402 protein-coding genes, 2 tRNA genes, 8 pseudogenes and 1 riboswitch (1 of these 413 running past the window's edge) are annotated in these 457232 nt (G+C 71.4%); of the genes and pseudogenes, 162 read left to right on the top strand and 250 right to left on the bottom strand.

The features are described from left to right. Positions 1-76 precede the first annotated feature (76 nt). From QF030_RS28130 to QF030_RS28105, 6 genes are all read right to left on the bottom strand, one after another. Positions 77-418 (bottom strand): RRQRL motif-containing zinc-binding protein, encoded by a 342-nt coding sequence (locus QF030_RS28130; protein ID WP_307165390.1) that lies wholly within the window; start codon positions 416-418, stop codon positions 77-79. Further along, positions 415-1032 carry a GGDEF domain-containing protein gene (locus QF030_RS28125; protein WP_307165389.1) on the bottom strand — a complete coding sequence of 206 codons (618 nt, stop codon included), beginning with the start codon at positions 1030-1032 and terminating at the stop codon, positions 415-417. Before QF030_RS28125 ends, QF030_RS28130 begins: the two co-directional genes overlap by 4 nt. Beyond that, positions 1029-2147 (bottom strand): conjugal transfer protein, encoded by a 1119-nt coding sequence (locus QF030_RS28120; RefSeq protein WP_307165388.1) that lies wholly within the window; start codon positions 2145-2147, stop codon positions 1029-1031. Before QF030_RS28120 ends, QF030_RS28125 begins: the two co-directional genes overlap by 4 nt. After that, on the bottom strand, positions 2144-2434 hold the full coding sequence (locus QF030_RS28115) for a hypothetical protein (protein WP_307167718.1): 291 nt from the start codon (positions 2432-2434) through the stop codon (positions 2144-2146). Before QF030_RS28115 ends, QF030_RS28120 begins: the two co-directional genes overlap by 4 nt. Positions 2435-2546: 112 nt before the next feature. After that, positions 2547-2933 carry a RapZ C-terminal domain-containing protein gene (locus QF030_RS28110; RefSeq protein WP_307165387.1) on the bottom strand — a complete coding sequence of 129 codons (387 nt, stop codon included), beginning with the start codon at positions 2931-2933 and terminating at the stop codon, positions 2547-2549. 34 nt (positions 2934-2967) lie between these two features. Beyond that, the gene (locus tag QF030_RS28105; RefSeq protein ID WP_307165386.1) at positions 2968-3780 is read right to left on the bottom strand and encodes a DUF4097 family beta strand repeat-containing protein; all 813 of its coding nucleotides are present in this window, start codon (positions 3778-3780) and stop codon (positions 2968-2970) included. A gap of 496 nt (positions 3781-4276) precedes the next feature. On the opposite strand from QF030_RS28105, the gene QF030_RS28100 reads away from it, so the two are divergent. Both QF030_RS28100 and QF030_RS28095 read left to right on the top strand, forming a co-directional pair. Beyond that, the gene (locus QF030_RS28100; protein ID WP_307165385.1) at positions 4277-5044 is read left to right on the top strand and encodes a helix-turn-helix domain-containing protein; all 768 of its coding nucleotides are present in this window, start codon (positions 4277-4279) and stop codon (positions 5042-5044) included. Next, positions 5044-5517 (top strand): NUDIX domain-containing protein, encoded by a 474-nt coding sequence (locus QF030_RS28095; protein ID WP_307165384.1) that lies wholly within the window; start codon positions 5044-5046, stop codon positions 5515-5517. Before QF030_RS28100 ends, QF030_RS28095 begins: the two co-directional genes overlap by 1 nt. Here QF030_RS28095 and QF030_RS28090 read toward each other — a convergent pair. Further along, complete coding sequence (locus QF030_RS28090) at positions 5505-6074, bottom strand: HD domain-containing protein (RefSeq protein ID WP_307165383.1); 570 nt, start codon at positions 6072-6074, stop codon at positions 5505-5507. The genes QF030_RS28095 and QF030_RS28090 overlap by 13 nt on opposite strands. Before the next feature lie 11 nt (positions 6075-6085). Next, positions 6086-6532, bottom strand: coding sequence for a GntR family transcriptional regulator (locus QF030_RS28085; protein WP_307165382.1), 447 nt, complete (start codon positions 6530-6532; stop codon positions 6086-6088). Between the two features lie 216 nt (positions 6533-6748). Between QF030_RS28085 and QF030_RS28080 the strand changes: the two genes are divergently transcribed. Beyond that, the gene (locus tag QF030_RS28080) at positions 6749-8062 is read left to right on the top strand and encodes a hypothetical protein (RefSeq protein ID WP_307165381.1); all 1314 of its coding nucleotides are present in this window, start codon (positions 6749-6751) and stop codon (positions 8060-8062) included. Between the two features lie 288 nt (positions 8063-8350). Here QF030_RS28080 and QF030_RS28075 read toward each other — a convergent pair whose 3' ends face one another. From QF030_RS28075 to QF030_RS28050, 6 genes are all read right to left on the bottom strand, one after another. After that, positions 8351-9409, bottom strand: a complete 1059-nt coding sequence (locus QF030_RS28075) for an HNH endonuclease (RefSeq protein WP_307165380.1) — start codon at positions 9407-9409, stop codon at positions 8351-8353. A gap of 571 nt (positions 9410-9980) precedes the next feature. Beyond that, entirely contained in the window at positions 9981-11234 is a 1254-nt protein-coding gene (locus QF030_RS28070) for a styrene monooxygenase/indole monooxygenase family protein (RefSeq protein WP_307165379.1), read from the bottom strand. A 24-nt stretch (positions 11235-11258) separates the two neighbouring features. Continuing rightward, positions 11259-11903, bottom strand: a complete 645-nt coding sequence (locus tag QF030_RS28065; RefSeq protein WP_307165378.1) for a GTP-binding protein — start codon at positions 11901-11903, stop codon at positions 11259-11261. Next, entirely contained in the window at positions 11884-12321 is a 438-nt protein-coding gene (locus QF030_RS28060) for a DUF742 domain-containing protein (RefSeq protein ID WP_307165377.1), read from the bottom strand. The genes QF030_RS28065 and QF030_RS28060 overlap by 20 nt, the downstream gene beginning before the upstream one ends. Beyond that, a complete protein-coding gene (locus tag QF030_RS28055; RefSeq protein WP_307165376.1) occupies positions 12318-12821 on the bottom strand; it encodes a roadblock/LC7 domain-containing protein in 504 nt (167 codons plus the stop codon). Before QF030_RS28055 ends, QF030_RS28060 begins: the two co-directional genes overlap by 4 nt. Then, positions 12818-15670 carry a sensor histidine kinase gene (locus QF030_RS28050; protein WP_307165375.1) on the bottom strand — a complete coding sequence of 951 codons (2853 nt, stop codon included), beginning with the start codon at positions 15668-15670 and terminating at the stop codon, positions 12818-12820. The genes QF030_RS28055 and QF030_RS28050 overlap by 4 nt, the downstream gene beginning before the upstream one ends. A 368-nt stretch (positions 15671-16038) precedes the next feature. On the opposite strand from QF030_RS28050, the gene QF030_RS28045 reads away from it, so the two are divergent. Then, the gene (locus QF030_RS28045) at positions 16039-16830 is read left to right on the top strand and encodes a hypothetical protein (protein ID WP_307165374.1); all 792 of its coding nucleotides are present in this window, start codon (positions 16039-16041) and stop codon (positions 16828-16830) included. 33 nt (positions 16831-16863) lie between these two features. Here the strand turns inward: QF030_RS28045 and QF030_RS28040 are convergent, their stop codons facing one another. Continuing rightward, positions 16864-17364, bottom strand: a complete 501-nt coding sequence (locus QF030_RS28040) for a MarR family winged helix-turn-helix transcriptional regulator (protein ID WP_307167717.1) — start codon at positions 17362-17364, stop codon at positions 16864-16866. A 168-nt stretch (positions 17365-17532) separates the two neighbouring features. Then, positions 17533-19947: an endopeptidase La gene (gene lon, locus QF030_RS28035; protein WP_307165373.1), complete on the bottom strand. Its 2415-nt coding sequence runs from the start codon at positions 19945-19947 to the stop codon at positions 17533-17535. A 190-nt stretch (positions 19948-20137) separates the two neighbouring features. Between lon and QF030_RS28030 the strand changes: the two genes are divergently transcribed. Continuing rightward, positions 20138-20794 (top strand): GNAT family N-acetyltransferase, encoded by a 657-nt coding sequence (locus QF030_RS28030; protein WP_307165372.1) that lies wholly within the window; start codon positions 20138-20140, stop codon positions 20792-20794. Between the two features lie 131 nt (positions 20795-20925). After that, entirely contained in the window at positions 20926-21945 is a 1020-nt protein-coding gene (locus QF030_RS28025) for a DUF5954 family protein (protein WP_307165371.1), read from the top strand. A gap of 170 nt (positions 21946-22115) precedes the next feature. On the opposite strand, the gene QF030_RS28020 is transcribed toward QF030_RS28025, so the two are convergent. Next, the gene (locus QF030_RS28020) at positions 22116-22967 is read right to left on the bottom strand and encodes a rhomboid-like protein (RefSeq protein WP_307165370.1); all 852 of its coding nucleotides are present in this window, start codon (positions 22965-22967) and stop codon (positions 22116-22118) included. A gap of 228 nt (positions 22968-23195) precedes the next feature. Here QF030_RS28020 and QF030_RS28015 point away from each other — a divergent pair, with 228 nt between their 5' ends. The 4 genes from QF030_RS28015 to QF030_RS28000 all read left to right on the top strand — a co-directional run bounded on the left by QF030_RS28015 (position 23196) and on the right by QF030_RS28000 (position 29966). Further along, the gene (locus QF030_RS28015; protein WP_307165369.1) at positions 23196-23882 is read left to right on the top strand and encodes a spermidine synthase; all 687 of its coding nucleotides are present in this window, start codon (positions 23196-23198) and stop codon (positions 23880-23882) included. 122 nt (positions 23883-24004) lie between these two features. Next, positions 24005-24745, top strand: a complete 741-nt coding sequence (locus tag QF030_RS28010) for a response regulator transcription factor (RefSeq protein ID WP_020130720.1) — start codon at positions 24005-24007, stop codon at positions 24743-24745. Then, complete coding sequence (locus tag QF030_RS28005) at positions 24742-25845, top strand: HAMP domain-containing sensor histidine kinase (RefSeq protein ID WP_307165368.1); 1104 nt, start codon at positions 24742-24744, stop codon at positions 25843-25845. The genes QF030_RS28010 and QF030_RS28005 overlap by 4 nt, the downstream gene beginning before the upstream one ends. A 302-nt stretch (positions 25846-26147) precedes the next feature. After that, positions 26148-29966 (top strand): multifunctional oxoglutarate decarboxylase/oxoglutarate dehydrogenase thiamine pyrophosphate-binding subunit/dihydrolipoyllysine-residue succinyltransferase subunit, encoded by a 3819-nt coding sequence (locus tag QF030_RS28000; RefSeq protein WP_307165367.1) that lies wholly within the window; start codon positions 26148-26150, stop codon positions 29964-29966. A gap of 268 nt (positions 29967-30234) precedes the next feature. Here the strand turns inward: QF030_RS28000 and fxsT are convergent, their stop codons facing one another. The 8 genes from fxsT to QF030_RS27960 form a co-directional block, all read right to left on the bottom strand. Further along, positions 30235-33276, bottom strand: a complete 3042-nt coding sequence (gene fxsT / locus QF030_RS27995) for an FxSxx-COOH system tetratricopeptide repeat protein (RefSeq protein ID WP_307165366.1) — start codon at positions 33274-33276, stop codon at positions 30235-30237. Between the two features lie 130 nt (positions 33277-33406). Next, entirely contained in the window at positions 33407-35110 is a 1704-nt protein-coding gene (locus QF030_RS27990; protein WP_307165365.1) for an aKG-HExxH-type peptide beta-hydroxylase, read from the bottom strand. Beyond that, entirely contained in the window at positions 35107-36255 is a 1149-nt protein-coding gene (locus tag QF030_RS27985) for an FxsB family cyclophane-forming radical SAM/SPASM peptide maturase (RefSeq protein ID WP_307165364.1), read from the bottom strand. Before QF030_RS27985 ends, QF030_RS27990 begins: the two co-directional genes overlap by 4 nt. A 176-nt stretch (positions 36256-36431) precedes the next feature. Continuing rightward, positions 36432-36635: an FxSxx-COOH cyclophane-containing RiPP peptide gene (gene fxsA, locus QF030_RS27980; protein ID WP_307165363.1), complete on the bottom strand. Its 204-nt coding sequence runs from the start codon at positions 36633-36635 to the stop codon at positions 36432-36434. 25 nt (positions 36636-36660) lie between these two features. Beyond that, the gene (locus tag QF030_RS27975; protein WP_307165362.1) at positions 36661-40170 is read right to left on the bottom strand and encodes an SAV_2336 N-terminal domain-related protein; all 3510 of its coding nucleotides are present in this window, start codon (positions 40168-40170) and stop codon (positions 36661-36663) included. A gap of 7 nt (positions 40171-40177) precedes the next feature. Then, positions 40178-41200, bottom strand: a complete 1023-nt coding sequence (locus QF030_RS27970) for an AAA family ATPase (RefSeq protein ID WP_307165361.1) — start codon at positions 41198-41200, stop codon at positions 40178-40180. Positions 41201-41310: 110 nt separating this feature from the next. Then, positions 41311-43365 carry a VMAP-C domain-containing protein gene (locus QF030_RS27965; protein WP_307165360.1) on the bottom strand — a complete coding sequence of 685 codons (2055 nt, stop codon included), beginning with the start codon at positions 43363-43365 and terminating at the stop codon, positions 41311-41313. Between the two features lie 80 nt (positions 43366-43445). Then, a complete protein-coding gene (locus tag QF030_RS27960) occupies positions 43446-43952 on the bottom strand; it encodes a CU044_2847 family protein (RefSeq protein ID WP_307165359.1) in 507 nt (168 codons plus the stop codon). 235 nt (positions 43953-44187) lie between these two features. On the opposite strand from QF030_RS27960, the gene QF030_RS27955 reads away from it, so the two are divergent. The 3 genes from QF030_RS27955 (at position 44188) to QF030_RS27945 (ending at position 46851) form a co-directional block, all read left to right on the top strand. Then, the gene (locus tag QF030_RS27955) at positions 44188-44367 is read left to right on the top strand and encodes a DUF6104 family protein (protein WP_003992906.1); all 180 of its coding nucleotides are present in this window, start codon (positions 44188-44190) and stop codon (positions 44365-44367) included. A 164-nt stretch (positions 44368-44531) separates the two neighbouring features. Further along, positions 44532-45674, top strand: coding sequence for a DUF4097 family beta strand repeat-containing protein (locus tag QF030_RS27950; protein WP_307165358.1), 1143 nt, complete (start codon positions 44532-44534; stop codon positions 45672-45674). Position 45675: 1 nt separating this feature from the next. Then, on the top strand, positions 45676-46851 hold the full coding sequence (locus tag QF030_RS27945; RefSeq protein WP_307165357.1) for a PadR family transcriptional regulator: 1176 nt from the start codon (positions 45676-45678) through the stop codon (positions 46849-46851). Between the two features lie 190 nt (positions 46852-47041). Here QF030_RS27945 and QF030_RS27940 read toward each other — a convergent pair whose 3' ends face one another. From QF030_RS27940 to QF030_RS27925, 4 genes are all read right to left on the bottom strand, one after another. After that, positions 47042-47641: a Clp protease N-terminal domain-containing protein gene (locus tag QF030_RS27940; RefSeq protein WP_307165356.1), complete on the bottom strand. Its 600-nt coding sequence runs from the start codon at positions 47639-47641 to the stop codon at positions 47042-47044. Next, positions 47641-47850, bottom strand: coding sequence for a helix-turn-helix domain-containing protein (locus tag QF030_RS27935; protein WP_016437953.1), 210 nt, complete (start codon positions 47848-47850; stop codon positions 47641-47643). The genes QF030_RS27940 and QF030_RS27935 overlap by 1 nt, the downstream gene beginning before the upstream one ends. 126 nt (positions 47851-47976) lie before the next feature. After that, positions 47977-48942, bottom strand: coding sequence for a zinc-binding dehydrogenase (locus QF030_RS27930; protein WP_307165355.1), 966 nt, complete (start codon positions 48940-48942; stop codon positions 47977-47979). 521 nt (positions 48943-49463) lie between these two features. Next, positions 49464-50693 (bottom strand): NAD(P)-dependent malic enzyme, encoded by a 1230-nt coding sequence (locus QF030_RS27925; protein WP_307165354.1) that lies wholly within the window; start codon positions 50691-50693, stop codon positions 49464-49466. Between the two features lie 611 nt (positions 50694-51304). On the opposite strand from QF030_RS27925, the pseudogene QF030_RS27920 reads away from it, so the two are divergent. From QF030_RS27920 to QF030_RS27905, 4 genes and pseudogenes are all read left to right on the top strand, one after another. Beyond that, positions 51305-52274: pseudogene (locus QF030_RS27920) on the top strand (ABC transporter substrate-binding protein). A 38-nt stretch (positions 52275-52312) separates the two neighbouring features. Next, positions 52313-53251 (top strand): amino acid ABC transporter permease, encoded by a 939-nt coding sequence (locus QF030_RS27915; protein ID WP_307165353.1) that lies wholly within the window; start codon positions 52313-52315, stop codon positions 53249-53251. Next, positions 53248-54021 (top strand): amino acid ABC transporter ATP-binding protein, encoded by a 774-nt coding sequence (locus tag QF030_RS27910; protein ID WP_307165352.1) that lies wholly within the window; start codon positions 53248-53250, stop codon positions 54019-54021. Before QF030_RS27915 ends, QF030_RS27910 begins: the two co-directional genes overlap by 4 nt. Positions 54022-54412: 391 nt before the next feature. Then, a complete protein-coding gene (locus QF030_RS27905; RefSeq protein WP_307165351.1) occupies positions 54413-55042 on the top strand; it encodes a CGNR zinc finger domain-containing protein in 630 nt (209 codons plus the stop codon). Here QF030_RS27905 and sodX read toward each other — a convergent pair. Next, entirely contained in the window at positions 54946-55380 is a 435-nt protein-coding gene (sodX, locus tag QF030_RS27900; RefSeq protein WP_307167716.1) for a nickel-type superoxide dismutase maturation protease, read from the bottom strand. The two genes, QF030_RS27905 and sodX, sit on opposite strands and share 97 nt — an antisense overlap. Positions 55381-55525: 145 nt before the next feature. On the opposite strand from sodX, the gene sodN reads away from it, so the two are divergent. From sodN to QF030_RS27880, 4 genes are all read left to right on the top strand, one after another. Then, complete coding sequence (gene sodN, locus QF030_RS27895; protein ID WP_020130742.1) at positions 55526-55921, top strand: superoxide dismutase, Ni; 396 nt, start codon at positions 55526-55528, stop codon at positions 55919-55921. A gap of 209 nt (positions 55922-56130) precedes the next feature. After that, positions 56131-56532 (top strand): helix-turn-helix transcriptional regulator, encoded by a 402-nt coding sequence (locus QF030_RS27890; protein ID WP_307165350.1) that lies wholly within the window; start codon positions 56131-56133, stop codon positions 56530-56532. A 10-nt stretch (positions 56533-56542) separates the two neighbouring features. After that, entirely contained in the window at positions 56543-56956 is a 414-nt protein-coding gene (locus QF030_RS27885; RefSeq protein ID WP_054242786.1) for a VOC family protein, read from the top strand. After that, the gene (locus tag QF030_RS27880; protein WP_307165349.1) at positions 56953-57732 is read left to right on the top strand and encodes a VOC family protein; all 780 of its coding nucleotides are present in this window, start codon (positions 56953-56955) and stop codon (positions 57730-57732) included. The genes QF030_RS27885 and QF030_RS27880 overlap by 4 nt, the downstream gene beginning before the upstream one ends. 30 nt (positions 57733-57762) lie before the next feature. Here the strand turns inward: QF030_RS27880 and QF030_RS27875 are convergent, their stop codons facing one another. Genes QF030_RS27875 through QF030_RS27865 form a run of 3 tightly spaced genes read right to left on the bottom strand, consistent with a single transcriptional unit; the run spans position 57763 to position 59262 of the window. Further along, on the bottom strand, positions 57763-58341 hold the full coding sequence (locus QF030_RS27875) for a histidine phosphatase family protein (protein ID WP_307165348.1): 579 nt from the start codon (positions 58339-58341) through the stop codon (positions 57763-57765). A gap of 19 nt (positions 58342-58360) precedes the next feature. Continuing rightward, a complete protein-coding gene (locus tag QF030_RS27870) occupies positions 58361-58630 on the bottom strand; it encodes a hypothetical protein (RefSeq protein WP_307165347.1) in 270 nt (89 codons plus the stop codon). Positions 58631-58677: 47 nt separating this feature from the next. Beyond that, positions 58678-59262, bottom strand: a complete 585-nt coding sequence (locus tag QF030_RS27865) for a dihydrofolate reductase family protein (RefSeq protein WP_307165346.1) — start codon at positions 59260-59262, stop codon at positions 58678-58680. A 124-nt stretch (positions 59263-59386) separates the two neighbouring features. Between QF030_RS27865 and QF030_RS27860 the strand changes: the two genes are divergently transcribed. Beyond that, positions 59387-59992 (top strand): TetR/AcrR family transcriptional regulator, encoded by a 606-nt coding sequence (locus QF030_RS27860; protein WP_307165345.1) that lies wholly within the window; start codon positions 59387-59389, stop codon positions 59990-59992. 129 nt (positions 59993-60121) lie between these two features. Here QF030_RS27860 and QF030_RS27855 read toward each other — a convergent pair whose 3' ends face one another. Both QF030_RS27855 and QF030_RS27850 read right to left on the bottom strand, forming a co-directional pair. Next, a complete protein-coding gene (locus QF030_RS27855) occupies positions 60122-61180 on the bottom strand; it encodes a family 2 encapsulin nanocompartment cargo protein polyprenyl transferase (RefSeq protein WP_307167715.1) in 1059 nt (352 codons plus the stop codon). Between the two features lie 50 nt (positions 61181-61230). Further along, positions 61231-62637, bottom strand: a complete 1407-nt coding sequence (locus tag QF030_RS27850; RefSeq protein ID WP_307165344.1) for a family 2B encapsulin nanocompartment shell protein — start codon at positions 62635-62637, stop codon at positions 61231-61233. A 173-nt stretch (positions 62638-62810) separates the two neighbouring features. On the opposite strand from QF030_RS27850, the gene QF030_RS27845 reads away from it, so the two are divergent. After that, complete coding sequence (locus QF030_RS27845) at positions 62811-63695, top strand: 1-aminocyclopropane-1-carboxylate deaminase/D-cysteine desulfhydrase (RefSeq protein ID WP_307165343.1); 885 nt, start codon at positions 62811-62813, stop codon at positions 63693-63695. A gap of 30 nt (positions 63696-63725) precedes the next feature. Here QF030_RS27845 and QF030_RS27840 read toward each other — a convergent pair whose 3' ends face one another. Then, positions 63726-65324, bottom strand: a complete 1599-nt coding sequence (locus tag QF030_RS27840; RefSeq protein WP_307165342.1) for a Na+/H+ antiporter — start codon at positions 65322-65324, stop codon at positions 63726-63728. Positions 65325-65384: 60 nt separating this feature from the next. Between QF030_RS27840 and QF030_RS27835 the strand changes: the two genes are divergently transcribed. The 3 genes from QF030_RS27835 to QF030_RS27825 all read left to right on the top strand — a co-directional run bounded on the left by QF030_RS27835 (position 65385) and on the right by QF030_RS27825 (position 67507). Continuing rightward, the gene (locus QF030_RS27835) at positions 65385-65645 is read left to right on the top strand and encodes a UBP-type zinc finger domain-containing protein (protein ID WP_307165341.1); all 261 of its coding nucleotides are present in this window, start codon (positions 65385-65387) and stop codon (positions 65643-65645) included. Positions 65646-65939: 294 nt separating this feature from the next. Next, complete coding sequence (locus QF030_RS27830; protein WP_020130755.1) at positions 65940-66353, top strand: anti-sigma regulatory factor; 414 nt, start codon at positions 65940-65942, stop codon at positions 66351-66353. A 17-nt stretch (positions 66354-66370) separates the two neighbouring features. Further along, positions 66371-67507, top strand: coding sequence for an RNA polymerase sigma factor SigF (locus tag QF030_RS27825; protein WP_373428813.1), 1137 nt, complete (start codon positions 66371-66373; stop codon positions 67505-67507). A gap of 32 nt (positions 67508-67539) precedes the next feature. Here QF030_RS27825 and QF030_RS27820 read toward each other — a convergent pair whose 3' ends face one another. Continuing rightward, positions 67540-67980, bottom strand: coding sequence for a hypothetical protein (locus QF030_RS27820; RefSeq protein WP_307165339.1), 441 nt, complete (start codon positions 67978-67980; stop codon positions 67540-67542). A gap of 149 nt (positions 67981-68129) precedes the next feature. Between QF030_RS27820 and QF030_RS27815 the strand changes: the two genes are divergently transcribed. Then, positions 68130-69098 carry a diacylglycerol/lipid kinase family protein gene (locus QF030_RS27815; RefSeq protein ID WP_307165338.1) on the top strand — a complete coding sequence of 323 codons (969 nt, stop codon included), beginning with the start codon at positions 68130-68132 and terminating at the stop codon, positions 69096-69098. 319 nt (positions 69099-69417) lie between these two features. Continuing rightward, positions 69418-69675, top strand: a complete 258-nt coding sequence (locus QF030_RS27810) for a WhiB family transcriptional regulator (RefSeq protein WP_016639615.1) — start codon at positions 69418-69420, stop codon at positions 69673-69675. 238 nt (positions 69676-69913) lie between these two features. Here the strand turns inward: QF030_RS27810 and QF030_RS27805 are convergent, their stop codons facing one another. Further along, entirely contained in the window at positions 69914-71389 is a 1476-nt protein-coding gene (locus tag QF030_RS27805) for a sensor histidine kinase (protein ID WP_307165337.1), read from the bottom strand. 554 nt (positions 71390-71943) lie between these two features. On the opposite strand from QF030_RS27805, the gene nagB reads away from it, so the two are divergent. After that, positions 71944-72729, top strand: a complete 786-nt coding sequence (gene nagB, locus QF030_RS27800) for a glucosamine-6-phosphate deaminase (RefSeq protein WP_307165336.1) — start codon at positions 71944-71946, stop codon at positions 72727-72729. A 74-nt stretch (positions 72730-72803) separates the two neighbouring features. Here the strand turns inward: nagB and QF030_RS27795 are convergent, their stop codons facing one another. The 4 genes from QF030_RS27795 to QF030_RS27780 all read right to left on the bottom strand — a co-directional run bounded on the left by QF030_RS27795 (position 72804) and on the right by QF030_RS27780 (position 77587). Continuing rightward, positions 72804-74330: a glycoside hydrolase family 3 protein gene (locus QF030_RS27795; protein ID WP_307165335.1), complete on the bottom strand. Its 1527-nt coding sequence runs from the start codon at positions 74328-74330 to the stop codon at positions 72804-72806. Positions 74331-74337: 7 nt separating this feature from the next. After that, complete coding sequence (locus QF030_RS27790) at positions 74338-75204, bottom strand: carbohydrate ABC transporter permease (protein WP_307165334.1); 867 nt, start codon at positions 75202-75204, stop codon at positions 74338-74340. After that, complete coding sequence (locus QF030_RS27785) at positions 75201-76187, bottom strand: carbohydrate ABC transporter permease (protein ID WP_307165333.1); 987 nt, start codon at positions 76185-76187, stop codon at positions 75201-75203. The genes QF030_RS27790 and QF030_RS27785 overlap by 4 nt, the downstream gene beginning before the upstream one ends. Positions 76188-76306: 119 nt before the next feature. After that, positions 76307-77587, bottom strand: coding sequence for an extracellular solute-binding protein (locus tag QF030_RS27780; RefSeq protein ID WP_307165332.1), 1281 nt, complete (start codon positions 77585-77587; stop codon positions 76307-76309). Between the two features lie 373 nt (positions 77588-77960). Here QF030_RS27780 and QF030_RS27775 point away from each other — a divergent pair, with 373 nt between their 5' ends. From QF030_RS27775 to QF030_RS27755, 5 genes are all read left to right on the top strand, one after another. Further along, positions 77961-78725 (top strand): GntR family transcriptional regulator, encoded by a 765-nt coding sequence (locus QF030_RS27775; RefSeq protein ID WP_307165331.1) that lies wholly within the window; start codon positions 77961-77963, stop codon positions 78723-78725. A gap of 101 nt (positions 78726-78826) precedes the next feature. Further along, a complete protein-coding gene (locus QF030_RS27770; RefSeq protein ID WP_307165330.1) occupies positions 78827-79102 on the top strand; it encodes a DUF3311 domain-containing protein in 276 nt (91 codons plus the stop codon). Next, complete coding sequence (gene mctP, locus QF030_RS27765) at positions 79099-80724, top strand: monocarboxylate uptake permease MctP (RefSeq protein ID WP_307165329.1); 1626 nt, start codon at positions 79099-79101, stop codon at positions 80722-80724. The genes QF030_RS27770 and mctP overlap by 4 nt, the downstream gene beginning before the upstream one ends. A gap of 177 nt (positions 80725-80901) precedes the next feature. Beyond that, positions 80902-81037, top strand: a riboswitch (cobalamin riboswitch). Positions 81038-81159: 122 nt separating this feature from the next. Next, positions 81160-83529: a ribonucleoside-diphosphate reductase subunit alpha gene (locus QF030_RS27760; RefSeq protein WP_307165328.1), complete on the top strand. Its 2370-nt coding sequence runs from the start codon at positions 81160-81162 to the stop codon at positions 83527-83529. Then, the gene (locus QF030_RS27755) at positions 83529-84557 is read left to right on the top strand and encodes a ribonucleotide-diphosphate reductase subunit beta (RefSeq protein ID WP_307165327.1); all 1029 of its coding nucleotides are present in this window, start codon (positions 83529-83531) and stop codon (positions 84555-84557) included. Before QF030_RS27760 ends, QF030_RS27755 begins: the two co-directional genes overlap by 1 nt. Here the strand turns inward: QF030_RS27755 and QF030_RS27750 are convergent. Next, positions 84470-84712: a hypothetical protein gene (locus tag QF030_RS27750; RefSeq protein WP_307165326.1), complete on the bottom strand. Its 243-nt coding sequence runs from the start codon at positions 84710-84712 to the stop codon at positions 84470-84472. The two genes, QF030_RS27755 and QF030_RS27750, sit on opposite strands and share 88 nt — an antisense overlap. A gap of 93 nt (positions 84713-84805) precedes the next feature. On the opposite strand from QF030_RS27750, the gene QF030_RS27745 reads away from it, so the two are divergent. Beyond that, positions 84806-85774, top strand: coding sequence for a helix-turn-helix domain-containing protein (locus QF030_RS27745; RefSeq protein ID WP_307165325.1), 969 nt, complete (start codon positions 84806-84808; stop codon positions 85772-85774). A 10-nt stretch (positions 85775-85784) separates the two neighbouring features. Here the strand turns inward: QF030_RS27745 and QF030_RS27740 are convergent, their stop codons facing one another. From QF030_RS27740 to QF030_RS27695, 10 genes are all read right to left on the bottom strand, one after another. Continuing rightward, complete coding sequence (locus tag QF030_RS27740) at positions 85785-87155, bottom strand: bifunctional albaflavenone monooxygenase/terpene synthase (protein ID WP_307165324.1); 1371 nt, start codon at positions 87153-87155, stop codon at positions 85785-85787. Beyond that, positions 87152-88249, bottom strand: a complete 1098-nt coding sequence (gene cyc1 / locus QF030_RS27735; protein WP_307165323.1) for an epi-isozizaene synthase — start codon at positions 88247-88249, stop codon at positions 87152-87154. Before cyc1 ends, QF030_RS27740 begins: the two co-directional genes overlap by 4 nt. 283 nt (positions 88250-88532) lie before the next feature. Then, positions 88533-89183, bottom strand: coding sequence for a peptide deformylase (def, locus tag QF030_RS27730; RefSeq protein ID WP_307165322.1), 651 nt, complete (start codon positions 89181-89183; stop codon positions 88533-88535). Between the two features lie 122 nt (positions 89184-89305). Next, positions 89306-90286, bottom strand: a complete 981-nt coding sequence (locus QF030_RS27725; protein ID WP_307165321.1) for a tetratricopeptide repeat protein — start codon at positions 90284-90286, stop codon at positions 89306-89308. 125 nt (positions 90287-90411) lie between these two features. Further along, positions 90412-91710 carry an HD-GYP domain-containing protein gene (locus tag QF030_RS27720; protein WP_307165320.1) on the bottom strand — a complete coding sequence of 433 codons (1299 nt, stop codon included), beginning with the start codon at positions 91708-91710 and terminating at the stop codon, positions 90412-90414. Next, positions 91707-93014 carry an HD-GYP domain-containing protein gene (locus QF030_RS27715; RefSeq protein WP_307165319.1) on the bottom strand — a complete coding sequence of 436 codons (1308 nt, stop codon included), beginning with the start codon at positions 93012-93014 and terminating at the stop codon, positions 91707-91709. Before QF030_RS27715 ends, QF030_RS27720 begins: the two co-directional genes overlap by 4 nt. Before the next feature lie 132 nt (positions 93015-93146). Beyond that, complete coding sequence (rsrA, locus tag QF030_RS27710; protein WP_307165318.1) at positions 93147-93449, bottom strand: mycothiol system anti-sigma-R factor; 303 nt, start codon at positions 93447-93449, stop codon at positions 93147-93149. Then, positions 93446-94141: an RNA polymerase sigma factor SigR gene (gene sigR, locus QF030_RS27705; protein ID WP_307165317.1), complete on the bottom strand. Its 696-nt coding sequence runs from the start codon at positions 94139-94141 to the stop codon at positions 93446-93448. The genes rsrA and sigR overlap by 4 nt, the downstream gene beginning before the upstream one ends. A gap of 258 nt (positions 94142-94399) precedes the next feature. Next, complete coding sequence (locus QF030_RS27700) at positions 94400-95047, bottom strand: alpha/beta hydrolase family protein (protein ID WP_307165316.1); 648 nt, start codon at positions 95045-95047, stop codon at positions 94400-94402. 1 nt (position 95048) lies between these two features. Then, positions 95049-95864: an SOS response-associated peptidase gene (locus QF030_RS27695; protein WP_307165315.1), complete on the bottom strand. Its 816-nt coding sequence runs from the start codon at positions 95862-95864 to the stop codon at positions 95049-95051. A 78-nt stretch (positions 95865-95942) separates the two neighbouring features. Here QF030_RS27695 and QF030_RS27690 point away from each other — a divergent pair, with 78 nt between their 5' ends. The 4 genes from QF030_RS27690 to QF030_RS27675 all read left to right on the top strand — a co-directional run bounded on the left by QF030_RS27690 (position 95943) and on the right by QF030_RS27675 (position 99575). Next, positions 95943-96665: a M50 family metallopeptidase gene (locus QF030_RS27690; protein WP_307165314.1), complete on the top strand. Its 723-nt coding sequence runs from the start codon at positions 95943-95945 to the stop codon at positions 96663-96665. A 119-nt stretch (positions 96666-96784) separates the two neighbouring features. Next, entirely contained in the window at positions 96785-98125 is a 1341-nt protein-coding gene (aroA, locus tag QF030_RS27685) for a 3-phosphoshikimate 1-carboxyvinyltransferase (protein ID WP_307165313.1), read from the top strand. An 11-nt stretch (positions 98126-98136) separates the two neighbouring features. Beyond that, positions 98137-99147, top strand: a complete 1011-nt coding sequence (gene rsgA, locus QF030_RS27680) for a ribosome small subunit-dependent GTPase A (RefSeq protein ID WP_307165312.1) — start codon at positions 98137-98139, stop codon at positions 99145-99147. 104 nt (positions 99148-99251) lie between these two features. After that, on the top strand, positions 99252-99575 hold the full coding sequence (locus QF030_RS27675; RefSeq protein ID WP_307165311.1) for a DMT family transporter: 324 nt from the start codon (positions 99252-99254) through the stop codon (positions 99573-99575). Here the strand turns inward: QF030_RS27675 and QF030_RS27670 are convergent. Continuing rightward, positions 99569-100193, bottom strand: a pseudogene (locus QF030_RS27670) (TetR/AcrR family transcriptional regulator). The gene QF030_RS27675 and the pseudogene QF030_RS27670 overlap by 7 nt on opposite strands. A 167-nt stretch (positions 100194-100360) precedes the next feature. Here QF030_RS27670 and hisN point away from each other — a divergent pair. The 3 genes from hisN to QF030_RS27655 all read left to right on the top strand — a co-directional run bounded on the left by hisN (position 100361) and on the right by QF030_RS27655 (position 102345). Beyond that, complete coding sequence (gene hisN / locus QF030_RS27665; RefSeq protein ID WP_307165310.1) at positions 100361-101161, top strand: histidinol-phosphatase; 801 nt, start codon at positions 100361-100363, stop codon at positions 101159-101161. 157 nt (positions 101162-101318) lie between these two features. Further along, entirely contained in the window at positions 101319-101711 is a 393-nt protein-coding gene (locus tag QF030_RS27660; protein WP_307165309.1) for a CBS domain-containing protein, read from the top strand. A 217-nt stretch (positions 101712-101928) separates the two neighbouring features. Then, positions 101929-102345, top strand: a complete 417-nt coding sequence (locus QF030_RS27655) for a Fur family transcriptional regulator (protein WP_307165308.1) — start codon at positions 101929-101931, stop codon at positions 102343-102345. 142 nt (positions 102346-102487) lie between these two features. On the opposite strand, the gene QF030_RS27650 is transcribed toward QF030_RS27655, so the two are convergent. The 4 genes from QF030_RS27650 to QF030_RS27635 form a co-directional block, all read right to left on the bottom strand. Continuing rightward, a tRNA-Met gene (locus tag QF030_RS27650) sits at positions 102488-102561 on the bottom strand. A 401-nt stretch (positions 102562-102962) separates the two neighbouring features. Further along, positions 102963-104825, bottom strand: coding sequence for a tetratricopeptide repeat protein (locus QF030_RS27645; RefSeq protein WP_307165307.1), 1863 nt, complete (start codon positions 104823-104825; stop codon positions 102963-102965). Between the two features lie 205 nt (positions 104826-105030). Then, positions 105031-105104 (bottom strand) — tRNA-Met (locus QF030_RS27640). A 40-nt stretch (positions 105105-105144) separates the two neighbouring features. Beyond that, complete coding sequence (locus QF030_RS27635) at positions 105145-108126, bottom strand: UPF0182 family membrane protein (protein WP_307167714.1); 2982 nt, start codon at positions 108124-108126, stop codon at positions 105145-105147. A 164-nt stretch (positions 108127-108290) separates the two neighbouring features. Here QF030_RS27635 and QF030_RS27630 point away from each other — a divergent pair, with 164 nt between their 5' ends. Next, a complete protein-coding gene (locus QF030_RS27630; RefSeq protein WP_307165306.1) occupies positions 108291-108833 on the top strand; it encodes a PPA1309 family protein in 543 nt (180 codons plus the stop codon). 9 nt (positions 108834-108842) lie between these two features. On the opposite strand, the gene QF030_RS27625 is transcribed toward QF030_RS27630, so the two are convergent. From QF030_RS27625 to QF030_RS27615, 3 genes are all read right to left on the bottom strand, one after another. Next, entirely contained in the window at positions 108843-109934 is a 1092-nt protein-coding gene (locus QF030_RS27625; RefSeq protein ID WP_307165305.1) for a YlbL family protein, read from the bottom strand. Between the two features lie 326 nt (positions 109935-110260). After that, the gene (locus QF030_RS27620) at positions 110261-110722 is read right to left on the bottom strand and encodes a molybdenum cofactor biosynthesis protein MoaE (protein WP_307165304.1); all 462 of its coding nucleotides are present in this window, start codon (positions 110720-110722) and stop codon (positions 110261-110263) included. A gap of 262 nt (positions 110723-110984) precedes the next feature. Next, the gene (locus QF030_RS27615) at positions 110985-112094 is read right to left on the bottom strand and encodes an SDR family oxidoreductase (protein ID WP_307165303.1); all 1110 of its coding nucleotides are present in this window, start codon (positions 112092-112094) and stop codon (positions 110985-110987) included. 193 nt (positions 112095-112287) lie between these two features. Between QF030_RS27615 and QF030_RS27610 the strand changes: the two genes are divergently transcribed. Both QF030_RS27610 and QF030_RS27605 read left to right on the top strand, forming a co-directional pair. Next, positions 112288-113748 carry a zinc-dependent metalloprotease gene (locus QF030_RS27610; protein ID WP_307165302.1) on the top strand — a complete coding sequence of 487 codons (1461 nt, stop codon included), beginning with the start codon at positions 112288-112290 and terminating at the stop codon, positions 113746-113748. After that, complete coding sequence (locus QF030_RS27605) at positions 113745-114260, top strand: NUDIX hydrolase (protein WP_307165301.1); 516 nt, start codon at positions 113745-113747, stop codon at positions 114258-114260. Before QF030_RS27610 ends, QF030_RS27605 begins: the two co-directional genes overlap by 4 nt. A gap of 258 nt (positions 114261-114518) precedes the next feature. Here QF030_RS27605 and QF030_RS27600 read toward each other — a convergent pair whose 3' ends face one another. The 4 genes from QF030_RS27600 to QF030_RS27585 all read right to left on the bottom strand — a co-directional run bounded on the left by QF030_RS27600 (position 114519) and on the right by QF030_RS27585 (position 118384). Continuing rightward, positions 114519-115274, bottom strand: a complete 756-nt coding sequence (locus QF030_RS27600; protein ID WP_307165300.1) for an AIM24 family protein — start codon at positions 115272-115274, stop codon at positions 114519-114521. A gap of 18 nt (positions 115275-115292) precedes the next feature. Further along, positions 115293-115973, bottom strand: coding sequence for an AIM24 family protein (locus QF030_RS27595; RefSeq protein WP_020130800.1), 681 nt, complete (start codon positions 115971-115973; stop codon positions 115293-115295). 11 nt (positions 115974-115984) lie between these two features. Next, a complete protein-coding gene (locus tag QF030_RS27590) occupies positions 115985-117646 on the bottom strand; it encodes a TerD family protein (protein ID WP_307165299.1) in 1662 nt (553 codons plus the stop codon). 141 nt (positions 117647-117787) lie between these two features. Then, entirely contained in the window at positions 117788-118384 is a 597-nt protein-coding gene (locus QF030_RS27585; protein ID WP_307165298.1) for a M48 metallopeptidase family protein, read from the bottom strand. A 248-nt stretch (positions 118385-118632) separates the two neighbouring features. On the opposite strand from QF030_RS27585, the gene QF030_RS27580 reads away from it, so the two are divergent. Both QF030_RS27580 and QF030_RS27575 read left to right on the top strand, forming a co-directional pair. Beyond that, positions 118633-119844 carry a TOMM precursor leader peptide-binding protein gene (locus QF030_RS27580; RefSeq protein WP_307165297.1) on the top strand — a complete coding sequence of 404 codons (1212 nt, stop codon included), beginning with the start codon at positions 118633-118635 and terminating at the stop codon, positions 119842-119844. After that, positions 119837-121216, top strand: a complete 1380-nt coding sequence (locus QF030_RS27575) for an ABC1 kinase family protein (protein WP_307165296.1) — start codon at positions 119837-119839, stop codon at positions 121214-121216. Before QF030_RS27580 ends, QF030_RS27575 begins: the two co-directional genes overlap by 8 nt. A gap of 391 nt (positions 121217-121607) precedes the next feature. Here the strand turns inward: QF030_RS27575 and QF030_RS27570 are convergent, their stop codons facing one another. The 4 genes from QF030_RS27570 to QF030_RS27555 all read right to left on the bottom strand — a co-directional run bounded on the left by QF030_RS27570 (position 121608) and on the right by QF030_RS27555 (position 125194). Further along, entirely contained in the window at positions 121608-121931 is a 324-nt protein-coding gene (locus QF030_RS27570; protein WP_307165295.1) for a hypothetical protein, read from the bottom strand. Then, positions 121928-122296 (bottom strand): WhiB family transcriptional regulator, encoded by a 369-nt coding sequence (locus QF030_RS27565; RefSeq protein ID WP_005480495.1) that lies wholly within the window; start codon positions 122294-122296, stop codon positions 121928-121930. Before QF030_RS27565 ends, QF030_RS27570 begins: the two co-directional genes overlap by 4 nt. A gap of 178 nt (positions 122297-122474) precedes the next feature. Further along, positions 122475-122795 (bottom strand): hypothetical protein, encoded by a 321-nt coding sequence (locus QF030_RS27560; RefSeq protein ID WP_307165294.1) that lies wholly within the window; start codon positions 122793-122795, stop codon positions 122475-122477. 188 nt (positions 122796-122983) lie between these two features. Beyond that, on the bottom strand, positions 122984-125194 hold the full coding sequence (locus QF030_RS27555; RefSeq protein ID WP_307165293.1) for an ATP-dependent DNA helicase UvrD2: 2211 nt from the start codon (positions 125192-125194) through the stop codon (positions 122984-122986). Between the two features lie 182 nt (positions 125195-125376). On the opposite strand from QF030_RS27555, the gene QF030_RS27550 reads away from it, so the two are divergent. Continuing rightward, positions 125377-125619 carry a mycoredoxin gene (locus tag QF030_RS27550; RefSeq protein ID WP_057603310.1) on the top strand — a complete coding sequence of 81 codons (243 nt, stop codon included), beginning with the start codon at positions 125377-125379 and terminating at the stop codon, positions 125617-125619. Between the two features lie 87 nt (positions 125620-125706). Here the strand turns inward: QF030_RS27550 and nudC are convergent, their stop codons facing one another. From nudC to QF030_RS27525, 5 genes are all read right to left on the bottom strand, one after another. Further along, the gene (nudC, locus tag QF030_RS27545) at positions 125707-126651 is read right to left on the bottom strand and encodes an NAD(+) diphosphatase (RefSeq protein WP_307165292.1); all 945 of its coding nucleotides are present in this window, start codon (positions 126649-126651) and stop codon (positions 125707-125709) included. A gap of 155 nt (positions 126652-126806) precedes the next feature. Further along, entirely contained in the window at positions 126807-128219 is a 1413-nt protein-coding gene (locus tag QF030_RS27540) for a dipeptidase (RefSeq protein WP_307165291.1), read from the bottom strand. A 10-nt stretch (positions 128220-128229) separates the two neighbouring features. Continuing rightward, positions 128230-131799 (bottom strand): ATP-dependent DNA helicase, encoded by a 3570-nt coding sequence (locus QF030_RS27535; protein ID WP_307165290.1) that lies wholly within the window; start codon positions 131797-131799, stop codon positions 128230-128232. Between the two features lie 167 nt (positions 131800-131966). Continuing rightward, positions 131967-135296: an ATP-dependent helicase gene (locus QF030_RS27530; protein WP_307165289.1), complete on the bottom strand. Its 3330-nt coding sequence runs from the start codon at positions 135294-135296 to the stop codon at positions 131967-131969. Between the two features lie 302 nt (positions 135297-135598). Further along, complete coding sequence (locus QF030_RS27525) at positions 135599-135985, bottom strand: MGMT family protein (protein ID WP_307165288.1); 387 nt, start codon at positions 135983-135985, stop codon at positions 135599-135601. 188 nt (positions 135986-136173) lie between these two features. On the opposite strand from QF030_RS27525, the gene QF030_RS27520 reads away from it, so the two are divergent. From QF030_RS27520 to QF030_RS27510, 3 genes are all read left to right on the top strand, one after another. After that, a complete protein-coding gene (locus QF030_RS27520) occupies positions 136174-138861 on the top strand; it encodes a lysylphosphatidylglycerol synthase transmembrane domain-containing protein (protein WP_307165287.1) in 2688 nt (895 codons plus the stop codon). A 74-nt stretch (positions 138862-138935) separates the two neighbouring features. Beyond that, positions 138936-140480, top strand: coding sequence for an alpha/beta hydrolase (locus QF030_RS27515; RefSeq protein WP_307165286.1), 1545 nt, complete (start codon positions 138936-138938; stop codon positions 140478-140480). Between the two features lie 137 nt (positions 140481-140617). Continuing rightward, on the top strand, positions 140618-142183 hold the full coding sequence (locus QF030_RS27510; protein ID WP_307165285.1) for an alpha/beta hydrolase: 1566 nt from the start codon (positions 140618-140620) through the stop codon (positions 142181-142183). Positions 142184-142269: 86 nt separating this feature from the next. On the opposite strand, the gene moeZ is transcribed toward QF030_RS27510, so the two are convergent. The 7 genes from moeZ to QF030_RS27475 all read right to left on the bottom strand — a co-directional run bounded on the left by moeZ (position 142270) and on the right by QF030_RS27475 (position 151179). Beyond that, positions 142270-143448, bottom strand: coding sequence for an adenylyltransferase/sulfurtransferase MoeZ (gene moeZ, locus QF030_RS27505; protein WP_307165284.1), 1179 nt, complete (start codon positions 143446-143448; stop codon positions 142270-142272). 63 nt (positions 143449-143511) lie between these two features. Continuing rightward, positions 143512-144270 (bottom strand): spherulation-specific family 4 protein, encoded by a 759-nt coding sequence (locus QF030_RS27500; RefSeq protein WP_307165283.1) that lies wholly within the window; start codon positions 144268-144270, stop codon positions 143512-143514. Next, a complete protein-coding gene (locus QF030_RS27495) occupies positions 144258-145220 on the bottom strand; it encodes an NAD-dependent epimerase/dehydratase family protein (RefSeq protein WP_307165282.1) in 963 nt (320 codons plus the stop codon). Before QF030_RS27495 ends, QF030_RS27500 begins: the two co-directional genes overlap by 13 nt. Before the next feature lie 345 nt (positions 145221-145565). Further along, a complete protein-coding gene (locus tag QF030_RS27490) occupies positions 145566-146792 on the bottom strand; it encodes a hypothetical protein (RefSeq protein WP_307165281.1) in 1227 nt (408 codons plus the stop codon). After that, the gene (locus QF030_RS27485) at positions 146789-148561 is read right to left on the bottom strand and encodes a DUF3492 domain-containing protein (protein ID WP_307165280.1); all 1773 of its coding nucleotides are present in this window, start codon (positions 148559-148561) and stop codon (positions 146789-146791) included. The genes QF030_RS27490 and QF030_RS27485 overlap by 4 nt, the downstream gene beginning before the upstream one ends. Positions 148562-148808: 247 nt before the next feature. Next, on the bottom strand, positions 148809-149870 hold the full coding sequence (locus tag QF030_RS27480; RefSeq protein ID WP_373428812.1) for a DUF3152 domain-containing protein: 1062 nt from the start codon (positions 149868-149870) through the stop codon (positions 148809-148811). Between the two features lie 331 nt (positions 149871-150201). Beyond that, positions 150202-151179, bottom strand: a complete 978-nt coding sequence (locus tag QF030_RS27475) for an alpha/beta fold hydrolase (RefSeq protein WP_307165278.1) — start codon at positions 151177-151179, stop codon at positions 150202-150204. A 241-nt stretch (positions 151180-151420) separates the two neighbouring features. On the opposite strand from QF030_RS27475, the gene QF030_RS27470 reads away from it, so the two are divergent. From QF030_RS27470 to QF030_RS27455, 4 genes are all read left to right on the top strand, one after another. Further along, entirely contained in the window at positions 151421-151639 is a 219-nt protein-coding gene (locus QF030_RS27470) for a hypothetical protein (RefSeq protein ID WP_307165277.1), read from the top strand. Positions 151640-151819: 180 nt separating this feature from the next. Further along, a complete protein-coding gene (locus QF030_RS27465) occupies positions 151820-152461 on the top strand; it encodes a TetR/AcrR family transcriptional regulator (protein ID WP_020130830.1) in 642 nt (213 codons plus the stop codon). A 146-nt stretch (positions 152462-152607) separates the two neighbouring features. Beyond that, positions 152608-152835 (top strand): DUF3107 domain-containing protein, encoded by a 228-nt coding sequence (locus QF030_RS27460; RefSeq protein ID WP_020130831.1) that lies wholly within the window; start codon positions 152608-152610, stop codon positions 152833-152835. 318 nt (positions 152836-153153) lie between these two features. Then, the gene (locus QF030_RS27455; protein ID WP_307165276.1) at positions 153154-153423 is read left to right on the top strand and encodes a hypothetical protein; all 270 of its coding nucleotides are present in this window, start codon (positions 153154-153156) and stop codon (positions 153421-153423) included. A 23-nt stretch (positions 153424-153446) separates the two neighbouring features. Here QF030_RS27455 and QF030_RS27450 read toward each other — a convergent pair whose 3' ends face one another. Continuing rightward, positions 153447-154184, bottom strand: a complete 738-nt coding sequence (locus QF030_RS27450) for a ferritin-like fold-containing protein (RefSeq protein ID WP_307165275.1) — start codon at positions 154182-154184, stop codon at positions 153447-153449. A 497-nt stretch (positions 154185-154681) separates the two neighbouring features. On the opposite strand from QF030_RS27450, the gene QF030_RS27445 reads away from it, so the two are divergent. Together QF030_RS27445 and QF030_RS27440 are read left to right on the top strand one after the other, a co-directional pair. Continuing rightward, on the top strand, positions 154682-157498 hold the full coding sequence (locus QF030_RS27445) for a DEAD/DEAH box helicase (protein ID WP_307165274.1): 2817 nt from the start codon (positions 154682-154684) through the stop codon (positions 157496-157498). A 123-nt stretch (positions 157499-157621) separates the two neighbouring features. Next, positions 157622-158503: an alpha/beta fold hydrolase gene (locus tag QF030_RS27440; protein WP_307165273.1), complete on the top strand. Its 882-nt coding sequence runs from the start codon at positions 157622-157624 to the stop codon at positions 158501-158503. Positions 158504-158544: 41 nt separating this feature from the next. Here the strand turns inward: QF030_RS27440 and QF030_RS27435 are convergent, their stop codons facing one another. After that, positions 158545-159441, bottom strand: coding sequence for an NYN domain-containing protein (locus QF030_RS27435; RefSeq protein ID WP_307167713.1), 897 nt, complete (start codon positions 159439-159441; stop codon positions 158545-158547). Positions 159442-159637: 196 nt separating this feature from the next. Between QF030_RS27435 and QF030_RS27430 the strand changes: the two genes are divergently transcribed. Next, entirely contained in the window at positions 159638-159790 is a 153-nt protein-coding gene (locus QF030_RS27430; protein WP_007384531.1) for a hypothetical protein, read from the top strand. 75 nt (positions 159791-159865) lie between these two features. Here the strand turns inward: QF030_RS27430 and QF030_RS27425 are convergent, their stop codons facing one another. From QF030_RS27425 to QF030_RS27415, 3 genes are all read right to left on the bottom strand, one after another. Further along, the gene (locus QF030_RS27425; protein ID WP_307165272.1) at positions 159866-160471 is read right to left on the bottom strand and encodes a MarC family protein; all 606 of its coding nucleotides are present in this window, start codon (positions 160469-160471) and stop codon (positions 159866-159868) included. 53 nt (positions 160472-160524) lie between these two features. Further along, positions 160525-161382: a PHP domain-containing protein gene (locus QF030_RS27420; protein WP_307165271.1), complete on the bottom strand. Its 858-nt coding sequence runs from the start codon at positions 161380-161382 to the stop codon at positions 160525-160527. Between the two features lie 388 nt (positions 161383-161770). After that, on the bottom strand, positions 161771-162412 hold the full coding sequence (locus tag QF030_RS27415; protein WP_028806532.1) for a DUF6758 family protein: 642 nt from the start codon (positions 162410-162412) through the stop codon (positions 161771-161773). A gap of 157 nt (positions 162413-162569) precedes the next feature. Here QF030_RS27415 and QF030_RS27410 point away from each other — a divergent pair, with 157 nt between their 5' ends. Continuing rightward, positions 162570-163793: an MFS transporter gene (locus QF030_RS27410; RefSeq protein WP_307165270.1), complete on the top strand. Its 1224-nt coding sequence runs from the start codon at positions 162570-162572 to the stop codon at positions 163791-163793. A 59-nt stretch (positions 163794-163852) separates the two neighbouring features. Here QF030_RS27410 and QF030_RS27405 read toward each other — a convergent pair whose 3' ends face one another. Then, positions 163853-164437: a suppressor of fused domain protein gene (locus tag QF030_RS27405; RefSeq protein WP_307165269.1), complete on the bottom strand. Its 585-nt coding sequence runs from the start codon at positions 164435-164437 to the stop codon at positions 163853-163855. A 489-nt stretch (positions 164438-164926) separates the two neighbouring features. Here QF030_RS27405 and QF030_RS27400 point away from each other — a divergent pair, with 489 nt between their 5' ends. Both QF030_RS27400 and QF030_RS27395 read left to right on the top strand, forming a co-directional pair. Further along, positions 164927-166057 (top strand): magnesium and cobalt transport protein CorA, encoded by a 1131-nt coding sequence (locus QF030_RS27400; RefSeq protein WP_307165268.1) that lies wholly within the window; start codon positions 164927-164929, stop codon positions 166055-166057. A 36-nt stretch (positions 166058-166093) separates the two neighbouring features. After that, on the top strand, positions 166094-166612 hold the full coding sequence (locus QF030_RS27395; protein WP_307165267.1) for a hypothetical protein: 519 nt from the start codon (positions 166094-166096) through the stop codon (positions 166610-166612). 39 nt (positions 166613-166651) lie between these two features. Here the strand turns inward: QF030_RS27395 and QF030_RS27390 are convergent, their stop codons facing one another. Next, positions 166652-167404: a hypothetical protein gene (locus QF030_RS27390; RefSeq protein WP_307165266.1), complete on the bottom strand. Its 753-nt coding sequence runs from the start codon at positions 167402-167404 to the stop codon at positions 166652-166654. 212 nt (positions 167405-167616) lie between these two features. On the opposite strand from QF030_RS27390, the gene QF030_RS27385 reads away from it, so the two are divergent. From QF030_RS27385 to QF030_RS27375, 3 genes are read left to right on the top strand one after another with little or no spacing between them, the layout of a single operon-like run. Then, on the top strand, positions 167617-168912 hold the full coding sequence (locus QF030_RS27385; protein ID WP_307165265.1) for a magnesium transporter MgtE N-terminal domain-containing protein: 1296 nt from the start codon (positions 167617-167619) through the stop codon (positions 168910-168912). Continuing rightward, positions 168902-169498, top strand: coding sequence for a DUF1003 domain-containing protein (locus tag QF030_RS27380; protein ID WP_307165264.1), 597 nt, complete (start codon positions 168902-168904; stop codon positions 169496-169498). The genes QF030_RS27385 and QF030_RS27380 overlap by 11 nt, the downstream gene beginning before the upstream one ends. A gap of 43 nt (positions 169499-169541) precedes the next feature. Beyond that, positions 169542-170675, top strand: a complete 1134-nt coding sequence (locus QF030_RS27375) for an Mrp/NBP35 family ATP-binding protein (RefSeq protein ID WP_307165263.1) — start codon at positions 169542-169544, stop codon at positions 170673-170675. A 130-nt stretch (positions 170676-170805) separates the two neighbouring features. Here QF030_RS27375 and QF030_RS27370 read toward each other — a convergent pair whose 3' ends face one another. The 5 genes from QF030_RS27370 to sigE all read right to left on the bottom strand — a co-directional run bounded on the left by QF030_RS27370 (position 170806) and on the right by sigE (position 176758). Further along, positions 170806-171465 (bottom strand): hypothetical protein, encoded by a 660-nt coding sequence (locus QF030_RS27370; protein ID WP_307165262.1) that lies wholly within the window; start codon positions 171463-171465, stop codon positions 170806-170808. Positions 171466-171634: 169 nt separating this feature from the next. Further along, entirely contained in the window at positions 171635-172093 is a 459-nt protein-coding gene (locus QF030_RS27365; protein WP_307165261.1) for a sec-independent translocase, read from the bottom strand. 360 nt (positions 172094-172453) lie between these two features. Further along, positions 172454-174487 carry a trypsin-like peptidase domain-containing protein gene (locus tag QF030_RS27360; protein WP_444875800.1) on the bottom strand — a complete coding sequence of 678 codons (2034 nt, stop codon included), beginning with the start codon at positions 174485-174487 and terminating at the stop codon, positions 172454-172456. A 592-nt stretch (positions 174488-175079) separates the two neighbouring features. Beyond that, entirely contained in the window at positions 175080-176045 is a 966-nt protein-coding gene (locus tag QF030_RS27355; RefSeq protein WP_307165259.1) for an anti-sigma factor family protein, read from the bottom strand. Beyond that, positions 176042-176758, bottom strand: a complete 717-nt coding sequence (gene sigE, locus QF030_RS27350) for an RNA polymerase sigma factor SigE (RefSeq protein ID WP_307167712.1) — start codon at positions 176756-176758, stop codon at positions 176042-176044. The genes QF030_RS27355 and sigE overlap by 4 nt, the downstream gene beginning before the upstream one ends. Positions 176759-176996: 238 nt before the next feature. Here sigE and QF030_RS27345 point away from each other — a divergent pair, with 238 nt between their 5' ends. Next, positions 176997-177695, top strand: coding sequence for an O-methyltransferase (locus tag QF030_RS27345; protein WP_078890047.1), 699 nt, complete (start codon positions 176997-176999; stop codon positions 177693-177695). Positions 177696-177905: 210 nt separating this feature from the next. Here QF030_RS27345 and QF030_RS27340 read toward each other — a convergent pair whose 3' ends face one another. After that, on the bottom strand, positions 177906-178073 hold the full coding sequence (locus tag QF030_RS27340) for a DUF3117 domain-containing protein (RefSeq protein WP_003966491.1): 168 nt from the start codon (positions 178071-178073) through the stop codon (positions 177906-177908). A 378-nt stretch (positions 178074-178451) separates the two neighbouring features. Here QF030_RS27340 and QF030_RS27335 point away from each other — a divergent pair, with 378 nt between their 5' ends. Beyond that, positions 178452-179243, top strand: coding sequence for an enoyl-CoA hydratase/isomerase family protein (locus QF030_RS27335; RefSeq protein WP_307165258.1), 792 nt, complete (start codon positions 178452-178454; stop codon positions 179241-179243). 68 nt (positions 179244-179311) lie between these two features. Here the strand turns inward: QF030_RS27335 and QF030_RS27330 are convergent, their stop codons facing one another. Together QF030_RS27330 and QF030_RS27325 are read right to left on the bottom strand one after the other, a co-directional pair. Next, the gene (locus QF030_RS27330; RefSeq protein WP_307165257.1) at positions 179312-179899 is read right to left on the bottom strand and encodes a DNA-3-methyladenine glycosylase I; all 588 of its coding nucleotides are present in this window, start codon (positions 179897-179899) and stop codon (positions 179312-179314) included. Further along, positions 179896-180258, bottom strand: a complete 363-nt coding sequence (locus QF030_RS27325; RefSeq protein WP_307165256.1) for a DivIVA domain-containing protein — start codon at positions 180256-180258, stop codon at positions 179896-179898. The genes QF030_RS27330 and QF030_RS27325 overlap by 4 nt, the downstream gene beginning before the upstream one ends. Positions 180259-180382: 124 nt before the next feature. Here QF030_RS27325 and folP point away from each other — a divergent pair, with 124 nt between their 5' ends. Further along, positions 180383-181243 carry a dihydropteroate synthase gene (gene folP / locus QF030_RS27320; protein ID WP_307165255.1) on the top strand — a complete coding sequence of 287 codons (861 nt, stop codon included), beginning with the start codon at positions 180383-180385 and terminating at the stop codon, positions 181241-181243. Between the two features lie 296 nt (positions 181244-181539). Here the strand turns inward: folP and QF030_RS27315 are convergent, their stop codons facing one another. Together QF030_RS27315 and dapE are read right to left on the bottom strand one after the other, a co-directional pair. Further along, a complete protein-coding gene (locus tag QF030_RS27315) occupies positions 181540-182298 on the bottom strand; it encodes an LOG family protein (protein ID WP_307165254.1) in 759 nt (252 codons plus the stop codon). 148 nt (positions 182299-182446) lie between these two features. Continuing rightward, complete coding sequence (dapE, locus tag QF030_RS27310; protein WP_307165253.1) at positions 182447-183526, bottom strand: succinyl-diaminopimelate desuccinylase; 1080 nt, start codon at positions 183524-183526, stop codon at positions 182447-182449. Positions 183527-183620: 94 nt separating this feature from the next. On the opposite strand from dapE, the gene QF030_RS27305 reads away from it, so the two are divergent. After that, a complete protein-coding gene (locus QF030_RS27305) occupies positions 183621-184622 on the top strand; it encodes a heavy metal transporter (protein WP_307165252.1) in 1002 nt (333 codons plus the stop codon). A 312-nt stretch (positions 184623-184934) separates the two neighbouring features. Next, positions 184935-185381: an ATP-binding protein gene (locus tag QF030_RS27300; RefSeq protein ID WP_307165251.1), complete on the top strand. Its 447-nt coding sequence runs from the start codon at positions 184935-184937 to the stop codon at positions 185379-185381. Between the two features lie 128 nt (positions 185382-185509). Here the strand turns inward: QF030_RS27300 and QF030_RS27295 are convergent, their stop codons facing one another. Together QF030_RS27295 and fdxA are read right to left on the bottom strand one after the other, a co-directional pair. Next, the gene (locus QF030_RS27295) at positions 185510-186607 is read right to left on the bottom strand and encodes a bifunctional succinyldiaminopimelate transaminase/glutamate-prephenate aminotransferase (RefSeq protein WP_307165250.1); all 1098 of its coding nucleotides are present in this window, start codon (positions 186605-186607) and stop codon (positions 185510-185512) included. 119 nt (positions 186608-186726) lie between these two features. Further along, positions 186727-187047 (bottom strand): ferredoxin, encoded by a 321-nt coding sequence (gene fdxA / locus QF030_RS27290; RefSeq protein WP_003973842.1) that lies wholly within the window; start codon positions 187045-187047, stop codon positions 186727-186729. Positions 187048-187187: 140 nt separating this feature from the next. Here fdxA and QF030_RS27285 point away from each other — a divergent pair, with 140 nt between their 5' ends. Next, on the top strand, positions 187188-188183 hold the full coding sequence (locus QF030_RS27285; protein ID WP_307165249.1) for a GNAT family N-acetyltransferase: 996 nt from the start codon (positions 187188-187190) through the stop codon (positions 188181-188183). Further along, positions 188180-189022: a transglutaminase-like domain-containing protein gene (locus tag QF030_RS27280; protein ID WP_307165248.1), complete on the top strand. Its 843-nt coding sequence runs from the start codon at positions 188180-188182 to the stop codon at positions 189020-189022. Before QF030_RS27285 ends, QF030_RS27280 begins: the two co-directional genes overlap by 4 nt. A 118-nt stretch (positions 189023-189140) precedes the next feature. On the opposite strand, the gene QF030_RS27275 is transcribed toward QF030_RS27280, so the two are convergent. The 8 genes from QF030_RS27275 to QF030_RS27240 all read right to left on the bottom strand — a co-directional run bounded on the left by QF030_RS27275 (position 189141) and on the right by QF030_RS27240 (position 196865). Further along, the gene (locus QF030_RS27275) at positions 189141-189758 is read right to left on the bottom strand and encodes a response regulator transcription factor (RefSeq protein ID WP_307165247.1); all 618 of its coding nucleotides are present in this window, start codon (positions 189756-189758) and stop codon (positions 189141-189143) included. Beyond that, the gene (locus QF030_RS27270) at positions 189755-190954 is read right to left on the bottom strand and encodes a sensor histidine kinase (RefSeq protein WP_307167711.1); all 1200 of its coding nucleotides are present in this window, start codon (positions 190952-190954) and stop codon (positions 189755-189757) included. Before QF030_RS27270 ends, QF030_RS27275 begins: the two co-directional genes overlap by 4 nt. 5 nt (positions 190955-190959) lie before the next feature. Further along, on the bottom strand, positions 190960-191700 hold the full coding sequence (locus QF030_RS27265) for an ABC transporter permease (RefSeq protein WP_307165246.1): 741 nt from the start codon (positions 191698-191700) through the stop codon (positions 190960-190962). Next, complete coding sequence (locus tag QF030_RS27260; RefSeq protein WP_307165245.1) at positions 191697-192632, bottom strand: ABC transporter ATP-binding protein; 936 nt, start codon at positions 192630-192632, stop codon at positions 191697-191699. The genes QF030_RS27265 and QF030_RS27260 overlap by 4 nt, the downstream gene beginning before the upstream one ends. Positions 192633-192722: 90 nt before the next feature. After that, entirely contained in the window at positions 192723-195128 is a 2406-nt protein-coding gene (locus QF030_RS27255) for a hypothetical protein (RefSeq protein WP_307165244.1), read from the bottom strand. Between the two features lie 153 nt (positions 195129-195281). Beyond that, positions 195282-195692, bottom strand: coding sequence for a DUF6113 family protein (locus tag QF030_RS27250; protein ID WP_307165243.1), 411 nt, complete (start codon positions 195690-195692; stop codon positions 195282-195284). Next, positions 195692-196606: an N-acetyl-1-D-myo-inositol-2-amino-2-deoxy-alpha-D-glucopyranoside deacetylase gene (gene mshB / locus QF030_RS27245; RefSeq protein WP_307165242.1), complete on the bottom strand. Its 915-nt coding sequence runs from the start codon at positions 196604-196606 to the stop codon at positions 195692-195694. The genes QF030_RS27250 and mshB overlap by 1 nt, the downstream gene beginning before the upstream one ends. A gap of 64 nt (positions 196607-196670) precedes the next feature. Beyond that, the gene (locus QF030_RS27240) at positions 196671-196865 is read right to left on the bottom strand and encodes a hypothetical protein (RefSeq protein ID WP_020127941.1); all 195 of its coding nucleotides are present in this window, start codon (positions 196863-196865) and stop codon (positions 196671-196673) included. A gap of 181 nt (positions 196866-197046) precedes the next feature. Here QF030_RS27240 and QF030_RS27235 point away from each other — a divergent pair, with 181 nt between their 5' ends. Then, positions 197047-199164: a S9 family peptidase gene (locus QF030_RS27235; protein WP_307165241.1), complete on the top strand. Its 2118-nt coding sequence runs from the start codon at positions 197047-197049 to the stop codon at positions 199162-199164. Between the two features lie 158 nt (positions 199165-199322). Here QF030_RS27235 and QF030_RS27230 read toward each other — a convergent pair whose 3' ends face one another. The 5 genes and pseudogenes from QF030_RS27230 to QF030_RS27210 all read right to left on the bottom strand — a co-directional run bounded on the left by QF030_RS27230 (position 199323) and on the right by QF030_RS27210 (position 204960). Continuing rightward, complete coding sequence (locus QF030_RS27230; protein WP_307165240.1) at positions 199323-200411, bottom strand: ABC transporter ATP-binding protein; 1089 nt, start codon at positions 200409-200411, stop codon at positions 199323-199325. After that, positions 200404-201387, bottom strand: a complete 984-nt coding sequence (locus tag QF030_RS27225) for an ABC transporter ATP-binding protein (protein WP_307165239.1) — start codon at positions 201385-201387, stop codon at positions 200404-200406. The genes QF030_RS27230 and QF030_RS27225 overlap by 8 nt, the downstream gene beginning before the upstream one ends. A gap of 7 nt (positions 201388-201394) precedes the next feature. Beyond that, the gene (locus QF030_RS27220; protein ID WP_307165238.1) at positions 201395-202408 is read right to left on the bottom strand and encodes an ABC transporter permease; all 1014 of its coding nucleotides are present in this window, start codon (positions 202406-202408) and stop codon (positions 201395-201397) included. Continuing rightward, entirely contained in the window at positions 202401-203324 is a 924-nt protein-coding gene (locus QF030_RS27215; RefSeq protein ID WP_307165237.1) for an ABC transporter permease, read from the bottom strand. Before QF030_RS27215 ends, QF030_RS27220 begins: the two co-directional genes overlap by 8 nt. 6 nt (positions 203325-203330) lie before the next feature. Beyond that, positions 203331-204960 (bottom strand): annotated as a pseudogene (locus QF030_RS27210) (peptide ABC transporter substrate-binding protein). Positions 204961-205513: 553 nt separating this feature from the next. Between QF030_RS27210 and QF030_RS27205 the strand changes: the two are divergent. The 6 genes from QF030_RS27205 to QF030_RS27180 all read left to right on the top strand — a co-directional run bounded on the left by QF030_RS27205 (position 205514) and on the right by QF030_RS27180 (position 212938). Next, positions 205514-206542 (top strand): ABC transporter permease, encoded by a 1029-nt coding sequence (locus QF030_RS27205; protein WP_307165236.1) that lies wholly within the window; start codon positions 205514-205516, stop codon positions 206540-206542. A 77-nt stretch (positions 206543-206619) separates the two neighbouring features. Beyond that, the gene (locus QF030_RS27200; RefSeq protein WP_307165235.1) at positions 206620-208380 is read left to right on the top strand and encodes an ABC transporter substrate-binding protein; all 1761 of its coding nucleotides are present in this window, start codon (positions 206620-206622) and stop codon (positions 208378-208380) included. Between the two features lie 103 nt (positions 208381-208483). Next, complete coding sequence (locus tag QF030_RS27195; protein WP_307165234.1) at positions 208484-209464, top strand: ABC transporter permease; 981 nt, start codon at positions 208484-208486, stop codon at positions 209462-209464. Between the two features lie 48 nt (positions 209465-209512). After that, a complete protein-coding gene (locus QF030_RS27190) occupies positions 209513-210550 on the top strand; it encodes an ABC transporter ATP-binding protein (RefSeq protein ID WP_307165233.1) in 1038 nt (345 codons plus the stop codon). A 26-nt stretch (positions 210551-210576) separates the two neighbouring features. Then, complete coding sequence (locus QF030_RS27185; protein WP_307165232.1) at positions 210577-211638, top strand: ABC transporter ATP-binding protein; 1062 nt, start codon at positions 210577-210579, stop codon at positions 211636-211638. 514 nt (positions 211639-212152) lie between these two features. Continuing rightward, positions 212153-212938, top strand: a complete 786-nt coding sequence (locus tag QF030_RS27180) for an AfsR/SARP family transcriptional regulator (RefSeq protein ID WP_307165231.1) — start codon at positions 212153-212155, stop codon at positions 212936-212938. 6 nt (positions 212939-212944) lie between these two features. On the opposite strand, the gene QF030_RS27175 is transcribed toward QF030_RS27180, so the two are convergent. Beyond that, on the bottom strand, positions 212945-216322 hold the full coding sequence (locus tag QF030_RS27175) for an AfsR/SARP family transcriptional regulator (RefSeq protein ID WP_307165230.1): 3378 nt from the start codon (positions 216320-216322) through the stop codon (positions 212945-212947). Between the two features lie 316 nt (positions 216323-216638). After that, positions 216639-217145, bottom strand: coding sequence for a DinB family protein (locus QF030_RS27170; RefSeq protein WP_307165229.1), 507 nt, complete (start codon positions 217143-217145; stop codon positions 216639-216641). 97 nt (positions 217146-217242) lie between these two features. Here QF030_RS27170 and QF030_RS27165 point away from each other — a divergent pair, with 97 nt between their 5' ends. Continuing rightward, complete coding sequence (locus QF030_RS27165; RefSeq protein ID WP_307165228.1) at positions 217243-217983, top strand: class I SAM-dependent methyltransferase; 741 nt, start codon at positions 217243-217245, stop codon at positions 217981-217983. A 111-nt stretch (positions 217984-218094) separates the two neighbouring features. On the opposite strand, the gene QF030_RS27160 is transcribed toward QF030_RS27165, so the two are convergent. The 7 genes from QF030_RS27160 to QF030_RS27130 form a co-directional block, all read right to left on the bottom strand. After that, positions 218095-219216, bottom strand: coding sequence for an ABC transporter ATP-binding protein (locus tag QF030_RS27160; RefSeq protein ID WP_307165227.1), 1122 nt, complete (start codon positions 219214-219216; stop codon positions 218095-218097). Positions 219217-219264: 48 nt separating this feature from the next. After that, the gene (locus QF030_RS27155) at positions 219265-220326 is read right to left on the bottom strand and encodes an ABC transporter ATP-binding protein (protein WP_307165226.1); all 1062 of its coding nucleotides are present in this window, start codon (positions 220324-220326) and stop codon (positions 219265-219267) included. Between the two features lie 33 nt (positions 220327-220359). Continuing rightward, on the bottom strand, positions 220360-221340 hold the full coding sequence (locus tag QF030_RS27150; protein ID WP_307165225.1) for an ABC transporter permease: 981 nt from the start codon (positions 221338-221340) through the stop codon (positions 220360-220362). Positions 221341-221463: 123 nt separating this feature from the next. Then, a complete protein-coding gene (locus QF030_RS27145; RefSeq protein WP_307165224.1) occupies positions 221464-223269 on the bottom strand; it encodes an ABC transporter substrate-binding protein in 1806 nt (601 codons plus the stop codon). A gap of 65 nt (positions 223270-223334) precedes the next feature. Beyond that, entirely contained in the window at positions 223335-224369 is a 1035-nt protein-coding gene (locus QF030_RS27140; protein WP_307165223.1) for an ABC transporter permease, read from the bottom strand. 671 nt (positions 224370-225040) lie between these two features. After that, positions 225041-226948, bottom strand: a complete 1908-nt coding sequence (gene typA / locus QF030_RS27135; protein ID WP_307165222.1) for a translational GTPase TypA — start codon at positions 226946-226948, stop codon at positions 225041-225043. A 163-nt stretch (positions 226949-227111) separates the two neighbouring features. Further along, the gene (locus tag QF030_RS27130) at positions 227112-229334 is read right to left on the bottom strand and encodes an ABC transporter family substrate-binding protein (protein ID WP_307165221.1); all 2223 of its coding nucleotides are present in this window, start codon (positions 229332-229334) and stop codon (positions 227112-227114) included. Between the two features lie 318 nt (positions 229335-229652). Here QF030_RS27130 and QF030_RS27125 point away from each other — a divergent pair, with 318 nt between their 5' ends. From QF030_RS27125 to QF030_RS27110, 4 genes are read left to right on the top strand one after another with little or no spacing between them, the layout of a single operon-like run. After that, entirely contained in the window at positions 229653-229943 is a 291-nt protein-coding gene (locus QF030_RS27125) for a hypothetical protein (protein WP_307165220.1), read from the top strand. A gap of 18 nt (positions 229944-229961) precedes the next feature. Beyond that, positions 229962-230795 (top strand): hypothetical protein, encoded by an 834-nt coding sequence (locus QF030_RS27120; RefSeq protein ID WP_307165219.1) that lies wholly within the window; start codon positions 229962-229964, stop codon positions 230793-230795. Between the two features lie 17 nt (positions 230796-230812). Beyond that, a complete protein-coding gene (locus QF030_RS27115; protein ID WP_307165218.1) occupies positions 230813-232759 on the top strand; it encodes a fumarate reductase/succinate dehydrogenase flavoprotein subunit in 1947 nt (648 codons plus the stop codon). Beyond that, positions 232756-233526 carry a succinate dehydrogenase/fumarate reductase iron-sulfur subunit gene (locus tag QF030_RS27110; RefSeq protein ID WP_307165217.1) on the top strand — a complete coding sequence of 257 codons (771 nt, stop codon included), beginning with the start codon at positions 232756-232758 and terminating at the stop codon, positions 233524-233526. The genes QF030_RS27115 and QF030_RS27110 overlap by 4 nt, the downstream gene beginning before the upstream one ends. Positions 233527-233583: 57 nt before the next feature. Here the strand turns inward: QF030_RS27110 and QF030_RS27105 are convergent, their stop codons facing one another. After that, positions 233584-234915 (bottom strand): hypothetical protein, encoded by a 1332-nt coding sequence (locus QF030_RS27105; protein ID WP_307165216.1) that lies wholly within the window; start codon positions 234913-234915, stop codon positions 233584-233586. Between the two features lie 227 nt (positions 234916-235142). Between QF030_RS27105 and QF030_RS27100 the strand changes: the two genes are divergently transcribed. Then, on the top strand, positions 235143-236759 hold the full coding sequence (locus QF030_RS27100) for a hypothetical protein (protein ID WP_307165215.1): 1617 nt from the start codon (positions 235143-235145) through the stop codon (positions 236757-236759). Between the two features lie 64 nt (positions 236760-236823). Here the strand turns inward: QF030_RS27100 and QF030_RS27095 are convergent, their stop codons facing one another. From QF030_RS27095 to QF030_RS27055, 9 genes are all read right to left on the bottom strand, one after another. Beyond that, a complete protein-coding gene (locus tag QF030_RS27095; RefSeq protein WP_307165214.1) occupies positions 236824-239472 on the bottom strand; it encodes a SpoIIE family protein phosphatase in 2649 nt (882 codons plus the stop codon). Between the two features lie 270 nt (positions 239473-239742). Then, positions 239743-240171 carry an ATP-binding protein gene (locus QF030_RS27090; protein ID WP_307165213.1) on the bottom strand — a complete coding sequence of 143 codons (429 nt, stop codon included), beginning with the start codon at positions 240169-240171 and terminating at the stop codon, positions 239743-239745. A 473-nt stretch (positions 240172-240644) separates the two neighbouring features. Next, the gene (locus QF030_RS27085; protein ID WP_307165212.1) at positions 240645-241061 is read right to left on the bottom strand and encodes a (deoxy)nucleoside triphosphate pyrophosphohydrolase; all 417 of its coding nucleotides are present in this window, start codon (positions 241059-241061) and stop codon (positions 240645-240647) included. Positions 241062-241091: 30 nt separating this feature from the next. Beyond that, complete coding sequence (locus QF030_RS27080) at positions 241092-241325, bottom strand: SPOR domain-containing protein (protein ID WP_307165211.1); 234 nt, start codon at positions 241323-241325, stop codon at positions 241092-241094. Positions 241326-241796: 471 nt separating this feature from the next. Beyond that, the gene (locus tag QF030_RS27075; RefSeq protein WP_307165210.1) at positions 241797-242549 is read right to left on the bottom strand and encodes a GntR family transcriptional regulator; all 753 of its coding nucleotides are present in this window, start codon (positions 242547-242549) and stop codon (positions 241797-241799) included. A 147-nt stretch (positions 242550-242696) separates the two neighbouring features. Then, positions 242697-244055 (bottom strand): DUF4190 domain-containing protein, encoded by a 1359-nt coding sequence (locus QF030_RS27070; RefSeq protein WP_307165209.1) that lies wholly within the window; start codon positions 244053-244055, stop codon positions 242697-242699. A gap of 93 nt (positions 244056-244148) precedes the next feature. Next, entirely contained in the window at positions 244149-245981 is a 1833-nt protein-coding gene (locus tag QF030_RS27065) for an AfsR/SARP family transcriptional regulator (protein WP_307165208.1), read from the bottom strand. A 55-nt stretch (positions 245982-246036) separates the two neighbouring features. Beyond that, positions 246037-246210 carry a hypothetical protein gene (locus QF030_RS27060; RefSeq protein WP_307165207.1) on the bottom strand — a complete coding sequence of 58 codons (174 nt, stop codon included), beginning with the start codon at positions 246208-246210 and terminating at the stop codon, positions 246037-246039. A gap of 204 nt (positions 246211-246414) precedes the next feature. Continuing rightward, on the bottom strand, positions 246415-246714 hold the full coding sequence (locus QF030_RS27055) for a hypothetical protein (protein ID WP_307165206.1): 300 nt from the start codon (positions 246712-246714) through the stop codon (positions 246415-246417). Positions 246715-247023: 309 nt separating this feature from the next. Here QF030_RS27055 and QF030_RS27050 point away from each other — a divergent pair, with 309 nt between their 5' ends. Continuing rightward, positions 247024-248019, top strand: a complete 996-nt coding sequence (locus QF030_RS27050) for a helix-turn-helix domain-containing protein (protein WP_307165205.1) — start codon at positions 247024-247026, stop codon at positions 248017-248019. 115 nt (positions 248020-248134) lie between these two features. On the opposite strand, the gene QF030_RS27045 is transcribed toward QF030_RS27050, so the two are convergent. The 20 genes and pseudogenes from QF030_RS27045 to ychF all read right to left on the bottom strand — a co-directional run bounded on the left by QF030_RS27045 (position 248135) and on the right by ychF (position 271559). Continuing rightward, positions 248135-249583, bottom strand: a complete 1449-nt coding sequence (locus QF030_RS27045) for a DHA2 family efflux MFS transporter permease subunit (protein ID WP_307165204.1) — start codon at positions 249581-249583, stop codon at positions 248135-248137. A 433-nt stretch (positions 249584-250016) separates the two neighbouring features. Then, entirely contained in the window at positions 250017-251174 is a 1158-nt protein-coding gene (locus tag QF030_RS27040; protein ID WP_307165203.1) for a hypothetical protein, read from the bottom strand. After that, the gene (locus QF030_RS27035) at positions 251171-251794 is read right to left on the bottom strand and encodes a hypothetical protein (protein WP_307165202.1); all 624 of its coding nucleotides are present in this window, start codon (positions 251792-251794) and stop codon (positions 251171-251173) included. The genes QF030_RS27040 and QF030_RS27035 overlap by 4 nt, the downstream gene beginning before the upstream one ends. Next, positions 251794-254112 (bottom strand): beta-ketoacyl-[acyl-carrier-protein] synthase family protein, encoded by a 2319-nt coding sequence (locus QF030_RS27030; protein ID WP_307165201.1) that lies wholly within the window; start codon positions 254110-254112, stop codon positions 251794-251796. The genes QF030_RS27035 and QF030_RS27030 overlap by 1 nt, the downstream gene beginning before the upstream one ends. After that, entirely contained in the window at positions 254112-255155 is a 1044-nt protein-coding gene (locus QF030_RS27025) for an aminomethyl transferase family protein (protein WP_307165200.1), read from the bottom strand. The genes QF030_RS27030 and QF030_RS27025 overlap by 1 nt, the downstream gene beginning before the upstream one ends. Positions 255156-255195: 40 nt before the next feature. Then, positions 255196-257241, bottom strand: coding sequence for a GNAT family N-acetyltransferase (locus QF030_RS27020; protein WP_307165199.1), 2046 nt, complete (start codon positions 257239-257241; stop codon positions 255196-255198). Positions 257242-257293: 52 nt separating this feature from the next. After that, positions 257294-257800 carry a 3-hydroxyacyl-ACP dehydratase FabZ gene (gene fabZ / locus QF030_RS27015; RefSeq protein WP_307165198.1) on the bottom strand — a complete coding sequence of 169 codons (507 nt, stop codon included), beginning with the start codon at positions 257798-257800 and terminating at the stop codon, positions 257294-257296. A 2-nt stretch (positions 257801-257802) separates the two neighbouring features. Next, positions 257803-258093, bottom strand: coding sequence for an acyl carrier protein (locus tag QF030_RS27010; RefSeq protein ID WP_307165197.1), 291 nt, complete (start codon positions 258091-258093; stop codon positions 257803-257805). Positions 258094-258148: 55 nt separating this feature from the next. Beyond that, positions 258149-258901 (bottom strand): 3-oxoacyl-ACP reductase FabG, encoded by a 753-nt coding sequence (gene fabG, locus QF030_RS27005; RefSeq protein ID WP_307165196.1) that lies wholly within the window; start codon positions 258899-258901, stop codon positions 258149-258151. Further along, positions 258898-259926, bottom strand: a complete 1029-nt coding sequence (gene sbnB / locus QF030_RS27000; RefSeq protein WP_307165195.1) for a 2,3-diaminopropionate biosynthesis protein SbnB — start codon at positions 259924-259926, stop codon at positions 258898-258900. Before sbnB ends, fabG begins: the two co-directional genes overlap by 4 nt. After that, the gene (gene sbnA / locus QF030_RS26995; RefSeq protein ID WP_307165194.1) at positions 259923-261026 is read right to left on the bottom strand and encodes a 2,3-diaminopropionate biosynthesis protein SbnA; all 1104 of its coding nucleotides are present in this window, start codon (positions 261024-261026) and stop codon (positions 259923-259925) included. The genes sbnB and sbnA overlap by 4 nt, the downstream gene beginning before the upstream one ends. After that, positions 261023-263350 (bottom strand): lantibiotic dehydratase, encoded by a 2328-nt coding sequence (locus tag QF030_RS26990; protein WP_307165193.1) that lies wholly within the window; start codon positions 263348-263350, stop codon positions 261023-261025. The genes sbnA and QF030_RS26990 overlap by 4 nt, the downstream gene beginning before the upstream one ends. Continuing rightward, positions 263347-264537 carry an aminotransferase-like domain-containing protein gene (locus QF030_RS26985; RefSeq protein ID WP_307165192.1) on the bottom strand — a complete coding sequence of 397 codons (1191 nt, stop codon included), beginning with the start codon at positions 264535-264537 and terminating at the stop codon, positions 263347-263349. Before QF030_RS26985 ends, QF030_RS26990 begins: the two co-directional genes overlap by 4 nt. A 5-nt stretch (positions 264538-264542) precedes the next feature. Beyond that, positions 264543-264797 (bottom strand): acyl carrier protein, encoded by a 255-nt coding sequence (locus QF030_RS26980; RefSeq protein ID WP_307165191.1) that lies wholly within the window; start codon positions 264795-264797, stop codon positions 264543-264545. Further along, on the bottom strand, positions 264778-266307 hold the full coding sequence (locus tag QF030_RS26975; RefSeq protein ID WP_307165190.1) for a class I adenylate-forming enzyme family protein: 1530 nt from the start codon (positions 266305-266307) through the stop codon (positions 264778-264780). Before QF030_RS26975 ends, QF030_RS26980 begins: the two co-directional genes overlap by 20 nt. Continuing rightward, positions 266294-267232: an ACP S-malonyltransferase gene (locus QF030_RS26970; protein ID WP_307165189.1), complete on the bottom strand. Its 939-nt coding sequence runs from the start codon at positions 267230-267232 to the stop codon at positions 266294-266296. The genes QF030_RS26975 and QF030_RS26970 overlap by 14 nt, the downstream gene beginning before the upstream one ends. Before the next feature lie 113 nt (positions 267233-267345). Then, complete coding sequence (locus tag QF030_RS26965) at positions 267346-268140, bottom strand: ABC transporter permease (protein WP_307165188.1); 795 nt, start codon at positions 268138-268140, stop codon at positions 267346-267348. After that, positions 268137-269096 carry an ABC transporter ATP-binding protein gene (locus tag QF030_RS26960; protein WP_307165187.1) on the bottom strand — a complete coding sequence of 320 codons (960 nt, stop codon included), beginning with the start codon at positions 269094-269096 and terminating at the stop codon, positions 268137-268139. The genes QF030_RS26965 and QF030_RS26960 overlap by 4 nt, the downstream gene beginning before the upstream one ends. 526 nt (positions 269097-269622) lie before the next feature. After that, positions 269623-270376 (bottom strand): annotated as a pseudogene (locus QF030_RS26955) (DUF234 domain-containing protein); the annotation flags it as partial. Between the two features lie 94 nt (positions 270377-270470). Further along, on the bottom strand, positions 270471-271559 hold the full coding sequence (ychF, locus tag QF030_RS26950; protein WP_307165186.1) for a redox-regulated ATPase YchF: 1089 nt from the start codon (positions 271557-271559) through the stop codon (positions 270471-270473). A gap of 463 nt (positions 271560-272022) precedes the next feature. Between ychF and QF030_RS40630 the strand changes: the two genes are divergently transcribed. Continuing rightward, positions 272023-272412: a DUF6542 domain-containing protein gene (locus QF030_RS40630; RefSeq protein WP_373428810.1), complete on the top strand. Its 390-nt coding sequence runs from the start codon at positions 272023-272025 to the stop codon at positions 272410-272412. 562 nt (positions 272413-272974) lie between these two features. Here the strand turns inward: QF030_RS40630 and ppgK are convergent. Both ppgK and QF030_RS26935 read right to left on the bottom strand, forming a co-directional pair. After that, positions 272975-273721 (bottom strand): polyphosphate--glucose phosphotransferase, encoded by a 747-nt coding sequence (gene ppgK, locus QF030_RS26940; protein ID WP_307165184.1) that lies wholly within the window; start codon positions 273719-273721, stop codon positions 272975-272977. 53 nt (positions 273722-273774) lie between these two features. After that, the gene (locus QF030_RS26935; RefSeq protein ID WP_307165183.1) at positions 273775-274830 is read right to left on the bottom strand and encodes a 4-hydroxy-3-methylbut-2-enyl diphosphate reductase; all 1056 of its coding nucleotides are present in this window, start codon (positions 274828-274830) and stop codon (positions 273775-273777) included. Between the two features lie 104 nt (positions 274831-274934). Here QF030_RS26935 and QF030_RS26930 point away from each other — a divergent pair, with 104 nt between their 5' ends. The 4 genes from QF030_RS26930 to QF030_RS26915 all read left to right on the top strand — a co-directional run bounded on the left by QF030_RS26930 (position 274935) and on the right by QF030_RS26915 (position 278807). Continuing rightward, positions 274935-276317, top strand: coding sequence for an APC family permease (locus QF030_RS26930; protein ID WP_307165182.1), 1383 nt, complete (start codon positions 274935-274937; stop codon positions 276315-276317). A gap of 100 nt (positions 276318-276417) precedes the next feature. After that, on the top strand, positions 276418-277662 hold the full coding sequence (gene xseA / locus QF030_RS26925; protein WP_307165181.1) for an exodeoxyribonuclease VII large subunit: 1245 nt from the start codon (positions 276418-276420) through the stop codon (positions 277660-277662). 27 nt (positions 277663-277689) lie between these two features. Beyond that, on the top strand, positions 277690-277914 hold the full coding sequence (locus QF030_RS26920; protein WP_057603175.1) for an exodeoxyribonuclease VII small subunit: 225 nt from the start codon (positions 277690-277692) through the stop codon (positions 277912-277914). Between the two features lie 302 nt (positions 277915-278216). Continuing rightward, positions 278217-278807: a malonic semialdehyde reductase gene (locus QF030_RS26915; protein WP_307165180.1), complete on the top strand. Its 591-nt coding sequence runs from the start codon at positions 278217-278219 to the stop codon at positions 278805-278807. Positions 278808-278865: 58 nt separating this feature from the next. Here the strand turns inward: QF030_RS26915 and QF030_RS26910 are convergent, their stop codons facing one another. Then, positions 278866-279390, bottom strand: a complete 525-nt coding sequence (locus QF030_RS26910) for a DUF4245 domain-containing protein (RefSeq protein WP_307165179.1) — start codon at positions 279388-279390, stop codon at positions 278866-278868. Between the two features lie 126 nt (positions 279391-279516). Between QF030_RS26910 and glpX the strand changes: the two genes are divergently transcribed. Continuing rightward, positions 279517-280551, top strand: coding sequence for a class II fructose-bisphosphatase (glpX, locus tag QF030_RS26905; protein ID WP_307165178.1), 1035 nt, complete (start codon positions 279517-279519; stop codon positions 280549-280551). A gap of 70 nt (positions 280552-280621) precedes the next feature. Here glpX and QF030_RS26900 read toward each other — a convergent pair whose 3' ends face one another. Beyond that, positions 280622-280999 (bottom strand): WhiB family transcriptional regulator, encoded by a 378-nt coding sequence (locus tag QF030_RS26900; protein ID WP_307165176.1) that lies wholly within the window; start codon positions 280997-280999, stop codon positions 280622-280624. Between the two features lie 180 nt (positions 281000-281179). Beyond that, positions 281180-281866 carry a DUF1707 SHOCT-like domain-containing protein gene (locus tag QF030_RS26895; RefSeq protein ID WP_307165175.1) on the bottom strand — a complete coding sequence of 229 codons (687 nt, stop codon included), beginning with the start codon at positions 281864-281866 and terminating at the stop codon, positions 281180-281182. Between the two features lie 166 nt (positions 281867-282032). Here QF030_RS26895 and QF030_RS26890 point away from each other — a divergent pair, with 166 nt between their 5' ends. The 4 genes and pseudogenes from QF030_RS26890 to QF030_RS26875 all read left to right on the top strand — a co-directional run bounded on the left by QF030_RS26890 (position 282033) and on the right by QF030_RS26875 (position 288472). Next, a complete protein-coding gene (locus QF030_RS26890; RefSeq protein WP_307165174.1) occupies positions 282033-283700 on the top strand; it encodes a fumarate hydratase in 1668 nt (555 codons plus the stop codon). Between the two features lie 142 nt (positions 283701-283842). Continuing rightward, positions 283843-285229 (top strand): annotated as a pseudogene (locus QF030_RS26885) (class II fumarate hydratase). Positions 285230-285312: 83 nt separating this feature from the next. Then, positions 285313-286005 carry a cytidylyl-2-hydroxypropylphosphonate hydrolase gene (gene fomD / locus QF030_RS26880; RefSeq protein WP_307165173.1) on the top strand — a complete coding sequence of 231 codons (693 nt, stop codon included), beginning with the start codon at positions 285313-285315 and terminating at the stop codon, positions 286003-286005. Positions 286006-286321: 316 nt separating this feature from the next. Further along, positions 286322-288472, top strand: coding sequence for a SpoIIE family protein phosphatase (locus QF030_RS26875; protein WP_307165172.1), 2151 nt, complete (start codon positions 286322-286324; stop codon positions 288470-288472). Between the two features lie 74 nt (positions 288473-288546). Here the strand turns inward: QF030_RS26875 and QF030_RS26870 are convergent, their stop codons facing one another. Beyond that, a complete protein-coding gene (locus tag QF030_RS26870) occupies positions 288547-290991 on the bottom strand; it encodes a transglycosylase domain-containing protein (RefSeq protein WP_307165171.1) in 2445 nt (814 codons plus the stop codon). A gap of 280 nt (positions 290992-291271) precedes the next feature. Here QF030_RS26870 and QF030_RS26865 point away from each other — a divergent pair, with 280 nt between their 5' ends. From QF030_RS26865 to QF030_RS26845, 5 genes are all read left to right on the top strand, one after another. Next, positions 291272-292228: an SPFH domain-containing protein gene (locus QF030_RS26865; RefSeq protein ID WP_307165170.1), complete on the top strand. Its 957-nt coding sequence runs from the start codon at positions 291272-291274 to the stop codon at positions 292226-292228. Next, complete coding sequence (locus QF030_RS26860; RefSeq protein WP_307165169.1) at positions 292225-292482, top strand: hypothetical protein; 258 nt, start codon at positions 292225-292227, stop codon at positions 292480-292482. The genes QF030_RS26865 and QF030_RS26860 overlap by 4 nt, the downstream gene beginning before the upstream one ends. A 153-nt stretch (positions 292483-292635) precedes the next feature. Further along, positions 292636-293160 carry a PadR family transcriptional regulator gene (locus QF030_RS26855; protein ID WP_307165168.1) on the top strand — a complete coding sequence of 175 codons (525 nt, stop codon included), beginning with the start codon at positions 292636-292638 and terminating at the stop codon, positions 293158-293160. A 59-nt stretch (positions 293161-293219) separates the two neighbouring features. Beyond that, entirely contained in the window at positions 293220-293846 is a 627-nt protein-coding gene (locus tag QF030_RS26850) for an ABC transporter ATP-binding protein (protein WP_373428921.1), read from the top strand. After that, positions 293843-296182, top strand: a complete 2340-nt coding sequence (locus QF030_RS26845; RefSeq protein WP_307165166.1) for an ABC transporter permease — start codon at positions 293843-293845, stop codon at positions 296180-296182. Before QF030_RS26850 ends, QF030_RS26845 begins: the two co-directional genes overlap by 4 nt. A gap of 63 nt (positions 296183-296245) precedes the next feature. Here QF030_RS26845 and QF030_RS26840 read toward each other — a convergent pair whose 3' ends face one another. From QF030_RS26840 to QF030_RS26805, 8 genes are all read right to left on the bottom strand, one after another. Beyond that, a complete protein-coding gene (locus QF030_RS26840) occupies positions 296246-296383 on the bottom strand; it encodes a hypothetical protein (RefSeq protein WP_307167859.1) in 138 nt (45 codons plus the stop codon). 31 nt (positions 296384-296414) lie between these two features. Further along, the gene (locus tag QF030_RS26835; RefSeq protein ID WP_307165165.1) at positions 296415-297794 is read right to left on the bottom strand and encodes an AI-2E family transporter; all 1380 of its coding nucleotides are present in this window, start codon (positions 297792-297794) and stop codon (positions 296415-296417) included. Between the two features lie 142 nt (positions 297795-297936). Next, positions 297937-298656: a transglycosylase SLT domain-containing protein gene (locus QF030_RS26830; RefSeq protein ID WP_307165164.1), complete on the bottom strand. Its 720-nt coding sequence runs from the start codon at positions 298654-298656 to the stop codon at positions 297937-297939. Positions 298657-298714: 58 nt separating this feature from the next. Beyond that, the gene (locus QF030_RS26825) at positions 298715-299389 is read right to left on the bottom strand and encodes a transglycosylase SLT domain-containing protein (RefSeq protein ID WP_307165163.1); all 675 of its coding nucleotides are present in this window, start codon (positions 299387-299389) and stop codon (positions 298715-298717) included. Between the two features lie 422 nt (positions 299390-299811). Continuing rightward, positions 299812-301134, bottom strand: a complete 1323-nt coding sequence (locus QF030_RS26820; RefSeq protein ID WP_307165162.1) for a PhoH family protein — start codon at positions 301132-301134, stop codon at positions 299812-299814. Positions 301135-301481: 347 nt separating this feature from the next. Beyond that, a complete protein-coding gene (locus tag QF030_RS26815) occupies positions 301482-302255 on the bottom strand; it encodes an isoprenyl transferase (protein ID WP_307165161.1) in 774 nt (257 codons plus the stop codon). A gap of 618 nt (positions 302256-302873) precedes the next feature. Next, positions 302874-303701, bottom strand: coding sequence for a class I SAM-dependent methyltransferase (locus tag QF030_RS26810; RefSeq protein ID WP_307165160.1), 828 nt, complete (start codon positions 303699-303701; stop codon positions 302874-302876). Positions 303702-303754: 53 nt separating this feature from the next. Continuing rightward, complete coding sequence (locus QF030_RS26805) at positions 303755-304315, bottom strand: dihydrofolate reductase family protein (RefSeq protein ID WP_307165159.1); 561 nt, start codon at positions 304313-304315, stop codon at positions 303755-303757. Positions 304316-304405: 90 nt separating this feature from the next. On the opposite strand from QF030_RS26805, the gene QF030_RS26800 reads away from it, so the two are divergent. After that, positions 304406-304816, top strand: coding sequence for a DUF192 domain-containing protein (locus QF030_RS26800; protein WP_307165158.1), 411 nt, complete (start codon positions 304406-304408; stop codon positions 304814-304816). Here the strand turns inward: QF030_RS26800 and QF030_RS26795 are convergent. From QF030_RS26795 to QF030_RS26730, 14 genes are all read right to left on the bottom strand, one after another. Continuing rightward, positions 304791-305408, bottom strand: a complete 618-nt coding sequence (locus QF030_RS26795) for an OmpA family protein (protein ID WP_307165157.1) — start codon at positions 305406-305408, stop codon at positions 304791-304793. The two genes, QF030_RS26800 and QF030_RS26795, sit on opposite strands and share 26 nt — an antisense overlap. A gap of 7 nt (positions 305409-305415) precedes the next feature. Beyond that, a complete protein-coding gene (locus QF030_RS26790; protein WP_307165156.1) occupies positions 305416-305997 on the bottom strand; it encodes a hypothetical protein in 582 nt (193 codons plus the stop codon). A gap of 34 nt (positions 305998-306031) precedes the next feature. Further along, positions 306032-306691 (bottom strand): pilus assembly protein TadG-related protein, encoded by a 660-nt coding sequence (locus QF030_RS26785; protein ID WP_307167710.1) that lies wholly within the window; start codon positions 306689-306691, stop codon positions 306032-306034. Continuing rightward, on the bottom strand, positions 306688-306924 hold the full coding sequence (locus tag QF030_RS26780) for a Flp family type IVb pilin (RefSeq protein WP_307165155.1): 237 nt from the start codon (positions 306922-306924) through the stop codon (positions 306688-306690). The genes QF030_RS26785 and QF030_RS26780 overlap by 4 nt, the downstream gene beginning before the upstream one ends. A 120-nt stretch (positions 306925-307044) precedes the next feature. After that, positions 307045-307836 (bottom strand): response regulator, encoded by a 792-nt coding sequence (locus QF030_RS26775; protein ID WP_307165154.1) that lies wholly within the window; start codon positions 307834-307836, stop codon positions 307045-307047. Beyond that, entirely contained in the window at positions 307836-309434 is a 1599-nt protein-coding gene (locus QF030_RS26770) for a sensor histidine kinase (RefSeq protein WP_307165153.1), read from the bottom strand. Before QF030_RS26770 ends, QF030_RS26775 begins: the two co-directional genes overlap by 1 nt. 9 nt (positions 309435-309443) lie before the next feature. Continuing rightward, positions 309444-310331, bottom strand: a complete 888-nt coding sequence (locus QF030_RS26765; RefSeq protein WP_307165152.1) for a DUF5936 domain-containing protein — start codon at positions 310329-310331, stop codon at positions 309444-309446. Positions 310332-310350: 19 nt separating this feature from the next. Further along, entirely contained in the window at positions 310351-311295 is a 945-nt protein-coding gene (locus QF030_RS26760) for a type II secretion system F family protein (protein ID WP_307167709.1), read from the bottom strand. 5 nt (positions 311296-311300) lie between these two features. Continuing rightward, positions 311301-312638, bottom strand: coding sequence for a CpaF family protein (locus QF030_RS26755; RefSeq protein ID WP_307165151.1), 1338 nt, complete (start codon positions 312636-312638; stop codon positions 311301-311303). Positions 312639-312654: 16 nt separating this feature from the next. Further along, positions 312655-313044 carry a TadE/TadG family type IV pilus assembly protein gene (locus QF030_RS26750; protein ID WP_307165150.1) on the bottom strand — a complete coding sequence of 130 codons (390 nt, stop codon included), beginning with the start codon at positions 313042-313044 and terminating at the stop codon, positions 312655-312657. 1 nt (position 313045) lies between these two features. Next, positions 313046-313429 carry a TadE/TadG family type IV pilus assembly protein gene (locus QF030_RS26745; protein WP_307165149.1) on the bottom strand — a complete coding sequence of 128 codons (384 nt, stop codon included), beginning with the start codon at positions 313427-313429 and terminating at the stop codon, positions 313046-313048. A 5-nt stretch (positions 313430-313434) separates the two neighbouring features. Continuing rightward, on the bottom strand, positions 313435-314691 hold the full coding sequence (locus tag QF030_RS26740) for an AAA family ATPase (RefSeq protein WP_307165148.1): 1257 nt from the start codon (positions 314689-314691) through the stop codon (positions 313435-313437). Between the two features lie 13 nt (positions 314692-314704). Beyond that, the gene (gene cpaB / locus QF030_RS26735; RefSeq protein ID WP_307165147.1) at positions 314705-315412 is read right to left on the bottom strand and encodes a Flp pilus assembly protein CpaB; all 708 of its coding nucleotides are present in this window, start codon (positions 315410-315412) and stop codon (positions 314705-314707) included. A gap of 70 nt (positions 315413-315482) precedes the next feature. Continuing rightward, positions 315483-316406: a hypothetical protein gene (locus QF030_RS26730; RefSeq protein ID WP_373428809.1), complete on the bottom strand. Its 924-nt coding sequence runs from the start codon at positions 316404-316406 to the stop codon at positions 315483-315485. Positions 316407-316656: 250 nt separating this feature from the next. Between QF030_RS26730 and QF030_RS26725 the strand changes: the two genes are divergently transcribed. After that, on the top strand, positions 316657-318354 hold the full coding sequence (locus QF030_RS26725) for a chitinase (RefSeq protein ID WP_307165146.1): 1698 nt from the start codon (positions 316657-316659) through the stop codon (positions 318352-318354). Positions 318355-318497: 143 nt separating this feature from the next. Here the strand turns inward: QF030_RS26725 and QF030_RS26720 are convergent, their stop codons facing one another. Beyond that, entirely contained in the window at positions 318498-318902 is a 405-nt protein-coding gene (locus tag QF030_RS26720) for a hypothetical protein (protein ID WP_307165145.1), read from the bottom strand. A 120-nt stretch (positions 318903-319022) separates the two neighbouring features. On the opposite strand from QF030_RS26720, the gene QF030_RS26715 reads away from it, so the two are divergent. Further along, entirely contained in the window at positions 319023-319535 is a 513-nt protein-coding gene (locus QF030_RS26715; protein WP_307165144.1) for a SigE family RNA polymerase sigma factor, read from the top strand. Between the two features lie 109 nt (positions 319536-319644). After that, a complete protein-coding gene (locus QF030_RS26710; RefSeq protein ID WP_307165143.1) occupies positions 319645-320895 on the top strand; it encodes a hypothetical protein in 1251 nt (416 codons plus the stop codon). A gap of 120 nt (positions 320896-321015) precedes the next feature. Here the strand turns inward: QF030_RS26710 and QF030_RS26705 are convergent, their stop codons facing one another. Next, a complete protein-coding gene (locus tag QF030_RS26705; protein WP_307165142.1) occupies positions 321016-322353 on the bottom strand; it encodes an Nramp family divalent metal transporter in 1338 nt (445 codons plus the stop codon). A 278-nt stretch (positions 322354-322631) separates the two neighbouring features. Between QF030_RS26705 and QF030_RS26700 the strand changes: the two genes are divergently transcribed. Continuing rightward, positions 322632-324002, top strand: coding sequence for a M14 family metallopeptidase (locus QF030_RS26700; RefSeq protein WP_307165141.1), 1371 nt, complete (start codon positions 322632-322634; stop codon positions 324000-324002). Here the strand turns inward: QF030_RS26700 and QF030_RS40775 are convergent. The 5 genes from QF030_RS40775 to QF030_RS26675 form a co-directional block, all read right to left on the bottom strand. After that, entirely contained in the window at positions 323999-324649 is a 651-nt protein-coding gene (locus QF030_RS40775; RefSeq protein ID WP_307165140.1) for a hypothetical protein, read from the bottom strand. The two genes, QF030_RS26700 and QF030_RS40775, sit on opposite strands and share 4 nt — an antisense overlap. 65 nt (positions 324650-324714) lie before the next feature. Beyond that, complete coding sequence (locus QF030_RS26690) at positions 324715-326193, bottom strand: GntP family permease (RefSeq protein WP_307165139.1); 1479 nt, start codon at positions 326191-326193, stop codon at positions 324715-324717. 196 nt (positions 326194-326389) lie between these two features. Beyond that, positions 326390-326800, bottom strand: a complete 411-nt coding sequence (locus QF030_RS26685; RefSeq protein ID WP_307165138.1) for a RidA family protein — start codon at positions 326798-326800, stop codon at positions 326390-326392. Positions 326801-326807: 7 nt separating this feature from the next. Then, positions 326808-327575 (bottom strand): IclR family transcriptional regulator, encoded by a 768-nt coding sequence (locus QF030_RS26680; protein WP_307165137.1) that lies wholly within the window; start codon positions 327573-327575, stop codon positions 326808-326810. Further along, positions 327572-328615, bottom strand: coding sequence for a sugar kinase (locus QF030_RS26675; protein WP_307165136.1), 1044 nt, complete (start codon positions 328613-328615; stop codon positions 327572-327574). The genes QF030_RS26680 and QF030_RS26675 overlap by 4 nt, the downstream gene beginning before the upstream one ends. Positions 328616-328786: 171 nt before the next feature. On the opposite strand from QF030_RS26675, the gene QF030_RS26670 reads away from it, so the two are divergent. Beyond that, entirely contained in the window at positions 328787-330061 is a 1275-nt protein-coding gene (locus QF030_RS26670; protein ID WP_307165135.1) for an amino acid deaminase, read from the top strand. A gap of 11 nt (positions 330062-330072) precedes the next feature. Next, the gene (locus tag QF030_RS26665) at positions 330073-331698 is read left to right on the top strand and encodes an N-acyl-D-amino-acid deacylase family protein (RefSeq protein ID WP_307165134.1); all 1626 of its coding nucleotides are present in this window, start codon (positions 330073-330075) and stop codon (positions 331696-331698) included. A 27-nt stretch (positions 331699-331725) separates the two neighbouring features. Here QF030_RS26665 and QF030_RS26660 read toward each other — a convergent pair whose 3' ends face one another. Both QF030_RS26660 and QF030_RS26655 read right to left on the bottom strand, forming a co-directional pair. Next, positions 331726-332637 (bottom strand): S1 family peptidase, encoded by a 912-nt coding sequence (locus tag QF030_RS26660; RefSeq protein WP_307165133.1) that lies wholly within the window; start codon positions 332635-332637, stop codon positions 331726-331728. A gap of 142 nt (positions 332638-332779) precedes the next feature. Beyond that, positions 332780-333424: a hypothetical protein gene (locus QF030_RS26655; RefSeq protein ID WP_307165132.1), complete on the bottom strand. Its 645-nt coding sequence runs from the start codon at positions 333422-333424 to the stop codon at positions 332780-332782. Positions 333425-333548: 124 nt separating this feature from the next. Between QF030_RS26655 and QF030_RS26650 the strand changes: the two genes are divergently transcribed. Both QF030_RS26650 and QF030_RS26645 read left to right on the top strand, forming a co-directional pair. Next, positions 333549-334760, top strand: a complete 1212-nt coding sequence (locus tag QF030_RS26650) for a pyridoxal phosphate-dependent aminotransferase (RefSeq protein WP_307165131.1) — start codon at positions 333549-333551, stop codon at positions 334758-334760. Positions 334761-334836: 76 nt separating this feature from the next. Next, complete coding sequence (locus QF030_RS26645) at positions 334837-335277, top strand: SCO4983 family protein (protein ID WP_307165130.1); 441 nt, start codon at positions 334837-334839, stop codon at positions 335275-335277. A gap of 443 nt (positions 335278-335720) precedes the next feature. On the opposite strand, the gene QF030_RS26640 is transcribed toward QF030_RS26645, so the two are convergent. Then, positions 335721-337544 (bottom strand): phosphoenolpyruvate carboxykinase (GTP), encoded by a 1824-nt coding sequence (locus QF030_RS26640; RefSeq protein ID WP_307165129.1) that lies wholly within the window; start codon positions 337542-337544, stop codon positions 335721-335723. Between the two features lie 314 nt (positions 337545-337858). On the opposite strand from QF030_RS26640, the gene trhA reads away from it, so the two are divergent. Next, positions 337859-338572 (top strand): PAQR family membrane homeostasis protein TrhA, encoded by a 714-nt coding sequence (trhA, locus tag QF030_RS26635; RefSeq protein ID WP_307165128.1) that lies wholly within the window; start codon positions 337859-337861, stop codon positions 338570-338572. 260 nt (positions 338573-338832) lie between these two features. Further along, positions 338833-339559: pseudogene (locus QF030_RS26630) on the top strand (Mut7-C RNAse domain-containing protein). Positions 339560-339619: 60 nt separating this feature from the next. Here QF030_RS26630 and QF030_RS26625 read toward each other — a convergent pair. Next, on the bottom strand, positions 339620-341665 hold the full coding sequence (locus QF030_RS26625; protein WP_307165127.1) for a thioredoxin domain-containing protein: 2046 nt from the start codon (positions 341663-341665) through the stop codon (positions 339620-339622). 166 nt (positions 341666-341831) lie between these two features. On the opposite strand from QF030_RS26625, the gene QF030_RS26620 reads away from it, so the two are divergent. Then, entirely contained in the window at positions 341832-345032 is a 3201-nt protein-coding gene (locus QF030_RS26620; RefSeq protein ID WP_307165126.1) for a tetratricopeptide repeat protein, read from the top strand. A 327-nt stretch (positions 345033-345359) separates the two neighbouring features. Here QF030_RS26620 and QF030_RS26615 read toward each other — a convergent pair whose 3' ends face one another. Together QF030_RS26615 and mca are read right to left on the bottom strand one after the other, a co-directional pair. Next, positions 345360-345623 carry a hypothetical protein gene (locus tag QF030_RS26615; protein WP_307165125.1) on the bottom strand — a complete coding sequence of 88 codons (264 nt, stop codon included), beginning with the start codon at positions 345621-345623 and terminating at the stop codon, positions 345360-345362. Continuing rightward, a complete protein-coding gene (gene mca, locus QF030_RS26610; RefSeq protein ID WP_307167707.1) occupies positions 345616-346476 on the bottom strand; it encodes a mycothiol conjugate amidase Mca in 861 nt (286 codons plus the stop codon). The genes QF030_RS26615 and mca overlap by 8 nt, the downstream gene beginning before the upstream one ends. 125 nt (positions 346477-346601) lie before the next feature. On the opposite strand from mca, the gene QF030_RS26605 reads away from it, so the two are divergent. Together QF030_RS26605 and greA are read left to right on the top strand one after the other, a co-directional pair. Next, complete coding sequence (locus QF030_RS26605; protein ID WP_307165124.1) at positions 346602-347003, top strand: DUF4307 domain-containing protein; 402 nt, start codon at positions 346602-346604, stop codon at positions 347001-347003. Positions 347004-347250: 247 nt separating this feature from the next. After that, entirely contained in the window at positions 347251-347751 is a 501-nt protein-coding gene (gene greA / locus QF030_RS26600; RefSeq protein ID WP_307165123.1) for a transcription elongation factor GreA, read from the top strand. A gap of 78 nt (positions 347752-347829) precedes the next feature. Here greA and QF030_RS26595 read toward each other — a convergent pair whose 3' ends face one another. The 3 genes from QF030_RS26595 to ilvA all read right to left on the bottom strand — a co-directional run bounded on the left by QF030_RS26595 (position 347830) and on the right by ilvA (position 351264). Further along, entirely contained in the window at positions 347830-348693 is an 864-nt protein-coding gene (locus QF030_RS26595; protein WP_307165122.1) for an ABC transporter permease, read from the bottom strand. Beyond that, positions 348690-349721 (bottom strand): ATP-binding cassette domain-containing protein, encoded by a 1032-nt coding sequence (locus tag QF030_RS26590; protein ID WP_307165121.1) that lies wholly within the window; start codon positions 349719-349721, stop codon positions 348690-348692. The genes QF030_RS26595 and QF030_RS26590 overlap by 4 nt, the downstream gene beginning before the upstream one ends. Before the next feature lie 313 nt (positions 349722-350034). Next, entirely contained in the window at positions 350035-351264 is a 1230-nt protein-coding gene (ilvA, locus tag QF030_RS26585; RefSeq protein WP_307165120.1) for a threonine ammonia-lyase, read from the bottom strand. 163 nt (positions 351265-351427) lie between these two features. On the opposite strand from ilvA, the gene QF030_RS26580 reads away from it, so the two are divergent. The 3 genes from QF030_RS26580 (at position 351428) to QF030_RS26570 (ending at position 352828) form a co-directional block, all read left to right on the top strand. Next, positions 351428-351937 carry a MarR family winged helix-turn-helix transcriptional regulator gene (locus tag QF030_RS26580; RefSeq protein WP_307167706.1) on the top strand — a complete coding sequence of 170 codons (510 nt, stop codon included), beginning with the start codon at positions 351428-351430 and terminating at the stop codon, positions 351935-351937. Between the two features lie 133 nt (positions 351938-352070). Beyond that, positions 352071-352583 carry a sigma factor-like helix-turn-helix DNA-binding protein gene (locus QF030_RS26575; RefSeq protein WP_307165119.1) on the top strand — a complete coding sequence of 171 codons (513 nt, stop codon included), beginning with the start codon at positions 352071-352073 and terminating at the stop codon, positions 352581-352583. Continuing rightward, positions 352580-352828: a hypothetical protein gene (locus tag QF030_RS26570; RefSeq protein WP_307165118.1), complete on the top strand. Its 249-nt coding sequence runs from the start codon at positions 352580-352582 to the stop codon at positions 352826-352828. Before QF030_RS26575 ends, QF030_RS26570 begins: the two co-directional genes overlap by 4 nt. Before the next feature lie 21 nt (positions 352829-352849). Here QF030_RS26570 and QF030_RS26565 read toward each other — a convergent pair whose 3' ends face one another. Beyond that, the gene (locus tag QF030_RS26565) at positions 352850-354004 is read right to left on the bottom strand and encodes a cystathionine gamma-synthase (RefSeq protein ID WP_307165117.1); all 1155 of its coding nucleotides are present in this window, start codon (positions 354002-354004) and stop codon (positions 352850-352852) included. A 153-nt stretch (positions 354005-354157) separates the two neighbouring features. Here QF030_RS26565 and QF030_RS26560 point away from each other — a divergent pair, with 153 nt between their 5' ends. After that, a complete protein-coding gene (locus tag QF030_RS26560; RefSeq protein ID WP_307165116.1) occupies positions 354158-355276 on the top strand; it encodes a hypothetical protein in 1119 nt (372 codons plus the stop codon). A 323-nt stretch (positions 355277-355599) separates the two neighbouring features. Then, positions 355600-356700: an AI-2E family transporter gene (locus tag QF030_RS26555; protein WP_373428919.1), complete on the top strand. Its 1101-nt coding sequence runs from the start codon at positions 355600-355602 to the stop codon at positions 356698-356700. A gap of 131 nt (positions 356701-356831) precedes the next feature. On the opposite strand, the gene QF030_RS26550 is transcribed toward QF030_RS26555, so the two are convergent. Further along, the gene (locus QF030_RS26550) at positions 356832-357284 is read right to left on the bottom strand and encodes a DUF5707 domain-containing protein (protein ID WP_307165114.1); all 453 of its coding nucleotides are present in this window, start codon (positions 357282-357284) and stop codon (positions 356832-356834) included. A 517-nt stretch (positions 357285-357801) separates the two neighbouring features. Beyond that, a complete protein-coding gene (locus QF030_RS26545) occupies positions 357802-359862 on the bottom strand; it encodes a restriction endonuclease (protein WP_307165113.1) in 2061 nt (686 codons plus the stop codon). Positions 359863-360219: 357 nt separating this feature from the next. Here QF030_RS26545 and QF030_RS26540 point away from each other — a divergent pair, with 357 nt between their 5' ends. From QF030_RS26540 to QF030_RS26525, 4 genes are all read left to right on the top strand, one after another. Continuing rightward, positions 360220-360342 carry a hypothetical protein gene (locus QF030_RS26540; protein WP_307165112.1) on the top strand — a complete coding sequence of 41 codons (123 nt, stop codon included), beginning with the start codon at positions 360220-360222 and terminating at the stop codon, positions 360340-360342. A 149-nt stretch (positions 360343-360491) separates the two neighbouring features. Beyond that, positions 360492-361187, top strand: a complete 696-nt coding sequence (locus tag QF030_RS26535; RefSeq protein ID WP_307165111.1) for a DUF4389 domain-containing protein — start codon at positions 360492-360494, stop codon at positions 361185-361187. A 59-nt stretch (positions 361188-361246) separates the two neighbouring features. Next, positions 361247-362446, top strand: coding sequence for a serine hydrolase domain-containing protein (locus QF030_RS26530; RefSeq protein ID WP_307165110.1), 1200 nt, complete (start codon positions 361247-361249; stop codon positions 362444-362446). Between the two features lie 75 nt (positions 362447-362521). Then, positions 362522-363337 (top strand): Type 1 glutamine amidotransferase-like domain-containing protein, encoded by an 816-nt coding sequence (locus tag QF030_RS26525; RefSeq protein WP_307165109.1) that lies wholly within the window; start codon positions 362522-362524, stop codon positions 363335-363337. Between the two features lie 167 nt (positions 363338-363504). Here QF030_RS26525 and QF030_RS26520 read toward each other — a convergent pair whose 3' ends face one another. Then, positions 363505-364548 carry an NAD(P)-dependent alcohol dehydrogenase gene (locus QF030_RS26520; RefSeq protein WP_307165108.1) on the bottom strand — a complete coding sequence of 348 codons (1044 nt, stop codon included), beginning with the start codon at positions 364546-364548 and terminating at the stop codon, positions 363505-363507. 171 nt (positions 364549-364719) lie between these two features. On the opposite strand from QF030_RS26520, the gene QF030_RS26515 reads away from it, so the two are divergent. Continuing rightward, entirely contained in the window at positions 364720-365625 is a 906-nt protein-coding gene (locus tag QF030_RS26515; RefSeq protein WP_307165107.1) for a helix-turn-helix domain-containing protein, read from the top strand. A 109-nt stretch (positions 365626-365734) separates the two neighbouring features. On the opposite strand, the gene QF030_RS26510 is transcribed toward QF030_RS26515, so the two are convergent. The 5 genes from QF030_RS26510 to QF030_RS26490 form a co-directional block, all read right to left on the bottom strand. Then, on the bottom strand, positions 365735-366526 hold the full coding sequence (locus QF030_RS26510; RefSeq protein WP_307165106.1) for a group II truncated hemoglobin: 792 nt from the start codon (positions 366524-366526) through the stop codon (positions 365735-365737). Positions 366527-366897: 371 nt separating this feature from the next. Next, positions 366898-367584 (bottom strand): ABC transporter ATP-binding protein, encoded by a 687-nt coding sequence (locus tag QF030_RS26505; RefSeq protein ID WP_307165105.1) that lies wholly within the window; start codon positions 367582-367584, stop codon positions 366898-366900. A gap of 45 nt (positions 367585-367629) precedes the next feature. Then, positions 367630-369108 carry an ABC transporter permease gene (locus QF030_RS26500; protein WP_307165104.1) on the bottom strand — a complete coding sequence of 493 codons (1479 nt, stop codon included), beginning with the start codon at positions 369106-369108 and terminating at the stop codon, positions 367630-367632. A 154-nt stretch (positions 369109-369262) separates the two neighbouring features. Next, on the bottom strand, positions 369263-370525 hold the full coding sequence (locus tag QF030_RS26495) for a L,D-transpeptidase (RefSeq protein ID WP_307165103.1): 1263 nt from the start codon (positions 370523-370525) through the stop codon (positions 369263-369265). A gap of 200 nt (positions 370526-370725) precedes the next feature. Beyond that, a complete protein-coding gene (locus tag QF030_RS26490; RefSeq protein WP_307165102.1) occupies positions 370726-371082 on the bottom strand; it encodes a hypothetical protein in 357 nt (118 codons plus the stop codon). A 109-nt stretch (positions 371083-371191) separates the two neighbouring features. Between QF030_RS26490 and QF030_RS26485 the strand changes: the two genes are divergently transcribed. Both QF030_RS26485 and QF030_RS26480 read left to right on the top strand, forming a co-directional pair. Continuing rightward, positions 371192-371587, top strand: a complete 396-nt coding sequence (locus QF030_RS26485; protein WP_307165101.1) for an LPXTG cell wall anchor domain-containing protein — start codon at positions 371192-371194, stop codon at positions 371585-371587. A gap of 43 nt (positions 371588-371630) precedes the next feature. Beyond that, entirely contained in the window at positions 371631-372413 is a 783-nt protein-coding gene (locus QF030_RS26480; RefSeq protein ID WP_307165100.1) for a hypothetical protein, read from the top strand. A gap of 59 nt (positions 372414-372472) precedes the next feature. On the opposite strand, the gene hutH is transcribed toward QF030_RS26480, so the two are convergent. The 3 genes from hutH to QF030_RS26465 form a co-directional block, all read right to left on the bottom strand. Beyond that, positions 372473-374041, bottom strand: coding sequence for a histidine ammonia-lyase (gene hutH / locus QF030_RS26475; protein ID WP_307167705.1), 1569 nt, complete (start codon positions 374039-374041; stop codon positions 372473-372475). A 95-nt stretch (positions 374042-374136) separates the two neighbouring features. Then, positions 374137-375279 (bottom strand): GGDEF domain-containing protein, encoded by a 1143-nt coding sequence (locus QF030_RS26470; protein ID WP_307165099.1) that lies wholly within the window; start codon positions 375277-375279, stop codon positions 374137-374139. A 99-nt stretch (positions 375280-375378) separates the two neighbouring features. Continuing rightward, on the bottom strand, positions 375379-376182 hold the full coding sequence (locus QF030_RS26465; RefSeq protein WP_307165098.1) for an enoyl-CoA hydratase/isomerase family protein: 804 nt from the start codon (positions 376180-376182) through the stop codon (positions 375379-375381). Between the two features lie 244 nt (positions 376183-376426). Between QF030_RS26465 and QF030_RS26460 the strand changes: the two genes are divergently transcribed. Then, positions 376427-377107, top strand: a complete 681-nt coding sequence (locus tag QF030_RS26460; RefSeq protein ID WP_307165097.1) for a hypothetical protein — start codon at positions 376427-376429, stop codon at positions 377105-377107. Here the strand turns inward: QF030_RS26460 and QF030_RS26455 are convergent. Then, entirely contained in the window at positions 377104-378255 is a 1152-nt protein-coding gene (locus tag QF030_RS26455; RefSeq protein WP_307165096.1) for an adenylate/guanylate cyclase domain-containing protein, read from the bottom strand. The two genes, QF030_RS26460 and QF030_RS26455, sit on opposite strands and share 4 nt — an antisense overlap. A 115-nt stretch (positions 378256-378370) precedes the next feature. Next, positions 378371-379237, bottom strand: a complete 867-nt coding sequence (locus QF030_RS26450) for a biotin--[acetyl-CoA-carboxylase] ligase (RefSeq protein WP_307165095.1) — start codon at positions 379235-379237, stop codon at positions 378371-378373. Between the two features lie 110 nt (positions 379238-379347). Here QF030_RS26450 and QF030_RS26445 point away from each other — a divergent pair, with 110 nt between their 5' ends. The 4 genes from QF030_RS26445 to QF030_RS26430 all read left to right on the top strand — a co-directional run bounded on the left by QF030_RS26445 (position 379348) and on the right by QF030_RS26430 (position 382122). Beyond that, positions 379348-380961: an acyl-CoA carboxylase subunit beta gene (locus QF030_RS26445; protein WP_307165094.1), complete on the top strand. Its 1614-nt coding sequence runs from the start codon at positions 379348-379350 to the stop codon at positions 380959-380961. 9 nt (positions 380962-380970) lie between these two features. Continuing rightward, positions 380971-381180, top strand: coding sequence for an acyl-CoA carboxylase epsilon subunit (locus QF030_RS26440; RefSeq protein ID WP_307165093.1), 210 nt, complete (start codon positions 380971-380973; stop codon positions 381178-381180). A 181-nt stretch (positions 381181-381361) separates the two neighbouring features. Next, positions 381362-381490, top strand: a complete 129-nt coding sequence (gene mmpB / locus QF030_RS26435) for a morphogenic membrane protein MmpB (RefSeq protein ID WP_307165092.1) — start codon at positions 381362-381364, stop codon at positions 381488-381490. 26 nt (positions 381491-381516) lie between these two features. Then, positions 381517-382122 carry a Maf family protein gene (locus QF030_RS26430; protein WP_307165091.1) on the top strand — a complete coding sequence of 202 codons (606 nt, stop codon included), beginning with the start codon at positions 381517-381519 and terminating at the stop codon, positions 382120-382122. On the opposite strand, the gene QF030_RS26425 is transcribed toward QF030_RS26430, so the two are convergent. Next, positions 382091-382585, bottom strand: coding sequence for a hypothetical protein (locus QF030_RS26425; protein WP_307165090.1), 495 nt, complete (start codon positions 382583-382585; stop codon positions 382091-382093). The genes QF030_RS26430 and QF030_RS26425 overlap by 32 nt on opposite strands. Before the next feature lie 373 nt (positions 382586-382958). Between QF030_RS26425 and QF030_RS26420 the strand changes: the two genes are divergently transcribed. Beyond that, positions 382959-384731, top strand: a complete 1773-nt coding sequence (locus QF030_RS26420) for an acetyl/propionyl/methylcrotonyl-CoA carboxylase subunit alpha (RefSeq protein WP_307165089.1) — start codon at positions 382959-382961, stop codon at positions 384729-384731. Between the two features lie 222 nt (positions 384732-384953). Here QF030_RS26420 and QF030_RS26415 read toward each other — a convergent pair whose 3' ends face one another. Both QF030_RS26415 and QF030_RS26410 read right to left on the bottom strand, forming a co-directional pair. Then, the gene (locus tag QF030_RS26415) at positions 384954-385919 is read right to left on the bottom strand and encodes a DeoR/GlpR family DNA-binding transcription regulator (protein ID WP_307165088.1); all 966 of its coding nucleotides are present in this window, start codon (positions 385917-385919) and stop codon (positions 384954-384956) included. A gap of 188 nt (positions 385920-386107) precedes the next feature. Further along, entirely contained in the window at positions 386108-387556 is a 1449-nt protein-coding gene (locus QF030_RS26410; protein WP_307165087.1) for an NAD(P)H-quinone dehydrogenase, read from the bottom strand. 96 nt (positions 387557-387652) lie between these two features. On the opposite strand from QF030_RS26410, the gene QF030_RS26405 reads away from it, so the two are divergent. The 3 genes and pseudogenes from QF030_RS26405 to QF030_RS26395 all read left to right on the top strand — a co-directional run bounded on the left by QF030_RS26405 (position 387653) and on the right by QF030_RS26395 (position 390822). Continuing rightward, complete coding sequence (locus QF030_RS26405; protein ID WP_307165086.1) at positions 387653-388090, top strand: gamma-glutamylcyclotransferase; 438 nt, start codon at positions 387653-387655, stop codon at positions 388088-388090. Between the two features lie 153 nt (positions 388091-388243). Beyond that, the gene (locus QF030_RS26400) at positions 388244-389068 is read left to right on the top strand and encodes a purine-nucleoside phosphorylase (protein ID WP_307165085.1); all 825 of its coding nucleotides are present in this window, start codon (positions 388244-388246) and stop codon (positions 389066-389068) included. Between the two features lie 121 nt (positions 389069-389189). Continuing rightward, positions 389190-390822 (top strand): annotated as a pseudogene (locus tag QF030_RS26395) (phospho-sugar mutase). Positions 390823-391578: 756 nt separating this feature from the next. Here the strand turns inward: QF030_RS26395 and QF030_RS26390 are convergent. Both QF030_RS26390 and QF030_RS26385 read right to left on the bottom strand, forming a co-directional pair. Beyond that, positions 391579-393279, bottom strand: coding sequence for a hypothetical protein (locus QF030_RS26390; RefSeq protein ID WP_307165084.1), 1701 nt, complete (start codon positions 393277-393279; stop codon positions 391579-391581). 333 nt (positions 393280-393612) lie between these two features. Continuing rightward, positions 393613-394308, bottom strand: coding sequence for a PH domain-containing protein (locus QF030_RS26385; protein ID WP_307165083.1), 696 nt, complete (start codon positions 394306-394308; stop codon positions 393613-393615). A gap of 123 nt (positions 394309-394431) precedes the next feature. Between QF030_RS26385 and deoC the strand changes: the two genes are divergently transcribed. The 3 genes from deoC to QF030_RS26370 are packed head-to-tail and all read left to right on the top strand — an operon-like array spanning position 394432 to position 397752. Then, entirely contained in the window at positions 394432-395394 is a 963-nt protein-coding gene (deoC, locus tag QF030_RS26380) for a deoxyribose-phosphate aldolase (protein ID WP_307167704.1), read from the top strand. 5 nt (positions 395395-395399) lie between these two features. Continuing rightward, entirely contained in the window at positions 395400-396851 is a 1452-nt protein-coding gene (locus tag QF030_RS26375) for an aldehyde dehydrogenase family protein (RefSeq protein ID WP_307165082.1), read from the top strand. After that, entirely contained in the window at positions 396841-397752 is a 912-nt protein-coding gene (locus QF030_RS26370; RefSeq protein ID WP_307165081.1) for an aldehyde dehydrogenase family protein, read from the top strand. Before QF030_RS26375 ends, QF030_RS26370 begins: the two co-directional genes overlap by 11 nt. Before the next feature lie 85 nt (positions 397753-397837). On the opposite strand, the gene QF030_RS26365 is transcribed toward QF030_RS26370, so the two are convergent. After that, positions 397838-398245: a hypothetical protein gene (locus QF030_RS26365; RefSeq protein ID WP_307165080.1), complete on the bottom strand. Its 408-nt coding sequence runs from the start codon at positions 398243-398245 to the stop codon at positions 397838-397840. A gap of 58 nt (positions 398246-398303) precedes the next feature. Here QF030_RS26365 and QF030_RS26360 point away from each other — a divergent pair, with 58 nt between their 5' ends. After that, positions 398304-399011, top strand: a complete 708-nt coding sequence (locus QF030_RS26360) for a uridine kinase family protein (protein WP_307165079.1) — start codon at positions 398304-398306, stop codon at positions 399009-399011. Between the two features lie 224 nt (positions 399012-399235). Here QF030_RS26360 and QF030_RS26355 read toward each other — a convergent pair whose 3' ends face one another. After that, a complete protein-coding gene (locus QF030_RS26355; protein ID WP_307165078.1) occupies positions 399236-400015 on the bottom strand; it encodes a SigE family RNA polymerase sigma factor in 780 nt (259 codons plus the stop codon). A gap of 683 nt (positions 400016-400698) precedes the next feature. Here QF030_RS26355 and afsQ1 point away from each other — a divergent pair. The 5 genes from afsQ1 (at position 400699) to QF030_RS26330 (ending at position 404656) form a co-directional block, all read left to right on the top strand. Next, positions 400699-401376, top strand: coding sequence for a two-component system response regulator AfsQ1 (gene afsQ1, locus QF030_RS26350; protein ID WP_028807033.1), 678 nt, complete (start codon positions 400699-400701; stop codon positions 401374-401376). Then, positions 401373-402998, top strand: a complete 1626-nt coding sequence (locus QF030_RS26345; protein WP_373428808.1) for an ATP-binding protein — start codon at positions 401373-401375, stop codon at positions 402996-402998. Before afsQ1 ends, QF030_RS26345 begins: the two co-directional genes overlap by 4 nt. 5 nt (positions 402999-403003) lie before the next feature. Then, a complete protein-coding gene (locus tag QF030_RS26340) occupies positions 403004-403630 on the top strand; it encodes a hypothetical protein (protein ID WP_307167703.1) in 627 nt (208 codons plus the stop codon). Positions 403631-403806: 176 nt separating this feature from the next. Beyond that, the gene (locus QF030_RS26335; protein ID WP_307165077.1) at positions 403807-404358 is read left to right on the top strand and encodes a VanZ family protein; all 552 of its coding nucleotides are present in this window, start codon (positions 403807-403809) and stop codon (positions 404356-404358) included. Positions 404359-404452: 94 nt separating this feature from the next. Continuing rightward, on the top strand, positions 404453-404656 hold the full coding sequence (locus QF030_RS26330) for a PspC domain-containing protein (RefSeq protein WP_020131001.1): 204 nt from the start codon (positions 404453-404455) through the stop codon (positions 404654-404656). Between the two features lie 83 nt (positions 404657-404739). Here the strand turns inward: QF030_RS26330 and QF030_RS26325 are convergent, their stop codons facing one another. Next, on the bottom strand, positions 404740-405093 hold the full coding sequence (locus QF030_RS26325) for an ATP-binding protein (protein ID WP_307165076.1): 354 nt from the start codon (positions 405091-405093) through the stop codon (positions 404740-404742). A 138-nt stretch (positions 405094-405231) separates the two neighbouring features. Then, positions 405232-406395 (bottom strand): adenosine deaminase, encoded by a 1164-nt coding sequence (locus QF030_RS26320; protein WP_307165075.1) that lies wholly within the window; start codon positions 406393-406395, stop codon positions 405232-405234. 113 nt (positions 406396-406508) lie between these two features. Between QF030_RS26320 and QF030_RS26315 the strand changes: the two genes are divergently transcribed. Next, entirely contained in the window at positions 406509-407282 is a 774-nt protein-coding gene (locus tag QF030_RS26315) for a prolyl oligopeptidase family serine peptidase (RefSeq protein WP_307165074.1), read from the top strand. Positions 407283-407587: 305 nt separating this feature from the next. Here QF030_RS26315 and QF030_RS26310 read toward each other — a convergent pair whose 3' ends face one another. Further along, complete coding sequence (locus tag QF030_RS26310; protein WP_307165073.1) at positions 407588-408550, bottom strand: LysR family transcriptional regulator; 963 nt, start codon at positions 408548-408550, stop codon at positions 407588-407590. Positions 408551-408613: 63 nt separating this feature from the next. Between QF030_RS26310 and QF030_RS26305 the strand changes: the two genes are divergently transcribed. From QF030_RS26305 to QF030_RS26295, 3 genes are all read left to right on the top strand, one after another. Next, complete coding sequence (locus QF030_RS26305; RefSeq protein ID WP_307165072.1) at positions 408614-409900, top strand: MFS transporter; 1287 nt, start codon at positions 408614-408616, stop codon at positions 409898-409900. Between the two features lie 103 nt (positions 409901-410003). Then, positions 410004-411119 carry a DNA polymerase III subunit beta gene (dnaN, locus tag QF030_RS26300; protein WP_307165071.1) on the top strand — a complete coding sequence of 372 codons (1116 nt, stop codon included), beginning with the start codon at positions 410004-410006 and terminating at the stop codon, positions 411117-411119. 259 nt (positions 411120-411378) lie between these two features. Beyond that, entirely contained in the window at positions 411379-412395 is a 1017-nt protein-coding gene (locus QF030_RS26295) for a sigma-70 family RNA polymerase sigma factor (protein ID WP_307165070.1), read from the top strand. On the opposite strand, the gene QF030_RS26290 is transcribed toward QF030_RS26295, so the two are convergent. The 9 genes from QF030_RS26290 to QF030_RS26250 form a co-directional block, all read right to left on the bottom strand. Continuing rightward, on the bottom strand, positions 412279-412665 hold the full coding sequence (locus tag QF030_RS26290) for an STAS domain-containing protein (RefSeq protein ID WP_307165069.1): 387 nt from the start codon (positions 412663-412665) through the stop codon (positions 412279-412281). The two genes, QF030_RS26295 and QF030_RS26290, sit on opposite strands and share 117 nt — an antisense overlap. 32 nt (positions 412666-412697) lie before the next feature. Further along, positions 412698-413981 (bottom strand): thymidine phosphorylase, encoded by a 1284-nt coding sequence (locus tag QF030_RS26285; protein ID WP_307167702.1) that lies wholly within the window; start codon positions 413979-413981, stop codon positions 412698-412700. Positions 413982-414096: 115 nt separating this feature from the next. Continuing rightward, positions 414097-414501, bottom strand: coding sequence for a cytidine deaminase (locus tag QF030_RS26280; protein ID WP_307165068.1), 405 nt, complete (start codon positions 414499-414501; stop codon positions 414097-414099). After that, positions 414498-415760 (bottom strand): ABC transporter permease, encoded by a 1263-nt coding sequence (locus QF030_RS26275; RefSeq protein WP_307165067.1) that lies wholly within the window; start codon positions 415758-415760, stop codon positions 414498-414500. The genes QF030_RS26280 and QF030_RS26275 overlap by 4 nt, the downstream gene beginning before the upstream one ends. Continuing rightward, on the bottom strand, positions 415760-416878 hold the full coding sequence (locus QF030_RS26270; protein WP_307165066.1) for an ABC transporter permease: 1119 nt from the start codon (positions 416876-416878) through the stop codon (positions 415760-415762). The genes QF030_RS26275 and QF030_RS26270 overlap by 1 nt, the downstream gene beginning before the upstream one ends. Beyond that, complete coding sequence (locus tag QF030_RS26265) at positions 416875-418563, bottom strand: ABC transporter ATP-binding protein (protein ID WP_373428918.1); 1689 nt, start codon at positions 418561-418563, stop codon at positions 416875-416877. The genes QF030_RS26270 and QF030_RS26265 overlap by 4 nt, the downstream gene beginning before the upstream one ends. A gap of 235 nt (positions 418564-418798) precedes the next feature. Continuing rightward, positions 418799-419848 (bottom strand): BMP family lipoprotein, encoded by a 1050-nt coding sequence (locus QF030_RS26260; RefSeq protein WP_307165065.1) that lies wholly within the window; start codon positions 419846-419848, stop codon positions 418799-418801. Positions 419849-420080: 232 nt separating this feature from the next. Next, on the bottom strand, positions 420081-421148 hold the full coding sequence (locus QF030_RS26255; protein WP_307165064.1) for a BMP family lipoprotein: 1068 nt from the start codon (positions 421146-421148) through the stop codon (positions 420081-420083). Between the two features lie 306 nt (positions 421149-421454). Next, positions 421455-422747, bottom strand: a complete 1293-nt coding sequence (locus QF030_RS26250) for an amidohydrolase (protein WP_307167700.1) — start codon at positions 422745-422747, stop codon at positions 421455-421457. Positions 422748-423050: 303 nt separating this feature from the next. Here QF030_RS26250 and QF030_RS26245 point away from each other — a divergent pair, with 303 nt between their 5' ends. Beyond that, on the top strand, positions 423051-423302 hold the full coding sequence (locus tag QF030_RS26245; RefSeq protein ID WP_307165063.1) for a hypothetical protein: 252 nt from the start codon (positions 423051-423053) through the stop codon (positions 423300-423302). Between the two features lie 29 nt (positions 423303-423331). On the opposite strand, the gene QF030_RS26240 is transcribed toward QF030_RS26245, so the two are convergent. From QF030_RS26240 to QF030_RS26225, 4 genes are read right to left on the bottom strand one after another with little or no spacing between them, the layout of a single operon-like run. Then, positions 423332-424423, bottom strand: coding sequence for a hypothetical protein (locus QF030_RS26240; protein ID WP_307165062.1), 1092 nt, complete (start codon positions 424421-424423; stop codon positions 423332-423334). A 43-nt stretch (positions 424424-424466) separates the two neighbouring features. Beyond that, positions 424467-425405 (bottom strand): N-acetylneuraminate synthase family protein, encoded by a 939-nt coding sequence (locus tag QF030_RS26235; RefSeq protein WP_307165061.1) that lies wholly within the window; start codon positions 425403-425405, stop codon positions 424467-424469. 13 nt (positions 425406-425418) lie between these two features. Further along, positions 425419-426660, bottom strand: a complete 1242-nt coding sequence (locus tag QF030_RS26230; RefSeq protein WP_307165060.1) for an acylneuraminate cytidylyltransferase — start codon at positions 426658-426660, stop codon at positions 425419-425421. Positions 426661-426680: 20 nt separating this feature from the next. Continuing rightward, on the bottom strand, positions 426681-428033 hold the full coding sequence (locus QF030_RS26225) for a DUF6716 putative glycosyltransferase (RefSeq protein WP_307165059.1): 1353 nt from the start codon (positions 428031-428033) through the stop codon (positions 426681-426683). 198 nt (positions 428034-428231) lie between these two features. Here QF030_RS26225 and QF030_RS26220 point away from each other — a divergent pair, with 198 nt between their 5' ends. The 3 genes from QF030_RS26220 to QF030_RS26210 all read left to right on the top strand — a co-directional run bounded on the left by QF030_RS26220 (position 428232) and on the right by QF030_RS26210 (position 431950). After that, positions 428232-429212 (top strand): glycosyltransferase family 2 protein, encoded by a 981-nt coding sequence (locus tag QF030_RS26220; RefSeq protein WP_307165058.1) that lies wholly within the window; start codon positions 428232-428234, stop codon positions 429210-429212. Further along, positions 429212-430567: an alpha-2,8-polysialyltransferase family protein gene (locus tag QF030_RS26215; protein WP_307165057.1), complete on the top strand. Its 1356-nt coding sequence runs from the start codon at positions 429212-429214 to the stop codon at positions 430565-430567. Before QF030_RS26220 ends, QF030_RS26215 begins: the two co-directional genes overlap by 1 nt. A gap of 234 nt (positions 430568-430801) precedes the next feature. Beyond that, a complete protein-coding gene (locus QF030_RS26210) occupies positions 430802-431950 on the top strand; it encodes an acyltransferase family protein (RefSeq protein ID WP_307165056.1) in 1149 nt (382 codons plus the stop codon). 120 nt (positions 431951-432070) lie between these two features. Here QF030_RS26210 and QF030_RS26205 read toward each other — a convergent pair whose 3' ends face one another. Further along, complete coding sequence (locus QF030_RS26205) at positions 432071-433426, bottom strand: polysialyltransferase family glycosyltransferase (RefSeq protein WP_307165055.1); 1356 nt, start codon at positions 433424-433426, stop codon at positions 432071-432073. Continuing rightward, the gene (locus QF030_RS26200) at positions 433423-434406 is read right to left on the bottom strand and encodes a glycosyltransferase family 2 protein (RefSeq protein ID WP_307165054.1); all 984 of its coding nucleotides are present in this window, start codon (positions 434404-434406) and stop codon (positions 433423-433425) included. The genes QF030_RS26205 and QF030_RS26200 overlap by 4 nt, the downstream gene beginning before the upstream one ends. Positions 434407-434611: 205 nt before the next feature. Between QF030_RS26200 and QF030_RS26195 the strand changes: the two genes are divergently transcribed. Continuing rightward, positions 434612-436348, top strand: a complete 1737-nt coding sequence (locus tag QF030_RS26195) for a hypothetical protein (protein WP_307165053.1) — start codon at positions 434612-434614, stop codon at positions 436346-436348. Between the two features lie 76 nt (positions 436349-436424). Here QF030_RS26195 and QF030_RS26190 read toward each other — a convergent pair whose 3' ends face one another. From QF030_RS26190 to QF030_RS26175, 4 genes are all read right to left on the bottom strand, one after another. Then, positions 436425-437690 carry an NAD(P)/FAD-dependent oxidoreductase gene (locus QF030_RS26190; protein WP_307165052.1) on the bottom strand — a complete coding sequence of 422 codons (1266 nt, stop codon included), beginning with the start codon at positions 437688-437690 and terminating at the stop codon, positions 436425-436427. Next, entirely contained in the window at positions 437687-438166 is a 480-nt protein-coding gene (locus QF030_RS26185) for a GtrA family protein (RefSeq protein ID WP_307165051.1), read from the bottom strand. Before QF030_RS26185 ends, QF030_RS26190 begins: the two co-directional genes overlap by 4 nt. Then, positions 438156-439181: a glycosyltransferase family 2 protein gene (locus tag QF030_RS26180; protein WP_307165050.1), complete on the bottom strand. Its 1026-nt coding sequence runs from the start codon at positions 439179-439181 to the stop codon at positions 438156-438158. The genes QF030_RS26185 and QF030_RS26180 overlap by 11 nt, the downstream gene beginning before the upstream one ends. Positions 439182-439303: 122 nt before the next feature. Next, positions 439304-439954: a TetR/AcrR family transcriptional regulator gene (locus tag QF030_RS26175; RefSeq protein ID WP_307165049.1), complete on the bottom strand. Its 651-nt coding sequence runs from the start codon at positions 439952-439954 to the stop codon at positions 439304-439306. Positions 439955-440030: 76 nt separating this feature from the next. Between QF030_RS26175 and QF030_RS26170 the strand changes: the two genes are divergently transcribed. Then, on the top strand, positions 440031-441413 hold the full coding sequence (locus tag QF030_RS26170) for an FAD-dependent monooxygenase (protein ID WP_307167699.1): 1383 nt from the start codon (positions 440031-440033) through the stop codon (positions 441411-441413). A gap of 25 nt (positions 441414-441438) precedes the next feature. On the opposite strand, the gene QF030_RS26165 is transcribed toward QF030_RS26170, so the two are convergent. Further along, positions 441439-443019, bottom strand: coding sequence for an acyl-CoA mutase large subunit family protein (locus QF030_RS26165; RefSeq protein ID WP_307165048.1), 1581 nt, complete (start codon positions 443017-443019; stop codon positions 441439-441441). Positions 443020-443263: 244 nt separating this feature from the next. On the opposite strand from QF030_RS26165, the gene QF030_RS26160 reads away from it, so the two are divergent. Then, positions 443264-444106: a L,D-transpeptidase family protein gene (locus QF030_RS26160; RefSeq protein WP_307165047.1), complete on the top strand. Its 843-nt coding sequence runs from the start codon at positions 443264-443266 to the stop codon at positions 444104-444106. Between the two features lie 222 nt (positions 444107-444328). Here the strand turns inward: QF030_RS26160 and QF030_RS26155 are convergent, their stop codons facing one another. From QF030_RS26155 to QF030_RS26140, 4 genes are all read right to left on the bottom strand, one after another. After that, a complete protein-coding gene (locus QF030_RS26155; protein ID WP_307165046.1) occupies positions 444329-445507 on the bottom strand; it encodes a hypothetical protein in 1179 nt (392 codons plus the stop codon). Next, positions 445507-446166 carry an RNA polymerase sigma factor gene (locus QF030_RS26150; RefSeq protein WP_307165045.1) on the bottom strand — a complete coding sequence of 220 codons (660 nt, stop codon included), beginning with the start codon at positions 446164-446166 and terminating at the stop codon, positions 445507-445509. Before QF030_RS26150 ends, QF030_RS26155 begins: the two co-directional genes overlap by 1 nt. A 294-nt stretch (positions 446167-446460) precedes the next feature. Next, complete coding sequence (locus QF030_RS26145) at positions 446461-447342, bottom strand: hypothetical protein (RefSeq protein ID WP_307165044.1); 882 nt, start codon at positions 447340-447342, stop codon at positions 446461-446463. Between the two features lie 94 nt (positions 447343-447436). After that, positions 447437-448069, bottom strand: a complete 633-nt coding sequence (locus QF030_RS26140) for an RNA polymerase sigma factor (protein ID WP_307165043.1) — start codon at positions 448067-448069, stop codon at positions 447437-447439. A gap of 185 nt (positions 448070-448254) precedes the next feature. On the opposite strand from QF030_RS26140, the pseudogene QF030_RS26135 reads away from it, so the two are divergent. Beyond that, positions 448255-448452, top strand: a pseudogene (locus QF030_RS26135) (Scr1 family TA system antitoxin-like transcriptional regulator); the annotation flags it as partial. Positions 448453-448456: 4 nt separating this feature from the next. Next, on the top strand, positions 448457-448630 hold the full coding sequence (locus QF030_RS26130) for a DUF397 domain-containing protein (protein WP_307165042.1): 174 nt from the start codon (positions 448457-448459) through the stop codon (positions 448628-448630). Between the two features lie 25 nt (positions 448631-448655). Here QF030_RS26130 and QF030_RS26125 read toward each other — a convergent pair whose 3' ends face one another. From QF030_RS26125 to QF030_RS26115, 3 genes are all read right to left on the bottom strand, one after another. Beyond that, positions 448656-449072 (bottom strand): hypothetical protein, encoded by a 417-nt coding sequence (locus QF030_RS26125; protein WP_307165041.1) that lies wholly within the window; start codon positions 449070-449072, stop codon positions 448656-448658. Positions 449073-449166: 94 nt separating this feature from the next. Next, complete coding sequence (locus QF030_RS26120; RefSeq protein WP_307165040.1) at positions 449167-449721, bottom strand: hypothetical protein; 555 nt, start codon at positions 449719-449721, stop codon at positions 449167-449169. Between the two features lie 154 nt (positions 449722-449875). Next, positions 449876-451462, bottom strand: coding sequence for a beta-N-acetylhexosaminidase (locus QF030_RS26115; RefSeq protein WP_307167698.1), 1587 nt, complete (start codon positions 451460-451462; stop codon positions 449876-449878). A gap of 249 nt (positions 451463-451711) precedes the next feature. Here QF030_RS26115 and QF030_RS26110 point away from each other — a divergent pair, with 249 nt between their 5' ends. The 5 genes from QF030_RS26110 to QF030_RS26090 all read left to right on the top strand — a co-directional run bounded on the left by QF030_RS26110 (position 451712) and on the right by QF030_RS26090 (position 455949). After that, positions 451712-452266, top strand: coding sequence for a 2-oxo-4-hydroxy-4-carboxy-5-ureidoimidazoline decarboxylase (locus QF030_RS26110; RefSeq protein WP_307165039.1), 555 nt, complete (start codon positions 451712-451714; stop codon positions 452264-452266). 247 nt (positions 452267-452513) lie between these two features. Further along, positions 452514-452894, top strand: a complete 381-nt coding sequence (gene sdhC / locus QF030_RS26105) for a succinate dehydrogenase, cytochrome b556 subunit (protein ID WP_272112828.1) — start codon at positions 452514-452516, stop codon at positions 452892-452894. A gap of 5 nt (positions 452895-452899) precedes the next feature. Continuing rightward, positions 452900-453382 carry a succinate dehydrogenase hydrophobic membrane anchor subunit gene (locus tag QF030_RS26100; protein WP_062640565.1) on the top strand — a complete coding sequence of 161 codons (483 nt, stop codon included), beginning with the start codon at positions 452900-452902 and terminating at the stop codon, positions 453380-453382. A gap of 33 nt (positions 453383-453415) precedes the next feature. Continuing rightward, on the top strand, positions 453416-455170 hold the full coding sequence (gene sdhA, locus QF030_RS26095; protein ID WP_307165038.1) for a succinate dehydrogenase flavoprotein subunit: 1755 nt from the start codon (positions 453416-453418) through the stop codon (positions 455168-455170). Continuing rightward, positions 455170-455949, top strand: a complete 780-nt coding sequence (locus QF030_RS26090; protein WP_307165037.1) for a succinate dehydrogenase iron-sulfur subunit — start codon at positions 455170-455172, stop codon at positions 455947-455949. Before sdhA ends, QF030_RS26090 begins: the two co-directional genes overlap by 1 nt. 84 nt (positions 455950-456033) lie before the next feature. Here the strand turns inward: QF030_RS26090 and QF030_RS26085 are convergent, their stop codons facing one another. From QF030_RS26085 to QF030_RS26075, 3 genes are all read right to left on the bottom strand, one after another. Continuing rightward, positions 456034-456297 (bottom strand): TM2 domain-containing protein, encoded by a 264-nt coding sequence (locus QF030_RS26085; RefSeq protein WP_062640559.1) that lies wholly within the window; start codon positions 456295-456297, stop codon positions 456034-456036. A 233-nt stretch (positions 456298-456530) separates the two neighbouring features. After that, positions 456531-456950 (bottom strand): DUF2752 domain-containing protein, encoded by a 420-nt coding sequence (locus tag QF030_RS26080; protein WP_307165036.1) that lies wholly within the window; start codon positions 456948-456950, stop codon positions 456531-456533. After that, positions 456943-457232, bottom strand: partial view of a TM2 domain-containing protein gene (locus QF030_RS26075; RefSeq protein WP_307167697.1) — the 3' portion only. The gene runs 205 nt beyond the window's last position; 290 of the gene's 495 nt are visible here — the last part of the coding sequence; the start codon falls outside the window, past its right edge — the gene reads right to left on this strand; it ends in the stop codon at positions 456943-456945. Before QF030_RS26075 ends, QF030_RS26080 begins: the two co-directional genes overlap by 8 nt.

Here is a 457232-nt window from a genome sequence, read left to right as displayed (position 1 = left end):
ACTCCTTCGGGAGTCGAAGGGTCCGGCCGGCTTGCTGTGGAAGGTCGGGCGGCCGGACCCGGGTTCGATCGGGTGTTCAGGCGACGCTCTGTTCCTCGGGGAACGCGCACGGCACGCACATGCCGAGCGTGGGCGGGATGACGTATCCGGCATCCCGGCGGCACACGGGGCAGGAGCGGCGGGCGCGCATCATCGCGGCGTGGGCCCGCCACCGGCCCGCCGTCATCGGCCGGACCGGTTTGGCGAGGTCAACGCGGTACAGGTAGGCGATCAGGGGCGGACGGCCCCGCCGCCGGGGACGTTCGAGCTGAGCGGCCACGTCCTGACCGCCGGGCCGAAGATCGCGGGCCCGCAATTGCCGACGGGTCGCGTATCCGTCCGGGGCGAGGCGCCACCGGAAGACCGGCAGCGTGCTCATGCCGCGCCGCGCCGTCCGGGACGGCGACCGGCCACCGACCCCAACAGCCGCCCCAGGCGGGCCCGGCGGGGACCGGACCGGCCGGACCGCTTGGCCGCGTACATAGCCTCGTCAGCCCGGCGCAGCAACGCTGACAGATCCTCGCCCGGGTGATCGGCGGCCCGCACCCACCCCAGCGACACCGTGGTGTGCACGTCGGGGGCACTGTCGACCGGCCGGGCGAGGACGCGGGCGAGGGTGTGCAACCGGTCGGGGGCCGTGCCGTCGCGGTCGACGACGACGGCGGCGAATTCGTCCCCACCGAGCCGTCCCACGACACCGCCGGGGGTGGTGCCGTGGGCGAGGCGGGCGGCGACCGTGGCGAGCAGCACGTCACCGGCCGCGTGGCCGTGGGTGTCATTGATCTGCTTGAAGTGGTCGACGTCCGCCAGCACGACCACGGCGCGCGGGTCGCGCAGCAGGCGGCGGGCCCGCCGGGTGAACGCGTCCCGCGTCCACAGGCCGGTGAGCGGGTCACGGCGGGCCGTGGTCAGCCGTCCGTACAGCCACCGGGCGTGTACCGCCCACCCGATGACGGCCGGCACGGCCGGTAAGAGCGCGGCGAGGGTGCTCACGGCGTCACCGCCGAGGTGGAACGTTCGGCGAGCAGGGCGTCACGCAGCCTGCGTGCGTTCGCGGGCGAGGTGCGCAGGGCCCGGCGGATGCCCTCCCCGGTGACCTGAGCATCCGGGAGGCCGGCCGTCGCCTTCCGCGCTTCCGCCATGAGCTGGTCGGGGGTGCGGCGGGTGCGGGTCGATTTCGCAGCGACCGGGACACGGCCGGTCGCCCGGCGCGGCCCGGTCGACGCGGCCGGGACCGAACGGGCGGGCGCCGGGGCGATCGGGACCGGCTTCACGATCGGGGCGACGGCGGGCATCGGCTTGATACCGACGCCCGACTTGCCGAGGTTCACCGGCACCGGGGCGGGCACCGGAAGCCGCGTCAGAACGACCGTGGCGGGGGCCGATACCGGCAGGTCAGAGGTAGACCGTTCTCGACTACTTTCTATCGATTCCTCCGCATTCGTGACTGCGGCAGGGATCGGGACTGCGGTGCCGAACATCGAGGCGAGGGCCGCATCCGCACCGTCCGTGATCCGGTGGCGCTGGACGTCCAGCAGCCTCGATCCGAGCGCAGCGTCCCCGACACCGACCTTGCGGGCCAGACGCCACGACGCCCGATCCGACCGCTTCCGTACCCGGTCGACCGGGTGGTGTGCGGCACGCGCCCGGTGGTAAGCGAGGGCCTGAACGATGTCGGCCGTGCGCCGCTCGTTCTCCGCGTCGCGGCCGTCGGTGTGGACGACGATCCGGCGGGCGAGGAACGCCATGCCCTCAGCCGAGACGGACATGCCCATCGGGGTCAGCGCGTAGACCACGGTCCGTCCGGGGTCCGGCGCGGCCATGGCGCCCATGACGGCGGCGGCGGCCGGCAACGCCCACAGACCGGCCCGCACGACACGCGGCGAGGACTGACCCAGCATGGTCAGCCCCAGCAGAACCAGGGCGAGCACGGCCGTGGCGCCCTCACCGGCACCGAGCGCACCGAGCGCGGTACCCGTGCCGTAGGCGTGCCCGATATTGCTGTACGTGCCGATACCTCCGACCACACCCGTGGCGAGCATGGGCACGAACGCCGCCGTCAGGACACCGATCTGAACCCTTGTCAGGGGCTTGCGGGGCTCGCTCATGCCGCTTCCCCCGCCTCGTTGCGGTGGCCGCGAGCGGCGCGCAGGAACGGCACCGTCCGGGTCAGCGCGTCGGCGTACAGGGCGTCCCAACCGGCGATCTCGTCACCGGCCTCCGCCTCCGCCCGCAGGTCGGCGAGGACGTCACGGGCCGCGTCCTCGCGGGCGCCCCGCTCGCCGTCCGTCTCGAACTCCAGCGGGCCCCGGAACAGGTCGACGTCGATACCGAGCGCCAGTTCCGCAAACTCCAGGTCGCCGTGCGCTTCCTGACCGGCGACGAAAGTGCGCATACGCATGGTGGGTCTCTCCTTGGAACGTCGGGAAGGGCGCGGGGCGGTCGGCTGTCCTGTCCGGGAGTGCGACCGCCCCGCGAGGTGGTGTTTGTACGGGGGCCGAAGGCGTCTAGCGCTCGACGACGGGCTTGGCGAGGTCGCGGTGTTGCACCCGTACCGTCAGGCCGTTCGCCCGCAGGTGCACGGCGAGGTGATCAGCGAAGGTCGGGGCGCGGTGGCGACCACCGGCGCATCCGTCGGCGACGACGACCGGTCCGGCGCTGGGACCGGAGCGGAACGCGCTGACCGCTCGCGCGGTCGCCGTGACCAGCTCCGGGATGCCCGGGGTGTTCATCACCGCGACGCGCACCGAAGTGTCATGGGCGGTCATGTAGCGCAATTCCGGCGACACGTGAGGGTCGCGGAAGTGGTGGCGCAGGTCGATGGTCAGGTGTGCGGCGGGCGGCTGTCCGTGCAGGTAGCCGAACGAAACGATCTCAACATCGAAGTCGGACACGACTGCTCCTGTCGCAGGTCGGCGGGGGCGGGTGCTAGCTGATCTGCACGTGGCCGCTGGTCACCCGGCGGCGGACGTTCAGGTGTCCGGCGCCGGTGACGCGGACGCTGCCGGAGGTGGCGTTCACGGACAGACGGCCCGTGGCCTGCGCGGTCGCGGCCATGCGAACGCTGCCGGAGGTGAGGTTCAGCCGGGCGTCGTGGCCGCTGTAGGCGCCGACGTTGACGCTGCCGGACGTGAGGTTGATGTTCAGCGGGCCGCTCACCTCGCCGACGATGACGCTGCCGCTGGTGACCACGGCTTCCAGGTCGCCGACCCGCTCAGCGGTCAGCACTCCGGAGGTGCCGTCGTACTCCAGCCGCGCCAGCGTGCCCGTGACGACGGTGTTCGCACTGTGCGTGCTGATCGCGGCCACCGACCGCGCGGGCAGGTGGACGACGGCGCTGATCGGCGTCACCGCGTCCCCGGCCGGGCCGGTGGCGGTGACCTCGCGGCCGTTGACGAACACCTTGCCGCCGCCGTGGCCGGTGATGTGGACGTTGCCGTTGATGATCTGCACGCCGTTGCCGCCGGAGAACGTCATGGTGTTGCCGCCCACGCGGATGGTGGTGCTGCCGCCCACGCCGCCGGCAACGTCCGGGACACGGACCCTGAGGTTCTGCCCGATGATGCTGACGGTGGTGTCGCGGATCGCGTCGGCCGACGGGCCGGAGACGGCCTCCGTCGTCAGCACCATGCGCGCCTGCTTCAGCGCGGGGTCGACGACGACGCGGATACTGCCGGTGTTCATCGTCAGATCCAGGGCGATCGGGCCGACGACGTCCACGGGGATGATGCGCTCGGTCATGGAAGAACTCCTGACTACGTCGGGATGGGAGACCATGCGCGGCGGGCTGTCCTGTCCGGGAGTGCCGCCGCGCCGGAAACGCGCCACCGCTGCGAAGCAGCGGGGCGGTAGTGCGAGGTCCTGCGCTGTCTCCTTCGGGAACACGGGCTCCCGTTTTAGGCGTATGGAGACGTGACCTTTCGGTCTGAGCCCTCCGGTTGACCAGGGGTCCGGGTCCCTCGGCCCGTTCTGTCCCGGGCCCCTTGTCATGCGCTCGTGCGAGCCGCTGAGGCGACCCGAACAAGAGGAACATGTATTACGTGTTCCTCATCTTGCAGAGAGGTGTTCGCTCCGTCAAGCCCTTCGGTTGTTTGGACTTCGGCGAGCCCCTCGTGCTCGATGTACCTACAGCCTGGCGTCGACGACGCCGACACTCGACTTCGCGGCTGTACGACCTGAGTCGTTCTTGGTTAGCGTGAAGTCGTACCAAGTCGTCTCAACAAGACGGAGGTTGGGCGTGGCGAACGAACGGCTGCGCGGCGCGATAGTGGACTTGGGCCTGACGCTCGATGAAGTCGCCGAACGACTCGGGGTCGCGTCCAAGACGGTCGAACGGTGGATCAACGACCCTGAGCGCAAGCCCTATCGACGCTTCCAGTTCGCAACGGCATCGCTGTTGAAGTGTGAAGTGTCGTACCTGTGGCCGGACGAACGCACGTCAGCCGAGGTCGCAGCCGCCGGCCACGCCGAGTTGGTCAGGCTCTATCCACACCGGTCCGTTGTGATGCAAACCCTCTGGACGAACCTCTACTCCAGGGCGACCCGTCAGTTTGACCTGCTGGTGTACTCCGGGTTCTGGCTCACGGAAGACGCAACGTTCCACCGGATCGTGAAGGAGAAGTCAGCCGACGGAGTGCCGATCCGCTTCATGCTGGGTGCGCCCATGTCGCCGGCCGTGGCGGTACGCGGCGAGGACGAAGGGATCGGCGCGGCGATGGCAGGCAAGATCCGGAACGCCCTCATCAACTACGGCCCGCTCTTCGGTCTCCCCGGGGTGGAGTTCCGGCTGCACAGCACAACCCTCTACAACTCGATCTACCGGGCCGATGACGAGATGCTGGCGAACGGGCACCTCTACGGCGTCGGCGCCTACATGGCACCCGTGTTGCACCTGCGACGCGTACCCGGCGGGGAACTCTTCGACGCCTACGCTGAGAGCGTTGAGAAGGTATGGGAATCGGCCCGCCCGATCTCATCGCCTGCCGATTGGGAAGGCATTGCCTGATGAGCCGCATCGACTACTTCCGCGACCCGAACGCCCCTCAGGCCAACTCGGTGGTGCCTTCGGTCACTGCGGTCGTCCGAGACGACGCGGGGCGTTTGCTGCTCATCCACAAGACGGACAACGATCTGTGGGCACTGCCGGGCGGTGGCCATGACATCGGCGAGCGCATCGCAGACACGGTCGTTCGTGAGGTCCTGGAAGAGACCGGTATCGACGTTGAGGTCGACAACATCGCCGGGCTCTACACCGACCCTCAACACGTGTTGGCGTACGACGACGGCGAGGTCCGGCAGCAGTTCTCCATCTGCTTCCGGGCCCATCCAGTCGGCGGGACCCTGCGCACAAGCAGCGAATCGAAAGAGGTCCGCTGGATTGATCCGGCGGACCTTGACGGGCTGGACATCCACCCTTCGATGATGCTGCGTATCCGGCACGGTCTCGATGACGCGCGGCGAGAGCCCTACATCGGCTGACCACCAACGGAGGCTTCCGCCATCCGTCCCCCGACACGCTTCGACGCTGCATGGATCTCGGGGGCCGCTCGTTGAATGAAGCGGCCGACGATCGTGTCCGGGCCGTATCGCTGCACGATCTCATCCAGCCGCTCAGCCGGCGTCGTCTGTGTCCCGTCCGGCGTCGTCGTCATGTCGCAGTAGAGCAAGGCGTCGACCAGGTCAGGGCGCTCTAGGGCGAACTCGCCCTCCAGCTCCGGTCGAAGTCCCCGTTCCTCCGCTTCCAACAAGGCACAGGAGTGATGCGCCACAAGACGAACAACCCGTTCGTCCGCGCCTTCCTGATCTCTGAGGAACCGTGCGCCGTCCAAGGGGTGGAAGCCCGTGGTGGCGATGGCCGGTGAGTAGCCGATGTCATGCAGCACGGCGGCGGCTTCCAGCAACTCCGCATCGCGTCCCAGGATCGGACTCAGGGAGCGAGCACGCTTGGCGACCCCAAGTGAGTGTGCCCACCGGCGCGGGAGCGGATCGGAAAGCAGCGATTCAGAGAGCGTGTACGCCCACTCAGTCAGTCCCATGACGGCCAAGACTACGGCCGGGTGGCGGGAGTCGGGAGAGCGCGCACGGTGCGACCCTTGCCATGCACAGTGGCAAGCAGACCGTTTCCCTCCATCTGCGCCAGAACACGACGCACGGCGGTCCGGGAAGCGCCGAACCGCTCACACAGCTTCGCTTCGGACGGGTACACGTCTCCCACTGAGAGTGAGTCCTCTTTGACCACGTCCGTCATGCGCTCCGCGAGAGACCGCCGATCGCCTCCCCGGACCACGCGCCACCCAATGCCGGGAGCAGACTCGACAACCCCGTCAGCTTCAAGAACCTTGAGCGCACGTCGGATCGTGTTCCGGGAGACGCTGTGCGAGTCCATCAGGTCGGCCTCTGACGGCAGAGTGTCGCTGCCTTGCTCCGCCTGAATCTCGTTGCGCAGCATCTCCGCAATGACCAGGTAGGTCCCGCGCGGACTGGCCTCCGGCACTTCGACTCCTCTCGCGTTGCTCCGTCGCTCACTACCAAGGATCCCACGGGCGTACTCTCACGCAGTCGATACGCCCAGAGCAACCCACCATCATACGCACCGCGTTCGACTTTCCCTAACCTGCTGCACGCCGCGCTTTCGCCAGCCAGAATGCTTCTACAGGGAATTCGGAAGAGCGCCTGCATGACGATACTTCTCCAGGCATAAAGGACGGACATGAACGCACACCCAAAAGTCGACGAAAGATCCATTCTGGGCGGGCTCAGGCGAGTATTCCTTGCCGCTCCCGGAAACGTAGGCGGCGACTTCATCCTCCGAGACCCCATCCGACTATCCGACGGAAAATCAATCAATGGCGCAGACAGTACAGAAATCGCCGGAATGATCACTCGCCTCAATCAGGCGAAATCAAAGACCGAGAGCTCTTTTCAGTGGGAAAGTGAAGCGGAATTTTCTCTAGTCTCACTTAGCCCATTTAGTGCATTTGACAGAATTTTCGACGATACAACATTCCCAGGGCAGGGTGAAAATCCCGTAACTTTCAAGGTCGGCAGACCCTCCCGAGAATTTGCCGCCTATCTACTGTGCGCTGCTACCCAAAATTCTGTTTCCGCGACACCTGCGGCATCCGTGAGGCAAAGAGCAATCATGCGCCGGGCGGCAGCACTAGGCATTGACCGAATCTCGGCAAACCGTTCAACCGCAGAGACGGCCTCACTGTTTGACGTGGTTGCCGAGGGCCTGCGCGCTACCACATTGCGAATCACTGCCGCCAAAAGCCATTCAGACTTCGAGACTCTTGCCAACTCGTTCCTATTCCATGCCGCCTACAATACGGATGCGGCAGCCCGCATCGGCCTAGAGCCAATGTTTCGAACTCAGTCCATCCAACGCGTGCGGAGGAATCAAAACGGTTCGTTTGACGGCCCTAGGCAAACCTACGATGCAGACTTGGTGCACCACTACCTCATGGGCGTAGCCGCAGAAATCCCGCTACTGGAATATCTATCCTACTATCACATCGCCGAGCACTTTTTTGAGAAAGTATTCAACGAAGATTTGGTGAACCAGGTTCGATCGGGAATCATCGATCCATCTTTCTCTGCACGCCGAAACAAGGATATCCAGTCCATCATCCGAATCGTCACCAAAGTACAGCGTCAAGTCAAGGATGAGGGCGGAGTGAACGAGCAGAGAGCGCTACAACTGGCACTCAATCGATTCGTTAACATTCCTCGCCTAGTAGCCGATCTAGACGCCTACGACTCCAGCCTGATCGACTACTATGCCAATAACGATGTCCCCTTTGCCGGCGCGAGCAAAGTAAATATTCGAATGCATGACGAAGAGGGAGTGCGAGACGCAATCGCAAAGAGAATTTACAAGGTCAGGAATGCCCTGGTGCACGCCAAGGAAGGCGAGTTGCCAAAATATGCACCGTTCGCCCACGATGAAGAGCTTGCTCGCGAGATTCCTCTAATGCGTTTTGCGGCCGAACAGATTGTCATTGCACGCGGCAAGGTTCTTTAGTCCTCTGGCGGGCCGTCCCGTTCAGCACCGATCATTGTCCTGGTCTTTGTCCAGTGCGCCGACGGACGCCACAGTTCACCACCGTACGCACACCCCTCTGACCTGCCCCACGAACCCCTGCGAACGCCCCCGTACGGCCCTACGCACAGTTGGAAAGCGTGTTGGGGGGCGCCCCCTAGCGAGTTCCACCAGCCCAGAGTGCCGGCGTGGTCCGGCACTCTGGCGTTAGTCCGTCTGTTCGCGGCCGGACCCCGTCCGCCGGGGGAAGGAACGCATGCTGGACATCGCTCAGGCGGTAAGGGGGCGCGTGTCGGCCGCCTCCAGCCGCGGCCTCGGCACCGCCGCTGGCATAACCCGGGCATGCTCCTGCACCAACGCACGCAGTTCTGCCGGCGTGGGCCACGGCGCGCAGCGGTGAATCATGCGGTGGCAGTTCGAGCAGATCAGGGCGAGGTCTGCCAGCTTTGTCGTGCCTTCCCCTGCCTCATGGAGCGGCACCACGTGATGGCACTCGATGTAGCCCTGCCCGCGCTCGCCGTAGACCGCGCTGAAGTCGAAGTCACACACTTCGCAGGCCAGGATGCCGCCCTTTTTGAGGACAGCAGCGATCTTCTTCGCACGGAGCGCCTTGTTCCGTTCGCGTGTGCGGTGGCGGCGGTACAGCACACGCCCCTCCGGTGCGCTGACCTCATCGTCATCGGTGTCGTCATTCTCGGGCAGCACGGGCTGAAGAGTCCCGGAGCGCAACCCCTCGCGCAGCAGTGCCGCGGCCCGCGCCATCTCCGCCGGGCGCTCAAGAAACTCGTGCAACACCTCACGGTCCAGCTGCCCGCCGTTCGTCGGGGTGCCCTGGTAGTCGGGGTGGAAGCTGGCAATGTTGAGCGTCTTGAAGGCGGCACCGTTGCAGTTGCGGTACTCAGCTGCGCGCTCCTCCGGAGGATAGGCGCCCAGAAGTTGAAGGAGTTCGGACAGCTCCCCGATGCGCGGGTCAGAGGCAGACAAGCCGTGCCAGTCGTTCCGCGCGACGACGTCACAAGCGAGGATCAGTTCGTCGCGCGTCCACTTCGGGCTGCGCGATACACCGATCCTGAACCCTTCGCGCTTGAGCCAGTCAACAGCGTGGCCTACACCTCCACTTAGCTCTTTCCAGGTGAGGGGCCTGCCGTGCTGGTGCTTGTGAGCTACGGCCGCGATGGCCTTGGAATCGTACTCCTTGCCATCGTGCAGGATGAGGAACTTCCTGGCCTCTTTGAAGCCGTACAGGCTGAGGAACGCCGGTCCCCCCAGCTCGTCGTACTCCTGCATGGTCTGTAGAACGTCGTCTCGCGAGATGGCTCCCTTTTCCATGGCTGAAGCCTACGGTCCGGCTATGACAGCATGCTCAGAACTGCACTTCGTATCGCGGCAGCCGAACGGCCGTATACCGTCTCGCGGTTCCGCATCCTTGCGAGCCTGTACGCAGCCCGCCCACGCGAACTAAGGCCAGTGGAACGGGTCGTGGTTCACGTGGATGAGCGTTGACATAGTCGCCGACCCCGACGTACCGGATGCTGTACTCGGCTTCCCTGAGTACACCGCGTCCGTCTCAGTTTCCGTCTCGTTCATTGCCGTAAGCGGCCGTCCAGGGCCGTTCAGCCTGCCCCGGGCCGACACAGCGTTTGTACGGGAATGAACCCCGGCGAACGCATCCGGATCACCCCCTGACCAGCCCAGACAAACCTGCCAAGCGAGTTACTCACCTCGACCACACCACTACCCACCTGGCCGGCTCAAAGCAAAGAGCCCCCGGACACAGTGTCCGGGGGCTCTGATCTCGTGTTTGATTGGTGACGCCGGGCCGTCTGTGGGCCGTCCGAGGGCGGCCCGCAACGACCAACAACGACCAACGACGGCCGTCAAGGTGCTGGTCAGGAGACTGTCAGGCTCCAGTCACCGAGGCCAGATAGGCCCCCGTCTTCTCCGGCTCGTAGAAGAAGTTCTCGAAGTCGGCCGGGTCGTTGAAGGCGTTGGCGAAACGATCAGCCACGGGGGGCAGCTGGCCGGCCGCGCCCAGCAGATTGACGATGTGCTCCGGCGGCGGGGCCAGCATGGCGTTGGTCCACTTGGTGACGTGCCGGGCGGTGTCCCAGTACCGGTCGAAGGTGGCGCGCATCCACTCCTCGTCGAACTCCTTCTCGCCGCGCTCGAGGATCGAGGAGAGGTAGGCGGCCGCGCACTTGGACGCCGAGTTGGAGCCCTGACCGGTGATCGGGTCGTTGGCGACGACGACGTCGGCGACGCCGAGCACCAGGCCGCCGCCGGGGAGGCGGCCGACGGGGTTGCGGACGGTGGGCGCGTAGCGGCCCGCCAGGGTGCCTCCCGCGTCGGTCAGTTCGACCTTGGTGGCCCGCGCGTACTCCCAGGGCGTGAACTTCTCCATGAGCCCCAGGGTCAGGGAGAGGTGCTCCGCCGGGTCCTTGACGCCGTTGAAGACGTCCAGCGGGCCGCCGGGTATGCCCTCCCAGAACAGGATGTCCGCGCGGCCGGACGTGGTGAGCGTCGGCATGACGAACAGTTCGCCGACGCCGGGGACCAGGTTGCAGCGGACGGCGTCCAGGTCCGGGTGCTCCGGGCGCGGGCCCAGTCCGTGCACGTAGGCGACGGCGAGGGCGCGCTGCGGCTCGCTGTAGGGGGAGCGCTCCGGGTCGCGACCGAACATCTGGACGAGTTCGCCCTTGCCCGCGGAGACCAGGACCAGGTCGTAGGCGCGGGAGAAGTAGTCGAGGTCGGAGACCGCCGCGCCGTGGATCACCAGCTGGCCGCCGCGCTGGGCGAACGTCTCCATCCAGCCGGCCATCTTCACCCGCTGGTCGACGGACTGCGCGTACCCGTCGAGCCTGCCCAGCCAGTCGATCGCGCGCTGTGTCGGGCCCGGGTCGTGCGAACCGGGGGCCGCCACCGAGACGCCGAGCCCGCCGATCTTCGGGGCCTGCTGCTCCCAGAAGTTCAGCTGGAGGTCGCGCTCGTGCTGGAGGGCGGTGTGGAACATGCACTGCGTCGACATGACCCGGCCGGAGCGGATCTCGTCCGCCGTCCGGTTCGACATCAGGGTGACCTCGTACCCGTGCGACTGGAGGCCGAGGGCGAGCTGGAGACCGGACTGGCCGGCTCCGACGACGAGTATCTTCCGCATGCGGGGAACTCTCCTTGAAGGGCCTTACTCGGGGGTTTCGTCGAGCGCGTGGCCCACCAGGGCCAGGAGGGTCTCGATCACCGAGATCCGGCGCCGCGCATCCATGATCATGACAGGTATGTGCGCGGGGATCGTCAGCGCCTCCCGCACGTCGGCCGGCTCGAACACCGCGCTGCCGTCGAAGTGGTTGACGGCGACGACGTACGGCAGCCCGCAGCTCTCGAAGTAGTCCAGCGCCGGGAAGCAGTCCTTCAGGCGGCGGGTGTCGGCCAGTACGACCGCGCCGATCGCGCCACGCACCAGGTCGTCCCACATGAACCAGAACCGCTGCTGGCCCGGCGTACCGAACAGGTAGAGCACCAGGTCGTCGTCGAGGGTGAGCCGGCCGTAGTCCATGGCGACCGTGGTGGTGACCTTCTCCGGGGTCCCGGTGAGGTCGTCGGTCTCCTCGCTGGCCTCGGTCATCAGCGCCTCCGTCTGGAGGGGCTCGATCTCCGAGACGGTGCCCACGAGGGTCGTCTTGCCGACGCCGAAACCGCCCGCCACCACGATCTTCGTGGCGATGGGGGCACGGGTGCGGTCCGTCTGCCAGGGCTGCAGGGGCTCGTCGGGCTCGGCCTCGACGAGGGGGGAGACGCCACGAGCGGCGTCAGAGACGACGGAGTCCACTCAGCACCCTTTCCAGCAGAGCGCGGTCGGGACGGCCCGTACCGTGAGCGGTACCGGTGCCGTACACACGGATCTTTCCCTGGTCCGCGAGGTCACTGAGGAGCACCCGGACCACGCCGAGCGGCATCTTCAGCAGCGCGGCGATCTCGGCCACCGTGCGCATACGGCGGCACAGTTCGACGATGGCCCGCAGTTCCGGCATGACCGTGGGCTTGAGGGATCCTCCCCCGAAGGTCAGTTCCTTGCGTTCCTCGGGGGCTTCGAGGGCCGCCACGAAGGTCTCCACCAGCAGGACGTGCCCGAAGCGGGTACGGCCACCGGTGAGCGAGTACGGGCGCACCCGGGCCGGCTTGCGGTCGCCGCCCCGCACGGGCAGCTGCTGCCGGCCGCGCTGGGGCTGCTTCGGAACGGCGCTCATCGCAGGCCCCCCGGTTCCTCGGACTCCAGTGACTGCCGTAGCTCACTGCGCAGTTCGGGGGTCAGGACGTGTCCGGCACGACCGACGAAGAGGGCCATGTGATAGGCCACCACGCTCATGTCGCAGTCGGCGGAGCCGTGCACTCCGAGGAGCGAACCGTCGCTGATCGACATGACGAAGAGGCTGCCCTCGTCCATGGCGACCATGGTGTGCCTGACCCCGCCGAAGGCCATCAGCTTGGCGGCGCCGATGGTGAGGCTGCCGATGCCGGAGACGATGGTGGCGAGATCGGCGGAGGAGCCACGCGGGCCGGAGGGTTTCGCCTCGCGGGCCTCGCGGGCCTCGAGGTTGCGGCCCGGGTCCGAGGACAGCAGGAGCAGGCCGTCCGAGGAGACGACGGCGACGGACTGGATGCCGGGCACCTCCTCCACGAGGTTGGTCAACAGCCAGTGCAGGTTTCGGGCTTCACTGCTCAGTCCGAAGGTACTGGGCGCGGTCAACTGCTTGCCTCCTCGACTGTGCCCCCCGTGCTTTCTTCGGCGTGTGCGCGTGCTTCTTGAGTTGTTTTTCGAGTTGCTCCGGTGGACGGGACCTGGTTCTGGCCCGTCCGTTCGGCGATTTCGGCTTCCACGTCGCGGTAGCCGGCCTCCGCCCCCCGGCGGAAACCGCCCAGACGGCGGCGGAGGGCGTCCGCGTCGACGGAACCGGTCCGCTGGCGCGGGGCTTGGCTGGGTGCGGTGATCTTGGGGGTGCGCTTCGGGAGGCCCTTGTCCGTGACGAGCTCTTCCGGGGCGTCCGGTGTGCGGGCGTGCTCCGCCTCGGCCTCGCCCGCGGCGGGTTCGCCGTCGGCGGGTCCGCCGTCGATGAGTTCACCATCGGCGGGTTCGCCGCCGGGTGCGGGTGGGACCGGTGGGGTGTGCCCGCCGTCGGGTGCGGCAGGGTCGGGGGCGAGGAGGTCGGTGGCGCTCCGCTCCCCCGCCCCGTCGGTGGCCGCCGCTTCTCCTGCTTCCTCGCCCTGCGGGTTCGGCAGCAGCAGTTCCATCGTCGTCTCGGCCGGTGTCTCGGCCGGGAGGTGCTCCGGAGCCGGCGCGGGCGTTCCTGCCGGGGCCTCCGTCTGCCGTACCGCCTTCTCCGCCAGCGCGACCAGCGGGTCCGCGGGCTTCGTACGGCCCGGCAGGACGTTGGAGTTGGCCTCCGCGGTCGCCCCCGGCAGCGAGAAGGACTGGGGCGTGGCCGCCGGGTTCGTCATCGGGATCGCGGCGGCCGGGGCCGCGGCGAGGAGCGTGGCCGGCAGGACGACGACCGCCGCCACCCCGCCCTGCTTCTGCTCGCGCAGCCGCACCCGCGCCCCGTGTCGGTGGGCGAGCCTGGCCACCACGAACAGGCCGAGGCCGAGACCCTCCTCGCCCTCCTGGTCGTACGGCGTCTCGGGGTCGAACTCGGCGAGGCGGGCGTTGAGGCGGCTCATCCGGTCCTCGGCCATGCCGATGCCCTCGTCCTGGACGGAGAGCATGACCTCGCCGTTCTCCAGGAGCCAGCCGGAGACCTCGACGGGCAGGTCGGGCGGGGAGAACGAGGTGGCGTTCTCCATGAGTTCGGCCAGCAGGTGGGAGAGGTCGTCCGCGGCGAATCCGGCCACGTGCGCGTGCGGCGGAAGCGCGGAGATGCGCACCCGCTCGTACCGCTCGATCTCACTGACCGCCGCGCGGACGACGTCCACCAGCGGGATCGGTCCCGCGTGCTGCTGGACGTGTTCCGTGCCGGCCAGCACCAGCAGGTTCTCGCTGTGGCGGCGCATGACGGTGGCGAAGTGGTCGAGCTTGAAGAGCGTGGCCAGCCGGTCGGGGTCCTGCTCGCGCTCCTCCAGCCCCTCGATGACGGCCAGTTGCCGTTCGACGAGGCCGAGGGTGCGCAGGGCGAGGTTGACGAAGGTGCCGCCGATGCTGTCCCGCAGCCCGGCGAGCTGAGCGGCGGAGTCGGCGAGTTCGGTGCGCAGTTCCTCGCGGGCGTCGGCCATCCGCTGACGCTGACCGACGAGGTGTTTGCGGTCGGACTCCAGGGTGCCGACGCGCTCGTGGAGCGCCACGGCGTGCTCGTGCAGGGCGTTGACGGAGCGGACGACCTGGGCGAACTCGTCGTTGCGGCCGGTGAACCGGACCGGTTCCTCCGCCGCCGGGTGCTCGGCCTCCGCCAGTCGCGCCGACCCCCGGCGCAGGACGGACAGCGGGCGGGTGAGGCTGCGTGCCATGCCCGTCGCGACCACGACCGCCAGCAGCATCAGGGCCCCGAGGAGGGTGACGCGCAGCTCCAGGTCGGTGACGTCGTCGTCGCGCAGCCGGGAGAGGTCCTCGACGCGATGGCCGTACAGCGAGGACTCGGCCCCGCGCATCAGGTCGACCCGGGCGGAGAGCGCGGCGTCGAGCTTCTTGACGCTGGTGTCGAGTTCGCCGTCGCTCAGCTTCGGCTGGTCGGTGAGGGAGGCGAGGTAGGCCTCGGCCGTGTCGACGTCTCCGCCGGTGACCGTGGAGTCGTACGCGGCCACCGCCTCCTGCGGCGCGCCCTCCCGGAAGTCCGCGAGGGCCGCGTCGGAGCGCAGCCGGGCCTGCTGCGCTGCGGCGGTGAGCGCGTTGCGCTGCTTGGTGTCGGCGTCCGAGGAGACCTTCTCGGTGACCGACCGCCCGGTGACGGGGTCGTACGCGGTCTCCGTACCCGTCGGCACGTTCAGTGCCGCGAGCAGCAGTCCCCGGGTCGCGGAGGCCTGCTGGACGACGGTGTCGAGTTCGGCGAGGGCGTAGGCGCCGGAGCCCGCGCGGGGCGGCATCTCCTCGGCCAGCCGGTCGACGAGCACATGGAGCGCGGCGATGGCGCCGGAGTACGCCTCGTGCGCCTGGAGCGCCGTGCTCTTGCCGGTGAGGGCGGACTGGCGCACGGACGGCACGGAGCCGAGGGCCTCGCGCAGCGCCTCGGAGACCTCCGTCCCGGTGGTCAGCTCGCGCGCCTGGCGGTCCACCCGGGCGCTGCCCTGGGTGGAGGGCGCCTTGGACTTCACCCGGCCGGCCGCCACGTAGGTGGTGACCTCGTCGCGCTCGTCCGCCAGGGACTGGGCGAGGGCGAGGGCGTCCTGGGTCTGTTCGGCCAGGGTGACCAGGTCCTGGGAGTCCTTCAGCTGCCCGGAGGCGGCGAGGATCGAGGGGGCGCCCGCCCCGGCTACGGCGGCGGCCACGACGGCCACCGCGACGATCAGCCGGTTGCGCACATGGGTCGGACGGCCCTTGCCGACGGGGGTGCGCTCCGCGCCCCCCTCGGAGGCCGTCTGCCTGCCTGTACGCCGAGGCCGCGTCTTCTGCACCGGTGCTCGCATTCCTGACTCGTGTGCCATGGGCCGGATGTGACGCTCCGTCAACTGGTGCGTACGTCCGGTACGGTTCCCGACCCTCCCAGTGCCGGTGGGCAGGGGCCCCGCATCGCTTGCCCCGCCACCCGAAGGAGTGAACATCGGAGGGGAGTTGGCGGGCAAGTTTCTCCGGTGTGCGCAGCGCCCGCGCGCGGCAGGCCGGTTGGACGTGGGCGGCGGGCTTTGACAGTATTCGCCGCCACGTCTTCCCGGAGTGCTTCAATCCTACCCAAATCAGGCGTCTGACCTGCGGAGCTACGTCAATTCCGGGAAGGGTGCCAGCCTTTTGCGAACGCTGTGAAGGGGTCGTGCAGACTGACCGGATGCGTACGGAACTTGTGTCGGAGGCCGGCGATCGGGCCCGCCCCAACGAGGACTTCGCGAGTATCGGACTTCCCGCCTCCGGACAGGGCGGTTCGCTCGTCCTGCTGGACGGGGTGACGCCGCCGCCGGGCGGCGCCGGCTGTCTGCACTCGGTCCCGTGGTTCACCGCGCGGCTCGGCGGCGCCCTGACCGAACTGACCGTTTCCCTCCCGGATGTTCCGTTGGCCGAGGCGCTCGCCCGCGCCATCGCGCGTACCGCCGGGGCCCATGCGGACACCTGTGACCTTTCTCACCCACGCACCCCTCAGGCCACCGTGGTCCTCGCGCGTTGGTCGCCGCTGACCGTCGAGTACCTGGTCCTGTGCGACGCGACGCTGCTGCTGGCCGCCCCGGACGGCACGGTCACGCCGGTCCGCGACGACCGGCTGGCCCGGCTGCCGCGCGCCCTGCTGCGGAGCGCCGAGGTCGTCGACGGCACGCTCCGTAACAGAGAGGGCGGCTTCTTCACGGCCGCGGCCGACCCCGGTGCGGCCGCCCGGGCGGTCACCGCGAGCGTGCCGCGCGCGGAGGTCCGCTCGCTGGCCGCGCTGTCGGACGGGGCGACCCGCTGGACGGAACTCTTCGGCCAGGGCGACTGGACGGACCTGTTCACCCTCGTCCGCGAGAAGGGTGCGCGGCCGCTGGTGGAACGGGTGCGGGAGCTGGAGCGGGCGGACGACGACGCCGGACGGGTCCTGCTGGGCCGGGCGAAGACGCACGACGACGCGACGGTGGTGTGCGTGGAGCTGTGACGGCGTCGCCGTGCTCCCCCTGACTCGCTCCGGCTACTTCTCCATCCCCCGGTTCAGCTGGTGGAGCAGCCGGGCCAGCTCCGAGACCTCTTGGGGGTCCCAGTCGGAGAAGTGGGTGACGTACCGCTCGCGGCGGGCCTCGCGGACCCGTCTCACCCGGGTGCGCCCCTCCTCGGTGAGGTCGACGAGCCAGGCGCGGCCGTCCGCCGGGTCCGGCTCGCGGGCGACCAGTCCGAGTTGCTCCAGGGCGCGCAGCTGCCGGGACATGGTGGCCTTGCCGACCCCGATGTAGCCGGCGAGTTCCGTGGCGCGCTGACGGCCGCACTCCTCCAGCCGGACGAGGAGCCCGTAGGCGGCGGACTCCAGGTCCGGGTGGACCTCACGGGCCATCTCCCCCTGGTTGGCGCGGGCCCGGCGCAGCAGCACCGTGAGCTCCCGCTCCAGGGACAGGAACTCCCGGTCGCCCTGCTCCACACCACGCGACGACGTGCCGGACCCGCTGTCGCGTCCGTCGCCGTTTGTGTCCTCGTGCACGTCAGCACCCCTGATCTCGCCGGTCGCCGCCATCGGCGCAGCTCCTCAGTATTTCGCAGGCAGCGACCGGCGGCGCTTCCCAGGACCCCGGTGCGGGGCCGGCGGCGGAACCGGGAAGGCCCGGGTCTCCCTCAAGGGACCCGGGCCTTCCGCTTCCGGTCGCGTCCGTCACGCCGCGACCGGAACCTCCGGCGCCGCGCCGTTCGTGGCGGGTGCGAGCGCCAGTTCCAGGACCTGGCGGACATCCGTGACGGCGTGGACGTCCAGCTTGTCCAGCACCTCCGCCGGGACGTCGTCCAGGTCGGGCTCGTTGCGCTTGGGGATCACGACGGTCGTGACACCGGCCCGGTGCGCGGCGAGCAGCTTCTGCTTCACACCGCCGATCGGCAGGACCCGGCCGGTCAGCGAGACCTCGCCGGTCATCGCCACGTCCGTGCGGACGAGGCGGCCGGACAGCAGGGACGCGAGGGCGGTCGTCATCGTGACGCCGGCGCTCGGACCGTCCTTCGGGACCGCGCCCGCCGGGAAGTGGATGTGCACGCCCCGGTCCTTCAGGTCGCCCACCGGCAGTTCCAGTTCGGCGCCGTGGCTGCGCAGGAAGCTGAGCGCGATCTGCGCCGACTCCTTCATCACGTCACCGAGCTGACCGGTCAGGGTCAGGCCCGCCGCGCCGGTCTCCGGGTCGGCCAGCGACGCCTCGACGAAGAGCACGTCACCGCCGGCGCCGGTGACCGCGAGGCCGGTCGCGACCCCGGGCACGGCCGTGCGGCGCTCGGCCGGGTCCTGGGCGGACTCGGGCACGTGGTGCGGCCGGCCGATCAGCGCGCGCAGGTCCTCGTCCCGGATGGTGAACGGCAGCTTCCGCTCGCCCAGTTCGTGCTGGGCGGCGACCTTGCGCAGCAGCCGCGCGATGGACCGCTCCAGGGTGCGCACCCCCGCCTCGCGGGTGTACTCGCCGGCGAGCTTGCGCAGCGCGCTCTCGTCGAGGGTCACCTCGTCCCTGTCCAGGCCGGCCCGCTCCAGCTGGCGCGGGAGCAGGTGGTCGCGGGCGATGACGACCTTCTCGTCCTCGGTGTAGCCGTCGAGGCGGACCAGCTCCATACGGTCGAGCAGCGCCTCCGGGATGGCTTCGAGCACGTTGGCGGTGGCCAGGAAGACCACGTCCGACAGGTCGAGCTCGACCTCCAGGTAGTGGTCGCGGAACGTGTGGTTCTGCGCCGGGTCCAGGACCTCCAGCAGGGCGGCCGCCGGGTCGCCCCGGAAGTCGGATCCCACCTTGTCGATCTCGTCGAGGAGCACCACCGGGTTCAGCGACCCGGCCTCCTTGATCGCCCGCACGATCCGGCCGGGCAGCGCGCCGACGTACGTACGGCGGTGACCGCGGATCTCGGCCTCGTCCCGGACGCCGCCGAGGGCGACCCGGACGAACTTGCGGCCCATGGCGTGCGCGACGGACTCGCCGAGGCTGGTCTTGCCGACCCCGGGCGGGCCGACGAGCGCCAGCACGGCACCGCCGCGCCGGCCGCCCACGACGCCCAGGCCGCGCTCACCGCGCCGCTTGCGCACCGCGAGGTACTCGGTGATCCGCTCCTTCACGTCGTCCAGGCCGGCGTGCTCGGCGTCGAGGACGGAGCGGGCGCCCTGGATGTCGTACCGGTCCTCGGTCCGCTCGTTCCACGGCAGTTCGAGGACGGTGTCCAGCCAGGTGCGGATCCAGGAGCCCTCGGGCGACTGGTCGCTGGACCGCTCCAGCTTGTCGACCTCCTTGAGGGCGGCCTCGCGGACCTTCTCGGGCAGGTCGGCGGCCTCGACACGGGCGCGGTAGTCGTCGGACTCCTCGCCCTCCTGTTCGCCGTTGAGCTCGCGCAGCTCCTTGCGCACGGCCTCGAGCTGGCGCCGCAGCAGGAATTCGCGCTGCTGCTTGTCGACGCCCTCCTGGACGTCCTTGGCGATGGTCTCGGCCACGTCCTGCTCGGCCAGGTGGTCGCGCAGCTGCTGGGTGGCGAGCTTCAGGCGGACCACCGGGTCGGCGGTCTCCAGGAGCTCCACCTTCTGCTCGGTGGTCAGGAACGGCGAGTAACCCGAGTTGTCGGCGAGCGTGGAGACGTCGTCGATGGCCTGGACGCGGTCGACGACCTGCCAGGCGCCGCGCTTGCGCAGCCAGGCGGTGGCGAGCGCCTTGTACTCCTTGACGAGTTCGGCGACATGACCGGGCAGCGGCTCGGGGACGGCCTGGTCGACCCTCGTCCCCTCGACCCACAGGGCCGCGCCGGGCCCGGTGGTGCCCGCGCCGATCTTCACGCGGCCGCGGCCGCGGATCAGCGCGCCCGGGTCGCCGTCGGCCAGCCGGCCGACCTGCTCGACGGTGCCGAGCACACCGGTGCCCGCGTAGGTCCCGTCGACGCGCGGCACCAGGAGTACCTGAGGCTTGCCGGGCGTTGAACGGGCGGCGGCCTCAGCGGCCTCCACCGCGGCCCGCACATCGGTGTCGTTGAGGTCCAGTGGAACCACCATGCCGGGGAGCACGACCTCGTCGTCGAGAGGCAACACGGGCAGGGTGAGTGAGGTGGACAGCGAAGCCATGATCTCCCCTTCGGCAGTCAAGTTGAGCTATGCCGACTCAATGCACCTGAGTCTTCGAATGTTCCCCACCCGAGGGCCCGTTCGCTGTGGGCGATCACGGCTGTTGCGGCGGGCCGCTTCGGACTTACGGTCAGACGTAAGAGGCCAATAAGCGATGAGCCCGTTACGCGGCCGCTTCCAGGGGGTTGTCATGGATCGTTTCGTCCAGGCATGGGTGGACGGGTGGGTCGTGTCGCGGGGGGCCGCTCCACCCGTGGCCGAGTCCTGGGGCTGGACCGTCGACGTGGGGACGCGCACCGATCACGTCACCCGGCATGTGCTCGGCGCCACGAACGACGCGGTGGCGGAGCCGACCGTCCGGAAAGTGGCGGGCGCGGTGACCGGGGCCGGCGTCTGGCTGAAGGTGTTCGCCGACCCGGCGGTGGTCGGGCCCTGGCTGGGTCCCGGCTGGTGGATCGACCCCGAGCCCGGCTTCCTGATGACGGCCCCGCTCCCGGACACCCCGCCCGGCGCCGCCCCCGACGGCTACCGGACCCGCACCTGGTCGCGCGGCGGCGTGACCCGCACCATGGTCGCGGCCCCGGACGGCTCCCTGGCGGCACGCGGGCAGATCGCCCCGACCGGCGCGACGGCGGTCGTCGACCAGATCGAGACCTCCCCCGGCCACCGCCGCCGCGGACTCGGCGCTTTCGTCATGCGGACGCTGCACCGGGCGGCGGCCGAACAGGGCGCCCGCACCGGCGTCCTGGGGGCGACGCCGCAGGGGCGGGCACTGTACGAGTCCCTGGGGTGGCGCGTCGAGTCATCGCTGACCAGCGCGAAGTTCACGGGAGAGACACGGAGGTGACGTCCGGGGGCCCGGAGGGCGCACCCCTCGGCGCCGCACGACGGGGCGCGCCCCTCGCGCCCCCTCTCCGTACCCCGCCCACTTGTGGCATTCACCCCGAAGTCGTCCGCCGCCACGACCACAATGCGCGTATGACCGATGACTGGAAGCGACGTCTCGACGCCCTCCACGCCGACCTGGTCCGCCGTGACGACCCCGTCGCCTGGGTGACGGAGGCGGACGCCGTCGAGGCCTCGCGGCGCTATCCGCACATCGCGCTGCGCGGACCCGTCTTCGGTGTCGCCGCACGGGACCGGGCGAGGGCCGACCCGGGTTGGCGGCTGCTGAAGCCGGTGGTGGACGGCATGCCCCAGCAGGCCCGCGACGGACTCAACTCGCACCTGTGGTTCAAGGCGAAGGACGGCACCGACGACCGCGCCGCCCGGCGCGAGCTGCTGGCGGCCGTGGCCGTGCTGGAGCGGGCCCCGGCCGACGAGGTGGAGGCCCTGGGCGTGCGCTACCGGGTGGTGCGCGGCGACGAGTTCGCCCGGACCGGCGACGACGGCCTGGAGCCGCCCCGGCCCACCGACCTCGAGCCGGTGTGCCCGTCGTGGGAGGACCCGGGCGCCGCCCCGTCGCCGGACGTGGGCTACGTCCTGGACCCCGGCCGGGACGAGGGCCCGATGGCGGGCGCCCTCCGGCTGGGCCTGCGCGACTTCACGTACACGGGCGCCCGCTTCCCCGCCGACGTGCGCGCGGACTCCGAATGGGCCGCCCGGACGCACCCGGACGTGGTGCGGCTGCCCGTCGGCTTCTCCGTGGCCGAACGTGACGGGTCCGGCTGGACCCCGTGCGGCTCCCTGGCGGCGACCCCGCACGAGGCGCGCCGTTCGCTGTACGAGGGGATGGCCCGGGTCTGGGCGATGCTCTACCGCTTCGACGAGCGCAAGAAGGCCCTGTACGCGCGGGCGGCGGAGGCGTTCCGGGCGGCGGGCCGGGCCGACGAGGCGAGTGTGGAGGACCGCGTGTTCCGGATCTGCCGCGTCGAGCGGATGGTCCGCCTGGGTCCCGACGGCCCCGAGCCGCCCCGCCCGTCGGACCTCGACGAGTACGGCCCCATGAAGCTCCACCCCACCCTGCACACGGACGGCACGGTCCAGTACGACGACTGACCGCCGAGGACCGCCGAAGACAGGTGAGACCGGTGAGCCGGTGAATCATGTGGGGCCGGTGAGACCCGGGGGCCGCCCAGGACCGCCGAGAACCGGCGAGATCCGGCGAGATCCGGCGAGAACCGGCGAGAACCGGCGAGCGACAGTGGAGGGCTCGATCGGGGCGGCCTTCAGCGGGCGGGAAGCGGCGGCCCGGTCCGCGGCGGCCGCCGGAGCCACGGCCAGGTGCCCACGCCTATCGCCAGCGCGATCAGGTGTCCCCAGTTCGTCATGGGATCGGTGAAGGCGATCAGGTCCTGGACCAGCATCCCGCCGAAGACGGCGAGCAGCGGCAGGCGCAGCCACGGTTCGAGCAGACCCGCCAGGGCGCCGACACTCGCGGCGACACCGAAGCTGATGCCGTAGTCGAGGCGGTGCAGCGAACTCTCGGGCAGCCGGCCCACGAGCACGGCCAGACCCACCGGCACCTCGGTCGCGAGGGTGGCCAGGACATGCCCGAGCAGGAAGACGGCGGCCGTCCGGACGCCGCCTGTACGCCGCTCCAGCAGCGTGAGGACGGCAAGGAAGCCGAGCGTGAACGGGGAGGCGAAGCCGCCCGCCACCCAGAGCGCGCTGGCCACCAGCACCAGCACGGGGGTCCGCACCAGGTGCGCGACGTCGGTGCTGGAGCCCTGGTGCAGGGCGTGCACGAGGGAGGGGCCGGCGTGCGCGGTGACGCAGGAGGTGACGGCGAGGACGGCCGCGTACGAGAGGGTGAAAGGAGTGGGGATCCGGTACCGGCGGCGGGGAGCCGCCTCGACGGACGGCTCGACGGGCGGCTCGACGGACGGCTCGACGGACGGCTCGACGGACGGCTCGACGGACGCATCAAACGCCGCATCAAACGCCGACTCGACGGGCGCCCCGACCGCCGCGCCGAAGGGCGGCTCGGCGCGGGGCGGGGTGCGCTGGCCCGGGATGCCGTCCAGCGGAGCGTGGACGCCGGGCGGAGGCGGGCTCGTGGATGCGGCCGTGCGTTCCACCGTGAGGCGCTCCTTCCGTCTCGCCCCACCCTTCGTGCCGTACCGGTCCGTTGTCTGTGACCGACGCCACGCCTGAGCCGATTCACAGAAAGCTCCGAGAATTCTCCCGGCCGTTTCCCACGTGCCCCCAGGCCGCCCCGAAGCCGCCCTGAACGCCTGTACGTCAACCTCATCCGCCGTCCACGGAAATCCCTCAACAAACCGTCAGGGAAATGCCAGGATGGGCCGATGCCCACCCCGTACGACATCCCCGACGCACCCGAAGTACTGGACCGTCGTGAGGGCCCCTACGGCGAGGTCGTCCTGCGCCGGCACGGGGAGTTGCTCCAGATCATCGCCAACGGCTGCTTCCTGATGGACACATCGGACGGCCGCTCGGAGCGGCTCCTGGTCGACGCCGCACGGGACGCGCTGAACGGCCGCCCGTCGCCCGACCTGTTGATCGGCGGCCTCGGCGTCGGCTTCTCCCTGGCGCACGCCGCCGCCGATCCCCGTTGGGGCGCCGTCACGGTCGTGGAGCGCGAGCGCGCCGTCATCGACTGGCACGTCGACGGCCCGCTGGCCGCGCTTTCCGGGGACGCGCTCGCCGACCCCCGATCGAAGATCGTCGAAGCGGATCTGCTCGACTACGTCAATGAGACATGCGACACGTTCGACGCGGTATGCCTCGACATCGACAACGGGCCCGACTGGACCGTCACGGAGGGCAACGACAGCCTCTATTCCACGGCCGGACTCGCAAACTGCGCACGGGTGTTGAGGCCGGGTGGGGTACTGGCCGTATGGTCGGCCCAGCCCTCTGCGGAATTCGAGGGAACCATGAGGAATGCCGGGTTCCAGCAGGTGCGTACCGAAGAGATCCCGGTTGCCCGAGGCGTGCCGGACGTCGTGCACCTCGCGGTCCGGCCTGGATAGCAAAGCCGTGGTGACTCCCCGTACGCTGCACCCCTGACGCCGATCATTTACGCGTCAACCGCAGTCATGCGCAGACAAGGGATCACCCCACTGGTTCCGGAAAGCACACTCAGGGGCGGGCGATGGAGCAGACACACACCGCACACAACAGCACGGCGACGGCGACGCCCGGCGCGCAGCGGCGCGTTCTGGTGGTCGAGGACGACCCGACGATCGTCGACGCCATCGCGGCCCGCCTGCGCGCCGAGGGATTCCTCGTGCAAACGGCGGGCGACGGCCCGGCGGCCGTCGACACGGCAGAGGCCTGGCAGCCCGACCTGCTGATCCTCGACATCATGCTGCCCGGCTTCGACGGCCTGGAGGTCTGCCGTCGTGTGCAGGCCTCCCGTCCGGTGCCGGTGATGATGCTCACCGCGCGCGACGACGAGACCGACATGCTGGTCGGGCTCGGCGTGGGCGCCGACGACTACATGACCAAGCCGTTCTCGATGCGGGAGCTGGCGGCACGCGTGCACGTGCTGCTGCGCCGGGTGGAGCGGGCCGCGATCGCGGCGACGACCCCGCGCAGCGGGATCCTGCGGCTCGGCGAGCTGGAGATCGACCACGCGCAGCGCCGGGTGCGGGTGCGCTCGGAGGACGTGCACCTCACGCCCACCGAGTTCGACCTGCTGGTCTGCCTGGCGAACACCCCGCGCGCGGTGCTCTCCCGCGAGCAGCTCCTCGCGGAGGTCTGGGACTGGGCGGACGCCTCCGGCACCCGCACCGTCGACAGCCACATCAAGGCGCTGCGGCGGAAGATCGGCGCCGAACGGATCCGTACGGTGCACGGCGTGGGCTACGCGCTGGAGACCCCGACGCCATGAGCCCCGGGCAGGACGGACCGAGAAGCCCCGGGGAGCCCTGGGGCCGAGTACGCCCGTTCTCGATCAAGACCAAACTGGGCGCGCTGGTCGTCATCTCGGTGCTGATCACCACCGGTCTGTCGATGATCGCGGTGCACACCAAGACGGAGCTCCGCTTCATCACGGTCTTCTCGATGATCGCCACACTGCTGATCACGCAGTTCGTGGCGCATTCGCTCACCGCGCCGCTGGACGAGATGAACACGGTGGCCCGGTCCATCTCGCACGGCGACTACACCCGTCGGGTGAGCGAGAACCGCCGCGACGAGCTGGGCGACCTGGCCCAGACGATCAACGTCATGGCGGACGAGCTGGAGGCGCAGGACCGACAGCGCAAGGAGCTGGTGGCCAACGTCTCGCACGAGCTGCGCACGCCCATCGCCGGTCTGCGCGCCGTACTGGAGAACGTCGTCGACGGCATCGCCGAGGCGGACACCGAGACGATGCGCACCGCCCTGAAGCAGACCGAGCGGCTCGGGCGGCTGGTCGAGACGCTGCTGGACCTGTCCCGCCTCGACAACGGCGTCGTCCCGCTGCGCAAGCGGCGCTTCGAGGTGTGGCCGTACCTGTCCGGGGTGCTGAAGGAGGCCAACATGGTCGCCTCGGCGCGCGCCACGATGGGATCGGGCGGCAACCACACGCGCACCGACGTCCATCTGCACCTGGACGTGTCCCCGCCGGAGCTGACCGCGCACGCGGATCCGGAGCGGATCCACCAGGTCGTCGCGAACCTGATCGACAACGCGGTCAAGCACAGCCCGCCGCACGGACGGGTGACGGTGAAGGCGCGGCGCGGGCCGCTGCCGGAGTCGCTGGAGATCGAGGTCCTGGACGAGGGGCCCGGCATTCCGCGCTCGGAGTGGCGCCGCGTGTTCGAGCGGTTCAACCGGGGAGCCGTCCGCCGGCCGCACGGACCGGGCAGCGACGGCGGCACGGGGCTGGGGCTGGCGATCGCCCGCTGGGCGGTCGATCTTCACGGCGGCCGGATCGGAGTGGCCGAATCCGAGCGGGGCTGCCGGATTCTTGTCACCCTTCCGGGAGAGTCTTCCGTCTCAAGTTGACGTAAAGTTCGAACCGGAGCCACAAGATCCACCGACGTCCGCGCTGACGGACACGTGTGATCAGGCACCGGACCGTCCCAGGTCGGCACGGGTCCGCACGCTCAGCGTGCGCGACCCGCATCAACACATCCCTTTTGACGCGCAACCGCGCTTGTTTCCCGCCATTTACAGCCGCGAAACGCACCTTCCGATGTGACTTACGCGACGATGCACGGGCCCGGTCTGACCTTCCCCCTCAAGGGGGCGTAGCCTTTATTCCCGCTGTCCATCACCTTGTGAAGCGGAAGAGGGCGGTTGCCGCCGTGTCGCCACAGTCCCCCAGTAACGCATCGAGTATCTCGACCGACGCAGACCAAGCGGGCAAGAATCCCGCTGCCGCGTTCGGGCCGAACGAGTGGCTCGTCGACGAGATTTATCAGCAGTACCTCCAGGACCCGAACTCGGTAGACCGTGCCTGGTGGGACTTCTTCGCCGACTACAAGCCAGGGGCCGCCACTCCCTCGGCTCCGGCGGGTACTGCGGCCGCGGGGGCCGCAGCGACCACCACGCCCCCGGCGCCGGCCGCTCCGGCCGCTCCGGCCGCTCCGGCCCAGGCTGCGCCCGCTGCTCCGGCGCCCGCCGCGCCGGCTCCCGCGCCGGCCGCCGCCCCGAAGCCCGCGGCCGCCGCACCTGCCGCTGCTCCGGCTCCGGCGAAGGCGGCCCCGGCCGCCGCGAAGCCCGCGCCCGCCGCCGCCTCGGCCGCGCCGGCGCAGGGTCCGGAGTTCGTGACGCTGCGCGGCCCCGCCGCCGCGGTCGCCAAGAACATGAACGCCTCGCTGGAGCTGCCCACGGCCACGTCCGTGCGCGCGGTCCCGGTGAAGCTGCTGTTCGACAACCGCATCGTCATCAACAACCACCTCAAGCGCGCCCGGGGCGGGAAGATCTCCTTCACGCACCTGATCGGCTTCGCGATGGTGCAGGCCATCAAGGCCATGCCGTCGATGAACTGGCACTACGCGGAGAAGGACGGGAAGCCCACCCTCGTCAAGCCGCCGCACGTCAACTTCGGTCTGGCCATCGACCTGGTGAAGCCCAACGGCGACCGCCAGCTCGTCGTCGCCGGCATCAAGAAGGCCGAGACGCTGAACTTCTTCGAGTTCTGGCAGGCCTACGAGGACATCGTCCGCCGCGCCCGCGACGGCAAGCTGACGATGGACGACTTCACCGGCGTCACGGTCTCCCTGACCAACCCCGGCGGCCTCGGCACCGTGCACTCCGTGCCGCGTCTGATGCCCGGACAGTCGGTCATCATGGGCGTCGGCTCGATGGACTACCCGGCGGAGTTCCAGGGCACCAGCCAGGACACCCTGAACAAGCTCGGCATCTCGAAGGTCATGACGCTCACGTCGACCTACGACCACCGGGTGATCCAGGGCGCCGCCTCCGGCGAGTTCCTCCGTGTCGTCGCCAACTCCCTCCTCGGCGAGAACGGCTTCTACGACGAGATCTTCGAGGCGCTGCGCATCCCCTACGAGCCGGTCCGCTGGCTCAAGGACATCGACGCCAGCCACGACGACGATGTCACCAAGGCCGCCCGGGTCTTCGAGCTGATCCACTCCTACCGGGTCCGCGGCCACGTCATGGCCGACACCGACCCGCTGGAGTACCGCCAGCGCAAGCACCCCGACCTCGACATCACCGAGCACGGCCTCACCCTGTGGGACCTGGAGCGGGAGTTCGCGGTCGGCGGCTTCGCCGGCAAGTCCCTGATGAAGCTGCGCGACATCCTCGGCGTGCTGCGCGACTCGTACTGCCGCACCACCGGCGTCGAGTTCATGCACATCCAGGACCCGAAGCAGCGCCGCTGGATCCAGGACCGCATCGAGCGCGCGCACAGCAAGCCGGAGCGCGAGGAGCAGCTGCGCATCCTGCGCCGGCTGAACGCGGCGGAGGCCTTCGAGACCTTCCTGCAGACGAAGTACGTCGGCCAGAAGCGCTTCTCCCTGGAGGGCGGCGAGTCCGTCATCCCGCTGCTCGACGCGGTGCTGGACAGCGCGGCCGAGTCGCGCCTCGACGAGGTCGTCATCGGCATGGCCCACCGCGGCCGGCTGAACGTCCTGGCGAACATCGTCGGCAAGTCGTACGCGCAGATCTTCCGCGAGTTCGAGGGCAACCTCGACCCGAAGTCGATGCACGGCTCCGGCGACGTGAAGTACCACCTGGGCGCCGAGGGGACCTTCACGGGCCTGGACGGCGAGCAGATCAAGGTGTCGCTGGCCGCGAACCCGTCCCACCTGGAGACGGTCGACCCGGTCATCGAGGGCATCGCCCGCGCCAAGCAGGACATCATCAACAAGGGCGGCACGGACTTCACCGTCCTGCCGGTCGCCCTGCACGGCGACGCGGCCTTCGCGGGCCAGGGCGTGGTGGCCGAGACCCTGAACATGTCGCAGCTGCGCGGTTACCGCACGGGCGGCACGGTCCACATCGTCATCAACAACCAGGTCGGCTTCACCGCCGCCCCGGAATCCTCGCGCTCGTCGATGTACGCCACCGACGTGGCGCGCATGATCGAGGCCCCGATCTTCCACGTGAACGGCGACGACCCGGAGGCCGTCGTCCGTGTCGCGCGGCTGGCCTTCGAGTTCCGCCAGGCGTTCAACAAGGACGTGGTGATCGACCTCATCTGCTACCGCCGCCGCGGTCACAACGAGTCGGACAACCCGGCCTTCACCCAGCCGCTGATGTACGACCTGATCGACAAGAAGCGCTCGGTGCGCAAGCTGTACACCGAGTCCCTCATCGGTCGCGGCGACATCACCCTGGAAGAGGCCGAGCAGGCGCTCCAGGACTACCAGGGCCAGCTGGAGAAGGTCTTCACGGAGGTCCGCGAGGCCACCGCGCAGCCCGCCGCCGGCGACGCCCACGAGCCGCAGGACAACTTCCCCGTAGCGGTCAACACCGCCGTGTCCGCGGAGGTCGTCAAGCGCATCGCCGAGTCCCAGGTCAACATCCCGGACTACTTCCACGTCCACCCGCGTCTGCTGCCCCAGCTCCAGCGCCGGGCGACGATGGTCGAGGACGGCACGATCGACTGGGGCATGGGCGAGACGCTGGCCGTCGGTTCGCTGCTGCTGGAGGGCACCCCGGTCAGGCTGTCCGGCCAGGACTCGCAGCGCGGCACCTTCGGTCAGCGCCACGCGGTGCTCATCGACCGCGAGACGGGCGAGGAGCACACCCCGCTCCAGTACCTGAACGACGAGCAGGCCCGCTACAACGTCTACAACTCCCTCCTCTCCGAGTACGCGGTGATGGGCTTCGAGTACGGCTACTCGCTGGCCCGTCCCGACGCGCTCGTGATGTGGGAGGCGCAGTTCGGCGACTTCGTCAACGGCGCGCAGACCGTGGTCGACGAGTACATCTCGGCGGCCGAGCAGAAGTGGGGCCAGACGAGCGGTGTCACGCTCCTCCTCCCCCACGGCTACGAGGGCCAGGGCCCGGACCACTCCTCGGCCCGCGTCGAGCGCTTCCTCCAGCTCTGCGCGCAGAACAACATGACGGTCGCGATGCCCACGCTCCCGTCGAACTACTTCCACCTCCTGCGGTGGCAGGTGCACAACCCGCACCACAAGCCGCTGGTCGTCTTCACCCCGAAGTCGATGCTGCGCCTGAAGGCCGCCGCGTCGAAGGCGGAGGAGTTCACGAGCGGCCAGTTCCGCCCGGTCATCGGTGACACGACGGTCACCGACCCGGCGGCCGTGAAGAAGGTCGTCTTCTGCGCCGGCAAGGTCTACTACGACCTGGAGGCCGAGCGTCAGAAGCGCGGCGTCACGGACACGGCGATCATCCGCCTCGAGCGGCTGTACCCGCTGCCGGGTGCCGAGGTCCAGGCGGAGGTCAACAAGTACCCCAACGCCGAGAAGTACCTCTGGACCCAGGAGGAGCCGGCCAACCAGGGCGCCTGGCCGTTCATCGCCCTGAACCTGATCGACCACCTGGACCTCGCGGTCGGCGCGGACGTGCCGCACGGCGAGCGCCTGCGCCGCATCTCGCGCCCGCACGGCTCGTCCCCGGCGGTCGGCTCCGCCAAGCGGCACCAAGCGGAGCAGGAGCAGCTGGTGCGTGAGGTGTTCGAGGCCTGAGCCCTCGAACCCGCCTGACGAACGCGTCCGACCGACGTGTCCGAAGGATTCGTCCGGCGGACCTGTCCGACGGCGAAGGGCCCGCCCCCGGAGGTTTCGGGGGCGGGCCCTTCGCCGTCGCCCGGCGGTCGGCCTGCCCGGACGCCCCGACCCGGGGTTGCCGGGCGACGGGGGTCGCGGGACGACCGGGGTTGCCGGGCGACCAGGGTCGCGGGACGACCGGGGGTTCTCGCGGGACGACCGTGGGTTCTCGGACGACCGGGGGTTCTCAGATGACCTGGGGTTCGAAGTCCCAGTAGGGGCGGTTGCGGGACCGGGCCGAGACGGTGTGCGGGTGCTTGCTGCCGAGCGTCGAGTCGAGGTCCGAGAGGGCCTCCTGCTCGGCCTTCTCCGCCTGCCGCCGGTCCCGCAGACCGCGCAGGTCCGCCGCGTACGCGATCCGCGCCGACAGGGTCAGCGGGTGGGTCCGGCCGAGCGACTCGGTGGCCCGGGTGACCGTGTCGCGGCTGAGGTCGGCGGCGCTCTCGGTGTCGCCGACGATGTTGCGCAGGGCCGAGGCGTTCAGTGCGCAGCCCAGCGTCCACGGGTGGTTCTCGCCCACCGCCTCCGACATCGACGCGAGCGCCTGCTCCAGGAGGACGTGGCCGGCCTCCCGCTCGCCGACGTTGCGCAGGATCAGCGCCTGGTTGGCGCGGGCGCCGGAGACGAAGGGGTGGCCCTCGCCGAGCATCACCTCGTAGCGCGCGACCACGGCCTCGCTGAGTTCACGCGCCCGGTCGATGTCGCCGTGCTCACGGGCGTAGCAGCTCTGGGCCGTGGCGAAGATCAGGGTCAGCGGATGGGTCTCGCCCAGCACCCGCTCACCGCGCTCCAGCACGCTGGAGAGCATCTCGCCGGGCTCCTCCCACTCGATGCCGCGGTCCCGGCCGCGGTCGCGGTCGCCCAGGCGGTAGCGGCACAGCGCGAGGTTGTGCTCGGCGCTGAGGGTCTGCGGGTTGTCGCGGCCCATCACGAGACGGCTCTCACGCACGTTCTTCGCCTGGATGGACTCGGCCTCCGCGTAGCGCCCGAGCAGCCGCAGGTCGATGGCGTAGTAGATCTCGGAGCCGAGCGTCCAGGGATGGCGGGCCCGCAGCAGCACCCGCCGGGACTCCAGGGTCTGCCGGTCGATGTCCAGGGCTTCCTGGTAGCGCCCGAGCAGACGCAGGGAGACCGCCAGGTTGTTGAGGGAGTTGAGGCTCCGCGAGTCCTGTTCGCCGAGCAGGTCGCGGTATCCGACCAGGACCCACTGGGAGAGTTCCAGTGCCTCGTCGTAACGGCCGAGGCCGCGCAGGTCGGCGGCGAGACCGGCCGCCGCCCGCAGATGCTCCAGGTCCTGGGGCCCGCGCTCCGCCTTCAGGTGCTCGGAGGCCGCGCGGCTGAGCGCCTCGGTCCCGGCGTAGTCGCCGACGGCGCGCAGCAGGTTGGTGTAGTGGTAGCTCAGCTCCCAGATCCTGGGGTGGGTCGGACCGAGCAGCTCGCGCCAGGCCTCCATGGCACGTTCGCCGAGCTTGATGCCGGCCTTGTACTCGCCGGAGAAGTACATGTAGCGCAGGCAGTTGAAGACCAGCCGCTGGACGCCCGGGTCCTGGGTCTGGAGCACGTCCGCGTACTTCAGGTGCGGCACGATCTGGGCGTATCCCGGCCACAGGTCGGGGTCGGTGGGCCGCCGCGGATCGGCCGCGGCGAGGGCCTGGCGTACGACGTCGATGAACTCCTTGCGGTCCGCGTCCGGCATGTCCTTGTGCACGATCTGGTGGACCATGCGGTGCAGGTACAGGGACTCGCCGGAAGCGGCGGCCTCGTCGCCGAGCGCTTCGTGGGACTCCAGGCGGACCACCGAGTACTGGCGGAGCTGGTTGATCGCCTTGTTCCACAGCAGCGGGTCGTTGAGCAGTCCGGCGAGCTGTTCGGGCAGTGCTTCGCTGGACATCTCGCGCAGCAGACGGACGGGGATGAAGCCCGGTGCGAAGAACGTGCACAGCCGCAGCAGGTCGACCGACTCGGGGACGGTGTCGCGGAGTTTGTTCAGCAGTATCGACCACGCGGTCTGGAAGGCCAGCGGGAAGTCCGCCGACACCTTCACCACGTCGCTGTCGATGCCGCCGTCGAGCAGGGCGATGTACTGGCGCACCGAGAGGTCGGAGTCGTTCAGCCAGCCCGCCGTCTGGTCGAGCAGGAGCGGCAGGTCCTCCAGCGCGTCCGCGAGCTGGTCGGCCTCCACCTCCGTCAGCCGCGGGGCGCGGCGGCGGATGAACGCCACCGACTCGTCGCGAGCGTAGACGGGCACTTCCAGCAGCTTGCTGTTGTGCTCGGTCCATTCCGGGTTGCGGGAGGTGATGATGACGTGGCCGGGGCCGGTCGGCACCAGGTCCCAGATCTGGTCGGGCTCGTCCGCGCCGTCGAGGATCAGCAGCCAGCGTCCGTACGGTTCGCCGCGGCGCAGCGAGTCGCGGACCGCGCGCAGCCGTTCGCCGTACTCCTGGCCGGTCTGGAGCCCGAGTTTCGGGGCGAGTTCGGCGAGCAGCCGACGGTAGGTGACGCGTTTTTCGGCGTTGACCCACCAGACGACGTCGTACTCGGAGCCGAAGCGGTAGACGTACTCGGCGGACAGCTGGGTCTTGCCCACTCCCGACATGCCGTGGAACGTGACCACGCCGGCGCCCGGCTCGGCGTTGCGCAGCACGTGGTAGGCCTCGTTGAGCAGTGACTCACGGCCGGTGAACCGGGTGTTGCGGCGGGGCACGCCGCCCCAGACCTCGGGCATCGACGCCGGGAACCGGGGACCGCGGCGCGCCGCGTCGGCGGGCTCGGGCAGCGGGTCGGTCGGCAGGTCCAGCCGGTCGAGGAGTCGGCGCTCGGCCTCCTCGGCGCCCATGTTGGTCAGGTCGACCGGGGCGAGGACGGCGGTCGCCGAGGGCACGGACGCCGAGGTGACGGAGACCGCGGCGAACCGGGACGCGTCGGGGGCGACGACCTCGCGCAGCGCCGCGTTCCACTCCTCCTGCGTCCGGGGGCCGAGTTGGAAGTACCACTCGCTGACGATGATGAGGATGCGGCCCTCGGCGAGTTCCAGGTCGCGCAGCAGGTCCACCAGGGGGACGTCCGCCGGGGAGTCCCAGCGCAGGTAGACGACGCGCAGACCACGACGTTCGAGCCGGTCCCCCACCCAGGCCGCCCAGGCCCGGTTGAAACCCGCGAAATGGATCGTGACCGTCTGCCGTGCGGCCCCTCTCCCGGTCGTCCCCACCGGCGTACGAGCTCCAGACATGCAGCGGCCTCCAGCGCGTAGTACCAAAATCCTAGAACCTCGGCGCGTCGTGCGTAAGTCCGCCGACTTCATCCACGCGTGCCTCGATTCGACGATCTTCGCGCACCGGGCGGCCCCTCGCCGCCCATCCTCATTCTTTCGGGCGTGGCACGGCGGGAGCATGACGTTGCGTCCACAGCGCGCGCACGGCCTTCACGTACGCCTGGGCCCGCGCCGTGTGGTTCCGGGGCGCCGGATGGTCGGCCATGCGTTCGTAGGTCGCGGTCATCTCGTCGACGAACCGGCGTCCGCGGACGGTGAGGTCGGGCGAGCCGACGACTCCCGGCAGGGCCGCTCCGACCTGGGCGCGGTAACGGGCGTGCCGGGACCAGGCGTACTCGCTGTCGGGCGGCGTGGTGTGCAGCGCACGGCGCTGGAAGTAGTCCGCGAGGGCCAGGTGCGAGTAGACCCCCTGGAGCAGGCCGTCGTACGGTCGGGGGTCCGTCTTCCAGGGGGCGAAGTAGCGCGCCTCCGGGCCGGCGTGATGGAGCGTCACGAGGTCTCCGAGGGCGGCCAGTTTGGCGTGATGCAGTTCGTGGACGAGGGTTTCGGCCAGGGCCGGGGCGTCCTGCGGGGTGCTGGAGAGCAGGGCGCCGAACGCCTCGTGCCGGGTCGCACTGCAGCTGTCCCGTCCCTCGGCGCCGGGCGGCCGCTCCAGGGGGACCATGCAGCGCAGCAGTGCCGCCGCCTCGCTCACCCGGTGCGCGCCGCCGGTGCGCAGTGCCGCCTCGGTGCCCGACCAGGCCTGGAGCCAGCGTTTGCAGTCCCCGTCGTCGAGGGTCGCGGGTCCGCCGAGCGTCCGGTGGCGGGGGCCCGGTGCGACACGGTAGGGGTCCATGTCGTCCAGGGGCATGGGGCCGCCGGCGGACGGCAGGCCGGGCAGGGCGTGCAGGGGGGTCCAGGCGAGGGCGCCGGACCAGGCCCCTGTCCCGCTCTCCAGACGGACGGCGATGTCCGGGGCGTCGGGCTGGCGCACCGTCAGGCACCCTTCCCGGTGGGTGACGTCGACGGGGACGTCCCCCGTGGTGGCCGTGTGCAGCGAGCCGAGGGACGGCAGCGTGAGCACTCCGTCGTACGCGGTCAGCCGGACGGTGAACGGGATCCCGGCGCGCGCAGCCGCCACCGCCGCGATCGCGCTGAAGTGCGCGAGGTCCCGCCGGAGCCGACGGGCCCGGGACTCGTCCGGGGGGCCGGCGCGGCCGTCGAGTCCGTGCAGACAGCTCAGGGCCCATGGGCCGGTCAGCGGGTGGAAGAGCCGGGCCCGGGCAGGCGAGAGCGCGCCACCCGGCGGGGGCGGGTGGGCCGTACCCGGTAAGGGATGCGGCGCGCCGGGCGAGGCGTCCGGCGTCCTACGCGCATCCCGGGGCATGCCCTCCGGCGGATGCGGGACGCCCGACGACGGGCGCGGTGCGCCGGACCGGGGGTGCGGCATCGCCTGCGGGTGCCGGGACGCGCCGCCCTCGGGCCGAGCCGGGTCCGACGAGGGGTGCGGCGCGCCGGGCCGAGGCAGCCGCGTCCCTCGTACGTCCTGCGGCGTGTCGGCCGGAGCGTGAGCGGTGCCGGGTGGCTGTGGGCGGTCGGCCTCGGCGAGCAGCGCCCAGTCCTCGCGCAGCCGGGCCTTTCGTCCGGGGGAGCAGAGCGCGGGGTCCGCCGCCTCGGCCGCGTCGAGGACGGCGCGCAGCAGGAGCAGCCGTCGGGTGTCCTGGTCCCGCACGAGGAGGGCCAGGGTGTCGGGAGCCCCCTCGGTACGGCCGAGTTCCGCGAGGGCCCGGTCCGGGACCGTCGGCCTTGTCACGGTGTGCCTCCTTCCGGGGCGGCCGGGACGGCGGCCGTGTCCGCGGCGAGCCGGCCGGCGACGTGGCGGATGAAGCGCTGGAGGTCCGCGCAGTACACGGACGGGTTGCGGAAGCCGTGCCCCGCCCGGTAGCGGTGGGCGTAGTGACCGCCTCCGCAGACGGTCAGCAGGGGGCAGGCCCGGCACTGGTCCGCGAGGGCCGCGGCACCCGCCTGCCGGGCCGCGACCGCGGGATGCGACAGCGCCTCGTCGAAGGCGTGCCGGAAGACGTCCAGGCCGGTCCACGCGGCGCCGTCGTAGGCGGACTTCAGGGCGTCCACCTGTTCGATCGAGCCGTCGGTCTCGACCACGACCGCGTCGAACGGAGCGAGCCCGAGGGCCTCGGTGACCGAGGGCAGCCCCAGCAGCAGGGCGATGCACTCCTCGAAGAGGCGGACCCGGGTCTCCCGCCGGCCGGCCCGCCACCAGCGGTCGAAGACGGTGCACAGCCACTCCCCGTGACGGGCGTCCGCCCAGTGGGGCGGCGGGGCGGACCAGTTGCCGTGCGGCAGCAGGAAGTCCAGGCCGGGCGGTCGCAGGGCGAGGAGGGACTCGTACGTCTCCACCGGGTCCAGAGTGACGTCGACGACGGTGAGGATCCCGGCGTAGGCCTGCGGCGCCTGCTCGGCGACCAGCAGCGCCCCGCGCGCGGCGGCGGGCCAGGAGGGACGTCCCGCGTGGTCGACGCGGCGGGCGTTGTGCGCGGCGAGGCCGCCGTCGAGGCTGACGCCGATCCGGATGTCCGCGTCGGCCAGTACGGCGAGGCGCCGAGCGGTGAGGAGGGTGGCGTTGGTCTGGACGGTGGCGTGGACCGTGCAGCCCTCCGGGGCTCGGTCGCGTACCAGGGCCGTGAAGCGGGCCAGCCTCCCGGCACCGGCCAGCAGGGGCTCGCCGCCGTGCAGGACGAGGGAGACGTCCGTGAGGGCATGGGCGCCGGCGTGTTCGGCGATGCGGGTGGCGGTGCGGTCGAGGACCTCGTCGGAGGCGGCCGCGGGGCGGGCGCGCCAGGTGGAGTCGGGGCCCTCGTAGAGGTAGCAGTAGGTGCAGGCGAGGTTGCAGCGGCCGTGCGTCTTCACGATGAACTGGCGGAAGGCCTGTCGAGACACTCCAGCACCCCCATGCCTAGGCCCTTGAGCCGCATGGGGGCGCTTTCCCGGGCGGGCACGGGTCACAAACCCCGCCCGACCGAAGTTGTCCGAGTCGTGCACAGAAGAATCCGGAATCGACTTCAAACGATCGATTGGCGCGAATCCGGCGCTCCGGAGTGCTGACGGTGGTCGCCTCAGAGCGCAGAGGCGAATCCCCACAGCGGCTCGCCCGACTCTCCCGCCCGGTCCCGCAGCTCTGCCAGCAGCTCCAGCAGCACGGGATGCTCAATCGTCCCCAGCTCCTCGAGACCCAGCGACAGCAGATCCGGCAGCGGCTCCCCCTCGCCGGGGACCTCCGGCGCCACCGTCACTCCCGCGGACCCGTCCAGTGCGTCCATGCCTGCCCCTCCCGACTCGCTCCGCTCACGTCGCCCGTTCCAGCGCGGCCAACCGCCGCGCCGTCTGCTCCGCCGTCGGCTCACCCGTCCCCAGGTGATCGTCCGGCAGCCTCGACCACTCCGCACGGGCCAGGCGATAGGCCTCGCGGGCAGCGCGCGGCCGGGCGGCCGCCTCATAGGACATACCCCGCCAGTGATGGGCCTGCGCGCACAGCTCGACGGCCTCATGGCGCCGACGGCCGGTTTCGGCCACCCCCTCCGCCTCCCGGGCCGCCTCCGCCGCGTCGCGGAAGGCGTCGACCGCGAGGTCGAGCCGGGCCGGGCGGCGCAGGCTGCGGTAGGCCTCGAACTGGACCTGGCCCAGTTCCAGTCGACAGCGGGCGGCCAGCAGCGGATCGCCCGCGTCCGCCGCCGCGAGCCCGAAGAGGTGCTCGGCCTCGCGCAGGTCGACCCGGTCCCCGCGGGCCCGGTAGCGCAGCATCAGGGCGCGGCCGAGCAGCAGCAGCCGGTGGGCGACCTGACGGCTGCCCGCCGGGGTCTCCATCCGGCAGTCGCGCAGGACCCGGATCGCCCGGGACAGCGCGTCCTGCGCCCGGACCCCGGAGCGGAGCCCGGCCAGCCGCAGCAGCGCCTCGCCCCACTCGGCGAGGACGTCGGCGTGCACGGGCGCGTCGCGGGACATCCGCTGGGCGGCCTGCGCGAAGCGGTCAGCGGCCGTCTCCAGCTCCGCCGGATCGCCCGACTCGGCGTATCGGGCCACGGCGATCCGGCCGGCCCGCGCCAGCAGGGACGCCCGCCGTCCCTGTTCGCGCACCAGGGCGAGGGCCTCGTCGACCCGGGCCTGGGCGTCGTCCAGCGGGCCGCCCGCCTGGAGCAGCGCGTCGACCAGGTCGAGCAGGATGCGCACCCGCGCGCGTGCCGACTCGGCGGTGTACGGCTCCGCTCCGGTGTCCAGGGCGGTGCGCAGCGACTGCGCGCCCTGCTCGGCGTAGAGACGGGCCTGGACGGGATCGGTGGTGGCGCCCGAGAGCCGCAGCAGGATACGGCCGTGCTCCAGGGGGAGTTCGGGCGGGCGCTGACGCCGGTCGGGCCAGACGTCGGCGAAGGCCTCCAGCATGCCGACGGCGCCCTGGAGCAGCGCGCTGTCCCCGCCGAGCCGCCACTGCGCGTCCAGGGCGCGCACGCGTTCCAAGGTGAGTTTCAGCGCCTGCTTCTCGTCGAGCCCGGGCGCGGCGCAGGCGACGGCGTACTCGCGGTCGGCGCGGCGCAGCAGGTCCAGCGCGCCGGTGCGGTCGCCGCGCCGTCTGCGGTCGGTCGCGCCCGCGTGCAACACCCGGGCCAGCACGGCCCGTTCGTGCAGCCGGCGCGGGTGCGCGGTCGCCCGTTCGGCGGCCGCCTCGGCCTCCTGGAGGAGGTCGTCGCCGCCCTGCACCTCCCACAGCCGCAGGGTGCAGTGCGCGTACTCGGCCCACAGTTCGGGGTCCGCGCCCGTCCGCTCGCGCTCGGTGGCGCCGCGCAGCAGCTGCACCGCGTCGATGACGTCCTGGATCATGCCCTCGCTGTCGAAGCGCTCGATCAGCGCTCGGGCCCTGCGGACCGCCTGGTGCGTCGGCCGGTCCACGGGCTGTCCCGGCCCGGTCTGGCCCGCGGCGCTCTCGAACTGCTCGGGCAGCGGCATGAACCGCCGCAGCACGCGGGCCGCGACCTCCGCGAAGGGCTGGGGCACGGGTGCCTCCTCGCCGTTGCCACCGTGGTCGCCGTCGTCCCCGTGGTCTGCGTGGTCGCCGTGGTCTGCGTGGTCGGCGTGGTCACCCTGGTCCGTGCGCGGGGCGGTGGACGCGGACGGGCGTCCCGTGCCGCCGTCGCCGAGCTGGGCCAGGGCGAGAGCCGGGAAGTTGGGGCCGCCCTTGCCGAAACGCTGCTCGATGTACTCCGAGCAGTGCTTGAGCACCAGCATGGCCTCGTCGCGGCCCAGCCGGGACAGCAGGGCGTCCCGCACATCGGGTTCGATGCGGTACCACTGGGCGCCGCCGTCGGTGTACTCCTCCGACGCGCGCGTGACCAGGCCGCCGACCAGCACCTCGGCCAGTTCGGCCGGCCCGGAGTCGGGCAGCATCGTGCGCTGGACGAGCTGCATCACGGGCAGGCACAGGGGGGCGGCGGCCAGATAGACGGCGAGCCGTCCGGCGGCCGGGGAGGCGCTGGAGCTGAACCTGCTGACCCGTTCGAAGGGCGTGCGCCGCCGGTCGGCGCGCGCCGCCGGGGCGGCCGACTGGTCCGCGCGCACCCAGCCCACGGCGCCCGGGACGGGCCCGGCACCGGCCCCGGACAGCAGCCTCGCCCAGGCGCCGAGGGCGACCGGCTCGGGCGGCAGCACCGGCACCGGCAGCGCACCCCGGCGTGCCTCCGCCGGAACCCCCGCGGGGGTGCGTACGCGCAGCGCGGCCGCTCCGCCGAGCGTCTCGCCGCGGCTCAGCTCGCAGAACAGCACCGGCAGCCGGGTGCGGTTCCACAGGCGCTGCGGCAACGGCTGGAGCACGGCCACCGGGCCCTGCCGGGAGAGGTGGTGCAGCAGCCGGTGCGCGTGGCCGCTGTGCCACAGGGGGCCCGCGCAGTCACTGACGAACAGGACGATCCGGCGGCCGGTGGGGTCGCTGAGCCGGTCCGCGGAGTGCAGCGGCACCGCGTAGGCGTCGGGGCTGCGGCTGACGGCCGGCCGGCCGTCGGGCCCCTGGTGCAGATGGCTGACCTGGATGTCGGAGAAGGCGCCCAACTGACCGAAGACCTGCTGGAGTTCGATGAACAGCCGGTCCCACACGCGCATCGAGGACGAGGCGTCCAGCACCAGCTGGAGCCGGGCGTCGCCCCGGGTGACGGGCCGGTGGACAGGCAGGATCAGGCCGCCCGCCTGCGCGCTGCGCTCCGCCGTCGCCGTCTCGTCGAGCCGCATGCGCAGCGGTGGAGCGGGGCTCCGGTAACGCTGCAACCGCCGTAACGCGCGCTGGAGTTCGAGCGGGGCGGGCAGCACGGGGGCAGCGGGTACGCCCACCGGCAGCGCGGCGGCCCGCCCCGCACCACGGGTGCGCTCCTCCCCGTCCTGCGGTACCGGGTAGAGGCTCACCCGCCCGTCGGCCCCCACCTCCCGCGGCGGCCGCTCCGGCCGTTCGGTGCGGTCCCCCCGCGGCCGTCCCTCCCCGTCGCGGCCGTTGCCGCCGTCGGGCCGGGGCGTGGGCCGGCCACCGGTCCCGACGGACGGGTCCTCCTGGTCGGCGGCGTGCACCGGCCGGGTCCAGCGCGCCAGCCAGAGCGCGTCGCACAGCTGCGGCACATCGGGGTCGAGTCCCACGTCGCGCAACCGGGCGACGAGTTCGGCGAGCGGATCGCCGCCGCGCGCTTGGGGCGTCGGTGCGGCGCCGGGCTCGTCGGAGCCGCCCGGGGTGCCGGGACGGGCGCCTCCCGCCGCAGCCTCGCCCGGGGTGTCGGGACGGCGGCCGTCGGGCGGCACGGGCCCGTGGCGGGCCGCTGCGTCGGGCATCAGGCCCTCACCTCGGGCGGTCGAGTCGCTGGATGAGCAGGTCGGCCAGGCGGTCACGACTGGGCGGCGCGGCCGCGTCGGTGAGGTAGATCGCGTTCAGCAACTGGTCCGCCGCGAGGAGTTCACTGCGCGACCGCTCCAGGAACCGCGTGATCAGGTCGTCCCCCGCGCGCGCCGCCTCGTCGCCGAGGTGCGCACGGACGAAGGTGGCGAGCCGGTTGTGGTCGGGGCGCCCCAGCTCCAGGTGGATGCAGCGGCGCATCAGCGGGGCCGGGAAGTCGCGCTCCCCGTTGCTGGTGAGCACGACGAACGGGAAGGCGCGGCAGCGCACGCGGCCGTCCCGCACCCGCACCTTCACCCCGTCGGCGGTCAGCACCTCCGCCTCGCCGTCCGGCAGCCGGTCGGCGATGCGCTCCAGTTCGGGGATCGCGAACTCGCCCTCCTCCAGGACGTTCAGCAGGTCGTTGGGCAGGTCGATGTCGCTCTTGTCCAGCTCGTCGATGAGCAGCACGCGCGGGGTCTCGGAAGACAGCAGCGCGGTGCCGAGCGGTCCCAGCCGGATGTAGCTGCCGATGCCCTCGACCGCGCCCGGCGAGCCCGCCGCCGACCCGAACCCGCCCTGGGCGGCTATCTGCACGTCCTGGAGCCGGGCGATCGCGTCGTAGTGGTACAGCCCGTCCTGGAGCGCGGACCGGCTGACGATCGACCAGCGCAGCACGTCGCCCAGGCCGAGTTCGTACGCCACCGAGTGGGCGAGCGTGCTCTTGCCCGCGCCGGGGCTGCCCGTGACGAGCAGGGGACGGCGCAGATAGAGCGCCGCGTTGATCATCTCCAGTTCCTCGGCGCCCGGCCGGTGCAGTTCCGCCAGGTGCCGGTGCGCGCCGAGCCTTCGGTCCTGCGAACCGTCGCCGGAGCCTGCCGCGTCCCGGCTGGTGAAGTCCCGCCAGGGGGGCGGGTCGGGCAGCCGCTCGATCCCGTCGTGCGGTTCGCCGGCGCCACGGTAGATGAGCCACTCACTGGATTCGGTCATGATCCGGTCCTCGTCACTCGTCCACCCGCCGCGGCCGTCCGAACGTGCATCACGTTATCCATCCTGGAGGTGCCTGGTAAGGGGCCGACCGGCCCCTCGGGCGGGTGGGTTCAAGGGGCCTCCAGCAGGTCTCCGGCACCGGGCAGCGGCTGATGGGGGTCGTCGTACAGCAGGGCGACGCCGTCGGCCCAGAAGGACTCCGTACGGCCCGCGCGCAGCCGCATCCGGAGATCGTGCACCGCCTCGGGCAGATGCTGCGCGCTGGGCGGTTCGGCGATCCCGTCGATCGTGCCGCGGTGGAACTCCCCGCAGACGGCGTCGGCCCGGCCGTGCCGCCGGCGCCACAGGGCCACGCCGTAACCGCCCAGCACGATCCGCGCGAGCGCCTCCGCGTCGTCCTCGTACCGCAGGTCGCCGTAACGGCAGAGCACCGGGACGGTGCCGTGCGACAGGGCGCGCAGCTGCTCCACGGTCGGTACGGGCTTGCGCAACCCCTCGTCGCAGTCCAGGACTTCGGCCCTGGCCCGGTGCCCGTGCAGCCAGCGCCAGCGGGCCCGGCGCTCCGCGTCCAGGTCGTCCGGACCGTCCAGGTCGTCGGTGCCGTACGCGCCGAACGCCTCGTCGGGCAGCAGGTCGCGGTCGGCGCAGCGGACGACCACCGGCCGCAGCGTCCCCAACGGCTCCTGCCCGGGCGTCAGTTGCCAGGTGTCGACCTCCAGGCCGAGCAGCGCGTGGGGCAGCGCCACCTGAAGGAGCGCGGGCCTGCCCGGCTCGTCGCAGTGCCGGAAGGCCTCCCCGAGCGGGCCGGCGAGGTGCGCGGGCAGGTCGGCCAGCAAGGTGCGCTCGGCCTCGTGCAGCCGGACCACCTCGCCGCCGGGCGCGGCCGTGGAGACCGACCAGTCGCAGCGGTCCGGCTCCCAGCCGCGCCGCACCAGTTCGAGCAGGGCGGAGGGCCGGGCCGCACTGCCGACGCGGTGAGCGCCGAAGACCGTGGCGGGGACGTCGCGCTCCGCCTCCTCCCGCCGGCGCAGCCGCTCGAACCGCTGCTCGGCGAGACCGGACCGGTAGCGGGCGCTCAGCCGCTGCGCGGTCTGCCACACCCAGACCCACAGGGCCTTCTCGGCGTCCGGGGTGCTGGGCACGACGAACGGGCGCGGGGCGGACATCGCCCGCATCGCGTAGTCGAGGACCAGTTCCAGCGCCCCGTCGTCGCTCGCGCTCTCGTACAGCGCTCCGAGGCCGTCGCGCCAGCCGCGCGGCGCGGGCAGCGGGGTGGGGGCCTGGAGTTCGGGCAGGGAGTCCAGGATGTCCAGCAGACCTCGGGTGCTCTGCGGCGGCGGGAGTTCGGCGAGCCGGCCCAGCAGCTGGATCCGCTCGTCCGGGCTGAGGGTGCGGCCCGGCCGCGCGCCGAGCCTGCCCTGCACGTCGGTCCAGGTCTGCCGCCGGGAGGCGGGGTGGCGCTGCCGGTCGCGGTGGTAGCGGTCGTGGGCGTGGAAGACCGCCTGGTACAGGTCGCTGTGCTCGGCGGGCACCGCCTCGGCCGGGACCCGCAGGGTGCGCAGCTGCTCGATCCCGGTGGACGTGCCGCCCGGCCGGTGGTCCGAGCGCGCCTTCAGCACGCCGATCACCTCGCCGCGCTCGGGGTCGATCACCGGGCCGCCCGAGACGCCGTACGGCAGGTCGTTGTCGCCCAGCCGCATCTGCACGTCGGAGGACCAGCCGCCGATGGTGCCCTGCACGGTGAGCGTGCCGTCCAGGACCTGTAAGCGGCCCTCGTTCTCGGTCCAGCCGGCGTACAGCACCCGGCCCTCGCCGTAGTACGCCGCCGGGCGCTCGGAGACATACACGCACTCGTGGTCGTCGACCGGCTCGGTCAGCTGGACCAGGGCGAGGTCGGGGGCGGGCCAGTTGCCCGCGGGCAGGGCCTGGCCTGTGCGGTCGGTCCGGTCGGTCCGGTCGGGAAGCGTCGCCACCACCCGGCCGGGGGCGGTGGACGTGCCCCGCCCGGGTGTCGTCCCGTACACCACCACGACCTCGCCCCCCTCCCCGCCGCAAGCCACATGTGCGCAGGTCAGAACCCAGTTGGGGGCGACGAAGAAGCCGCTCCCGAGGAACGTGTCGGGTTCTTCCAGGGCATACCCGACGACCGGGCGATGAATGCGCACGGTCGCCGCCACGACGAGTTCACGCAGTGCACGACGGGCCGCATCGAACGCGTTCGATGCGCCCGGGGCGTGCCCGCCCGTCATTCCGCGCCCCCGCCCACGGTGCCGTCGGCGCCCCCGTGCACCGGCGCGCCGGGGGACGCGCCCGCGCGCCGGACCCCGTCCTCGCCGGCCGACGAGCCGTCACGCGCGCGGGCGCCCGCGCCGGGGGACGCGGGAGGCGGTGTGCCGGGGTCCGGTGGCCCGCCGTTCCAGGTGAGGGTGACCGTGATGCCGGCCTTGGCCTCGCCGTCGGCGAGCAGACCGACGACCTTCCCGGCCTTGGCGGTCAGCTCGATGCCGAACTCGACGCTCACCTCGTCGGGCCGCACCGCGCGCAGCGGCTCCGCCAGCGATCGCGCGACCCCCGTGACGAGCGCGTGCAGGCTCTCCACGCTCGCCTCCACCCGCTCGGCGAACCCGGTGTCGCTGTACGACAGCCGCCCGGACGGCGCGGTCAGCTCCCCCGTCCCCGAGATCCGGGCCCAGACCGGCGTCCCGTCCGGCAGCGCGATGCGCGCCACCCGTGTCACGTCCTCACCGCTCATGGCACTCCCCCGCTTCCCCAGTCCCCCCGGCCCCGCCCGTCGGCACGCGGGCCGGCCGCGGGGTTCCGACCGCGCGAGGGCTCCGGCGGCCCGCGGGACGCCGTCCTCCTGCGCCTATCCTTTTCCTGTCCCCTCCCCCAGCGGAGAGCGGATCTCTTCCTCCCCTCGCAGGAACAAGGGTCCTTCCCCCGAGGGGGGATGCCTATCCCTGCAACCGACCCACGGAGCACGATCCATGTACTTCACCGATCGCGGAATCGAGGAGCTCGAGAAGCGGCGCGGCGAGGAGGAGGTCACCTTCGAGTGGCTCGCCGAGCAGCTGCGGACGTTCGTCGACCTGAATCCGGACTTCGAGGTGCCGGTGGAGCGGCTGGCGACATGGCTGGCACGGCTGGACGACGAGGACGACGAGTAGGCCGTTCACGACGGTTCGCGTGGAGGGGCGCCCCGGGGGCGCCCCTTTTGCGTACCCGGTGATCACCGGAACGGGTGTCTTGACTTTCCGTGCCCGCGATATATCGTGTTTTGCGGGAGACGCGATATGGCGTGTCGTGTCGCTGTCGTGAGGAGGTCCGCACCATGTCCGAGTGGTCCGTCGCCGAGCCGAGGAAGCTCTCTTTCGACGAGCCCGTGAGCGAACTGCGCGTGCGCATCGTCGACGGCACCGTGAACATCGTGGGCGCCGACGAGGGCCCCGCCCGCCTGGAGATCTCGCGGATCGAGGGACCGCCCCTGGTGGTGAGCCATCGCGACGGAAGCCTCACGGTGGCGTACGAGGACCTGCCCTGGAAGGGATTCCTCAAGTGGCTCGACCGCAAGGGGTGGCGGCGCAGCGCCGTGGTCTCGCTGGCCGTGCCGGCCGGCACCCGCGTGGAGGTGGGCGTCGTCAGCGCCGGCGCGGTGGTCTCCGGCATCGAGGGCGGAGCCGAGGTGAGGGGGGTCAACGGGGACACGACCCTGGTGCGGCTCTCGGGACCGGTGCGCGCGGACACCGTCTCGGGGAGCGTCGAGGCCCAGGCCCTCACCGGCGATCTGCGCTTCAACTCCGTGTCCGGCGACCTGACCGTGGTCGAGGCGGGCTCCTCCGTGAAGGCCGACTCCGTGAGCGGGTCGATGATCGTCGACCTCGATCCGACCAGCCGCCCCGCAAGCATCGACCTGACCAGCGTGTCGGGCGAGATCGCCATCCGGCTGCCCCATCCGGCGGACGCACGGGTGGAGGCGAACACCGCGAGCGGCTCGGTCTCCAACGCCTTCGAGGACCTCCGGGTCAGCGGGCAGTGGGGCGCCAAGCGCATCACCGGCCGACTGGGCGCGGGCAACGGCAGCCTGAAGGCGACGACGATCTCCGGCTCGATCGCCCTGCTGCGACGACCCCCGGCGGAGGACACGGCGTACGAGCCGGCCGACAGTGCGGTGGGCGAGGCGTCGCACGACGCGCCGGGCGACACGGTGGACGACGGGTGGCCCGACGAGCGGAAGGCGAAGCCGGCGACCGGCGCGCCGAAGCAGACACAGGCGTCGGTGTCGAAACCGGCGCCGGAACCGGCTCCGGCCTCGGCTCCGGCCCCGGCCCCGGCCCCGGCCCCGGCGACCGGACCGCAGGGTGGAGCGGGCTCAGGCAGGTCCACCGGCTCGGGGGACAATGCCGTTTCCGGCCAGGGCGGCGAGAGCTCCTCCGGCGACCCGGCCGACAGCACGACCGACAAGAAGGTGCTCTGACATGCCCCCCGTCTTCGCCCACGGCCGTCTCCGCCTCTACCTGCTGAAGCTGCTGGACGAAGCGCCGCGCCACGGCTACGAGGTGATCCGTCTCCTCGAGGAACGCTTCCAAGGGCTCTACGCGCCGTCGGCGGGCACGGTCTACCCTCGGTTGACCAAGCTGGAGGCCGAGGGCCTGGTCACCCACACCAGCGAGGGCGGCCGCAAGGTCTACGCCATCACCGACGCGGGCCGGGCCGAGCTGGCGGACCGCAGCGGCGAACTGGCGGACCTGGAGCTGGAGATCCGCGAGTCGGTCGCCGAACTGGCCGCCGAGATCCGGGCCGACGTGCGCGGCGCGGCGGGTGATCTGCGGCGCGAGATGCGGGCGGCGGCCACCGAGGCCCGTCAGGGCGCCGGGCCGGGTTCCGCGGAGTCCGGCGAACCGGGTGAGTACGGGGAGTACGGCGACAAGGAGTCGTGGCGCGCCGCCAAGGAGGAGATGCGCCGCGTCAAGCAGGAGTGGAAGGAACAGGCGCGCCGGGCCAAGGACGAGAGCCGCCGTGCCCGCGAGGAGGCCCAGCGGGCCCGCCGCCAGGCCAAGGAGGCGCAGGAGCGGGCCCGTACCCAGGCCCAGGAAGAAGTGCAGCGCATCGCCCGCAGGGTCCAGGAACAGGTGCAGGACCACTTCAGCCGGGGCGACTGGCCGACCGGCGTCCGCGAGGGCCTGACGGAACTCGCCAAGGAGTTCGGGGACTTCGGCAGGGAGTACGGCAGGGACTTCGGCTTCGGCCGCACCGGCACGCCGGGCTCCACGGCGGCCTCGGCGACCACCCCCGGCCCGACGGCTCCGACAGCCTCGACGGCGACCACGCACCCGGAGGACTCCGCCACCGCGGCGCCCCGCCCCACCGAGAGCTCCCGCGCCGCCGAGGGCTCCTGCGCCGCCGAATACTCCCGCACCCCGGAGGACTTTCCCGCCGGGTACGAACCGGCCTGGGCCCACGAGGACGCCTACGAGAACAGTGGTGGCGACCCGGCCCGTGATCTGGACCGCCTGCTCGACCGCTTCCGGGACGACATCCGCGACGCGGCCCGCGACCACGGCGTCACCGGGGACCAACTCCGCGAAGCGCGCCGCCACCTGTCCACGGCGGCGGCACACATCGGCGTGATCCTGCGAGCACCGAAGCCCTGACGCCCTGGGCCTGCGCAGGGCGGGCGAACAGACAGCCGCCCGGCCCGGCACCCGAACAGTCACGCAACCGGACACCCGGACAGGCGCACTGACAGCCAGGCACACAGACAGGCGGTCAGGCAGTCAGAGAGACAACCAGGCGCCACCAGCACACAGGCGCACAGGCGCACAGGCACACAGGCAGGCGGACTCAGCCGGCCTTGGCCTCGGCCGGGGCCCCTGGCTCACCCCCTCGGCTGTCGCCGTACAGCACCCGCGTGAGGGACGCGTGGGTGACGCCGTGGTCGGCGAGGATCTCCGAGGGGACGCCACGGCGGGTGGTGAGGGCGAGCAGCAGATGCTCGTCCCCGATATGCCGTTCTCCACGGGCGACGGCGACGCGCAGGGTGCCGGTGAGCAGGTCCTTGGCCCCCCGGCTGAACGGCCGCCGTCCGGACCGTCCGCCGAAGAGGCCGCCCCGGCCGGTGGCGGCCAGTGCTCCTTCGCCGTGCGTCTCCTCGACCCGGGCCACGATCTCCGACAGGTCGATGCCCAGCCCGGACAGGGCGTCCGCGTCAGCCCGGGAGAGCCCGCCGCGGCGACGCGTCTCGTCCAGGTCCCGCACCAGCCCCGCCCGCCCGCCGGGCGGCAGACCGAGCGAGGCCAGCGCGAAGGAACCGCGACTGCCCTCACGGTCGAGCAGGGACAGCAGTACATGCGTCTCCTCGACCCGCGTCGCCTCCTCCCGCTCGGCGTGTCCCACCGCGCCCTCGACCACGGCACGGGCGTCCTTCGTGAACCGCTCGAACATCAATGCCTCCCGTACTTCTTGTGCACGGCCTGCCTGCTGACTCCGAGCTCCGCGGCGATCTCCTGCCACGACCAGCCCTGGTTGCGCGCACTGCGCACCTGCACCGCCTCCAACTGCTCCAGCAGCCGGCGCAGTGCGGCGACGGCGCGCAGTCCGACCCGTGGGTCGCGGTCTCCCGCGCGCTCCGCGAGATCCGTTGCTTCGGTCATGACGTCAACCTACGTTGACATGTCGGCCGTGTCAACCATGGTTGACGCCAGCGGCATGCGAAGGGCGGGCCCGGAACCCCGGACCCGCCGACAGTTCTTGCGGGAGACTCGGCCGCGGCCGAGGACTCAGCCGTTGGTGAGCACGATCTTGCCGAACAGGTCGCCGGACGCGAGCCGTTCGAAGCCCTCGCGGGCCCGGTCGAGCGGCAGCACCTCGTCGATGACGGGACGGACACCGGTCGCGGCACAGAAGGAGAGCAGATCCTCCAGTTCGTCCTTGGTGCCCATGGTGGAGCCGACGACCTTCAGCTCCAGGAAGAAGATGCGGGTCAGCTCGGCGTGTGAGGGCCGGTCACCACTGGTGGCGCCGGAGATGACGAGCGTGCCGCCGGGCCGCAGGGACTTCACCGAGTGCGACCAGGTGGCCGCGCCGACGGTCTCGATGACGGCGTCCACCCGCTGCGGCAGCCGCGCACCGGGCTCCACCGCCTCGACGGCCCCGAGCTCCAGGGCCCGCTTCCGCTTGGCCTCGTCCCTGCTGGTGGCGAAGACGCGCAGTCCGGCCGCCCGGCCCAGCACGATGGCCGCCGTGGCGACACCGCCGCCGGCGCCCTGGACGAGGACGGAGTCACCGGGGCGTACACCCGCGTTGGTGAAGAGCATGCGGTACGCCGTCAGCCAGGCCGTGGGCAGACAGGCGGCCTCCTCGAAGGAGAGCTCCTTGGGCTTGGGCAGGATGTTCCAGGTCGGCACGGCGACCTGCTCGGCGAAGGTGCCCTGGTACCTCTCGGTGAGGATGGAACGAGGCTCGTCGGGCCCGACACCGTGCCCGCTCTGGCCGATGACGGAGTGCAGGACGACCTCGTTGCCGTCCTCGTCGACCCCGGCGGCGTCGCAGCCGAGGATCATCGGCAGTCGGCCCTCGGGGAGACCGACGCCCCGAAGCGACCAGAGATCGTGATGGTTGAGGGAGGCGGCCCTGACATGGACGGTGCTCCAGCCCGGCCGGACCTCGGGGGCCGGGCGCTCCCCCGACTCCAGGCCGGAAAGCGGCTGGTCGCGGTCGATTCGGGCGGCGTAGACGGCGAACATGAAGCCGACGATAGGGTCCGGCGACGACGAGCGAAACCGAACGCCACTGTGAGACATGCCCTCTTGCGCTCCCACGCCCGGCACCGCCCGAGCACCGACCGGCCAGATCCAGCCGTGCCCGGCACACCGCCCGAACACCAGCCGCCCACACGCAGCCCTGCCCGGCACACCGCCCGAACACCAGCCGCCCACACGCAGCCCTGCCCGGCGCCACCGACCGAGCCCGGCCGGCCAGATCCAGCCGTGCCCGGCACACCGCTCGAGCGCCGGCCGACCAGGCGCAGCCCACCCGGCCACCCGGCACCGCCGAGCGAGCGCCGGCCGAGCGGGAGCGCCGGCCGAGCGCCACGGTCGGGCAGATGCAGCCCGTCCGGCGCTTGAGGACGAGGCCCGTTCAGGGCCGAAGCGGGGGTCCAGGGGCGGCAGCCCCGGGGACGGCGCCCTCGTCATCACCCGAACGGGCGGGTGGGTGGGCAAAAAAATGGCCCCGCCCTCGCGGACGGGACCATCCGGGACGCACGTCAGCGACGAGCAACCCCTTCCGCACGAGCAGCCGCGGCCACCGCCGCGGTCACCGCGGGAGCGACCCTCTCGTCGAACGGCGACGGGATGACGTAGTCGGCGGCGAGATCGTCACCGACGACCCCCGCCAGCGCCTCGGCCGCCGCGATCTTCATACCCTCGGTGATCCGCGAGGCACGCACCTGAAGCGCGCCCGCGAAGATCCCCGGGAACGCCAGCACGTTGTTGATCTGGTTGGGGAAGTCCGACCGCCCGGTCGCGACGACGGCCGCGTACTTGTGCGCGACGTCGGGATGCACCTCGGGCGTCGGGTTGGCCATGGCGAAGACGAACGCGCCCTTCGCCATCGAGGCCACCGCCTCCTCCGGGACCGTACCGCCGGAGACGCCGATGAAGACGTCGGCGCCCGCCAGCGCCTGCTCCAGCGACCCGCTCAGCCCGGCCTTGTTGGTGAACCCGGCCAGCTGGCGCTTGACGTCGGTGAGGTCCTCGCGGTCCGCCGAGACGATGCCCTTGCGATCGGTGACCGCGACGTCCCCGATGCCGGCCTCCACCAGCATCTTGGCGATGGCGACACCGGCCGCGCCGGCGCCCGAGATGACCGCGCGCAGCTCGCCGATGCCCCGGCCGCTCAGCCGCGCCGCGTTGCGCAGCGCCGCCAGCGTCACGATCGCCGTGCCGTGCTGGTCGTCGTGGAAGACCGGGATGTCGAGCGCGTCCTGGAGCCGGCGCTCGATCTCGAAGCACCGCGGCGCCGAGATGTCCTCCAGGTTCACTCCGCCGAACGAGGGTGCGAGACGCACCACCGTCTCGATGATCTCGTCCACGTCCGTGCAGGCGAGCGCGATCGGAACCGCGTCCACCCCGCCGAACTGCTTGAACAGGATCGCCTTGCCTTCCATGACCGGAAGGGAGGCCTCGGGGCCGATGTCCCCGAGCCCGAGGACGGCGGTGCCGTCGGTCACGACGGCGACGACGGACGACTTCCAGGTGTAGTCGTTCACCAGGTCCGGCTGTTCCGCGATCGCGGTGCACACGCGCGCGACGCCGGGGGTGTAAGCGAGGGACAGGTCGTCCCTGTCGCGGATCGGGACGGTGGCCTGCACGGCCATCTTTCCGCCGCGGTGCAGCGCGAACACCGGGTCGAAGGAGTCGAGGGGCTCCGCACCGCCCTCCCGGCCCGTCTGGTCGGCGCTCTCGCTGCGAGGATTGACGATCTCCGCTGCCACTGTGTTGTACCCCTTAGGTCTGCATGGTTTGAGGGTGGCCACTCCTGATTGAGAAGTGGGCGGGCATCGCGCGGGGCCCCAGAGGTGATGCGTACGGGCACCTGCGCGTCGGGCGCGCCGCACACGCGCCCTGAGCCCCGGATGAGGGGTGTAAAAATCCTTCTTACCGGACGGACACCACAGCCGACGAGTCCATTCCGTGCAAGGTCACACGGCTCACGCTGTGGACCTTGGACAGAGGTCACCTTGAGTGACATGACTCATGCGCGAAGTCTCGCCAAGCCGCCCGGAACCCTTGACACGGACTCAAGTCGACGAACAGCGCGCACGCCGGACGACCACACCGTGAGATCAACCGAAGATCTTTCGGCCGGAACGGGGGATTCCCGCAGATGGTCCGGCTCCGTCCGGTCGTGATGTACCGGAGTGATGCGGTTCGGGGGTTGCCCGTTATCCGATTTTGACATGGCTGGCCCCCTGAATGGCGTCGTCCGAATGGCAAGATGCCGTCATCACACGAGGTCGCGACACCCGAAGGTGTGTGTTCTCGTCGACCCATCGGCATTTGTCGACCCATCGGCATCTCCATCCATCCGCCGGAGGAATCCACCATGACCGCAAGCTCCACCCGACGCACGACCGCCGCGCGCACCCGCCTGGCAGCGGTCGGATCCCTCGCGGTCGCTGGCGCCCTGCTGCTCACCGCCTGCGGTGACCAGACCAAGGACAACGGCTCCGGAAGCAGCGACAGCGCGTCGACGAGCGCCGCCCCGCTGGCCGACAAGCTGCCCCAGGCGATCCGGGACAAGGGCGTGATCCGGGTCGGTTCCGACATCGCGTACGCGCCCGTCGAGTTCAAGGACGACTCCGGCAAGACGGCCGGTATCGACCCCGACATCGCCGCCGCCATGGGCGAGCAGCTCGGCGTGAAGTTCGAGTTCCAGGAACGCCACGTTCGACACCCTCGTCGGCGGTCTCGCGTCCAAGCGCTACGACGTCGCCATGTCGGCCATGACCGACACCAAGGACCGCCAGGAAGGCATCGACGGCGACACCGGCAAGAAGGTCGGCGCCGGCGTCGACTTCGTCGACTACTTCACCGCCGGTGTCTCCCTCTACACCAACAAGGGCGACGCCCAGGGCATCAAGACCTGGGACGACCTCTGCGGCAAGACCATGGCCGTGCAGCGCAACACCTTCTCGCACGACCTCGCCAAGGACCAGGCGGCGAAGTGCAAGAAGGACGGCAAGGCCGCACTCAAGATCGAGGACTTCGCCACCAACCCCGAGGCCGAGACCCGGATGCGCTCCAAGGGCGCCGACGTCGTCTCCGCCGACTTCCCGATCGCCGCCTACTCCGTGAAGAACGCCGGCGGCGGCAAGTACTTCGAGATCGTCGGCGACCAGGTCGAGGCGGGGCCGTACGGCATCGCCGTCGCCAAGGACAACACCGAGCTGCGCGACGCGCTGCAGGCGGCCGTCCAGGCGATCATCGCCAACGGCGAGTACAAGAAGATCGTCGAGAAGTGGGGTGTCGCGGACGGCGCGATCACCGAGTCCAAGATCAACGGCGGTTCCTGACACCGCATCGTTCGACTCGGCTCTGAAAGGCTCCACCCGTGACTGTTGACGTCAACAAGACGGACGGTCCCGACGCGACGCCCCCCGCCGGGCCGGAGGCCATCAAGGCCATCCCGGTCCGGCACCCGGGGCGCTACGTATCGGCGATCGTCGCGCTCGCCCTGCTGGGCTCGGTCGTCTACGCCTTCGCCCAAGGCAATATCAACTGGGGCGCGATCCCCGACTACTTCTTCGACGACCGCATCATGCACGGCGTCTGGAACACCCTGCTGCTCACCGTGCTGTCCATGGTGATCGGCATCGCCGGCGGCATCCTGCTCGCCGTGATGCGCCTGTCGAAGAACCCGGTGACCTCGTCGATCTCGTGGTTCTACATCTGGTTCTTCCGCGGCACCCCGGTTCTGGTCCAGCTCTTCGTCTGGTTCAACCTGGGTCTGGTCTTCGAGTACATCAACCTCGGCCCGATCTACAAGGACTACTGGTCGTCCTTCATGACGCCGCTGCTGACGGCGCTGCTCGGGCTGGGACTCAACGAGGCCGCCTACATGGCCGAGATCTGCCGTGCCGGCCTGCTCTCGGTCGACGAGGGGCAGACGGAGGCCTCGCACGCCCTGGGCATGAGCCACACCAAGACCCTGCGCCGGATCGTCATCCCGCAGGCGATGCGTGTGATCGTGCCGCCGACGGGCAACGAGGTCATCAACATGCTGAAGACGACCTCGCTCGTCTCGGCGGTGCAGTTCGCCGACCTCTTCAAGGAGGCCCAGGACATCGGTCAGAACGCGGGCTCCACGGTCGAGATGTACTTCCTCGCCGCCGCCTGGTACCTGATCATGACCTCGATCCTGAGCGTCGGGCAGTACTACGTCGAGCGGTACTACGCGCGCGGCTCGAGCCGCACCCTGCCGCCGACGCCGCTCCAGCGTCTGCGGAGTCTCGTCCTGCCCACCCGCCGCCCGAAGGGGGTCACGGCATGACGCAGCCCTCCCACGCCATGGTGAAGGCCGAAGGCGTCCACAAGTCCTTCGGCGCGGTCGAGGTCCTCAAGGGCATCGACCTGGAGGTCAGGAACGGTGAGGTGTTCTGCCTCATCGGCCCCTCCGGTTCCGGCAAGTCGACCTTCCTGCGGTGCATCAACCACCTGGAGAAGGTCAACGCCGGACGGCTGTACGTCGACGGCGAGCTGGTCGGCTACCGCCAGAAGGGCGACAAGCTGTACGAGCTCAAGGACAGCGAGGTCGCGCTGAAGCGCCGGGACATCGGCATGGTGTTCCAGCGGTTCAACCTGTTCCCGCACATGACGGCCGCGGAGAACGTCATCGAGGCCCCGGTCCAGGTCAAGGGCGTCAGCAAGGCCCAGGCCAGGGAGCGGGCGCGGGAGCTCCTGGACCGCGTCGGCCTCGCCGACAAGGCCGGGAGCTACCCCTCGCAGCTCTCCGGCGGCCAGCAGCAGCGCGTCGCCATCGCCCGTGCCCTGGCGATGGACCCGAAGCTCATGCTGTTCGACGAGCCGACCTCGGCGCTCGACCCGGAGCTGGTCGGTGACGTCCTCGACGTCATGCGCGACCTGGCCGAGTCCGGGATGACGATGGTCGTCGTCACCCACGAGATGGGCTTCGCCCGCGAGGTCGGCGACAGCCTGGTCTTCATGGACGGCGGAGTGGTCGTGGAGTCCGGCAACCCGCGCGACGTCCTGACCGACCCGCAGCACGAGCGGACGCAGGCGTTCCTGTCCAAGGTGCTGTAGCGGCACGGCGGACGGAAAGGGGCGGTACGGGAATCCCGTACCGCCCCTTCCGCCGTTCGGGACGTCTCCAGGCCGACCGGCGACGCCGGCTGGCTGGTTTCCGCCGGTACGCGGGCCCGGTCGCTTCGGCGCCGGCAACAGGGTGTCACCGGCCGCCGCCCGCGGGCCGAGCCTCGCTGAAGCCCTGTTCGACCAGCACGCGAACGTGCCACCACCCGGCCCGGCCGAGCACCCCGTCGAGCCTGGCCCGATTCATGCGGTCGTGGCGCCGCGCGCGCCACGACCGCGTTGATCCGGGGCGTCGTCCCGTCGTCGCGTAATACCCTGGGAGTAAGAACGGCCGTTACCCTGCCCGCACCCCGAGCACAGAGCGCCCTCGTAAGGACTACAAGTGGAACTGGCCTATTACTCGGATTACGCCGTGCGCCTCGTCAACAGCGAGGAACCGGCCCGGGGCAAGGACGCGCTGACCTCGGTCGAGGCGGTTCGCTCTCTCTTCAGCGGCAACCAGTCGGCGGGCCGGCGGGCCACCGACGCGGACGTCACCCGGTTCCGATCGGTCCGGGCCCGCCTGCGCGCGGTCTTCGAGGCGGCCGACGGCGGTGACGAGACCCTCGCGGTGGACCTGCTGAACTCGCTCCTCCTGGAGTTCCCGGTGAGCCCGCAGATCTCCGGCCACGACTTCCGCGACGACGACGGCCGCCCGCTGTGGCACATGCACCTGGCCGATCACCCGTCCAACGCGACGGCGGGCTACGCGGCCGTCGCGGCCATGGGCCTGGCGTTCCACCTCACCGAGTACGGCGTCGACCGCCTGGGCCTGTGCGAGGCGGGCCCGTGCCGCAACGCCTACCTCGACACCTCGACCAACCGCTCCCGGCGCTACTGCTCCGACCGCTGCGCCACCCGCGCCAACGTGGCGGCCTACCGCGCCCGCAAGCGCCTGGAGGCGGACCGGACGGCCGGCACCGGCCTGGCCGCCGACAGCGCCCAGCGCACCAGCGCCAGCGGCGAGCGCTGACCGGGCTTCAGCGGGCGGTAGCGCAGCCGCACCTTGCCCAGGATCAGCTCGTCGGGCACCGTCCCGTAGTCGGTGCTGTCGCCGCCGGCGTAGGTGTTGTCCCCGCGGACCCACCACCCGCCCTCACGGCGCTCCGCGGCCCGCTTCACGACCAGCAGATCCTGCTGGAACGGATGCCGCAGCACGATCACGTCACCGGCCCGGACGCGGGCGCCGTACTGCACCACCAGCCGGTCCCCCTGGTACAGCGTGGGCACCATGGACGGGCCGGTCACCTCGGCCAGTCCGAAGAGCGCGCCCGCCCCCGCGCGCTCGGTCTCCTGCGACAGCTCCGGCATCGCCGGCACCTCCCCGGTCTGTTCCTCCACCAGTCTCAGTCTGACCCCGGACTTTTGTCCTAAGCCCATGGGGGCACCCGCGAAAAGCGGTCTCGCAGGGAGTAATGTCCCACCTGAGAAGACGATCACGAGGAAGGAACGCTCCATGCTTTCCCGCCTGTTTGCCCCCAAGGTCAAGGTCAGCGCACACTGCGACCTGCCCTGCGGTGTGTACGACCCGGCCCAGGCCCGCATCGAGGCGGAGTCGGTGAAGGCCGTGCAGGAAAAGATGGCCGCCAACGACGACCCGCACTTCCAGGCGCGCGCCACCGTCATCAAGGAGCAGCGTGCCGAGCTTGCGAAGCACCATGTCTCCGTGCTGTGGAGCGACTACTTCAAGCCCCCGCACTTCGAGAAGTACCCCCAGCTGCACCAGCTGGTCAACGACACCCTGAAGGCCCTGTCGGCCGCCAAGGCCTCGACGGACCCGAAGACCGGCGAGAAGGCCCTGGAGCTCATCGCCGAGATCGACAAGATCTTCTGGGAGACCAAGAAGGCCTGACCGAGGCCTGATCTTCGCCCCGGGCCGTCCGACCCGCCTCGTGCCGGTCGCGACGGGCCCGTCCGCACCCGGTCCGCGGGCCGCCGAGCACGGCGTGCCCCACGGTCCGGGTGCGGTCTCCTTCCCGCCCCTCTTCCAGCCGCTCCTGGGCTCCTGCGTCCCGTCCCTTGTCCCGTCCCGGACGCCTCTCTTCGTGCGATGCTGGCCCTGTGACCCTCGAGGACCTGAAGCGGCTGCGGCAGGCACGCGACCGGATGGACCGTGACTACGCGGAGCCACTCGACGTCGCCGCGCTCGCGCGCACCGCGCTGATGTCCCCGGGCCACTTCCAGCGCAGCTTCCGCGAGGCCTACGGCGAGACGCCCTACGGCTACCTCATGACCCGGCGGGTCGAGCGCGCGAAGGCCCTCCTGCGCCGCGGCGACCTGACCGTGACGGAGGTCTGCATGGCGGTCGGCTGCACCTCGCTCGGCTCGTTCAGCTCCCGCTTCACCGAACTGGTCGGCGAGACCCCGAGCGCCTACCGGGCGCGGTCGCACGAGGCCGGCGCGGTGATCCCGTCCTGTGTGGCCCGGACGTACACCCGCCCGCTGCGCGGCCGGCCCGCCTAGGGTGGACGTCATGGACCTCAAACTCCACCAGTGTTTCGTCGCCGTCGACGACCACGACAAGGCCCTGCATTTCTACGTCGAGGTGCTCGGTCTCGAAGTCCGCAACGACGTCTCCTTCGAGGGGATGCGGTGGGTGACCGTCGGGTCGCCGCTCCAGCCGGACGTGAACCTCGTACTGGAACCGCCGGGCGCGAACCCGGACTTCTCCCCCGCCGACCGGGAAGCGATGGCCCGGCTGCTCGCCAAGGGGGTGCTGCGCGGGGTGATCTTCACCACCGCCGACTGCGACGCGCTGCACGCGCGCGTGCGGGAGGCAGGCGTCGAGGTGCTCCAGGAGCCGACGGACCAGCCCTACGGGGTGCGCGACTGCGCGTTCCGTGACCCGGCGGGGAACATGCTGCGGTTCATGGAGCGGACCGGATGAGCCGACCCGTCCGCTGGGCCCACGTCTTCGTCGACCGGCCCGCCCCGGGCTTCGCGCGGGCCTGCGACTTCTGGACCGCCGTCACGCAGACGTCCCTCTCCGAACCCAGGGGCGACGACGGGGAGTTCGTCACCCTGCTGCCGAAGGCCGCCGACGCCTGCGCGAAGGTCCAGGCGGTCGCGGACGGCGACGGCGGGGCGCATCTCGATCTCTCCGTCCAGGATGTGCCCGGTTTCGTCGCGGCGGCGCTGGAACTGGGCGCGGAGACGGCCGCCGCGCACGACGGCTGGGCCGTACTGCGTTCTCCCGCGGGGCACTTGTTCTGCGCGGTGCCGTGGCAGGGGGAGTCCGTGCGGCCGCCCGTGGTGGCCGGCAGCCGCCTGGACCAGGTGTGCATGGACCTCCCGCCGTCCACGTACGAGAGTGAAGTCGCCTTCTGGAGCGGCCTGTTGCCCGACTGGTCGGCCCGCCCGGGATCCCGGCCCGAGTTCCACGTGGTCGAGCCGCCGCCGGGGCTGCCGGTCCGCATCCTGCTCCAGCGGCTCGACACGGATGGCCCCGTCCGCGTCCATCTCGACCTGGCCTGCGGCCCGGACATCGACGCCGTACGCACCCGGCACGAGGAACTCGGCGCGGTCCTGGTCGCCCGCCATCCGCACTGGACGGTGATGCGCGACCCGACCGGCGGCCTGTACTGCCTGACCGGACGCGACGCGGAGACGGGCGGGCTGCCACGCCCCGGTTCCGGGACCACCGGACCGACGACCGAGCACTGACCGAGCCGCCGACCGGGCACGCCGAGCCCCCTAGGGCTCCTCCCCCAACGGCGCGCCCACCCGCAGATTCCACCGCCCCGCCCGGCCACTCAGGTCCACGGCGGTCAGCGGACGCACGTCGAGCCGCCAGAACACCGGTTCCGGGAGGCCCAGCGCGCGGACGAGCAGGGCGCGCACGACGTCGGGTTCCACCACGGCGGTCACCCGGCCCGGAGTGCGGGCGATGTCCTCCAGCCATGCCCCGGCCCGGTCGCACAGGGCCCGTACCGTCTCCCCGCCGTGCGGGGCGTGCGCCGGATCCGTCAGCCAGGACGCCACCGCGTCCGGCTCGGCGGCCGTCACCTCGGCGAGCGTCCGGCCGCGCCAGCGGCCCACGTCGAGAGCGGCCGGCGCGGACGCCTGGGGCGCGGGCAGTCCCAGTGCCTCGGCGGTCTGCCGGCAGCGGGTGGAGGGCGAGGCCGCCGAGCGGTCCGCGTCGGGCAGCAGCGCCGCGACCGACCGGGCCCGGCGCACCGCGGCGGCGTCCAGTTCGCCGCTGCCGTCGTCGAACCGCGCCTCGCGCAGAGCCGAAGTGATCGCCGGTGGGATCAGGGTCACTCGGCAGGTCATCGGTCTCCGCTCGAAGGGTTCAGGGGGCCGGGGCGGTGGGGGCCCCGGGTTCGTCCTCGGTCTCGGCGCCCCGGGTCTCGGCGCCTCGGTTCTCGGCGGCTTCGGCGCCGGTGACCGCGCTGTCGGCCGGCTCCTGCCGGGCGCCCGTCTCCACGTACGCCTCGCAGCGCGGGTTGTGACACGGGCCCGCCACCCAGCGCGGGACCCACGCGCCCAGCGTCTTGTGTCGCCGGACGACGGACTGCACAGGCTGCCCGCAGGCGGGGCAGGCACGTTGTTCCCGGTCCATGCCCTACAGGGTAGGGCGGCCCGGACGCGAGCGCTCCCCGCCGTACGTCAGCGTTCCCTGCCGTACGTCCGTACGACCGCCCCGTTGCCGAAGGAGCGCACCCCGCCGAAGCTGAAGCGGGCGACGTCGAAGGCGGCGCCGAACATCGGCATGCCGGTGCCGTAGACGATCGGGTAGGTCTTGATCACGAGCTCGTCGATCTCGTCGAACAGCTCGCCCGCGACGCGGGAGCCGCCGCACAGATAGATGTCGAGGCCGCCGTCCTCCGCCTTCAGCTCGCGGACCTTGTCGAGCAGGCCGTCCGCGATGATCTCGACGTCCGGGGAGGGCGACTCGCCGAGGGTGCGTGAGGCGACGTACTGGCGCAGGTGTGCGTACGGGCTGGTGACGCCCTCCTTCAGCGCCACGTCGTAGCTGGCCCGGCCCTGGATGACCGTGTCGAACCTCTTGTTCTCGAGGTCGTCGAGGCCGAGCGCGCGTCGGCCGTGGGTCGGCATGGTCTCCGGGTGGTCCGTCTTGAGGAAGTCGAGGAACTCCTCGTCGACGTAGGCGTACATCGCGGTGGCGTCGCCGTGCACGTCCGCGATGAAGCCGTCGACGGAGCAGGCGATGAAGTAGGTGAGCTTTCGCAAGTGGGGGCTCTTTCCGTAGGCTTCCTTCGAACCACTCCAGTTGTAGTACTTCACTTGTAGTGGTTGCAAGGGGATTTCCCGGCGTTCCGGGAAAACGGAGCCAAGTGAGAGAAGAGGATTCCGCATGGCCGGAAATCCGGAGCGCCGGGCGGCCCTGGTGGACGCCGGGGTGGAAGTACTCGCGCGGGAGGGCGCGCGCGGGCTCACCTTCCGCGCGGTGGACTCCGCCGCGGCGGTGCCGGTGGGCACCGCCTCCAACTACTTCACCGGGCGCGACGACCTGCTGCGCCAGATCGACGCCCGGCTGCACGTCCGCCTGGCGCCCGACCCGGAGGTGCTCGGCGCGCTGCTGGCGCAGCCGCGCGACCGTTCCCTGGTCACGGCGTTCATGCACGACCTGATGGCCCGCGCGACCCGTGACCGGAGCGGCTACCTCGCCCTGCTGGAGATGCGCCTCGAGGCCACCCGGCGCCCCGACCTCCGCACCTCCTTCACCACGTCGGTGCGCGGCGACCTCGAGTACGGCATGGACTTCCACCGCGAGGCCCGCCTGCCAGGCGGCGACGAGACCGTCGTCGTCCTGTACCTCGCGATGCTGGGACTGCTCCTGGAGCACCTGACCCTGCCGGGCGTCCTGGACGGCGTTCTGCCGGGGGTGGGGGTGCCGGAGGGGCTGGTCGAGCGGATCGTGGCGACGGTGGTCCCGGACGGCGGCGAGGACCCCGGGTAGACCCCACGCCGGCGGGTCCCGCACACCGCGGGGATGTGCGGGACCCGTCGCGCCGGAGATTTCGGTGGAATCGGTCCGGCTTCCTTCGTCAGCCTTCGTGCTCTACCGCCCGATCGGACCGGTCGCGTCTCAGCTGCTGCGCCGTGTCACGAACTCCGCCAGGGACAGCAGGCCGCCCGCCGACTCCGGGTCCGGGATCGCCCGGGCCAGCTCGTGCATCGCGCGGGCCATACGGTCGGCCGCCTGCTCCTGGGCCCACTCGCGACCGCCGGCCCGCTCGACGGCCAGGGTCGTGCGCTCCAGGTCGGCCGGGGCGTAGGGCGCCGCGTACAGCTCGGCCAGTTCACCGGCCGCCGGGGTGCCGGAGGTCAGCGCGGCGACCACCGGCAAGGACTTCTTGCGGGCGGCGAGATCCGCGCCGGCCGGCTTGCCGGTGTGCCGCGGGTCACCCCACAGGCCGATCACGTCGTCGATGAGCTGGAAGGCGAGCCCGGCCTCCCGGCCGAACGCGTCCAGCGCGTCCACGTCCTCCTCGGCCGCGCCCGCGTACAGCGCGCCCACGGCACAGGCGCAGCCGAGCAGTGCTCCCGTCTTGGCCTCGGCCATGACGAGCACCTCGTCGAGGGTGATCTCGGCGGGGCCGCGTTTCTCCATGGCCGTGTCCGCCTGCTGGCCCGCGCAGAGTTCGATCACACAGGCCGCGACCCGGCGGGCCGCCGCCGATGACGCGGGATGCGGGTCGGCGGCCAGCAGCCCCAGCGCGAGAGCCTGCAGGGCGTCCCCGGCGAGGATCGCGTCGGCGTCGCCGAACACGGTCCAGGCGGTGGGTCGGTGCCGCCGGGTGGTGTCCCGGTCCATCACGTCGTCGTGCAACAGCGTGAAGTTGTGCACCAGTTCGACCGCCGCGGCCGCCCGCAGCGCCACCGCCCGGGCCGCCGGGCCACCGAGCGCGGCGGCCGCGGCGAGCACGAGGGCCGGACGGATCGCCTTGCCCGCGTTGCCCGCCGCCGGGGTGCCGTCGGCGTGCTCCCAGCCGAAGTGGTAGAGCGCGACCCGGCGCATGGAGCCGGGCAGCGAGTCGACGGCCGCGCGCAGTTCCGGATCGACCGACGCCCGGGAGCGCTCCAGGATCACCGCCGCGTCGTGCCCGTCGGCCGGCCCCGGACCGCTGTCGCCCTGGCTCCCGATGGGCCTCCGCCTTTCGCGCGTCTCCCCCCGGTACCGCCTGGTGGCGGAGGTCACCGCCAGCGGCCGATCTCGACGTTCTCCAGAACGCCCAGCGCGTCCGGCACCAGGACCGCGGCCGAGTAGTAGGCCGTGACCAGGTACTTGATGATGGCCTGTTCGTTGATGCCCATGAACCGCACCGACAGGCTCGGCTCGATCTCGTCCGGGATACCGGACTGACGCAGTCCGATGACACCCTGGTCCTCCTGGCCCAGACGCAACGCGATGATGCAGCTGGTGCGGGCCTCGGTGACCGGGATCTTGTTGCACGGGTAGATCGGCACCCCGCGCCAGGTCGGGATCCGGTTGCCGCCGACATCGATCGTCTCGGGGACGAGCCCCCGCTTGTTGAGCTCACGGCCGATCGCGGAGATCGCGCGCGGGTGGGCGAGCAGCATCTTGGTGCCACGCCGCCTGCTGAGGAGTTCGTCCAGGTCGTCCGGCCCGGGCACACCGTCGTGCGGCTGGAGCCGCTGGTCGTACTCGCAGTTGTGCAGCAGGCCGAACTCGCGGTTGTTGACGAGCTCGTGCTCCTGGCGCTCCTTGAGCGCCTCGACGGTCAGCCGCAACTGCTGCTCGGTCTGGTTCATCGGCTGGTTGTAGAGGTCGGCCACGCGCGAGTGGATGCGCAGGACGGTCTGGGCGATGCTCAGTTCGTACTCACGCGGGCGGGCGTCGTAGTCCACGAACGTGTGCGGGATGTCCGGCTCGCCGGCGTGACCGGCGGCGAGGTCGACCTCCTTCTCGCCGTACTTGTTGGTCCGCTGCTCGGGAATCGCGCGCAACTGCTGGAGATGCCCGCTCAGCGAGTCGGCACGCTCCGCGACCTGTTCGACGTCCTGCCGGGCCAGGACCAGCACCGTGCAGGCCGTGTCCGCGCGGGCCGTGTACTCCCAGATGGCGTCCGCGTCGAGCAGCGCCTGGTCGCCGAAGTACGCGCCGTCGGCGAGGACTCCGAGCACCTGGTCGTCGCCGTAGGGGCCGGTGCCGACCTTCTCGACACGGCCGTGCGCCAGCAGGTAGACCTCTTCGCTCTGGCTGCCGAAGGAGGCGATGACCTCGCCCGGGCCGAACTCCCGCTGCCGGCAGCGGGAGGCGAGTTCTGCGAGCACTTCCTCGTCCTCGTAGGAGCGCAGCGCGGGCAGTTCGCCCAGCTCGGCCGGGATGACCTCGACGCGGTCGCCGGTCTTCACGAACGTGATGCGGCCGTCGCCCACCGCGTACGTCAGACGCCTGTTGACCCGGTACGTGCCGCCCTGCACGTCCACCCAGGGCAGATTCCGCAGCAGCCAGCGGGAGCTGATCTCCTGCATCTGCGGTGCGGACTTGGTCGTGGTGGCCAGGTTCCGCGCCGCCGCGGTGCCGAGACTCTGCTGCGGCTTGCCCGACTCCGCGCGGACCTCTTCGCCTACCGACATGAGAAATGCCCTCCCGGTTCATGCACGGGCGCCGAACTGCGCCGGTGCACTTCGTTCACGCGGCAAGCCTTCCATCACGGAGTGTGCTCGTGCTATTACACGAAAGAGCGGGAATGGATCAACGTGGGCAGGGAAGAGGTACGTTTCACCGAACGGTGTTCGACAATGAGCGGGTGACCGATCTCCGCCCCCGCCTGCCGTCGCCCCTCGAGGAAGTGTCCGACGACCGGTTCCGGCGGCACGGCGTCCGGCTGCTGCTGAAGCGGGACGACCTGATCCACCCCGAGCTGATCGGCAACAAGTGGCGCAAGCTCGCGCCCAATCTGGAGCGGGCGGCGGGACGGACGCTGGTCACCTTCGGGGGCGCCTACTCCAACCACCTGCGGGCCACGGCCGCCGCCGGCCGTCTCCTCGGCATGTCCACGGTGGGCGTGGTGCGCGGCGACGAACTGGCCGGCCGGCCGCTGAACCCGTCCCTGGCCCGGTGCGCGGCCGACGGCATGCGTCTGCGCTTCGTGGACCGTTCGACGTACCGCCGCAAGGCCGAGCCGGACGTGCTGGGGAGACTCCTGGACGCCGTCGGCGCGCCGGACGCGTACGTCGTGCCCGAGGGCGGCAGCAACGCGGCGGCGGTCCTCGGCTGCCGGGCGCTCGGCGAGGAGCTGCGGGGCCGTACCGACGTCGTCGCCGTGGCCTGTGGCACCGGCGGCACCCTCGCAGGCCTGGCGGCCGGCCTCGCCCCCGACCAGCGGACCCTGGGGATACCGGTCCTCAGGGGAGGCTTCCTCGCCGACGGGATACAGGCGCTCCAGGAGGAGGCCTTCGGCGGCCGACGGGGCGAGTGGCTGCTGGACGAACGCTTCCACTTCGGCGGCTACGCCCGTGTCACCCCCGAACTCGAGAGTTTCGCGGCCGATTTCGAGCGACGCCACGCGGTGCCCGTCGAACGTCTCTATGTCGCCAAGTCGCTCTACGGCCTCGTCGTCCTGGCCGAGGAGGGCGCCTTCCCGCGCGGCACGACCGTGACGGCCGTGATCACGGGCCGCCCGTTCCCGTGAGGCCGGGGACGTGACGGACGCGCGACGGGGCTAGGCCGTCTCCCGGAACGCCGCCGCCTCCTCCAGGTCCAGTCGGCGCAGCAGCGTGCGCAGCATCTCGTCGTCGATGTAGCGGCCGTCCCGCAGCCGGACGAACATCTCGCGCTCGGCGCTGATCATCTCGCGCGAGAGGCGCCGGTAGGTGTCGTCGACGGTCTCGCCGGTGACCGGGTTGACCTGCCCGAGGCGCTCCCAGACGGCGTTGCGGCGCCGCTCCAGAACGCTGCGCAGCCGGTCGGCGAGCGGCGGCGGGAGCGCGTTGCGCTCATCGGTGAGCAGCGCGTCCAGGCGCTCCTCGGCGACCCGGGAGGCCTGCGCCTGGGCGTTGGCCTCGGCGAGCGTCGCGGCCTGCGGGTCGGGCTCGGGGAACTTCAGCAGGCGGATGAGCGGCGGCAGGCTCAGCCCCTGCACCACCAGGGTGCCGATGACCGTCGTGAAGGTGAGGAAGAGGATCAGGTTGCGGTACGGGAAGGGCGCGTCGCCGTGGTCCACGGTGAGCGGGATGGAGAAGGCGATGGCGAGCGAGACCACACCCCGCATGCCGGCCCAGGCGATGACGATCGGCCCGCGCCAGGTCGGATTCTCCTCCCGCGCGCGGATACGCGCCGACAGCAGCCGGGGCAGGAAGGTCGCCGGGTACACCCACAGGAAGCGCGTCGCCACGACCACGAAGAACAGCGCGACGGCGTACCAGGCGGCGTCCACGCCCTCGTAGGCGCCGAGGCCCTTCAGGACGACCGGGAGCTGGAGGCCGATCAGCGCGAACACCGCCGACTCCAGCACGAAGGCGACCATCTTCCACACGGCCTCCTCCTGGAGGCGGGTCGCGAAGTCGACCTCCCACGCGCGGTGGCCCAGGTAGAGCGCGACGACGACCACCGCGATGACGCCGGAGGCGTGGAACTGCTCGGCCGCCGCGTACGCGACGAAGGGGATCAGCAGGGAGAGCGTGTTCTGGAGCAGGGGCTCCTTGAGGTGCGTGCGCAGCCAGTGCAGCGGGGCCATCAGGATCAGGCCGACTGCGGTCCCGCCGACCGCCGCCACCAGGAACTCCTCGATGCCGCCGGCCCAGGACGCGCCCTCGCCGACCACGACCGCGAGGGCCACCTTGTAGGCGGTGATCGCGGTGGCGTCGTTCAGCAGCGACTCGCCCTGGAGGATGGTGGTGATCCGTGACGGCAGGCCGACCCGACGGGCCACCGCCGTGGCCGCGACCGCGTCCGGCGGCGCCACCACCGCGCCCAGCACCAGTGCCGCCGTCAGCGGCAGCCCGGGGACGATCAGATAGGCCGCCCAGCCGACGGCGAAGGTCGCGAAGAGCACGTACCCGACCGACAGCAGGGCCACCGGACGCAGCTGGGCGCGCAGGTCGAGGTAGGAGCTGTCGGTGGCCGACGTGTACAGCAGCGGGGGCAGCAGGAGCGGCAGCACGACGTCCGGGTCCAGGGTGTAGTCGGGCACCCCCGGCAGGTAGGACACCACCAGACCGACCGCCACCAGCAGCAGCGGCGCGGGCACCGGCGTGCGCCGGGCCGCCGCCGCGAACGCCGCACTGCCGGCCACCAGCAACAGCAGTGGCATCACGTCCATGTCCAGCCCGCCCTCGTTTTTCCGCGCGGTCGTCCGCACGCCCGTCGTAATCTGGCAATCATGAAACAGTGCACGCACGCCGACGCGCTGCCCCACCCGGAACCCGTCCCGCTCGGTGAGACGTGTCCGGAGTGTCTGCGGGACGGTACCCACCCGGTGCAACTTCGACTGTGCCTGACCTGCGGCCACGTCGGCTGCTGCGACTCCTCGCCGAGCCGGCACGCGACGGAGCACCACAAGGAGTCGGGTCACCCGGTGATGCGGACCTTCGAACCCGGCGAGGACTGGCGCTGGTGCTTCGTCGACCATGTCCTCGTATGAGGAGCCCCTACGTCGAGCCCCGTACGGGGAGACCATGACGCCCCGGCCGTCCGGCGGGTACGGTTCGACCATCTGACGCCTGGGTACGTCAACCCGGCGCGCCCTGTTCCCATTTGGGCCGACCGACCTCTAGACACGGAGCGTGTTCACAGCTTTACTGTGAGTGACGCCAGGGGGTTGGGGTCCCGGGGACAGAAACTTGAGAGCGCGATAGCGTCACCGCTGCACCACACACGCGTTACCCCGGGGGGCGACCCTCGGCCCCGAAAAGCTTGTACCACCTTGGAGGTGAGGGTGTCCCAGATCGCAGGCGAGCCCGCGACCCAGGACTTCGTGGAAGTCCGGCTGCCGGCTGCGGGTGCCTACCTGTCGGTGCTGCGGACGGCCACGGCCGGCCTCGCGGCCCGTTTGGACTTCACCCTGGACGAGATCGAGGACCTGCGCATCGCGGTGGACGAGGCCTGCGCGATCCTGCTTCAGCAGGCCGTGCCCGGCTCCGTACTCAGTTGCGTGTTCCGACTCGTCGACGACTCGCTGGAGGTCACCGTCTCCGCGCCGACCACGGACGGACACGCCCCCTCACGGGACACCTTCGCCTGGACCGTCCTGTCCGCCCTCGCGGGCAAGGTGTCCTCCGCCGTCGACGAGGACAAGACCGTGACGATCAGTCTCTACAAACAGCGCGGCGCGGGACCCGGGCCGGCGTGAGGAACGGGGACGGGCCGGTGCGGGACGAAGAGCGCGGCACACGGGAGCTGCCGGCCGAGAACGCCGAGATTCCAGTCTCTCCGGACGGTTCCCGACGCATGGCGGACGGCATCGACGGCATTCCCGAGCAGGCCCGGCCGCATCCGGAGGACGACTCGGTCCCCGCGCAGGCGGGCCTGCCGGAAGGTGCCGTGCAGGGCTCGCCTCGGGAGAGGCGGATCGGGGGCTCGCCCCCGGGCCGAGCAGAGGCGAGGGCTCGACAGAGGGCGACGGGCGGGACAATGAGCGAGCACCAGCGAGACGGCGAACAGAGCGTGCCGGGCACGCAGCACGAGCCACCGGCGACCCCCCTGCCGGTACCGCCCGTGCCGGTACACCCCGTGCCGGCACCCGCCGCACCGGGGGACCGCAGCGGCGCACGGGCGATGTTCATCGAGCTGCGCAAGCTCGAGAACACCAGTGCCGAATACGCGGAGATGCGCAACCAGCTGGTCCGTATGCATCTGCCGCTCGTGGAGCACCTCGCGCGGCGCTTCCGCAACCGCGGCGAGCCGCTGGACGACCTGACCCAGGTCGCCACCATCGGCCTGATCAAGTCGGTCGACCGCTTCGACCCGGAGCGCGGCGTGGAGTTCTCCACGTACGCGACCCCGACGGTCGTCGGGGAGATCAAGCGGCACTTCCGTGACAAGGGCTGGGCGGTGCGGGTGCCGCGCCGGCTCCAGGAGCTGCGCCTGGCGCTGACCACGGCGACGGCCGAGCTGTCGCAGCAGCACGGCCGCTCCCCCACGGTCCACGAGCTGGCCGAGAAGCTGGCGATCTCGGAGGAGGAGGTGCTGGAGGGCCTGGAGTCCGCCAACGCCTACTCCACCCTCTCCCTGGACGTGCCCGACACCGACGACGAGTCGCCGGCGGTCGCGGACACCCTCGGCGCGGAGGACGAGGCGCTGGAGGGCGTCGAGTACCGGGAGTCCCTCAAGCCGCTCCTGGAGGACCTCCCGCCGCGTGAGAAGCGGATCCTGCTGCTGCGGTTCTTCGGCAACATGACCCAGTCGCAGATCGCGCAGGAGGTCGGCATCTCGCAGATGCACGTCTCCCGCCTGCTGGCCCGTACGCTGGCCCAGCTGCGGGAGAAGCTCCTCGTCGAGGAATAGCGGCACACCGGAGCGGGCAGCGGGAACCGCCGCTACTCCGACGCGCGGCCCGGCCCCCGGATCCCGAGGGCCCGGGTCGTCTCGCCGTTGACGAGCAGGACGAGCGACGCTACGGCGACCACCGCGAGCACGATGCCCGCCGGGATCGCCATGCTGTCGGCCCGCAGCAGGTTGTAGGCCACCGGCAGCGCCATGATCTGGGTGATGACGGCGGGTCCCCGGCTCCAGCCGCGCAGGCCCAGCAGCCCCCGCGCGGCGAGCAGCGGCAGCAGGGCGAGCACGATCAGCGTGACGCCGCCGGTGACGGCCTGCCGGCGGTCGCCCGAATCGCCGCCGATCCCCAGGGCGAGCATCCACACCCCACCGACGACCAGCGCCAGCCCCTCCAGGGCGACGAGCGCGGCGGCGTACGTCAGCCGACGCGGGCGGGGTTCAGGGGATTCCGGGGCTACGGGAGTCTGGTCACTGCTCACCCCAGAAGGGTAGCCCGCACCCCTGACCCGGGCCCCGGGCCGCCCACGCGGGAAGGCGCGGCGGTCGTGTCGAGGCTCACCCGGCGATCTCTTACCCGATCCCCACCTCGGCCTGTGCCCGGTACCACCCAGTAGGTACGCTGCAACTCATGCGTGCACTTCTCGTGGTCAATCCGGCGGCAACCACTACCAGTGCACGGACGCGCGACGTCCTCATCCACGCGCTCGCGAGCGAGATGAAGCTCGAGGCGGTCACCACCGAGTACCGCGGACACGCGCGTGACCTGGGCCGGCAGGCGGCGGACAGCGGAAACGTCGATCTGGTGGTGGCCCTCGGCGGCGACGGCACGGTCAACGAGGTGGTCAACGGCCTCCTGCACGCCGGCCCCGATCCGGAGCACCTGCCCGGCCTCGCGGTGGTCCCCGGCGGCTCCACCAACGTCTTCGCCCGCGCCCTGGGGCTGCCCAACGACCCGGTGGAAGCGACCGGCGCGCTGCTGGACGCCCTGCGGGAGAGCAGCGAACGTACGGTCGGCCTCGGCCTGGCCGCGGGAACGCCGGGCACCGAGGACGAAGCGGTGCCGTCGCGCTGGTTCACGTTCAATGCCGGGCTGGGCTTCGACGCCGGAGTCGTGGGGCGGGTGGAGCAGCAGCGCGAGCGCGGCAGAAGATCCACGCACGCTCTTTACATCCGTCAGGCCATGCGCCAGTTGTTGGGTGAGTCACAGCGCCGGCACGGGTCGATCACCCTGGAGCGGCCGGGCGCGGACCCGGTGACCGATTTGGTGCTGTCCATAGTCTGCAACACGGCTCCGTGGACCTATCTGGGTAATCGCCCGGTGTACGCGTCACCTAAGGCCTCGTTCGATACAGGGCTCGACGTACTGGGTCTCAGCCGTCTGTCCACAGCCTCGGTCGCCCGATATGGCACCCAGTTGCTCACTTCGTCCCCCGACCGGGGGCCGCACGGCAAGCATGCGGTCTCCCTGCACGATCTGGACCAGTTCACCTTGCATTCGAAGGTCCCGTTGCCCCTTCAGATGGACGGTGACCACCTGGGGCTGCGAACCAGCGTGACGTTCACAGGCGTACGCCGTGCACTGCGTGTGATTGTGTGAGCAGAAAGGGCTGAACTCCTTTCACTCGAACGTTTAGACCAGGGTCCACCCCATGGAAGTACGGCTGTGACCTAGTCGACACCGAGGAATCAAAAAAAACTTTCCGAAAGGGGTTGTATCCGCCGCTGAGGTTTGCGAGTCTCTACGTGGCGATCGGGACAGCCCGCAAGACCGGCATCCACTGATCACCGGAACCCCTCATCAAACAACAGGACCGCGCCGGGAAACCGGCTGGTGGCCCCTTCACTTGTTGAGGGATTCGTGAAAGCGTTCACATTCACAAGCAACGTGCATGTAATACCAAGGAGAGGTAGCAGCCATGGACTGGCGTCACAACGCCGTTTGCCGCGAGGAAGACCCCGAGCTCTTCTTCCCCATCGGCAACACCGGTCCTGCGCTGCTGCAGATCGAGGAAGCCAAGGCCGTCTGTCGTCGCTGCCCGGTTATGGAGCAGTGTCTGCAGTGGGCGCTCGAGTCCGGCCAGGACTCCGGCGTCTGGGGTGGCCTCAGCGAGGACGAGCGTCGTGCGATGAAGCGCCGCGCCGCCCGCAACCGGGCCCGTCAGGCCTCCGCCTGACGACACCCGCCCCGCGAGCCTGAGCTTGGCGGCACGTGTGCCTGTCGGCATTGTTCCGTTGACAGCGAGACGCATCTCCCGCCCCCGAGCCGCAGCGCGCAGTACCCCCGATGAGCAGCACAGAGCTGCCAACGAGCATTCGAGCCCCGGACCCCTGAACGGTCCGGGGCTTCTTGCTGTGCGCCCGCGCCGTCGGGCGCCCGCGCCCTGCGCCCGTGCCCGCGCCGTCGCGTGCCCGCTACTTCTGCGCGGGCACCGGGATGTCCAGGATCACCTGGGTGCCGCGCTCCGGGCCCGGGATCATGTCGAAGGTTCCGCCCAACTCGCCCTCCACCAGCGTCCGTACGATCTGCAGGCCGAGGTTGCCGGAGGTGTGCGGGTCGAAGCCCTCGGGCAGGCCGACGCCGTCGTCCTTGACGGTGACCAGGAGACGGGCCTCCTTCGTGGTGCCGCCGCGGACCGCGGAGACCTCGACGGTGCCGGTGTCGCCCTCGACGAAGCCGTGTTCCAGGGCGTTCTGCAGGATCTCGGTGAGGACCATGGACAGCGGAGTGGCCACCTCGGCGTCCAGGATGCCGAAGCGACCGCTGCGCCGGCCGGCGACCTTGCCCGGCGAGATCTCGGCGACCATCGCCAGCACCCGGTCGGCGATCTCGTCGAACTCCACCCGCTCGTCCAGGTTCTGAGACAGCGTCTCATGCACGATGGCGATCGAGCCGACCCGGCGGACCGCCTCCTCCAGCGCCTCCCGGCCGCGCTCGGACTCGATACGCCGGGCCTGGAGGCGCAACAGGGCCGCCACCGTCTGGAGGTTGTTCTTCACCCGGTGGTGGATCTCCCGGATGGTCGCGTCCTTGGTCATCAACTCACGCTCGCGGCGGCGCAGTTCGGTGACGTCGCGCAGCAGCACGAGTGCGCCGATGCGGGTGCCCTTGGGCTTGAGCGGGATGGCCCGGAACTGGATGACCCCGTCCTTGGCCTCGATCTCGAACTCGCGGGGCGCCCAGCCGCTGGCGACCTTGGCGAGCGCCTCGTCCACCGGGCCACGGGTCGGGGCGAGTTCGGCCGTGGTCAGCCCCAGGTGCTGGCCGACCAGGTCGGAGGCGAGACCCATCCGGTGGTAGGCCGACAGCGCGTTCGGGGAGGCGTACTGGACGATGCCGTCGCCGTCGACGCGGATCAGGCCGTCGCCGACGCGCGGGGCGGCGTCCATGTCCATCTGCTGGTCGGGGAACGGGAAGGAGCCGGCCGCGATCATCTGTGCGAGGTCGGAGGCGCTCTGGAGGTAGGTGAGCTCCAGGCGGCTGGGGGTGCGCACGGTGAGCAGGTTCGTGTTGCGGGCGATGACCCCGAGGACGCGGCCCTCACGCCGTACGGGGATCGACTCGACCCGGACGGGGACCTCCTCGCGCCACTCCGGGTCGCCCTCGCGCACGATCCGGCCCTCGTCCAGGGCTGCGTCCAGCAGCGGACGGCGACCGCGCGGGACGAGGTGGCCGACCATGTCGTCCTGGTAGGACGTCGGGCCGGTGTTGGGCCGCATCTGGGCGACGGAGACATAGCGGGCGCCGTCGCGGGTGGGGACCCACAGGACCAGGTCGGCGAAGGAGAGGTCGGAGAGCAGCTGCCACTCCGAGACCAGCAGGTGGAGCCACTCGAGGTCGGAGTCGTCGAGTGCGGTGTGCTGGCGTACGAGTTCGTTCATGGAGGGCACGTCTGCGAGCGTACCCGTGGGTCTGTGCGGGGCCTAAACCGTCGGCGGCAGGGGAGCGGCGAGAGCGGCCCGGGCCCCGGAAACACCCGCGGGCCGCGGCGCCTGGGAGGGACCCTCAGCCCTCCCGGCACCGCAGCCCGGAGCAATATCGGCCGCGGGGTGTGCGGTCCCGTCGACCGAAGGTGAGGAACCGGGGCAGTCAGGGCAGAGAGCTCCGGGTCCTCGGTCCGCCTTCCTGTGCGGGGAAGACGGAAGTTCTGTGTCGCGCTCCCTCCCATTGTGGACTAGACCACTAGGGGTGTCCATGGAGGGAAGGTCGTTCGTCGTGGCGGGCATGCGGACGCTCTGACGTCCACAACGCAGCCTAGCCTGTGCGGGTTCCCGCGCGGGGCCAGTTGCGCGGGGCATTTCCGCGATCCGTGCCGGAGTCGACCGCGCGCCCTCCCGCCCTCGAGGACGAACGGGGCCGACTCTGTTAGATTGGCCTCACAGATTGGTCTAAACCACATAGCCCTTCCGAGCCCTCGGAGCCCCTCTCAGAACGGCAGGCCAGCGTGGAAGTTGTCATCGTTGCGGACGCCCGGTCGGGCGGCGAGATCATCGCCGAGGCCATGGCGCGCCTCCTGCGGCGCAAGCCGGACGCCCTGCTCGGTGTGGCCACCGGTTCCACCCCGCTGCCCGTCTACCAGGCGCTGGCGGCCGAGGTGCGCTCCGGATCGGTGGACACCGCGCGGGCGCGGATCGCCCAGCTGGACGAGTACGTGGGCCTGCCCGCCGAGCACCCCGAGTCCTACCGTTCGGTGCTGCGGCGTGAGGTGCTGGAGCCGCTGGGCATCGGCATGGAGGCCTTCCTCGGGCCGGACGGCACGGCCCCCGACGTGCAGGCCGCGTGCGAGGCCTACGACCGCGCGCTGGCCGCCGCCGGCGGAGTGGACCTGCAGCTGCTCGGGATCGGCACCGACGGGCACATCGGGTTCAACGAGCCGTGCTCCTCCCTGGCCTCGCGCACCCGGATCAAGACGCTGACCGAGCAGACCCGGGTGGACAACGCGCGCTTCTTCGACGGGGACATCGAGCAGGTCCCGCACCATGTCATCACCCAGGGCATCGGCACGATCCTGGAGGCGCGGCACCTGGTGCTGCTCGCCACCGGGGAGGGCAAGGCGGACGCGGTCGCGGCGACGGTGGAGGGGCCGGTCGCCGCGGTGTGCCCGGCATCCGCGCTCCAGCTGCACCCGCACGCGACGGTCGTCGTCGACGAGGCCGCCGCGTCCAAGCTGAAGCTCGCGGAGTACTTCCGGCACACGTACGCCGGCAAGCCCGCGTGGCAGGGGATCTGAGAGACGCCACCACTGACGACGACGAAGGCGCCGGGCTCCTGAAGGGGAGCCCGGCGTCGTCGTCGTGGGGAGGTTCAGGCGTGTGCACCGGCCGCGACGACCTCCGCCGCCGCGCGGCCGCACACCCGGGCCGCGCCGTGGGTGGCGATGTGCAGGGCGCCCCGGGGCGGGGCCTGGGGGACGCCCATCTCGACGACGACCGTGTCCGGACGCGCCGCGAGGAGGGTGTCGAGGGCCGCCGTCATCCAGGGGTGGCGGTGCTCGTCACGGACCACGGCGACGATCCGCCGCTCCCCCGCCGCGACCAGCGCCGCGGGCCCCGCGTCCGGGCCCGCGAAGCTGCCGGTCCGGGTCCCCGGCAGCAGCCGGCCGAGCTCGGCGGCCACGCCCCACGGGGTCTCGTCACCGACGGCGATGTTCGCGACCGGGGTGAGCGCGGCGACGTACGGCGGGTCGCTGAGCGGGGTGAAGACGTCGTCGCCGGTGAGGCGCAGCGCCCGCCGGGCGGCGATCAGCCCGACGTCGGCTCGCCCGGCGCTCCCTCCGGCGCGCGCCGTTCCCTCGTCGGCGCCGGCCGCGGCCGTGCTCCGCGGAGCCGTCCAGCGGGCCAGTGCCCGCACCCGTTCCGCCGCGTCGGCGAGGCGTTGCTCGGGGAGTTCGCCCGTGCGGACGGCGGTGACCAGGGCGTCGCGCAGGCGGCGTACCGTCTCGTCGTCCGCCAGGCCGCCGCCCACGCAGATGGCGTCGGCGCCGGCCGCGACGGCGAGGACGCTGCCGCGCTCGATGCCGTAGGTCGCGGCCACGGCCTGCATCTCCATGCCGTCCGTGACGATCAGGCCGTCGTAGCCGAGTTCCTCGCGCAGCAGGGTGGTGAGGACGCGCGGGGACAGGGTCGCGGGCCGGGCCGGGTCCAGGGCGGGGACCAGGATGTGGGCGCTCATCACGGCGCGGGTGCCGGCGGCGATGGCGGCGCGGAACGGCGTCAGTTCGCGTTCCGTCAGGACCGTGGGGTCGGCGTCGATGCGCGGAAGGGCGTGGTGGGAGTCGACGGCCGTGTCGCCGTGCCCCGGGAAGTGCTTGGTGCAGGCCGCCACGCCCGCCGACTGGAGACCGGTGACGTAGGCGGCGGTGTGCCGGGCGACCAGAGCGGGGTCGGCGCCGAAGGAACGGACGCCGATGACCGGGTTCGCGGGGTTGGAGTTCACGTCGGCGGAGGGCGCCCAGTTGAGGTTGACGCCGCACTCCGCGAGGCGGCGGCCCAGCTCGGCGGCGACCTCCAGGGTGAGCGAGACGTCGTCCACCGCGCCCAGGGCGTGGTTGCCGGGGAAGCTGGAGCCGGTGCGCACCTCCAGGCGCGTGACGTCTCCGCCCTCCTCGTCGATCGCGACCAGGACGTCGTCCCGTTCCGCGCGCAGCTGCGCGGTCAGCGCGGCCAGTTGTTCCGGTGAGGCGATGTTCCTGCCGAACAGGCCCACCGACGCCAGCCCCTCGCCCAGGCGGCGCAGCAGCCAGTCGGGGGCGGTGGTGCCGGGGAAGCCGGGTTGCAGGACCGTCAGGGCGTCACGGGTGAGAGTGTCGGTGCCGCTGGCGATTGTCGTCATCGGGGCGTTATCCCTTCACGGCGCCCGCGGTCAGCCCCGCGGCCATCTTGCGCTGGACGAGGAGGAAGAGGGCGACGATCGGCAGCGCCATCATGGTGGCGCCGGCCATCATCGGGGCGTACTCGGTGCCGTGCTTGGTGGAGAAGTTGCTGAGCCACACGGTGGCCGTCTGGTTCTTCTGGCTGAGCAGCATCAGGGCGTAGAGGTACTCGTTCCAGGCCTGGATGAAGCCGTAGACCGAGGTGGCGACCATGCCCGGGGCCAGCAGAGGGAAGACCACCCGGACGAAGGCCCCGGTGCGGGAGCAGCCGTCGACCATCGCGGCCTCCTCCAGCTCCTTGGGGATGTTGACGATGAAGCCGCGCAGCGTCCACACCGTGAAGGGGAGGATGAAGGTCAGGTAGGTGAGGATCAGGCCGGTCAGCTTGTCGTACTGGCCCAGGTCGTTCAGGAGCAGGAAGACCGGGATGATCATGGCCACGAGCGGGACCATCTGGACGGCCAGGATGCCCACGATCACGATCTTGCGGCCGCGGAAGGCGAACCGGGAGATGGCCAGGGCGGCCAGCATGCCCACGACGACGCCGATCGCGACGACCGCGAGGGAGACCAGCAGACTGCGGCCCACCGGGCCCCAGAAGTCGGCGATGTGCAGGGCCCGGCTGAAGTTGTCGAGGGTCAGCCCCGTGGGCAGCAGGCTCGGGTCCGGGTCGATCGCGTCCTTCGCCGGCTTGAACGCGGTGTTGAGCATCCAGTAGACGGGGAAACCCGCGACGGCGAAGACGAACAGGCCGAGGAGGTTCCAGCCGGACTTCGACCTGCGGCGCCCCGAGCGGCTTCCCGCCCGGTTCGCCTCGGAGGCAACGGCGCTCATTCGACCTCTCCGATCTTCAGCATCTGGCGCATGTAGACGGCGACCACCCCGAGCAGCAGCAGCACGGTGATCAGGGCGATCGCCGAGCCCTGGCCGTAGTCGTTGACGACGAAGGCGCGGTCGTAGGAGTACGTCGTCAGGATCTGGAACTCGGCTTCCGGGTGTCCGTTGCGCATGACGAAGACCTGGGGGAACACGCCCATGTCCCAGATGACCGACAGGGTCGTGAGCATCACGATGATCGGTTTGAGGATGGGCAGGGTGACGTACCGGAAGACGCCCCAGGCGCCCGCGCCGTCGAGGCGGGCGGCCTCCTCCAGTTCGGCCGGGACCTGGGTGAGGCCGGCGCTGAGGGTGATGACCACGAAGGGCACGGCGCCCCAGACGACGAGGAGCATGATGACCGCCAGCCCCTGCGGTCCGCTGGCGAACCAGTTGTGGCCGATCAGGTCGACGCCCGGCAGCCTGCTCAGGACCGCGTTGAGGATGCCGTAGTCCGCGTCGAACAGCCACTTGAAGACGGTGGTGGCGACGATGACCGGCATGCCCCAGCTGGCCACGAGCGCGATGTTGACGAGGGTCTTCACCCAGCCGGAGACCCGCTGCAGGAGCAGTGCGATCAGCATGCCGACGACCATCGTGAAGATCACGCAGCCGGCCGCGAAGACGACCGTGCGGAAGACGACCTGCCAGAACTCGCCGTCGTCCAGCACGCCCGTGAAGTTGTCGAACCCGACCGACTCGGCCGGCTGGAAGCCCCACAGCTGGGACTGCCCGAACTTCTGGAAGGAGAGGGTGACCAGGCGGACCAGCGGATAGCCCATCACCAGGGCGAGGACCAGCAGGCAGGGGGCGAGGAGCAGCCAGGGGGTGGTGGCCCCGCCGGCCCTCCGGCCGCCGCGTGGTCTCGGCACCACGGGTGGTGGTGGCGGTGACTGCCGCGTCGGCGGCACTTTGGCAGTGGTCGTGTCTGCGGCACTCATCCGCGCGCTCCTCAGCGGTCCCTCGGGTCGTACGAAGGCGAAGCCCCGTACGGGTCGTACGGGAGGCAGGGCCCCGCCCCGATGAAGCCCTCCGGGGTCGTCGGGGCCCTGCCCTCAGGTCACTTGTTGTTGATGACCTTGTCGATCGCGGCGTCCGCGTCCTTCGCGGCGGCCTCGACCGTCTTCTTGCCGGTGCCGATGCTCTGGAGCATGGTCTGGAGCACCTGGGCCTTCTCGACCTGGCCCCAGCCGGGCGCCATCGGGACGAACCAGTTGGACTCGGCGGCGGTGGCGGGCACCGCGGTGGCCGGATCGTTCTTGAGGGTCGCGAGGTCGGTCTTGTTGTTGGGCAGGTTGCCCTTGGCCATCAGGCCCTTCTGACCGGCGGGACCGGTGAACGCGTTGATCCACTCGGCGGCGAGGGCCTGTGCGTGCGACTTCACCGGGACGGCGAGGTCGGAGCCGCCCAGGAAGACGGGGAGGTTCTTCCCGGACGGACCGGGCATCACGAAGTTCTCGAGGTTGTCCTTGAGCTTGCCGGTCTTGTCGTTCTTCGGGTCGGCGGAGGTCGCGCCCTCCCAGGCCGCGCCGAAGATCATGCCCGACTTGCCCTGGCCGTAGACGATGTAACGGTCGGACTCGTCCTTGGTCTTGTCGCCGTGCATGTACTTGTCGACGACCGACTTGAACTCGTTGAGCCCCTTGACGGACTCGGGCGAGGAGAGGTTGGCCTTCCACTGGCCGCCCTCCTCCTTGGCGATCGAGCCGCCGGCGTCGTAGACGAAGGACATGGCCGCGTACCAGTCGCGGGTGGGCTGGTACCAGGAGGAGAACTTGTCGCCCTCCTTCTTCTGGACCTTGTCCAGGGCGGCGGTCAGCTCGGCGTACGTCTTCGGCGTGGCCTTGACGCCCGCCGAGGCGAAGACGTCCTTGCGCCAGTTGCCGACGCGGCCGCCGGCGTAGTACGGCACGCCGTAGGTCTTGCCGTCGTAGGTCACCGAGGCCTTGAGGCCGTCGAGCCAGGCGGAGGAGTTGTCGAACTTGGCGGTGTCGAGAGGCGCGAAGGCTCCCTTGACCATGTAACCGAGCATCTCGGTGTTGCCCATCTCGACGACGTCGGGGGCCTTGTCGGTGGCGAGAACCGCGTCGAGCTTGGCGTTCTTGTCCGGCCAGCCGTAGTACTCGTGGTTGATCTTGACGCCGGGGTGCGCCTTCTGCACCGCCGCGTCGGCGGCCTTCACCAGCTCGGGCCAGTTGTTCTGCGCGTCGACGGTGAGCCAGACCGTCAGTTCCTTGGCCTCGGTGCCCTTCGAGTCCCCGCTGCCACCGTCGTCCCCGCACGCCGCGATGGAGACCATCATGCCCGCGATACCGATCGCGGCTATCAGCTTGCGCTTCACGCCATCCTCCTCAGGGATGCCACACCCCCCGCCCACGGGCCGGGACCTCGATCTGGACCAATGGTGTAGACCAGTGCGCAGAGCTTGGCTCAGACCAATAAGCCTGTCAAGGGTGGCCGAACCCCCTCCGAACAGCCGTTATGGGACCTACATATGCAGGAACCTTTAAGTAAGAAGCCCTAGAAAACCCGGGCTCCGGAGGGCACCGCTCCGGTAGACCATTTGCCCTGGTGGACTAGACCAGCAAAGGTTGCGACGGTATACAGAGGGATCACGGAACGGTGGAGCAGCATCCCCGCGTCCGTGCCACGATGTGAGCCGCGGCCGACGGCGTGTCGGCCATTTCGGCACCCCGCAGCCGGGAAGGCAGGCCATGAGCACCGACGTCAGCAGTGCGGAGAACGAGGGTGGGGCGACCGTCCGTACCGCGCGTGTGCCCAAGTACTACCGCCTGAAGAAACATCTGCTCGACATCACGGAGACACAGTCTCCGGGCACCCCGGTCCCGCCGGAACGCACCCTGGCGGCCGAGTTCGACACCTCGCGCACGACCGTCCGCCAGGCACTCCAGGAACTCGTCGTCGAGGGCCGCCTCGAGCGCATCCAGGGCAAGGGCACCTTCGTCGCCAAGCCCAAGGTGTCCCAGGCACTCCAACTCACCTCGTACACCGAGGACATGCGCGCCCAGGGCCTCGAACCGACTTCGCAGCTCCTGGACATCGGCTACATCACCGCCGACGACCGCCTCGCCGGTCTGCTCGACATAACGGCCGGCGTCCGGGTGCTGCGCATCGAGCGCCTGCGCATGGCCAACGGCGAACCGATGGCCATCGAGACGACCCATCTGTCGGCGAAGCGCTTCCCGGCCCTGCGCAGGTCGCTGGTCAAGTACGCCTCGCTGTACACCGCCCTCGCCGAGGTCTACGATGTCCGGCTCGCCGAGGCCGAGGAGACCATCGAGACCTCGCTGGCCACCCCGCGTGAGGCGGGCCTGCTGGGCACCGACGTCGGCCTGCCGATGCTGATGCTCTCCCGGCACTCGCTGGACCAGGAGGGCCGGCCCGTGGAGTGGGTGCGGTCGGTGTACCGGGGCGACCGGTACAAGTTCGTGGCACGGCTGAAGCGGCCCACCGGGTAGAGGGTTCGTGGAGGGTCTTCCGCTCGGCTTATCCGTCACTTACATTGCCTGCTCATTACATCTGTGATCAAGGCGATCAGAGTGAGGGGACGGAGCCGCCGATGTCCGACGAAGCAACGAGGGAACCGGTGGTGACGCCTGCGCGCGTCGCCATCGCCCTCTGTCTGATCGCGCCCTTCGTGGCGATGCTGTGGGTGGGTTCGTACGCGAAGGTGGATCCCGCGTTCATCGGGATCCCCTTCTTCTACTGGTACCAGATGCTGTGGGTGCCCCTCTCCGCCGCACTCACCGTGACCGCCTACAAGCTGTGGCAGCGTGACCAGCGCGGCCGCGCGAAGCCCTCCTCCGCTTCCGCGAAGGGTGGTGCGTCGGAATGAAGGACGGCGTGAACGGCGTCGCGCTCGCCGTCTTCATCTTCTTCTTCCTGGCCGTCACGGTCATGGGCTTCCTGGCCGCGCGCTGGCGCAAGGCCGAGAACGACAGCCTCGACGAATGGGGCCTCGGCGGCCGGTCCTTCGGCACCTGGGTCACCTGGTTCCTGCTCGGCGGCGACCTCTACACCGCGTACACCTTCGTCGCCGTGCCCGCGGCGATCTACGCGGCGGGCGCGGCCGGCTTCTTCGCGGTGCCGTACACGATCCTCGTCTACCCGCTGATCTTCACCTTCCTGCCCCGCCTGTGGTCGGTGTCCCACAAGCACGGCTATGTGACGACCTCGGACTTCGTGCGCGGCCGGTTCGGCTCGAAGGGGCTCTCGCTCGCGGTCGCCGTCACCGGCATCCTGGCGACGATGCCGTACATCGCGCTCCAACTGGTCGGCATCCAGGCCGTGCTCGACGTGATGGGCGTCGGCGGCGGCGAGGACACCAACTGGTTCGTGAAGGACCTGCCGCTGCTGATCGCGTTCGGCGTGCTGGCCGCCTACACCTACTCCTCGGGCCTGCGGGCGCCCGCGCTGATCGCGTTCGTGAAGGACACGCTGATCTACATCGTCATCGCGGTGGCGATCATCTACATCCCGATCAAGCTCGGCGGCTTCGACGACATCTTCGCCAAGGCGGGCGAGGCGTTCAGCCAGACCAACCCGGCGACGGGCAAGCCGCGCGGCGCGCTGGCACCGGCCGAACCCGGTCAGTGGACGTACGCCACGCTGGCGCTGGGCTCGGCGCTGGCGCTGTTCATGTATCCGCACTCCATCACGGCGACGCTGTCGTCCCGCAGCCGTGAGGTGATCCGCCGCAACACCACGATCCTGCCGCTGTACTCCCTGATGCTGGGCCTGCTGGCGCTGCTGGGCTTCATGGCGATCGCGGCCGGGGTCAAGGTCACCAACGGTCAGCTGGCGATCCCGCAGCTGTTCGAGGACATGTTCCCGTCCTGGTTCGCGGGTGTGGCGTTCGCGGCGATCGGCATCGGCGCGCTCGTGCCCGCGGCCATCATGTCGATCGCGGCCGCGAACCTCTTCACCCGCAACATCTACAAGGACTTCATCAAGCCGGACGCGACGCCCGCGCAGGAGACGAAGGTCTCCAAGCTGGTCTCGCTCCTGGTCAAGGTGGGCGCCCTGGTCTTCGTCCTCACCATGGACAAGACGGTCGCCATCAACTTCCAGCTGCTGGGCGGCATCTGGATCCTCCAGACCTTCCCGGCCCTGGTCGGCGGCCTCTTCACCCGCTGGTTCCACCGCTGGGCCCTGCTCGCCGGCTGGGCGGTCGGCATGATCTACGGCACCGTCGCCGCGTACGGCGTCGCGTCCCCGACCCAGAAGCACTTCGGCGGCTCGTCGAAGGAGATCCCGGGCATCGGCGAGATCGGCTACATCGGTCTCACGGCGTTCCTGATCAACGTCGTCGTCACCGTGGTGCTGACCTTCGTCCTGAAGGCTGCCAAGGCCCCCGACGGCATCGACGAGACGAAGCCGGAGGACTACACGGCGGACGCCGGCGACCCGGGCGTGGCGGTGGAGCTGCCCCCGGCGACGGCGGGCGCCGGTCACTAGCCAGGTCGTCGAGCACCGCGTCCGGCGGGCCGTCGGAGGAATCCGGCGGCCCGCCGTCGTGTGCCCGGTGGACATTTCCCGGCATGGACGACATCGCTCCGTCCGCGCGACAGTTGACGCTCTGAAACCACCCCGACACAACATCTGGGGGTGGCGTGACGAGTGAGCACAAGATGTATGCTCATGCTCGCTGTCGCCGCAGGGGAATCCGGTGCGAATCCGGAACTGTCCCGCAACGGTGTACTCGCGTGCATCCATACCCATATGCGCACGCCTGTTCAGTCCGAGGTCCTGCCGACAGCGCGCCCGGCCGTCCGGTCCGGGTGCCCTGACGTCCGGGTCTCGTGGAATGGGCCGGTGGACGCGACGCCCCCGCGCTCGCGAGCTGCCCCCTGCCCTCCGCAAGGCCCGTCGCCGAGCGAGGGAGTGCCCCACGTGACCATCGCGCCAGCCGATCCGGTTTCCGTCACCGAGCTGGAGACCGACGGTCCCGGTACCGCGTTGCTGCGGACCCTGACCGAGCTGACCGCCGACCTGCCCGACGCCGACCCCGGCCGGGTCGCGGCCGCCGCCCTGCGCGGCCGGTCCGCCCGGGCCGACGAGGCGGAGCTGCGCGAGCTGGCCACGGAGGGGGCCGCGGGCCTCATCTCCGAGGACCCCGCCTACTCGAAGCTGGCCGCCCGGCTGCTGACGATCAGCATCGCCGCGGAGGCCGCCTCCCAGGGCGTCACGTCGTTCACCGGATCGGTCGCCGTCGGCCACCGCGAGGGCCTGATCGCCGACCGCACCGCCGAGTTCGTGCGGATCCACGCGGTCCGCCTCGACGCGCTGATCGACGAGGGCGCCGACGACCGCTTCGGCTACTTCGGGCTCCGTACCCTGCACAGCCGCTACCTGCTGCGCCACCCGATCACCCGCAAGGTCGTCGAGACACCCCAGCACTTCCTGCTGCGCGTGGCCGCCGGTCTCGCCGAGGACGACACGTCCCGTTCGGTGGACGAGGTCGCCGCGCTCTACGGGCTGATGAGCCGGCTGGACTACCTCCCGTCCTCCCCCACGCTCTTCAACTCCGGCACCCGGCATCCCCAGATGTCGTCCTGCTATCTCCTGGACTCCCCGCTGGACGAGCTGGACTCGATCTACGACCGCTACCACCAGGTGGCCAGGCTGTCGAAGCACGCGGGCGGCATCGGACTGTCGTACTCCCGTATCCGCAGCCGCGGTTCGCTGATCCGCGGCACCAACGGGCACTCCAACGGCATCGTGCCGTTCCTGAAGACGCTCGACGCCTCGGTCGCCGCGGTGAACCAGGGCGGCCGGCGCAAGGGGGCGGCCGCGGTCTACCTGGAGACCTGGCACTCCGACATCGAGGAGTTCCTGGAGCTGCGGGACAACACCGGTGAGGACGCCCGCCGGACGCACAACCTGAACCTCGCGCACTGGATCCCGGACGAGTTCATGCGCCGGGTCAACGCCGACGCCCCCTGGTCGCTGTTCTCCCCCGCCGACGTGCCCGAGCTCGTCGACCTGTGGGGCGAGGAGTTCGACGCGGCCTACCGCAGGGCGGAGGCGGCCGGTCTCGCCAGGAAGACCATCCCCGCCCGTGACCTCTACGGCCGCATGATGCGTACCCTCGCGCAGACCGGCAACGGCTGGATGACCTTCAAGGACGCGGCCAACCGCACCGCCAACCAGACGGCCGAGCCGGGTCACGTCGTGCACTCCTCCAACCTCTGCACGGAGATCCTGGAGGTCACGGACGACGGCGAGACGGCGGTCTGCAACCTCGGATCGGTGAACCTCGGAGCCTTCGTCGACACGACGGCCGGCACCATCGACTGGGAGCGGCTGGACGAGGCCGTCCGTACGGCCGTCACCTTCCTCGACCGGGTCGTCGACATCAACTTCTACCCGACCGAGCAGGCGGGCCGCTCCAACGCCCGGTGGCGTCCGGTCGGCCTGGGCGCGATGGGCCTCCAGGACGTCTTCTTCAAGCTGCGGCTGCCCTTCGACTCCGCCGAGGCCAAGGCGCTGTCCACCCGTATCGCCGAGCGCGTGATGCTCGCCGCGTACGAGGCCTCCGCCGAACTGGCCGAGCGCAACGGCCCGCTGCCGGCCTGGGAGAAGACCCGTACGGCCAGGGGCGTGCTGCACCCGGACCACTACGGCGTGGAGTTCGCCTGGCCCGAGCGCTGGGCGGCCCTGCGCGAGCGGATCGCCGAGACCGGCATGCGCAACTCCCTGCTGCTCGCCATCGCGCCCACCGCCACCATCGCGTCCATCGCGGGGGTGTACGAGTGCATCGAGCCGCAGGTGTCCAACCTGTTCAAGCGCGAGACGCTGTCCGGCGAGTTCCTCCAGGTCAACTCCTACCTGGTGCAGGAGCTCAAGGACCTCGGCGTGTGGGACGCCCGCACCCGTGAGGCGCTGCGCGAGTCCAACGGCTCGGTGCAGGACTTCGCCTGGATCCCGGCCGAGGTGCGCGCCCTGTACCGCACGGCGTGGGAGATCCCGCAGCGCGGCCTGATCGACATGGCCGCCGCCCGTACCCCGTACCTGGACCAGGCCCAGTCCCTGAACCTGTTCCTGGAGACGCCGACCATCGGCAAGCTCTCCTCGATGTACGCGTACGCCTGGAAGTCGGGCCTGAAGACCACGTACTACCTGCGCTCCCGCCCGGCGACCCGCATCGCGCGCGCCGCCCAGGCGCAGACCCCCGCCGCCATCCCCGTGCAGCAGGTGACCTCGGAAGAGGCCGTCGCCTGCTCCCTTGAGAACCCCGAGTCCTGCGAGGCCTGCCAGTAATGACCAGCGAAGCCAAGACCGTGTCCGCCAAGAACCTGCTCGACCCCGGCTTCGAGCTGACCCTCCGCCCGATGCGCTACCCGGACTTCTACGAGCGCTACCGGGACGCCATCAAGAACACCTGGACCGTCGAGGAGGTCGATCTCCACTCGGACGTCGCCGACCTGGCGAAGCTGTCCGAGGGCGAGCAGCACATGATCGGCCGGCTGGTCGCGTTCTTCGCGACGGGCGACTCCATCGTGGCGAACAACCTCGTGCTGACGCTGTACAAGCACATCAACTCCCCCGAAGCGCGCCTCTACCTGTCGCGGCAGCTCTTCGAGGAAGCCGTCCACGTCCAGTTCTATCTGACGCTTCTGGACACCTATCTCCCCGACCCGGCGGACCGCGCCGCCGCCTTCGACGCCGTGGAGAACATTCCCTCCATCCGCGAGAAGGCCGAGTTCTGCTTCAAGTGGATCAACGAGGTCGAGAAGCTGGACCGGCTGGAGACCAAGGCCGACCGCCGCCGCTTCCTGCTCAACCTGATCTGCTTCGCCGCGTGCATCGAGGGCCTGTTCTTCTACGGCGCCTTCGCGTACGTGTACTGGTTCCGCAGCCGGGGGCTGCTGCACGGCCTCGCCACGGGCACCAACTGGGTGTTCCGTGACGAGACGATGCACATGAGCTTCGCCTTCGAGGTGGTCGACACCGTCCGCAAGGAGGAGCCGGACCTCTTCGACGACCGGCTCCAGGAAGAGGTGACCGCCATGCTGCGGGAGGCCGTCGAGGCCGAGCTGCAGTTCGGGCGCGACCTGTGCGGCGAGGGGCTGCCGGGCATGAACACCGACTCGATGCGGCAGTACCTCGAGTGCGTCGCCGACCAGCGTCTGTCGCGGCTCGGCTTCGCCCCGGTGTACGGCTCGGAGAACCCCTTCTCCTTCATGGAGCTCCAGGGTGTTCAGGAGCTGACCAACTTCTTCGAGCGCCGTCCCTCGGCGTACCAGGTCGCGGTGGAGGGCACCGTCGACCTGGACGAGGACTTCTGACCCTCCCGCTCCCCACGGGCCTCCTGGGCCTCCCTGATCTGCCGGTCGGCGCGCCGGTCGCGCACGATGCCGAGCGCGGACGGGAGGACCAGGAGGACGAGGATCCCGAGGACCATGAGCATTCCGATGAGGCCTTCGATCTGGTTCGTGTTCATGGACACCAGTGTTGTGCCGGACGCTCCTGACCGTGAGTGGCAGGACTGCCGCACACCTTCAAATTCCTGCCACTACGGGTGCACACTGGCAGCATGCTGAAAAACGTGGCGGCCGTTCTCGTCGACGGCGTGCATCCCTTCGAACTGGGCGTCGTCTGTGAGGTGTTCGGCCTCGACCGCAGCGACGAGGGACTGCCGGTGTACGACTTCGCCGTGGTGTCGGCCGAGGGCCCGGTCCTGGGCACCCATGTCGGCGGCCTGACCGTGTCCACTCCGTACGGCCTCGACCGGCTGGACGAGGCCGACCTGATCGCCGTTCCGGCCGCGGACGAGAACGTCGACCGCGCGTATCCGCCCGAGCTGCTCGCCGCGCTGCGCCGGGCCGTGGACCGGGGCGCCCGGGTCCTCAGCGTCTGCTCCGGGGTCTTCGTGCTGGGCGCCGCGGGGCTGCTCGACGGCCGGCGCTGCGCCGTGCACTGGCGCCACGCGGACCTGCTGGCCCGGCGCTTTCCCCGGACGGTGGTCGAGCCGGACGTGCTGTACGTCGACGAGGACCCGGTGATCACCTCGGCCGGCACGGCCGCCGGTATCGACGCCTGTCTGCACCTGGTCCGCAAGGAGCAGGGGCCCGAGGTCGCCAACCGGATCGCCCGGCGGATGGTGGTGCCGCCGCACCGGAGCGGCGGCCAGGCCCAGTACATCGAGCGGCCGCTGCCCCGGTCACGGTGCGACACCGTCGGCGAGGTGCTCGCGTGGATGGAGCAGCACCTCGACGAGGAGGTCACGGTGGAGCAGCTCGCGGAACGCGCCCACATGTCACCGCGCACGTTCGCCCGCCGTTTCCAGCAGGAGACGGGCACCACCCCCTATCGCTGGCTGCTGCGCCAGCGGGTGCTGCTGGCGCAGCACCTGCTGGAGGCGACGGACGAGACGGTGGACGCGATCGCCTGGCGCACCGGCTTCGGTACGGCCGGCGCCCTGCGTCACCAGTTCGTGCAGGCGCTGGGGACCTCCCCCAACGCCTATCGGCGCACGTTCCGCGGCCCGCGGGCCGTCGCCTGAGCCGTGGCTCTCACCCGGACACCGCCCGCAGCAGCAGCCGCCGCGGCCGGAGTGTGATGCCGATGTGCGTCCGGTTGTCGGAGCCCGGCACCGGCTCGAAGCGGAACGCGGACGCGACCACCGCTGCGATCAGCGTCAGCTCGGCCATCGAGAAGTGGTCGCTCGGGCACTTCCGGTTGCCGACGCCGAACGGCGTCATCGCGTACTTCGGCACCTCCGAGGAGCGGCCGGGCAACCAGCGGTCGGGATCGAACTCCGTGTGCCGCTCGTACGACCGCGGATCGCGCTGTACGGCGTACGGGCTGTAGACGATGTCGGCGCCCGCCGGAATGCGGTAGCCGCCGAGCTCGGTCTCGGTCACCGCGCGCCGGGTCAATATCCATACGGCGGGATACAACCGCATGGTCTCGACGATGACATTGGCGGTGTGCTGGAGCTTTCGGACGTCGTCGAATGCGACCGGCCGGTCACCGACGACGCTTTTCACCTCTTCGCGGATCTTGTCCACCTGGTCGGGGTGCTCGGTGAGGACGTGGAGCAGCGACATCACCACGGAGCCCGCTGTTTCACTGCCCGGGGTGAGTATCGCGATGACCTGGTCGTGGATCTCCTGTTCCCCGATCGGTTCGCCATTCTCGTCCTTCGCCTCCAGCAAAGCCGTCAGCAAATCGTTCGGCTTTTGACCGGATGCGCGGCGGTCGGCGATGATCTCGTCCACCAGCCGATGCAGATCGGCCAGCGCCCGGTTGAATTCACGGTTGGCCGGAATCGGTACCCGATAAAGGGGCCCGAGGGGCACCACCATGCGCTGGTACATACCGGCGAACAGTGTGGCGAGTGCGGAGGTGATGCGCTCGGACCGGGCGTCCATATAGCTGCCGCGCATGAGACAGCGGGCCGAGATGCGCACGGACACCCGGAAGGACTCGGCGGTGACGTCGAGCACCTCGCCCTTCCGCCAGCGCTCGACGAGCGCGTACGCCTCCTCCTCCATGATCGGCCCGTAGCCGGGGATCGCGTCGAGCCGGAAGGCGGGCTGGATCGTGCGCCGCTGGCGGCGGTGCAGCGGGCCGTTGGCGGTGGCCACGCCCTCCTTGCCGAGCAGGCTCTCCAGGGACTCCCACAGGGGGCCGGAGATGATGTAGTCGGGGCTGAGCGCCAAGGCGCCGGTGAGGTCCGGCGCGGTGACGGCGTACACCGTCTTGGGGCCGAGCCTGAGGCGGACGACGTCGCCGTGGTCGCGCAGTTGGGCCAGGAAGGCCAGCGGGTCACGGGCCAGCTTCCAGCCGTGTCCGAGGAGCGGAACCCTGCCACCGGCCAACGGTGGCTCACGCAGTTCGGGCGCCGCGGGGGTCGCGGGTTTCACCGACTCGACGGTCATTTCTCACCTGCCGCTTCGTTGTTGACGTACGGGGGCGTGGACCGGTCGTCCCAGCTGTCGACCATGTATCGGCCGGACTCGTGGTGGAACCAGTAGACGGAACTGAACCAGTTCCGCATATTGCCGAGGCAGGACCGCACGGCGGCGCCGAGCTGATTTCCACGGACCGTGCCGTCGGTGAGCCGTTCGGCGAGGAGCAGGACGTCCTTCTCGGTCACGAGGAACTCGGAAATGCATTCCTCGACACGACGCCTTAATTCCTCGACCGCCTCTTCCAGGGTCAGCCCCTCATGGGTGATGAGACTGATTCCGAGATTGTGCACCTCATCGCCCGCGATTTCCTTCGGAAGCGAGCAGAGGTCGTTGTACCAGGCGGCGAATTCCTGGCTCAGCAGCGCCGCCCGGCGGAACGCGGGGTGTTTCCGCACCGGGTCCGGTAGTTCTTGGCCCGCACTCGGCTCCAGCAGGTCGGTCCAGATCCAGTGCGCGAACGTGAGCCGACGGAGCGCCAGGTATTCGTCGACTCCGGGAATGCGCCCTTCGATTCGGTTGTGGAATTCCCGGTCGTACGCCTCGATCACGGCGTGGAAGTGCCGGGTGAACCGGGCGTTCCAGGTACCGGGAAGGAAGCAGTGCAGCCGGCTCACGCTGTCCGCGAGCCCGGCGACCAGCGGATCCGGGTGGCCCAGGTGCTCCGCCGGGGAGTCCAGGGCCGCGTGCAAGCGGAACCTGAGCCGCCGCCAGGAGGACGTCCGGCCGTGCACGACGTCACGGTCGTGCCGGTCGTCCCAGACGAAGAACCACGCGCTGTAGTCGGCGATGGCCTGCATGACCTCGTCGGGTGCGCCGAGGTAGAAGCCGGCCATCAGGTCGGTGTAGCAAAGTCCGTCGGCATATTCTGCGACCTTGTCCGCCGACATCAACCGCATTTCCAGCAGCCAGGAGCGCGTCCTCTCCTGCAACCGGGGCCAATACGGATGCAGTTGCCGGGGAAACGCCGCCTCGATGACCGGAAGAGAGAGCGAGGGAGGGACCGCGGGCGCGGCCACCGTCGCTGTGGTGCTGTATGTGGTGCTGTATGGGAAAGCTGGCACGGACAACCCCTCTCAGCCGCCAGTGAGCACACGCCCCTCCCCCCGTGCCGGGCGTGCGCCGTTGCGTATCCCCGCACTTCCCATTCAGCACTACAACTGACCGTTCTGGGAACGGATTTGCTTCATTCACTACCCCAACATGCCGAGAATCCCCCCCTGTGTGACTGGTTATGGATCAGCAGATGTGCAGTAGATGTGCGTAAGCGATCGAACGTCCGACGGACACACGAACGACGCCCGGCCGGAAGGGTCCCGGCCGGGCGTCGTGGTGGTGCGGGTGGGCTCAGTCGTTGGCGACCACGGGGTAACGGGGCTCGTTCTCGGCCATCTGCCGCAGGGCGTCCTTGCGTTCACGCTTGGAGAGACGGTCGATGTAGAGGTAGCCGTACAGGTGGTCGGTCTCGTGCTGCAAACACCGAGCGAAGTATCCGGTGCCGCGCACCTTGATCGGGTTGCCCTTCTCGTCCTGTCCGGTCACTTCGGCGTAGTCGGGACGGGCCAGCGGCGCGTAGGCGGTGGGCACCGACAGACAGCCCTCGTTGCTGTCGTCCAGCCGGCGCCGGTCGGCGGGCAGTTCGACGAGCTCGGGGTTGCAGACCACACCGGTGTGCCGGGCGCCGTCGTCGTCGGGGCAGTCGTAGACGAAGACCTTCAGGTCGACGCCGATCTGGTTGGCGGCCAGACCCACTCCCTCGGCGGTGTGCTGGGAGGCGAACATGTCCGCGACCAGCTGCCGCAGCTCCTCGCCGAACTCGGTGACGTCCTTGCACTCCTTGTGCAGCACCGGGTTCCCGACGACGGTGATCGGCCGCGAGGTGCCGGCCTCACGCCATGCCAGCTCGCGCGCCTCCGCCTCCTCGGTGTCGATGACGAAACCCTCGTCGTCCACGGGCAGCACGCCCGCGTGCTGCTGATCGGTGTCCTGCTGCGCCATGACCGACGATGCCTTCCTCAAACAGACAGGGGATGAATGCTCGATACAGGGTACGGGCAGCGCGCCCCCTCAGGGCGCGGGGAACGGCGCGACCAGCCACGACGAACACGCGGCCGAGAGCGTCAGCAGACCTCTTCCAGATCCCGCCAGTCCCTGGAATCGGGGCTGTCGGCGACCCACCCGTCCAGCAGCCCCCGCACGAGAGAGGCCGGGGCCGCGACGCCGCACTCGCGCTCGGGCACCCACTGAAGCCCGTCCGTCCGGTGCCCTAGCGGACCGGGGTGCCCCGGCTCGCTGTGGTCGTGGGGGTCCAGATGCTCGCCGTCGCCCTCGTCGGAGGGCATCCGCGACTCCGAGCACATCCGGCAGAGCAACCGCACCGACGACGACCAGTCCTCCGCCGCGAAGCCCGCGTCGGCCGCCAGCTGCTCCAGCGCGTCCCGGTCGGACTCGGTGGCCGCCTCCAGCAGGACCACCCAGGTCGGCACGGGCGACGGCGCCCACAGCTCGATCTCGTCGAAGACCGGGTAGGAGTGGCCCGTGACCGTGGTCCGCTCGCCGTGCGGCACCCCGTCGTGCAGCACGACCTCGCCCCAGCGCCGACCGGAGGAGGGCAGCGGGATGGACAGCACCTCCATCCGGGCGGGGTCCAGCCGCCGCCCCCACACCACCTCGGCCTCGCCCTCGGGCGACAGCCGTACGGCCGCGCTGCCCAGCTCCATGCCGACCGGCTCGCCCGCGCTTATGGCGTCGCCGGGGACCCGCAGGCCGTACGCCTGCCAGGCGCGGCGGGCCAGCGGCCAGTCCTGCAGGGCGGTGGCCGCGATGCCCACGTTCCACCAGTCGGGGGCCCCGGCCTCACGGTCGAGGAGGGCGACGGCCCGCAGTCCCGCCGTGCGGGCCTGCTCCCAGTCGTGCCGGAACTTGTGCAGCAGGGCGAGGTTGAACCAGGACTCGGACAGCCAGGGTTCAAGATCGGCGGCACGTGTCAGCAGCGCGCCCGCGTCCTCGTACCGCCCGTCGCCGATCAGCGTGAACGCGCGGTCGGTGGCCTGCCGCCAGGAGGCGGAGGGCCGGTGCCGTCCCTTGCCGAAGATCCTCACGATTCCCGCCTGCCAGTTCCGTTCTGTGGGCTGGCCAGTGCCCCCGGACACTCTCTCCCTCGCATCCAACCACGTGTGGCCGGAGGGCCGCTCATTACCCATGGGTTACCCACCCGAGGGCGAGGTCAGACAGTCCCACCCGTCGTCCGGCACCACCCTGCCCGAGGCTCCCCCGGTGCTGACGCCCGGGGGTTCCCCCAGCGCGCCGCCCCTGTGTTCCACACCACCCTGGCCAGCGCCTCCACCACCTCGGGCGCGTACTCCCCGCCGGTGCCGAGGCGCAGCTCCTCCAGGGCGGTGAGGGGCCCACCGGGACCGCTTCCCCGGACCTTCTCCTCGTATGCGTTCACCACCCGGACTATGCGCGCGGCCACCGGCTGCTCCGGGTAGGGGTCGGCCTGCCGCTCGACGACCGCGGCGACCTGGGCGCCCGCTCCGGTCTGGCGGACGACGGCCCCCCCGAGCAGCGCGATCCGCCGCTGCTGGGCCGCCGGCAGCCCCGCGGTGGCACCGGCCGGAACCGGGTCGACGAGACTGAGCTGGCCGATGTCGTGCATGAGGGCCGCGTACTCCAGGACGGTCAGCTCGGGCTCCGGCAGCCCCAGGTCCCGGCCCACGGCCTGGCTGAGGGCGGCGACCCGGCGGGCATGCCCGGCCGGGGTGTACCCGGCGATCTCGGTGGCGCGGGCCAGCGAGGCGATGGTCTGCCGGTAGGTGGCCCGCACCGCCGCGTACCGGCGCAGGGACAGCTGGGTGAGCAGCAGCGGCACCGAGAACACCGGCAGCGCCCACAGCCCGACGACGGCCACCGCGAGCGCCATCACCGCCCCCGTCGCGCAGACCGCCGAGCCGATCCCGGGCACCGCCCGCAACTCGTCGCGCAGCAGCGGGGCGAACGGCCAGCCGGTACGGGAGTGGGCGAGCGCGGCGGCCACCACGGCGTCGCACAGGACGGTCAGCACGAGCAGCGCGAGCAGCAGCAGCGCGTAGGCGGGCCCGCTCCAGCCGTCGAACACCCCCCGGTTGTGGAGGGGCTGGAAGCAGACGGCGGCGAACCCGACGGCCAGTACCCGCCGGACGAGATGGTCGAGGACGGCCTGTCCGCGGGCCAGCTGCGGCACGCTGCCGAGCAGCGAGACGGCGGCCACGACCGCCACGACCTGGGTGACCCCGTGGTGTGTGGGATGCCCGGCGTGGCCGCCGACCAGCGCGTACGACAGCGACCCGGCGGCGCCGAGCGGCGCGGCCTCCCGCAGCCGGGGCCCGCTCTGCGGCCGGGTCAGCTCCCCGACGGCGACGAGGACGCCGAAGGCGAGCGCGACGGGGCGGTCCTCGATGCCCGTCAGGAACGTGACCAGGAGGGAGCCGGCGCCGAGGAGCACGGCCGCGCAGTGGAGGGCCACGTGTGAGCGGCGGACGGTCATCGTCGCACCTCGGACCGGTCGTCGAAGGCCTGCGCGGGCACGGCCGGCCGGTCCTCCTCGGCGGTCACCACCGGATGCCAGCCGTCCCGGGCGATGGCGTGCGCCAGCGCCGCGACCATCCGGGGGTCGAACTGGGCGCCCGCGCACTTGCGCAGCTCCTCCAGAGCCGCCTGCACCGGCCGGGCCCTGCTGTAGCACCTGGTGGACGTCATGGCGTCGAAGGCGTCCGCGACGGCGACCACCCGGGCCGGCTCCGGGATCTGGCTGCCCACCAGCCCGTACGGGTAGCCCTTGCCGTCGATGCGTTCGTGGTGGTGGAGGATCGCCGAGCGGGCCTCGCCGAGGAAGGAGATCCCGCGGGTGATCTCGTGCCCGTACTCCGGGTGCAGCTCGATCACGCGTCGCTCCTGCGGTGTCAGCGGCCCGTCCTTGCGCAACAGCCGGGTGGGGACGCCGAGTTTGCCGACGTCGTGCAGGATCCCGGCGAAGCGGAGCATGTCGATCCGGCTCTCGTCCATCCCCAGCTCGCGCCCGATCAGCACCGAGGCCTGGCCGACGCGTTCGCTGTGCCCGCGCGTGTAGCCGTCCTTGATGTCGACGGCCTGCACCAGGGCGCGGATGGTCGCCTGGTGGGCGGCGCGCTCCCGGTGGTACTGCGCGAACACCCACCAGGACACGGCCATCGGGAACAGCACGAGCAGGGCGGCCACCGGCCCGTACGGGCTGAGCCACAGCACGGCCATCATCAGCCCGCCGAGCCCGTGCACGGCCAGCGGCGCCAGCGAGCGCAGGAACAGTCCCCGGCAGGCCCGCCACAGCGGCAACCCCTCGGCCAGCGCCAGCATCCCGCCGTTCAGCAGGGCCAGCGCGGCGCAGAACACCAGCACGGCCGCGCCCGCGGGCAGCAGCGCGTACGGCACGTCGGAACCGGCCACGGCCTCCCGCCCGCCGAGCGCGGCGTGCACCTGGGCGGCCGCCCCCACGGCGAGGGACGCGTGGGCGGCCCGCCAGACCCGGCGCAGCAGAAAGGGGCGCCGCTCGACGTGCGAGAACAGCGCCCCGGGCAGCGGGACGAGAGCGGCCGCGGCCGGCGCGAGCAGGAACGCCCCGGCCAGCAGCACGGGGTGGAGGGTGCCGCCGAACCTGCGCCGGGCGATCCGCTCGCCGCCGGCGTACAGGGCCGCGAGCAGGGCGACCGCCCACCAGGGGGTACGCGCGCCGGGCAGCGAGGGGAGCGTGCAGAGCAGGGCGCCGAGGGCGACACAGACGGCGTAACCGCGCGCCCACGCCGGGGTTCCCTCCATGACGCCTCCCCCAGCCGTACCTGTCCGGGCTCAGGAGCCTAGGACGGCAGGGGGTGGGTCCGCGGGCGTATCACCCGCGGATTAGCACATTCGAGTGACGGCAACGCTCGGCTGACGCAGGTGCGGGCCGGTTCAGTTCTCCTGGACCGTCGCCGTCACGTCATGCTCGGGGACGGCCTGGCCGGAGCGGATCAGGTCGATCCGGCCCATGACCTTGGCGCGCAGGTCGGTCGGCACGTCGTCCCGCCCGCAGCACCGCTTCACCAGCTTCTTCACGGCCTCCTCCAGCCCGTACTTCTCCAGGCAGGGGGAGCACTCCTCGAAGTGGTGCTGGAACTTGTCCCGGTCCAGCGGAGGCATCTCGCTGTCGAGGTACTCGTACAGGTGGTCGAGGACCTCACCGCAGTCCGTCTCGTGCGGATCTCCGCAGCTCATGAGCCCGAACCTTTCGCTTCGTTCGACTCTCCGGCACCGGCCGGGACCAGTCCGCGCTCACGGGCGTAGTCCTCGAGCATGCCGCGCAGTTGACGGCGTCCCCGGTGCAGCCGGGACATCACCGTACCGATGGGTGTCCCCATGATGTCCGCGATCTCCTTGTACGCAAAGCCCTCTACGTCCGCGAGATACACGGCGATCCGGAACTCTTCGGGGATGGCCTGGAGCGCCGCCTTCACGTCCGAGTCGGGCAGGTGGTCCAGCGCCTGCGACTCCGCGGAGCGCAGACCGGTGGACATGTGCGACTCCGCACGCGCCAGCTGCCAGTCCTCGATCTCCTCGGCCGCGCTGCGCTGGGGTTCACGCTGCTTCTTGCGGTACGAGTTGATGAAGGTGTTGGTGAGGATCCGGTACAGCCAGGCCTTGAGGTTGGTGCCCTCACGGAACTGGTGGAAGGACGCGTACGCCTTCGCGTACGTCTCCTGCACCAGGTCCTCGGCGTCCGCCGGGTTGCGCGTCATGCGCAGCGCGGCCGAGTACATCTGGTCGAGGAACTCCAGCGCGTCCCGCTCGAAGCGCGCACTGCGCTCGGCGGTGGATTCCGCGCCCGTCTCCCGGCCCGCACCCTGGCCCTCGGGCAGCTCCGCCTGGCCGTTGTCGGTCCCTGCGTCGGTACCGGTGACCGGACCCACCTCCTCAAGATCGCGGGTAGGACCGAAACCGATCCCACTCGAATCGGAGGATAGACGACTACCCGCGCCTGCCGCCGCTCCAATAGGAGCGGTCGTGGCCGCGTGCAGCACCGTCCAGTCCAGATCGGTGCGGCTGCTGCGGCTCGGGCAAAGGGTCGAACCCATGCGGCGGACTTCCTCTCCCAATGACGTCGGTGCCGGTTGTTCAGCACTTCTGTCTGCCTCAACAGCACCCGGCCGCCGCACATTCCCCGCCGATCACCCGAGCGCCGCGACCCACCCGACCACCGCCGCCGTGACGGTCTCCAGCGCTTCCTCCTGAGTGATCCCGGACCGCTTGGGCACGGCGAACCCGTGATCGCCGTACGGCACTTCCACGAGTTCGTACCCGTCCCCGGTGAACTCGCCCGGCTTGCCGAAGGGGTCGTTGCCGCCCTGGACGACGAGGGTGGGCACCCCCGCCCCGAGCAGCTCGTCGACGCGGGACCTCTCCGGCCGGCCCGGCGGGTGGAGCGGGAAGCCGAGCGCGAGCACGGCGTGCGCCCCGAGCTCGGTGGCCGTGCGGCAGGCCACCCGCGCGCCCGCCGACCGTCCGCCCGCGATCACCGGCAGCCCGGGCGCCACGACGGCCGGCCAGATCCCGCTCCAGCCGACGTCGAGGGTCTTCGGCGCGGGCGCGACCTTCTTGCCGGCCACCCGCCAGGGCTGCTCCACGAGAGCGACGCTCACCCCGCGTCCGGGGAGCACGGCCGCGAGCGCCCGGAGGTCCCGGGCCTCGATGCCGCCCCCGGCGCCATGGCCGGCGGCGAGGACGAGCCGCGGCTTGCCCGCGTGGTGCCAGGTGATGCGGGCGGTACCCGCCTCGGTCTCCACCGTCTCGGTGCTCACGACTGTTTCGCTGCTCACGTCAGAAGAGTGTGCCCTCCTCGGGCCCCTCCAGCTCCTTCAGCAGCTCCGCGCCGTTGTTGCGTACGTTGCTGACGGTCGTGGACACCGGATACGCGCGCATCAGCCCGGCCGGCGGGGGTTCGAGGAGGGAGCGCAGGTCCTCGACGTCCGTCCGCGCCGGGTCGAGCCAGGCGTCCCAGCGGTCCGGGGTGAGCATCAGCGGCATCCGGGGGTGGATGTCGGCGAGGGCGTGCGGGCCGTCGGCGGGGGCCACGGCGAGCGGGGAGGTCTCCGCCTCGGTCGTGATCACCGAGCAGGTCACCCACCAGGCCTGCGGATGGTCGTCGGGCAGGGTCCGGTCCCGCCAGAACTCGTACAGCCCGGCCATGGCGAAGACCGAGCCGTCGGCCGGGAGCACGAAGTAGGGCTGCTTGCGCGGCCGCTTCCTCCTCCCCTCGACCTCCAGGTCCCGCTCCTGGGCGCCGGTGACCCACTCGTAGTAGCCGTCGGCGGGCAGGACGCAGCGCCGGCCGGCGAAGGCACCGCGGTAGGAGGGCTTCTCGTGGACGGTCTCGGCGCGCGCGTTGATCATCCGCGCGCCGCCCTCGGGCGTCTTCGCCCAGGAGGGGACCAGTCCCCACCTCAGCTTGCGCAGCTGCCGAACCGGGCGCTTGTCGTCGGCGTCTTTCACCGGACGGTCGAGGACGGCGTAGACCTCCTTGGTCGGCGCCACGTTGTAGTCGGGCTCCAGGACCTCCTCGGGCTCCCACTTCTCGACTTCAAAGATTCCTGCGAGATCCTCGGGCCTGCGACTCGCTGCATACCGTCCGCACATACGTGCCACACTGCCAGGCCCGCCCGTCACCCGGCCACCACCCCCACCGATCACGAGGACAGGGAGCCACCCCGAACCATGGAGAGCACCGCCGCCATCGCGCTGCCCGACCTGTGGGACCGTCTCGTCGGCACCCAGACCGACCCCGACCTGTGGGTGGTGGTGGCCACCGCGGTCGCCGCCCTCGCGGTCGTCGTGCCGCACACCCTGTGGCGGATATCGCGCAACGCGATCACGATCGCCCACGAGGGCGGTCACGGCCTGGTCGCGCTGCTGACCGGCCGGCAGCTGACCGGGATCCGGTTGCACTCCGACACCAGCGGCCTGACCCTCAGCCGGGGCAAGCCGCACGGCCTGGGCATGATCCTCACCGCGGCGGCCGGTTACACCGCTCCCCCGCTGCTCGGCCTGGGCGGAGCCGCTCTCCTCGGCGCCGGCCGCATCACCCTGCTGCTGTGGGCGGCGACGGCGCTGCTGCTCGTCATGCTGGTGATGATCCGCAACGCGTACGGGGCCCTCACGGTGGTCCTCACCGGCGGCGCCTTCCTGCTGGTGTCCTGGCTGGCGGGGCCGCAGGTGCAGGCGGCCTTCGCGTACGCGGTGGTGTGGTTCCTGCTGCTCGGCGGCGTACGGCCCGCCTTCGAGCTCCAGGCGAAGCGCTCGCGCGGAGGCGCGGGCGACTCGGACGCGGACCAGCTGTCCCGTCTGACCCACGTGCCGGCCGGCCTGTGGCTGTTCCTGTTCCACGCGGTGAGCCTGTGCGCTCTGCTCGGCGGGGGCAGGTGGCTGCTGGGGCTGTGAGGCAGCCCCGGAGCGGCGTGACACAGCGGTGCGGGACCTGGCCTGCGGCCCCTCTCAGGGGCGGGGCCGGCCCCGACGGCACCGCACCCGAAGGACGGCCGACCACTAAAGTGGAGCCCATGGCCCCGAACCCCGCCCACACCGCCCTCTGGCCCGCCCCGCACGCGAGCGAGGCCGTCGCCGCGACGGTCCACGTCCCGGGGTCGAAGTCCGTCACCAACCGTGCCCTCGTCCTCGCCTCGCTCGCCTCCGAGCCCGGCTGGCTGCGCCGCCCCCTGCGCTCCCGCGACACCCTGCTGATGGCGGCCGCCCTGCGCGAGATGGGCGTCGGCATCGAGGAGACCGTGTCGTCCAGTTCCTCCGGCGCGGGCAGCCCGGACAGCACCGGTGAGGCCTGGCGGATCCTGCCCGCGGGGCTGCGCGGACCGGCCACGGTCGACGTCGGCAACGCGGGCACGGTGATGCGCTTCCTGCCGCCGGTGGCCGCCCTGGCCGACGGTCCCGTCCACTTCGACGGCGACCCGCGCTCGTACGAGCGTCCCCTGAACGGCGTCGTCGACGCGCTGCGTGTCCTCGGCGCCCGGATCGACGACGACGGCCGCGGCGCGCTGCCGCTGACCGTGCACGGCGGGGGCGCCCTGGACGGCGGGACGGTCGAGATCGACGCCTCGTCGTCGTCCCAGTTCGTGTCGGCCCTGCTCCTGTCCGGCCCCCGCTTCAACCAGGGCGTGGAGGTCCGCCACACCGGCGCCACCCTGCCTTCCGTGCCGCACATCCGGATGACGGTCGACATGCTGCGCGCGGTCGGCGCACAGGTGGACACCCCGGAGTCGGGCGGCGAGCCGAACGTCTGGCGGGTCACGCCGGGCGCCCTGCTGGGCCGGGACCTGACGATCGAGCCGGACCTGTCCAACGCCCAGCCGTTCCTGGCGGCGGCGCTGGTGACGGGCGGCCGGGTGCTGATCCCGGACTGGCCGGCCCGTACCACCCAGCCGGGTGACCGGCTGCGCGAGATCTTCACCGAGATGGGCGGCTCCTGCGAACTGGCCGACTACGGCCTGGTCTTCACCGGCTCGGGCTCGATCCACGGCATCGACGTCGATCTGGGCGACGTCGGCGAGCTGACCCCGGGCATCGCGGCGGTCGCCGCCCTCGCGGACTCCCCGTCCACGCTGCGGGGCGTGTCCCACCTGCGTCTGCACGAGACGGACCGGCTGGCCGCGCTGACGAAGGAGATCAACGAGCTGGGCGGCGATGTGACGGAGACCGCCGACGGGCTGCACATCCGCCCGCGCCGGCTGCACGGCGGGATCTTCCACACCTACGACGACCACCGCATGGCGACGGCCGGCGCGATCATCGGCCTGGCGGTGAAGGGCGTGCAGATCGAGAACGTGGCGACGACGGCGAAGACCCTGCCGGACTTCCCCGAACTGTGGACCGGGATGCTCGGGGTATAGGGACTTTCGCCATGCGCCGCTACAGCAAGAACACCGACGAGGACGACATCCGCAGCCGCCCGAACCGCAAGGGCAACCGGCCTCGAACGCACACCCGACCCAAGCACGAGGACTCCGTCGAGGGCATGGTCCTCACCGTCGACCGGGGCCGGCTGACCTGTCTGGTCGACGACCGGATCGTGATGGCGATGAAGGCCCGCGAACTGGGCCGCAAGGCCGCGATCGTGGGGGACCGGGTCGCGATCGTCGGCGACCTGTCGGGCAAGAAGGACACCCTGGCCCGTATCGTCCGCATCGAGAAGCGCACCTCGGCGCTGCGCCGCACCGCGGACGACGACGACCCCTACGAGCGCGTCGTCGTCGCCAACGCCGACCAGCTCGCCGTGGTCACCGCCCTCGCCGACCCCGAGCCCCGCCCGCGGCTGATCGACCGCTGCCTGGTGGCGGCCTTCGACGCAGGCCTCACCCCCCTGCTGGTCATGACGAAGTCGGACCTCGCCTCGCCGGACAAGCTGCTGGAGCTGTACGGCCATCTCGACATCCCGTACGTCGTGACCAGCCGCGACGAGCTGGAGAACGGCGACGCGGCAGACCGCGTGCGCGAACATCTGGCCGGGCGGATCACGGCGTTCGTGGGGCATTCGGGCGTAGGGAAGACGACCCTGGTCAACGCGCTGGTCCCGGAGGAACGGCGGCGGGTGACCGGCCATGTGAACGCGGTGACCGGGCGCGGCCGACACACCACGACCTCGGCGCTGGCCCTGCCCCTGGCGGGCACCGGCGACTGGGTGATCGACACCCCGGGCGTACGGTCCTTCGGCCTGAACCACGTCGACCCGTCCCGGGTGATCCACGCCTTCCCCGACCTGGAGCCGGGCACGGAGGGCTGTCCGCGCGCGTGCAGTCACGACGAGCCGGACTGCGCGCTGGACGCCTGGGTGGCCGACGGTCACGCCGACCCGGCGCGGCTGTACTCCCTGCGCCGGCTGCTGGCCACCCGCGAGCGCACGGAAGGCGACTGATCCAGCGGCTGACCACCGCGTTGTTTGCGTCCGCCCGGCCCCGGTAAGTGCATAATCGCACCGAGCCGGAGCCGGACCGGGCCGGGCGAACGGAGGGACAGCACATGGCGTGGCTGCTGGTCGTCGTGGCCGGGTTGCTCGAGACCGGTTTCGCCGTGTGCCTCAAGCTGTCCCACGGATTCACCAGGCTCTGGCCCACCATCGCCTTCTGTGCCTTCGCCCTGGGGAGCTTCGGTCTGCTGACCCTCTCCCTGAAGAAGCTCGACGTGGGCCCCGCCTACGCCGTGTGGACCGGCATCGGCGCGGCGGGCACCGCGATCTACGGCATGATCTTCCTCGGCGACCTGGTGTCGGTCCTGAAGCTCGTCTCGATCACCTTGGTGATCATAGGAGTGATCGGACTCCAGCTGTCGGGGTCGGCTCACTGACCCGACCGGTCGGCCGGCTGGCGCTGCAGCGCGCCGCGCACCAGCTCGGCGACGCCGCCCTCCCCCCGTCGGCGGGGCGGCCACACAGGACAGGGCGAGCCGGACGGCGAGCTCGCAGGAGCGGGCCACGTCGGCGGCGTCGGCCCGGACGGCGCCGGGCCCGCAGAGCACGGCCACGGCCCGGTCCCGGACGGCTCCCACCAGGTCACCGGGCGAGGGCAGCGGCCCGTCGGCCCGCCGCTGGGCAGGCACGGCGGAGGAGGACGGCACCGCCGAGAGCGTGGGCGAGGGCAGGCGTTCGTTCCAGAAGCCGGTGAGGACGGCCCGTACGAGGATGTTGTCGCGGGCGGCGGAGGTGGTCCACTCGGCGGTGGCGGTGAGCCGCTCGCGGGCGTCTCCGCGCACGGCGAGCGCCCGCTCGACGCCGGCCAGGTATCCGTCGGTCTCGCGCCTCACGAGCGCCCTGGCGAGGCCCTCCTTGCTGCCGAACTCGTTGTACAGCGTCTGCCGGGACACCCCGGCGACCGCGGCGACGTCCACCATCCGCACCGCGGCCCACGGTCGTAGTGCGAGCGCCTCGAAGGCGGCGTCCAGCAGGGATTCCCGCGCTGCAGGCATCATCGCCTCCCGGGGCGAGCGGCTCTGCGCCCAGGTTTGACGCGGACGCGAGCAGTGTCAAGGGTTCGCGCGGCGGCCGACGGCTCGCAGCCGCTCCGGGGCTCCTCCCCGTCCGTCCTGCGGTCCCCTGTGGCCCGTTCTCACCTTCGGCGGATACGGTTCGTCCCATGCCGGACTACCACGACGACCTCCGACTCGCGCACGTCCTCGCGGACGCCGCCGACGCCGTGACCATGGACCGTTTCAAGGCCCTCGACCTCAAGGTCGAGACCAAACCGGACATGACCCCGGTGAGTGAGGCCGACAAGGCCGCCGAGGAACTGGTCCGCAGTCAGCTCCAGCGGGCCCGCCCGCGCGACGCGATCCTCGGCGAGGAGTACGGCGTCCAGGGCACCGGCCCCCGCCGCTGGGTGATCGACCCGATCGACGGCACGAAGAACTACGTACGGGGCGTTCCCGTCTGGGCCACGCTCATCTCCCTGACGGAGGCGGCAGAGGGGGGCTACCAGCCTGTGGTCGGCGTGGTCTCCGCCCCGGCGCTGGGCCGCCGCTGGTGGGCCGCGAAGGGGCACGGCGCCTTCACCGGGCGCAGCCTGACCTCCGCCACCCGCCTGCGCGTCTCCCGGGTCTCGGAGCTCTCGGACGCCTCCTTCGCGTACTCCTCGCTGACCGGCTGGGAGGAGCGCGGACACCTGAACGGCTTCCTCGACCTGACCCGCGAGGTGTGGCGCACGCGCGCGTACGGCGACTTCTGGCCGTACATGATGGTCGCCGAGGGCTCGGTCGATCTGTGCGCCGAACCCGAGCTGTCCTTCTGGGACATGGCGGCCCCGGCGATCGTCGTGACGGAGGCCGGGGGCACCTTCACAGGCCTCGACGGCCGCCCCGGCCCGCACAGCGGCAACGCGGCCGCGTCGAACGGGCTGCTCCACGAGGAACTGCTGGGCTATCTCAACGAGCGTCACTGACCAGCCCGTTCGGAACTCACATGAGCGCGCGCGCCCTCAATTGGCTGCGCGCGCCCTCTTGTTGACCCCCGCTTTACCTGCCACGCTGACAGCACCCCCCACTTGTGAACTTGTGAATCCATGAACAACCGTGGATTCTTAGGAGGTGGCTCCAGCCATGCTCGTCCGCGACGCCATGAGCACGGTGGTCCTCACCATCGGCCCCGCACACACCCTCCGTCAGGCAGCCGCCCTGATGGCCGCCCGCAGCGTCGGCGCGGCCGTCGTCCTCGATCCGGACGCCGGCGGCATCGGCATCCTCACGGAGCGGGACATCCTCAACTCCGTGGGCCTCGGGCAGGATCCGGACACGGAACGCACGCACGCCCACACCACCAACGACGTCGTCTTCGCCGCCCCGGGCTGGACCCTGGAGGAGGCGGCCCGGGCGATGGCCCACGGCGGCTTCCGGCATCTGATCGTCCTCGACCGCGACGAACCGGCCGGCATCGTCTCGGTCCGCGACATCATCGGCTGCTGGGCGCCGGCGCGGCAGCAGGTACCGGCCTGAGCGCGCGAACGGGCCGGGCCCCCGAAGGGATCACCCGGCCCGTTCACCCCGACGAGCGGTCCAGTGCTGTCGACCGCGCAGGGCCTGGACCGCGGTCTCCAGCCGCTCGCCGCGGATTCTGTCGACTCGATCCTACAGTGGACTTCATCCAATTCACTCCGGGATCTAAAATCACACCTGTTCGGGACCTGGTCCTGTTGGCTGCTAGGCTGATTCCATGAGTGACCTTCTGGAACGGCTGCGCGGACGCGGATGGCGGATGACCGCACAGCGGCGGGTCGTGGCCGAGGTGCTCGACGGCGACCACGTCCACCTGACCGCCGACGAGGTGCACGCCAGGGCTGTGGTCCGGCTGCCCGAGATCTCCCGGGCGACCGTCTACAACACGCTCGGCGAGCTGGTCTCCCTTGGCGAGGTGCTCGAGGTGGCGACCGACAAGCGCGCCAAGCGCTACGACCCCAACGCGCACCGTCCGCACCACCACCTGGTGTGCGCCCGGTGCGGGGCGATCAAGGACGTCCACCCGAGCGGCAATCCGCTGGCCGACCTCCCGGACTCGGAACGCTTCGGCTTCTCGGTCTCGGACGTCGAGGTGACGTACCGCGGGGTCTGCCCGAACTGCGCCGCGGCCTGACTCGCGTCCCAAGAACCACACCGCAGGCCGCCGGCCACGGTGTGGTTCTTCCATGAGTACTGATCTTCCGGGGTGCTGATCTTTCGGGACGACAAACGACCGAGGGCCGGAACCCTTTCGGATTCCGGCCCTCGGTCTTCAGTAGCGGGGACAGGATTTGAACCTGCGACCTCTGGGTTATGAGCCCAGCGAGCTACCGAGCTGCTCCACCCCGCGCCGTTGAATGCAACATTACGTGAAGGCCGAGGACAAAGGCAAATCCATTGTCCGCCACCCGTCGACGCAGGTCAGGACGCCCGCCCGCGCGCTGACGGCACAGGTCACGACGCCCGCCCGCACACCGATGACACCGTCAGGACACCCGCTCGCCCACTGTCGACCTAGGTCAGGACGCTCCAGTCCGTCCGGCGTTCGAGGACGAGGCCCGTTCAGATGTCGAACGCGCGGGTTCGGAGACGGCCCCTGTCGAACGCGCGGGTTCGGAGACGGCCACCCCGGTGACCGGACGGGAAGGGGAGGGACCCCGGTGACCGGACGGAAGGGGAGGACGCGGGGACGAAAGACCCGCCGCGCGGAACCCGGCGCCGGCTCCCCGCCCCACTCCACGACAGACGCCGTCAGGCGGACAGCTCTTCGCGCAAGGCGTCCCGCAGCCGAGCCGCCCGCTCAGCCACCTCGCCCGGGCCCAGCGACACCGCCCGGTCGGCCCACCGCTGCCCCTCGGCCAGCTCGCCGCGACGCGCGTAGACCAGGGCGAGCCGCAACGCCGCCCGCCCATGCCCGGCGTCGGCGGCCCGCGTCCACCACACAGCCGCCTCGGGCTCGCTGCCCTCGCGCGCGAGCAGCAGCCCGAGGTTGAAGGCGCCGTTGCGCGACCCGGCCTCCGCGGCCGTCCGGTACCACCGCGCCGCCTCCACCACGTCCCCGCGCGCGGCGGCCAGCATCCCGACCCGGACCTGGGCCCGCCGGTGGCCCTGGGTCGCCGCCCGCTCGTACCACTCCTCGCACTCGGTCTTCTCGTGGACGGTCTCCCCGAGCTCGTGCGCGGGCTGCGGCGGCCGCCGCGCGTCCAGCACGGCCGCCAGCCGGTAGGCCGCCTCCGCGCTGCCGCCGCCGGCCGCGCAGCGCAGATGCCGTTCGGCCTCCCGCTCGTCCCCGTCGCGCAGGCGCGCGATACCGACCTGGAGAGCCGCCTCGGTGTGCCCGGCGGCCGCCGCCCGCTCGTACCAGCGCAGCGCGACGGCCTCCTCGCCCCGCCCGGCGAAGAGGATGCCGAGGTTGAACGCGGCGTCGACGCTGCCCGCTTCGGCCGCCTTGGAGAACCAGGGCTCCGCCCCGGCCGTGTCGCCGCCCTGGAGCAGCAGGATGGCGAGCGCGTTGGCCGCCTCCCGGTGCCCGGCGTAGGCGGCCCGCCGGTACCACTGCTCGGCCTGCACGGTGCGGCCCTGCTCGGCGCAGAGCAGGGCGAGGTTGTAGGCGCCGTTGTCGTCACCGGCGTCCATCGCGGCCCGGTACCACCGCTCGGCGGTCTGGGTCTGTCCCCGCTCGGCGTGCAGCGCGCCCAGCGCGTTCGCCGCGTTGCCGTCGCCCTTCTGAGCGGCCCGCAGCCACCAGATGGCCGCGTTCTCGGTGTCACCGGCGTCGCGCAGCAGGAACCCGAGCGCGCAGGCGGCCCGCGCCTCGCCGTCCTTGGCGGACGTCAGGTACCAGCGGCCGGCCTCCTTCAGGTCGCCGCGCCGCTCCAGGATCGTCCCGAGGTGCAAGGCGGCCCGCCGGTGTCCGCGCGCGGCAGCCTGGCGGTACCACTGCTCGGCCTCCGCCCGCACGATGACAGCGTTGTCAGGTGCATACCCGTCCGCAGCGCCGTCGGTACGCGAACCCTTGCACTGCTGGTGGTCGAGGGCTCGGGCCAGCCGGTACGCCGCTTCCCGGTGCCCCTGCTCGGCGGCGGCCCGCATCCACTGCTCGGCCCCGGGGTCGCCGCGGTGTTCCAGCAGGTCGGCGAGGGCGTACGCGCCCAGCGCGTGCCCCTGCTCGGCGGACTGGCGCAGCCAGTACTCGGCGGCCGGCTCGTCGCCGCACTCACGGCGGTGGCGGCCCAGGGCGTGCGCGGCGGCGGCGGAGCCGGCGACGGCGGCGACCCGCCACCAGCCGGCGGCCTCGTCGGGGTAGCCGCGCTGGTGGAGGAGGACACCCAGGTTGTTGGCGGCGGCCCGGTCACCCGCCGCGGTGGCGGCACGCAGATGGGGCTCGGCTCCGTCGAGGTCACCACGGCGGAGCAACATGGCCCCGAGGACGCTGACCGCCTCGACATCGCCGGCTTCCGCCGCGAGCCGCAGGCTCATCTCCTCGACGGCCTCCCCCGTCTCGACGGCGTCCGCCGTCTCGTCCCGGCTCTCGTCCGGGGTCGCTTCCTCACCGGAAGGCTGCACAAACCGCCCTGTCTCGAACAGAGTTGCCTTGTCCCCCATAACGTCCATCGTCGCACCACCCGCAACCCGGGTACACCTGGTATACCGCGGCCCGTAAGGTCACTTCAGCGTTTTGTCGACATGCCCACAGAGAGACAAGTCAAACACAGAACGCCCAACTCCCCCCAGCGGCGCGGCCATCGGTCTCCCCGGCACATGCGTTCGCACACCACGAAGGCCCGGATCCTGAAAGGATCCGGGCCTTCGTCTTCAGTAGCGGGGACAGGATTTGAACCTGCGACCTCTGGGTTATGAGCCCAGCGAGCTACCGAGCTGCTCCACCCCGCGTCGTGTTCCACAACCGTACCACGACGCGGGGCGGGCAAGATCAGCCGCTGCTGGGACTGGGACTCGGACTGCTGGTGGCGCCGCCTCCGGAGCTACTGCCGGAGCCGCCGTTCGGACTCGCCGAACTCGTCGGGCTCGGACTGCTGCTCGCCTTGGCGCCCTTGTCGGCCTCGGCCTGCGCGTCCTCGGCCCGCTTCAGCGCGGCCTCGAGGTCCTTCTGCGCCTTGGCGTACGCGTCCCAGTCGGGCTTCTTCAGCGCCTCCTGGCCGGCCGTGAAGGCCTCCTGGGCATCGGTCAGCGCCTCCCGCACCGTCGGGTTGGTGGACGTCGGCGGTGTGGTCGTGCCGTCGCCCTCGTCCGCCGGCGGCGGGGTCGTACCCTCCGCGCCGAAGACCTTGTTGAGGGCCTCGTCCAGGGTGTCCTCGAAGGCGGTGTTGCCGCCGTAGGTCACCAACACCTTCTTCAGGAGCGGGTACTTGAGTCCGCCACCGCGCACATAGACGGGCTCGACGTACAGCAGACCTCCGTCGAGTGGCACCGTCAGCAGGTTGCCGTACTCGATGTCGGAGTCGCCGCCCTTGAGAAGCCTGATGGACTCGGCGATGTCCTGTTCCGAGTTGAACTGGCTCTGCACCTGTTTGGGTCCGTCGACGGTCGTACTGGTCGGCAGTTTCAGGACTCTGATCTTGCCGTAGTCGGAAGTGCCCGCCTCGGAGTCGACCGCCATGAACGCGCTGAGGTTGTCCCGGCCGTTGGGCGTGAAGGTCGTGGTCAGCGAGAACGCCTGTGCCTTCTGGTCGGGCATCTTCATGCTCAGGTAGTACGGCGGGACCGCGTCACCCGACTTGTTGGACGGGTCGTCCGGCACCTGCCACACCTCGCTGCCGCTGAGGAACGTCGTGGCGTCCTTCACGTGGTAGCGGGTGAGCAGCTCGCGCTGGACCTTGAACAGGTCCTGCGGGTACCGGAGATGGGCCATCAGGTCGGCCGAGATGGACGACTTGGACTTCACCGTGCCGGGGAACGCCTTCATCCAGGTCTTCAGGACCGGGTCCTGGGTGTCCCACTGGTAGAGCTTGACCTCGCCGGTGTACGCGTCGACGGTCGCCTTCACCGAGTTGCGGATGTAGTTGACCTGGTTCTGCTGGGCCACCACCGCGCGGTTGTCGTTGGTCGCCGTCAGCGAGTCGGCCGTGGTGTCGCCGAGGGTCGTACGGGAGGCGTACGGGTAGCCGTTCGTCGTCGTGTACGCGTCGACGATCCACTCGATCTTGTGGTTGACCACGGCCGGATAGGCGTCGCCGTCGATGGTCAGCCACGGGGCGACCGCCTCGACGCGCTCCTTGGGCGTGCGGTTGTACAGGATCCGCGAACCTTCGCCGATCGCCCCGGAGTACAGGATCTGCGGCTCGCCGAACGCCACCGCGTACGCGGCCCGGTTGACCGGGTTGGAGAGGTTGACCCCGCTCTTGCCGGTGTAACTCGTGGTCTTCTCACCGGCGTCGTCGGAGTAGTCGATCTCCTTCTGGGGACCGCCGACGATCGAGTACGCGGTCGTCTTCTCGCCGTAGTAGATCCGCTGCTGGTACGTGCCCAGATCGCCCTCGGAGGGCAGGTTGGACTCGGTGAACAGCGGGCGTCCCTCGGCGTCGGCGGTGGTGCCCTGGGCTGCGACGACGCCGTAGCCGTGGGTGTAGCGGAAGTGGTTGTTGATCCAGTTCTGCTTGTCGACGCCCGCGAGGTTCAGCTCGCGCAGGCCGATGACGGTGTCCTGGTCGGCCCCGTTGACGTTGTAGCGGTCCACGTCCAGGTTGGTCGGGAACGCGTAGTACTTCCGCATCTGCTGGAGCTGCTGGTACGTCGGGGAGACGATGTTCGGGTCCAGGACGCGGATGCTCGCCGTGGCGTCGACGTCGTCGCGCAGCGTCGTCTTGTCCTTGGTGTTGCTGGTACCCGAGTACTCGGTGACCTGCGCACCGTCGATGCCGTACGCCTCACGTGTCGCCTTGAGGTTCTTCTCGACGTACGGCGCTTCCTTGGCCTGCTCGTTCGGCTGGACCTGGAACTTCTGGACGATCGCCGGGTACAGCCCGCCGATGAGGATCGCCGAGAGCACCATCAGACCGAAGCCGATCACCGGCAGCTGCCAGGTGCGCCGCCACAGGGTGGCGAAGAACAGCAGGGCGCAGATGACGGCGATGCAGAACAGGATCGTCTTGGCCGGCAGATAGGCGTTGGCGTCGACGTAGCGCAGGCCCGTCCAGTTGTCCGTCGCCTTGAAGTCGCTGGACTTCACGGCGAGGCCGTAACGGTCGAGCCAGTAGGCCACCGCCTTCAGCGTGACGAAGATGCCCAGCAGCACCGAAAGGTGGCCGGTGGCCGCGGCCGTGGCGCGCGCGCCCGGGCTGGTGACGCGCAGCCCGCCGTACAGGTAGTGGGTGAGCGCGGCGGCGATCAGCGAGAGGATCGTGGCGGCGAAGCCGAAGCCGAGCAGGAACCGGTACCAGGGCAGGTCGAACGCGAAGAAGGACACGTCGAGATGGAACTGCGGGTCCTTCTGGTGGAAGGGCACGCCGTTGACCCACATCAGCCAGGTCCGCCACTGGCCCGCCGCCGAGGCGCCCGCGATCAGGCCGACCAGGGCGGTGATGCCGAGCAGCAGCCATGTCTTGTAGGGCGCGATACCCATGCGGTAGCGGTCGAGGCTCTGCTGCTCCACCGACATCGCGCTGAGCGGCGGCCGCAGCCGGTGCGCCAGCCAGATGTTGAAGCCGACCGCGAGGGCCATCAGCAGGCCGAAGACGAAGAACAGCCCGATCTTGGTCCACAGTGTGGTCGTGAACACCGACGAGTAGTTCACCGAGCGGTACCAGAGCCAGTCCGTCCAGAACCCCGCGAACATCGTGAACGCCATGCCGAGTACGGCTAGGACGCCCAGTGTCATGAGCAGGGTCCGGACGCGCCGGGACGGGCGGCCCACTCTGATCCGCGGCCCCGTGGGGCCTCCGCCGCGGTCCGGCATCTGGAAAGCCAAGGTGCGCACCTCGAAAGTCGCGATTGATCCGTCAGACCCGCGTGTTCGTGGGCCGTTCGTGGCCCCCCGTGATCGTGGGCCCACACCTATGCAACTTACTCACCGTTTACTCGGTTCCCGATTCCACCCCTGAACGAGGCAGGATTGTGACCATGTCCAACACTCCCATGGCGGCGAGCCCGCTCACCCGGGCCGTACTTGAGATCGACGAGTACGCCTCCGGCCTCGGCTGGGACCAGCCCGCCCGCCTTTTCGCCCTCGTAGACAACGCTCGGCTGCGAACGCAGGAACCGTCGCTCGCCGCCCAGCTCGGCCTTCAGGACGAGTCCGAGACCACCGGTCTCACCCCGATCGAGCAGGACGAAGTGCCAACGGACAAGCCGCTCGACGAGTTCCTGGCCACGATCGCCTGGCCCGACGCGGTGGTCGGCTGCGCCCTCACCGTGGAGCGCCTGATGCTGCCGCCGTCCGCCGAGGCCCAGGTCCCGCAGGGCTTGAGCGACAAGAAGCTCGCGAAGTGGGTCGCGGAGCATCCCGACCGTCAGGAGGTGCGGATGACGGTCGGCGTCCTGCGCGACGGCACCCGCGACTCGGCCCTGCGGCTGCGCGAGAAGGACGCTTCGACGGAGGTCCTCACCGGAGCGGGCCTGGTGCCGGGTCTCGCCGAGGCGTTGTCGGCGACGTTCGCGGAGTAGTCCGTCCGGTTACTTCGTGCACTTCGGCAGGTCCGCGGTGTCGCCGCCGCGGATGTCCTCGAGGGCGTCGAGGGCGTCGTCGATGGTGTTCACCTTGACGAGCCTGAGACCCGAGGGGGTGTCCTTGGCGGCGGCCGCACAGTTCTCCGCGGGGGTCAGGAAGTACTGGGCGCCCTGACTTCGGGCGCCGACCGTCTTCATCTCGATGCCGCCGATCGGCCCGACCTTGCCGGCGTCGTCGATGGTGCCGGTGCCGGCGACGAACTTGCCGCCGGTCAGGCTGCCCGGGGTGAGCTTGTCGTAGATGCCGAGCGCGAACATCAGACCGGCGCTGGGCCCGCCGACGTCGGCGAGCTTGATGTCGATGGTGAAGGGGAAGGTGTGATCGGTCCCGGCCGAGATCCCGACGATGGCCCGCTTCTCGCCGCTGTCGTCGGAGGTCGCGGTGGTGATCGTGACGTCCTGGGTCCTGGCCGCCGCCTTGTTCGCCTTCTCGGCGGCCGCCTGCTCCTTCACCGGAACGATGCGGAAGACGACCTTCTCCCCCGGCTTGTGCTTGGTCACCAGCTTCGCGACGTCGCCCGGCTCCTTCACCGCGGTGCCGTCCACGGCCTTGATCACGTCCCCGGCGTGCAGCTCGCCCTCCGCCGGGGACCCCTTCACCACCGTCGAGACGATCACCCAGGACGTCACCGGGATGTCCAGCTCCTTCAGGGCGGCGACCTTGGCGCTCTCCTGGGACTGGCTGAACTCCTCGGCGTTCTCCTGGGTGGACTGCTCCTCGGTCTTGCCGTCCGGGTACAGCGTGTCGTGCGGCACGACCTTGTTGTCGTGCGCGAGCCAGCCGTAGACCGCCTCGACGAGGTTCATCCGGTAGTCGGCGCTGGTGACCCGCACGGTGGTCATGTTCAGGTGACCGCTCGTCGTGTAGGTCTTGCGCCCGGAGATCTGGAGCACCGGCTCGCCGCCGTGATCGCCAAGGGTGTTCACCGTCGGCCCGGGGGACATCTCCGCGTACGGCACGGGGATGAGTACGCCCGCACACAGGAGCGCGATCAGCATCAGGGTGGAGGCGAGCATCGTCGCGGTGCGGCGTGGCATGTCTCGACACTACGGGACGCTTCTGTCAGCGCACCGTCAGGGCTGCCACCCGGGTCACGTACGCGAGCGGGGCTTCTCCATGGCCGCCCGGAAGCGGGCGTACCCGTCCAGCTCAGGGCCGTCGCTGCGGGCCTTCCGAGTCCGGTTTGCCCAAGTACCCCACAGGCCGGCGCCGATAGCGGCGACAAGTGGAATCAGCAACCAGGCGAGCGCCGCCATGCCGACCTCCGAACCCCGATGAGCCACCACAACTGACTGATCAGCAGATTAACCATGCGCACCGTCAACGCTCACGGCAGGGGTGCGGTTACGCAACCGGAAGCGATTCAGCAGGCGCCGACCCATTCGTCGGTACCGTCCGAGAACGTCTGGTGTTTCCAGATGGGCACTTCGTGCTTGAGATCGTCGATCAGCTTCCGGCAGGCCTCGAAGGCCTCCCCGCGGTGCGGGCACGAGACGGCGACCACGACGGCGAGGTCCCCGACTCCGAGGTCCCCGACCCGGTGCACCGCGGCCAGCGCCCGCACGGGGTACTCGGCGACGACCTTCTCCGCGATCCGGCGCATCTCCGCCTCCGCGCCGGGGTGGCTGGAGTAGCCGAGGGAGTCGACGTCGGCGCCTCCGTCGTGGTTGCGCACCGTGCCGACGAACAGGGCGGTTCCGCCCGCCGCGTCGTCCCCGACGGCCTTGAAGACCTCGTCGAGGGAGAGCGGGCTGTCGCGAACGGCGATGAGCTTGATGGGATCCTGCGCCGCGTGCTCGCCGGGATGGTCGTCGATGGCTGCCATACCCCCATCGTGCCGCACCCCGGGAAGCAGGCGAAATACCGTAATCACCCGGCACGCACGTGTGCCCCTTTGGAGCGACCTCCAAAACGGCCCGTCCGAGGGCGCCCCCTCCGGGGGAAGTCTGAGTGGAGTTCGAGGCAATCCGTGAACACGGCTCGTTCAGGGCCGAACGGGGACCCGGCGGCCCAATTCAGCGCCCCTTCCCAGGGACGGGGAGGGAAGGGGCGGCGGGGGCGGAGAACCCGGCCGCGCGCCCCCGCGCTCATCGGCGCCGAGCCTTGCGGGCCCGCCGCACCACAGCCGCCGCACCCAGGAGGGCGACCGTCGCCCCGGCCGCGCCCGCAGCCGTGGCGTCCTTGCGCCCGAGCCGCCGACCGACGACGGTGTGCCGCCCGGCCACCTCCGCCAGCAGCTCCGCGAGAACGTCCTCATTGGTCCACCGCGGCCGCCACCCCGCGTCGTGCAGCCGGCTCCCGCTCACCACCCAGGGGTACATCGTGTACGCGAGGTCCCCGGCCGGCGACGGCGTCAGCCCGATCCGGTGCAGCCGGGCGGCGGCCCCGAGCGCGACCGCCGACGGCAGCTCCATGCGCCGGATCCCGCTGAGCTCCTCGACCTCCTCCTGCTCCAGCCATCCGTCGCAGCCGACGGCCAGCTCGCCGTCGACCTTCTCCAGGACGGCGTACTCCAGGGCGCTCACCAGGTCCTCGACATGGCAGAACTGCCAGGCCGGCCGCGACCCGGCGACGACCAGCAGGCGCGGCGACTCGAAGTACCGCGTCAGCGCGGTGTCCGTACCGCCGACCAGCACCGCGGGCCGCACCACGGTGACGTTGAGCCCCGGATGCGCCCGGGGCGCACGCCGGGCCAGACGTTCGATCTCCAGGAGATCCCCCACGCCGGTCGCCTCCGCCGTGGCCCGCAGCTCCGCCTCCTCCGAGAGCGGCAGCTCGTTGTCCTCGAGCGCGCCGTAGACCATCGCGGAGGTGCACAGCACCACCCGGTGCACCCCGGCCGCCGCGGCGGCCGTCAGCACGGTCTGCGTGCCGCGCACGTTGTAGGCCGTCCGGGCGGCGGCGTCACTCCCCAGGTCGAGGTCGAGCGCGAGGTGGACCACGACGTCCGCGCCGCGCAGCTTGTCGGCGATCGCCGGGTCCCGGACGTCGAGGATGTGCCACTGTGCCGCGTCGCATTCGCCCCGCCGCTCGTCGATGGCGACGACCTGTTTGATCTCCTGCGACGCGGCGAGCCGCTCCGTGAGCAGCGCGCCGATCCCGGTCGCGGCGCCGGTCACGGCGACGACGGGCCCGCGCGCGCCGGCCGGGGTCGAGTGGTTTCGCGCTGCGCGAACCTGCGGATCTGGGGAACTCACCAGGTGTCTCCAGCGGTTGTCTTGGCATACGGGCGCGAGTGAAGCGTACGTACCAGGTGGCATCCATCCTGCCGCAGGCCAGGAGTCGGCGAAGCACCGAGGCCCGATCGAGCCGGGGTGTCTACGCTGGGTGGTGTTGCAGGGCAGTCGCCGCCGGCCGAGAAACCGGTGGCCTTACCAGCCGAGGAACCCCGTGAGTGACACCCCATTCGGATTCGGCCTTCCGCCGGAGGAGCCGGAAGACGGCGACGAGGGCAAGAAGGGCCCGCAGAGCGGCGGTGGTCAGGGACCGGCCAACCCGTTCGGTTTCGGCGGGCTGCCCGGTGCCGGAGGCTTTGGCGCCCCCGGTGCGGACAACCCGCTCGCCGCGATGTTCGGTTCGCTGAACCCCAACGACCTGGGAGCCGCCTTCCAGCAGCTGGGCCAGATGCTCTCGTACGAGGGCGGACCGGTGAACTGGGACATGGCCAAGCAGATCGCCCGCCAGACGGTCGCCCAGGGCACCGCCGACGGCGTCAAGGACGCCAGCGTCGGACCCTCCGAGCGCACCGCGGTCCAAGAAGCCGTCCGCCTGGCCGACCTCTGGCTGGACGACGCGACGTCCTTGCCGTCCGGCGCGGGCACGGCGGTCGCGTGGTCCCGCGCGGAGTGGGTCGAGGCGACCCTGCCCGCGTGGAAGGAGCTCGTCGACCCGGTCGCCGAGCGCGTCGGCGCGGCCATGGGCGATGTCCTGCCGGAGGAGATGCAGGCCATGGCCGGCCCGCTCATCGGCATGATGCGCTCGATGGGCGGCGCGATGTTCGGCTCGCAGATCGGCCAGGCCGTGGGCGTGCTCGCGGGTGAGGTCGTCGGCTCGACCGACATCGGGCTGCCGCTCGGTCCGGCCGGGCGTGCCGCGCTGCTGCCGGTCAACATCGACGCGTTCGGCAAGGACCTCGGCGTGACGAAGGACGAGGTGCGGCTCTACCTCGCGCTGCGCGAGGCCGCCCACCAGCGCCTGTTCGCGCATGTGCCGTGGCTGCGCTCGCACCTGTTCGGCGCGGTCGAGGGCTACGCGCGCGGGATCAAGGTCGACACGGCCAAGCTCGAGGACGTCGTCGGCCAGTTCGACCCGCAGAACCCGGAGCAGTTGCAGGACGCGCTCCAGCAGGGCATGTTCCAGCCGGAGGACACCCCGGCGCAGAAGGCCGCCCTGGCCCGTCTGGAGACGGCCCTGGCGCTCGTGGAGGGCTGGGTGGACGCGGTGGTGCACGCGGCCGCCAAACCGCGTCTGGCGTCCGCGGACGCCCTGCGCGAGACGCTGCGCCGCCGTCGCGCCTCGGGCGGTCCGGCGGAGCAGACGTTCGCGACGCTGATCGGCCTGGAGCTGCGTCCGCGCCGCCTGCGGGACGCCTCCCGCCTGTGGGCTTCCCTCACGGACGCGCGCGGGGTCGACGGCCGTGACGCATTGTGGGCCCACCCGGACATGCTGCCCACTGCCTCCGACCTGGACGACCCGGACGGCTTCGTGCATCGCGAGCAGATGGACTTCTCCGAGCTGGACAAGATGCTCGGCGAAGCGGCGAGCGGCGGCTCCGGCGCGGGCTCCGGTGACAGGCCGAACCTGAAGAAGGACGACGACGGGACCGACTCGGAGGACGACGACACCGAGTGAGCCTGTACGACGACGCGGTCCTCGTCCTGAAGGGGTACGAGGGCCAGCAAGAGCTGTGCCGGTCCTACCTGGACCATCTCGAGGCGCACCCGGACGGCATGTGGAAGGCCTGCGGCGACGGGCACATCACGGCAAGCGCGCTGGTGATCGACCCGGAGCGGGGCCGGGTGCTGCTGACCCTGCACAAGAAGATCCGGATGTGGCTCCAGATGGGAGGCCACTGCGAGCCGGCCGACGACACCGTGCGGGCCGCCGCACTGCGCGAGGCGACCGAGGAGTCCGGCATCGGCGGCCTCACCCTGCTCCCCGGCGGCCCCGTGCGCCTGGACCGGCATCACACGCCGTGCGCATGGCACTACGACGTCCAGTACGCGGCGCTCGCTCCGGCCGGGGCCGTGGAGGCCATCAGCGACGAATCCCTCGACCTGCGCTGGTTCGCCTACGACGAGGTGGCGGGCGTCGCCGACGAGTCGGTCGTACGGCTGCTGGAAGCGACCCGCGCGAGGCTGTGAGCCGAGAGGCCGGTCCGGCACGGACGGCGGTGGGCCGAGAGGCCCGTCCGGCACGGACGGCGGTGAGCCGAGAGGCCGGTCCGGCACGGACGGCGGTGAGCCGAGAGGCCGGTCCGGCACGCGCGGCTGTGAGCCGAGAGGCCGGTCCGGCACGCGCGGCGGTGAGCCGAGAGGCCCGTCCGGCACGCGCGGCGGTGAGCCGAGACGAGTAAGGGGCGGCCTCCGGGCGGCCGCCCCTTACGTCTGCTTTCCGGACGGTCAGCTCCAGGCGTTGCCCTGGTTCTGCTGCCGTACGCCCTGCTGCCCCATGCCGTACTGGGCGGCCAGCCCGGAGCCGACCTGGGCGTTCTGCGGCGGCAGCAGCTCGCTGGGCTGAACGAGCGCGTAGCCGGTGCCCATGAAGCTGAGCTCCCAGCCCTCACCGGTGTTGCCGCGCCGGCGCCACACTCCGGAGGAGTGCGTCTGGGCCTGCATCTGCACGCGCAGCCCGGTGGACCAGGCGACGATGGCGTCGGCGTCGCAGTTGACGTACTTGTCGGGCGTGACCTGCATCATCAGCGGCGCGCCCGAGGTCATCAGGGCGACCTTGCCACGGCCGGTGATGTTGAGCTGGTACTTCCCGGAGCCGGAGATGCCGTAGAGGCTGTCGACGGCGATGACCTCGTGGTGCAGCGAGGAGTCCATGGCCAGGACGTAGCTGCTGTCCACGGTGAGGCCGTCCTGCTCCACGTCCATCACATGCACGTGCTGGGCGAGGTTGGCGAGATAGACCGTGCCCTGACCGTGACAGCGCATCAGGTCCAGGCCCTCGCCCGTGTGCGCACGGGCGCGTCCCTGCTGGTTGTTCTGGTATTCGGCGTCGAACTCCATCAGGCCCTGGTAGGCGACCATCGTGCCCTTGCGGGCGAGGATGTCGTCGTGGCCCTCCAGGCCGACCCGGAGCATCTGCTTGTTCTGCAGACTCCAGCGCTCCTGGGTCTGCGAGTCGTTGTGCGCGAAAAGTGAGCTCTGCATGGCGTTTCTGGCTCCCCCTCAGCCCCGGACCCGGAGGCGGTCGGTGCTGTCCTCACTCGGCTGGACGACGACGATGCCCTGGCCGGAGAAGGCCATCTGGTAGGCCTCGCCGCTGCCCCGGCCGATGAGCGACTGCGCCTTGAAGCTGCGCTTGCCCTTCACCTTGAGGTTCGGCGACCAGGCGACGAGCGCGTCGGGGTCGACGTACGTCTCGTCCTCGCCGCCGCCGCAGTCGACGACGATCGGCTTGCCCCGGGAGGTCAGCGCGACCCAGCCCTGCCCCGAGATCTTGGTGTTCCACAGGCCCTGCCCGGCGAACTTCGCGAGTCCCTTGACGCGCTCGACGCCCCAGGTGAGGTGCGCGTCGAAGGCGAGCAGGTTGGTGGCGTTGACGGAGATGCCGTCACCGTTGAGGTTGATCACGACGACGTTGGCACCGTAGTCGGCGAGGTAGAGCAGGCCGTCGCCCGAGCATTTCATCAGGGGCGCGCCCTCGCCGGTCATCCAGTCGCGCGCGATCTGACGCACGGCCGGCGGATTGGGCTCGTACTGCACGAAGCCCTCGTAGGCGACCATCGAGCCCACGCGCGCGAGGAGGTCGTTCCCGGTCTGGAGGGCGACCTTCAGCATGTGGTTGCCGTGGTTCTCCATCCGGGCGGTGACGGGTGCGGGGGCATAGCCCGCGAGTGGCTGGTTCATGACGGGCTCCCTCAGACCTCGTACGGCTGGACGACGATGAAGTTGCCGGGAGCGCCCCGGAACTGGAGGTTCACGCTCTCGCCGGTGTCGCCGGGGTAGGCGTTGCGGCGCATGCGGACCTGGCTGGAGACGACCACCTGGGCGGCGGACGACCAGGCGACGACGGCGTTGCAGTCGGCGAACGTGGTGGGGGTCACCGGCAGCACGACGGGCGTGCCGTGCGTCTTGACGACGATCGTGCCGGTGCCGGTGAACTGCATGGTGAACAGCGCGCCGCCGGGGATCCCGTGCCCCTCGATGCGACGGACCTCGTACTGGAGGCTCTCGTCGAAGGCGAGGACGTTCTCCGCGGAGACACAGATGCCGTCACCCTGGAGCTCGATGGGGTGCAGCATCGTGGAGTTCTCGGCGAGGAACACCTGTCCCTGGCCGGTGCAGCGCATCAGCTGCATCTCCTGGCCGGTTGCGTTGCCGACGATCCGACCGGCGAACCCGGCGCCCTTGTAGCTGAAGTCGACCTTGCCCTGGTAGAGGACCATGCTGCCCTGACGGGCGAGCACGGGCTGGCCGCCCATTCCGAGATCGACGCGGACCAGCTTCCTGTTCTGCTGCGTCCAGCGCTGTCCGGTGGGCGTCTCCTTGAACTGCTGGAGCGCCGCGGCCACGCCGGCGCCACCCTGGGGCGCGCCCTGCGGCACGCCGTATCCCTGCTGGCCAGGGACCTGTCCGAAGGGAGGCTGCTGGCCGTAACCGGGCGGCTGCGGCGGCTGACCGTAGCCGGGCGGGGCCTGCGGCGCCTGCGGTGCCTGGGGCTGCTGGCCGTAGCCGGGGGGCATGGGCGCGGTCGGCGCGGGGCCCTGGCCGTACGGCTGCGGTGGCTGGCCGTAGGGCGCCGGGGCCGGGGCGGGAGGCGGCACCTGGCCGCCGGGCGGGGCCAGGGGCGCGATGATGGTCGGCGCAGCGTGCACCGAGGGCGCGGGCGCCGGGGCGGGGGGCGGGGTCGCGCCGGGCGGGGGCGCGAAGCCCTGCACGACGGGCTGCGGCTGCGCCGGGGCGGGCGCGGACGGTGCGCCGAACGCCGGCGGGGCGAAGCCGGGAGACGCGGCGCCGGCCAGCGGCTGCTGGGGCGCGGCGGGCGCCTCCTCCTCGGCGACCTCGCCGCCGAAGTTCTTCAGCAGCGCGTCCAGACCGCCGTCGAAGCCCTGTCCTACGGCCGCGAACCGCCAGACGTCCTTCAGGTAGAAGTCACCCAGCATCACGGCACGCTCGCTGGAGAACTCGGAGCCGTTGAACGCGTAGCGGGCCACTTCCTCGCCGCCCGCGACGATGCGGAGATAACCGGGGTTGATCTGCGACATCTGCCCGGCGCCGTCGAGGGTCGCCGTGAAGGACAGCTTCTGGATCTGCGGCGGAATCCGGTCGAGGGTGATGCGGAAGGACTCCGTGTCGCCCGCCTGGGCGCCCAGGAGCTGAACGGACTCCTCGGGCGACTTCGGCTGGTTGAAGAAGATGAAGTACCGGTCGTCCGAGAGCCGCTCGTCGGCGTCGAGGCCGAAGCAGCTGATGTCGAAGGTCAGGCCGGGGGCGGTGATCTGCACGCCTACGTACAGATCGGTGCCCGCGGTGAGGTCACTGATCCTGGCCTTGTGGCCGCGCTGGAATTCCCTGGGCATGCGTAACGACCGTCCCCCATCCCGATGGTAAATGCGTCGCGTCAGGCTAACGGCAAAGTCGGACAACGCACGATGTCGGTACAGACCCGGTACACAACCGGCGTCACGTGACAAGGGACGGGCTCAGCGCGTCCCCGCAGGTCACTCCTCGCCCGCGGCGGGCAGGTGGGGCAGCCGTTCGGCCGCGACGACGCCCTCGAGGTAGCCACGCGCGCGCTCGGTGCGCGGGTACGCCTCCAGCAGCCGCCAGAAGTCGGCGCCGTGACCGGGCACGAGCAGATGCGCGAGCTCGTGGGCGAGGACGTAGTCGATGACGTACTCGGGCATGCCCTTCAGACGGTGCGACAGGCGGATGCTGCCCTCGGCCGGTGTGCACGAGCCCCAGCGGGTGTTCTGGTTGGTCACCCAGCGGACCGAGGCGGGCCGGGCCCGACCGCCGAAGCACTGGGCCGACAGCCGCTCGGCGCGCTCGGCCAGCTCCGCGTCGCCCGGAACGCGCCGGCTCTCCTGGGCGGCGAGCTTGTCGAGCATGACACTCACCCAGCGTTGTTCCTCCGCCTCGGACATCCGGGCAGGGATGAGCACGATGGTGCGATCGCCCTCGCGGTACGCGGAGACCGTCCGACGTCGACGGGCGCTTCTGCGGACCTCGATCGCGCTCGCCCGTGGGCCGCTCGGCGGCTGGCTCGTCGTGCTGCGCTGTGGTGTACCGGCGCGGTGCAATGGGTCGGCGGACACGCCCCGACGTTACCCGCTGCACACGGCGGAAGTCCCGGCTCCGGGACGGTCGGGTTCCCATCCACCAGGCCACTTTTGCCTCGTACGACGCATTTGTACGACGAACGCCCCTGCCTGTGGACAACTTTCGGCACGCTCGAGCCGGCCCGGGCATGCTGGCACTCGTCGGCGGAGCGAGGACACCCCCACGCTCCCGCTCCGCCGATGTGACGGGGAGTTTCCAGGCATAAGGCATACGGGGGTCTTCGATGCATCCGATGGTGAAGCCCGCGCTGCGGCGCGGCTGGCGTGACCTCAACACGGTGCAGTTCGGGATGACACCGGCGCACGCGCTGACACTCGGCCCGGTCGACACGGCGACGGGCGCCTTCCTCGACCTGCTGGACGGCACCCGCGGGCTGGCGCTGCTCCGTGCGGAGGGCCGCCGCATGGACCTGCCCGACGGCCATGTCGACCGACTGGTGGAGCGGCTGGCGCGGGCGGGGCTGCTCGACGACGCGCGCGGCGGCGGTCCGGAGGCCGCCGATCTGCGGGAGCGGAAAGAGGTGCTGGACCGGCTGCGCCCGGACCTCGCCACGCTGTCCCTCCTCGCGTCGGATCCGGGCGCCGCGATCGAGAACCTGACGGTCCGAGGCCGGCTGCGGGTCCAGGTGCGGGGCGCGGGCCGGGTCGGTGCGGTGCTGGCGGCGCTGCTCTCGGGTGCCGGGGTCGGCGAGGTGGACGTGCGGGACGGCGGCCGGGTGGAGCCGGGGGACGTCGCACCGGGCGGCCTGCCCGCCGAGGCTGTCGGCGAGCGTCGGGACGAGTCCGCCCGCCGCGCCGTACGCCGGGCCGCTCCGGGACCCGCGCCCCGCAGGGGCCCGGGGACACCGGCCGAGCCGGACAGCCCCGGCTTCGCCCTGGTGATCATCGCTCCACGGGACGACGTGTCCGTGCACGCGCCCGCTCCCTCGGCGGCGGAGCCCCTGATCGCCTCGGGCACACCGCATCTCTACGCCGGGGTCGTGGAGGGGACGGGCGTGGTCGGCCCGCTCGTGCTGCCGGGTGAGACGGGTTGCGCCGGCTGTCTGCACCAGGAGCGCACCGACCGGGACCCGGCCTGGCCGCGGCTGGTCGCCCAGTGGCACTCCGGGAGAAGGCGCGCGGCGCGCGCCTGTGATCTGACGCTGGCCACGACCGTCGCCGGACTGGCGGCCGCCCACGCGCTCACCTTCCTCGACGGCCGGACCCCGTCGAGCACGGGCGCCCGCTGGGAAGTCTCCGTCCCCGCCCTCCAGTGGCATGCCCGACCGGTATGGCCCCATTCCGCATGCTCGTGCGGGGCCGCGGAGAAAGGTAAGCAGGAACACATCTCCGAGGAGCGGGTAACGCACGCGACAATGGCAGGGCAGCATTCGAAGGAGTTTCGCCGTAGAACGGACGCGGCGCGGCCGGCTGGGACCTGGAGGGCGCATGTCTGATCTTCCCCGGAAGGCGGTCACCCGGACCGCCAAGCTCGCCGCGCTCCCGCTCGGCTTCGCCGGGCGGGCGACCTGGGGCCTGGGCAAACGGATCGTGGGCGAGTCCGCGGAGATCGTCGGCCGCGAGCTGCAGCAGCGCACCGCCGAACAGCTCTTCAAGGTGCTGGGCGAGCTGAAAGGGGGTGCGATGAAGTTCGGGCAGGCCATGTCCGTCTTCGAGTCCGCCCTGCCCGAGGAGGTCGCCGGTCCCTACCGCGCGGCCCTCACCAAGCTCCAGGACGCGGCGCCGCCGATGCCGACCCGCACGATGCACTCGGTGCTCGCGGAGCGGCTCGGCGAGGACTGGCCCGAGCTGTTCCTGGAGTTCGACGACAAGCCGGCCGCGGCGGCCTCGATCGGCCAGGTGCACCGAGCGGTGTGGCACGACGGCCGGGAGGTCGCGGTCAAGGTCCAGTACCCCGGAGCCGGTGAGGCCCTGCTGTCCGACCTGAACCAACTCAGCCGTTTCGCGCGCCTGTTGGGCCCCCTCATCCCGGGCATGGACGTGAAGCCGCTGATCACCGAGCTCAGGGACCGGGTCTCCGAGGAACTCGACTACGGCCTGGAGGCGCAGGCCCAGCAGGCCCACGCCGAGGAGTTCGCCGACGATCCCGATGTGGTGGTCCCGGCGGTGGTCCACCAGTGCGACCAGGTCCTGGTCACCGAGTGGATCGACGGTGTGCCCCTGTCCGAGGTGATCACCGACGGCACCCAGGAGCAGCGCGACCGGGCGGGCCAGCTGCTGTCCCGGTTCCTCTTCTCCGGCCCGGCCCGCACCGGCCTGCTCCACGCCGACCCGCACCCCGGCAACTTCCGCCTGCTGCCCGGCGGGCCGGACGGCGAGGACGACTGGCGCCTGGGCGTCCTGGACTTCGGCACGGTGGACCGGCTCCCGGGCGGTCTGCCGGACCCGATCGGCGAGTCGCTGCGCATGACCCTCGACGGTGAGGCGGAGGCGGTCTACGAACTCCTGCGCACGGAGGGCTTCGTCAAGAACTCGATCGAGCTGGACCCCGACGCCGTCCTCGACTACCTCCTCCCGATCATCGAGCCGGCCCAGGTGGAGGAGTTCACCTTCAGCCGCGGCTGGATGCGCAGCCAGGCGGCCCGGATCGCCGACCCCCGCTCCCCCGCCCATCAGTTGGGCAAGCAGCTCAACCTGCCGCCGGCCTATCTGCTGATACACCGGGTGACGCTCAGCACGATCGGCGTGCTGTGCCAGCTCGGCGCGACGGTGCGGCTGCGCGAGGAACTGGAGGAGTGGTTGCCCGGCTTCCTCGCGGCGGACGTCCTGGAGGCCTTCGAGGCGGAGGAGTCGGCCGCGGAGGCGTGAGCTCCCGACCGCTTCTCACCTTCTCACCGGCCTGTGACGCGATTCACCACCACTGCGGGTCCAGTCGCCCTTCGCTCGCGCTGAGGTTCTCGCGGACGCAGGCCCCGCAGAGGTAGCGCCGGACGCCGTGCTCAACCGAGCAGGTCCAGGTGACGGGCGGGGGCTCCTCCGCCCGGGCGCCGCAACGGGCACCCACCAGCGGACGGGGCTCTTCCGGGGAACCGCCTCGGTCACCGTCTCCAGAAGGACTCGTCACCTTCGGGACCACAACCCCGTGGCGGTGGTCCGTCCGCACAACGCACCGCGGGGGCCGGTCCGTTCGGACGGACCGGCCCCCGCGGCGAGAGCTTCGCCTCTCTTGCCGGGAGGCCACCGCTTCAGGTGTGTGTGATTACTGCATCACGGCCATGGCGAGAGCCCTGCGGGCACGCAGCGAGGCGCGCTCCGCCCGGCGCTGCATCCGGCGAGCGGTCGCCAGGCGCAGCGCCCGGCGTTCCCGCTCGGCCTCGTGCAGCCGGTCGTGCATATGCGCACGAGCCAGGGCTTCTGGGATGAGTTGCATCTCGCGTGTCCTGTTCTGACGCGAGTCGTACGCGCCTGTGGTGGTGATGTCTTCGGTCGCGGAGCCTGCGGGCTCGCTGGTGAACGGCTTCATCGGGGCCTGCTTCTTGGGGTCTTGCGTGAGGGGGCGGTCGATCGTTCCTGCGGTGTTCATGCCGTGACCGGGTTCTTGCGCGGGCGGCCACGCGGCCGCTTCCGGGCGACGACGACACCCTGGACGAACAGCTCGCCACCCCAGACACCCCAGGGCTCGCGCCGCTCCTTGGCGCCGGCGAGGCAGGCCTCCATCAGCGGGCAGGTGCGGCAGAGGGACTTGGCGTACTCGACGTCGGCCGGCGACTCGGCGAAGAAGACCTCCGGGTCGTAGGAACGGCAGGGGACGGGCACGCCGAGGTTCTCGATGGCGTCGTCGAGCGCGGTGAGCGCCGTGAGCGGGGTCAAGGTGGAGTCCTCCGTGAGGCCGGGCGGGGGGATCGTTTCGGAAGGCGGTACTGACGGGGCGTGCGCTTCGAGTTGCACGGTTCGTCTTTCCTCGTCTGTCGGTCCGGTCCTGTAGGACCGGGTGTCGGCTGGGTACCGGGTTCTTTTCTTGTCCCGAGGCCCCTTCGCTCCGCTGTCCCCGTGTTTCGGGGAAAACAGAAGGGCCGCGGATCCCGGGTGGGTTCCGCGGCCCTGAAGGCGCCGGCCTGATCGACGATCAGGCTGGATCACTCCAGGGTTCTGGCCCACGGAAGGCCCACATCAGGTGGTGCTGCGTCGTCTGCTTCCGGTCTCCGGCACCGGCCGCCGCAAAGGCATAGGCATGCGCCTGCGCCCCTACTGCTTCCAGTGCCTCGCTCGGTCGCTCATTGCGCTCGCGGCTGGGAAGACCCGCGGTGGCAACGGAGGAGGACGCCAGCCGGCCGGCACGGATGCCGGACAGACCGGTGCCCAGGATCGAGGCGTCGAGGATGCACGTGGAGACGACCGAGGGATCGGTCAGTTTGGCGGCGGTGGAGCTGCGGTTGATGATGATCACTGGGATCGCCTCCTCTCGGCGTCTCGGGGACCGGGGATGAATCCGGCCCGTCGGGTATGCAAGTACAGCACGGAATCAGGGCCTTGGAGAAGGCCGCCGTTCCCGTGTCTAAGAACCTATGGGGATTGCCGGGGCATGCGCAAACTATTTTTTCGACGAGTTCGGATCAGTTGCCCGGCCGTCCGCCCTCAGTCCCCCTCCTCGTCCCCTCCGACGTCTTGGCCTGCGCAGATGGCCAGGACATCGGCTCCGTAGCGGTTGAGCTTGCGGACGCCGACCCCCGGGATCCGCGCGAGCTCACCCTCCTCCTCGGGGACGGTCTCGGCGATCGCCATCAGCGTCTTGTCGGTGAAGACGCAGAACGCGGGCTGCCCCGCCCGCTGCGCCTGGACCGCTCGCCAGTCGCGCAGGCGTTCGTACAGCCCCTCGTCCATGTCGGAGGGACACTCCTCGCAGCGCATCAGCTTCATCTCGCCCGCGTCGGTCAGGGTGCGCCCGCAGACCCGGCACCGGGCAGGGGCCCGCTGGGTCCGGCGCCGCTCGACGGGGGCGCCCACCGCGGCACCGGTGAAGCCCCGCTCGATACCCCCGGCGCCTCCGGCGCCCGCGCTGCCGCGTCCGGCGGTGGCGCCCGACCCCGGACGCAGGCCGTCGAGGAAGCGGCTGGGACGGCGGCTCGGACGGCCACCGGGTGAGCGCGAGAGCGCCCAGGAGACATACAGGCGCTCCCGGGCCCGGGTGACCCCGACGTAGAGGAGGCGGCGCTCCTCCTCGATCTGCTCGTCGGACTTGGCGTAGGTGATCGGCATCATCCCCTCGGCGACGCCGACCAGGAACACGACGTCCCACTCCAGGCCCTTGGCCGAGTGCAGCGAGGCCAGGGTGACGCCCTGGACGGTCGGGGCGTGCTGGGCGCTCGCCCGTTCGTCGAGCTCGGCGACCAGGTCGGCGAGGGTGGCGTCGGACTGCGCGGCGGCGAAGTCCTGCGCGAGGTGCACCAGGGCCGCCAGCGACTCCCAGCGTTCCCTGACGGCTCCCGAGCCGGCCGGCGGCTGCGGGGTCCAGCCCTCCCCCGAGAGAACGGCACGTACCTGCGACGGCAGGTCGACCGCGTCCTCGAGGAGGCTGTCGTTGCCGCCGAAGCGGGCCGCGCCGCGCAGCGCGACCCCCGCCTTGCGGACCTCGGGACGGTCGAAGAAGCGCTCCGCGCCGCGCAGCTGGTACGGGATGCCGCGATCGGCGAGGGCCTGTTCGTACGTCTCCGACTGCGCGTTGGTGCGGAACAGGACGGCGATCTCCGCGGCCGGGACGCCGGCGTCGAGGAGCTCGCGGATCCGGCGGGCCGCGCCCTCGGCCTCGGCGGGCTCGTCGGGGTACTCGGCGTAGCCGGGCTCGGGCCCCGGACCACGCTGGGAGACGAGCTCCAGGCGGTGGTCCGCGGCACGGCCCCGGGCCTGGGAGAGCAGACCGTTGGCGAGGTGGACGACCTGGGGCGTGGAGCGGTAGTCGCGCACCAGCTTGACGACGGTGGCACCGGGGTGGCGGGCGCGGAAGTCGAGGAGGTGGTCGGGGGTGGCTCCGGTGAAGGAGTAGATCGTCTGGCTGGCGTCCCCGACCACGCACAGGTTGTCCCGCTCGCCGAGCCACAGCTCGAGCAGGCGCTGCTGGAGCGGGCTGACGTCCTGGTACTCGTCGACCACGAAGTGCTGGTACTGGGCGCGGACCTGCTCGGCGATGTCCTGCCGGTCCTGGAGGACGGCGACGGTCAGCAGCAGGACGTCCTCGAAGTCGATGACACCGCGCTGCCGCTTGAGGTCCTCGTAGGCGGCGTAGAGCTGGGCGATCTCGGCGGGGTCGCGGGGGATCTCACGGCCCGCCCTGGCGGCGGCCAGGGCGTAGTCGGCCGGGACGGTCTGGGTGACCTTGGACCACTCGATCTCCGCGGTGGTGTCCCGCAGCTCGCCCCGGTCGAGACGGATGCGGCACGCGGCCGCCGCGTCGGCGACGAGCTGGATCTTGCGGTCGACGAGCCGGGGCAGGGAGCCACCGATCGCTTTCGGCCAGAAGTACTGAAGCTGCCGGAGAGCCGCGGAGTGGAACGTGCGGGCCTGGACGCCCTGCGCGCCGAGCTGGCGCAGCCGGCCCCGCATCTCCCCCGCGGCACGGTTGGTGAAGGTGACGGCCAGCACGCTCGAGGGGTGCAGGATGCCGGCGCGCACGCCGTAGGCGATGCGGTGGGTGATCGCCCGGGTCTTGCCCGTGCCCGCCCCTGCCAGCACGCACACCGGACCGTGCAGGGCGGTGGCCACCTCGCGCTGCTCGGGGTCGAGCCCTTCGAGCACCGCGTCGGCCGAGTCCGGTACCTGCGGGAAAAGGGGGGAGTGCGTTGCTGCTGTCACATGGCCATGCTGCCAGGTCGGCGGAGACGGGCGAGCCGGTTGTCCACAGGCAGGCCCTCCCAGTCGTACTAATGCGGCGAGTGTCACCCTCGGGGGAAGAAACCCGGCGGGAATGGTGGCCCTTCCCCGTACGTTCTTCCACTGGACCGCCTGCCCCGACCCGCCGAAGGAGCACAGAAGACATGCTGGGCACTGTGACGATGTACAGCACCACGTGGTGCGGCTACTGCCAGCGGCTGAAGAAGCAGCTCGACCGCGAGGGCATCGGATACACCGAGATCAACATCGAGCAGGACCCGGAGTCCGCGGCGTTCGTGGAGAAGGCCAACGGCGGAAACCAGACGGTCCCGACCGTGCTGTTCCCCGACGGCTCCACGCTGACGAACCCGTCGCTGGCGCAGGTGAAGCAGAAGATCGGCGCGTAGCGGCGTTCGGCGCTTCGGCGCCGAGGCGTACGCGAGAAGGGCGGCCCCCCGATAGCTCGGGACGGGCCGCCCTTCTCGCGTCGTGGGTCAGGTGAAGCTGCGGGTCGGCAGCGGCTTGCCGTACCAGAGCTCGATCAGGCGGGCCGCGATGGAGATGCCGTAGGGGGGCAGCACCTCGCCGGACTCGAAGGCGGCGCCGAGTTCGTCGCGGGAGAACCAGCGGGCCTCGTGGATCTCGTCGCCGTCGACGTTGATGTCGAGGGACGTGGCGCGGGCCATGAAGCCCAGCATGAGACTGGACGGGAAGGGCCAGGGCTGGCTGGCGATGTAGTCGACCTGGCCGACGGTGACGCCGACCTCCTCGAAGACCTCGCGGCGCACGGACTGCTCGATGGACTCGCCGGGCTCGACGAAGCCGGCGAGGGTCGAGAAGCGGCCCTCGGGCCAGTGGACCTGGCGACCGAGGAGGATGCGGTCCTCCTCGTCCGTGACGGCCATGATCACCGCGGGGTCGGTACGCGGGTAGTGCTCGGCACCGCAGGCGGGGCAGCGGCGGATGTGACCGGCCGCGGCGATCACCGTCCGCTCGCCGCAGCGGGAGCAGAAGCGGTGCAGGCGCTGCCAGTTCTCCAGGGCCACCGCGTGGACCATCAGTCCCGTCTCGCGCGGCGACAGCAGCAGGCCGGCCTCGCGCAGCCCGGCCGAGCGCGCGGACTGGTCGATACGGCCGGGGAGCGCGTCCTTCTGGAGGGCGAAGTAGCTGACGCCGTCCTCGTCGGTCCCCAGGAAGTAGCGGTGCGCCTCGGTGAGGGGCGCCTCGAACGACGGGGTCATGACGAGTTCGGTGTGGCCTTCGGACGTCTCGTCGATGAGGACCTGACCGCCGGAGACGACGAAGCAACGCGTGGTCGGGTGGCTCCACGCCGCGGCGAGCCAGGCCTCGTCGAGCCGGTGGTGGGCGGCCCGGTCGACACCGCTCGGCGCGGTCAGCGAGATGGGTCGATCGGCGTTCTGGTCGGTCCAGGTGGTCACGGGTACTTCCAACTCCCCCGGTGGAACGGTTGTTGCGGCGGGCGGTTCAGCGGGACGTACGGCAGAGGACGACCGGTCCCGGTGCGGTCTCGCGATGCGGGGCGGTCCTTCCAGTGTGCCCCGCGCGCGTGTCCCCTCCGGACCGTGCGGAGGCGTCAGGGCGCATGACGCCAGTTCTCCCCCAGGTCGCCCCAGAGGTACGCGGTGGTCTCGACGCCCTTCAGGAGGAGATCCACCTCCACCTTCTCGTTCGGAGCGTGCCAGCCGTCCGAGGGCACGGAGATGCCCAGGAAGAGCACGGGGGCGTCGAGGACCTCCTGGAGGTCGGCGGCGGGACCCGAGCCGCCCTCCCGGGTGAAGCGGACGGGCCCTTCGAAGGCGCGGCTCATGGCGCGGACCACGGACTGGAGGGCGGGGTGGTCCAGCGGGGTCAGACACGGACGCGTGGCCGGGCTGAACGTGATCTCGTGCCGGATGCCGGCGGGCAGCTGCTCGGCGGTCCAGGCGCGGACGGCCTTCTCCACCTGCACGGGGTCCTGGCCGGCGACCAGCCGGAAGGACAGCTTCACGAAGGCCGAGGAAGGAATGATCGTCTTGCTGCCAGGGCCCTGGTAGCCGCCGCCGATGCCGTTGACCTCGGCGGTGGGGCGGGCCCAGACGCGCTCCAGGGTGGTGTGTCCGGCCTCGCCGTGGGTGGCGCGCGACCCGGCGGTGCGCAGCCACCGGTCCTCGTCGAAGGGCAGCTCGGCGAAGAGCTCGCGCTCGCGGTCGGTGAGTTCGACGATGCCGTCGTAGAAGCCGGGGACGGCCACGCGCGCGTGCTCGTCGTGCAGGGCCGCCACGAGGCGGGCGGCCGCGGTGGCCGGGTTGGGCACGGCACCGCCGAACGAGCCCGAGTGGATGTCCTGGTCGGGACCGGACAGCCGGATCTCGCACTCGGCGAGGCCGCGCATGCCGGTGCACACCGTGGGGGTGTCCTCCGACCACATCCCGGTGTCGGAGACGATCACCGCATCCGCGGCGAGCCGTTCGGCCTGCTCCTCGACCAGGGCGCGGAAGTTCGGCGAGCCGGACTCCTCCTCGCCCTCGATCAGCAGCTTGAGGCCGACGGCCGGGGTCCGGCGGCCGGTGGCGGCGAGATGGGCGCGGACCCCGAGGGTGTGGAAGAAGACCTGGCCCTTGTCGTCGGCCGCTCCCCGCGCGTACAGGCGGTTCCCGCGGACGACGGGCTCGAAGGGGTCGGTGTCCCAGCCGTCCTCGCGGGCGGCGGGCTGCACGTCGTGATGGCCGTAGACCAGGACGGTGGGAGCCTGCGGATCGTCGGACGGCCACTCCGCGTAGACGGCCGGCGCGCCCGGCGTCCGCCAGACCTCGACCGTGGGGAAGCCGGTCTCCTCGAGCTTGGCCGCGAGCCAGTCCGCGCTGCGCCGTACGTCGGAGGCGTGGTCGGGCTGCGCCGACACCGACGGGATGCGCAGCCATTCGGCGAGGTCGTCGAGGAAGGCGGCGCGGTGCTGCTCGATGTACGTGCGGACGGCGCTGACGGCAGTGTCAACGGTATGGCTCATGGTCACGAGCCTATCGGCCCGCACCGACATCCTCGCCGGGCCCTTGCGCAGGGTTTGCGTGCGCGGCCGGTCCGCCAAGGCCGTGCTCGGCGCCGTCCTCCCCCGTCAACAGGCGCTCCAGGGCCGCCCGATCGGGCAGACCCTCCGGCCGTACGACGTCGCCGCTGCGTACATAGAGGAACGCCGCTGTGACGGATTCCACGGGCACACCCTGCTGCTCGGCCCACGCGAGCCGGTAGAGGGCGAGCTGGAGGGGGTCGGCGGTGCGGGCCCGATGGGTCTTCCAGTCGACGATGTCGTAGGTGGCCGTGTCTCCGTCGCCCTCCTTGTAGACCGCGTCGATCCGGCCCCGTACGACGCGGCCGGCTAGGGCCAGCTGGAAGGGGGCCTCGACGCGGTACGGCGTGCGGTGGGCGTACTCGGTGCTCTCGAAGGCCTCCTTGAGGGCTTCGAGGTCGCGTTCGTCGGCGATCTCGGCGTCGTCGCCGGGCAGCTCGTGCGGTTCCAGCAGGGGGAGCGTCAACTCCTCGAAGCGGGCCTCCACCCAGGCGTGGAACCGGGTGCCCCGGCGCGCGGCCGGTTGCGGGGGGCGCGGCATGGGGCGCGCGAGTTCCTGCGCGAGACCGTCGGGGTCGGCGGCCAGCCTCAGCACCTGCGAGGCGGTCAGGGTCGTCGGCAGGGGCACCTCCGTGACGCTCCGGCGGGCACGGAGCAGCTCGCCGGCGAGCGCGTCGAGGTCGCGGTCCCAGGAGGCGACGGCACGGGCTTCCTCAGGGGTCAGGGAGTGCCTGCGCGGGCGGGCGCCGGGCAGCTCGGGGGCCGTCGCCTGATGGGGCACGACGAGGGGCGTGCCTTCGAAGGGCGCGTCCCCGAACGGATCGGGCTCGTCGTGGGACGGCTCGCCGTAGGGCTCGTCGTGGCCGGGATCGCCGTACTCGGCGTCGTCGTGGCGCGGCTCGTCGTACTCGGGTTCGTAGGCGGGCTCGTCCTCGTCCGGTGGTGGGGGCCAGTCCGGGTCGTCGTGGGAGTCCGGGTCGTGGGCGGCGCCGGGGTGGCCGTCCTGGTGCGAGGCGAGATCCTCCAGGTGGGCGAGGACGGTCTCGGCGGCGGCGCGGCGGCGGGCGAGGGAGTCGTCGTCCAGGGGAAGCGGCCAGACCTGGTCGGCCGTCGCACGGTGCAGTACGGGGTTCTCCGCGTCCTCCTCCGGTTCGTCCGCCCAGGCCTCGATCTCGCCGTGCCCGGCCGCGCAGTGCCGGTACAGCTCCTGGAGGAAGTCGGACGGGCCGCGCGGCTTCTTCTGGGTGGGGCCCCACCAGTGGCCGGACCCGAGGAGCAGGGAACGGGGGCGGGTGAAGGTGACGTAGCCGAGGCGGAGTTCCTCGGTGTGCTGGTGGTCCTTCATGGCCTCGTGGAACGCCTTCATGCCCCGCGCGTCCCAGGAGTCGAGGTCGGGGAGGGTGTCGGCGTCACCGCGCAGTGCGTGCGGCAGCACCTTGGCCTGGGCGGTCCACTTCTCGCGGCCCTGGCCGCTGGGAAAGGTTCCGGTGACCAGACCGGGGACGACGACGACGTCCCACTCCAGGCCCTTGGACTTGTGCGCGGTGAGCACCTTGACGGTGTTCTCGCCGCCGGGGAGGGCGTTGTCGAGGCCCTTCTCGTACTGGGCGGCGGTACGCAGGAAACCGAGGAACGCCAGCAGGCTCGCCTGGCTCTCGCTCGCGGTGAAGGAGGCGGCGATGTCGAGGAAGTTGGACAGGGTCTCGCGGCGCCGGGCGGCCAGGGCCTGCGGGGACGCCGACAGTTCGACCTCGAGGCCGGTGACGGCGAGGACGCGGTGCAGCACGTCCATCAGGGGGTCGGCCAGGGAACGGCGCAGGTCGCGCAGTTCGGTGGCCAGTCGCGCGAACCGTACGCGCGCGTCCGGCGAGAAGGGCAGTCCGTCGTCGTGCCCGGCACCGCCGTCGCCGTACAGGGGCGTCTCCAGGAAGGTGTCGAGGGCGTCCGCCAGCGATATCACCTCGGACGGGTCGACCCCTTCGACGGCCTCGGCGAGACGGCGGTCCGGGTCGTCGTCGCCGTCCCCGCGCGCGTGGGTGACGAGCAGCCGTGCCCTTCGTCCCAGGAGTGCGAGGTCGCGGGGGCCGATGCGCCAGCGCGGGCCGGTGAGCAGGCGGACCAGGGAGGCGTTGGCGCCGGGGTCCTGGAGGACCTCGCAGACGGCGACCAGGTCGGCGACCTCGGGCAGATGCAGGAGACCGGAGAGACCCACCACCTCGACGGGGATGTCCCGGGCGACCAGTGCGCCCTGGATCTCCGCGAAGTCGGTGGCCGTGCGGCACAGCACGGCGATCTCACCGGGAGCCTTGCCGGTGCGCACGAGGTGGGCGACGGAGTCGGCGATCCAGTCCATCTCCTCGGCGTGCGTGTTGAGGAGCGCGCAGCGCACCACCCCGTCGCGTTCGGCCCCGGGAGCGGGGCGCAGTGCCTCCACGCCCGCGTGCATGGCGCGCAGGGGCTCGGCGAGGCCGTTGGCGAGGTCCAGGAGGCGGCCGCCGCTGCGGCGGTTCTCGCTGAGCGACTGGCGGCGCGCCCGGCTTCCGTCGCTGTGCGCGAAGTGCTCGGGGAAGTCGTCGAGGTTCGCCACGGAGGCGCCGCGCCAGCCGTAGATGGCCTGGCAGGGGTCGCCGACGGCGGTCACGGGGTGCCCGGTGCCGCCGCCGAACAGGCCGGCCAGGAGGATGCGCTGGGCCACCGACGTGTCCTGGTACTCGTCGAGGAGGACCACGCGGAACTCCTCGCGCAGGATCGGGCCCACTTCGGGGACCTGGGCGAGCCGGGCGGCCAGGGCGATCTGATCGCCGAAGTCGAGCAGGTCGCGCTCGCGTTTGGCGGTCCGGTAGCGCAGCACCAGGTCGGCCAGTTCACGCCGGGCGGCGGCCGTCTCGGGCACCTTGCGCAGGTCGGCGTTGGTGAGCCTGGCGCCCTCCAGGTCGCTCAGCAGTCCGGCGTCCCACGCGCGCAGCTCCTCGGGGCGGACGAGGTGTTCGGCGAGTTCAGCGTCGAGTGCGAGGAGGTCGCTGATCAGGTCGGCGAAGGACCGGGTGAGCGACGGGTAGGGGCCGGGGGCCTCGCGCAGCACCCGCGCGGCGAGCTGGTAGCGGGTGGCGTCGGCGAGCAGGCGGGAGGTGGGCTCCAGGCCGATGCGCAGGCCGTGGTCGGTCAGCAGGCGTCCCGCGAAGGAGTGGTAGGTGGAGATCACCGGCTCGCCGGGGGGGTTGTCCGGGTCGATGACGTCGGGATCGGTGACGCCCGCCTTGACCAGTGCCTTGCGGACGCGCTCGGCGAGTTCTCCGGCGGCCTTGTTGGTGAAGGTCAGCCCGAGGACCTGGTCGGGGGCGACCTGGCCGGTGCCGACCAGCCACACCACGCGCGCGGCCATCACCGTCGTCTTGCCCGACCCGGCTCCGGCCACGATCACCTGCGGGGCGGGCGGCGCGGTGATGCAGGCCGTCTGCTCCGGGGTGAAGGGGATCCCGAGGAGCTCCTTGAGCTGCTCGGGATCACTGATACGGGCGGGCATGGGGAGAGGCTAGCGGCGGGCACTGACAGTCGATGACAAATCACCCGGAGGGAACGAGAGAATCGCAGGTCAGCACGTGTGGTGCGGTCCGTCACACGGGTCTGTCACGCCCGTCCCGTCCACGAGTCCGCCACGCAGGTCCGCCACACGCTCCTCACCCGGGTCCGTCACTCGACCACGTGCCGTCCTTCGGGCCGGGCGCTGCACGAGGCGCGGAACGCGCAGTGGGTGCACTGCTGGCCGGCGGTCGGGGTGAAGCGCTCGTCGAGGACCTTGCCGGCCGCGGTGGCGAGCAGGTCGCCGACCCACTCCCCCGCCGCGCCCTCGAGGGCTTCCTGCGCCTGCACCTTGGGCAGGCTCTCGCCGCCGTCCCGCTTGGCGGCGCTCTGCCGGAGCTGGACGAGTTCGGCACCGCCCGGTGGGGGCCGTACGCCGTCGAAGGCCTCGTCGACGGCGCCCTCGCGGACGGCGAGCTGGTACACGGCGAGCTGGGGGTGGCGCTCCACCTCACGGGCGGTCGGCGCCTGTTTGCCGGTCTTGAAGTCGACGACGTAGGCACGGCCCTCGGCGTCGGCCTCGACCCGGTCCATCTGGCCGCGGATGCGCACCTGGTACTCGCCCGCTTCGAGGGTGACGTCGAAGTCGTGCTCACTGGCGACCGGGGTGCGGCCCGTGCGGTCCATCACATGCCACTTCAGGAAGCGCTCGAGCGCCACACGCGCGTGTGCCTTCTCCTGGGCGGACTTCCAGGGCGCGTCGAAGGCGAGGGCGTTCCACACGGAGTCGAGGCGTTCCATGAGGACGTCGAGGTCTGCGGGGGTGTGTCCGGAGGCGACCTCGTCGGCGAGGACGTGCACCACGTTGCCGAACCCCTGGGCGACGGTGGCGGGGGCGTCGGCCTTCACCTCGCGGCCCAGGAACCACTGGAGGGCGCAGGTGTTGGCGAGCTGGTCGAGGGCGCTGCCGGAGAGCACGACCGGCTGGTCGCGGTCGCGCAGCGGCACCTTGCTCTCGGTCGGCTCGAACATGCCCCACCAGCGGTACGGGTGGGCGGACGGCACCAGGGGCCTGCCGTCCTCGTCGGCGAGCGCGGCCAGCCGGCCCAGCCGGCGGGCGGCGGCCTCCCTGAGGGTGGCGGAGGCCCGCGGGTCGACCGTCGTGGCGCGCAGTTCGGCGACCAGGGCGGCGACCGCGAGGGGGCGGCGCGGGCGGCCGGTGACGTCCTTGGGTTCGACGCCGAGTTCGGTCAGGAAGCGGGAGGGCTGGTCGCCGTCGTCGGCGGGCGCCTTCACGGCGGTGACGACGAGCCGCTCGCGCGCGCGGGTGGCGGCGACGTAGAACAGGCGGCGCTCCTCGGCGAGCAGCGCTCCGGGGGTGAGTGGCTCGGCCAGTCCGTCGCGGCCGATGCGGTCCGCCTCCAGGAGGGAGCCCCGGCGGCGCAGGTCCGGCCACAGACCTTCCTGGACGCCGGCCACGACGACCAGGCTCCACTCCAGGCCCTTCGCGCGGTGGGCGGTCATCAGCCGTACGGCGTCGGGGCGCACGGCACGCCGGGTGAGGGTGTCGGCGGCGATGTCCTCGGCCTCGATCTCGGCCAGGAAGTTCAGGGCGCCCCGGCCGCCGGTGCGCTCCTCCGCGCGTGCGGCGGCGGCGAAGAGCGCGCACACGGCGTCCAGGTCCCGGTCGGCGTTACGGCCCGCGGCGCCGCCGCGCCGGGCGGCCCGCTCCAGCCGCCCGGGCCAGGGTGTGCCGTCCCACAGGTCCCACAGCGCCTCCTCGGCCGTACCGCCGCCCGCGAGGCCCTCCCTGGCCTTCGCCAGCAGCGCGCCGAGGCGCTGGGCGCCGCGCGCGTACGTCGGGTCGTGGGTGACCAGCCGCTCCGGCTCGGCCAGGGCGCGCGCGAGCAGCTCGTCGGAGGGCGGCGGGAGTGCGTTGCCCGCGGCGCGCTCGTCCTCGCGCAGGGCCCGGCCGAGGCGGCGCAGGTCGGCGGCGTCCATGCCGGCGAGCGGTGAGCCGAGGAGGGTGAGGGCGGTCTCGGTGTCGAGCCAGCAGGCCTCCGCGCCGGCCACGGCGTCCGCGTCCCCCTCCTGTGACGCTGCGGAGGCCGCTGCGGTCGCCACCGCCCGCAGGGCCGTGAGCAGGGGCGCCACGGCGGGTTCGTGGCGCAGGGGGAGGTCGTCGCCGTCGATGTCGAGGGGGACGCCGGCCGCGGTGAGGGCACGGCGGACCGTCGGGATGGTGCGGGAGCCGGCGCGTACCAGTACGGCCATCTCGCTCCAGGGCACGCCGTCCTCCAGGTGTGCGCGGCGCAGGATGTCGGCGACGTTGTCCAGCTCGGTGCCGGGGGTCGGGTACGTGTAGACCTCGACGCGACCGCTGTCGCGTGCGGCGGTCAGCTCGCGGTGGGCACGGACCTTCTCGGCCGGGAGGCGGGTCAGGGGCATCCGCCGGGTGAGCAGCCGGGTGGCGGCCAGCAGGGTGGCGCCGGAGCGGCGGGAGGTGCGCAGGACCTCGACGGGGGCCGGCCGGCCGTCGGGGCGGGGGAAGTCCTCGGGGAAGTTCAGGATGCCGTTCACGTCGGCGCCCCGGAAGGTGTAGATCGACTGGTCGGGGTCGCCGAAGGCCACCAGGCTGCGTCCGCCGCCGGCGAGGGCGTGCAGCAGCCGCACCTGGGCCGGGTCGGTGTCCTGGTACTCGTCGACGAACACGGCGTCGTACCGCGCGGCGAGCCGCTCGGCCACCTCGGGGCGGTGGGCGAGGAGGACCGCGCGGTGGACGAGTTCCGCGTAGTCGATCACGCCGTGCAGGTCGAGGACGTCGAGGTACTCGGCGAGGAAGGCGGCGGCGGCGCGCCAGTCGGGGCGGCCGATGCGGTGGGCGAAGGCGTCCAGAGCCGCGGGGTCGAGGCCCAGTTCGCGGCTGCGGGCGAGCACCGCGCGGACCTCGTCGGCGAAGCCGCGCGTGGTGAGGCAGGCCCGCAGTTCGTCCGGCCAGCGCACATGCGCGAGACCGAGCCGCTGGAGGTCGAGCTGGCCGGCGAGCAGCTCGCGGACGGCCACGTCCTGCTCGGGTCCCGACAGCAGCCGCAGGGGCTCCACGAACAGGTCGGCGTCCTGGTGGGCGCGGATCAGGGCGTAGCAGTACGAGTGGAAGGTGGTCGCCTGGGGTGCGCGGGCGGCCCCCATGCGGTGCGCCATCCGGTCCCGCAGCTCCACGGCCGCCTTGCGGCTGAACGTGAGCACCAGGATGCGCTCGGGGTCGCCCCCGCGGGCGATCCGGGCCGCCACGGACTCGACGAGGGTGGTGGTCTTCCCGGTGCCCGGACCCGCGAGGACGAGCAGTGGACCGGCTCCGTGGTCAACCACGGAGCGCTGTGCGGCGTCCAGACGAGGGGGACCCACCTGGGCCGGCGGGGTACGCACCAGTCGGTAAGCGCCACGGTTCCCCTGTCGCACCTGGGGGTGCGACAGGCGCCTGGTGGAGGAAGAGGAGCTCACGTGGTTCGCCGGTCCTGGTGGGTGTACTGGTTGACGGAGCACCGCTCGGGGGGAGCGGTGATCGCGGGATGAGGGGGACGCGTGCAGCCGACGCTACGCCGACGAGCAGTCCGGAAGGACGGCTTCCGATTCTTCTCTCGAGGCCCTCGCGGCCCTTACGGCCATCACGCCCCTCCCGGCCCGCGTGCCACGCGTGCCCCTCGCCCCTCGAACGTACGCCATGCCGCGGACGTGCCCCCTTTGCGTCGTTTCCCCCGTACGGGCCACAAGCTCCCCTTCGGGCCGTCCGATGGCGGAAGCTGTCAGGTGTGACCTTCCGCGCGTTCGCCGCCGTCCCACCGCGCCCGCTTCATGTCGAGGCGCGGCAGGTGCCCCTGGGCGGCCCTGCTCGCCTGCTTCAGCGGCGTGCCCTCGGCGCGGTAGCGGTCCAGGGCCCGCAGCTCGTGGCCCGGGAGCAGCGTCCCGTCCGCGCGGACCACCCGCCACCAGGGGACGGCGCCGCCGTAGAGGGCCATCACCCGGCCCACCTGTCTGGGCCCGCCCTCCTCCAGCCACTCCGCGACGTCCCCGTACGTCATGACCCGCCCGGGCGGGATCAGCTCCGTGACCTCAAGGACCCGCTCGGCGTACTCCGGCAGCGCGTCCGTGTACTCCGGGCGGGCGGCGTCCGGAAGGCTCTGCTCGCTCATCCGCCCCATCCTGCCCCACGGCACCGACAATGCGACGGGCCGGCGACCCTGGGTGACCCTCGCCCCCGGGCGGTGCTTCAGGCAGACTGTGCGCCCCCGCGTTCGCACCCTGATGCCCCCGTGTGTCGGTGGGGCATGCCACCATCGTGCGGGCGGTGACACCGGTGATACGAGATCAAGAAGAGACGATGAAGCAGCAGGGCGTGCATCCTGAGGGCGCGGCAAGCACCTCTGATGCTGCCCCGCGCCCGGACACCGCCGACGAGGCACGGGAAGAGGTGCACATCGACGAGGTCGAGGGCGACGAACCGCTGCTCCCCGCGCGCGTGCACCGTCCTTCCGACCTGATGCGCCTGCTGGTGGGCGTGCTCGCCGTGGCCCTGCTCCTGGGCATCGCCGCCTTCGCCCACGGGACGACCTCGGGTCTCGAGCAGGACATCAACAAGGGCACCGGACAGGCGCCCGATCTCCTCATCAAGATCGCGGGGCTGGCGTCCAGCATCGCGATCCTGCTGGTGCCGGTCGCGTTCGCGATCGAGCGGCTGATCAAACGCGACGGGCTGCGCATCGCCGACGGCGTCCTCGCCGCGGTCCTCGCACACGGTGTGACCCTCGCCACCGACCTGTGGGTCGCCAAGGCCGCCCCCGGCTCGATCCAGGAGGCGCTCACCCAGCCCTCCCCCGGTGACGTCCACGCCCTCACCGACCCCGTGCACGGCTACCTCGCGCCCGTCATCGCCTATATGACGGCCGTCGGCATGTCCCGCCGGCCGCGCTGGCGCTCCGTGCTGTGGATCGTGCTGCTCCTCGACGCCTTCTCGATGCTCGTCACCGGCTACACGACACCGTTCTCGATCATCCTCACGGTGCTGATCGGCTGGACCGTGGCGTACGGGACGCTGTACGCGGTCGGCTCCCCGAACGTGCGCCCCACCGGACGGACGCTGATGGCGGGCCTGCGGCACGTCGGCTTCCGCCCGGTGAGCGCGGCCCGCGAGGAGGGGCCGGAGGCGGCGGAGAGCGACCGGGGAAGACGCTACTTCGTCACCCTGGAGGACGGTCCGCCGCTGGACGTCACGGTCGTCGACCGGGAACAGCAGGCCCAGGGGTTCTTCTACCGGGCGTGGCGCAATCTGACGCTGCGCGGCTTCGCCACCCGCAGCAGCCTCCAGTCGCTGCGCCAGGCGCTCGAGCAGGAGGCGCTGCTCGCCTACGCGGCCATCGCGGCCGGCGCCAACGCGCCGAAGCTGATCGCCACCTCCGAGCTCGGCCCCGACGCGGTCATCCTCGTCTACGAGCACACCGGCGGCCGCACCCTCGAATCGCTGGCGGACGACGAGATCACCGACGACCTGCTGCGCAACACCTGGCACCAGGTGCAGGCCCTCCAGTCACGACGCATCGCCCACCGCCGGCTCGCGGGTGACGCGATCCTGGTGGATCGTTCCGGCACGGTGATCCTCACCGATCTGCGCGGCGGCGAGATCGCGGCCGGCGACCTGCTGCTGCGCATGGACGTCGCCCAGCTGGTGACGACACTCGGTCTGCTGGTGGGCGCCGAACGGGCGGTGGCCTCCGCCGTGGGCGTGCTCGGACCGGACGCGGTCGCGGACTGTCTGCCGATGCTCCAGCCCATCGCCCTGACCCGCTCCACGCGCGCGACGCTGCGCCGACTGGCACGCGAGCGTGCGCAACGGGAGCGCGACGCGGTCCTGGAGGCCTCGCAGCAGGCCAAACAGGCCCGTCTGGAGGCGGCGGGACACGACACCGCGCGCGTCGTCCTCGAGAAGCCGGACAAGAAGGCGGTCCGCGCGGAGGCGCGGGCCGAGAAGCGGGCCATCGACGACGCGCTCGAGGAGGCCCGCGAGGAGGATCTGCTGACCCAGATCCGCCACCAGGTGCTGCTGATCCGGCCGCAGGCGCCGGTCGAGCCGGCCCGGCTGGAGCGGGTGCGGCCGCGCACCCTGATGAGTTTCATCGCCGGTGCCATCGGCGCCTACTTCCTGCTGACGCAGCTGACCCACATCGAGTTCGGTCCGCTCATCGCCAACGCCGAATGGGGCTGGGTGGCCGCGGCCGTGCTGTTCTCCGCGGTGAGCTACGTCGCCGCGGCGATGAGCCTGCTGGGGTTCGTGCCGGAGCGGGTGCCGTTCCCGCGGACCGTGGCCGCGCAGGTCGCCGGATCGTTCGTGAAGATCGTGGCCCCGGCCGCGGTCGGCGGGGTCGCCCTCAACACCCGCTTCCTCCAGCGTGCGGGGGTGCGGCCCGGGCTCGCGGTGGCAAGCGTCGGCGCCTCGCAGCTGTTCGGGCTCGGCTGCCACATCCTGATGCTGCTGTCGTTCGGCTATCTGACCGGCACCGAGAAGACGCCGTCGCTGTCGCCGTCCCGCACCGTCATCGCGGGTCTGCTCACGGTGGCGGTGCTCGTGCTCGTGGTGACCTCGGTGCCGTTCCTGCGCAAGTTCGTCGCCACGCGCGTGCGGTCCCTGTTCGCCGGCGTCGTGCCGCGCATGCTGGACGTGCTCCAGCGGCCGCAGAAGCTGGTCACCGGCATCGGCGGCATGCTCCTGCTCACCGCCTGCTTCGTGATGTGCCTGGACGCCTCGATCCGCGCGTTCGGCGACGAGTCGACCTCACTCAGCATCGCCAGCGTCGCCGTCGTCTTCCTCGCCGGCAACGCGCTCGGCTCCGCCGCGCCGACACCGGGCGGGGTCGGCGCCGTTGAGGCGACCCTGACGGTCGGACTGATCGCGGTGGGCCTGCCCAAGGAGGTCGCCGCTCCCGCGGTGCTGCTCTTCCGGCTGCTCACACTGTGGCTGCCGGTGCTGCCGGGCTGGCTGGCCTTCAACCACCTGACCCGCAAGGGCGCCCTCTAGCAGGGCTTCGGCGCCCGTACCTCGTACGGCCCGCGCCCCGCGCGCGTGCCCGGGCACCACCGCAGGATGGGATCATGCCGAACCCGTCCCGCCTGCGCGCCGCCGCCGTGACCGCCACCGCCCTGCTGCTGACCTCCATGGTGGCGGGCTGCGGCGACGACGCGCAGGACGAGGATCTGACGGCGCAGAAGCTGAGCTGGAAGGACTGCCCGGCCCCCTCCCACGCGGAGGGCGGCGGCGGCGCCCCGTCCCCGCTGCCGGACGGCGACCAGTGGCAGTGCGCCACCATGAAGGCGCCCCTCGACTGGGACGACCCCAAGGGCGACACGATCGGCATCGCGCTGATCCGGGCCCGGGCGAGCGGCGACGAGAGCCGCAGGATCGGCTCCCTGGTCTTCAACTTCGGCGGCCCCGGCGGCTCGGGTGTCTCCACCCTGCCCGCCTTCGGTGAGGAGTACACGGCCTTGCGCACCCGCTACGACCTGGTCAGCTTCGACCCGCGCGGGGTCGGCCGCAGCGCCGGGGTGGACTGCGAGGACGACCAGCGGCTCGACGCTTACTTCCAGCAGGACGGCACACCCGACGACGCCGTCGAACGCACCGCGCTGCTGGACAACACGAAGGACTTCAACGCGGCCTGCGAGAAGAACTCGAAGAAGATGCTGCCGAACGTGCGGACCACGGACGCGGCCCGCGACATGGACCTGATGCGCCAGGTCCTCGGCGACGACCGGCTGTACTACTTCGGCATCTCCTACGGCACCGAGCTGGGCGGCGTCTACGCCCACCTGTTCCCCGAGAACGTGGGACGCGCCGTCTTCGACGCGGTCGTCGACCCGACCCAGACATCCGAACAGGGCTCTCTCGGCCAGGCCAGGGGCTTTCAGCTCGCACTCGACAACTTCGCCGAGGACTGCACGTCCAAGACGCAGGACTGCCCCGTCGGGGACACCGCGCAGGACGTGAAGGACCGGATCGCGGGGCTTCTGCACAGCCTCGACGCCAAGCCGATCCCCGGCATCTTCCCCCGCGAGCTGACGCAGAGCGCCGCGACCAACGGCATCGCGCAGGCGCTGTACTCGAAGGACTTCTGGGAGTACCTCACCGAGGGCCTGGAGCAGGCCTACGCCGGGGACGGCAAGATCCTCATGCTGTTGTCCGACCTGATGAACGGCCGCAACGAGAACGGCGAGTACAGCAACATCACCGCCGCCAACATCTCCATCAACTGCGCCGACGACAAGCCCCGCTACTCCACCGCAGACGTGCAGCGGAAACTGCCGGAGTTCCGGGCCGCCTCCAGCCTGTTCGGGGACTACCTGGCCTGGGGCATGGTCAGTTGCACCGACTGGCCCGTCGCCGGCGCCGCCGACCATCCCGACGTGAGCGCGCCCGGCTCGGCGCCGATCCTCGTCGTGGGCAACACCGGCGACCCGGCGACCCCGTACGAGGGCGCCCGGAAGATGGTGGAGGCGCTGGGCCCCGGCGTCGGAATCGAGCTGACGTACCAGGGGCAGGGACACGGTGCGTACGGCAGCAAGAACAAGTGCGTACAGACGGCGGTGGACGGCTACCTGCTGAACGGCAAGGTGCCGGCCGCAGGGACCGTCTGCTCCTGACACCACCCCCAATCCCGGAGAAACCCGCAGGTCAAGAGGTTATCCACAGGCCCCGACGGGTGAGCCGTGCGCCGCCTAATATGGCCTGACAGCCGTTCGCCGCCGAGCGCGGACGGCCTGCGAGGGGGGAAGTGCACATGGCGCGATACGTACGGTGGGCGGCGCTGGGGGCCGCTGCCGCACTGCTGGTGGCGGGTTGCGGCAGCGGCGCGTCGGACGGGGACGGGGACGGCAAGGGCGGTACGGCCGACGCGCGGCCCTCGGCCGCCTCCTCCGGAGCGACCGCCACGACGGCCGCGCTGCCCGCCTCGCTGACCGGGCAGAAGCTCGACTGGGGACGCTGCAAGGCCACCGCGGACTCCGCCGCGCCGGGCGGCGACTGGCAGTGCGCGACGCTGAAGGTGCCCCTGGACTGGTCGAAGCCGGGCGGGAGCACGATCGGCCTCGCCCTCATCCGCACCGAATCCCGGGCCGAGGGAAGCGGGCGGACCGGCTCGCTGCTGTTCAACTTCGGCGGGCCCGGCGGCTCGGGAGTCTCGACGCTCCCCTCCTACGGTTCCGCGTACTCCTCGCTCCGTGAGCACTACGACCTGGTCAGCTGGGACCCGCGCGGGGTCGGCGCCAGCGAGGGCGTCCGCTGCCGCCCGGACAAGGACATCCAGGCGGCCGAGTCCCTCGACTCCACCCCGGACACCCCGGCCGAGGAAAAGGCGTACTTCGAGGACGCCACCGAGTTCGGCAAGGGGTGCGAGAAGGCCGCCGGCAAGCTGCTGGCGCATGTGTCGACCACCGACACCGCCCGCGACATGGACCTGATGCGCCAGGTCCTCGGCGACTCGAAGATGCACTACTTCGGCATCTCCTACGGCACCGAACTCGGTGGCGTGTACGCCCACCTGTTCCCGAAGAACGTGGGGCGGCTGATCCTCGACGCGGTCGTCGACCCGACCGCGGACTCGGTGGGTCACGCGCAGAACCAGGCACGCGGCTTCCAGCGGGCTCTCGACGACTACCTCGAATCGACGGGCCAGGATCCCGCGAAGGGCACCAGGAAGATCGCGGATCTGCTGGACCGGATCGACACCGACCCGCTGCCCACGTCGGACGGACGGAAGCTGACCCAGACGCTCGCCGTCACCGGCATCGTCCTGCCGCTGTACAGCAAGCAGGGGTGGCCGAGCCTGACCAGCGCCCTGGAGTCGGCCCAGGCCGGGGACGGCTCCGAGCTGCTGACGCTCGCCGACGGCTACAACGAGCGGGACACCTCGGGGCACTACGGCACGACGACCCACTCGCAACGGGTCATATCGTGCCTGGACGACAAGCAGCGGCCGACCGCCGAGGAGACGAAGAAGCTGCTGCCGGAGTTCGAGAAGATCTCGCCCGTGTTCGGGGACTTCCTCGGCTGGGACACGGCCGGCTGGTGCCACGACTGGCCGGTGGCCGGGCAGTACGACACCCCGGAGGCGAGCGCGGCGGGGGCGGCGCCGATCCTGCTGGTCGGCAACACCGGGGATCCGGCGACGCCGTACGAGGGCGCGCGGAAGATGGCGGACGAACTCGGCAAGGGCGTCGGCGTACTGCTCACCTGGAAGGGCGAGGGACACGGTGCGTACGGCAGCGGGAGCGACTGCGTCGACTCGGCGGTGGACGCGTACCTGTTGAAGGGGACGGTCCCGAAGGACGGCAAGGTCTGCTCATGACGACGGCGGGGGCTTCGCGCACTCGTGGTGCGCGAAGCCCCCGCCGAACGGACCGGGTACCCCGGTGCGCGAAGGGAACAGCCGGGTCAGTAGACCGGCTTGCTCGGCTCGATCTGGTTGACCCAGCCGATCACGCCGCCGCCGACGTGCACGGCGTCGGAGAAGCCCGCGGACTTCAGGACCGCGAGGACTTCCGCACTGCGGACACCCGTCTTGCAGTGCAGGACGATCTTCTTGTCCTGCGGCAGGCCCTCCAGGGCGGTGCCCAGCAGGAACTCGTTCTTCGGGATCAGCTTGGCGCCCGGGATGGAGACGATCTCGTACTCGTTCTGCTCGCGGACGTCGATGATCTCGATGCTCTCGCCGTCGTCGATCCACTCCTTGAGCTGCTTGGGAGTGATCGTCGAGCCGGCGGCCGCCGCCTGGGCCTCCTCGGAGACGACGCCGCAGAAGGCCTCGTAGTCGATGAGCTCGGTGACGGTCGGGTTCTCGCCGCAGACGGCGCAGTCGGGGTCCTTGCGGACCTTGACCTGGCGGTACTGCATCTCCAGGGCGTCGTAGATCATCAGGCGGCCGACCAGCGGTTCGCCGATGCCCGCGAGGAGCTTGATCGCCTCGTTGACCTGGATGGAGCCGATCGACGCGCACAGCACGCCCAGCACGCCGCCCTCGGCGCAGGAGGGGACCATGCCCGGCGGCGGGGGCTCCGGGTAGAGGCAGCGGTAGCAGGGACCGTGCTCGGACCAGAAGACGGACGCCTGGCCGTCGAAGCGGTAGATCGAGCCCCACACGTACGGCTTGTTCAGCAGGACGCACGCGTCGTTGACCAGGTAGCGGGTCGCGAAGTTGTCCGTGCCGTCGACGATCAGGTCGTACTGGCTGAAGATGTCCATCACGTTCTCGGCCTCGAGCCGCTCTTCGTGCAGGACCACGTTCACGTACGGGTTGATGCCGAGGACGGAGTCGCGGGCGGACGCGGCCTTCGAGCGGCCGATGTCGGCCTGGCTGTGGATGATCTGGCGCTGGAGGTTCGACTCGTCGACCTCGTCGAACTCCACGATGCCGAGCGTGCCCACGCCCGCCGCGGCCAGGTACATCAGCGCCGGCGAGCCCAGGCCGCCGGCGCCCACACAGAGCACCTTGGCGTTCTTCAGCCGCTTCTGCCCGTCCATCCCGACATCGGGGATGATCAGGTGGCGGGAGTACCTGCGGACCTCGTCTACGGTGAGCTCAGAGGCTGGCTCGACCAGGGGTGGCAGCGACACGGGGACTCCGTTGGTCGGTCGATCACTACAGTTGTTCTCCCCGCAACACTGTCACGGCCTTCTTCATTCCGAGACACCCGTTCCGACACGCGAGACGAGCTCGTCCCAGTAGCCGGGCATGGTCTCCCAGGGGTCGACGAGGCCGCCTCGATCGGTGCCGTCGGTGAACCAGATCGTCGCGGCGCCCTGCCAGCGGGCGATGCGCAGCGCCTCGTCGAGGTGACCGCGCGGCACGCCGTGCACCAGGTGACAGAAGCGCTCGGGCGGGTGTTCCGCAGTCCACTCCGCCACCTGGGACCAGCGGTAGTCGCTCCAGGGCCCCGAGAAGGTGACCACCTGGTCGGCGTGCTCGGCGTAACCGGGGTACGGGTGGGTGCCGTGGCCGAGGACGATGTGCGGCCCGTCGCTGAGGGTGCGGAGTGTTCCGACCGTGCGGCGCAGCTCGGGGAGGTCGGCACGCCCGGCCGGGCACCGGTCCACGAGGAAGCCGTCGACCTGGTACCAGTCGAGGTGGCGCTGAGCGTCGGCGACCGTCTCGGCGAAGGGACGGGCGCCGTAGCGGGTGTCGAGGCGCCCGAGGACACGGACACCGCCGTTGCGCAGCCGGCCCGCGGCTTCCAGGCAGCGCGGATCGGGGCGGGCGCCGGGGCCGTCGGCGACGTCGAGGACGACCCAGTGCAGGGGGCGGCCGGGACGGGCGAGTTCGCGCCACTCGGTCGGTGCGAGAAGGGGGTGTGCGATGCCGGGTACGCCGAAACCGGTGCGGACGTCGGTGGTGCCGGCGCTCGCGGTGCCCGCCGGGGTTCCGGTCAGATACGACATGCCGCCTCCATCCAGATGTCGGCGAGGGACTCCTCGAGGTTGATGCGGGGCCGCCAGCCGAGCCGGTCGCGGGCGGTGCGCACATCGGCCTGCTGCCAGCTGCCGCAGCCGTCCGGATACGGGTACGCGACGGGGCCCGCGTGGTCGGAGTCGGGGCGGGGGTGGCCGATGGCGGGCCTGAGGTGGCCGCCGGGCGGCCCGTCGAGTTCGTGCAGAGCACCGCCGTACCCGGCCACGCGGGCGAGGACCGAGGCGGCGTCGCGCAGGCGGACGGCGCGGCCGGAGCCGATGTTGATGACGCCCTGCGCGGCGGAGAGCGAGGCGGCGTGCACGGCGCGGGCGACGTCCCGGACGTCGATGAAGTCGCGTTGCACGCCGAGGCCGCCGAGCTTGAGTTCACCGTCCCCGGACTGCATGGCGCGGCGCATGGCCTCCGCGAGCCGGCCCAGCGGGGACCCGGCGGGTGTGCCCGGACCGGCGGGCGAGAAGACCCGGAGCACGACGGCGTCCAGACCGGAGCCGAGGACGAGCTCGGTGGCGGCGAGCTTGCTGACGCCGTACGGGCCGCCGGGGCGGGGCACGGCGTCCTCGGCCGTCGAGGAGCCGGGCTGGCTCGGGCCGTACTCGGCGCCGCAGCCGATCTGTACCAGCCGGGCGCCGCAGCCGCTGCGGCGCAGGGCCTCACAGACCGTGGCGACGGCGACGGTGTTGTGCCGGGTGAGTTCACGGGCGCCGCCCCGGGTGGTGCCCGCGCAGTTGACGACGACCTGGGGGTGGACCGCGTCGAGGAAGCGGGTGAGCGCGCCGGGGCTGCCGGACGCGAGGTCGAAGCGGACGTCGGCGTCGTCGCCGCGGCCGAGCGCGGTGAGCTGGACGGCCGGGTCGGCGAGCAGGCGGTCGGCGACGAAACGACCGAGATAGCCGTTGGCTCCGATCAACAGGACCCTCATCGTGCGGCTCCCGGGATGTGCGCCGAGGCCGTGACCGGGGCCGTGGGGGCCCCGGTCGCCGCGTGTCCTCCGGCTGTCCCCGTGACCGCGGGGGCGCCTGTGACCGCGGGTGCGCCGGGATCTCCGGTCGCTCCGGATCGGGAGGTGGTCATCTGGTCTCTCCTTCAAGCGTGCTGCGATGAGCTGCGGCTGGGTGGGGTGGCGCGTGCGTCGCGTGGTCCGGGCGCGACGGGGGCGGCGCCGCGGGCGGTGGCCGGGACGCGGACGGCAGGCGTCGCAGAGGCGGACGGGCGCGAGGGCGGACCCGGCCCGGCACGGCCGGTCGGTTCGGCGCGGTTCCTCTGTTCAGCACGGCTGATCCGTTCGCGCGTGGGCCGAGGCCCTGGTCAGCGTGCGGGTCGCGTGGAACAGCAGGATCAGCGCGGCTGCCCCGCAGACGAGGGACGGGACACCGGCCGGACCCCAGGCGGCCACGAGGCCCTCCACCGGGGCGGCCAGGAAACCGCAGCCGGGGAGCCGGCCCGTGAAGACCGTGGCCGGGGCGAGCACCTCCGCCGCGCCGGCGGCTCCGAGGACGACCGCCGGGACGTGGGTGAAGCCGTGCACGGTGAGGAGACGGGCGAGGAAGAGGAGCGCGCCCAGGGTGAGGGTGTGGCCGTAGTCGGCCGGTTCGCCCAGCACCGCGGCCGACAGCGGGGTCAGCGCGGCCAGCGCGCACAGGAACAGGGTGAAGGTGCCGAACAGCAGCGGCTGCACGGAGGCGGCGAACTCCTCCAGGCCACGGCTGGCGTCGAGTCGGCGCCGGGCGCGTACGGCCAGCAGGTGGGCGCTCCAGGCGGCCGGCGCGCAGGCCAGGGTGAGGGTCAGCAGCGGGGCGGCGGCGAAGGGCCAGGGGCCGTCCGCCGTCCCGTCGGGGAGGCCGTCGGGGCCGCCGGCGACGGCGGCGCGCAGGAGGCTGTCGCCGAGGGCCGCGTAGCCGAGGAGCCAGCAGGTCCAGGCGCCCGTCCGGTGCGGGCCGGGATGGGCGCCGCGGTGCGGGCTCAACGGGCCCCGGCGCAGCACCGCTCGCAGGGCGAGGGTGACGGCGAGGATGCCCGCCGCGGCGATCAGCAGACACGTGCGCCCGTGGGTGAGACGCACACCGGTCACGGCGGCGGCGCACAGGACGCCCGGCAGGAGGGTGAGCAGCGCCCGGTCCAGGCGGGGTCGCGGGGTCGCGGTGGCCGGGGTGGGCGGGGGCGCTTCGCCGTCGCGGGGGACGCGGGCGTACATCTCCTCCGCGAGGGAGAAGACGTCCCGGTGCCGGAAACGGGCCGCCGTGCGGTCGGTGACCCCGTGGGCCTCCAGACCCGCCGCGATCTCCAGCGGGTCCACGGCGCGCTCGCACAGCTCGCGGTGACGGTGTATCAGTGCCTTCACCGGGTCCGCGGCTCCACGGCGGGGGGCGGCGGGCTTCCGCTCCCCGGCGCAGGCGTCGACACGCGGACCTGGACTCCCCGGCGCCTCCGCCGCTCCGGGTGCTCCCGGCCTTCCCGGCGTTTCCGGCCGGTCCAGTTCGTCGAGCCCGCTCATCGTGCACCCTCCGTCGCAGCGATCGACGAGGTGTCCCGGGCCGGTGGCCCCGCCGCCCGGCCCGGACCGCCGCGGGCGGCGACACGCGCCTCGGGACCGGTCCAGTGGCCCGACAGACACGCCTCGGCCGGGACGGCGAACGGACGGGGATCGCCGTCGTCGAACAGGAACCGCCGCACCGGGGCCTGGGCGACGAGCTCCAGGTAAATGCCGTGAAATGCCGTGATGTTCTGCTCGACCGTGAAGAGTTCCAGGGCTCGGGCGCGGGCGGCCGCGCCCAGGCGTGAACGGCGGCCGGGGTCGCGCAGCAGCGCCGCGCACGCCTCCGCGAGCGCCCGCGGATTGCGCGGCGGAACGACCAGTCCTGTGCCGCCGATGACCTCGACCACCGCGCCTACGTCGGTCGACACGGTGGCGCGGCCGCAGAACATCGCCTCGACCAGACCGACCGGGAACCCCTCGACGACGCTGGACAGGACGACCACCGCACCGGCCGCGTACGCGTCGGCGAGGGTGGGCGCCTCCGGACCGCCGATCTCCTCGAAGGACACCGGGTTGTCGCCGACGGCGTGCGGCCCGTCGGCCTCGTCGGGGAAGAGCTGTGCGGCCAGCACCTTGCAGTGGCCGAGGTAGGCCTCCCCCTCCGCCCCGGCCGGAGCGCCGATGATCCGCAGGCGTGTGTGCGGTTCCTCCTTGCGCAGCTCCGCGAAGGCGTGCAGCAGGGAGACCAGGTCCTTGGCCGGTTCCACCCGGCCGACCCAGACCAGCGTGTGCGGATCGGCGGCGTCGTGGGAGTCGCCCACCTCGGCGAAGCGGGACGCCTCCATGCCCGGGTAGACGGTGCGCAGCTTGGCGCGGTCGGCACCGCATCGCTCCTGCCAGCGGCGGGCGTGGGTGTTGCCGGGGGTGACGCATGCGGCCTGCCGGTACACCTCGGCGGCGAGCCGACCGTGGAAGGCGGCGGCCAGGGCGCGTACGGCGGGAGCCGTTTCGGCGGACCGCACGCCGGGGGAGCCGGCGGGCGAGAGGCCGGTTCCCGAACTCAGGTAGTGCGTCCGCAGCCGGACGCCGTACTCGGTGACCAGCAGCGGCACGTCGAAGAAGTGGCGTGCGAGCAGCCCGGGAAGGGCCGCGGCGCCGCCGGACGCGGCGTGGCACAGGTCGACCGCGCCGAGGCCCTCGCCTCCGTCGCCTCCGCCCTCGTCCCCGTACCAGTCGAGCGAGAGGGGGCGCAGGGCGCGTTCGAGGTGCGCGGCGACGGCGAGCAGTTCGGGTACGCGCGCCTCGCGCGCCGTGCGCAGCGCGCCGGGCGCGCGACAGGCGCGTTCCAGGGCGCGTACGGCGCTTTCCGAGCGGAGCGCTCCCACCAGGCCGCGCTCGTCCCGGGCGAGTTCGGCGAGGCCGTACAGCGCGTTGGCGAAACGGTCCGCCTGAGCGGCCGGAGCGGCTCCCGGGGGGCCCGTCGGGTCCGGGGGGTCACCCTCGCAGAGCGCGGTCACCAACTCGCCGTAGGCCTCCTCGAAGCGCCGGCGCGCACGCCGGCCGTAGGCGACCCCGTCGTCCTCGGCCGTCCACAGCGGCGCCGTGCGTACCCGGCTGACCTGCGGTGGAAGCTGGACCCAGCCCGCTTCCTCCTGGTGTGGGGCGCGGCTGAGCGCGTAGACGTCGAACTCGTGCTGTCCGAGCCCGCGCACGAGCCGGTCGCACCAGAGCCCGGCATCACCGCTCAGATACGGATAGCCGCCCTCCGTCAGCAGTCCGATGCGCACGCGCACTCCCGATCTCCCGTTTGGGGAGCCGCCGTTGACCCGGCGGCTCGCAGCGGGACGAACGTATGCGGACAAGGTGGTGGCGCGGCGGACGGTTGTCCGTCGCACCACCAAAAGGGGTGAACGGTCGTAACTTTCCCGTGCGGGTCGCGTTCGGTCGCGCTAGGAGATCATCCGACTGCGACGCGTCACGTCGTACGTGCCCGTCGGCAGCCGTCCGGCCTACGCGCGAAACACCCCCCGAGGCTTAGCTGCCGGGGTAGGGCCAGGCGTTGGGCAGGCAGTGGATGCCGTCGTGGTCGAGGAACTTCGTCTGCTGCTGCATGACCGGCGCCAGGTCGCCGTCCTTGTCACAGGTGACATGGCTGTAGCCGAGGCGGTGGCCGACCTCGTGGTTGATCAGCATCTGCCGGTAGGCGTACATCGCGTCACCGAAGGTCTCCGACCCCTGGGCCCACCGGTAGGCGTTGATCATCACGCGCTCGGTGGCGGCCGAGTCGCAGGAGACGTTGTCCTCCGTGGTGTCCAGCCCGGACTTGGCGCACCACACGGCGGTGGTCCCCGGACTGGCGAGCGTGATGACGAAGTCGGCGTTGCCCGACTGGATCCGCTCGAAGGTGCGGGCGCCGCCGTGGGCCCAGCTGCGGGCGTCGTTGAGGGTCTTCTGCACGGCCTGCGCGAAGAGCTCGCCGTCGAGGCCGAGACCCTGTTCCACGTCCACCCGATAGGTGTACTTCTGCCCCTGGCCGGGCGCCTTGTCGACGCCCGCGACGGCGTCGAACTTTCCCGAGCCCTTGAGCGCGGGGCTCAGCGCGTACTTCGTGGCCATCCCCTGCGCGTACGTCAGCGTGGCAGGGGCGCCGGGCGCCCCTGCGGACACGGCCGGGCTCGGGCGGTCGTCCCCGCGCGCGGCGTCGCCGACCGCCTCACGGGTCTGCTGCCCGGAGGCGGACCGCGACCGGACGGCGTCGTCGTCCCGGCCGGTGGCGACCTGCCCGGCGACCACGACGGCCAGCACCGTGGTGACGGCGGCGGCCGCGATGCCGGCGAACGCCCGTCCCTTGACTCCCTGGCCGGTCGCGGGCTCGCCGGTGGGCGGTACGTCGTCACCGGCCGCGGCGGTCGTAGGGGAGACGGCGTCCCGGTCGGCGGCGGAGGCGTGACGATCCTGCGCGCGTGCGGCGGCGAACGGCGTCCTCGCGCGCGTGAAGACGTCCTCGTCGTCCTCGCCGAAGGCGTCGAGGTAGTCCTGACGCGGGCCCTGGCGGGAACCTCGACGGGGGCCCTGTCGCGGGCCGTCCTGGGGCATGGGTCGCTGACGCGGTATCACGGGCTGCCCGGTACCCGCTGATCGTCCCCTCAAGTCACCCCAGCCGCCCCCGCTCTCCCGCTGCTCGGGGTGGCCACCCCGAGCCACCTGCGGAAACCCATGGGCGGGAGTCCCTTCGGAAAAGGGGAAGCGCGGTACTCCGTGCGAGGGGGTCACGTCGTACCCGGGGGGCGGCACCTGGACGCTGGCGCCGCGCGGGTCCCCCTGGGGAGGGGGTTCCGGAGCAGCCCCCTGCGATGCGCCCTTGGAGCCGCCTTCGGCGGCACTCTTGGGCGCGGGTCCACGCCGGCTGTGGCGTCCCACGTAGGTCTCAGCCTCCCGGGGTATCGGTCGCGGTGGCGGTGTCGGCGATGAGCTCCCGGACCGCCGTCGCCACCGTCTCGGGATACTCCATCATCGCCACGTGCCCGGCGTCGGGCAGCGTGAGCAGACGGGAGTGGCGGAAGGTACGGGCGGCCCGCTGCGCCATGCGGAATCCGACGAGCTGGTCGCGACCACCGTAGACCAGGAGGGTCGGCGCGAGGACCCGCTCGGCCTGACGCCAGAGACCGTGCTGGCCGCCCAGCGTGTACGCGCTGAGCAGACCGCGCGTGGAACGCGTCATCGCGTCCCAGAAGTACGGCAGCCGAAGGCGCCGCTCCAGCTCCTCCACCGCGTGACGGAACGCGTCCGGGCTGACCCGGCCGGGATCGCCGTAACAGAGCGCCGTGACGCCGCGGACACGCTGCTCGGCGGTCCAGTCCCGGGTGAACCGGGTGAAGAGCGCGGCCACGCCGGGCAGCCCCACCAGACCCGTGGGCACCGCCGTCCGCTGCACCCGCAGCTCGGGCAGCGCGGGTGACACCAGCGTCAGCGTCCGCACGAGGTCGGGCCGGACCGCGGCCACGCGCGTGGACACCGCGCCGCCGAGCGAGTTGCCGAAGAGGTGCACGGGTCCGCGGTCGACGGAGTCCAGGTAGCGGATGACGGCACGCGCGTGTGCCGTGATGGAGTAGTTGCCGTCGTCCGGCGGCGGGGAGTCGCCGAAGCCCGGCAGATCCACGGCCTCGCTCGCCACCACCCCGTCGAGCAGCGCCATCAGCGCGGACCAGTTCTGCGAGGAACCGCCCAGGCCGTGCACGTACAGCGCGGGCTCGAGCCCCTCCCGCGCGGGCGGCCGGGAGCGGACCGTGAGAGTGACGCCCGGCAGTCCGACCTGCCGGAGCCGCTCGCCCTCGGCGACCCGCACGGCGATCGCCTTCGGCAGCACACTGGTGGGCGGCACGGAGGGCAGCTCGGTCGAAGACATGCGGGCAATGTTACGAGACGATCACGCACGCTTTTGTGTGTTCGCCGTCACACGCGCGGGGCACGCGCGCGCGTGCCGGGCACCGGACCGGTACCGCGGCGGAGCCATACCGCGCCGGATCCTGGGCACTCCGCACAGCGATCGCATGGCGTGCGAAACGGGTGTCTCCTAGGCTCGTATCCAGGGCACCCGCTTGTGGCCCCTGCACCTCGCAGGGACGTTCGTAGGAAGGGAGCCCACCATGGCCGTTGACCCCACCGACCCGGAGACGTTCGAAGAGGACGACGACTTCGGGGAGATCGACGTCGAGGCGCCGGAGAACGACGCCGCCGAGCAGTACACGGACGTCGTCCCTCATCGCGACGACCCCCTGGAGGACGTGGATCCCGCCCGGGCCGCCGAAGCCGACCTCGTCGAACAGGCCCGCGTCGTCTCCCTCGACGAGGACGACTATCGCTGACATGCTCCGAGCTGGAGCGGGGCGGAGTATGCCCGTAACATCCCGATCCAAAACTGTTTACACCGCTTTTGCCGTCGTCCAGTCCGTGAAATTCTGCGCTCGCACCGCGCACACCACGGTTACCGAAAAGTACGATGGCGGCGCGGCGCTCACCGCATGAGGACCACCTTGGGAGGCGGCGTGACAGCCATCGAGCAGACAGAGGCGGCGCGCCCGCGAGGCACCCGCCTGCCGCGCCGTGCCCGTCGGAACCAGCTGCTGGGCGCCGCCCAGGAAGTCTTCGTGGCGCAGGGCTACCACTCCGCCGCCATGGACGACATCGCCGAGCGGGCCGGAGTCAGCAAGCCGGTGCTCTACCAGCACTTCCCCGGCAAGCTCGACCTCTACCTGGCCCTGCTGGACCAGCACTGCGAGTCGCTCATCCAGGCCGTGCGCGGCGCGCTGGCCTCGACGACCGACAACAAGCAGCGGGTCCGCGCCACGATGGACGCGTACTTCGCGTACGTCGAGGACGACGGCGGCGCCTTCCGCCTGGTCTTCGAGTCGGACCTGACGAACGAGCCCGCGGTGCGCGAGCGCGTCGACAAGGTGACCACCGAGTGCGCCGAGGCGATCTGCGAGGTCATCGCGGAGGACACCGGCCTCTCCCGCGCGGAGTCGATGCTGCTCGCCTCGGGTCTGGGCGGCCTGGCCCAGGTCGTGGCGCGGTCCTGGCTGCACAGCGACCGCAGCGTGCCGCGCGACCAGGCGGTGCAACTGCTGGCCTCGCTGGCCTGGCGGGGCATCGCCGGTTTCCCGCTGCACGGCACCGATCAGCACTGACCGCGGGGGCGCCCGGCCGTTTGTTCCCGCCCGCTGTTCGCTCCTGGCGTGGACGGCCGCGCCGTGAACGTCCCCTCACCGGGCTAATGTGTGCAGCGTACGGCGCGGACGCCCGCGCACCTCATGACCGTCGGAGGGACATAGCCGTGGAGGTCAAGATCGGCGTGCTGCACGCACCCCGCGAGATCGTTCTGGAGAGCGGTCAGACTCCCGAGGAGGTCGAGCGCGTGGTGGCCGAGGCCCTGGCCGGAAAGTCGCAGCTGCTCAGCCTCGTGGACCAGCACGGCCGCAAGGTCCTGGTCCCGGCCGACCGCCTGGCCTACGTCGAGCTGGGCGAGCCCGCTCCGCGCAAGGTGGGCTTCGGCGCTCTGTAGGCGAAGCAACGAAGTGGGGCCCGACGACCGGTTGGTCGCCGGGCCCCACTTCCGTTTCCGTCCCCCCGCCGGACGGCCGCCGCCGGGCGTACCCGCCACCGGGCGTACCCGCCGCCGAACGTGCCGCCGTCGGACATACCCGCCGTCGGTCGTCGCTGTCGGACGTGAACGTCAGCGGCTTGTCCGGCCGGTTCGCCGTCGGGGTCTCTCCACAGACGGAGCACAACCCGACCACAGAGGAGGATTGCATTCCGCAGGTCACGGGTATGACGGGCTGTGACCTCGACGCACAGCCCCAACCGTCCGGGAGGGACCCACATGATCTTGGAAGCGCTCGGCTCCGCTGTGCTCGGTCTTGTGCTCGCGTGGGCGGCGGCCCACCGCTTCTCCCACCGTCTGCCGGTCCGCACCCTCGTCTTCGCGACGGGCGTCGCCGGAGCCCTGTTCGGTGACTTCGTCACCCACAGCGCGCTGGGCCCCGGCACCGCCCTGGCGAGTCTTCTCGGCGCGGTGATCGTCTCCGCCGCCTCGCTCTCCCTGCTGCTGCGCCCGGCCGGCCGACTCCGCCGCCGGTCGGCCCCCGCCTGAGCCCGGCGGGACCGGGACCGGTCCTAGGCCGCCAGCCCCAGCGCCGCCATCCGCTTGGTGTGCGCCTCGGTGATCCTGGAGAACATCCGGCCGACCTCGGCGAGGTCGAAGCCGTCCGCGACACCGCCCACGAGCATCGTCGACAGCGCGTCGCGGTCCGCGACCACCCGCTGGGACTGCGACAGGGCCTCGCCCATCAGCCGCCGCGCCCACAGCGCGAGCCGTCCGCCCACCCGCGGGTCGGCGTCGATCGCGGCACGCACCCGGTCCACGGCGAAGCCGGCGTGGCCGGTGTCGTCCAGCACGGCCAGCACCAGGGCGCGGCTGTCGGTGTCCAGGCGTACCGCGACCTCGCGGTAGAAGTCACTGGCGATCGAGTCGCCGACGTAGGCCTTGACGAGGCCCTCCAGCCAGTCCGACGGGGCCGTCTGCCGGTGGAAGCCGTCGAGCGCGGCGACGAACGGCTCCATCGCCCGCGTCGGCTCCTCGCCGACCTCCGTGAGCCGGTTGTGCAGCCGCTCGAAGTGGTGGAACTCGGCCGACGCCATCTTCGCCAGCTCCGCCTTGTCCCCCAGCGTGGGCGCCAGCTTCGCGTCCTCCGCGAGCCGCTCGAACGCCGCCAGCTCGCCGTACGCCAACGCACCCAGCAGATCCACGACCGCCGCCCGGTACTGCGGGTCGGCTGAGGCCGTCGCCCAGTCCTGGGCGGCGATGCCGGTGGCGGTGTTCTCAGGCTTGTCAGAGGTCGTCATGAAGCGCACAATAGCCCGCTCGTCGCACGGGGGAAGTCCCTGGTCAATCAGTGTGACAACGAAGACGCACGGGACCACCCGCGACACTGTGACAACCACAACGTGACCGAATCGGCCATCGCGTGTGCGCGATTACAGGGTATGGTGGTAATGCGCCTGCCGAATATTCGACGGGCCGCACGTATGAGGATGCCCGGTCGGTGGCCCGATCGGCTCCGACCCGACAGCCCTCCTCGCCCGTACGGCACTGTCCGTACGGAAACCCGGAGGGGACCCCCTCAGCGGTACGAACGCTAGAGCGTCGGCAGAGGTCCCGTGACCTGACGGCCGCCCGTGAGGCAGCCGTCGTCCCCCGGCACGGTCCTGACACGACCCCCGCGCTCGCCTCGCACCGCGCACACAGAAGAGGCAGCACCCTGACTACGTTCCGAGAGCTCGGCATCCTTTCCGAGACCGCCGAGGCCCTTGAGGCCGTCGGCATCATCAGTCCCTTCCCGATCCAGGAGATGACTCTCCCCGTTGCCCTGACGGGTACGGACGTGATCGGGCAGGCCAAGACCGGCACCGGCAAGACGCTCGGCTTCGGACTCCCGCTCCTCGAGCGCGTGACCGTCCCCGCCGACGTCGAGGCCGGCCGTGCCCGTCCCGAGGACCTCACCGACGCCCCGCAGGCACTCATCGTCGTCCCGACCCGCGAGCTGTGCACGCAGGTCACCAACGACCTGCTGACCGCGGGCAAGGTGCGCAACGTGCGGGTCCTCGCCATCTACGGCGGCCGGGCCTACGAGCCCCAGGTCGAGGCCCTCAAGAAGGGCGTCGACGTGGTCGTCGGCACCCCGGGCCGCCTGCTGGACCTCGCCGGCCAGAAGAAGCTCGACCTCAAGCACATCAAGTCGCTCGTCCTGGACGAGGCCGACGAGATGCTCGACCTGGGCTTCCTGCCCGACGTCGAGAAGATCATCAACATGCTGCCGGCGAAGCGCCAGACCATGCTGTTCTCGGCGACCATGCCGGGCGCGGTCATCGGTCTCGCACGCCGCTACATGTCGCAGCCGACGCACATCAACGCCACGTCGCCGGACGACGCGGGCAGGACCGTCGCGAACACCAAGCAGCACGTGTACCGCGCGCACAACATGGACAAGCCCGAGATGGTCTCGCGCATCCTCCAGGCCGAGGGCCGCGGCCTGGTCATGGTCTTCTGCCGTACCAAGCGCACGGCCGCCGACCTGGCCGACCAGCTCCAGCAGCGCGGCTTCGCCTCCGGCGCGGTCCACGGCGACCTCGGCCAGGGCGCCCGCGAGCAGGCGCTGCGCGCCTTCCGCAACGGCAAGGTCGACGTCCTCGTCTGCACCGACGTGGCCGCCCGCGGCATCGACGTCGAGGGCGTCACGCACGTCATCAACTACCAGTCCCCCGAGGACGAGAAGACGTACCTGCACCGCATCGGCCGTACCGGCCGCGCGGGCGCCAAGGGCATCGCGGTCACCCTGGTGGACTGGGACGACATCCCGCGCTGGCAGCTCATCAACAAGGCGCTGGAACTCGAGTTCAGCGACCCGCCGGAGACGTACTCCACCTCTCCGCACTTCTTCGAGGAACTCGGTATCCCCGCGGGCACCAAGGGTGTTCTGCCGCGCTCGGAGCGCACCCGCGCCGGGCTCGACGCGGAGGAGCTCGAGGACCTCGGCGAGCCGGGCGGCCGTGCGGCGCGTGGTCGTGGTGACCGCAACGGCCGTGGCGACCGAGGTGGCCGTGGTGACCGGGGCGGTCGCGGTGAGCGCGGTGGCCGGAGCGAGTCCCGTTCCGGCGAGCGGCCCGGCGAGGCGTCCGACGAGGGCGAGCGCTCGGCGCGTACCCCCCGTCGCCGTCGTCGTACCCGCAACGGCTCCCCGTTCGAGGCGACGCCCGCCGGGACCACGGCTGCCGAGCAGGTTCCCGTGGCCGAGCCGACGCCCGTGCCGGAGGAGACCGCCGGTCCGCGTACGCCGCGCCGTCGGCGCCGCACCCGCAACGGCTCCGCGCAGGAAGCGGCCGTCGTGACGGCCGGCACGGCGACCGTCGAGCCCGTCGCCGAAGCCGCGGAAGCGGCCGTCGCGACCGCGCAGGGCACCGCCCAGGAGACCCCGGAGACCGCTCCGGAGACCCTGGCCGCGCCGCGCCGCCGTCGTACCCGCAGGACCGCCGAGACCGCGCAGACCGCGACAGCGGCGGCCACGGTGACGGAGTCGCCGGTCGTCGAGGCCCCCGCGGCCCAGGCCGCCGTCGACACGGCGCAGGCGGCGGAGACCAAGCCGCGCCGCCGCACCCGCAAGGCGACGGCTCCGGCCGAAGCCGTGGTCGAGACCGTCGAGGCGGCCCCGGAGGCCATCGCGGCCGCCGAGACCGTGGTCAAGCCGCGCCGCACCCGCAAGGCGGCGGCCGCGGCCCCGGCCGAAGTCGCCGAAGCCGTCACCGACACGGCCGAAGCGACCGAGGCCAAGCCCCGCCGCCGCGCCACCCGCAAGGCCACCGAGCCCGAGACGACGGCCACCACGGCCGACATCCCGGCCCAGGCCACCCAGGAAGCGGCGGCCACCAAGCCGCGCCGCACCCGCAAGACCGCCGCCACCGCCCCGGCCCCCGCCGAGGCCGAGACCGCGGTCGACACGGCGGAGGCGACGGAGGCCAAGCCGCGCCGCCGTACGACCCGCAAGGCGACGGTCCCGGCCGTAGCCGTCGAGGGCGTCACGGACACGGCCGAGACCATCGAGGCCAAGCTGCGCCGCACCCGCAAGACGGCAGCCGCGGGCACCGCCGCCACGGCGACCGTCGAGGCTCCGGCAGCCGTCGAGCCCGAGGCCAAGCCGCGCCGCACCCGTAAGGCAGCGGCTCCGGTCGAGGTCGCGGCGGACACGGCCGAGGCCCCGGAGGCCAAGCCGCGCCGCACCCGCAAGAGCGCCGCCACGGCGACGGAGCCGATCGCCGAGGCCGCCGCGGCGGCCGCGGCTTCGGTCAAGCCGCGCCGCACCCGCAAGGCGGCGGCCACGGCCCCGGCCGAAGCCGCCGAAGCCGTCACCGACACGGCCGAAGCGACCGAGGCCAAGCCCCGCCGCCGCGCCACCCGCAAGGCCACCGAGCCCGAGACGACGGCCACCACGGCCGACATCCCGGCCCAGGCCACCCAGGAAGCGGCGGCCACCAAGCCGCGCCGCACCCGCAAGACCGCCGCCACCGCCCCGGCCCCCGCCGAGGCCGAGACCGCGGTCGACACGGCGGAGGCGAAGCCGAGGGTGCGTCGCACCCGCAAGGCGACGGCCGCCACGGAGCCCGCGGACGGCTGATCGACCGGCATGGCATGACGGCCCGACGGCCCGGTTCCTCCTCGGTGAGGGGCCGGGCCGTCGGCGTTCCCCGGAGGCGTCCCGCCGACGGCGCGCGGCAAACCCTCCCGGTAGCCTCGGGACGTGACCAGGCCCAGCACCAGCAGCCCCTTCCCGCCGCCCCCCGGCGCGCTCTCGTATCCGCTGCGGACCGCGCGCGGTGAGTTCGCGGTCGTCGACGCGCCCGTGCCCGCCGGTGTGGAGCAGCGGGGTGTCGCGCTGCTGCTGCCCGGCTTCACGGGGAGCAAGGAGGACTTCCACCGGATGCACGAGCCGCTCGCGGCCCGCGGCTACCGGACCATCGCCGTGGACGGGCGGGGGCAGAACGAGTCCGACGGACCGGCCGACGACGAATCCGCCTACGCGCGCGAGGAGTTGGCGCGGGACGTGCTGGCGCAGGCGGCGGCCGTCGGCAGCCCTGTGCACCTGATGGGGCACTCCCTCGGCGGTCAGATCGCCCGTGCCGCCGTCCTGCTCGACCACTCCCCCTTCGTGTCGTTCACGCTCCTCGCCTCGGGCCCGGCCGAGATCTCGGACTCCCAGAAGCAGCGCGTGAAGCTGCTGCACGACGCGCTCGCGGTGATGACGATGCCGGAGGTGTGGGAGGCGATCCTGGCGATGGGTCCGCCGGAGGAGGTCGGCGGTCCGGCCGGCGGCCCCGGCGAGCCGGAGCTGTTGCGGCTGCGCTGGCTGAACCACAAACCCGCCCAGCTCCTGGCCACCGGACGCCAGTTGTGCGTGGAACCGGACCGGGTCGGTGAACTGGCCGCCGTTCCGCTGCCGTTCCATGTCCTGTCGGGCGCGCGGGACGATACCTGGCCGCTGCCGCTCCTCGACGCCATGGCCGCCGAGCTGCGGGCGCACCGCACGGTCGTGCCGGGCGCCGAGCACTCGCCGAACCAGGACCGGCCGCTGGCGACGGCCCACGCGCTCGCCGACTTCTGGGACCGTCACCCCATGCGTTAGAAGCTGTCCGGCCGGTCACGCTCAGTACTGTGTGGCCGTCCTCAGTACTGCGACTGCACGTGCTCCCAGAAGCCGTCCCGCAGGGCGCGCCTCAGGTCGGCCTGGCCGCGCAGGGAGTACTGGAGGATGCCTTCCGCCTCCACGAGAAGGTCCTGGTCGACGGAGCCGGGGAGGTAGGGGTGGCCCGGCAGCAGCTCCGCCAGCGACTCCCTGCCCCGCGCCGCCAGCCACTTCGCCGCCACCTGTGCGCCGACGAAGCGGACGGCCTCGCGGGTGGGCCGGTTCCCGCCGGGCCCCTCGTAGGCGGTGGCGGTGCGCCGCGAGACGTACGGCTTGAAGAAGTCGAGGTCGAGGGTGCGCTGGCTGTCGACCTCCCAGAGCAGCGGGTCGGCCTGGTTGCGGCCTTCCGGCGCCTCGATGCCCCAGAGGTGCACACGGGCGCCGTACCCCTGCGCGGCCTCCACCGCCGAGACCAGGTCCTCGTCGCCGCCCAGCAGGGCCGCGTCGCTGATGGCCCGGTGCCGGGCCAGGGACTCCAGGTCGGTCCGGATCAGCGAATCGACGCCCTTCTGCTGGTTGTTCGCGTTCAGATTGCCCAACCGGACCTTCACGTCCGGCAGTTCGGCGATGGACTGCTGCTCGGAGGTGTGGATGCGGCGCCGGGCCCCGTCGTACCAGTACACGCGCAGCAGCCGGCTGTCGGCGAAGATCGAGCGGGCGCGGTCGATGAGCGCCTCGATCAGGCCCTCGGCGTCGAGGTCGAAGGCCCGCCGGTCCTCGGTCCCGGCCACCAGGCGTCCCGCGGCCGCGTACAGATACCCGGCGTCGACGAAGATCGCGTGGGTCGAGGGTGTCTTGGCCACCTCGGCGAGCATGCGGGTGAGCAGCTCGTTCGTGCGGTCGATGCGGGCGGCGAGGGCCGGGAGGTCGTCGTTCATCACCTCCATTGTTCCGGTGGTCACGCTGCGAACACAACCGGTCCCGTTCAGTCTCCGCGAACCCACTTACCGGTGAGTAGTTAGCTGTTCGAAAAATTTCTTTAGCGTAGGGAATGTTTGTAACACGCATCCCGTTGACTCCCTACGTAACCAAGTAGTTCTCCTCAGGAGGATGACCAGACGAAGGGAGAAGCCGATGCGCTTCGAAATCATGCGACTCGACGATGTCGACGGCACGCCCGTGGACAGCACCGTCGTAGACGCCGCCTCCGTCAACCGGATCGTTCAGCAGGCCGCCGCCATAGGGCAGCGGCTGTGGATCCGCCCGGCCGACACCTCGGCCTCATAACGCGGATCCCGTCCCATACATGTTTCAGAGCCCCCACGGCGTCGCCGTGGGGGCTCTGCGTGTGCCGGGGCCGGGTCAGCCCGCCCGGATCACCTGGGTGACCCCGTTGATGATCTGCTGCACGGCGATCGCGGAGAGCATCATGCCCGCCAGTCGCGTCACCAGGACCACGCCGCCGTCCTTGATGACCCGGATGATCAGCAACGAGTAGCGCATCACCAGCCACAGCACCACATGGATGGCGAGGATGGCCGACCAGACCGACACCTGCGTCGGCACGCTGTCGGCCTTCTGCACGGCGAGGATGACGGACACGATCGCGCCGGGCCCGGCCAGCAGCGGCATGCCCAGCGGGACGAGGGCGACGTTGACGTCCTTGGTCTGCTGCGGCTCGTCGGTCTTGCCGGTGAGCAGGTCGAGCGCGATCAGCAGGAGCAGCAGCCCGCCCGCGATCATCAGCGCGGGAACGGAGACATGCAGATAGTCGAGGATCTGGTGCCCGAGGAGCCCGAAGACGGTGATCACGCCACCGGCCACACAGACCGCTTGGAAGGCCATCCTCTTCTGCACCTTGCCGGGGCGTCCGGCGGTCAGCGCGAGGAAGATCGGGGTGATCCCCGGGGGGTCCATGATGACGAAAAGGGTGAGGAAGAGAGAGCCGAAGACGGCGACGTCGAACATCAGTACGGGAGCCTTGCGGGAAGGAGGGTGGACCTGGGCGCGGGAGGTGAGCCTCAGGCTCCGCCGGTGCCCGGCACCGGGAACGCCCCGGTGGCGCGCCGGGTGATCTCCCCGTACACCTCGGGGTCGGTCGTGTACTCGCCGAGCACACAGGTCTTGCGGCTGCCGTGGTAGTCCGACGAGCCGGTGACCAGCAGCCCCAGGTCGGCGGCGAGCCCGCGCAGCCGTGCGCGCGTGTCCGCGTCGTGGTCCATGTGATCGACCTCGATGCCGTCGAGACCGGCGGCCGCCAGCTCGGCGACCACGGACTCCGGCACCGTACGACCGCGCTTGCTCGCGCCCGGGTGCGCGAAGACGGTGACCCCGCCCGCGCCCTTGACCAGCCGGATCGCCTCGAAGGGGTCGCTCTCGTGCTTCTCGACATGGGCCCGGCCGCCGTCGGCCAGCCAGTTTTCGCCGAAGGCGTCGTCGACGGTCGGCACGACGCCGAGCTCCACCAGGGCGGTGGCCACGTGCGGCCGCCCGACGGATCCCTCCCCGGCGATCCGCGCGACCTGCTCCCAGGTGACGGGGACGCCCAGCTCGTTGAGCCTGGCGACCATCGCCCGCGCCCGCGGCACCCGGTCGTCGCGCACCAGCTCCCGCTCGGCGAGCAGGGCGGGCTCCTCGGGGTCGAACAGATAGGCCAGCATGTGCATGCTGACGCCGTCGACACGGCAGGACAGCTCGGCACCGGTCACCAGCGTGAGCCCCGACGGCAGCGCGGCCAGGGCCTCGGCGTATCCGCGCGTGGTGTCGTGATCGGTCAGCGCGACGACGTCCAGACCGGCGGCACCCGCCTTGCGGACCAGCTCACCCGGCGTGTCCGTACCGTCGGAGGCCGTGGAGTGGCAGTGCAGATCGATGCGCACGACGCGGACTCCAGGCAGTGACGGACGGAAGGGGACGCTTCAGCATAGCCGGTCGTCAGGACACCCGCGTCACACCCAAACCAACCGAGCACCCCCTACACACCCGACCTCCGAAACCCCCGCGAAGGCACCTACCCCCCCGCCCCCACGCCCCCACGCCGCGACTCACGTACGGCGACGGCGACCCCGGAGAAGCGGGGACCCGTGCGACCAGCCACGGCGGACCGGCGGCAGTCACACACGACCGCGAGCCCGACGAACCCCCGGCCGCACAACCCGGCGGAGCCCTACGCGGGGAAACCGCGCGACCAGCCACGACGAGCGGCGGGCCGCCACGACCGAAACCGAAAGAGAGCACCACACACCCCGGCTGCGGCCCGGCGGAGCGCTAAGGCTTGAGCAGGCGCGGTGACAGCGCCCCGCAAGGCACCAGCTCCAGCTCGGCTCCCGCGTCCCGCAGATCCGTGAGCACCAGCTCGTCGTACATCAGCAGTCCGGACTGTTCGGGCCACACCACCGCCCACAGCCACAGGCCGCGCGCCTCCCCCGCGAAGACGGCCCGGTCGTCCGGGGTGGCGGAAACATGCCAGAGCGGGGTGGGACGGCCGGCGGCCAGGACCTTGGCCTGCGGGGGTTTCTCGACGCTCATGTACGGTCCCGGATCCGGCCCGTCGACGCCGGCGTACCGAGCGCCGAGTCCGACGCCCAGCTCCTCGGCGACCAGGATCAGCTCGCCCATACCGCCGAGCGGGCCCGGCCCGGAGCAGGCCACCGCGGTGGCGCGGCCTCCGCTGCGGTCGTCACCCGCGTACGTCACGCCGGTGAAGAGCCAGCCGACCGGCAGCGGCCACGGCATCCACACCGGCACCTGCGTGCGGTGGACGACGACACTGAGAGCCTCGACGCTGGGCGGGATCACGGGCTGAAGCGGATGGACCGTCCCGTGCACATCGCACTGCCAGGAATCGGCGAAGAGTCCGGGAGCCCTGACCCGGCCACCACACTTCGGGCAACTGGGTTCGCCCCTCATAGAGCCCCACGGTCCTACCCGAGCACGCCCACGTCAAGGACGATCACCCGTCCGGACGGAAGTGACCGCCTTCCAGATTTACGTGTAGCTTGCATTATTTAGGCGATCTAACTTATCGTGTGTATATACCAACTACCTTCGAGGGGTGAGCGGAACCATGGACCCATTCGATGCGGGAGCCGGAAGCATCCTGCGGCAGCCGAAGGCGGTGTGGGCCACGGCCGGCGCGTCCGTCGTCGCCTTCATGGGCATCGGCCTCGTCGACCCGATCCTGCCGTCCATCGCCCAGGGGCTGGACGCCACGGCCGGCCAGGTCTCCCTGCTCTTCACCTCGTACTTCCTGATCACCGCGTTCGCGATGCTGGTCACCGGCTTCGTCTCGAGCCGGATCGGCGGCCGCAGGACGCTGCTGGCCGGCCTCGCCCTCGTCGTCGTCTTCGCCGGTCTCGCGGGCACGTCGGGCTCGGTCGGCGAACTCGTCGGCTTCCGGGCCGGCTGGGGGCTCGGCAACGCGCTGTTCGTGTCGACCGCCCTCGCGGTGATCGTCGGCGCGGCGGCCGGCGGCAGCGCGGCAGCCATCCTGCTGTACGAGTCGGCCCTCGGCCTCGGCATGGCCTGCGGACCGCTGCTCGGCGCACTGCTCGGCGACGCCAGCTGGCGCTACCCCTTCTTCGGCACCGCGTTCCTGATGGCGATCGGTTTCCTGTGCATCTCGGTGTTCCTGAAGGACCAGCCGAGGCCGGCCCGGAAGATCTCCGTCCTGGACCCGGTCAAGGCGCTCGGGCACGGCGGTCTCGCCTCCGCCGCGGCTTCCGCGTTCTTCTACAACTACACGTTCTTCACGGTGCTGGCCTTCACTCCGTTCGTGCTGAACATGACCCCCTACAAGTCGGGGGCGGTGTTCTTCGCCTGGGGCGTGCTGCTCGCCGTCTTCTCGGTGCTCGTGGCGCCGGCGCTGCAGAGGCGGTTCGGCTCGCTGAAGGTGCTCGGCGGATCGCTGGTGCTGCTCGCCGTCGACGTGTTCGTCCTCGGGTACGGCGACCACACCACGGCGATCGTCTGCACGATCCTGTCGGGCGCGTTCATCGGCGTGAACAACACCGTCTACACCGAGCTGGCGCTCGGCGTCTCGGACGCCCCGCGTCCGGTGGCGAGCGCCGGCTACAACTTCGTGCGGTGGTTCGCGGCCGCGGCCGCGCCCTACTTCGCGCCGAAGATCGAGGAGTGGACCGACATCCATGTCCCGTTCGTCGTCGCGGCCGTGACCGCGGTGCTGGGCGCGGTCGTGGTCGTCGTCCGGCGCAAGGCGCTCACGCACGAAGCCGAGGAACTGGAACCGCGGCACGCGACGGAGGACGGGGTCTCGGTCTTCGCGGGCTGAGCCGACCGGGCGTCAACTGACGATCGACGCGCGGGGATTGGTGACATGGGTCACCCGCGTCAGTCGAGCGGGACGGACCTCCGGGAAGGATCCCGGAGGTCCGTCCCGTGCGTCAGCCAGCGTTCCCGAAGGGCCTGGGCGCCGTGCACGCGTTTCCAGGCGGCCTCGTTGGGGGTCATGGGGAGCAGCGGCAGGAAACGGACCGGGTCGAGGGGCTCGTCGAGTTCGAGATCCTCGACCAGACCCCCGGGCTCGGCGACCAGGACCGAGGTGAACGGGGCGCCGGGCCACAGGGGTTCGCCCACGTCGAGGGAGCTGCCGGGGGCCACGACCACGCCCTCGACCTGCGGGGACGCGGCGAGCACGGCCAGCGGGCGGAGCACCTTGTCGGTGTCGGACACGCCGGGCCTGACGGACAGCACCAGCTCGGCACGCGGCCCCTCGACCGGGTCGGCGAGCATCGCCGTCGGGTCGCTCATCGGCTGCGCGGACATGCCGAGCGTGGCGTAGCGGACGACGTCGCCCTCGTGGAAACGCAGCACCTCGAGGCGGTCCGTACCGAGGAAGGTGACCGCGGCGCGGGCGTCCGGCTCGCCCAGCGCGCTGCGCAAACGGGCCTCGACCAGAGGAAGAACATCAACCATGCGGCGAGCATAGAACTCGTCAGTGCGGGGCAAAGCAGCGCCTTGACACTTCGGTCGACTGCTATTCTGGCCCGGTGGTTCGGGGCAGCACGCAGAGCGTCGCGATCTTGCCCCGACGCAGACGAGACTCCCTTACGAGGGACCGGCTGGAGGAGGTGGGGCTGTCATGGATCGAAGTCACCCGTGCAGTACCACTCGCTCTTCCTGCCGCTGACGCAGCTGCTCCGGCTTCTTGGCCCCGGCTGGTCGCCACCTCTCGCGCTCATCTTCATGCGGAAGAGCACTTCGTTTCCTTTTTCACCTGATCTGCTCGATCTGTCTGATCTGCCAGATCTCCCCGGTCTGATTCAGTAGCGAAGCTCGCCACCGCGACGGAGCGGTGCTCCCCGCTTTGTGGACGTGCCAAACCTCCGCACGCAGGACGTCCTCATTCCGGGCAGTTCCACCCGTCGTGGCGGTCTTTCTTTGCTCGTCGCGAAGGAGCCTGCCATGTCGATGATCCGCGACCTCCGTGCCGTTGTCCGTCCGGCCCGCCCCTCCCTGCGCAAGGGGGGCGGGCGCATGGACACCGGCGCCTACGACACCACCCGCGACCCCGCGACCCCGTCGGCCGTCGTCGACTGCGCGGTCTACCGCGACGGCGCGCGTGTCGCCTACCCGCAGGCCCCGACCCCGCAGGAGGCCATGCGCCGGGTGCGGCGCGACGGAGGCTTCGTGTGGATCGGCCTGCACGAGCCGACCGAGGCCGAATTCGCCGGTATCGCGGCTGAGTTCGGGCTGCACCCGCTGGCCGTGGAGGACGCCGTGCAGGCGCACCAGCGACCCAAGCTGGAGCGTTACGACGACTCGCTCTTCACGGTCTTCAAGACCATCCACTACATCGAGCACGACCGGCTCACGGCCAACAGCGAGGTCGTCGAGACCGGCGAGGTCATGTGCTTCACCGGCAAGGACTTCTTCATCACCGTCCGGCACGGCGGCCAGGGCTCGCTGCGCGCGCTACGCCACCGCCTCCAGGACGACCCCGAACTGCTCGCCAAGGGTCCCTCCGCGGTGCTGCACGCCATCGCCGACCACGTCGTCGACGGCTACATCGCGGTGGCGGACGCCGTGCAGGACGACATCGACGAGGTCGAGACCGAGGTGTTCTCGCCGGGACGCAAGGGCACCCCGCGCGGCACCGACGCCGGCCGGATCTACCAGCTCAAGCGCGAGGTACTGGAGTTCAAGCGCGCGGTGTCGCCGTTGCTGCGGCCGATGCAGCTGCTGAGCGAGCGGCCGATGCGACTGGTCGACCCCGACATCCAGAAGTACTTCCGGGACGTCGCCGACCACCTCGCCCGGGTCCAGGAACAGGTCATCGGCTTCGACGAACTGCTCAACTCGATCCTGCAGGCCAACCTCGCACAGGCGTCCGTCGCGCAGAACGAGGACATGCGGAAGATCACCTCCTGGGCCGCCATCATCGCCGTACCGACGATGGTGTGCGGGGTGTACGGGATGAACTTCGACTACATGCCGGAACTGCACTGGAAGTTCGGCTATCCGGTGGTCATGTCGGCCATGGTGGCGCTCTGTGTCGGGATCCACCGCACGCTGAAGCGCAACGGCTGGCTGTGAGGGCCCCCGCGGTACCGGCTGGCTAGGGTGAGGCCCATGACAAGAGAGCTGCTGCTCGACCAGGCCCTCGTCGAGGAGGCCACCAAGAAGTCCGGCCTCGTCTGGGTCCAGGGCGCCGGTGAACCGGCCGCGCGTGCGCTGTGGCACGTGTGGCACGAGGGCGCGGCCTGTGTGGTCGGCGACGGCCCCGGGGAGCAGCCACTGACCGGGCTGACCGAGGGCGGTTCGACCGAGGTCACCGTACGCAGCAAGGACAAGGGCGGCCGGCTGGTCTGCTGGACGGCGAAGGTGGTCGCCCTCGCGCCCGGCTCCGAGGCGTGGCAGGCGGCCGTCGCCGAGCTCAAGGGCAAGCGGCTGAACGCGCCCGACGGCGAGGCGATGACCGAGCGCTGGGCGCGCGAGTGCCGGGTGCTCCGCCTGGAGCCGACGGGGGTCAGGCTGCCGCTGCCCGAGGGGGATCTGGCGGCACGGCCCGTGCCCTCGCCCGCCACCACGCGGGAGCCGGCGCCGGCCGGGCTGCCGAAGCTGCTGCTGCGCAAGCGCAGACGCGCCTAGCCGGCGCCGCGGGCGGGCCGACGGACCACGGGCGGCGGCTCACGAGGTCGGGAGCTGCTTGCCGTAGTCCACCGTCTCGTCCTTCGCCGGTTCCTTCAGGGCGAAGCTCCTGCCCCAGGAGGAGAAGGTCAGCGTTCCGGCCCCTCCGGCGCGCTCCAGGCGCAGCGGATAGGGCTTGCCCTCCAGCGACACCTCCAGCTTGCCGCCGGAGCCGCCGTCGCCGGTGATGCGGATCGTGCGGACGCCGGACTGCTCGTGGTGGCCGTCGGTGGCCAGCGCGCCGTGCAGCGTCAGCAGACCGTCGAGGAGGAGGTCCTTGTCCGTGAAGCCGCTGAACTTCTTGTACGAGGGGTCGCCCGTCGGCACCTTCACGTACTTGCCGTCGAGTTTGTCGGCGGCCGCCGTGTCCGAACCGTCCTCGCCGGACTTGCCGTCCTCCTTGTTCCAGAAGGCCGCGTCGGCCTTCAGGTACAGCTGCTCACCGACCCGCAACAGGTGGAAGGTGGCTCCCTCAGCGGTGACCGACCCGGTGCCGCCGTCCGCCTTCAGGCTCATGTCCAGCTTGTACGTGTGCCCGCTGGTGACCACGCTCCCGGACAGCCGCACGGCGTCCACGGCACCGGCCGCGGCCTTCGTCCTCGCCTGGATCTGCGCGGCGGACAGCTTGCCGACCCCGTTCGTGCCCGCGTCCGGATCCTCGCTGCACCCTGTCAGTCCCATGCCCACGACCAGTGCGCACAACGCTCTCACCAGTGAGGCGCGGCGAGTTCGGCCCCGCGGAATCGCAGTCACAGAGAAGGCCGCCTTTCTGCGAGGGTGTGCCGAGCGGCGTACGGCAGCGTACCGGGGTCGCGGGGCCCGAGCGGAGCCAGTCCGTCCGGACCGCCCACCAGGGCGGATCCGATCGGGACGGGCTAGCCTGAAGCCCGCACGAGCGGGCAATGGGGAAAAAGGACATCACCGGCAACAGCCCTGACGGCAGTACAGAAGAAGGAGGTGCGGTCATGGCAGCGGGCGCCCCGCGGATCTTCGTGTCGCACCTCTCCGGCGTTCCGGTCTTCGACCCGAGCGGTGACCAGGTGGGACGGGTGCGCGACCTGGTCGTCGTGCTGCGGGTGCGGCGACGGCCGCCGAGGGTGCTCGGGCTCGTCGTCGAACTGTCCACCAGGCGCCGCATCTTCCTGCCCATGACCCGGGTGACCGGCATCGAGTCCGGCCAGGTCATCACCACCGGCGTGCTCAACGTCCGCCGCTTCGAGCAGCGGCCCACCGAGCGCCTCGTCTTCGGCGAGCTGCTCGACCGGCGCGTCACGCTCGGCGAGACCGGCGAGGAGGTCACCGTCCTCGACGTGTCGGTGCAGCAGCTGCCGGCCCGCCGGGACTGGGAGCTCGACCGGGTCTTCGTGCGCAAGGGGAAGAGGGCGACCGCCTTCCGGCGGGCGAAGGGCGAGACGCTCACCGTCGAGTGGTCGGCGGTCACCGGCTTCTCGCTGGAGGAGCACGGCCAGGGTGCGGAGAGCCTCCTCGCCACCTTCGAGCAGCTGCGCCCCGCCGACCTCGCCAACGTCCTGCACCATCTGTCGCCGAAGCGGCGCGCCGAGGTCGCCGCCGCGCTCGACGACGACCGTCTCGCCGACGTCCTCGAGGAGCTGCCGGAGGACGACCAGATCGAGATCCTCGGCAAGCTGAAGGAGGAGCGCGCGGCGGACGTCCTGGAGGCCATGGACCCCGACGACGCGGCCGACCTGCTCTCGGAACTCCCGGAGCAGGACCAGGAGCGGCTGCTGAGCCTGATGCAGCCCGACGACGCGGCCGACATGCGGCGCCTGATGTCGTACGAGGAGCACACCGCGGGCGGGCTGATGACCACCGAGCCGATCGTCCTGCGGCCCGACGCCACCGTCGCCGACGCCCTCGCGCGCGTCCGCAACCGCGACCTCTCGCCCGCGCTCGCCGCCCAGGTGTACGTCTGCCGCCCGCCCGACGAGACCCCCACCGGCAAGTACCTCGGCACGGTCCACTTCCAGCGACTGCTGCGCGACCCCCCGTACACGCTGGTCAGCTCGATACTCGACGACGATCTCCAGGCCCTGGCGCCGGACGCGGCGCTGCCGGTCGTGGCCGGCTTCTTCGCGACGTACGACATGGTCGCGGCCCCCGTCGTCGACGAGGCGGGCTCGCTGCTGGGCGCGGTCACCGTGGACGACGTCCTGGACCACATGCTGCCGGAGGACTGGCGGGAGACGGAGTTCCACCTCGACGAGGACACGACCGAGGAGGTGGGTCCGCATGGCTCCTGACCGAGAGACCGGGCGCGGCGAGCGGACCCCGGCCGGCGCCACGGCGTCCAGCCGTCCCCGGGCCCGCCTGGACCAGCCGCGGCCGCCCCGGCACCGGATCCTGCCCGAGTGGGACCCGGAGGCCTTCGGGCGGCTGTCGGAGCGCATCGCGCGCTTCCTGGGCACCGGGCGGTTCATCGTCTGGATGACGATCGTCATCATCGTCTGGGTCCTGTGGAACATCTTCGCCCCACGCGACCTGCGCTTCGACAACTACCCGTTCATCTTCCTGACCCTGATGCTGTCGCTCCAGGCCTCCTACGCGGCCCCGCTGATCCTGCTCGCGCAGAACCGGCAGGACGACCGCGACCGGGTCAACCTGGAGCAGGACCGCAAGTCGAACGAGCGGTCCATCGCCGACACCGAGTATCTGACCCGGGAAATCGCCGCCCTGCGGATCGGTCTCGGCGAGGTCGCCACCCGGGACTGGATCCGCTCGGAACTCCAGGACATGGTCAAGGAACTGGAGGAACGGTGGGACGGGCATCGCGAACACGCCGTATTCCCGGCAGAACGGTCGCGGGGACGTGACGTAGAAGACCGGTGACGGGCTTACCTGCGCCCCCGCACCGCGCCGTACCATCGTCCCTATGGCTAGCGAAGACGCGGTGCGCGAGGCACTGGCGACGGTGAACGACCCCGAGATCAACCGGCCCATCACCGAACTCGGGATGGTGAAGTCGGTGGCGATCGGCGCGGACGGGGCGGTCGCGGTCGCCGTGTACCTGACGGTCTCCGGCTGCCCCATGCGCGAGACCATCACGCAGCGCGTGACCGACGCGGTCGGTGCCGTCGAGGGCGTCACGCGTGTCGACGTCACCCTCGACGTCATGAGCGACGAGCAGCGCAAGGAACTGGCGAGCGCCCTGCGCGGCGGCCAGACCGAGCGCGAGGTCCCGTTCGCCAAGCCGGGCTCGCTCACCAGGGTGTACGCGGTGGCGTCCGGCAAGGGCGGCGTCGGCAAGTCCTCGGTGACGGTGAACCTGGCGGCGGCGATGGCGGCCGACGGACTCAAGGTGGGCGTCGTCGACGCCGACATCTACGGTCACAGCGTGCCGCGCATGCTGGGCGCGGACGGCCGTCCCACCCAGGTCGAGAACATGATCATGCCGCCGTCCGCGCACGGCGTGAAGGTCATCTCCATCGGCATGTTCACCCCGGGCAACGCCCCGGTCGTCTGGCGCGGCCCGATGCTCCACCGCGCGCTGCAGCAGTTCCTGGCGGACGTGTACTGGGGCGATCTGGACGTGCTGCTCCTCGACCTCCCGCCGGGCACCGGCGACATCGCGATCTCCGTGGCACAGCTGGTGCCGAACGCCGAGATCCTGGTCGTGACGACCCCGCAGCAGGCGGCGGCCGAGGTGGCCGAGCGGGCGGGTTCCATCGCCGTCCAGACCCACCAGAAGATCGTCGGCGTGGTCGAGAACATGTCCGGCCTGCCCTGCCCGCACTGCGGGGAGATGGTCGACGTCTTCGGCACGGGCGGCGGACAGTCGGTGGCCGAGGGGCTCACCCGCACGACCGGCGCCACCGTGCCGGTGCTCGGCTCCATCCCGATCGACGTCCGGCTGCGCGAGGGCGGCGACGAGGGCAAGCCGGTCGTCCTCACCGACCCGGACTCCCCGGCGGGCTCCGCGCTGCGGGCCATCGCGGGCAAGCTGGGCGGCAGGTCGCGCGGCCTGTCGGGGCTGTCGCTCGGGATCACGCCCCGGAACAAGTTCTAGCCCGGCCTCCCGCTCCCGGCCCGGCCGGACCTCGGGGGTCCCGTACACCGTCTTCCCACGACAGCGGGGGCGCCGTCCACCACGGACGGCGCCCCCGCTCTCGTACGGCCGCGGCCGGTCGGCCGGCTGATCAGGCGTACGTCTCGATGTCCTTGATCATGGCGAAACCGAGGCCGTACGCGCTCATGCCCCGCCCGTACGCCCCCACGTGCACCCCTTGCGAGGTCGAGCCGGCCAGCACCCAGCCGAACTCCGACTCGCGGTAGTGGAACGACGTCGGCACGCCGTCGACCGGCAGGGACAGCGTCGACCAGTCCGGTCCCGCGAGGTCGTCGGCGAGGACCCACGCCGTCTCGGTCTGCTGGTCCAGCCAGTCGTCGCGCAGGCTGTGGTCCATCTGGCCCGGCCAGGTGAACGTCAGCAGGCCCACCCCGGCGAGCCAGGCCGCCGAGGAGACCGAGGTGGCCTCCAGCAGGCCCGTGCCGTCCGGACTGCGCCGTACCGGGTTCGCGGCGACGGTCACCACGACCGCGAACTTCCCGCGGTCCTCACCGGCCGTCTCGTGCCGTACGGAGGGCTCGTCGCCGTGTCCGATGGAACCGTGCTCGACGACCCCGTCGGCCGCCGCCCCCACCTGCATCAGCCAGCGCGGCCCCGTGAAGGCCTCGTCGAGGCCGTACCAGGGGAAGGGTGCCTCCAAGTAGCCGTCGACCGCCCGCCGCGCCGAGGGGACCTGTTGTCCGCCCTCCGCCGCAGGCGTCTGCTCGACTGCCCGACTCGTCGTCTCCATGTGCCCGGACGCCTCCTCGTTCTCGACGGAACGACCGGCCCGCCCCCCTTCGGGCGTACTCGTCCGCTCCGCACAACAACCAGGCAGCATAGCCACCCCGCTCCGGACTGCCGGGGAGCCGCTCGGCACGTGCGGCGTGCGCCCCCTCACATCGGGGGGCGCGAGTGACTCAGGTGGCGTCCGCGTCGTAGGGCGGACGGTCGTCCTTGCCGGGCTCCTCGGGCTTCTTGGTCATGTCGATACGACCCTCTCCCGAGGCCGGGGAGATCGCCGAGGTGGAGGAACCCGAGACCGCTGCGTCCGTGTCGCGGCTGTGGACCGCGTCCGTGACCTCGGCCATCTCCTTCTTCAGGTCGAAGCCGTTGCGGATCTCCTTCAGCCCGAGCTCGTCGTTGTCCAGCTGCTTGCGGATGAACGTCTTGGGGTTGAGGTCCTCGAACTCGAAGTCCTTGAACTCCGGGCCCAGTTCGCTGCGGATGTCCGCCTTGGCGCTCTCCGAGAACTCACGGATCTTCCGGACGGTGCGCATCACGTCCTGAATGACCTTCGGGAGCTTGTCCGGACCGAAGACGAGCACGGCCAGGACGACGATCGTCACCAGCTCGAGCGGTCCTATGTCATTGAACACCTGAAGCTCCTTGCGATGTCCGCGGCCCTCGGCCCTCGGCCCTCGGTGGTCAAGTTGGGGTCTTCCGTGGTCCGGGCCGGGTCCACGGTACCTGTCGCACCTGTCGGACCGGTACCGTCCGACGGCGTCCGAGTGCGTGTACGCGGCCGGTTTTCCGCGTTGTTTGCCTTGTGGGACCGGGTTTCGGGGCCCGACCTGTGACGTTTCTGTCAATCCCCGGCCCTGGGAAAGGACCGGGAGGCCGGGAGGACCGGGAGGACCGGGAGGCGCCTCGGAAGGACCGGAAGGCGCGGGGCGGCCAAGGGGCGGGGCGGGAGCGGAAGGCTGGCAGGAGCGGGCGGGAGCGCCGGGGGGGCCGCGTCAGCCGCCGCTCGACGAGCCGAGCACCAGTGTGAGGGTGCGTGTCAGGCCGTCCCGCTGGACCGTCAGCGCCAGCCGGTCGCCGGGACGGTGGGCGCGGGTCTTGACGATCAGCTCCTCGCCGGAGTGGACGCGTCGCCCGTCGATCTCCGTGATGACGTCCCCCGCCCGGACGCCGGCCCGGTCGGCGGGTCCGCCCGCGATGACCGGGGGGCCCGCGGCACCGTCCGCGGTGCCGACCCGGGCGCCGTCACCCGCGTAGGCCATGTCGAGTGTGACCCCGATGACCGGGTGGGTCGCCCTGCCGGTGTTGATCAGCTCCTCGGCGACGCGCTTGCCCTGGTTGACCGGGATGGCGAACCCCAGGCCGATCGAACCGGCCCGGGCGCTCCCGGGGTCGGTGCCGTCGTCGGCGGAACGGATGGCGGAGTTGATGCCGATGACATGGCCCTGGGCGTCGAGGAGGGGCCCGCCGGAGTTCCCCGGATTGATCGGCGCGTCGGTCTGGAGGGCGTCGACGTACGACACGTCGCTCCCGTCCCCGCTCCCGCCGCCGGCGGTGATGGGCCGTTCCTTGGCGCTGATGATGCCGGAGGTGACGGTCCCCTCGAGATCGAAGGGGGCGCCGATGGCGACGACCGGGTCACCGACCCGGACGTTGTCGGAGTTGCCGAGGTAGAGGGGCTTCAGCCCCTTCACCCCGGTCACCCTCACCACCGCGAGGTCGTAGCCGCTGTCCCGGCCGACGACCTCGGCCTCGGCGGTCTGGCCCCCGTTGAACACGACGGTTATCCCGCCGTCGCCTCCGGCAGGCTCGACGACGTGGTTGTTCGTGAGGATGTAGCCGCGCGAGTCGAGTACGAAGCCCGTGCCGGTGCCGGACTCCTCACCGCCGCTGACATGCAGCGTGACGACGCCGGGCAGGGCGCGCGCGGCGATCCCGGCCACGCTGTCCGCGGCCCGCCCGGTGGGCCCCGCGGAGGCCTGCGGCAGCTCTACGGGGTCGAGCCCTCCGTTGCGCTCCAGCTGGACGCCCACGGCTCCGCCGAGCACGCCGGCGACCAACGCGACGGCCAGGGCGCCGCCGAGCAGCCGCCACCGGTCCTGCCTGCGCCGCTGGGATCCGGACCCCGGGTGCGGCGCGAGCACGCCCGCACCCAGGTATTGCAGAGGACCGCCCACGAGCGCCCCGCCGCGCGTACCTCCGGGAGCCGCGGCCCCGGCCAGCGGGGTGGCCGACCAGGGGTCATACCGACGCCAGGGATCGACGGCGGACGCGGTCGCGGTATCCCCCACAGCAACCTGCCCCCCACCACTCCCGACACCGGACACGCCGGACCCTGCGGGTGCGGCGTGAGGTGCGGCCTGAGGTGCCGGTGCGGCCTGAGGTGCCGGAGCGGCTGAAGGTGCCGGTGCGGCTGAATGTGCCGGTGCGGGTGCTGCGGGGTCGAGCGGCGCGAAGTGTCCGAGCGGCGCCGCTTGACCGACGGGAGTGGCGAGGCCGACGGATGCGGCAGGCACAGCAGGCCCGGCCGGCCCGACAAGTTCGGCGGGCCCAGCAGGTCCGGCGGGAGCCGCAGGCCCGGCAGGCGCGGGCCCGGCAGGCGCGACGTGCCCTACCGAGCCGCCGGGCGCGAGCCCCACCGGCCGGGCAGGAGCAGCAGGCGCGGCGTGCCCTACGGGCGCCGTGGCTGTTTCCGGGGCCGCGGGTTCCACCGTCGCCGTGGCGGGCACGGGAACGGGCGGCGAAGCGCCGCGTGCGACCGAGGCAGGCGTGGAGGTCACCGCCGGGTGCTGGACGGGCGGCGCGGGCGCCCAGGGGCCCGGTTCGCCGTACGGCGGGGTGCTATAGGGATCGGGGTCATGCAGCGGCTTGGGCCGCTCGTCGCCGGCCGCTGGGCGCCCTGTGGGGGCCGCCTCGGTGGAGACACCGGCGGCCGCGGCGACGTGAGTACGCCCTGCCGGAGCCCCCGGACCGGTCTGCCCCTCGGGCACCACCGGGCCGGTCTGCCCCTCCGGCACCACCGGGCCGATCTGCCCCTCCGCCGCCTCCGGGCCCCTCCGCCCCTCCAAGGCTTGGGGGCCGGTCTGCCCCTCCGGGGCCGTCGGCGCAGGTAGGGCCGTCGGCGGGGCCGGGGGTGCCAGGGGGGCCGCTTCAGCGGTGGGGCGACTCAGTTCGTAGTCGCCATCGCCGTCGCCATCGCCGTCGCCATCGCCGTCGCCATCGCCGTCGCCATCGCCGTCGTCGGTGGTGGGTGTCGGACGGGCGGGGCGGGCCAGTTCGAAGTCGCCCTCGTCCTCCGTCCCGGTCGACGGTCCGCGGCCGGTGGTCTCCTCGGATGCCGGATCCGCCGTCGTGTCGTCGGCCCGGTCCGCAGGGCTGTGCCGCCCCGGGGATGCCTGCGGTCGAGGTCGGCTCCACCACTTCGCCCGCGTGGGCTGCCCGTCGTCCATGCTCTCCCCCACTCGAGCCCGCTTCCCCGGGACCGAGGCGCCGACCGGCCGCACGCTTCGGCACCGGGCCTGCGGACTCCGCCTTCGCGCCCGGCTGCCTGGCAGGGCGCGGTCCTCCCCGGATCCTCCCTGGATTCAGCCAGGTTCGTGGCGGCGCGGCGCGGGCCCCGGGTCAGCGGGTGTTCTGCGCGGAAGGCGAGGTGGTGGCGGTGGGGACGGGTGCGGCGAGCAGACCGGGCCCGGCGGCCTGCGGAGCGGTGGTCAGGGCGGTCAGGGTGACCGGCGGGGTGGTGCCGAGCGGGCGTATCAGCGGGGACATGACCGCGGCCCCGGCCACCATGGGCGAGGTGAGCCGGTGCAGGGCCTGTTCGGCCGCACCGACGGCCGGGGAGGGCACGCCGGGCAGCAGTGGTGCGGAGACCTCGGTCGGCGCGACCGGGATGTCGCCGAACTGGCCGCCCTGGGAGAGCAGCGGACCGGCGGCGCGACGGCGCTGGCTGTCCGGTGACGCCGCCGAGCCCGTGCCCGGGGTGCGGGCCGGTGTCACATTGCTCCCGGATCCCGAGCCCCCGCGGCTGTCCGCGGTGGTGTCGATCGGGGCGACGGTCGTCATCCCGCCCAGCGCGATCGCGGCCAGCGACACCGCGCCGGCGGCGACGAACGCGAACCGCATACCGCGCGAACGCTCGGTGTCATGGCGGTCGCCACGGCCTACGGCGTGGATGCGGAAGCCGCGGTCCGAGGCCGGTGACAGGACGGACCCGTGGTCATGGGCGGGAACATAGCCGAACTCGAACAGCTCGCCCCGTCTTGATCCGCTCAGTCCGAAGACCCCGTCGCCGAATCCGCCCCCGCCCAGCGGCGTGCCACCGCCGTCCGGGTCACCTCCCGCGGGAAGCCCCTGGAGACGGGCCAGGAAGCTCTCGGAGGGGGCGGGCGGGGCTACTTCCGCGAAGACGTTCTTCAGCCGGCGCTGCGCGTCGACCTCCGACTTGCACTTGGGGCAGGTCGCCACGTGCGCCAGCACGCGCTCACGGGTGTCGTGACCGAGTTCGCCGTCCACCAGGGCGGAGAGCCGGTCTCCGAGGTGCTGCTCCGCGAGGAGCCTCTCGGCGGAGTCGTGTCGGGATCCACTCACGCGGTCGCGCCCCTTCCTCCTCCCAGAGCGGGTACGCGGGGCACGAAGGAGCGGCGCTCGGCACGCGCTTCGGGCGAGCGGTGCGCGAGGGCCTTGCGCAGCTGCGAACGGCCGCGGTGGATGCGCGAACGGACCGTGCCCAGCTTGACGCCCAGGGTCGCGGCGATCTCCTCGTAGGACAGGCCTTCGATGTCACAGAGGACGACCGCGGCACGGAACTCCGGCGCGAGGGTGTCGAGGGCCTGCTGGACGTCCGCGTCGAAGTGGGCGTCGTTGAAGATCTGCTGAGGGTTGGGCTCCTTGCTGGGCAGCCGCTCGGCAGCGTCGTCGCCCAGTGCGTCGAAGCGGATGCGCTGCTTGCGGCGGACCATGTCCAGGAAGAGGTTGGTCGTGATGCGGTGCAGCCAGCCCTCGAAGGTGCCCGGGGTGTACGTCGACAGGGAGCGGAAGACGCGGACGAAGACCTCCTGGGTGAGGTCCTCGGCGTCGTGCTGGTTACCGGTCAGACGGTAGGCGAGCCGGTAGACCCGGCCGCTGTGCATACTGACGATCTCCTCCCACGAGGGCGGAGTCCACGCCTGCCCGTCCGCGTCGGTGGAGAAGGTCGCGGTCTGGGCGGGGCCGGCGGCGGTGCCTGCGGCCTGGCTGTGGTCAGCAGCGGTGTCGTTCACGGATTTAGGCCTGCCTGCCGAACCGAGAAAGCGCCGCAGCACTCCTCCCCGATCCACGGGCGCGACCGCACCTCCCCTGTCGGCTCTGGTGGTGATGTCCAGTGGAGCCCCTACCATAGCCACCTCGCCCGTTAGCTCCGGATAAGCGGTTTTACGAGAAATTGATCTGTGCTGACACGGCTCATACGGCTGCGTCAGCACTTGCTCGACACCCGGTCCCTCGTCGTGATCCAACCGTGTCCCCCCGCTGTCGTTCCCACCCCTTCAAACGCGCGGTCCCATCTGCGGGTTCCCGGCGGCAACGGATACAGTCACGCCCAGGCAACCACGGGGACAGGAGAGGGTCATTACCGGCAACCGGCAGGCAAGCTGGGCGTTCGCCGACGCCTACGCCGCCGAGGACGAAGCGCTGCACTGGGCCCGTGACCGGGCACGTGAGGCAGGGCTGCGCTCGGTGTCGCCCAGCACGGGCGCCGCGCTGCGGATGCTCGCCGCCACCGTGGACGCGAAGGCGGTCGCGGAGATCGGTACCGGCACCGGCGTGTCGGGGATCCACCTGCTGCACGGGATGCGCCCGGACGGTGTGCTGACGACCGTCGACCCGGAGCCGGAGCACCAGCAGTTCGCCCGCCAGGCCTTTCGCGCCTGCGGCTTCGCCAGCAACCGGGCCCGGTTCATCCCGGGCCGCGCGCTCGACGTCCTGCCCCGCCTCGCGGACGCCGGCTATGACCTCGTCTTCTGTGACGGCGACCGGCTGGAACTCCTGGAGTACCTCGCTGAATCGTTGCGCCTGCTGCGACCGGGCGGCCTCGTCGTGTTCGAGGGCGTCTTCGCCAACGGCCGCACGGTCGACTCCGGACCGCAGCCCACCGAGGTCATAAGGATCCGGGAACTGCTGCGGGCGGTGCGCGAGAGCCAGGAGCTGGTGCCGTCGCTGCTGCCGGTGGGCGACGGACTGCTGTGCGCGGTCAAGCGCTGACCGCGGGCTTGACGGTCAGGCTCCGGTCCTCGGTCAGGCTCCGGTCGAGTCCGGTCCGGGTGGGCGCGGCTCGCGCACGGCAGGTCGGTGGGCGGCCCTTGGGCCTTTCGGGCCCGGTGGCCACGGCGGATCACGAAGAACCTGACAAAACGACCGCTCCGGCATCCCGAGGGATGCCGGAGCGGTCGAAAGAGTAGGGTCGCTTGCGCGTCAGCCGACGACCTTCTTGAGGGCGTCGCCGAGCGCGTCGGCCTCATCAGGGGTCAGCTCGACGACGAGTCGACCGCCGCCTTCGAGCGGAACGCGCATGACGATGCCCCGCCCCTCCTTGGTCACCTCGAGCGGGCCGTCACCCGTTCGCGGCTTCATGGCCGCCATGCTCGTTCCCCTTCCTGAAACCAGCTCATCGTCAAAGCCGACGGCCCCTGGAGGGCAGCCGCAGTCCAGCGTGGGACACACGGCACCGGCATCGAACACATTGCTTCCAGGCCATTATCCCGCATCTCAGGACCCGATGACCAACATCAGTCGGCATCGCTTGGGCAACGCGCGCGAGCAAAACCACTCAATTCGGCGATGTGACTGCGATACTGCACCGCCGCACGGACTTCCGCGCACCGGAAACCCTCCGGAATTCTTTGACGCAGGTCACATGTCGGGTCCGGTCCTGGCACGTCGATCTCCGCCATGCTGTCCTCGTACACCTGACGTACTGACGAGTAGTACGCCGGAGCCGCGACACGGAGGGGAAACGCCATGGCCGACACCGTGCTCTACGAGGTGAGCGACGGGCTCGCGACGATCACGCTGAACCGCCCCGAGGCGATGAACGCGCTGAACATCGCGACCAAGGTCGCCCTCCGGGACGCGGTCCAGTCCGCGGCTGCCGACGACGCCGTGCGGGCCGTCCTGCTGACCGCCGCCGGCGAGCGGGCGTTCTGCGTGGGACAGGACCTGAAGGAGCACATCGGGCTGCTGGCCGAGGGTTCGAAGCAGGTCATGAGCACGGTCGCCGAGCACTACAACCCGATCGTGCGGGCGCTGACCGAGGCGCCGAAGCCGGTGGTCGCCGCCGTCAACGGGGTCGCCGCCGGGGCCGGTTTCGGGTTCGCGCTGGCCGCGGACTACCGCGTCGTGGCCGACACGGCGTCCTTCAACACCTCGTTCGCCGGGGTCGCGCTCACCGCCGACTCCGGCGTCTCGTGGACCCTGCCCCGGGTGATCGGTCCGGGCCGGGCCGCCGACCTGCTGCTCTTCCCTCGCAGCATCACGGCCCAGGAGGCGCACGAGCTGGGTATCGCCAACCGGGTCGTACCGGCGGCCTCGCTGCGCTCGGCGGCCGAGCAGCTGGCGCGGATGCTGGCCGAGGGGCCGACGGTGGCGTACGCGGCGATCAAGGAGGCGGTGGCCTACGGGTCCTCCCACTCGCTGGCCGAGGCGCTGACCCGGGAGGACGAGCTGCAGACGCGGGCCGGGGCCTCGGAGGACCACGCGATCGCGGTGCGGGCCTTCGTCAACAAGGAAGAGCCGAAGTACCTGGGCCGCTGAGCCCGGTCACAGCGGGACCGCCGCGGGCTGCGGGGTCGTGACGCCCGGTCACGCGGCCTCCCGCGCCCTCAGCGGGCGCTTCTGGCGACGCATGCCTCCAGGTGGTCGTCCACCAGGCCGCACGCCTGCATCAGCGCGTACGCCGTCGTCGGGCCCACGAAGCGCAGGCCCCGCTTCTTGAGCGCCTTCGACAGGGCCGTCGACTCCTCCGTCACCGCCGGCACGTCGGCCAGGGTCTTCGGGACCGGCCGGCCGGCCGGGTCGGGAGCGTGCGACCAGATCAGTTCGTCCAGGTCGCCGGGTGCCCAGCCGGCCAGCACGCGCGCGTTGGCGAGGGTGGCGTCGACCTTGGCGCGGTTGCGGATGATCCCCGGGTCGGCGAGCAGGCGTGCGCGGTCCTCGTCGGTGAAGACGGCGACCGAGGCGATTCGGAAGTCGGCGAAGGCCGCACGGAAGCCGGGGCGGCGGCGCAGGATCGTGATCCAGGACAGGCCGGACTGGAACGCCTCCAGGCTGAGGCGTTCGAACAGGGCGTCGTCACCGTGGACCGGGCGGCCCCACTCCTCGTCGTGATAGGTCACGTAGTCCGGCGTGGACAGCGCCCAGGGGCAGCGCAGGGCGCCGTCCGCGCCGACGAGGGCGTTCCCGTCGCTCACTGCTGGTCCTCCGGGGCCGGCTCCTCCATGGAGACGTGGCCGCCGCCTGCCCGGGTCCTGGCGCCGGCCAGGGCGGACTCCAGGTCGGCGATGCGGGCGTCGCGCTCGGCGAGTTCGGCGGCGACGCGGTTGAGGGCGTCGTCCACGTCGGCCATGCGGTAGCCGCGGACGGCCAGCGGGAAGCGGAGGTGGTCGATGTCGGAGCGGTCGACCGGGCGGTCCGGGGGCAGCGGGTCGTGCAGGCGCTCGGGGGCGACCTCCGGCAGCGGGCCGGTGCCCTCGCCACCGCCCACCACGGCGAGGGTCACCGCGGCGACCACGACGGCCAGCGCGATGACCAGGAACAAGAACATAACCATCGGTGGGTCCCCACGCTCGGAGTGCTCGGAGTGGATGTGCTTGGGTCCGATCGTGCCATGCGGGTCCGACGGTTAGGGTCGCAGGCGGTGGATGTGCCGGACGTACTGGGAGAGGTCACAGGGGATGCTCAGGCTGGGCAGGCGTGAATTCGACGCGCACGAGCCGGTGGTCATGGCGATCGTGAACCGGACCCCCGACTCCTTCTACGACCAGGGGGCGACCTTCCGCGACGAGCCGGCTCTCGCGCGCGTGGAGCAGGCGGTGGCGGAGGGCGCGGCCATCATCGACATCGGCGGCGTCAAGGCCGGGCCGGGCGAAGAGGTCACCGCGCGGGAGGAGGCCCGGCGGACCGTCGGCTTCGTGGCCGAGGTGCGGCGGCGCTTCCCGGACGTGATCATCAGCGTGGACACCTGGCGGGCCGAGGTCGGCGAGGCGGTCTGCGAGGCGGGGGCCGATCTGCTCAACGACGCCTGGGGCGGCGTCGATCCGCGGCTGGCGGAGGTCGCGGCGCGCTACGGGACCGGGCTGGTGTGCACGCACGCGGGGGGCGCCGAGCCGCGCACCCGTCCGCACCGGGTGACGTACGACGACGTCATGGCCGACATCCTGCGGGTGACCGTGGGGCTGGCGGAGCGGGCTGCGGAACTGGGCGTGCCGAGGGAGTCGATCATGATCGATCCGGGGCACGACTTCGGGAAGAACACCCGGCACAGCCTGGAGGCGACCCGGCGGCTCGGGGAGATGGTGGAGACGGGGTGGCCGGTGCTGGTGTCCCTGTCCAACAAGGACTTCGTGGGCGAGACGCTGGACCGGCCGGTGAAGGAGCGGGTGGTGGGGACCCTGGCCACCACCGCCGTGTCGGCGTGGCTGGGAGCACAGGTGTACCGGGTGCACGAGGTGGCGGAGACCCGTCAGGTGCTGGACATGGTGGCGTCGATCGCCGGGCACCGGGCCCCGGCGGTGGCGCGCCGGGGACTGGCCTAGCCTTCCCCGCGCCCGGCGGTAGCGCGACGGGGACTGACCCGGCCTCCCCGCCCACGGCGGTAGCGCGACGGGGACTGACCCGGCCTTCCCCGCACCCGGCGGTAGCGCGACGAGGGCTGCGTCAGCCTCCCCCGCCCCGGCGGTAGCGCGACGAGGGCTGCGTCAGCCTTCCCCGCCCACGGCGGTAGCGCGACGGGGGGCCGGCCCAGCCTCCCTCACCCCCGCCGCCTCTCTCCCCTCCCGGAGCCCGCTCCCGCTCCTCGAACGCCGGAGGGGCTGCATTCCGGGCGGAGCGCCTAGCGGCCGGCCTCCTTCGACACCAGGGCCACCGCCTCCTCCACGTCGTCCGTGACGTGGAAGAGGAGAAGGTCCTTCTCGGCGGCCTTGCCCTGGGCGATCAGGGTGTTGCGCAGCCAGTCGATGAGGCCGCCCCAGTACTCCGTGCCGAAGAGGACGATCGGGAAGCGCGTGACCTTCTGGGTCTGGACGAGGGTGAGGGCCTCGAAGAGCTCGTCCAGCGTGCCGAGGCCGCCGGGCAGGACGACGAAGCCCTGCGCGTACTTCACGAACATCATCTTCCGTACGAAGAAGTAGCGGAAGTTCAGACCGATGTCGACGTACGGGTTGAGGCCCTGTTCGAAGGGGAGCTCGATGCCGAGGCCCACCGAGACGCCACCCGCTTCGGACGCCCCCTTGTTCGCCGCCTCCATCGCGCCCGGGCCGCCGCCCGTGATCACGGCCCACCCGGCGTCGACGAGGGCCCTGCCGAGCCGTACGCCGACCTCGTACTCCGGGGAACCCACCGGGGTGCGGGCGGAACCGAACACGCTGATCGCCGCCGGGAGTTCGGCGAGGGTGCCGAAGCCCTCGATGAACTCCGACTGGATGCGCAGGACCCGCCAGGGGTCCGTGTGAACCCAGTCGGAGGGGGCGCGTTCGTCCAGCAGCCGCTGGTCCGTGGTGCTCGACTGCACCTGGTCCCGCCTGCGGAGGACCGGTCCCAGGCGCTGTTCGTCCGGTGGCTGCTTCTTGCCCTCGGGGTTCCCTGTAGCCATGGTGAGCTCCCTCCGCGGTTGGGCTTCCCCGGCTCGAGCGAAGCGGAGAGCCGGGGAAGTTCGTTCCACCTCAGCGTAGATCCACGCGGGTTACGGACGGGGGACGTCGGCGTGTCCGCCACTCGGTGCCCACGGGCCGGAGGTGCAGTCAGGCGGTGAGCCAGGCCTTCAGCCGCTCCTCGCCCGCCAGGATCTTGGCCGTCTCCACGCGTTCGTCCCGCTTGTGCGCCAAGTGCGGGTTGCCTGGCCCGTAGTTGACCGCGGGGACGCCCAGCGCGGAGAAGCGACTCACGTCCGTCCAGCCGTACTTGGGCATCGGGGTGCCGCCGACCGCCTTGATGAAGGCCGCGGCGGCCGGGTGGGAGAGGCCGGGAAGGGCGGCCGGGCTGTGGTCGTCGACCACGAACTCCGCCACCCCGCAGTCGGCGAAGACCTCGCGGACGTGGGCGACGGCCTCCGCCTCGCTCCGGTCCGGCGCGTAGCGGAAGTTGACGGTGACGACGCACTCGTCGGGGATGACGTTGCCGGCCACCCCGCCCGTGATGCCGACCGCGTTGAGCCCCTCGCGGTACTCCAGGCCGTCGATGACCGGGTGGCGCGGCTCGTAGGAGGCCAGCCGGGCCAGGATCGGGGCCGCAGCGTGGATGGCGTTGGAGCCCATCCAGCTGCGCGCCGAGTGGGACCGCTCGCCCTTCGTCCTCAGCAGGACCCGCAGGGTGCCCTGGCAGCCGCCCTCCACCTGGCCGTCGGAGGGCTCCAGCAGCACGGCGAAGTCGCCCGCCAGCCACTCGGGACGGTGCTCGGCCACGTGCTTGAGGCCGTTGAGGTCGGCGGCGACCTCCTCGTTGTCGTAGAAGACGAAGGTCAGGTCGCGGTTGGGGGCCGGGACCGTCGCCGCGATACGCAGCTGGACCGCCACCCCGGACTTCATGTCACAGGTGCCGCAACCCCACAGGACCCCGTCCTCGTCCAGCCGCGAGGGAACGTTGTCGGCGATCGGGACCGTGTCGATGTGACCGGCGAGGACCACGCGCTCCGCGCGGCCCAGGTTCGTGCGGGCGATCACGTTGTTGCCGTACCGGTCCACGGTCAGGTGGGGCAGAGCGCGCAGGACGGCCTCGATCGCGTCCGCGAGCGGCTTCTCGGTGCCGCTCTCCGAACGGAAGTCGACGAGCCGCGCGGTGAGTGCGGCGGCGTCCAGAGTGAGGTCAAGCGGGGTGTCGGCCATGCCGTCGACCCTAACGCCCCCGCAGAACGTCCTGCTTCTTCGCGCTCGGCACACAGGCCTCCTACTCCTCAGTACTCTCCAGTACCTTGTACGCGTGCCAGAGCCGTCACCCTCCCCCAAGCGCCGCGGCCGCCTCCTCCGTTTCGGGGCGGCCTGCGCGGTCCTGTCCGCCGTCGCGGGTTATGTCGTGGTGCAGTACGTCACCGGCGGCACCGATGATCCGGGCTGCCGGGTCGTCTCCGGCGGAGCGAACGGGGCGTCGTACGAGTTCACGCCGGAGCAGGCGGTGAACGCGGCCACGATCGCCGCCGTCGGGACCGACCGGGCCATGCCCGAGCGGGCCGTGGCCATCGCACTCGCGACCGCCCTCCAGGAGTCGGGGCTGCGCAACCTCGCCCATGGCGACCGCGACTCGCTGGGTCTGTTCCAGCAGCGGCCCTCGCAGGGCTGGGGCACCGAGAAGCAGGTCACGGACCCGGCGTACGCGGCGGCCGTCTTCTACGAGCATCTCGCCAAGGTCCGCGGCTACGCCGAACTGCCGCTCACGGTCGCCGCGCAGCGCGTGCAGCGAAGCGGCTATCCGGAGGCGTACGCCAAGCACGAGCCGGACGCCACGGTGCTGGCCGCCGCGCTGACGGGGACGGCGGCGGCCACGCTGACCTGCAACGGCCGCTCGGCCGCCACGACGACGGCCACGGGGCCGGACGCGGTGCGGGCGGCGCTGGCCCGCGACTTCGGGCGCAAGGCGCTCCGGCAGGCGGGCGCCGAAGCCGACGCGCAGGACGCCTCGCCCACCCCCTCGGCGGACCCGGACGTGCCGGTCGCCGAGAGCGTCGGCCGGACCGTGACGCTGCCCGTGGCCGCGGACACCGCCGGTGGGCGCGGTGTGAGCGAGCGCGGCTGGCAGCTGGCGCACTGGGCGGTGGCCAACGCCTCGGCGCTGCGCATCGAGCGGGTCTCGTACGCGGGCCGGGAGTGGGTCGCCGGGAACACCGACAGCCGGTGGCGGGCGACCGGCACGACCAGTGCGGAGGCCGCCGGCTCCACGGGGGCGGGCGGCGGTGCGGGCACCGTACACATCGTCACCGCGCAGTAGTACGAGTCTTCACTCGGTCGGGTCATGTACGGACCGTCCGGACGGCCGGGTGCTCAGGTTTTCGCGCCGTCACCCCCGAATCCGGGGAATCCCTTGCGGACAAAGGGCTCCGGAGGTTTGACGGACTTTCACATCGGGCGGTTTTTGCCCGTTTTTATCCGCAGGCGATAATGCGACGCATTGCCAACTCTTTACGTCGGCCGTGCGCAACCTTCGCGGGCTTCGAGCGGTAGTCACTGCGTCCGGGCCCGGACAGACAGACAGTCACAGCAGTCACAGACAGTCCTTGTTCTCTCCCGTCGAAGGAGCATCATGTCCCTCCCCCTGACCCGCCGGATCGCCCGTGCCGCGCTGCTTGTCGCTGCAGGAGCGGCCGCCGGGGTCGGTGCGGCCGGCTCCGCCAGTGCGGCCCCCAGCCTTCCCGCTCCGAACCTCGGCGGACTGACCGCCCTGGACGGCGCGAGCGTCGGCAACACGGTCGACGGCGCGGCGCAGAACGTCACCGGACTCGCGGGTGAGACCGGTGGCAAGACCGTCGAGCAGGCGGTGCCGGCCGCGGGCAAGAGCGGCGGCAAGGCCGTGAAGAAGGCGGCGCCCGCGGCGCAGAAGACGGCCGGCGAGGCGGCGGGTTCCGCCGGAAGCCTCCTCGGGGACACCGCGTCGACCGCCACCAAGGGCGGACTGCCGACGGAATCGCTCACCAAGGGCGGGCTGCCCGGCGCCGAGACCCTGCCGGTGAAGGGTCTGCCGCTCGGCTGACGCCTGCGGCCCCCCGAGGCCGGTGACGGGGTCCAGGGTGCTCCCTGGACCCCGTCTCGTCGTTGCGCGCGCCGGACCCGCCACGGGCGCCGGGCGGGCACCCGGGACCGCGGGGGCGGCCCGGCGGGCTAGCGGGCCAGCCGCGCGACCGCCGCCGCGATCCGCTCGTCCGTCGCCGTCAGCGCCACGCGTACGAAGTTCTCGCCCGCCTCGCCGTAGAAGTCGCCCGGGGCCACCAGGATGCCCAGGTCCGCCAGGTGGGCGACGGTGGTCCAGCAGGACTCGTCCCGGGTCGCCCAGAGGTAGAGGCCGGCCTCGCTGTGTTCGATGCGGAAACCGTGGGAGAGCAGTGCCTCGCGCAGCGCGGTGCGGCGGGCCGCATAGCGTTCGCGCTGCTCATGGACGTGGGCGTCGTCGCCGAGGGCCGCCACGGCCGCTGCCTGCGTGGTCGCCGACGTCATCATGCCGCCGTGCTTGCGGATCTCCAGGAGCGGGGCCAGGACGGCCGGGTCGCCCGCCAGGAAGGCCGCCCGGTAGCCCGCCAGGTTCGAGCGCTTCGACAGTGAGTGGACCGAGACGATGCCCTCGTACGAGCCGCCGTTGACGTCCGGGTGCAGGACGGAGACCGGGTCGGCCTCCCAGCCCAGCTCCAGATAGCACTCGTCGGAGAAGAGCAGCACGCCGTGCTCGCGGGCCCAGGCCACGATCCGGGTCAGCTCGTCCTTGGAGAGCACCTTGCCCGTGGGGTTGGACGGCGAGTTGAGCCAGAGCAGCTTCAGCCCCTCCGGGTCCAGGTCCGTGGGGTCGTCGTAGACCTCGTACTCCGCGCGGGCCAGGCGCGCGCCGACCTCGTAGGTCGGGTAGGCCAGCCGCGGGTGGGCGACCCGGTCGCCGGGGCCGAGGCCCAGCTGGGTCGGGAGCCAGGCGACCAGTTCCTTGGAGCCGACGATCGGCAGCACGTGCCGGTGGGTCACACCGCGGGCACCGAGCCGGCGCTCCACCCAGCCGGTGATCGCGTCGCGCAGTTCGGGCGTGCCCCAGACCGTCGGGTAGCCGGGCGAGTCGGCCGCGTCGATGAGGGCCTTCTGGATCAGCTCGGGGACCGGGTCCACGGGGGTGCCGACGGACAGGTCGACGATGGCGTCCTGATGGGCCGCGGCCGTCGCCTTGTACGGCGCCAGCTTGTCCCAGGGAAAGGTGGGGAGACGGTCGGAGACTGCGGACACGGCTTCTGGCTCACTTTCTGGGTACGGCGGCGGCCTCTACGGCAAACGCCTCGGCCCCGCACGGCGATCTGAGGTGATCAGGCCGTACGGGACCGAGGCGGCACACTCGCGGGCCGCTCTTACTGGTTCTGCGGCGGCAGCGCGGCGACGAAGGGGTGGTCGCGCTCAATCAGACCCAGCTTGCTGGCGCCGCCGGGCGAACCGAGCTCGTCGAAGAACTCGACGTTCGCCTTGTAGTAGTCCTTCCACTCCTCCGGAGTGTCGTCCTCGTAGAAGATCGCCTCGACCGGGCAGACCGGTTCACAGGCGCCGCAGTCGACGCATTCGTCCGGGTGGATGTACAAGGACCGCTGGCCCTCGTAGATGCAGTCGACCGGGCACTCTTCGATGCACGCCTTGTCCTTGACGTCGACACAAGGCTGCGCGATGACGTAGGTCACGCTGTCGTTCCTCCTCGATTGGGCGCTGGCGGGCCTCCTGAGGCTCCGCCGCCTGGCGCGCGGGAGCGCGGCGTCGTCGATGCCCGCCTCTAGTATCTCCGTTCTTGGGCATGATCCGAACAGGAGGGGTGAACTGACCTGTGGAAATCTCGGCCGCCGGACGCCTCGAGGTCCGCATCACCACTGCTGACGTGGGTAAACGTGTCTCCGTACGATGCCTGACCGAGGCGGGTACGGCCGGGGGTAAATTCACCGACACGGTAGGTGTTCTCACATCATGGGACGCCGGTGTGCTGGTGATCACACGGAAGAGCGGCGAGAGCGTCCGCATTGACGCGTCCTCGCTGGTCGCCGGGAAGGTCGTACCGGCCGCCCCGGCGCGCCGCCGCGGCCCGGCCGCCGGCTACGAGGAGCTCGCGCAGATCGCCTCACGGGCCTGGCGCCCCCTGGACAGTGCGCGGCTCGGCGAATGGGAGCTGCGGGCCGCCGCCGGGTTCACCCGCCGGGCCAACTCGGTGCTGCCGCTCGGCACGCCGGGCGTCCCCCTGGACGAGGCCCTGGACGTCGTACGGCGTTGGTACGGCGAGCGCGGGCTGCCGGCCTATGTGCAGACCGCGACGGGGGCCGAGGGCACCCAGGAACTGCTGTGTGCGGAGCTGGAGCGGCGCGGGTGGGCGCGCGAGGTGACCGCCGAGTTGTGGATCGGGGCACTGGCGCCCCTCGCCGACCGGGCGGAGGCTGAAGGGGTGGTCCTGGCCCGGGAGGCCGACGAGGCGTGGCTTGCCCGGTATCAGCGCAAGGGGGTGAGCGAGGTGGCCCTGAAGGTGCTGGAGAGCGGCCCTTCGGTGTGGTTCGCGTCCGTGCCCGCAGAGTCCGGCGGGACTCCCGCCGCGATCGGGCGGTGCGTCGTGGACGGGCGGTGGGCCGGGTTCGCGGCGGTCGAGGTCGATCCGGCGCAGCGGCGGCGCGGGCTGGCCACCGTCGTGATGGCCGCGCTCGCCCGGCGGGCGCTGGCGGAAGGCGCGTCGGCCGCCTGGCTCCAGGTGGAGGAGGGCAACGCGGGAGCACGGGCGCTGTACGCCGGGATGGGCTTCGCCGCGCATCACGCCTACCACCACTACCGGGAGCTTCCGTGAGCGGGTTCGATGCCGGGGAGGCGCGGCGGCGGTTCGCCGAGGAGGCGCGGGCCGAGCGGCCCGATCTGGCCCTGCTCTGCCTGCTGATCGGAGCGGAGCCGGATCCGGTGCTGGACGAGGCCGCGCTGGACGCCGCGCAGATCGAGCTGGACCGGCTGGCGGGAGAACTGCCCTACCGGCCCGGCGGGCCGCAGGCGTGGGCGCTGGCGCTGCGGGAGCTGCTCGGCGAGCGGTACGGGTTCCGCGGTGCGGCCGCCGACTACGAGCGGCTGGAGTCGTCGCTGCTGCACCGGGTGCTGGTACGGCGGCGGGGCCTGCCGATCCTGTTGTCGGTGGTGTGGGTGGAGGTGGCCCGGCGGGCCGGGGCGCCGGTGTACGGGGTCGCGCTGCCCGGGCACTTCGTGGTGGGGCTGGGGCCGCCCGCGGACCTCGGGCGGCAGGTGCTGGTCGATCCCTTCGACGGGGGCCGGATCCTGTCGGGCGAGGACGCGGAGTCGCTGGTCACCGGGGCGACGGGAGCACGGCTGGAGCCGTCGATGCTGACCCCGGCGGAGCCGCTGGACGTGGTGATGCGGATCCTGAACAACATCCGCTCGTGGGCCGTGGCCCGGCCGGAGCGGTCGGATGTCGCCCTGTGGGCCGTGGAGCTGGCCTTGGCGGTGCCCTCCCATCCGGCCCGGTTGCGCTACGAGAAGGGGCAGTTGCTCGTGCAGCGGGGGGACTTCGTCGGCGGGGCCGAGGAACTGGAGGAGTACGCGGGACTGGTGGAGATCGTGGACGAGGGGATGGCGGAGCGGGTGCGCAAGGAGGCGTTCGCCGCCCGGGCGCTGCTGAACTGAGGCCGGTGGCCTACGGCCCGCTCCTCACCCCGGCGCTGCCGGTCCTGACCGGTCCTGGAAGGCCCGTCGCCGCCGGCAGGCCCCTGGGCGGCTCGTCAGGGCGCCGCGGGCCGGGCCCTCACAGCCAGCCCTTCTCCCTCGCGGTCCGCACCGCCTCGGCCCTGTTGCGCACCGCCAGTTTCTGTATCGCCGTCGAGAGGTAGTTGCGGACCGTGCCCTGGGACAGGTGCAGGGCCGCAGCCAGTTCCGCGTTCGTCGAACCGTCGGCCGCCGCGCGCAGCACCTCCCGCTCCCGGTCGGTCAGGGGGTTGGCGCCGCCCGCCAGGGCCGCCGCCGCCAGCGTGGGGTCGATGACCCGCTCGCCCGCCAGGACCTTGCGGACCGCCTCCGCGAGCTGCGCCGCGGGCGCGTCCTTGACGAGGAAGGCGTCGGCGCCGGCCTCCATGGCACTGCGCAGATAGCCGGGGCGGCCGAAGGTCGTGAGCACGACCAGCTTCAACTTCGGCAGTTCCCTGTGGAGTTGGGCGGCCGCCTCGATACCCGTAGCGCCCGGCATCTCGATGTCCAGAAGCGCCACGTCGACATCGTGGGCGCGGGCCGCCGCCAGGACCTCGTCGCCGCGCGCCACCTGGGCGACCACCTCGATGTCGTCCTCGAGACCGAGCAGGGCCGCCAGGGCCTCGCGGACCATCGACTGGTCCTCGGCCAGCAGGACCTTGATCATGCCACCACTCATGAGCGGGATCCTACGTCCGGCACCGGGCCGGCCGGGACCCGGGCGGCCAGCCGGAAGCCGCGCTTGACGCGGCCCGCCTCCAGCGTGCCACCGGCCTTCTCCAGGCGTTCGGTGAGGCCGGTGAGGCCGTTGCCGGGGCCCTTGCCCGAGCCGCCGGATCCGTCGTCCTCCACGGAGAGTTCGAGGACCGGACCGTCCAGGGTCTGGCGCCGCACCAGGTCCACCGCGCAGCGGGCACCGCCGCTGTGCCGTACGACGTTGGTGATCGCCTCGCGCAGGGTCCAGGCGAGGGCGGACTCGCTCTCCTCGGGAACGCCGTCGAGGTCCGGTTCGGCGGGAATCACGGCGGTCATGCCGGCCGCCGTCAACGCGACCTGTGCGCCCGCGAGTTCGGCGGCGAGGCGGGGGCGGCGGTAGCCGGTGACGGCCTCCCGGACGTCCACCAGGGCCTGGCGGCTGACCTGTTCGATGTCGGCGACCTGCTGGGCGGCCTTGTCGGGGTGGCCGGGGAGCATCCGGCCGGCCAGCTCGCTCTTGAGGGTGATCAGGGAGAGCGAGTGCCCCAGCAGATCGTGCAGGTCCCGGGCCAGGCGAAGCCGTTCCTCGTTGGCGGCGAGCTGGGCGACCGTCGCGCGGGCCTTGCGCAACTCGACCGTCGTGCGGACCAGTTGGCTCACCCCGGTCATCGCGAAGCCGATGAGCAGGACCAGCAGGAGGAGGTTCAGCGCCTCCTCCTCGTCGGTGCGCAGGCCGACCAGGAGCATCACCGCGGCCGTACCCGGGATCGTCCAGAACGCCGCCCGCAGCGGCAGCACCATCCCGCAGGCCACGGAGACATAGCAGTACAGGCCGAGCCAGGCGGAGCCGAGGGTGAGGCAGAGCACGGTGGCGAGCACCGCCATGGAGCCGATCAGGGCGGCGACGAGCCGGTCGGGGTAGGGCGCGGCCCCCATGTCCCGGAAGAGCAGCGAAAGGTAGACGGTGACGAACACCGCCAGGCCCAGCCAGCCGGCCACCGTGCCACCGGTGGTGTGCCGGCCGGAGACGAGATCGTGGACCGGTGAGCTGAGGAACACCAGCCAGATGCCGATCCACAGCAGCTTGCGGCGCCACAGCTCGCGCGTCGTGCGGGCCGGCCGGCCCAGCGCGATCGGCGGTCCGCCAGGGGCCTTCTCCGGCAGCTGGTCGTCCGTCATGACGCTCACGCCTTCAGCGTGTCCTTCCGGTACAGCCAGGCCGCGCCGCCCGTGAACAGGGCGAAGAAGACGGCCAGGATGACGATGTCCTTGGCATGCGGGGCCTGACTCTGTTCGATGGACTGCCCCAGCGCAGCGTACGCGTGCGTCGGCACCCACTCGGCCATGTCCTGCAACCAGGCCGGGAAGGTCGTCGTCGGCATCCACAGGCCGCCGAGGATCGACAGGCCGAAGTAGGTGATCATCGTGACCGGGCGGACCGCGTCCCCGTTCGCGAGGTAGCCGATGGCCACGCCCAGGGCGGCGAAGACGAGGCTGCCGGCCCAGATCGCGCCGGTGAGGGCGCACCACTGCCAGGCGTCCAGCCGTACGTCCTTCACGGCCGCGGCGACGGCGAAGACGACGACGATCGAGGGCAGGCTGACCACGGCCGCGCTCGCCGTCTTCGCGAGGACGTAACCGCGGCCCGGGAGGGCGGTCAGGCGCAACTGCCGCACCCAGCCGCTCTGGCGCTCCTTGGCGATGCGTTCGCTGTTGCCCATCAGGACGGCGGTGAGGGCTCCGAAGGAGGCCATCGAGACCATCATGTAGGTCGGCAGGGTCAGGCCGGTGCCGTCGACCTTCTCCGTGCTGTCGGCGCTGCCCGCGATGAGCAGGAACAGCACCGACGGATAGATCACCGAGAAGAAGAGGAACTTGCGGTTGCGCAGGGCGCGGGTGAGCTCCAGCTTGATCAGTCCGTTCACCGGGACTTCGCCTCCTCGGCGGTGGTGAGGGCGACGAAGGCCTGCTCCAGACCGAGCCCGGCGACTTCGAGATTGCGGGGGTAGAGCCCCAGGCCGTAGACCGCGTGGACGGTGGCGTCGGCGTCGGTGGACTGGATGCGGACGGTCCGGCCCGGCCCCGCGGCGGAGCCGCTGTGCGAGACGGTCAGAACGGTGAGGAACGGCAGGGCGCGCAGGGCTGCCTCGTCGAACCCGTCCGCCAGGTCGAAGGCGATCCTGCGCGCCCCCGCCTTGGCCTTGATCTCGGCCGCCGTGCCGTCGGCCAGGAGCCGGCCCCGGTGCAGGACCAGCACCCGGTCGGCGATCGCGTCGGCCTCTTCGAGGTAGTGGGTGGCGAACAGGACCGTGTGGCCCTGGTCGGCCTGCTCGCGCATGGTGGCCCAGAACGCCTGCCGGGTGGTGACGTCCATGCCGGTGGTGGGCTCGTCCAGCACGATCAGGTCGCTGTCGCCGGCGGTGGCGAGGGCGAACCGGACCCGCTGGGCCTGGCCGCCGGAGAGCTTGTCGACCTTGCGGTCGGCGATCTGGGTGATGCCCGCGCGGGCCAGCACATCGGCGGTCCGGTACGGCTTCGGGTGCAGTCCGCAGGCCAGCCCGACCAGTTCGGCGACCGTGACCTCGTCCATCAGGCCGCCGCTCTGGAGCATCGCGCCGACCCGGCCGGCGACGATCGCCTCGCGCGGGCCGGTGCCGAGGACGCGGACCGTGCCGCTGTCGGGCTGCTTGAGGCCGAGGAGCAGATCGAGGGTGGTCGACTTGCCCGCCCCGTTGGGTCCCAGCAGCGCCACGGTCTCTCCCGGGCGCAGCGCGAGCGTCAGGCCGTCCACGGCCCGCACGTCCCCGAAACTCTTGCTCACCTGGTCGAATTCGACCACCGGTGCTGTCGTCGTCATGACAGCAATCGTCGCCCGGGGGCCGGGAGGGCGGCAGTGTCTGCCGTCCTCAGTGCCGCATGACAGATGTCATGCGGCACTGCCGTCGGTTCAGCTCGGGTCGGTGTCGATGACGCCGGTCCGCTCCGTCTCGCTCTTCAGGGCCGGGCGCAGGGCGCTGATGACGTCCTGGACCGTGACGGCCGTCTTCTGGCCGGTGCCGCGGGTGATCAGCACACCGTTGAAGGTGCCGCCGTAGAGCTCCGTCAGGGCGGCCTGGTCGTAGCTCTCGACGAGCTTGCCGTTGACCGCCTTGACCTGGAGGAACTTCCAGAGGGAGTTCTTCGGGCTGAAGGAGACCGTGTGCGCCGCGTCGGTCATGACGGTGACCTTGCCGGACATCGCCGGTTCGGCGAACTCCTTCATCATCCGGTCGACCTCGGCGTCGGAGATCGTCGGCTTCTTGTCGGTCGTCGGGACCTTCACCGCGGTGGTCGTGCCGGTCTCCACCTGGCCGCGGTAGGCCTCGACGACGGCCTCCTGGGCCTGCGCCGCGTCGATGCCCTTGCCGGCCTTGCCGTAGACGGCGACGGCCTTGCCGGACTCGAACTTGATCGTGCCGTCGGTGGCCGAGCCGGAGCCGCCCGCGGCGGACTCGAGGGCCGCCTGGAGCTTCTCCTCGTCGACCGGCATCGCCGGCTCGACCTCGCGGTGCTGCCCGAACAGCGAACCGATCACGGAAACCGGGTTGTAGTCGCTCTTGGCGGCGTCGTCGACCGTGGCCTGCAGGTCGAACTGGAGGCCTGCCTGATCCGGCTTCAGGGTGACGGTGTCGCCGTCGACGGACAGCTTCAGTACCTGGGTGACCCGCTCGCCGAAGGCGTCGTCGAGCTTCTTGACGGCGTCGTCGCTGGTGCCGCCGCCGATGTCGACGCCGAGCACGGTGGTGCCCTTGGGCACGTCGGAGTGGTTCATCAGCAGCCCGGCGCCGTAGAGACCGACGCCCGCGACGACCGCCAGACCACCCAGCAGGGGCAGCTTGCCGCGACTCTTCTTCTTTTTCTTCTTGGCGTTCCTGGAGTCGCCCGCGGGCGCGCTCTGCGGGGCCGGGTCCGGCCCCCTGGGCGGAGTGTGCGGAAGCGGCCCGTCGGCGCGCGTACCGCCCTGGCCGCCGGGCACGACGGGGATGCCGCTGGTGACGGTGTGCCCGGAGACGTTGTCGACGGGACGGCCGCCATAGCCGCCCGCGCCCGGTTCGGGGGCGGGCTTCTGCGGGGTGAGGATCGCGGTGTCGTCGCTCAGGCCACCGCCCGGGAGACGACCGGTGCCGGGGCCTGCGCCGACGGCACGCGGCCCGCCGGGACCTGCCTGGCCGCCGGGGGCGCCTGGCGGGCGGGTCACGCCGGGAGCGCCGTGCGGTGCGCCGCCCATCGGAGGCGCCATCAGGCCGTCGCCCGTGACCGGACCGCCGGTCGGGCCCGCTGGGCCGCCCTGGGGGCCGCCACGGCCGGCGGGACCGCCGGGGCCCTCCGGACCGTTGAAGTCGTAGGAGCCGCCGGGACCGGCCGGGAGGCCGCCCTGGGGACCCTGCCCGTGCGAGCCGTTCGGCGCGCCGAAGCCGTTCTGACCGGCCTGACCGGCCTGGCCGTTCTGGCCGTTCTGGCCGTTGCCGGAGAAGTACGGCAGGTTGTCGCGCCGCGGCTCGGCACCGCCGGCACCCTGCACCGGCCCCTGTCCCTGCACCGGCGGCTGGCCCGGCTGGCCCGGTCGCGGGCCCGCGGCGAGTGCCTCGGTGACGTCGAAGGAGCCCGTGCCGCCGCCGTGTCCCGGAGCCACGGGACCGCCGGTGGCGCCACCGGGGATGCCGGCGCCGTTGGTGCCGCCGGGACGCGAACCGCCCGGCACGCTCATGGCGCCGACCACACCACCGGGACGTCCGTTGCCCGGCCGCGCGCCGCCCGGCGCGCCTGCGCCGGTTGCCGGGCCCGGTCCCGCCGCGCCGGCGGGGGGACCCGTGGGCGCGCCCGTACCGGCGGCGGAACCGCCCGGCAGACCCGCGCCGTTGGTGGAGCCCCCGCCCTGCCCGCCCTTGCCCGGCCCGGACTTGCGTGGCGCGAACCAGTTGCTCGTCTCCGCGGCGGGCGCGGGATCGGCGGGCAGCTCGAACGAGCCCGTGTCGGACGAGGAGTGGCCGACGGCGGCCGGGGACGGCGCCGACGGCGCGTCGGCACCGGCCTGGCCGTTGCCGTCGGGGCTGTCGGCGCCCCTGCCCTCCGTGTCGGCGACGGGTGTGCGCATCACGACCGGCGGAATGGGCCGCGAACCCGGGATGTTGATGCGGATCCGGGTCGTCAGCGTGGTCTCGGTCTTGCGTTCCTCCGGCTGCGCGGACGAACGGCCCGCGTCCGCACCGGCGTCGGACACCACAGGGGTGCCGTACGGCGGCGTGCCCGAGGGGTATGCGGCTCCGCCGCGCCCGTTGGGCCCGGAGGACGGACTGTCAGTTTCACGACTCAAGGCAGGTTCTCCAGGTTGGCTCCGCCGCCCGCACGGCCTCACGGGCAGCTCGGCGGCGCGCACCACCATACTGGCCACTTCTGGCCCGTACCCCACGACCGCCGGGGAAACCCACACCGGACTCCCACGGCCACGCCACGGTGAAGTGGTACGTCACTTGCCAAGTCGGACGTCGCCGCCGACCGGTTGCCGCCCCGAACCAATGGTGGCGCAGATCACAGCAAGTGCCATGCCGCCGAGCAGGAAGAGGTAGGAGCCGCCACCCGCGCCGAACAGGAAGTCGCCCTCGGGACGGCCCGCAGTGCACAGGATGACGGAGATCATCCAGCCGGCGGCGGGCGCGACGGCCCCGGCGCGGCTGCGCAGGGCCCGCGCCCCGCCGAGGAACAGCCCGGCCGCGCCCACGAGCGCGAGGAGCAGTCCGCCCGGGAACCAGCCGGCCTGGACGAGCGCCCCGGCGAGACCGGTGATCGCGCCGAGCAGCAGGAGTCCCACGCAGGCGACGGCCCGTCCGGCGGGGGGCATCCGCAGCGGCTGGGCGAGCATCGAACCACGGTCGGACATCACGCCACCTCCGCCGCGTCGCCCGTACCGGCGAACAGGTCGGTCTCCCTCTTCCCGGCGGGCTCCCCGCGTACGAGTTCGTAGTACTCGGTCGGGAACAGGGGCTGGGCGAGCTCGTTCGAGAGGGCGAAGTACCGGTCGCCGGGCGCGACTTCGACCTGGGTGGCGTGGGCGCGCATCGCGGCGGCCTTGGCGGCGGTGTACGCGGGGCCGCCGTCGATCTCGGCGGTGACCCGGTCGTCGTCCACCACACCCGGCACGTCGGACACGACGGCGCCCTTCCCGAACGGCAGCCCCGGCAGCTCTGCCTGGAGCCGGGCGAAGGCGGCCTCGGCGACGGAGCGCGGGACGCGGTTCCAGTACACCTTCGGGATGCGCCACCCGGCGTCCTCGGCGAGCTCCGCGGCCCGCATGGCGACGCGGTGGGCCTGGATGTGGTCGGGGTGGCCGTAGCCGCCGTCGTCGTCGTAGGTGACGAGGACCTGGGGGCGCACCTCGAGGACGACCTCGGCGAGGGACGCGGCGGCCTCGTCGAGGTCTGCCCGCCAGAAGCAGCCCGGGTCGTCGTTGTCGGGAAGGCCCATCATCCCGGAGTCGCCGTAGCGGCCGGCGCCGCCGAGCAGGCGGAAGTCGTCGACGCCGAGTTCCGCCATGGCGGCGGCGAGTTCACGACGCCGGTGCTCCCCCAGGGCGGCACCGGTCAGGTGCCGCAGCTCCGGCGGGATGACCTCGCCGCGCTCGCCGAGAGTGCAGGTGACCAGGGTCACCCGGGCACCCTCGGCCGCGTACCTGGCCATGGTCGCGCCGTTGTTGATCGACTCGTCGTCCGGGTGCGCGTGCACCAGCAGCAGACGCCGAGCGGCGCGAGCTGGGGGTCCCCCCGGCCGGAGGTTGGGGGAGGGGAGTTCCGTCATGAGGCCAACCCTACGAGGCAGGACTACATCTCCCGCGCAGGGGCAGACGCAGGGTCGGCACGCGTCAGAACTTGATGCTGCCGATCATGCTCGCCACGCTCGTCGTCAGGTCGCTGATCGTGGGCGCGATCGTCGAGGAGGCCAGATAGAAGCCGAGCAGGATGCAGACGACCGCGTGGCCGCCCTTCAGCCCCGACTTCTTGACCAGCAGGAAGACGATGATCGCCAGCAGCACCACCGCCGAAATCGAGAGTGCCACGGCGGTTCACCTCCAAGGACCCGGGAACATGGGGGCAAAAGCAGACCAAGGGAACGGGTAAATCCATACATCAGCCAGCAGGTTCATACCCACCCTGCGCTAGTGATCATAACTATGTGTGGGTGCGCATCTCGCGGCGCACAGCCGCACAAGGGGGTCGCATGGCCAATATGGTCGGAGGATGACGACCGAGCCGGATTCCTTTCCCCGCAGGCACGCCCGCACCCAGCGTTTCACCCTCGGCGCGCCGCGTTCGTTCACGGTGGCCCCCGACAGCTCCCGGGTCGTGTTCCTGCGTTCCGGCTCCGGCACGGACCGGGCGGGCGCGCTGTGGGTCCTCGACCCGGCGGACGGCTCGGAGCGCCCGGCGGCCGACCCGCGCGTCCTGCTCGGCGGCACCTCGGAGGACCTCTCGCCGGAGGAGCGCGCACGCCGTGAGCGCAGCCGTGAGGGCGGCGCGGGGATCGTCGGCTACGCCACCGACGAGGCCGTCGAGTTGGCGTCTTTCACCTTGTCAGGGCGGCTTTTCACGGCGGAGCTGCGGGCCGGCACGGCCACCGAACTCGCGGTCCCCGGGCCGGTGATCGACCCCCGTCCGTCCCCCGACGGGCGGCTCGTGGCGTACGTCGTCGGGGGCGCCCTGCGGGTGGTGGGCGCCGAGGGCGACGGCGACCGGGCGCTGGCGGAGCCGGAATCGGACACGGTTGCCTATGGATCGGCCGAGTTCATCGCGGCCGAGGAGATGGGCCGCTCGCGGGGGTTCTGGTGGTCTCCGGAGTCGGATCGACTGCTGGTCACGCGGGTGGACGACACGCCGGTGGAGCGGTGGTGGATCTCCGATCCGGCCCAGCCGAAACGTGACCCACAACACGTGCCGTATCCGGCTGCCGGGACGCCCAACGCCGAGGTCCGGCTGTTCGTGTTCGGGCTCGACGGGGTGCGCACCGAGGTCGTCTGGGACCGGGCGCGCTATCCGTATCTGGCGCGAGTGCACTGGTCAGGGGCGGGAGCGCCGCTGCTGCTCGTCCAGGCGCGCGACCAGCGCAGTCAGCTGTTCCTGGCGGTGGACACCGACTCCGGGGCGACCCGGATGGTGCACGCCGACGAAGATCGGATTTGGCTCGATCTTTTCCCTGGGGTGCCGTGCTGGAGCCCGTCGGGGCAGTTGGTCAGGATCGCCGACGAGGGCGGCGCCCGGGTCCTGGCGGTCGGGGAACGTCCGCTGACGGGCGCCCAGTTGCACGTCCGCGCGGTGCTGGACGTCACCTCCGACGACGTACTGGTCGCCGCCTCGGCCGGGGTGGACGCGGCCGCGCCGGAAACCGGTGAGGTGCACGTCTACCGCGTCAACGAACTCGGCGTCGAGCGCCTCTCCCAGGAACCCGGGGTGCACTCGGCGGTGCGCTCGGGGAACGTGACCGTTCTGGTGTCGGCGGTGCTCGACCGGCCGGGCAGCGTGGCGCGGGTGATACGGGACGGGAAGGTCGCGGCGACTGTCCGCTCGTACGCCGAGGATCCTGGTCTGTCCCCCCGCGTACTGCTCACCGAAGGGGGCGCACGGCGCATTCCGTGCGCCGTGCTTATGCCTACGGACTACCACGGTGACACCCCCCTGCCCGTGCTCATGGACCCCTACGGCGGCCCGCACGGGCCCCGGGTGCTCGCCGCGCACCACGCGCATCTGACCTCGCAGTGGTTCGCCGACCAGGGCTTCGCGGTGGTCGTCGCCGACGGGCGGGGCACCCCGGGCCGCTCACCGGGCTGGGAGAAGGCGATCCACCACGACCTCACGGTCAGTCTCGACGACCAGGTCGAGGCGCTGGAGGCACTGGCGAAGAGCCATCCCCTCGACCTCTCCCGGGTGGCGATCCGCGGCTGGTCCTACGGCGGCTGGCTCGCGGCCCTCGCGGTGCTGCGCCGCCCCGACGTCTTCCACGCCGGCATCGCCGGCGCCCCGGTGACCGACTGGCGGCTCTACGACACCCACTACACCGAGCGGTACCTCGGCGACCCGGCCACGACCGCGCAGGCGTACGCGAAGAGCTCGCTCGTCACCGACGAGGGGCTCTCCTCGCCCGCCGAACCGCACCGCCCGCTGATGATCGTCCACGGCCTGGCCGACGACAACGTGGTCGTCGCCCACGCCCTGCGGCTCTCCTCGGCCCTGCTGGCCGCCGGCCGCCCGCACGAGGTGCTCCCCCTGTCGGGCGTCACCCACATGACCCCCCAGGAACAGGTCGCGGAGAACCTGCTCCTGCTCCAGGTGGACTTCCTGAAGCGCTCACTGGGGCTGACGTAGTGCCGTAGGCGCAGAAAAACGGGCCGGGAGACATGGCGCTCCCGGCCCGTTTACGGCACCCGCACGGCCGTACGCTGTACAGAGTGGCCCGTCCGTATATCGGAATCGGGTCGGTCAAGTTGCCTGTATGTTAACGCGGTTGATGTGTGTTTGGGTGCCTATGGCGCCCCGTCGCCGTGATCGGCCCGCGTTTGCCCCGGTGGTTCCTCCGGTGGGACCACCTGCTTCTCCTCGGCGAAGTGACACGCCGACGGGTGGGCCGCCGGGCCGATCGAGAGCCGGAACTCCGCCGGGACCGCCAGCGCCGGCACCTCCAGCGCGCACCGCTCCTCGGCCTTCCAGCAACGGGTACGGAAACGGCAGCCGGAGGGGATGTTCGTCGGGGACGGCACGTCGCCCGCCAGGATGATCCGCTCCCGGCGCTCGCGCGCCTCCGGGTCCGGCACCGGGACCGCGGACAGCAGGGCCTGGGTGTAGGGATGCGTCGGGTGGTCGTAGATCTCGGCGTCCCTGCCGATCTCCACGATCCGGCCCAGGTACATCACCCCCACCCGGTCCGAGATGTGGCGGACGATCGAGAGGTCGTGGGCGATGAACAGGTAGGAGAGCTCGAACTCGCTCTGGAGCCGGTCCAGCAGGTTGATCACCTGCGCCTGGACCGACACGTCCAGCGCGGACACCGGCTCGTCGGCGACGATCACCTCCGGGCGCAGGGCCAGCCCGCGCGCGATGCCGATGCGCTGCCGCTGACCGCCGGAGAACTGGTGCGGGTAGCGGTTGATGTACTCGGGGTTGAGCCCGACGACGTCCAGCAGGTCCTGGACCTTCTTCCGCCGGTCGCCTTTGGGCGCCACCTCGGGGTGGATCTCGTACGGCTCCCCGATGATGTCGCCGACGGTCATGCGCGGGTTGAGCGAGGTGTACGGATCCTGGAAGACCATCTGGATGTTGCGCCGGACCGCCCGCAGCGCCTTGCCCGACAGCCCGGTGACGTCCTCGCCCTTGTAGCGGATCTCCCCGGCCGTCGGCTTCTCCAGGTTGACCAGCATCTTGGCGACCGTGGACTTGCCGCAGCCGGACTCGCCGACGATGCCCAGGGTCTCGCCGCGGTGGAGGGTGAAGTCGACGCCGTCGACGGCCTTGACCGCGCCGACCTGCTTCCTGAACAGGATGCCCTGGGTGAGCGGATAGTGCTTGACCAGCCCACTCACCTCGAGGATCGGCTCGGCCGATGCGGAACTAGCCATGCAGGCACTCCCTCCAGAAGTGGCACGCGCTCGTGCGGTCGGCCGGGGACTCGTCGACCTCGTACAGCGGGGGTACGTCCGTACGGCACACGTCCTGTGCCATCGGGCAGCGCGGGTTGAAGGGGCAGCCGGGCGGGATGTGCAGGAGGTTGGGCGGCAGGCCCTTGATGGCGTAGAGCTCCTGGCCCTTCTGGTCCAGCCGCGGGATGGAGTCGAGCAGGCCGCGGGTGTAGGGGTGGGCCGGGGCCTTGTAGATGTCGTGGACCGGGGCGGACTCGACGATCCGGCCCGCGTACATCACCGCGATCCGGTCGGCCACGTCCGCGACCACGCCCAGGTCGTGGGTGATGAGGATCAGGCCCATGCGGTACTCGCGCTGGAGCTCCGCGAGCAGGTCCATGACCTGGGCCTGGACGGTGACGTCGAGGGCGGTGGTGGGCTCGTCGGCGATGATGAGCGCCGGTTCCAGGGCCATCGCCATCGCGATCATGATGCGCTGGCGCATACCGCCGGAGAACTGGTGCGGGTAGTCCCTGACCCGTTCACGGGCGCCCGGGATGCGGACCCGGTCCATCAGCTCCACGGCCTTGGCCCGCGCGTCCTTCCTCGACATCCCCCGGTGCACGACGAACATCTCGCCGAGCTGGTCGCCCACCGACAGCACGGGGTTCAGGGACGACAGGGCGTCCTGGAAGATCATCGCCATCTCGGCGCCGCGGACCTTGCGGCGCTCCTCCTCCTTGAGTCGCAGCAGGTCCTTGCCGCGGAAGAGGATCTCGCCGCCGGTGATCCGGCCGGGCGGCATGTCGAGGATCCCCATGATCGCCTGGGCGGTGACGGACTTGCCGGAGCCGGACTCGCCGAGCACGGCGAGGGTCTCGCCCGCGTCCACGCCGTAGCTGACGCCGTTGACGGCCCTGGCGATCCCGTCCCGGGTGCGGAACTCCACGTGCAGGTCGCGTACTTCGAGCAGCATCCGGCCGTCACCTCAGCTTCGGGTCGAGGGCGTCGCGCACCGCGTCGCCGAGCATGATGAACGCCAGGACCGTGAGGGCCAGGGCGCCCGAGGGCCACAGCAGGGCGTGCGGGGCGTTGCGGATGTAGGGCGAGGCGGCGGAGATGTCGATGCCCCAGGAGACGGTCGGCGGCTTCAGCCCGACGCCGAGGTAGGACAGGGTCGCCTCCAGGGCGATGAACGTGCCGAGCGCGATGGTCGCCACGACGATCACCGGAGCGACCGCGTTCGGCGCGATGTGCCGCAGCAGCAGCCGGGAGTGGGGGGCGCCCAGGGCCCGGGCCGCTTGGACGTAGTCGTTCTGCTTGACGGTGATCACCGAGCCGCGGGCGATCCGGGAGATCTGGGGCCAGCCGAGCAGCACCATGAACCCGATGACCGGCCAGACCGTATTGCTGGTCACGACGGACAGGAGGACCAGGCCGCCGAGGACGACCGGGATGGCGAAGAAGACGTCGGTGATCCGGGACAGGACCGAGTCGCCCACCCCGCCGAAGAACCCCGCGAGTCCGCCCAGCACGCTGCCGAACAGGGCGACGCCGAGGGTGGCCAGGACGCCGACCGTGACGGACGTACGGGCGCCGTAGACGACGCGCGTGTAGACGTCGCAGCCCTGGCCGTCGAAGCCGAACGGGTGGCCGGGCTGGGAGCCCTCCTGGGCCTTGGCGAGGTCGCACTTGAGGGGGCTCAGCCAGGTGATGGAACCGGGCCACAGGGACACGAAGACCAGGAAGAGGATGACCAGGCCGGAGACCATGAAGACCGGGTTGCGGCGCAGGTCCCGCCAGGCGTCGGACCAGAGGGAACGGGCCTTCTCGGACGGCCCGGTGCCCTGCGGTCCGCCGGGGGTCTTCTCGAGGGTCTCGCCCTCCGCCGTGGCCAGGTCCATCGCGCCGCCCATGCCGGTGTCGGCGATGGCTCCGTCCTCCGGGGTACGGCCGGCGCCCGGCAGGTGGTGCTCCGGCGGCGTCGGCTCAGGCATAGCGGATCCTCGGGTCGAGTACGGCGTACAGGAGGTCGACGAGCAGGTTGGCCACCAGGAAGACCAGGACGAGGACGGTCACGAAGCCGACGACGGTCTGGGTGTTCTGGCGGAGGATCCCCTGGTAGAGCTGGAAGCCGACACCGTGGATGTTGAAGATGCGCTCGGTGACGATCGCACCGCCCATCAGGGCGCCGATGTCGGTGCCGATGAAGGTGACCACGGGGATGAGGGAGTTGCGCAGCAGATGCCGGGTGACGACCCGGCGGCGGGGCAGCCCCTTGGCGACGGCCGTCCGGACGTAGTCGGACCGTCTGTTCTCCGCGATGGAGGTGCGGGTCAGCCGGGTGACGTACGCCAGGGAGACGGAGGCGAGCACCAGGCCCGGCACGATCAGCTCGCCGAAGGTGGCTTCCGAGGAGACCGACGGTTTGATCCAGCCCCATTCGACGCCGAGCAGCAGCTGGAGCAGCAGGCCGGTGACGAAGGTGGGGACGGAGATGACGACGAGGGTGAGCAGCAGGACCCCGGTGTCGACCGGCCGGCCGCGGCGCAGACCCGTCACGACGCCGAGGGTGATGCCGATGACGATCTCGAAGAGGATCGCGACGATCGTCAGCCGGATGGTGACCGGGAAGGCCGTCGCCATCAGCTCGGTGACCGGCTGGCCGTTGAACGCCGTACCGAAGTCTCCGGTGAAGACGTTCCCCATGTAGGTCAGGTACTGCTGCCAGACCGGCTTGTCGAGGCCGAACTCCTTCTTCAGCTGGGTGGCGGTGGCGGGGTCGCACTCCCGGTCGCCGCACAGGCCCGCGACGGGGTCGCCCATCACGTTCACCATCAGGAAGATCAGCAGCGTGGCACCGATGAACACCGGGATCATCTGGAGCAGGCGCCGGATCACATACCGGCCCATGGCGGGTCAGCCGACCTTGATCTCGTTGTAGACCGGGACGGAGAACGGGTTGAGCTTGACGTTCGAGAGCCGCTCCGAGTAGCCGGCGCTGCCGTTCTGGTACCAGAGCGGGATGGCGGCCATGTTGTCGCGGACGACCTCCTCGGCCTGCTGGAAGGTCTGCACGGCCTTGGCCGTGTCGGTCTCGGCGTTGGCCTTGTCGACGAGCGAGTCGAATTCCTTGTCGGACCACTTGCCGTCGTTGGAGGAGGCGTTCGTGTAGTAGAGCGGCTGGAGGAAGTTCTGGATGAGGGGGTAGTCCATCTGCCACCCCCGCCCGGAAGGGGCCGGTCATCTTGCGGTCGCCGATCTGGGTGCGGAAGTCCGCGAAGGTACCGACCGGGTTGCCGACGCAGGCCTTGTCGTTGTCGAGGGCGTTGTTGATCGAGTTGCAGACCGCGTCGACCCACTGTTTGTGAGATCCGGTGTCCGCGTTGTATGTGATCTTCACCTGGCCGCCGGGCAGGCCGCCACCCTCCTGGATGAGCTTCTTCGCCGCGGCGGGGTCGTAGTCGCAGGCGTCCCCGCACAGCCCTTCCTTGAAGCCGCCCTCCTCGCCGAGCACCGGGGAGGTCCAGTCGGTGGCGGGGGTGCGGGTGTTCTGGAAGATCGTCTCGGTGATCTGCTTGCGGTCGATCGCGCGGGAGAGGCCGGTACGGACCTTGTCCGAGCCGGAGGTGTTCCACTTCTTGTCGTAGAAGGGGAAGGCCAGGGTCTGGATGATGCCGGCGGGGGTGTTCAGATAGCGGTCGCCGAGGTCGTTCTTGACGTTCTTGAGCTGGGCCGCGGGCACGTCGTCGACGAGGTCGAGGTTGCCGGCCAGCAGGTCGGTGTAGGCGGTGTTGTTGTCGGTGTAGACCTTCAGGGTCACGCCGCCGTTCTCCGCCTTGTCGTCGCCGGGGTAGCCGTCCCACTTCTTCAGGGCCATCTGGGAGCCCTTGGTGTAGGAGTCGATCGTGTACGGCCCGTTTCCGATCGGTTTCTTCAGCCAGTTCGCGTGGTCGGTGAAGAAGGCCTGGGGCAGCGGGGCGTAGGCGGGGTAGCCCAGGGTGTCGGGGAAGGTGGAGAACTTCTGCTTGAGCTTGACGGTGAAGGTCCGGTCGTTCACGACCTTGAGCCCGGAGAGGACGTCGGTCGTCTGCGAGCCGCTGGCGGGGTGGGCCGCCGTGTAGCCGTCGATGTACTCGAAGAAGTAGGCGTTCTTCTGGTTGTTCTTCAGACTCGCCGCGTAGTTCCAGGCGGTGACGAAGGATTTCGACGTCACTTTTTCGCCATTGCTGAACGTCCAGCCGTCCTTGACGGTGATGGTGAAGTTCTGGGAGTCGGTGGTCTCGATCTTCTCGGCCAGCATGTCCTCGGCCGCGCCGGTCTCGGGGTTGTACTTCTTCAGGCTGCGGAAGATCATGTCGAGGACCTTGCCGCCCTGCACCTCGTTGGTGTTGGCGGGCTCCAGCGGGTTCTGCGGGTCTCCCCAGGACGAGCTGAGCACGGCGCCGCCGTCGCCGCCGCTGTCGCTCCCCCCGCCCCCGCACGCCGTCGCCGCGAGTGCTGCCGCCGCCGCGCATGCGGCCCACTTGGCGTGCGTGGCTCCACGCATGGATGCCTCCTCATTGACCGCGCTTTACCTGAGCGCTCTGCCGTCAGTACCGAAGCACTGATCCATTACGGGTAAATATCAACTTAAAAGGTGCATGACGCACACGGGCCGCGCCCAACGGGAGGCCTTCGGAGGGCTATTCGGGGGACGGCACAAGTGCGCCGGCGGCCGGCAGCAGGATCCTGGCGGGGGGTCGAAAAGGATCTTCTTCGCAGGTCACAATGGATCTTCGATGTAGTGCGCAACGGATCGCCGCGATCCGATGCGGAACCGTTGGATTGTGACCCCGAGATGTACGCATTCCGACACCCCGGGGTCCGAATATCGAACTCCTTGCCCGTTTCGCGTAGTTGGTCCGAATTCAGACACGGAACGATTACGGCGCGCTACACGCGTAGCTACGATATGGTCAAGTCGGGGTAAAGAAAGTAAAGAGAAAACCAAGGCAGACCAGAATTTATTGACCGTGAACGAATTGCGTTGAAAAAGTCCGGCGTAGCCCGTAGGGAGTGCCCTGCGGAGTCATCAGACCCTCCCGTGGGCCAGGAGCACCATGACCCCCCCAACTCCATCAGCGGCTGCCCCGCTCGAGGTGACCGACGAGAGCGTCGAGAAGTCGCCTACGCCCTCCACCTCCAAGGGCGGCGAGGGCCGCTCCCCCGGACGGCTGGCGTGGAACCGCTTCAAGCGGGACCGCACGGGCGTCATATCAGCGTGCACCGTGAGCTTCTTCTTCGTGGTCGCCGTCGCCGCTCCGTTGATAGCCAAGCTGTACGGCAAGGACCCGTACACCACGTACGCCAGCCAGCGCCCCGAACTGCTCAACCCCTTCGCCTACCCGTCAGGCCCGAACGGCGGCATGAGCTCCGAGTTCTGGTTCGGCATCGAACCCCAGTTGGGGCGCGACGTCTTCACCTTCCTGCTCTACGCGATCCGCAACTCGCTGGGCATCGCGCTCGCCGCCACCGTGCTCACCGTGGTCCTCGGAGTGGTCATCGGCACCACCGCCGGCTACCTCGGCGGCAAGACGGACTACCTCGTGGGCCGGGTCATCGACATCCTGCTGTCGTTCCCGTCCACGCTCTTCTTCATCGCCTTCATGCCGGTCGTGTTCGGCCTCTTCGTCGCTCCCGACGAGGAGATCCCGACCTGGCTGCGGGCCACGGCTCTGATCATCGTCCTCTCCGCCTTCGGGTGGGCGTCCATCGCCCGACTGCTGCGCGGCCAGGTACTGGGCCTGCGTGAACGGGAGTTCGTCGAGGCCGCGAAGGTCACGGGTGCATCACCGGGGCGTATCGTCTTCAAGGAGCTGCTGCCCAACCTGTGGACGCCGATCATCATCCAGACGACGCTGATGCTCCCGGCGTACGTCACCGCCGAGGCGGGTCTGGCCTTCCTCGGAGTCGGCATGATCGACCCGACCCCGGACTGGGGCGTCATGATCGCGCGGGGTGCAAGTTTCTACACCGAGGACCTCACGTTCATGCTCTTCCCGGGCCTGTCCATGGTGATCTTCGTCCTCGCGTTCAACCTGCTCGGCGACTCGGTGCGTGACGCACTCGACCCGAAGTCCAAGCGCTAGCTCCAGCCCTCTTCACGACCACGGCAAGGACGCCGGGGGGCCGGCTCTCTCATCACTCCCACTTCAAGGCAGGCAGCATGTCCTTCTCGCGCAGAAACTTCCTCATCGCCACCGGCGTCGCCGCGGCGTCGACGTCGGTGCTGAGCGCCTGCAGCAGCGGCGACGAGGGGGGCTCCTCGCAGGACAAGGCCCCCAAGGTCACCGGGGCCAAGACCGTCGAGATCCCGGTCGGCACCAAGGCCGACTCCACCGGTCCGGCCGCCGAGGTGCCCGGCGCGGTCACGGGCGGGACGATCTACTCGCTCCAGCAGTTCGACATGGACCACATGGACCCGGCGCAGATCTACGTCTCGACCGAGGCCGCCATCACCGTGCCGATCATGCGCGGTCTGACCGGCTACAAGCTGGACGCCAAGGGCAACGCCACCCTCGTCGGCGACGCCGCGACCGACGCCGGCACCATGAAGGACGGCGGCAAGACCTGGACCTTCACGCTGAAGGACGGTCTGAAGTGGGAGGACGGCGTCGAGGTCTCCTCGGCCGACCTCCGCCACACCTTCGAGCGCCTCTTCGCCACCTTCGTCACCGAGGGTCCGCGCTACGTCCAGGACTTCCTGGTGGGCGGCGACAAGTACAAGGGCCCGTACGAGGGCAAGAGCCTCGACTCGATCGAGGTCGACGGCAAGACCATCACCTTCCGTCTCAAGGAAGCCCGCGCCGACTTCAACTTCACGCTCGCGATGCGCGCTTACTCCCTGGTGCCGAAGAAGCACGACACCAAGGAGAAGTACGACAAGCAGCCGATCTCCTGCGGCCCGTACAAGGTCGACAACCGGAACATCGGCAAGTCGATGACCTTCGTGCGCAACGAGCACTGGGACCCGAAGACGGACGCGATCCGCAACGCCTACCCGGACAAGTACATCTTCCAGATGGGCTACGAGCTGGTGGCGTCGACCGACCGCTGGATCGCGGACAAGGGCACCGACCAGTACGCGGTGCCGATCTTCAACGAGGTCGCGCCCGAGCGCATCGCCCAGGTCCTCACCAACGCCGACCTGAAGAAGCGCGTCCTCAACGCGGTCGACACGGTCACCTACTACTGGCCGATCAACATGACCCGGATCAAGGACCTCAAGGTCCGCCAGGCCATCAACTACGCCTGGCCGCACCAGCAGCTGCAGACCATCGGTGGCGGTGCCTACAGCCAGGAGATCGCCACCACGATCTTCGCCCCGGTGACGCCCGGCTACACGAAGTTCGACCTGTACGGCGTGGACAAGAAGCCGGGCGGCGACCCCGCCAAGGCCAAGGCCCTGCTGAAGGAGGCCGGCAAGGTCGGCCAGAAGCTGGTCATCGCCTACCAGCAGTCGGACACCGCGGTGAAGACCGCCGTGGCCATCAAGAACGCTCTGGAAGCGGCCGGCTTCACGGTCGTCAACAAGCAGGTCGACAAGTCGACCTTCTACACCCAGATCGGCAAGATCGACAACGACTTCGACCTGTTCGCGGCCGGCTGGAGCCCGGACTGGCCGAACGGCTACTCGCAGTTCTACCCCTGCTGGAGCGGCAAGAACATCGGCGACGGCCGCAGCAACTACGCCCAGCTGAACGACCCGAGCGTCAACAAGGCGATCGACGCGGCCTCCCAGATCGCGGACGTGGAGGAGGCCAACAAGGCCTGGGGCAACATCGACAAGATGATCATGGAGCTGGCCGCGGTCGTCCCGGACTACCACAAGATCCGCAACTACCTGTACGGCTCCAAGGTCGGCAACGTCCTGTGGGACAACGCCAACACCTGCGTCGCGCTCTGCAAGCTGTACGCCAAGAAGTAAGCGCACGACCCCCGGGGGGTGGCCGTCACCATGGCCACCCCCCTGCGGCCCACCCCCCTCTCCTTACCGCGGCGACGGCGCCCCGTCCGGAAAGTCACGCCTCATGCTCCGCTTCCTTGTCCGCCGAGTCACCGGCGCGCTGGTCATTCTGTTGATCATCAGTGCCATCACCTTCTGGCTCTTCTACGCCGTGCCGCGTGACCCCGCCATGATGTCCTGCGGCAAGAACTGCACGCCTGAGAACCTCGCGCAGATCCGGAAGAACCTGGGCATCGACCACTCCATCCCGGTGCAGTACTGGTACTGGCTGAAGGGCGTCTTCGCCGGTCGCGACTACGCCGGTTACGGGTACTGCGACGCGCCCTGCTTCGGCTACTCCTTCGCCAACAACGTGCCGGTCTTCGAAACGATCATGGACCGCCTGCCGACCACCCTCTCGCTCGCCTTCGGCGCGGCCGCCGTCTTCCTGGTCCTCGGTGTCGGCGCGGGCATGCTCGCGGCTCTCAAGCAGGGCCGGTTCCTGGACAAGTTCGCCAGTTCGGCCTCGCTGCTCGGCTCGTCGCTGCAGATCTACTTCGTCGGCTACATCGCGATGTACTACTTCGTCGCACAGCTGGGATGGCTCGACCAGCCGTCGTGGACCCCGTTCAGCGAGGACCCGGTCGCCTGGTTCTCCGGACTGCTGCTGCCCTGGCTGGTCCTGGCGATCATCTTCACCGCCAACTACACCCGTATGACCCGCTCGCAGCTCGTCGAGCAGCTGAGCGAGGACTACGTCCGTACCGCCCGCGCCAAGGGCCTGTCCCGGGCGAACGTGTTCTTCCGGTTCGCCTGGCGCGGCGCGATGGGCCCCATCGTCACGGTGTTCGGCATCGACCTCGGGACGCTGATCGGCGGCGCCATCATCACCGAGCAGACCTTCAGCCTCCCGGGTATCGGCCGGCTCGCGGTGAAGTCCGTGGACCAGAGCGACCTGCCGATGCTGCTCGGTGTGACCCTCCTGGCGGCCGGCGCGATCGTCTTCTTCAACATCATCGTGGACGCCGTCTACGCCCTCATCGACCCGCGGATCCGGCTCGCCTGACCTCCGCCCCGCCCCCGACCTCTCGCATCACCCCCCAGGAGCGTCCCCGTGACGAGCACCGATCAGCAGCCCTTCCTCTCCGTCAGGGACCTGAAAGTCCATTTCTCCACCGAGGACGGCATCGTCAAGGCCGTCGACGGGCTCTCCTTCGACGTGCTGAAGGGCAAGACGCTCGGCATCGTCGGCGAGTCGGGTTCCGGCAAGTCGGTCACCAACCTGGCCGTCCTGGGTCTGCACGATCGCGATCGCACGGCGATCGAGGGCGAGATCCTGCTGGACGACAAGGAGCTGCTGACCGCCTCCGAGAAGGAGCTGGAGCGGCTGCGCGGCAACAAGATGTCGATGATCTTCCAGGACGCGCTGGCCTCGTTGTCGCCGTACCACACGATCGGCAAGCAGATCGCCGAGACGTACCGCAAGCACACCGGCGCCTCCAAGAGCCAGTCGCGGGTCCGGGCGATCGAGATGCTGAGGCGGGTGGGCATCCCCCAGCCGGAGGTCCGGGTGGACGACTACCCGCACCAGTTCTCCGGCGGTATGCGCCAGCGCGCGATGATCGCCATGGCGCTGGTCTGCGACCCGGAGCTGCTGATCGCCGACGAGCCGACCACGGCCCTCGACGTGACCGTGCAGGCCCAGATCATGGACCTGCTGAAGGACCTCCAGCAGGAGTTCGGCACCGCGATCATCTTCATCACGCACGACCTCGGCGTCATCGCCGACATCGCCGACGACGTCCTGGTGATGTACGGCGGCCGGTGCGTGGAGCGGGGCACCAAGAGGGAGGTGCTGCAGAGCCCGCAGCACCCGTACACGCTGGGCCTGCTGAGCTCGATGCCGAGCCTGGACCACCCGGTGGACGTTCCGCTCAACCCGATCCCCGGTTCGCCGCCCTCTTTGCTGAACCCGCCGACGGGCTGCCGCTTCCACCCCCGGTGCACCTTCGCCGAGAAGGTCGAAGGGGGCCTGTGCTCCCGGGAGCAGCCGCCGCTGGAGGTCACGAACGGCCGGGGCTCGGCCTGCCACCTCACCGCCGGCCAGCGCGCCGAATACTTCTCCGACCTCGCCGGCAGCGCCGCGAACTGACGTACAAGAGACGGGATTTCACCCCCATGAGCAGCACCACTCCCCTCCTGGACGTCTCCGGGCTCACCAAGCACTTCCCCATCAAGGGCGGCTTCCCGATCCGGCGTACGATCGGCGCCGTGCAGGCCGTCGACGGGCTGGACTTCCAGGTCGCCGAGGGCGAGAGCCTGGGCCTGGTCGGCGAGTCCGGCTGCGGCAAGTCGACGACGGGCCGGCTGATCACCCGGCTGCTGGAGCCGACGGGCGGCCGGATCTCGTACCGCGGCGAGGACATCACGCACGCGGGCCGCAGGCAGCTGAAGCCGATCCGCTCCGAGATCCAGATGATCTTCCAGGACCCCTACGCGTCGCTGAACCCGCGCCAGACGGTCGGAAAGATCATCTCCGGGCCGATGGAGATCAACGACATCCACCCGGCCGGCGGGCGCGAGGCGCGCGTGCGTGAGCTGCTGGAGATCGTCGGTCTCAACCCCGAGCACTACAACCGCTTCCCGCACGAGTTCTCCGGCGGCCAGCGCCAGCGCATCGGTGTCGCCCGGGCGCTGGCGCTCGAGCCGAAGCTGATCGTGGCCGACGAGCCGGTCTCCGCGCTCGACGTGTCGATCCAGGCGCAGGTGGTCAACCTGCTCCAGAAGGTCCAGCGGGACCTGGGCATCGCCTTCGTCTTCATCGCCCACGACCTGGCCGTCGTGCGGCACTTCTCGCAGCGCGTGGCGGTCATGTACCTCGGCCGGATCGTCGAGATCGCCGACCGCGACGACCTGTACGGCAACCCGCGCCACCCGTACACCCGGGCGCTGCTGTCCGCCGTGCCCGAGGCCACCGTGCAGGACGAGGGAGTCGCGGGCCGTGAGCGCATCCGCCTCGTCGGTGACGTGCCCTCGCCCATCAACCCGCCCACCGGCTGCCGCTTCCGTACCCGCTGCTGGAAGGCGACGGAGAAGTGCGCGACCGAGGCGCCGCCGCTGGTGCAGGTCGAGGGCAACAAGCCCGGCCACCTGACGGCGTGCCACTACCCCGAGACGGCGGATGTCCCGGCCACCGTGCCGGCTCCCCGTCTCGCCAAGGACCCCGAGACGGCGGCCTGACACACCCCTTTTCGTCAGCCGCCCTCTTTCGGAGCGGACTTTCCAGGCCCATTGACCCGAGCCCACGAACGTCCGGTCCAGGGGACGAAGGCCCGCGCTCACCCGGCGCGGGCCTTCACTCGTCCCTGTTGCCTTCACACGTCCCTGTTGCCCCTGCGGGCCCGCAGCCCACCAGGGCCGCGGGGAACTGCGCGACGAGCCACGACGCACCCGCACCCGCACCCGCACCTGACGAGACGGACCAGAACCACCACCCCTCAGGGGCGCGGGGTACTGCGCAATCGCCACCACGCACTCGCAGCCGACACCACGGGGGCCGAAGCCACCCCCTCAGGGGCGCGGGGAACTGCGCGACCAGCCACCCCGCACCCGCACCCCACGCACCCCCGCGCGCCCGGCACCCCCGGCACCCCCCGGCCGAGCCAAGTCGGCGGCAGCCGTGCAGCATCCATGCGCCAGCCGAACACCTCGCGCGCACAGTGGTGACTCGAGTGGTTCGAGGTACGGGGGGCACATGGAGATCCAGCTGCTGGGGTGCGTCGAGGCACGGGCCCGCTCGGGTGACAAGCTGCCGCTGCCGCACGGCACCAAGCTGCTGCTGGCGGCACTGGCCTGGACCCCCGGCGCGTTCGTCGCCGACGAGACGCTGATCGAGCGGGTGTGGCAGGAACGCCGGCCCCAGCACCCGCGCGACGCCCTGTACATCCAGGCCACCCGGCTGCGGAAGGCGCTGCGGGCCGACGGGCAGCTGACCGAGGGTTTCGAACTGATCCGCAAGCGCGGCGGTTACGTCCTCGCGATCGACGAACGCTGCGTCGACACCGCGCGGTTCCGCGCCCTGGTCCGGGAGGCGCAGCAGGAGGCCCGCGCCGGCGACACCGAGACGGCCCTGGGCCGCTACGCGCGGGCCCTGGAGCTGTGGCGGGGCGAGCCGCTGTCCGACGTGCGCACGGCCTGGGCCGAGTCGACACGGGTGACGCTGCGGCGTGAGCACCGGGAGGCACTGGTCGGCAGCACCGAGCTGTACCTGCGCGTGGGGCGGCACGAGGAGTGCCTGCCGCAGCTGCACTGGCTGGCCGAGATGCATCCCTTCGACGAGAAGGTCACGGGCCTGCTGATGCTCGCCCTGCACCGCGGGGGCCGCCAGGCGGACGCGCTGGACTCCTTCCAGCTGCTGCGCCTGCGGATGATCGACCTCCTGGGCTGCGAACCGGGCCCGGAACTGCGGTCCCTGCACGAACGGATCCTCGCCCGCGACCCGCGGCTGCGGCTCGGCAGCGCGTACGCCACGCCCGTGTGAACCGGCTCAGCCCTCGAAGTGCTCGGTCAGGTAGAGGGTGAGGCGGGACTCGGCGTCCGCAGGGAGTTCCCGGTGGCGATGGTGGGGCGTCGGGCGGTGCGGGGCGGATGCCCCGGGAGGGCGCCGGACACCCAGCGTCGCGTACAGGGCGGTCGCCTCCGTTCCGGCCTCGTGCGCCGGGCCGGCGTCGCCGTGGGCCTCGTGGGCGCGGGCCAGGGCCGCCGTGGCACGGGCGTGCAGGAGCCGCTGACCGGAGTCGCGGGCGAGGTCCGCCGCCAGGGTCGCCGCGTCGCGGGCCCGGGCGGGGGCGTCGGGGGCGGGGGTGGTGCCGGCGTCGGTGCCGGGCTCGGGATCGCTGTCGAGGAGCGTCAGGGCGGTGGTGAGGTGGACACGCGGAAGGGTGAGGGGGTTGCCGTCGGCCGCGAGGCGTTCGGCGCGCTCCAGATGGTCCAGGGCGTCGGCCGGGCGGCCCTGGGCGCGGGCCAGGTCGGCGCGGGCCAGCAGGACCTCGACGAGGCCCGCCCGGTGACCGGTGCGCTCGGCGATCTCGAAGGCGGCGTCGAGGTGTTCGGCGCTCTCCTCGGTGCGGCCCGCGCGCAGCTTCACCGAGGCCAGCCCGACCAGGCTGTCGACCTGGCAGTTGCGGTTCTCCACCCGCCGGGAGACGGCGAGGGCGTCCTCGTAGGCGAGGAGCGCGCGGTCGTCCTGGCCGGCGTCGGCGCGGACCCGGCCCAGCGCCTCCAGGGCCACCGCCTCCGTGTAGGTGGACCCGGAGTCGCGCGAGACCAGGAAACAGCTGCGCAGCGCCGCCGCCGCCTCGTCGAACCGGGCCTGCTTCTGCTGGACCAGGGCCAGGTTGACGAGGGCCATCGCGCGGTTGTGGTGGACCGTGTCGCCGATCAGGTCGAGGGCCGCGCACGCCGCCTCCTCGGCCGCGTCCAGCCGGCCCAGGGCGAGGTTCAGGGACGCCGTGTTGATCAGCATGATCTCCACGTTCCTGACGTTGTCCAGGGTGCGGTAGAGCGCCAGGGCGCGGTCGTAGCAGGGCAGCGCGCGGCGCAGTTCGCCCAGCAGCTTGAGGGTGACGCCCTTGCCCTGGAGGCTGCCGGCCTCGCCGTACGTCCAGCCGGCCCGGCGGGCCAGCCCCTCCGCCTCCTCGTACTCCGTCAGGGCGCCCCGCAGGTCACCGTTGCGCCAGCGGGCGCTGCCCAGGGACAGGCACATGGAGGCCTCGCCGACCTCGTCCCCGCCGCGCGCGGCCACCTCCCGGGCGAGGCTGGCCAGCCGCATCCAGTCGGAGAGCGGCCTGCGGTGGTGGAAGAGGTCCTGGAGCGCGTCCACCAGCCACCACACGTACGGCGCGGGACCGTGCTCGGCGGCGTGTCCGATCGCGGCCGCGATGTCGTCCCACTCGCGGTCGAACCAGGCGTACGCCTCCTCGGCGCCGGCGAACTCCCGCGGCGTGGAGCCCTCGACGGCGGGCGGGCGGGTGCGCATGACGTACAGGCCTGCCGCGGCCGCCGCGTTCACGACGCTCTGCAGGTAGTGGTCGAGGACGCGGGTGACGGCGGCGGTCCGCTCCTCGGAAGAGTCCTCGGCGGCCGTCCGGTCCCGGGCGTACTCGTGCACGAGGTCGTGCCAGGCCGGACGGCCGTGTTCGACGTCGCGCAGCAGATGGACCCGCTGGGCCAGCCGCAGCAGGTCGGCCAGGCGATGTTCGTCGGTCCCGGCGGCAGCGGCGGCCGCCGGGACCGACCGGCCGGTGCCCGGCAGCACGCCGAGCGAGCGGAAGGCCCGCCGGGCCTCCGCGGGCAGCGCCCCGTACGACAGGTCGAGCGCGGCCCGTACGGCGACGGACTCCTCGCCCTCGACATGCAGCCGGGCCAGTCGCCCCCGGTCCGCGAGATCACGGACGTATGCCCGGATACTGCCTGGCCGGTCGCCGATCCAGGAGCCCGCGACGCAGAGGGCGAGCGGCAGGTGGTCGCAGAGCTCGACGAGCCGGGCCGCGGCCTCCGGATCGGCGGCGACGGCCTCCGCGCCGACCGCGCCGCTGATCAGCTCCAGCGCTGCGGCACTGTCGAGGACGTCGCAGGACACCCGGTAGGCGCCGTCCAGGGTGACCAGGCCGCTGAGCTTGTCGCGGCTCGTCACCAGCGTGAGCGAGCCCGCCGACGCGGGCAGCAGCCGCCGTACGTACGACGCCTCGGCCACGTCGTCGAGGACGACCAGCACCCTGCGGTCCGCGAGCAGCGTCCGGTACAGCGCGGTCTGCGCCTCGGCGCCCAGCGGGATGTCGCGCGGGGCGCAGCCCAGGCCCTGGAGGAGCAGCGGCAGCGCCTCGCCGGGGGTCATCGGCTCGGCGTTGTCGAAGCCCCGCATGTCGAGGAAGAGCTGGCCGTCGGGGAAGCGGTCGGCGACCCGGTGGGCCCAGTTCAGCGCCAGTGCGCTCTTGCCGACGCCGGCCGGTCCCACGATCAGGGCGAGCGGCTCCGAGCTGCGCAGACAGGAGTCGAGGCGGTCGAGTTCAGGGTCACGGCCGACGAAACGGCGCGGGGTGGGCGGGAGTTGACGGGGCACGGGGCGCTCGGACGCCGGGGCGGACCGCTGGGGCGGGGCGCCCGCCGAGGTGCTGCCGCCGTCGCGCAGCAGCCGCTGGTGCAGGTCCCTGAGGTCGGCCGAGGGTTCCATGCCGAGTTCGTCCACCATGCGCCGGCGCAGCGCGGTGTACAGCTCCAGGGCCTCGGCGCTGCGGCCGTCCTGGTGCAGGGCACGCATCAGCAGGCCGTGCGGGCGTTCGCGCAGCGGGTGGGCGGCGGTCAGCCGGAGGAGTTCGGCGATCGCCTCGCGGTGCCGGCCGGTCTCGATCCCCGCCTCGGTCACCGCCTCGCGGGCCACGAGGTGCAGTTCGGCGAGGCGTTGGCGCTCGGCCTCGCGCACCGCGACCTCCGGCAGGTCGGTCAGCGGCTCGTCCCGCCACAGCGCGAGGGCCTGTTCACCGCTGCGCCGGGCCGTTCGCCAGTCGCCGTCGGACGCTGCCCGGGATGCCTCCCTGATGAGCCTCTCGAAGACCGGCAGATCGAGTTCGCCCGGGCCCACGTGCAGGACGTAGCCGGGCCGCCGGGTGGTCAGTAGCTCCGTCCCCACCGGGCCGAGGGCGCGCCGCACCTCCGCGACGAGGGCCCGTACCCGGGCCGCTCCCGCGCCGGGCGGCCGGTCGTCCCAAAGGCACTGAACCAGCCGGTCGACGGAGACGACATGGTTGGCGTGCAGCAGGAGCACGGCGCACAGCGCGCGTTGCCGGCCGGTGAGCACGACGGCCCGTCCGTCGATCTCGACGTCCAGCGGTCCGAGCAGGCGGAACCGGGGCCGTGGGGTGAGCATTCACAGAACGTAGTCCAGGGGGGACTGCCGGGCAACGCCGGTCTTCCCGATCGGGAACCGACGGACTCCCGGACGTCGGGATCCGGCCAATCCCAGGGGCCGGGGCCGGGGCGGCGGCCGGATGCCGTACGAGGCAGGGCGGCCGGGACCGGGCCGGGGCGGGCGCCGCGTGTCCCCCGTCGGTCGCCCGCCCCGAACGAAAGTCTCGCCGAGGCGCCTTTCCGAAGCCCTTCGCCGATCTTTCAGCTGCCTTTCGCCCCGGCCGGACCAGCGAGAACCCGCTGCATACGGGGCGCGCGGCTGCGCCGGGCCCGCCCTACACCCCCGTGCGGCCGTCGATCAGTTCGCGCAGGATGTCGAGGTGGCCGTTGTGCCGGGCCGTCTCCTCGATCAGGTGCAGGAGGATCCAGCGCAGGTCCACATGGCGGCCGTCGCGCGTCGCGCGCTGTGCCTTGGTGCCGAGGTCGTGCCCGGCGACCAGTTCGCGGTGCCGCTCGGCGTGCTCGGCGTACTCGTCGAGCACCTGCGCGAGCGGGAGGTCGACGGCGATGCGCATCTCGCGGTCGGGGTCCTCGTCGGTCCACGGGCCCTCGTCCTCCTCGCCGAGGAACACGACCCGGAACCAGTAGTACTCGACCCAGCGCAGATGGTTGACCAGGCCGCTCGGGGTCATCAGGGGCGAACCCGGCAGGGGCGCCCTGCGGGCGTCCTCGGCGGAGAGGTCCTCGCACTTGGCGCGGGCGGTGTCGCGGGCGTAGTCGAGGAAGGTGGTGAGCTGGGTGCGCTCGTCCCACGCGGAAGGCATGTCGTCTGTTCTCGTCATCGCGCCGAGCATGTCCGGCCCCAGGCCCGCTTGTCGAGGGAATTCAGATGTTCTGGATCTTGTCCTGTGTCGTGCCGAGGTGTGGCACACTGCCGCGGTGGTCGATCATTCGTTCGCTGATCTGACACTCGCCGCGCTGTACGACAGCATCAATCCGTGGGGGCCGGACGACGACTTCTATCTGAACCTGGTGAGATCCGCCGACTCGGTGCTCGACGTCGGCTGCGGCACGGGCCGGCTCCTCGCGCGGGCCGCGTCGGACGGCCATCCGGGGCGGCTCACGGGCCTCGACCCCGCGGCCGCGATGCTCGTACAGGCCCGGCGCCGGGCGCCCGGCGTGGAGTGGTTGCTGGGGGACCTCGACACCCGTGTGTGGCAGGGCGACTTCGACCTCGTGATCATGACGGGCCATGCCTTCCAGGTACTTCTCGGCGACGAGGAACTGCGCGGGGCGCTGCGAGCCGTACGGGCAGCCCTGAGCGACGGAGGGCGGTTCGTGTTCGAGACCCGCAACCCGGCCGCGCGGGCCTGGGAGGGCTGGACCCCGGACCGCGTCCGCGAGGTCACCGACGCGGAAGGCCGGGTCGTACGGGTCTGGCACGAGGTGGCGGACGAGCCGTCCGGTGACCGGGTCACGTTCACGGAGACCTTCGACTCCCCCGGCTGGCCCCGCCCCCACACCGGCCGGGCCACCCTCCGCTTCCTCGCCCCGGGGAGCCTGACCGGTTTCCTGGCGGAGGCGGGGCTGCGGGTGGAGGAACAGTACGGGGACTGGAACCGGGGTCCGCTGACCGGGACGAGCCCGGAGATCATCACGGTGGCCACACCGGCCGGGTGACGCCGAGCGCCCCCCACCAGGGGCCCACCCCCGAGGGGCGTTGGGGAACGAGGCGACCGGCCACGCCGCACCCGCACCCGCACCCGCACCCGCACCCGCCGGGACGGCACCTCACCCGGCTCCCTCCTCCAGCGCCGCCAGCGCCGGGTCCAGCACGATGTCCTCCCCGCGCCCCTCGATCGTCGGCTCCTCCGGGAAATGGCAGGCCGTCAGGTGACCCTCGTGGTTCCCGGAGATCCGGACCAGCGGCGGCTCCTCGGCCGCGCACTTGTCCTGCGCCTTCCAGCACCGGGTACGGAAGCGGCAGCCGGTGGGCGGGTTGATGGGCGAGGGCACGTCACCGGCCAGCCGGATACGCTCCCGCGCGGTCGACTCGCCACCGGTCACGTTCACCTCGGGGACGGCGGAGAGCAGCGCGTGGGTGTACGGGTGCCGCGGCCGGGTGTAGATGGAGTCACGGTCACCGACCTCGATGATCTTCCCGAGGTACATGACGGCCACCCGCTGCGAGAAGTGCCGTACGACGGCCAGGTCATGGGCGATGAACAGGAACGCGATGCCGAGCTCCCGCCGGACCTGCTGGAGGAGGTTGACCACCTGCGCCTGGATCGACACGTCGAGCGCGGAGACCGGCTCGTCGGCCACGATCAGCTTCGGCTCCAGAGCCAGCGCCCGGGCGACACCGATGCGCTGGCGCTGGCCGCCGGAGAACTCGTGCGGGAAGCGGTTGTAGTGCTCGGGGCTGAGACCGACGATCTCCAGCAGCTCACGCACGCGCGCCTCGCGCCCGCCCGCGGGCTCGATCCCGTTGACCTCCATCGGCCCGGAGATGATCTTGCCGACGGTCTGCCGGGGGTTGAGGGAGGAGTAGGGGTCCTGGAAGATCATCTGGATCTCGGACCGGACCGGCGCCAGCTGCCGGCGCGAGGCGTGCGAGATGTCCTGGCCGCGGTAGGTGATGGTCCCGGCCGTGGGCTCCAGGAGCCGGGTGATCAGCCGGCCGGTCGTGGACTTGCCGCACCCCGACTCCCCCACCAGGCCGAAGCTCTCGCCGGCCCGCACGCTCAGGTCGATGCCGTCGACGGCCTGAACCTGGCCGACCGTACGCCGGATCGGGAAGCCGCCCTTGACCGGGAAGTGCTTGGTGAGCCCTGACACGACGAGCAGTTGCTCCCCCTCGCCGTCGGCGCCCGCCTCGCGCGGGGCGGGCAGAGCGAGTTCCTCATTCTTCACGTGCTCCTCCTGGCCTTCTTCACGTGCTTGCTCCTCAAGGTCCGGCCCCTACCCCAGGCGGGGCTTGATCTCGTCCACGAAGATGGTCCGCTTCTGTTCCGCGGTGAGGTGACAGGCGGCGGCACGGTCCGGGGCCGACAGGGGGCGTTCGGTGACGCACCGGTTGCCGCCGACCCGGTCCCGGAAGGTGCAGCGGGGGTGGAAACGGCAGCCGGAGGGCGGGTTCAGCAGCGACGGCGGGGCGCCGGGGATCGGGGCGAGCGGAGTGCCCAGGTCCGAGTCCAGTCGGGGCATGGAGTTCAACAGGCCCCATGTGTAGGGGTGTTGCGGTGAACGCAGCACCTGCTCGGTCGTCCCGCGTTCGATCGCGCCGCCCGCGTACATCACCATGATGTCGTCGGCCATGTCGGCGATGACACCGAGGTCGTGCGTGATGAAGATGATCGCGGTCCCGAACTCCCGCTGGAGATCCTTGAGCAGGTCCAGGATCTGCGCCTGGACGGTGACGTCGAGCGCGGTGGTCGGCTCGTCGGCGATCAGCAGGTCCGGGTCGCAGACCAGCGCCATCGCGATCATCGCGCGCTGCCGCATACCGCCGGAGAACTGGTGGGGGTAGTCCTTCGCCCGTTCCCGGGGGTTGGGGATGCCGACCTTGCCGAGCATCTCCACCGTGCGTTCCCAGGCGGCCTTCTTCGAGGCGCCGCGGTGCTTCATGTACGGCTCGGCGATCTGCCGGCCGACGGTGTAGTACGGGGAGAGCGCGGTGAGCGGGTCCTGGAAGATCATCGCGACCTTGTTGCCGCGCAGTCTCTCCAGCTCGGGCTCCCGGGCCGTGGTCAGTTCCTGTCCCTCCAGCAGGATCTCTCCCTCGACGGTGGTGAACATCGGGTTGTGCAGCCCGAGGACGGTCAGATTGGTGACGGACTTCCCGGATCCGGACTCGCCGACGATGCCGAGAGTGCGGCCCCGTTCCAGGTCGAAGGAGAGCCCGTCGACGGCCCGGACGGCACCGTCCTCCGTGCTGAAGCTGACGTGCAGGTCCCGCACCGAGAGGAACGCGCCCGCGCCGGCCGGGACGGGCGCCCCGGCCTCCTTGGTCACAGTGGTCACGACAAAGCTCCTGACGACAGTCCGGGAGACGGCCTAGGACAGCCGTACGCGCGGGTCGATGAAGGCGTAGCAGGCGTCGACGACGATGTTGCACAGCAGGATCACGGCAGCGGCGAAGAGCATCACGCCGAGCAGCAGTGGAAGGTCGCTGAACTGCACTGATTCCACCGCCAGATGCCCGAGGCCGGGCAGTCCGAAGGTGTACTCGGTGATGATCGCGCCGCCGAGCATCGAGGACAGGTCGATGCCGAGGATGGTGACGATCGGGATGAGGGAGCCACGCCAGGCGTACCGGAAGAAGACGTACCGCCGGCTCATGCCCTTGGCGCGGGCGGTGCGGATGTGTTCCTCCTGGAGCTGCTCGATCATCGACGAGCGCGCCATACGGGTGTACTGCGCGGCGAAGATCGTGGACAGCACGACCCAGGGGATCATCAGCCCGGTGAACCAGGCGACGGGATCCTGGGTGAGCTCGGTGTACCGGGGTTCGTCGAAGATGTGGGTCTGGTACACCAGCACGGCGAGGGCCAGCGGGCCCAGGAAGTAGATCTGCATCGAGCTGAGCACCATGGAACCCGCGGTGAACGACTTGTCGATGAGCGTGCCGCGCCGCCAGGCGGCCAGCATTCCGGTGCCGAGTCCGACGAACAGGAAGACGACGGTGGCGCCGAGCGCGAGCGAGACGGTGAGCGGCAGCCGGTCCATCAGCGTCGACCAGACCTGCTCGTTGGTGTGGTACGAGTAGCCGAAGCAGGGGGCGGGGCAGGGCCCCTGGGCGAAGTCGTCCCGGCCCGCGACCAGCCCCTGCAGGAAGATCCAGAACTGCTCGGGGATCGATTTGTCGATGCCGAGCGTGCGGTGGATGTTCGCCAGCGCGTCGGGCGTGCACGTCTTGCCGCACATCAGCAGCGCCGGGTCCCGGGGCATGCCGAAGAACAGCAGGAAGGCGACGACGGTCAGCAGGACCAGGATCACGAGCGAGCCGAGGGTCCGGCGAAGGAGGAAGCGCAGCATCTCAGTGGCAGCTTTCGGGCTCGTGAGGCCGGCTTTCGGAGCCGGCTCAAAGGGCCGTGCGGGCCGGTGCGCCCCGTCGTGGAAGCGGGACGGGACGCACCGGGCGCCGCGCTCGGGAAGGGGTTACTTCACAAACAGCCTGCGCGGGTCGATGCCGCCGATGACGTCGTCGTACACGAGGCCGCCGATCTTCGAGCCGGCGATCTGGGTCTGCTTGTAGTACGCCGTCGGGATGTTGGAGACGACGTCCTTCACGATGTACTCGTTGATCTTGTTCCAGGCCTCCGCGGCCTTGATCGGGTCGGTGATGGTGCTCGCCTTGTCGATGTCGGCGTTCACCTTCGGGTCGTTGACGTGCGAGTAGTTCGCCGCGCCGTCCTGGATCTGGCGTCCGTCGTACAGCGGCGGGATGACGGTCGAGGAGCTCGGCCAGTCGGCGCCCCACGCGGTGTGGTAGATGTCGAAGTTGTTGGTGACCTTGCCGACCTGGTCGTAGTACGTCTCGGCCGGGATCTCCTGGCGCTGGACGTCGAAGCCGGCCTTCTCCAGACCCGCGGCCATGGCGGTGGAGTACTGCTGGCCCTCGGGCGTGTTGATGTAGCCGAAGGTCAGCTTCAGGCCCACCTTGCCGGCCTTCTCCAGGAGCTCCTTGGCCTTGACCGGGTCACCGGCCGGCTTCTTCTTCTTGCCGAACGGGTCGAAGTTCGGGTTGTAGCCGGAGACGGTCGGGCTGATCAGCCCGCCGGCGACCTCGCGGGCCGCGGTACCGCCGTAGGCGCGCACGAACGGGGTGATCGGCAGGGCGTAGGCGATGGCCTCGCGGACCGTCTTGTCCTGCATCTCCTTCTGGGTCAGGTTGATGTCCATCTGACCCACGTACGGCTGGTAGCCGGAGACGGTGCGGGACTTCAGCGTCGCGTCGGCGAGCACCTTGGACAGGTTGCCCGCGTCGACCTCGTTGTTGAAGCTGACCGCGGTCGCGTTGGCCCCGGAGTCGTCGAGGATGGCCTTGGTGGAGTCCTCGTACTGCTTGTTGAACGCGAAGGTGAACCGGTCGATGTACTGGTGCCGGATCGGGTCGGTCTTCGGGTCCCAGTTGGTGTTCTTCACCAGGACCATGGACTTGCCGGACTTGAATTCCTGGATCTTGTACGGGCCCGAGGTCATCGGGGCCTTGTCGTACTTCTCCTTGGTGTCCTTCGCCTTCGAGACGAGCGAGTAGCCGGCCATGGCCAGCGCGTACGGCAGATCCGGCTTCGGCTTCTTGAACTTGAAGACGATCGTCTTCGCGTCCGGCGTCTCCAGGACGGTGTCCGGCAGGTGCTTGCCGCCGTACGGGCCGCCCTTCAGCAGGTCGCGGTACCCGGTGCCCGGCGTGTCGGCGAGCCACTGCTGGATGAAGGTCGGGCCGTTGGCGACGAACGGCGCGAACAGCCGCTCGAAGGTGTGGCGCACGTCCGTGGCGGTGATCGCGGAGCCGTCGGCCCACTTCACCCCGTCCTTCAGCGTGTAGGACCAGGTCTTCCCGCCGTCCGACGTCTTGCCGCTGTCGGTGGCCAGGTCACCGACGACCTCGTGCTTCTTGCCGTCCTCACCGGTCGCCTTGTAGCCGGTCAGACCGCGGTGGATGAGCTGCGACAGCGCCATCTCGTCGGAGACGTAGATCTGCCCGGGGTCGAGGTGCGCGTAGCTGTCTCTCTGGAGAACGGTGACCGCGCCTCCGGGCTTGGCGCCGGGGACCTCGGCGGCCGGACCGGTCGAGGCCTTGGTGTCGCCGAAGTCGATGGAGGACTGCTGGCGTTGGGCGTTCTCCTTGTCGTCCTTGTTGCTGCCTTCCTTGCTGCCGCCCTCGCTGCAACCGGAGAGCACGAGCGCTCCGGCAGCGACCAGCGAGAGCGCGGCGTACGCGCGGCGTCCACCCTTACCCATCACTCGTTTCCCACCCATCTCTGTGAGTCCAGCACTCTGTGAGTCCAAAGAACGTGATGTGCGGGTCAGCGCGCCGTCTTGGGGTCGAAGGCGTCCCTGACCGAGTCCCCGAGCAGGTTGAACGCCACGATGAAGATGATCATCGAGACACCGGGGAAGAACATGTAGGTGATGTCGTTCTGCATCACCAGTTCGGTCGCCGCCTTGGAGAACATCTGGCCCCAGTCCGGCGTCGGTTCGACCAGTCCCACGCCGAGGAAGGACAGACCCGCCTCGGCGGTCACGAAGTTCGGCAGCATGTAGGTGGCCTGCACCAGGATCGGTGTGACCACGTTGGGCAGGATCTCCTTGCGGATGATCCGCCCCGGTGGCGCCCCGCTCACCTTGGCGGCCTCGATGAACTCCCGTTCCCGCAGGGCGAGACTGGTGCCGCGCAGGATGCGGCCGAGGCTCATCCAGCCGAGAACCCACTGCACCGAGATCAGGGCCACGACCCGGACGTAGACCGGCGTCTCGTCGCGCGGGCTGACGAACAGGGAGACCACGACCGGCATGCTCGCGATGAAGAACAGCTGGGCCGGGATGGCGAGCAGGAAGTCGATCACCCGGCTGATCAGGAAGTCCGTCCTGCCGCCGAGATAGCCGGCCGCGACCCCGAGGAGGATGCCGGTCAGCACGGTGGCGACGGTCACCGCGAGGGAGATCCCCAGGGAGTTGCGGATTCCGTAGAGCAGCTTGGTGAAGACGTCGTAGCCGTTGCCCGGTTCGAGGCCGAACCAGAACTCGCCGCTGATCCCGCCGTTGGGCTGCACCGGCACGCCCGCGCTGTCGAACAACTCCGGCCGTTCGTCCGCGTACACGGTGTACGGGTTCTTGCCGTAGAGCTTGGCGATCAACGGAGCGAGCAGGCCGACCAGGAAGAAGCACAGCACGACGTACGCGGAGATCACGCCCGTGCGGTCCCGCTTGAAGCGGAGCCACATGAGCTGACCGGGAGACCGGCCCACGGGCACCTTGGCCTCGGACGCCGCCGCCGGCTCCTGGTCGCCGTCGACCACGACCGACGTACCGCCGCCCTCGATGTCGGTAGGACTTGTCACAGTTCGCCCATTTCACTTCACGGGTGTGGGTGTGCCGAGCCGACGACGCACGCGGACTGCCGCGTGATCGCCGCTCGGTGCATGAAGGGACGCCGGGGCGCGCCGGACGGGCGGTGCCGAAGAAGCCGCAGCCGGACGCGCGTAGCCGAACGGCCGCGGTGGGCGGCCGGACGTCAGGTCAGTGACAGTCGCCGCGGGCGGGGGCGGGCAGACCGGTGATGGACCGCATGGGTCGTTCGACTGGCATGGGGATCCTCCTTGTGACTCCACGTGTTCACCGACAGGAGGGGGCGCTCGTCCGACCTCCGACACCCCTGACGGAGGGTCAGACACCCCCTGGTGCTCGCGAGTCGGCGCTGTCCCCACAGCGCGAGACCCATTGACCCGAGCGTTACGCGGCTAACTATCTGGCATGCGCCATGTGCCGACCACTGTCTTTAAATCTCAATTCAGTCACAGCTGGCGCCTAGATCTTCCAAAATCCGGACAAAGTCTCTGGCGCGAGAAGGCCGCGAAACGGACTTGTTACATGGGTATCGGGCGAGGATCTCCGCATTTCGGACAGACGGCACCGCGAGGGCTCCGAAAAACGGGTTGCGAAAAGCCCGGGCGTCCCCACGATGGGGACACCCGGGCTTCGGAGTGTGCTGCGGCGGTGAACTACCCGCGGATCAGCCGTGCTTGGCGCGGCTGGCGGTACGGGCACGGTCGCGCTGGTCGAGCACGACCTTGCGGATGCGAACCGCCTCCGGGGTCACCTCGACGCACTCGTCGTCGCGGCAGAACTCCAGCGACTGCTCGAGCGACAGCTTGCGCGGCGGCACGATGGCCTCGAACGAGTCGGCCGACGACGACCGCATGTTCGTGAGCTTCTTCTCCTTGGTGATGTTCACGTCCATGTCGTCGGAGCGCGAGTTCTCGCCGACGATCATGCCCTCGTACACCTCGGTGCCGGGGTCGGTGAACAGCACACCGCGCTCCTGGAGGTTCGTCATCGCGAACGCGGTGACGGCACCGGCGCGGTCGGCGACCAGCGAGCCGTTGTTACGGGTCGTCAGCGTGCCGAACCAGGGCTCGTGGCCCTCGTGGATGGAGTGGGCGATACCCGTGCCGCGCGTGCCGGTCAGGAACTCGGTACGGAAGCCGATGAGACCGCGGGAGGGCACGACGAACTCCATGCGGACCCAGCCCGAACCGTGGTTGGACATGTTGTCCATCCGGCCCTTGCGGACGCCCATGAGCTGCGTGACCGCGCCCATGTGCTCCTCGGGCACGTCGATCGTCATGCGCTCGACCGGCTCGTAGACCTTGCCGTCGACGTCCTTCGTGACGACCTGCGGCTTGCCGATGGTCAGCTCGAAGCCCTCGCGACGCATCTGCTCGACCAGGATGGCCAGCGCCAGCTCACCGCGGCCCTGCACCTCCCAGGCGTCGGGACGCTCGGTGTCCAGGACGCGGAGCGAGACGTTACCGACCAGCTCGCGGTCGAGGCGGTCCTTGACCTGGCGGGCGGTGACCTTGCGGTCCTTGACCGCGGCCTTGTTCTCGGCGCCCTTGCCGGTACCGCCCCGGCCGACCAGCGGCGAGGTGTTGGTGCCGATGGTCATCGAGATGGCCGGCTCGTCGACCGTGATGAGCGGCAGCGCGATCGGGTTCTCGGGATCGGCGAGGGTCTCGCCGATCATGATCTCCGGGATACCGGCGACGGCGCAGATGTCACCCGGGCCGGCCTTCTCGGCGGGCCTGCGGGTGAGCGCCTCGGTCATCAGCAGCTCGGTGATGCGCACGTTGGACATGGTGCCGTCGCGCTTGATCCACGTGACGGTCTGACCCTTGCGCAGCTCGCCCTGCTCGACGCGGAGCAGCGCGATACGGCCGAGGAAGTTGTCGGCGTCCAGGTTGGTGACGTGCGCCTGGAGCGGAGCCGCCTCGTCGAACTGCGGGGCCGGGACGTGCGACAGGATCGTGGAGAAGAACGGCTCCAGGCTGTCGCTGTCCTGCGGGACCGTGCCGTCCTCCGGCTTGGTCAGCGAGGCGACACCGTCACGCGCACACGCGTAGACGATGGGGAACTCGATCTGCTCCTCGTCGGCGTCGAGGTCGAGGAAGAGGTCGTAGGCCTCGTTCACGACCTCGTCGATGCGCGAGTCCGGCCGGTCCGTCTTGTTGATGCACAGGATGACGGGCAGGCGGGCCTGGAGGGCCTTGCGCAGCACGAAGCGGGTCTGCGGCAGCGGGCCCTCGGAGGCGTCCACCAGCAGCACGACGGCGTCGACCATCGACAGGCCGCGCTCCACCTCGCCGCCGAAGTCGGCGTGACCGGGGGTGTCGATGATGTTGATGGTGATGACGTCCCCCCCGTCCTTGGGGTGGTACTTCACCGCCGTGTTCTTGGCGAGGATCGTGATGCCCTTCTCACGCTCCAGGTCGTTCGAGTCCATCATGCGGTCGTCGAGCGACTCGGCAGCGTGCGCGGCGAAGGCACCGGCCTGCTTGAGCATGGCATCGACCAGAGTCGTCTTGCCGTGGTCGACGTGGGCGACGATGGCTACGTTGCGAATGTCGTGGCGCGTGGCCATAAAGCGGCGTTCTCCCGGAGTGTGAGGGCGACCCTGCTGCGTACGTCTGTGTTACGCGGGCCCTGCCGGGCTTGAGGACGCCACGGCCTCACCCCATGGTACGTGGCCCGGCGGGGGACGGCCCCCGCAGGGCCACTCGGCTCACTTCGAACTCACCGCGCGCTCACTTTGGGGAGGGGCTCGCGGAGGCCTTGGCGCCCTTCTTCAGAAAGCCCATGTCCTGGTAGACGGGGGTCTGGAAGCCGAAGGCACCCGCGTTGACCAGGGTCTTGCGTACCGCGGTGAGCTGGGGGCGCTGATAGAGAGGAATCGATCCGGCAGCCGCCCAGATGCGGGAGTCGGCCTTGCGGATCAGGGACCGCTGTTCTTCCTCGTCCAGGGTCGAGACCGCCTGCTCGAACAGTTGGTCGACCTGGTCGGTGCCGACCCGTGTGTAGTTCTGTTCGACGCTCAGCGAGCCGTCGGCGGCCGGCACCGGCTTGGCGTAGATCGGCCGGGCGTCGGTGGCGGGGAAGGCGGACCCGGGCCAGGAGTACAGCGCGAGGTCGTACTGCCCGGAGGCGATGTGGTCCTTGAAGTAGCTCTCGTCCGAGACCTTGGTGATGTCCGTGCCGATGCCGACCTTCGCCAGCATCCTCGTGATCCGCTCGGCGACCGCCGCCAGCGGCTCCGACCCGGGGCCGGACGGCAGCACGAACCGCAGGCTGAGCGCCTTGCCGTCCTTGGCCAGCGCCTTGGCCGGGGCGGCGGCCGGCGCGGCGGTGCCCTTCGGGGCGTAGGCGCCGGGGGCGCCGCCCTGGTGCAGCTGCTTGAACTGCTTGCCGTCCTGGGCGAGCTGCCGGCCGCCGTCGTCGCTCCTGCGCGCGCTCTCGCCCTTCGTGACGTGTCGCTTCTCCTCGCGGCCCGTCCTGGCCGGCGCCTTGTCGTCCGCACCGACGATGTACGTGTCGTCGCCGTCCGCGGAGTCGTCCTCGTCCTCGGAGCCCGCCTTCTTCCCCGCCGACCCGGCCGCCTTCTCGCCCTTCTCCTGCTTCTTGACCGGGCCGCCGGGCACCCACCCGGCGTCCGCGAGCAGCGCCTGCGCCTCGGTGGTGTCCTGGCCGCCCAGCGCCCCGCTGTTGTCGGCGTACGCGTCCTGCCCGGCCAGGGCCAGATGGCTGCCGACCGGCTCCGCGGGCAGACCCAGCGGCTTCAGCACGACCTTGGCCAGTGCCCTGCGGTCGAGCGCGCGGGCGACGGCCCGCCGCACCCGCTCGTCCGCCAGCGGTCCGTCCGCGCCGTTCAGCGCCAGCTGGGTGTACGCCGGCTCCAGCGATCTGCGCACCTCGAAGTCGCGCAGCGCCTTCTGCTGCTCCTCCCACTTCGCGATCGCCTTGGTCAGCTTGGTGCGTGCCTCGGTCTCGTCCTCGGCCGTGTCCTCGTCCGAACCGTGGGCGAGCGCCCAGGAACGCAGCGCCTTCGCGGCGGTGCGCCCGGAGCCGGGACCGGCGAGCGGTCCGGCCGTGCCGTTCGCGGCGCCGTCGACGCGCTGCGCGGCGGCCGGGTCGATCTCGGCCAGATCGATCTTCCCGGCGGCCAGCGCGGACGTCCGCTCGTTCCTCGGGACGGCCGTCAGCACGATCTCGGACAGCTTGGCCGGCCGGCCCCACCAGCGGTCGTTGCGGGTGAGCCGCACCTCGTCCTTCTTGCGGTCGACCTTCTTCACCACGAACGGACCGGCGGTCACCTTGAGCTTGCGGCGCGCCCCGTCGTTGAACGCGTCGGGCGTGCCCATGACGTCCTTGGGATACAGCGGGGAGAACAACGAGCGCCAGTCGGCGTAGGTCCGCTTGAAGGTGACCCGGACCTCCAGGTCGTTGTCACCGCGCTCGATCTTCTCGATGCGCTCGTAGCCGGCGTTGCGGGCGGTCCAGTAGGCGCTGTCCTTGCCCGCCAGGGCCCGCCACTGGGCGGCGAAGTCGGCGGCGCCGATCTCCCGGCCGTCGCTCCAGACGGCCTGCTGGTTCAGCTTGTACAGGACGACCTGCTTGGGCTCGGTGTCGACGACCTTCGCCGACTCCAGATAGTCGGAGTCGCGCTGCGGGCGCCCGGCCGCGTCGAGCCGGTACATGGAGGGCAGGACGGCCTGGGCGACCCGGGTGGTCGTGGCGTCCGCGTCCGACTGGAAGGTGTTGAAGGTCTCCGGCACCGCGTCCACCGCCCAGCGCAGGGTGCCGCCCTCAGCGATCCGGGCCCGGCCTGCCGGGGCGATGTCCTGGCGGGCCAGGGGCTTGCCTGCCTCGTCCGCGGATCCGCAGCCGGACAGCAGGGGCACCGCGAGCGCGCCCGCGGTGAGGAAGGCGACCGAGCGCGTGACCGCGCGCGGGCCGACGCCGTCGTGGGACATCTCTGGTACCTCCGGTGAGCCGCTGCCGCCGGTGACCCGGCACCCCAGGACACATGGACGCGAATACGTCGATGCGGGTGCGTTTTGATCACGTTTGGCGGTATTTTGGAGTTGATCAGATCTATGGCTCACTGAAGAGGAAAGGGTTCGCCTGCCGTGGGCGACACGGCGGCAGGGCCTGCCGAGGCCACTCGTGCGGAGCAACGCACCCGCCAATCGCTGCATACGCCTTCACATCCACCGGTGTGACGCGCAACACTCGCAGGCGCATGAACGTTGCCGTCCAGGGCCCAGCCCACACGGAAGCGAGGACTGCTCATGTCCGTGCACGACGATCTGACAATGGCGCAGCGCTGCCTCGACGACCTCTCCCGGTCCGTCGGCCGCCTCGAGCAGCAGCTCGGCAGCACCGACCTGGAAATGCGCCGGGTCCGAGCCGACGCCGACCATCTGAGGGAGAGCGTCGCGCTGCTGCGCGCGGCCGTGTCCCAGCCCGGCTCGTCGCGCAGGCCGGAGCTCGTCACCATCCCCGACACCCCCTACGACGACTCCCTGTGGATCGACACGGACGACGAGGGACTCGGCACCCGGGGCCGGCACGCCCCCTGACCCGACCGGAGTCCTGAGTTGGCCACTGGTACGGAACCCTCACCCACCGACCACCGTCCCCCGAGCGGCGTACGCGGCGCCGGGCGCGCCGCGATCGCCGCTCCTCATCTGCGGAGCGACCGCTGGTGGCTGGCTCCCGCGGCCACCACCGCCGGCCTGCTGGCCTTCGTCGTCTACTCGACCTGGCGGGCCTTCGCGAACGCGGACTACTACGCGGCGCCCTACGTCTCGCCCTTCTTCTCGCCGTGTCTGGCGGAGAACTGCCAGAGCATGCGGTCCGGTCCGAACTGGGACCTGTTCGGCGGCTGGTGGGGCCTCTCCCCCGCGATCCTCATCCTGATCTTCCCGCTCGGCTTCCGCCTGACCTGCTACTACTACCGCAAGGCCTACTACCGCGGCTTCTGGGCGTCGCCGCCCGCCTGCGCGGTGGCCGAGCCCCACCGGAAATACACCGGCGAGACCCGCTTCCCGCTGATCCTGCAGAACATCCACCGGTACTTCTTCTACGCCGCGATCCTCGTCGCCGGGATCCTCACCTACGACACCGTGCTCGCCTTCCGCGACGAGCACTACGCGTGGGGCCACATGGGCCTCGGGACCCTGGTCTTCCTGGTCAACATCGTGCTGATCTGGGCGTACACCATCTCCTGCCATTCCTGCCGGCACATCGTCGGCGGCCAGCTGAAGCATTTCTCCAGACACCCCGTGCGCTACCGGGCCTGGCGGTTCGTGGGGAAGCTCAACGCCCGTCACATGCTGCTGGCATGGGTGTCGCTGGTGAGCGTGGCGCTCGCCGACTTCTACGTGTATCTCGTCGCGTCCGGCGTCTTCGACGATCCGAGGTTCTTCTAGATGAGTGGGGCTCGCTGATGTCCGTGGTCGACCGCCAGGAGTGGGACGTCGTCGTGGTCGGCGCGGGAGGCGCCGGACTGCGTGCCGCCATCGAGGCGCGCGAACGCGGCGCCCGCACCGCCGTCATCTGCAAGTCGCTGTTCGGCAAGGCGCACACGGTGATGGCCGAGGGCGGCATCGCGGCGGCGATGGCCAACGCCAACGAGCACGACAACTGGCAGGTCCACTTCCGCGACACGCTGCGCGGCGGCAAGTTCCTCAACCAGTGGCGGATGGCCGAGCTGCACGCCCAGGAGGCCCCGGACCGGGTGTGGGAGCTGGAGACCTGGGGCGCCCTCTTCGACCGCACCAAGGACGGCCGGATCTCCCAGCGCAACTTCGGCGGCCACGAGTACCCGCGCCTCGCGCACGTCGGCGACCGGACGGGCCTGGAGCTGATCCGCACGCTCCAGCAGAAGATCGTCGCGCTCCAGCAGGAGGACCACCGCGAGAGCGGCGACTACGAGTCCCGGCTGAAGGTCTTCCAGGAGTGCACGGTCACCCGCGTCCTCAAGGACGGCTCACGGGTGAGCGGGGTCTTCGCCTACGAGCGCGAGAGCGGCCGCTTCTTCGTCCTGCGGGCGCCCGCCGTGGTGATCGCGACGGGCGGCATCGGCAAGTCCTTCAAGGTCACGTCGAACTCGTGGGAGTACACGGGCGACGGCCACGCGCTGGCCCTGCTCGCCGGCGCCCCGCTGCTCAACATGGAGTTCGTGCAGTTCCACCCGACGGGCATGGTCTGGCCGCCGTCGGTGAAGGGCATCCTCGTCACCGAGTCGGTGCGCGGCGACGGCGGAGTGCTGAGGAACTCCGAGGGCAAGCGGTTCATGTTCGACTACGTCCCGGACGTCTTCAAGGAGAAGTACGCCGAGTCGGAGGAGGAGGGCGACCGCTGGTACGAGGACCCGGAGCACAACCGGCGGCCGCCGGAACTGCTCCCGCGTGACGAGGTGGCCCGCGCCATCAACTCGGAGGTGAAGGCCGGACGCGGCTCCCCGCACGGCGGGGTCTTCCTGGACGTGTCGACGCGGATGCCCGCCGAGGTCATCAAGCGCCGGCTGCCCTCCATGTACCACCAGTTCAAGGAGCTGGCCGACGTCGACATCACGGCGGAGGCCATGGAGGTCGGACCGACCTGTCACTACGTGATGGGCGGTATCGCGGTCGACTCCGAGACGGCGGCCGCCCGCGGGGTGCCGGGACTGTTCGCGGCCGGCGAGGTGGCCGGCGGCATGCACGGCTCCAACCGGCTCGGCGGCAACTCGCTCTCGGACCTGCTGGTGTTCGGCCGCCGGGCGGGACTGCACGCGGCGCGGTACACCGCGGACCTCGGACCGACACGGCCGGCGGTGGACGACGAGCAGGTCGACGCGGCGGCCGCGGAGGCGCTGCGACCGTTCTCCGCGGAGGGACCCCAGGGCCCCGGGGACCCGGCCGGCCACGCGCCGGAGAACCCGTACACCCTCCATCAGGAACTCCAGCAGACCATGAACGACCTGGTCGGCATCATCCGCCGGGAGGGCGAGATGGAACACGCCCTCGAGAAGCTGGCCGAGCTGCGGGTACGGGCGCAGCGGGCCGGGGTCGAGGGGCACCGGCAGTTCAACCCCGGCTGGCACCTGGCGCTCGACCTGCGGAACATGCTGCTGGTCAGCGAGTGCGTGGCCCGGGCGGCACTGGAACGCACCGAGTCGCGCGGCGGGCACACCCGCGAGGACCATCCGGCGATGGACCGCGCGTGGCGCAACGTCAACCTGCTGTGCGCACCGGCGGACTCCACCGGGGTCCGGGCGGCGACGGACCCCGCCCGCGGCCGGATCGCCCTCACCCGCGAGAACACCGAACCCATCCGCCCCGACCTGCTCGCCCTCTTCGAGAAGGAGGAGCTGGTGAAGTACCTCACCGAAGAGGAGCTGTACGAATGAGCAGCTACCAGGCCCGGTTCCGGGTGTGGCGGGGCGACATCGAGGGCGGCGGCCTCAAGGACTTCGAGGTCGAGGTCCACGACGGCGAGGTGGTCCTGGACATCATCCACCGCCTCCAGTCCACCCAGGTCCCTGATCTCGCCGTCCGCTGGAACTGCAAGGCCGGCAAGTGCGGTTCGTGCTCCGCGGAGATCAACGGGCGGCCCCGGCTGCTGTGCATGACCCGTATGTCGGTGTTCGACCGCGAGGAGACGATCACCGTCACGCCGCTGCGCGCCTTCCCGGTGATCCGGGATCTCGTCACCGACGTCGGCTTCAACTACCGGAAGGCGAGGGAGGTCCCGGCGTTCGTGCCGCCCGAAGGGGTCGGCCCCGGCGAGTACCGGATGTTCCAGGAGGACGTGGACCGTCCGCAGGAGTTCCGCAAGTGCATCGAGTGCTTCCTGTGCCAGGACACCTGCCATGTCGTCCGCGACCACGAGGAGAACAAGACGGCGTTCGCGGGGCCCCGCTTCCTCATGCGCGTCGCCGAACTGGACATGCACCCGCTGGACGCGGCCGGGGAGAGCGGCCTGGACCGTGGGCGCACGGCCCAGGACGAACACGGCCTCGGCTACTGCAACATCACCAAGTGCTGCACGGAGGTCTGCCCAGAGGGCATCAAGATCACGGACAACGCGTTGATCCCCCTCAAGGAACGGGTGATCGACCGCAAGTACGACCCGCTGGTGTGGCTGGGGTCGAAGATCAGGAGGCGCTCGTCGTAGACGCCGGGGGCGGCCGGGGCGCGCGCCGGGTCGTGACGGCCGCGACATGCCCACGGGCTACCGGACCCAGCCGTTCTCGTACGACGTCCAGTCCTGCTCGGTGGCCGCGAAGTCCACGTACGCCGCGACGCCGAAGTTCTGGCGGTCCGCGTCCGTGCGGGACAGCCCCAGCCGCACGCCCCGGACGGCGGCGGCGACGGTCTCGGCGTGATTCCAGTGGCCGAACCGGTTCTCGTGGTAGAAGGGCAGGCCCATCAGGAGGTCGGTGGAGGCCGGGGTGACCTCCAGGGCGAGCGAGGTCTGCTGGGCGACGTAACCGCCGTACGTGCTCTGCAGCGGCTGCATGGTGTCGTACGACATCACGGCGATCTGGTCGACGCGACGGGCGACCTCGCCGAAGAACTTCTGCGACCACCACTTGGGGTGGCCGGTGGTCGTGCCCCAGAAGGAGTGGAAGCCGGGCACCGGATCGATCTGGTGGGCGGCGACGGAGAGTTGGGCGTGCCGCGCCCTGGTGACGGCGCGCAGGTCGTCCAGGAGGCCGAGGTAGTCGCCGTCGCCGGAGTGGAGCGGCTCGAGGTCGAAGTGGGCGCCCTGGAAGCCCGCGGCGAGGATCTCCCGGGTGGACCGCACGACCGCGGCACGGGTCCCCGCCCGCTCCAGCCGCATGCCGTTCGGGCTCTCGGTGGCGAGCACGTCACCGAGCCAGGCCTGGACGCGGAGCTTCGGGGATTCCCGGTGGATCGCGGCTATGAAGCGGCCCGCGCCCGCGTACGCGGACGCGGGGAGCGTGCCGTCGTGCTCCAGGGGGCCGGCGTGGACGTACAGGTCGCGGATGCCGGTGTCTCCGAGACGGCCGGCCAGGGCCTTGACGTCGGCGTCGGTCTTGCGGCCGTCCACCCAGGCGTGGCCCAGCCAGATGGCGTCCTTGCCGCGGGTGTACGTGCCGTCGGCGAGGTCGCCCAGATAGTTCACGCGAAGGGCGGTCTCGGCGGCGAGGACCGGGACGAGGAGGAGCAGGACCAGGGCGAGGCCGGTGCGACGCACCAGCCGTCCGCGACGCCCGCGCCGACGGACCGTCCCGGTGCCGGGATCGCCGCCCGTGCCGTTCCCCTCGGCGCCACCGGCATCCCCCGATCCACCGGCACCACCCCCGGCCCTTTCGCCGCCCGCCGCGACGCCCTCGGCCGACGCCTCCCCCGCCCCCGGTGCTGCCGGTGACTTCCCCTCCGTCTCCCTCTCCCGCTCCCTCTCCCGCTTCTTCTCCGGCTTCGGCTTCGACTCGGTCCCCGCCCCGGTCTCGGTCCCGGTCCCCGTCCCGGTCTCGGTCCCCGTCCCCGTCCCCGTCCCGGTCCCGGTCCCGGTCCCCGACTCCGTCTCGGTCTCCATCCCCGTCCCGGTCCCCGTCTCGGTCGTCCCGGTCCCGGTCCCCGTCTTGTTCTCCGTCCGACCCGGTGGCCGTTCCATCGCGGTTCCCCCCTCGCGTGTTGTTCCTTCCCACCGGCCCCGTGTCGGGTGCATCCCGGTCGCGTTGCCGTAATCGCGGCCATACGCTCCCAAATGTGACCTCTTCCTTGCTCCGGGGCCGGCCGCGGCGTGCCACGTCGCACATATCCGTGCGGGTTGCGCATGCCGTGCTGGGCGGTGCGGTCGGGGTCGTGTGGCTGGTGTTGCCAGGGATGACGTCGGGTGGCGACGCTCCGGTTGCGATCAAGAACCCGGCGCCCGGCGCGAGCGCCGCAGCGGCCGAGGACGACGAGCGGTCGACCGTCGATCTGGTGCTGCCGCTGGTGGCGGTCGGCGCGGCCGGAGCGATCGCCGGGTACGGGTACCTGCGGCGCGTCCGGCGCACCCGTGTTCGGACGACTCCCGGCGGAGTCGGCGGCGCGCCGCAGGCGAAGTCGTCGCCGCCCCTCGCCGCCCTCGACGAACAGGCCTGCGGGGCGCTGGTCGGGGCCGACAACCGGGTCCGGGCGGCGCGTACCGAGCTCGGCTTCGCCGAGGCGCTGTGCCCTGCGGAGGAGGCGGCGGCCTTCCGGCGGGCCGTCCGCGAGGCGGAGACCGAACTCGCCGCCGCCTTCCGGATGCGGCAGCGGTACGACGAGGGGGTGCCGACGGAGGAGGCGGCCCGCGAGCACGCGCTGGCCGGGATCCTCGGACGGTGTGCGGAGGCCGGACGGCGGCTGGACTCCGTGGCCGCGGAGTTCGGGCGGCTGCGGGGACTGGAACAGGGGCTGGGCGAGGCGCTGGGGGCCGCCGAGAGCCGGTTCCGGGAGCTGGCGGGGCGTGCAGGGGCCTCGGAAGCGGTTCTGGCGGAACTCCGGGAGCGTTACGCGCCGACGGCCACCGCCTCGGTCACCGGGAGCGTCGAGCAGGCCAAGGACCGTCTCCTTTTCGCCACCGTCCGGCTGAACCAGGCCCGGCAGTCCGCCGATGCGGGGCGGTCGGAGCGGGCGGCCCGGCATCTGCGCGCCGCCGAGGGCGCCGTCGCCCAGGCCGCCGTGTTCGTCTCGGGCGTCGACCGGCTGGCCGCGGAGCTGCGGTCGGCCGAGCAGACCGTGCCGGCCGCCCTCACGGGGGCGGAGGTGGAGCTGGCGCGGGCCAGACGACAGGAAGACCCGTCCGCACGGCCCCGGCCGGACCCAGGGCCGGCGGCCTCACCCGCGGCCGGACCCCGCCTCGGGCCGCGCGGTGCCGCCGGGACGAGCCCGGGCGCGTTCCAGGCCCGGCTGCTCCACGCCGACGCCGTGCTCGGCTCCATCCGGCAGGAGTTGACCGGCGGTCAGCCCGCGGATCCGGTCGGGATGCTGCGTCGCGTCGTACGGGCCACCGCGCCGGTCGCCTCGGGGCGCGCCGGGGTACTGCCGGCCGCCGCTCTGATCACCGCCCGCACCGCCACCGCCGCCGCGGCCGACTTCGTCGCGACACACCGGGGCGCGGTCGGCGCCACCGCGCGCACCCGGCTGGCGGAGGCGGAACGGCTCCTCGCGACGGGTGACCCGGCGGACCGTCCACCCGCCGACGTCCTCGCGCTGGAGGCCCGGGAGCTGGCCGAACTCGACGTGCGCGCGCACGGCAACCCGTACGTGGGTACCGTCGGCGCCCTGCAGACGGCCGGCACCGGCGGGGCCGTGCTCGGTGGCATCGTCCCGGCCGAGGATCCCGAGGACGGGACGCCCGCGGGCTACGCCGGCCCGGCGCGACCCGCACGGGCGCGGCCGGGCACCGCGTGAAACGTCGGCCGTTCCCGGGAAGGCCACGCAGCGGGCTATGGGCGGGTCGGCGCCCGGAGGGGGTTCAGAAGAGGCTGAGCAATGCCTCCGCCGGGTCCGCCAAGCCCGTCTCGCCGTCCGGCAGCGGAAGCTCGAACCACACCGTCTTGCCGCGCGGAGTGCGACGCGAGCCCCAGGCCGCCGACAGCAGGCCCACGAGCTGGAGGCCCCGGCCGCCCTCGTCGGTGTCCCGGGCACGGCGGCGGCGCGGCTGGACGAGGCCCGCGTCCCAGACTTCGCAGACCAGCGTGCGGTCGAGAAGCAGCCGCAGTCTGATCTCGCCCTCGCCGTACCGCAGGGCGTTGGTGACCAGCTCGCTGACCAGCAGTTCCGTCGTGTCGACGAGGGGTTCGAGATCCCAGGAGAGCAACTGGCCGCGGGCGAACTCCCGGGCCCGGCCCACGCTGCGCGGTTCGCGCGGCAGGGTCCAGTCGCCGACCGAGTCGACGGGCAGGCCCTGTACGCGGGCCATCAGCAGGGCGATGTCGTCCTCGCCGTGGTGTGAGTCGAGGGTGTTCAGGACGTGGTCGCAGACGTCCTCCAGGGGGGCGGAGGGGTCGGTGAGGGCTCCTACGAACGCGTTGAGGCCCTCGTCCAGCGGGTGGTCGCGCGATTCGACCAGTCCGTCCGTGTAGAGCGCCAGCAGGGCGCCTTCGGGGAGCTCGACCTCCACCTCCTCGAAGGGCTCCCCGCCCACGCCGAGCGGCATGCCGGGCGGCACGTCGAGCATCAGCGCCGGCTCACCGGGTTCGACGAGCACCGGGGGCAGATGGCCGGCGTTGGCGAAGGTGCAGCGCCGGGTCACCGAGTCGTAGACCGCGTACACACACGTCGCGAGGTACACCTCGGACAGGTCCGCCTCACGGGGGCGGCGGGCGGCCCGGGTGGCCTGCTGCACGCCTCCCGGGGTACCGAGGCCCCGCGCGATCTCGTCCAGCGCGGAGAGGACCTCGGCCGGTTCCAGGTCCAGCAGCGCCAGCGTGCGGACGGCCGTGCGCAGTTCGCCCATCGCGACCGCCGCCCGCAGACCGCGGCCCATGACGTCGCCCACCACCAGCGCCGTGCGGTGGCCGGGCAGTTCGATGACGTCGAACCAGTCGCCGCCGACCTCGCTGGGGCGCCCCATGGACACGTTGCCGGGGAGGTAGCGGCAGGCGATGTCCAGGCCCGAGGCCACCGGGTCGCCGGGCGGCAGCAGCGACCGCTGCAGCATCAGCGCCCGCTCGTGCTCGCGCCGGTACAGACGCGCGTTGTCGATACAGACCGCCGCCCGCGCCGCCAGTTCCACGGCCAGATCGCGGTCCCGGTCGCCGAACGGCTCGCTGCCCTTCGTCCGGGAGAACTGCGCGAGGCCGACGACGGTGTCGTGGGCGACCATCGGGACGGCGAGGGTGGAGTGCACGAGACCACCCTCCTCGCCGGGCACCGCCCGCGGGCGGGCGGTGCGCAGGGCGTCCGCGCAGGGCGAGTTGAACGGGAAGTGGTGGACCGCGCCGACCGCGACGGGCGCGCCGGTGCCGGCGAAGGGGGCGTCGGAGACGGCCGAGGAGAAGGCCACCCGGCGCAGTTCGGCACTGCCGTCGGCGAGACCGGGCGGGGTCTCGTCGCCGGCCAGGAGGCCCTGGTAGAGGTCCACGGTGGCGAGATCGCAGAAGCCGGGCACGACGACGTCGAGGAGTTCGCGCGCGGTCGTCTCGAGGTCGAGGGAGTTCCCTATGCGGGCGCCCGCCTCGTTCAGCAGGGCGAGATTGCGCCGGGCCGCGGCGGCCTCGCGGGCCGCGGCCCGGCGGGCGGTGATGTCGGTGCCGAGCCAGGCGACGCCGATGGGCCTCCCGGTGCCGCTGTGCACGCGGTAGAGGTTGACCGACCAGTGCCGGCGCTCGTCGGAGCCCGGGACGTAACCGGTGACGTGCATGTCCGTGATGGAGTCGCCGGTCTCGAGGACCCTGCGCAGCGTCGCGCTGACCCGGTCGGCCTCGGGCCGGGGCAGGTAGTCGTGGACGCCCTTGCCGCGGTGGTCGTCGGGGGTGCCGCCGAAGATCGAGGCGAACCGGTGATTGGCGCGGCGCACGCGCAGGTCGGGGTCGATCAGCAGAAAGCCGAACGGGGATTGGCCGAAAATGGCCTGCGAGGCGGCGAGGTCGGTCTCGATGCTGCGGAGCGTGCGGACGTCGACGACGATGCACACGGCGGCCTTCTCGCCGTCCAGGCTGCGCGTCGGCATGACGTAGACCTCGGCGAGGCCCTGCTCACCGCGGTCGCCGCCGGGCGCCGGGTCCGGCATCCGGAACGGGACCACACCGGTCCACTCCCGCCCGTCGAGGATCTCCGCCATCTTGCGCTGGCCGCGTTCGCGCAGGTCGGGGTCGACGAAGGCGTCGATCGGGTCCATGCCGACGGCCCGGTCTGCGGGGATGCCGAAGATCTGCTCGGCGCGCAGGCTCCACTGGTCGACGAGACCGTCGGGGCCGATCGAGAACGAGGCGACCTTGATGTAGTCGTAGATCGAACCGGGCGGACTGCTCTGCCACATGGCGTCACCGGGCGTCGCCGCCTCGCCCGGGGCGTCGGCGAGGCCGTGCGGGGCGTCGGCGGCGAGCGCACCCGCGGCCTTCGCCCTCGCGCCGCCCGACGGGTCCTCGGACTCCGTGGCCTTCGCTGGTATCTCGCTCACGCGAACCGTCCCCTCCAGCTCACCGCGTCCGGTACCGGTCACCGACGGCGGCTGCCCGCAGTATCCAGCACTACGGGTCCGCACGACACGGTGTTCACGATCACAGCACGGTCCAGGTGTTTTTCGGACCGTCCCGCGACAACACTTCCAGTCTTCTAACCAGCGGACACGTCCTCGAACCACCTGTTCCGGGACCGGTCGGAGACCGGAACCGAACGGGCGACGCCGCGGGCCCCGCTGTACACCGGCTCATCCCCGCGGGACGCCCCGTCAACCCGGCACCGCCAGCTCGAACCAGACCGTCTTGCCGGTGTTCCCGGGCCGGGTACCCCAGCGGCGCGCGGAGGAGGCCAGCAGTTGCAGTCCGCGACCACTCTCGTCCTCGGGCCGGGCGACCCGCTCGCGGGGCGGGTCCGGCAGCGGGTCCGAGACCTCGACGAGCAGGACGCCCGCCAGTCCGGCGGGACGGACCAGACGGAGGCCGATGGGGCCGGTCGCGTGCCGCAGGGCATTGGTGACCAGCTCGCTGACCAGCAGCGCCGCGATGTCGCTCAGGGCGTCCAGGCCCCAGCCGTGCAACTGGCCGCGGACGGCACCACGCGCGGTGCGCACCGCACCGGGCTCCGCGGGGAACGTCCACTCGGCGCATTCTCCGTCGGTGTCGATCACGCCGATCACTTCCCGGGCCAGCGAGTACACCCATGTCCGGTTTCGTGGGGTTAATGGCCCCATACCCGATATCCGGGGGGCAGTACCGCACAGCAGGGCGCACGGTGGCACGAACGGCGTACCCCACGCCCCGACCCCCGCCCGAAGCCCCCCGGATCCGCCCGAAGCCCCCGGGTCCGCCCGGATCCGCCCGGATCCGCCCGACGACACTTACCGGGACCCCGGTCCGGCGGGTTCGGTTCGGCGGAGGTTGGATCGGCGGGTTCCGTTCGGCGGACCTGGATCGGCGGACCCCGGTTCGACGGGCGCGGTTCGACGGATCTCAGATTCACCGGCCTCGGGCTCGCTGGACCGGTTATACCGAGCCGGGTTCAGCGGGCCGGGTTCAGCGCGCACGGACTCACCGGACCGGGCCCACCGGACCCGGTATAGCGAGCCAGCTTCAGCGGGTCCGGGTTCAGCTGGTGCCGGGGCTCGCCGGACCCGGGTCTACCGGGCCAGGTTCAGCGGGCCCGGGTTCCTGCGTCGAGCTTCGGGAGGGTTTCACGGACCGCGGGTACGTCCTGGTCCAGCCAGTCGACGTCCCAGATCTCGGCGTGGGTGAGCCAGCGCAGCGCGTCGTGGTCCTGGAGGGGCTCGGGAGCGGCGGAGCCGGGACGCAGCCGGGCGGTCCACACCTGGAGGACGTAAGGAGGCCTCAGCGGCCACTCTCCGGGCACGCGCTCCATGGTCTCGGCGTCGACGCCGAGCTCCTCGCGCAGTTCGCGCACGAGGGCCGCCTCGGGCGCCTCGCCCTGCTCGACCTTGCCGCCTGGCAGCTCCCAGCGCCCGGCGAGTTCCGGGGGTGCGCTGCGGCGCGCGGCGAGCAGGCGGCCGGCGTCGAGCAGGGCGGCTCCCACCACCACGATCCGTTCGGTCATGCGGCGGAGCCTACGGGACCGGACGGGACGTCAGTTCCGGGTGCCGTCGCCGTTCTGCGCCTGCGCTTGGGCCTGCGGCTGTCCGTGCGGCTGCCCCTGGCCGATGCGCTCGACCCAGTAGAGCTGCTTGTGGCCGCGGCTGTCGAGGCTGTCCGCGATCTTCTGGGCCTCGGCCCGGGTGGCGTACCTGCCCACGCGGTAGCGATTGCCGTTGTCGTCCTGCCGTATGACGAGCCAGGGCAGAGAGATGGTGCTGTCGTTCATCGCCCCCCACTCCCCCTTCTCGCCCCGTCCCGCCCGGATCCCGTCCGCGGCGCGCCTCGCGCCCCGCCTGCTGAGGAAACCGCAATCCGCATATGCCCGAGCGTACGCCTTACCTTTACGCACCGAACACGACTTTACACAAAGAGGTACGCAACCAGCCAAGACGCAGGGGGCGCACGGGACCGAACGCGCCGTGCGCGCATCACGATGCCTCCGGTCGGCGGGGTTCCGGGCACCTACGGGACGACCTGCGAGAACAACCGGAAACGACCGGATTCCGACGGCACGCGCGCGGGCCCACGACGGGCGGATACCGGGGGCAACTGCCAAAAGGGTGTGCGCCGCCCGAGCCCATGCGCTACCGCCCCGGGCAGCGCTCCTGTCCCCACCGCTCGCCCACGCCACCGTCGGGGCGGCCCCGGGCGAGGCCCGTGCCGTGCGCCCGCGGACGCTCCCGGCGCGCTCCGGCGGCTACTTCACCGGCAGGTGATAGGCGACCCGGTAACGGTCGGCCGGGATCACCACGTCGGCCGTCTCGACCGGGCGGCCAGAGGCGTAGTACGTGCGCTGGACGACCAGGACGACATGCCCCGGGACACCGCCGAGGGCGAGGAACTCCTCGGCCAGCCCGGGCCGGGCGCCGACCTCCTCCGTGACGTTGTCGACGATCACGTCGATGGCGCGCATCCGCTCGACGACACCCATGCCGCCCAGCGGGCCCTCCTCGGGCAGCATGACGGGGGTGCGACCGGTGACGGCGAGGGGCTCCCAGGATGTGGAGAGCATCATCGCCTCACCGGCCTCCCGGAAGACGTATCTGGTACACATCACGCGGTCGCCGGACGCGATGCCGAGCCGCTCGGCGACGGAGACGCCCGCCTCGACCTGCTCGCTGCTGGACTCCCACGTCCCCCGGGTGTGCGCCTCGGCCTGCTCCTGCCGGAACGGCGTGGCGCCGCTCACCGGGCGGTAGCCGGAGCGGGCGATCCGGCGCGGCTCGGGCCGCTCGCGCACATACGTGCCCGAACCGGAACGGCCCTCGACCAGTCCTTCGGCCATCAGCACCTTGCGCGCCTCGAGGGCGACGGTGTCGGAGACCCCGTACTCCTCCCGGATTCTCGCCTGGGAAGGGAGCCGGGTGTGCGGTGGCAGCGACCCGTCGGCGATCTTCTTGCGGAGATCACCCGCGACACGCAGATACGCCGGCTGCTCACCGAATGTCACTGGCCACTCCCATCAGGTTGTACAGACAGCTACAGCCTGGCAACCGTGGGTTGTACCGTGCAAGTAAAGGCCAAAGAATCACTCGATGTGATGACAAGTGCCTGGGAAACCCTTCACCCAGGCAGTTTCTCCCCGCTGTGTCCGCGATCACACATCCAGGCCGCCGTCGCTGTCGCCCCCGCCCGTCCCGCCGCTTCCGCTCTCGGAGTCCTCGTCATAGGTGGGCGGGGTGGTGGCCAGGCCCAGAGCCTTGCGGGCCGTGACGGTGGTGGCGCCGTCCACGTACGCGTAGGCGGTGTCGTAGTGCTCGTAGAAGGCGTCGGCGTCGGAGGCCTTCGCGGCCGCAGCCCATTCCTTGCTCGCGTTCCGCATGTCCTTCACCAGGGCGGCCAGCGGCGCTTCCCGGGCCGGCGCATCCCAGAGGTGGCTGCCCAGCTGGTCCGCCTGGTTGCCGGTCGCCTCGCCGGTGTCGGCGGCCCAGGCACGATTGCCCGCGAGGTCCTCCTCGGCGTACTCCTCCGGCTCCTCGAAGAGGGCGTCGTCGACTGCGGCCATCGCCTTGAGGAAGGCGAACTGGTCGGCGTCCAGCGTCGACGCGTCGGCGCGCAGCGAGCCGGTCAGGGTGCCCTTCTCGTCCACGTTGGCGAAGACACAGGTGATCTCGCGGTCGCCCCAGTCCCAGCTGTCCGCCGTGGGCGTGAGGTAGTAGATGTCGACCTCGTCGGTGATCGCCCAGGGGTCCATCGCGTAGGCGTCCTGGAGGGTGTAGCACTTGTCGTCGGCCACGTCGGTGACGTGGTCGTCGCCCGGGAAGCTGTCGCCGGACAGCGGGACCGTGGCGAACACCTCGGCGTCGTGCTCACCGGCGCAGGCCACCTCGTCGACGTCGTAGACGTCCTCGTCGAAGGTCTCCCCCGGCACGTCGAAGCAGTCGCCCTTGGCCAGCGCGAAACTGGAGTTGGCGGTCGTGCCCTCCTTGAAGCCCTCCCAGAAGTCGGAGGCGCCGCCCGTGGCCAGCGCGACGACCCACACCGCGAGCCCTATCGAGGACAGGACGGTGCCCACGACCGCCATCGCCTTGCCACGCTCCCCCCGCTTCCTGATCTGCACCAGCGCGATGATCCCGAGGAGCAGCCCGACGCCCGGCAGGAAGCACAGGAGGCTGAGCACCAGGGAGGCGATGGCCACGCCGTTGACCGGCGAGGGCCGGCCGTAGGGGCTGTAGCCCTGCCCCCAGACGGGGTAGGGCACCGCACCGTACGGAGGCTGCGGGTAGGGGGCCTGCGGGTAAGGGGCCTGGGGATAGGCGGGTTGCGGGTACGGGGCCTGCGGGTACGCGCCGGCCGGACCCGGGCCGGCCGCCCCCTGCGGGCCGTACGGCCCCTGGGCGTGGGGGTCCTGCGGGGGCGGCGGCGCGAACGGGTCCTGCGGGTACGGGCTCTGCGGCTGCGGAGGCTGGTACGGGTCCTCGGGCAGGTGCGGCCCGGGAGGCGGGGGTATGGACACGAGTACCGTGCTCCTGGTTCGGACGGTTCAGGCAGTTGTACGACTGCGCGCATCGTAAGCGCGGCACGACCAGGGGCGGAACGGAGATTCGGTTCAGGCGGCGGCGCCCGCCTCCTCGGCGAGCAGCTGCCGGGTGCAGTCCCGGATCAGACCATGGAAGGAGAACCGGGCCGGGGTGTCCTCCCGGATCAGATTGTTCTCGATGAGCGCGTCGAAGTGGTGCTCCACCTCCCCGGCCGGCAGCCCCGTGACGAGGGCCGCGTGCGCGATGTCGTACGAGGCGGACGGCTGGAGGCTGATGAGCCGGCTGAACTGCCTCTCGCGCGCGCTCAGATGGTCGTACGACACCCGCAGCACGGCCATGAGGTCGCGGTCCGCGGTCTGGAGACAGCGGGCCCGTTGCGCCGGGTGCGCGAGGCGCTCCACGAGGCCGGCGACGGCCCACGCCGGACGGTCGCGGAGCCGGGTGGCGGCGATGCGCAGGGCCAGCGGCAGCCTGCCGCACAGCTCGACGGCCTGCGCGACCTGCGCCGGCTCCCGTCGTACGCGAGGTTCTCCGACGATCCGCCGGAACAGCGTCACGGCGTCGGCGGGCGGCAGCACGTCGAGGCAGAGCGGCAGGGCGCCGTCCAGCGCCGTGAGCTTGCGCCGGCTGGTCACCAGCACCAGCGTGCCCCCGGTGCCCGGCAGCAGCGGCGTGACGTGAGCGGTGTCCGCCGCGTCGTCGAGGACCACCAGGCAACGGCGGCCCGCCAGGCGTGAACGCCACAGGGCGCTGCGCTCCTCCAGGCTGGGCGGGATCTCCTGCGCGGCGAGGCCGCTCGTCTGGAGCAGGACGGCGAGCGCCTGTTCGGTCGGCACCGGCGACCGGGTCGCGCTGAAGCCGTGCAGGTTGATGAAGTACTGCCCGTCCGGGTAGAGCTCGGTGACCCGGTGCGCGAGGCGCACCGCGAGGGTCGTCTTGCCGACCCCTCCCATGCCGTCGATCGCCACCATCACGGGTGAGCCGCCCGGCTCCTGCGCGGCGACGGCCGAGAGGGTGGCCAGCTCCGCGGTACGCCCGGTGAAGTCCGTGAGGTCGTGGGGCAGGTAGTGCCTGCCGTCGCCGGAAGGCGCGGCCGGTCCCCTCCTGCGGTCCTCGGGCGGCTCGGCGCCGGCCGCCGCGAGGGCGGGTCCGCCCGGGCCGTGCAGGTCCGGGGAGTCGGCGAGGATCTCCGCGTGCAGGGCGCGCAGCCGGGGGCTCGGCTCCAGGCCGAGCTCGTCCACCAGGAACCGCCGGCCCTCGTCGTAGACCGCCAGGGCGTCGGCCTGCCGGCCGCTGCGGCACAGGGCGATCATCAGACTGCCGCGCAGGGCTTCGCGCAGCGGGTACTCCGCGATCAGCGCGTGCAGTTCGCCGACGAGGGAGCCGGTCTCGCCGAGCTTCAGACGCAGTGCGACGAGGTCCTCCACGGCGGTCAGCCGCTGCTCGGCCAGTTTCACCGCGGCGCCGGAGACCGCCGGGCACTGGATGCCGGCGAAGGCCTCACCGCGCCAGAGGTCCACCGCCGACTGGAGCAGCCGGACGGCCTCGGCGTAGCGGTTCTCCCGCTCAGCCGCCTTGGCCGCGCGCACCCGGTCGGCGAACCGGTGCGCGTCCACGGCGTCCTCGGGTACGACCAGGCGGTAGCCGACGTCCACGGTGACCAGGCTGGTCCCGTCCGACGCGGAGAGGATGCGGCGCAGGTCGCGGATCGCGTTGTGCACCTGCGGACGGGCCGACGGCGGCGGGTCCTCCCACAGCTCGTCCACCAGCGCGTCCATCGGAACGACCCGGTTGGCGTGGAGGAGCAGCAGGGCGAGGAGCCGCTGTTGCCGCATGCCCCGGACGCGGATCGGGATGCCCGACTCACGCAGTTCCAGGGATCCCAGGACCAGGAATTCCATTTCTTCTGTCCCCCGATGTCTTTCAACTCGGTTCAGCACATGCCCCCGTGATGGTTCAGGGGCCCCAGGTGACATCGCCGTCGGTGTGGTCGCCCGCGGTCGTGCGGAGGTCGCTCTCGACGACGTGCGTGATGTTCTTCGGAGAATCCGTGACGGTCACCGTCATCACCATTCCACCGAGAACGATCAGCGCGGCGGCGACGATTTCGGAGACACGGGTGCCCTGCATGGATTTTCTCCTCGAATGTGTGAGTGGATTTCCGGAGCGAATACTTCCGGACCGTTCAGCGGACTCTTCGGTGAACTCTTCGGCGGCTCTCGTTCCGTCGATGGCTCAACTCTGCTCGGCCGGCGGGCCGCAGGGAACAGCAGACGGCTGGACGGAATGTGCAGCGTCCTAACCCGTCCACCCCGACCTGGGGAAACGCGGGGCTCACGCGTCCCACCAGGGGCCCGGCACCAGGACCGCCCCGGAGGTCACGACGCCGTAGCCGAGCAGGTCCGGGTGGTGTTCGACGGCCCGCCGCGTCAGCCGGGCGGCACTGTCCTCGGCCGCGGCGAGAGAGCCGGCGAGGAGGAAGAGGCCCAGCGTGAGGCCCTCTTCGGCGTGCGCGTGCACGGAGACGTGTTCCAGGCCGTCGCTTTCCTCGGCACACGAGGAGATGATCGCCGCCAGATCGGGTAGGGCCGGCGCCTCGGCCGGGGCACGCAGGCGCACGTGAATGAGATACATGACGTCATCTTCGACGCTGTTTCAGCAGCGGCGGACCGGCTCCCGATGGACGCTTTATGCCATGGCATAAAGCGTCACGGGGAAGGAGCCGAACGTCGTCCGTGAAAGGGGCCGGGATACGTCTCGCGCCGGCCGGGACGCGCCGCTGCGCCCACCCTGGCACCACCGATGGTTGAAAGCCGAGCGATTGGCCGGAACCGTCCTCCGTGCCTCCGAGCCGCCATCCGCAGTTCAAGGTCAGTAAGCTCGGGGGGACCAAGTTTCGAACACAGTGTGTGCAGTGTGTGACAGCAACAGGGGGACTGCATCATGTTGGAGGTTCTGGGACTGGATGCCGAGGCAGAAGCCATCTACCGGTGGATGCTGGCCAATCCACTGGAGGGCATCATCGTCCTCGTGTCCCGGCTCGGGCTGCCGGAGGAACGGGTTCGGGCGGGGCTGGACCGGCTCAGCGAACTCGCGCTGATCCAGCCATCGACCCGGCAGGGCATAGGGTTCCGGGCCGTCGGCCCGGAGACCGCCATGGAGGTGCTGCTGGCCCGTCAGCAGGCGGAGTTGGCGGCGCAGCAGATGCGCGTGGAGAAATCCAGAGCCGCGGCGGCGCAGCTGATCGCCGAATGCTCCTCGCTACGGCCACGGGGCATCGACAGCGGTTCCGAACAGCTGGACGGCCTGGACGCCATCAGGGAACGGCTCGCGGAACTGGCCCGGTCGGCCCAGATGGAGGTCGCCACGTTCGCTCCGGGCGGCGCGCACCGGGCCGAGGACCTCGAGGCAAGCCGCGCTCCCAACTCCGCTCTGCTCGACCGCGGGGTGCGGATGCGGACGGTCTATCTCGACAGCGTGCGCAACCATCAGCCCACGCTGGACCACGTGGGCTGGCTGCACTCCCGCGGCGGACAGGTCCGTACCGTGCCCGAGCTGCCGGTCCGTATGATCATTTTCGACCGCTGCAAAGCGGTGCTGCCGGTCGACACGAGCGATGCCCGGGTCGGCGGCGTGGTGCTGAGCGGGGCCGGGACGGTCGCCGCCCTGTGCGCGCTCTTCGAGGGCGTGTGGAACACCGCGACCGCGCTGGGCAGCACGCCGAAGTGCGAGGCGAGGGGCATGCCGCCGCAGGAGCGGGCCGTGCTCAAGATGCTCGCCCAGGGATACACCGACGAGGCCATCGCCAAGCGCCTCGGTGTCTCCCCGCGCACGGCCCGGCGCACCGCCGCCACCCTGATGGAACGCCTGGACGCGCGCAGCCGCTTCGAGGCGGGGGTGCACGCGGTCCAGGACGGCTGGCTGCCCTCCTCGCGCTGAGCGCCGGGCACCGGTCAGCGGCGCGCCATACCGGGCGGTCGCCTCGGGCCCTGTCCTCGCCTTCCCGCCCGCCGCCCCCGGGCGGGGACGGCGGGCGGCGACAGGGCCCCCGTGGTCACGCGGGCACCGCGCCGGCGCGGGCCTCCTTGCGGTCGGCCAGGAGCAGGGCCAGGGCGGGGAGCAGCGTGACGGTGTAGATCGCGAGGACCCAGGTGAAGGAGTGGGCGAAGGCGCCGGGCACCAGTCCGTGGCGCTGCCGGGCGGCCTGCTCCAGGACCACCGTGACCACGGCGAGGGCCACCGTGCCGCCGATCCGCTGGATCAGGTTGAGCTGGGAGGAGGCGTCCGGGATGGACTGCGGACGGATCGACTGGAAGGCCCGGGTCATCGCCGGCACGATCGTCAGTCCCGTGCCCAGACCGCGCACCACCAAGCTCGCGCACAGCAGCACGTACGACGTGTCCGCGGACAGCGTGGTCAGTGGCACGGTCGCCAGCATCGTCAGCGTGATGCCGACGACGACGGTGCCGCCACCGCCCAGGCGCTTCATCAGCACCCGGCACAGCCAGGCCGCGGTGACCACGCCGAGGCCTCCCGTGGACATCAGCAGCCCGGTCGTCACGGCCGTCTCGCCGCGGGCGGTCTCGAAGTAGAGCGGGATGAGCATCATCGGCGAGTAGAGGACGAAGCCGAGGCAGAAGATGTTGATCGCGGCCGTGCGGTACACCCGGTGGGCGAACAGGCGGACGTCGAGCAGCGGGTGGGCCGCACGCAGCTCCCGTACGACGAACACGGCACCGCTCGCCACGGCGAGGGCCAGCGGGACCAGGAAGGCCGCCCGCCCCTCGAGGGCGTGGTCGGAGAACTCGTGCACGGCCAGTACGGTGCACACCGTGCAGGCGGCCGAGGACACCAGGCCGACCACGTCCAGCGGCTTGGCGGCGGCACTCCCCCTCGGCGGATCCTGGGGAACCCGGCGCAGGGTGACGAAGAGCAGGGCGGCGCACAGCGGGACGTTGACGACGTACACCGCCGACCACCCCCCGGCCTCGACCAGCAGGCCGCCGATCGTCGGGCCGAGCAGCGGGCTGATCAGCATGACGCTGCCGTTCAGCGACTGCACCCGGCCCAGGTGTTCGCGGGGCACGCCGCTGGTGAGCAGGATCGTCGACACGGGGGTGAGCACACCGGCGGCGGCGCCGGCGATCCCGCGGGCGGCGATCAGCTCGGGCAGGCTCTGGCTGGCCGCGCAGGCCGCCGAGCCGAGCGCGAACATGAGGGTCGCGGCGGCGAAGACGCGCCGTACCCCGAATCGGGTGGCCAGCCATCCGGTGGCCGGCATGGTGGCGGCCAGCGCCATCAGATAGGTGGTCACCACCCACTGGACCTGGCCGATGGAGCCGAACCGGGCCGTGGTCTCGTGCAGGGACACATTGACGATGGTGGTGTCGAGCAGGGCCAGGAAGCCGCCGGTGACGGCAACGGCCATCGTGACGAGGGCGGGGCCGGAAGCGGCCCGCGGGGGGCTCGGCGCGGCCTCTTCGGTCTGTTCGGTCAGTGCCATGGGTGGGCGTCCTTCGCGGGGCGATGAGGTCAACAGGGCGGTCTATCGAGCCAGTTCAAGCAGCCCGGGCCGGTTCGCACCCGCCGGCGAACACCGGTCGGCGGCGACGGAATCTGCCGGTCGGCGACGCGTCCGTGCCGGGCGGCGACCGGTCCGTGCCGGGCGGCCACGGGTTCGTGCCAGGTGGTGACGTGCAGGTCGTGACAGCCGTCGCCGGGTGGTCGGTGCCAGGCGGCCCATACCGACTGGCCACGGGGTCCGGTGCCGCGCGATGGCGGGCAGGTCGTGACAGCCAATGCGTGCGGTCGGTGCCGGGCAGCCCGTGCCGGGCGGCCACGGGTTGGTGCCAGGTGGTGGCGGGCAGGTCGTGACAGCCGTCGCCGGGTGGTCGGTGGGCGGTGACTCGGGTCCGGTGGTTCGGTGGGTGGGGCCGTCAGTTCTGGGCGGTCAGGGCGTGCTCGATGTCGTCGAGGGCCGCTTCGGCCGCCTCGCGTGCGCCGGGGCGGCTGCGGCAGGACAGGGTCAGTTCGGTCGCGTCGCCGACCTGGCAGGTGCTCAGGAACATCTCGGCGTAGGGCACGAGCATCGGCAGCGTGGAGAAGCCGGTCGGCCGGAACCGGTCGGTGCGCAGTTCGGCGGTGTCGATCCGGCCGTGGTCCGAGATGATCGCCGTGCACGGGAACCGGCTGCCGTCCAGTTCCCGGGCCTCCCGCAGCGAGTTGGCGAAGGGGTTGCTGCGCAGGAAGTCCCCGTCCAGCGCGGCCACCTCGCGCTTGCCGAGCAGGGCCCGGACGACCTGGCCGTGCAGCCGCTTCCAGCTGTCGTCCCGGTGCAGGTCCAGCACCAGCCGGGAGGTGAGGTTGGCGCTGGAGCGGACCGTGCGGTCGTGGCGGCGCAGGTCCACCGGCACGATCAGCCGGCCCCTCTCGCCGCCCAGGCGGCGGGAGAGCGCGGCGGCCACCCGGGCGGTGACCGCCGACGGGGCCGCCGGCACCCGGCGCCGTATCCACAATGGTGTGCCGTCGGCCGGACCGTCGCCGAGGACGGCGGGCAGGCCCTCCAGCCGCGCGGTCGGCTCGGCGGGCGGCACTTTTCCGGCGGCCGACCGGAAGTGGGTGTCGTCCACGACGGACGCGGCCCCGACCGGCTCCTCGCCGCGCAGCACCCGGAACACGTCGGCGATCCACTGCCGGAGCCCACGGCCGTCGGTGACGATGTGACTGGCCCGTACGACCAGCCGGGTCGACGGCCCGTCGGTGAGCCCGACCTCGCAGACCGGGCCCGTGACGACGTCCAGGTCGCGGTGGAAGAAGGGGGCGTCGAAGCTGTCGCCGGCGGGGAGTTCGACGACCGGCGGGAGCGGGCCGTCGGCGCGCCAGCCGGCGCCCCGGCGGCGTACCGCGAGGCCGGGGCTCGCGAGGGTGGCGGACCGTACCGCGTCGCGCAGCGCGTCGGGGTCGATGCGGCCCTCGCCCTCGACGATCATCTGGATCAGCTGCGGGGTGCCCGTCGCCGCGGCGTTGAGATAGCCGCGTTCGATCTGCGAGATACGGCGGGTGTAGGGCCGTACAGCGGCCGCTGTGGCTGTCATGCCGGCTCCGGGGTCGGGGTGTGCATGCGGACGGGGGCGGGGGCGTCGGCCGCGAGGGCCAGGTGCATCGCGGGGGCCACGGTCGCCGAACGCACCTGGTAGGCACCCACGTTGGTGGGCCGCCAGCCCGGCCGCCACGCGGGCAGCCGGACTCCGGCGAAGGTCTCCTTGGTGACGTGCGAGGCCTTGATGAGCGCCTCGCACTCGGCGAAGTCCCGTATCTCGGCGGGCTGTCGGCGGCCGAGCAGGGTGCCGAGCCACCGCATGGCGGCCGGGCGGTCCCGTTCGTCCTGGAGGTCCACCCCGATGTTCACCGCACCGGACGACAGGGCCACGGCGCTGTAGCCGTCGCAGTGCGCGACCGAGGCGGTGAGGTGGTGGGCCGGTATGTGCCAGCGCTTGTGGACGTCCCTCGTGAGGTCCCGCGCCCCGATGTCGAGGCCGTACACCCGGGCGACGGCCTCGATGATCAGGGAGCGGCCGGAGGCGTCGAGACGGTGGCCCATGCGGTCGCGGGGAAGGTGGGGGTGGTGGGTGACCAGGCAGTCGATCGGGGCGGGCCGCTCCGCGAGCCGGCCGCGTACGACCGGATCCATCACCAGCCCCAGCAGCGCCCCCATCACGCCTCCGTGTCGAACACGGCCGCCGCGTAGCTGCCGCCGTAGGCGAAACTGGAGAGCAGGAGCCTGCCCCGCCGGGTCGGCGCGGTCAGCGCCGCCACCAGGCCCAGGGCGCCCGCGCTGCCGTAGGTCTCGCCCAGCAGCGCCTTCGGGGTGATCGTCGGGCGGTCCGCCAGTCCCGCAAGGCGCAGGGCCCGCGACTGGGCGGTGTCCACCAGGCTGTAGCCGGAGGCCGCCGAGACGACCGTGTCGATCCCGTCGGGCGTGACCCCGGCCTCGGCCATCGCCCCGCGCAGGGCCCGGGCCCAGGCCTCGCCGTCGCGGCCGATGCGGCCGATCCCGGCCGGCTCGCCGGAGGCTCCGTAGCCGCGTACCTTCGCCAGGACGTCCGCGCCCCGGGCGGCAGCCGACCGCTCGCTCTCCAGCAGGATCGCCGCCGCGCCCTCGCTGAGCACCATGCCGCTGCGGCCGCCGGGGACCACCGGCCCGGAGCGCGCGTAGCCGGGGAGACCGGCCTGGGTGGCCAGCGCCTGCTCGGGGAACTCGTCGGCGATCACGACCATGATCCGGTCCGCCATGCCGCGCGCGATGACCCGGGCGGCTAGCTGGAGGGCCAGGACGGAGCTGGTGCCGCCGTTGGCGATCGTCGCGGTGTAGCCGCGGTAGCGGTGCAGCATCGCCACATGGCCGGCCGCCGCGTTGACGACCGTGTTGGCGAACAGCGCCGGGTTGGCGCCGCTGATGCCCTGCTGGAGGACGCCCTTGTGGAACTGCAGGACCGAGGTGACCGGCCCGTAGCCGGTGGCGAAGACGATGCCCGTGCCCTCGGCCTCGGCCCGTGACGGCTTGCCGTGCCGGCCGTAGAGGTCGGCGACCGCGGCGGCGGCCAGCAGGCTGAGGGGGTCCATACGGCGGGCCCGGCTCGGGTTGATGCCCCGGGAGGCCGACTTGACGTCCACCCGGCCGACCGGCACCTCGCCCACGCCTTCGACGTGTTCGGCGGCGGTGAAGCAGGCGCGCCCGTCGTCGAGGGCGGCCACCAGGTCGGCGGTGTTGCCCGCGCCGCCCGCGAGACCCGCGACCCCGGTGACGACCACCTCGTGGACCTGCTCGGTACGGCGCGGGGCGGAGCTCGGGCGGCCAGGACGGTTGAGGACGACGGAGGCGTTGTTGCCGCCGAAGGCGAAGGAGTTGGAGATGACCACCTCGGGACGGGCCCCGGCGCGGCCGGTGTCCGGGATGACGTCCAGGCCGAACGGCTGGGCGACGCCCCGGGTGTTGATCGTCGGCGGCAGGGTGCCGCGGTCGATGGCGAGGGTGCTGACGACCGCCTCGACCGCCCCCGCCGCGCCGAGGGTGTGGCCCAGGATCGACTTGGTGGAGCTGGCCGGCGGCACCGAGGAGCCGAACAGCAGCTTCACGGCCTTCGGTTCGGAGGCGTCGTTCGCCGGCGTGCCCGTGCCGTGCAGGTTGAGGTAGTCGACGTCCTGCGGAGTCAGACCCGCCGTGTCCAGGGCCTGGGCCATGGCGGCGCAGGCGCCCTTGCCGCTCGGGTCGGGGGCGGTCTGGTGGTAGCCGTCGCAGGAGAGGCCGTAACCGCCCAGCTCGGCGAGGACCCGGGCGCCCCTGGAGGCGGCGCGGTCCGCCGACTCCAGGACCATGAACCCGGCCCCCTCCCCGAGGGTCAGGCCCGTGGACGCGGACATCGGCGAGCACGGCTCCGGGTCGAGCGCGCCCAGGGCGCTGAACCCGTACGCCGACAGCGAGGCGAGGGGATCGACGCCGCCGCAGATGACGTGGTCGACGTCCCCCTTCCACAGCAGTTCGGCCGCGTAGCCGAGGGCCACGGCGCTGGCCGCACAGGCGTTGGACAGGACCACGCGCGGGCCGCGCAGGTCGAACTCGGCGGCGATGTAGTCGCCGACGCAGGGCAGTTGGACGGCGGCCGCGCGCTCCGCGTCCAGCTTCCCCTCGTGGACGAGGTCGGCGTGCACGCTCTCCAGCGTCGGCATGGCGCCGAGGCTGGAGCCGACCACGACCGCGACCCGGTTCCGGTCGACGGTGTCCAGGTCGAGCCCGCTGCTCTCCAGGGCCTCCCGGATCGCGGTGGCGGCGAGGCCGTAGCAGCGGTCGACGTCGGCCGGCTGTTCGCCGGTGACCATGCCGGCCCACTCGGTCAGCAGCTCGGAGGTGTCCATGAGGGTGTTGGTGCGGATGCCGGAGGTGCCGGCCGCGATGGACGACCAGCCCTTCTCGACGTCGTCACCGGCACCGGTGATCAGTCCCAGGCCCGTCAGGGCGATTCTCGGCGTGGACATCAGGCGATCCGGGTGGTGAGGGAGCGGGCGATGACACGCGGCAGGGTCACGGTGCGCAGCGGGCGCTCGGCGGCCTGCTCGTCCTGGGCGGCCAGTTCGAGGCCGGAGACCCAGAACGGGGCGTCCAGGAGGGCGAGGACGAGCTCTTCCTCCGGGTTGGCGGAGGGAGCCTGCCACAGGACGGTGCCGACCTCCCGGCCGGCCGCGGTCACCTGCGTGCCTGCCGTGAACCGGCTGTCCGCGGGGGCGGCCAGGGCGGTCAGCCTGGCGGTCTCGGCGGTCGGCCTGACCAGGTCGTCGGAGCCGCGGAACTCGCCGACCCGGTTCCAGTCGATCATCCAGGACAGGTCGGCCTCGTCCACCGACAGTCCGGTGAAGCCGGCGGCGTAGACGGCCATGCCGGCCTCGGCCTGGACCCGGGCGAGGCCCTCGGCGCCGACCGGCGCGCCGCCCTCCTCCCGGACCGCGCCGAGCACGGCCCGGTGGGCGGTCTCGGGGGCGTTGCTGAGGAGCAGGTAGCCGTACTCGCCGGTGGTGCCGACGCGGGCCAGGTGGGCGAGGGCGGCCGGGTCGTCGGGCAGCGCGGACTCGGTGACGGCGTGCAGGGTCAGGCCGGAGATGTCGAAGTCGACGAAGCGTGCCGCGACCGACCAGGCCGTCGGGCCCTCGAACGCGGTGGCGCCCCAGCCCTCCGGCTCGATGTCGACCTCGACGCCCTCGGGGACGTCCAGCCCGTCGAGGTAGCCGCGCAGCTCGTCGGCGGTCACCCGGGTGCGGGGCAGCAGCCAGGCGTCCTCGCCGATCTCGAAGTGCAGCAGGATCGCGAAGGGGGAGCCGTCGGCGTTCAGGGCCAGCACCTCGCGGACCGAGTCCGGCTCGACGAAGTCGCCCGACTTGGCCAGGAACAGGTCGAGCAGCGACAGCCGCTCGTCGCCGGAGACGCGGACCAGCGGGGCGTCGATCCGGTAGGCGCCGACGGTGGTGCGCACGGTGGCGTAGTCGTCCGACGCGGTGCGGAGGGCGGAGACGGTGGTGGTGGTCATGACGTGGTGTTCCTCTCGGGCAGAAAGTGGTGGGGGTGGTTCAGGAGCGGGTGGGTCCGCCGTGCACGGCCAGCTGCCAGGCGCTCGGCCGGCGGGCCGGGGAGACGCAGCCGATCAGCAGGCCGGAAGGGGTCGTGCGCAGGACGAGTTCGGCCTCCGCGCAGGCGCCGTCGGCGGGCCGGCAGTCGAGCCAGCTGCCGTCGGCGAGCCGTACGGTGGCCGCGGCGGCCCAGATCTGGCGGAAGCCGGCCGAGCCGAGCTCCCATCGGGTGCCGGCCGAGTCGAGTACCACGGTGGTCTCGCGCGGCGTGTTCGGGGTGAGCCAGAGGACGATCTCCTCCGCGCTGTCCGGGGCCTGGATGTCGGCCAGGACCGGCTCTGCGGTGTCCTCGGGGACGGTCAGCTCCCAGCCGATCCGCTCGCGCGGGGCGAACAGGCCGAGCGGGTGCTTCTCCTCCCAGGCGGTGGGCCGCGCGCCCCAGCCGAGACCGCTCGCGCGGCCGTACCGGCTGCTCTCGGCGGTGACCCACATGCCCGCCGACCAGCGGGGGTTGTAGCCGAAGACCCTGGTGCGCGGATACGGGCTGCGCAGAACCTTGGTGGCGCCCTCCTTCCACGAGGTGACCCCGGCGGCGGAGGCGCTCAGCTCCAGCCGGCGGACGGCGGACGGCTTCGGTGCGGTACGGGCCGGCCGTGCGGCCCCGGCCCGCTCGGCGGTCCTCACGCCGGTGCCCGCGTTCGCCGGGCGGAAGTCGGTCCGCAGCCGGGCCACCCCGTCCGGGCCGGCCGTCAGGCCGCGCTCCAGCAGGGCGCTGTGGATCAGCCGGACGGGTTCGCGGACCGGCAGCCGGATGTCCCATGCCGTGCCCCGCCAGGCGAGTCCGGTGCCCTCCGGGACGACGTGGGAGGCCGCGACGGCTTCCGAGGCGTCACGGACGCCCAGGCCGAGGCCGATCGGGTGGTGCTCGCCGTCCGGGTGGAGGAAGGCGCCCTGCCGCAGGCCGACCATCTGGAAGATCCGGCCGGGGCGGCTGGTGAAGGCGAAGTCCTGCCGCAGGGTCCCCCCGGTGAGGGTGACCGTGCCGACGATCTCGTCCTCGCCGCACCGCTCGGTGACCCGGACCCCGTTCTCGACGGGCACGATGTCCAGGTCGCGGGGCTCGCCCTCGCGCCAGCCCGCCGGGCGGTCGGCCCGGCAGCTGGGCCAGGTGGAGACGAACACCGGGCCGTGGTGTCCTTCGGCCAGTACCGACAGCGTGCCGTCGTCGCCGTCCACCTCGCAGACCAGCCCACCGGAGCCGAACCGGTGCGGTGTCGGCCGTCGTGGTGCGCGCACGTGGTACAGCGGTTCGGTGAGCCGCAGCGCGCGGGCGGTGCCGTCGGGTCCGGTGACCTGTGCCTCGCGTACGACGCCGCGGTCGACGTCGACGCTCGCGGTGATCCCGAACTCGCCCAGCGCCAGGTGGTAGTCGACGGTGCGGACGCCGTCCACCAGCCGGACGTCGGAGCGCAGTTCCTCGTCCCGGGCCTCGGTGACCGTGCCGAAGCTGTTCAGTCGGCCGAGCGCCGACCTGACCTCCGGTCCCAGGTCCGCGAAGACGCTGCGCAGGACCAGCGGGATGTAGTTGTGCAGTTCGACGTTGCCGTCCTCGCCGGGCACGGTCTGGCCCACGGAGACGCAGCCGACGCGCCGGTAGAGCTTGAACGCGACGCTGTTGGCCGGGTTGACGGTGAGCCGGAGCACGAGGCACCCGGACTGCACCATCCACTCGACGGCCTCCGTGAACAGCCGGCCGGTGATGACTCCGTTGCGGTAGGCGGGGGCGACGAAGAACATGTCGGCGATGAGCTCACCGGCGCGGGCGGAACGCCGGCCGGTGTTGTGGAACAGGCCGAAGGTGCCCACCACCCGCCCGCCGTCCACGGCCACGAGGAAGGTTCCCGTGTCCCGTTCGGCCAGCTCGCGCTCCAGCTCGTCACCGGTGATGCCGCCCGCTACCGGGTTGGGGTTGTCACGGTGACGGTTGTACAGGGCCGCGATGTCGTGCGCGTCGCCCTCCTGGTACGGGCGGATCGTGATGGACATGCCTCACCTCCTTTTCTTCGGTGGTTCTTCGGTGGGACTCGCGCGGAAGCGGTCAGGCCTTGCGGCCGGTGGTGACGATCAGGGACCCGGCGGCGGCCGGTTCCGAGCCGACGCTCGCGCGCACCGACACCTGCCTCAGGCCGCCCAGCCGCTGGCCGAGCCTGGCGTCGAGGGTCAGCTGGTCGCCGGGGACGACGAGCCGGGAGAACTTCATCGAGCTGATGGAACCGAGGTAGCCGACGCTCTCGGAGGGGTCGCCGCCCTCGGGCGCCCCGGCCGCCTCGATGATCTCGGCGACGTACACGACGGCCACCAGCTGGGCCATCGCCTCGACGATCATCACGCCCGGCATGATCGAGTGGTCGGGGTAGTGCCCGGCGAAGAAGGGCTCGTTCACCGAGACGCTCTTCACGCCGCGGCCCGAGACACCGGGGACGACGTCGTAGGCACGGTCGATCATCAGCATCGGCCAGCGGTGCGGCAGCATCCGCTTGATGTCGTCGGAGGAGTAGCTGTACTTCTGCTTCGGCCGTGCGGGGGCCTCGGAGGCGATCGTCATGCTCAGACCTCGCGGGCTTCGATGAAGTCGACCAGGGCGTTGATGGATCCGAAGGCCTCGAAGTCGTCGTCGCTGATCAGCACGTCGTACTCGTTGTTGACCATGACGACGATCTCGAGGGTGTCCAGCGAGTCCATCTCCAGACCGCGGCCGAACAGCGGCTGGTTGTCGGAGACGACGGCCGGCTCGACGTCCAGGCCAAGACGGTCGACGATCATCGACTTGACCTTCATGTTCTTCTCCAGGCGGGTCTCGGCCTGGCTGCGGATGTCCTCGAAGGTGGCGACGGACACGGTGGCGTTCCTTTCATGGAGGGGCAAATGCTGAGTGATCACGGGTTGCTGATGGCTAGTTGGGGATCATTCCGCCGTCGACGGTGAGCACCTTGCCGGTGATGTAGGAGGCGGCGGGGGCGGCCAGGAAGACCGCCGCCTGGGCCACCTCGGCCGCGGTGCCCATGCGCCCCATCGGGATGACCTGGAGGGCCTCCTTCATATGGGCGGGCGGCACCTTCTTGACCATGTCGGTGTCGATGAACCCGGGCGCGACGACGTTGACCCGGATGCCGCGCGGGGCGACCTCGTACGACAGCGTCTTGGCCATGGCGATCACCCCGCCCTTGCTGGCGGCGTAGTTGGCCTGACCGGCCCGGCCGGCGATGCCGCTGGTGGAGGCGATGAAGACGATCGCGCCGCCGCTCGCGTACATCTGCTTGGTCGCCTCGCGGGCGGTGTAGAAGGCGCCGGTCAGGTTGGTGCCGACGACCTCCTGCCACTTGGCGGAGCTCATGGCGGCCAGGTGACCGTCGGCGGTGACACCGGAGTTGAGGACGGCGACGTCGAGACGCCCCCAGGCGGCCTTCAGCTGCTTGTACATCGCGGCGACCTGAGCCTCGTCGGAGACGTCCGCCCGGACCGGCAGGGCCTCCCGGCCGAGCTCGCGGATCCGCTCGGCCACCTCCTCGGCCTTCGCCGCGTTGGAGCGGTAGTTGAGGGCCACGTCGCAGCCGTGCTCGGCCAGGGTGAGCGCGATCGCCGCGCCGATGCCGCGCGAGGCTCCGGTGACGAGGGCCTTGGTGCCCTCGGCGAAGAGGGTGCTCATGCGGCCCTCCCCGCCATCGCCGCGGTGACCCGGTGGCTGCCCGGGTCGAATCCGGCGGCCTCGGTGCCGAGGCCGGCCGCGGTGGCGGCCTTGAGGACCGCCTGGGCGACCGCGAGGTCGAGGATGCCGAGCCCGAAGGGCGAGAAGACGATCGTGCCGTCCGTGGCCGGCGGCTCGGAGCAGCCCAGCACGGTGGCGATCTCGGCGTGCACGAACTCCCGGTGCCCGGTCTCCTGCTCGGCCCGGTGCAGGGAGGTCCGCTCCCGGACGGCGTGCTCGACGTCGTCGACCACGTTGTACGCGCCGAGCACCGACTCCGTGCTCAGGTCGCGCAACGACAGGTGCAGGATCACCTGGCGGGACGGGCGGTCGGGGTGGGCGGCCAGGTCGAGCCAGTAGGTCGAGTCGGTGGTCGCGATGCTCACCGTCTCGGCGCCGAGCGCCGCGGCGACGTCACCGGTGCGGAAGACGATCCCCGGGTACTCGCACTCCAGTTCGGCGGCGAAGACCTCGGCGCGGCCCGGGACCACGTCCTGGAGCACCACGGTCTCGAGCTCGGGATGGGTCAGGGTGAGGAAGGCGAGCACCCGCTGGTTGATGGTGCCGCACCCGACCAGGCCCGCCGTGCGCACCGGGCGGGAGCCGTGCAGCGCGCCGCTGGCGAGGGCGGCGCTCGCCGCGGTCCGCGAGGACGAGATCTGGCTGCCTTCCAGCAGTGCCTGCGGATATCCGGTGTCGAGGTCGTTGAGCACCTGCACGGAGGAGGCCCGCTGGAGACCCTGCTCGACGTTGGCCGGGAAGGACGAGATCCATTTCAGGCCCATCACGGGCTCCGGGCCGCCCAGATAGGCGGGCAGGGAGATGATGCGCGAGCCGGCGGGCCGCGGCGGGCGCAGGAAGCTGGAGAAGGGCACCTGCGAGTGGCCCTGGCCGTGCAGCACGTAGGCGCTGCGGACCGCGTCGAGGACGGCGGGTCCGAGGCCCTTCAGGGCCGATGCGACGTCGTCGCGACCGAGGATCCTCATGACTCACTCCTTTCGTGATCGGTGGGGTGGAGAGCGGTGGGGTGGAGAGCGGGGCCGTCGTCACGGGTGGTGCCGGGCAGCGGGAAGTCCTTGAAGTGGTCCTCGACCCAGGAGTCGGAGTAGACGGTGTCGAGGTAGCGGTCGCCACCGTCGGGCAGGACGGCGACGCAGGTCGCGCCCGGTTCGATCCAGGACGCGGCGGCCTGGATCGCTGCCACGACGGCGCCCGAGGAACCGCCGGCGAGGATGGATTCCTGGGCGAGCAGTTGCCGGCAGCCGCGCACACAGTCGAAGTCGGTGACCTTGACGACCCGGTCCGCGAGGCCCGGCCGCAGCAGCGGCGGGACGACCGCCGCCCCGTGCCCGGGGATCGTGCGCCGGTGGGTCAGCTCCCACGGCTCCGGCGGTCCGAAGATCACGCTGCCGACCGCGTCCACCGCCACCACGTTCGTGGCCAGGCCGTGGTCGCTGATGTACTCGGCGCAGCCGCGCAGCGTCCCGGTCGTGCCGGCCGCGAGGAACAGGTGGTCGGGGCCGTCCGGGAGGGCCTCGTGGATCTCCCGCATGGTGTGGTGGTGGGCCCGGGAGTTGTGCTCGTTGGCGTACTGGTTGGGCCAGTACGCGTCCGGCACGCTCGCCAGGAGCGACCGCACCCGCTCGATCCGGGCCGGCAGGTACTCCCCGGTGGCCGGGTCGCGGTCGACGACCTCGACCTTCGCGCCGTACGCCCGCATGATGGCGGCGTTCTGCGCGGTGGTGCGCGGGTCGATCACGCAGATCAGGTTCAGCCGGTAGAAGTTGCACAGCTGGGCGAGGGCGATGCCCAGGTTGCCGGAGGAGGACTCCACTACGGTGGAGACCCCGGGGACGAGCTTCCCCGCCCGGATGGCGTGCTCGATCATCGACTTGGCGGCGCGGTCCTTGATGGAGCCGCCCGGGTTGAAGCGCTCGCACTTGGCGTACACCTGGAACCGCGCGGGCGGGAACAGGCGGTCGAGGGCGACCAGCGGGGTGCCACCGATCGTCGCGACGATGTCGGGGTCCCGGGAGCGGGTGGCACGGACCGCGAGGGCCGCGCCGTCGGAGGCGAGGACGGTCATTCCGGCACCTTTCTGCTGATCTGGAGCCGCAGTTCGCTGACGAAGCGCTCGCCGTCGGCGTCCGGCAGCCAGGAGTCCTCCGGAGCCGGCAGGGGCTCGCTGAGGGTGATGACGGCGTCGGGGTCGAGCCGGCGCGCGGCCCGGACGAGGTTGGCGAAGGACAGCACCAGCGTCGGGCTGGTGAAGTCCACCAGGGACGGCTTGGTCTCCTCGGGGAACTTGACGAAGAGCAGGTCGGGAAGGGCGTGTTCGGCCACCCAGCGGCGGACGGCGAGGTAGTCGCGCTCCCGCTCGGCCTTGTCGGGCAGGTCCGTTCCGGCGGCCGGCAGCCGCCAGGTCTCCCGGAACAGGACCAGGTCGTCGAGGGCCACGCGCGGGGCGTGCGGCCGGTCCAGGCCGATCTTGAAGGCGTCCGCGGCGATGATCGCGACAGGCACCGCGAGCAGTTCGGCGATGCTCCACACACCCCCGTCGGGGGTGGTCGCGGTGACCGTGCCGTCCTTCTCCGTCAGACCGACGGACACCGCCGGGTCGACGCGGGCGCGGTCGTCGTACGGGGCCCGGGTGAAGCCGATCAGCCGGTCGCCCGCGCCGATCGGGGCGGGCACCATGCGGCCGCTGTTGCGCTTCCACTCGACCGGCAGCAGCGGCACCAGCCGCCGGGCGCCGATCGCCGTGTTCACCTTGTCCCGCAGCGAGCCGGCGTCGGTGGTCCAGTCGAGGAACGGCAGGTCGAGCGTGGCCAGACAGGCGTGCAGTTCGCCGAGGACGGTGGTGTAGTCGCCGGCGTTGAAGGCGTCGACGGACCGGGCCACCACCTGGAGGTCGGGGCTGTGCACGGCGAGATGGGCTGAGCGCACCGGGCCGGTCGCGAAGACCTCGCGGGCCCGCTCCTCGATGTCGGACACCGACAGGCGTACCGGGGCCCGCCGTTCCCCTTCGAGGTTCAGCACCTCGCGCCACTTCTCGGCGAGTTCACGGGTCGCGGTCCGCACCGGGGTGGCCCTGTCGCCCCAGAACAGCCCGAGCACCTGTGTCCACACGTCGGCCAGGGTGACGTCCCCGCGGCGGCGGGCCGCGGCCGTGCGGACGAACCCGGCGACCTCCGCCTCCACCAGTTCGGCGAGCCGGTTGCCGAACCAGTCCGCCGCGTCCGCGACCAGGGCCAGCGGACGGGCGATCCCGTCCAGGAAGTCCCGCCCGAGGTCCATCCGGCAGTCCCGGAGGGAGTCCTGGTAGCAGAGCGTGCGGCCGGCGTACGCCTTGCCCTCCTCGCGGGAGGCCGACTGTCCCGTCGTCCGGACGAAGAAGTCGTCCAGCCGGTCGAGCGCCGCCACGAGCTCCTCGGCGCTCGACGCCCGGTCGATGCCGTCGCGCAGCCGGTCCAGTCCGGTGAGGACCGCGTCGAAGCGGACGAACAGCTCCGGGTCGCCGATCCCCGCCACCCTCCGGCGCAGCACCTCCTCGGCGCGGACGTCCACGGGGATGTTGGCGTCCCAGGTCAGCACCCGCTGCCGCAGCAGCCGGGTCAGGATCTTCTCCACCCGCTCCCGCGCCGTCGCGGGGTCCCAGCCGGTCGCCTCGGCGACGGCCTCGCCGCCGCGGTCGCCGTCCACGAGGCGCAGCACCCGGACGTCGTCCTCGCGCAGCCGTACGGTACGGCCGCCCTGCAGGACGAGCCGGTCGCCGTCGAGGTGCACGTCGGGCCGCAGCATCGGCGGGAACCACCAGCGGGCGCCCGGCTGCCCGGCCATCCAGTCGGCCAGCGCGGCGACCGTCCAGCGTTCGAGGAAGGTGCGGCTCCGGGAGGTCAGCGACGGGCCGAGGTCGAGATCGACGGCGCGCTGCCCCTGTCCGACGGAGATCCACGCCCCCGGGCCGAAGAAGCCGATGGTGTCGGCCTTGGCGCAGTACCGCAGCCAGTACATGGCCAGGGTGCGTTCCCGCTGCCGGCGCTTGGACTCCTTGCCCCTGCGCGCGGCGAGGGAGTCGAGGATCTGGTAGACGGTGCGGTTCTGCCAGGCGATGGCGGTGCGCACCTTGTCGTCGGTGGCCAGCCGGGCCAGCCGCCCGGCCTCGGCGTCGGTGTCGGCCCGGTAGGCGGCGCTGAAGGCCTCCTGACCGTCCGTCCGGCCGCCGGTCGCCAGCAGCTCCGCCGCCCGGGCGGCGCGCGGTCCGCCGAGCAGGCCCAGGCCGGAGACCGGGAAGCCCGCGCTGCGGAGCAGTCCGACGCCCCACACCCGCCACTCGCTGTCGCCCAGCCGGTACGACGGTCCGAAGGCCGTCCAGTCGAGCGTGCGGGTCGCCTCGAGCGTGCCGGTCATGCCGCCACCCCTTCCGCCGCCCCGTGACCGAGCGCGACCGCCAGCCGGGAGATCCCCTCGGCGATCCGCTTCTTCGGCACCTGGCTGAAGCACAGCCGGAGCGCGTCGGCGTTCTCTCCGCCGATGCCGAAGTGGGAGCCGGGCACGAAGGAGACCCCGTGTTCGGCCGCCGCGTCCGCGAAGGTGTTCGTGTCCACGCCGTCGCGGTGCCGCAGCCAGATGTAGAAGCCGCCGTCCGGCCGCTGCCACGACCAGGGCCCGTCGGTGCCGAGTTCGGCCTCCAGCGCGTCGGCCATCAGCGCCGACCGCTCCCGGTAGCTCGCCCGGTAGGCGTCGATCAGGTCCGTCCAGCCGGACCGCGTGTGGAACGCGGCGAGCGCGGCCTGGGCGAGCGCCGACGGGGACAGCGCCATGATCTCGGTCGTACGGCGCAGGGTGGCCGCCAGTTCCGCCGGCGCCGCGATCCAGCCGCAGCGCAGGCCCGGTGCGAACACCTTGGAGAAGGTGCCGAGGTAGATCACCCGGTCGGGGTCGAGGCCCTGGAGGGTGGCGGTGGTCCGCCCGTCGAAGCCGAGCAGGCCGTAGGGGTTGTCCTCGACGATCAGCAGGTCCAGCTCGCGGGCGACGGTGAGCAGTTCCTCGCGGCGGGCGACGGAGAGGGTCGCGCCGGTCGGGTTCTGGAAGGTCGGGTTGCAGTACAGGAGGCGGGCGGTGCGGCCGTCGGCGCGCAGCCGGAGCACCGTCTCGCGCAGTCCCTCCGGGTCGAGTCCTTCGGCGTCCTCGGGCACGGCGTGCGGGTGCAGTCCCGCGGTGCGGAAGGCGGCCGCGGCGCCCGGGTAGGCGGGGGTCTGGCACAGGACCGTCTCGCCCGGGGACGCGAGACCGAGGGCCACCGCCATCAGCCCCATCTGCGAGCCGCCGGTGGGAACCAGGTTCCCGGCCGTGGTGCGCCCGCCCTCACGGGCCATCAGGTCGGTGATCGCCGGCACCAGGGCCGCCGCGACATGCGGGGTCGTGTACTGGAGGGCCAGCTTCCCGCCGAGCCGCAGGAGCCGGGAGAGCTGGGCGGAGACGACGTCCATGGGCAGGACGTCCAGGTCGGGCAGGCCCCCGGCGAAGGAGATCAGGTCCCCGCCCCGCTCGAACAGTCGCGGCATCTCCACCGCGGGTCGTGTGTCGGTCCACATGGCGGTCAGCTCCCGGCTCTGGCCGGCAGTTCGGCGGCCAACTGGTCCTGCACGGAACGCAGGAGACCGGCCGAGGAGGTGAGCGCCGGGTCGGCGAGCGCCTCGGGGTCGATCTCGATGCCGTACTGCTCCTCGACGGCCATCACCAGGGCGATGGTCTGGAGGGAGTCCACGCCGAGGTCCACGAGCGGGGTCTGCGGGTCGGTGACCGTGACGGCGCAGATCTCCTCGACGAGCTGGTCAAACTGCGACTGGTTCATGGCTGGTCCTCGTCTGTATGGGCTGTCGTGTCGTCTGTCCGGCGGGGCGGGGTTCGTCGGCGCCGACCAGGAGCTCGGCGGCTCGGCGGTCCGGTTTGCCGTTCGCGGTCAGCGGTACGGCGTCTATGGGGACGATCCGGTCGGGCAGCCGGGCCCGGTCGAGGCGCAGCCGCAGCCGGTCGCGGACCTCTTCGGGCGTGAGGGAGGTCTGCACGGCCAGTCGCAGGGGGGCGTCCTCGGTCTCGGGCCGCAGTGCCACCGCCGAGATCACGCCGGGGATCCGCTCGGCGGCGTCCTCGATCTCGGTCAGCCCGAGGCGGATCCCGCGCCGCTTGATCATGTCGTCGTCGCGGCCGACGAAGTAGAGCCGGCCGTCCTCGTCGAGGTAGCCCTGGTCGCCGGTGTGGAGCTCCAGCGCGCCGTCGGCCCCGCGGACGTAGCGGTTCTGCGCCTCCAGCGGGACGCCCCAGTAGCCGGCCATCACGGTGGCGCCGCCCACGACGATCTCGCCGACCTCGCGGGGGCCGAGCTCCCGCTTGTCACCGTCGACGATCCGGACGCGGTCGCCGGGGATGGGCCACCCGACCGAGTCCGGGTGGGCGGCGTACTCGGCGGGGTCGAGGATCGAGATGCGCTTGCACTCGGTCATGCCGTACATCGAGGCGAACGCCGACCCCGGGAAGACGTCGAGGAGTTCGGCCATGACGGCCCGGCCCGGCCGGGCGCCCGTGTTGGTGAACAGCCGCACGCCGGTGGGCCGCCGGAGTCTGCTCTGGAGCAGGGCCAGTATCTGGGCCAGCGAGGGCACGAGCGGGACGACGGTCACGCCGTGCTCCTCGATCGTCCGCAGCAGACCCCGGTCGCCGCCGCGTTCGGCGAGGACGAGGGTGCCGCCGGTGCGGGCGCACAGCAGGGCCTGGTAGAGGCCGTAGTCGAAGGAGAGCGGCAGCCGGCACAGCACCACGTCGTCGGCGGTGTAACCGAGGCAGGCGCCCACGGCCTCGACGGCCGCGATCATCTGCCGGTGCGGGCAGACCACGCCCTTCGGGCGGCCGGTGGTCCCCGAGGTGTAGATCAGCATCGCCACGCCGTCGTCCGGCACCCGGGCGGTGGAGCCGTCGGCGGGAGCGTCCCGGATCTCCTGCCGGGCCCGCTCGACCGGGACGGTCCGGCCGGCCCGCTCCCCCGCGCCGGGCGAGCAGATCGCCAGGGCGGCCGAGCAGTCCTCGACGATGCCGCCGATCTGCGGGTCGGTCAGGTCGGGGTGGACCGGGACGAAGACGGCGCCGATCCGCAGGGTGGCGTGGAAGAGGGCGAGGAAGGTGCGGTCGTTGCCGCCGGCGTGGACGACCCGCTGTCCCGGGGCGACACCCTGGGCCCGCAGCCAGCCGGCCGCGCGGTCGACGTGCGTGCCGAGCTCGGCGTAGGTGAGGCCGCCGTCGCCGTCGACGACCGCGAGGTGGTCGGGGCGCTCGGCGCGGGCTTGCTCGAAGAGGTCAGACACCAGCATGGGCGGGTTCCTCCTTACGGGCGCTCTCGCCGATGCGCACGAGGGCCTTGCCGATGTCGCGGGCCGTGTTGACGGGGAGGACGTCGAGTTCGCCGTGACGGCGCTTGAGGATGTTGGCGAGGGTGCGGGCGGGCGGCAGGGACACCGTCAGCCCGGGTGCCAGGCGGGCGAGGGTGTGCAGACACAGGTCCCAGCGCACCGGCCGTACCACCTGGTCGACGAGGCGCCGACGGACCTCCTGGGGGTCGGCGACCACCTCGCCGTCGGCGTTGGAGAGCAGGCACCCGCGGGGCGTAGCGAAGTCGGTCGCGGCGGCCGCGGCGGCGAAGGCCTGCCGCGCGGACTCCATGTACGGGGTGTGGAAGGCGCCCGCGACCGGCAGGGGTTTGACGGTCGACTCCGGCGGGGGCGCCGCCGCCAGCCGCCGGAGGTCCTCGGCGAGCCCGGCGGCCACGATCTGGCCGGGGCCGTTGAACGTGGCCGCGTGCAGGCCGAGTTCGGCGAGCCGCTCCAGCACCCGGTCCTCGTCGCCGCCGACCACGGCCGCCATCGACGTGGGTGCCTCGGCGCAGGCCGCGGACATCGCCCGGCCGCGGACCGCGGCCAGCCGTACCGCGTCGACGGGCGTGAGGACTCCGGCGTAGGCGGCGGCGGTGAGTTCGCCGACCGAGTGTCCGGCCGCGATCGCGCTGCCCGCCCCCGCCAGTGCCTCGTGGGCCAGCAGGCCCTGGGCGACCAGCAGCGGCTGGGTGTGCTCGGTGCGGGCGATCTCGGCGGCCGAGGCCCGGGTGCCCAAGTGGACGAGGTCGCAGTCCGCGGCCTCGGACCAGGCCCGTACGCGCTCGGCGTGGACCGGGTCGCGCAGCCAGCCGGCCATCATGCCAGGGGTCTGGGAGCCCTGACCCGGCGCCATGATTGCGAACATGTGTTCTCTCCCCCTTTCGTGTTGAGCCCGTCGCACGGCGCTCTGGCCGGCGGGCGGTGGGAAGCGGACGGGATGCGGTGAGGTGACGTCGCGCGGGAGCTCGGCGAGGTGAGCTACTGGCGGCCGGTGCTCTTCGCGAACCGGCGGACCGCCATGAAGCCGAATCCGGCGAACCAGGCGACGATGTTGAGGACGGCGCCCGCCAGGCCGGAGTGCTCGCCGCTGAAGCTGTAGCCGTCGGTGAGGGTGTAGCGGGCGAGGGTGGAGACGCCGTACATCGGCGTGTACCGGGAGATCTCGAGCATGGTGCCGCTGAGCGGGATGAACAGGTTGCCGAGGAAGGCCAGCGCGGTCATCGTGAGCCCCGGCATGTGCATCACGACGTCGGGCTTGAGGGCCAGACCCAGCGAGATGCCGAGCGCGGCGAAGACCGCGGCCCCGAGCCAGGCGACGACCAGGGACGTCACCCACACCTCGGCATCGGCGCGCGCACCGGTGACAAGACCCAGCACTCCGACGATGGCCACCGGCACCGCGGCCATGACCACCGAGCACAGAACCTTGACGAGCAGGTATCCGGGCGGGGCGAGCGGGCTCAGCGCGATGGTGCGCATCCAGCCGGCCGACTTCTCGACCGAGATGGTGGCCGCGGAACTGGTGGCGGCCATCGCGGCCCCGTACACGGCGAGACCGATCATCATCCAGGCGGCGAAGTTGCCGTGCGGCAGCGTGCCGCGGGCGGGCGCGGTACGGAACAGGGCGAGGTAGAGGACGGCCGGCAGGAGGAGGGTGAAGATCGTGGTCTGACGGTTGAAGCGGCGGGCCAGCTCGTAGCGGACGAAGGTGGGGTTGACTCCGCTGAACGACGAGGCGCGGGGGCGGGCGGGCGGCGCGGTCACGGTGGTCATCGCGGGCCCTCCTGGCCGGTGCGGCCGGCGTGCGTGATGGCCATGAAGGCCTCTTCGAGGCTTCGGGGGGCGACCTCGATCTCGGTGGCGGAGGTCCGGGTGACGAGCAGCCGCAGCAGCGCGTCGGAGTCGGTGGAGTCGAAGTAGTGGCGCTCGCCCCGGACCACGACCGAGCGGACGGACGGGGAGCCTGCCACCGCGGCGGCGTCCGCCGGGCTGATCAGGGCGGAGACCGTACGGCCGCTGATACGGGCGCGGACCGAGGAGGCGGACCCGTCGGCGACGACCCGCCCCCGGTCGACCATCACGACCCGGTCGGCGAACTGATCGGCCTCCTCCATGTAGTGCGTGGCGAACAGGACCGTCATGCCGTGCCGGGCGTCCTCGCGGACGGTGGCCCAGAACTCGCGGCGGGCCGCCACGTCCATCCCGGCGGTCGGCTCGTCCAGCACCAGGAACTCCGGGTTCGACAGCAGGGCGAGCGCGAAGCGCAGCCGCTGCTGCTCACCTCCGGAGCACTCGGCGACCCGGCGGTCCCGCAGCCTGGTGACGCCGGCCCTGCTCATCACGGTCTCCGGGTCGGCGCCGGGGTGCAGTGAGCCCAGCATCCGTACGGTGGCCTCGACGGTCAGGTCGGGCAGCAGGCCGCCGCTCTGGAGGACCGCCGCCACGCGACCGGCGCGCACCGCCTGCTGCGCCGGCTCGCCGAACAGCTCCACCTGCCCCGAGTCGGGCCGGGTGAGGCCCAGGAGCATGTCGATCGTGGTCGTCTTGCCCGCGCCGTTCGGTCCGAGAAACGCCACGACCTCGCCACGCCGGATCCGCAGGTCCAGCCCGTCGACGGCGGTGAACTCCTCGCCCTTGGCGTTGGCGAACCGCTTCACGACCGCGCTGAGCACGGCGGCATCCGGTGACGTCACCTCCCCCGGCGCCGGGCGGAGTTGGGTTTCGGTCATCTTCATGTCCTCGCGATCCGGTGGGGGGTGGCTTGACGAGAAACACTCTTGCGCCCCCCGCTATCCGCCCGAACCGAAGCGGCTATCCCTGCCCTATCGGGCCCCGGGACGACCGGAAAGCGCCATCGCGCCGACCCCGATCACGGCGCGAAAGCCGCCTGGCGGGTCATCAGGATCGCGCCATTGCCGTACCGCCCGACCGGACGCGGTCACCTCACGCGCCGACCGCCCCGCAGACGACCCACGAGCGAGACGGCCCGCACTGCCCACCCGGGTCCCGGGCCCCGGCCCGGCGTGACTCACCGGCCGGCACCGACGCAGTGGCAGTAGCAGTACGGGTACGCAGGAGGGGCCGGGCTCCCTGAGCGCGACCCCTCCTGACCTGTCCGCGCGTCGGATCGCCCGGCGCATGACCTTCCGAACGGCCACACGTGAGGCGGAACTCCACCACAAGCCTCTGACCTGCGGGAATGCGTCCGGCCTGATCGTGCCCACCCACTCCCGCGCGTCGCCTGCAATCCACCACTCACAGCGGCCAGGCAGTGAGCAAATCGCCGGGGCCGTAGGTGGCGTCGAGGCCCGGAGAGTCAACGCCGCTCCGCGAGACCGCCACGACTGGAACGGGTTCGTCGGTGAGAGCGGCTCGGTGTCGATGAAGAGCTGCCAAATCGTGCCGGTCGAAGGGCGACTGCTCCAGCCACTTGATGGAGCCCACGAAGAGCGGTTCCTCGGCAATGGGGGCACGGTCCGCCCCGACGATGTCGATTTCAACGTCGTTGGTGCGGGTCCAGTAGCCGCCCACAGCGGGGCTGCGGGGAGCTGGCCGTCGGGCAGTATCCGGGCAAGCGCCTCGCGGATGAGCGGCTCGATCGCCCGGCCGCGCCAGCTGGTCCAGTTCTCCCGGATGCGCGCCAAGGTCAGATCGCCCCGCCCCCGCTCGATCTCTTCCATGGACGGGCCGAGCAGGTGCAGCCAGAACCTCAGGTAGGGATCTGTCACCCGGTAGCGGCGATCCTTCGACGGACGCAGTGATACAGGCAGCTCCCCAGCGACGATCCGTTTGCCCGTAAGCAGCTCCAGCGCTCGCTGCAGCGGCGTGGCCCCGACCCCGCCGGCTGCACGGGCGATGTTGGTGAAGGTCCGCTCGCCACTGCCGATAGCCGCCAGCACCTTACGCGCCTGGGCCTGCGGGGGAACTCGGCAGCAAGCGAGCGCTCGGCCGACACCAGCAGGGCCGAGACCGGATCACTCAGCGCCTCGCCGAGGAAGTCCCACAGCCCTGCACGGGAAAAAACCAGGGGCCCGACTCCGAAGAGCCGGACCCCTTCTGACCTGAATGTGTGCCAGATCAGCGACGTGGTGACACGTCAACCACTACACATTGAAGCGGAACTCCACGACGTCGCCGTCCTGCATGACGTAGTCCTTGCCTTCCATGCGGGCCTTGCCCTTGGCGCGGGCCTCGGCGACCGAGCCGGTCTCCACCAGGTCGGCGAAGGAGATGACCTCCGCCTTGATGAAGCCCTTCTGGAAGTCGGTGTGGATGACACCGGCGGCCTCGGGTGCGGTGGCGCCCTTCTTGATGGTCCAGGCGCGGGACTCCTTGGGGCCTGCCGTGAGGTACGTCTGGAGGCCGAGGGTGTTGAAGCCGACGCGGGCGAGGGTGGCGAGGCCGGGCTCGTCGGCGCCGACCGACTCCAGCAGCTCCATCGCGTCCTCCTCGTCCAGCTCGGCGAGGTCCTGCTCCAGCTTGGCGTTGAGGAAGATCGCCTCGGCCGGGGCGACCAGCGCGCTCTGTTCGGCCTTGAACTCCTCGTCGACCAGTTCGTCCTCGTCGACGTTGAAGACGTAGAGGAAGGGCTTGGTGGTGAGCAGGTGCAGGTCGTGCAGCAGCTCCTCGCGCCCGGAGCCCTGGACGATCCCCGCGGAGAAGAGGGTGTCGCCCTTCTCCAGGATCTCCTGCGCCGCCTCGACCGCCGCGACCTTCGCCGCGACCTCCTTCTTGATCCGCGACTCCTTCTGGAGACGCGGCAGGACCTTCTCGATCGTCTGGAGGTCCGCGAGGATCAGCTCGGTGTTGATCGTCTCGATGTCGTCCTTGGGCGAGACCTTGCCGTCGACATGGACGACGTTCTCGTCCTTGAAGGCACGGATGACCTGGCAGATCGCGTCGGACTCGCGGATGTTCGCCAGGAACTTGTTGCCCAGGCCCTCACCCTCGCTCGCTCCGCGCACGATGCCCGCGATGTCGACGAAGTCGACGGTCGCCGGGAGGATCCGCTGCGAGGAGAAGATCTCGGCCAGCTTCGTGAGCCGGGCGTCCGGGACGCCGACCACGCCGACGTTCGGCTCGATCGTGGCGAACGGGTAGTTGGCCGCCAGCACGTCGTTCTTGGTCAGGGCGTTGAACAGGGTCGACTTGCCGACATTCGGCAGACCGACGATTCCGATCGTGAGCGACACGTTGCGACTTCCCGTGGTGAGAGGGCCGGAGGGCCAGTTCCCGAGTGAGAGGGCCAGGGGCCAGAGAGCTGACCGGTCCACCAGTTTACGGCGTACCCGGCGCCGCCCCGGCGGACCGGTCGAACGCATGGCCAAGCTCCACCCCACGGCGTGTCCGACACCCGATTCTGCACATAAACCGACCTAAGTTGGTCCAGTGGAGCAACACAGGACACGCCCCCCGGCCCGAGGGGCCCCCCGTGACACGCCACCCCTGCCACCCCTGCCGCCGCAGGCGGGCCGGGAGGCGAGCCGGGAGCCGGGTCGCAGACCGCCGGGCCCCACGGGCGGGACCGCCCGGGCCCGCGTCCCGCGCTCCGGTGCCCCGCGCTCCGGCACCCCCGGCTCCGGCGGCCCCCGTCCCGCTTCCGCCGGGCGCCGGCCCGCGCCGCCCTCGGCGCACACGGTGCCGACGGTGCGCCGGATGCCTGACGCCCGGCTCACCGGGCTCGGCGGCGGGCTGTTCAGCGGGGTGCTGATGTTCGTGATCGGCTGCCTGGACCAGCTGCTGTTCGGCGCCTCACTGACGGTGTACAGCGCGCTGTTCCTGCCGGTGTGCCTGCTGACCGCCCTGTGGGTGGGCGGGGGCGACCTGCTGTCGGCGCCCGTGGTCGTGCCGATCGCCTTCGCCGTGGGACTGCTGCCCGTGGCCGAGGGCGGCAACGGCATCGGGGCGCGGCTGATGGGGCTGGTGACGGCACTGGCCACGCAGGTCGGCTGGCTGTACGCCGGAACGCTCGTGGCGGGAACGGTCGTCCTGGCCCGCGGAGTACGCCGGGCAGCGGCCCGCCGCCACACCGCGAACCGCCGCTAGCCGGCGTCCGCTGACGCCGACGGCAGATCACCGGACACCGCGCCGGAAACCGCCGCCGTGCCGCCGGCCCGGCTACCGGGCTCGGGCTACCAGACCGGGAGGGACGGATGGCCCACCAGAGGGCGGATGGCCGGGAGGGCAGATGGCCGAAGACCGGGGGACGGATGGCCCTCCGGAAGGCCGGAAGGCCCGGAGGGCAGAAGGCCCGGAGGGCAGAAGGCCCGGAGGGCAGAAGGCCCGGAGGGCAGAAGGCCCGGAGGGCAGAAGGCCCGGAGGGCAGAAGGCCCGGAGGGCAGAAGGCCCGGAGGGCAGAAGGCCCGGAGGCCGGAAGGCCCGGAGGGCAGAAGGCCCGGAGGCCGGAAGGCCCGGAGGCCGGAAGGCCCGGAGGCCGGAAGGCCCGGAGGGCAGATGGCCCGGAGGCCGGAAGGCCCGGAGGGCAGTTGGCCCGCCGGACGCCCGGAGGCCCGGAGGCCCGGAGGCCGAGCCGCCGAGCCGCCGAGAAGGCTCACCGCCGGGACGGGTCCGGGCCGCCGGACCGGGCCGGGCGCCGGGCCGGCGCGGGTCAGTCCTGCTTCGCCGCTCGCATCGCCGCTCCCACGATGCCCGCGTTGTTCTGCAGCTCGGCCGGCACGATGTCCGCCCGGATGCCCTCGATGAGGTGCAGGAACTTGTCGGCCTTGCGGCTCACGCCGCCGCCGATGATGAACAGCTCCGGCGAGAAGAGCATCTCGACGTGGGCGAGGTACTTCGTGACCCGGCGGGCCCAGTGCTCCCAGGTCAGCTCGCCGTCCTCCTTGGCCTTGCTGGAGGCGCGCTTCTCGGCGTCGTGCCCGTGCAGCTCCAGGTGGCCGAGCTCGGTGTTGGGGACGAGGACGCCGTCGACGAAGAGGGCGCTGCCGATGCCCGTGCCGAACGTCAGCAGGATCACCGTGCCGCTGCGCTCGCGGCCCGCGCCGAAGGACACCTCCGCGACGCCCGCCGCGTCCGCGTCGTTGACCACCGTCACCGGCAGGCCGCCCAGCCGCTCGCTGAAGAGGGCACGCGCGTCGGTGTCGATCCAGCTCTTGTCGACGTTGGCCGCCGTACGGATCGTGGAGCCGCCGGTGACCACGCCCGGGAAGGTCAGGCCCACCGGCCCCGACCACTCGAAGTGCTCGACGACCTGCCGCACACCGTCGGCCACGCTCTCGGGCGTGGCCGGGTGCGGGGTGAGCACTTTGTGGCGCTCCTGAGCGAGGTCGCCCCTGTCCAAATCCACCGGGGCGCCCTTGATCCCGGAGCCGCCGATGTCCACGCCGAAGATCTGCATGGCCCTACGTTACGACGGTCGACTGACGGTCACTCACCCGGCCGAGGCGTCGGTCAGCTGTCCGCCGGACCGGACACCGCGTCGGAGGCCGCCGCGGACGTCGTACCGCTGCCGCCCCGCCCGGCCGCCAGTGCCGCCGCCTCCTCGCGCAGATCACGCCGGAGTTCCTTGGGCAGCGAGAAGGTGATGTGCTCCTCGGCCGCCTTGACGAGCTCGACGTCCCCGTAGCCGCGCTCGGTGAGCCAGGCCAGGACCTCCTCGACGAGGACCTCCGGGACGGAGGCGCCGGAGGTGACGCCCACCGTGGTCACGCCCTCCAGCCACGCCTCGTCGATCTCGCTCGCGAAGTCGACCAGGTAGGCCTCGCGGGAGCCGGCGAGCTTGGCCACCTCGACGAGCCGCTTGGAGTTGGAGGAGTTGCGGGAGCCGACCACGATCACCAGCTCCGCCTCCGCGCCCATCTGCTTCACCGCGAGCTGACGGTTCTGCGTGGCGTAGCAGATGTCGTCGCTCGGCGGGGAGATGAGCTGCGGGAACTTCTCCTTGAGGGCGTCGACCGTCTCCATGGTCTCGTCGACCGAGAGAGTGGTCTGGGAGAGCCACACGATCTTCGAGGGGTCCCGGACCTCCACCTTGGCGACGTCCTCGGGGCCGTCGACGAGCTGGATGTGTTCGGGGGCCTCGCCGGAGGTGCCGATGACCTCTTCGTGGCCCTCGTGCCCGATCAGGAGGATGTCGTAGTCCTCGCTGGCGAAGCGGACGGCTTCCTTGTGGACCTTGGTGACCAGGGGGCAGGTCGCGTCGATGGTGGCCAGGCGCCCGCGCGCGGCCTCCTCGTGGACGACGGGGGCGACGCCGTGCGCCGAGAACATGACGATGTTGCCCGGCGGAACCTCTTCCGTCCGCTCGACGAAGACGGCGCCCTTCCGCTCAAGGGTCTGCACGACGTACTTGTTGTGGACGATCTCGTGCCGGACGTAGACCGGCGCCCCGTACTGCTCCAGGGCCTTCTCGACGGCGATCACGGCACGGTCGACGCCCGCGCAGTAGCCCCGGGGAGCGGCGAGCAGGACACGGCGGCGGCCAGGCGAAGCAGTCATGCGTCCCATCGTAAGGCCGCGCCCGAGGGGTCGGAGATCACCGCTTCGGGGAAACTGGGAGACCGGCGGAAAGCCGACGGGGGGTGGCCAGGACCCGACGCGCGGAGGCACCGATGTCCGACACCGCCGAGCCCGGTACCGAGGACCGTCCGATCCGGGAGGGACACGGACACCTGCGGCGGAGCCTGCGCTTTCGCGACCTGGTCGTCTACGGACTGCTGTTCATCGCGCCCATGGCGCCGGTCGGCATCTTCGGCACGCTGGACGCGAGGTCCCACGGGGCGGTGGCGCTGGTCTACGTCGTCGCGACGGTCGCCATGGCGTTCACCGCCTTCAGTTACGCGCAGATGGTGCGGGTGGTCCCCCAGGCGGGCTCGGTGTTCGCTTACGCGCGCGTGGCGCTCGGGCAGGGCGCCGGGTTCGTGGCGGGCTGGATGGCGCTGCTGGACTACGTCCTCATCCCGGCCGTGGCGTACCTGTTCTCCGGCATCGCGATGAACGCGCTCGTCCCGGAGGTCTCCCGGTGGGTGTGGACGGCGCTCGCGGTCGTGATCACCACCCTGCTGAACCTGTGGGGCGTACGGGCGGCGGCCCGCGTGGGCTTCCTGGTGCTGGCGCTGGAGATCGTCGTCCTGGTCGTCTTCGTGGTGTCCGCGACGGTGGTCCTCGCGCGCGACGGCGCGGAGCGCGGCTGGCTGTCACCGCTGAGCGGGGACGGCTCGCAGGGGGCGTTCTCGCTGTCCGCGGTGATCGGCGCGGTGTCGGTGGCCGTCCTGTCCTACCTGGGCTTCGACGCGATCGCGAGCTTCGCGGAGGAGGTCACCGGTGGTGCGGGGAAGGTCGCGCGGGCCCTGTTGTTCTGCCTGGCGCTGGCCGGCGTGCTGTTCGTGACGCAGACGTACCTGGGGGCGCTGCTGGAGCCGGTGCCGTCCGCCGAGCTGGCCGCCGATCCCGGTCGGCAGGGGTCGGCGTTCTATGACGCCGTGGACGTGTCCGTCGGTACCTGGCTGCACGATCTGGTGGCGGTCGGCAAGGCGGTCGGGGCCGCGTTCGCCACCCTGGCCGGACAGGCGGCGGCCGGCCGGCTGCTGTTCGCCATGGGACGTGAGCGGCGGCTGCCGCGGGTGCTGGCCCGGACGGACGGGGGCGTGCCGCGGGTCGCTCTGCTGTGTTCGGCCGCCGTCACGCTGGTCGCGGCGGTGTGGGCGGCGCGGCGGGACGACGGGATGGACCACCTGGTGTCGGTGGTCGACATCGGCGCCCTGACGGCGTTCACCTTGCTGCACGCGAGCGTGGTGGGCTGGTTCGCGGTGCGGCGGGCGGGTGGCCCGGTGGTGTGGTGGCGGCATGTGCTGATGCCGGTGACGGGTGCGGCGATCACGATCGCGGTGATCGCGGAGGCGTCGGGCACGGCGCAGTCGGTGGGCCTGATCTGGCTGGCGGTGGGGGCCGTCGTGCTGGTCGCGCAGCGCGGGCGGACGGGGGCCGCCGCCTGAGGGGTTCTCCGCCCCCGGCCTCCCCTCCCCCGGCTCCCGCCCGTGTCCGCCCGGGGACGGGAGCCCCGGATTGTCGGTAGCGGCCGATACGCTCGGGCGCATGGCTGTGAACACGTCCGCGGACGCCCCGCTGCCCGTCGGCGAGATCTCGCGGCTCATCGGAAGCTGGATCGACCGGCTCGGCGCGGTGTGGGTCGAGGGGCAGATCACCCAGCTGTCGCGGCGCCCGGGTGCCGGGGTGGTGTTCCTGACGCTGCGGGACCCGTCGCACGACATCTCGGTGAGCGTGACCTGCTACCGGCAGGTCTTCGACGCGGTGGCGGACGTCGTCGGCGAGGGCGCGCGGGTCGTCGTCCACGCGAAGCCGGAGTGGTACGCGCCGCGTGGCCAGCTGTCGCTGCGGGCCGTCGAGATACGGCCGGTGGGGGTCGGCGAGCTGCTGGCGCGGCTGGAGCAGCTGAAGAAGTCCCTGGCCGCGGAGGGCCTCTTCGCCCCCGCCCGGAAGAAGCCGCTGCCCTTCCTGCCGCAGCTCATCGGGCTGGTGTGCGGGCGGGCCTCCGCCGCCGAGCGGGACGTCCTCGAGAACGCCCGGCACCGCTGGCCCGCCGTCCGCTTCGAGGTGCGCAACGTCGCCGTCCAGGGCGTGCACGCGGTGACGCAGGTCGTCCAGGCGGTGAAGGAGCTGGACGGCCTGGACGACGTGGACGTGATCATCGTCGCGCGCGGCGGGGGAAGCGTGGAGGATCTGCTGCCGTTCTCCGACGAGCAGGTGGTCAGGGCGGTCGCGGCCTGTCGTACGCCGGTCGTCTCGGCGATCGGGCACGAGCCGGACAACCCGCTGCTCGACCATGTGGCCGACCTGCGCGCCTCGACGCCGACCGACGCCGCGAAAAAGGTCGTACCGGACGTCGGCGAGGAACTGGAGCGGGTGCGGATGCTGCGCGGGCGGGCGCGGCGATGCGCGCAGGCCTTCCTGGAGCGGGAGGAGCGCGGCCTCGCCCACGCCCTCGCGCGGCCCGCCATACAGGATCCGCACCGGATGATCGACGAGCGGGCCGATCACGTCTCCTCGCTCGTCGACCGTTCCCGGCGCACGGTCGGGCACCTGCTGGACCGCGCCGACTCCGAGCTGACCCACACGCACGCGCGCGTAGTGGCGCTCTCGCCCGCCGCGACGCTGAAGCGGGGCTACGCGGTGCTCCAGAGGGCCGACGGGCACGTGGTGCGGGACCCGGCCGAGGTGACGGCCGCCGAGACGCTGCGCGCGCGGGTCGCCGAGGGCGAGTTCACCGTTCGCGTCGACGACGTCCCCGACGCCGGAACCACCGGAACCACCGAGAACTAGGCAGCAACGATCACCGGGAATGGGTGCATGACGAGCAAGACGGACGAGGCCCTCGGGTACGAGCAGGCCCGCGACGAGTTGATCGAGGTCGTACGGCGTCTGGAGGCGGGGGGTACGACGCTGGAGGAGTCACTCGCCCTCTGGGAGCGCGGTGAGGAGCTGGCCAAGGTCTGCCGGCGCTGGCTGGAGGGCGCCCGGGCGCGGCTGGACGCGGCGCTGGCCGAGGAGGGGGAAACGGAAGAAGGGGAGTGAGCCGACGGCCCCCGACGCGACGGCCGTCGACCCGACGCCGCCCCTCGACGGGACCGCCCCTCGACGCGGGAGCTCGGCGGATCCGCGAAGCGGGACCCTGAGCGGGCGGGCGAGCGGGCCGGTGAGCGTGGCCTGCGAGCGGGCGTGTGGAGCGAGTTCGCGAACCGGGCCTGTGAAGCGGATCACGCCACTTCGGGCCTTTGTTGAACTTTGAAACTTCTCCGCGTACTGTCGGTCCCGTCAGCCTATCCGGACCGCGGTCCGGTACGGGACCCGGCGCCACCCCACGAGGAAGTCTCCGCATGTCTCTCGTTCTTGACCCCACCGCCCAGGACCTGCTGTTCCGCGAGGCCCGCACCGCGAACACCTTCACCGACGAGCCGGTGACCGACGAGCAGGTCCAGGCGATCTACGACCTGGTCAAGTACGGCCCGACGGCGTTCAACCAGACTCCGCTGCGCATCACCCTGGTCCGCTCCCCCGAGGCCCGCGAGCGCCTGGTGCGGCACATGGCCGAGGGCAACCGGGCCAAGACCGCCACCGCCCCGCTCGTCGCGATCCTCTCCGCGGACAACGAGTTCCACGAGGAACTGCCGACCCTGCTCCCGGCCTTCCCGCAGGCCAAGGACCTCTTCTTCAGCGAGCGCCCGGCCCGCGAAGGCTCCGCCGCGCTGAACGCCGCCCTCCAGGCCGCGTACTTCATCATCGGCGTCCGCGCCGCCGGTCTGGCCGCCGGCCCGATGACCGGTGTCGACTTCGAGGGCGTCCGCAAGGAGTTCCTGGACGACGACCACACCCCGCTGATCGTCGTGAACATCGGCAAGCCGGGCGAGGGCGCCTCCTACCCGCGCTCCCCGCGCCTGGCGTACGACGAGGTCGTCACCACCGTCTGACAGCGACGTAACACGTGAAGCGGCCCCCGGCGAGCTCGCCGGGGGCCGCTTCACGTGTTCACGCCAGCTTCAGCGCGCCGGCCATCGTCGACAGCTGCTCGAAGGACCCCGTGCCCGCCACCACGGTCGTGGAGCCCGCCGCGCCCTGGAGGACGAGCGCGTCGTAGCGGCCGCCCGTGTAGCGGATCCAGGTACGGCCGCCGATCTGCTCGGTGACCTTGGTCGCCTTCGAGCCCTGACTGGCCTCCTGGACGAACTCCGAGCGCTGCCGAGTCGACTGCTCGACCGCCACGTACTCCCCGTCGGGAGCGTGGAAGCCGAGGTGCCAGGCGTCGAACTCGTCGCCCTGGAACCGCACCGAGGTCGCCTTCCAGGTGTCGGGCAGACCCTCGGGCGCCGCCACCGGGTACGTCGCCGCGCGGCGCGCCGTGAGGAGCTCCACGCGGTAGTCGACCTGCTGGACCTCGCGCGGGCGGTCGTCGTGTGGGACAAAGAGGTATATGACCCATGCCGCGATCAAGATCACCCCGAGGGAGATGACCATGTCGCGGGCCGTCTTCTGCTTGCCGTTCGAACCTGCCACGCCCCCTATCGTCGCAGGTGCCCGGTGCGCTCATCCGTGGGGTCCCCTGCTCATCTTGTCGGACTGACGATAGAGTCGGGATCGAACCCTCATCCGGCCGTCGTCGTATCAGAAAGGTGCGCTCCGATGACCGAGCATCATCAATTGCCGTCCGAGCTCGATGTCCCCTCCGAGGCCCCCGACCGCAACCTCGCCCTGGAACTCGTCCGGGTGACCGAAGCCGCCGCCATGGCCGCGGGCCGCTGGGTGGGGCGCGGCGACAAGAACGGCGCCGACGGTGCCGCGGTGCGCGCCATGCGGACCCTCGTCTCCACCGTGTCGATGAACGGCGTGGTCGTCATCGGCGAGGGCGAGAAGGACGAAGCCCCGATGCTCTTCAACGGCGAGCGCGTCGGTGACGGGACCGGGCCCGAGGTCGACATCGCCGTCGACCCGATCGACGGCACCACGCTGACGGCGAAGGGCATGCCGAACGCGATCGCCGTCCTCGCGGCCACCGAGCGGGGCGCGATGTTCGACCCGTCCGCCGTCTTCTACATGGACAAGCTGGTCACCGGCCCCGATGCCGCAGACTTCGTCGACATCGACGCGCCCGTGGCCGTGAACATCCGACGGGTCGCCAAGGCCAAGCGGGCCACGCCCGAGGACGTCACCGTCGTCATCCTGGACCGCCCTCGGCACGAGGGGATCATCGACGAGATCCGGGCGACCGGCGCGCGCATCAAGCTGATCTCCGACGGTGATGTCGCCGGGTCGATCCTGGCCCTGCGCGAGGGCACCGGCGTCGACCTGCTGCTCGGCGTCGGCGGCACCCCCGAGGGCATCATCTCGGCGTGCGCCGTGAAGTGCCTGGGTGGCACCATCCAGGGCAAGCTGTGGCCCAAGGACGCCGAGGAACGGCAGCGGGCGCTCGACGCCGGCCACGACCTCGACCGCGTCCTGACCACCGAGGACCTGGTGACCGGCGAGAACGTGTTCTTCGTCGCCACCGGCATCACCGACGGTGAGCTGCTGCGCGGGGTCAGGTACCGGTCGGAGACCGCGATCACCGACTCGATCGTCATGCGGTCGAAGTCCGGGACGGTCCGGCGGATCGACTCCGAACATCGGCTGAGCAAGCTGCGGGCCTACAGCGCGGTCGACTTCGACCGGGCCAAGTAACCCCCGTAGTGCGTGAGAGGGGCACCCCCGGTGCGGTGGGGGTGCCCCTTTCGCGTACCCCGAGGATCGCTCAGCCCGCGGCGGCTATACGGCCGGAGGACTGGGCCGCCTTCTTCAGTTCCACGTCCCGGCGGCGGCGCCGGGCGAGGGCCACCCGGCGCTCGGCGGCGGTGAGGCCGCCCCAGACGCCGTACGGCTCGGGCTGGAGCAGCGCGTGTTCTCGGCACTCGACCATGACCGGACAGCCCGCGCAGACCCGCTTCGCGGCCTGCTCGCGGGAGAGCCGGGCGGCCGTGGGCTCCTTGGAGGGGGCGAAGAACAGGCCTGCCTCGTCGCGCCGGCACACCGCCTCGGTATGCCAGGGGGCGTCCTGATCCCTGTCGCGCGCTGGTACCCGCTGGGCCGGAACAGCGGCGACCTGCACGGGCGAATGCGGCGGTTGCAGCACGGGTCTACTCCTGACGACGGCTTCGCGAGCGAGAGACGATGCAGCAAGGCCTACCCGCTGTGCGCGCGCCTATGCACTGAGTTCCCGACCACCGTGGCCGCGGAGACCCCCGGCACGACGCCGCCACGGCCGCTCCACCGGGCCCGGCCCGCCACGGCCGCGCCGCGGACTCCACGACCGTCAACGGTTCAGGTGCTTGCGCAGACTCCTGTCGACCTTGTGCTGGACCCGGTCGAGGATGTCCGCGACGAGCTTGCCCCGCTTCGGCCGGCCCTCGATGTTGCCCAGCACCGCCCAGCCGTCGACGTAGACCACCGGGGCGTCCGGCTGCGGCGAATCGAGCGCGTCCACCTCGAAGTTGCCCAGTACCGCGCCGCCGGTGCCGCGCAGCGAGACGTTCTCCGGGACGCGGACCTCGACGTTGCCGAAGACCGAGAGCGCCTTGATCACGACCTGCTGGTACTCGAAGAGCGCCTCGGTGAGGTCGATCTCCACGGTGCCGAAGACCGCGTAGGCGTGGATACGGCGGCCCGCGCGCCAACGGCCCCTGCGGACGGCGCTGCTGAAGACCGCGACCACGTTGTCGTCGGGGTCGGCGGGGATCGCGCCCGCGGTGGGGCGGCTGGGAGCGGAGCTGGGGGCCGCGCGCCGCTCGTGCGCGGCGGGCAGGTCCCGGACGAAGACCTCCAGCTCGCCGACCGTCTTGGCGGCCAGTACCGCCTCGACGCGCTCGGCGTGCTCGTCGGCGGTCAGCCTGCCCTCCGCGAGGGCCTCGCGGAGCATGTCGGCGATACGGTCACGGTCGGCGTCCGAGGCGCGCAACTCCGCGGCCGGCGCGGGGGCTGCGGTCTGCTGGTGAAGGTCCACGAGAGCAGCGTACCCACACACGATAGATCGCGATACCCCTCCCTCCGAGACGGGTGGCCGCCGAACTGAGCCCTACCTCACAAGCTCGTTGTCAGCGGCAGGTTCTACGCTGGTGAGCGCCCGCCGATGGAGGCGGTCGCGTCCGTCGAGTGAGGAATGGGCACCGATGCCTGAGTTCGCGTACACCGATCTGCTCCCCATGGGAGAGGACACCACCCCCTACCGGCTGGTGACCGCCGAGGGTGTCTCCACCTTCGAGGCCGACGGGCGGACATTCCTCAAGGTGGAGCCGGAGGCGCTGCGCAAGCTCGCCGAGGAGGCCATCCACGACATCCAGCACTACCTGCGCCCCGCCCACCTCGCGCAGCTGCGCCGCATCATCGACGACCCGGAGGCCTCCGGCAACGACAAGTTCGTCGCGCTGGACCTGCTGAAGAACGCGAACATCGCGGCCGCCGGCGTGCTCCCCATGTGCCAGGACACCGGCACGGCGATCGTCATGGGCAAGCGCGGGCAGAACGTGCTGACCCGGGGCGGCGACGAGGCGGCCCTCAGCCGCGGCATCTACGACGCCTACCTGAACCTCAATCTGCGCTACTCGCAGATGGCCCCGCTGACCATGTGGGACGAGAAGAACACCGGCTCCAACCTCCCGGCCCAGATCGAGCTGTACGCGGCCGACGGCGGCGCCTACAAGTTCCTGTTCATGGCCAAGGGCGGCGGCTCCGCCAACAAGAGCTTCCTCTACCAGGAGACGAAGGCCGTCCTGAACGAGGCCTCCATGATGAAGTTCCTGGAGGAGAAGATCCGTTCGCTCGGTACGGCCGCCTGCCCGCCGTACCACCTGGCGATCGTCGTCGGCGGCACGAGCGCGGAGTACGCCCTGAAGACCGCGAAGTACGCCTCCGCGCACTACCTGGACGAGATCCCGGCCGAGGGTTCGCCGCTGGGGCACGGCTTCCGGGACAAGGAACTCGAGGAGAAGGTCTTCGAGCTGACGCAGCAGATCGGCATCGGCGCGCAGTTCGGCGGAAAGTACTTCTGCCACGACGTACGGGTGGTCCGCCTTCCCCGGCACGGCGCCTCGTGCCCCGTCGCCATCGCCGTCTCCTGCTCCGCCGACCGGCAGGCCGTAGCGAAGATCACCGCCGAGGGCGTCTTCCTGGAGCAGCTCGAGACCGACCCGGCGCGCTTCCTGCCCGAGACCACGGACGAGCACCTCGACGAGGCGTCGGACGTCGTGCGGATCGACCTCAACCAGCCGATGGAGTCGATCCTCGCCGAGCTGACGAAGTACCCGGTGAAGACCCGCCTCTCCCTCACCGGCCCGCTGGTCGTGGCCCGCGACATCGCGCACGCCAAGATCAAGGAACGGCTCGATGCCGGCGAGGAGATGCCGCAGTACCTGAAGGACCACCCGGTGTACTACGCGGGCCCGGCCAAGACGCCCGAGGGCTACGCGTCCGGCTCCTTCGGCCCGACGACGGCCGGCCGCATGGACTCCTACGTCGAGCAGTTCCAGGCCGCCGGCGGCTCCAGGGTCATGCTCGCCAAGGGCAACCGCAGCAAGCAGGTCACCGACGCGTGCGGCACGCACGGAGGCTTCTACCTCGGCTCCATCGGCGGTCCGGCCGCCCGGCTCGCCCAGGACTGCATCAAGAAGGTCGAGGTCGTCGAGTACGAGGAGCTCGGCATGGAGGCCGTCTGGAAGATCGAGGTCGAGGACTTCCCGGCCTTCGTCGTCGTCGACGACAAGGGCAACGACTTCTTCCAGGACCCCGCGCCCGCACCGACGTTCACGACCATCCCGGTGCGAGGGCCCGGGCTCGTGTAGGGCCTTCGGGGCGGCCGGGGAGTGCCCTCGCCTCCGCCGCCCCTCCCCGTCCCCGGGGGTCGCGCCCCGGGGCGCCTGTCCGACGCCATCCGGACGGCCGAGCGCGCGGAACATTGCGGCCGTCCCGATCGCTGTACCGGACATGAGCGAATACCGGATCGAGCACGACTCCATGGGTGAGGTACGCGTCCCGGCGGAAGCCAAGTGGCGGGCCCAGACACAGCGCGCCGTCGAGAACTTCCCCGTCTCGGGACAGCGCATCGAGCGTGCGCACATCGAGGCGCTGGCGCGGATCAAGGGGGCCGCGGCGAAGGTGAACGCGCGGCTCGGGGTGGTCGACGCGGACATCGCCGACGCCATCCAGGAGGCGGCCGCGGAGGTCGCCGAGGGCCGGTGGGACGAGCACTTCCCGGTGGACGTGTTCCAGACCGGGTCCGGCACCTCGTCCAACATGAACACCAACGAGGTGGTCGCCACGCTCGCCACCGAGCGTCTGGGCCGGCCCGTGCACCCCAACGACCACGTCAACGCCTCCCAGTCCTCCAACGACGTCTTCCCCTCGTCCCTGCACATCGCGGCCACCGCCGCCGTCACCCGCGATCTGATCCCCGCCCTGGAGCATCTGGCGGCGGCCCTGGAGCGCAAGTCCGCGGAGTTCGCCGACGTGGTGAAGGCGGGGCGCACTCATCTGATGGACGCCACGCCCGTGACGCTGGGCCAGGAGTTCGGCGGGTACGCCGCCCAGGTGCGGTACGGCGTGGAGCGGCTCGACTCCTCGCTCCCCCGGCTCGCCGAACTGCCGCTGGGCGGTACCGCGGTCGGCACCGGCATCAACACGCCGCCCGGGTTCTCGGCTGCCGTCATCGAGGAGGTCGCCCGTGCCACCGGGCTGCCGCTGACCGAGGCGCGCGACCACTTCGAGGCGCAGGGCGCGCGGGGACGGGGTCGTGGAGACCAGCGGACAGCTGCGGACCGTCGCCGTGAGCCTCACGAAGATCGCCAACGATCTGCGGTGGATGGCCTCCGGTCCGCGCACCGGCCTCGCGGAGATCTCGCTGCCCGACCTCCAGCCCGGCTCCTCGATCATGCCCGGCAAGGTCAACCCGGTGATCCCGGAGGCCGTGCTGATGGTCGCCGCGCAGGTCGTCGGGAACGACGCGACCGTGGCCACGGCGGGCGCGGCGGGCAACTTCGAGCTCAACGTGATGCTGCCGGTGATCGCCAAGAACGTGCTCGAGTCGATCCGGCTGCTCGCCAACGTGTCCCGGCTGCTCGCGGACCGGACCGTCGACGGGATCGTGGCGCACCGCGAACGCGCCCGGGAGTACGCCGAGTCCTCGCCGTCGGTGGTCACGCCGCTGAACAAGTACATCGGGTACGAGGAGGCCGCGAAGGTGGCCAAGAAGGCGCTGGCGGAGCGGCGGACGATCCGGCAGGTGGTGCTGGACGGCGGGTACGTGGAGCGCGGCGATCTGACGGTCGGGCAGCTCGACGAGGCCCTGGATGTCCTGCGGATGACACGCCCGTGAACGCTCGTCGGCTTTCGCGCCCCGGCGTGAGAACCGTGACGCGCGCCGCAGCGTCGTATGCCCATGGCACCTAATATCTGTGCATGGCAGACGGTGGAGCGGTGAGACGCGTGGGAACTGGCGGTGCGGCGGACTTCTGGGAGCCGGGGAGCCGGATCCTGTGGCGCTACCGGGAGAACGGCGGGGTGAACTTCCACATCGCCCGCCCGGTCACCGTCGTACGGGACGACGAGGAACTGCTCGCCGTGTGGCTGGCCCCGGGCACGGAGTGCGTCAAGCCGGTGCTCGCCGACGGCACCCCGCCGCACCAGGAGCCGCTGCGCACCCGGTACACCAAGCCGCGTACCGTTGCGCGGGGCCACTGGCTCGGCACCGGGGTGCTGAAGGTGGCCCGGCCCGGTGAGCCGTGGTCGGTGTGGCTGTTCTGGGACCCGGGCTGGCAGTTCAAGAACTGGTACGTCAACCTGGAGACGCCTCTGGTCCGTTGGGACGGCGGGGTGGACTCCGAGGACCACTTCCTGGACATCTGCGTCTACCCGGACCGCAGTTGGGGTCTGCGCGACGAGGACGAGTTCGCGCAGGCCCAGCAGGACGGGCTGATGGACCGGGCGGTCGCGGAACAGGTGCGGGAGGCGGGCAGCAGGGCGGTGGAGGTGATCCGCGCATGGGGTCCTCCGTTCAGCGAGGGCTGGCAGAACTGGCGCCCGGATCCCTCCTGGGCCGTACCGTTGCTGCCGGAGGACTGGGACCGTACGCCCGCGCACCTGTCCACATGAGACCCTTGATGCGCCCCCGGGCAACAAACGTAGGATCGTCCTCCGCAAGGCACGCTGGCAGTAACTCCCGGAACGGACACCGGGCCTGACCGAACGTCACCGAGGGGCGGCAGCACGTGAGCGAGGGGTACGAGGGCAACACCGGCGGGATGCCCGACGTCGGCCCCCGGGGCCGCGCGCGGTCCGCCGGCGGCACAGGAACAACCTCTGACCACGCGGGAATTCCGTTCCGGGGGCACGTATTCCGGGTATCGGGTTTCCTGCGGGACCAACTGCGCGCGCGGCGCGCAGCCCCGGACGGACGGATTCGACACGCGTGACGGAGCAGCCCACCTCCTACGAACGCCCCCAGGGCGTCGACCCCACGGACCCCCGTGGGGCACTGCTGCATACCCAGGCGCCGGCTCCGGGCCCGTCCGCCTTACCGCCCGATGCCTCGGGTACGACGACGTCGCGCGGCACGGGCGGAAAGGGTGGCATGGGCGGCCAGGGAGCCACGGGAATGGATGCGACCGGCTCGGAGGCAGGTTCCGGCACCGAGCACTCCCAGCCGTCGGCGTCCGACGAGGCGATGGGGGCGCCTCCCGCGCGGGCCAAGCCCGGCGTGGGGGACCACCGGCCGCGTCCGGCTCCCGAGTCCATCCCTGCGCAGCCGGGCACCGACGCGCGCCCGGAGCGGGGGCCGGACGGGCAGGACCGGCGGGCCGGAGGGGCACTGACGCCGGGCCGGCCCACGCCGATGCGGCGGGACGGCGACCGGCTGCGCTTCGTGGGCGCCGCGACCCGGCGGATCGCCCGCGGGCTGGACCTGGACGAGATCGTGATGGGGCTGTGCCGGGCCACCGTGCCGACCTTCTCCGACGCGATCCTCGTCTATCTGCGCGATCCGCTGCCCGTGGGTGACGAACGGCCCGCGGCGGACCGCATCATGCTGCGGCTGCGGCGCACCGACCGCATTCCGGAGGAACGGGACACCGATACCGGCTTCGCGGCGCTGGCCCTGCCTCCGCCGGAACCGGGCGAGCTGACCGCCGAGCTGTCGGCGGCGGTCGCCGAGCTGTGCGAGGTACGGCCCGGCGGGGCGCTCGCGGAGGTGCTGCGCGGGGTGCGTCCGGTGTTCGCCGACCATCCGGCCGCACGCGCCGCGCTGCCCGAACTGCTGGGCGAGGACAGCACGCTGGCCGTCCCGAGCGGTCAGCGGGCCGTCCTGGCCCCGTTGCGGGGCCGCCGCCGGGTGATCGGCGCCGCGGTGTTCCTGCGCCGCCCGGAACGCATCCCGTTCGAGAACGACGACCTGCTGGTGGCCGCCCAGCTCGCCACCCACAGCGCTCTGGGCATCGACAAGGCGGTGCTGTACGACCGTGAGGCGTACATCGCCGACGAGTTGCAGCGCACGATGCTGCCGGAGACCCTGCCGCGCCCCACGGGCGTGCGGCTGGCCTCGCGGTACCTGCCCGCGGCCGAGACCGCGCGGGTCGGCGGGGACTGGTACGACGCCATCCCGCTGCCGGGCAGCCGGGTGGCGCTGGTGGTGGGCGACGTCATGGGGCACTCCATGACGTCGGCGGCCATCATGGGGCAGCTGCGGACGACGGCCCAGACCCTCGCCGGCCTGGACCTGCCTCCGGAGGAGGTGCTGCACCATCTCGACGAGCAGGCGCAACGGCTGGGCACCGACCGCATGGCGACCTGCCTGTACGCCGTGTACGACCCGGTGTCGCACCGCATCACCATCGCCAACGCGGGTCATCCCCCGCCCATCCTGCTGCACCTGGGCGGCCGGGCCGAGGTGCTGCGGGTGCCGCCGGGCGCGCCGATCGGCGTGGGCGGGGTCGACTTCGAGGCGGTGGAGCTCGACGCCCCGGCCGGGGCGACACTGCTGCTGTACACCGACGGCCTGGTGGAGTCCCGGCTGCGGGACGTGGCGACCGGCATAGAGCAGCTGCGGGAGAAGCTCGCCGCGACCGCCCAGCTGACCGGGCCCGATCATCCGCCGCCGCTCGAGGCCCTGTGCGACGAGGTGCTCGACATGCTCGGCCCGGGCGACCGGGACGACGACATCGCGCTGCTCGCCGCCCGCTTCGACGGGATCGCGCCGAGCGACGTGGCGTACTGGTTCCTCGAGCCGGAGGACGCGGCGCCCGGCCGGGCCCGCCGGCTGGCCCGGCGGGCGCTGTCCCGCTGGGGGATGGAGGACATGACCGACTCCGTCGAGCTGCTGGTCAGTGAGGTCGTCACGAACGCGGTGCGGTACGCCTCGCGGCCGGTGACCCTGCGGTTGCTGCGGACGGACGTGCTGCGGTGCGAGGTCGGCGACGACGTGCCGCAGCTGCCTCGGCTGCGGCAGGCCCGGGCGACCGACGAGGGCGGCCGCGGCCTGTATCTGGTGAACCGGCTGGCGCGGCGGTGGGGGGCCACCCGGCTCAGCACCGGCAAGGTGGTCTGGTTCGAGTTGAACCGGAGCTGAGGGAAGCGAAGGAAGCGCGCGGAGGGGGCGCCCGGAGATCTCCGGGCGCCCCCTCCGCTGTTTCTGCCGGTGGCCTACTGGCCGAAGAGCGGATCCTCAGGATCCGCCGGCTCGGTCGACGGGTCGTCCGTGCTCGGTTCCGTCGACGTGTCGCCCGTCGGGGTGCTGGACGCGGACGTGCTCGGCTTCGACGACGAGGACGGGGACGAACTCGTCGACGGAGAGGAGGACGGTGACGAACTCGTCGACGGGGACGAGGACGGGGAGGAGGACGGTGACGGCGACGTGGAGGGGGAAGGCGACGCGGTCCGGACCGCCGCGCCCTGGTCGGTCTCCAGGTCGAACTTGCTGACCTCGGTGGAGACGCCGAAGGTGTACGCCGCCCAGATCTGCGCCGGGAAGCCACCACCGTTGACCCGGCCCGCGTCCGAGGTCAGGCCGTTCGTCGCGCCGGTCAGCGGGACCTGGGGGTGGGGGGCCTTCGCGGACTCGCCGAAGAGGCCGACCGAGGTGACCAGGTCGGGGGTGTAGCCGGTGAACCAGGCCGACTTGTTGTTGTCGGAGGTGCCCGTCTTGCCCGCGACCTTCTGGCCCTTGCGCAGCGGGTTGTCCCGTACGGACTTCCTCGCCGTGCCGTCGTCGACCACGCCGGTGAGCACCGAGGTGACGGAGTCGGCGGCCTCGCGGCTGATGACCTGTCCCCCGATGGGGTCGGTGTGCTTGAACGTCGGGTGGGCGCTGTTCTCCGCCGACTTGATGAGCGCCGGGGTGACCTGCCTGCCGTGGTTGTCGAGGGTGGCGTAGACCCCGGCCATCTGGAGGGGGCTCGCGCCCATGGTGCCGAGGGTCTGGGCGGGCACGGCCTTGAGGTCCGCGGTGTCCATGCCGAGGTTGGCCGCGACCTTCAGCACCTCGGGCATGCCGACGTCGACGCCCATCTGCGCGAAGACTGAGTTGATGGACTTGTTCAGCGCCGTCTGGACGGTGACGTCGCCGTAGTCCTGGTCGTCCTCGTTCTCCGGGGCGAAGCCGATGTCGCTGCCGACGACCGGCCGCTTGCTGGTGCCGTCGTAGATCGTGTCGGCGGTGATCTGGTCGCCGTCCTGCGTCTTGGCGTCCTCGTCGAAGGCCGCGGCGAGGATGACCGGCTTGAAGGTGGAGGCGGGCTGGTAGTCGGTGCGGGTGGCGTTGTTGAGGTAGTGGTCGGTGTAGCTGGTGCCGCCGTACATCGCCTCGACGGCGCCCGTCTTGGGGTTCACGGACACCGCGCCTGCCTGGACGTCCGCGTCGACCGGGCGCTTCTTCTTGTCGAGCTTGCTGGTCAGCTGTTCCTTGACGGCCGTCTCGAGCGCCTTCTGCTTCTTCTTGTCGATGTTGAGCTCGATGTTCCAGCCGCCTCGCCTGACCAGGGCCATGCCCGACTCGTAGTCGTCGGCGACGCCCTGGGCCACCAGCTGCTTGGCCAGTTCGGTGTTGGCCGCGTCGACGAGGTAGCCGACCTGGCCCTCCTTGCCGGGCGCGGCCTTGGGGTCCTTGGGCTCCGGGAAGGTCATGGCGTCGCGCTTGCTCTTGTCCAGCCAGTCCTTCTCGACCATGTTGTCGAGGACGTAGTTCCAGCGGGCCGTGACCAGCTTCTTGCCGGTGTCGGAGGCGACGGCCCAGTCGTACTGGCTGGGCGCCTGGAGCAGCGCGGCGAGGTAGGCGCCCTGGGGGACGGACAGCTTCTCGGCGTCGACGCGGTAGTAGGCCTGGGCGGCCGCCTGGATGCCGTAGGCGCCGCGGCCGTAGTAGCTGGTGTTGATGTAACCGGCCAGGATGTAGTCCTTGTCCTTCTCCCGGTCCAGCTTCAGGGAGATGACCAGTTCCTTCAGCTTGCGCGTGACGGTCTGTTCCTGGGTCAGGTAGTAGTTCTTGACGTACTGCTGGGTGATCGTCGAACCACCCTGCGCGCCCTTGCCCATCAGGGTGTTGAGGATGCCGCGGGTGGTGCCCTTGAGGTCGACGCCGGCGTCGGTGTAGAAGGACTTGTTCTCGGCGGCGACGAAGGTGTGCTGGACCTCTTTGGGGATCTTCGCGAGTTCGACGTTCTCGCGGTTGACCTCACCGTCGCGGGCCAGGATCGCGCCGTTGTCGTACTCGTAGACGTTGCTCTGGAGGTTGGCGTCGGGGTTGCCCGCGGGGATCGGCGTGCTCATGTACAGCCAGAGGAAGGCGCCGATGACGGCCACGACCAGGCCGAGGAAGGTGCCGAGGATCTTCTTCCAGGTGAAGATCCGGCGTATGAGGCTCTTGTCCTTCTTGCCGGCCTTGCCCTTGGGGCCCTTGCCGCTCTTCTTCGCGCCCCGGCGGGCGGCGGCGCGGCCCCCGGTCGCGGGAGCGGTCTCGCGTTCCGTCTCGGCGGTCGCCACGGACTCCGCCCTGGAGTGGGTCGTCGAGTCCGGCTGCTCCGTCGAGCGGCCCCTGGGCGCCGCGCGGCGCCCACCGCGCTGTCGAGCTCGTCTCTCTTCCGCTCGTCCCATGAGTCCGCTCGCTCCGCTTCCTACTCGGCAGTCACACCAGTGCCCGGGGGCAGGGGCAGGTCAGCTCAGAAAGCTAACACCGCTGTCTATGACGAAAGGGTCTCGGTCCGGTCCGCACCGGGCGTGAGAATCAGCACCCCGCGCGGGGGAACCGCCCGGACGTCCCCGTCGAGTCCGACGTACGAGAGTGGCACAGGGTTGCCGCGAGGCGCTAAAGTGATATCACTTAGCTAGTCCGCCGATCACTGAATCAGGCGGCGTCGAGAAACGGGGACCCACCATGTCCGCTCACGACCCCTCGGCTTCCACCGAAGCCGCCGTCGACACCGTCGACACACCGGAGATGCCCGCCCCGCGCGTGCACGAGTTCCCCGCGCACAGCGTGGCCGGCGGACTCGCGCTGCTGCTCGGACTGGGGGGACTGCTGACCGGCGCCGGGATGGTCGCCGTCGGCTCCCAGGTGGACGCGACCGGCCTCAAGGCGGCGCTGATCACCGTCGGCATCCTGGTCGCCGTCGCCGCGTTCCTCGCGATGTGCGGGCTGAACACGGTGTCGCCGGGCGAGGCCCGCGTGGTGCAGCTCTTCGGCCGCTACCGGGGCACCATCCGCGAGGACGGACTGCGCTGGGTGAACCCCTTCACCTCCCGCGAGAAGATCTCCACCCGGGTCCGCAACCACGAGACGGCCGTACTGAAGGTCAACGACGCGTACGGCAACCCGATCGAACTCGCCGCGGTCGTGGTGTGGAACGTGAGGGACACCGCGCAGGCCAGCTTCGAGGTGGACGACTTCCTGGAGTTCGTCGCCACCCAGACCGAGGCGGCCGTCCGGCACATCGCCATCGAGTACCCCTACGACTCGCACGACGAGGGCGGTCTCTCGCTGCGCGGCAACGCCGAGGAGATCACCGAGAAGCTCGCCATCGAGCTGCACGCGCGCGTGGAGGCGGCCGGCGTCCGGATCATCGAGTCCCGCTTCACCCACCTCGCGTACGCTCCCGAGATCGCCTCGGCGATGCTCCAGCGACAGCAGGCGGGCGCCGTGGTCGCGGCACGCCGGGAGATCGTGGACGGGGCCGTGGGAATGGTCGAGGCGGCACTCCAGCGCATCGCCGAGAAGGGCATCGTGGAGCTGGACGACGAGCGGAAGGCGGCGATGGTGTCCAACCTGATGGTGGTGCTGTGCGGGGACCGGGCGCCCCAGCCGGTACTGAACACCGGGACCCTCTACCAGTGAGTGATCCCGCCGGGGGTCCGGCCCCCCAGCGTCGGCCGCAGCAGCGCAAGCAGGTGCTGCTGCGGCTGGATCCGCTGGTCCACGACGCGCTGGCCCGCTGGGCCTCGGACGAACTGCGGTCGGCGAACGCGCAGATCGAGTTCCTGCTGCGCAAGGCGCTGAAGGAGGCCGGGCGGCTCCCCGGCGACACCGGGCCGATGCCCCGTCGCGGCCGGCCCCCCGGCGGCTCGCACCCCGGCCCGCCGTCGACCTGAACGGCCTCACCCTGCGGGACGGGCCGCCGCGTGGGCGCCGGGCCTGTGGCAGAACAGTGACAATCGGCCCTCACCTGCACACTCCCACTCCCCGCCGCCACCCGTGCACAGCACGTATACACGCCGGGTATACACCGCGTGTACAGTCCTCCCATGTCCATCGGTCACACCCTCCTGGGACTCCTGGAGTCCGGGCCCCGCCACGGTTACGACCTCAAGCGGGCCTTCGACGAGAAGTTCGGTCACGACCGGCCGCTGCACTACGGCCAGGTCTATTCGACGATGTCGCGCCTGCTGAAGCACGGGCTCGTCGAGGTCGACGGCATCGAGGCGGGCGGCGGTCCCGAGCGCAAGCGGTACGCGATCACCGACGCCGGGATCACCGACGTCGCGCAGTGGCTCGCGACGCCCGAGAAGCCCGAGCCGTACCTCCAGTCGACGCTCTACACCAAGGTCGTCCTCGCGCTGCTGACCCAGCGCGACGCGGCCGACATCCTCGACACCCAGCGTGCCGAGCACCTGCGCAGCATGCGCATCCTCACCGACCGCAAGCGCTCCGGCGACTTCGCCGACCAGCTGATCTGCGACCATGCCCTGTTCCATCTCGAGGCCGACCTGCGCTGGCTGGAGCTCGCCGCCGCCCGGCTCGACAAGCTGAAGGCCGCGGTGATCGCGTGAACGCCCCCGGGGGATCCCTGCTCGCCGCCGAGAACCTGCACAAGGCGTACGGGCCGACGATGGCGCTGGCCGGCGCCGAGTTCTCCATCCACCCCGGCGAGGTGGTCGCCGTGATGGGCCCGTCCGGGTCCGGCAAGTCGACGCTGCTGCACTGCCTCGCCGGGATCGTGACGCCCGACTCGGGTTCGATCCTGTACGACGGCCGCGAGCTGGCGACGATGAGCGACGCCCGGCGCAGCGAACTGCGGCGCTCCGAGTTCGGCTTCGTGTTCCAGTTCGGGCAGCTCGTGCCGGAACTGACCTGCGTCGAGAACGTGGCGCTGCCGCTGCGGCTGAACGGCACCCCGCGCAAGCAGGCCGAGCGCACCGCCCTGGGCTGGATGGAGCGGCTGGAGGTGGACGACCTGGCCGGGAAGCGGCCCGGGGAGGTGTCCGGCGGACAGGGGCAGCGGGTGGCCGTGGCGCGCTCGCTCGTCACCGGCCCGCGCGTGGTGTTCGCCGACGAGCCGACCGGCGCGCTGGACTCGCTCAACGGCGAACGCGTGATGGAGCTGCTCACCGAGGCCGCGCGGTCGGCCAGCACGGCCGTCGTGCTCGTCACGCACGAGGCCCGGGTGGCCGCCTACTCCGACCGCGAGATCGTCGTTCGGGACGGGAAGTCGCGGGACATGGAGCGGGTCATATGAGTCTGCGCCAGTGGGTCAGGGATCTGGGCCTGGGAGTCCGGTTCGCGTTCGCCGGCGGCCGGGAGGGCTGGGTACGGGCCGTGCTGACCGCGGTCGGGGTCGGGCTCGGCGTGGCGGTCCTGCTGCTGACGACGGCGGTGCCGAACGCGTTGGCGGTGCGCCACGACCGCGAAGAGGCCCGGCTGGACTGGCCGTTGGGCGCAACGCAGCCGGCCAGGGCCGACGACACCCTGCTGATCGCGCAGGCCGACACGACGTTCCGTGACAAGGACGTGCGCGGTCGCCTGGTGGAGCCGGAAGGAGCGCGCGCCCCCCTGCCGCCCGGCCTGAGCGGCTTCCCGGCCAAGGGCGACATGGTGGTCTCGCCCGCGCTGAAGAAACTGCTGTCCGCCGACGGTTCGGCGCTGCTGCGCGAGCGGCTGCCGTACCGCGTCGTCGGCACCATCGGGGAGGACGGGCTGATCGGCTCACAGGAGCTCGCCTACTACTCGGGCGCCACCGGACTCGCCTCGCACCTCGAGGGCTACGAGGCGACCCGGCTGAAGGAGTTCGGCAACCCGGACCCGTCGGAGGAGCAGACCGACCCGGTCCTGCTCCTGCTGATCCTCGTCGTCATCGTGGTGCTGCTGATGCCGGTGGCCGTGTTCATCGCCGCGGCCGTGCGGTTCGGCGGGGAGCGGCGCGACCGCAGGCTCGCGGCCCTCAGGCTGATCGGTTCGGACGGCCGGATGACCCGGCGCATCGCGGCGGGCGAGGCGATGGCCGGGGCCCTGCTGGGCCTGGTCCTCGGCACCGTCTTCTTCCTGATCGGCCGCCAGGTGGCGGGTTCGGTCGAGGTGATGGGCATCAGCGTGTGGCCCGGTTACCTCGATCCCTCCCCCGCGCTGGCCGTGCTGGTCGCCCTCGCGGTGCCTGCGGCGGCGGTCCTGGTGACCCTCTTCGCCCTGCGCGGTGTGGTGATCGAGCCGCTCGGCGTGGTGCGCACGGCGAAGCCCGCGCGGCGACGGCTGTGGTGGCGGCTGCTGCTGCCCGTGGGCGGCCTCGCGATGCTCTACCCGATGATCGGTCAGGGCCAGGCCAACGGCGACTTCAACCAGTACCTGGTGAGCGGCGGCGTCGTCCTGATCCTCGTCGGCATCACCGCGCTGCTGCCGTGGCTCGTGGAGACGGTCGTCGGCCGGCTCGGTTCCGGCGGTGTGGCCTGGCAACTTGCCGTGCGAAGGCTTCAGTTGAGCAGCGGTACGGCGGCAAGGATGGTCAACGGCATCGCGGTGGCGGTGGCCGGTGCGATCGCGCTCCAGATGCTGTTCGCCGGCGTGGACGGCGCCTACACCGAGCCCACCGGCCAGGACCTCACCCGGGCGCAGATGCAGGTGCGGGTGCCGGACGGCGCCCCGCTGGCCGCGACCGCCCAGAAGTTCGCCGACACCAAGGCCGTCAGCAAGGTCACGGCCCTGTGGGAGGGCTACCTGGGCGACTCCACCTGGAACAGCGAGGACGGCCCGACCCTCTCCACCGAGCTGACCGTGGGCGCCTGCCCGGCCCTGCGCGAGGTGGCGAAGCTGCCCTCGTGCAAGGACGGTGACATGTTCGTCCTCGACGGCAACGAGTACTCCGCGGACGGGCCGAGGATGAACAAGCCCGGCAAGAAGCTGTACCTCGAGCCGTCCTTCTCCGGGGGCACCGAGGACGTCGTCTGGACCGTCCCCGCGGGCATCACCGAGGCCCGGTCGGTCAAGGGTCTCACCGACTGGGAACGCGGCGGCTTCCTGATGACGCCGAGCGCGCTGCCCGAGGCGGCCGAGAAGCTGGTCAGCGGTGAGATCTACCTCTCGATCGACGAGTCCGTGCCCGACGCCTACGAGTTCGCCCGCAACACGGCGTACCACGTCGACCCGCTGGCCGACCCGATGACCTGGTCGTCCACCCGGCAGGACACGAAGTTCACCACCATCCGCACCGGTCTGCTCGTCGGCTCCGCCTGTGTGCTGCTGCTGATCGGGGCGAGCCTGCTGGTCTCCCAGCTGGAGCAGCTGCGCGAGCGGCGCAAGCTGCTGTCGTCGCTGGTCGCCTTCGGCACCCGGCGGCGCACGCTGGGCCTGTCGGTGCTGTGGCAGACGGCGATCCCGATCGCGCTGGGCCTGCTGCTGGCGATGGCGGTGGGGCTCACGCTGGGCGCGATCCTGCTGAAGATGACGGACACCCCGGTGGACGTGGACTGGACGAGCGTGCTGTCGATGACCGGCTTCGGCGCGGCGGTCGTCCTGCTCGTGACGCTGCTCAGCCTGCCCCCGCTGCTGAAGCTGCTGCGGCCGGACGGCCTGCGCACGGAATGAGCGGGCGGTGAGCACGCGCTGAGCGGACGGTCCCTCCCCGCGCGGGGAGGGACCGTCTCGCGTTCAGAGCCGGTACTCCCGCACCACCCTGCGCACCTGGGCGAACAGCATGCCGGCGTTGACGGACTTGCGGCAGACGACCACCGCGACGACGTCCTGCTGCTCGGTCATCCGCACGAACAGGTCTTGTGCGGCGCCCATTTGACCGGTTGGAAGTCGTCCGGTGGTTCCCTCAGGGAGCCTCGTCCTCGGTCGCCGCGGGGGCCGTGGGGGCCGTGGGGGCCGCCGGCGGAGCCGCCGGAGCCGCCACCGGTGCCACGCCCGCCGCCGTCGCGCCCCTCGGCCGTGGCGCGTGCCGCAGGGCCTGTTCGCGGGAGTAGGTGTGCAGGTAGCCCACCACCGTGTTCGTCACGGCCACCAGGGGCACCGCCACGATCGCGCCGCCGATGCCCGCCACCATGCCGCCCGCGGCGACCGACAGGACCACCGCCAGCGGGTGGACGCGTACCGCGCGGCCGAGGATGAACGGCTGGAGGATGTGGCCCTCGATCTGCTGCACGGCCAGCACGACCGCCAGGGTCATCACCGCGGTGAAGACGCCCTGCGTCACCAGCGCGACCACGACCGCCAGCGCGCCGGAGGCGACCGCGCCGACGAGCGGGATGAAGGAGAACAGGAAGATGAAGACGGCCAGCGGGACGGCCATCGGCACATCGAGGAAGTAGATGCCGAGACCGATGAAGATCGCGTCGATCAGCGCGACTATCACCGTGCCGCGCACATACGCCGTGAGCGTCGCCCAGGCGCGCGGGCCCGCGCCGGCCACGCCCGGCCGGGCCGCGGCCGGGACCAGCTTGAGCGTCCACTCCCAGATGCGCTTGCCGTCGTAGAGCAGGAAGAGCGTCGAGAAGAACGCCAGGAGGATGCCGGTCAGCGCCTCGACGACGACGGTGACGCCCTCCAGGCCCGCCGAGGTGATCGAGTCGGTGTTGTCGCCGATGGCGTCCCGCAGGTTCTTGGCGATGCCGTTGATCTGCTTGTCGGTGACGTGGAAGGGGCTGTTGAGCAGCCAGCGGCGCAGGTCGTCGATGCCGTCCTGGACCTGGTCGGAGAGGTTGTCGATGTTCGCCATGACCTGCCAGGTCACGAACCAGCCCATCAGCCCGATGACGACGAACCCGAGGATCGCCGTCAGCGCGGTGGCCGCTCCGCCGGGCACTCCGGCCCGCTTCAGCCGGGCGACGGTGGGCTGCAGAAGGGCGGTCAGGAGCAGCGCGACCACGAACGACATGACGACCAGCTGGATCGCGCTGATGGCCTTCATCAGGACCCAGACGGTCCCGGCGAGCACCAGCAGCCGCCAGCCCGCCTCGGCGGCGACCCGGACGCCCCACGGCACGGCCTGGGCGGGATCGGGACGCGGGGCGGAAGGCACGAACTCCTGCGGGTAGGCCTCGGCGGCCGGTACGGCGGTGTCGGACGGGGTCGGGTCGGGCTCGGCGGCGTCCTCCCGCCTCTCCCGCTCGACCTCGGCACGCCGTTCGTCGAGCCGCTCACCCATCTCGCTCAGTCCGGCACCCAGCCGGCCGAGCCACCCTGGAACTCGCGACATGATCCGTCCTCTTCCCCCGTCTCTCCCCACCACTCCCCCTGGAGTCGTCGGTCCCGGCCGTACCGACCGTACAGGGCGAAAGCCCCTCCCCCTAGGACGGGGAGGGGCTGCGCGGGGTTGAGCGGGCGACGGCGGTCGCGGCTCAGTACGAGCCGTTGGCGAGCCAGTAGTCCCAGGCGTCGCAGGGGCTGCCGTAGCGGTCGTTCATGTAGTTCAGGCCCCACTTGATCTGGGTGGCCGGGTTGGTCCGCCAGTCGGCGCCGGCGGACGACATCTTCGAGCCGGGGTAGGCCTGGACGAGGCCGTAGGCACCCGACGAGGGGTTGACCGCCTGGTAGTTCCAGGTGGACTCGTGGTCCACGATGTTGCTGAAGCACTGGAACTGGCCGCTGGGCACCATCTGGCGGGCGATCGCCTGGACTTCGGCGACGGTGTACGAGGCCTGCTGCGGGAAGCTGCCGGCCGACGAGGTCGAGGCCACCTCGGTGGTGGCCTTGGTCGCCGCGGCCTCGGCCGCCTTGTCCTTGGCCTCCTGGGCGGCTTTCGCCTTCGCCACGGCGGCCTTCTGCTTGGCCACCGCGGCCCTGGCCGCCTGCTTACGGGCCGATTCCTCGGCCGTCTTCTTGGCGGTGGTGTCCGCGGCGATGGCCTGGACGTCCGCCTGCCGGGTCAGCGAGGCCGTCTGTACCTGAACCTGCTGACCTGCGGGTAAGTCCGAGAGGAGGGTCGATTCGCCCGCCGTCGCCTCGGCGTCGTCGTGGGGCTGGGCCACGCTGCCCTGGGCGACTCCCATGACAGCGCCGACAGTGGTGACCGCGGTGGCCGAGGCCACGGCGAATCCCCGGGCCGATATCCGGCTCACGCGGTTCCCTTCTGTTGTGCCGTCGGGTGGAGAACTGCACGACCAGGGCCGCGTGGGCTCAGTACCAGTGGTTGGCCTGCCAGAACGACCAGGCCTCACAGGGACTGCCGTACCGGCTGTCCATGTAGTTCAGACCCCACTTGATCTGGGTGGCCGGGTTCGTCTGCCAGTCGGAGCCGGCGGACGCGTACTTGCCGGCGGGCAGCGCCTGGAAGAGACCGTAGGCACCGGAGGAGGCGTTCACGGCGTGGTAGTTCCAGCTGGACTCGTGGTCCACGATGTTGCTGAAGCACTGGAACTGCCCGCTGGGCACCATCTGGGCCGCCATCGCCTGGATCTGCGCGATGGAGTAGGAGCTCCGGACCGGGAAGTCGCCCGCGCTGCGGCTGGCCTTGGCCTTGGCCTCCGCGCGGTCCTTGGCCGCCTTCTCGGCGGCCTCCTTCTTCGCGATCGCCGACTTGGCGGCGGCCTTGCGGGCCGATTCCTCGGCGTCCTTCTTCGCACCCTCGTCCGCGGCGATGGCCTGTACGTTGGCCTGCTGCGTGAGGGACGCCGTCTGGACCTGGACCTGCTGGCCCGCGGGTATGTCGGCGAGAAGCGTCGCGTCGCTGGCCGTCGTTTCAGCGTCGTTGGACTGCGCGACGCTGCCCGAGGCAACGCCGACGACACTTCCGACAGCGGTGACCGCCGTGGCCGAGGCCACTGCGAATCCCCGGACCGAGATCCGGCTCACACGGTTTTCCTTCCAGCATCGCCCGCTTCGGTGACCCTGGCGGACGCAATCGTGCCCCTTGACGCTGGTCTCCGAACTGCGGGGTCACAGGAGACGCGGACCCGGTGGGCAACTCCCGGTGAAGGAGTGCCACATGGTGCACGGGCGGCATGCGACGGTCGGTATGGAGTTGAAGGTGCTGCTCAAGCGGTGCCGTACTGCTGGGGGCACAGATGTGTCGCATGCGGGGCCTGACAGGACTGAGACTTTGCCGTAACCGGAGTGTGCAAGGCAATTCCGAGTTGCGTGTGAAAGCTCACACCTGTGGGGACCCTGGGGTTTTCGCGAAACCCCCACACATATCGGCGCCGCCCGACTAGGCTCACAGCCTTTGTCGGACGGCGCCAACCACCGCTCGGCCCCGGTCGATCGGGGCAGGTCATTCAGATGTGCCCATCCTCCAGCATTTCGGTCACAAGTGCTGCGATCTGGGACCTCTCGGACCGGTTCAGCGTGACGTGCGCGAAAAGCGGATGCCCCTTCAGTTTCTCGACGACGGCGACCACGCCGTCATAACGCCCGACCCGCAGATTGTCCCTTTGCGCCACATCGTGGGTCAGAACGACCCGGGAATTCGCGCCGATTCGGGACAGAACGGTGAGAAGGACATTCCGTTCGAGCGACTGCGCCTCGTCGACGATCACGAACGCGTCGTGGAGGGAGCGGCCCCGGATATGGGTCAGGGGCAGGACCTCCAGCATCCCTCGCGCGGTGACCTCCTCGATGACCTCGCGGCTGGTGACCGCGGACAGCGTGTCGAACACCGCCTGGGCCCAGGGGCCCATCTTGTCGGCCTCGGAACCGGGCAGATAGCCCAACTCCTGACCGCCCACCGCGTACAGCGGCCGGAAGACCATCACCTTCTTGTGCTGACGGCGCTCCAGGACCGCCTCGAGACCCGCGCAGAGCGCGAGCGCGGACTTGCCGGTGCCGGCCCGGCCGCCCATCGACAGGATCCCGACGTCCGGGTCGAGCAGCAGATCGAGCGCGATGCGCTGCTCGGCGCTGCGGCCCTTGATGCCGAAGGCCTCGCGGTCTCCGCGCACCAGGCGGACGTCGCCGTCGGCGGTGACCCTTCCCAGGGCCTTGCCCCGCTCCGACTGGATGGTCAGACCGGTGTGCACCGGAAGGTCGGCTGCCTCGGGCACATGGATGTGCCCCTCCTCGAAGAGGATGTCCACCTGCTCGCCGGACAGGGTCAGTTCGGACATCCCGGTCCAGCCGGAGCCCGTGATGGCGAGCTCGGCGCGGTACTCCTCCGCGAGGAGGCCGACCGACGACGCCTTGATCCTGAGCGGGAGGTCCTTCGACACGACCGTGACGTCGAAACCCTCGGCCTGGAGATTGCGGGCGACCGCGAGGATGCGGGAGTCGTTGTCACCCAGGCGGTAGCCGGAAGGCAGCACGCTGGGGTCCGAGTGGTTGAGCTCGACACGGACGGTACCGCCGAGTTCCCCGATCGGGATGGGGGCGTCGAGGCGACCGAACTTCACCCGGTAGTCGTCCAGCAGGCGCAGCGCCTGCCGGGCGAAGTAGCCGAGCTCCGGATGGTGCCGCTTGGCCTCCAGTTCCGTGACCACGACGATGGGGAGCACTACCTCGTGCTCGTCGAAGCGGGTCAGGGCGTTCGGGTCGGCCAGCAGGACGCTGGTGTCGAGAACATAGGTGCGCCGGTCTGGCATACGGCGCTTTGTGCTGGTCACCACGGAAGGACGTACCCCCTCGGATGAGGTCGGGGAGCGACGGAGTGGAGCTGGACCGGTTTCCGGCCGCTTCGCACGGGCCGAGAACCGGCCCCCCGCTGCTTCTTCCGTGCCGTGACCGCACGGTCGGGCTGGTGCAAAAGGGCCTCCCGGGCGGACGGCCCCGTGCCGCCCGCTGAGATCCGACACCCGTGGTTCGGGCGTCGACCTGCTTGGCTTATGCCCTCGAACGGGCGCCGCCATGCCACGGCCTATGACGGCGCACCGGTGAACTCCTCGTTACTTCCGCCCCTGGCGGGGTACACGGGACGCCCTTCGAGGGCGTCCGCCGCGTTCCGCCGAGTGGTTTCTCAGCCGCCGTAACGGCGGTGGCGGGCCGCGTAGTCGCGCAGGGCGCGCAGAAAGTCGACCTTGCGGAAGGCCGGCCAGAAGACCTCGCAGAAGTAGTACTCCGCGTGGGCCGTCTGCCACAGCATGAATCCGGACAACCGCTGCTCGCCGCTGGTACGGATCACCAGGTCGGGGTCGGGCTGGGCGCCGGTGTAGAGGTGGCGGCCGATCAGGTCGACGCTGACGGAGTCGGCGAGGTCCTCCATCGAGGTGCCCCGGTCCGCCGCGTCCACGATCATCGAGCGCACGGCGTCGGCGATCTCCTGACGGCCGCCGTAGCCGATGGCCACATTGACCAGTATCCCGTCGACGTGGGAGGTGGACTCCTCGGCGACCTTCAACGCGGTCTGCACATCGGAGGGGAGGATGTCGGGGGTGCCGACGTGGTGGACGCGCCAGCGGCCGTCTGCGGCGAGGGTGCGCACGACGTCCTCGATGATGCCGAGGAGCGGGACGAGTTCGTCTTCGGGGCGGTCGAAGTTGTCCGTCGACAGCAACCAGAGGGTGACGACCTCGACGTCCGTCTCGGTGCACCAGCCGAGGAACTCCTCGATCTTCTCCGCACCGGCGCGGTGTCCGTGCTCGGTGGTGGAACCCGAGGCCTTCGCCCAGCGTCGGTTGCCGTCCATGATGACGCCGATGTGCTTCGGCACCTGAGCGTGGTCCAGGTGACCTTCCACCCGGCGTGCGTACAGCCTGACCAGAAGGCCGCGCAGCTTGTCGCGCAGGTTCACGTGATTGTCAGCCCCTCCGTACGGTGCGGTCCCCGCGGGGCGCAGCCTACCCCCGCGGGGCCTGGGGTGTTGACGGGGGTGGGAGGGCCGGCCCTCGCACGGGCGACTGTGCCGGGGCAAAAAAACGGGCCGGTCCGTGGGGGGGAGACGGACCGGCCCGAGGGGGGGTTTCCACCATAACCCTTCGTAAGTGATGCTGCGTGCATCGGCGCGCCACAACTACTCTCCGGAGTCGGGCGGCGACGCGGCGGTGGTCGCGGAATGCGTGGTTCATGGGTGGGTCATGGCCGGAACACAACTGATTCCCAGGGGAATGGTCCCGATCACCGAGGAAAGCTGAGGTTCTGGAGCACTTTGAGGCTCCGGCGGCCACTCGCCCGGCTGTCCCTCCGACGGGCTACCCCGGCCGCGAACGTCCACTTGACGCGGCCGTCACCGCGCAGCCCCCTCCACTGCGCGGTGACGTCCACGCAGCTTTGCGCACGCGAATTGCCTAGGGGAGAACTTACGCGAGGTCGGCAGGGGCTATGAACCGACCGCGATAACGATGTGGAAACCCCGTGGACACGACGTCCGGGGTCCGGGGGAGGCGGAGGACCGTTCCTGGCCAATCCCGCGCTACGGGCGACGCGCCTCGAAGAGGTGGCGGGTGCTGTGCGCGACGAAGGGGCCGTCGGCGCTGATCCGCTCGTGCAGGGCGCGGAGTTGGGGCCGGTAGGCCTCCACCGTGAAGCCCGGGACCATCCACACCACCTTGCGCAGGAAGTGGACCACGGCGGCGATGTCGTGGAACTCGACACGGAGCCGCTCCGTCCGCAGGCCGACGACCTCGAGCCCCGCCGCCTCCGCCCCGGCGCGCTCGCGCTCGGGATGCCGGACGCCGCTGACGCCCTCCGGCTGCGGCCCGAGGAAGTACTCGACGAGCTCGAAGACACTGCGCGGGCCGACGTGCTGGGCGAAGTAGCTGCCGCCGGGCCTGAGCACCCGGGCGATCTCGTCCCAGAGGGGCCGCACCGGGTGCCTGCTGGCGACCAGGTCGAAGGTGGCGTCCGCGAAGGGCAGCGGGGCGTCCTCCGGGGACGCGACGACCGCGATGCCCCGCGGGCGCAACAGGGCGGTGGCCTTGGCGACGTTGGCGGGCCAGCCCTCGGTCGCGACGGTGAGCACGGGGGCCTTGGGGGCTGCCCGGCCGAGCGCGAAGTCCAGGACCTCCCCTCCCCCGGTCTGCACGTCGAGCGCGGCGCCCGCGCCCGCCAGCCGTCCGGCCAGCGACATCGCGTACCCCCAGGAGGGCCGTGCCTCGGTGGCCCGCCCCTCGAACCAGGAGAAGTCCCACCCCTCGGTGGGGACGGCGGCCCCTTCGGCGAGGAGGGCCTCGAAGACGGGGTCCGCGTGGTCGCTGCCGTGACCGGTGTCCCGGCCCTTGCCGTCGCCCTTGTCGTCCATACGGGGATGGTGGCAGAGGGGCCGCTGGGGTGCCTCCGGTTTTCGGCGGCCCGTCACACGTAGCGCAGCAGCACGACCCCGTTGCCGAAGCGGTGGGTCCCGGTCAGGCGGAGTGTGGTCGGAGTGCTCACGTCGGTGTGCGGGAACAGGGGTTTGCCGCGGCCGACGAGTACCGGGTGGACGTAGACGCGGAACTCGTCGACGAGGTCGTGGCGGAGGAACGCGGCGATGAGGTCGGCGCCGCTGAGCCCCAGGTCGCCGCCCGCCTGCTCCTTGAGCAGCGCGACCTCCTCGGGGACGACCTCCCGGACGATCGTGGTGTTCCAGTCGGCGTGTTCCAGCGTCCGCGAGTAGACGATCTTGGGGATCTCGCGCCAGATCGCGGCGAACTCGGCCAGCGTAGCGGGGACGTCCGGATCGGCGTCGGCGGTCGGCCAGTACGCGGCCATGAGCTCGTACGTGGTCCGGCCGCTGAGCAGGGCGCCCAGCTCTCCGACCATGTCATTGAAGTGCTGGTGCAGTTCGTCGTCGACCTGGTGCCAGGAGATGTCGCGGTCCGGGCCCTCGATGTATCCGTCGAGGGACACCGACATGATCACGACGATCTTCCTCATACGACGGTCCCCTCTTCGTGTCCCGGCTCGCTACGGTGCGAAGGATCCAGAGGGTGAAGAGGGTAGTGACACGACCGAGGGGAGACGGGGATGGCGCGCTGGCGGGACGGGTGGGGAGAACTCGTGGTGGGCGAGGGCGGAGGCGGGGACCGGGAGGGGGCCGCGAACGAGGGCGGCCTTCGGGTGCCCCTGGAGATCGCCGCCTCCTACCGGGCCCGTACCCGGGGGCTGCTCGGCCGGGACTCGGTGGACGGGGCGATGCTGCTGTCGCCCGCCGGCAGCGTGCACACCTTTCGTATGCGCATGCCGATCGACGTCGCGTATCTGGACCGGCGGCTCCGCGTGATCGCCGTCCGCACCATGCGGCCGGGGCGGCTGGGCCTGCCCCGGCTGCGGTCCCGGCATGTGCTGGAGGCGGCGGCCGGCGCGATGGAAGGGTGGGGTCTGCGGGCGGGGGTGCGGGTGGAGGTGACGGTCAGCCCGCCGTACGCGGGAACGTGACCTCCACCCGGCGGTTCTTCTTGCGGCCGGCCTCGGTGGAGTTGTCGGAGATGGGGTACTGCTCGCCGTAGCCGCGGACCTCGAAGGTGATGTCCGGGTCGTTCAGCTCGCCCGCGAGTTCGGCCTGCACGGCGTCCGCCCGCTGCTTCGACAGGACGTCGCCGTGAGCGGAGGAGCCCAGGTTGTCCGTGAAGCCGAAGACCCGGACGACCGTGGGGTTGTTCTGCTTCCTGATCTCCGCGGCGATCGTGCCGATACGGGCCTTCGCCGCCGCGCCGAGCTTCGCGCTGTCCTTGCCGAAGAGGACCTCGGCCTGGAGCGCGAACGTCACGTCCGCGTTGGTGTCCTCCCGGCGTTCGTCACCCGACTCGTCCTCGACGACCTGCTTGATGTCGAGCACCTTGGGCTCGGCCAGGGTGCCGCCATCGGGCAGCTTGAGGTCGGGGTCGTTGGGGTCGACCTCGACGGGCGCGGTGGCGGTGGGTTCGGTGCCGGGGGGAACGCTGGGGGTGGTGTCGGCCTGGGCGGCAGGCACCGTACCGATCATCACGAGGGTGGCCGCGGCCACCACCAGAGTGAGACGTGGGGTCATGATCGCCTCACCCGGAGATCTTGATGACCCCGCTGGGGAACAGCGGGAGTTGGAAGGACACGTCCGTCGAGCTCGCGGGGGGAGCGGGGAACTGGAGGAAGACGTCGATGGACTCCCCGGCCTTGATCGTCGAGAACCCTGTCGTCGTCAGGGGGCGGCCTTCGGTGTCGCGGAGGACGTAGTAGCGCTTCTTGCTCTTGGAGTCGACGAGAGTCGCACCGCCGAGGGATCGTCCGTTGTTCATGATCTCGGTCTCGTTGCCGCTCAGAGCGGACGGGATCGTGACCAACGTGCCGCTGTCGTTCTTGAGTGAGCCGTTCACAGTGACGAAGCCGCCGGAGTCGCGCACGGCCGAGGTGATCTGGAGCAGGAGCCCGCTCGGGCCCTTCAGCTCGGCGATCGGTTCCTCCGACTGCCCCTCCTGCGGGTTCGGCTCCGATCCACCGGTTCGCGAGGCGGATGAGGAGCTCTGAGGCTTCTTGTCGCCCTCGCCTCCGCCGCCGCAGGCGGCCGAGGCGACTGCCAGACCGGTCACGACCGCGAGCGCGACCATCCCCCTGCGGGCCTTAGCAGTGAACCGCATGCTCATCACTCCGCTTCTTTCTGCACTCGTCGATCGCACGTCAGTCGGTGGCCAGGTGGACGTCGAAGAGATCCTCGGGCCCCGGCAGATCGGTGAGATCGTCCGGGTCCAGCTCCCAGTTCTTCCCGTCCTCGCAGGTGAGCTTCGGCAGCACGTCGTCCTCGGCATCCTCGCCCGGCGGCCCCGACGGCTCGCCGGACGGTTCACCGGAGGGTTCGCCCGACGGCTGAACCGGCGGCTCGAACGTGCACAGGGAATCGACCACGGCGGTGGCGAAGGCGTGTGCCCTCGTGGTGCTCGTCACGGGTATCACGGAGTCCCCCGCCGACTTGTTCGCCTGGACCTCGACTGTGGTCCGCAGGCCGTCCCGACAGGCGCCCACACTGGCGTCGTTCTGCGCCGCAAGCTCATAGGCGCGCCAGCACGCGGGAGCCAATCCCACCTCTCCCTCGAAGATGTCCTGCCACTGCGTGGGGTCGAGGACGGCGTCGACCCACTTGCCCGCGAGCTGGTCTCTCGTCTCCTGCGCCGCCGCCAGCGCCGCCGCGTCGGCCGCCGTCTGCGCGCCGTTGCGGTTCACCGCCGCCTGTCCGACCGCGAAGTACGCGAACGCGAGAAAGAGCAGGCCCGCCACCACCACGAGGTAGATGGGGAAGACCTGCCCTGCGTCGCCGTACGTGCGCCTGCGCGGTCGTGTCAGGGGGCCACCTTGCCAATCTGGGTCGTGAGCTTGTCGACGATCGTCTGGCCCAGGTTCGTGTTGGCGATCAGGACCACGATCGCCACCACCACCGCGATGATGCCCAGGTACTCGACGGCGGTCTGTCCCCTGTCGTTGTCGGCGCGGCGCCGTACGGCCCGCACCGTCGTGTTCGTCCAGCCGCTCACCCGGACCCCGGCCGCGACGACGGTCTTCAGCAGCAGGTCGCTCATGGCGTTCCTCTCCATCGGTGGCGTGACCCGCAACGTAAGACCGGGTGTCCGCCTCGGAGAAGGGTCCGTGGGCCCAATCCCGGGCCCATTCTGACCTCGGGCGCGATGTCCGGTCGACCCTCATGAGGTCACCGCCGTGCCCAGCCACTTGGCCGCGGCCTCGGAGCGGCTGGTGCTGTGCAGCTTGGCGAAGATGCGGTTGATGTGGTTCTTGACCGTCTTCTCGCTGATGAAGCAGGTGGCGGCGATCTGCTGGTTGTTCATGCCCGACGCGATGAGGTCCATGATCTCCGCCTCCCTCGCGCTGAGTTGGAACCTCGCCCTGACTACCGACGACGACTGTCTCACGGTTGGTTGCAACTGCGAAAGCGCTTCCGTGGAAGTCGCAGAAAGTAAGGGGTATGGGTCCGCTTTTGCGTGTGCAGTCGCATCGTCTCGCAGGTGCGCCAGCACCGCTGTCGCCGCCGTGGGGGTGAAGTGGGCCCGGCCCCGGGTGACGTCCCGCACCGCCGACGCCAGCTCCTCGACGGTGAACTCGCCGTGGACGAGGTAGCCCCCGGCCCCACCGCGCAGCGCCTCCTGGACGATCTCGGCCTCGTGGCTGTACGTCAGCATCACGACCCGGGCGATCCGCGCCAGGTGCGGAAGGGCCGAGAGGCCGTCCACGCCGGGCATGCGGACGTCCAGGAGGACCACGTCGGGGCGGTGCCGACGGGTGGCCTCGTAGGCCTCGCGGCCGTCCGCCGCCTGTGCGACGACCGTGATGTCCTCCCGGCCGGAGAGCAGGGCGGTCAGGCCCGCGCGGACCACCGGGTTGTCGTCGGCCACGACCACGCGTACGGGGCACGGCCTGGGCGGGGGCGGGAACAGCGGCTGCTCGGCGCCGGGACGGTGGGGCGGTCGGTCCGGCATCAGACGACCTCCTCTGAGAGCGCGGCCACTGGGATGTCCAGACGCACCTCGGTGCCCCGGCAGTCGTGGCCGTGGCCGATGCGGATGCGGGCGCCGACGGAGGCGGCCCGCTCGGTCATCCCGACCAGCCCGAAGTGGCCGGTGCGGCGCAGCTGTTCCAGGGTGGCTCCGGGCGGGAGGCCACGGCCGTCGTCGCACACGCTCAGGGTGAGGAGCTCGCCGTTCACGGCCGCTCGCACCTCCACATGCGTGGGGGCCGCGTGACGGTGGGCGTTCTCCATGGCCTCGGAGGTGATCGTGAGGAGCTGTCGGGCCACGGCGGGCGGGACGGGGAGCGTCGCCCGGTCGCCGGAGGCGTGGTAGCTGACCGGCAGACCCGTCCGGTCCCCGAACTCGTGCGCGTGGGCAGCCAGTTCGGGCAGGAGGTCGACGTCCTGCGCCGGGTCCGACTCCCGGCGGAGGTCGGTGAGGAGTTCGCGGGACTCGGCGGCGGCGCGGCGCGCGGCCCTGGCGACCAGTTCGGCGTGCTGCCGCACGATGACCGGGTCCATCCCCGGCGACCCCGCCGAATGGGCCAGGGCGTCGGCGGCGAGAGCCACCCCGTGCAGCGTCTTGGCCACGGAGTCGTGCATCTCACGGGCCAGTCGGGCGCGTTCGGCCGCGACCGCCTCGGTGCCGGCCAGGCGGGCCTTGACGGTGGTCAGGGCGTGGGTGGCCGCGCCGAAACGGAGCATGAGCTGGCGCAGTGACGAGCCCATCGCGCCGGTGATGACGCAGAGGCCCGGCAGCAGCAGTCTCTCGGCGAGGCCGACGCCGGGCTCTTGCACGAGGGTCGCGTGGACCAGCAGCAGGATCAGCGACTGGAGGGAGGCGAAACAGGCGGCGCCCCGCCAGCCGTAGACGATGCCGGCCAGCAGCGGGGTGCAGACGCTGACGTAGGCGAGCGTGGTGTCCGGCCCCGCCGAGATCAGCAGCAGGGTGCCGAACAGGGTGTCCACGGCCAGCAGGGACGGGTGGCGCAGGAGAAGGGGACCGAAGCGCTCCCAGTCGCGGAAGAGGACGTAGGACCCCATGAAGGTGACGACCACGGAAGCGCCCACCAGGCGGGTGCCCAGGCCGGGGGCGGCGTTGAGGAGGGCCGCGGGGGCGGCGAGCGCGATCATGGCCAGTCGGAAGCCGAACACCTGGCGGCACATCGCCTGCAGCGCGTTGACCTGAAGCGGGACGTTCTCCTGTATCGACACCGAGGTGACGGTCCCGACCGGCCCGGTCTTCTCCGGTGCCGAGTCCACCGGCGCCGCGCCCTCCCGTGCCGTGTTCTCCGGTGCCGCGCTCCACCGCCCAGTGCCCTCCCGCGCCGCGCCCTCCTGTGCAGTGCTCTCCCGTGTCACGGTCGCCGCTGCCGCACCGTCCCGTGCCGCACCGTCCCGTGCCGCACCGTCCGGTGCCGCACTCCCCGGCGCCGCGCCCTCCCGGGCCGCGCTCGGCGCGGTCGTGTTTCTCGGCTGACTCGGGCGGCGGCGCTTCAGTACCGCGCCGCGCACCCTCGCCGTCGCGGTCGCCCGCGCGCTCGTCGCCGCCGTCGTCATGGCCGTCATCCCGTCCGCCTACTCGCCCGTGATCGAGCTGAAGTCCGTGCCGGAGCCGAGCAGCATCCCGGCGCCGAGAAGGAGCATCGTCGCCGGGACCATGAACGTGGTGATCATCAGCGTGGCCTTGGGGACCGCCCGGGCCGCCTTGCGCCGGGCGTTCTGCGCGTCCGTCCGGCGCATGTCCTTGGCGATCGAGACGAGCGTGTCGACGATCGGCGCGCCGAGCTCCTCGCCCTGCTGGAGCGCCGTGACGAACATGGCGACCTGCTCGGAGTCGTTGCGGCGGCGCAGCTCCTGGAAGGCCTCGCGGCGGCTCACGCCGAGGTCCATCTGACGCAGCGTGATGCGGATCTCGTCCGCCCACGGGCCCTCGTAACGGGACGCCACCCGGTCGAGGGCCTGCCGGAAGCCGAGCCCCGCGCTCACCACGACGGCGAGGACGTCGAGGAAGTCCGGCAGGGTCCGTTCGATGGCGTCCTTGCGGACCCGGATCGCGGACCAGATGCCGACCTCGGACCAGAACACGCCGAAGGCGAGCATGAGCAGCGCGACGAAGAAACTGCCCTGGAGCAGGGCGGCGAACGCGCCGAGGGCGCCGATCCCGCCGTAGACCGCACGCCGGGCGGCGAAGCGGTCGATCGTCAGGCCGCCCGGGTTGCCCGCGAGGTCTATCCTGCGCCGGTACCGGGTGACCTGCTTGGGGCCCATCAGACGCAGGACGGCGGGGGCGTACCGCATGCCCATGCGGTCGACGAGCGAGCCGACGACGCCGGTACGTGTCGAGCCGACCTCCAGGGCCAGCGCGAGGTCGCTGGGCAGCTTCACGTCGGCCCGGTACATGCGGATGCCGGCGAACATGCCCCAGACGCTGAGGCCCACGGCGAGTGCGAGCAGCAGTTCCATCCCCTGCGTCACCTCCTGCTCAGACGTCGATTCGGGACATACGGCGGATGAGGACGAAGCCGATCGCGTAGAGGCCGAACGCGATGATCACGCAGGCCTGGCCGACGGCCGAGCCCGTCATGCGGTCCAGCGTTCCGGCCTCGACGCTGTTCATCAGGAACAACGCCCCGACCCCCAGGATCGGCACCGCGTAGGACGTCATGTTGACCTGCGACAGCTGGGTCCTGACCTCGCGCCGGGTCTCCTTGCGTTCCTCCAGCGTCTCCGTCAGGTTCCGCAGGGCGCCGACGACCTGGCCGCCGGCCCGGTTGGAGAGGACCAGGGTGGTGACGAGGACGACCAGTTCACGGGAGGGGAGCCGGTCGGCGAGTTCACCCAGGGCGTCGTCCATCGAGTGGCCCACGGCCAACTGGTTGGCCACCTTGCCGAGTTCCTCGCCGGCCGGCGCCTCCAGCTCCTCCGCCGCCATGCCGATCGCGGTGCGCAGCGCCAGCCCCGCATGGGTGGCGTTGGCCAGGATGCGGGCCAGTTCGGGGAGCTGGTTGATGAACTTCTCGATGCGTTTCTGACGTTGCCAGTTGAGGAACTGCCAGGCGGCCCAGACGCCGAGGAGTCCGGCGATCGGGCCGAAGAAGGGGGCCAGGGTGGCCTGCCCGGCCAGCCACAGGCCGGCCACCGCCGCCACCATGTAGACGAGGAACTCGCCGGGGGTCACGTCCAGGCCGGTCGCCGCCAGTTTCAGCTCCAGCCTGCGGCCCGTCTCCGTACGGCGCAGCCGGCGGTCCAGGGTGCGGAAGCGGCGTCGGCGGCCGGTGCCGGGGAGCCGGCCGGTGGAGGAGAGGCGTTCCACCAGTTCCGCCCGCCGGTCCCGGCCTCGCACGTACGCGTGCAGTCCCGCGACGGCCAGGCCGCAGGTCAGGAGGGTGCCGCCGGTGGTGAGCGTGATCAGGGTCTCGAGGTCCATCAGCGTCACCGGGCTTCCCTTGTCGTCAGTTCGTGTGCCGCGCGCGCCACGCCGAAGGCCTGCGGGATCGGCTGGCTCGCCATGTACAGGCGGTCCGCGGTGCGGCGCGGGAGGGGGAAGTACTCGAAGGCGCCGTGGACGCGGCCGTCGGCGGCCATCGGCCGGGCGTTGAAGCGGGCGATCGTCGCCAGCCGGTAGGGCTCTCCGCCGTGGCTGTCGAGCACGGCTATCTCGGTGATGCGGCGGGCGCCGTCGGCGAAGCGGGTGAGCTGGACGACGACGTCCACCGCGCTGTTGATCTGGTCGTGCAGCGCGACGAAGGGGATCTCGACGTCCGACATCGACGCGAGGGTCTGGAGACGCATCAGGGCGTCCTCCGCGCTGTTGGCGTGGACCGTGGCGAGGGAGCCGTCGTGGCCGGTCGACATCGCCTGGAGCATGTCGAGCGACTCGCCGCCCCGGACCTCGCCGACCACGATCCGGTCCGGGCGCATCCGCAGGGAGTTGCGGACCAGGTCACGGATGGTGATGCGGCCGTTGCCCTCGACGTTCGGGGGCCGGGACTCCAGGCGGATCACATGCGACTGCTGGAGCTGGAGTTCCGCCGAGTCCTCGATGGTGATGATGCGTTCGCCGTCCGGGATCAGGCCCGAGAGCGCGTTCAGCAACGTCGTCTTGCCGGTGCCCGTCGCACCGGAGACGATCACGTTGAACTTGGCCTGTACGAGACCGGCCAGCAGGTACAGCATCTGCTCGTCCAGCGAGCCGAAGCCGATCAGTTCGTGGAGCGTGAAGGACCGCGGGAAGCGGCGGATGGTGAGGGTGGGGCCGGTCAGCGACAGCGGAGGGATGATGACGTTGACCCGTTCGCCCGACGGCAACCGCGCGTCGACCATGGGGTTCGTCTCGTCGACGCGGCGGTTGACGGTGGAGACGATGCGTTCGATCGTCTGCATCAGCTGGTCGTTCGAGGCGAAGCGGAGGGGGAGTTGTTCGACCCTGCCGCCCCGTTCGACGAAGATCGCGTCGGGGCCGTTGACCATGATCTCGGTGATCGACGCGTCCTCCAGGAGGGGCTCCAGGATGCCCAGGCCCAGTGCCTCGTCGACCACCCGGCGGATCAGCTGTGAGCGTTCCACCGTCGACAGGACCGGGCCCTCGCGGCTGATGATGTGCCCCAGCACCCGCTCCAGCCGCGCCCGGCGCTCGGCGGCCGCCAGCGAGCTCATCTCGGCGAGGTCGATCTCCTCCAGCAGCTTGGCGCGGTAGGAGGTCACCAGGTGGCCGTCCTCGCCCCGGCCGCCGTTCTCCTCGGGGGATGTGATGCGTGCCCGCAGGCTCATGTCGGATGCCCTTCCCTCAGTGGTCGACCGGCATGGTGGCCGTCTTGTGGGCCTGGCCGAAGTCCCCGATGCCGGGGATGACGGACGGGATGGTGACGGTGGAGGTGACCCGCACCTCGTCGCCCAGACCGGCCGCGCTGCAACTCACGTCCAGCCAACTGCTGACGGCCTGCGCGCAGTCGGCGCCGTAGTCCTCGTCGAGGGACGCGCTGCGGGCCCCGGTGCGGGCCGCCGTACCCGCCTGCTGTGCCGCGTAGGCGATCAGGCCGAGCTGCACGGCTCCCAGCGCGACCAGCAGCAGGAGGGGCAGGAACCCCAGGTACTCCAGGGCCACTTGGCCCCGGTCGCGGGAGTGCGCGCCTGTTCCCGTCGCTGTTCGCCCGCGGGGGCGGCGTCGGTACGCCATCTCAGTCGCCGTCCTCTTCCTCGACGGCGCCCGCGTGACCGCGCACCGTGAACGGGAAGTCGATGGTGCCGGGGAAGAGCACCGGCACCTTGAGGGAGACGTCCGCCGTGACATAACCGCTGCCGCCGCAATCGACCACGGCGTTCCCCTTCCACGCGTCCCCGAGCTCCCTCAGGCCCGCCTCCCGGCACGCCTCGAGCCGCTCCCCCGGAGGGGCCGCCGTCCCCGCCCGCACGGCCTCGTCGGCAGCATGCCCCGCGAGCGTGAACGTGTACCCCACGAGGACGAACTGCCACACCACCACCAAGGTCACGATGATCAGCGGTGTCATGCCGAGGAACTCGATGGTGACCTGGCCCCGGTCGCGCGCCCGATGTCCCCACATGCCGTTCACTCCCTCCGCCGCCGGAACCCGGCCGCGCCCCGGTCCCCGCCGCGCGCCCGGCCGCCGGCCCTGCGCACGAGGGCGGTCTCCGGGGCCTTGACCAGCCCCAGTTCCGCCGCGAGCGCCCAGAGGGCCTGCCGGACGGTGCCCTTGCCGTCGAGGGCGTGCACCCGGCCGGCGTCGACCGCGGCCTGCAGTTCCCGGAAGTTGGCGGGGATCGTGGTCACGGCGATCCCCGTGCCGGTGATCTTCTGGATGAGCTGGGGCTGGATCTCCGTGGCGCGGGTGTGGCGGTTGACGACGACGGTCGTCTCCTCGGCCTTGCGGATCTGGAGCCGGTCCCACATGCGTACGGTGCGTTTGGCGCCGCGGACGGCGACGACGTCGGGGGTGGTGACGAGCAGCGCCCGTTCGGCCAGTTCGACGGCGGCCGCGCCCGCGCCGCTCAGCTGGGCGCCGCAGTCGACGACGACGACCTCGTAGCGGGAGCGCAGGGCGCCGAGGATCTGGCGGGCTGCGCGGTCGGTGACCTCCTCGCCGCGTTCGCCCTCGGCCGGGGCGAGCAGGAGTGCGACGCCGGTGTCGTGCCGGAAGACGGCCTCGGCGAGGATGCGGGGCGAGATGTCGGTGATGGCGGCCAGGTCGACGACCGAGCGGCGGAACTGGACGTCCAGGTAGGAGGCGACGTCTCCGGACTGGAGGTCGAGGTCGACGAGCGCGGTGGGGCGACCGGACGCCTGGGCGGCGAGGGCGAGCTGGACGGCCGTGAGCGTGGCGCCCACGCCCCCCTTGGCGCCGCTGACCGTGACGACGGTGCCGCCGACGCCGGTGAACACGTCGGCCCCGTGGCCCAGATGGCGCCGTACGCCGACCGCCCACTGGGCGACGGCGTGCACGCGGCTCGCGAGGTCCTCGTAGCTCAGCGGGAGGGTGACCAGGCCGCGGGCGCCGGAGTCCATGGCGGCGGCGAAGAGACCGGGGCCGACGTCGGTGGTGACCAGGATGACGCCGACCGCCGGGAAGCGCAGGGCGACCTCCCGGACCAGCTCCAGGGCCGGCACGGGGCCGATGCGTTCGTGGACGACGACGACCTCGGGCAGTTCGTCGACCGACTCGGCGGCGAGCCGGGCGAGGGTGTCCACGAGCTGGGTGGAGTCGGACACCGGGGCGACCGGTTCGGCGTCCGGGAGCTGGCTGAGCAGGGTGGTGAGGGAACGGACCGCGTCCGCGTCGCCGACGGCCGGGAGGATCCTCGTGGGCATGGGCGGCGGCCTCTCACTTGTCCGTGACGAGTTCGTAGGTGCGGTCCTGGTCGGGGACCGTGGTGTCGCCGCCGGGCGCGACGAGGGCGAGGCGGACGCGCTTGGCGAAGGACTCGGCGTAGGTGATGCGCTGGGCGTCGAGGGTGGACAGCGCGAAGGTGATGGGGACCGCGTCGGTGGGCGACTGGCTGCGGTTGCCCTCGTCCGGCTTCAGAGCGGTCAGCTCCCCCACGTCGAGGACCCGGGCGTTCGTCACGATGATCTTCGACTGGTCGGGGTCGCTCTCGCGGGCGCCCTCGAAGGTGGCGTAGACGTTGACGGACGACCCCGGGGTGATCTTGCCGGCGACTCCGGTGGCCGCGTCGATCATGATGGCGACCTCCTGCTGGCCCGGCTGCAGGGCGGGCTGGTCGACGATCATGTCGCTCTGGAGCAGGGAGCCCTTCTTCAGCGTCGTCACGGCGATCTTGCCGCGGATGGCGGCGAGGTCGGTGACCGCGTTCTCCGACAGCCAGCGCTCCGGCATCTCGATCCTCTTGAACTGGCCCGCGTTCAGGGTGGTGTAGGGCGCCACGTCGGAGCGCAGTTCGTACGCCGTGACCTCGGGGCCGACCTTGGACTTCACGTCGTCGATGACGGAGAGGACGCCGGCGAACGCGCCGAGGGCGCACAGGACCGACAGGAGCAGGAGAATCACGCCGCGGCGCTGACGGGAGTTCATGAACCGTGCAACCTCGTTGGGGGTCGGGTCGAGCGGACGGGAACGGGCGCTCAGGTCGAGCTGGTTCGGTCTAGCCGATTCGGTGCGACTGGTTCGGTCGGGCTGGTTCGGTCCGGTTGGTTCGGTCGCCCGCGGTGAGCGCGCGGGCGGCGGGGCGGGCGGTGAGGTCGGAGGCGGGCGGCGGGGTCGCGGAGCAGAAGACGCAGCGGTCGCCGATGACGTCGATGCCGCACCAGTGGCAGACGCCCTGCCGGACGGAGGTGACCAGCTGGTAGAGGACCGACAGGTCGGGCAGGTAGGCGCAGAACTCGATCGCCTTGCCGGTGCCCCACCAGTCGGCGGACTCGGCGGGCAGGTGCGTCTCGCGCAGTCCCTGGACACTCCAGGCGGGGGCGAGGACCTCGGTGACCCAGTCGGACTGCAACGGCCCGCGGGCGACGAGCAGCCAGGTGCCGAACTCCGGTCCGGGCAGCACCGTCTCGGGGGTGGCCTTGACCAGTTCCGGCTGCGGGTGGGCGAGCACACCGAACTGACTACCCGGAACCCATGACCTGGCATGCGACTTCAGGCCGACCACGGGGACCCGGTCGAGGCGGGCGACCGAGCCGAGCAGCGCGCCCGCGTGGAGGTAGTGGGTGAGCAGCCGGCCCGCGGAGGCGAGGACGCCGGGGCCGAGGTCGCAGGAGGCCAGCTGACGCAGCTGGCGGGCGAGGACGGCCACGGCGAGCGGCGGGAGGTCGGGGCGGAAGAGCGCGATGCGATCGCTCTCCAGGAGGGAGCGGATGGTGTGCAGCCGCTGCTCGACGGCGGCGGGCACGGACCGCGAGTACACGACGACCACGTGTCCGTACTGGTCGACGAGGGCCTGGACGTCGGCGAGGGCACGGTCCAGCGGCAGTCGGTCCAGGTCGGCGAGGACGGTGGCGGGCAGGGTGCGTTCGTCCTGCGGCGGCAGCGCCATGTCGGCTCCGGTCACGGCAATGGCTGTTGGCACGCGCAGCTCCCCGATTCCCGCGGTCCGGCCCACCGGCGTTACTCCGGTGCACCGGGGTGACTTCATTGCGTGACTACCTCAGCACTGTATCCACGCCTCTGTGGCCGGAGAACAGCTTTCCCTGGCTGCCAAGCAACTCTTCTTCGCGCAAGTACCGTCAAACCGGGGCAGGTTACGCATGCGCGGCCTCCACCGGCCCTCCACGGCCGGACCTCTTGACAACAGAATTGGTCTGGACCAACTTACTGTCATGTCCCCACAGAAACGAACGACACGACTCGGGTCGGGAGCCGCGGGCGTCCTCGCCGCCGCCCTCGCCCTGTCCATGACGGGCGCGGCTCAGGCGTCCGCCGCGGACCTGAACAACGCCAGGAACGCCGGCTTCGAGTCCGGCCTGGCCAACTGGACCTGTTCGGCGGGCAGCGGTACGACCGTCTCCTCGCCGGTGCACGCCGGCGCGGCCGCGCTGAAGGCGACCCCGGCCGGGCAGGACAACGCCCGCTGCGCCCAGACGGTGGCCGTGAAGCCCAACGCGACGTACACGCTGAGCGCGTGGGTCCAGGGCGGCTACACCTACCTGGGCGTGACCGGCACCGGCACGACGGACGTCTCGACCTGGACGCCCGACTCGACGGCGTGGAAGCAGCTGTCGACGAGCTTCACCACCGGCGCGTCGACCACCTCGGTGACGGTGTACACGCACGGCTGGTACGGCCAGGCGGCGTACTACGCGGACGACGTGTCGGTGTACGGCCCCGACGGCGGCGGAGGCGGCGACCCGGCCCCGACGGTGCCCGGCGCGCCCGCCGGCCTGGCCGTGTCGGGCACGACCTCGTCGTCCGTGTCCCTCGCCTGGAACGCGGTCTCCGGCGCGACCGGCTACTCCGTCTACCGCGGCGGTACGAAGGTCACGGCGGTGACGGGGACTTCGGCGACCGTGACCGGCCTCGCGGCCGCGACGTCGTACACCTTCCAGGTGACGGCGACCAACGCGGCGGGCGAGTCGGTGAAGTCGACGGCGGTCACCGGCACGACGACCACGGGCGGCACCGGCGGCGGGACCGTGCCCAAGCACGCCGTGACCGGCTACTGGCAGAACTTCAACAACGGTGCGACCGTCCAGAAGATCTCGGCCGTCTCCTCGCAGTACGACATCATCGCCGTGGCCTTCGCGGACGCGACGACGACGCCGGGCGCCGTGATCTTCAACCTGGACTCGGCGGGCCTCGGCGGCTACACGGTCGACCAGTTCAAGGCGGACATCAAGGCGAAGCAGGCGGCCGGCAAGAAGGTCATCGTCTCGGTGGGCGGCCAGAACGGCACCGTCTCGGTGAGCGACCCGACCTCCGCGGCGAACTTCGCGAACTCGGTGTACGCGCTGATGCAGACGTACGGCTTCGACGGCGTCGACATCGACCTGGAGAACGGCCTGAACGCGACGTACATGTCACAGGCGCTGCGGTCGCTGTCGTCGAAGGCGGGGTCCGGCCTGGTCCTGACGATGGCCCCGCAGACGATCGACATGCAGTCGACGTCGAACGGCTACTTCCAGACGGCGCTGAACGTGAAGGACATCCTCACCGTCGTCAACATGCAGTACTACAACAGCGGTTCGATGCTCGGCTGTGACGGCAAGGTCTACAGCCAGGGGTCGGTCGACTTCCTGACGGCGCTGGCCTGCATCCAGCTGGAGGGCGGCCTCGACCCGTCCCAGGTGGGTCTGGGCCTGCCGGCCTCGACGAGCGGCGCGGGCAGCGGTTACGTGTCGCCGACGGTGGTCAACAACGCCCTGGACTGCCTGACCAAGGGCACCGGCTGCGGCTCCTTCAAGCCGTCGAAGACCTATCCCGGCCTGCGGGGCGCGATGACGTGGTCGACGAACTGGGACGCGTCGGCGGGCAACGCGTGGTCGGCGGCCGTGGGTCCGCACGTGCACGCACTGCCGTAGCGGCGGGTCCGTGCGCGGTCACCGGCATCGGGTGGCCGGGTGACGGGCGAGAGGTGACCGGGTGACCGGCCGCAGGTGACGAAGGCGGAGGGTGTCGCTCCACGGGACGACCGTGGAGCGGCACCCTCCCCGCGCGTCCGCCCTCAGTGCCCCGGCGGCCGGTAGTGGCCCAGCACCCAGGCCAGTTGCGCGAACCAGCCCCGCAACCGTTCCCTCGGCTTCGCCGTCACCACGCACTCGTAGACCCGGCCGTCAACGTGGACCACGGCGACCATGAGTGCCTTGCCGTCGGGGCTCGCCCTGTAGTGGACGCTGCGGATCTCCGGCCAGGGGAACTCGACCGTGATGTCGTACATCTCGAAGGCGACGCCCACCGCGTCCACGACGACCGAGTTGCGCTTGTCGACCGCGAGGAACTCCGGACCCGCCGGCGGCGGCGCCTGCGGGGCGTACTGCTGCGGGTACCGGGGGGCGTACTGCGGCGGAGGCGGGCCGAAACCCGGCGGCGGGGACTGCGGTGGCGGGGTCGGCCGCGGCTGGTCTGTCACAACGGAAAAGTACCCCCGTGATCCTGTGCGGCCACTTTCGGTCTCCTCTGAAACATTTCACGCGCTCCACCGCATTAGTGGGGTGAGGACAGCACGGCAGCCGACACAGGGGGAACATTCATGAGGCAGGCCGCCCGCGCGGACGAGTACGCCGAGTTCGCCGCGGCGCGTACCGGCCACCTCTACCGGTCGGCGTGTCTGCTCACCGCCGGGGACACGCACCTCGCCGAGGACCTGGTCCAGGAGACCCTCGGCAGGCTCTACGTGCGCTGGGGGCGGGTGTCCCGGGTCGACAACCCGGCGGGGTACGCGCAGACCGTCCTCACCCGCGCGTTCCTCGCCCACCAGCGGCGCCGCAGCAGCCGCGAGCGGGCCGTGGAGAAGCTCCCGGACGTGGCCGACGGCGACGGCACCGACACACCGTTGCGGCTGACCCTGATGCAGGCGCTCGGGCGGCTGCCCGCCAAGGACCGGGCGGTCGTGGTCCTGCGGTACTGGGAGGACCGCTCGATCGAGGAGACCGCGGGCGCGATGAACGCGAGTTCGGCGGCCGTGCGGACGCGGTGCACACGAGCGCTGGGACGGCTGCGGGAACTGCTGGGCGAGGACATCTCCGAGTACGCCCGCCCCTGAGAACGGCCGCTGAGACCTGAGATCGGCCCCGGACAACGGCCCACGAGAACACCGCCACCCGCCTCCTCACTCCGACTTCACTCCAAGCCCGTAGAAACGGTGGTTCACCATGCCCGCAGACCAGCACGGCGATCCCTTCGAGAACCGTCTCTCCGCCGCCCTGCGCCAGGCGGGCGGGACCTTCGACTCCCCCCGCACCGGCCTCTCCACCGCCGGGGCGGCGCGCGGCCGGCGCATGCAGTTGCAGCGCCGCGCCACGATCGCGGGAAGCACGGCGGCCCTCGCCCTCGTGGGGGTGGGCGGGGCGCTGCTCGTGCCGTGGGACGGTGCGCCCGCCCCACGGCCCTCCTCCGTCGCCGCGACCGGCAGCGGCACGAAACCCGCCTACTCCGCCGACGACGTGGTCCGCACGCTCCAGAAGCTGCTGCCCAAGGGGAAGTTCGGCAGGACGGCGGCGCGCGGCACGGGTGAAGGCCTGCCCCCGCTCGCGGTGGGCGTGTTCGACGACGGCAAGGGCGAGGGGTCCGTCTCGGTGGGGCTCGACCGGATCCCGGCGGACGCGGGCGAGGTCAATCCGTCCGCCGCCGTGATGCCCTGCCCGGACGGTGAGCAGACGGGCCTCGACAGCTGCCGGACCGAGCTGCTGTCCGACGGATCCGCGCTCACCGTCTACCAGGGCTACGAGTATCCCGACCGCCGCGAGGACACCAAGGCGTGGGGCGCGGACCTGGTCACCCCGGCCGGGCACCATGTGAGCGTCGTCGAGTGGAACGCCGCCGCGGAGAAGGGGAAGCCGGTCAGCCGTCCGGAACCGCCGCTGACCACCGCACAGCTGAAGACCCTGGCCACGGCCGCCGAATGGCGGCGGATCATCGCCGCCGTCCCCGAGGAGTCGGTGAAGCCGGCCCCCTCGGCTCCCCGGGCCGAACCGGACGTCCCGTCCCGGCGGATGCTCTCCGTCCTGCGGATGACGCTCCCCGAGAAACTGAAGATCGTCTCGAGCGGCGGCCAGGAGGGCTTCGCCTACGCCGTCGTGGACGACGGCAAGGGGGAGAGCTACCTCCAGGTCAACCTCCAGCTGAACATGTCCGACGCCGCCGGCCGGCTCTACGGCTCCGACGCCGAGACCCTGCCCGACGGCACCCGCGTCGCCACCCGCCAGGGGCCCGGCGAGAAGGGCGGCGAGGGGGTCGTGATGTGGACCGCCGACACGATGCGCAGCGACGGCAGGCGCGTGGTGATCAGCGCCTTCAACGCGAGCAGCCAGTCGACGGCCGCCACCCGCCCGGCGCCCCCGCTCACCGTCGCCCAGCTGCGGAAGATCGCCCTCAGCCCGGACTGGGACGTCCTCGGGGGCTGAGGGCGGGGAACACGAACGGCCCGGCCCCGGGGCCGGGCCCCCGCCGGCACGTCGGGTTCCGAGGGCCCGGACCCGCCGCTCGACCGGCCGCCCGGAGGTGGTCCCGCGCGAACGGGCCGGTCAGAAGAACTCCGACCACGGCTGGTCCCAGATCTGCTTGACGCACAGCACCAGGAACAGCAGTCCCGCCAGCGCCAGCATCGCGTTGCTCAGCGGTCCGTTGCGCCACTCACCGGGCGTTCGGGAGGAGTTGAGCAGCCACAGGAGCGTCCCGGCCAGGAACGGCAGGAAGGCCGCGCCCAGCACGCCGTACAGGATGATCAAGCGGAACGGCTGGCCCTGGAAGAGCAGCACGATCGGCGGGAAGGTCAGCCACAGCAGATAGGCGCGGAAGGGCCAGGAACGCTCCCGCTCGCCGGAGGCGACCTCCGCCCCGCTCGCGTCGCCGCGGCCCCGGTAGCGGGCCACGAAGTCGGCGAACATCAGGCTCACGCCGTGCCAGACGCCGATCAGGGAGGTGAAGGAGGTGGCGAAGAAGCCGATCAGGAAGAACTTGGCGGTCGCCGTGCCGTACTTCGCCTCCAGGATGTCGCTCAGCTGGACGAGCCCCTTGTCGCCGCTCGCGATCGCCACGTTCGCGGAGTGCAGCAGCTCCGCGCCGACGAAGAGCATGGCGACGACGAAGACGCCCGTCGTCACGTACGCGACCCGGTTGTCGAGCCGCATCACCTTCATCCAGCCGGTGTTCGTCCAGCCCTTGGCGTTGACCCAGTAGCCGTACGCCGCGAGGGTGATCGTGCCGCCGACGCCGCCGATCAGGCCGAGGGTGTTGAGGACGGAGTCCTTCTCGTCCGGCAGGACCGGGAGGAGGCCCGCGAAGGCGTCACCGAGGTGGGGGGTGACCCGGACCGCCAGGTACACCGTCACCACGAACATGACACCCACCAGGACCGTCATGACCTTCTCGAAGACGGCGTACTTGTTGAACCAGACGAACACCAGGCCCACGAGGCCGCAGGCGACGGCCCACGCCTCGAGGTCCATCACGTCCGGGAACAGCGCCTGGAGGGGCAGCGCGCTCGACGACATCGCCGCCGCGCCGTAGACGAAGCCCCAGACGATCACGTAGACGACGAAGAACCACGTCGTCCAGCGGCCGAGGCTCGCCCAGCCGTCGAAGAGGGTGCGGCCGGTGGAGAGGTGCCATCGGCCGGCCGCCTCGGCCAGCGAGATCTTGACCAGGCAGCCGACGACCGCCGCCCAGAGCAGGGTGTAGCCGAAGTTGCTGCCGGCGATGAGGGTGGCCACCAGGTCACCGGCGCCGACGCCGGTGGCGGCGACGACGATGCCGGGGCCGATGTACTTCCAACTGGACTTGCGAGGAGACGCGTTGTCGATGCCGGATGGTGCCTCGGTGTGCGTGGAGTTTCCCGTGGGGGGTCCCGTGGTGTCCGCCATGGAGGTCAAGAAAACCGAAAGTCGCCGCTCCGGCAAGGGTGCGTGCGGGATCTCCACCCGATGTGCTCACACTCCGTCAAACCTCGGATACCGGCCCACCGGCGCGGGCGCGGCTAAACTTCGCGGCCGGCCACTGTCGCATTCCGCATGATTTCGGCCATCGGCCTCTTGTCCACTCTTGACCTGCTCATGCCATACCCCGACGATGAGCGGCACCGCACCGCCGCACACAGCAAGCGCACAGCCCCCCACGACCCGGCTCCCCACAAGGAGAGTTCATGCGACTTCGCATTCGCGGCTCAGGCGCCGGCGCCACAAGCGCCCACCGCGGCAGGCGGACCACCGTCCTCGCCGCACTGCTCGCCCTCGCTCTCGCCGCGCCGGTCTCGGCGACGGTCACCGACGCCGCGGCGGGCAGCGCCCCGAAGGCGGCGCCCTCCGCCGACGACATCCGCCAGTACGAGATCCACGTCCACCACAGCACCCCCCACATGCGCACCGCGATCGCCGCCTCCGGGGTGAGCGTCGACGAGGCCGACGAGGAGACCGTCGTGGTCTCCGGCCGCGCGGACCAGGTGAGAAAGCTGCGCGCGCAGGGGTACGAGGTCTCGCCTCTGGGGTCGGCGCCGGACCGGGCCGCCGAGGACGAGGTACGGCTCTTCGACTTCCCGACCGCCGACTCGAAGTACCACAACTACGCCGAGATGACGACGGAGATCGACCAGCGCATCGCCGCCTACCCGGGCATCATGAGCAAGCGGGTCATCGGCAAGTCGTACCAGGGCCGGGACATCGTGGCCGTCAAGATCAGCGACAACGTCGCCACGGACGAGGCCGAGCCGGAGGTGCTGTTCACCCACCACCAGCACGCCCGCGAACACCTCACCGTGGAGATGGCGCTGTACCTGATCCGTGAGCTGGGGGCCGGCTACGGATCCGACTCCCGGGTCACCGGCATGGTCAACGGCCGCGAGATCTGGATCGTCCCCGACCTCAACCCGGACGGCGGCGAGTACGACATCGCCACCGGCTCGTACCGCTCCTGGCGCAAGAACCGGCAGCCCAACTCCGGTTCCTCGTACGTCGGTACGGATCTCAACCGGAACTGGAACTACAAGTTCGGCTGCTGCGGCGGCTCTTCGGGGTCCACGTCCTCCGAGACCTACCGGGGCGCGGCCGCCGAGTCCGCGCCCGAGGTGAAGGTCGTCGCCGACTTCGTGCGCGGCCGGATCGTGGGCGGGAAGCAGCAGATCACCGCCGGGATCGACTTCCACACGTACAGCCAGCTGGTGTTGTGGCCGTTCGGCTACACGAGCGCGGACACGGCCACCGGGATGACCGCGGACGACAACGCCGCGTTCAAGGCCGTCGGGCAGAAGATGGCCGCGAGCAACGGGTACACCCCGGAGCAGTCCAGCGACCTGTACATCACCGACGGGTCGATCGACGACTACCTCTGGGGTACGCAGAAGATCTTCTCGTACACCTTCGAGATGTATCCGTCGTCCGCTTCCGGAGGAGGGTTCTACCCGCCCGACGAGATCATCGAGCGGGAGACCTCCCGCAACCGGGACGCGGTGCTTCAGCTTCTCGAGAACGCGGACTGCATGTACCGCTCCATCGGGAAACAGACCCAGTACTGCGTCTAGTCGGCGTCCTTGACGTCGGCGTCCTTGACGTCGGCGTCCTTGACGTCGGCGTCCTTGACGTCGGCGTCCTTGACGTCGGCGTCCTTGGCCTCGGCGCCCGCTTCGGCTTCGGCTTCGCCGTCCTCGAAGTAGGCGTCGAGGACCGCGTCCAGCTGGTCCTCCCACTCCTTGAAGCGGGACCTGGCCGTCGCCTCGATCTCGATCGGGTACCAGCGGCGGTCAGGGGTGTGCACCGTGACGGTGAACCGCTTGCCGAAGCGCGGCGTCTCGGTCTCGACCGCGCCGATCTCGTCCCAGCGGAACTCGCACGACTCCTCGTCGAGGCGGAGCCGGACGCCCTTGGCGTCGGCGGCGATCCGCGCACGGCGGTCGGAGGCCTCGAAGACGGGACCCTCGACGGACTCGGCGGAGTCGTCCGGTTCTTCGGACCCGTCGGACGTGCCCGGCTCCGCCGACGCGTCCGGGCGCTCCGACGCCGCTGACTCCCCCTTCCCCGCCTCCGGCTCGACGGCGTCCACGCCGCCGTCCTCGTCCGGCCGTTTGTCCTCCGGCTCCGCGGTCACGGGCGACGTGAGCCCGGGGATGAATGCCGGGTCGAACCCGGCGCCCTCCAGGGGCTGGCTGCTCGAACCTATGCGCTGCTCCACAGCGGGCAGTATGGTCGAAGATCCTGTGCCGGACACAGTCAGCCCCTGACTTCGTTACCGGAGCCCTACACGAAGAGGCTCATTCCGGCCGCCATCACGAAGCCGGCCACCGACAGCACCGTCTCCAGCACGGTCCAGGTCTTCAGGGTGTCGCGCTCGCTGATGCCGAAGTACTTGGCCACCATCCAGAACCCGCCGTCGTTGACGTGCGAGGCGAAGATGGAGCCCGCGGAGATGGCCATGATGACGAGGGCCACGAAGGCCTGCGAGTGGTCGCCCTCGGCGAGCAGCGGCGCCACGATGCCCGCCGTCGTCACGATCGCCACCGTCGCCGAGCCCTGCGCGACCCGCAGCACCACCGAGATCAGGTAGGACAGGACGATCACCGGCAGGCCCACGTCGTTGAAGGTGTCCGACAGCGCCTGGGCCACCCCGCTGGCCTTCAGGACGGCGCCGAAGATCCCGCCCGCGCCGACGACCAGCAGGATGTTGCCGACCGGCTTCAGCGAGGCCGTCGAGACCGTCTCCAGCGACTTGCGGGACCAGCCCCGCCGGATGCCGAGCAGGTAGTAGGCGAGGAGCAGGGCGATGGTCAGCGCCACGAACGGGCTGCCGAAGAACTCGATCACCGAGCGGAGCGTGGACGGGTCCAGCGCGATCGACGAGAACGTGGCGGCGAGGATCAGCACCAGCGGCGTACCGATGATCCCGAGGACCGTGCCCAGCGGCACCGGGTCCTCGCGCGGGACCACGCCCTGCGCCCGCTGCTCCTCGACGACCGCCCGCTTGGCCTCCGCCGCCGCCTCGACCATGTCCTGCGGGACGGCGACGAAGATGCGGCGGCCGACCCACGCCGAGAACGCCCAGGCCGCCAGCACGGCCGGGATCCCGCAGACGACACCCATGAGGATGACCCAGCCGAGGTCGACGTGCAGCAGGCCGGCGGCCGCGACCGGGCCGGGGTGCGGGGGCAGGAACGCGTGGGTCATCGACAGACCCGCGAGCAGCGGAAGGCAGTACAGCAGGATCGACCGGCCGCCCCGCTTGGCGGCCGCGTAGACGATCGGGGCCAGCACGAAGATGCCGACGTCGAAGAAGACCGGGATGCCGAAGATCAGGCCGGTCAGGCCCATGGCGAGGGGCGCCCGCCGCTCGCCGAACACGCCGAGCAGCCGGGAGGCCAACACCTCGGCGCCGCCGCTGACTTCGAGGACCGCGCCGAGCATCGTGCCCAGGCCGATGATGATCGCGACATGGCCGAGGATGCCGCCCATCCCGGACTCGATGGTGGAGACGGCGTCCGAACGCTGGACGGTGCCGAAGAGTTCGGTCACCGACAGACCGGCCAGCAGGCCGACGGCTATGGAGACCGCGAGGAGGGCCACGAAGGGCTGGATCCTGACCTTGATGATCAGGAAGAGGAGAAGGGCGATACCGAGGGCGGCGACCGTCAGCAGGCCTGCGGTGCCGTCGATGAGGAGAAGCAGTCCGCCGGTGTGGGGTGGGGCCTCGGCGGGGGTGGATGCCGCGAGCGGAAGGGGCATTCGGGGGTCCTCTGCTGGGGTTCACGGTGCTTTCGGGCAGGGGGGATCGCGGCACGGCGTCCCCGGCGAAAGGGGACGCCGCGCCGTGAGGCGGTGCGGTGTGCGGAAGTGCGGGAGGTGACGGAGCGCCGGCCTGGGCGGGGTCGCCGGGGTGGTCGGCCGGCGGGTCAGCCGAACCGCCGGCCGGGCGGGCGGGTCAGCCGAGGACGGCGAGCGCGTCGATCTCGACCAGGAGCCCGGCCGGCAGGCCGACGTAGACCGTCGTGCGGGCCGCGGGCGGGGCGGTGAGGGCCTGCTCCCCGAAGTAGTCGTTGTAGAGCGTGTTGAACTCGGCGAAGTGCGCCGTGTCCGTCAGGTAGACGCGGATCATCATCACGTCGTCCCAGCGCGCGCCGCCCTCCTCGAGGATCGCCTTGACGTTGGCGAGGGTCTGGAGGGTCTGCTCGCGCAGGGTGGGGCCCGCGGGCGTCGGCGGCCTGCCCTCTTCGGCGGGCAGGAAGCCGACCTGGCCCGCGACCTGGAGGATGTTGCCCTTCCGTACCCCGTGCGAGAACCTCGCGGGCGGGGTGGTGTGGGTCTTGGGGGTGAGGGCGGTCTTCTCGGTCATGCCGGGCTCATTCCTTCGGGGCTTCCTTGATCGGGGTCCTGCCGGAGTACTCGCCGCTGATGGCGTCCGCCGTGCGGCGCACCAGCGGGAGCAGGGTGAGGAGTTCCTCGGCGGTGACGACGACGTTCGGCGCGGAGACCGACATCGCGGCGACCACCCGGCCGTCGGCGCCCCGGATCGGCGCGGCGGCACAGTTGATGGACTCCTCGTGGCCACCGAGGTCGGTGGCCCAGCCCTGTTCGCGCACCTTTTCCAGCTCGCGCAGGAAAGCCTGCGCGTTGGGGGTCGAACGGGCCGTGTAGAGGGGGTAGTCGAGCTTCTCCGCGATCACCCGCCGCTCGGGCTCCGGCAGGTCGGCGAGGAGCAGCTTGGCGACGGCGGCGACCGTGATGGCGACGGGTTTGCCGATCCGTGAGTACATCCGCACCGGGTAGCGGCTCTCCACCTTGTCGATGTAGAGCACCTCGCCCTCCTCGTAGACGGCGAGGTGCACGGTGTGCCCGCAGGTCTCGTTCAGGCGGGCCAGGTGCGGATGGGCGATCTCGCGGATGTCGAGGTTCTCCATCGCCTCCTGGGCGAGGGCGAAGAGGCGGGCGCCCAGGCGGTAGCGCTGGTCGGACTGGCGGTAGACGAGGCCGTGCTCGTGCAGGGTGCGCAACAGCCGCAGGGCCGTCGATTTGTGCACGCCGAGGCGGTCGGCGACCTGTCCGAGGTCGGCGGGGCCCTCGGCGAGCAGCGGCAGGATGCTCAGCGCTCGGTCGACGGTCTGGCTCATGGGGTGGGTACCTCCTCGTCGGCCCGTTCTTCGGCGTGTGTCCAGCCGGGGCCGAGTCGAAGTCTCCCCCACGCGGCGTCGTCGAGGGCCGCGAGCCGGTCGGCGTGGTCGCGGGAGGGCGGTACGGCGAGGTCGCCGGGGACGGTGAGGGCGGCGGCGGCCATGAGGTGCCCGTGCCGGAGGCGGTCGCGCACGGGCAGCCCGCGCAGGGTGGCGGAGAGGAATCCGGCGGCGAAGGCGTCCCCTGCGCCGACGGCGGCGACGACGTCGACGTGCGGGGCGGGGACGTGCAGGACGCGCCCCTGGTCGAAGACGGTCGCCCCGAGCGCCCCTTGCTTGACGACGAGTACCTCCGGGTCGGGGAACGCGGTCCGTACGGCGTCGACGCCGTCCAGGCCCCACACCTCGGCCGCCTCGTCCTCGCCCACGAACACCAGGTCGGCGCCGCGGGCCAGTTCGAGGAGGACCTGCGGGCTGTTGCCGTCCGTCCACAGCCGGGGCCGGTGATTGACGTCGAAGGAGACGAGGGGCCGGCCGGGCCGGTGGGCCGTCAGTTCCCGCAGCAGTCCGAGGCAGTCCGCGGACAGGGCCGCGGTGATCCCGGTGAGGTGCAGCACCCGGCCGGCCCGTGCCGCGTCGAGGCCGACGGTGTCGAGGGACATCGCGGAGGCGGCCGAGCCGGTCCGGTAGTAGGCGACCTCGTGCGCGTCGGTGGCCCGGTCGCCGGCGGTGCGGAAGTAGACGCCGGTCGGACGGTCGGGATCCCGGCGCACCGAGGTCACGTCGACGCCGTAGGAGCCGATGGTCTCGACGAGATGGTCGCCGAACCCGTCCGCCCCCACCCGGCTGATCCAGCGCACCGCGTGTCCGGACGCCGCCAGCGCACAGGCCACGTTGGACTCGGCGCCGCCGATGCCGCGGTCGAAGGACGGGACGTCGGCGAGGCGGCCGGGCCGGGAGGGCAGGAAGGTGACCATGGACTCGCCGAGCGCGACGACGTCCACGGCGTCGGGGGCGTTGCAGGGTCCGGTGGCGGTCACGATCGTCTTGGCTCCTGTGCTGGTGCGGGCGAGTGAAGCGAGATGGGGGTCCCCCCGGCCGAAGGCTGGGGGGGCTCCGTTGACCCGGCGTTGGGCGAGATGTTAGACAGCAGTAAGCGATATACGCAATGGACGTTGCAGCTTGCGCAACGCTCCTGATCAGGAGGTTCCATGAGTACCGAGGCACTCGAGGCGCTCGCCCGACTGGCCGGGGAACGCGTCGACCACCGCTTCAAGGGCCTCCCGCCGGACGCCGACGGCCTCACCGTCGGCGAACTGGCCGCCCAGCGCCGCAATCTCTTCACCGACGGCTTCGCGACCCCCGTGCTGGCCCTCTCCGCCGAGCGCCTCGAGCACAACCTCGCCCTCATGGAGACCTACGCGACCCGCCACGGTCTCGCCTTCGCCCCGCACGGCAAGACCTCCATGGCCCCGCAGCTCTTCCGGCGCCAGCTCGACCACGGCGCCTGGGGCATCACCCTCGCGGTCCCGCACCAGGTGCGGGTGGCCCGGGCGTACGGCGTCCGGCAGATCTTCCTCGCCAACGAACTGGTGGACCCGGCCGCCCTGCGCTGGATCTCCGCGCAGCTCGACGCCGACCCCGCCTTCCGCCTCGTCTGCTACGTCGACTCGGTGCGCGGCGTCGAGCTGATGGACGCCGCCCTGCGCGGCGCCGGGCGCCCCCTGGACGTCGTCGTCGAACTGGCCGCGGGCGACGGCGCCCGCACCGGGGTCCGCACGGAGGCGGAGTGCGCGGCGGTCGCGGACGCGGTGGCCGCCGCGCCGACGCTGCGGCTGGTCGGGGTCGCGGGCTACGAGGGCGAGGTCCCGCGGGCCGACCCGGAGCGGGTGCGGGCCTGGCTGCACCGCCTGGTCGCCCTCGCCGCCGCGTTCGACGAGGCGGGACGGTTCGCGGGCGCCGAGGAGATCGTCGTCAGCGCGGGCGGCAGCGCCTGGTTCGACACGGTCGCCGAGGTCTTCGCCCGGATCCCCGGACTCTCCCTGCCGGTACTGAAGCTGCTGCGCTCCGGCGCGTACGTCTCGCACGACGACGGCCACTACCGCAAGCTGACCCCGTTCAACCGGGTTCCCGAGGAGGGCGCGCTGGAGCCCGCGTTCCGCCTGTGGACCCAGGTCGTCTCCCGCCCCGCCCCCGACCAGGCGTTCGTCAACGCGGGCAAGCGGGACGCGGCCTACGACCTGGACCTGCCCTTCGCCCAGGTGATCCGCCGCGACGGCACGGAACGCCCGGCCACCGGTGTCACGGTGACCGCGCTCTCCGACCAGCACGCCTGGCTGCGCACCGACGCCGAGGCGGACCTCGAGGTCGGCGACTGGGTCGGCCTGGGCCTCTCCCACCCCTGCACGTCCTTCGACAAGTGGCCGCTGATCCCGCTGGCCCAGGCGGACGGCACCGTCGTCGACTACATCCGCACGTTCTTCTAGGGAGTGGGACCGTGGAAGACCTCGTCATCCGGGACGCGGACGTCGTCGACGGCACCGGCGCCGACTCCTACCGCGCGGACGTGCTGATCGACGACGGCAGGATCGTCTCGATCGTGAAGGAGGCGGCGGCCGCCGGCTGCCAGCGCCCGAAAGCGGTACGGGAGCTGGACGCGGAGGGCCTGGTCCTCTCCCCCGGCTTCATCGACATGCACGCCCACAGCGACCTCGCGCTGCTGCGCGACCCCGACCACAGCGCGAAGCTCGCGCAGGGGGTCACCCTGGAAGTCCTCGGCCAGGACGGACTGTCGTACGCCCCGGTCGACGATCCCACCCTCGAAGGGGTCCGCCGGGCCATCACCGGCTGGAACGGGTACGGCGACGACCTCGACCTCGACTGGCGCTCGGTGGGCGAGTACCTGGACCGCCTGGACCACGGTTTCGAGGGCCGGGGCATCGCCGTCAACGCGGCCTACCTCATCCCCCAGGGCACGGTCCGCGCCCTGGTCGTCGGCTGGGAGGACCGCCCGGCCACCGACCGGGAACTGGACCGGATGCGCCGGCTGGTCGCGGAGGGGCTGGAACAGGGCGCCGTCGGCCTGTCCTCCGGGCTGACGTACACGCCCGGCATGTACGCCCGAGGCGCCGAACTGACCGAACTGTGCCGGGTGGTGGCCCGCTACGGCGGCTACTACTGCCCGCATCACCGCAGTTACGGGGCCGGCGCCCTGGAGGCGTACGCGGAGATGGTCGAGCTGACCCGCGAGGCGGGCTGTCCGCTCCACCTCGCCCACGCCACCATGAACTTCGGCGTCAACGAGGGCCGTGCCCCGGAGCTCCTGGCCCTGCTGGACGAGGCCCTGGACTCCGGCGCCGACATCACCCTCGACACCTACCCCTACACCCCCGGCTGCACGACCCTCGCGGCCCTGCTGCCCAGTTGGGCGAGCGAGGGCGGACCGCAGGAGGTCCTGCGCCGCCTCGCGGACGACGACGCGGCCGCCCGCATCCGCCACGACCTGGAGGTGACCGGCGCGGACGGCTGCCACGGGGTGCCGGTGGACTGGGACACGATCGAGATCTCGGGCGTGGGCGACGAGCGGCTGGCGGACCACGTGGGCCGCACGGTCCACGCGTCGGCCCTGCTGCGCGGCGAGGAACCCTGGACGACGGCCCGCCGCCTGCTCCTGGAGGACCGGCTGGCCCCGACGATCCTCCAGCACGTCGGCCACGAGGAGAACGTCCGCACGATCATGCGCCACCGCGTCCACACGGGCGGCTCGGACGGCGTCCTGACGGGCGCCAAGCCGCATCCGCGGGCGTACGGCACGTTCCCGCGCTATCTCGGCCACTACGTGAGGGAGGCGGGGATCCTGTCCCTGGAGGAGTGCGTGGCCCACCTGACCGGCCGCCCGGCGGCCCGCCTGCGCCTGCCGGACCGGGGCCTGGTCCGCGAGGGCCACCGCGCCGACCTGGTGCTCTTCGACCCGGCGACGGTGGCGGCGGGCGCCACCTACGAAGCTCCCCGCACCCCGCCCACCGGCATCCCGCATGTCCTGATCGACGGCCGTTTCGTCATCGAGGACGGCCGCCGCACGGACGCGCTGGCGGGACGGGCGGTCCGTCGCAGTCCCGTGTGACGGAACGCCGCGCCCGGTGGCCCGGCCCTACGGCTTGGGCAGGGTGCAGGCGCTCGCGCTCAGGTTGAGCTGGTTGCCGGTCGTGAAGCAGGCCGGGATCAGGTAGGTCTCCTGGGCGTAGTTGATGCCCTGGCGGACGGTGACGTTGCCGCTCGCGTCGACCTCACAGGGGTTGTTCTCCGTGCAGCGCGCGCCGTCCTCGTTGCCGGTGTTGTTGACGGCGACGACCTTGCCGGTGGACTGGTCGATCACCGGCGAGCCGGAGGTGCCGCCGATGGTCTGGCAGGCGGAGGTGTAACGGACCGAGTCCTTCCAGGTCCAGTCGCCCTCCTTGAGGCGGTACACGAACCCGTCGATGTTGCAGCTGTAGAGCCGCTTCCAGTAGCCGGACGCCACGGTGATGGCGGTGCCGGCGGTCGGGTGGGTGTCCTGCACGGTCAGTGCGGAGATCCCGTACGCGTTCTTGATCGTGGCGTACGTGCTGGTGAGCTGGTAGATCGAGACGTCCGTGTCGGTCATCGTCCCGTAGGCCAGCTTGCTGGCGCGCAGGGTCGCGACCCGGGTGCCGGCGGAGTTGAGCAGGCTGAAGGTGCGGCTGGAGGCCTGGTTGACGAGCACCTCGCCGGGCTCCGGGAAGCCGGTCGACAGGCAGTGGCCGTTGGAGAGCACCAGCGCCGGGTCGGTGTCCAGGGAGTTCGGGAAACGGACGACCGAGCCGGAACAGTTGCTGAGCGCGACGGTCCCGGCGAGGTTGACGGCCCGCAGCGTCGGCGCGGCGGTCCTGGTGTCCGCCTTGGCCGCGATCGCGGAAGCCGAGGCCGAGGCCGAGGCCGTGGAAGCCGTCGCGGGCTTCGCGCTGACCGGCGCGGCGACCGCGGGTGCCGCACCCGCTCCGGCGATGGCCAGGGCGAAGAAGGCGGCAACGAGAGGCTTTCTCATGTGGGGGTCCCCTCTTACGACGAGGCGACCGGAGATCTTCCGGCCGCCCGTTGTTTTTGTCATGCGCATTGTTAGTGCATGAAGAGGAGAGGACAAGGGTCGCTTTTCAGCCGCGCCCGCCGGGGCTCACGGACGGCCCGGCCTACCTTCCCCCTTTGCCCGACCCGCGCCCCTTTCCGGAGTGGCCCTTTTCGGACGCGGGCCCGGACGCGGGTGCGGAGCCGGATCCGGAGGCCGAAACGGAGGGCGCGGCGCTCGCCGACCGGCTCGCGGCGACGGCCGGCGACCCGGCCGAGGGCGTCTCGGACGCCGAACCCTGCGAGGACGGCGCCGTGGCGTCCGGAGCGGCCGGCGCTGACTCCGCGGGCCCAACAAATCCGCTGGCGGCCGGGGCCGGGCCGTCCGCGGGGCTCGCCGTGCCGTCCGGCGCCGAGCGCGTTCCTCCCTGCCCGCCCTGCCGCCCGCCGGCCGGATCCCCGGAGAAGGACAGGCCCGCCACCACCGCGGCGAGCGCCACCGCCCCGACCGCGCCGGCGGCCAGCGCTCGGCGTGCGTACCGGCCGCCCGGCCGCCGCGCGGCACGCCGGCGGTCCGCGCGGCCGCCCGGCTCACTCTCCCGAGGGGAAGGGACCCGGGGCAGCTCGGCCGTCTCGTCGTACGCGTTCTCCCACCCGTGGGCGGCCGCCGGATCGGCGTACCGCTCGTACGAGGACGGATCGGTCTCGGCGTACGGGTGGTACACCATCGGCCGCACCGGGGGCACTCCACTCTCACCTGACCTGGACATGCCGCGGATTGTAGGGACAGGAGCGGCTGCTGGGACAGTCGCCGCCGATAACCACCCAAACCACCCGTCTCGCGTGGTGGAAAACACCCTCCGATACGCGTTACCGGGCCGTAAGCTCCCAGGCATGCAGGTGATCCAGTCGACCAAGCTAGCCAACGTCTGTTACGAGATCCGGGGTCCGGTTCTCGAGGAGGCGATGCGCCTGGAAGCGGCTGGTCACCGCATCCTCAAGCTGAACACCGGCAACCCGGCCGCCTTCGGCTTCGACTGCCCGCCGGAGATCCTGGAGGACATCCTCCGCAACGTCTCGACGGCACACGGCTACGGCGACGCGAAGGGCCTGCTGGCCGCGCGCAGGGCCGTCGTGATGCACAACCAGACCCTCGGCATCGAGACGGACGTCGAGCACGTCTTCATCGGCAACGGCGTGTCAGAGCTGATCGTCATGGCGATGCAGGGCCTGCTGGACGACGGTGACGAGGTGCTCGTACCGGCGCCCGACTACCCCTTGTGGACCGCGGCCGTCTCGCTCTCCGGCGGCACCGCCGTGCACTACCGGTGCGACGAGCAGGCGGACTGGATGCCCGACCTCGCGGACGTCGAGCGCAAGGTCACCGACCGCACCAAGGCGATCGTCATCATCAACCCGAACAACCCGACGGGCGCGGTGTACGACGAGGCGATGGTCCGGGGGCTGACGGACATCGCGCGCCGCCACAACCTCCTGGTCTGCTCGGACGAGATCTACGACAAGATCCTCTACGACGGAGCCACGCACACCCCGACCGCCAAGGTCGCCCCGGACCTGCTCACCCTCACCTTCAACGGCATGTCGAAGGCGTACCGGGTGGCCGGCTACCGGGTCGGCTGGATGGCCATCTCCGGTCCGCGCGCGCACGCCGACTCCTACATCGAGGGTCTGACGATCCTGGCGAACATGCGCCTGTGCGCGAACATGCCGGGCCAGCACGGCGTCGTGGCCGCGCTCAGCGGGCGTCAGACGATCAAGGACCTGGTACTGCCGGGCGGGCGGCTCAAGGAGCAGGTGGACACGGCGTACGAACTGCTGACGCAGATCCCGGGCGTGACGTGCGTCCGCCCGAAGGGCGCGCTCTATCTCTTCCCGCGCCTGGACCCCACCGTCTTCAAGATCAAGGACGACCGGCAGATGGTCCTCGACCTGCTGCGCCAGGAGAAGATCATGGTCGTCCAGGGCACCGGCTTCAACTGGCCGGAGCCGGACCACTTCCGGGTCGTCACCCTGCCGACGGCGACGGACCTGCGGGACGCGGTGGGCCGGATCGCCCGCTTCCTGGACGGCTACAGCCAGCCGTAGCCGCGGTTCTGTGACAGCTCAACTTTAGACGAAATCTAAGCTAGGATGGTTTCCTGACAGCACAGGAGGCCATCCTATGTACGAGCCGATCCGCACCCCCGCTTCCCGTGGGTCCGCCCCCACCACGATGGCCGGCACCCCCTCGGACTTCCCCCACCGCTCGCGCGAGGAGGAGCTGGACATCCAGCTCGCAGCTCATCTCGCGGCGCTGCTCGCCGTCACCGACGAGCTGCGCGCGGCCGCGCCGTCCGCCGACCTGGACGCCGCGGCCTCCCGGCTCGCGCAGCGGGTGACCCGGTTGCGGGGAGGGCGGACGCCGGTCCGCTCCACCCTCGCCGCCGACCCGGCGGGCCCGCTCCTCACGGCCCTGCACGAGCGGGCGCACGCCCTGGCGGGCCGCGCCCTCCTCGTCGCCGCGTCCCGCGCGGACACCGCGTCGGCGATCCTGGCGGCCCAGCGCATGGACGCGCACGCCGCCGCCCTGGTGGAGCAGCAGGAACTGAGCGCCGCCGGCTGAACCCCCTCACCGGGGCCACCCTCCCGGTGAACACCCTCCCCGGCGCCACCCCTGGCCGGGGCTTCCCCTCCGGGGACCCTGAACGGCCCCGGTCCGCGTGCACCCGCAGCGACGCGCGGACCGGGCGCCATCTTCTCCGTACCGGCCGAGGGACACGCAGGCCGGACGCCAGGAAACACGCGCCCGTTACTCGGAAGACCGCTCGCCGCGGCCGACTCCGGGGCGCGGGGAACCGAGCGACCGGCCACGACGCACCGCACCCTCACCCGGGAACCACAGAGCGAAGGTCTGTCGTCCGCGTCCCCGTCGGGGCGGACGGGACGCGGACGACAGACCCAGAGCCGCGCACGCCGTTGTACGCGGCCTCGCCGCATCGCACCGCGGCCGGCCGTGACGATCACTGGTCAGGGCACATCCGTGCCGGCCGCGGAGTTTCGGGGGCGTCAGCCCAGGCGCCGCACCAGCGCGCGGTACTCGTCCCACAGTTCCTTCGGGGTGTGCTCACCGAAGGTGTTGAGGTGCTCGGGGACCAGGGCGGCCTCCTCGCGCCACACCTCCTTGTCCACGGTGAGGAGGAACTCCAGGTCGGAGTCGGCCAGTTCGAGGCCCTTGGTGTCGAGGGCGTCCTTGGTCGGCAGGATGCCGATCGGGGTCTCGACGCCTTCCGCCTTGCCCTCCAGGCGCTCCACGATCCACTTCAGGACGCGGCTGTTCTCGCCGAAGCCGGGCCAGACGAACTGACCCGCCTCGTTCTTGCGGAACCAGTTGACGTAGTAGATCTTCGGGAGCTTCGACTGGTCCTTGCCCTTGGCGACGTCGACCCAGTGGCCCATGTAGTCGCCCATGTTGTAGCCGCAGAACGGCAGCATGGCGAAGGGGTCGCGGCGCAGCTCGCCGACCTTGCCCTCGGCGGCGGCGGTCTTCTCGGAGGCCACGTTGGCGCCGAGGAAGACGCCGTGGTTCCAGTCGAAGGACTCCGTCACGAGCGGGACCGCGGAGGCGCGCCGGCCGCCGAAGAGGATCGCCGAGATCGGCACGCCCCTGGGGTCCTCCCACTCGGGCGCGATGATCGGGCACTGCGCGGCGGGAACGGTGAAGCGGGCGTTGGGGTGGGCGGCGGGGACGCCGGAGTCCGGCGTCCAGTCGTTGCCCTTCCAGTCGGTGAGGTGGGCGGGAGTCTCCTCCGTCATGCCTTCCCACCAGATGTCGTTGTCGTCGGTGAGGGCGACGTTGGTGAAGACCGAGTTGCCCCAGAGCGTCTTCATCGCGTTGGCGTTGGTGTGCTCACCGGTGCCGGGCGCGACGCCGAAGAAGCCGGCCTCGGGGTTGATCGCGTACAGGCGGCCGTCCTCGCCGAAGCGCATCCAGGCGATGTCGTCACCGATGGTCTCGACGGTCCAGCCGGAGACGGTGGGCTCCAGCATGGCGAGGTTGGTCTTGCCGCAGGCGCTCGGGAAGGCGGCGGCGACGTACTTCGACTCGCCCTGCGGCGGGGTCAGTTTGAGGATCAGCATGTGCTCGGCGAGCCAGCCCTCGTCGCGTGCCATGACGGACGCGATGCGCAGGGCGTAGCACTTCTTGCCGAGCAGGGCGTTGCCGCCGTAGCCGGAGCCGTAGGACCAGATCTCGCGGCTCTCGGGGAAGTGTGAGATGTACTTGGTCTGGTTGCAGGGCCACGGGACGTCCGCCTCGCCCTCGGCCAGCGGCGCTCCGAGCGTGTGCACGGCACGCACGAAGAAGCCGTCGGTGCCGAGCTCGTCCAGCACCGGCTGTCCCATCCGGGTCATGGTGCGCATGGACACGGCGACGTAGGCGGAGTCGGTGATCTCGACGCCGATCGCGGAGAGGTCGGAGCCCAGCGGGCCCATGCAGAAGGGGACGACGTACATCGTGCGGCCGCGCATCGAGCCGCGGAACAGCCCCTTCTCACCGGTGAAGATCTCCCGCATCTCGGCGGGCGCCTTCCAGTGGTTGGTCGGGCCGGCGTCCTTCTCCTGCTCGGAGCAGATGAAGGTGCGGTCCTCGACGCGGGCGACGTCGGTGGGGTCGGAGGCGGCGTAGTAGGAGTTCGGGCGCTGGACCGGGTCGAGCCGTTTGAAGGTGCCCTTCTCGACGAGCTCGTCGCACAGTCGCTCGTACTCGGCCTCGGATCCGTCACACCAGACCACGTTGTCCGGCTGCGTCAGTTCGGCGATCTCGTTCACCCAGGAGACGAGTTCCTGGTGGTGGGTGGGGATGACGGGGGGAGCCGCGATGTCGCGCGCCACGATTGCTCCTAAATGAGGGATTTTTTGTTTGGAGGCCCCGTGGGGGCTGCGACCCGGATGCTTCGGATGATGACCTTGGCGCTCATCCGGTGTCGACCGCACTCATTTGATCATCCGATGCTACCGCCCATATGTCCAGAGGGCCTCACAGGTGAGCGGAGTGAGGATGGCCACGTGTAGACGCGGCGCTTTGCGTCCACCTGACGTTCAGCCGACGGCCCCTTGACCCGGGTGCGTGAGATGATGGCCACTCTTCGCCGTTCGGCGCGCCGGCCTGATCCGCAACCTACGGTTCCGTAGGTACGATTCGGCGCATGACTGCGCCCGTCCCCGATGCTCCGACGGACACGCCGGCCGCCGGCCGTGGTCCCGTCCCGCTCTCCCTGCCGCACCCGGTCAAACCCAAGCTCCGCGGCTGGCTGCACCTCGGAATGTTTCCCGCCGCACTCGTCGCGGGCCTCGTGCTCACCGCCCTCGCCGACTCCACCCGCGGCCGCATCGCCTGCGGCATCTACGCCCTCACCGCGTGCCTGCTGTTCGGCGTGAGCGCCCTCTACCACCGGGGTGACTGGAACGCGCGCATGGACGGCATCCTGCGCCGGCTCGACCACGCGAACATCTTCCTGATCATCGCGGGCACCTACACACCGCTCACCCTGCTGCTCCTGCCGGAGTCGAAGGGACAGTGGCTGCTGTGGAGCATCTGGGCCGCGGCGGTCGCGGGCATCGTCTTCCGCGTCTTCTGGGTCGGCGCCCCGCGCTGGCTCTACACCCCGTGCTACATCGCGATGGGCTGGGCGGCCGTCTTCTTCCTGCCGGACTTCATGCGGGCGGGCGGCATCGCCGTCATGGTCCTGGTGATCGTCGGCGGGCTCCTCTACAGCGCCGGCGGCGTGATCTACGGCATCAAGCGTCCCAACCCGTCACCGCGCTGGTTCGGCTTCCACGAGGTCTTCCACTCCCTGACCCTCGCCGCGTTCGTCGTGCACTACGTCGGCATCTCCCTGGTGGCGTATCAGCACGGATGACGTCACTCCTCCGCCTCCTCCCGGCCACGGCTTCCGAGCCGTGGCCGTCTTTCATGGAGGAAGACGGCCGAGGGTCGACAGACGGCATCTTCCGAGAGCGACTTCCACACGTGTCCCGGTTGCGCGTCCCGTGCCGCGGTGACGACGGCCACCGCGACGACTGCGCCGCCCTCCCCGACGGCACCCCGGACGTCCCGGCACACGGCCCGGACACCGAAAACCGCTCAGCTCCCGTCCCTTCCCCATGCCATCCTGGCCGGGTGCACTCACTCGAGATCCGCGTCGAAGTCGCCCCGGCGCTGGCCCTGTTCGTCCCGCACGCGCGGCGCGCGGGAGCGACCGCGCTCGCCGTCGACGGCATCTCCACCCTCGGCCATGTCGTCGAGTCGCTCGGAGTGCCCCTCACGGAGGTCGGCACCCTGCTCGTCGACGGCCGTGCGGTACCGGTCTCGCACATCCCCGCCGCGGGCGAGTCGGTGACCGTCCGCCCGGTGGCCCGCCCCCAGCGGATCCCGGGAGCCCCGCTGCGCTTCCTCCTCGACGTCCACCTGGGCACCCTGGCCCGCGCGGATGCGCCTGCTCGGCGTGGACACGGCGTACGAGTCGACCGACATCGGCGACCCCGCGCTCGCCACCCGCTCCGCGGCCGAACAGCGCGTCATGCTCAGCCGGGACCGGGGCCTGCTGCGGCGGCGCGAACTGTGGGCGGGCGCGTACGTCTACAGCACCGACCCCGAGGAGCAGCTCCGCGACGTCCTCGACCGGTTCGCGCCCGAACTGCTCCCCTGGACGAGGTGCACCGCCTGCAACGGCCTGCTGCGCAAGGCCACCAAGGAGGAGGTCGCCGACCAGCTGCGCCACGGCACGCGGCAGTCGTACGACGTGTTCGCGCAGTGCCTGTCCTGCGGACGCGCGTACTGGAAGGGCGCGCACCACGAGCAGCTGGTCGCCATCGTGGAGCGCGCCCTGGCGGAGTTCCCGGGATAGGGCCCGGCCCCTGCCCCGATCACCCTCCCCGCACGCGAGGCCGCCCCACTTCCCGGGTTTTCAGCCGCTCACCACGGTGCCCAGCGCCGTGCGCAGCCGCTCCGGGTCGGTGGTCGGCGCGTCACACGTGAAGTTGCGGCAGACGTAAGCGGTCGGTTCACCGTTGATCGACGGCCGGTCGGCGAGCAACGGGAACTCCTCGCTCCCCGGGGTGCCGTACGCGACGACCGCTCCCGGGGCGGTGCCCAGAAGTGCCGTACGGTGCAGCGCCGCCGAGGCCGGATCAGCCCTGCCGGACGCGACCACGGCGACCTCGCGCGGCCCGTCGAGCAGCGCCTCGGCGACGGCGAGCCCCCACCCGATGAACCGCGGGACCCGCGGCCCGAGCGTCTTCACCACACCCAAAGCCCGCTCCGCCGCCGTGCGGTGGGGCTCCGATCCGGTGTGGGCGGCATAGCTCAGCAGCGCGCCGGCGGCGGCGCTCCAACCGGAGGGCACCGCGTTGTCGGTCGGATCCTGCGGGCGCCGGATGAGCCGCTCGGCGTCGGCCGCGGTGTCGTACAGCGCGCCGGACCCGGCGTCGACGAACCGGGCGAGGACGTGATCGAGCAGGAATCCGGCGAACTCCAGCCAGACGCCCTCCCCGGTGACGGAGGCGAGGGCGAGGAACCCCTCGGCGACGTCCGCGTAGTCCTCGAGCACCCCCGCGTTGGCCCCGGCCTGTCCGTCCTTGCTGGTACGGGCGATGCGGGCCTGCTCGTCGAGATGCAGCCGGACGAGGAGATCGGCGGCCCCGACCGCGGCCTCGACGAGATCCGGCCGGTCGAAGTAGGCGCCGGTCTCGGCGAGCGCGGCGATCGCGAGCCCGTTCCAGGCGGCGACGACCTTGTCGTCCCGGCCCGGGGCGGGCCGCCCGCCGCGCTCGCGCAGCAGCCGCTCCTTGATGCCGGCGATCCGCTCCGCGTCGAAGACCTCTTCCTGCTGCGGGAGCTGGAGGACGGAGGAACCGTGCTCGAAGGTGCCCTCCTCGGTGACGCCGAAGTAGCGGGCGGCGAGCTCGGCGTCCTGCGGCCCGAGCACCTCGGTGAGCTGGGCGGGCGTCCAGACGTAGTACACGCCCTCGACGTGCTTCCCGCTCCCGTCGTCGCTGTCGGCGTCGAGCGCGGAGGCGAAGCCACCCTGCTCGGTGCGCAGTTCGCGCACCATGAAGTCGGCGGTCTCCAGGGCGACCCGGCGCGCGAGCTCGCTGCCGGTGGCACGCCAGAGATGGGCGTACACCCGGCACAGCAGCGCGTTGTCGTACAGCATCTTCTCGAAGTGCGGCACGACCCAGTCGCGGTCGACGGAGTACCGGGCGAACCCGCCGCCGAGCTGGTCGTAGATCCCGCCCCTGGCCATCCGCTCACAGGTGTCCCCGGCCATCTGCAGGGCGCCCTCGGCGCCGGTCCGCGCGTGGTGGCGCAGCAGGAACTCGATCACCATCGACGGGGGGAACTTCGGCGCGCCGCCGAATCCGCCCCGCTGCGGGTCGTACTCCCGGGTCAGCCCCAGCAGCGCCTGCGACAGCTGTTGCTCACCGGGGGCCACGCCGTCCCCGTAGGAGATCTCCCGTCCCGCCAGATCCCGGACGATCTTCCCGGCGACCTCGGCCACCTCGTCCCGCCGCTCCGTCCACGCCTGCCGCACCCCCTCCAGCACCTGCCGGAAGGAGGGCATGCCCTGCCGGGGCGCGGGCGGGAAGTACGTCCCGAAGTAGAAGGGCTCGGCGTCGGGCGTCAGGAACACGGTCATGGGCCAGCCGCCCTGGCCGGTGGCCGCCTGCACGGCCTCCATGTAGACGGCGTCCACGTCGGGACGCTCTTCCCGGTCGACCTTGACGCTGACGAAGTGCTCGTTGAGGTGGTCGGCGGTCTCCTGGTCCTCGAAGGACTCGTGCGCCATCACATGGCACCAGTGGCAGCTCGAATATCCGACGCTCAGCAGCACCGGCACGCCCCGCCTGCGCGCCTCCTCGAAGGCCTCCGCCGACCAGGGCCACCAGTCGACGGGGTTGTCGGCGTGCTGGAGGAGGTACGGGGACGTCTCATGGGCCAGTCGGTTCGGCATGGGGTCCATCCTGCCGCAGTACCCCGCTCGTCCGACGTCAGGCGCCGCCGGGCGGTCACCGCCGCGCCGACGCCCGAGGCCCTCGCCCCCTCGCCCCCTCGCTTCGACGAGCCCCCCACCGCACACTTGACCAAGGAAAGCTGTGACCTCCGGAGGGGGACGGGACATGCGGGACGGTCATAGGGCGGAAGCCGAGCGGTTGTTGGCGCGGGCCGTGGAGGAGGAGGTGCGGCGTTCCGGCGGGCGCAGCGACCGGCAGGTGCTGATGACGCGGGCCCGCGGCGCGCTGGACGCCATGGCGCAGACGGCCGCCGAGGAGTACGAGGCGTATGCGCGGGCCCTGGAGAAGACGGAGGCGGGGCAGGTCACGTTCGGGCAGCGGTACGCGCGGGAGGGCGGGCGGACCCCCCTGCTGGTGGCGGGCGTTGCCGCAGTCACGACGGCGGTCGCGGACCTCGCGCTGGGCACCGGTCCGGGTACCGCGCTCGGCGCCGGGGTGGCCGTCGGGGTCGTCGGCGCCGCGGCGACCGTCGTGAAGGTGGCGGGGTCCCATCTGCCGGCGGCTCATCACCGGGCCGGGGAGGCGGGGCAGCCCGGCGGCGCCGAGCAACTGCGGCTGCAATGGCTCACCGCGCTGGAGGTGCGGGGCATCCGGCCGTTCCTGGACCAGCAGCGGATGCTGAGCGCGACGACCGGGCCGAAGAAGGCACCGGGACCGCAGCTGCGTGGCGCCGACAAGAGTGCGGCGGCGCGCGGACGGACCGTGCTGGCCCAGTCGTTCGGCCAGCTCCCGGAGCTGGTCGGCCCGTTCGCCGGGCGCCGGACGGAACTCGGGCAGCTTCGTCAGTGGGTGCAGGCGGCGCGCGCCGACACGCGGAGCCGGCCGACGGTCGTCGTGCTGCACGGGCCCCCCGGCAGCGGCCGCACCGCCCTCGCGGTGCGGGCCGCGCACGATCTGCGCGACCAGTTCCGCGGCGCCTGCGTGGTGGACCTGCGCGGCGACAGCGCGGAGGAGGCGCCACTGCCCACCCGGGACGCCCTGCTGCATCTGCTGAACCGGCTCGGCGCGCCCCGCGAGCAGCTCCTCTTCCGTGAGCGTGCCTCCGCGGACCAGCAGGTCAAACGGCTGTCCGAGCTGTACCAGCAGCATCTGACCGGCCTGCCGGTCACCGTGATCCTGGACGACGCCTCGGACCCGGAGCAGGTCCGCGCACTCGTGCCGGAACGCTCCGAAAGCCTGGTCCTGGTCACCGCCCGCAGCCCGCTGGAGCTGCCGGCCGAGCTGTCCGCGTGGGTGCACGAGCTGGCGGTGCGTCCCCTGGACGCGGCGGGCGCGGAGGAACTGCTGGACGCGGCCGCCCAGGACGCCTCGGGTCCGTACGACGCCGAATCCGCCGACCGGATACGGGAGTTGTGCGGCGGGCTGCCGCTGGCGCTGCGCGTCGTCGGTTCCTCGCTGGGCCCGCGCTCACCGCGCGCGCTGGCGGCGGACCTGGGGGTCTACGGCCCGGTGGAGCCCGTCGAGCGCGCCCTGTGGCTGCGCTACACCGACCAGCCGGACGTGACCCGCACGCTGCTGCGCCGGCTGGCCCTGGCCGGACGCGCCTCGCTCGGGACGGCCGCGGCGGCCGCGCTCCTGGCCACGGACCGCGCGGAGGCGACCCGGCATCTCACGGCCCTCGCCGACGCCGGCCTGGTCGACCACGTCCGCGGCGACCGCTACCGCCTGCACGACCTGGTCCGCGCCTTCGCCCAGGCCCGGCTCCTCGACGAGGAGGAACAGACCGAGCGCTCGGCGGCCCAGGAACGCCTGATCGTCAGCTACGCCGAGCTCGCCGACTCCGTGCTGCGGCTCGTCGACGGCAACATGTCGACCCGCTCGGACCGCTTCACCCCCCACGGTTTCACCTCCCTGGACGAGGCGCTGCGCTGGCTGGACGACGAATCGAGCTTCATCACGGCGACACTGCGGCACGCGGAGGGCGTGGCCCAGAACGCCGTACTGAGCCTGCTGGGCGCCCTGTGCGACTACTGCCTGCTGCGCGGCGACCTCTACCGGCTCGGTGAGATCAGCGAGCTGGCGCAGTCGGTCGGCCAGGACCTGCTCGTGCGGTCCGTGCAGTGGCGTACCGGCATCGCGGCCCGTCAGCTGGGCGAGCTGGACAAGGCCCGTACGACGCTCAGCTCGGTCGTCGACCTCTACCTCCAGGCCCACCACGACGCGGGCGCGGCGCGGGCCCTGTGCTCGCTGGGCATCACGCTGCACCACCAGGGTCAGCTGACGGAGGCGTCGGCGAAGCTGCGGGAGGCGATGGACCTCCAGGCCGCGCCCGAACTGGCCACGGACCGGGCTTGGACGATGCACGCCCTCGCCGCGGTGGAGCGCGACAGGGCGCATCTGGCCGAGGCCCTCGACCTGCTCACCCGCTCCCTGGTCCTGCACCGCGAGGGCGGCTCCGTGCACGGCGAGGCCTGGGCGCACTTCCAGCTGGGCCAGCTGAACCTGCGTCGCGGCGACGTCCCGCGGGCCGAGGCCGATCTGCGCGAGGCCCTCGACCTGTACGGCCGCACCCGCGACGTCCGCGGCGAGGCGTGGGCCCTGACCCAGCTGGCCCGGGCCCGGCTCGTCGCCGGGGATCCGGGCCCGGCGGCGGAGGACCTGCGCCGGGCGTCGGCGCGGCACCGGGACAACGAGGACGCGCGCGGTGAGGCCTGGACGGTGTACTACCTCGGCCTGGCTCTGGAGGAGACGGGCGACCTGGACCACGCCGTCCGCGAGCTGGAACGCTCCCGCTCGCTCTTCTCCCGCATGCGCGACGTCTACGGCCTGGCCTGTGCCCGCCACCACTCGGCCCGGGTGACCCGCGACCAGCGTGCGGCCCAGACCGGTTCGCTGCGCAACTCGGGCTTCGCCCGGCAGCTGCTGGTCGACGCGCGCACCGACTTCCAGCGCATCGGCGTCGCCCACGGCGAGGCCTGGACCTGCCTGGAGCTCGCGATCGTCGACGGGGGCAACGCCCGTACGCAGGCGGCGCTGGTCCTGTGCGACGAGGCGGCCGGCCTGTTCACGTCGTACGGCGACCGGCGCGGCGAGGACTGGGCCCGCTTCCTGCGCTGCACCCTGCTGCCGTACGCCGCCCCGGGCGGGGTCGAGGTCGGCACGGCGGTGGCCCAGGAGGAACTGGCCCAGCTGGCCCGGGCCGACCACCCCCTGCGCGACTCCCGGCTGACCGAGTGCCTGGAGGCCTACGCCCTGCTGCTGGAACGCGGCATCCGCCTGGAATCCGGCTGGCAGGCCTGGCACCTGGGCCTGGTACCGAGCCGACATGGCCGGGAGATCATGGGAGTGCCCTTGAACGAGGGATAGCCGGCGCACGGCGAGCGGCGAGCGGCGAGGGCCATGGTCCGGGGGCTCCCGCGCCGGACGGACCGCGCCGGACCGCGACCGCCTCACGTCGGCCGACTCGCGCCGGGGCCGCGACCGCCACGGCAGCGGGCGCCGGGGAAGGGCGTGGGCGTCGGAGCGCAGCATGGGCGCCCGGGTGGGGCGTGGGCATCGGAGTGCAGCATGGGTGCCGGGGTGGGGCGGTCTGCCCGCACCCCCGCGCACGTCCTCGGCCGCGGCGGTCCGCACGGTGGCACGCCGGTCCGCTCGCTCAGCGGCTCGTCCCACACCCCCCGGCACGCGCTCGTCTCACGTCGTCGAGGAAGGCTCCCCCGTCGCGGCCGCCTTCGTCGTGGCGGCGGGGGAGGACTGCTCCGGGTCCCCCGGCTCCTTGAAGTCGACCTTGCCCATGTGCTTGCTCATGGACTTCATCAGGCCCCACACGGCCACGGCCATCGCCGCGAAGACGATGAAGCCGAGGACGCCGGGGGTGACCTTGTTCTCGTCGACCTCCTTGGCGAGGGGGACGAGGTGCGTCATTGCCAGGCTCACGCTTGCGCTCATGTCAGGCATTGTCGCGGATGCCCGCAAAGAGGTCGTCCTCGGGGAGGGAGGTATCGACGCGGGACTTCGCCAGCTCGTACTCCTCCGTCGGCCAGACCTCCTTCTGGACCTCCATCGGCACCCGGAACCAGCCGCCGTCGGGGTCGATCTGCGTGGCGTGCGCGATCAGCGCCTTGTCGCGGATCTCGTAGAAGTCGGCGCACGGAACGTGCGTCGTGAGCGTGCGCTCCTTCTGGCCGAACTCGTCCCAGCGCTTGAGCCAGTCCCCGTAGGGCGACTCCAGACCGCGGTCGAGCATCGCGTGGTGCAGCGCCTCGGTACGCGGGCGGTTGAAGCCCTGGTTGTAGTACAGCTTCGACGGCCGGTACACGGGCCCGAACTCGGACTCGGGGTACTTGACGGCGTCGTCCGCGCCCTCGAACGCCACCATCGAGATCTTGTGGGTCATGATGTGGTCGGGGTGCGGATAGCCGCCGTTCTCGTCGTAGGTGGTGATCACCTGGGGACGGAAGGAGCGGATCTGCTTCACCAGTTCGCCGGCCGCCTTGTCGACGTCCTCCAGGGCGAAGCAGCCGTCGGGCAGCGGCGGCAGCGGGTCGCCCTCGGGCAGGCCCGAGTCGATGAAGCCGAGCCACTCCTGCTTGACACCGAGGATCTCGCGGGCCTCGTCCATCTCCTTCTTGCGTACCTCGTGGATGTGCTCCTCGATGTACTTGTCACCCTGAAGCTTGGGATTGAGGATGGAGCCGCGCTCCCCGCCCGTGCAGGTCACCACCAGCACGTCCACCCCCTCGGACACGTACTTCGCCATGGTGGCCGCGCCCTTGCTCGACTCGTCGTCGGGGTGGGCGTGGACGGCCATCAGTCGCAGCTGGTCAGTCAAGACTCAATCCTCGGTAAGTCGGCGCCCGGTGTGAACCGGCGCGATCGCAGGCTTCTATAGTGACCGAATCGGAAGGCGAATAATTCCGTGCCGGGAGGACGATCATGAGTACGGCGAGCACGCGGCTGCCCGAGGGCCGCTACGGCCGTTCCTCGGACGCGCGGACCGACCACAAGCTCAGGATCACCGGCGCCGTGCTGGGCGCTCTCCTGCTCGCCCTGGTCGGTTACTTCGCCTACCACTACGTCGGCCAGAACAAGATCAGCGCCGAAGTGATCACCTTCGAGGCGACCTCGGACGCGGCGGTACAGCTCCACCTGGAGGTCCGCAAGGACTCGGGTGCGAGCGGCTACTGCACGGTGCGCTCGCAGGCGGCCAACGGCGCCGAGGTGGGCCGGGCGGACTTCCGCTTCTCCGGTTCGGACACGCGCATCGACAGGACGGTCACGCTGCGTACGACGGCGAAGGGCACGACGGCGGAGCTGCTCGGCTGTCACGCCGACTGACGCCGCCCGACGCCGGAGCTGAAGCCGGGGTCCGGGCCGGGGTCGGGGCCGGTGGGTCCGCCGGAGTCGCCGGGCGGGCGGCATCCGCTGCAATACGTACACGCTGACCTGGGCCGACGTAATTCTGATGGCTTATGTCCTCCCCCTTCGGCCACTGAATTGTTAGGCTCGTGGTTTCGCCCATCACCTGAGGAACATGCTTTTGGTAGGGCGATGCTTGTATTCCCGGTACCGACGAGGAGCACCTGTGACCCAGACCAGCGAGTCCGTCACCTGGCTGACCCAGGAGGCGTACAACAAGCTCAAGGTCGAGCTTGAGTACCTTACTGGTCCTGCGCGCACGGAGATCGCCGCCAAGATCGCGGCCGCGCGCGAGGAGGGGGACCTTCGTGAGAACGGCGGGTACCACGCGGCCAAGGAGGAGCAGGGCAAGCAGGAGCTCCGTGTGCGCCAGCTGACCCAGCTTCTCGACAACGCCAAGGTCGGCGAGACCCCGGCGTCCGCGGACGGCGCGGTGGCGCCCGGCATGGTCGTGACGATCGCCTTCGACGGCGACGAGGACGACACCATGACGTTCCTGCTCGCCTCGCGCGAGTACGCGAGCTCGGACATCGAGACCTACTCGCCGCAGTCCCCGCTGGGCACCGGCGTGATCGGCCACAAGGTCGGCGAGGACGCCCAGTACGAGCTGCCCAACGGCAAGAAGGCCTCCGTTCGCATTCTCAAGGCCGAGGCCTACAGCGCCTGACCGGCCCTGCCCGTCACCCCCGCTGTGACCGGCCCCCGGCGCCCATGCCGCCGGGGGCTTCGTCATGCCCCGGGACGCTCAGGCCGTTGCCGAGCGGTACTTGCGGACCGCCAGCGTCCGGAAGATCAGGACGATGAGCACCGAGTAGATCAGCGAGGCCCAGACCGGGTGCTGCATGGGCCAGGCGTCGGACGTCGACTGCCCCGGGTTGGCGAACAGCACCCGGCAGGCCTGGACGGTGGCACTGAACGGGTTCCACTCGGCGATGTGACGCAGCCACGGCGTCATGTTGCCGGTGTCCACGAACGCGTTGGAGATGAAGGTCACCGGGAAGAGCCAGATCAGTCCGCCGGAGGTGGCCGCCTCCGGGGTGCGGACACTCAGTCCGATCAGGGCGCCGATCCAGGTGAACGCGTAGCCGAGCAGGAGCAGCAGCCCGAAGGCGGCCAGCACCCGGGCGGCGTTCGTACTGCCGTCGGAACCGACCCGCCAGCCGACCAGGAGGGCGACCACCGCCAGGACCAGCAGGGTGAGCGCCGTCTGCACCAGGTCGGCGAGGGTGCGGCCGGTGAGCACCGCACCGCGTGCCATGGGCAGGGAGCGGAAGCGGTCGATGAGGCCCTTGTGCATGTCGTCGGCGATGCCCGCGCCGGCTCCGGCGGTGGCGAAGGTGACGGTCTGCGCGAAGATGCCCGCCATCAGGAAGTTCGTGTAGTCGGTGGCGCTCGTGCTGCCGCCGATCTGCATGGACCCGCCGAACACGTAGGTGAACAGCACCACGAACATGATCGGCTGGATGAGCCCGAAGATGACCATCTCCGGGATGCGGGACATCCGGATCAGGTTGCGTTTCGCGATGACCAGGGAGTCGCGGACGGACTGTCCCAGCGGATGGGCGGGCTTGGGCGCCGCGCCGCGCACGGCGTCGGTGACGGCACTCACTTGACGGTCTCCTTCTCGCTCTTTCCGCTCTTTCCGCTCTGACCGCGCTGGTCGGTCCGACGGTCCTCTTCGCTCTCCTCGGCCTTGCTCTCGGCGACGTGCCCCGTCAGGGACAGGAAGACGTCGTCGAGGGTGGGGCGGCGCAGGCCGATGTCGTCGATCTCGATGCCGCGGCTGTCGAGCTCGCGGATGACTTCGGCGAGGAGCTTGGCGCCGCCGGCGACGGGCACGGTGAGCTTGCGGGTGTGCTGCTCGACGGTGGTCTCGCCCTTGCCGAAGCCGGCCAGTACCTCCGACGCCGTGGCGATGTGTTCGCGGTCGTGCACCACGACCTCCACGCGCTCTCCGCCGGTGCGCGCCTTGAGCTGGTCGGAGGTGCCGCGGGCGATCACCCGGCCGTGGTCGACCACCGCGATGTCGTGCGCGAGATGGTCGGCCTCTTCGAGGTACTGCGTGGTGAGCAGCAGCGTCGTGCCACCGGAGACGAGGCGCTTGATGACCTCCCACAGCATCTGGCGGTTGCGCGGGTCGAGGCCGGTCGTCGGCTCGTCCATGAACATCACGGGCGGTGAGACGACCAGTGCCGCGGCCAGGTCGAGGCGGCGGCGCATGCCTCCGGAGTAGGTCTTGGCGGTGCGGTCGGCGGCTTCCGTGAGGCCGAACTGCTCGAGCAGCTCGGCGGCCCGGGCCTTCGCCGCGCCCGCCTTCATCTGGTAGAGCCGGCCGACCATCTGGAGGTTCTCGCGGCCGGTGAGGTATTCGTCGACCGCCGCGAACTGGCCGGACAGGCCGATGGAGCGGCGGACCTCGTTGGGGTGCTTGAGCACGTCGAGGCCGGCGACCACGGCACGGCCGCGGTCGGGGCGCAGGAGCGTGGTCAGGCAGCGGACCGTGGTGGTCTTGCCCGCTCCGTTCGGCCCGAGCAGGCCCAGGACCGTGCCCTCGGGGACGTCCAGGTCCACGCCGTCCAGAGCCTTTACGTCGCCGAAGGTCTTCACCAGGCCTTCGGCGTAGATGGCACCTGGCATATCAGTCTCCACGTCATTGAGGATTCGTCGGAAAGCCTAGGTTTGTACTTTTCGTTCCGCCCGATGAGGGGTGGGGGGAGCGGCGCGAGACACACCATAACGCGATGTATCGCGTCTCACAACGGTCTTTCTCGAACGAGTGACGAAGGGTTTTCGAGCCGGCTCCACAGCCTGTTCGAAGCTGACGCGAAGCCGGCCGCGCAGCAAGCTCCGCGCGGGCCCCGACGGGGTCCCAAGGATCGCCGTTGGTCCCAGCAGGACCAGCACGACCAGCACGACCAGCAGGGCATCGAATTCGGACGATGCCGCCGCTTCAGTCGATGACGGTGTAACCCGCCTCGCGCAGGGCTCGGCCGACCTCGGCGCAGTGCTCCGGCCCCTTCGTCTCCAGGTGCAGCTCGACCTCCGCCTCGGTCAGCCCGAGCCGGGGGTCGGTCCGCAGATGGCTCACGTCCAAGACGTTAGCGTCGACCACTGACAACGCCCCCAGAAGCGCGGCGAGGGCGCCCGGCCGGTCCGTGAGCCGCAGGCGTACGGCCAGGTAGCGGCCCTGCGCCGCCATGCCGTGCCGCAGGACGCGTTCCATCAGCACCGGGTCGACGTTGCCGCCGGACAGGACCGCCACCACCGGGCCCTCGAAGGCGTCCGGCGCGCTGAGCAGCGCGGCCACCGGGCTCGCCCCGGCCGGCTCCACGACCAGCTTGGCCCGCTCCAGGCACAGCAGCAGCGCCGCGGCCAGCTCGTCCTCCGTCACCGTGCGCACCTCGTCGACCAGATCGCCGACGAGGGAGAACGGAACGTCGCCGGGCCTGCCGACCTTGATGCCGTCGGCCATCGTCGCCGGGGTGCGGATCGACACCGGCCGCCCGGCCGCCAGCGAGGGCGGGTAGGCCGCGGCCCCGGCCGCCTGTACGCCGACGATCCGCACGTCCGGCCGCAGCGCCTTCACCGCGACCGCGATGCCCGCCGCCAGCCCGCCGCCGCCGATCCCGACGACGATCGTGCGGACATCCGGGCACTGCTCCAGGATCTCCAGGCCGACCGTGCCCTGGCCCGCGATGACGTCGGGGTGGTCGAAGGGGTGGATGAACACCGCCCCCGTCCCGGCCGCGTACTCCTGCGCCGCGGCCAGCGTCTCGTCGACGACCTGACCGTGCAGGCGCACCTCGGCGCCGTACTCACGGGTGGCGCTGATCTTCGGCAGCGGGGCGCCCTGGGGCATGAACACCGTGGAGCGCACCCCCAGCAGCGCCGAGGCCAGCGCCACGCCCTGCGCGTGGTTGCCCGCGCTGGCCGCGACCACCCCGGCGGCCCGCTCCTCGGGCAGCAGCCCGGCAATGCGGACGTACGCGCCGCGCAACTTGAACGAGCCGGTCCGCTGGAGGTTCTCGCACTTGAAGTGCACCGGCGCCCCCACCAGCTGGGACAGGTGCCTGCTGCCCTCCATCGCGGTCACCCGTGCCACGCCCGACAGCATCTTCTGGGCCCCGCGCACATCGTCGAGGGTGACGGAACGCAAGGAGTCAGCCGTGCGGTAGCTCATGACTCCAGCATCGCAGTTCACAGGCGCCCACGACCGCTGTGACCAACCTCCGAGACCGGTTTCCGCAGCGTCGGTACGACCCGCCTTCCAGCCGCGTACTCTGTCCCCCATTCCAGCAGCCCCTTCATGAAGTGAGCCCCCGGCCATGCCCACAACACCTGAAATGTCGATGGACATGACGACCGTCGGTGACACCGGTCTTCTCGACACCTTGCAGCACGAGGTCGCGGTGTTCGCCCGCCGTGCCGAACAGACCCGGCTCGGCGGCGTCGGGCAGGTGCGCAACTCCATGGACCGCGCCGCGTACCTGCTGCTCAACCGCCTCGACAAGGAAGGCCCGATGGGCGTCAAGGCGCTCGCCGCGAGCATGGGCATCGACTCGTCCACCGTCACCCGCCAGGTGGCTCCGCTCGTCGACACCGGCCTGGTCAAGCGGACCTCGCATCCCGAGGACGGACGGGCCGTGGTGCTCCAGCTGTCCCCGCGCGGGCAGTCCCGGCTGGAGGAAGTACGGTCCTCGCGGCGCCAGTTGATGGCCGAGTTGACGGACGACTGGGCGCCGGAGGAGCGCGAGTCGTTCTGCGAGCTCCTCACCCGTTTCAACACCGCGCTGTCCACCCGGATGACGGCGCAGGGCGTACCGGGCGCGGAGCCGTCGTCGGCCGCTTCCTGAACCGGTGACACGCGCGCGTGCGGCGACTTCCGGGCGCCCGTGCGCGACTCTTGACCGAAAGCCCGCCCCTGGCCTCATATGAGACCGGGGCATATGGCCCTCCAGGGGGACGCCGTCAGGCGGGAGGCTCGGTGTGCGAGAGCGGCGTACGGCCCAGGAAGCGCGCCGGGCACGGGAGTTCGCGGCGTTCGTCGCCGGAGCGGGCGGGCGGTTGCTGCAGGCCGCCACACTGCTCACGGCGGAGGCCCCGGCCGACAACCCGCGCGCGCGGCGCCTGCTGACCCAGGCACTCGCACACACGTACGCCTGCTGGGACCGGCTGCACGGCGAGGACCCCTACAACCGGGCCCGTGAGTATCTGGCCACCCGCTTCGCCCATGGCGCCTGGCACCGGTACGCCGCCCTGCCGCTGGGCCGCGGCCGGCCGCTTCCCGCCGTCGGCCCGCTGGCACGGCTCACCCCCCAGGAGCGTCTCGTCCTGGTCCTGAGGCTCTACGAGGGTGTCGCGGAAGAGCAGGTGGCGGCGCTGCTCGGCCTGCCGACCGAGCGGATCCGCACGGTCTGCGACCGGGCGACGGCGACGCTTCTGCATCCGCCGCGGGGTCCGGCGCCCGCCGTGCGCCGGGCGAAGGCGGCGGCGTCGTGAACCGGCCCGAGCGGGAGGCCGCCGTACGGCAGATCATGGAGCGGACCGCGCCGCACGTGCCGCCGGAACTCCACGCGGACGTCGTACGCCGGGGCGGCCGGATACTGCGCCGCCGGACGGCCGCCCGGCGGCTGCTGTGGCTGCTGCTGTGCGCCGCCACGGTGGCCTTCACCGTCTGGGCGGTGGTGGCCCAGCCATGGGTGGAGCCGCCGTCTCAGACGACTCCACCCGTCAGCGGCTGGTGACCGGAGGCCGACCGCCGGTTCCTAGCCGAGAGCCTGCTGAAGGTCGGCGAGGAGATCGTCGATGTTCTCGATGCCGACGGAGAGCCGGACGAGGTCACCGGGAACCTCCAGCGCCGAGCCGACCACGGACGCGTGCGTCATGCGGCCCGGGTGCTCGATGAGGGACTCGACGCCGCCCAGCGACTCGCCGAGGGTGAACACCTTGGCGCGGTTGCACACCTCGACGGCCGCCTCCTCGCCCCCGGCGACCTGGAAGGAGATCATGCCGCCGAACGCCCGCATCTGCTTGGCCGCGACCTCGTGACCGGGGTGGTCCGGCAGACCCGGGTACAGCACGTTCGTCACGCGCGCGTGCCGGGTGAGCATGTCGGCGACCTTGGTGGCGTTCTCACTGTGCCGGTCCATGCGCACCGACAGCGTCTTGGCGCCGCGCAGCACCAGCCACGAGTCGAAGGGCCCGGCGACCGCGCCCATCGCGTTCTGGTGGTAGGCCAGCTCCTCGCCCAGCTCCGCGTCACCGGTGACCAGCGCGCCGCCGACGACGTCCGAGTGCCCGCCCATGTACTTGGTCAGGGAGTGCACCACGACGTCCGCGCCGAGTGCCAGGGGCTGCTGGAGGTACGGCGTGGCGAAGGTGTTGTCGACGACGAGACGGGCGCCCGCCTCCCGGGCGACCTGGGCGACGGCGGCGATGTCGGTGATGCCGAGGAGCGGGTTGGAGGGGGTCTCCACCCATACCGCCTTGGTCTTCGGGGTGATCGCGGCCCGCACGGCGGCGGCGTCGCCGGTGTCGGCGACCGACCACTGCACACCCCAGCGGGCGACCACCTTCGCGAAGAGCCGGAACGTGCCGCCGTAGGCGTCGTTCGGGATCACCACGTGGTCACCGGGGCTGAGCAGCGTACGCAACAGGCAGTCCTCGGCCGCCAGTCCGGAAGCGAACGCGAGACCTCGGCGGCCGCCTTCGAGGGCGGCGAGGTTCTCCTCCAGGGCGGTCCTGGTCGGGTTGGCGCTGCGGCTGTACTCGTAGCCGCCGCGCAGACCGCCGACGCCGTCCTGCTTGTAGGTCGAGACCTGGTAGATCGGCGGGACCACCGCGCCGGTGAGGGGATCGGCGGTGTTGCCCGCGTGGATCGCGAGGGTCTCGAAGTGCTGACTGATGTGCCTGTCGCTCATGAGCACCGAGCGTAGTCCGCTCGCGGGCCTCCTGCGGGACGGCGGCGGGCCGCGGGCGGACGCCGACCGTGCCGGACGGCCCGCCGCGGAGGTTTTTCCACAGGTGCGGGGGCGGGTTGGCCAATTGTCGGCGCGGTCTGGTTCGCTTGAGACATGGAGATTCTGTTCGTCCTGATGGCGCTGCTCATGGTCGGCTTCGTGCTGCTGCCGTACCTGCGGCGCAGGCGCGGCATGATCGAGCAGGTCCCGGCGGGCCACCCTGACGCCGCGGACCCCGAGACCTACGGGTTCGTGCGCACGGAGGAACTGGACATCCGTATGCCCGGCCCCGACCAGGACCTGCTGGACGTCCTGGACGTGGTGCAGCACACACAGGACTACCGGGCCGCGCAGCAGCTGCTGGCGGGCACGGAGACGGACGGCGAGCTGCGCTGGCAGCGCGTGCAGGCCTTCGCGGGCGCGGCGGCGCTGGAGCTCCAGCAGCGGCCGGGCGGGGTCAGCGAGACGCCGGGCGGACAGTGGCTGCGGGTGTGGCGCACGGAGGCGCCGAAGGACGCGGGCGGCGCGGCGGTGCACGCCGAGTTCCTGGTGCAGCAGGCGTGGCGGACGTCGACGCGGGGCACGGACGACTTCCGGATCATCATGGAGGAGGCGAAGGACGCCTGCGGTCAGGCGGCGCTGCTCGCCCCCGGTGACCCGATCCCGTACATCGTCGAGTTGTCGGTGGCCCGCGGCCTCCAGTACACGCAGAAGGAGTTCGAAGAGGTCTGGCTGAAGATCCTCGACCGCGCCCCGGCGCACATGGGCGCGCATCTGGCGGCTCTGCACTACTGGTGCGAGAAGTGGCACGGCTCGCGCGAACTGGCGAACTCGTTCGCGGAGGCGGCGGCCGCGAGAGCCCCCCAGGGTTCCCTCCTCGCCGCCATGCCGCTGTTCGCGGTCTTCGAGCACCTCCCCGAGGTGAACCTGGTCAGCAGCTTCTACCAGAGCGAGGTCGTGACGAAGGCGATGCACGGCGCGCTGTTCGCGGTGCACGCGGCCCGTCCCGACGACCCGATGCTGGCGCACGTCCGTCATCTGCTGATCTTCTTCCTGGTGCGCGCCGAGCGCTGGTCGGAGGCGATGAGCCAGCTCATACACGTGGACGGCCATGTGGGCGCCCTCCCCTGGACCCTCTCCCCCGACCCGGCCGGTGAGTTCGCCGTCTACCGGGCCCTGGCGGTGGCGGGCTACGAGGCGAACGGCGGCAGCCCGGCAACCCTGCCGCACTGAGCCAGACAGCAGCCGGGCCGAGGATCCGGGTCGGAGCTGAGGTAGACAGCAGCCGGGCCGAGGATCCGGGGCGGGCTGCGGAATCCGTCGGCCAGTGTGCGCGGGTGTCCGCCGACCAGTGTGCGCGGCTGTCCGTCCCGGGGACGCTGGGGGTGTCCTGCCCGACGGCGTCGTGCGTGCCCCGGAGTCGGCAGCCGAGCAGCCCGCGCGGAGGCGGGAGTTCGCCTCCGACGCGGCGTCGCTCGTGCGCCGGGATCCGTCCACCGTGAGCAGCGATTCCGGTATGACTTGCGTACCCATAGGGTGCACCCGTGACTGTCTCGTTGAGCCCTACAAGAGCCCGCGCCGCGCTCCGCACGACGGCGCGTGCCTCCGCCGAGTTGCTGATCATTCTGCTGATGCTCGCGGTGACTCTGTGGATCCTGGGGCGGATGTGGTCGGTCGTCTGGCCGCTCGTGGTCGGCCTGCTCCTGACCACGCTGACCTGGCCACCGACCCGGTTCCTGCGTCGTCGCGGCTGGCAGCCCGCCCTCGCCGCATCGGTCGTGACCGTGCTGTTCCTCCTGGTCGCCATGGGCGTCGTGGCGCTGATCGCGGTACCGGTGGCCTCGCAGTCCGGCGACCTGACCGACGGCGTGGTCGACGGCATCCAAAAGTTGCGCGAGTGGGCCGCCGGGCCGCCGTTGAACATCGGTGACGCCCAGATCAACAAGGCCTTCGACACCGCGGTCTCCCGCGCGCAGGACGGCCTCGGCAGCATGGTCGGCGCTGTCGTCACGGGAGTGAGCACCGTGGTGAACGGCTTGGTCACCGCCGTCCTGGCCCTGTTCCTGATGTTCTTCTTCCTCAAGGACGGCCCTCGGTTCCTGCCGTGGCTTGCCCAGCAGCTGCCCGGTCGGCTCGCCACCGACGTCCCGGCCGTAGCCGCGCGCAGCTGGGACACCCTGGGAGCGTTCGTGCGTTCTCAGGCGGCCGTCGGCCTGCTCGACGCCGTCCTGATCGGCCTGGGCCTGTGGATCGTGGGGGTACCGCTGGTGCTCCCGCTGGCGGTGCTGACCTTCGTCTCCGCGTTCGTCCCGATCGTCGGCGCCCTGTTCGCCGGTTTCGTCGCGGTTCTCATCGCGCTGGTCTCCAACGGCCTGACGGACGCGCTGATCGTGCTGGCCATCATCGTCGTGGTGCAGCAGCTCGAGGGAAACGTGTTCCAGCCGATGATCCAAAGTCGTGGGCTCGGCCTCCACGCTGCGGTGATCCTGCTGGCGGTGACGTTGGGCGGGAGCCTGGCCGGCGTCGTGGGCAGTCTGCTCGCGGTGCCGATCGCCGCGCTGATCGCGGTGGTCTGGAACTACGGGCGCGAGCAGCTCAGGGAACCGACCCCACCGGAGACCGACGCGCCGGACACCGGCGCTACCGCCCCGTCCTAGACCGCACCTCTGCGCCGTGCAACGGCCCAGCGCGACGGTGTCTGCCGTGGCTACACGCTCCGCTTCCGGTCGATCGCGCGTACAGCCCACTCGCAGGCCGCCCACCGTGCTCCGTCTCGTGTGCGCACGGCTCAGCGGACGGAGAAGTCCGCCGCCTCGGGGTTCAGGGTGGTGGTGCCGTCCTTCGCGGTGGCCAGGACGGCGATGTGCCAGATTCCGCGCGGGGACGACTCGGCGTCGGGACCGGTGACCTTGACGGTGTAGGTGCAGCGCACGGTGTCATCGTCGGAGGACGTGCAGACGGCCGTCTCCGCGGCGGCCATGTCCTTCTTGGTCAGCTTCTCCTTGGCGAAGGACGAGTTCTGCGGCCACGCCAGCACCTTCACGCTCTTCACCCCGGAGCCCGCCGTGACGTCGGTGACGAAGGTCAACGAGCCGTCGCGGTCGCCGTCGGGAGCCGTGTAGCGGGCCGTACTGTCCGCGAGTGCCGGAGGCTGCTCCCCGGCGTAGGCGAGAGCGAAGGCACCGGCACCGGCGAGGACGACTGCACCGGCGGCAATGGAAAGGGCGATACGACGGGACATGGGATTCTCCGCAACTGACTTCGAGTGGACGGGGCCGACGCTCTTCGACTGCGCCGCTTCACCGATACTCGCCGCGCACGTCCCTCCCGGGCATGAGCGCGCATACTCAACTCGGCGTGGGTACGACGCCGAGTTCGGCGGCGATCTCACGGATCTCGACCGCGTGCGGGGGTACAGGCGTACGGGCGCAGTGGCAGAACCGCCGACCTGCCATGGCACGCGCCGTTCGTCGCGGCGGACGGCAGTCGAGAAGCAGTGGCCTCCCCGCACCGGCCCAGCCCGGCCCGACCCAGCCCGGTCCCGCTCACGCTGTACGCCATGGAGGAACCCCGACGCGTGACCGTCCCGGCCTACGCGGAGTCCGGGTTCACCGGCCGCCGTACACCGGAAGTCGGCCTGCCCGCCGGACGCGACGGCCGTTTCCCCGCCGGGTGAGAGCAGGACCGGGTGACGCGTGGATCATCAAGCCGCGTTCACAGACCTCGTCCGGCGCAGCCGCTCTGGACCCAGATGGGCTCTACGCCACCTCGATGCCGAAATCCTGCACCAGTTCCTCCAGGCCGCCCGTATAGCCCTTGCCACCCAGAACGAAGTCCCAGTCCCCGTTCGACCGGCGGCGGAAGGAGCCGAGTACCAAGGCAGTTTCATGGGGCCGGCCGTCGGAGACTTCAAGTTGTCCCAGCTCAGCGAGTCCTGGGTCGAGCAGGCGGATGCGGGCGTCCGTGAAGCCGGAGAGGTCGGCGTCCGGGTTGACCTCTGGGTCGATGGCTGCCACGAGCATGAACCGGTCGGCCTCGTCGGGCAACCCGTCGAACGAGACACAGATCGCGGCCTTGTCAGGTGCGTTGGCGGGAAGCGCGCGCACCGAGCCGTCCGGCGTCTGGGGATTGTTGAAGAAGACGAAATGATCGTCGCTGAGCACCTGACTGCCACGACAGACGAGAGCGCACACGTCCAAGGCGACGCTTCCGGTCCACGACATACCCAAGACGTTGTAATCGTCGGGCAGCCGGGACTCTGCCCTGGACGGCCTCGCCTGTGCCGAGACCTGCCGACTGCCCTCTCCCAGTCGCCCACGCCGTCCATGGCGGTGCAGCAGATCGACGAGTTCAGCGCCCGAGACGAGTTCCAACGGCTTGCCGTTGGCGAATGTGTGTGAGCCAGGGCCGAATCCCGACGTCGTCACGAGGACGCCCTTGTTGGCGCCGGCATCCTGAACCGTTCCGTACAAGTCACGCACAGCGGTGGGCGGCACCGTGCTGCGATAGCGCTTCACCTGCACGACGATCTTGCCGCCTCGGATCGGCGTCGGATCCAGCGCGTCGACGTCCACACCGCCATCGTTGGATCGCTGGGTGGTCACCGCCTGCATCCCCATGGCACGGAAGAGATCGGCAACGAGATTCTCGAAGGCGATCGGATCCATCGCGAACAGGTCCGGTTCCTCATCGCTGCCGTGGGCGACAACGCGGTTCCCGACCTCTTGCGGCCGTCGGCTCGGCCGCACGGGCGTGAGTTGGTCCGGTCGCACCGAGAGCTGCCCGCGCAGTGCGTCGGCCAGGCAACTGCCCGCGTCCACCTGCGCCAGATGCAGGTCACGGAACGACGAGCGCGAGGCCATGACGGTTGCGAGGAAGATATGGCCCGGTCGACCCGTCGTAGGGTCATGCCCATCGACGAATCCGTTCAAGGCCACCGACTCAAGCGCACCAAGCTCATCCGCACCGAAAAGCTGGTGCAGAACAAGCAGCATGCACTGAGCCAGGACCTCCCTGTACAGAGCCCGGCGCTGGCCTGTCGGGCGAGGAGTCTCCTTGTCCTGGTCGGCCCCGGACACGTACCGAACGGCCTTCACCTCCGGCACGATGCCGTAGGCGGGCAACTCCCAGTCCAGCACCAACTGCCGTGCTGCCGGGTCGTAGGCGGCTGCCACCTGCCGTGGAAATCCTTCCGGCCATGCCGTCGAGGCGTAGAGAGCGGCAGAGAAGTACTCGATCACGGAATCGGGATCCCGGCGCCTTACGCCTTCAATTATCGCGCCGACGCCGGCGTTGTGCCGCCGTACATCAGCCAACTGGGCATCAACCCACTGCTGGTACTCCCTCTGGTACGAGGCCAGTTGTCGCTGCCGCTGAGTCTCCGCGGCCTGGGCAGCCTGCCAGTCACGCTCGAAACGCGCTCGTGCTTCGGCCTGCGCCTGGGCCCTGCGACTCGCAGTCCAGCCGCTCTGCGTCTGGTAGTGATTGAAATCCGGCATGGGCACCGGCTGCGCCAAGGGTCCCGGAGCGAAGGGCTGGACATCCTCGGCTCGCATGAGAGAGGCAGCTCTGAAGGCTGGAGCCTGACAGCCGGAGGCAAGAAGACCTTGCAACGACCCAACCTGCGCGTCCAGTTCCTCCGTGCGCCTCAGAGCCTCCGCCTGCCGGTACTCACGGTGGTTCTGGGCAGCTCGCCGCTGGTAGGCCCGCGCTTGCTGTTCCTGCTGTCTCCGCCGTCTGGCTTCAGCTTCCAGCTGACGCTGCTGCTGCCGTTGCATCTCAGCCCAGACGCCGACAGAACCAGTAGAGCGACGACTCATGTGCTGCAGGCCCTCCCCAGGACGGGGGCAGCCGGAACGTACTTTGGTTGTCCCCGCAACCAACCGTAACGAGACGACTCTATCCAGCAATCGCCGTCGCGTATATCCACTCGTCAAAGGTAGTGCGCTCGGGCATCCCCGCAGGTCAACGTGACTGGAGGGTAACCAAGCCCTCGCGGGCGCAGCATTCGAACCGGCGCATTCCTCAGCGCGATTCCGCTGCGCGCGCCGATGGCGCACAGGGCTGTGAACGAGACGTGACGTGGGTCATCAGGCAGCGTTCGCAGCCCCTCCCACGGCCGAAGCCGACAGGACTCCCAGGTCGAGGCCCACTTGCGGCGCATCCTTCTGCCCCGTGTGAGGGTAGGGCGCACGGGCAACTCGCGGGCCTGTCCCGCCTTCCGTACCATCGACGCCGTCGAGGCACGGACCCAGGCACTGCGCCTCAACGCCCTGCTGGAGGAGCGCGACGACGACTGAGCCGCTGAGGCCGCAGAGGCGGGCGAGGCGAGGTGGCTGCGTGGGGCTTCGTGGGAATCACGCGGGATCGCTGAGCGAACAGTCGCGGTCGCGGGTCGTTGTCGGGTGTGCGAGCCTGAAATCATGATCAGGGAGCGGAGTTGGTCCCCATGATCGGGTTCACCGTGTCGCCTGTGCGCATCGAGGCGTTTCTCGACCCCCGGTTGTCCAGGTGGATGTGGCTGGTGAAGTGGTTCCTCGCCATCCCGCACTACATCGTGCTGTTCTTCCTGTGGATCGCGTTCTCCTTCGTGACCGTCGTCGCGTTCTTCGCGATCCTGTTCACGGGCCGCTACCCCCGCTCGCTCTTCGGCTTCAACGTCGGGGTGATGCGCTGGAACTGGCGGGTCGCCTACTACGCCCATGCCGCGCTCGGTACCGACCGGTACCCGCCGTTCACCCTCGCCGAGGTGCCCGACTACCCGGCGCATTTCGACGTCGCCTATCCAGAGCGGCTGTCGCGTGGTCTGGTGCTGGTGAAGTGGTGGCTGCTGGCCATCCCGCAGTACATCGTCGTGGGGATGTTCGTCGGCGACTGGGGCTGGGGCTGGGGCGGGACGGACCGTTGGCACGGCGGTGGGCTCGTCTTCTTCCTCTCCTTCGTCGCCGTGATCATCCTGGCGTTCACCGGCCGCTATCCGGTGCACCTGTTCGACTTCCTGCTCGGCCTGGCCCGCTGGGTCGCGCGGGTGGCCGCCTACGCGGCGCTGATGACCGACGTGTACCCGCCGTTCCGTCTGGACATGGGCGCCCAGGACTCGCCGCCGACGCAGCCCCGGGCGCCGGCGGGCGATTTTGGACCGTAGCGCCCTCGACGCCGGAATTCGGTTGCCTCCGGTCGTCCGGTGGAGGCTCAATGGCGGACATGGCTGACCTCCGGGGCGCGTACGACGACCTGTTCGCCGCCGTGCCCACCGCGCTGGCCGCGCTGCTGGACGGCGGGGACGTCGGCGGCTCGGTGGCCGTCTTCGTAGACGGCGAGCCGGTGGTGGACGTCTGGGGCGGGTTCGCGGACGCCGCGCGCACCGTCCCCTGGCAGCGGGACACGATCGTCAACGTCTGGTCCGTCACGAAGACGATGACGGCGCTGTGCGCGCTGGTGCTGGCCGACCGGGGCGAGCTCGATCCGGACGCGCCGGTGGCCCGGTACTGGCCGGAGTTCGCCACGGCGGGCAAGGAGGCGGTGCTGGTACGGCACCTGCTCTCGCACACCGCCGGCCTGCCGGACTGGGACGGGCCGGTGGCGGAGATCTACGACTGGCAGGCCGCCACGACACGACTGGCCGCGCAGGCTCCGCAGTGGGAGCCGGGCAGCGCCGCCGGGTACCACTCGCTCACCCAGGGGTTCCTCGTGGGCGAGGTGGTGCGCCGGATCACCGGCCGCAGCCCGGGCGAGTTCTTCGCCGACGAGATCGCCGGACCGCTGGGCGCGGACTTCCGTATGGGACTGCCCGCGGAGCACGATCACCGGGTGGCGCCGACGGTCCCTCCGCCGTCCCGGGACGAGGACTACATCGCAGGCGCGGCCCGCAGCGCCCCGGCACGGACCGCGCCGAACCCGAGCTCCTCGACCGCCCCGAACGCCTCTTCGGGCCCTTCCGCCGCCACCGCCGCCACCGCCGCTGCGGGCCCTTCCGTCCCGACGGCGATCCGGCTGCGCGACGGCAACAGCGTGGCCTGGCGCCGCGCGCAGATACCGGCGGCGAGCGGCTTCGGCAACGCCCGTTCGGTCGCCCTCGTCCAGTCGGCGATGGCCTGCGGGGGGACCGTGCGCGGGGTGCGGCTGCTGTCGCGGGCGGGCTGTGACCGGGCCTGGGAGGAGCAGTTCAGCGGCGAGGACCGGGTCCTGGGCATGCCGATCAGCTGGGGTCTGGGCTACGGACGGTTCGGCGGCACCTACGGGTGGGGAGGCTGGGGCGGCTCGATGGTCATGATCGAGCCCGAGGCCCGCATGGTGGTGGCCTACGTGACCAACCAGATGCGCGAACCGGCCGAGGACACCCGGGGACTGGACATCGTGATGGCCGCCTACGACGGTCTGAAGGGGCTCCAGGCCGACGGCTGAAGCGGAACCGGCCGAGCCCGGCCGCCCGTCGTGAGTTACTTGCCCGAGTCGTCCATCAGCCCAGGGGGAAATGCGTTGAGCAGCGGTACGAAGAGCAGTGGTGGCCGGGTGTTCCTGATCGGCGGCGGGTGGGAGGAGACGACCGCCGGCGTCGTCCACGGGCCGTTCCTGCGCGCCGCCCGCGCCGCCCGCGCCGCCCGCGCCGCGTCGGAGGCGTCGGGGTCCGGCTCCGGGTCGGCGCCCCGCATCCTGTGCGTGATCGTCGACGAGGGCGACGGAGCCGAGCAGTTCGCCCGGTACGACGTCGCGTTGCGCAAGGCCGGGGACTGTACGCCCGTGCCGTTGCTGGTGCCGATCGGCAAGCGGTTCGAGGTCGGCGCGGTCACCGAGGACGTGGACGGGGTCTTCGTCTGCGGTGGGCTGACGCCCGCGTACCAGGAGGCGCTCGCCGAGGCCTCCGGTGCGCTGGCGTCGTTGCTTCTCGAACGCGGACTTCCGTACGCGGGGTTCTCTGCGGGCGCCGCGCTCGCGCCGCGGGACGCGGTGGTCGGGGGATGGCTGGCGAACGGGGTCGCCGTGTGCCCGCCGGACACCGCCGAGGATCTCGACGAGATCGAGATCCGGCCGGGACTCGGACTCGTGCCGTTCGGGGTGGAGAACCATGCCGCACAGTGGGGGACGCTGGGGCGGCTGGCCGCCGTCGTGGCGGGCGGGCGGCTCGCGCACGGAGTGGCGATCGACGAGAACACGCTGGTGGAGGTCGGGGGCGACGGCGCCGAGGGCCGAGCGCGGGTGGCCGGGCGCGGCCGGGCTCATTCCGTGCGTCCCGCTCCGGGCGGCGGAGTCCTCGTACGGTCCTACGGCGACGGCGAGTCGTTCCCCGTGAACTGAACCCCGGCCCCGGCCCCGGGCCCCGCCCTTCCCGGAGGGCCCTGGACGGGTCCGTCGTGAGACGTCCGGCTCCCTTCGGGCGACGGGGAAGGGCCCCCGGCGCGATGCGCCGGGGGCCCACTCACGATCGGGATGCCGCGAGGTCGGTGACGGGTCCGCGAGGACCGTCAGATCGTGGACGTGTCGATGACGAACCGGTAGCGGACGTCACTGGCGAGCACCCGCTCGTACGCCTCGTTGATCTGGTCGGCGTTGATCAGCTCGATCTCGGCGCCGAAGCCGTGCTCGGCGCAGAAGTCCAGCATCTCCTGGGTCTCCTGGATGCCGCCGATGCCGGAGCCGGCGAGGGTCTTGCGGCCGCCGATCACCGAGAACAGGTTGAGGGCGACGGGCTCCTCGGGCGCGCCGACGTTCACGAAGGCGCCGTCGGTCTTCAGCAGGGACAGGTAGGCGTCCAGGTTCAGCGGGGCCGATACCGTCGAGAGGATGAGGTCGAAGGTGCCCGCGAGCTCCTTGAAGGTGCTCTCGTCGCTGGTGGCGTAGTAGTGGTCGGCGCCCAGCTTCAGGCCGTCGTCCTTCTTGCGCAGCGACTGGGACAGGACGGTCACCTCGGCGCCGAGGGCGTGCGCGATCTTGACGCCCATGTGGCCGAGACCGCCCATGCCGAGGATCGCGACCTTCTTGCCGGGGCCGGCGTTCCAGTGCTTCAGCGGGGAGTACGTGGTGATGCCGGCGCAGAGCAGCGGCGCGGCGACGTCGAGCGAGAGGCCGTCGGGGATGCGGACGACGTAGTTCTCGTCGACGACGATCTTCTGCGCGTAGCCGCCGTAGGTGGGCTCGCCGTTCCTGTCGAGGGCGTTGTAGGTGCCGGTCATGCCGCCGCCCGTGCAGTACTGCTCCAGGCCGGCCTTGCAGTTGTCGCACTCCCGGCAGGAGTCGACCATGCAGCCGACGCCCACGCGGTCGCCGACGGCGTACTTGGTGACGCCGGGGCCGACCTCGGAGACGACGCCCGCGATCTCGTGGCCGGGCACCATCGGGAAGATCGCCTCACCCCAGCCCTCCCGGGCCTGGTGGATGTCGGAGTGACATATTCCGGCGAACTCGATGTCGATCAGGACGTCGAACTCGCGCACCGCGCGGCGTTCGATCGTCGTGCGCTCCAGCGGAGCCTTGGCGGAGGGGGCGGCGTACGCGGCAACGGTGGTCATGCCGGGGATCTCCTAGCGGGGGTCGTGTTCCGGCCTGCCTTCGGGCCGGGTACGAAGTCCAGCCTGCCCCATCGCACAACATTCACCCAGGTCACGCCACTGCGTACGTCTGCTGTGCCTACCACTGGCGGGGTCAGGCTGGTGTGCGTACGACCAGGAATACTGGACGGCATGGACGAACACCCCGAACCTCCCGGCGCCTCCTTGGACCGGCGTGCCGAGCTCAGCGAGTTCCTGCGCACCCGGCGGGCCAGGCTGAAGCCGGAGGACGTGGGGCTGCCGGACTTCGGGCGGCACCGCAGGGTGCCGGGGCTGCGGCGCGAGGAGCTGGCGCAGCTGGCCGGGGTGTCGGTGGCGTACTACACGCGCCTGGAGCAGGGCAACGGGCGGAACGTTTCGGCGGAGGTGCTGGACTCGATCGCCAGGGCGCTGCGGCTCTCCGACGCGGAGCACGCGCATCTCACCCACCTGGCGAAGCCGAAGCACAAGAAGAAGCAGTCCGCACCGCCCCAGCAGGTGCGGGGCCCGCTGCGGCAGCTGCTGGACACCATGGACTCGGTGCCGGCGTACCTCATCGGGCGGCGCACCGAGATCCTGGGCTGGAACCGGATGGCGGCGGCGGTCTTCGGTGACTGGGCGGAGTTGCCGGTGGCGGAGCGCAACTGGGCCCGGCTGGTCTTCCTGCGCCCCGACTACCGGGACCTCTTCGTGGACTGGGAGCAGAAGGCGATCGACATCGTCTGCGCCCTGCGCATGGACGCGGGCTGCTATCCGGACGACCCGCGGCTGTCCGCGCTGGTGGGCCAGCTGTCGGTGAAGAGCGAGGACTTCCGGCGGTTGTGGGCGACCCACGACGTCAAGGAGAAGAGCCACGGCGTGAAGCTGCTGAGGCACCCGCTGGTCGGCGAACTCTCCCTGAATTACGAGGGTTTCAGGCTGATGGGCGACGGCGAACAGACGATGGTGACGTACCACGCGGATCCGGGGTCGCCCTCGGCGGAGGGGCTGCGGCTGCTGGCGAGCTGGGGCGTCGACGCGACGCGCGCGGGAACGGACGCCCAGGCGCCGTCCGCCTGAGAGCACGCCGCCTGCACCGGCGGGCCCGCCCCCGGCCCCTCCCCGGGCTCCCCCGGCTCCCCCGTGGCTGCCGCCCTCGAATCCCCGAAGCCGCGCCCCCGCCCCGCCGTCAGCCCTGGTACGGCGGAGCCGCGCCCCATCCCCACGTCGGCACCGGCTGTTCGGCCGGCGGCTTGGCGTCCGGGCCGGAGAAGTGGACGGCGAGACGCGTGCCCCACTCCACGTAGGCGAGGAACGCCGAACGGAACTCGGCGTCGGTCGGCAGCCCCGCCTCGTCGGCCGCGTCCTGGATGAGGTTGACCCAGCGGCGGCGCTGCGGCTCGGTGATGTCCCGCCCGAAGTGCTTGGCCACCATGTGGCTGTGGCCGCCCAGGGTCGCCGAGTAGTTCTCCGGCCCGCCGAAGACCTCCGCGAGCCAGCGCGCGACGTGCTCGGCGTGCTCGGGGGCGAGGCCCGCGAAGACCGGCGCGAGCAGATCGTCCTGGAGCACCTTGGCGTAGAAGGCCTCGGTGAGCCGGGCGAAGGCCTCCGCGCCGCCCGCCCACGCGTACAGCGTGGGCACGGCGGAGCCCGGCCCGCGCACCGAGGTGGCCTTGTAGTGCCGCATCTCGTCGATGTGCCCGACGTACGGGCGGATCTCCGCGAGGAAGGCGGGGAACAGGTCCGAGGTGCGGAAGCCCTCGAGGTGGTCCTCGGTCGACGTCCAGGTGATCCGCAGGATGTAGTGGCCGAAGTCCTCCTCGCAGCGGGCGAGTTCGTAGTCGACGCAGTGCGGGGAGCCGGCCAGCTCACGTGCGGCCCGGGTGTACGCGGCCAGGAACTCCGCGGACCGCTCCTCGGCAATCCGGTACCGGATGTACTCGACCGTGGTGCGGGGCGTGGTTGTCTCGGGTGCCGTCATGGGACCACGCAAGCACGAACGACGCTCCGGAGGCTTGCCTTCCGGCCGCCGTTCGCTCAGCGCTCAGCGAACCGCCGACCGCCCGGCCCCACGCCCGGCCCAGCACGGTGGGCCGCCCAGTGGACCGCTCGGTGGCCCGCCCACCGGTCGTAGTACGTCCTGCTGCGACCCCGCCGGGCACTCCCGAGCCGCCGGAGGTGCGCGATCCCGGCGACCGGCGGAAAACAGCGGCCGGGTGACCCCGTGAGGTCACCCGGCCGAAAGCGCCCCGCCGGAAGCGTCCCGTCAGGAACACCCGGCCAGCAGCGGCTCGTCAGGAGCAGCACCGCAGGAGCAGCACCGCGTCGGAGCACCGCATCAGCAGCACCGCGTCAGGACGAGGCGGCGTTCTCCTTCACGGTGATCTTGCCCTTGCGGATCGTCGCCACTCGTGGGGCCTTCTTCGCGATCGAGGAGTCGTGGGTGACCATGATGAAGGTCAGCCCGTGCTCCTTCCACATGGTGTGCAGTACGTCCATGATCTCGTCGCGCATGCTCTCGTCGAGGTTGCCGGTGGGCTCGTCGGCGAGCAGGACCTTCGGCTGCTTCACCAGCGCACGGGCGATCGCGACGCGCTGCTGCTGACCGCCGGACATCTCGGACGGCAGGTGCCCGAGGCGCTCGCCCAGGCCGACGGACTTCAGCGCCTCGGCGGCCCGTTCACGCCGCTCCTTGACCTTCACGCCGAGCGGGACGAGCGCGGTCTCGACGTTCTCCTGCGCGTTGAGCGTCGGGATGAGGTTGAAGGACTGGAAGACGAAGCCGATGTTCTCGCTGCGGACCTTCGTCAGCCGGGCCTCGGAGAGCTTGGCCAGGTCGACGCCGTCGAGGACGATCTCGCCCTCGGACGGCCGGTCGAGCGCGCCGATCATCTGGAGCAGCGTGGACTTGCCGCCGCCGGTGGGGCCCTGGATGACGAGCCGGTCGCCGTCCGGGATGGTCAGGTCGACGCCGGCGAGGGCGTGGACCGTCTCCTTGCCCCGGGTGTAGCGCTTGGTGACGCCTCTGAGTTCGTACATGGGGACAACAACTCCTGGTGTGCGTATGAGGGGTGGGCGGTTCGGCTACTCGACGCGGCGCAGCGCGTCGGCCGGACGCAGCCGCGAGGCGCGCCAGCCGCCGAACGCGCCGGCGATCAGACCGCCGGCCACGGCGAGGCCCACCGCGATGGCGACCGTCGTGACGCTCACCGGTGCCGTCAGCGCCACGTCGAGGGTCTTGGCCGCCGCCTGGCGGCCGCCACCGCCGAAGCCGCCGCCACCGCCACCGGGGCCGCCCTGGCCCCCGCCGCCACCGCCGCCGCCCAACTGGGCCTGGAGGGTGGGGCTGATGGCGGTCACGACGTACGCGCCGGCCAGGCCCAGCGCGATGCCCAGGGCGCCGCCCAGCAGACCGTTCACCATGGCCTCGCCGACGACCTGGCGGGTGACCCGGCCGGACTTCCAGCCCAGCGCCTTCAGCGTGCCGAACTCGCGGACGCGACGGGAGACCGCCGAAGAGGTGAGGAGACCGGCGACCAGAAAGGCGGCGATCAGGACCGCGATGGACAGCCACTTGCCGACGTTGGTGGCGAGCGAGGAAGCCGTGGAGAGGGAGCCGGAGACGGTGTCCGCGAGGTCGGCGGAGGTGGTCACCGTGGTGCCCGAGACGTTCTTCTGGATCGTCGACTTGACGCTGTCGATCTTCTGGGAGTCGGTCGCCTTGACGTAGATCGTGGTGACCTTGTCCTTCGAGTCGCTGAGGGTCTGAGCCTGGGTCAGCGGAAGGTAGACATTGGCGGCGGCGTCACCGCTGTCGGCCGTGGCGATGCCGATCACCGAGAACTTGACCTTGCTGATGGTCAGCGTGGAGCCGACCTTGAGCGACTTCTCCTTGGCGTACGCCGAGTCGAGGACCGCGACCTTGCCGTTGTTCTCCGTGGTCTTGAAGGCGCGGCCGCTGGTGATCGTCGAGGAGGTCAGCGGGCCGAGCTCGGGCTCGGTGACGTCGGTGCCGTAGACGGAGTAGCTGTTGACGTCGAAGTCGGCGCCGCCGCCCCGCACTTCACCCTGCGGCTGGCCGTTGCCACCGCCGTTGCCGCCGCCCTGCTGGCCGCCGGCGCCGCCCGCGTTGTCGTTCTGCTGGAACTGGCCGCGGGTGAACTGGCCGTCCACCTTGAGGACCTGGAGGCTCAGTCCGCCGACGGCGTCGGAGACCCCGCTCTGCTTGCCGACCTTGGTGACGGTCGCGGTCGACAGGGTCTGGAAGCCCTGGACCATGACGCGGTCGGTGCTCTGCTCCGCGTCGGAGTCGCTGTCCTGCGCGTCGAACTGGAAGCGCGGACGGTCCGAGGCGCTCGCGGTGGGCGAGGCGGCCTTGGTGACGGTCATGTCCGTACCGAGGCCGTACAGGGACTGGAGGACCTTGTCCTGGGCCTTCCCCATGCCGGAGGAGACGGAGGTGACCACGATGACCAGTGCGATGCCCAGCGCGAGCCCGGAGGCGACGACGAGGGCCGCTTTTCTACGGCGGCGCAGTTCGCGCCTCAGGTAGGTGAAGAACATGGCCGCACGGTAGGTACCGCGCGTGATGAAGGGATAAGGCCGAAATAAGAGAACGATGAGAAGGCTGTGACCAACCCCGGAAACACCGGTGCCGCCCCTGGGGGCGGCACCGGAGAGCTGTGGGTGGACTGTCGGAGCGACCGTCAGGAGTGCGTCAGACGGCCGAACCCGCCTTCCACTGCGCCCAGTCCATGTTCCAGCCGTTGAGGCCGTTGTCCGGGGACACGGTCTTGTCGCCGGTGTTCTTGACCACCACGACGTCGCCGACGATGGAGTTGGTGTAGAACCAGTAGCCCGCCGTGCCCGAGTCGTTGGCGCCCTTGGTGTCGGACAGGCCCACGCAGCCGTGGCTGGTGTTCACCGAGCCGAAGATGGACTTCGCACCCCAGTAGTTGCCGTGCACGAAGGTGCCGGAGTTGGTGAGGCGGATGGCGTGCGGCACGTCCTTGATGTCGTACTCGCCCTTGCCGTCGTCATCGGTGAAGCCCACGGTCGCGCCGTTCATGCGCGTCTCCTTGAACTTCTCCGACATCACCATCTGGCCCTCGTACGTCTTGTTGTCGGGCGAGCCGGCGGAGATCGGGATGGTCTTGATGACCGCGCCGTTGTGCGTGACCTTCATCTGCTTGGTCTTCGCGTCGACGTAGGAGACCTGGTTGCGGCCGATCTGGAAGGTGACCGTCTTCTGCTGGACGCCGAAGACACCGTTGGCGCCCTCCACTCCGTCGAGCGCGAGCTTCAGCGTGACGGTGGAGTTCTCCTTCCAGTAGTCCTCGGGACGGCAGTCCATCCGCTGGGTGGAGAACCAGTGGCAGACGACCTCCTGACCGCTGGTGGAGGTGACCGTGACGCCCTTCTGCACGGCCGCCTTGTTGGTGATCTCCTTGTTGAAGTTGATCGACACGGGCATCCCCACGCCGACGGTCGAACCGTTCTCCGGCGTGAAGTTGCCTATGAAGCTGTTGTCCGGGGAGACCGTCGTGAAGGAGGCGTTCTCGTGTGCCACGAGGCCGCCCGAGTCCTTCGCCTCCGCCGCCACCTTGTAGGTGGTGGAGCGCTCGAGCTGGGTGGTCGGCTTCCAGCTGGTCTTGTCGGCGGAGAGCGTGCCCTCGACGGCCGTGCCCTCGGACGTGGTCATCGTCACCGCGGTGAGCGTGCCCTTGCTCACCGTGACGGTCGCCGAGTTGTTGATGGAGGCGTTGTCCGAGCCGTCCGCGGGCGTGATCTTGATCTGGGCCTCGGAGGACTTCTTGGCCGCCGCCTCGTCGGCCTTGGCCTGCGAGGAGCTGCCTCCGCCGTCGGCCGCGTCACTGTCGCCGCCGGAACACGCAGAAAGCACCAGAACACCGCCGAGCAGTGCGGACGCGGTCATCAGACCCCGGCGCCGCCTACTGTCCGTCATCACACGCTTCTCCATCGTCGCCGATTACCAGAACCCAGAGAGTCCCCGTCAAGACCATCAACGCTACGACCGGTTCCTCCCGTTCCACATTCCCGAAGGTGTGGGGCACACCACGTTCTCGACGCGGATGGTGCGGGTGTCGGTTCGTGCGTCTGCTGAGACGACGAAACCCCGGTCGGCGGTTGCCGTCCGGGGTCACGAGTTTCCCGGAACGCTCAGCCGATGCGGCCCTCTTCGCCGTCCGCCTCGTCATCCTCTTCGCCATCATCCTCGTCGAGGTCCCACTCCGGCGAATCCGGGTCGTGGTCGACCCGTTCGCTCGACCAGGACGCCTGCTGGAGTTCCACCCCGGGCACCTCTCCGACCAGGTCGAACGGGTCGACGAGGTAGGCGAGGGCCTCCGCGGTGTCTTCCGTCACAGCGCCTTCGGCGTGCGCGCGCTCGGCGTCCGGCAACTCCGCGTCGTCGGCGATCCGCCGCAGTGCCGCCGTCGTCACGGCGTCCTCGTCGTGCACCTCGAGGAGAATCTCTACTCTAATCCGCACAAAACGTGATGTCTCTTCAGTACTCATGGCCGGAGCGTACGGCTCACGGCCCCCGCGGCTTTCCCGCGACCCGCGACTTTCATTAGCATCGGACCACACGGCCAATTCGCCAGCGCCACAAGGGGATCGATATTCCGTGTCATCCGCTCGACGTTCGTTGCTGACCGCCACCGCCGCGGGGACCCTGCTGGGCGCCCTGTGGTTCGTCCCGTCCGCGAACGCGTCCCAGGACACCCCGGCCAGAACGGACACGACGACGCAGATCACGACCCAGGCACGGGCCGCGTCGACGACCACGACCGGCACCGACACCACCACCGGCACGGCCGACGGCACGACCGGGACGACAGCCAGGGCGGCTGCCGACACCACGGCCGATACTGCGGCCGACACCACGGCCGACGACGGCGTCCGGCTCGCCGACACCGGCAGTTTCGACACGACCCCGTACGTCGTCGGCGGAACAACGCTCCTCGCCCTGGGTGCGGGGTTCGTGGTTTATTCCGTTCGCCGGGAACGTCTGGGTTTTTGAATGAACTTGACTGTCCTTTGACAGGTTCTTCATAGTTCGCCTCATGAAGAGATCACCGGGGGCACGGCTGTGCGCCACCGCCGCAATAGGCGCACTGTCGCTCTCCCTCCTCACCGCATGCTCGGACGAGGGGTCCGAGGACTCCGCGGACTCCAAGGCGTCCGCCTCCTCGTCCGCCTCCTCCTCGGCTCCGGCCGCGAAGGCGCTCACCACCGCCGAGCTGGAGAAGCTGCTCCTCGCGCAGGGCGAGCTCAAGGGCTACAAGGCCGCCTCGGGCGACGACACCCTGCCGGCCTCCAAGACGGCCGTGAAGACCGACAAGCCGGCCTGCGACCCGCTCGCCTGGGCCACGGCCGCTCTCGCCCCGGGCGACACGGACGCGAACGCCAGCAACTCGGTCTCCGAGGACAAGGCGTCGACCGCCACCGCGCAGCCGGAGGACCTCGCGGACGCCTTCGACGTCGACATGACGTTCGTGGGTCTCTCCTCGTACGCGGGCGACGGCGCCGAGAAGGCCATGAAGGCCGTCTCCGACGGTGTGACGGCCTGTGCCGGCGGGTTCGCCCTGACGGCCGACGGTGAGAAGACCAAGGTCACCAAGGTCGCCGCGGAGAAGGGCGCCGCGAAGGGCGACGAGGTGGTGGCGTTCACCGAGGACGTCGACATGGACGGCGCGGGCACCGCCACCTTCCACACCGCGGTGGTACGCAAGGGCAACACCGTCGCGACGTTCTACACGGTGAACTTCGCCGCGATGGCCAAGGGCGGCGACATGGGCGCCGTCCCGGCGGCCGTGGTCGACGCGCAGATCGCCAAGCTGAAGTAGCTCCGTCCCCCGCACAGCGAAGGGGCCCCACCGCAGCCGTGCGGTGGGGCCCCTTCGCGCTAGCGCAGGGGTCCGGTGACCGGCTCCACCGCGGCGACGAGCCGTCCCTCGCGCACGAAGGCGTCCGCCGCCGCGAGGTCGGGCGCGAGGAAGCGGTCCGGGCCCGGGCCCTGGACGCCCGCCTTGCGCACGGCCTCGATGACCGCCCGGGTGGCCGGGGCCGGGGTCAGCCCCTCGCGCAGCTCCACACCGCGGGTGGCGGCGTACAGCTCGACGGCGATCACACGCGTGAGGTTGTCGACGGCGGTGCGCAGCTTGCGGGCCGCGGACCAGCCCATCGACACATGGTCCTCCTGCATCGCCGAGGACGGGATCGAGTCGGCGGACGCCGGCACCGCCAGCCTCTTCAGCTCGCTGACCAGCGCGGCCTGCGTGTACTGGGCGATCATCAGCCCCGAGTCGACACCGGCGTCGTCGGCGAGGAACGGCGGAAGGCCGTGGCTGCGGTTCTTGTCCAGCAGCCGGTCGGTGCGCCGCTCGGCGATGGAGGCGAGGTCGGCGACGGCGATGGCCAGGAAGTCCAGGACGTAGGCGACCGGCGCGCCGTGGAAGTTGCCGTTGGACTCGACCCGGCCGCCCCCGGTGCCGAGAGCCTGGGAGGTGTCCCCGAGCAGCACCACCGGGTTGTCGACGGCCGAGGCCAGCTCCCGCTCGGCGACGAGCCGCGCGTGCGCCATGGTGTCGCGGCCCGCGCCGGCGACCTGCGGCGCACAGCGCACCGAGTAGGCGTCCTGGACCCGGGGCGCGTCGTCCTGGTGGTGGCCGGTGAGTTCCGAACCCGCCAGCACGGCCAGCATGTTGGCGGCCGAGGCGGCCTGCCCCGGGTGCGGGCGGATGGCGTGCAGCTCGGGGGCGAGCACCTTGTCGGTGCCGAGCAGGGCCTCCAGGCTGAGCGCGGCCGTGATGTCGGCGGACTTGTAGAGCATGTCGAGGTCGGCGAGGGCCATGACCAGCATGCCGAGCATGCCGTCGGTGCCGTTGAGGAGCGCCAGTCCCTCCTTCTCGCGCAGCTCGACGGGGGCGATCCCGTGCTCGGCGAGCAGTTCGCCGGCGGGCCGTACGGTGCCGTCCGGGCCCTCCGCGTCGCCTTCCCCCATGAGGGTGAGGGCGCAGTGTGACAGCGGGGCCAGGTCGCCGGAGCAGCCGAGTGAGCCGTACTCGTGCACGACCGGGGTGATGCCGGCGTTGAGGATGTCGGCCATGGTCTGCGCGACCTCGGGCCTGACGCCGGTGTGCCCGGAGCAGAGGGTCTTCAGCCGCAGGAACATCAGCGCCCGCACGACCTCGCGCTCGACCCGCGGGCCCATGCCGGCGGCGTGCGAGCGGACGATGTTGCGCTGCAGCTGGGCGCGCAGCTCCGGGCTGATGTGCCGGGTGGCGAGGGCGCCGAACCCGGTGGAGACGCCGTATACGGGCTCGGGCTTGGCCGCCAGGGCGTCCACGATCTCGCGGGCCGCGGCGAGGGCCGCCACGGCCTCCTCGGAGAGCTCGATCCTGGCGCCGTCGCGCGCCACGGCGAGCACGTCGGACTCGGTGACCCCGGACGTCCCCACCACCACAGTGTGCATATACATATTCAGGAGCGTACGCAGTGAAGACCAGGAAGTCACCAGTGGGTACCGGGTTCACCCCTTACCGAATAGGTCACACCCTGGTCGCACCCTCAGCGCCGCCCCCTGAACCGCCGCCGCTCGCCGGCCCGCTCGTGGGGGGGCTCGTCGGCGAGGCGCACGACGGGATCGTCGGGACCTTCCCGCCCGGCGACCACCGGCCGGGCGGCCCGCACCGCCTTGGCCCGGTACTGGGCGGCGTCGGCCAGCCGGAACAGCCTGCGGGCGGAGGACACCGGCCCGATGGGGTCCTCGGTGGAGGCGACCCCGCAGGCCACCCCCTCCCCGAGCTCCAGCTCACCGGCCCGCCGGCAGAGCTCGTCGGCGACCTTGACGACATCGTCGGCGAGCGGCCCGACGGCCAGCAGACAGAACTCGTCGCCGCCGAGCCGGGCGGCCAGCGCGCCGGGCAGCATGGCCCCGCACAGCGACAGCACCGACCCGAACCGCTCCAGGAGCCGGTCTCCGACGGCGTGCCCGAGGGTGTCGTTGACCCGCTTCAGCCCGTTGAGGTCGCACACCACCAGGCTGACGACGATCCCCTCCGCGCGATGCCGCTCGACCGCCTCCTCCAGTCGTACGTCGACGGCGCGGCGGTTGGCCAGACCGGTGAGCGCGTCGGTGAAGGCGAGCCGGCGGGCCTCCTCGAGCCGCTCGGTCTGGGCGAGCCCGGCGGCGACGACGGCGGCGAGGACGGTGGCGAAGTCGGCGTCGGCCCGGTCGAAGACGGGAGTGCCCACGGAACGGGCGACGTACAGCTCGCCCCAGGCGCGGCCGTGCAGCACGATCGGCGCGACCACACAGGAGCCGCGGCCCCGGCGGCGCAGGGCGGCGACCCGCTGATGGCAGTAGCCGGGGCTCCCTGCGGCGGGCCCCTGAGCCGTCTCCACCCAGGCGTCGGGCTCCCCGCCGGCCACCCAGCGCTCGTGCAGGAACTCGGTGATCTCGGGGAACTGGTGCACCGGATAGGCCTCGCTCTCCGGGAACTCGTCCTCGTCGGCGGCCCGGTCCCCCACGTTCACCAGAACGCGCAGCCGCCCGAGGTCCCGCTCCCACACCGAGAGCGCGGCGAAGCCGCCGGAGAGCGCCCGGCAGGCCCCGAGTGCGGCCGCGCGCCAGGACTCGCGGGGGGTGTGCGCGGCCGCCATCCCCTGCGCGAGCGCCACCACGGCCACCAGGCGTCTGTCCTCACCCATCTCCCCAGGCTAGGGACATTCAGCCCGAAAGGGGACACCGAAGCGGTACGCAGAGTGATGAGCGCACGTCCGGTCGCGTGTCGCCGGCCCGCGGCTGCCTCACTCGCCCGGCCATTGCGGCTTCCGCTTCTCGTTGAAGGCCGCCACGCCCTCCGCCCGGTCCCCGGAGAAGGCCACCGCCCGCCACGCGGCGTCCTCGATCTCGAGCCCGGCCCGCAGCTCCAGTCCCTGCCCCAGGCGCAGCGCCCGCTTCGCCGCCCGCAGGCCCACGGGCGAGTTGCCCGCGATCCGCGCGGCCAGTGCCAGCGCCTCCTCCCGGTCCCGCCCCTCGTCCACCAGGACGTCCACCAGACCCAGGTCCCGCGCCTCGGCCGCCGCCACCCGGCGCGCCGTGAACACCAGCTCGGCCGCCCGCGCCGCCCCCACCCGGCGCGGCAGCAACTGGGTCCCGCCGCCGCCGGGGATCACGCCGACCGACACCTCAGGCAGCCCGACCACGGCCGTACCGTCCGCCACGATCACGTCGCACGCCAGCGCCAGTTCGAAGCCGCCGCCCAGCGCGAAGCCGTGCACCGCCGCGACCGAGGGCACCGGCAGCTCCAGCACCCCGGTGTACGCGGCGCGGGTGAGGGGCCGCTGCCGCAGCAGCTCGGCGTCGCTGAAGGAGTTCCGCTCCTTGAGGTCGGCGCCGACGCAGAACGCCCGCTCGTGCGTCGAGGTCAGCACCACCACCCGCACGTCCCGCTCCCCGCCGAGCGCCGCGCAGGCCCCGGCGATGGACCGCGCCATGTCGGTGGAGACGGCGTTCATGGCCTTCGGCCGGTCGAGGACCAGCTCGGCGACGTGCCCGCCGTCCCCGTGCCGCCGCACCAGGACGAACTCCCCGAACCGCTCCTCGCTCATGACACCGCTCCCGACACCGCTCACGACAGACACCCTCCGGTTAACGCGGGTTAACACCGCTCGTCCGATCATCCCAGCCGGGGCCGGGAGACGAAAGGGCGGCCGGTCCCCGCACCCCGCATGTCCGCCCCGCCGACCCGTTCGGGTGACATGCCGCCCAACTCGGTCCGCACCGCCCACAGGAGCGCATAACGTGCGTCCGCCCCGGCGCATCGGGGGCGCGACCGCATCGGGGAGGAACGCGATGACGAGCACGCCGGTGAGCACGTGGACCGGGCAGTACGAGACGGCTCCGCAGGACGGGGGGGAGCTCGTGGAGGACGCCGGGCCGTGGGCCCACCGCCCCCGGGGCCGACACCGCCGTCCCCGCCCCCGCAAGGTGCTGTTCGCCGCCGGCGGCCTCGCACTGGCCGCCGGGGTGCTGAGCCTCGTCCGGCTGACCCCCGACCAAGGGGGCGTCGGTGGCCTCGGCACCGCGGAGGCCGAACCCCGCCCGGAACCCGTCGCGGGCACCGACGACACCGACGTGGGCAGCGGCGCCGACACCGACCGCCCGGCCGGCCCGGCCGTCACCGTCGCGCCCTCACCGACCGCGCCGAGCGCGATGGGCGGAGCGAGCACCGCCCCGGCGCCCCGGGCAAGCCTGGTCCCGGGCGTCCCCGGGGCGCCGACGTCCGTCGCCCTCACCCCGGGCGCCACCTACACCCCGGCCGCGCCCGCGCCCCGCGCCCCCGCGTCCGGAGCGCCGGAAGGGCCCGCCGCGCCGCGGCCCACTTCGCCCCCGAGAACACCGGCACCCGCCCCGGCCACAACCGCGCCGACGCCCCAGCCGCAGCAGCCCGGCGATCCACGTCAGCCGGGCGTCTGCGTTCCCGTCATCGGCCTGTGCGTGGATCCGCTGGGCGCCGCCGTGCCGAGGCTCTAGCCTTCGACGTCGTTGCGCCGGGTCAGCAGCCAGGGCTCGACCACGCCGAGACCGCGCACCGGCCGCTGCCACATCGGCTGGAGCGCGAAGCGGTACTTCGGCGGCGCCTCGCCCTCCTTCTCGGCGGCGGCCGCCTCCTCCGCCGCCTCGGCCTCCGAAGCCGGGGCGTCGCCGGTGCGGATCAGCTCCTCGGCGAAGGCGCTGTCGACGAGGACGGCGTCCCGGGGAGCTATCGACGTCAGCCGGGACGCCAGGTTGACCGTCGTGCCGAAGACATCGCCCATCCGGGTGGTGACCGTGCCGAAGGCCATGCCGACGCGGAGTTCGGGCATCGTCTCGTCGTTGCTCATCGTCTCGACGAGCAGCAGCGCGATGTCGGCGGCGATGCCCGCGTCGTCGGCCGCGTACAGCACCTCGTCGCCGAGCGTCTTGATCAGCCGTCCGCCGCGCGCGGCGACCAGGTCGGCGGCGGTCGTCTCGAAGGCCTCGACGAGTTCGCCGAGCTCCTCCTCCTCCATCCGCCGGGTCAGCCGCGTGAAGCCGACGAGGTCCGCGAAGGCGACGGCCAGCCGCCGGTCGACCATCTCCTCGTCGTCGGCTGCCTGTACGACCCGGCCCGCCGAGGCGGCGAGCTGCCGGCGCCAGACGTAGACGAGGAACTCCTCCAGTTCGGGCAGCAGCAGCTCGACGATGGGATACGTGACCTCGGTACGGGTCATCCCCGGCTCGGGCGGCTCGGTCAGCCCCTCCAGGAAGGAGTCGATCTGCCACTCCGCCAGACGGGCGGTGGTCTGCCCCGTGGACCGCGCCACCTGCACGGCCATCGCCTCGCTCAGCAGCCCCGCCTCCACGAGACCGGCCAGCCGCCGCAGGGCGAGGACGTCGGCCTCGGTGAGCGCCCTGGCCTGCCCGATGTCGGCGAAGCCCATGGCCCGCCAGAAGCGCGACGCCAGCTCCATGGAGACACCGGCGCTGCGGGCGGCCTGGAACGGGGTGTAACGCCGCTCGGCGCCGAGGATGAGCTGTTCGAGGCGCAGGGCGAGAGGATGCGGGTCCTCACCGGGGTCGCCCGGCTCACCGGGTTCCGCGGCCGGCAGGTTTCCCCGGCCGTCCGCGCCCGCGCCGGAGCCCGTGTCGTCGACGGTCACGCCTGCTGCCCTTCCGATCTTCCGCGGTCAGGTATCGACCGGCCTCAACTCTACGGCAGGTGTGCGCCAGCTCACTCCGTCCGGTTCGGCGGGCTGACGCCGCCCGGCATCCGGGTCACGCCGGCCTCAGATGCACGATGTCCCCCGCGCCCACCGGCTCCTGTACCCCTTCCTTCGTGGCGATCACAAGCCGTCCGTCCCCGTCGACCGCGACCGCCTCGCCGACGATCGACCGGTCCCCCGGCAGCTCGGCCCGTACCGTTCGTCCCAGCGTCGCGCACCCGGCCGCGTACGTCTCCTGGAGACCGCTCGCCGCCGGGTCTCCGCCGGCCGCCCGCCAGCGCCCGTACCACTCCTCCAGCGCGCGCAGGACACCCCTCAGCAGCGGGTCCCGGTCCGTGACGAGCGCGCCGGCGAGGGCCAGCGATCCCGCCTGGGGCACCGGCAGCTCGTCCGCCCGCAGGGTGACGTTGAGGCCGACCCCGACGACCACCGACTCCTGTCCGGCCCGCTCCGCGAGGATGCCGCCCGCCTTGCGTTCCTCTCCCCCGACGGTCACCAGGAGGTCGTTGGGCCACTTGAGTGCCGTGTCGACGCCCGCCGCCCGGGACAGTCCCGTCGCCACGGCCACCCCGGTGAGCAACGGCAACCAGCCCCAGCGGGCCACCGGCACCTCGCTCGGGGTGAGCAGCACGGAGAAGAACAGCCCGGAACGCGGGGGCGCGGTCCACCGGCGGTCCAGCCGGCCGCGCCCCGAGGTCTGCTCCTCGGCGAGGAGGACCGCGCCCTCGCGCACCGTGCCTGCGCCCGCCGCGTCGACCAGGTCGGAGTTGGTGGAACCGGTGCTCTGCACCACCTCCACCTGCGACCACAGCCCGCCCTCGCGTACCAGCGCCCGGCGCAGCGCCGGGGCGTTGAGGGGCGGACGGTCCAGATCGGACCACCGGCTGGCGCCGTCGTCTGCTGCATCTCGCGGTGTCATGCAAGCCACCCTAGGTGTGTTGAATGCCGCACTGCCGATCCCCAGGGCCAGCACTACTCTACGGATGAGTAACCGTCCCCCCTTTTGAGCAGGCAGGGAGCCACATCCCGATGTCCGAGCCGGAAGAGCGCCACGAGATCCCAGGGATCGACATCCACACGACCGCGGGCAAGCTCGCGGATCTCCAGCGGCGCATCGAGGAAGCGACGCACGCCGGTTCGGCGCGTGCCGTCGAGAAGCAGCACGCCAAGGGCAAGTTGACGGCCCGTGAGCGGATCGAGCTGCTCCTCGACGAGGGCTCGTTCGTCGAGTTGGACGAGTTCGCCCGGCACCGTTCCACCAACTTCGGCCTGGAGAGCAACCGTCCGTACGGAGACGGCGTCGTCACCGGGTACGGCACGGTCGACGGCCGTCCGGTCGCCGTCTTCTCCCAGGACTTCACGGTCTTCGGCGGCGCGCTCGGCGAGGTCTACGGCCAGAAGATCGTCAAGGTGATGGACTTCGCGCTGAAGACCGGCTGCCCGGTCATCGGCATCAACGACTCCGGCGGCGCCCGCATCCAGGAGGGCGTCGCGTCCCTGGGCGCGTACGGCGAGATCTTCCGCCGCAACACGCACGCGTCCGGGGTGATCCCGCAGATCAGCCTGGTCGTGGGCCCGTGCGCGGGCGGCGCGGTGTACTCGCCCGCGATCACCGACTTCACGGTGATGGTGGACCAGACCTCGCACATGTTCATCACCGGTCCGGACGTCATCAAGACGGTCACCGGCGAGGACGTCGGCTTCGAGGAGCTGGGCGGCGCGCGCACCCACAACGCGGTGTCGGGCGTGGCGCACCACATGGCCGGCGACGAGAAGGACGCCATCGAGTACGTCAAGCAGCTGCTGTCGTACCTGCCGTCCAACAACCTCTCCGAGGCTCCGGTGTTCCCGGAGGAGGCGGACCTGTCCGTCACCGAGGAGGACCTGGAGCTGGACTCCATCGTCCCGGACAGCGCCAACCAGCCGTACGACATGCACACGGTGATCGAACACGTGCTGGACGACGCCGAGTTCTTCGAGACGCAGGCGCTCTTCGCGCCCAACATCCTCACCGGCTACGGCCGCGTCGAGGGCCACCCGGTCGGCATCGTCGCCAACCAGCCGATGCAGTTCGCCGGGTGTCTGGACATCACGGCCTCGGAGAAGGCAGCCCGCTTCGTCCGCACCTGCGACGCCTTCAACATCCCGGTCATCACGTTCGTGGACGTGCCCGGCTTCCTGCCCGGCGTCGACCAGGAGCACGACGGCATCATCCGCCGCGGCGCCAAGCTGATCTACGCCTACGCCGAGGCCACCGTCCCGCTGATCACCGTCATCACCCGCAAGGCCTTCGGCGGCGCCTACGACGTCATGGGCTCCAAGCACCTGGGCGCGGACCTCAACCTGGCCTGGCCGACCGCCCAGATCGCCGTGATGGGCGCCCAGGGCGCGGTCAACATCCTGCACCGCCGCACCCTGGCGGAGGCGGCGGCGAGCGGTGAGGATCTGGAGACGGTGCGCGCCCGGCTGATCCGGGAGTACGAGGATGCCCTCCTCAACCCCTACGTCGCGGCCGAACGCGGCTACGTCGACTCGGTGATCATGCCGTCCGACACCCGTCGGCACATCGTGCGCGGCCTGCGTCAGCTGCGCACCAAGCGGGAATCCCTCCCTCCGAAGAAGCACGGCAACATCCCCCTCTAAGGAGCCGCTGTGACGATCAAGGTCGTACGGGGCAACCCGACCCCCGAGGAGCTCGCCGCCGCCCTGGCGGTGGTCCGGGCCCGCGCCGCGGCGGCAGCGGCCACACCGTCCGGCGCGGAAGGCGCCAGGGACGCGTGGTCCGACCCCGCCCGCATCGCGGGACAGCGCCTGCCGCAGCCCGGCCAGGCCTCCTGGACCCGCACCTACTGGCCGTCCTAGGGGCAGCCGACCCGCTTTTCGGGGGCGCGGGGCCGTAGCGACGCACGGCCCCGCGCGGGAGTGATCGGCCCCACCGGCCCGCAGCCGACGAACACCCGGACATCCGGTGAACGGCTGCGGGCCCACAACGTGAGTACGGGTACTCAGGCGCAGTCAACCCGGCGTGCCGCACGCTGGTGACATGCTGTGGTCCGACCCCGAGAACGAGCCCCCCGAGGAACTCCGCGAGATGCAGGAGACCCTGCGGAGACTCGGCCTCTTCCTGGCGTTGGCCATGGTGGTGGCGATGCTCGTGCTGGGGCTCGGGTAGCCACGCCACGCCGCTAGGCTGATCGCATGCGCCGACTCGTCCTCGCCTCCCAGTCCCCCGCCCGGCTGAACCTGCTGCGACAGGCCGGTCTCGCCCCCGAGGTGATCGTGAGCGGGGTCGACGAGGACGCCGTCACCGCCCCCACCCCGGCCGACCTGGCGCTCGCGCTCGCCGAGGCGAAGGCCTCCGTGGTGGCCGCGAAGCCCGAGGTCAAGGGCGCGCTGGTGATCGGCTGCGACTCGGTGCTGGACCTGGACGGCGAGGCGCTGGGCAAGCCCGCGGACGCCGCGGAGGCCACCGCGCGCTGGAAGGCGATGCGCGGCCGGGCCGGGACGCTCCAGACCGGCCACTGCGTCTACGACACCGTCAGCGGGCGCTACACCTCCGCGACCGCCTCCACCGTCGTGCGCTTCGGCGAGCCGACCGACGAGGAGATCGCGGCGTACGTCGCCTCGGGCGAACCCCTCCACGTCGCCGGGGCGTTCACCCTCGACGGCCGCTCCGCCCCGTTCATCGAGGGCATCGACGGCGACCACGGCAACGTCATCGGCATCAGCCTGCCCCTGGTGCGCCGGCTGCTGGCGCACCTGGGCGTAGGGATCACGGAGTTGTGGGCGCCGTCGGAGGCGTGACCGGCGCCGGCGCGAGCGGCGGCCCGCCGCCGGCGCCCTTGCCGTCCTGCGGCTGCCCGGCGACAGGCCGCTCCTTGGCGTCGTAGGTCATCAGGAGCAGCACGATCAGGGCGAGGACGACCACCATGAACACGAACTGCGTCCAGCCCAGCAGACCCCACGCGAAGGCGCCCAGCAGGCCGTGCACGACCGCGGCGCTGATCAGCAGCACCCGGCCGAACCCGGCGGGCGCGCGGTCGCGCAGCGCCACCAGCAGGGCCACCACGGCGCACAGGCCGAAGTAGAGGCCGAAGAGGATCCCCCCGACCTTCGAGGACGTCGACATGACGTCCGGGTCCATTCCGGCCAGGGACATGTCCTGCCGGTCCACCACGACGCCCATGAACCAGTTCAGCGCGGCGACCCCGAGCGCCTCCGCGAAGAGCACGACCGCCACGATCCACGCCACCGGTCTGCGCACCACCGGTCCCACCCACTTTCGACCCCGCCCCGAGCAAGGATGCGGTTACCTGAAGTACGTTCGGAACATCCTGAACGCTACTAACGGGTAAACCCCGGGACAAGGGTTCTGCGCGCGGCAAAGAATCATTGGGCCATTCGTAGGGACTCCACAAAGAAACGGAGTGTGCCGCAGCACGTGCTCACAGAGACCTTGGCCACATCAGAGGGCTAGGGTTTGGCGGAGCAGTGCTGCGTACGGCGGTACTACAAGGGATTTCGCGGTCGAGTGAGCCTGGCATCACGCTCCGTGTGGGCAAGCTCACCTTTGGGGACGGGTCGATGAGGCGTGTCGGCAGTCCCTAAACTCGGCTTGTTTCAAGGAGGGAGCCTCAATCGTGCGCAAGGTGCTCATCGCCAACCGTGGCGAAATCGCAGTCCGCGTGGCCCGGGCATGCCGGGATGCCGGTATCGCGAGCGTGGCCGTGTATGCCGAACCGGACCGGGACGCTCTGCATGTCCGCGCCGCGGATGAGGCGTTCGCCCTGGGCGGTGACTCTCCTGCGACCAGCTATCTCGATATCGAGAAGGTGCTGAACGCGGCGAGGGAGTCCGAGGCCGACGCCGTTCATCCCGGCTACGGCTTCCTCTCGGAGAACGCCGAGTTCGCACAGGCCGTGCTGGACGCGGGCCTGATCTGGATCGGCCCGCCGCCGCAGGCCATCCGTGACCTCGGCGACAAGGTCGCTGCCCGGCACATCGCCCAGCGGGCGGGCGCTCCGCTGGTCGCCGGTACGCCCGACCCGGTCTCCGGCGCCGACGAAGTCGTCGCCTTCGCCGAGGAGCACGGCCTGCCGATCGCGATCAAGGCCGCCTTCGGCGGCGGCGGTCGCGGCCTGAAGGTCGCCCGGACGCTGGAAGAAGTCCCCGAGCTGTACGACTCGGCCGTCCGTGAGGCGGTCGCCGCGTTCGGGCGGGGCGAGTGCTTCGTCGAGCGCTACCTGGACAAGCCGCGGCATGTCGAGACGCAGTGCCTGGCCGACAGCCACGGCAACGTGGTCGTCGTCTCGACGCGTGACTGTTCGCTGCAGCGCCGCCACCAGAAGCTGGTCGAGGAGGCCCCGGCGCCGTTCCTGTCCGAGGCGCAGGTCGCCGAGCTGTACTCCTCCTCCAAGGCCATCCTGAAGGAGGCCGGTTACGTCGGCGCGGGCACCGTCGAGTTCCTCGTCGGCGTGGACGGCACCATCTCCTTCCTGGAGGTCAACACCCGTCTCCAGGTCGAGCACCCGGTGACCGAGGAAGTCGCGGGCATCGACCTGGTGCGCGAGATGTTCCGGATCGCCGACGGCGAGGAGCTCGGTTACGGCGACCCGGAGCTGCGCGGTCACTCCTTCGAGTTCCGTATCAACGGCGAGGACCCGGGCCGGGGCTTCCTGCCGGCCCCGGGCACGGTCACCACGTTCGCCGCGCCGTCCGGTCCGGGTGTGCGCCTGGACGCGGGCGTCGAGTCCGGCAGCGTGATCGGCCCGGCGTGGGACTCGCTCCTCGCCAAGCTGATCGTCACCGGCGCCACCCGTGAGCAGGCGCTCCAGCGGGCGGCCCGCGCCCTGGCGGAGTTCCAGGTCGAGGGCATGGCCACCGCCATCCCGTTCCACCGTGCGGTGGTCGCGGACCCGGCGTTCGCACCCGAGCTCACCGGCAGCCAGGACCCGTTCACGGTCCACACGCGCTGGATCGAGACCGAGTTCGTCAACGAGATCCCCGCGTTCTCGGCCCAGGCCGACAGCGAGGCCGAGGACGACACCGACCGCGAGACGATCGTCGTCGAGGTCGGCGGCAAGCGCCTGGAGGTCTCCCTCCCGTCCTCGCTCGGCATGAGCCTGGCCCGCACGGGCCTCGCGGCGGGCGCCAAGCCCAAGCGCCGCGCGGCGAAGAAGTCCGGCCCCATGGCCTCCGGCGACACCCTCGCCTCCCCGATGCAGGGCACCATCGTCAAGGTGGCCGTCGAGGAAGGCCAGGAGGTCAAGGAGGGCGACCTGATCGTCGTCCTCGAAGCCATGAAGATGGAACAGCCGCTGAACGCGCACCGCTCCGGCACCGTGAAGGGCCTGGCCGCGGAGATCGGCGCGTCCATCACCTCGGGCGCCGCGATCTGCGAGATCAAGGACTGACCCCGGCAGTCACCCGTGTCGAGGCGCCCGGCCCCCGGGCGCCTCGCCGCGTTCAGAGCCTCTGCCGGCCTGCGGGTGCGCCGGAACCATCCGACCCGCCCGCGCCACCCGGCCCGTCCGGGCGCCCCCTCTCCGGGAGTCCGAGGGCGAGGTCAGTTCAGGGCCGAACGGGGGTCCGGGGGCGGGACCCCCGGTCACCCGGCACCGACGACGCGCCCGAGGTCAACGACGACGCAGATCCGCGACCCGCGCACGCTCCGCGCCGGCGGACTGCTCGCCCATCATCGAAGCCGCCCGCAATCCCGCGGCAGCGCCCGGCACCTGCCCCCGGCGCGGTGCCGGCAGCGGCACGTCCCGACGCTGCTGCTGATGGCGCGCCGGGACCGCATCACCCCCCGGGCTCCCCGACGCCCCGGCCACGGCGATCTGCACCCCCTGATCCGCCAGAGCCTGGAGCTCGGTGCCCGCACGGTCGTCGTGCGCGGGCGGCTCGTCGGTCACCAGCCGGGTGATGACGTCCGTCGGCACGGTCTGGAACATCGTGTCCGTGCCGAGCTTGGTGTGATCGGCGAGGACGACGACCTCGGCGGCCGCCTGCACCAGCGCCCGGTCCACGGACGCCGACAGCATGTTGGACGTGGACAGCCCGCGCTCCGCGGTCAGTCCGCTCCCGGAGATGAAGGCCCGCGACACCCTGAGTCCCTGGAGGGACTGCTCGGCGCCGCTCCCCACGAGGGCGTAGTTGGAGCCGCGCAGGGTGCCGCCGGTCATCACGACCTCGACCCGGTTGGCATGGGCCAACGCCTGGGCGACGAGCAGGGAGTTGGTGACGACGGTCAGACCGGGCACCCGGGCGAGCCGGCGGGCCAGCTCCTGTGTGGTGGTGCCCGCCCCGACCACGATGGCTTCGCCCTCTTCGACGAAGTTGGCGGCGAGGTCCGCGATGGCGGTCTTTTCGGCGGTCGCGAGATGGGATTTCTGCGGAAAGCCGGATTCTCGCGTGAACCCGCCCGGCAATACCGCACCGCCGTGCCGGCGGTCGAGGAGTCCTTCTGCCTCCAGTGCGCGCACGTCCCGCCGTACGGTCACTTCGGAGGTCTGGACGACGCGGGCGAGTTCACGGAGCGACACGGCCCCGTTCGCTCGCACCATTTCGAGGATCAATTGGCGACGTTCTGCAGCGAACACGAAACTGACAGTAACGCGGACGACCGTCTGCTTTCAGCTCTTTGCGCCGAATAGTAGAAGTTGTTCGCACAGGGGGACGGGGAGTGGTATAGGGCCCAGTTCCGGCGCCTATGCCTCCCGCACGTCCGGCAACCCGGCGACGACCCGCCGTCAACTCCCCGTGACCAGCGGGGAGTCGAAACCGGTCGTCAGGCGTCGCCCGCCGTCTTCCGGGTGTGCAGCTGTCGCGCCACCTCCGCGATCGACCCGGAAAGAGACGGGTACACGGTGAACGCGTTCGCGATCTGTTCGACCGTCAGGTTGTTGTCGACGGCGATCGAGATCGGATGGATGAGTTCCGAGGCGCGCGGCGCCACGACCACACCGCCGACGACGATCCCGGTGCCCGGGCGGCAGAAGATCTTGACGAAGCCGTCGCGGATGCCCTGCATCTTGGCGCGCGGGTTGCGCAGCAGCGGCAGCTTGACGACCCGGGCGTCGATCTTGCCGCCGTCCACGTCGGCCTGGCTGTAGCCGACGGTGGCGATCTCGGGGTCGGTGAAGACGTTCGAGGAGACGGTCTTCAGGTTGAGCGGGGCCACCGCGTCGCCGAGGAAGTGGTACATGGCGATGCGGCCCTGCATGGCGGCGACCGAGGCCAGGGCGAAGACCCCGGTCACGTCGCCGGCCGCGTACACGCCGGGGGCGGTGGTCCGGGAGACCTTGTCGGTCCAGATGTGACCCGACTCGCGGACCTTGACGCCCGCCTCCTCCAGGCCCATCCCCTCGCTGTTGGGAATGGCGCCGACCGCCATGAGGCAGTGCGAACCGGTGATGACCCGGCCGTCGGACAGGGTGACCTCGACCCGGTCGCCGACCCGCTTGGCGGACTCGGCGCGCGAGCGGGCCATGACGTTCATGCCACGGCGCCGGAAGACGTCCTCGAGGACGGCGGCGGCGTCCGGGTCCTCGCCGGGCAGCACGCGCTCGCGCGAGGACACGAGGGTGACCTTGGAGCCGAGGGCCTGGTAGGCGCCGGCGAACTCCGCGCCGGTCACACCCGAGCCGACCACGATGAGTTCCTCGGGGAGCTCGCCGAGGTCGTAGACCTGGGTCCAGTTCAGGATGCGCTCGCCGTCGGGCTGGGCGTCCGGCAGCTCGCGCGGGTGGGCGCCGGTGGCGAGCAGCACGGCGTCGGCGGTGAGGGTCTCCTCGGTGCCGTCGGCGGCGCTGACGACGACCTTGCGCGAGCCGTCGAGGGACTGCATGCCCGCCAGCCGGCCCCGGCCGCGCAGCACGCGCGCGCCGGCCCGGGTGACGGAGGCGGTGATGTCGTGCGACTGGGCGAGCGCGAGCCGCTTCACCCGGCGGTTGACCTTGCCGAGGTCCACGCCGACGACCCGGGCGGCCTGCTCCAGCGGCGGCGTGTCGTCGGCGACGATGATCCCCAGTTCCTCGTACGAGGAGTCGAAGGTGGTCATCACCTCGGCCGTGGCGATCAGGGTCTTCGACGGCACGCAGTCGGTCAGCACCGACGCTCCGCCCAGACCGTCGCAGTCGACGACGGTCACCTCCGCGCCGAGCTGCGCGGCAACCAGCGCCGCCTCATAGCCGCCGGGTCCGCCACCGATGATCACGATCCGAGTCACGTACTCCATTGTCCCGCACGGGGGCCGGTGGTCCTGCCCCGGGGGCCGCGGGGGGCGCCACTGTTACGAGAGTGACGCGTGCGCGGGCTGCCGTACTCTCCTTGCATGTCGCTCTACGCCGCGTACGCCGGCAACCTCGACGCGCGGCTGATGACCCGCCGCGCTCCCCACTCGCCGCTTCGCGCCACCGGCTGGCTGAACGGGTGGCGGCTGACGTTCGGCGGCGAGCAGCTGGGCTGGGAGGGCGCGCTGGCGACGGTCGCCGAGGACCCCGGCGCGCAGGTCTTCGTCGCGCTGTACGACGTCGCCCCCATGGACGAGGACTCCCTGGACCGCTGGGAGGGCGTGGGCCTCGGCATCTACCGGCGCACCCGGGTACGGGTGCAGACGATGGAGGGGGAGGAGTCCGCCTGGATGTTCGTGCTGAACGGCTACGAGGGCGGGCTGCCCGCGGCCCGCTATCTCGGGGAGATCGCCGACGCCGCCGAATCCGCCGGAGCACCACACGATTACGTGATGGAGCTGCGCAAGAGGCCTTGCTGAGCGCGGCCGACCCTGGACTCGGAACATCCGCGCGCGCCGACGACTGATCGTCGCCCGGCGGTCCACGCCTCGTTGGAAACGACAAGACAACGATCGCCATCCCGTTGGCCCGGTCATCTACGCGCGTAGGCCCGAACCGGCTACCCTCATCGCGTGAACGCATCTCTTCTCCCGGACGACATCCAGGGCGACCCGCACGCCGCCGCCGACGCCGCCGCCGCGCGCCTGCGCGAACTGACCGGCGCCGAGACCCACGACGTGGCCCTCGTGATGGGCTCCGGCTGGGCGCCGGCGGTCGACGCCCTGGGCGCTCCCGACGCCGAGTTCCAGGTCACCGAGCTGCCCGGATTCCCGCCGCCCGCGGTCGAGGGTCACGGCGGCAAGGTCCGCTCGTACCAGATCGGCGAGAAGCGGGCGCTGGTCTACCTGGGCCGCACCCACTACTACGAGGGCCGCGGCGTCGCCGCCGTCGCCCACGGGGTCCGCACGGCGGTGGCGGCCGGCTGCAAGACGATCGTGCTGACGAACGGCTGCGGCGGCCTGCGCGAGGGCATGCGCCCCGGGCAGCCGGTGCTGATCAGCGACCACATCAACCTCACGGCGACGTCCCCCATCGTCGGCGCGAACTTCGTGGACCTGACGGACCTCTACTCCCCGCGGCTGCGCACGCTGTGCAAGGAGATCGACGCCACGCTGGAGGAGGGCGTCTACGCCCAGTTCCCCGGCCCGCACTACGAGACGCCGGCCGAGATCCGGATGGCCCGCACCATCGGCGCGGACCTGGTGGGCATGTCGACCGTGCTGGAAGCCATCGCGGCGCGTGAGGCGGGGGCGGAAGTGCTGGGTATCTCCCTCGTGACGAATCTCGCCGCGGGAATGACCGGCGAGCCGCTGAACCACGAGGAGGTTCTGCAGGCCGGGCGGGACAGCGCGACGCGGATGGGATCGTTGCTGGCCCAGGTGCTCGGACGGCTCTGAGCGCCGTCCTGGGGGCCGCCCCCAGGCCCCCGCTTCGGCCCTGAACGGGCCTTGTCCTCGATCGCCGGACGGGCCGAGTGGTACCGACCGGCGCTGACACGCAACCGGAGGCTGACCCACCGTGCACGACGATCTCCTCGCCCGCTCCCAGGCCTGGCTCGCGGAGGACCCCGACCCCGAGACCCGCGCGGAGCTGGAGAAGCTCATCGACGCGCGGGACGTCACCGAGCTGGCCGCCCGTTTCGACGGCACGCTCCAGTTCGGCACGGCCGGGCTCCGCGGGGAGCTCGGGGCCGGGCCCATGCGGATGAACCGCTCCGTGGTGATCCGGGCCGCGGCCGGTCTCGCCGCGTACCTGACGAAGAACGGCGGGACCGGCGGTGTCGTCGTCATCGGCTACGACGCCCGCCACAAGTCGGAGGACTTCGCCCGCGACACGGCGGCCGTGATGACGGGCGCGGGCTTCCGGGCGGCCGTGCTCCCCCGGCCGCTCCCCACTCCCGTCCTCGCCTTCGCCATAAGGCACCTGGGCGCGGTCGCCGGCGTGGAGGTCACCGCCAGCCACAACCCGCCCGCGCGACAACGGCTACAAGGTGTACCTGGGGGACGGCTCGCAGATCGTGCCGCCCGCCGACACCGGGATCGCGGCCGAGATCGACGCCATCGACGCCCTCGCGGACGTTCCGCGTCCGCAGGCCGGCTGGCAGACCCTCGACGACGCCGTCCTCGACGCCTATCTGGCCCGTACGGACGCCGTCCTCGCGCCGGACTCCCCCCGCACGGCCCGCACGGTGTACACGGCGATGCACGGCGTGGGCAAGGACGTCCTGCTGGCCGCCTTCGCCCGCGCCGGCTTCCCCGAGCCCGTCCTCGTCGCCGAGCAGGCCGAGCCCGACCCGGACTTCCCGACCGTCGCCTTCCCCAACCCGGAAGAGCCCGGCGCGATGGACCTGGCCTTCGCCGTGGCCCGCGAGACCGGCCCCGACCTGATCATCGCCAACGACCCGGACGCCGACCGCTGCGCCGTGGCCGTGGCCCACGAGGGCGACTGGCGCATGCTGCGGGGCGACGAGGTCGGTTCGCTCCTCGCCGCGCACCTCGTCCGGCGCGGGGCCCGGGGCACGTTCGCCGAGTCGATCGTTTCCTCCTCCCTGCTCGGCCGTATCGCCGAGAAGGCGGGCCTGCCGTACGAGGAGACCCTCACCGGCTTCAAGTGGATCGCCCGCGTCGACGGCCTGCGCTACGGCTACGAGGAGGCCCTCGGCTACTGCGTGGACCCCGACGGCGTACGCGACAAGGACGGCATCACCGCCGCCCTGCTCGTCACGGAGCTCGCCTCCGCCCTCAAGTCCGAGGGCCGCACCCTCCTCGACCTGCTGGACGACCTGGCCGTGGAGCACGGCCTGCACGCCACCGACCAGCTCTCGGTGCGCGTGGAGGACCTCACGGTCATCGCCCGCGCGATGCGGCGGCTCCGCGAGGTTCCCCCGGCCTCCCTCGCGGGCCTGGCCGTCACCAGGGCCGAGGACCTCACCCTGGGCACGGACACGCTGCCCCCCACCGACGGCCTGCGCTACACGCTGGACGGCGCCCGGGTCATCGTCCGTCCGAGCGGCACCGAACCGAAACTGAAGTGCTACCTGGAGGTCGTGGTCCCGGTCGCCACCCACGCGGACCTCCCGGCGGCCCGCGGCACGGCGGACGGCCTGCTCACCGCGATCAAGCGGGACCTGTCGGCGGCAGCCGGCATCTGACCGCCCACCGGTCCCGCTCCGGCACGGCGGGCACCGCGGCCACGGTCCCCCGGCGTCTTGGCCGACCTCGTCGACCGAACCCGCGCCAGTGCGCCGGGGCACCCCTCACGGATGCCCCGGCGCCGCACACGGCCCCGCACGACGACCCCCGGACGCCCGCCCGACGGTGACCGCCGCAGAAGGGCACCGTCGCGGCGGGGACCACCACCCGAGAAGGCACGGACACCGACCCGGCTGGGACCATCACCCGAGGGGCACGGACACCCACCCGGCGGGGACCATCACGGCACGGACGCTCCTCCGGCGACGCGGATCCGGCGGCGGCCATCGCGGCACGGCCACCCACCGGCCGGGGGCCATCACGCCAGGGACACCCACCCGGCGACGGTCATCAAGCCGGGAACACCCACCCGGCGAGGGCAATCACGCCGGGAACACCCACCCCGCGAGGGCAATCACGGCAAGGCCACCCACCCGGCCGGGGGCAATCACGCCGGGAACACCCACCCCGCGAGGGCAATCACGGCAAGGCCACCCACCCGGCCGGGGGCCATCACGCCGGGAACACCCACCCCGCGAGGGCGATCACGCCGCGCACACTCCCCCGGCGACGGCCGATCATGGCAAGGCCATCAACCCGGCGGGGCCGGGCTCACCACGGCAGGGACAACCACCCGGCCGGGGGCCGTCGCGGCACGGACACCCACGCGACGGGGCGGGGAGCACCGCGTCGGCAACAGCCCACGGCGGCGGCCATCACGGCAGGAACAGCGTCATCGCCGCGCCCATGACGCCGATGGCGACGACGATGACGATCCCGATCGGCCACAGCGCTCGTCCCCGCTGCCGCTCGTCGGCCAGGCCGGCCGGGCGCGCCGCCGGGTCCCGCCACATCGCGGTGATCTCGGCGGCCGTCCGCTCGTACGGGTGCAGCAGGCCGAACCTGGTCTCCAGCCGGGGCCAGCGGGGCGAGGCCACCCGCCACTCCTCGAACGACGCCTGCCGGCTCTGGATCCGCAGCCGGACACCCTCGCACTCCACGGCCCGGACGTGATCCCACGCAAGGTGGCGGGCCCCGCCCAGGCCGTTGAACCACAGGCCCTCGCGGTCGGCGGTGACCTGCCAGGCGAGCCGCCGGGGCAGCAGCGACGCGGCGAGCAGGAGGGCGCCCAGGGCGAGGGCGTACGTGGACCACCCGGAGGAGCCCTCCCAGTAGTACGCGAGGAACAGCAGCACCAGGCCGACGGCGAACCAGTCGGCCCATCCGGCACGCCACCGCCGCACTTCCACGGGGGCGGCCTCCAGCCCGGTCCGCTCGGCGACGACGACCGCGGCCGCGGCCCCCCGCAGCCGCTCCTGGCGGGCCTCCCGGAGGGCCCTCCCCCGCTCGGCCCGGGCCCGCCGCCGGAAGGCGACAGCGGTCACCGGCCGCACGGGTCCCACGGACACCTCCACCACCGGCGGCTCACCGGCCTTGTCCGCGGCGGCGAGGAGAACGACCTCGGCGCCGTCGTAGGGGGCCCCGTACAGAACGGCTTCCCGCAGCGGCCCGGCACGCTCGTCGTCGATCCGCGAGATCAGCTCCCGAACGTCCTCGTCGGCCTCGGCCGCGCCCTCGTCCACGTCGGTGTCGCCTGCCGTGTGCCCCTCGACCTCGGTGGTGGACACCGTGAACAGGGGGCGCAGCGCGGCGACGTCGTCGGCGGCGAAGACCTCGGTCTCGACCTCGTGGTTCTCCCGTACGAGCACGCGCAGCACCGGGACGGGCGCCCGGCGCAGGCCCGCGGCCCGGCGGCGGGCCAGCGCCGCGGAGTACAGCACGGTGAGGCCGAGCCCGGCGAGGCACCAGCCGGCCGCCGGAACCACCTGCCGGTCCTCGGCCAGGTCCCAGAGGTCCGCGGTGACGTACAGGACCCCGCCGCCGACGACCGTCACGAGCCCGGACCACAGCAGGAACGTGCCCCGCTCCATCCGTGCGCCCATGGCCCCGGAAGCCAGGGGCACCTCCGCGGTGACTCCGCCGGCGGCCTCCAGCCCCGCCGCCCGCTGCCGCCTCCGCGCGGTCAGCCGCACGCCCACGACCGTCCAGACGCCCACGAGCGCGGCCGACAGCCCCAGCCGCACGGGCCAGGCCAAGTCCCCCGTCGTCAGAGCGGCGGCAGCGGCGAAGGGCACGAGGACCAGGGCCGCCTCGGGCCGCAGCACGAGCCACACCAGGTGCAGGGCGATCAACGCGGCAGCCCAGGCGGGCAGTCCGCCGAACCGGTGCAAGAGACCGGCACCGGCCACGGCCACCGGCTGCAGTGCCACGAACACGGACGTCCGCGCCCGCACGGGCACCCAGCGCGGCGGCAGCCCCCGCGTCCAGCGCCCCGTCTGCTCGGCCTCCCAGGACCGGCATCCCCCGGGTATCGCCCCGTCGGGCAACCGCAGAACCTCAGCAGAATGTGTACTCATCGCTCCCCCGACCTACCGACCCACCAGATTCCCGGCCCAGCAGAACGGCCGTCTCGACCGGGGCACGTGCCGCGACCCTGTGATCCACCGCAACGCCCCGATCACGATCCGCCCCACCCACTCCGCCGACCTCGCCTTCGGCCCCCGAAGCCCCGCACCCCGGATCCCGGACCTCTGGACCTCCCGGCCTCCGGATCTCCGGACCCGCACGCCCCGCCCCACGCCCCACGCCCCACCCCCCAGCGCCGGCACCCGGCGCATCACCGACCTCACACCGCGCGTTCCACCGACCTCACAGCGCGCGTTCCAGGGCTCGCACCGGGCGCGGCGTCCTCATCCCACGGCCAGCAGGATCCCCAGCACGACGGCCCCCGCCACCGCCGGGCCGAGGATCTCCCAGGCCCAGCGCGCGGTCACCTCACCCTGTGCGGTCTCCGCCTTCTCGCGCGACTCCCACAGCTGTCGCAACTCGTCCATGACGCGGTCGGTCTCGGCGCGCACCGGCCCGTCCGGTACGGTGCCGCCGCCACGCAGCGAGCCGCCGCCGAGGCCGCCGAACCCGCCGCTGCCCCGCACCTCCTGGCCGCCGGTCCGCCCCGCCGCCGCCTTGGACTCCCGCCGGGTGGCCTTCTTGCGCGCCCGCAGCGAGACGGGGATGGACCACAGCTGGAACTTCTTCCCCGACACGGCGACGACCTCGTTGGAGTAGCCGGACCGCAGCGAGGCCACCTGCCCCCACGGCAGCACGATCACCCGGAAGGGGTTGCGCACCCGGAGCCGGTCCTGACCCGCGAACACCGCGGGCCGCAGCGTGAAGGCGACGATCAGGGGCACCAACAGGATCAGCGCCGCGAGCGCCAGCCACGGCGTGCGCCCCTCGCCCGTCAGGATCGCGTCGATGCCGAGCCAGCCCGCCAGGCCCAGCAGCAGCACGCCACCGGCCACGCCCGCGGGCGACCGGTAGACGCGGTCCTTGGTCTCGGGTGCCGAAGGCTGCGGCGCGGGTGACTGGTCTTCCGGGGTCGTCATGGCCCCGATTCTGCCCGACGCCCGGCGGCCCGCTCGTCCACGGCCCCGCCGTTCACGACGAGCACGGATGCAACCGCCGGGGTGTACAGCCGCTACGCGCGTAGATATGCTCGTCTGGTGACCATGCCCACCAATACACCTACCGCAGCCGACGCACTCACGGACGTCACGGCGTCCGACGGCTCGCTGCGCCGCTTCCTCCACGGGCTGCCCGGCGTCGACACGGTCGGCCTGGAGGCGCGCGCCGCCGCGCTCGGCACCCGTTCCATCAAGACGACCGCGAAGGCGTACGCCATCGACCTCGCCATCTCGATGGTCGACCTGACGACGCTGGAAGGCGCGGACACCCCGGGCAAGGTCCGGGCGATCGGCGCGAAGGCGGTCCACCCCGACCCGACCGACCGCACGACCCCGACCACGGCCGCGGTCTGTGTGTATCCGGACATGGTCGCCACCGCGAAGGTGGCCGTCGCCGGCTCGGGCGTCAAGGTCGCCTCGGTCGCCACCGCCTTCCCGGCCGGCCGCGCGGCCCTCGCGGTGAAGCTCGCCGACGTCCGCGACGCCGTCGCCGCGGGCGCCGACGAGATCGACATGGTCATCGACCGCGGGGCGTTCCTCTCGGGCAAGTACCTGAAGGTGTACGACGAGATCACCGCCGTGCGCGAGGCGTGCGGGACGGCCGCCCGGCTGAAGGTCATCTTCGAGACGGGCGAGCTGTCGACGTACGACAACATCCGCCGGGCGAGCTGGCTCGGCATGCTCGCGGGCGCCGACTTCATCAAGACCTCGACCGGCAAGGTCGCCGTCAACGCCACTCCCGCGAACACCCTTCTCATGCTGGAGGCCGTGCGGGACTTCCGCGCCCAGACCGGCGTCCAGGTCGGCGTGAAGCCCGCCGGCGGCATCCGCACCACCAAGGACGCGATCAAGTTCCTCGTCCTGGTCAACGAGACCGCGGGTGCGGACTGGCTGGACAACCACTGGTTCCGCTTCGGCGCCTCCTCGCTCCTGAACGATCTGCTGATGCAGCGTCAGAAGCTGGCCACCGGCCGCTACTCCGGCCCCGACTACGTGACGGTGGACTGATCACCATGGCATCCACGACTGCATCCGCATTCGAGTACGCTCCGGCCCCCGAGTCCCGCTCGGTCGTCGACATCGCCCCCTCCTACGGTCTGTTCATCGACGGTGAGTTCACCGAGGCGGCCGACGGCAAGGTCTTCAAGACCGTCTCGCCGTCCACCGAGGAGGTCCTGTCCGAGATCGCCCAGGCGGGCGAGGCGGACGTCGACCGGGCCGTGCGGGCCGCCCGCAAGGCCTTCGGGAAGTGGTCCGCGCTGCCGGGCTCCGAGCGCGCCAAGTACCTGTTCCGCATCGCCCGGATCATCCAGGAGCGCAGCCGCGAACTGGCGGTCCTGGAGACACTGGACAACGGCAAGCCGATCAAGGAGACGCGCGACGCCGACCTGCCCCTGGTCGCCGCGCACTTCTTCTACTACGCGGGCTGGGCGGACAAGCTCGACCACGCGGGCTTCGGCGTGGACCCGAAGCCGCTGGGCGTCGCCGGCCAGGTCATCCCCTGGAACTTCCCGCTGCTGATGCTGGCGTGGAAGATCGCCCCGGCGCTGGCGACGGGCAACACGGTGGTGCTCAAGCCCGCCGAGACGACCCCGCTGTCCGCCCTGTTCTTCGCGGACGTCTGCCGCCAGGCGGGCCTGCCGAAGGGCGTCGTCAACATCCTCCCCGGCTACGGCGACGCGGGGGCCGCGCTGGTCGCGCACCCGGACGTGAACAAGGTCGCCTTCACCGGCTCCACCGCCGTCGGCAAGGCGATCGCCCGGCAGGTCGCGGGCTCGCACAAGAAGGTCACGCTCGAACTGGGCGGCAAGGGCGCCAACATCGTCTTCGACGACGCGCCGATCGACCAGGCCGTCGAGGGCATCGTCAGCGGCATCTTCTTCAACCAGGGCCAGGTCTGCTGCGCGGGCAGCCGGCTCCTCGTCCAGGAGTCGATCCAGGACGAGCTGCTGGAGTCGCTGAAGCGCCGCCTCGCCACCCTCCGGCTCGGCGACCCGCTCGACAAGAACACCGACATCGGCGCGATCAACTCCGCCGAGCAGCTCTCGCGCATCACCACGCTCGTCGAGCAGGGTGAGGCGGAGGGCGCCGAACGCTGGTCCCCGGACTGCGAACTGCCCACCTCCGGGTACTGGTTCGCCCCGACGCTCTTCACGAACGTCACCCAGGCGCACACCGTCGCCCGCGACGAGATCTTCGGCCCTGTCCTGTCGGTCCTCAGTTTCCGCACGCCGGAGGAGGCCGTCGCCAAGGCCAACAACACGCCGTACGGCCTGTCGGCCGGCATCTGGACGGAGAAGGGCTCCCGCATCCTCGCGGTGGCGAGCAGGCTCCGCGCGGGCGTGATCTGGTCCAACACGTTCAACAAGTTCGACCCGACGTCGCCGTTCGGCGGCTACAAGGAGTCGGGCTTCGGCCGCGAGGGCGGCCGCCACGGCCTGGAGGCGTACCTCGATGTCCGATAAGACCGACAAGACCGAGCAGCAGCGACTCAGCGTCTTCAAGACCTACAAGCTGTACGTCGGCGGGAAGTTCCCGCGTTCCGAGAGCGGCCGGGTGTACGAGGTGACCGACGCAAAGGGCAAGTGGCTGGCCAACGCACCGCAGTCCTCCCGCAAGGACGCCCGTGACGCGGTCGTCGCCGCGCGCAAGGCGTTCGGCGGCTGGTCCGGGGCGACGGCGTACAACCGGGGCCAGATCCTCTACCGCGTCGCGGAGATGCTGGAGGGCCGCAAGGGCCAGTTCGTCCACGAGGTCGCCGACGCCGAGGGCCTGTCGAAGTCCAAGGCCGCCGAGCAGGTCGAGGCGACCATCGACCGCTGGGTCTGGTACGCGGGCTGGACCGACAAGATCGCCCAGGTCGTGGGCGGCGGAAACCCGGTCGCGGGCCCGTACTTCAACCTCTCCTCGCCGGAACCGACGGGCGTGGTCGCGGTTCTGGCCCCGCAGGAGTCGTCCTTCCTGGGCCTGGTCTCCGTCCTCGCCCCGGTGATCGCGACCGGCAACACGGCGATCGTGATCGCGAGTGAGCGCTCCCCGCTCCCGGCGCTGTCGCTCGGCGAGGTGCTGGCCACCTCCGACGTGCCCGGCGGAGTCGTCAACGTCCTCTCCGGCCGTACGGCGGAGATCGCGGCGCCCCTCGCCGCCCACCAGGACGTCAACGCGATCGACCTCGCGGGCGCCGACGACGTGCTGGCGAAGGAGCTGGAGATCGCGGCGGCCGACAATCTGAAGCGCGTCCTTCGTCCACAGCCTGTGGACGACTGGACGGCGACGCCGGGCACCGACCGCATGACGGCCTTCCTGGAGACGAAGACGGTCTGGCACCCGACGGGTTCGCTGGGCGCCTCGGGCTCGTCGTACTAGGGCGGCTCAACGGCCCACCGAGACGCGGAAGCCGCGCCACCCCTCCGTCCGGGGGCGGCGCGGCTTCCGTCCGTGCGGGCCGGCGTCAGCCGCCCAGCACCTTCGTCACGTCCCCCAGGACCGGGATCGAGCCGATGGACTGTGCCTGCGCCACCGGCCCGGTGAGCATCTGGGAGGTCAGCGGCTTGAAGTCCGCGAGCTGGGTGCCGACGCCGTTGTCGAGGGGGTCGACGCCGGTGCCCGCGAGGGGGTTGGGCTTGAGGCCGGAGACCGCGCCGGTGACGTACGCCAGGGAGCCGAGGGCCCCCTGTACGCCCGCCTGCGGGTCGAGGTGACCGATCGAGGTGGGGCGCGTCCGCACCACGTCGACGGCGGGTTCGCCGGTGGCCGCGGCCGCGGTCCCGGCGCCGGCGCCCAGCGCCACCCCGGCGGTCGCGAGGGCGGCGAGGGCGCGCCGGCCGGTGGTGGTCTGGGGGGAAGCGTGTCGGGCCATCGCGATGCCGCCTTCTGATGCGCAAGGTGATCAGGTCGACACGAAGGGTAGTTGAGGTGTGACGCGCGCATCAAAGCCGACCCGCGGGGTCGTTGACGCCCGGGGGGATGCCTCACACTGGTGTCCCGTGACCTCCCCTCCGCCCATACCGACGCGAGTCGTGCTGCTCTGCGGCCCTTCCGGCTCCGGCAAGTCCCTGCTCGCCGCCCGTTCCGGCCTTCCGGTACTGCGGCTCGACGACTTCTACAAGGAGCGCGACGACCCGACGCTGCCGCTCGTCGCCGGGAGTTCCGACATCGACTGGGACCACCCCGCATCGTGGGACGCGGACACGGCCGTCGCCTCGATCGTGGAGCTGTGCGGCACGGGCCGTACGAACGTTCCCGTCTACGACATCTCGCTCAGCGCCCGCACCGGCGAGGACGCGATCGACATCGGGCGGACGCCGCTGTTCATCGCGGAGGGCATCTTCGCCGCCGAGATCGTGAACCGGTGCCGTGAACTGGGTGTCCTGGCCGACGCGCTGTGCCTGAGCCGTGGCCCGGTGAAGACCTTCCGCCGCCGCTTCCTGCGCGATCTGAGGGAGGGCCGCAAGTCGGTGCCCTTCCTGTTGCGCCGCGGCTGGCGTCTGATGCGCACCGAACGCTCCATCGTCGCCCGCCAGACCGCGCTCGGGGCGCACGCCTGCGACCGCGACGAGGCCCTGGGCCGTCTGGCGGCGGCGGCCACCGGCCCCCGCACCCCGGCGGCCCGTACGGCCGCCTAGGGCGCTCGCACGGGCCGCACGCAGAAGCGGGACTGGATGGACCCCCCGGCCCTCCAGCCCCGCTTCCTCGGTGCTCCCCCGTGTCCCCCCGGGTGGTGCTTCCCCCGTGCTTGCGCGGTACCGCTCCCCGACGTCCCCCGTCGGGCCCCCCGGTACCGCTTCCCCCGTGTTTCCCCCGTTCACCGGCTCCCCTGAGCGGAGCCGGGCCCTTCCCCCGTTCACCCTCAGGCGACAAGCTCCCCGAAGGCGTCCTCCTCGTCACGGCCGAAGCTGAGGACCTCGTCCTCGCGCAGCCGGCGGAGCGACCGCCAGATGCTGGACTTCACCGTGCCGACACTGATGCCGAGGATCTCCGCGATCTCCGGGTCGGTGCGGCCCTCGTAGTAGCGCAGGACCAGCATCGTCCGCTGGAGTTCGGGGAGCCGGGCCAGCGCCTGCCACAGGACCGCGCGCAGCTCGGTGCCGCGCATCGCGTCCGTGTCGCCCGCCGTCTCCGGCAGCTCCTCGGTCGGGTACTCGTTCAGCTTGCGGCGGCGCCACGCGCTGATGTGCAGGTTGGTCATCGTCCGGCGGAGGTATCCGCCGACCGCGGCCTTGTCACTGATCCGGTCCCACGCCCGGTACGTCGAGAACAGCGCGCTCTGGAGCAGGTCCTCGGCCGCGAAGCGGTCGCCGGTGAGGTGGTAGGCGGTTGCGTACAGGGAGGCGCGGCGCTCCTGGACGTAGGCGGTGAACTCCGCCTCGGTCAGCGAGCGGCGCTCCCCCGTGTCCTCCCTGTACGCGGCTCCCCCGTGAGCCGCCTGTTCCCCCGTGTCGACCACCGTCATGAAGGCGGTGTGCTGACGCCCGGCGCCGCGAGCGCACCCCCGTCCCCCCGCACGTTCGAAACCGCTCGCGCGGGAGGGGCTCCCCTCGGCGCCGGACTTCTCGGAACCCCGGTGCACGTCGTGCAGACGCGTGACGACTGCGACTGCGTTGGTGCTCATACCGTGCAGCGTGTTCATCTCGCGCCCCCCGTCGTGGACTTCCGGTGTTCGGTCCTGCCCGGTCGGGCTTCGCTGTGGTTCCGCGTCGCCCTGTCCGTGACCAAAAGATTGCCCGGGCCACTTCATCGCCGTGTCCGCCGACTGTCACAGACCTGTCACAGGGCCCTGTCACGGCAACACCACAGACCGCCCACAGGCGTCCCCGGTACGGCAGTTGACCTGGTTCGCGCAGGTCACCGCGGGACGCTGCCGGGGTGGCTCCCGGCCCGGCGCCGGCACCGGACCACCCGCCGCCGACCCCCCGGCCGGCCCCGCGGCCGTGTGACCGCCGCCACCGGCGCCCCCACGCCCGGCCGCCGCTCCGGGACCGGAGGTGCACGACGAGGACGGCGCGATGCCGCGCGGGTTTGCGGCAGGTCTCCCGTCTCGGGCGGGATCCGCGGCCGGGCGGCGAGGGCCGGGCGGCCCTGTCGGACCGGCCCGACACCTCGGTCCACGCACCCGCGCGGAGCCGCTCCGGCCCGGCGAAACCGCAGGTCTGCGGGTTGCGGACCGCACCGGCGTACGGCACCCGCACGGGTGTTCGCGGGATGCGTCCGACCCCCTGCACCCGGCCCGCGCCACCGGAACCACCCTCCTCCGGCGCCTCACCACCGACCCACAGGTCGAACGACAGCCCCCTCATGGGCCAGAATGAGCCCGTGCCTTCCCTGTTGCTGATCGAGGACGACGACGCCATCCGTACGGCCCTGGAGCTCTCACTGACGCGCCAGGGACACCGGGTGGCCACCGCTGCCAGCGGTGAGGACGGTCTGAAGCTGCTGCGCGAGCAGCGGCCGGATCTCATCGTGCTGGACGTGATGCTGCCCGGCATCGACGGTTTCGAGGTGTGCCGGCGCATCCGGCGCACCGACCAACTGCCGATCATCTTGCTGACCGCGCGCAGCGACGACATCGACGTGGTCGTCGGGCTGGAGTCCGGCGCCGACGACTATGTCGTCAAACCCGTGCAGGGCCGGGTGCTGGACGCCCGGATCCGGGCCGTGCTGCGGCGCGGGGAGCGCGAGTCGAGCGATTCGGCGACGTTCGGCAGTCTCGTCATCGACCGCGCGGCGATGACGGTGACGAAGAACGGCGAGGACCTCCAGCTCACGCCGACCGAACTGCGGCTGCTGCTCGAGCTGAGCCGGCGGCCGGGACAGGCGCTGTCCCGGCAGCAGTTGCTGCGGCTGGTGTGGGAGCACGACTACCTGGGTGACTCGCGCCTGGTGGACGCCTGTGTCCAGCGGCTGCGGGCCAAGGTGGAGGACGTGCCGTCGTCCCCGGTCCTGATCCGTACCGTGCGCGGTGTCGGCTACCGCCTGGACGCCCCTCAGTGACCCAGTCGCAAGGGGGGCTCCGCGGCTGGTCCGCGGCGCGTAAGGGAAGACTCTCGCGGCTGCGTTTCACCAGCCTGCGGCTGCGGCTCGTCGTCGTCTTCGGGGCGGTGGCGCTGACCGCGGCCGTGTCCGCGTCCGGCATCGCGTACTGGCTCAACCGCGAGGCGGTGCTGACCCGTACCCAGGGTGCCGTGCTGCGGGACTTCGAACAGGAGATGCAGAACCGCGCGGGTTCGCTGCCCGAGCATCCCTCGCAGGACGAGCTCCAGCACACCGCCGGCCAGATGGCCAACAGCAGCCAGCGCTTCAGCGTGCTGCTGGTGGGCGAGGACGCGAGCGGCACGACCGTCTACGGCAACTCGGGCGGGCTGAGCGGGTTCTCGCTGGAGGACGTGCCCGGGTCGCTGCGTACGGCGGTGAACAGGCAGCAGGACGTCACGGGCGGCAACTCGTCGCCCTTCCATCTGTACTGGCAGCGGGTCGTCGACCACGGGACGCCGTATCTGGTGGCCGGGACGAAGGTGATCGGGGGCGGGCCGACCGGGTACATGCGCAAGTCGCTGGAGCCGGAGGCCAAGGACCTCAACTCGCTGGCCTGGTCCCTGGGCATCGCCACCGGTCTCGCGCTGATCGGGGCCGCGCTGCTCGCCCAGGCCGCCGGGACGACCGTGCTGAAGCCGGTGCACCGGCTGGGCGTCGCGGCGCGGCGGCTCGGCGAGGGCCGGTTCGACACGCGGCTGCGGGTGTCCGGTACGGACGAACTCGCGGATCTGTCACGGACGTTCAACCGGGCGGCCGAGTCCCTGGAGAAGCGGGTCGCCGACATGGCCGCGCGGGACGACGCCTCGCGCCGGTTCGTCGCCGACATGTCGCACGAGCTGCGCACGCCGCTGACCGCCATCACCACCGTCGCGGAGGTGCTGGAGGAGGAGCTGGACGCCGAGTCGGGCAGCATCGACCCGATGATCGAGCCCGCGGTGCGGCTGGTGGTCAGCGAGACGCGGCGGCTGAACAACCTCGTCGAGAACCTGATGGAGGTCACCCGCTTCGACGCCGGTACGGCGCGGCTGGTCCTGGACGACGTCGACGTCGCCGACCAGATCACCCACTGCATCGACGCGCGCGCCTGGCTGGACGCGGTCGACCTGGACGCCGAGCGCGGCATCCACGCCCTGCTCGACCCGCGTCGCCTGGACGTGATCCTCGCCAACCTCATCGGCAACGCGCTGAAGCACGGCGGGTCGCCGGTGCGGGTGTCGGTCTCGGCGGCGGACGACGCGGTCGTCATCTCCGTGCGCGACCACGGGCCCGGCATCCCGGAGGATGTGCTGCCGCACGTCTTCGACCGGTTCTACAAGGCGAGCGCCTCCCGGCCGCGCTCCGAGGGCAGCGGGCTCGGCCTGTCCATCGCCCTGGAGAACGCCCACATCCACGGCGGTGAGATCACCGCCGCCAACTCCCCGGAGGGCGGCGCCGTGTTCACGCTGCGGCTGCCCCGGGGCGTCCTGGAGGCGGCGGACCAGGGCGGCGAGGAGGACGATCGGGCCGCCCGGCCGGTGCGGTCCGTCCAGTCCATGCCCGTGCAGTCCGGGAAGTCCGCGCAGGACAAGGGGGACGCGTAGTGACCATGCGCCGTGCGACGGTACGACGGCTGCGCGCCGTTTCCTTGCTGGCCGGCCTGGCCGGTCTGCTCGCCGGCTGCGGGATCCGGGCGACCGAGGTGCCCACCGACTTCGGGCCGGCGCCCTCCCGGGCGCGCTGTTCGCTCACCGAGCCGGACGTGACCTCGCAGTCCGCCCGGGCGGGCGTGCCGGTGCAGGTGTTCCTGCTGTGCGGTTCGTCGCTGGTGACCGTCGACCGGTCCGTGCGGGTGCAGGACGGCGCGGCCGACTCCGAGCGGCGGGTGGTGGTGGCGCAGGGCCTGCTCGACCAGCTCGCCGAGTCGCCGTCGGCGGGCGAGAAGGAGGCCGGGTACACGACGGACGTGCGCGGCGGTATGACGGTCGGCGGGCCCGGTCCGAACGACCCCGACGACGCGCTGCGGCTGAGCGCCCGACCGGGAAGCCTGACCTCGTACGCCCTCGCCCAGCTCGTCTGCACGTTCTCCGACTCGGCGGCGGCCGAGGGCGACGGCTCGGTGATCCTGGGCGGCCCCGGCTCCGACCCGCTGCGCCGTTACGAGTGCACCGACGAGGTCCGCTCCCGCCCCGGGAGCGCGGAGCCCCCGTCCTCGGCGGTCACCGGCGGCAGCTGAGCCGGAGCGGGCGTACGGCCGGTGTGGCGGACGCCTCACGGCGCGTCCGGTGGCCGTGGTCGCCGCAGGTCACCGTCTGTCGGCCGGGGGCCGGCGGACGGGCGGGGCGGGTGCCGGGCGGCGGTGCCGGAGTACGGGCCGGAACCGATCGTGCCGGAGGGCGCGTCTTGGGGGGCGTGCAGCGTCAAGGCTCCATCGGCGGCAGCGCCGCGATCCGCATCCGAGCGACCGGGATTCTCCTCCTGGCCGCCCACCTCGTGTTCGTCGCCTGGGTCGCGCTGCGTCCGGTGAACGTTCCCTGGGTGGTACCGGCCAATCTCCATCCGCTCGACGGGATCCGGGCCGACCTGAGACTGGGCTGGCCCGAGGCGGCCCGGCGGATCGGCGAGGGGCTGGGGCTGCTGGCCCCGCTGGGTTTTCTGCTGCCGCTGGTGCACGGCAGGCTCCGGGTCTCGCCGCTCGCCTCCCTGATCCGTACGGTCACGGCGGGCGCCCTGCTGTCGCTGGGCATCGAGCTGTTGCAGACCGGGGTGCCCGGTCAGGTCGTGGACGTCGACTCGATGCTGCTGAACACCCTGGGCGTGGCGCTGGCGCACGTCACGGTGGTCCCGACGGCGCGTGCGTGGCTGCGCCGCAGGGACGAGCGCCGGGGGTGGGCCGCGGTCCGTCAGGAGGAGGCCGCTCAGGGTCTGACCCCGAGGATTACCAGGGTCGGGGTCGCACCGTAGAGCGACGTTTCGTCCCCTTCGTCACCGTAGCGTGGAAGGCAGATGGAGCGGCCGAAGGGGCCGCCTCCGGCAGACGCTCGCGAAGGAGCCGCAGATGTCCAGCCTCGCTCGCCCCACCAACGGCCGCATGATCGGCGGAGTGTGCGCCGCGCTGGCCCGGCGCTTCGGCACCTCCGCGACCACGATGCGTGTGATCTTCGTGCTCTCCTGCCTGCTGCCCGGCCCGCAGTTCCTGCTCTACATAGCGCTGTGGGTCCTGCTGCCGTCGGAGGACAAGGCGGCGCGCACCGCCTGGTGACGCCCGCCCCCGGCGACGCCGTCGGGGCGCGCCCGGTGTTCCCGGGTGCGCCCCGACGGCGTTTCGTGTGCGGGCGGAGCCGTTCAGCCCAGCGGGATGCCGTTCACCGGCAGGCCGTGCGTGGGCAGGCCCTTGAGCGGCAGACCACCGAGCAGACCGGCGACGGGCGCGGTCGGCCCCTCGGCGAGCAGCTTCTCGGCGACCGGCTGCGCGGCGGCCAGGCCCGCGCCGAGGGCCGGCTGAGCCTGCGTCAGCACTTCACCGGCCGCGGGCACCGCCGAGGTCAGGTTCTCCGCCGGCAGCGTCCTGGTGACACCGTCCAGGGCCTGCGTGGCGTCCGGGACGGCGGGTGCGGCGTTCGCGGCGCCCGCACCGACGGCGGCGAAGGCGGCACCGAGAGCGGCGACGCCGAGGGTCTTGGCAGCAGACTGCTTCATGATGAATGCGTCCTCGAATGGGATACGGGGAACTGAGCGGTTCTCGACCGTAAACACGGAGGGGGGTCGGCGGCAAACATCAAAATGCGGACGGATGGTGAACACCCGCCCGCATTCCGTACGCCGGAAAACCGCTACTCAGCCCTCCGTGGCCGTATAACCGCTGGTGGAGGCGGTCTGCTGGAACAGCCATTCGGACTTCAGCTCGGAATAACCGGGCTTGATCACGTCACTGATCATGGCAAGTCGTTCATCGAAAGGAATGAATGCTGACTTCATAGCATTGACAGAGAACCACTGGAGATCGTCGAGCGTGTAGCCGAACGCGTCGACCAGGTGCTCGAATTCCCGGCTCATGCTGGTGCCGGACATCAGACGGTTGTCCGTGTTGACGGTGGCCCGGAAGTGGAGCCGGCGCAGCAGGCCGATGGGATGCTCGGCGTAGGAGGCGGCCGCTCCGGTCTGGAGGTTGGAGCTGGGGCACAGTTCGAGCGGGATGCGCTTGTCGCGGACGTAGGAGGCGAGCCGGCCGAGCTTCACCGCGCCGTCGGCGGCGATCTCGATGTCGTCGATGATGCGCACCCCGTGGCCGAGCCGGTCGGCGCCGCACCACTGAAGGGCCTGCCAGATGGACGGCAGCCCGAAGGCCTCGCCCGCGTGGATGGTGAAGTGGTTGTTCTCGCGCTTCAGGTACTCGAAGGCGTCGAGGTGCCGGGTGGGCGGGAAGCCCGCCTCCGCGCCCGCGATGTCGAAGCCGACGACTCCCAGGTCTCGGTAGCGGTTGGCGAGTTCGGCGATCTCCAGGGCGCGGGCCGCGTGTCGCATGGCGGTGAGCAGGGCGCCGACCCGGATGCGGTGCCCGTTGCGCCGGGCCGTCCGTTCGCCCTCCCGGAAGCCCTCGTTGACGGCCTCGACGACCTCTTCGAGGCTCAGTCCGCCCTCGAGGTGCTGCTCGGGCGCGTAACGCACCTCCGCGTAGACGACACCGTCCTCGGCGAGGTCCTCCGCGCACTCGCGGGCGACCCGGACCAGCGCGTCGCGGGTCTGCATGACGCCGACGGTGTGCGAGAAGGTCTCCAGATACCGTTCCAGCGAACCGGAGTCGGCGGCCTCCCGGAACCAGATGCCCAGCTTGCCGGGGTCGCTTTCCGGGAGCCCGGCATACCCGGCGTCCCGGGCGAGGTCGACGATCGTGCCGGGACGCAGCCCGCCGTCGAGATGGTCGTGCAGCAGAACCTTGGGTGCCCGCCGGATCTGGTCCGGGCTCGGGGTGATGCCCGCCTGGGTGCTCTGGCTCGTCATTTCGGCACTCTAACTCCTACGCGCGTAGACGGCGCGCTGTACAACTCCGCCGATACGTAACGGTGACCGCCCGGACGGGTGGAGTACATCGGTGCTTCTGACACTGTTCTGTCATGGCACAGGATGTGACGCCGGTTCGGACGGTCCGGCTGGGGAAGGCGCTCGGCCCCGCTCCGACGGCGGTGAGCGGGGTAGTGCTGCTGCTCCCGGGCGGCGAGGAGGTTTCCGGCCGGAAGCCGTCCGCCGTGTGGGCGGCGGCCTCCGTGCGGGGGTTGGGGCGCAGGCTGGCCCGGGCGGGACGCGAGGACGGCCTCGCCGTCCACGCCGTGCACTACCGCTACCGCGGCTGGAACGGCAGCGAGGCGCATCTCGCGGCCGACGCGGCCTGGGCGGCCGATGAGGTCGTACGGCGTTACGGAGACGTCCCCGTGTGCCTGACCGGCGTCGACATGGGTGCGCGGGCCGCGCTGCGGGCGGCCGGGCACGAGGCCGTCAACTCCGTTCTCGCGATCGCTCCCTGGCTCCCGGAGGAGGACATGGCCGCGCCACCCGAACCGGTGAAGCAGCTGGCGGGGCGGCGGGTGCTGATCGTGCACGGCACGAACGACGAGCGCTGCGACCCCGAGCTGTCGTTCCGGCTCGCGGCACGGGCCAAGAAGGCGAACCGGGACGTCTGCCGGTTCGAGGTGCACTCCGACGGGCACGGGCTGCACCAGTACCGCGGTGAAGTCCTCGCGCTGGCCGAGGACTTCGTCATGGGCGCGCTGTTCGGCCGGGCGCTCTCCCGGCCGGTGGAGGACGCCCTGGCCGCCCCGCCGCCGCTCGGGCTGCGGATGCCGCTGGCCGTGGGGTTCGGCACCTCGTTACGGCGCCCGGGGCGCCCCTGAGGACCGCCCCGCGGGCATGCCCCTGAGCCACGCCCCTGGGCACCCCCCTTGAGGGACCGCACGCGCGTGTGCACCCTCCCCTCGCCTCTCACGCCTCACCCGGTAAGGCTCCGCCTCTCGGGCGCGATCCTTGGGCCCGGTCGTCCGGCACGGCCTCCGGGCGCGTCCGGCACGGTCCCAGGGCGCGGTCCCCAGGCGCAGTCCTGGGCGCCGTCCTCGGGCGCCGTCCTCGGGTGCGGTCCCGGGCGCCGTCCTCGGGCGCCGTCCTCGGGTGCGGTCCCGGGCGCCGTCCTCGGGTGCCGTCCTCAGTTCGGGAGGAGGTTGCCCCTTCTCGACAGCAGGAACTTCTTGAAGGCCGCCACGGGCGGGGTGTCCGGGTGGCCGTCCAGCCATGCCACGCCGATCTCGCGGGCGGCTCTCGGGGCCGTGACCGTCAGCTCGACCACACCGGGCCGGGCCACGGCGGGCGGCGGCAGCAGCGCCACCCCGAGCCCCGCCGCCACCAGTCCGCGCAGAGTCTCCGCCTCCTCGCCCTCGAAGGCGATCCGGGGCCGGAAACCGGCCTCCTTGCAGAGGTCGTCGGTGATGCGGCGCAGGCCGTAGCCCGGTTCCAGGGTCACGAAGGTCTCGTCGGCGGCCTCCGCGAGGCGGACCCTTCTGCGGGCGGCGAGACGGTGGTCGGCGGGAACGACCAGGCGCAGTTTCTGCTCGTCGAGGCGGCGGGCCACCAGGTCGGGGGCGTCCGGGACGGGGGAGGTCAGACAGAGGTCCAGCTCCCCCGCCCGCAGCCGCTCGAGCATCGCCTCGCCGTAGTTCTGGACCAGGCTGAAGCGGACGCGCGGGTGGTCGGCGCGGAAGGCGTGGATCAGTCCGGGGACGGTCTCCGCGCCCATGGTGTGCAGGAAGCCGAAGGCGACCTTGCCGGTGGCCGCGTCGGCGTCCGCCCGGACCTCGTCGGCGGCCCGCTCGATCTCGCCGAGGGCGCGCTCGACGGAGGCGAGGAAGGTGCGCCCGGCGGGGGTGAGGGAGACCGTGCGGCCGTGGCGGGCGAAGAGATCGACGCCCAGGTCCTGTTCGAGGCGGACCATGGCCCGGGAGAGCGTCGACTGCGGGACCTGCATCTCCTGCGCGGCACGCGTGACGTGCTCGGTACGGGCGACTCCGGCGAAGTACGCGAGCCGGGGGGCCAGCGTCCGCGACATGTCCGCCATGTCTTCTGTGTCACTGGACGGTGACAGGCGAGCCTCTGACCTCTGCTGATGCACCATGGGAACGATTATGACGATTCCATGCATTGGACGGATGAGCCGGGGCGTACGTAACTTCGAAGCATGTCTCCCGCCAGTACCGGGGCGTCCACGATCGTGGGCGCCGCGTCCTCCGCTTCCGTCCCCTCCGCTCCCCGCTCCGCCGACTCCCGACTGGCCCCCGGCGGCCCCGGCTACCGCCGGATGAGCTTCGCGCTCTTCCTCGCCGGTGTGGCCACCTTCGCCCTGCTGTACTCCACGCAGGCGCTCCTGCCGCTGATCTCCGACGACTTCGGGGTGGCGGCGGGTCAGGCGAGCTGGACGGTGGCGGCGGCGACCGGCGGACTGGCGCTGTTCGTGCTCCCGATGAGCGCGCTGTCGGAGCGCTACGGCCGCCGTACGGTGATGACGGCCTCCCTCGGCGTCGCGGTCGGCGTGGGCATGCTGGTCCCGTTCGCTCCCTCTTTGGGCACGCTGGTCGTGCTGCGGGCGGTGCAGGGCGCGGCGCTGGCCGGTCTTCCGGCGTCGGCGACCGCGTATCTCGCCGAGGAGGTCCGGCCGAAGGCGCTCGTCACGGCGATCGGCCTGTTCGTGGCGGGCAACAGCGTCGGAGGGATGAGCGGCCGGGTCATCAGCGGCTGGGTCGCCCAGGAGTGGGGCTGGCGGGTGGCCGTCGGGGTGATCGGCGCCCTCGCGGTGGCCTGCGCGATCGCCTTCCGCCTGCTGCTGCCGGCGCCCCGGCACTTCACGGCGGGTTCACTGGCGCCCCGCGTGCTGCTCGGCACGGTCCGCGAGCACCTCGCCGACCCGCTGCTGCGCCGCCTGTACGCGATCGGCGCGCTGTTCATGACGGTCTTCGGCGGCGTGTACACGGTGATCGGCTACCGGCTGACGGAGGCCCCGTTCTCCCTCCCCCAGGGCATCGTCGGCTCGATCTTCCTGGTGTACCTGGTGGGCACGGTGTCGGCGTCGACGGCGGGCCGGCTGGTCGGCCGGCTGGGCCGACGCGGCGCGCTGTACCTGGCGGGCGGCACGACAGCCACCGGACTGCTGCTGTCGCTGGCGGACTCGCTGATTCCGGTCCTGCTGGGCCTGGTCCTGATCACGGCGGGCTTCTTCGCGGGGCACGCGGTGGCCTCCTCGGCGGTCAGCAAGACGGCGACGAGGGGCCGCGCCCAGGCCTCCGCGCTCTACCAGTCCGCGTATTACATCGGCTCCAGCGCCGGCTCCACCGTCGGCGCCCTGGCCTTCCACTCGGGCGGCTGGGCCGGCACGGTCGGCGTGGGTGTCCTGGCGGTGCTCGGCGTCGTGACGATCACGGTGTTCGGGACCCGGGCGGCCCGCCGGCAGACGCTGGTCGCCGCACACTGAACGTCCCGCGGGCCCTCCCGCGGTCCTCCCCCTGCCCGGAGCCGGTTGTCAGTGGTGGCGCATAGCCTCCGCGCGACGACCGGTACGAGCAGGGGGTTTTTCGATGGAGTTCCGGATCGACCGCGGTGACCTCGTCGAGGCGGTGGCCCGGGCGGCCCACGCGCTGCCCGCGCGGACGCCGGTCCCCGTGCTGGGCGGGCTGCTGCTGGACGCGGCGGCGGGCCGGCTGACCGTGTCGGGATGCGACTTCGAGACGGCGGCGTGGATCGAGACCGACGCCGAGGTGGCTGCGGCGGGCCGGGTGCTCGTGCTCGGCCGCCGGCTCCTCGACATCTGCAAGGTGCTGCCGGACGGGCCGGTGCGCTGCGCCCTGGACGGCACCCGGTTCACGGTCGAGGCGGGCGGCACCGGCTTCGGCCTGTCGACGCTGCCGCGCGAGGATTACCCCGCTCCGCCCGAACCGCCGCGGACGTACGGCACCGTGGACGCGGCCGGGTTCGCGACCGCCGTCGCCCAGGTCGCGGTGGCCGCGGGCCGCGACGACACGCTCCCGGTGCTGACCGGCGTCCAACTGCGCCTCGAAGGCGCTGAGATGACGCTGTCGGCGTCGGACCGCTACCGGTACGCGGTACGGCGGCTGGAGTGGCAGCCGCGGGCGGCCGCCGAAGGGGTGGCGGAGGCGCTCGTACCGGCCCGGCGGCTGCTGGACGTGACCCGGTCACTGGCCCGGTGCGGGGTCGTCCGAGTGGGGCTCGACGGGGCCTCGGGGGCCGGCCCGATCGGGTTCGAGGGCGGGCGGACGCGGGCGGTGGTACGGCGGCTGGACGGACGGCTGCCCGCCTACGGGAAGCTGTTCGAGATGGCGGGGGCCGCGGTCGCCGAGGTGGAGCGCGGGGCGCTGACGGAGGCCGCGCGGAGGGTCGCGGTGGTGGCGGAGGCGAACAGTCCGGTGCGGCTGGACTTCTCGGCCGACTCCGTCCTGCTGCGCGCCGGCCACGGCGACGACGTGGCCGCGCAGCGGCTGCCCGCCGGGCTGACCGGCGCCGAGGAGGTGACCGTGGCCTTCAACCCGGCCTACCTGCTGGACGCGCTGGCCTCCTTCGAGGCGCCGAGACTGCGGGTGGAGCTGCTCGGGACCGGACAGCGGGCGCTGCTGGGCCCGGCGGACGCGCCCGGGGCCCACCGGCACCTGCTGATGTCCGTGAAGCAGCTGGTGTGAGAGCCCCTCCCCGCGCCGCTGCGCATGCTTCCGCCCGCATTCCACCCGCCTCCCGCCCCTCTTCCGCCCGCCTTCCCTCCTTCCACCTGCCTTCGACGCGTGCCTTCCCCCCGCCTTCGACCGTGCTTCCACCTGCCTGCAACGCGCCTTCTACCTGGGCCTTCGCCGACTCGGCGGGCCATTGTCAGTGGGCTGCGGTAGCTTCCGAAGTGCTGGGCGCGAAGACGCGTGACAGAACGGCCACAGGGGTGGGTGGACGATGGGCAACAGCACGGCGACGACGACCGGCATCGACGTCGCACTGGAGAAGCACCGGACGGAGCTGACCGGCTACTGCTACCGCATGCTCGGCTCCTCCTTCGAGGCCGAGGACGCGGTGCAGGACACCCTGATCCGCGCCTGGCGGAGCTACGAGAAGTTCGAGGGCCGCTCCAGTCTGCGCTCGTGGCTGTACCGGATCGCGACGAACGTCTGTCTGGACATGCTGGCGGCCGGCAACAAGCGGGCCCGCCCCATGGACCTGTCCGAGTCGACCCCGCTCGCTCAGGCAGCCCTGTCCCCCCGCCCCGAGAACACCTGGCTGGAGCCGATGCCGGACGCCCGTGTGCTGCCGACGGTGGAGGACCCGGCGGAGGCGGCGGTCGCCAAGGAGTCGGTGCGCCTCGCGTTCATGGCCGCGCTCCAGCAGCTCCCGCCGAAGCAGCGGGCGGTGCTGATCCTGCGGGAGGTGCTGGCGTGGAAGGCGAGCGAGGTCGCCGAGCTGCTCGACACCACGGTCGCCTCGGTCAACAGCGCGCTCCAGCGAGCCCGGGCGACCCTGTCCGAGCGGGAGACCTCCGGCGCGGACGCGGCGGTGTCCGACCCGCTGGACGAGGAGCAGCGGAAACTGCTCGAACGCTATGTGGCGGCCTTCGAGGGCTATGACATGACGGCGCTGACGGCCCTCCTCCACGAGGACGCCGTCATGACGATGCCGCCGTTCGACCTGTGGCTCACGGGACACGACGACATCACCGGCTTCATGACCACGCTCGGCTCCGCGTGCGAGGGCTCGCGCCTGCTGCCGGTCCAGGTCAACGGCCTGCCGGGCTTCGCGCAGTACAAGCCGGACCCGGACGAGGGCGGGTTCACCCCATGGGCGATCCAGGTCCTGGAGATCTCAGACGGCCGTCTCACCGGGTTCCACTTCTACCTCGACACCCAGCGCTGGTTCCCCCTCTTCGGCCTCCCCCTCCACCTCGAAGCGGAGACCGACGAGATCGAGCAGGGCGCGTAGGGCCGGATCGGGGGCGCGCAGCCGTAGGCGTCCCCCGGCCCGCCGGGCGGCCAGCTGAAGCCGCGCCAGCAGGTCGACGGCGATGAGCCCCGGCGGCCCGATCCCGGCCACGTCACAGACGACGACCGCGGCGCCGGTGGCCTCCATCAGCGCCCGCACGTCGTGGACGAGCCCTGTCACCCGGGGGCGGGTGACGGGGCCGGTCAGGGTGAGCACGGGCGGTGTCGTCGATTCCACGATCGGTAGACCGGCGCGGGGCGCCCAACTCATCGGAGCGGGCGGGCCGGGGTCGGGCGATCCGTTCAGGCGATGCGTTCCAGCACCACGGGGGACGCGGTGAAACCGGTGCCGGCCGCGCCGATGTCGTACGAGCCGGTCACCGCCTCGAGTGCGTACGCGAAGCGCTCGGGGGTGTCCGTGTGCAGGGTCAGCAGGGGCTGGCCCTCCGTCACCGTGTCGCCGGGCTTGGCGTGGAGTTCGACGCCCGCGCCCGCCTGCACCGGGTCCTCCTTGCGGGCGCGGCCCGCGCCGAGGCGCCAGGCGGCGATGCCGATGTCGTAGGCGTCCAGGCGGGTCAGCACGCCGGAGGCGCCCGCCTTCACGACGTGCTGTTCCTTCGCCGTGGGAAGCGGGGCGTCCGGGTCGCCGCCCTGGGCCGCGATCATGCGCCGCCAGACGTCCATCGCCGAGCCGTCGGCCAGCGCCTTCGCCGGGTCCGCGTCCTTCACGCCGGCCGCGTCGAGCATCTCGCGGGCGAGCGCGATGGTCAGTTCCACCACGTCGGCCGGGCCTCCGCCGGCCAGCACCTCGACCGACTCGCGGACCTCGAGGGCGTTGCCGGCCGTGAGACCGAGGGGGGTGGACATGTCCGTCAGCAGCGCGACCGTCTTCACGCCGTGGTCGGTGCCCAGGCCGACCATCGTCGAGGCCAGCTCACGCGCGTCCTCGATGGTCTTCATGAAGGCGCCGGTGCCGACCTTCACGTCGAGGACCAGCGAGCCGGTGCCCTCCGCGATCTTCTTCGACATGATCGACGAGGCGATCAGCGGGATCGCCTCCACCGTGCCCGTGACGTCGCGCAGCGCGTACAGCTTCTTGTCGGCCGGGGCCAGGCCGTCGCCCGCCGCGCAGATCACCGCGCCGGTCGTGTCCAGGACGTGCAGCATCTCCTCGTTCGACAGCAGCGCGCGCCAGCCCGGGATCGACTCCAGCTTGTCCAGGGTGCCGCCGGTGTGGCCGAGACCCCGGCCGGAGAGCTGCGGGACCGCCGCGCCGCAGGCCGCCACCAGCGGGGCGAGCGGGAGCGTGATCTTGTCGCCGACGCCGCCCGTGGAGTGCTTGTCGGCCGTCGGCCGGGACAGCGCCGAGAAGTCCATGCGCTCGCCGGAAGCGATCATCGCGGCCGTCCAGCGGGCGATCTCGCGGCGGTTCATGCCGTTGAGCAGGATGGCCATGTTGAGGGCGGCCATCTGGTAGTCGGCGACCTCGCCGCCGGTGTACGCGTCGATGACCCAGTCGATCTGCTCGTCGCTGAGCTCACCGCGGTCACGCTTGGTGCGGATGACGGAGACGGCATCCATCGACAACTGCGTCATGGCTTTCCTTCCGGTGGTGCACCGGAGTGCGGGTGCACGGTGGTGCGGCAAGACGTTGCAGAAACCGAGCGGCCCCTCTGCGCCGGTCAGAGGGGCCGCGCGGGACTTACTTGGTGAGGTGGCCCGGGCCGAAGGCCTGCGGGAGCATCTCCGCCAGCGGCAGGATCCCCGCCGGCGTCTCCAGCAGCAGCTGCGGGCCGCCGAACTCGTAGAGCAGCTGGCGGCAGCGGCCGCACGGGACGAGGATCTCGCCCCTGCCGTCCACGCAGGTGAAGTGCGTGAGCCGGCCGCCTCCGGTGTTCTGGAGCTCCGAGACCAGCCCGCACTCGGCGCACAGGCCGATCCCGTAGGAGGCGTTCTCGACGTTGCAGCCCGACACGATCCGGCCGTCGTCGACCAGGGCCGCCACGCCGACCGGGTAGCCGGAGTACGGGGCGTACGCCCGGGACATGGCGTCCCGGGCCACCGTACGCAGCTTCTCCCAGTCGACCGCGGCGGTGGGCGGGGTCACTTGCCCTGCCCCTTCCGGTACGGCATGCCGTCCGCCTTGGGCATCCTGAGGGACTGGGCGGAGAGCGACAGCACCAGCAGGGTGACGATGTACGGCGCGGCCGTCACGACCTGGCGCGGAACCTCGTCCGTGCCGACGTACCAGACGAACATCAGGGCCGAGACCAGCGCGGTGATCACGGCGGGCACGTACTTCTTGCGCCAGGCCAGGTAGGCCGCGCCGAACACCAGGACGATCGCGAGCAGCAGGATCAGCGCGTGCACGTTGGTCGTGCCGCCGCGCAGGTTGAGGCTGTCGGTGTAGCCGAACAGGCCCGCGCCGAGGGCGAGGCCGCCCGGCATCCAGTTGCCGAAGATCATCGCGGCGAGACCGATGTAGCCGCGGCCCGCGGTCTGGCCGTCGAGGTAGACGTTCGAGGCCACGATGGACAGGAAGGCGCCGCCGAGGCCGGCGAAGCCACCGCTGATGATCACGGCGATGTACTTGTACTTGTAGACGTTCACGCCGAGGGACTCGGCGGCCACCGGGTTCTCGCCGCAGGAGCGCAGCCGCAGGCCGAAGGCGGTCCGCCAGAGCACCCACCAGGTGGCCGGGACGAGGGCGACGGCGACGACGGTGAGCGGCGACAGGTCGGTGATCAGACCGCCGACCAGGCCGGCGACGTCCGAGATCAGGAACCAGTGCTTCTCGTTGAGCGTGTCCAGCCAGCCCGACAGGCCCGGTACGTCGAAGGTGCCCAGCGAGTCGATCGGCGGGGACTGCTTCGAGGAGCCCTGCGGGGCGCCCTCGAAGGTGAACTTCGACAGGTAGCGGGTGGTGCCCAGGGCCAGGATGTTGATGGCCACACCGGAGACGATGTGGTTCACGTTGAAGGTGACGGTCGCGATGGCGTGCAGGACGGCGCCGAGCGCGCCGCCGATGATGCCGAAGGCGACGCCCGTCCACGGGCCCCACTGGTAGCCGGCCCAGGCGCCGAACCAGGTGCCGAGGATCATCATGCCCTCGAGGCCGATGTTGACGACGCCCGCGCGCTCCGCCCACAGGCCGCCGAGACCGGCGAGGCCGATCGGGACGGCGAGGCGCAGCGCCGTGGACATCTGGCCGGTGGAGGTGATGCCGTCCGCGCCGGTGATGAGGCGGACGACGGAGGTCAGCACCAGCACGCCCGCGATGATCAGCAGGAGGACCGGGAGCGAGAAACGGCGGCCGCCCTTTCCGGGCTGCTTCGCCTTCGGCTTGGCGATGGTCGTGGTGCTCATCAGACCGTCACCTCCTTCTTGGTGTTCTGGGCGGCGGCGGCGAGCTCGGCGCCGACGCGCTTCTGCTGACGGCGCAGACCCCACTGGCGTACGGCCTCGTACGAGATGACGACCGCGAAGACGATGAGGCCCTGCATGATCGTGGCAATCTCCTTCTCGTACGCCACCGGGGTCGCGTAGTCGAGGGCGGGAGAGGCCTTGTCGAGGAAGGCGATCAGGAGCGCGGCGAAGGCGATGCCGACCGGGTTGTTGCGGCCGAGCAGGGCGATGGTGATGCCGGTGAAGCCGAGGCCAGTGGGGAAGCTCAGGCTGTAGGTGTGGGCGTCGCCGAGCAGCAGGGGCAGGCCGGAGAGGCCCGCGATGCCGCCGGAGATGAGCATCGCGGTGAGGACCATCTTCTTGGCGTCGACGCCGGAGGCCGCGGCGGCGGTCTCGGACTCGCCGGTGGCGCGCAGGTCGAAGCCGAAGCGGGTGCGGTTGAGGACGACCCAGTAGGCGATGCCGAGGGCGATGGCGAGGAAGACCAGGCCGTAGATCTCGCCGACGTCGGCGCCGAGGTCGATGCCGGGGACCCAGCCGGAGTTTTTCATGATGCCGGTGGTGTTGTTGTTGCCGACCTGCACGCCCCAGATGTTGTCGAGGGTGAGGTAGCCGATCAAGCTGGTGGCGATCGCGTTCAGCATGATCGTCGCGACGACCTCGCTGACGCCGCGGGTGACCTTCAGGACGCCCGCGATGCCGGCCCAGAAGGCGCCGGTGAGGACCCCGACCAGGAGCAGCAGCGGGATCTGGAGGAACGACGGCAGGGCGATGTTCGCGCCGACCACGGCGGTCATCATCGCGCCGAGGCGGTACTGGCCGTCGACGCCGATGTTGAACAGGTTCATACGGAAGCCGATGGCGACCGCGAGGGCGGCGACGTAGTACATCGAGGCCTGGTTGACGATCAGGACCTGGACGTCGGAGTAGCCGGCCTGCTCCAGCATGAGCGTGTAGGGCTCGATCGGGCTCTTGCCCGAGGCGATCAGCACGACCGAGGTCAGCAGGATCGCCGCGACGAGCGCGATGACCGGGCCGGCCACCGCGAGGAGCACGCGCTCCTTGTCGAACTTCTTCATCGGGCCTCGTCCTCCGGACCGGCGGTTTCCTCGGTGGTTCCCGCGTCGTCGACGTGTTCCAGGTGACCGGTCGCGGCGCCGGTCATGGCGGAGCCGAGCTCCTCCGGGGTGATGGTGGCGGGGTCGGCGTCCGCGACCAGCGTGCCGTTGTAGATCACGCGCAGGGTGTCCGACAGACCGATGAGCTCGTCGAGGTCGGCGGAGATCAGCAGCACCGCCAGGCCCTCCCGGCGGGCCTCGCGGATGCGGTCCCAGATCTGGGCCTGGGCGCCGACGTCCACACCCCGGGTGGGGTGGGCGGCGATCAGGAACTTCGGGCTGTGGCTCATCTCGCGGCCGACGATCAGCTTCTGCTGGTTGCCGCCGGAGAGCGAGGCGGCGGTGACGTCGATGCCGGGGGTGCGGACGTCGAACTCCTCGACGATCCGGCGGGTGTCGGCCTGGGCGCCCTTGATGTTCAGCCAGAAGCCCTTGGCGTTGGGCGCCTCGGTGACATGGCCGAGGATGCGGTTCTCCCAGAGGGGGGCCTCCAGGAGCAGGCCCTGACGGTGGCGGTCCTCCGGGATGTAGCCGACGCCGGACTCGCGCCGCTTGCGGGTGCTCCAGGGGGTGATGTCCTCGCCGAGGAAGACGATGCTGCCGGAGTCGGCGTTCTTGGTGCCGATCAGCGCGTCGATCAGCTCGGTCTGGCCGTTGCCTTCGACACCGGCGATGCCCATGACCTCGCCGGCGTGGATGGTGAAGCTGACGTCGTCGAGAGCCTTCTTGACCTCGCCGCCGAGAGCGACCTCGGGCGAGATCATGCCGCTGACCCCGCCGGCCGTGGGCTCCGCCTCGATGCCCAGGGAGGCGCCGCCGCTCGCGTACACGATGAGGTTGGCGACCTGGATGACGGGCTTGTCGGTGACCGTGGACTCGGCGGTCTCCGGGGTGGGCAGCTCGCTGCCGACCATCATCTCGGCGAGCTGGCGCGGGCTCGTCTCGGCGGGGACGGCCGTGCCGACGGTGGTGCCGCGCCGGATGACCGTGATCTCGTCGGCGACGGACAGCACCTCGCCCAGCTTGTGGGAGATGAAGATGACGGACAGGCCCTCGGACTTCAGCTCGCGCAGGTTGTCGAAGAGCGCGTCGACCTCCTGCGGGACGAGCACGGCGGTCGGCTCGTCGAGGATGAGGGTCTTGGCGCCGCGGAAGAGGACCTTGAGGATCTCCACGCGCTGCCGGTCGGCGACGCCGAGGTCCTCGACCAGGGCGTCGGGGCGCACGCCGAGCCCGTAGCGCTCGGAGATCTCCTTGATCTTCTTACGGGCGTTGCCACCGATGCCGTACAGCTTCTCGCTGCCCAGCACCACGTTCTCCAGGACGGTCAGGTTGTCGGCCAGCATGAAGTGCTGGTGGACCATGCCGATGCCGCGTGCGATGGCGTCGGCGGGGCTGGAGAAGCTCACCTGCCGGCCGTCGACGGCGATGGTGCCCTCGTCCGGCTTCTGCATGCCGTAGAGGATCTTCATCAGCGTCGACTTGCCGGCGCCGTTCTCGCCGACGAGGGCGTGCACGGTGCCTTTGCTGACGGCGAGGTGGATGTCGTGGTTGGCGACGACACCGGGGAAGCGCTTGGTGATCCCCGCCAGCTCTACCGCGATCGTCGACGGTGCGGTGAGCGGAGGGCTGCTGGACGCGTCGATGGCGCACTCTCCTTGGAAAAGGGGTCGCTCTACGCGCGTAGCGCCCCTGCTTTAAATAGTGCCCGGATCAGGTCGAACTTGATCGATCTCGATAAAGATCCCGATCAACTCTCGATCCGTTCCGAGCATTCTGCCGCGCGAACGGGGCGCGGGGAGGACATCCTTCCCGCGCCCGGTTCCGTGGCCGTAACGCTGCCATTACAGCGCCTCTTCGGCCAAGGCCTCTGACAGAAGGTCAGGAGGTCTTCACCGTGATGGTGCCGTTCTTGATGCCCTCTTCGGCCTTCTTGATCGCGTCCTGGATCGCGGTGTTGTCCGCGAAGGCCGGGTTCGAGTCCGACACGCTCACGCCGCCGTTCTCGAGGCTGCCGCGGACCACGCCGGTCGCCGGCTTGCCGTCCTCGACGGACTTGGCCAGCGTGTAGACCGCACCCTCGACGTTCTTCATGGCCGACGTGAGGATCGAGTCCTTGTACGCCTTCAGCGCGTCCTGCTTGTACTGGTCGGAGTCGACGCCGATCGCCCACACCTTGTTGGCGTTGGCGGCCTTGATGACACCCTGGCCGGACAGACCGGCGGCGGCGTAGACGACGTCCGCACCGGCGTCGATCTGGCCCTCGGCGGCGTTCTCGCCCTTGTCGGGGCTGGAGAAGCCACCCTCGGCGGCGGTCTCGGTCAGGTACTGCGACTTGACCGTGACACCCTTCTTGGTGTCCTGGACGCCCTGCTTGAAGCCGGCCTCGAACTTGTGGATCAGCGGGACGTCCACGCCACCGATGAAGCCGACGGTGTTGGTCTTGGTGGCCTTGGCGGCGGCGACGCCGGCGAGGTAGGAGGCCTGCTCCTCGTGGAAGACGAGGTCGGCGACGTTGTCGGCCTTGATCTGCTCGTCGTCGACGATGCCGAAGGTGGTCTTCGGGTACTTGGCCGCGACCTCCTTGACGGCCGGCGCGTAGGCGAAGCCGACACCGATCACCGGGTTGTAACCCTGCTTGGCGAGGCTCTCCAGACGCTGCACCTTGTCCGCGTCGGACTCGCCGTCCTGCGGCTCGACGGCGGTGGACTTGTAGCCGAACTCCTTGTCGGCCTTGTCCAGGCCGGCCGTGGCGGCGTCGTTGAAGGACTGGTCGCCCTTGCCACCGACGTCGTACGCGAGCGCGAGGCCCAGGTTCTTGTCACTGCTGCTGGAAGAGGACGACGTGGAGGAGCTTCCGCAAGCGGAAACGGTCACGGCGAGAGCTGCGGTGGCAACACCCGCAACCGCGATTCGGGACACCCGGCGCATGGAACTTGACTCCTTTGTGCACGCGCCCAAACCAGGCGCTGGTTCCGCCGCAGCGTAACGCGCGTAGACCAGACGGAAAAACCCTTCTGTCCGGTCCGTTACCGAGCTGTGGCCACAGTTGCGGTCAAGGTTACGGACAGCAGTACGCCCCTTGCGGGAAGCAAGGGGCGTATGGGCTGCAAGGACGCTCGGAAGGGCGTAGCCGAGGGCCTGTGGAACGGCTTTCGGACCGTTACTTGGTGTTTACCGTGATCTTGCCGTCGATGATGTCCTGCTTGGCCTTGTCGACGGCCGCGACAACGTCCGTCATCGCCTTGTACTTCGGGTTGCTGTCGGCGAATCCGACGCCGTCGTTGGAGAGGCTGCCGCGGACCACACCGGACAGCGGCTTGCCCTCGTGGACGGACTTCACGAGATCGTAGACGGCGCCGCCGACGTTCTTCAGCGCCGAGCCGAGGATGTAGTCCTTGTACGCCGCCAGCGCGCTCTGGCTGTACTGGTCGGAGTCGACGCCGATGGCCCACACCTTCTTGGCGGCGGCCTCGGTGATCACGCCCTGCCCGGAGAGACCGGCCGCGTGGTAGAGGACGTCGGCGCCCGCCTCGATCTGACCGCTCGCCGCGTCCTTGCCCTTGTCGGGGCTGGAGAAGCCGCCCTCCTGGGCGGTCTCGGTCAGGTACTGCGACTCGATCTTGATGTTCGGATCGACCGACTTGGCGCCCTGGACGTAACCGGCCTCGAACTTGTGGATCAGCGGGATGTCCACGCCGCCGATGAAGCCGATGTGCGCCTTCTTGGTGGCCTTGGCGGCGGCGACGCCGGCCAGGTACGAGGCCTGCTCCTCGTGGAAGACCAGGTCGGCGACGTTCTTGGCCTGGACCTGCTCGTCGTCGATGATGCCGAAGGTGATCTTCGGGAACTTGGCCGCGACCTCCTTGACGGCCGGCGCGTAGACGAAGCCGACGCCGATCACCGGGTTGTAGCCGGCCTGGGCGAGCTGGGTCAGCCGCTGCACCTTGTCCGCGTCGGACTCGCCGTCCTGCGGCTCGATGTCCTGGCCGCCGATCTTGAATTCCTTCTCGGCCTTCTGGAAGCCGGCGTAGGCGGCGTCGTTGAACGACTGGTCGCCCTTGCCGCCGATGTCGTAGGCGAGGCCGATGCCCTTGCCCGAGTAGCCGCCGCTGCTGGATTCCGAGTCGCTCGACTTCGAGTCGCTGCTGGACTTCCCGCAGCCCGCGGCGGCGAGCGCGACGACCGCGACGGTCACCGCGGCCCTGGAGAATCTCGTCCTCCGAGACATCAGACGCATAGCAAGCACCCCTTCATCCCCACGGCGCCGTGACCGGCCCGCTTTCCCCTTGATGGCGCCGTGCGGGAGGGCTCCCCCAACAAGCCTTTCCCGGTGGCGATTCCGGCGCACAGTAACGCGCGTAGACGCGCAGGGGAACGGGGTTTCTCCGGGCCGTTACCGATTCGTGCCGACGCCGGGTTACAGCCGCGTCCCCGGGGTTACGGGTGGGTGACACAAGGGGACGAAGGGGCGCCTTTCCGGCACCCCTTCGCCCGGGCTCCTCGCCGGGTTCCCGCAGTGGGCGACCTGGTCCCCTCAGTGGGCGCGCGTCGCCGCGTCCAGCAGCGCGGCCGCCGTGAAGAGCTCCACGCCGACGGTGATCGCGGACTCGTCCGCGTCGAAGTCGCCCTGGTGCAGGTCGCGCACGGTGCGCTCGCCGGGCGGGCGGACCCCGAGCCGGGCCATCGCGCCGGGCACCCGCTCGAGGTACCAGGAGAAGTCCTCGCCGCCGAGGCTCTGCTCGGTGCCCTCCACCGCCTCCTCGCCGCGCCGGGCGACCATGGCGTCCCGCAGCAGCCCGGCGACGTCACCGTCGTTGACGACGGGCGGGACGCCGCGCACGTAGTTGATCTCCGACTTGGCCCGGTGCAGGTTGGCGACCTCGTCGATCGCCGCGACGACGATGTCCGGGGCCTGCCGCCACGCCTCGATGTCCAGGCAGCGGACGGTCCCGGCGAGCTCGGCGTGCTGCGGGATCACGTTCGGGGCGTGCCCGCTCTCGATCCGGCCCCAGGTGACGGCCAGCCCGGCCCGGGTGTCGACGCGGCGGCCGACCAGCGCGGGCACGTCGGTGACGACCCGGGCGACGGCGGTCACGAGGTCGGTCGTCAGGTGCGGGCGGGCGGTGTGGCCGCCGGGCCCGTCCAGCGAGATCTCCAGCCGGTCGCAGGCGGAGGTGATGGCGCCCTCCCGCAGCCCGACCTTGCCCGCGTCCACGCGCGGGTCGCAGTGCACGGCGATGATCCGCCCGACCCCGTCCAGCGCCCCGTCCTCGATGGCGTCGGCGGCACCGCCGGGCAGGACCTCCTCGGCGGGCTGGAAGATCAGCCGCACGGGACGCGGGAGCCGGCCCTGCCGGTGCAGCTCGGCGAGGACGAGTCCGGCGCCGAGGACGACGGTGGTGTGCACGTCGTGCCCGCAGGCGTGCGCGCGGTCCGGCACCTTCGAGCGGTACGCGCACTCGGTCTTCGTGTCCGGGATGGGCAGCGCGTCGATGTCCGCGCGCATCGCCAGGACCGGAACGCCGTCGGCCCCGGCGCCCGCCACGCCCCCTCCGCCCACGGTCCCGATGTCACAGATGAGGCCGGTCCCCACGGCGAGTACGCGCGGCTGGAGGCCCGCCTTCTCGAGGCGGGCCTTGATCGCGGCCGTCGTACGGAACTCCTGGTTGCCCAGCTCGGGGTGCATGTGCATGTCGCGGCGGAAGGCCACGAGCTCTGCGCGCAGCGCCTCGGGCAAGGTGCCGGGAAGGGCTCCGGACAGCGCACCCGGAAGTGCACCGGGGAGCACGTCTTCCCCTGACGGATCGGCCTCGGACTCTCGGGACATCAGTTGCTTCACCCTCTGAAGGGTAGGACGCCGGGGCGGTCAACTGACCCGATCAACAAAAGTTCAACCCGTTAGGCGAAGAAAAGTTGGCCGCGCGGCGCATGGCTGCTGTGGTGGTTGGGTATACTTGACCGGCTTTTCGGCAGGCACCCACAGTTCTTCCTACCCTTCACGGATACCACGGACCGCTCGAGGCACGCTGGGTTTGTCCAACTACCGGAACCGATGCCGGAATCATCAACTCCGTGCAGCGAACGGGCCACGGTGGGCCACCGCACGGGTCCGTCCGTGCAGGGTGCCGTCATGGAGACGATGACGTGCGGGTGTGGCGAGGAGAACATTCCCGGGGTGCTGGCGAGGGGCGTGGCGGCGCTGGCGCTGACCGGGCTGGCGGCGATGGCCCTCACGGCGTGTGTGCTCGGGGGCGCGCTGTGGGCGTTCACCTGGTGGCGCGACAGGGCGTACGCCGAGCGCGAGGAAAGCTTCTTCGACGGGTTCGGCCGTTGGGAGGAGGAACGGACGGAACCGCCGCCTCCACGGGGCGGCGGCGGATAGTCGTCCTGGTCCCGGCCCTCCCGGGCGTCTCAGAGCACGCTCACCGCTGCCAGGCGGTGGACGTCCTTCGCCGTGCCCGTCACCCCGGACAGGAAACCCTGCGCTCTGGGCGAGGCGTGTTCCGTCAGCCAGGCCGGATCGATGTCGCAGACCGCGACGCGGACGTCGGTGCCGGACAGGGCCAGCGGCAGGGTGTGGACGACCGTCGACGGGAAGCTGAGGACGGTCCGGCCGATGGGACCGCGGCGGGCGATCAGTTCCAGCGGGAGGTCCGGGCGGACCACCTCCAGTCCGGTCTCGACGGCCAGCCGGTGGAGCTTCTCCGTGCTCTCCCGGCGGTGGGCGAAGTAGCGGGTCACGCCGTGGGCCCGGGCCAGGGTCCGGACCGCCTCCACATAGCGGTCGACGTCCACGACGCCGGTCTCCACCAGCGAGGTGCCGACCATGTCCGCGCTCTTCGTCACGCGCGGCGGGCCGAAGCGGGCACGGGTCCAGGCGAAGGCGTTGGACGTGAGCGTGACGCCGTCGGGGACCTCCTTCATGGGCATGGAGGAGAAGACCTCGACCCCGCCGTCCGCGCCGGGGGTCAGCCGGCGGCGGGCCGCGGCGGACACCGGGGCGAAGAGCACGTCGCGGGGGCCCGTGCGGCCGCCCTTGCGGTGCCAGCGGACGAGGCGTTCGCCGCGCGCCAGCTGGCCCACGAACTCCATCGTCGCCGTCCCGTCGTCCACCACGACCAGTTCGCCGGCCCTGGTGATGGTCAGCAGCAGCTGGACGTAACGGGAGAACGGGTCGCCCATCACCATCCGTTCCGCGCGCCGCAGCAGCGGGGCGAGGCCCCCGATCGTGCGGAAGGGCGCCAGGGCGCCGCCGCGGGCCTCCTCCCAGCGGACCGTGTGCCCTTCCCGGCGGGCCAGCTCGGCCGTACGGCGCAGCTGGCCGCGGGTCATCGGGTCGGTCGGGGACAGGACGACGAGGGTCAGCCCCGCGCCGGGCTCCTGTCCCGGCCGGAGGTCTTGGGCGTACGCCCACTCCAGGACGTTCAGGAGCTGCACCGGACTCTCGACGAAGGCGAGGGTGGGGGAGGTGTGGCCGGAGTTCTTCCCGGCGCGAGGGCTCATCGTCGGACGACCGTCCCGTAAGGCACTCGGAGGGGTATCGAGGTCACACCGCGACCGGTTCGCCCGCCGCCGCCGCGATCTCCGCCTCCGCGACGACGCCCGGCACACGGCGCAGCTTCTTCATGGGGCCGAGCTCGGACTCGTAGACCTTCTTGACGCCGTCGCCGAGGGAGGCCTCGATGGTGCGGATGTCGCGGACGAGGCGGGTGAGACCGCCCGGCTCGACGGAGGCGGCCTGGTCGGAGCCCCACATCGCGCGGTCGAGGGTGATGTGACGTTCGACGAAGGCGGCGCCGAGGGCGACTGCGGCGAGGGTGGTCTGGAGGCCGGTCTCGTGGCCGGAGTAGCCGATCGGGACGTTCGGGAACTCCTTCTCCAGCGTGTTGATCACGCGGAGGTTGAGCTCCTCGGCCTTCGCCGGGTAGGTCGACGTGGCGTGGCACATGAGGATGTTGTCGCTGCCCAGCACCTCGACGGCGTGCCGGATCTGCTTCGGCGTCGACATGCCGGTGGAGAGGATGACGGCGCGGCCGGTGCCGCGCAGGGCGCGCAGCAGCTCGTCGTCCGTCAGCGAGGCGGACGCCACCTTGTGCGCGGGAACGTCGAACTTCTCCAGGAAGGCGACCGCCTCGGCGTCCCACGGGGACGCGAACCAGGCGATGCCCTTCTCCTCGCAGTACTCGTCGATCTGCCGGTACTCGTCCTCGCCGAACTCGACGCGGTGGCGGTAGTCGATGTAGGTCATGCGGCCCCAGGGGGTGTCGCGCTCGATGTCCCACTGGTCGCGCGGGGTGCAGATCTCCGGGGTGCGCTTCTGGAACTTGACGGCGTCGCAGCCGGCCTCGGCGGCCGCGTCGATCAGCTTGAGGGCGTTCTCGATCTCGCCGTTGTGGTTGATGCCGATCTCGCCGCAGATGTAGACGGGCCTGCCGGGACCGACCTCGCGGGAACCGAAGCTGCGCAGACGGGAGTTGGTGCTCATGGCGGGGATTTCCTTACCTGGTGGGGGTGTCGAGAGAGGGTCCGAGGAGCCAGCCGGCGATCTCCCGGATCGCGCCGTCGCCGCCGGGGAGGGTGGTGACCGCGCGTGCGGCGCCGCGTACGACGTCGTGGGCGCTCGCGACCGCCACCGGCCAGCCCACGAGGGCGAAGCAGGGCAGGTCGTTGACGTCGTTGCCCGCGTAGAGCACACGCTCCGGCGCGATGCCCTGTTCCTCGCACCACTGCTTGAGCGCGAGGTCCTTGCGGTCGATGCCGTGCAGGACCGGGAGCCTCAGCTTCCGGGCCCGGGCGGCGACGACCGGGTTCTGTTCGGTCGACAGGATCAGCATCCGCAGGCCCGCCCTGCGCAGGGCGGCGATGCCGAGGCCGTCGCCGCGGTGCACGGAGACGAACTCCCGTCCGTCGGAGTCGATCAGCGCCCGGTCGTCGGTCTGGGTGCCGTCGAAGTCGAGGACGACGGCGTCGATGTCGGCGGCGGTGGGGAGGGAACCGGGCCGGTTCGTGTCGAAGAGGGGCGCCAGCGCCCTCGCCCGGGCCAGATCGTGCGGGTCGTCGATCTCCAGGACGCGGGCCGGGTCGGTGCGGACGAGTTCCGTGCGGCCGAAGAAGCGGTGGCCGTGCGCACGGAAGCCCCGGGTCTCCATGGCGTAGGCGGCGCCGGTCTCCAGGAGGTCCCGGGGGCGGTCCTGGCGGCGGGGGCGGAAGGACTTGTCGTGGTTGACCCCGAAGCCGCCGGCCGGGCCGGTACCCGCGTCGGCCTCCCCGCCGGCGTCCGCGTCACGCCAGACGAAGCCGTGGAAGGGGACCACCGTCACCGCGGTGTCGGCGCCCTGCTCGACGACGGCCGAGGCGACCCCGTCGATGTCGTCGCGGACGAGGAAGGGGCTGGTGCACTGCACGAGCAGGACGGCGTCGGCCGGGGAGCCGTGCAGCGCCTCGTGGGCGTCCAGGGCGTGCAGGACGGCCGCCTCGGAGGTCGCGGTGTCGCCGGCGATGGCAGCCGGGCGCAGCACGACCTCCGCGCCCGCCTCGCGCGCCGCGGCCGCGATGGCGTGGTCGTCGGTGGAGACGACGACGTCCGTCACGAGGCGGGTCGCCCGGCACTCGCGGACCGCGCGGGTGACGAGCGGTACGCCCCCCACCGGCGCGAGGTTCTTCGCGGGCACGCCCTTGGAGCCGCCGCGCGCCGGGATCACCGCGAGCACACGGCGCACCCCGGCTGGTGTGTCGGACATGGGTTTCTCTCCTTGACGGGTCACAGCTCCCCCATCCGCCGGATGACCGGGGCCACCCGCTGCACGCCGTGCCGGTAGGCGCCGCGCGCCGCCCGGCGCACGATCTGCCGGACCGGGCCCGGCTCCCGGTCGGCGGCGGGCGCGCCGGGCAGCGGGCTGCCGTCGGGGCCGAGGTGGTGGCGGGCGAGGATGCCGGGCAGATAGCCGGGCGCGGTGGCGGGCGTGTAGTAGGGGGTGAGGGGCGGAAGTCCGCCGGGGCTGCCGAGCAGTCGGACGATCCGCTGCCGCGCCGCGTCGAAGGCCGTCGCGTACGAGCCTGCCTCCGGCCCCCCGGCGGCGACGCCCTGGCGGGCCACCCACTCCTCGTCGGGGGCGGGCCGGTGCCCGGCGTCGAGCTGGTCCCAGGAGGCGAGGCAGCCGGAACCGACGAAGTGGTGGTTGCCGAGCGCCTCGCGCACTCCGAGATCGGTGAGGACGACCGTGGGGATCCGGCGGTGCAGGGACTCCAGGGCGGCGGTCGAACTGACCGTGACCATGAGGTCGGTGCGGTCGAGGACCTCGCCCATGTTCCCGTACGCCAGGCGGAAGTTGGGCGGCGGATCGAGCTTCTGCACCAGCTTCTGGTAGGGCAGCTCCTCGATGTGGGTGGTGTGCTCGCCCGGCTTGGAGCGGAGCTTCAGCAGCACCTCCCGCTCCGGGTGCAGACGCGCGTGCCTCACCAGCCGGTCGAGCAGGTACGTACGGTCCCTGCGGTTGTCCGGTACGGAGGGCTGCGCGGCGAAGACGACCGTGCGGGGGTCGTGTCCACCCGTGTACGGGGCGCCGCCCAGGAACGGCAGGGCCACTTCGGTCACCGACGTGGCGTCGGCGCCCACTCCCTCGTACACGGCGCGGAAACGCTCCGCGTCCTGGCGGGAGTTGGCGAGGACGAGGTCGGCGCCGTGCCGCAGCAGCAGGCCGTCGGCGAGCTTCTCGTAGACGACGCCGACATAGCCGGTGACGACGACGGGACGCTCGGTCCGCCCCTCCCAGATCCGCTTCAGGCCGTGCAGGACCGCCTGGACGCCGCCGCCGACCAGGGCGAGGACGAGGACGTCGTACGGCGTCCGCTGCATGACGCGCAGGAACTCCGGGGCGGTGACCTCGCTCAGCGAGTCGGCGTGCACGCCGACCTCCGCCAGCTGGCGGGGGGTGGGCGTGGCCCGGCCACGCAGCAGGAAACCGTCCAGGACGGGGGCGACGTGCGCGCCGTTCCCGGATCCGGCTTCCATGGAGGGCGCGATCCGCGTCGCGGTCAGCGCACCCCATTTCCATCGGGTGTCGGAATCCGCGAGGACGGCGATCCGTGGGGGGTTGGCAGTACTTGCTGGCACAGCCAAGACGCTAGAAAGCAAAACCCAGGCTTGGCCCAATCACCCCTCAACAGCAAGTTAACAGCGGACCACCGAACGCCGAACCGGCCCGGGAATCACCCAAAAGCGCGGGGGGTGCCCCGTTCCGACACATCGAGTTCACCCCCCGTATCCGCACAGGAAAGTTCTGCCGCCGGGGGCCCTTCTAGGGTTTCGCAGGTGCCCAAGCTTTCCGTGATCGTGCCGTTCTACAACGTTCAGCAATACGCGCCCGACACCCTTAAGAGCCTGCGTTCCAACGCACGCGACGACTTCGAGTTCATTCTGGTCGACGACTGCTCGACCGACGCGACCTCGGAACTCCTCACGCGCGCGGAGCGGGATCTGGCGGGCGCGGTGTTGGTCAGACACGAAAGGAACGGAGGGCTGGCCACCGCGAGAAACACCGGCATCGACACGGCGCGTGGCGACTACCTGACGTTCCTGGACGGCGACGACTGGCTGGCGCCGGGACACTTCCCCCGGCTCCTCGCCTCCATCGAGGAGCTGGGTTGCGACTTCGTCCGCACCGACCACGTGCAGTGCACCGGGCGGGCCCGGAGCATCCACCGCGTGCCGCACGGCCGGCGCGGGACGGTGCTGAACCCGCGGGAGGCGATCCTGCCCGCCGACCGGTCCACCTCGGTGGACTACGCCTACGCCTGGGCCGGCGTCTACCATCGCCGTCTCGTCGACCGCGGGCTGCTGCACTTCACCGACGGGCTGCGGACGGCCGAGGACCGGCCCTGGATCTGGAAGCTCCACCGGGAGGCGGACACCTTCGCGGTGGTGGGACTGCTGGGCGTCCACTACCGGCGCGGGGTGGCCTCTTCCCTCACGCAGATCGGTGACGTACGGCAGCTGGACTTCATCCGCGCGTTCGACCAGGTGATCGAGGAGACGGCACGGGACCCCGAGGGCGCGCAGCTGCTGCCCAAGGCGGTGCGCACGTACTGCGCGGTCATGGCACATCACCTCGGCTCGATCGAGAGGTTCGAACCCGCCGTGGCCCGGAAACTGCGCTCCCTGTGCGCCGCCGCCCTGAGGAGAATGCCGCAGGACGTGCTCGCGGAGGTCATGGACTCGATGGACGTACAGCGGGCGAGTGCGCTGCGGCGGGTACGGCGCAGGCCGGTGGCGGCACGGACGGTGGCCGTCTGATGCCTCGCACCACCCGTGTCTTCTGCGTCTCGACCCCGTACGGCGCCGCGACCCTGGCCGCGGCCCTCGACTCCGGGCTCTTCGAACCGACCGACCGCCGGCTGCTGCTCGTCACCAACAACGCGGTCAATCCCGAGATCACGCCGCCCGTCGACGCCATGCCGGGCTTCACCCGCATCCGGGAGCGCTTCGACGAGGTGCTGTCCTGGAACGAGACCATCGCGCCCTTCCACCCCGGCGGCTGGGGCCCCCGCGGGGACGACATCCCGATGTGGGAGCGGTACGTACGGCTGCTGTGGGACCTCGGCGACGACGAGGTCCACCTGGCCGTGGAGTCCATCCAGGCGAACCCGGCGCTGGCGCTGTGCCAGTTGTTCACCGGCGCGCCCGTCGACGTCTACGCCGACGGTCTGATGAGCTACGGCCCCACGCGCGACAAGATCGACCCGCTGGTCGGCACCCGGGTCGGCCGGCTGCTGCACCTGGATCTGGTGCCGGGTCTCACCCCTCTCCTGCTCACCGAGTTCGGCGTGCCCCCGGTCCTGGTCCCGTCCGAGGCGTTCCTCGAGGTGCTGCGGGAACTGGCCGAGGACGAGGACGACCTGCCCGCCGCACCCTTGGAGCGGCCGGCGCTGCTGCTGGGGCAGTACCTGTCGGCGCTGGGCCTCCTCGGCGACGCCGAGGAGGAGGAACTGCACCTGGGCATGGTGCGCGGCGCCGTGGCGCTCGGGCACCGCAGGCTCGTCTTCAAGCCCCACCCCACGGCACCCGCCCGCTGGACGCGGCTGCTGGAGGACGAGGCGAAGGAACAGGGCGCCGAACTCACCCTGCTCGACCCGCCCCTCCTCGCGGAGGTGGCCTACCAGCGGCTGCGGCCGGCCCTCGTCGTCGGCTGTTCCTCCACCGCGCTGCTCACCGCCGCCGGTCTCTACGGCCTCCCGGTCGCCCGGGCCGGCACCGACACCGTGCTGGCCGGGCTCGCGCCGTACCAGAACGGCAACCGGGTGCCGCTCACCATCGTCGACGTGCTGCTGCCGGACCTCGCGGACCGGTCGGCGGTGGAGACCTGGGCCATGCCGTCGGCGGAGCGGGTGGACGAACTGGCCGCGCTCCTCAAGGCCGTCGGCTTCGCCATGCAGCCCAAGATCTACCCGGGGCTGCTGGAGGAGGCGGAGCGCTATCTCTCCACGCATCTCGACCCGCACACCTGGCGCTACTTCACACGCCGGCGGCTGGCGGCGCTGGCCCTCCCCGGCGCCGTCCCGGACCGGCTCGCCTTCATCCCCCGCAACGCGACCGTCCGCCGCCTGGCGCGCCGGGCACGGGCCCTGAAGCGGGCGGGCGGCAAGCGGTAGCGGCGGTCACTGCTCCGGCGCGGCGGTCGCAGCCCCTGCGCGGCGGTCGCTCGACGACCGGAAACCGGCATGCCGGAAGGCTGTTCATCCGATCGTCATCCTCATGCCGCCGGTGAGTCAGCCGTCACTCATCCCCGACTTGTCGGAGGTGCGTAGCGTCCGGTCGTCGAGGCAACGGCCATGACCGTCCCACCCGACTGAACACGTCTCATGACTCCCACGGAAGGTCCCAGGATGAGCGCGGCTGACCAGGCGGCGGCACCGGCCCCGACCCCAGCACTCCGGCCGGACCTGCTCATCCCCGACCGGGCCCCGGTCCGGCCCCGCGCGGAGAGCCGGCTGCGTGCCCTGGACGGGCTGCGGCTGCTGGCGGCCCTGATGGTCTGCTTCTACCACTACGCCGGCAAGAACGGCGAGGTCGCGCAGTCCTGGCACCAGTCACCCGGCGAGAAGTTCCCGACGCTGTCGCAGTTCGCCACCTACGGCAGCCTGGGGGTGCAGTTCTTCTTCCTGATCAGCGGGTTCGTGATCTGTATGAGCAGTTGGGGCCGGAGCACGGGGGACTTCTTCCGCTCCCGGGTCGCGCGTCTTTATCCGGCGTACTGGGCGGCGATCGTCCTGGTCACCGCCGCCGGTCTGATCCTGCCGGTGGTGACCTCACCGCTGCGTCCGGACGAGATCCTCACCAACCTCACCATGCTCCAGCAGCCGATGGGCGTGCCCAGGGTGCTGGGAGTGGACTGGACGCTCTGGGTGGAGGTGCGCTTCTACGCCCTGTTCGCGCTGTTCGTGGTCTGGCGGGGCGTCACCTACCGCAGGGTGGTGGTGTTCTGCTGTCTGTGGACGCTGGCCGGCGTCCTCGCCCGGGTCGCCGACGACCCGCTGACCGACGAGCTGGTGATGCGGGACCACGCCCCGTACTTCATCGGCGGTCTGGCCTTCTACCTGATCCACCGCTTCGGCAACGACCTGCTGCTGTGGGGCATCGTCGGCTTCAGTTTCCTGCTCGGCCAGCGCTACTCGGTCACGGCCCTGTGGCACCCCGGGCCGCAGGGCCAGTTCCACCGCAGCCCGTACGTCATCCAGCTGATCGTCCTGGTCGCCTTCGTCGCCGTCGCCGCGGTGGCCCTGGGCTGGACGGGCCGGGCGAACTGGCGCTGGCTCACGGTGGCCGGGGCGCTGACGTACCCCTTCTACCTGATCCACGAGCACCTGGGCTGGTTCTTCATCCGGGTGCTGTACCGCGGCTTCGGCCTGAACGCGTGGCTGACGTTCGGCACGACGGTGCTGTCCATGCTCGGGATCGCCTGGCTGCTCCACCGCCTCGTGGAGAAGCCGATCGGGCCGCGGCTGAAGCGTGCGCTCGCCGCGCGGCGGGCCTGAGCGGCCACGACGGCGCCGCGCGACACGGCGTCGGCCGTCCGCGGCACCGTCGTGGCCGTTCGCGCGGTTCTCCGCGCCCCTGAGCGGGGCGCTGCGCGTCCCGCTCACCGGCTCAGCCACTCACCGCTGACGCGTCGTCGACCGGATCCGGCGTACGGCCAGGCGGACCGTCGGGTGGCGGCGCAGCGCCTCGGCGCGGAGCGGGTTGCCGCCGGGGAGGCGGAGGCTCGTGAGACGGCGGCGCTTGAAGTAGCGGCGGTACGGGGACGGTTCCGCGATGTTCGCGGCGAGCCAGGTGACCGTCTCCTCGCGCAGGCTGTGGTACTTGCGGGACTGCATGCAGTAGCCCACGGCCCGGATCAGCGGCGTCAGCTTCTCGGCAGCCCCCTCGAGTCCGAGCGGGGAGCCGATCGCCGCGTGCTCCGCGTCGGGCAGCGCCACGTCGATGATGGTGAGCGGGACGCGGTTGCTGTTCTCGTACGGCGTGATGCGGTCCAGGAGCAGTTCCGTGCCGACCCGGGCGACGGGAATGCCGTAGAAGGCGGCGGCGGTCATCAGGGCCGTGGAGAAGCAGCCGATGACGAGCTTCGGCTTCAGGAAGGCGAAGACCGTCTCGGCGAGGATCGGTTCGTTCAGCACGGTGAGCCGCACGCCGAGTTCCCCGGCGGCCGCCTCCAGGGACTCGCTGTACACGGCGGGCGCGCTCGGGTGCGGCTTGAACAGCACGTCCTGGTGACCCGCGCGGGCGGCGGCACGCAGCATGCGGACGTGCAGCCCCTCCTCCTCGTCCTGGGTGATCAGGTCGATCGCGGAGAGGTACTGACCGAGGAGTACGGCGGTGGCCGGGTGCTCGGCCGGGAGCCGCTCGGCAAGAAGGCCCGCGCCGGACTCGCCGATCTGCGCGAGGACGTCGACCATCGCCTCCCGGGGCACGGCCTCGGGCCGGACGCCGTACTCGGACAGGAGCATCGGCCGCAGGCCGGGGACCAGGTCGAGGTGGAGCACGCGGGTGATGCGGCTGCTCATGCCGTGCGGGATGCGGTTGCGGGTCGGTCCGTAGCTCATCAGGCCGTCCGCGTAGACGTGGATCGGGCTGTCCGCGAAGATGTCGGCGATCGCGCGCGAGGGGTTCGCCTGGATGGACTCGCAGGCGATCTCGACGAGTTCGTCGCCCAGGTCCCAGGCGAGGCGTACGGCCTTCTCCCAGAGCCGGGCGTCCTGGGCGCGCGGCGACCAGCCGGCCGGGTGGTGCGGGGCGATGAACTCGTTCCAGGAGTACACCTGGTCGAACTCGGGGCGCAGCTTCTCGAAGCCGGCCATGCGGTCCAGCGGGGTGCCGACCTCCGGCACGGCCGCGGTGTTGCTGACGACGAGGATGCGGCGGACGCCCTCGCGCGGGCCGAACCGACCGGCGCGGATCGCCGCGGTGACGGTCGCGGCCGCGTACTGGGTGGCCGAGCAGAACATCTGGATCACGCCGCCACACCCTTCATACCGCCGCGCACCCGGCGCAGCACCTGTACACGTTCCTCGCCCATTCCCACCACCGCCTCGCCCAGTTCCTCCTCGCTCATCGCGCCCAGCGCCTCGGCGGCCAGTCGCCTCAGCTTCGCGGCCACACCGCGCTCGAACCGGCGGCGGTCGATCAGCTGGTGCGCGATGACGACGCAGAAGTCGCGCAGCGCCTTCCCGCGCAGCCGGTCCGCCTCGGGATCGTCGGCGAGCTCGGCGAGGACGAGGTCGAAGGAGCGGAAGAAGTCCAGTTGGCGCACGTCGCCGATCTGGGTGAGCGAACTGGCGACGCCCCGGCGGTAGAAGACCCCGTGCAGGCCGGCGACCACGTACGACTCCGCCCTGCGGTGCAGGTCCCAGATCCACGGCCGGTCCTCGGCGGTGCGCAGCCCGTCGTGGAAGCGGAGCATGCCCCGGTCGAGGAGACGGCGGTGGTAGACGCCGGCCCAGGCGTACGGGTAGTCGACCATCGTGGTGTCGTCGACGGGGAGGATCGAGGTGCGCGGGTCTAGCGGGGTGTGGCGGCGGCCCTCGGGCGCCCGGTGAACGGCCCGCTCGACACCGGTGACCTGTACGTGGTCGGTGCGTACGAAGTCGACGTCGAACCGCTCGATGACGTCCACCAGCCGGGCCAGATAGCCCGGCGCCAGCCAGTCGTCACCGTCGAGGAAGGTGAGGTAGCGGCCTTCCGCGACGTCGATTCCGGTGTTGCGCGCGGTCGCCAGTCCGCCGTTCCGCTCGCGCCGGATCACCCGGCTGTTGCCGAGCCGCTCCGTCAGGGCGAGGAGCGCTGCGTAGGTCCTGTCCTTGGTGGACGCGTCCTCGACGAAGATGAACTCGAAGTCGTCCCGCGCATTGTTGACCAGACTGGTCACGGTCTCGGGCAGATACGACTCGATGTGGTAGCAGGGGACGACGACGGACAGGGTCGGTGTGTTGGCCACGTGTGCGCACCTGGATTCTCAGCGGAAAGTCAAGTGATCCTAAGAAGGCAGGATCGGCTTCCGTATGTCCCGTCGCCGACACCCCGGTGAATTCGGTGTGACATCCGGATCGGCTCGGAAAATGACAGATGAAGAACGGGTGCGCCGTCCCCTCCCCTTTTCCTCGCCCCGTATTCTCACGGAATTCGGTGCTACGTTCGCGCACGTGACCGACATATCCACCTCGCCTCTGCCCGCCGCGCGACGCGGGCAGAGCCCACCCGGACCGGCTCCGCGTCGCCTGCGCCTCACCTCTCCCGCGGGGTGGACCACCGCCCTCACCACCGCCGCGCTGCTGATCTACACGACTCTCACCGCGGGTGTCTTTCTCGATATCCGTTATGTGCTCGCCGCACTGAGGACGACCGGGGCGAGCGGGATCTCCCCTTCCGAGGTCTTCGCCCACCGGCCCTTCTTCTACCGCTGGTTGCTCGACGCTCTGGACTCCGTCACCGGCGGATCGAACGCGGTGCGCGAGGCCCTCCTGCGGCTCATCGGCGTCGTCCTGTGCGCGGCCGCCGGTCTGCTGCTGCACCGGGCCCTGCGCCGCCGTATGCCCGAGCGGGACGCGCTGCTCGTCTCGGGACTGACCGCCCTCACCCTGGCCTTCGCGCCCGTCATCGACTACCTGCAGCCGGAGTGGTTCGCGATCGTCTTCGCGACCGGCGCCACAGCCGCCGCGCTCGGCGTCCGCAGCCGCCTGCAGGGCGCCGCGCTCGCCGCGCTGCCGCTCGGTCTCGCCGTGCTGATGAAGTTCTCCACCGCGGGCACCGCCGCGATGGCGCTTCTCGTGGTCTTCGCCGTGGACCGGGCGCGGGGCGTGCTGCTCGCCGCCGCGACCGCCGTCGGCACCGGCCTGCTGTTCGCGCTCAGCGCCTGGTCGGGTTCGCGCGAGCTCCAGTGGCTGCGCGACATGCCGCACCTCAACGCGCACGCGCTGGGCAACGACCCGGTCGTCGTGTCGGACCTGCTGCTGCGGACCGCCCACTACCTGGGCGACCGGATCGCGGTGACGCCGGTGCTGGCGCTGCTGCCCGGCGCGCTGCTGCTGTTCGCCGCCACGCTTCCCTCGCGCCGGCAGCGCGTGCGGGCCGTGCTCGTCACCGTGCTGCTTCTGTTCGTCGGCCTGGCCGTCGTGGTCTACCAGGGCAACTGGTTCGCCTACCACGGCGAGAGCCTGCCGGTGATGGCCGCGGCCCTGACCGCCCTCGCGATCGGCCGCTGGTACGGCGCGCACGGCCGGCCTCCGCTGTGCCTCACCCTACTGGCCGTCCTGTACGGGGCGCTGGCCCCGCTGCTCGCCCTCGTCCGTACGGACGTCGACACGGACGTCGTCGCGTGGCTCGCCTCGGCGGCGGCTCTCCTCGCCGGGGCGGTGGACCTGCTGTGGGCGCGGGCACCGCGTCCGCGCGCCCTTCGGGTGCCGGTCGCGCTGCCGGTCCTCGCGGTGGTCGTGTGCCTGGCCGCGACCGTGTGGCCGCTGTCCGGGGTCCGGGTGATCGAGGGGCAGATCGTCACGACCAACGCCGAACTCAAGGCACAGGCACGGTCGGCGGCAGCGGCGGCCGGGCAGGTGGACGCCGAACTCCCGGAGGGCGCGCCCGTCCTGTACCTGACTTTCGGTCAGCAGGCCTACTACATCGGCCACCCGACCGCCTGCCGGTACCCCTTCCCGACCTTCTTCAACGTGCCCAAGCAGCTCACCGAGGTGCCCTCGCTCGAGTCGACCCGGGAGAACATGCGCTGCATCACGCAGGAGCATCCGGCCGCCTACGCCGTCTACCAGCCCAGCTGGCTGTCGCTGGGCGTCATCGACCCGCGGTTCGCCGCCGACATCCGCAGGGCGTACGAGTGCCCCGAGCCGGAGGGGCGGCAGCTCGTGGTGTGCACCGCGCGCCGCTGAGAGACGTACGGACCGCACGGCGGGCCCCGGCGGTGAACTCCTCCGCCGGAGCCCTTCTTCCATGAGGCGGGCCGGGTCAGGCGACGCCCGCGATGCGGGCCGCCTTGTGGCCCAGCTCGACCGAGTAGCTCTGCCCCCGGTCCTGCGGGTAGATCTGCGCCATCGTCGCGAGCGTCACCCCGCTGAGACGGGTCTCGTGGCCGGGGATCAGCGCCTTGTACTCGGGTGTGACCACGGGCTGGGCGAAGGGCGCCCGCGAGAAGTGCCAGTCCTGGATCCAGGAGCGGTCGAACTCCGGGTTGATCCGCTGGAGCCACGGCAGGAAGCGCTCCAGCAGCTCGACCGGCTCGGTGGTGAAGCGCCAGTCGTCCCGTTCGACGTAGTTGCCCACGTAGAGGATGTGACGGCCACCGTACCGGGCCGGGTCGATCATCTGCGTGTGCTCGACGACCGCCAGGAAGGGGAAGTCGGGTTCGTTGATGTTGAGCCAGTAGTACGGGATGGCGCTGCGGTCCAGCTCCAGGACGAAGCAGGTCGCGCCCAGGTACTGGTTGCGCCAGACGGCGTCGTCGGCCGGCGCGTCGGCGGCCTTGGCGAAAGCGGGCTGCGGAGTGGTGACGATCAGGTGGTCGAAGGCGTACGAGGCGCCGTCGGCGGTCCGCACGGTGACCTGGCCGCCGCCGTCCTGACGTATCGTCTCCATCCGTCTGCCGAACTCGACCTTGCCGCCGCGCTCCGCGATCCGGTCGGCGAGCCTCGTGTACACCCGCTCGAACCCGCCGTCCAGATAGCCGAGTTCGAAGGTGCGGCAGTGGACCCGCGCCCACAGCCAGGCCATCGACACCTGGTCGGCGCGCTCGCCGAACTTGCCCCGCAGCAGCGGCTCCCAGACGGCCTCGGTGGCACGCCGCCCGGCCCACTTGTTGAGCCAGCTCAGGGCGGTACGGTCGGTGAACCGCTCCCCGTCGCGCACGACCTTCAGCCATGCCGACGACAGTCCGAAACGGACACCGGCGGGCAGGCCGTACAGCGGGGAGGTCAGCATCTCCAGGGGGGTGCTGAAGGGGTGTGTCCGCCCGCCCCGGAACACACCGGTGGTGGTCCTGTGGAAGCGCAGGTCGCCGCCCAGGTCCAGCTCCTCGATGAGCTCGATCATCTGGCGGTCGCTGCGGAAGATGTGGTGGTAGTAGCGCTCCAGCGGCACTCCCCCGACGGGGATCGACGCGGCGAGCCCGCCGAGTTCGTCGGCGGCCTCCAGGACGGTGACCGCGTGGCCCTGCTTGACCGCGTCGTACGCGGCGGTGAGGCCGGTCGCTCCCGCGCCGATGACGCCGAGATTCATGCGAAACTCCACTTTCTGTTGAGCGCGAACTGGAAGGCCAGCACCAACGGCAGCGAGCCGGCCTTCACCAGGTTCGGATCGACGCCGAGTCCCCGGGAGAACACCGCGAGCAGGACGAACGTCAGGGCGATACCGGTCAGGCCGACGGCGTAGAAGCGCAGGTAGCGCAGCAGCAGACGGTCCCGCTTGCCGAACGTGAACAGGGCGTTCAGGACGAAGTTGTTGGTGATGCCGAGGCTGGTGGAGAGCACGTTGGCCACCTGCTCGTGCAGCCCGGCCACGTTGTAGAACAGCAGGAACGCGCCCAGGTCGAGGAGGACACCGCTGCCGCCGACCAGCGCGTAGGTGATGAGCTGCCGAAGGTCGCGGGCACGCGCGCCGGAGCCCGGTGGGGTGTCGCCCGGCGGACTGCCACCGCCCGGCGGGGAGCCGGTGTGCGTACGGGGGCCGGTCCGTACCGTGTCCTCAGTGGTCATCGCCGGTGCCGTCAGCGCGGGCCTGCGAGTCGTGCGAGATGATCTGCCGCACGGTGTACAGGGGCCGCCCCTGCACCTCGTTGTAGGTACGGCCGACATAACTGCCCAGGACGCCGAGCGACAGCATCTGCACACCGCCCATGAAGAGCACGACGACCATGAGCATCGTCCAGCCGGAGACCGTGATCTCGGGCCGCAGCACCTTCATGCCGAGCGCGTAGCAGATGCCGACGAGGGAGAGCGCGAGCACCACGAAACCCAGCCTGGTGATCATCCGCAGGGGTGCGGTGGAGAAGCCGGTCAGGCCGTCGATGGCGAGGCGCGCCATCTTGCGCAGCGGGTACTTGGTCTCGCCGGCGAACCGCTCGTCGCGGTCGAAGTGCACCTCGCTCTGCCGGAAGCCCATCGAGGCGACCATGCCGCGCACGAACCGGCTGCGCTCACGGAAGAGCCGCAGTTCGTCGGCGGCGCGCCGGTCCATGAGCCGGAAGTCGCCGGTGTCCAGCGGGATGTCCACCTCGGTGGAGGACCGCAGCAGGCGGTAGTAGGCGTGCGCGGTGGCCCGCTTGAAGAGCGTGTCCTGACGGCTGCGTCGGCGGGCGTGCACGATCTCCGCGCCCTCCCGCCAGGCGTCGATCAGCTGGAGGCTGACCTTCGGCGGGTCCTGGAGGTCGGTGTCCATGACGATCACGGCATCGCCGCGCGCCTCGTCGATACCGGCCGTGATGGCCATCTGGTGGCCGAAGTTGCGCGCGAAGTCGACGACCCGGACGCGCCGGTCGTTCTTCGCGATGTCTTCCAGGATGAGCGAAGTGCCGTCGGCGGAGCCGTCGTCGACATACACCAGCTCGAAGCTGTATTCGGGGCGTTCGCGCAGTGCCGCCACGAGCTCCTCGTGAAAGCGGCGGATCCCGTCCTGTTCGTCGAAGACGGGCAATACATAAGAGACGAGTGCGGCGCCACCCCGCTGACGGGGCAAGCGGGACTCCTGCACCCGGCTGGATATGTCAGGCATTCGGCGAAACTAGGTGCGCGATGTGAACGCGGTGAGAACGCGCGATGAGTGGTGCAATGCCGTGAATCGACAGACGGCTCCGGTCCCCGCCCCGGTCGGCCGACCGTCCGCCGATCCTGGATCTACCGCACCCCGTACCGCGCGGTGATGCCCGCCACGACGATCTCCAGCCCTTCGCCGAACTGCCGGTCGTAGTCCGCGAAGATCTCGGCGCCCGCCTTCGCCGACAGCGGGTAGTCGGCGAGCATCCGTGCGCGTTCCGCCACGTCGAATCCCTCGCGCCGCTCGCCCGGCCGCGGGTGCACGCCCTGCTCCTCGGTGACGAACCCGATGGTGTACGAGTACGCGGTCGACGAGGCGCGCACGGCGTCGGCGAAGGTGAAGCCGGCGGCCATGAACAGGCGCAGGGTCTCCTCCATCTGCACGGCGTGGTCGGCGCCGGTGAAGCGGGAGCCGCTGAAGACCTTGGCGCCGTCGCGGTAGGCGAGCAGCGCCGCGCGCAGCCCGTGGTTGGCCTTGCGGAGCCGGTCCTGCCACGAGTCGGCGGGGTCGAGCGCCGTCCCCGCGACCATCCGCCGGTACATCTCGGTCGCCATCTCGTCCAGCAGGGCCTGTTTGTCCTTGAAGTGCCAGTACAGGGCGGGCGCCTTCACGTCCAGCTCCCGGGCGATGGCACGCAGGGTCAGCCCGTCGAGACCCGCCTCGTCGAGCAGCCTGAGCGCGGTGTCCGCGACCCGCTTGCGGTCGAGGGGGGCACGTCGTTCGGTACTCACACTTGACAGCTTAACGCCGTTAAGGCCACTCTCGTGGACGACAGCACTTAACAGCGTTAAGGAGTTTTCCATGCGTATGGACGTGGACGTCCTGATCGTCGGCGCGGGCCCCGCCGGTCTCGCCCTCGGCATCGACCTGGCCCGGCGCGGAGTGGACGCGCTGGTGGTGGAACGGGGCGAGACCCTCGCCCCCGGCTCCCGCGGCAAGGGCCTCCAACCGCGCACGATGGAGGTCTACGAGGATCTCGGCGTCCTCGACCACATCCTCGCCGCGGGCGGCCCCTACCCGGTGGGCATGGTCTGGGCGGACGGCGAGCAGGTCGGCGAGCACGCGATGTTCGACCCGATGGAGGACGGCGAGGAGGGCTGCCGCTTCACCGTCCCCTGGATGGTCCCGCAGTGGCGCAACCAGGAGATCCTGCTGGCACGGCTGACGGAGCTGGGCGGGACCGTGGCCTTCGGCCGTGAGGTTCTGCGGCTCGAGCAGGACACCGAGGGGGTGACGGCGCACTTCCGCTCCGGCGGGCCGGTCCGCGCCCGGTACGCCGTCGCCGCGGACGGCGGCCGCTCGGCGGTGCGCCGTGCGCTCGGCATCGAGATGAGGGGCGAGACACTCGACCCGGACGCGGCCCTGGTGGCAGACGTGCGGATTCCCGGCCTGGACCGGACATGGTGGCACCTGTTCCCGCCGAGCGGGCCGGACTCGGGCTTCCTGGCGCTGTGCCCGCTGGCCGGGACGGACCATTTCCAGCTGGTGGCGCGGCTCCCCGAGGGGACGGATCCGGATCTGTCCCCGGACGGCGTCCGCAAGCTCGTCGCCGCGCGCACCCACCTCGCGCCCGAGGCGGTGACGGAGGTGCTCTGGTCGTCCGACTTCCGCCCGCGCGCCGCCCTGGCGGACCGCTTCCGCGAGGGACGGGTCTTCCTGGCCGGCGACGCGGCGCACGTCCACTCCCCGGCCGGCGGTCAGGGCCTGAACACCAGCGTCCAGGACGCGTACAACCTGGGCTGGAAGCTGGGTGCGGTGCTGAGCGGCCGGGCGCCGGAAGCCCTGCTGGACACCTACGAGGAGGAGCGCCGCCCCGTCGCCGAGCACGTACTCGGCATCTCCACCGCGATCCACCGGGACGAGGCGAGGCGCGGTGCGTCGACCCGGCAACTGGGCCTTGACTACCGGCGATCGTCACTGAGCGAGGAGACCCGGGAGAACCCCGGTCCGCCGGCCGCCGGCGACCGCTTCCCGGACCTGACGGTCGACGGCGTCCGTCTCTTCGACCGGCTCAGGGGCCCGGACTGGACCCTGCTGACCCTGGCGGACGGGGTGTTCCTGGTCCGCCCGGACGGCTATGTGGGCTGGGCGGGCGCCACGCAGGACGGTCTCGGGGCGTACCGCGCACGGGTCGGCCTCGACGGGTCGTCGCCGTCGAGGAGGCCGGGAACGGACGCGTTCCGCCCTTGATCGCCCCTCGGGGGAACCGCCCGGCTCAGAAGGCGTCCGACGGCACGTACGTCCCCCAGACCTCCCGGAGGGCGTTGCACACCTCGCCCACCGTCGCCCGGGCCCGCAGCGCGTCCTTCATCGGGTACAGGACGTTGTCCTCGCCCTCGGCGGCCTTCTTCAGGGCGTCCAGGGCCGCGTCCACCGCCGCCCGGTCGCGCCCGGCCCGCAGTTTCGCGAGGCGCTCGGCCTGCTGGGCCTCGATGGCCGGGTCGACGCGGAGTGGCTCGTAGGGCTCCTCCGTGTCGAGCTGGTAGCGGTTGACGCCGACCACGACCCGCTCGCCGGAGTCCGTCTCCTGAGCGATCCGGTAGGCGGAGCGCTCGATCTCCGACTTCTGGAAGCCGTGCTCGATGGCGGCGACCGCGCCACCGAGGTCCTCGACCTTCTTCATCAGCTCGACGGCCGCCGCCTCGACGTCGTCGGTCATCCTCTCGACGACGTAGGAGCCCGCGAAGGGGTCGACGGTCGCGGTCACGTCCGTCTCGTAGGCCAGCACCTGCTGGGTGCGCAGGGCGAGGCGCGCGCTCTTGTCCGTGGGCAGCGCGATCGCCTCGTCGAAGGAGTTCGTGTGCAGGGACTGGGTGCCGCCGAGGACCGCGGCCAGGCCCTGGACGGCGACCCGGACCAGGTTCACCTCCGGCTGCTGGGCCGTCAGCTGGACGCCGGCCGTCTGCGTGTGGAAGCGCAGCATCAGCGACTTGGGGTTCTTCGCGCAGAACTCCTCCCGCATCACCCGCGCCCAGATCCGGCGCGCGGCGCGGAACTTCGCGACCTCTTCGAGGATGGTCGTACGGGCCACGAAGAAGAAGGACAGGCGGGGCGCGAAGTCGTCGACGTCCATGCCCGCCGCCACCGCCGTACGGACGTACTCGATACCGTCCGCCAGGGTGAAGGCGATCTCCTGCGCCGGGGACGCGCCCGCCTCCGCCATGTGGTAGCCGGAGATCGAGATCGTGTTCCACTTCGGGATCTCGGCCTTGCAGTACTTGAAGATGTCGGCGATCAGCCGGAGCGAGGGCTTCGGCGGGAAGATGTACGTGCCCCGCGCGATGTACTCCTTCAGCACGTCGTTCTGGATCGTGCCGGTGAGCCGGTCGGCCGGGACGCCCTGCTCCTCGCCGACCAGCTGGTACATGAGCAGCAGCAGGGCCGCCGGGGCGTTGATCGTCATCGACGTCGACACCTTGTCCAGCGGGATCCCGCCGAACAGCACCCGCATGTCCTCGACCGAGTCGATGGCCACGCCCACCTTGCCGACCTCGCCGCTCGCGATCGGGGCGTCCGAGTCGTGGCCCATCTGGGTGGGCAGGTCGAAGGCGACCGACAGGCCCATCGTGCCGTTGGCGATCAGCTGCTTGTAGCGGGCGTTGGACTCCACCGCCGTGCCGAAGCCCGCGTACTGGCGCATGGTCCAGGGGCGGCCGGTGTACATCGACGGGTAGACGCCCCGGGTGAAGGGGTACTTGCCCGGCTCTCCCAGCTGCCCGGCCGGGTCCCAGCCGGCCAGGTCCTCCGGCCCGTAGACCGGCTCGATGGGCAGTCCGGACTCCGACTCACGCGTCATGGGTGTGATGCCTCCCGCTGAGCTATACCCGCTGCTTCGACCACTCGGGTCACCTACCGGTCGCCTGCCGACCGTGCTATCGGTTACCCGTCAGTACGGTCCGACCGTCCGACGGACTGTATCGGGGCGCGCGTACCCGGTGGAGAGGGCCACGCTGGGACCTTCCTCACAGACTGTTCGCGGCCGCCGGTCACCACGATGCCGCTCCGTTCGCGAGACGTCATCCCGGGGGAACATCCCAGGCATGCGGATGCGGAGATCGATCGCCGTCCTGACCGGCACGGCGGCTCTGGTGACGGTGTGCGGATGCAGTGCGCGGGCCCCGGGAGCGGACGGAGCGGCACGCTCGCCCGCCCCTGCCGGCGTCGGCCGGACGGCGTCGGCGCCGGCGTCGGCACCGGCCCGGGCCACCACCGACGACAAGCCGAGCGCACCGGCCACCGGCGCCCCGCCTCCCGCGGTCCTGTGGTCCCGGGGCGACGAGGGGCGCGACGTCCGCGAGCTCCAGGCCCGGCTGCGCCAGGTCGCCTGGCTCTTCGAGGGGCCCACGGGAACGTACGGCGAGCGCACCGAGGAGGCGGTGAAGGGCTTCCAGGACAAGCGCGGGCTGCCGGCGACCGGGAGGACGGACGCCGTCACCTGGCGGCGGCTGCTGGCGATGACGCACGAACCCGGGGAGTGGGAGCTGTACCTGATGGGCGGTCAGCCAGCCGCCGCGCCCGATCCCCGGTGCCGGTCCGGACGGGTGCTGTGCATCGATAAGACGACCCGGACCCTGCGCTGGATGGTCGAAGGGCGGACCCTGACGACGGTGCCGGTCCGCTTCGGCTCGCAGTACACGCCCACCCGGGAGGGCGTGTTCCACGTCTACTGGAAGTCCCGCGACCATGTGTCCACGCTCTACCACTCGCCGATGCCGTACGCGATGTTCTTCAGCGGCGGGCAGGCGGTGCACTACTCGGCCGACTTCGCCGCCCGCGGCTACGCGGGGGCCTCGCACGGATGCGTCAACGTGCGGGACGAGACGGCGATCGCGAGTGTGTTCGCACAGGTGAGGAACGGCGACAAGGTCGTCGTGTCCTGGTGAGCGCGGCGGCGCGAGCCGGGTGAGGGCGGGAGGTGTTCGGGGCGCGAGCGGGACCGGGGGAACGTGTCCCGCCCGCGCCGAGCGCACGAGCCGGAAGTACGGGGGGAACCCCGGCTCTGTGCAAGGGCCGATGACCAGTCGGCTCACTTCTTACTGCGCGCCGGCCGCCGAAAACGTCACACCCTCGGCGAAAGAATTTCGGGGACTCGCGAAAAGCGCAGGTCAGTGGTGGTGATCGGACGAATTTCCACCGGAGTGGGCCGAGTGGCCCGAGCCGCGGCCGGCCCGGCCGTCGCCCTCGTGGCCGCCGCCATGACCTCCGCCACGGCCGCCGTGTCCACGCCCCCGGTCACGGTCACCGTCGCGACCACGGCCCCCGTCGCCGTCGCCGTCGTCGTCGGAGCCGCCCTTGTCGCCCGAACCGGACCTGTCGCCCGTGGCGCCGCCGCCACGGCCTCCGCGGTCGCTCTGGTTCTTTCCGGTGTCCCGGCCGGTGGTGCCGTTCGGGTTGCGGTCGTCGCCCCGGGAGTTTCCGGCGGCGGTGCCGTCGAGGACGCCCGCGCAGTACTTCGGCACGCGCGTCGGGCCGCCCGCGAGTTGCTCCAGGGACTGGCGGCGCTCGGTGTCCAGGGCGCGCCCGGCGCTCAGGTCGCGGCAGGACGAGGTCACGCCGGCCGGCCAGGTGTCCCGGGGGTCCGGGGCGGCCGAGGGGGCGCCGCCCGCCTTTCCGTCCCCGGTGTCCTCGCGGCCGGTGGCACCCGCGCCGCCGTCCGGGGCCGCCGGGTCCTCGTCGCCGCCCGGGGCGTCGGGCGCGGGTGTGGCGAGCGAGCGGTCGTCCGGGGGCACGGGGGCCGGGACGGAGGCCGCGGGACGGGCGGGTTCGGCGCCGTCGAACGGGGTCGGCAGGACACCGGTCCCGGCCGCGACCCCGCCCACCATCCCGGCGGCGAGCGCGGCGGCCAGCCCCAGCCGTACGGGCCGGCTCCACCGGGCCGGACGCCCGGCTTCCGGGACACGACCGCCGATACGCACCAGTCCCGCGTCGGCGGCGTGCGGGACACGCGGCCGGCCGGTGGCGGCGTCCGTCGTCCCACCGCCGAGTCCGGCGGGACCCGTGGCGAGGCCGGCGAGAGCCGCGAGACCGGCACGGCCCGCGAGGTCGGCGCGGTCCGCGTGGGCCTTGCGGAAGGCGGCCAGGGCGGCGGCCTCGCCGGGCAGTTCCTCGTCGGCGGGCAGGGTCTCGGCGGCGGGCGCGGAGAGCGCGGCCAGCGCGGCGAGGGTCCGGGCGAGCCGCTGGGCCTCTTCCCCGGCCGCGGCGCCGACAGCGTTGTCGGGTGACTCACCGCGCAGCAGACGCTCCGCCGTTTCGCGATCGAGCCACCTGTCCTGCTTGTCGGCCATCACATGTCCTTCTGCGTCCGCGCGCGCATATGCGTCACACCGGCGGACGTCACCGCGCGCGAGCGCGGTTCTCGCTGAGACGGCAGCGCGTCGAGCACACCGGCCGTCTCGGGATCCTCACCGAGCAGTTCCGCGAGCTTCTTCAGGCCGCGGTGCGCGGCCGTGCGCACCGCACCGGGTCGTTTGCCGAGCGTCTCGGCGGCCGTCTTGGCGTCCAGGCCCATGACCACCCGCAGCACGACGGCCTCGGCCTGGTCCTGCGGCAGCCGGGCGATGAGTCCGAGGGTGCGGCCGGTGGCCAGTGCCTCCATGGCCTCGCCCGCGGTGTCGGACTCGGCGGGGCGGGCCGTCAGTTCCGTCTCGTCGGCGACCGTCGCCGGGCGCCGGCCGCGCATCCGTATGTGGTCCAGCGCGCGGTTGCGGGCGATCCGGGCGGCCCAGCCACGGAAGCGGTCCGCGTCGCCGCTGAAGCGGTCCAGGTCCCGGGCTATCTGGAGCCAGGCCTCGGAGGACACGTCCTCGGCGTCGGGGTCGCCGACGAGCGTGCGTACGTACCCGAGCAGCCGCGGGTGCACCGTGCGGTACACAGTCCGGAACGCGGTCTCGTCCCCGTCCTGTGCCGCGAGCACCGCGGCTGTCAGCTCCGCGTCGTCCCCCACGTCGTGGTTTCCTCGGTCGATGGTGCGCGGTTTTCTGGACCGCAGGTCGTTTGCGGTGGTCTGCCGCTTGGCCGTCCGGCGCGAAAGGCACGTTACGACCTGAAACAGCCGCACGTCCATGTCCGTAGAACATGCAACTAACTCGTGACGCGAGCGGGTGCGGTCGGGGTGTGACAGAAAACGCATCCATGGCGCTGTAGGGAGTACGGGCCGCCGCGCGGCCCGTGCCGCGCGACGGCCGGGGCCTCTCCTGTGGGGGGTGGCGGCCTCGGCCGTTGCTTTGGCGGCAACCGGTTACCGGCCCTCGGCCCCGCTCGTGGCGGCCTTGGCGCTCGTGGCGGCCTTGGCGCTCTTGCCGGCCTTGGGTGTCTTCCCGGCCTTGGCGGTCGCCTCGGTCTTCTGCGACCCGCCGGCCTTCGGAGTCCCGTCGGCCTTCGGGCTCTTGGCGGTCTTCGGTCCGCCCCCTGCCGACGCGGATGCGGAAACGGCCGCCGCTCCCTCTGCCTCCAGCTCTGTCGTGCAGTACGCCGTGACGTTCGCCGCGCCGCCCGCCGCGGTCACCAGGCGTTGCCAGGCGGTGGAGTCCATCGCCCTGCCCCGCCCACGGACCTTCTCGTAGGCACGGCAGTGCGCGTCGGTGTCCTCGGCGCCCACCGGGCGGTCCCGGCCCGCGGAGGCGTCCGGCCGCGGGCTCGCGGAAGCGGTGTCGGCGGGCCGGGCCCCGGTCGCGGTCGCCGCCGGTACGGGACGGCCCGCGCCCTCGGCGACACCGCCCGTGGAGGACGCGACGGCGGCGAACCCGACCCCGCCCAGCGCGAGGCCGGCGACCAGCACGGAGAGCGTGGCCCGCAGCGAACGGGCCGTGTGCCGCCGGACCCGGGGCCGCCAGTCGTCCCGGCGCCGGGTACGGGCCTGGTGCGCGCCCGCGTCGCGGGCGGCCCGGAAGGCGGCGACGGCCCTCCGCTCGCCGTCGCTGCCGGCGTCCTGCATCGCCTCCGGGCGGTCGCCGGGCCCTCGCGGACCCCGCGGCATGCGCAGGGCCCGGACGAGCAGCACCGCCGACGGAGGTCCCGCGGCCCCCGGCGCGTAGGCGGCGGCTTCGTCCTCGGCAGCGGTGTCCGCGGGGTGTGCGCGCCGACGGCTGTGGCCCGCACCGTCGTTCAGCCGTTCACCCATGTCCGTTTCCGCCTCTGTCCCGTCCGTCCGGTCAGGCCGTGCGACCTGGTGGCCGGGCCCGCCACTGATCCATACGGTTCGCAGCCCTCGCCGTTCATGTCGACTCCCCCAGCGTTCGGGGGCCGCCATCCGTCACACCTTCGGCCACACCCGCGGCGTCGAGCTGGCGGGCCAGCCGCTTCAGGCCCCGGTGCGCCGCCGTACGGACGGCGCCGGGGCGCTTGCCGAGCACGCGGGCCGCGGCGGGTCCGTCCAGCCCCACGACCACCCGCAGCAGCACCGCCTCGGCCTGGTCGCGCGGCAGCCCGCGGACCAGTTCCAGGGCGTGCTCGGTGGAGAGCGACTCCAGCGCCTCGTCGTGGGTGCTGGAGGGGCCGGCCAGGTCGAGGACGACGTCCTGGTCCAGCACCGCCGACCGCGGCCGGACCCGCAGCCGGCGCAGATGGTCGAGGGCCCGGTGCCGGGCGATGGTCGCGGTCCAGCCGCGGAACCCCGCGCCGTCGCCCTTGAACCGCCCCAGGTCGCGGGCGATCTCCAGCCAGGCGTCGGAGGCCACGTCCTCGGCGTCGTCGCCGACGATCCCGCGCAGGTAGCCGAGCAGTCCCGGCTGCACGATCCGGTACGCGACGGCGAACGCGGCCTCGTCACCGTCCTGGGCCAGCGTCACGGCCGCGCCCAGTTCCCGGTCGTACGCCTGCGCGCGCCGCGGTTCCCCTCCCTGGCCCAAGACTGTCCTCGTTCGTGCGGAGTCCGTTCCGGCACGCGACTCCCCCCGCCGGACCCCGGGTCCGAACACGGCCACGCCCTCAAGGTCATCAGCGCCGGGCCGCGCAGAAGTGTCACAGCGGACGAATGCACCACCGGGCCCGCGCGGCGCCGCCGCCCTCAGGCCGCGGCCAGCTCGCACCACACGGAAGCGCCATGGTGTACGCGGGTGGCCCCGTGTCCAAACTGGACACCGTGGTGCGCGACGGACCGAACGGCCCCGTGTTCATCGACACCGAGGCACAACTCAGCCGCTACCGAACACTCTTTCGTAGGGTAGAAGCAGTGTCACTCGAGCCCGAGCGTTCGCGTGCCTTCATCCATCGGCTGGCGAAGGAGCTGTAACGCATTGACCTGGAAGAAGTCTTCCTACTCCGGCGGCGGTCAGGGCGATGCCTGCGTCGAAGTCGCCCACCATCACCCCCATATAGCCATCCGCGATTCCAAGGCCCCCGACCGAGCCACCCTCAGCTTCCCGGCGGACACGTTCGTCGCGTTCCTCGACGGGCTCAAGCGGCGCTGAGCGGACCGGGGCGCCGAGGGTGCGGTTACCGCCGCCCCCGCATCGCGTCCCGGCACAGCAGCCGCAGGGATCCGTGGCCGCCGAAGCAGCGGCGGGACTCGTCGAGGGGTTCCCAGAGGCGGCCGTCGGGGGTGCGGACCCAGTGATCGCCGGCGGAGCCCCACCACTCCGCGCCGGTCTGCCGGACGATCACCTCGCCGGCGTAGGCGCCGAGTCCGCGCAGCACGTGCTCCACGGCGGTGTACGGCGAGCCCTCGCGCCGCAGCTCCTCGATCATGCGGTCGACACGCCACAGGCTCTGCGCGGAGTGGTCGAGATGGGGCCGGATGCCGTCGGGCGCGGCGGCCACCGCCTCCGCCGCCCAGCGCACGGGTTTCGCGGCGGCGGAGGGGCGGGGCGGCTGGCCGGTCTGGTCGGTCTGGTCGGTCGTCCTTCGCGTCACACTTGGAAGAGCGAGGTCGGCGCGGGTTGTGTCACTCGTATCCGGGGCCTTCGCGAGACCGGTGCAGGACCGACCCACCTCCCCCGCACCCCGCTCACTTACGTCCACGAGCCCGCCGATTTACCACCGCGCGCAGCACCCGGCGGCCTTCCGTGGACACTTCGAGGGCCCGGCGCAGTCCGCCCGCGCCGTGACCGGCGAGCACTTCCAGGACGGTGACCTGGCGGCGCAGTTCGGCGGTGACGAGGGGTGACATGCCCTCCGTGCCGCCTTCCCGGCAGGAGTCGACCGGGGAGGTGTCCGCGGCGGGGTCGAGGAGACGGTGGATCCGGAGCGAGGCGACGGAGCAGGCGTCGGCCCAGAGCCGTATGCCGGCGGCGCAGCGGTCGTCGGGAGCGGCGGCCAGCATCCGGCGGGCCAGGAGCTCCGCCTCGTCGCCCTCCTCGGCGGCCGACGCCAGCTTGCCGCGCACCTGTCCCAGCAGCTCGCCCCAGTCGGCGGCGTCGGAGGCCTCCGTGAGGTTCCCCCACAACGGCCGCAGGAGGTCGTCGGCGCCCCCGAGCAGGGGTATGCACCGATCCAAACAAGCCAGCCCACTGGCAGCCAGTCCGCGCTCGTCGGCCTGAGCGATCAGTCCCACCAGGCTCATGCACGCCTCCTCGCCAGGGCACCGATCTTACGGAGCCCGCACTTCCCCTTACTGCGTGCGACGGGTCAGGAGTGTCACAGGAGGCTTTTTCGGCCAAGCGGGAGCGGACCCGGGGACGAACGGACGCGGCGGTCGCCGCACTGCCCCGCGGCGCTCAACCGAGCCGGTCCGCCAGGGCCTTGAACTGCGTCCAGGTCAGCGGTGGCGTCCCGGCGTCCCACAGTTTCTGCGAGGTGGCCCGCAGCGGCATCCGGATCCCGGCCGCGATCTGGTCCTGCGTCTGCGAGTTCGCGAGGTCGCACCAGACCGAGAAGGAGCCGCCGAGGATCTGGGCGTCGTACTTCGCGGCGACCGGCGTGGTGCCGCGCAGCACCCGCGGGGTCCACTGCTGGTAGATCCGCTGCCCGGTGGGGTAGACGAAGTCGTTCGGTTCGCCGAGGACGTAGTACAGGTACTCGTCGTTGTAGTTGAGCATCCTGCGACCCGCGCTCAGGTAGTCCACGGGCGGCCGCGCCCCGATCTCCTTGCCCGTCCAGTAGGCGACCACGAGGTCGGAGGCCGGCTTGACGGACGTGCCGCGGAAGAAGCCGTCGTTCCACACCCGCAGCGTGCGGTCGTGGGCGCGCACGGTGTCGGCGCGGTCGTTGAGCCAGCCGGTGGTGAGGTCGGCGACGCCGGCGCCGGAGCCGTACCGGGCCGTCGCGGCGGCGGCGAGCTGCGGGTAGGAGGCCGCCGGGCTGGAGACCGTCAGGGCCTGGTACTCGTCACCGCCGAGATGCCAGTAGGCGCCGGGGAAGACGTCGGCGTACTCGTCCAGCAGGTCGTCGAGGAGGTCCGCGGAGTCGTCCTTGGAGATGTCGATCGCCCCGCGGGTCGCCACCCCGCTCGCGTTGCGCAGCTGGAGCTCGGGGTGGGCGGCGAGGACGGCGCCCAGGTGCCCGGGCGAGTCGATCTCGGGCACGACGGTGATGTGCCGGCTCGCCGCGAGGTCGACGATCTTCTTCACCTCGGCCTTGCTGAGGTGCTGGGCCGAGACGATCTCCGGGTGGCTGTCGGACTCGATCCGGAAGGCCTGGTCGTCGGAGAAGTGCAGACCTAGCTGGTTGTACTTCAGGTCGCCGAGCTCGCGCACCCGGTCCTCGATCCAGGCGGCGGTGAAGTGCTTGCGCGCGATGTCCAGCGTGAACCCGCGCTGCGGCTTGGCGGGCTGGTCGCGGACGACGCCCTCCGGCGCGGTCCCGCCGCCGTGCACCTCCTGCTTGAGGGTGCGGGTGCCGTAGAAGACACCGGCGTCGGAGGGCGCGCTGATGGTGACCCGTCCGCCGCGCACGGTCATGGTGTACGACTCCGGGTTCGCGCCCTCGTCGTCGTTGAGCGCCAGCCGCAGGTCTCCGGCGCGTACGTCGTCCTTCTCCCCGGCGTACGTCAGCCCCAGCTCGCCGGCGACGAGCCGCCCCTCGTCGGCGAGGCCGGCGTCGCTCACCACCACCCGGCGCGTGGACTGCGGCTTCCACCCCGGGCCGCGCGCCGGGGTGTGGGCGCTGACGGCGGGGATGGTGCGAGGGGTGGTGGAGAGGGCGTAGGAGCGGCTGGGCGTCGGGGTCGCGGCCTGCGCGGCGGCGGCGGGCGTCCTGGCGGCGGCCTGCCGGGAGGCGGCCGATCCGGCCGGTGTCGTGTCGTCGTCCGAGGAGGCCCACACGCCGACCCCGACGCCGAGCGCGGCGACCAGCCCGCCCGCCACGACTGCCCGCACCGCGACCTGCTGGTGCGGCTTCCTCTGCGGCGCCCGGCGCCGATGCCTGTGCCTGCTCACTCCGCCAACCGTACGACCCCCGGCCGCCCGAAGCGCGTCGAGCCCGACGTGACGGAGTCCACGACACGTTCCGAAACTCTCTCGTTCGAGTGAAATTCAGGCATCGGTCAGACACGCCCTGACCGCTATCGATAACGTATCGACACACCTTTCACTGCATCCCCTGCCACATCACACGTGACGCGAGGATCCACGCTGCCTGCGCACCGTCTCTCCCCTCTCTCCGGCCGCCTCGCCATACCGGCGCAGTCCCGGACCTCACCCGCACCCCCGCTCGGCGGTTTCAACACCGCCCCCGCCGACGAGGCGCACCGCCTCCTCCTCGCCTGCCTCCGCAGCCTCCGCTGGGCCCGTCGCATCGCCGACCACCGGCCGTACCCGACGCTCGACGCCCTGCTGGCGGCCTCCGACGAGGCCGCGTACGACCTGAGCCCCGGCGATCTGGCGGAGGCCCTGGCGGCGGAGTCCCTGCCCGGCCTGCCGGAGGACGCGTACGGAGCGGCGCACATGGCGCTGGACGCGGCCCACGCCGCCTACGAGGCCCGATTCGGACACGCGTTCGTCATCTGCCTCGACGGCGTCCCGGCGGACGAGGCCCCGGACCGCGTCCTGGAAGGCATCCGGTCACGATTGACAAACGATCCGGAGGACGAGCGGGTGATCGCGGCGGAGGAGCTGCGCCGCCTGGCGAGGCAGCGGCTGACCGGCTCGATCAGGGCTGCGGGGCTCTGACCTCAGCGGTCCGCCCCCGGCCGGACCGGTCACGACGGATCACAGACGGCACACAACCGCCCAAACCACCCCGGATGCCTCCGGCGCTCACCCATACGCGTGCCAGTTTGATCACACCGGTAGGCCCCCTGTAAGCCGAGCGCCCACGGCTGGCTACGATGCTGGGGGCCGGTGGACCGTACCCGGCCGGGCCCGTCCGACACCCCAAGCCGGCAGGCCCCAATCCCCGCTCCCGGAGGGTTCTTCCGTGCCGGCTGGAACGCTGTACCGCGGCCGGGAAGGAATGTGGTCCTGGGTGGCTCATCGAGTCACCGGCGTCCTCATCTTCTTCTTCCTGTTCGTTCACGTGCTGGACACCGCGCTCGTGCGTGTCTCCCCCGAGGACTACGACAAGGTCGTAGCCACCTACAAGACGCCGGTCGTGGCGCTGCTGGAGTACGGCCTCGTGGCCGCCATCCTCTTCCACGCGCTCAACGGCCTGCGCGTCATCGCCGTCGACTTCTGGTCGAAGGGCCCGCGCTACCAGAAGCAGATGCTCTGGAGCGTCGTCGGCCTGTGGCTGGTGCTGATGCTCGGGGCGATCTACCCCGTACTCGGCCACGCCGCTCGTGAACTGTTCGGGAGCTGAGACCGATGGCCACCACTGAAACCACCGCGGCCGGGATCGGCCCCGTCGAGGGCGGCTCCGTCTACGACGTGGACAACCCCGCGCCCCTCATCGAGGCCCCGCGCCAGCGCACCAAGAAGACCCCCCGGTCCACCCGGGGCAACTTCGAGATGGGCGCCTGGCTCTTCATGCGCCTGTCCGGCGTCGTACTGGTCGTCCTGGTCCTGGGCCACCTGCTGATCCAGCTCGTCCTGGACGGCGGGGTCTCCAAGATCGGCTTCGCCTTCGTGGCCGGCCGCTGGGCCTCCCCGTTCTGGCAGGTCTGGGACCTGCTGATGCTGTGGCTCGCCATGCTGCACGGGACGAACGGCCTGCGCACGGTCATCAACGACTACGCCGAGCGCGCGAACACCCGGCTGTGGCTGAAGGGCCTGCTCTACACCGCCGCGGTGTTCACCATCCTGCTGGGCACGCTGGTGATCTTCACCTTCGACCCGAACATCCGCTAGGCGCACGGGACCGAGGGACTGAGAGACACACTCATGAAGATCCACAAGTACGACACAGTCATCGTCGGCGCAGGTGGCGCCGGTATGCGCGCCGCGATCGAGTCGACGAAGCGCAGCCGCACCGCCGTGCTGACCAAGCTCTACCCCACCCGCTCCCACACGGGCGCAGCGCAGGGCGGCATGGCCGCCGCGCTGGCCAACGTGGAGGAGGACAACTGGGAGTGGCACACCTTCGACACGGTCAAGGGCGGTGACTACCTGGTCGACCAGGACGCCGCCGAGATCCTGGCGAAGGAGGCCATCGACTCCGTCCTCGACCTGGAGAAGATGGGCCTGCCGTTCAACCGGACGCCCGACGGCACGATCGACCAGCGCCGCTTCGGCGGTCACAGCCGCAACCACGGCGAGGCCCCGGTCCGCCGCTCCTGCTACGCGGCCGACCGCACCGGTCACATGATCCTCCAGACGCTGTACCAGAACTGCGTGAAGGAGGGCGTGGAGTTCTACAACGAGTTCTACGTCCTCGACCAGCTGATCACCGAGGTCGACGGGGTCAAGCGGTCCGCGGGCGTGGTCGCGTACGAGCTGGCGACCGGCGAGATCCACGTCTTCCAGGCGAAGGCCGTGATCTACGCCTCCGGCGGCACCGGCAAGTTCTTCAAGGTGACCTCCAACGCGCACACGCTGACGGGTGACGGCCAGGCGGCCGTGTACCGGCGCGGGCTGCCGCTGGAGGACATGGAGTTCTTCCAGTTCCACCCGACCGGCATCTGGCGCATGGGCATCCTGCTGACGGAGGGCGCCCGCGGTGAGGGCGGCATCCTCCGCAACAAGGACGGCGAGCGCTTCATGGAGAAGTACGCGCCGGTCATGAAGGACCTCGCCTCGCGTGACGTCGTGTCCCGCTCGATCTACACGGAGATCCGGGAAGGCCGCGGTTGCGGCCCCGAGGGCGACCACGTCTACCTGGACCTCACCCACCTCCCGCCGGAGCAGCTGGACGCGAAGCTCCCGGACATCACGGAGTTCGCGCGCACGTACCTCGGCATCGAGCCGTACACGGACCCGATCCCGATCCAGCCCACCGCGCACTACGCGATGGGCGGCATCCCGACGAACGTCCAGGGTGAGGTCCTCAGCGACAACACGACGGTCGTCCCGGGCCTGTACGCGGCCGGCGAGGTCGCCTGTGTCTCGGTGCACGGCGCCAACCGTCTGGGCACGAACTCGCTGCTGGACATCAACGTGTTCGGCAAGCGGGCCGGCATCGCCGCCGCCGAGTACTCGCAGAAGGCGGAGTACGTCGAGCTGCCGGAGAACCCCGCCCAGCAGGTGATCGACCAGGTGGAGCACCTGCGCGCGTCCACCGGCACCGAGCGGGTGGCGGAACTGCGCCGCGAACTGCAGGAGACCATGGACGCGAACGTCATGGTGTTCCGCACGGAGCAGACGATCAAGACGGCGGTCGAGAAGCTCGCCGAGCTGCGCGAGCGCTACCGGAACGTCTCGATCCAGGACAAGGGGAAGCGGTTCAACACCGACCTGCTGGAGGCCATCGAGCTGGGCAACCTGCTCGACCTGGCCGAGGTCATGGCGGTGTCGGCGCTGGCCCGCAAGGAGTCCCGCGGCGGTCACTACCGCGAGGACTACCCGAACCGCGACGACGTCAACTTCATGCGCCACACCATGGCGTACCGCGAGGTGGGCGACGACGGCACCGAGTCCATCCGACTCGACTACAAGCCGGTCGTCCAGACCCGCTACCAGCCGATGGAGCGTAAGTACTGATGGCAACCCCGACTCTCGACAAGGCGGACGCGGCCGGCGCCCCCGAGCCCGGCTTCGCCGACTCCCCGTACATCACGGCCACCTTCCGCATCCGCCGCTTCAACTCCGAGGTCTCGGCGGAGGCGGTCTGGGAAGACTTCCAGCTGGAGATCGACCCGAAGGAGCGTGTCCTCGACGCCCTCCACAAGATCAAGTGGGACCAGGACGGCACGCTGACCTTCCGGCGTTCCTGCGCCCACGGCATCTGCGGTTCGGACGCCATGCGGATCAACGGCAAGAACCGCCTCGCGTGCAAGACGCTGATCAAGGACCTCAACCCCGCGAAGCCGATCACGGTCGAGCCCATAAAGGGCCTGACGGTCCTGAAGGACCTGGTCGTCGACATGGAGCCGTTCTTCCAGGCGTACCGGGACGTCATGCCCTTCCTCATCACGAAGGACACCAACGAGCCCACGCGCGAGCGCCTCCAGACCGCCGAGGACCGCGAGCGGTTCGACGACACGACGAAGTGCATCCTCTGCGCGGCCTGCACGTCGTCCTGCCCGGTGTTCTGGAACGACGGCCAGTACTTCGGTCCGGCCGCGATCGTGAACGCCCACCGCTTCATCTTCGACTCGCGTGACGAGGCGGGTGAGCAGCGCCTCGAGATCCTGAACGACAAGGACGGCGTCTGGCGCTGCCGTACGACGTTCAACTGCACGGACGCCTGCCCGCGCGGTATCGAGGTCACGAAGGCGATCCAGGAGGTGAAGCGAGCGCTGATCACGCGCCGCTTCTGAGTCTCCCGGCTCGCTGAGCCCCACGACACGGCGAGGGCCCCGCTCCTTGAAGGAGCGGGGCCCTCGCCGTGTCGTCGCGCCGGGTCAGCCGCGCAGGACGCGACCCTGCTTGTCGGTGCGGTCGTTGCTGGTGAGGAACAGGATGCCGTCGACCAGCGCCCAGATGCCGAGGCCACCGCAGGTCAGGAGCTGGGCGACGCCCACGCCGACGGACCCGACGTAGAAGCGTCCGATACCGAGCGTGCCCAGGAAGAGCTGAAGGATACCGGCGACGATCTTGGACTTGTCGGAGTACGGACGACCCAGGGGGTCGACCCCGTAGGGAGCCTGCGGGGTGGGGACGGTCATGAGAACTGCTCCTGGGATGACTGCGGGAGGCCGGGGCGGCCTGCTCCGACATGGGGATCTCAGGAGGATGCGACGCGAGAACCACACGCGTCGACCGACGTCGACCGATCTCGACCCACGCCCCCGCACGGCTCCGCCATGCCAGGACGCCCCCCTGTGAACGGTAAGACTAGAGAAAACAGAGGGTAAAAAGGGAGTACAGACGATCCATCGTTCCTGATCCGTGATCAAAATCAGTCAACTACGTTCCGGACCACCGTCCATGCCACCGCGACACCGAGGACGACCGTCAAGGCCCTCGGCCCCAGGCTCGGACGCCAGGCGCGGCCGTGCAGACCCGCCCACATCCAGCGGCCCAGCATCGCGAGGGCGTACGGCGAGGCGAGCAGCAGGACCCGGTTGTCGAGCCAGGCCTGCGTGAAGTGACCGTGCATCAGGTCGTACACCATGCGGGTGCCGCCGCAGGCGGGGCAGAGCAGGCCGGTGAGGAACCGGAAAGGACACCGCGGAAGCCAGTGGCCGGGCTGGTGCGGGTCGGTGACGTACAGATACGCGGAACCGACCGCGCCGGCGGCGAGCACCGCGAGGGGAGCCGCCGCCGGGTGCCGCAGCGCGGCCGAACACCTCACGGAGAGGCGCTCCGTGTCAGCCACGCAGGATCCGCCCGTTGGCGTCGGTCTTGTCGTCGCTGACCAGCAGGATGATGCCGTCGATCAGCGCCCAGATGCCCAGGCCGCCGCAGGTGAACAACTGGGCGAGGCCGATGCCGACATCGCCCATGTAGAACCGGCCGACGCCGAAGCTGCCCAGGGTGAGCTGGAGGACGCCCGCGACGATCTTCGACTTCTCGGAGTAGGGACGGCCCATCAGGTCGTACCCGTACGGGGCTTGGGGGTCGCCGGTGAAGGTGCCGGGCGGTATGTAACCGGGCGCGG

The organism is Streptomyces rishiriensis (genome assembly GCF_030815485.1).
Taxonomy (GTDB): domain Bacteria; phylum Actinomycetota; class Actinomycetes; order Streptomycetales; family Streptomycetaceae; genus Streptomyces; species Streptomyces rishiriensis_A.
This window is presented reverse-complemented; position numbering and strand designations above follow the sequence as displayed.

What these genes read in the sequence shown, in the direction of transcription:
- QF030_RS28130 (WP_307165390.1), bottom strand. Translation starts at nt 418, where the DNA reads ATGAGCACGCTGCCGGTCTTCCGGTGGCGCCTCGCCCCGGACGGATAC.
- QF030_RS28120 (WP_307165388.1), bottom strand. Translation starts at nt 2,147, where the DNA reads ATGAGCGAGCCCCGCAAGCCCCTGACAAGGGTTCAGATCGGTGTCCTG.
- QF030_RS28115 (WP_307167718.1), bottom strand. Translation starts at nt 2,434, where the DNA reads ATGCGCACTTTCGTCGCCGGTCAGGAAGCGCACGGCGACCTGGAGTTT.
- QF030_RS28105 (WP_307165386.1), bottom strand. Translation starts at nt 3,780, where the DNA reads ATGACCGAGCGCATCATCCCCGTGGACGTCGTCGGCCCGATCGCCCTG.
- QF030_RS28095 (WP_307165384.1), top strand. Translation starts at nt 5,044, where the DNA reads ATGAGCCGCATCGACTACTTCCGCGACCCGAACGCCCCTCAGGCCAAC.
- QF030_RS28090 (WP_307165383.1), bottom strand. Translation starts at nt 6,074, where the DNA reads ATGGGACTGACTGAGTGGGCGTACACGCTCTCTGAATCGCTGCTTTCC.
- QF030_RS28080 (WP_307165381.1), top strand. Translation starts at nt 6,749, where the DNA reads ATGAACGCACACCCAAAAGTCGACGAAAGATCCATTCTGGGCGGGCTC.
- QF030_RS28075 (WP_307165380.1), bottom strand. Translation starts at nt 9,409, where the DNA reads ATGGAAAAGGGAGCCATCTCGCGAGACGACGTTCTACAGACCATGCAG.
- QF030_RS28070 (WP_307165379.1), bottom strand. Translation starts at nt 11,234, where the DNA reads ATGCGGAAGATACTCGTCGTCGGAGCCGGCCAGTCCGGTCTCCAGCTC.
- QF030_RS28060 (WP_307165377.1), bottom strand. Translation starts at nt 12,321, where the DNA reads ATGAGCGCCGTTCCGAAGCAGCCCCAGCGCGGCCGGCAGCAGCTGCCC.
- QF030_RS28045 (WP_307165374.1), top strand. Translation starts at nt 16,039, where the DNA reads ATGCGTACGGAACTTGTGTCGGAGGCCGGCGATCGGGCCCGCCCCAAC.
- lon (WP_307165373.1), bottom strand. Translation starts at nt 19,947, where the DNA reads ATGGCTTCGCTGTCCACCTCACTCACCCTGCCCGTGTTGCCTCTCGAC.
- QF030_RS28030 (WP_307165372.1), top strand. Translation starts at nt 20,138, where the DNA reads ATGGATCGTTTCGTCCAGGCATGGGTGGACGGGTGGGTCGTGTCGCGG.
- QF030_RS28025 (WP_307165371.1), top strand. Translation starts at nt 20,926, where the DNA reads ATGACCGATGACTGGAAGCGACGTCTCGACGCCCTCCACGCCGACCTG.
- QF030_RS28015 (WP_307165369.1), top strand. Translation starts at nt 23,196, where the DNA reads ATGCCCACCCCGTACGACATCCCCGACGCACCCGAAGTACTGGACCGT.
- QF030_RS28010 (WP_020130720.1), top strand. Translation starts at nt 24,005, where the DNA reads ATGGAGCAGACACACACCGCACACAACAGCACGGCGACGGCGACGCCC.
- QF030_RS28005 (WP_307165368.1), top strand. Translation starts at nt 24,742, where the DNA reads ATGAGCCCCGGGCAGGACGGACCGAGAAGCCCCGGGGAGCCCTGGGGC.
- fxsT (WP_307165366.1), bottom strand. Translation starts at nt 33,276, where the DNA reads ATGTCTGGAGCTCGTACGCCGGTGGGGACGACCGGGAGAGGGGCCGCA.
- fxsA (WP_307165363.1), bottom strand. Translation starts at nt 36,635, where the DNA reads ATGGACGCACTGGACGGGTCCGCGGGAGTGACGGTGGCGCCGGAGGTC.
- QF030_RS27975 (WP_307165362.1), bottom strand. Translation starts at nt 40,170, where the DNA reads ATGCCCGACGCAGCGGCCCGCCACGGGCCCGTGCCGCCCGACGGCCGC.
- QF030_RS27970 (WP_307165361.1), bottom strand. Translation starts at nt 41,200, where the DNA reads ATGACCGAATCCAGTGAGTGGCTCATCTACCGTGGCGCCGGCGAACCG.
- QF030_RS27960 (WP_307165359.1), bottom strand. Translation starts at nt 43,952, where the DNA reads ATGAGCGGTGAGGACGTGACACGGGTGGCGCGCATCGCGCTGCCGGAC.
- QF030_RS27955 (WP_003992906.1), top strand. Translation starts at nt 44,188, where the DNA reads ATGTACTTCACCGATCGCGGAATCGAGGAGCTCGAGAAGCGGCGCGGC.
- QF030_RS27950 (WP_307165358.1), top strand. Translation starts at nt 44,532, where the DNA reads ATGTCCGAGTGGTCCGTCGCCGAGCCGAGGAAGCTCTCTTTCGACGAG.
- QF030_RS27945 (WP_307165357.1), top strand. Translation starts at nt 45,676, where the DNA reads ATGCCCCCCGTCTTCGCCCACGGCCGTCTCCGCCTCTACCTGCTGAAG.
- QF030_RS27940 (WP_307165356.1), bottom strand. Translation starts at nt 47,641, where the DNA reads ATGTTCGAGCGGTTCACGAAGGACGCCCGTGCCGTGGTCGAGGGCGCG.
- QF030_RS27935 (WP_016437953.1), bottom strand. Translation starts at nt 47,850, where the DNA reads ATGACCGAAGCAACGGATCTCGCGGAGCGCGCGGGAGACCGCGACCCA.
- QF030_RS27930 (WP_307165355.1), bottom strand. Translation starts at nt 48,942, where the DNA reads ATGTTCGCCGTCTACGCCGCCCGAATCGACCGCGACCAGCCGCTTTCC.
- QF030_RS27910 (WP_307165352.1), top strand. Translation starts at nt 53,248, where the DNA reads ATGACGCAGCCCTCCCACGCCATGGTGAAGGCCGAAGGCGTCCACAAG.
- sodX (WP_307167716.1), bottom strand. Translation starts at nt 55,380, where the DNA reads ATGCCGGAGCTGTCGCAGGAGACCGAGCGCGCGGGGGCGGGCGCGCTC.
- sodN (WP_020130742.1), top strand. Translation starts at nt 55,526, where the DNA reads ATGCTTTCCCGCCTGTTTGCCCCCAAGGTCAAGGTCAGCGCACACTGC.
- QF030_RS27885 (WP_054242786.1), top strand. Translation starts at nt 56,543, where the DNA reads ATGGACCTCAAACTCCACCAGTGTTTCGTCGCCGTCGACGACCACGAC.
- QF030_RS27880 (WP_307165349.1), top strand. Translation starts at nt 56,953, where the DNA reads ATGAGCCGACCCGTCCGCTGGGCCCACGTCTTCGTCGACCGGCCCGCC.
- QF030_RS27875 (WP_307165348.1), bottom strand. Translation starts at nt 58,341, where the DNA reads ATGACCTGCCGAGTGACCCTGATCCCACCGGCGATCACTTCGGCTCTG.
- QF030_RS27870 (WP_307165347.1), bottom strand. Translation starts at nt 58,630, where the DNA reads ATGGACCGGGAACAACGTGCCTGCCCCGCCTGCGGGCAGCCTGTGCAG.
- QF030_RS27860 (WP_307165345.1), top strand. Translation starts at nt 59,387, where the DNA reads ATGGCCGGAAATCCGGAGCGCCGGGCGGCCCTGGTGGACGCCGGGGTG.
- QF030_RS27850 (WP_307165344.1), bottom strand. Translation starts at nt 62,637, where the DNA reads ATGTCGGTAGGCGAAGAGGTCCGCGCGGAGTCGGGCAAGCCGCAGCAG.
- QF030_RS27840 (WP_307165342.1), bottom strand. Translation starts at nt 65,324, where the DNA reads ATGGACGTGATGCCACTGCTGTTGCTGGTGGCCGGCAGTGCGGCGTTC.
- QF030_RS27835 (WP_307165341.1), top strand. Translation starts at nt 65,385, where the DNA reads ATGAAACAGTGCACGCACGCCGACGCGCTGCCCCACCCGGAACCCGTC.
- QF030_RS27815 (WP_307165338.1), top strand. Translation starts at nt 68,130, where the DNA reads ATGCGTGCACTTCTCGTGGTCAATCCGGCGGCAACCACTACCAGTGCA.
- QF030_RS27810 (WP_016639615.1), top strand. Translation starts at nt 69,418, where the DNA reads ATGGACTGGCGTCACAACGCCGTTTGCCGCGAGGAAGACCCCGAGCTC.
- QF030_RS27795 (WP_307165335.1), bottom strand. Translation starts at nt 74,330, where the DNA reads ATGACGACAATCGCCAGCGGCACCGACACTCTCACCCGTGACGCCCTG.
- QF030_RS27790 (WP_307165334.1), bottom strand. Translation starts at nt 75,204, where the DNA reads ATGAGCGCCGTTGCCTCCGAGGCGAACCGGGCGGGAAGCCGCTCGGGG.
- QF030_RS27785 (WP_307165333.1), bottom strand. Translation starts at nt 76,187, where the DNA reads ATGAGTGCCGCAGACACGACCACTGCCAAAGTGCCGCCGACGCGGCAG.
- QF030_RS27775 (WP_307165331.1), top strand. Translation starts at nt 77,961, where the DNA reads ATGAGCACCGACGTCAGCAGTGCGGAGAACGAGGGTGGGGCGACCGTC.
- QF030_RS27770 (WP_307165330.1), top strand. Translation starts at nt 78,827, where the DNA reads ATGTCCGACGAAGCAACGAGGGAACCGGTGGTGACGCCTGCGCGCGTC.
- mctP (WP_307165329.1), top strand. Translation starts at nt 79,099, where the DNA reads ATGAAGGACGGCGTGAACGGCGTCGCGCTCGCCGTCTTCATCTTCTTC.
- QF030_RS27755 (WP_307165327.1), top strand. Translation starts at nt 83,529, where the DNA reads ATGACCAGCGAAGCCAAGACCGTGTCCGCCAAGAACCTGCTCGACCCC.
- QF030_RS27750 (WP_307165326.1), bottom strand. Translation starts at nt 84,712, where the DNA reads ATGAACACGAACCAGATCGAAGGCCTCATCGGAATGCTCATGGTCCTC.
- QF030_RS27745 (WP_307165325.1), top strand. Translation starts at nt 84,806, where the DNA reads ATGCTGAAAAACGTGGCGGCCGTTCTCGTCGACGGCGTGCATCCCTTC.
- QF030_RS27740 (WP_307165324.1), bottom strand. Translation starts at nt 87,155, where the DNA reads ATGACCGTCGAGTCGGTGAAACCCGCGACCCCCGCGGCGCCCGAACTG.
- def (WP_307165322.1), bottom strand. Translation starts at nt 89,183, where the DNA reads ATGGCGCAGCAGGACACCGATCAGCAGCACGCGGGCGTGCTGCCCGTG.
- QF030_RS27720 (WP_307165320.1), bottom strand. Translation starts at nt 91,710, where the DNA reads ATGACCGTCCGCCGCTCACACGTGGCCCTCCACTGCGCGGCCGTGCTC.
- QF030_RS27715 (WP_307165319.1), bottom strand. Translation starts at nt 93,014, where the DNA reads ATGGAGGGAACCCCGGCGTGGGCGCGCGGTTACGCCGTCTGTGTCGCC.
- rsrA (WP_307165318.1), bottom strand. Translation starts at nt 93,449, where the DNA reads ATGAGCTGCGGAGATCCGCACGAGACGGACTGCGGTGAGGTCCTCGAC.
- QF030_RS27695 (WP_307165315.1), bottom strand. Translation starts at nt 95,864, where the DNA reads ATGTGCGGACGGTATGCAGCGAGTCGCAGGCCCGAGGATCTCGCAGGA.
- QF030_RS27690 (WP_307165314.1), top strand. Translation starts at nt 95,943, where the DNA reads ATGGAGAGCACCGCCGCCATCGCGCTGCCCGACCTGTGGGACCGTCTC.
- aroA (WP_307165313.1), top strand. Translation starts at nt 96,785, where the DNA reads ATGGCCCCGAACCCCGCCCACACCGCCCTCTGGCCCGCCCCGCACGCG.
- rsgA (WP_307165312.1), top strand. Translation starts at nt 98,137, where the DNA reads ATGCGCCGCTACAGCAAGAACACCGACGAGGACGACATCCGCAGCCGC.
- QF030_RS27675 (WP_307165311.1), top strand. Translation starts at nt 99,252, where the DNA reads ATGGCGTGGCTGCTGGTCGTCGTGGCCGGGTTGCTCGAGACCGGTTTC.
- hisN (WP_307165310.1), top strand. Translation starts at nt 100,361, where the DNA reads ATGCCGGACTACCACGACGACCTCCGACTCGCGCACGTCCTCGCGGAC.
- QF030_RS27660 (WP_307165309.1), top strand. Translation starts at nt 101,319, where the DNA reads ATGCTCGTCCGCGACGCCATGAGCACGGTGGTCCTCACCATCGGCCCC.
- QF030_RS27655 (WP_307165308.1), top strand. Translation starts at nt 101,929, where the DNA reads ATGAGTGACCTTCTGGAACGGCTGCGCGGACGCGGATGGCGGATGACC.
- QF030_RS27645 (WP_307165307.1), bottom strand. Translation starts at nt 104,825, where the DNA reads ATGGACGTTATGGGGGACAAGGCAACTCTGTTCGAGACAGGGCGGTTT.
- QF030_RS27635 (WP_307167714.1), bottom strand. Translation starts at nt 108,126, where the DNA reads ATGCCGGACCGCGGCGGAGGCCCCACGGGGCCGCGGATCAGAGTGGGC.
- QF030_RS27630 (WP_307165306.1), top strand. Translation starts at nt 108,291, where the DNA reads ATGTCCAACACTCCCATGGCGGCGAGCCCGCTCACCCGGGCCGTACTT.
- QF030_RS27625 (WP_307165305.1), bottom strand. Translation starts at nt 109,934, where the DNA reads ATGCCACGCCGCACCGCGACGATGCTCGCCTCCACCCTGATGCTGATC.
- QF030_RS27620 (WP_307165304.1), bottom strand. Translation starts at nt 110,722, where the DNA reads ATGGCAGCCATCGACGACCATCCCGGCGAGCACGCGGCGCAGGATCCC.
- QF030_RS27600 (WP_307165300.1), bottom strand. Translation starts at nt 115,274, where the DNA reads ATGCAGAGCTCACTTTTCGCGCACAACGACTCGCAGACCCAGGAGCGC.
- QF030_RS27595 (WP_020130800.1), bottom strand. Translation starts at nt 115,973, where the DNA reads ATGAACCAGCCACTCGCGGGCTATGCCCCCGCACCCGTCACCGCCCGG.
- QF030_RS27590 (WP_307165299.1), bottom strand. Translation starts at nt 117,646, where the DNA reads ATGCCCAGGGAATTCCAGCGCGGCCACAAGGCCAGGATCAGTGACCTC.
- QF030_RS27580 (WP_307165297.1), top strand. Translation starts at nt 118,633, where the DNA reads ATGCATCCGATGGTGAAGCCCGCGCTGCGGCGCGGCTGGCGTGACCTC.
- QF030_RS27575 (WP_307165296.1), top strand. Translation starts at nt 119,837, where the DNA reads ATGTCTGATCTTCCCCGGAAGGCGGTCACCCGGACCGCCAAGCTCGCC.
- QF030_RS27570 (WP_307165295.1), bottom strand. Translation starts at nt 121,931, where the DNA reads ATGAACACCGCAGGAACGATCGACCGCCCCCTCACGCAAGACCCCAAG.
- QF030_RS27550 (WP_057603310.1), top strand. Translation starts at nt 125,377, where the DNA reads ATGCTGGGCACTGTGACGATGTACAGCACCACGTGGTGCGGCTACTGC.
- QF030_RS27540 (WP_307165291.1), bottom strand. Translation starts at nt 128,219, where the DNA reads ATGAGCCATACCGTTGACACTGCCGTCAGCGCCGTCCGCACGTACATC.
- QF030_RS27535 (WP_307165290.1), bottom strand. Translation starts at nt 131,799, where the DNA reads ATGCCCGCCCGTATCAGTGATCCCGAGCAGCTCAAGGAGCTCCTCGGG.
- QF030_RS27525 (WP_307165288.1), bottom strand. Translation starts at nt 135,985, where the DNA reads ATGAGCGAGCAGAGCCTTCCGGACGCCGCCCGCCCGGAGTACACGGAC.
- QF030_RS27520 (WP_307165287.1), top strand. Translation starts at nt 136,174, where the DNA reads ATGAAGCAGCAGGGCGTGCATCCTGAGGGCGCGGCAAGCACCTCTGAT.
- QF030_RS27515 (WP_307165286.1), top strand. Translation starts at nt 138,936, where the DNA reads ATGCCGAACCCGTCCCGCCTGCGCGCCGCCGCCGTGACCGCCACCGCC.
- QF030_RS27510 (WP_307165285.1), top strand. Translation starts at nt 140,618, where the DNA reads ATGGCGCGATACGTACGGTGGGCGGCGCTGGGGGCCGCTGCCGCACTG.
- QF030_RS27500 (WP_307165283.1), bottom strand. Translation starts at nt 144,270, where the DNA reads ATGTCGTATCTGACCGGAACCCCGGCGGGCACCGCGAGCGCCGGCACC.
- QF030_RS27495 (WP_307165282.1), bottom strand. Translation starts at nt 145,220, where the DNA reads ATGAGGGTCCTGTTGATCGGAGCCAACGGCTATCTCGGTCGTTTCGTC.
- QF030_RS27490 (WP_307165281.1), bottom strand. Translation starts at nt 146,792, where the DNA reads ATGAGCGGGCTCGACGAACTGGACCGGCCGGAAACGCCGGGAAGGCCG.
- QF030_RS27480 (WP_373428812.1), bottom strand. Translation starts at nt 149,870, where the DNA reads ATGCCCCAGGACGGCCCGCGACAGGGCCCCCGTCGAGGTTCCCGCCAG.
- QF030_RS27475 (WP_307165278.1), bottom strand. Translation starts at nt 151,179, where the DNA reads ATGTCTTCGACCGAGCTGCCCTCCGTGCCGCCCACCAGTGTGCTGCCG.
- QF030_RS27470 (WP_307165277.1), top strand. Translation starts at nt 151,421, where the DNA reads ATGGCCGTTGACCCCACCGACCCGGAGACGTTCGAAGAGGACGACGAC.
- QF030_RS27455 (WP_307165276.1), top strand. Translation starts at nt 153,154, where the DNA reads ATGATCTTGGAAGCGCTCGGCTCCGCTGTGCTCGGTCTTGTGCTCGCG.
- QF030_RS27445 (WP_307165274.1), top strand. Translation starts at nt 154,682, where the DNA reads ATGACTCTCCCCGTTGCCCTGACGGGTACGGACGTGATCGGGCAGGCC.
- QF030_RS27435 (WP_307167713.1), bottom strand. Translation starts at nt 159,441, where the DNA reads ATGAACGACGACCTCCCGGCCCTCGCCGCCCGCATCGACCGCACGAAC.
- QF030_RS27430 (WP_007384531.1), top strand. Translation starts at nt 159,638, where the DNA reads ATGCGCTTCGAAATCATGCGACTCGACGATGTCGACGGCACGCCCGTG.
- QF030_RS27425 (WP_307165272.1), bottom strand. Translation starts at nt 160,471, where the DNA reads ATGTTCGACGTCGCCGTCTTCGGCTCTCTCTTCCTCACCCTTTTCGTC.
- QF030_RS27415 (WP_028806532.1), bottom strand. Translation starts at nt 162,412, where the DNA reads ATGAGGGGCGAACCCAGTTGCCCGAAGTGTGGTGGCCGGGTCAGGGCT.
- QF030_RS27410 (WP_307165270.1), top strand. Translation starts at nt 162,570, where the DNA reads ATGGACCCATTCGATGCGGGAGCCGGAAGCATCCTGCGGCAGCCGAAG.
- QF030_RS27405 (WP_307165269.1), bottom strand. Translation starts at nt 164,437, where the DNA reads ATGGTTGATGTTCTTCCTCTGGTCGAGGCCCGTTTGCGCAGCGCGCTG.
- QF030_RS27400 (WP_307165268.1), top strand. Translation starts at nt 164,927, where the DNA reads ATGTCGATGATCCGCGACCTCCGTGCCGTTGTCCGTCCGGCCCGCCCC.
- QF030_RS27395 (WP_307165267.1), top strand. Translation starts at nt 166,094, where the DNA reads ATGACAAGAGAGCTGCTGCTCGACCAGGCCCTCGTCGAGGAGGCCACC.
- QF030_RS27385 (WP_307165265.1), top strand. Translation starts at nt 167,617, where the DNA reads ATGGCAGCGGGCGCCCCGCGGATCTTCGTGTCGCACCTCTCCGGCGTT.
- QF030_RS27380 (WP_307165264.1), top strand. Translation starts at nt 168,902, where the DNA reads ATGGCTCCTGACCGAGAGACCGGGCGCGGCGAGCGGACCCCGGCCGGC.
- QF030_RS27375 (WP_307165263.1), top strand. Translation starts at nt 169,542, where the DNA reads ATGGCTAGCGAAGACGCGGTGCGCGAGGCACTGGCGACGGTGAACGAC.
- QF030_RS27370 (WP_307165262.1), bottom strand. Translation starts at nt 171,465, where the DNA reads ATGGAGACGACGAGTCGGGCAGTCGAGCAGACGCCTGCGGCGGAGGGC.
- QF030_RS27340 (WP_003966491.1), bottom strand. Translation starts at nt 178,073, where the DNA reads ATGGCGGCCATGAAGCCGCGAACGGGTGACGGCCCGCTCGAGGTGACC.
- QF030_RS27335 (WP_307165258.1), top strand. Translation starts at nt 178,452, where the DNA reads ATGGCCGACACCGTGCTCTACGAGGTGAGCGACGGGCTCGCGACGATC.
- QF030_RS27325 (WP_307165256.1), bottom strand. Translation starts at nt 180,258, where the DNA reads ATGGTTATGTTCTTGTTCCTGGTCATCGCGCTGGCCGTCGTGGTCGCC.
- folP (WP_307165255.1), top strand. Translation starts at nt 180,383, where the DNA reads ATGCTCAGGCTGGGCAGGCGTGAATTCGACGCGCACGAGCCGGTGGTC.
- QF030_RS27315 (WP_307165254.1), bottom strand. Translation starts at nt 182,298, where the DNA reads ATGGCTACAGGGAACCCCGAGGGCAAGAAGCAGCCACCGGACGAACAG.
- dapE (WP_307165253.1), bottom strand. Translation starts at nt 183,526, where the DNA reads ATGGCCGACACCCCGCTTGACCTCACTCTGGACGCCGCCGCACTCACC.
- QF030_RS27300 (WP_307165251.1), top strand. Translation starts at nt 184,935, where the DNA reads ATGTCCCTCCCCCTGACCCGCCGGATCGCCCGTGCCGCGCTGCTTGTC.
- QF030_RS27275 (WP_307165247.1), bottom strand. Translation starts at nt 189,758, where the DNA reads ATGAGTGGTGGCATGATCAAGGTCCTGCTGGCCGAGGACCAGTCGATG.
- QF030_RS27270 (WP_307167711.1), bottom strand. Translation starts at nt 190,954, where the DNA reads ATGACGGACGACCAGCTGCCGGAGAAGGCCCCTGGCGGACCGCCGATC.
- QF030_RS27260 (WP_307165245.1), bottom strand. Translation starts at nt 192,632, where the DNA reads ATGACGACGACAGCACCGGTGGTCGAATTCGACCAGGTGAGCAAGAGT.
- QF030_RS27250 (WP_307165243.1), bottom strand. Translation starts at nt 195,692, where the DNA reads ATGTCCGACCGTGGTTCGATGCTCGCCCAGCCGCTGCGGATGCCCCCC.
- mshB (WP_307165242.1), bottom strand. Translation starts at nt 196,606, where the DNA reads ATGACGGAACTCCCCTCCCCCAACCTCCGGCCGGGGGGACCCCCAGCT.
- QF030_RS27235 (WP_307165241.1), top strand. Translation starts at nt 197,047, where the DNA reads ATGACGACCGAGCCGGATTCCTTTCCCCGCAGGCACGCCCGCACCCAG.
- QF030_RS27230 (WP_307165240.1), bottom strand. Translation starts at nt 200,411, where the DNA reads ATGGCTAGTTCCGCATCGGCCGAGCCGATCCTCGAGGTGAGTGGGCTG.
- QF030_RS27225 (WP_307165239.1), bottom strand. Translation starts at nt 201,387, where the DNA reads ATGCTGCTCGAAGTACGCGACCTGCACGTGGAGTTCCGCACCCGGGAC.
- QF030_RS27220 (WP_307165238.1), bottom strand. Translation starts at nt 202,408, where the DNA reads ATGCCTGAGCCGACGCCGCCGGAGCACCACCTGCCGGGCGCCGGCCGT.
- QF030_RS27215 (WP_307165237.1), bottom strand. Translation starts at nt 203,324, where the DNA reads ATGGGCCGGTATGTGATCCGGCGCCTGCTCCAGATGATCCCGGTGTTC.
- QF030_RS27205 (WP_307165236.1), top strand. Translation starts at nt 205,514, where the DNA reads ATGACCCCCCCAACTCCATCAGCGGCTGCCCCGCTCGAGGTGACCGAC.
- QF030_RS27200 (WP_307165235.1), top strand. Translation starts at nt 206,620, where the DNA reads ATGTCCTTCTCGCGCAGAAACTTCCTCATCGCCACCGGCGTCGCCGCG.
- QF030_RS27195 (WP_307165234.1), top strand. Translation starts at nt 208,484, where the DNA reads ATGCTCCGCTTCCTTGTCCGCCGAGTCACCGGCGCGCTGGTCATTCTG.
- QF030_RS27185 (WP_307165232.1), top strand. Translation starts at nt 210,577, where the DNA reads ATGAGCAGCACCACTCCCCTCCTGGACGTCTCCGGGCTCACCAAGCAC.
- QF030_RS27180 (WP_307165231.1), top strand. Translation starts at nt 212,153, where the DNA reads ATGGAGATCCAGCTGCTGGGGTGCGTCGAGGCACGGGCCCGCTCGGGT.
- QF030_RS27175 (WP_307165230.1), bottom strand. Translation starts at nt 216,322, where the DNA reads ATGCTCACCCCACGGCCCCGGTTCCGCCTGCTCGGACCGCTGGACGTC.
- QF030_RS27170 (WP_307165229.1), bottom strand. Translation starts at nt 217,145, where the DNA reads ATGACGAGAACAGACGACATGCCTTCCGCGTGGGACGAGCGCACCCAG.
- QF030_RS27150 (WP_307165225.1), bottom strand. Translation starts at nt 221,340, where the DNA reads ATGCTGCGCTTCCTCCTTCGCCGGACCCTCGGCTCGCTCGTGATCCTG.
- QF030_RS27145 (WP_307165224.1), bottom strand. Translation starts at nt 223,269, where the DNA reads ATGGGTAAGGGTGGACGCCGCGCGTACGCCGCGCTCTCGCTGGTCGCT.
- typA (WP_307165222.1), bottom strand. Translation starts at nt 226,948, where the DNA reads ATGGCCACGCGCCACGACATTCGCAACGTAGCCATCGTCGCCCACGTC.
- QF030_RS27130 (WP_307165221.1), bottom strand. Translation starts at nt 229,334, where the DNA reads ATGTCCCACGACGGCGTCGGCCCGCGCGCGGTCACGCGCTCGGTCGCC.
- QF030_RS27125 (WP_307165220.1), top strand. Translation starts at nt 229,653, where the DNA reads ATGTCCGTGCACGACGATCTGACAATGGCGCAGCGCTGCCTCGACGAC.
- QF030_RS27115 (WP_307165218.1), top strand. Translation starts at nt 230,813, where the DNA reads ATGTCCGTGGTCGACCGCCAGGAGTGGGACGTCGTCGTGGTCGGCGCG.
- QF030_RS27110 (WP_307165217.1), top strand. Translation starts at nt 232,756, where the DNA reads ATGAGCAGCTACCAGGCCCGGTTCCGGGTGTGGCGGGGCGACATCGAG.
- QF030_RS27105 (WP_307165216.1), bottom strand. Translation starts at nt 234,915, where the DNA reads ATGGAGACCGAGACGGAGTCGGGGACCGGGACCGGGACCGGGACGGGG.
- QF030_RS27085 (WP_307165212.1), bottom strand. Translation starts at nt 241,061, where the DNA reads ATGACCGAACGGATCGTGGTGGTGGGAGCCGCCCTGCTCGACGCCGGC.
- QF030_RS27080 (WP_307165211.1), bottom strand. Translation starts at nt 241,325, where the DNA reads ATGAACGACAGCACCATCTCTCTGCCCTGGCTCGTCATACGGCAGGAC.
- QF030_RS27065 (WP_307165208.1), bottom strand. Translation starts at nt 245,981, where the DNA reads ATGGAATTCCTGGTCCTGGGATCCCTGGAACTGCGTGAGTCGGGCATC.
- QF030_RS27060 (WP_307165207.1), bottom strand. Translation starts at nt 246,210, where the DNA reads ATGCAGGGCACCCGTGTCTCCGAAATCGTCGCCGCCGCGCTGATCGTT.
- QF030_RS27055 (WP_307165206.1), bottom strand. Translation starts at nt 246,714, where the DNA reads ATGTATCTCATTCACGTGCGCCTGCGTGCCCCGGCCGAGGCGCCGGCC.
- QF030_RS27050 (WP_307165205.1), top strand. Translation starts at nt 247,024, where the DNA reads ATGTTGGAGGTTCTGGGACTGGATGCCGAGGCAGAAGCCATCTACCGG.
- QF030_RS27045 (WP_307165204.1), bottom strand. Translation starts at nt 249,583, where the DNA reads ATGGCACTGACCGAACAGACCGAAGAGGCCGCGCCGAGCCCCCCGCGG.
- QF030_RS27040 (WP_307165203.1), bottom strand. Translation starts at nt 251,174, where the DNA reads ATGACAGCCACAGCGGCCGCTGTACGGCCCTACACCCGCCGTATCTCG.
- QF030_RS27035 (WP_307165202.1), bottom strand. Translation starts at nt 251,794, where the DNA reads ATGGGGGCGCTGCTGGGGCTGGTGATGGATCCGGTCGTACGCGGCCGG.
- QF030_RS27030 (WP_307165201.1), bottom strand. Translation starts at nt 254,112, where the DNA reads ATGTCCACGCCGAGAATCGCCCTGACGGGCCTGGGACTGATCACCGGT.
- QF030_RS27025 (WP_307165200.1), bottom strand. Translation starts at nt 255,155, where the DNA reads ATGACCACCACCACCGTCTCCGCCCTCCGCACCGCGTCGGACGACTAC.
- QF030_RS27020 (WP_307165199.1), bottom strand. Translation starts at nt 257,241, where the DNA reads ATGTCCATCACGATCCGCCCGTACCAGGAGGGCGACGCGCACGACATC.
- fabZ (WP_307165198.1), bottom strand. Translation starts at nt 257,800, where the DNA reads ATGACGATCGCCTCCGAGGCCCCCGCACGGCCGAAGCAGAAGTACAGC.
- fabG (WP_307165196.1), bottom strand. Translation starts at nt 258,901, where the DNA reads ATGAGCACCCTCTTCGCCGAGGGCACCAAGGCCCTCGTCACCGGAGCC.
- sbnB (WP_307165195.1), bottom strand. Translation starts at nt 259,926, where the DNA reads ATGAGGATCCTCGGTCGCGACGACGTCGCATCGGCCCTGAAGGGCCTC.
- sbnA (WP_307165194.1), bottom strand. Translation starts at nt 261,026, where the DNA reads ATGACCGTCCTCGCCTCCGACGGCGCGGCCCTCGCGGTCCGTGCCACC.
- QF030_RS26990 (WP_307165193.1), bottom strand. Translation starts at nt 263,350, where the DNA reads ATGACCGGCACGCTCGAGGCGACCCGCACGCTCGACTGGACGGCCTTC.
- QF030_RS26985 (WP_307165192.1), bottom strand. Translation starts at nt 264,537, where the DNA reads ATGTGGACCGACACACGACCCGCGGTGGAGATGCCGCGACTGTTCGAG.
- QF030_RS26980 (WP_307165191.1), bottom strand. Translation starts at nt 264,797, where the DNA reads ATGAACCAGTCGCAGTTTGACCAGCTCGTCGAGGAGATCTGCGCCGTC.
- QF030_RS26975 (WP_307165190.1), bottom strand. Translation starts at nt 266,307, where the DNA reads ATGCTGGTGTCTGACCTCTTCGAGCAAGCCCGCGCCGAGCGCCCCGAC.
- QF030_RS26970 (WP_307165189.1), bottom strand. Translation starts at nt 267,232, where the DNA reads ATGTTCGCAATCATGGCGCCGGGTCAGGGCTCCCAGACCCCTGGCATG.
- QF030_RS26965 (WP_307165188.1), bottom strand. Translation starts at nt 268,140, where the DNA reads ATGACCACCGTGACCGCGCCGCCCGCCCGCCCCCGCGCCTCGTCGTTC.
- QF030_RS26960 (WP_307165187.1), bottom strand. Translation starts at nt 269,096, where the DNA reads ATGACCGAAACCCAACTCCGCCCGGCGCCGGGGGAGGTGACGTCACCG.
- QF030_RS40630 (WP_373428810.1), top strand. Translation starts at nt 272,023, where the DNA reads ATGCCTGACGCCCGGCTCACCGGGCTCGGCGGCGGGCTGTTCAGCGGG.
- ppgK (WP_307165184.1), bottom strand. Translation starts at nt 273,721, where the DNA reads ATGCAGATCTTCGGCGTGGACATCGGCGGCTCCGGGATCAAGGGCGCC.
- QF030_RS26935 (WP_307165183.1), bottom strand. Translation starts at nt 274,830, where the DNA reads ATGGGACGCATGACTGCTTCGCCTGGCCGCCGCCGTGTCCTGCTCGCC.
- QF030_RS26930 (WP_307165182.1), top strand. Translation starts at nt 274,935, where the DNA reads ATGTCCGACACCGCCGAGCCCGGTACCGAGGACCGTCCGATCCGGGAG.
- xseA (WP_307165181.1), top strand. Translation starts at nt 276,418, where the DNA reads ATGGCTGTGAACACGTCCGCGGACGCCCCGCTGCCCGTCGGCGAGATC.
- QF030_RS26920 (WP_057603175.1), top strand. Translation starts at nt 277,690, where the DNA reads ATGACGAGCAAGACGGACGAGGCCCTCGGGTACGAGCAGGCCCGCGAC.
- QF030_RS26915 (WP_307165180.1), top strand. Translation starts at nt 278,217, where the DNA reads ATGTCTCTCGTTCTTGACCCCACCGCCCAGGACCTGCTGTTCCGCGAG.
- glpX (WP_307165178.1), top strand. Translation starts at nt 279,517, where the DNA reads ATGACCGAGCATCATCAATTGCCGTCCGAGCTCGATGTCCCCTCCGAG.
- QF030_RS26890 (WP_307165174.1), top strand. Translation starts at nt 282,033, where the DNA reads ATGCCTGAGTTCGCGTACACCGATCTGCTCCCCATGGGAGAGGACACC.
- fomD (WP_307165173.1), top strand. Translation starts at nt 285,313, where the DNA reads ATGGCAGACGGTGGAGCGGTGAGACGCGTGGGAACTGGCGGTGCGGCG.
- QF030_RS26870 (WP_307165171.1), bottom strand. Translation starts at nt 290,991, where the DNA reads ATGGGACGAGCGGAAGAGAGACGAGCTCGACAGCGCGGTGGGCGCCGC.
- QF030_RS26865 (WP_307165170.1), top strand. Translation starts at nt 291,272, where the DNA reads ATGTCCGCTCACGACCCCTCGGCTTCCACCGAAGCCGCCGTCGACACC.
- QF030_RS26855 (WP_307165168.1), top strand. Translation starts at nt 292,636, where the DNA reads ATGTCCATCGGTCACACCCTCCTGGGACTCCTGGAGTCCGGGCCCCGC.
- QF030_RS26850 (WP_373428921.1), top strand. Translation starts at nt 293,220, where the DNA reads ATGGCGCTGGCCGGCGCCGAGTTCTCCATCCACCCCGGCGAGGTGGTC.
- QF030_RS26845 (WP_307165166.1), top strand. Translation starts at nt 293,843, where the DNA reads ATGAGTCTGCGCCAGTGGGTCAGGGATCTGGGCCTGGGAGTCCGGTTC.
- QF030_RS26840 (WP_307167859.1), bottom strand. Translation starts at nt 296,383, where the DNA reads ATGGGCGCCGCACAAGACCTGTTCGTGCGGATGACCGAGCAGCAGGAC.
- QF030_RS26835 (WP_307165165.1), bottom strand. Translation starts at nt 297,794, where the DNA reads ATGTCGCGAGTTCCAGGGTGGCTCGGCCGGCTGGGTGCCGGACTGAGC.
- QF030_RS26810 (WP_307165160.1), bottom strand. Translation starts at nt 303,701, where the DNA reads ATGGACGACAAGGGCGACGGCAAGGGCCGGGACACCGGTCACGGCAGC.
- QF030_RS26805 (WP_307165159.1), bottom strand. Translation starts at nt 304,315, where the DNA reads ATGAGGAAGATCGTCGTGATCATGTCGGTGTCCCTCGACGGATACATC.
- QF030_RS26800 (WP_307165158.1), top strand. Translation starts at nt 304,406, where the DNA reads ATGGCGCGCTGGCGGGACGGGTGGGGAGAACTCGTGGTGGGCGAGGGC.
- QF030_RS26795 (WP_307165157.1), bottom strand. Translation starts at nt 305,408, where the DNA reads ATGACCCCACGTCTCACTCTGGTGGTGGCCGCGGCCACCCTCGTGATG.
- QF030_RS26790 (WP_307165156.1), bottom strand. Translation starts at nt 305,997, where the DNA reads ATGAGCATGCGGTTCACTGCTAAGGCCCGCAGGGGGATGGTCGCGCTC.
- QF030_RS26780 (WP_307165155.1), bottom strand. Translation starts at nt 306,924, where the DNA reads ATGAGCGACCTGCTGCTGAAGACCGTCGTCGCGGCCGGGGTCCGGGTG.
- QF030_RS26775 (WP_307165154.1), bottom strand. Translation starts at nt 307,836, where the DNA reads ATGCCGGACCGACCGCCCCACCGTCCCGGCGCCGAGCAGCCGCTGTTC.
- QF030_RS26770 (WP_307165153.1), bottom strand. Translation starts at nt 309,434, where the DNA reads ATGACGGCCATGACGACGGCGGCGACGAGCGCGCGGGCGACCGCGACG.
- QF030_RS26765 (WP_307165152.1), bottom strand. Translation starts at nt 310,331, where the DNA reads ATGGAACTGCTGCTCGCACTCGCCGTGGGCCTCAGCGTCTGGGGCATG.
- QF030_RS26760 (WP_307167709.1), bottom strand. Translation starts at nt 311,295, where the DNA reads ATGGACCTCGAGACCCTGATCACGCTCACCACCGGCGGCACCCTCCTG.
- QF030_RS26755 (WP_307165151.1), bottom strand. Translation starts at nt 312,638, where the DNA reads ATGAGCCTGCGGGCACGCATCACATCCCCCGAGGAGAACGGCGGCCGG.
- QF030_RS26750 (WP_307165150.1), bottom strand. Translation starts at nt 313,044, where the DNA reads ATGGCGTACCGACGCCGCCCCCGCGGGCGAACAGCGACGGGAACAGGC.
- QF030_RS26745 (WP_307165149.1), bottom strand. Translation starts at nt 313,429, where the DNA reads ATGTGGGGACATCGGGCGCGCGACCGGGGCCAGGTCACCATCGAGTTC.
- QF030_RS26740 (WP_307165148.1), bottom strand. Translation starts at nt 314,691, where the DNA reads ATGCCCACGAGGATCCTCCCGGCCGTCGGCGACGCGGACGCGGTCCGT.
- cpaB (WP_307165147.1), bottom strand. Translation starts at nt 315,412, where the DNA reads ATGAACTCCCGTCAGCGCCGCGGCGTGATTCTCCTGCTCCTGTCGGTC.
- QF030_RS26725 (WP_307165146.1), top strand. Translation starts at nt 316,657, where the DNA reads ATGTCCCCACAGAAACGAACGACACGACTCGGGTCGGGAGCCGCGGGC.
- QF030_RS26715 (WP_307165144.1), top strand. Translation starts at nt 319,023, where the DNA reads ATGAGGCAGGCCGCCCGCGCGGACGAGTACGCCGAGTTCGCCGCGGCG.
- QF030_RS26710 (WP_307165143.1), top strand. Translation starts at nt 319,645, where the DNA reads ATGCCCGCAGACCAGCACGGCGATCCCTTCGAGAACCGTCTCTCCGCC.
- QF030_RS26705 (WP_307165142.1), bottom strand. Translation starts at nt 322,353, where the DNA reads ATGGCGGACACCACGGGACCCCCCACGGGAAACTCCACGCACACCGAG.
- QF030_RS26700 (WP_307165141.1), top strand. Translation starts at nt 322,632, where the DNA reads ATGCGACTTCGCATTCGCGGCTCAGGCGCCGGCGCCACAAGCGCCCAC.
- QF030_RS26690 (WP_307165139.1), bottom strand. Translation starts at nt 326,193, where the DNA reads ATGCCCCTTCCGCTCGCGGCATCCACCCCCGCCGAGGCCCCACCCCAC.
- QF030_RS26685 (WP_307165138.1), bottom strand. Translation starts at nt 326,800, where the DNA reads ATGACCGAGAAGACCGCCCTCACCCCCAAGACCCACACCACCCCGCCC.
- QF030_RS26680 (WP_307165137.1), bottom strand. Translation starts at nt 327,575, where the DNA reads ATGAGCCAGACCGTCGACCGAGCGCTGAGCATCCTGCCGCTGCTCGCC.
- QF030_RS26670 (WP_307165135.1), top strand. Translation starts at nt 328,787, where the DNA reads ATGAGTACCGAGGCACTCGAGGCGCTCGCCCGACTGGCCGGGGAACGC.
- QF030_RS26660 (WP_307165133.1), bottom strand. Translation starts at nt 332,637, where the DNA reads ATGAGAAAGCCTCTCGTTGCCGCCTTCTTCGCCCTGGCCATCGCCGGA.
- QF030_RS26655 (WP_307165132.1), bottom strand. Translation starts at nt 333,424, where the DNA reads ATGTCCAGGTCAGGTGAGAGTGGAGTGCCCCCGGTGCGGCCGATGGTG.
- QF030_RS26650 (WP_307165131.1), top strand. Translation starts at nt 333,549, where the DNA reads ATGCAGGTGATCCAGTCGACCAAGCTAGCCAACGTCTGTTACGAGATC.
- QF030_RS26645 (WP_307165130.1), top strand. Translation starts at nt 334,837, where the DNA reads ATGTACGAGCCGATCCGCACCCCCGCTTCCCGTGGGTCCGCCCCCACC.
- trhA (WP_307165128.1), top strand. Translation starts at nt 337,859, where the DNA reads ATGACTGCGCCCGTCCCCGATGCTCCGACGGACACGCCGGCCGCCGGC.
- QF030_RS26625 (WP_307165127.1), bottom strand. Translation starts at nt 341,665, where the DNA reads ATGCCGAACCGACTGGCCCATGAGACGTCCCCGTACCTCCTCCAGCAC.
- QF030_RS26620 (WP_307165126.1), top strand. Translation starts at nt 341,832, where the DNA reads ATGCGGGACGGTCATAGGGCGGAAGCCGAGCGGTTGTTGGCGCGGGCC.
- QF030_RS26615 (WP_307165125.1), bottom strand. Translation starts at nt 345,623, where the DNA reads ATGCCTGACATGAGCGCAAGCGTGAGCCTGGCAATGACGCACCTCGTC.
- mca (WP_307167707.1), bottom strand. Translation starts at nt 346,476, where the DNA reads ATGGCCGTCCACGCCCACCCCGACGACGAGTCGAGCAAGGGCGCGGCC.
- QF030_RS26605 (WP_307165124.1), top strand. Translation starts at nt 346,602, where the DNA reads ATGAGTACGGCGAGCACGCGGCTGCCCGAGGGCCGCTACGGCCGTTCC.
- QF030_RS26590 (WP_307165121.1), bottom strand. Translation starts at nt 349,721, where the DNA reads ATGCCAGGTGCCATCTACGCCGAAGGCCTGGTGAAGACCTTCGGCGAC.
- ilvA (WP_307165120.1), bottom strand. Translation starts at nt 351,264, where the DNA reads ATGAGCTACCGCACGGCTGACTCCTTGCGTTCCGTCACCCTCGACGAT.
- QF030_RS26580 (WP_307167706.1), top strand. Translation starts at nt 351,428, where the DNA reads ATGTCGATGGACATGACGACCGTCGGTGACACCGGTCTTCTCGACACC.
- QF030_RS26565 (WP_307165117.1), bottom strand. Translation starts at nt 354,004, where the DNA reads ATGAGCGACAGGCACATCAGTCAGCACTTCGAGACCCTCGCGATCCAC.
- QF030_RS26560 (WP_307165116.1), top strand. Translation starts at nt 354,158, where the DNA reads ATGGAGATTCTGTTCGTCCTGATGGCGCTGCTCATGGTCGGCTTCGTG.
- QF030_RS26550 (WP_307165114.1), bottom strand. Translation starts at nt 357,284, where the DNA reads ATGTCCCGTCGTATCGCCCTTTCCATTGCCGCCGGTGCAGTCGTCCTC.
- QF030_RS26545 (WP_307165113.1), bottom strand. Translation starts at nt 359,862, where the DNA reads ATGAGTCGTCGCTCTACTGGTTCTGTCGGCGTCTGGGCTGAGATGCAA.
- QF030_RS26535 (WP_307165111.1), top strand. Translation starts at nt 360,492, where the DNA reads ATGATCGGGTTCACCGTGTCGCCTGTGCGCATCGAGGCGTTTCTCGAC.
- QF030_RS26530 (WP_307165110.1), top strand. Translation starts at nt 361,247, where the DNA reads ATGGCTGACCTCCGGGGCGCGTACGACGACCTGTTCGCCGCCGTGCCC.
- QF030_RS26520 (WP_307165108.1), bottom strand. Translation starts at nt 364,548, where the DNA reads ATGACCACCGTTGCCGCGTACGCCGCCCCCTCCGCCAAGGCTCCGCTG.
- QF030_RS26515 (WP_307165107.1), top strand. Translation starts at nt 364,720, where the DNA reads ATGGACGAACACCCCGAACCTCCCGGCGCCTCCTTGGACCGGCGTGCC.
- QF030_RS26510 (WP_307165106.1), bottom strand. Translation starts at nt 366,526, where the DNA reads ATGACGGCACCCGAGACAACCACGCCCCGCACCACGGTCGAGTACATC.
- QF030_RS26505 (WP_307165105.1), bottom strand. Translation starts at nt 367,584, where the DNA reads ATGTACGAACTCAGAGGCGTCACCAAGCGCTACACCCGGGGCAAGGAG.
- QF030_RS26500 (WP_307165104.1), bottom strand. Translation starts at nt 369,108, where the DNA reads ATGTTCTTCACCTACCTGAGGCGCGAACTGCGCCGCCGTAGAAAAGCG.
- QF030_RS26495 (WP_307165103.1), bottom strand. Translation starts at nt 370,525, where the DNA reads ATGGAGAAGCGTGTGATGACGGACAGTAGGCGGCGCCGGGGTCTGATG.
- QF030_RS26490 (WP_307165102.1), bottom strand. Translation starts at nt 371,082, where the DNA reads ATGAGTACTGAAGAGACATCACGTTTTGTGCGGATTAGAGTAGAGATT.
- QF030_RS26480 (WP_307165100.1), top strand. Translation starts at nt 371,631, where the DNA reads ATGAAGAGATCACCGGGGGCACGGCTGTGCGCCACCGCCGCAATAGGC.
- hutH (WP_307167705.1), bottom strand. Translation starts at nt 374,041, where the DNA reads ATGCACACTGTGGTGGTGGGGACGTCCGGGGTCACCGAGTCCGACGTG.
- QF030_RS26470 (WP_307165099.1), bottom strand. Translation starts at nt 375,279, where the DNA reads ATGGGTGAGGACAGACGCCTGGTGGCCGTGGTGGCGCTCGCGCAGGGG.
- QF030_RS26465 (WP_307165098.1), bottom strand. Translation starts at nt 376,182, where the DNA reads ATGAGCGAGGAGCGGTTCGGGGAGTTCGTCCTGGTGCGGCGGCACGGG.
- QF030_RS26460 (WP_307165097.1), top strand. Translation starts at nt 376,427, where the DNA reads ATGACGAGCACGCCGGTGAGCACGTGGACCGGGCAGTACGAGACGGCT.
- QF030_RS26450 (WP_307165095.1), bottom strand. Translation starts at nt 379,237, where the DNA reads ATGACACCGCGAGATGCAGCAGACGACGGCGCCAGCCGGTGGTCCGAT.
- QF030_RS26445 (WP_307165094.1), top strand. Translation starts at nt 379,348, where the DNA reads ATGTCCGAGCCGGAAGAGCGCCACGAGATCCCAGGGATCGACATCCAC.
- mmpB (WP_307165092.1), top strand. Translation starts at nt 381,362, where the DNA reads ATGCTGTGGTCCGACCCCGAGAACGAGCCCCCCGAGGAACTCCGCGAG.
- QF030_RS26430 (WP_307165091.1), top strand. Translation starts at nt 381,517, where the DNA reads ATGCGCCGACTCGTCCTCGCCTCCCAGTCCCCCGCCCGGCTGAACCTG.
- QF030_RS26410 (WP_307165087.1), bottom strand. Translation starts at nt 387,556, where the DNA reads ATGGAGTACGTGACTCGGATCGTGATCATCGGTGGCGGACCCGGCGGC.
- QF030_RS26405 (WP_307165086.1), top strand. Translation starts at nt 387,653, where the DNA reads ATGTCGCTCTACGCCGCGTACGCCGGCAACCTCGACGCGCGGCTGATG.
- QF030_RS26390 (WP_307165084.1), bottom strand. Translation starts at nt 393,279, where the DNA reads ATGAGTACACATTCTGCTGAGGTTCTGCGGTTGCCCGACGGGGCGATA.
- QF030_RS26385 (WP_307165083.1), bottom strand. Translation starts at nt 394,308, where the DNA reads ATGACGACCCCGGAAGACCAGTCACCCGCGCCGCAGCCTTCGGCACCC.
- deoC (WP_307167704.1), top strand. Translation starts at nt 394,432, where the DNA reads ATGCCCACCAATACACCTACCGCAGCCGACGCACTCACGGACGTCACG.
- QF030_RS26375 (WP_307165082.1), top strand. Translation starts at nt 395,400, where the DNA reads ATGGCATCCACGACTGCATCCGCATTCGAGTACGCTCCGGCCCCCGAG.
- QF030_RS26370 (WP_307165081.1), top strand. Translation starts at nt 396,841, where the DNA reads ATGTCCGATAAGACCGACAAGACCGAGCAGCAGCGACTCAGCGTCTTC.
- QF030_RS26365 (WP_307165080.1), bottom strand. Translation starts at nt 398,245, where the DNA reads ATGGCCCGACACGCTTCCCCCCAGACCACCACCGGCCGGCGCGCCCTC.
- QF030_RS26355 (WP_307165078.1), bottom strand. Translation starts at nt 400,015, where the DNA reads ATGAACACGCTGCACGGTATGAGCACCAACGCAGTCGCAGTCGTCACG.
- QF030_RS26340 (WP_307167703.1), top strand. Translation starts at nt 403,004, where the DNA reads ATGCGCCGTGCGACGGTACGACGGCTGCGCGCCGTTTCCTTGCTGGCC.
- QF030_RS26330 (WP_020131001.1), top strand. Translation starts at nt 404,453, where the DNA reads ATGTCCAGCCTCGCTCGCCCCACCAACGGCCGCATGATCGGCGGAGTG.
- QF030_RS26325 (WP_307165076.1), bottom strand. Translation starts at nt 405,093, where the DNA reads ATGAAGCAGTCTGCTGCCAAGACCCTCGGCGTCGCCGCTCTCGGTGCC.
- QF030_RS26320 (WP_307165075.1), bottom strand. Translation starts at nt 406,395, where the DNA reads ATGACGAGCCAGAGCACCCAGGCGGGCATCACCCCGAGCCCGGACCAG.
- QF030_RS26315 (WP_307165074.1), top strand. Translation starts at nt 406,509, where the DNA reads ATGGCACAGGATGTGACGCCGGTTCGGACGGTCCGGCTGGGGAAGGCG.
- QF030_RS26310 (WP_307165073.1), bottom strand. Translation starts at nt 408,550, where the DNA reads ATGGTGCATCAGCAGAGGTCAGAGGCTCGCCTGTCACCGTCCAGTGAC.
- QF030_RS26305 (WP_307165072.1), top strand. Translation starts at nt 408,614, where the DNA reads ATGTCTCCCGCCAGTACCGGGGCGTCCACGATCGTGGGCGCCGCGTCC.
- dnaN (WP_307165071.1), top strand. Translation starts at nt 410,004, where the DNA reads ATGGAGTTCCGGATCGACCGCGGTGACCTCGTCGAGGCGGTGGCCCGG.
- QF030_RS26295 (WP_307165070.1), top strand. Translation starts at nt 411,379, where the DNA reads ATGGGCAACAGCACGGCGACGACGACCGGCATCGACGTCGCACTGGAG.
- QF030_RS26290 (WP_307165069.1), bottom strand. Translation starts at nt 412,665, where the DNA reads ATGAGTTGGGCGCCCCGCGCCGGTCTACCGATCGTGGAATCGACGACA.
- QF030_RS26275 (WP_307165067.1), bottom strand. Translation starts at nt 415,760, where the DNA reads ATGAGCACCACGACCATCGCCAAGCCGAAGGCGAAGCAGCCCGGAAAG.
- QF030_RS26270 (WP_307165066.1), bottom strand. Translation starts at nt 416,878, where the DNA reads ATGAAGAAGTTCGACAAGGAGCGCGTGCTCCTCGCGGTGGCCGGCCCG.
- QF030_RS26260 (WP_307165065.1), bottom strand. Translation starts at nt 419,848, where the DNA reads ATGCGCCGGGTGTCCCGAATCGCGGTTGCGGGTGTTGCCACCGCAGCT.
- QF030_RS26255 (WP_307165064.1), bottom strand. Translation starts at nt 421,148, where the DNA reads ATGTCTCGGAGGACGAGATTCTCCAGGGCCGCGGTGACCGTCGCGGTC.
- QF030_RS26250 (WP_307167700.1), bottom strand. Translation starts at nt 422,747, where the DNA reads ATGTCCCGAGAGTCCGAGGCCGATCCGTCAGGGGAAGACGTGCTCCCC.
- QF030_RS26245 (WP_307165063.1), top strand. Translation starts at nt 423,051, where the DNA reads ATGGAGACGATGACGTGCGGGTGTGGCGAGGAGAACATTCCCGGGGTG.
- QF030_RS26240 (WP_307165062.1), bottom strand. Translation starts at nt 424,423, where the DNA reads ATGAGCCCTCGCGCCGGGAAGAACTCCGGCCACACCTCCCCCACCCTC.
- QF030_RS26235 (WP_307165061.1), bottom strand. Translation starts at nt 425,405, where the DNA reads ATGAGCACCAACTCCCGTCTGCGCAGCTTCGGTTCCCGCGAGGTCGGT.
- QF030_RS26230 (WP_307165060.1), bottom strand. Translation starts at nt 426,660, where the DNA reads ATGTCCGACACACCAGCCGGGGTGCGCCGTGTGCTCGCGGTGATCCCG.
- QF030_RS26215 (WP_307165057.1), top strand. Translation starts at nt 429,212, where the DNA reads ATGCCTCGCACCACCCGTGTCTTCTGCGTCTCGACCCCGTACGGCGCC.
- QF030_RS26210 (WP_307165056.1), top strand. Translation starts at nt 430,802, where the DNA reads ATGAGCGCGGCTGACCAGGCGGCGGCACCGGCCCCGACCCCAGCACTC.
- QF030_RS26190 (WP_307165052.1), bottom strand. Translation starts at nt 437,690, where the DNA reads ATGAATCTCGGCGTCATCGGCGCGGGAGCGACCGGCCTCACCGCCGCG.
- QF030_RS26185 (WP_307165051.1), bottom strand. Translation starts at nt 438,166, where the DNA reads ATGACCACTGAGGACACGGTACGGACCGGCCCCCGTACGCACACCGGC.
- QF030_RS26180 (WP_307165050.1), bottom strand. Translation starts at nt 439,181, where the DNA reads ATGCCTGACATATCCAGCCGGGTGCAGGAGTCCCGCTTGCCCCGTCAG.
- QF030_RS26170 (WP_307167699.1), top strand. Translation starts at nt 440,031, where the DNA reads ATGGACGTGGACGTCCTGATCGTCGGCGCGGGCCCCGCCGGTCTCGCC.
- QF030_RS26165 (WP_307165048.1), bottom strand. Translation starts at nt 443,019, where the DNA reads ATGACGCGTGAGTCGGAGTCCGGACTGCCCATCGAGCCGGTCTACGGG.
- QF030_RS26160 (WP_307165047.1), top strand. Translation starts at nt 443,264, where the DNA reads ATGCGGATGCGGAGATCGATCGCCGTCCTGACCGGCACGGCGGCTCTG.
- QF030_RS26155 (WP_307165046.1), bottom strand. Translation starts at nt 445,507, where the DNA reads ATGGCCGACAAGCAGGACAGGTGGCTCGATCGCGAAACGGCGGAGCGT.
- QF030_RS26145 (WP_307165044.1), bottom strand. Translation starts at nt 447,342, where the DNA reads ATGGGTGAACGGCTGAACGACGGTGCGGGCCACAGCCGTCGGCGCGCA.
- QF030_RS26120 (WP_307165040.1), bottom strand. Translation starts at nt 449,721, where the DNA reads ATGAGCCTGGTGGGACTGATCGCTCAGGCCGACGAGCGCGGACTGGCT.
- QF030_RS26100 (WP_062640565.1), top strand. Translation starts at nt 452,900, where the DNA reads ATGGCCACCACTGAAACCACCGCGGCCGGGATCGGCCCCGTCGAGGGC.
- sdhA (WP_307165038.1), top strand. Translation starts at nt 453,416, where the DNA reads ATGAAGATCCACAAGTACGACACAGTCATCGTCGGCGCAGGTGGCGCC.
- QF030_RS26090 (WP_307165037.1), top strand. Translation starts at nt 455,170, where the DNA reads ATGGCAACCCCGACTCTCGACAAGGCGGACGCGGCCGGCGCCCCCGAG.
- QF030_RS26085 (WP_062640559.1), bottom strand. Translation starts at nt 456,297, where the DNA reads ATGACCGTCCCCACCCCGCAGGCTCCCTACGGGGTCGACCCCCTGGGT.